414 protein-coding genes, 8 tRNA genes and 5 pseudogenes (2 of these 427 only partly in view) are annotated in these 452,688 nt (G+C 64.7%); 250 read left to right on the top strand and 177 right to left on the bottom strand.

The features are described 5' to 3' along the window. The 3 genes in view from LB518_RS01935 to LB518_RS01945 are tightly spaced (at most 40 nt apart) and all read left to right on the top strand, a layout consistent with a single transcriptional unit that may run on beyond the window. On the top strand, window positions 1–676 hold the 3' portion of the coding sequence (locus LB518_RS01935) for a carbohydrate ABC transporter permease (protein WP_224572407.1). It extends 137 nt beyond the left edge of the window; 676 of the gene's 813 nt are visible here — the last part of the coding sequence; its start codon lies beyond the left edge, outside the window; it ends in the stop codon at window positions 674–676. A 10-nt stretch (window positions 677–686) separates the two neighbouring features. Then, window positions 687–1,766, top strand: coding sequence for an ABC transporter ATP-binding protein (locus LB518_RS01940; protein WP_224572409.1), 1,080 nt, complete (start codon window positions 687–689; stop codon window positions 1,764–1,766). A 40-nt stretch (window positions 1,767–1,806) separates the two neighbouring features. Beyond that, window positions 1,807–3,816 (top strand): aldo/keto reductase, encoded by a 2,010-nt coding sequence (locus LB518_RS01945; protein ID WP_224572411.1) that lies wholly within the window; start codon window positions 1,807–1,809, stop codon window positions 3,814–3,816. A 79-nt stretch (window positions 3,817–3,895) separates the two neighbouring features. Here the strand turns inward: LB518_RS01945 and LB518_RS01950 are convergent, their stop codons facing one another. Together LB518_RS01950 and LB518_RS01955 are read right to left on the bottom strand one after the other, a co-directional pair. Continuing rightward, complete coding sequence (locus LB518_RS01950; RefSeq protein WP_224572413.1) at window positions 3,896–4,069, bottom strand: hypothetical protein; 174 nt, start codon at window positions 4,067–4,069, stop codon at window positions 3,896–3,898. A 27-nt stretch (window positions 4,070–4,096) separates the two neighbouring features. Then, entirely contained in the window at window positions 4,097–4,279 is a 183-nt protein-coding gene (locus LB518_RS01955; RefSeq protein ID WP_224572415.1) for a hypothetical protein, read from the bottom strand. Window positions 4,280–4,371: 92 nt separating this feature from the next. Between LB518_RS01955 and LB518_RS01960 the strand changes: the two genes are divergently transcribed. Next, a complete protein-coding gene (locus LB518_RS01960; RefSeq protein WP_224572417.1) occupies window positions 4,372–5,271 on the top strand; it encodes a LysR substrate-binding domain-containing protein in 900 nt (299 codons plus the stop codon). 53 nt (window positions 5,272–5,324) lie between these two features. On the opposite strand, the gene LB518_RS01965 is transcribed toward LB518_RS01960, so the two are convergent. Further along, a complete protein-coding gene (locus tag LB518_RS01965) occupies window positions 5,325–5,747 on the bottom strand; it encodes a YciI family protein (RefSeq protein ID WP_224572419.1) in 423 nt (140 codons plus the stop codon). Window positions 5,748–5,955: 208 nt separating this feature from the next. Between LB518_RS01965 and LB518_RS01970 the strand changes: the two genes are divergently transcribed. Both LB518_RS01970 and LB518_RS01975 read left to right on the top strand, forming a co-directional pair. Further along, window positions 5,956–6,546 (top strand): NUDIX domain-containing protein, encoded by a 591-nt coding sequence (locus LB518_RS01970; protein ID WP_224572421.1) that lies wholly within the window; start codon window positions 5,956–5,958, stop codon window positions 6,544–6,546. A gap of 119 nt (window positions 6,547–6,665) precedes the next feature. Further along, the gene (locus LB518_RS01975; RefSeq protein WP_224572422.1) at window positions 6,666–7,055 is read left to right on the top strand and encodes a hypothetical protein; all 390 of its coding nucleotides are present in this window, start codon (window positions 6,666–6,668) and stop codon (window positions 7,053–7,055) included. Between the two features lie 44 nt (window positions 7,056–7,099). Here the strand turns inward: LB518_RS01975 and LB518_RS01980 are convergent, their stop codons facing one another. Continuing rightward, a complete protein-coding gene (locus LB518_RS01980) occupies window positions 7,100–7,549 on the bottom strand; it encodes a winged helix-turn-helix transcriptional regulator (protein WP_224572424.1) in 450 nt (149 codons plus the stop codon). Window positions 7,550–7,709: 160 nt separating this feature from the next. On the opposite strand from LB518_RS01980, the gene LB518_RS01985 reads away from it, so the two are divergent. Continuing rightward, window positions 7,710–8,600, top strand: coding sequence for an NAD(P)H-binding protein (locus LB518_RS01985; RefSeq protein WP_224572426.1), 891 nt, complete (start codon window positions 7,710–7,712; stop codon window positions 8,598–8,600). A gap of 3 nt (window positions 8,601–8,603) precedes the next feature. On the opposite strand, the gene LB518_RS01990 is transcribed toward LB518_RS01985, so the two are convergent. After that, on the bottom strand, window positions 8,604–9,731 hold the full coding sequence (locus tag LB518_RS01990) for an Mrp/NBP35 family ATP-binding protein (RefSeq protein WP_224572428.1): 1,128 nt from the start codon (window positions 9,729–9,731) through the stop codon (window positions 8,604–8,606). Window positions 9,732–10,131: 400 nt separating this feature from the next. On the opposite strand from LB518_RS01990, the gene LB518_RS01995 reads away from it, so the two are divergent. After that, window positions 10,132–11,409, top strand: a complete 1,278-nt coding sequence (locus LB518_RS01995) for a porin (protein WP_224572430.1) — start codon at window positions 10,132–10,134, stop codon at window positions 11,407–11,409. 507 nt (window positions 11,410–11,916) lie between these two features. Then, window positions 11,917–12,693: a DNA repair protein RecO gene (recO, locus tag LB518_RS02000; RefSeq protein ID WP_224572432.1), complete on the top strand. Its 777-nt coding sequence runs from the start codon at window positions 11,917–11,919 to the stop codon at window positions 12,691–12,693. A gap of 3 nt (window positions 12,694–12,696) precedes the next feature. Here recO and LB518_RS02005 read toward each other — a convergent pair whose 3' ends face one another. Further along, window positions 12,697–13,056 carry a hypothetical protein gene (locus tag LB518_RS02005; RefSeq protein ID WP_224572443.1) on the bottom strand — a complete coding sequence of 120 codons (360 nt, stop codon included), beginning with the start codon at window positions 13,054–13,056 and terminating at the stop codon, window positions 12,697–12,699. A gap of 207 nt (window positions 13,057–13,263) precedes the next feature. Next, complete coding sequence (locus LB518_RS02010) at window positions 13,264–13,569, bottom strand: hypothetical protein (RefSeq protein ID WP_224572445.1); 306 nt, start codon at window positions 13,567–13,569, stop codon at window positions 13,264–13,266. Window positions 13,570–13,776: 207 nt separating this feature from the next. On the opposite strand from LB518_RS02010, the gene LB518_RS02015 reads away from it, so the two are divergent. Both LB518_RS02015 and LB518_RS02020 read left to right on the top strand, forming a co-directional pair. Then, window positions 13,777–14,475, top strand: a complete 699-nt coding sequence (locus LB518_RS02015; protein ID WP_224572447.1) for a DUF1045 domain-containing protein — start codon at window positions 13,777–13,779, stop codon at window positions 14,473–14,475. Between the two features lie 85 nt (window positions 14,476–14,560). Beyond that, complete coding sequence (locus tag LB518_RS02020; protein ID WP_224572449.1) at window positions 14,561–15,193, top strand: hypothetical protein; 633 nt, start codon at window positions 14,561–14,563, stop codon at window positions 15,191–15,193. Window positions 15,194–15,235: 42 nt separating this feature from the next. On the opposite strand, the gene LB518_RS02025 is transcribed toward LB518_RS02020, so the two are convergent. Continuing rightward, window positions 15,236–15,586, bottom strand: coding sequence for an acyl-CoA thioesterase (locus LB518_RS02025; protein WP_224574250.1), 351 nt, complete (start codon window positions 15,584–15,586; stop codon window positions 15,236–15,238). Between the two features lie 235 nt (window positions 15,587–15,821). On the opposite strand from LB518_RS02025, the gene LB518_RS02030 reads away from it, so the two are divergent. Beyond that, window positions 15,822–16,232, top strand: a complete 411-nt coding sequence (locus LB518_RS02030) for a hypothetical protein (RefSeq protein ID WP_224572451.1) — start codon at window positions 15,822–15,824, stop codon at window positions 16,230–16,232. Window positions 16,233–16,237: 5 nt separating this feature from the next. Here the strand turns inward: LB518_RS02030 and LB518_RS02035 are convergent, their stop codons facing one another. Then, window positions 16,238–16,534, bottom strand: coding sequence for a hypothetical protein (locus LB518_RS02035; protein ID WP_224572452.1), 297 nt, complete (start codon window positions 16,532–16,534; stop codon window positions 16,238–16,240). 83 nt (window positions 16,535–16,617) lie between these two features. Between LB518_RS02035 and LB518_RS02040 the strand changes: the two genes are divergently transcribed. From LB518_RS02040 to LB518_RS02050, 3 genes are all read left to right on the top strand, one after another. Beyond that, window positions 16,618–16,989 (top strand): YciI family protein, encoded by a 372-nt coding sequence (locus LB518_RS02040; protein ID WP_224572454.1) that lies wholly within the window; start codon window positions 16,618–16,620, stop codon window positions 16,987–16,989. Further along, window positions 16,986–18,251: an RNA polymerase sigma factor gene (locus tag LB518_RS02045; protein WP_224572456.1), complete on the top strand. Its 1,266-nt coding sequence runs from the start codon at window positions 16,986–16,988 to the stop codon at window positions 18,249–18,251. The genes LB518_RS02040 and LB518_RS02045 overlap by 4 nt, the downstream gene beginning before the upstream one ends. 90 nt (window positions 18,252–18,341) lie before the next feature. Further along, window positions 18,342–18,743 (top strand): VOC family protein, encoded by a 402-nt coding sequence (locus LB518_RS02050; RefSeq protein ID WP_224572458.1) that lies wholly within the window; start codon window positions 18,342–18,344, stop codon window positions 18,741–18,743. A 68-nt stretch (window positions 18,744–18,811) separates the two neighbouring features. On the opposite strand, the gene LB518_RS02055 is transcribed toward LB518_RS02050, so the two are convergent. Then, on the bottom strand, window positions 18,812–19,852 hold the full coding sequence (locus tag LB518_RS02055; protein WP_224572460.1) for a glutamine synthetase beta-grasp domain-containing protein: 1,041 nt from the start codon (window positions 19,850–19,852) through the stop codon (window positions 18,812–18,814). 489 nt (window positions 19,853–20,341) lie between these two features. On the opposite strand from LB518_RS02055, the gene LB518_RS02060 reads away from it, so the two are divergent. Beyond that, window positions 20,342–20,545 carry a DUF2735 domain-containing protein gene (locus LB518_RS02060; protein WP_224572462.1) on the top strand — a complete coding sequence of 68 codons (204 nt, stop codon included), beginning with the start codon at window positions 20,342–20,344 and terminating at the stop codon, window positions 20,543–20,545. A 123-nt stretch (window positions 20,546–20,668) separates the two neighbouring features. Here LB518_RS02060 and LB518_RS02065 read toward each other — a convergent pair whose 3' ends face one another. Further along, a complete protein-coding gene (locus LB518_RS02065; protein ID WP_224572464.1) occupies window positions 20,669–21,715 on the bottom strand; it encodes a Gfo/Idh/MocA family protein in 1,047 nt (348 codons plus the stop codon). A gap of 308 nt (window positions 21,716–22,023) precedes the next feature. On the opposite strand from LB518_RS02065, the gene LB518_RS02070 reads away from it, so the two are divergent. After that, window positions 22,024–22,494, top strand: coding sequence for a L,D-transpeptidase (locus LB518_RS02070; RefSeq protein WP_224572466.1), 471 nt, complete (start codon window positions 22,024–22,026; stop codon window positions 22,492–22,494). Here the strand turns inward: LB518_RS02070 and LB518_RS02075 are convergent. Beyond that, window positions 22,484–23,233, bottom strand: coding sequence for a Crp/Fnr family transcriptional regulator (locus LB518_RS02075; protein ID WP_224572468.1), 750 nt, complete (start codon window positions 23,231–23,233; stop codon window positions 22,484–22,486). The genes LB518_RS02070 and LB518_RS02075 overlap by 11 nt on opposite strands. 130 nt (window positions 23,234–23,363) lie before the next feature. Here LB518_RS02075 and LB518_RS02080 point away from each other — a divergent pair, with 130 nt between their 5' ends. Further along, a complete protein-coding gene (locus tag LB518_RS02080; RefSeq protein WP_224572470.1) occupies window positions 23,364–25,565 on the top strand; it encodes an ice-binding family protein in 2,202 nt (733 codons plus the stop codon). Window positions 25,566–25,729: 164 nt separating this feature from the next. Here LB518_RS02080 and glnA read toward each other — a convergent pair whose 3' ends face one another. After that, the gene (gene glnA / locus LB518_RS02085) at window positions 25,730–27,139 is read right to left on the bottom strand and encodes a type I glutamate--ammonia ligase (RefSeq protein ID WP_224572472.1); all 1,410 of its coding nucleotides are present in this window, start codon (window positions 27,137–27,139) and stop codon (window positions 25,730–25,732) included. 115 nt (window positions 27,140–27,254) lie between these two features. Then, window positions 27,255–27,593, bottom strand: a complete 339-nt coding sequence (locus tag LB518_RS02090; RefSeq protein WP_073051175.1) for a P-II family nitrogen regulator — start codon at window positions 27,591–27,593, stop codon at window positions 27,255–27,257. A 279-nt stretch (window positions 27,594–27,872) separates the two neighbouring features. On the opposite strand from LB518_RS02090, the gene LB518_RS02095 reads away from it, so the two are divergent. From LB518_RS02095 to clpX, 5 genes are all read left to right on the top strand, one after another. Next, window positions 27,873–29,345: an NAD(P)H-hydrate dehydratase gene (locus LB518_RS02095; protein WP_224572474.1), complete on the top strand. Its 1,473-nt coding sequence runs from the start codon at window positions 27,873–27,875 to the stop codon at window positions 29,343–29,345. Window positions 29,346–29,404: 59 nt separating this feature from the next. Beyond that, a tRNA-Leu gene (locus LB518_RS02100) sits at window positions 29,405–29,489 on the top strand. Between the two features lie 72 nt (window positions 29,490–29,561). Then, window positions 29,562–30,917 carry a trigger factor gene (tig, locus tag LB518_RS02105; RefSeq protein WP_224572483.1) on the top strand — a complete coding sequence of 452 codons (1,356 nt, stop codon included), beginning with the start codon at window positions 29,562–29,564 and terminating at the stop codon, window positions 30,915–30,917. A gap of 226 nt (window positions 30,918–31,143) precedes the next feature. Beyond that, complete coding sequence (locus LB518_RS02110; protein ID WP_224572485.1) at window positions 31,144–31,779, top strand: ATP-dependent Clp protease proteolytic subunit; 636 nt, start codon at window positions 31,144–31,146, stop codon at window positions 31,777–31,779. A gap of 248 nt (window positions 31,780–32,027) precedes the next feature. Then, window positions 32,028–33,299 (top strand): ATP-dependent Clp protease ATP-binding subunit ClpX, encoded by a 1,272-nt coding sequence (gene clpX / locus LB518_RS02115; RefSeq protein ID WP_073051168.1) that lies wholly within the window; start codon window positions 32,028–32,030, stop codon window positions 33,297–33,299. A 192-nt stretch (window positions 33,300–33,491) separates the two neighbouring features. Here the strand turns inward: clpX and LB518_RS02120 are convergent, their stop codons facing one another. Continuing rightward, window positions 33,492–34,583 carry a linear amide C-N hydrolase gene (locus tag LB518_RS02120; protein ID WP_224572487.1) on the bottom strand — a complete coding sequence of 364 codons (1,092 nt, stop codon included), beginning with the start codon at window positions 34,581–34,583 and terminating at the stop codon, window positions 33,492–33,494. A gap of 342 nt (window positions 34,584–34,925) precedes the next feature. On the opposite strand from LB518_RS02120, the gene lon reads away from it, so the two are divergent. From lon to LB518_RS02145, 5 genes are all read left to right on the top strand, one after another. Next, window positions 34,926–37,358 carry an endopeptidase La gene (gene lon / locus LB518_RS02125; RefSeq protein WP_224572489.1) on the top strand — a complete coding sequence of 811 codons (2,433 nt, stop codon included), beginning with the start codon at window positions 34,926–34,928 and terminating at the stop codon, window positions 37,356–37,358. 193 nt (window positions 37,359–37,551) lie between these two features. Then, entirely contained in the window at window positions 37,552–37,824 is a 273-nt protein-coding gene (locus LB518_RS02130) for an HU family DNA-binding protein (protein ID WP_073051164.1), read from the top strand. Window positions 37,825–37,989: 165 nt separating this feature from the next. Further along, window positions 37,990–38,065: transfer RNA gene (locus LB518_RS02135), tRNA-Val, on the top strand. Window positions 38,066–38,523: 458 nt separating this feature from the next. Then, window positions 38,524–38,600 (top strand) — tRNA-Asp (locus LB518_RS02140). 344 nt (window positions 38,601–38,944) lie between these two features. Further along, window positions 38,945–39,919 (top strand): YncE family protein, encoded by a 975-nt coding sequence (locus LB518_RS02145; RefSeq protein ID WP_224572491.1) that lies wholly within the window; start codon window positions 38,945–38,947, stop codon window positions 39,917–39,919. 19 nt (window positions 39,920–39,938) lie between these two features. Here the strand turns inward: LB518_RS02145 and LB518_RS02150 are convergent, their stop codons facing one another. Further along, a complete protein-coding gene (locus LB518_RS02150; protein WP_224572493.1) occupies window positions 39,939–40,982 on the bottom strand; it encodes an FUSC family protein in 1,044 nt (347 codons plus the stop codon). A gap of 428 nt (window positions 40,983–41,410) precedes the next feature. On the opposite strand from LB518_RS02150, the gene LB518_RS02155 reads away from it, so the two are divergent. Genes LB518_RS02155 through LB518_RS02245 form a run of 19 tightly spaced genes read left to right on the top strand, consistent with a single transcriptional unit; the run spans window position 41,411 to window position 59,697 of the window. Next, window positions 41,411–41,776, top strand: a complete 366-nt coding sequence (locus LB518_RS02155) for an NADH-quinone oxidoreductase subunit A (RefSeq protein ID WP_224572495.1) — start codon at window positions 41,411–41,413, stop codon at window positions 41,774–41,776. Continuing rightward, complete coding sequence (locus LB518_RS02160; protein WP_502845768.1) at window positions 41,767–42,363, top strand: NuoB/complex I 20 kDa subunit family protein; 597 nt, start codon at window positions 41,767–41,769, stop codon at window positions 42,361–42,363. Before LB518_RS02155 ends, LB518_RS02160 begins: the two co-directional genes overlap by 10 nt. 8 nt (window positions 42,364–42,371) lie before the next feature. Further along, window positions 42,372–43,001, top strand: a complete 630-nt coding sequence (locus LB518_RS02165) for an NADH-quinone oxidoreductase subunit C (RefSeq protein ID WP_224572497.1) — start codon at window positions 42,372–42,374, stop codon at window positions 42,999–43,001. An 8-nt stretch (window positions 43,002–43,009) separates the two neighbouring features. Beyond that, window positions 43,010–44,200, top strand: a complete 1,191-nt coding sequence (locus tag LB518_RS02170; RefSeq protein ID WP_224572498.1) for an NADH-quinone oxidoreductase subunit D — start codon at window positions 43,010–43,012, stop codon at window positions 44,198–44,200. Beyond that, complete coding sequence (gene nuoE, locus LB518_RS02175; protein WP_224572501.1) at window positions 44,200–45,117, top strand: NADH-quinone oxidoreductase subunit NuoE; 918 nt, start codon at window positions 44,200–44,202, stop codon at window positions 45,115–45,117. The genes LB518_RS02170 and nuoE overlap by 1 nt, the downstream gene beginning before the upstream one ends. Before the next feature lie 9 nt (window positions 45,118–45,126). Next, a complete protein-coding gene (gene nuoF, locus LB518_RS02180; RefSeq protein ID WP_073051144.1) occupies window positions 45,127–46,434 on the top strand; it encodes an NADH-quinone oxidoreductase subunit NuoF in 1,308 nt (435 codons plus the stop codon). A gap of 4 nt (window positions 46,435–46,438) precedes the next feature. Then, window positions 46,439–46,774 (top strand): pentapeptide repeat-containing protein, encoded by a 336-nt coding sequence (locus tag LB518_RS02185; RefSeq protein ID WP_224572502.1) that lies wholly within the window; start codon window positions 46,439–46,441, stop codon window positions 46,772–46,774. After that, entirely contained in the window at window positions 46,774–48,867 is a 2,094-nt protein-coding gene (nuoG, locus tag LB518_RS02190; RefSeq protein WP_224572504.1) for an NADH-quinone oxidoreductase subunit NuoG, read from the top strand. The genes LB518_RS02185 and nuoG overlap by 1 nt, the downstream gene beginning before the upstream one ends. Window positions 48,868–48,874: 7 nt before the next feature. Continuing rightward, entirely contained in the window at window positions 48,875–49,921 is a 1,047-nt protein-coding gene (gene nuoH, locus LB518_RS02195) for an NADH-quinone oxidoreductase subunit NuoH (RefSeq protein ID WP_224572506.1), read from the top strand. Continuing rightward, on the top strand, window positions 49,921–50,409 hold the full coding sequence (gene nuoI, locus LB518_RS02200; RefSeq protein ID WP_224572507.1) for an NADH-quinone oxidoreductase subunit NuoI: 489 nt from the start codon (window positions 49,921–49,923) through the stop codon (window positions 50,407–50,409). Before nuoH ends, nuoI begins: the two co-directional genes overlap by 1 nt. Window positions 50,410–50,415: 6 nt before the next feature. Continuing rightward, complete coding sequence (locus tag LB518_RS02205) at window positions 50,416–51,024, top strand: NADH-quinone oxidoreductase subunit J (RefSeq protein WP_224572509.1); 609 nt, start codon at window positions 50,416–50,418, stop codon at window positions 51,022–51,024. Window positions 51,025–51,044: 20 nt separating this feature from the next. Next, on the top strand, window positions 51,045–51,353 hold the full coding sequence (gene nuoK, locus LB518_RS02210) for an NADH-quinone oxidoreductase subunit NuoK (protein ID WP_073051129.1): 309 nt from the start codon (window positions 51,045–51,047) through the stop codon (window positions 51,351–51,353). Between the two features lie 7 nt (window positions 51,354–51,360). Then, window positions 51,361–53,442: an NADH-quinone oxidoreductase subunit L gene (gene nuoL / locus LB518_RS02215; protein ID WP_224572511.1), complete on the top strand. Its 2,082-nt coding sequence runs from the start codon at window positions 51,361–51,363 to the stop codon at window positions 53,440–53,442. Between the two features lie 13 nt (window positions 53,443–53,455). Beyond that, the gene (locus LB518_RS02220) at window positions 53,456–54,967 is read left to right on the top strand and encodes an NADH-quinone oxidoreductase subunit M (protein ID WP_224572513.1); all 1,512 of its coding nucleotides are present in this window, start codon (window positions 53,456–53,458) and stop codon (window positions 54,965–54,967) included. Window positions 54,968–55,025: 58 nt separating this feature from the next. Then, window positions 55,026–56,462 carry an NADH-quinone oxidoreductase subunit NuoN gene (gene nuoN, locus LB518_RS02225; RefSeq protein WP_224572515.1) on the top strand — a complete coding sequence of 479 codons (1,437 nt, stop codon included), beginning with the start codon at window positions 55,026–55,028 and terminating at the stop codon, window positions 56,460–56,462. Between the two features lies 1 nt (window position 56,463). Next, window positions 56,464–57,300 carry a biotin--[acetyl-CoA-carboxylase] ligase gene (locus tag LB518_RS02230; RefSeq protein WP_224572517.1) on the top strand — a complete coding sequence of 279 codons (837 nt, stop codon included), beginning with the start codon at window positions 56,464–56,466 and terminating at the stop codon, window positions 57,298–57,300. After that, window positions 57,297–58,976, top strand: coding sequence for a ribonuclease J (locus LB518_RS02235; protein WP_224572519.1), 1,680 nt, complete (start codon window positions 57,297–57,299; stop codon window positions 58,974–58,976). The genes LB518_RS02230 and LB518_RS02235 overlap by 4 nt, the downstream gene beginning before the upstream one ends. A gap of 48 nt (window positions 58,977–59,024) precedes the next feature. Continuing rightward, window positions 59,025–59,429, top strand: a complete 405-nt coding sequence (gene mce / locus LB518_RS02240) for a methylmalonyl-CoA epimerase (protein ID WP_224572521.1) — start codon at window positions 59,025–59,027, stop codon at window positions 59,427–59,429. A gap of 4 nt (window positions 59,430–59,433) precedes the next feature. Next, complete coding sequence (locus LB518_RS02245; RefSeq protein ID WP_224572523.1) at window positions 59,434–59,697, top strand: DUF1467 family protein; 264 nt, start codon at window positions 59,434–59,436, stop codon at window positions 59,695–59,697. Window positions 59,698–59,706: 9 nt separating this feature from the next. Here the strand turns inward: LB518_RS02245 and LB518_RS02250 are convergent, their stop codons facing one another. Next, window positions 59,707–61,191 (bottom strand): glycosyltransferase, encoded by a 1,485-nt coding sequence (locus tag LB518_RS02250; RefSeq protein WP_224572525.1) that lies wholly within the window; start codon window positions 61,189–61,191, stop codon window positions 59,707–59,709. A gap of 255 nt (window positions 61,192–61,446) precedes the next feature. Between LB518_RS02250 and LB518_RS02255 the strand changes: the two genes are divergently transcribed. Together LB518_RS02255 and LB518_RS02260 are read left to right on the top strand one after the other, a co-directional pair. After that, window positions 61,447–62,310, top strand: coding sequence for a DUF6502 family protein (locus LB518_RS02255; RefSeq protein ID WP_224572527.1), 864 nt, complete (start codon window positions 61,447–61,449; stop codon window positions 62,308–62,310). After that, window positions 62,307–63,401: a DUF5666 domain-containing protein gene (locus LB518_RS02260; protein ID WP_224572529.1), complete on the top strand. Its 1,095-nt coding sequence runs from the start codon at window positions 62,307–62,309 to the stop codon at window positions 63,399–63,401. The genes LB518_RS02255 and LB518_RS02260 overlap by 4 nt, the downstream gene beginning before the upstream one ends. 3 nt (window positions 63,402–63,404) lie before the next feature. On the opposite strand, the gene LB518_RS02265 is transcribed toward LB518_RS02260, so the two are convergent. After that, the gene (locus LB518_RS02265; protein WP_224572531.1) at window positions 63,405–63,878 is read right to left on the bottom strand and encodes a L,D-transpeptidase; all 474 of its coding nucleotides are present in this window, start codon (window positions 63,876–63,878) and stop codon (window positions 63,405–63,407) included. 137 nt (window positions 63,879–64,015) lie between these two features. After that, a complete protein-coding gene (locus LB518_RS02270) occupies window positions 64,016–64,459 on the bottom strand; it encodes a L,D-transpeptidase (protein ID WP_224572533.1) in 444 nt (147 codons plus the stop codon). Between the two features lie 228 nt (window positions 64,460–64,687). On the opposite strand from LB518_RS02270, the gene panB reads away from it, so the two are divergent. The 3 genes from panB (at window position 64,688) to der (ending at window position 67,806) form a co-directional block, all read left to right on the top strand. Further along, window positions 64,688–65,506, top strand: a complete 819-nt coding sequence (gene panB, locus LB518_RS02275) for a 3-methyl-2-oxobutanoate hydroxymethyltransferase (protein ID WP_224572535.1) — start codon at window positions 64,688–64,690, stop codon at window positions 65,504–65,506. A gap of 96 nt (window positions 65,507–65,602) precedes the next feature. Further along, window positions 65,603–66,280: a tetratricopeptide repeat protein gene (locus LB518_RS02280; protein WP_224572536.1), complete on the top strand. Its 678-nt coding sequence runs from the start codon at window positions 65,603–65,605 to the stop codon at window positions 66,278–66,280. A gap of 122 nt (window positions 66,281–66,402) precedes the next feature. Next, on the top strand, window positions 66,403–67,806 hold the full coding sequence (gene der, locus LB518_RS02285; RefSeq protein ID WP_224572538.1) for a ribosome biogenesis GTPase Der: 1,404 nt from the start codon (window positions 66,403–66,405) through the stop codon (window positions 67,804–67,806). A 15-nt stretch (window positions 67,807–67,821) separates the two neighbouring features. Here the strand turns inward: der and LB518_RS02290 are convergent, their stop codons facing one another. Continuing rightward, entirely contained in the window at window positions 67,822–68,520 is a 699-nt protein-coding gene (locus LB518_RS02290) for a Crp/Fnr family transcriptional regulator (protein ID WP_224572540.1), read from the bottom strand. Window positions 68,521–68,679: 159 nt separating this feature from the next. Here LB518_RS02290 and LB518_RS02295 point away from each other — a divergent pair, with 159 nt between their 5' ends. Continuing rightward, a complete protein-coding gene (locus tag LB518_RS02295) occupies window positions 68,680–70,245 on the top strand; it encodes an arylsulfatase (RefSeq protein ID WP_224572542.1) in 1,566 nt (521 codons plus the stop codon). 62 nt (window positions 70,246–70,307) lie between these two features. Here LB518_RS02295 and LB518_RS02300 read toward each other — a convergent pair whose 3' ends face one another. The 5 genes from LB518_RS02300 to alr all read right to left on the bottom strand — a co-directional run bounded on the left by LB518_RS02300 (window position 70,308) and on the right by alr (window position 76,073). After that, window positions 70,308–71,045, bottom strand: a complete 738-nt coding sequence (locus tag LB518_RS02300; RefSeq protein ID WP_224572544.1) for an SDR family NAD(P)-dependent oxidoreductase — start codon at window positions 71,043–71,045, stop codon at window positions 70,308–70,310. 110 nt (window positions 71,046–71,155) lie between these two features. Beyond that, window positions 71,156–72,622, bottom strand: a complete 1,467-nt coding sequence (gene purF, locus LB518_RS02305) for an amidophosphoribosyltransferase (protein ID WP_224572546.1) — start codon at window positions 72,620–72,622, stop codon at window positions 71,156–71,158. Between the two features lie 38 nt (window positions 72,623–72,660). Then, a complete protein-coding gene (locus tag LB518_RS02310; RefSeq protein WP_224572548.1) occupies window positions 72,661–73,392 on the bottom strand; it encodes a CvpA family protein in 732 nt (243 codons plus the stop codon). Window positions 73,393–73,449: 57 nt separating this feature from the next. Beyond that, entirely contained in the window at window positions 73,450–74,904 is a 1,455-nt protein-coding gene (radA, locus tag LB518_RS02315) for a DNA repair protein RadA (RefSeq protein WP_224572550.1), read from the bottom strand. A gap of 50 nt (window positions 74,905–74,954) precedes the next feature. After that, the gene (alr, locus tag LB518_RS02320) at window positions 74,955–76,073 is read right to left on the bottom strand and encodes an alanine racemase (protein WP_224572552.1); all 1,119 of its coding nucleotides are present in this window, start codon (window positions 76,071–76,073) and stop codon (window positions 74,955–74,957) included. Window positions 76,074–76,164: 91 nt separating this feature from the next. On the opposite strand from alr, the gene LB518_RS02325 reads away from it, so the two are divergent. Further along, window positions 76,165–76,557, top strand: coding sequence for a VOC family protein (locus tag LB518_RS02325; protein ID WP_224572554.1), 393 nt, complete (start codon window positions 76,165–76,167; stop codon window positions 76,555–76,557). A gap of 15 nt (window positions 76,558–76,572) precedes the next feature. On the opposite strand, the gene LB518_RS02330 is transcribed toward LB518_RS02325, so the two are convergent. Beyond that, complete coding sequence (locus tag LB518_RS02330; RefSeq protein WP_502845786.1) at window positions 76,573–77,517, bottom strand: phosphoribosylaminoimidazolesuccinocarboxamide synthase; 945 nt, start codon at window positions 77,515–77,517, stop codon at window positions 76,573–76,575. A 102-nt stretch (window positions 77,518–77,619) separates the two neighbouring features. Beyond that, window positions 77,620–79,107 (bottom strand): replicative DNA helicase, encoded by a 1,488-nt coding sequence (locus LB518_RS02335; protein WP_224572558.1) that lies wholly within the window; start codon window positions 79,105–79,107, stop codon window positions 77,620–77,622. Window positions 79,108–79,394: 287 nt separating this feature from the next. On the opposite strand from LB518_RS02335, the gene LB518_RS02340 reads away from it, so the two are divergent. Both LB518_RS02340 and LB518_RS02345 read left to right on the top strand, forming a co-directional pair. Then, a complete protein-coding gene (locus LB518_RS02340; RefSeq protein WP_224572560.1) occupies window positions 79,395–80,828 on the top strand; it encodes a DUF1800 domain-containing protein in 1,434 nt (477 codons plus the stop codon). A gap of 2 nt (window positions 80,829–80,830) precedes the next feature. Continuing rightward, window positions 80,831–82,057, top strand: coding sequence for a DUF1501 domain-containing protein (locus LB518_RS02345; RefSeq protein WP_224572562.1), 1,227 nt, complete (start codon window positions 80,831–80,833; stop codon window positions 82,055–82,057). Window positions 82,058–82,073: 16 nt separating this feature from the next. Here the strand turns inward: LB518_RS02345 and LB518_RS02350 are convergent, their stop codons facing one another. The 5 genes from LB518_RS02350 to rpsF form a co-directional block, all read right to left on the bottom strand. After that, window positions 82,074–83,333 carry a cyclopropane fatty acid synthase gene (locus tag LB518_RS02350; protein ID WP_224572564.1) on the bottom strand — a complete coding sequence of 420 codons (1,260 nt, stop codon included), beginning with the start codon at window positions 83,331–83,333 and terminating at the stop codon, window positions 82,074–82,076. A gap of 227 nt (window positions 83,334–83,560) precedes the next feature. Continuing rightward, window positions 83,561–84,127: a 50S ribosomal protein L9 gene (gene rplI / locus LB518_RS02355; RefSeq protein ID WP_224572566.1), complete on the bottom strand. Its 567-nt coding sequence runs from the start codon at window positions 84,125–84,127 to the stop codon at window positions 83,561–83,563. A 31-nt stretch (window positions 84,128–84,158) separates the two neighbouring features. Next, the gene (locus LB518_RS02360; protein ID WP_224572569.1) at window positions 84,159–85,109 is read right to left on the bottom strand and encodes a DUF2232 domain-containing protein; all 951 of its coding nucleotides are present in this window, start codon (window positions 85,107–85,109) and stop codon (window positions 84,159–84,161) included. Between the two features lie 168 nt (window positions 85,110–85,277). Beyond that, on the bottom strand, window positions 85,278–85,556 hold the full coding sequence (gene rpsR / locus LB518_RS02365) for a 30S ribosomal protein S18 (protein ID WP_224572570.1): 279 nt from the start codon (window positions 85,554–85,556) through the stop codon (window positions 85,278–85,280). After that, complete coding sequence (gene rpsF / locus LB518_RS02370; protein WP_224572579.1) at window positions 85,556–86,062, bottom strand: 30S ribosomal protein S6; 507 nt, start codon at window positions 86,060–86,062, stop codon at window positions 85,556–85,558. Before rpsF ends, rpsR begins: the two co-directional genes overlap by 1 nt. A gap of 478 nt (window positions 86,063–86,540) precedes the next feature. On the opposite strand from rpsF, the gene LB518_RS02375 reads away from it, so the two are divergent. After that, a complete protein-coding gene (locus LB518_RS02375; protein ID WP_224574254.1) occupies window positions 86,541–87,740 on the top strand; it encodes an MFS transporter in 1,200 nt (399 codons plus the stop codon). Window positions 87,741–87,841: 101 nt separating this feature from the next. Continuing rightward, window positions 87,842–88,837: a polysaccharide deacetylase family protein gene (locus LB518_RS02380; protein ID WP_224572580.1), complete on the top strand. Its 996-nt coding sequence runs from the start codon at window positions 87,842–87,844 to the stop codon at window positions 88,835–88,837. Between the two features lie 11 nt (window positions 88,838–88,848). Here LB518_RS02380 and LB518_RS02385 read toward each other — a convergent pair whose 3' ends face one another. Next, on the bottom strand, window positions 88,849–89,145 hold the full coding sequence (locus tag LB518_RS02385) for a DUF1344 domain-containing protein (RefSeq protein ID WP_224572582.1): 297 nt from the start codon (window positions 89,143–89,145) through the stop codon (window positions 88,849–88,851). A gap of 294 nt (window positions 89,146–89,439) precedes the next feature. Between LB518_RS02385 and fabD the strand changes: the two genes are divergently transcribed. The 8 genes from fabD to LB518_RS02425 all read left to right on the top strand — a co-directional run bounded on the left by fabD (window position 89,440) and on the right by LB518_RS02425 (window position 97,173). Next, entirely contained in the window at window positions 89,440–90,381 is a 942-nt protein-coding gene (gene fabD, locus LB518_RS02390) for an ACP S-malonyltransferase (protein WP_224572584.1), read from the top strand. Window positions 90,382–90,418: 37 nt separating this feature from the next. Beyond that, window positions 90,419–91,156, top strand: coding sequence for a 3-oxoacyl-[acyl-carrier-protein] reductase (gene fabG, locus LB518_RS02395; RefSeq protein ID WP_224572586.1), 738 nt, complete (start codon window positions 90,419–90,421; stop codon window positions 91,154–91,156). A 302-nt stretch (window positions 91,157–91,458) separates the two neighbouring features. Beyond that, a complete protein-coding gene (locus LB518_RS02400; protein ID WP_224572587.1) occupies window positions 91,459–91,695 on the top strand; it encodes an acyl carrier protein in 237 nt (78 codons plus the stop codon). 71 nt (window positions 91,696–91,766) lie between these two features. Continuing rightward, complete coding sequence (fabF, locus tag LB518_RS02405) at window positions 91,767–93,029, top strand: beta-ketoacyl-ACP synthase II (protein ID WP_224572589.1); 1,263 nt, start codon at window positions 91,767–91,769, stop codon at window positions 93,027–93,029. A gap of 105 nt (window positions 93,030–93,134) precedes the next feature. Then, entirely contained in the window at window positions 93,135–94,418 is a 1,284-nt protein-coding gene (gene mltG, locus LB518_RS02410; RefSeq protein WP_224572591.1) for an endolytic transglycosylase MltG, read from the top strand. A gap of 140 nt (window positions 94,419–94,558) precedes the next feature. Continuing rightward, window positions 94,559–95,446, top strand: a complete 888-nt coding sequence (locus LB518_RS02415; protein WP_224572593.1) for a YicC/YloC family endoribonuclease — start codon at window positions 94,559–94,561, stop codon at window positions 95,444–95,446. Between the two features lie 16 nt (window positions 95,447–95,462). Continuing rightward, window positions 95,463–96,104 (top strand): guanylate kinase, encoded by a 642-nt coding sequence (gene gmk, locus LB518_RS02420; RefSeq protein WP_224572595.1) that lies wholly within the window; start codon window positions 95,463–95,465, stop codon window positions 96,102–96,104. 85 nt (window positions 96,105–96,189) lie between these two features. Next, window positions 96,190–97,173, top strand: coding sequence for a methyltransferase (locus LB518_RS02425; protein WP_224572597.1), 984 nt, complete (start codon window positions 96,190–96,192; stop codon window positions 97,171–97,173). Between the two features lie 13 nt (window positions 97,174–97,186). On the opposite strand, the gene rsmA is transcribed toward LB518_RS02425, so the two are convergent. The 6 genes from rsmA to lptF all read right to left on the bottom strand — a co-directional run bounded on the left by rsmA (window position 97,187) and on the right by lptF (window position 104,820). Then, the gene (gene rsmA, locus LB518_RS02430) at window positions 97,187–98,020 is read right to left on the bottom strand and encodes a 16S rRNA (adenine(1518)-N(6)/adenine(1519)-N(6))-dimethyltransferase RsmA (protein ID WP_224572598.1); all 834 of its coding nucleotides are present in this window, start codon (window positions 98,018–98,020) and stop codon (window positions 97,187–97,189) included. Further along, on the bottom strand, window positions 98,017–99,078 hold the full coding sequence (gene pdxA / locus LB518_RS02435; RefSeq protein WP_224572610.1) for a 4-hydroxythreonine-4-phosphate dehydrogenase PdxA: 1,062 nt from the start codon (window positions 99,076–99,078) through the stop codon (window positions 98,017–98,019). The genes rsmA and pdxA overlap by 4 nt, the downstream gene beginning before the upstream one ends. Window positions 99,079–99,084: 6 nt before the next feature. Then, window positions 99,085–100,029, bottom strand: coding sequence for a SurA N-terminal domain-containing protein (locus tag LB518_RS02440; RefSeq protein ID WP_224572613.1), 945 nt, complete (start codon window positions 100,027–100,029; stop codon window positions 99,085–99,087). Between the two features lie 113 nt (window positions 100,030–100,142). Further along, the gene (locus LB518_RS02445; protein ID WP_224572615.1) at window positions 100,143–102,542 is read right to left on the bottom strand and encodes an LPS-assembly protein LptD; all 2,400 of its coding nucleotides are present in this window, start codon (window positions 102,540–102,542) and stop codon (window positions 100,143–100,145) included. Next, window positions 102,539–103,642, bottom strand: a complete 1,104-nt coding sequence (lptG, locus tag LB518_RS02450) for an LPS export ABC transporter permease LptG (protein ID WP_224572617.1) — start codon at window positions 103,640–103,642, stop codon at window positions 102,539–102,541. Before lptG ends, LB518_RS02445 begins: the two co-directional genes overlap by 4 nt. 5 nt (window positions 103,643–103,647) lie before the next feature. Continuing rightward, window positions 103,648–104,820 carry an LPS export ABC transporter permease LptF gene (lptF, locus tag LB518_RS02455; RefSeq protein WP_224572619.1) on the bottom strand — a complete coding sequence of 391 codons (1,173 nt, stop codon included), beginning with the start codon at window positions 104,818–104,820 and terminating at the stop codon, window positions 103,648–103,650. A 286-nt stretch (window positions 104,821–105,106) separates the two neighbouring features. On the opposite strand from lptF, the gene LB518_RS02460 reads away from it, so the two are divergent. Both LB518_RS02460 and LB518_RS02465 read left to right on the top strand, forming a co-directional pair. Next, complete coding sequence (locus LB518_RS02460; protein WP_224572621.1) at window positions 105,107–106,609, top strand: leucyl aminopeptidase; 1,503 nt, start codon at window positions 105,107–105,109, stop codon at window positions 106,607–106,609. Window positions 106,610–106,631: 22 nt separating this feature from the next. Further along, window positions 106,632–107,081 (top strand): DNA polymerase III subunit chi, encoded by a 450-nt coding sequence (locus LB518_RS02465; protein WP_224572623.1) that lies wholly within the window; start codon window positions 106,632–106,634, stop codon window positions 107,079–107,081. Window positions 107,082–107,105: 24 nt separating this feature from the next. On the opposite strand, the gene LB518_RS02470 is transcribed toward LB518_RS02465, so the two are convergent. The 7 genes from LB518_RS02470 to LB518_RS02500 all read right to left on the bottom strand — a co-directional run bounded on the left by LB518_RS02470 (window position 107,106) and on the right by LB518_RS02500 (window position 113,304). Beyond that, the gene (locus LB518_RS02470) at window positions 107,106–108,263 is read right to left on the bottom strand and encodes a calcium:cation antiporter (protein WP_224572625.1); all 1,158 of its coding nucleotides are present in this window, start codon (window positions 108,261–108,263) and stop codon (window positions 107,106–107,108) included. A 113-nt stretch (window positions 108,264–108,376) separates the two neighbouring features. Further along, entirely contained in the window at window positions 108,377–110,269 is a 1,893-nt protein-coding gene (locus LB518_RS02475; RefSeq protein ID WP_224572634.1) for an ABC-F family ATP-binding cassette domain-containing protein, read from the bottom strand. Window positions 110,270–110,351: 82 nt separating this feature from the next. Further along, window positions 110,352–111,194, bottom strand: a complete 843-nt coding sequence (locus tag LB518_RS02480) for a DUF4344 domain-containing metallopeptidase (protein ID WP_224572636.1) — start codon at window positions 111,192–111,194, stop codon at window positions 110,352–110,354. 112 nt (window positions 111,195–111,306) lie between these two features. Next, a complete protein-coding gene (locus LB518_RS02485; protein WP_224572638.1) occupies window positions 111,307–111,582 on the bottom strand; it encodes a hypothetical protein in 276 nt (91 codons plus the stop codon). Window positions 111,583–111,803: 221 nt separating this feature from the next. Next, window positions 111,804–112,301 carry a pyridoxamine 5'-phosphate oxidase family protein gene (locus tag LB518_RS02490; protein WP_224572640.1) on the bottom strand — a complete coding sequence of 166 codons (498 nt, stop codon included), beginning with the start codon at window positions 112,299–112,301 and terminating at the stop codon, window positions 111,804–111,806. 88 nt (window positions 112,302–112,389) lie between these two features. Beyond that, entirely contained in the window at window positions 112,390–112,767 is a 378-nt protein-coding gene (locus LB518_RS02495) for a VOC family protein (protein ID WP_224572642.1), read from the bottom strand. A gap of 15 nt (window positions 112,768–112,782) precedes the next feature. Continuing rightward, window positions 112,783–113,304: a DinB family protein gene (locus LB518_RS02500; protein ID WP_224572644.1), complete on the bottom strand. Its 522-nt coding sequence runs from the start codon at window positions 113,302–113,304 to the stop codon at window positions 112,783–112,785. 183 nt (window positions 113,305–113,487) lie between these two features. Between LB518_RS02500 and ndk the strand changes: the two genes are divergently transcribed. Next, complete coding sequence (gene ndk, locus LB518_RS02505; protein WP_073051018.1) at window positions 113,488–113,910, top strand: nucleoside-diphosphate kinase; 423 nt, start codon at window positions 113,488–113,490, stop codon at window positions 113,908–113,910. Between the two features lie 55 nt (window positions 113,911–113,965). Here the strand turns inward: ndk and LB518_RS02510 are convergent, their stop codons facing one another. The 5 genes from LB518_RS02510 to pgsA are packed head-to-tail and all read right to left on the bottom strand — an operon-like array spanning window position 113,966 to window position 116,608. Beyond that, on the bottom strand, window positions 113,966–114,586 hold the full coding sequence (locus LB518_RS02510) for a glutathione S-transferase family protein (RefSeq protein ID WP_224572646.1): 621 nt from the start codon (window positions 114,584–114,586) through the stop codon (window positions 113,966–113,968). A gap of 33 nt (window positions 114,587–114,619) precedes the next feature. Then, window positions 114,620–115,267: an HD domain-containing protein gene (locus tag LB518_RS02515; RefSeq protein WP_502845787.1), complete on the bottom strand. Its 648-nt coding sequence runs from the start codon at window positions 115,265–115,267 to the stop codon at window positions 114,620–114,622. 11 nt (window positions 115,268–115,278) lie between these two features. Continuing rightward, entirely contained in the window at window positions 115,279–115,746 is a 468-nt protein-coding gene (locus tag LB518_RS02520) for a molybdenum cofactor biosynthesis protein MoaE (RefSeq protein ID WP_224572650.1), read from the bottom strand. 2 nt (window positions 115,747–115,748) lie between these two features. Next, complete coding sequence (gene moaD / locus LB518_RS02525) at window positions 115,749–116,000, bottom strand: molybdopterin converting factor subunit 1 (RefSeq protein WP_224572651.1); 252 nt, start codon at window positions 115,998–116,000, stop codon at window positions 115,749–115,751. Beyond that, window positions 115,997–116,608, bottom strand: coding sequence for a CDP-diacylglycerol--glycerol-3-phosphate 3-phosphatidyltransferase (gene pgsA / locus LB518_RS02530; RefSeq protein ID WP_224572653.1), 612 nt, complete (start codon window positions 116,606–116,608; stop codon window positions 115,997–115,999). The genes moaD and pgsA overlap by 4 nt, the downstream gene beginning before the upstream one ends. Window positions 116,609–116,794: 186 nt before the next feature. On the opposite strand from pgsA, the gene LB518_RS02535 reads away from it, so the two are divergent. Further along, a complete protein-coding gene (locus tag LB518_RS02535) occupies window positions 116,795–117,160 on the top strand; it encodes a diacylglycerol kinase (protein ID WP_224572655.1) in 366 nt (121 codons plus the stop codon). Here LB518_RS02535 and LB518_RS02540 read toward each other — a convergent pair. Beyond that, entirely contained in the window at window positions 117,150–117,725 is a 576-nt protein-coding gene (locus tag LB518_RS02540) for an NADPH-dependent FMN reductase (protein ID WP_224572657.1), read from the bottom strand. The genes LB518_RS02535 and LB518_RS02540 overlap by 11 nt on opposite strands. Window positions 117,726–117,934: 209 nt before the next feature. Here LB518_RS02540 and LB518_RS02545 point away from each other — a divergent pair, with 209 nt between their 5' ends. Next, entirely contained in the window at window positions 117,935–118,198 is a 264-nt protein-coding gene (locus tag LB518_RS02545; RefSeq protein ID WP_224572658.1) for a DUF3297 family protein, read from the top strand. Here the strand turns inward: LB518_RS02545 and trhO are convergent. Next, window positions 118,195–118,947, bottom strand: a complete 753-nt coding sequence (gene trhO, locus LB518_RS02550) for an oxygen-dependent tRNA uridine(34) hydroxylase TrhO (RefSeq protein ID WP_224572660.1) — start codon at window positions 118,945–118,947, stop codon at window positions 118,195–118,197. The two genes, LB518_RS02545 and trhO, sit on opposite strands and share 4 nt — an antisense overlap. 153 nt (window positions 118,948–119,100) lie before the next feature. Here trhO and LB518_RS02555 point away from each other — a divergent pair, with 153 nt between their 5' ends. The 3 genes from LB518_RS02555 to LB518_RS02565 all read left to right on the top strand — a co-directional run bounded on the left by LB518_RS02555 (window position 119,101) and on the right by LB518_RS02565 (window position 120,856). Continuing rightward, window positions 119,101–120,099 carry a Tim44 domain-containing protein gene (locus tag LB518_RS02555; protein ID WP_224572662.1) on the top strand — a complete coding sequence of 333 codons (999 nt, stop codon included), beginning with the start codon at window positions 119,101–119,103 and terminating at the stop codon, window positions 120,097–120,099. Window positions 120,100–120,278: 179 nt separating this feature from the next. Then, window positions 120,279–120,551 (top strand): 30S ribosomal protein S21, encoded by a 273-nt coding sequence (gene rpsU, locus LB518_RS02560; RefSeq protein ID WP_073051001.1) that lies wholly within the window; start codon window positions 120,279–120,281, stop codon window positions 120,549–120,551. Between the two features lie 98 nt (window positions 120,552–120,649). After that, the gene (locus LB518_RS02565; protein ID WP_224572664.1) at window positions 120,650–120,856 is read left to right on the top strand and encodes a hypothetical protein; all 207 of its coding nucleotides are present in this window, start codon (window positions 120,650–120,652) and stop codon (window positions 120,854–120,856) included. A gap of 78 nt (window positions 120,857–120,934) precedes the next feature. Here LB518_RS02565 and LB518_RS02570 read toward each other — a convergent pair whose 3' ends face one another. Then, window positions 120,935–121,321: an ester cyclase gene (locus LB518_RS02570; RefSeq protein WP_224572666.1), complete on the bottom strand. Its 387-nt coding sequence runs from the start codon at window positions 121,319–121,321 to the stop codon at window positions 120,935–120,937. A gap of 175 nt (window positions 121,322–121,496) precedes the next feature. On the opposite strand from LB518_RS02570, the gene LB518_RS02575 reads away from it, so the two are divergent. After that, a complete protein-coding gene (locus tag LB518_RS02575; protein ID WP_224572668.1) occupies window positions 121,497–122,201 on the top strand; it encodes an HAD family hydrolase in 705 nt (234 codons plus the stop codon). Between the two features lie 9 nt (window positions 122,202–122,210). Here the strand turns inward: LB518_RS02575 and LB518_RS02580 are convergent, their stop codons facing one another. After that, the gene (locus LB518_RS02580) at window positions 122,211–123,716 is read right to left on the bottom strand and encodes a helicase HerA domain-containing protein (RefSeq protein WP_224572670.1); all 1,506 of its coding nucleotides are present in this window, start codon (window positions 123,714–123,716) and stop codon (window positions 122,211–122,213) included. Between the two features lie 199 nt (window positions 123,717–123,915). On the opposite strand from LB518_RS02580, the gene LB518_RS02585 reads away from it, so the two are divergent. The 3 genes from LB518_RS02585 to LB518_RS02595 all read left to right on the top strand — a co-directional run bounded on the left by LB518_RS02585 (window position 123,916) and on the right by LB518_RS02595 (window position 127,504). Next, complete coding sequence (locus LB518_RS02585; protein ID WP_224572672.1) at window positions 123,916–125,136, top strand: multidrug effflux MFS transporter; 1,221 nt, start codon at window positions 123,916–123,918, stop codon at window positions 125,134–125,136. Window positions 125,137–125,225: 89 nt separating this feature from the next. Further along, window positions 125,226–126,185 (top strand): acetamidase/formamidase family protein, encoded by a 960-nt coding sequence (locus LB518_RS02590; RefSeq protein WP_224572674.1) that lies wholly within the window; start codon window positions 125,226–125,228, stop codon window positions 126,183–126,185. A gap of 95 nt (window positions 126,186–126,280) precedes the next feature. Continuing rightward, window positions 126,281–127,504: a GTP-binding protein gene (locus tag LB518_RS02595; RefSeq protein WP_224572676.1), complete on the top strand. Its 1,224-nt coding sequence runs from the start codon at window positions 126,281–126,283 to the stop codon at window positions 127,502–127,504. 459 nt (window positions 127,505–127,963) lie between these two features. Here LB518_RS02595 and uvrC read toward each other — a convergent pair whose 3' ends face one another. Both uvrC and LB518_RS02605 read right to left on the bottom strand, forming a co-directional pair. Next, entirely contained in the window at window positions 127,964–129,964 is a 2,001-nt protein-coding gene (gene uvrC / locus LB518_RS02600) for an excinuclease ABC subunit UvrC (RefSeq protein WP_502845788.1), read from the bottom strand. An 89-nt stretch (window positions 129,965–130,053) separates the two neighbouring features. Beyond that, a complete protein-coding gene (locus tag LB518_RS02605) occupies window positions 130,054–130,818 on the bottom strand; it encodes an SDR family oxidoreductase (protein WP_224572678.1) in 765 nt (254 codons plus the stop codon). Window positions 130,819–131,130: 312 nt separating this feature from the next. Between LB518_RS02605 and LB518_RS02610 the strand changes: the two genes are divergently transcribed. Beyond that, window positions 131,131–131,790 (top strand): outer membrane protein, encoded by a 660-nt coding sequence (locus tag LB518_RS02610; RefSeq protein WP_224572680.1) that lies wholly within the window; start codon window positions 131,131–131,133, stop codon window positions 131,788–131,790. Between the two features lie 99 nt (window positions 131,791–131,889). On the opposite strand, the gene LB518_RS02615 is transcribed toward LB518_RS02610, so the two are convergent. The 4 genes from LB518_RS02615 to LB518_RS02630 form a co-directional block, all read right to left on the bottom strand. After that, the gene (locus tag LB518_RS02615; protein ID WP_224572682.1) at window positions 131,890–132,738 is read right to left on the bottom strand and encodes an inositol monophosphatase family protein; all 849 of its coding nucleotides are present in this window, start codon (window positions 132,736–132,738) and stop codon (window positions 131,890–131,892) included. 26 nt (window positions 132,739–132,764) lie between these two features. After that, window positions 132,765–133,367: a glutathione S-transferase family protein gene (locus tag LB518_RS02620; RefSeq protein ID WP_224572684.1), complete on the bottom strand. Its 603-nt coding sequence runs from the start codon at window positions 133,365–133,367 to the stop codon at window positions 132,765–132,767. 88 nt (window positions 133,368–133,455) lie between these two features. Beyond that, window positions 133,456–134,100, bottom strand: coding sequence for a ribonuclease T2 family protein (locus LB518_RS02625; protein ID WP_502845769.1), 645 nt, complete (start codon window positions 134,098–134,100; stop codon window positions 133,456–133,458). Window positions 134,101–134,132: 32 nt separating this feature from the next. Then, window positions 134,133–134,579: a hypothetical protein gene (locus LB518_RS02630; RefSeq protein WP_224572686.1), complete on the bottom strand. Its 447-nt coding sequence runs from the start codon at window positions 134,577–134,579 to the stop codon at window positions 134,133–134,135. A 165-nt stretch (window positions 134,580–134,744) separates the two neighbouring features. Between LB518_RS02630 and LB518_RS02635 the strand changes: the two genes are divergently transcribed. Continuing rightward, window positions 134,745–135,731, top strand: a complete 987-nt coding sequence (locus LB518_RS02635) for a glutathione S-transferase family protein (protein ID WP_224572688.1) — start codon at window positions 134,745–134,747, stop codon at window positions 135,729–135,731. Window positions 135,732–135,735: 4 nt separating this feature from the next. Here LB518_RS02635 and LB518_RS02640 read toward each other — a convergent pair whose 3' ends face one another. Beyond that, on the bottom strand, window positions 135,736–136,614 hold the full coding sequence (locus LB518_RS02640) for a 23S rRNA (adenine(2030)-N(6))-methyltransferase RlmJ (protein ID WP_224572690.1): 879 nt from the start codon (window positions 136,612–136,614) through the stop codon (window positions 135,736–135,738). Window positions 136,615–136,784: 170 nt separating this feature from the next. Between LB518_RS02640 and LB518_RS02645 the strand changes: the two genes are divergently transcribed. The 3 genes from LB518_RS02645 (at window position 136,785) to LB518_RS02655 (ending at window position 140,889) form a co-directional block, all read left to right on the top strand. Further along, window positions 136,785–137,993, top strand: coding sequence for a GGDEF domain-containing protein (locus LB518_RS02645; protein WP_224572692.1), 1,209 nt, complete (start codon window positions 136,785–136,787; stop codon window positions 137,991–137,993). Between the two features lie 162 nt (window positions 137,994–138,155). After that, on the top strand, window positions 138,156–138,713 hold the full coding sequence (locus LB518_RS02650) for a DsbA family protein (RefSeq protein ID WP_224572694.1): 558 nt from the start codon (window positions 138,156–138,158) through the stop codon (window positions 138,711–138,713). A gap of 85 nt (window positions 138,714–138,798) precedes the next feature. After that, a complete protein-coding gene (locus LB518_RS02655) occupies window positions 138,799–140,889 on the top strand; it encodes a molybdopterin-containing oxidoreductase family protein (protein ID WP_224572697.1) in 2,091 nt (696 codons plus the stop codon). 9 nt (window positions 140,890–140,898) lie between these two features. On the opposite strand, the gene purN is transcribed toward LB518_RS02655, so the two are convergent. After that, the gene (gene purN, locus LB518_RS02660) at window positions 140,899–141,570 is read right to left on the bottom strand and encodes a phosphoribosylglycinamide formyltransferase (RefSeq protein ID WP_224572707.1); all 672 of its coding nucleotides are present in this window, start codon (window positions 141,568–141,570) and stop codon (window positions 140,899–140,901) included. Then, window positions 141,567–142,634 (bottom strand): phosphoribosylformylglycinamidine cyclo-ligase, encoded by a 1,068-nt coding sequence (purM, locus tag LB518_RS02665; protein ID WP_224572709.1) that lies wholly within the window; start codon window positions 142,632–142,634, stop codon window positions 141,567–141,569. The genes purN and purM overlap by 4 nt, the downstream gene beginning before the upstream one ends. Window positions 142,635–142,841: 207 nt before the next feature. Between purM and LB518_RS02670 the strand changes: the two genes are divergently transcribed. From LB518_RS02670 to ppx, 4 genes are all read left to right on the top strand, one after another. Further along, window positions 142,842–143,903, top strand: a complete 1,062-nt coding sequence (locus tag LB518_RS02670) for an AI-2E family transporter (RefSeq protein WP_224574259.1) — start codon at window positions 142,842–142,844, stop codon at window positions 143,901–143,903. Next, entirely contained in the window at window positions 143,896–144,579 is a 684-nt protein-coding gene (locus tag LB518_RS02675; RefSeq protein ID WP_224572711.1) for a P-loop NTPase family protein, read from the top strand. The genes LB518_RS02670 and LB518_RS02675 overlap by 8 nt, the downstream gene beginning before the upstream one ends. Before the next feature lie 75 nt (window positions 144,580–144,654). Next, the gene (locus LB518_RS02680) at window positions 144,655–146,853 is read left to right on the top strand and encodes an RNA degradosome polyphosphate kinase (protein ID WP_224572713.1); all 2,199 of its coding nucleotides are present in this window, start codon (window positions 144,655–144,657) and stop codon (window positions 146,851–146,853) included. Continuing rightward, window positions 146,849–148,381: an exopolyphosphatase gene (gene ppx / locus LB518_RS02685; protein WP_353619933.1), complete on the top strand. Its 1,533-nt coding sequence runs from the start codon at window positions 146,849–146,851 to the stop codon at window positions 148,379–148,381. Before LB518_RS02680 ends, ppx begins: the two co-directional genes overlap by 5 nt. 27 nt (window positions 148,382–148,408) lie before the next feature. Here ppx and LB518_RS02690 read toward each other — a convergent pair whose 3' ends face one another. Both LB518_RS02690 and rnd read right to left on the bottom strand, forming a co-directional pair. Next, on the bottom strand, window positions 148,409–149,314 hold the full coding sequence (locus LB518_RS02690; protein WP_224572715.1) for a c-type cytochrome: 906 nt from the start codon (window positions 149,312–149,314) through the stop codon (window positions 148,409–148,411). 62 nt (window positions 149,315–149,376) lie between these two features. Continuing rightward, window positions 149,377–150,549: a ribonuclease D gene (gene rnd, locus LB518_RS02695; protein WP_224572717.1), complete on the bottom strand. Its 1,173-nt coding sequence runs from the start codon at window positions 150,547–150,549 to the stop codon at window positions 149,377–149,379. A 447-nt stretch (window positions 150,550–150,996) separates the two neighbouring features. Between rnd and aspS the strand changes: the two genes are divergently transcribed. Together aspS and LB518_RS02705 are read left to right on the top strand one after the other, a co-directional pair. Further along, the gene (gene aspS / locus LB518_RS02700) at window positions 150,997–152,778 is read left to right on the top strand and encodes an aspartate--tRNA ligase (RefSeq protein WP_224572720.1); all 1,782 of its coding nucleotides are present in this window, start codon (window positions 150,997–150,999) and stop codon (window positions 152,776–152,778) included. A 123-nt stretch (window positions 152,779–152,901) separates the two neighbouring features. Beyond that, window positions 152,902–152,978: transfer RNA gene (locus LB518_RS02705), tRNA-Met, on the top strand. A 66-nt stretch (window positions 152,979–153,044) separates the two neighbouring features. Here the strand turns inward: LB518_RS02705 and LB518_RS02710 are convergent. The 4 genes from LB518_RS02710 to LB518_RS02725 all read right to left on the bottom strand — a co-directional run bounded on the left by LB518_RS02710 (window position 153,045) and on the right by LB518_RS02725 (window position 157,534). Further along, window positions 153,045–154,409: a family 1 glycosylhydrolase gene (locus LB518_RS02710; protein WP_224572723.1), complete on the bottom strand. Its 1,365-nt coding sequence runs from the start codon at window positions 154,407–154,409 to the stop codon at window positions 153,045–153,047. Window positions 154,410–154,464: 55 nt separating this feature from the next. After that, a complete protein-coding gene (locus tag LB518_RS02715) occupies window positions 154,465–155,322 on the bottom strand; it encodes a carbohydrate ABC transporter permease (protein WP_224572725.1) in 858 nt (285 codons plus the stop codon). A 2-nt stretch (window positions 155,323–155,324) separates the two neighbouring features. Beyond that, on the bottom strand, window positions 155,325–156,242 hold the full coding sequence (locus LB518_RS02720; RefSeq protein WP_224572727.1) for a carbohydrate ABC transporter permease: 918 nt from the start codon (window positions 156,240–156,242) through the stop codon (window positions 155,325–155,327). A gap of 65 nt (window positions 156,243–156,307) precedes the next feature. Then, window positions 156,308–157,534 carry an ABC transporter substrate-binding protein gene (locus tag LB518_RS02725; RefSeq protein WP_224572729.1) on the bottom strand — a complete coding sequence of 409 codons (1,227 nt, stop codon included), beginning with the start codon at window positions 157,532–157,534 and terminating at the stop codon, window positions 156,308–156,310. Between the two features lie 227 nt (window positions 157,535–157,761). Here LB518_RS02725 and LB518_RS24800 point away from each other — a divergent pair. Next, a pseudogene (locus LB518_RS24800) lies at window positions 157,762–157,839 on the top strand (LacI family DNA-binding transcriptional regulator); the annotation flags it as partial. Window positions 157,840–157,889: 50 nt separating this feature from the next. On the opposite strand, the gene LB518_RS02735 reads toward LB518_RS24800, so the two are convergent. Further along, on the bottom strand, window positions 157,890–158,090 hold the full coding sequence (locus tag LB518_RS02735) for a hypothetical protein (protein ID WP_224572731.1): 201 nt from the start codon (window positions 158,088–158,090) through the stop codon (window positions 157,890–157,892). Between the two features lie 112 nt (window positions 158,091–158,202). Next, window positions 158,203–158,289 (bottom strand) — tRNA-Glu (locus LB518_RS02740). On the opposite strand from LB518_RS02740, the gene LB518_RS02745 reads away from it, so the two are divergent. Further along, window positions 158,266–158,769 carry a substrate-binding domain-containing protein gene (locus LB518_RS02745; RefSeq protein ID WP_224574262.1) on the top strand — a complete coding sequence of 168 codons (504 nt, stop codon included), beginning with the start codon at window positions 158,266–158,268 and terminating at the stop codon, window positions 158,767–158,769. The genes LB518_RS02740 and LB518_RS02745 overlap by 24 nt on opposite strands. Before the next feature lie 12 nt (window positions 158,770–158,781). Here LB518_RS02745 and LB518_RS02750 read toward each other — a convergent pair whose 3' ends face one another. Beyond that, window positions 158,782–159,324 carry a winged helix-turn-helix transcriptional regulator gene (locus tag LB518_RS02750; protein WP_224572733.1) on the bottom strand — a complete coding sequence of 181 codons (543 nt, stop codon included), beginning with the start codon at window positions 159,322–159,324 and terminating at the stop codon, window positions 158,782–158,784. An 84-nt stretch (window positions 159,325–159,408) separates the two neighbouring features. Between LB518_RS02750 and LB518_RS02755 the strand changes: the two genes are divergently transcribed. Further along, a complete protein-coding gene (locus LB518_RS02755; protein ID WP_224572735.1) occupies window positions 159,409–160,050 on the top strand; it encodes a dihydrofolate reductase family protein in 642 nt (213 codons plus the stop codon). Window positions 160,051–160,066: 16 nt separating this feature from the next. Here the strand turns inward: LB518_RS02755 and LB518_RS02760 are convergent, their stop codons facing one another. Beyond that, window positions 160,067–160,885, bottom strand: coding sequence for a DeoR/GlpR family DNA-binding transcription regulator (locus LB518_RS02760; protein WP_224572737.1), 819 nt, complete (start codon window positions 160,883–160,885; stop codon window positions 160,067–160,069). Then, the gene (locus tag LB518_RS02765) at window positions 160,869–162,158 is read right to left on the bottom strand and encodes an ADP-dependent glucokinase/phosphofructokinase (RefSeq protein WP_224574264.1); all 1,290 of its coding nucleotides are present in this window, start codon (window positions 162,156–162,158) and stop codon (window positions 160,869–160,871) included. Before LB518_RS02765 ends, LB518_RS02760 begins: the two co-directional genes overlap by 17 nt. Before the next feature lie 282 nt (window positions 162,159–162,440). On the opposite strand from LB518_RS02765, the gene LB518_RS02770 reads away from it, so the two are divergent. Next, on the top strand, window positions 162,441–163,469 hold the full coding sequence (locus tag LB518_RS02770; RefSeq protein WP_224572740.1) for a hypothetical protein: 1,029 nt from the start codon (window positions 162,441–162,443) through the stop codon (window positions 163,467–163,469). A gap of 43 nt (window positions 163,470–163,512) precedes the next feature. On the opposite strand, the gene LB518_RS02775 is transcribed toward LB518_RS02770, so the two are convergent. Continuing rightward, window positions 163,513–164,664 carry a Gfo/Idh/MocA family protein gene (locus LB518_RS02775; protein ID WP_224572741.1) on the bottom strand — a complete coding sequence of 384 codons (1,152 nt, stop codon included), beginning with the start codon at window positions 164,662–164,664 and terminating at the stop codon, window positions 163,513–163,515. A 224-nt stretch (window positions 164,665–164,888) separates the two neighbouring features. Between LB518_RS02775 and LB518_RS02780 the strand changes: the two genes are divergently transcribed. The 4 genes from LB518_RS02780 to LB518_RS02795 all read left to right on the top strand — a co-directional run bounded on the left by LB518_RS02780 (window position 164,889) and on the right by LB518_RS02795 (window position 168,824). Then, window positions 164,889–166,235: an ABC transporter substrate-binding protein gene (locus LB518_RS02780; RefSeq protein WP_224572743.1), complete on the top strand. Its 1,347-nt coding sequence runs from the start codon at window positions 164,889–164,891 to the stop codon at window positions 166,233–166,235. A 74-nt stretch (window positions 166,236–166,309) separates the two neighbouring features. Beyond that, complete coding sequence (locus LB518_RS02785; RefSeq protein WP_224572745.1) at window positions 166,310–167,173, top strand: carbohydrate ABC transporter permease; 864 nt, start codon at window positions 166,310–166,312, stop codon at window positions 167,171–167,173. After that, window positions 167,170–168,006: a carbohydrate ABC transporter permease gene (locus LB518_RS02790; protein ID WP_224572747.1), complete on the top strand. Its 837-nt coding sequence runs from the start codon at window positions 167,170–167,172 to the stop codon at window positions 168,004–168,006. Before LB518_RS02785 ends, LB518_RS02790 begins: the two co-directional genes overlap by 4 nt. A 2-nt stretch (window positions 168,007–168,008) precedes the next feature. After that, on the top strand, window positions 168,009–168,824 hold the full coding sequence (locus LB518_RS02795; protein WP_224572749.1) for a sugar phosphate isomerase/epimerase family protein: 816 nt from the start codon (window positions 168,009–168,011) through the stop codon (window positions 168,822–168,824). 163 nt (window positions 168,825–168,987) lie between these two features. On the opposite strand, the gene LB518_RS02800 is transcribed toward LB518_RS02795, so the two are convergent. From LB518_RS02800 to LB518_RS02815, 4 genes are all read right to left on the bottom strand, one after another. Then, a complete protein-coding gene (locus LB518_RS02800; RefSeq protein WP_224572761.1) occupies window positions 168,988–169,515 on the bottom strand; it encodes a P-loop nucleotide/nucleoside kinase family protein in 528 nt (175 codons plus the stop codon). Window positions 169,516–169,617: 102 nt separating this feature from the next. Continuing rightward, entirely contained in the window at window positions 169,618–170,373 is a 756-nt protein-coding gene (locus LB518_RS02805; RefSeq protein WP_224572763.1) for an SDR family NAD(P)-dependent oxidoreductase, read from the bottom strand. Window positions 170,374–170,449: 76 nt separating this feature from the next. Further along, window positions 170,450–171,472 (bottom strand): tagatose 1,6-diphosphate aldolase, encoded by a 1,023-nt coding sequence (locus LB518_RS02810; protein WP_224572764.1) that lies wholly within the window; start codon window positions 171,470–171,472, stop codon window positions 170,450–170,452. A 27-nt stretch (window positions 171,473–171,499) separates the two neighbouring features. Continuing rightward, window positions 171,500–172,765, bottom strand: a complete 1,266-nt coding sequence (locus tag LB518_RS02815) for an ADP-dependent glucokinase/phosphofructokinase (protein WP_224572766.1) — start codon at window positions 172,763–172,765, stop codon at window positions 171,500–171,502. A 124-nt stretch (window positions 172,766–172,889) separates the two neighbouring features. Between LB518_RS02815 and LB518_RS02820 the strand changes: the two genes are divergently transcribed. The 4 genes from LB518_RS02820 to LB518_RS02835 all read left to right on the top strand — a co-directional run bounded on the left by LB518_RS02820 (window position 172,890) and on the right by LB518_RS02835 (window position 176,269). Beyond that, window positions 172,890–173,675 (top strand): DeoR/GlpR family DNA-binding transcription regulator, encoded by a 786-nt coding sequence (locus LB518_RS02820; RefSeq protein ID WP_224572768.1) that lies wholly within the window; start codon window positions 172,890–172,892, stop codon window positions 173,673–173,675. Between the two features lie 69 nt (window positions 173,676–173,744). Then, window positions 173,745–174,506: an SDR family NAD(P)-dependent oxidoreductase gene (locus LB518_RS02825; protein ID WP_224572770.1), complete on the top strand. Its 762-nt coding sequence runs from the start codon at window positions 173,745–173,747 to the stop codon at window positions 174,504–174,506. 111 nt (window positions 174,507–174,617) lie between these two features. Next, window positions 174,618–174,694, top strand: a tRNA-Met gene (locus tag LB518_RS02830). 285 nt (window positions 174,695–174,979) lie between these two features. Next, entirely contained in the window at window positions 174,980–176,269 is a 1,290-nt protein-coding gene (locus tag LB518_RS02835) for an AGE family epimerase/isomerase (RefSeq protein WP_224572772.1), read from the top strand. A gap of 69 nt (window positions 176,270–176,338) precedes the next feature. Here the strand turns inward: LB518_RS02835 and LB518_RS02840 are convergent, their stop codons facing one another. Continuing rightward, window positions 176,339–177,595 (bottom strand): MFS transporter, encoded by a 1,257-nt coding sequence (locus LB518_RS02840; protein ID WP_224572774.1) that lies wholly within the window; start codon window positions 177,593–177,595, stop codon window positions 176,339–176,341. A 68-nt stretch (window positions 177,596–177,663) separates the two neighbouring features. Here LB518_RS02840 and LB518_RS02845 point away from each other — a divergent pair, with 68 nt between their 5' ends. Continuing rightward, on the top strand, window positions 177,664–178,116 hold the full coding sequence (locus LB518_RS02845; protein WP_224572776.1) for a helix-turn-helix domain-containing protein: 453 nt from the start codon (window positions 177,664–177,666) through the stop codon (window positions 178,114–178,116). 190 nt (window positions 178,117–178,306) lie between these two features. Beyond that, on the top strand, window positions 178,307–179,437 hold the full coding sequence (locus LB518_RS02850) for an alpha-D-ribose 1-methylphosphonate 5-triphosphate diphosphatase (RefSeq protein WP_224572784.1): 1,131 nt from the start codon (window positions 178,307–178,309) through the stop codon (window positions 179,435–179,437). Window positions 179,438–179,452: 15 nt separating this feature from the next. On the opposite strand, the gene LB518_RS02855 is transcribed toward LB518_RS02850, so the two are convergent. The 6 genes from LB518_RS02855 to LB518_RS02880 all read right to left on the bottom strand — a co-directional run bounded on the left by LB518_RS02855 (window position 179,453) and on the right by LB518_RS02880 (window position 186,588). Then, window positions 179,453–180,880, bottom strand: a complete 1,428-nt coding sequence (locus LB518_RS02855) for a gamma-aminobutyraldehyde dehydrogenase (RefSeq protein WP_224572786.1) — start codon at window positions 180,878–180,880, stop codon at window positions 179,453–179,455. A 15-nt stretch (window positions 180,881–180,895) separates the two neighbouring features. Further along, window positions 180,896–181,708, bottom strand: coding sequence for an ABC transporter permease (locus LB518_RS02860; protein WP_224572788.1), 813 nt, complete (start codon window positions 181,706–181,708; stop codon window positions 180,896–180,898). Then, a complete protein-coding gene (locus LB518_RS02865) occupies window positions 181,698–182,645 on the bottom strand; it encodes an ABC transporter permease (protein WP_224572790.1) in 948 nt (315 codons plus the stop codon). The genes LB518_RS02860 and LB518_RS02865 overlap by 11 nt, the downstream gene beginning before the upstream one ends. Then, a complete protein-coding gene (locus LB518_RS02870) occupies window positions 182,642–183,631 on the bottom strand; it encodes an ABC transporter ATP-binding protein (RefSeq protein WP_224572792.1) in 990 nt (329 codons plus the stop codon). The genes LB518_RS02865 and LB518_RS02870 overlap by 4 nt, the downstream gene beginning before the upstream one ends. A gap of 128 nt (window positions 183,632–183,759) precedes the next feature. Then, window positions 183,760–184,908, bottom strand: coding sequence for an ABC transporter substrate-binding protein (locus LB518_RS02875; RefSeq protein ID WP_224572794.1), 1,149 nt, complete (start codon window positions 184,906–184,908; stop codon window positions 183,760–183,762). Window positions 184,909–185,082: 174 nt separating this feature from the next. Then, window positions 185,083–186,588, bottom strand: coding sequence for a CoA-acylating methylmalonate-semialdehyde dehydrogenase (locus LB518_RS02880; RefSeq protein ID WP_286198537.1), 1,506 nt, complete (start codon window positions 186,586–186,588; stop codon window positions 185,083–185,085). A 100-nt stretch (window positions 186,589–186,688) separates the two neighbouring features. Here LB518_RS02880 and LB518_RS02885 point away from each other — a divergent pair, with 100 nt between their 5' ends. The 4 genes from LB518_RS02885 (at window position 186,689) to lhgD (ending at window position 191,394) form a co-directional block, all read left to right on the top strand. After that, the gene (locus LB518_RS02885) at window positions 186,689–187,621 is read left to right on the top strand and encodes a LysR family transcriptional regulator (RefSeq protein WP_224572795.1); all 933 of its coding nucleotides are present in this window, start codon (window positions 186,689–186,691) and stop codon (window positions 187,619–187,621) included. Window positions 187,622–187,689: 68 nt separating this feature from the next. Then, complete coding sequence (locus tag LB518_RS02890) at window positions 187,690–189,135, top strand: mannitol dehydrogenase family protein (protein WP_224572797.1); 1,446 nt, start codon at window positions 187,690–187,692, stop codon at window positions 189,133–189,135. A gap of 96 nt (window positions 189,136–189,231) precedes the next feature. Beyond that, entirely contained in the window at window positions 189,232–190,104 is an 873-nt protein-coding gene (locus LB518_RS02895; protein ID WP_224572799.1) for an aldo/keto reductase, read from the top strand. A gap of 87 nt (window positions 190,105–190,191) precedes the next feature. Further along, the gene (gene lhgD, locus LB518_RS02900; RefSeq protein WP_224574268.1) at window positions 190,192–191,394 is read left to right on the top strand and encodes an L-2-hydroxyglutarate dehydrogenase; all 1,203 of its coding nucleotides are present in this window, start codon (window positions 190,192–190,194) and stop codon (window positions 191,392–191,394) included. Here lhgD and LB518_RS02905 read toward each other — a convergent pair whose 3' ends face one another. Next, window positions 191,395–193,440: an NAD(+) synthase gene (locus LB518_RS02905; protein WP_224572807.1), complete on the bottom strand. Its 2,046-nt coding sequence runs from the start codon at window positions 193,438–193,440 to the stop codon at window positions 191,395–191,397. Window positions 193,441–193,546: 106 nt separating this feature from the next. On the opposite strand from LB518_RS02905, the gene LB518_RS02910 reads away from it, so the two are divergent. Both LB518_RS02910 and LB518_RS02915 read left to right on the top strand, forming a co-directional pair. Then, window positions 193,547–193,684 (top strand): hypothetical protein, encoded by a 138-nt coding sequence (locus tag LB518_RS02910; protein ID WP_224572809.1) that lies wholly within the window; start codon window positions 193,547–193,549, stop codon window positions 193,682–193,684. After that, complete coding sequence (locus LB518_RS02915) at window positions 193,653–194,726, top strand: NAD(P)-dependent alcohol dehydrogenase (RefSeq protein WP_224572810.1); 1,074 nt, start codon at window positions 193,653–193,655, stop codon at window positions 194,724–194,726. The genes LB518_RS02910 and LB518_RS02915 overlap by 32 nt, the downstream gene beginning before the upstream one ends. Before the next feature lie 5 nt (window positions 194,727–194,731). On the opposite strand, the gene LB518_RS02920 is transcribed toward LB518_RS02915, so the two are convergent. From LB518_RS02920 to LB518_RS02930, 3 genes are all read right to left on the bottom strand, one after another. Beyond that, window positions 194,732–195,460, bottom strand: a complete 729-nt coding sequence (locus tag LB518_RS02920; protein ID WP_224572812.1) for an esterase family protein — start codon at window positions 195,458–195,460, stop codon at window positions 194,732–194,734. Window positions 195,461–195,562: 102 nt separating this feature from the next. Then, window positions 195,563–197,023, bottom strand: coding sequence for an HlyD family type I secretion periplasmic adaptor subunit (locus tag LB518_RS02925; protein WP_224572814.1), 1,461 nt, complete (start codon window positions 197,021–197,023; stop codon window positions 195,563–195,565). Then, window positions 197,020–199,188 (bottom strand): type I secretion system permease/ATPase, encoded by a 2,169-nt coding sequence (locus LB518_RS02930; RefSeq protein WP_224572816.1) that lies wholly within the window; start codon window positions 199,186–199,188, stop codon window positions 197,020–197,022. The genes LB518_RS02925 and LB518_RS02930 overlap by 4 nt, the downstream gene beginning before the upstream one ends. 354 nt (window positions 199,189–199,542) lie before the next feature. On the opposite strand from LB518_RS02930, the gene LB518_RS02935 reads away from it, so the two are divergent. Then, window positions 199,543–204,345, top strand: a complete 4,803-nt coding sequence (locus LB518_RS02935) for a beta strand repeat-containing protein (RefSeq protein WP_224572819.1) — start codon at window positions 199,543–199,545, stop codon at window positions 204,343–204,345. Between the two features lie 28 nt (window positions 204,346–204,373). Here LB518_RS02935 and LB518_RS02940 read toward each other — a convergent pair whose 3' ends face one another. The 4 genes from LB518_RS02940 to LB518_RS02955 all read right to left on the bottom strand — a co-directional run bounded on the left by LB518_RS02940 (window position 204,374) and on the right by LB518_RS02955 (window position 208,416). Beyond that, on the bottom strand, window positions 204,374–204,769 hold the full coding sequence (locus LB518_RS02940; protein WP_224572820.1) for a (R)-mandelonitrile lyase: 396 nt from the start codon (window positions 204,767–204,769) through the stop codon (window positions 204,374–204,376). A 31-nt stretch (window positions 204,770–204,800) separates the two neighbouring features. Further along, the gene (locus LB518_RS02945; protein WP_224572823.1) at window positions 204,801–205,841 is read right to left on the bottom strand and encodes a L,D-transpeptidase family protein; all 1,041 of its coding nucleotides are present in this window, start codon (window positions 205,839–205,841) and stop codon (window positions 204,801–204,803) included. Window positions 205,842–205,997: 156 nt separating this feature from the next. After that, complete coding sequence (locus tag LB518_RS02950) at window positions 205,998–207,593, bottom strand: amidase (RefSeq protein WP_224572825.1); 1,596 nt, start codon at window positions 207,591–207,593, stop codon at window positions 205,998–206,000. Between the two features lie 115 nt (window positions 207,594–207,708). Further along, window positions 207,709–208,416 (bottom strand): cysteine hydrolase family protein, encoded by a 708-nt coding sequence (locus LB518_RS02955; protein ID WP_224572826.1) that lies wholly within the window; start codon window positions 208,414–208,416, stop codon window positions 207,709–207,711. Between the two features lie 319 nt (window positions 208,417–208,735). Between LB518_RS02955 and LB518_RS02960 the strand changes: the two genes are divergently transcribed. Together LB518_RS02960 and LB518_RS02965 are read left to right on the top strand one after the other, a co-directional pair. After that, window positions 208,736–209,782: a substrate-binding domain-containing protein gene (locus LB518_RS02960; protein WP_224572828.1), complete on the top strand. Its 1,047-nt coding sequence runs from the start codon at window positions 208,736–208,738 to the stop codon at window positions 209,780–209,782. 186 nt (window positions 209,783–209,968) lie between these two features. After that, complete coding sequence (locus tag LB518_RS02965; protein WP_224572830.1) at window positions 209,969–210,373, top strand: MarR family winged helix-turn-helix transcriptional regulator; 405 nt, start codon at window positions 209,969–209,971, stop codon at window positions 210,371–210,373. 107 nt (window positions 210,374–210,480) lie between these two features. On the opposite strand, the gene LB518_RS02970 is transcribed toward LB518_RS02965, so the two are convergent. Continuing rightward, window positions 210,481–211,884 (bottom strand): amidase, encoded by a 1,404-nt coding sequence (locus LB518_RS02970; protein ID WP_224572832.1) that lies wholly within the window; start codon window positions 211,882–211,884, stop codon window positions 210,481–210,483. A gap of 23 nt (window positions 211,885–211,907) precedes the next feature. Continuing rightward, the gene (locus tag LB518_RS02975) at window positions 211,908–213,305 is read right to left on the bottom strand and encodes an amidase (protein WP_224572833.1); all 1,398 of its coding nucleotides are present in this window, start codon (window positions 213,303–213,305) and stop codon (window positions 211,908–211,910) included. Between the two features lie 416 nt (window positions 213,306–213,721). On the opposite strand from LB518_RS02975, the gene LB518_RS02980 reads away from it, so the two are divergent. The 13 genes from LB518_RS02980 (at window position 213,722) to LB518_RS03040 (ending at window position 227,316) form a co-directional block, all read left to right on the top strand. Beyond that, the gene (locus LB518_RS02980) at window positions 213,722–215,311 is read left to right on the top strand and encodes an ABC transporter substrate-binding protein (protein WP_224572835.1); all 1,590 of its coding nucleotides are present in this window, start codon (window positions 213,722–213,724) and stop codon (window positions 215,309–215,311) included. Window positions 215,312–215,407: 96 nt separating this feature from the next. Then, window positions 215,408–216,364 carry an ABC transporter permease gene (locus tag LB518_RS02985; protein WP_224572837.1) on the top strand — a complete coding sequence of 319 codons (957 nt, stop codon included), beginning with the start codon at window positions 215,408–215,410 and terminating at the stop codon, window positions 216,362–216,364. A 10-nt stretch (window positions 216,365–216,374) separates the two neighbouring features. Beyond that, window positions 216,375–217,277: an ABC transporter permease gene (locus LB518_RS02990; protein ID WP_224572839.1), complete on the top strand. Its 903-nt coding sequence runs from the start codon at window positions 216,375–216,377 to the stop codon at window positions 217,275–217,277. A gap of 15 nt (window positions 217,278–217,292) precedes the next feature. Continuing rightward, window positions 217,293–218,378: an ABC transporter ATP-binding protein gene (locus LB518_RS02995; RefSeq protein WP_224572842.1), complete on the top strand. Its 1,086-nt coding sequence runs from the start codon at window positions 217,293–217,295 to the stop codon at window positions 218,376–218,378. Window positions 218,379–218,408: 30 nt separating this feature from the next. After that, a complete protein-coding gene (locus tag LB518_RS03000; protein ID WP_224574270.1) occupies window positions 218,409–219,515 on the top strand; it encodes an ABC transporter ATP-binding protein in 1,107 nt (368 codons plus the stop codon). 112 nt (window positions 219,516–219,627) lie between these two features. Continuing rightward, entirely contained in the window at window positions 219,628–220,578 is a 951-nt protein-coding gene (locus LB518_RS03005) for an acetamidase/formamidase family protein (protein ID WP_224572844.1), read from the top strand. 2 nt (window positions 220,579–220,580) lie between these two features. Further along, window positions 220,581–222,269 (top strand): asparaginase domain-containing protein, encoded by a 1,689-nt coding sequence (locus tag LB518_RS03010; protein WP_224572846.1) that lies wholly within the window; start codon window positions 220,581–220,583, stop codon window positions 222,267–222,269. A gap of 22 nt (window positions 222,270–222,291) precedes the next feature. Then, window positions 222,292–222,741, top strand: coding sequence for an urease accessory protein UreE (gene ureE / locus LB518_RS03015; RefSeq protein ID WP_224572848.1), 450 nt, complete (start codon window positions 222,292–222,294; stop codon window positions 222,739–222,741). Further along, window positions 222,734–223,411, top strand: coding sequence for an urease accessory protein UreF (locus LB518_RS03020; RefSeq protein ID WP_224572850.1), 678 nt, complete (start codon window positions 222,734–222,736; stop codon window positions 223,409–223,411). Before ureE ends, LB518_RS03020 begins: the two co-directional genes overlap by 8 nt. A 14-nt stretch (window positions 223,412–223,425) precedes the next feature. Beyond that, entirely contained in the window at window positions 223,426–224,124 is a 699-nt protein-coding gene (gene ureB / locus LB518_RS03025; RefSeq protein ID WP_224572852.1) for an urease subunit beta, read from the top strand. Between the two features lie 8 nt (window positions 224,125–224,132). Further along, complete coding sequence (gene ureC, locus LB518_RS03030) at window positions 224,133–225,839, top strand: urease subunit alpha (protein ID WP_224572854.1); 1,707 nt, start codon at window positions 224,133–224,135, stop codon at window positions 225,837–225,839. Next, a complete protein-coding gene (gene ureG / locus LB518_RS03035; protein ID WP_502845770.1) occupies window positions 225,836–226,477 on the top strand; it encodes an urease accessory protein UreG in 642 nt (213 codons plus the stop codon). Before ureC ends, ureG begins: the two co-directional genes overlap by 4 nt. Then, on the top strand, window positions 226,474–227,316 hold the full coding sequence (locus LB518_RS03040) for an urease accessory protein UreD (protein ID WP_224572856.1): 843 nt from the start codon (window positions 226,474–226,476) through the stop codon (window positions 227,314–227,316). Before ureG ends, LB518_RS03040 begins: the two co-directional genes overlap by 4 nt. On the opposite strand, the gene LB518_RS03045 is transcribed toward LB518_RS03040, so the two are convergent. From LB518_RS03045 to LB518_RS03085, 9 genes are all read right to left on the bottom strand, one after another. Continuing rightward, window positions 227,309–228,469, bottom strand: a complete 1,161-nt coding sequence (locus tag LB518_RS03045) for an extracellular catalytic domain type 1 short-chain-length polyhydroxyalkanoate depolymerase (protein WP_224572858.1) — start codon at window positions 228,467–228,469, stop codon at window positions 227,309–227,311. The two genes, LB518_RS03040 and LB518_RS03045, sit on opposite strands and share 8 nt — an antisense overlap. Before the next feature lie 230 nt (window positions 228,470–228,699). Further along, entirely contained in the window at window positions 228,700–230,355 is a 1,656-nt protein-coding gene (pgm, locus tag LB518_RS03050; RefSeq protein ID WP_224572860.1) for a phosphoglucomutase (alpha-D-glucose-1,6-bisphosphate-dependent), read from the bottom strand. Between the two features lie 147 nt (window positions 230,356–230,502). Beyond that, window positions 230,503–231,513, bottom strand: a complete 1,011-nt coding sequence (locus LB518_RS03055) for a diguanylate cyclase (protein ID WP_286198538.1) — start codon at window positions 231,511–231,513, stop codon at window positions 230,503–230,505. An 11-nt stretch (window positions 231,514–231,524) separates the two neighbouring features. Next, entirely contained in the window at window positions 231,525–232,544 is a 1,020-nt protein-coding gene (locus tag LB518_RS03060; protein WP_224572862.1) for a chemotaxis response regulator protein-glutamate methylesterase, read from the bottom strand. Window positions 232,545–232,575: 31 nt separating this feature from the next. Next, the gene (locus LB518_RS03065; protein ID WP_224572864.1) at window positions 232,576–234,828 is read right to left on the bottom strand and encodes a hybrid sensor histidine kinase/response regulator; all 2,253 of its coding nucleotides are present in this window, start codon (window positions 234,826–234,828) and stop codon (window positions 232,576–232,578) included. Then, window positions 234,825–235,439, bottom strand: a complete 615-nt coding sequence (locus LB518_RS03070; RefSeq protein ID WP_224572866.1) for a chemotaxis protein CheW — start codon at window positions 235,437–235,439, stop codon at window positions 234,825–234,827. The genes LB518_RS03065 and LB518_RS03070 overlap by 4 nt, the downstream gene beginning before the upstream one ends. Next, complete coding sequence (locus tag LB518_RS03075) at window positions 235,436–236,674, bottom strand: CheR family methyltransferase (protein ID WP_224572868.1); 1,239 nt, start codon at window positions 236,672–236,674, stop codon at window positions 235,436–235,438. Before LB518_RS03075 ends, LB518_RS03070 begins: the two co-directional genes overlap by 4 nt. After that, a complete protein-coding gene (locus tag LB518_RS03080; RefSeq protein WP_224572870.1) occupies window positions 236,671–237,135 on the bottom strand; it encodes a chemotaxis protein CheW in 465 nt (154 codons plus the stop codon). The genes LB518_RS03075 and LB518_RS03080 overlap by 4 nt, the downstream gene beginning before the upstream one ends. Window positions 237,136–237,159: 24 nt before the next feature. Continuing rightward, on the bottom strand, window positions 237,160–238,788 hold the full coding sequence (locus tag LB518_RS03085; protein WP_224572872.1) for a methyl-accepting chemotaxis protein: 1,629 nt from the start codon (window positions 238,786–238,788) through the stop codon (window positions 237,160–237,162). Window positions 238,789–238,999: 211 nt separating this feature from the next. Here LB518_RS03085 and LB518_RS03090 point away from each other — a divergent pair. From LB518_RS03090 to LB518_RS03125, 8 genes and pseudogenes are all read left to right on the top strand, one after another. Beyond that, a pseudogene (locus LB518_RS03090) lies at window positions 239,000–239,472 on the top strand (VOC family protein). 105 nt (window positions 239,473–239,577) lie between these two features. Further along, on the top strand, window positions 239,578–239,946 hold the full coding sequence (locus LB518_RS03095) for a hypothetical protein (protein ID WP_224572874.1): 369 nt from the start codon (window positions 239,578–239,580) through the stop codon (window positions 239,944–239,946). A gap of 229 nt (window positions 239,947–240,175) precedes the next feature. After that, a complete protein-coding gene (locus LB518_RS03100) occupies window positions 240,176–240,262 on the top strand; it encodes a potassium-transporting ATPase subunit F (protein WP_224574278.1) in 87 nt (28 codons plus the stop codon). Between the two features lie 16 nt (window positions 240,263–240,278). Further along, window positions 240,279–241,988, top strand: coding sequence for a potassium-transporting ATPase subunit KdpA (kdpA, locus tag LB518_RS03105; RefSeq protein ID WP_224572876.1), 1,710 nt, complete (start codon window positions 240,279–240,281; stop codon window positions 241,986–241,988). Window positions 241,989–241,999: 11 nt separating this feature from the next. Beyond that, window positions 242,000–244,057, top strand: coding sequence for a potassium-transporting ATPase subunit KdpB (gene kdpB, locus LB518_RS03110; RefSeq protein ID WP_224572878.1), 2,058 nt, complete (start codon window positions 242,000–242,002; stop codon window positions 244,055–244,057). 2 nt (window positions 244,058–244,059) lie between these two features. Further along, a complete protein-coding gene (kdpC, locus tag LB518_RS03115; protein WP_224572880.1) occupies window positions 244,060–244,629 on the top strand; it encodes a potassium-transporting ATPase subunit KdpC in 570 nt (189 codons plus the stop codon). Between the two features lie 9 nt (window positions 244,630–244,638). Beyond that, window positions 244,639–247,320, top strand: a complete 2,682-nt coding sequence (locus LB518_RS03120) for a DUF4118 domain-containing protein (protein WP_224572882.1) — start codon at window positions 244,639–244,641, stop codon at window positions 247,318–247,320. Next, window positions 247,317–248,003 carry a response regulator gene (locus tag LB518_RS03125; RefSeq protein ID WP_224572884.1) on the top strand — a complete coding sequence of 229 codons (687 nt, stop codon included), beginning with the start codon at window positions 247,317–247,319 and terminating at the stop codon, window positions 248,001–248,003. Before LB518_RS03120 ends, LB518_RS03125 begins: the two co-directional genes overlap by 4 nt. Window positions 248,004–248,063: 60 nt before the next feature. Here the strand turns inward: LB518_RS03125 and LB518_RS03130 are convergent, their stop codons facing one another. Continuing rightward, a complete protein-coding gene (locus tag LB518_RS03130) occupies window positions 248,064–248,960 on the bottom strand; it encodes a LysR family transcriptional regulator (protein ID WP_224572885.1) in 897 nt (298 codons plus the stop codon). 274 nt (window positions 248,961–249,234) lie between these two features. Here LB518_RS03130 and LB518_RS03135 point away from each other — a divergent pair, with 274 nt between their 5' ends. The 3 genes from LB518_RS03135 to LB518_RS03145 are packed head-to-tail and all read left to right on the top strand — an operon-like array spanning window position 249,235 to window position 251,399. Beyond that, window positions 249,235–249,969 carry an SDR family NAD(P)-dependent oxidoreductase gene (locus LB518_RS03135; RefSeq protein ID WP_224572887.1) on the top strand — a complete coding sequence of 245 codons (735 nt, stop codon included), beginning with the start codon at window positions 249,235–249,237 and terminating at the stop codon, window positions 249,967–249,969. A gap of 45 nt (window positions 249,970–250,014) precedes the next feature. Continuing rightward, window positions 250,015–250,767 carry an SDR family NAD(P)-dependent oxidoreductase gene (locus tag LB518_RS03140; protein ID WP_224572889.1) on the top strand — a complete coding sequence of 251 codons (753 nt, stop codon included), beginning with the start codon at window positions 250,015–250,017 and terminating at the stop codon, window positions 250,765–250,767. A 29-nt stretch (window positions 250,768–250,796) separates the two neighbouring features. Further along, window positions 250,797–251,399 (top strand): NADPH-dependent F420 reductase, encoded by a 603-nt coding sequence (locus tag LB518_RS03145; RefSeq protein WP_224572891.1) that lies wholly within the window; start codon window positions 250,797–250,799, stop codon window positions 251,397–251,399. 88 nt (window positions 251,400–251,487) lie between these two features. Here LB518_RS03145 and LB518_RS03150 read toward each other — a convergent pair whose 3' ends face one another. After that, complete coding sequence (locus LB518_RS03150) at window positions 251,488–252,081, bottom strand: DJ-1/PfpI family protein (RefSeq protein ID WP_224572893.1); 594 nt, start codon at window positions 252,079–252,081, stop codon at window positions 251,488–251,490. Between LB518_RS03150 and LB518_RS03155 the strand changes: the two are divergent. Further along, a pseudogene (locus tag LB518_RS03155) lies at window positions 252,049–252,582 on the top strand (GlxA family transcriptional regulator); the annotation flags it as partial. The gene LB518_RS03150 and the pseudogene LB518_RS03155 overlap by 33 nt on opposite strands. 48 nt (window positions 252,583–252,630) lie before the next feature. Here the strand turns inward: LB518_RS03155 and LB518_RS03160 are convergent. After that, window positions 252,631–253,851: an ROK family transcriptional regulator gene (locus LB518_RS03160; protein WP_224572895.1), complete on the bottom strand. Its 1,221-nt coding sequence runs from the start codon at window positions 253,849–253,851 to the stop codon at window positions 252,631–252,633. 79 nt (window positions 253,852–253,930) lie between these two features. Here LB518_RS03160 and LB518_RS03165 point away from each other — a divergent pair, with 79 nt between their 5' ends. The 4 genes from LB518_RS03165 to LB518_RS03180 all read left to right on the top strand — a co-directional run bounded on the left by LB518_RS03165 (window position 253,931) and on the right by LB518_RS03180 (window position 258,197). Continuing rightward, the gene (locus LB518_RS03165) at window positions 253,931–255,058 is read left to right on the top strand and encodes an SGNH/GDSL hydrolase family protein (RefSeq protein WP_224572897.1); all 1,128 of its coding nucleotides are present in this window, start codon (window positions 253,931–253,933) and stop codon (window positions 255,056–255,058) included. Window positions 255,059–255,490: 432 nt separating this feature from the next. Further along, window positions 255,491–256,393: a sugar ABC transporter substrate-binding protein gene (locus LB518_RS03170; RefSeq protein ID WP_224572898.1), complete on the top strand. Its 903-nt coding sequence runs from the start codon at window positions 255,491–255,493 to the stop codon at window positions 256,391–256,393. Next, window positions 256,390–257,196: an ATP-binding cassette domain-containing protein gene (locus tag LB518_RS03175; RefSeq protein WP_224572909.1), complete on the top strand. Its 807-nt coding sequence runs from the start codon at window positions 256,390–256,392 to the stop codon at window positions 257,194–257,196. Before LB518_RS03170 ends, LB518_RS03175 begins: the two co-directional genes overlap by 4 nt. Further along, on the top strand, window positions 257,193–258,197 hold the full coding sequence (locus LB518_RS03180; protein WP_224572912.1) for an ABC transporter permease: 1,005 nt from the start codon (window positions 257,193–257,195) through the stop codon (window positions 258,195–258,197). The genes LB518_RS03175 and LB518_RS03180 overlap by 4 nt, the downstream gene beginning before the upstream one ends. Before the next feature lie 176 nt (window positions 258,198–258,373). Here the strand turns inward: LB518_RS03180 and LB518_RS03185 are convergent, their stop codons facing one another. The 3 genes from LB518_RS03185 to LB518_RS03195 form a co-directional block, all read right to left on the bottom strand. Further along, on the bottom strand, window positions 258,374–259,363 hold the full coding sequence (locus tag LB518_RS03185; RefSeq protein WP_224572914.1) for a quinone oxidoreductase family protein: 990 nt from the start codon (window positions 259,361–259,363) through the stop codon (window positions 258,374–258,376). Between the two features lie 325 nt (window positions 259,364–259,688). After that, window positions 259,689–260,255, bottom strand: a complete 567-nt coding sequence (locus LB518_RS03190; protein ID WP_224572924.1) for a TetR/AcrR family transcriptional regulator — start codon at window positions 260,253–260,255, stop codon at window positions 259,689–259,691. Between the two features lie 269 nt (window positions 260,256–260,524). Beyond that, window positions 260,525–260,609, bottom strand: a tRNA-Leu gene (locus LB518_RS03195). 310 nt (window positions 260,610–260,919) lie between these two features. Between LB518_RS03195 and LB518_RS03200 the strand changes: the two genes are divergently transcribed. Beyond that, the gene (locus LB518_RS03200) at window positions 260,920–267,162 is read left to right on the top strand and encodes an autotransporter outer membrane beta-barrel domain-containing protein (protein WP_224574350.1); all 6,243 of its coding nucleotides are present in this window, start codon (window positions 260,920–260,922) and stop codon (window positions 267,160–267,162) included. An 802-nt stretch (window positions 267,163–267,964) separates the two neighbouring features. Next, window positions 267,965–271,429, top strand: coding sequence for a DNA polymerase III subunit alpha (dnaE, locus tag LB518_RS03205; protein WP_224572926.1), 3,465 nt, complete (start codon window positions 267,965–267,967; stop codon window positions 271,427–271,429). 22 nt (window positions 271,430–271,451) lie between these two features. Here dnaE and LB518_RS03210 read toward each other — a convergent pair whose 3' ends face one another. Both LB518_RS03210 and LB518_RS03215 read right to left on the bottom strand, forming a co-directional pair. Further along, window positions 271,452–272,012: a hypothetical protein gene (locus LB518_RS03210; protein ID WP_224572927.1), complete on the bottom strand. Its 561-nt coding sequence runs from the start codon at window positions 272,010–272,012 to the stop codon at window positions 271,452–271,454. Window positions 272,013–272,283: 271 nt separating this feature from the next. Next, window positions 272,284–273,507: an acyltransferase family protein gene (locus LB518_RS03215; RefSeq protein WP_224572929.1), complete on the bottom strand. Its 1,224-nt coding sequence runs from the start codon at window positions 273,505–273,507 to the stop codon at window positions 272,284–272,286. 269 nt (window positions 273,508–273,776) lie between these two features. On the opposite strand from LB518_RS03215, the gene rpsB reads away from it, so the two are divergent. From rpsB to LB518_RS03290, 15 genes are all read left to right on the top strand, one after another. Continuing rightward, on the top strand, window positions 273,777–274,565 hold the full coding sequence (gene rpsB, locus LB518_RS03220) for a 30S ribosomal protein S2 (RefSeq protein WP_502845771.1): 789 nt from the start codon (window positions 273,777–273,779) through the stop codon (window positions 274,563–274,565). Window positions 274,566–274,670: 105 nt separating this feature from the next. Next, window positions 274,671–275,597: a translation elongation factor Ts gene (gene tsf, locus LB518_RS03225; protein ID WP_224572931.1), complete on the top strand. Its 927-nt coding sequence runs from the start codon at window positions 274,671–274,673 to the stop codon at window positions 275,595–275,597. A 108-nt stretch (window positions 275,598–275,705) separates the two neighbouring features. After that, window positions 275,706–276,428: a UMP kinase gene (gene pyrH / locus LB518_RS03230; RefSeq protein ID WP_224572933.1), complete on the top strand. Its 723-nt coding sequence runs from the start codon at window positions 275,706–275,708 to the stop codon at window positions 276,426–276,428. A gap of 49 nt (window positions 276,429–276,477) precedes the next feature. Beyond that, window positions 276,478–277,023 carry a ribosome recycling factor gene (frr, locus tag LB518_RS03235; protein ID WP_224572936.1) on the top strand — a complete coding sequence of 182 codons (546 nt, stop codon included), beginning with the start codon at window positions 276,478–276,480 and terminating at the stop codon, window positions 277,021–277,023. 17 nt (window positions 277,024–277,040) lie between these two features. Continuing rightward, window positions 277,041–277,826 (top strand): isoprenyl transferase, encoded by a 786-nt coding sequence (locus LB518_RS03240; protein WP_224572938.1) that lies wholly within the window; start codon window positions 277,041–277,043, stop codon window positions 277,824–277,826. Next, window positions 277,823–278,683 (top strand): phosphatidate cytidylyltransferase, encoded by an 861-nt coding sequence (locus LB518_RS03245; protein ID WP_224572940.1) that lies wholly within the window; start codon window positions 277,823–277,825, stop codon window positions 278,681–278,683. Before LB518_RS03240 ends, LB518_RS03245 begins: the two co-directional genes overlap by 4 nt. 29 nt (window positions 278,684–278,712) lie before the next feature. Beyond that, window positions 278,713–279,909, top strand: coding sequence for a 1-deoxy-D-xylulose-5-phosphate reductoisomerase (gene dxr, locus LB518_RS03250; protein ID WP_286198579.1), 1,197 nt, complete (start codon window positions 278,713–278,715; stop codon window positions 279,907–279,909). 36 nt (window positions 279,910–279,945) lie between these two features. Next, window positions 279,946–281,091 carry an RIP metalloprotease RseP gene (rseP, locus tag LB518_RS03255; RefSeq protein ID WP_224572944.1) on the top strand — a complete coding sequence of 382 codons (1,146 nt, stop codon included), beginning with the start codon at window positions 279,946–279,948 and terminating at the stop codon, window positions 281,089–281,091. Between the two features lie 252 nt (window positions 281,092–281,343). Then, window positions 281,344–283,641 (top strand): outer membrane protein assembly factor BamA, encoded by a 2,298-nt coding sequence (gene bamA / locus LB518_RS03260; RefSeq protein WP_224572946.1) that lies wholly within the window; start codon window positions 281,344–281,346, stop codon window positions 283,639–283,641. 83 nt (window positions 283,642–283,724) lie between these two features. Further along, entirely contained in the window at window positions 283,725–284,792 is a 1,068-nt protein-coding gene (gene lpxD, locus LB518_RS03265; protein ID WP_224572948.1) for a UDP-3-O-(3-hydroxymyristoyl)glucosamine N-acyltransferase, read from the top strand. Then, on the top strand, window positions 284,792–285,247 hold the full coding sequence (gene fabZ / locus LB518_RS03270) for a 3-hydroxyacyl-ACP dehydratase FabZ (RefSeq protein WP_224572950.1): 456 nt from the start codon (window positions 284,792–284,794) through the stop codon (window positions 285,245–285,247). The genes lpxD and fabZ overlap by 1 nt, the downstream gene beginning before the upstream one ends. A gap of 9 nt (window positions 285,248–285,256) precedes the next feature. Beyond that, window positions 285,257–286,069 (top strand): acyl-ACP--UDP-N-acetylglucosamine O-acyltransferase, encoded by an 813-nt coding sequence (gene lpxA / locus LB518_RS03275; protein WP_224572961.1) that lies wholly within the window; start codon window positions 285,257–285,259, stop codon window positions 286,067–286,069. A gap of 3 nt (window positions 286,070–286,072) precedes the next feature. Beyond that, window positions 286,073–286,951 (top strand): LpxI family protein, encoded by an 879-nt coding sequence (locus LB518_RS24805; RefSeq protein ID WP_224572963.1) that lies wholly within the window; start codon window positions 286,073–286,075, stop codon window positions 286,949–286,951. Continuing rightward, the gene (gene lpxB / locus LB518_RS03285; RefSeq protein WP_224572965.1) at window positions 286,948–288,132 is read left to right on the top strand and encodes a lipid-A-disaccharide synthase; all 1,185 of its coding nucleotides are present in this window, start codon (window positions 286,948–286,950) and stop codon (window positions 288,130–288,132) included. The genes LB518_RS24805 and lpxB overlap by 4 nt, the downstream gene beginning before the upstream one ends. 141 nt (window positions 288,133–288,273) lie before the next feature. Continuing rightward, window positions 288,274–289,293 carry a CorA family divalent cation transporter gene (locus LB518_RS03290; RefSeq protein ID WP_224572967.1) on the top strand — a complete coding sequence of 340 codons (1,020 nt, stop codon included), beginning with the start codon at window positions 288,274–288,276 and terminating at the stop codon, window positions 289,291–289,293. Window positions 289,294–289,378: 85 nt separating this feature from the next. Here LB518_RS03290 and cydX read toward each other — a convergent pair whose 3' ends face one another. The 3 genes from cydX to LB518_RS03305 are packed head-to-tail and all read right to left on the bottom strand — an operon-like array spanning window position 289,379 to window position 292,286. After that, a complete protein-coding gene (cydX, locus tag LB518_RS03295; protein ID WP_224572969.1) occupies window positions 289,379–289,516 on the bottom strand; it encodes a cytochrome bd-I oxidase subunit CydX in 138 nt (45 codons plus the stop codon). Window positions 289,517–289,534: 18 nt separating this feature from the next. After that, on the bottom strand, window positions 289,535–290,686 hold the full coding sequence (gene cydB / locus LB518_RS03300) for a cytochrome d ubiquinol oxidase subunit II (RefSeq protein WP_224572972.1): 1,152 nt from the start codon (window positions 290,684–290,686) through the stop codon (window positions 289,535–289,537). 13 nt (window positions 290,687–290,699) lie between these two features. After that, on the bottom strand, window positions 290,700–292,286 hold the full coding sequence (locus LB518_RS03305) for a cytochrome ubiquinol oxidase subunit I (RefSeq protein ID WP_224572974.1): 1,587 nt from the start codon (window positions 292,284–292,286) through the stop codon (window positions 290,700–290,702). A gap of 221 nt (window positions 292,287–292,507) precedes the next feature. Between LB518_RS03305 and yut the strand changes: the two genes are divergently transcribed. Next, entirely contained in the window at window positions 292,508–293,485 is a 978-nt protein-coding gene (gene yut / locus LB518_RS03310) for an urea transporter (protein WP_224572976.1), read from the top strand. Here yut and LB518_RS03315 read toward each other — a convergent pair. Further along, the gene (locus LB518_RS03315; protein WP_224572979.1) at window positions 293,439–294,776 is read right to left on the bottom strand and encodes a DUF1576 domain-containing protein; all 1,338 of its coding nucleotides are present in this window, start codon (window positions 294,774–294,776) and stop codon (window positions 293,439–293,441) included. The two genes, yut and LB518_RS03315, sit on opposite strands and share 47 nt — an antisense overlap. A 149-nt stretch (window positions 294,777–294,925) precedes the next feature. Here LB518_RS03315 and cydD point away from each other — a divergent pair, with 149 nt between their 5' ends. Together cydD and cydC are read left to right on the top strand one after the other, a co-directional pair. Beyond that, a complete protein-coding gene (gene cydD / locus LB518_RS03320) occupies window positions 294,926–296,704 on the top strand; it encodes a thiol reductant ABC exporter subunit CydD (RefSeq protein ID WP_224572981.1) in 1,779 nt (592 codons plus the stop codon). Next, window positions 296,701–298,356: a thiol reductant ABC exporter subunit CydC gene (cydC, locus tag LB518_RS03325; RefSeq protein WP_224572983.1), complete on the top strand. Its 1,656-nt coding sequence runs from the start codon at window positions 296,701–296,703 to the stop codon at window positions 298,354–298,356. Before cydD ends, cydC begins: the two co-directional genes overlap by 4 nt. Before the next feature lie 6 nt (window positions 298,357–298,362). Here cydC and LB518_RS03330 read toward each other — a convergent pair whose 3' ends face one another. Continuing rightward, on the bottom strand, window positions 298,363–298,956 hold the full coding sequence (locus LB518_RS03330) for a TetR/AcrR family transcriptional regulator (protein WP_224572985.1): 594 nt from the start codon (window positions 298,954–298,956) through the stop codon (window positions 298,363–298,365). A 142-nt stretch (window positions 298,957–299,098) separates the two neighbouring features. Between LB518_RS03330 and LB518_RS03335 the strand changes: the two genes are divergently transcribed. Further along, window positions 299,099–299,734: an FMN-dependent NADH-azoreductase gene (locus tag LB518_RS03335; protein WP_224572987.1), complete on the top strand. Its 636-nt coding sequence runs from the start codon at window positions 299,099–299,101 to the stop codon at window positions 299,732–299,734. Window positions 299,735–299,759: 25 nt separating this feature from the next. Here the strand turns inward: LB518_RS03335 and LB518_RS03340 are convergent, their stop codons facing one another. Continuing rightward, window positions 299,760–301,727, bottom strand: coding sequence for an aq_1923 C-terminal domain (locus tag LB518_RS03340; protein ID WP_224572989.1), 1,968 nt, complete (start codon window positions 301,725–301,727; stop codon window positions 299,760–299,762). A 69-nt stretch (window positions 301,728–301,796) separates the two neighbouring features. Continuing rightward, window positions 301,797–302,951 carry an aq_1923 C-terminal domain gene (locus tag LB518_RS03345; protein WP_224572991.1) on the bottom strand — a complete coding sequence of 385 codons (1,155 nt, stop codon included), beginning with the start codon at window positions 302,949–302,951 and terminating at the stop codon, window positions 301,797–301,799. 223 nt (window positions 302,952–303,174) lie between these two features. Between LB518_RS03345 and crcB the strand changes: the two genes are divergently transcribed. Genes crcB through LB518_RS03360 form a run of 3 tightly spaced genes read left to right on the top strand, consistent with a single transcriptional unit; the run spans window position 303,175 to window position 305,368 of the window. After that, complete coding sequence (crcB, locus tag LB518_RS03350; protein ID WP_224572993.1) at window positions 303,175–303,561, top strand: fluoride efflux transporter CrcB; 387 nt, start codon at window positions 303,175–303,177, stop codon at window positions 303,559–303,561. Window positions 303,562–303,596: 35 nt separating this feature from the next. Further along, on the top strand, window positions 303,597–304,598 hold the full coding sequence (locus LB518_RS03355) for an RluA family pseudouridine synthase (protein ID WP_224573006.1): 1,002 nt from the start codon (window positions 303,597–303,599) through the stop codon (window positions 304,596–304,598). Further along, entirely contained in the window at window positions 304,595–305,368 is a 774-nt protein-coding gene (locus tag LB518_RS03360; protein WP_224573008.1) for an ATP12 family chaperone protein, read from the top strand. The genes LB518_RS03355 and LB518_RS03360 overlap by 4 nt, the downstream gene beginning before the upstream one ends. 27 nt (window positions 305,369–305,395) lie before the next feature. On the opposite strand, the gene LB518_RS03365 is transcribed toward LB518_RS03360, so the two are convergent. Next, the gene (locus LB518_RS03365; RefSeq protein WP_224573011.1) at window positions 305,396–305,806 is read right to left on the bottom strand and encodes a hypothetical protein; all 411 of its coding nucleotides are present in this window, start codon (window positions 305,804–305,806) and stop codon (window positions 305,396–305,398) included. Window positions 305,807–306,010: 204 nt separating this feature from the next. Here LB518_RS03365 and LB518_RS03370 point away from each other — a divergent pair, with 204 nt between their 5' ends. After that, window positions 306,011–307,543, top strand: a complete 1,533-nt coding sequence (locus LB518_RS03370) for an acyl-CoA carboxylase subunit beta (protein WP_224573013.1) — start codon at window positions 306,011–306,013, stop codon at window positions 307,541–307,543. A 21-nt stretch (window positions 307,544–307,564) separates the two neighbouring features. On the opposite strand, the gene folK is transcribed toward LB518_RS03370, so the two are convergent. From folK to LB518_RS03395, 5 genes are all read right to left on the bottom strand, one after another. Then, window positions 307,565–308,083 carry a 2-amino-4-hydroxy-6-hydroxymethyldihydropteridine diphosphokinase gene (folK, locus tag LB518_RS03375; RefSeq protein WP_224573015.1) on the bottom strand — a complete coding sequence of 173 codons (519 nt, stop codon included), beginning with the start codon at window positions 308,081–308,083 and terminating at the stop codon, window positions 307,565–307,567. Then, window positions 308,076–308,447, bottom strand: a complete 372-nt coding sequence (gene folB / locus LB518_RS03380; RefSeq protein ID WP_224573017.1) for a dihydroneopterin aldolase — start codon at window positions 308,445–308,447, stop codon at window positions 308,076–308,078. Before folB ends, folK begins: the two co-directional genes overlap by 8 nt. Further along, window positions 308,429–309,304: a dihydropteroate synthase gene (folP, locus tag LB518_RS03385; RefSeq protein ID WP_224573019.1), complete on the bottom strand. Its 876-nt coding sequence runs from the start codon at window positions 309,302–309,304 to the stop codon at window positions 308,429–308,431. The genes folB and folP overlap by 19 nt, the downstream gene beginning before the upstream one ends. Continuing rightward, complete coding sequence (locus tag LB518_RS03390) at window positions 309,301–309,897, bottom strand: short chain dehydrogenase (protein WP_224573021.1); 597 nt, start codon at window positions 309,895–309,897, stop codon at window positions 309,301–309,303. Before LB518_RS03390 ends, folP begins: the two co-directional genes overlap by 4 nt. An 87-nt stretch (window positions 309,898–309,984) precedes the next feature. Then, a complete protein-coding gene (locus tag LB518_RS03395) occupies window positions 309,985–310,821 on the bottom strand; it encodes an alpha/beta fold hydrolase (protein WP_224573023.1) in 837 nt (278 codons plus the stop codon). Between the two features lie 231 nt (window positions 310,822–311,052). On the opposite strand from LB518_RS03395, the gene LB518_RS03400 reads away from it, so the two are divergent. Then, on the top strand, window positions 311,053–313,056 hold the full coding sequence (locus LB518_RS03400; RefSeq protein WP_224573025.1) for an acetyl-CoA carboxylase biotin carboxylase subunit: 2,004 nt from the start codon (window positions 311,053–311,055) through the stop codon (window positions 313,054–313,056). Window positions 313,057–313,087: 31 nt separating this feature from the next. Here LB518_RS03400 and LB518_RS03405 read toward each other — a convergent pair whose 3' ends face one another. Continuing rightward, window positions 313,088–314,242, bottom strand: coding sequence for a ceramide glucosyltransferase (locus LB518_RS03405; protein WP_224573027.1), 1,155 nt, complete (start codon window positions 314,240–314,242; stop codon window positions 313,088–313,090). A 253-nt stretch (window positions 314,243–314,495) separates the two neighbouring features. Between LB518_RS03405 and LB518_RS03410 the strand changes: the two genes are divergently transcribed. Together LB518_RS03410 and LB518_RS03415 are read left to right on the top strand one after the other, a co-directional pair. Beyond that, window positions 314,496–315,161: an HAD family hydrolase gene (locus tag LB518_RS03410; protein WP_224573029.1), complete on the top strand. Its 666-nt coding sequence runs from the start codon at window positions 314,496–314,498 to the stop codon at window positions 315,159–315,161. Window positions 315,162–315,166: 5 nt separating this feature from the next. Continuing rightward, the gene (locus LB518_RS03415; protein WP_224573031.1) at window positions 315,167–315,448 is read left to right on the top strand and encodes an acylphosphatase; all 282 of its coding nucleotides are present in this window, start codon (window positions 315,167–315,169) and stop codon (window positions 315,446–315,448) included. Between the two features lie 154 nt (window positions 315,449–315,602). On the opposite strand, the gene LB518_RS03420 is transcribed toward LB518_RS03415, so the two are convergent. Next, window positions 315,603–316,592, bottom strand: a complete 990-nt coding sequence (locus LB518_RS03420; protein ID WP_224573033.1) for a glycosyltransferase family 2 protein — start codon at window positions 316,590–316,592, stop codon at window positions 315,603–315,605. A 75-nt stretch (window positions 316,593–316,667) separates the two neighbouring features. Here LB518_RS03420 and LB518_RS03425 point away from each other — a divergent pair. After that, window positions 316,668–316,820, top strand: a pseudogene (locus LB518_RS03425) (IS5/IS1182 family transposase); the annotation flags it as partial. 302 nt (window positions 316,821–317,122) lie between these two features. On the opposite strand, the gene lipB reads toward LB518_RS03425, so the two are convergent. Then, window positions 317,123–317,848: a lipoyl(octanoyl) transferase LipB gene (lipB, locus tag LB518_RS03430; RefSeq protein WP_224573036.1), complete on the bottom strand. Its 726-nt coding sequence runs from the start codon at window positions 317,846–317,848 to the stop codon at window positions 317,123–317,125. 159 nt (window positions 317,849–318,007) lie between these two features. Between lipB and LB518_RS03435 the strand changes: the two genes are divergently transcribed. The 7 genes from LB518_RS03435 (at window position 318,008) to LB518_RS03465 (ending at window position 324,988) form a co-directional block, all read left to right on the top strand. Continuing rightward, window positions 318,008–318,092: transfer RNA gene (locus LB518_RS03435), tRNA-Leu, on the top strand. Window positions 318,093–318,319: 227 nt separating this feature from the next. Further along, window positions 318,320–319,747, top strand: a complete 1,428-nt coding sequence (mgtE, locus tag LB518_RS03440) for a magnesium transporter (RefSeq protein ID WP_502845772.1) — start codon at window positions 318,320–318,322, stop codon at window positions 319,745–319,747. Between the two features lie 161 nt (window positions 319,748–319,908). Then, the gene (locus tag LB518_RS03445) at window positions 319,909–320,865 is read left to right on the top strand and encodes a Gfo/Idh/MocA family protein (protein ID WP_224573039.1); all 957 of its coding nucleotides are present in this window, start codon (window positions 319,909–319,911) and stop codon (window positions 320,863–320,865) included. Continuing rightward, a complete protein-coding gene (locus LB518_RS03450; protein ID WP_224573041.1) occupies window positions 320,865–322,025 on the top strand; it encodes a DegT/DnrJ/EryC1/StrS family aminotransferase in 1,161 nt (386 codons plus the stop codon). Before LB518_RS03445 ends, LB518_RS03450 begins: the two co-directional genes overlap by 1 nt. A 75-nt stretch (window positions 322,026–322,100) precedes the next feature. Further along, window positions 322,101–323,252, top strand: a complete 1,152-nt coding sequence (locus tag LB518_RS03455) for a GGDEF domain-containing protein (RefSeq protein ID WP_224573043.1) — start codon at window positions 322,101–322,103, stop codon at window positions 323,250–323,252. Window positions 323,253–323,332: 80 nt separating this feature from the next. Further along, window positions 323,333–324,172, top strand: coding sequence for an aldo/keto reductase (locus LB518_RS03460; protein WP_224573046.1), 840 nt, complete (start codon window positions 323,333–323,335; stop codon window positions 324,170–324,172). Between the two features lie 24 nt (window positions 324,173–324,196). Then, window positions 324,197–324,988, top strand: a complete 792-nt coding sequence (locus LB518_RS03465; RefSeq protein WP_224573048.1) for a YdcF family protein — start codon at window positions 324,197–324,199, stop codon at window positions 324,986–324,988. A gap of 9 nt (window positions 324,989–324,997) precedes the next feature. On the opposite strand, the gene LB518_RS03470 is transcribed toward LB518_RS03465, so the two are convergent. From LB518_RS03470 to LB518_RS03485, 4 genes are read right to left on the bottom strand one after another with little or no spacing between them, the layout of a single operon-like run. Beyond that, entirely contained in the window at window positions 324,998–325,417 is a 420-nt protein-coding gene (locus tag LB518_RS03470; protein ID WP_224573050.1) for a GFA family protein, read from the bottom strand. Continuing rightward, window positions 325,414–325,743, bottom strand: a complete 330-nt coding sequence (locus LB518_RS03475; RefSeq protein WP_224573051.1) for a DUF3253 domain-containing protein — start codon at window positions 325,741–325,743, stop codon at window positions 325,414–325,416. The genes LB518_RS03470 and LB518_RS03475 overlap by 4 nt, the downstream gene beginning before the upstream one ends. After that, complete coding sequence (locus tag LB518_RS03480) at window positions 325,740–326,444, bottom strand: DUF599 domain-containing protein (protein ID WP_224573054.1); 705 nt, start codon at window positions 326,442–326,444, stop codon at window positions 325,740–325,742. Before LB518_RS03480 ends, LB518_RS03475 begins: the two co-directional genes overlap by 4 nt. A gap of 37 nt (window positions 326,445–326,481) precedes the next feature. Further along, on the bottom strand, window positions 326,482–326,697 hold the full coding sequence (locus tag LB518_RS03485) for a hypothetical protein (protein ID WP_224573056.1): 216 nt from the start codon (window positions 326,695–326,697) through the stop codon (window positions 326,482–326,484). Between the two features lie 101 nt (window positions 326,698–326,798). Between LB518_RS03485 and LB518_RS03490 the strand changes: the two genes are divergently transcribed. Then, window positions 326,799–327,239, top strand: coding sequence for a DUF1489 family protein (locus tag LB518_RS03490; protein WP_224573058.1), 441 nt, complete (start codon window positions 326,799–326,801; stop codon window positions 327,237–327,239). Between the two features lie 10 nt (window positions 327,240–327,249). Here LB518_RS03490 and panC read toward each other — a convergent pair whose 3' ends face one another. Continuing rightward, window positions 327,250–328,098 (bottom strand): pantoate--beta-alanine ligase, encoded by an 849-nt coding sequence (gene panC / locus LB518_RS03495; RefSeq protein ID WP_224573060.1) that lies wholly within the window; start codon window positions 328,096–328,098, stop codon window positions 327,250–327,252. 164 nt (window positions 328,099–328,262) lie between these two features. On the opposite strand from panC, the gene LB518_RS03500 reads away from it, so the two are divergent. Next, a complete protein-coding gene (locus LB518_RS03500; protein ID WP_224573063.1) occupies window positions 328,263–328,892 on the top strand; it encodes a DnaJ domain-containing protein in 630 nt (209 codons plus the stop codon). A gap of 54 nt (window positions 328,893–328,946) precedes the next feature. Here the strand turns inward: LB518_RS03500 and LB518_RS03505 are convergent, their stop codons facing one another. Further along, window positions 328,947–330,419, bottom strand: a complete 1,473-nt coding sequence (locus LB518_RS03505; protein ID WP_224574284.1) for an SPOR domain-containing protein — start codon at window positions 330,417–330,419, stop codon at window positions 328,947–328,949. Between the two features lie 468 nt (window positions 330,420–330,887). Between LB518_RS03505 and LB518_RS03510 the strand changes: the two genes are divergently transcribed. Beyond that, window positions 330,888–331,220 (top strand): phasin family protein, encoded by a 333-nt coding sequence (locus LB518_RS03510; RefSeq protein WP_286198540.1) that lies wholly within the window; start codon window positions 330,888–330,890, stop codon window positions 331,218–331,220. Window positions 331,221–331,438: 218 nt separating this feature from the next. Here the strand turns inward: LB518_RS03510 and LB518_RS03515 are convergent, their stop codons facing one another. Both LB518_RS03515 and LB518_RS03520 read right to left on the bottom strand, forming a co-directional pair. Further along, a complete protein-coding gene (locus LB518_RS03515) occupies window positions 331,439–331,612 on the bottom strand; it encodes a hypothetical protein (protein WP_224573065.1) in 174 nt (57 codons plus the stop codon). An 87-nt stretch (window positions 331,613–331,699) separates the two neighbouring features. Further along, complete coding sequence (locus tag LB518_RS03520) at window positions 331,700–331,873, bottom strand: hypothetical protein (RefSeq protein WP_224573068.1); 174 nt, start codon at window positions 331,871–331,873, stop codon at window positions 331,700–331,702. 134 nt (window positions 331,874–332,007) lie between these two features. Between LB518_RS03520 and LB518_RS03525 the strand changes: the two genes are divergently transcribed. Beyond that, window positions 332,008–332,514, top strand: a complete 507-nt coding sequence (locus LB518_RS03525) for a GNAT family N-acetyltransferase (protein ID WP_224573070.1) — start codon at window positions 332,008–332,010, stop codon at window positions 332,512–332,514. Window positions 332,515–332,808: 294 nt separating this feature from the next. On the opposite strand, the gene LB518_RS03530 is transcribed toward LB518_RS03525, so the two are convergent. Both LB518_RS03530 and LB518_RS03535 read right to left on the bottom strand, forming a co-directional pair. Continuing rightward, complete coding sequence (locus tag LB518_RS03530; RefSeq protein ID WP_224573072.1) at window positions 332,809–336,522, bottom strand: vitamin B12-dependent ribonucleotide reductase; 3,714 nt, start codon at window positions 336,520–336,522, stop codon at window positions 332,809–332,811. Between the two features lie 916 nt (window positions 336,523–337,438). Next, complete coding sequence (locus LB518_RS03535) at window positions 337,439–337,843, bottom strand: NADH:ubiquinone oxidoreductase subunit NDUFA12 (RefSeq protein ID WP_224573074.1); 405 nt, start codon at window positions 337,841–337,843, stop codon at window positions 337,439–337,441. Window positions 337,844–338,074: 231 nt separating this feature from the next. Here LB518_RS03535 and LB518_RS03540 point away from each other — a divergent pair, with 231 nt between their 5' ends. Next, window positions 338,075–338,506, top strand: a complete 432-nt coding sequence (locus LB518_RS03540) for an organic hydroperoxide resistance protein (RefSeq protein WP_224574297.1) — start codon at window positions 338,075–338,077, stop codon at window positions 338,504–338,506. A 72-nt stretch (window positions 338,507–338,578) separates the two neighbouring features. On the opposite strand, the gene LB518_RS03545 is transcribed toward LB518_RS03540, so the two are convergent. Continuing rightward, window positions 338,579–341,431 (bottom strand): Rne/Rng family ribonuclease, encoded by a 2,853-nt coding sequence (locus LB518_RS03545; protein WP_224573076.1) that lies wholly within the window; start codon window positions 341,429–341,431, stop codon window positions 338,579–338,581. A gap of 718 nt (window positions 341,432–342,149) precedes the next feature. On the opposite strand from LB518_RS03545, the gene LB518_RS03550 reads away from it, so the two are divergent. The 4 genes from LB518_RS03550 to mgtE (LB518_RS03565) all read left to right on the top strand — a co-directional run bounded on the left by LB518_RS03550 (window position 342,150) and on the right by mgtE (LB518_RS03565) (window position 348,241). Beyond that, a complete protein-coding gene (locus tag LB518_RS03550) occupies window positions 342,150–343,442 on the top strand; it encodes an N-acetylmuramoyl-L-alanine amidase (RefSeq protein WP_224573078.1) in 1,293 nt (430 codons plus the stop codon). 311 nt (window positions 343,443–343,753) lie between these two features. Beyond that, window positions 343,754–346,177, top strand: coding sequence for a penicillin-binding protein 1A (locus LB518_RS03555; protein ID WP_224573080.1), 2,424 nt, complete (start codon window positions 343,754–343,756; stop codon window positions 346,175–346,177). Window positions 346,178–346,207: 30 nt separating this feature from the next. Next, entirely contained in the window at window positions 346,208–346,642 is a 435-nt protein-coding gene (locus LB518_RS03560; RefSeq protein ID WP_224573082.1) for an EamA family transporter, read from the top strand. A gap of 231 nt (window positions 346,643–346,873) precedes the next feature. Further along, window positions 346,874–348,241: a magnesium transporter gene (gene mgtE, locus LB518_RS03565; protein ID WP_224573084.1), complete on the top strand. Its 1,368-nt coding sequence runs from the start codon at window positions 346,874–346,876 to the stop codon at window positions 348,239–348,241. 43 nt (window positions 348,242–348,284) lie between these two features. Here the strand turns inward: mgtE (LB518_RS03565) and LB518_RS03570 are convergent, their stop codons facing one another. Beyond that, window positions 348,285–348,905 carry a DUF4893 domain-containing protein gene (locus tag LB518_RS03570; RefSeq protein ID WP_224573086.1) on the bottom strand — a complete coding sequence of 207 codons (621 nt, stop codon included), beginning with the start codon at window positions 348,903–348,905 and terminating at the stop codon, window positions 348,285–348,287. 101 nt (window positions 348,906–349,006) lie between these two features. Between LB518_RS03570 and prfB the strand changes: the two genes are divergently transcribed. Further along, window positions 349,007–350,135, top strand: a protein-coding gene (prfB, locus tag LB518_RS03575; protein WP_224573089.1) for a peptide chain release factor 2 whose coding sequence is annotated in 2 segments (ribosomal slippage) — window positions 349,007–349,075 and window positions 349,077–350,135 — 1,128 coding nt in all. Because the reading frame shifts where the segments join, the coding sequence is not laid out codon by codon here. A 38-nt stretch (window positions 350,136–350,173) separates the two neighbouring features. On the opposite strand, the gene LB518_RS03580 is transcribed toward prfB, so the two are convergent. The 5 genes from LB518_RS03580 to LB518_RS03600 form a co-directional block, all read right to left on the bottom strand. Next, window positions 350,174–350,887, bottom strand: coding sequence for an alpha/beta fold hydrolase (locus tag LB518_RS03580; RefSeq protein WP_224573091.1), 714 nt, complete (start codon window positions 350,885–350,887; stop codon window positions 350,174–350,176). 18 nt (window positions 350,888–350,905) lie between these two features. Continuing rightward, window positions 350,906–352,267 (bottom strand): peptidoglycan DD-metalloendopeptidase family protein, encoded by a 1,362-nt coding sequence (locus tag LB518_RS03585; RefSeq protein ID WP_224573093.1) that lies wholly within the window; start codon window positions 352,265–352,267, stop codon window positions 350,906–350,908. A gap of 210 nt (window positions 352,268–352,477) precedes the next feature. Beyond that, window positions 352,478–353,611, bottom strand: a complete 1,134-nt coding sequence (locus LB518_RS03590) for a M23 family metallopeptidase (protein WP_224573095.1) — start codon at window positions 353,609–353,611, stop codon at window positions 352,478–352,480. 270 nt (window positions 353,612–353,881) lie between these two features. Further along, entirely contained in the window at window positions 353,882–354,700 is an 819-nt protein-coding gene (locus LB518_RS03595) for a ferritin-like domain-containing protein (RefSeq protein ID WP_224573097.1), read from the bottom strand. A gap of 2 nt (window positions 354,701–354,702) precedes the next feature. Continuing rightward, complete coding sequence (locus LB518_RS03600) at window positions 354,703–355,170, bottom strand: peroxiredoxin (protein ID WP_224573099.1); 468 nt, start codon at window positions 355,168–355,170, stop codon at window positions 354,703–354,705. Between the two features lie 283 nt (window positions 355,171–355,453). Here LB518_RS03600 and LB518_RS03605 point away from each other — a divergent pair, with 283 nt between their 5' ends. Together LB518_RS03605 and LB518_RS03610 are read left to right on the top strand one after the other, a co-directional pair. Then, window positions 355,454–358,807 carry a DUF3971 domain-containing protein gene (locus tag LB518_RS03605; RefSeq protein WP_224573101.1) on the top strand — a complete coding sequence of 1,118 codons (3,354 nt, stop codon included), beginning with the start codon at window positions 355,454–355,456 and terminating at the stop codon, window positions 358,805–358,807. A gap of 79 nt (window positions 358,808–358,886) precedes the next feature. After that, window positions 358,887–359,699 carry a class I SAM-dependent methyltransferase gene (locus tag LB518_RS03610; protein WP_224573103.1) on the top strand — a complete coding sequence of 271 codons (813 nt, stop codon included), beginning with the start codon at window positions 358,887–358,889 and terminating at the stop codon, window positions 359,697–359,699. Between the two features lie 12 nt (window positions 359,700–359,711). Here LB518_RS03610 and tyrS read toward each other — a convergent pair whose 3' ends face one another. Both tyrS and LB518_RS03620 read right to left on the bottom strand, forming a co-directional pair. Further along, complete coding sequence (gene tyrS / locus LB518_RS03615; RefSeq protein ID WP_224573105.1) at window positions 359,712–360,965, bottom strand: tyrosine--tRNA ligase; 1,254 nt, start codon at window positions 360,963–360,965, stop codon at window positions 359,712–359,714. A 92-nt stretch (window positions 360,966–361,057) separates the two neighbouring features. Continuing rightward, the gene (locus LB518_RS03620; RefSeq protein WP_224573107.1) at window positions 361,058–362,146 is read right to left on the bottom strand and encodes a 3-deoxy-7-phosphoheptulonate synthase; all 1,089 of its coding nucleotides are present in this window, start codon (window positions 362,144–362,146) and stop codon (window positions 361,058–361,060) included. A 278-nt stretch (window positions 362,147–362,424) separates the two neighbouring features. Here LB518_RS03620 and LB518_RS03625 point away from each other — a divergent pair, with 278 nt between their 5' ends. Beyond that, window positions 362,425–363,525, top strand: a complete 1,101-nt coding sequence (locus LB518_RS03625; protein ID WP_224573109.1) for an anhydro-N-acetylmuramic acid kinase — start codon at window positions 362,425–362,427, stop codon at window positions 363,523–363,525. Between the two features lie 163 nt (window positions 363,526–363,688). Then, on the top strand, window positions 363,689–365,548 hold the full coding sequence (locus LB518_RS03630; RefSeq protein WP_224573111.1) for a potassium/proton antiporter: 1,860 nt from the start codon (window positions 363,689–363,691) through the stop codon (window positions 365,546–365,548). Here the strand turns inward: LB518_RS03630 and LB518_RS03635 are convergent. Both LB518_RS03635 and LB518_RS03640 read right to left on the bottom strand, forming a co-directional pair. After that, window positions 365,511–366,146 (bottom strand): hypothetical protein, encoded by a 636-nt coding sequence (locus LB518_RS03635; protein ID WP_224573112.1) that lies wholly within the window; start codon window positions 366,144–366,146, stop codon window positions 365,511–365,513. The genes LB518_RS03630 and LB518_RS03635 overlap by 38 nt on opposite strands. 69 nt (window positions 366,147–366,215) lie before the next feature. After that, complete coding sequence (locus tag LB518_RS03640) at window positions 366,216–366,872, bottom strand: alpha/beta hydrolase (protein ID WP_224573115.1); 657 nt, start codon at window positions 366,870–366,872, stop codon at window positions 366,216–366,218. 250 nt (window positions 366,873–367,122) lie between these two features. On the opposite strand from LB518_RS03640, the gene LB518_RS03645 reads away from it, so the two are divergent. From LB518_RS03645 to LB518_RS24615, 11 genes and pseudogenes are all read left to right on the top strand, one after another. Beyond that, a complete protein-coding gene (locus LB518_RS03645; RefSeq protein WP_224573117.1) occupies window positions 367,123–368,277 on the top strand; it encodes a cysteine desulfurase family protein in 1,155 nt (384 codons plus the stop codon). 49 nt (window positions 368,278–368,326) lie between these two features. Next, a complete protein-coding gene (gene sufB, locus LB518_RS03650) occupies window positions 368,327–369,805 on the top strand; it encodes a Fe-S cluster assembly protein SufB (protein WP_224573119.1) in 1,479 nt (492 codons plus the stop codon). A gap of 142 nt (window positions 369,806–369,947) precedes the next feature. Further along, a complete protein-coding gene (gene sufC / locus LB518_RS03655) occupies window positions 369,948–370,700 on the top strand; it encodes a Fe-S cluster assembly ATPase SufC (RefSeq protein ID WP_224574308.1) in 753 nt (250 codons plus the stop codon). A gap of 8 nt (window positions 370,701–370,708) precedes the next feature. Continuing rightward, entirely contained in the window at window positions 370,709–372,016 is a 1,308-nt protein-coding gene (sufD, locus tag LB518_RS03660) for a Fe-S cluster assembly protein SufD (protein WP_224573129.1), read from the top strand. After that, a complete protein-coding gene (locus tag LB518_RS03665) occupies window positions 372,013–373,257 on the top strand; it encodes a cysteine desulfurase (protein ID WP_224573131.1) in 1,245 nt (414 codons plus the stop codon). The genes sufD and LB518_RS03665 overlap by 4 nt, the downstream gene beginning before the upstream one ends. A gap of 27 nt (window positions 373,258–373,284) precedes the next feature. After that, window positions 373,285–373,677, top strand: a complete 393-nt coding sequence (locus LB518_RS03670) for an SUF system Fe-S cluster assembly protein (protein WP_224573133.1) — start codon at window positions 373,285–373,287, stop codon at window positions 373,675–373,677. A 1-nt stretch (window position 373,678) separates the two neighbouring features. Continuing rightward, a complete protein-coding gene (locus LB518_RS03675) occupies window positions 373,679–374,128 on the top strand; it encodes a VOC family protein (protein ID WP_224573135.1) in 450 nt (149 codons plus the stop codon). Window positions 374,129–374,230: 102 nt separating this feature from the next. After that, window positions 374,231–374,614 carry a Fe-S cluster assembly scaffold SufA gene (sufA, locus tag LB518_RS03680; protein ID WP_224573138.1) on the top strand — a complete coding sequence of 128 codons (384 nt, stop codon included), beginning with the start codon at window positions 374,231–374,233 and terminating at the stop codon, window positions 374,612–374,614. Window positions 374,615–374,623: 9 nt separating this feature from the next. After that, window positions 374,624–375,295: a thiaminase II gene (tenA, locus tag LB518_RS03685; protein WP_224573140.1), complete on the top strand. Its 672-nt coding sequence runs from the start codon at window positions 374,624–374,626 to the stop codon at window positions 375,293–375,295. Window positions 375,296–375,300: 5 nt separating this feature from the next. After that, complete coding sequence (locus LB518_RS24610) at window positions 375,301–375,525, top strand: TfoX/Sxy family protein (RefSeq protein ID WP_502845773.1); 225 nt, start codon at window positions 375,301–375,303, stop codon at window positions 375,523–375,525. Next, window positions 375,501–375,671, top strand: a pseudogene (locus LB518_RS24615) (TfoX/Sxy family protein); the annotation flags it as partial. The gene LB518_RS24610 and the pseudogene LB518_RS24615, both read left to right, overlap by 25 nt. Before the next feature lie 16 nt (window positions 375,672–375,687). Here the strand turns inward: LB518_RS24615 and LB518_RS03695 are convergent. The 3 genes from LB518_RS03695 to LB518_RS03705 form a co-directional block, all read right to left on the bottom strand. Next, window positions 375,688–375,825 carry a hypothetical protein gene (locus LB518_RS03695; protein WP_224573142.1) on the bottom strand — a complete coding sequence of 46 codons (138 nt, stop codon included), beginning with the start codon at window positions 375,823–375,825 and terminating at the stop codon, window positions 375,688–375,690. 130 nt (window positions 375,826–375,955) lie between these two features. Continuing rightward, entirely contained in the window at window positions 375,956–376,159 is a 204-nt protein-coding gene (locus tag LB518_RS03700; RefSeq protein ID WP_224573144.1) for a hypothetical protein, read from the bottom strand. 141 nt (window positions 376,160–376,300) lie between these two features. Beyond that, window positions 376,301–379,792, bottom strand: a complete 3,492-nt coding sequence (locus tag LB518_RS03705) for an acyl-[ACP]--phospholipid O-acyltransferase (RefSeq protein ID WP_224573146.1) — start codon at window positions 379,790–379,792, stop codon at window positions 376,301–376,303. Between the two features lie 192 nt (window positions 379,793–379,984). On the opposite strand from LB518_RS03705, the gene LB518_RS03710 reads away from it, so the two are divergent. Continuing rightward, entirely contained in the window at window positions 379,985–380,563 is a 579-nt protein-coding gene (locus LB518_RS03710; protein WP_224574310.1) for a TetR/AcrR family transcriptional regulator, read from the top strand. A gap of 46 nt (window positions 380,564–380,609) precedes the next feature. After that, window positions 380,610–381,287: a Crp/Fnr family transcriptional regulator gene (locus LB518_RS24810; protein WP_224573147.1), complete on the top strand. Its 678-nt coding sequence runs from the start codon at window positions 380,610–380,612 to the stop codon at window positions 381,285–381,287. A gap of 35 nt (window positions 381,288–381,322) precedes the next feature. Here the strand turns inward: LB518_RS24810 and LB518_RS03720 are convergent, their stop codons facing one another. After that, complete coding sequence (locus tag LB518_RS03720) at window positions 381,323–381,889, bottom strand: alpha/beta fold hydrolase (RefSeq protein WP_224573151.1); 567 nt, start codon at window positions 381,887–381,889, stop codon at window positions 381,323–381,325. Between the two features lie 141 nt (window positions 381,890–382,030). After that, window positions 382,031–383,683 carry a glucose-6-phosphate isomerase gene (gene pgi, locus LB518_RS03725; protein ID WP_224573153.1) on the bottom strand — a complete coding sequence of 551 codons (1,653 nt, stop codon included), beginning with the start codon at window positions 383,681–383,683 and terminating at the stop codon, window positions 382,031–382,033. Between the two features lie 165 nt (window positions 383,684–383,848). On the opposite strand from pgi, the gene LB518_RS03730 reads away from it, so the two are divergent. Further along, window positions 383,849–385,132 (top strand): ROK family protein, encoded by a 1,284-nt coding sequence (locus LB518_RS03730; RefSeq protein WP_224573155.1) that lies wholly within the window; start codon window positions 383,849–383,851, stop codon window positions 385,130–385,132. A gap of 10 nt (window positions 385,133–385,142) precedes the next feature. On the opposite strand, the gene LB518_RS03735 is transcribed toward LB518_RS03730, so the two are convergent. After that, window positions 385,143–386,333, bottom strand: a complete 1,191-nt coding sequence (locus LB518_RS03735) for a pyridoxal phosphate-dependent aminotransferase (protein WP_224573158.1) — start codon at window positions 386,331–386,333, stop codon at window positions 385,143–385,145. A 159-nt stretch (window positions 386,334–386,492) separates the two neighbouring features. Here LB518_RS03735 and LB518_RS03740 point away from each other — a divergent pair, with 159 nt between their 5' ends. The 6 genes from LB518_RS03740 (at window position 386,493) to aat (ending at window position 392,034) form a co-directional block, all read left to right on the top strand. After that, on the top strand, window positions 386,493–387,863 hold the full coding sequence (locus tag LB518_RS03740) for a M48 family metalloprotease (protein ID WP_224573160.1): 1,371 nt from the start codon (window positions 386,493–386,495) through the stop codon (window positions 387,861–387,863). A 66-nt stretch (window positions 387,864–387,929) separates the two neighbouring features. Further along, complete coding sequence (locus LB518_RS03745; protein WP_224573162.1) at window positions 387,930–388,754, top strand: DsbA family protein; 825 nt, start codon at window positions 387,930–387,932, stop codon at window positions 388,752–388,754. A gap of 149 nt (window positions 388,755–388,903) precedes the next feature. Next, on the top strand, window positions 388,904–389,341 hold the full coding sequence (gene aroQ / locus LB518_RS03750) for a type II 3-dehydroquinate dehydratase (protein WP_224573164.1): 438 nt from the start codon (window positions 388,904–388,906) through the stop codon (window positions 389,339–389,341). A gap of 40 nt (window positions 389,342–389,381) precedes the next feature. Then, window positions 389,382–389,840: an acetyl-CoA carboxylase biotin carboxyl carrier protein gene (gene accB / locus LB518_RS03755; RefSeq protein WP_224573166.1), complete on the top strand. Its 459-nt coding sequence runs from the start codon at window positions 389,382–389,384 to the stop codon at window positions 389,838–389,840. Between the two features lie 14 nt (window positions 389,841–389,854). Continuing rightward, window positions 389,855–391,198 (top strand): acetyl-CoA carboxylase biotin carboxylase subunit, encoded by a 1,344-nt coding sequence (gene accC, locus LB518_RS03760; RefSeq protein ID WP_224574312.1) that lies wholly within the window; start codon window positions 389,855–389,857, stop codon window positions 391,196–391,198. Window positions 391,199–391,356: 158 nt separating this feature from the next. Then, a complete protein-coding gene (gene aat, locus LB518_RS03765) occupies window positions 391,357–392,034 on the top strand; it encodes a leucyl/phenylalanyl-tRNA--protein transferase (protein ID WP_224573168.1) in 678 nt (225 codons plus the stop codon). On the opposite strand, the gene LB518_RS03770 is transcribed toward aat, so the two are convergent. Then, complete coding sequence (locus LB518_RS03770) at window positions 391,971–392,393, bottom strand: DUF2155 domain-containing protein (RefSeq protein WP_224573169.1); 423 nt, start codon at window positions 392,391–392,393, stop codon at window positions 391,971–391,973. The genes aat and LB518_RS03770 overlap by 64 nt on opposite strands. 303 nt (window positions 392,394–392,696) lie before the next feature. Between LB518_RS03770 and LB518_RS03775 the strand changes: the two genes are divergently transcribed. Then, on the top strand, window positions 392,697–393,635 hold the full coding sequence (locus LB518_RS03775) for a DMT family transporter (protein WP_224573179.1): 939 nt from the start codon (window positions 392,697–392,699) through the stop codon (window positions 393,633–393,635). A gap of 15 nt (window positions 393,636–393,650) precedes the next feature. Then, window positions 393,651–394,448, top strand: coding sequence for a bifunctional hydroxymethylpyrimidine kinase/phosphomethylpyrimidine kinase (gene thiD / locus LB518_RS03780; protein WP_224573181.1), 798 nt, complete (start codon window positions 393,651–393,653; stop codon window positions 394,446–394,448). A gap of 88 nt (window positions 394,449–394,536) precedes the next feature. Here the strand turns inward: thiD and LB518_RS03785 are convergent, their stop codons facing one another. Then, entirely contained in the window at window positions 394,537–395,385 is an 849-nt protein-coding gene (locus tag LB518_RS03785; RefSeq protein WP_224573182.1) for a fumarylacetoacetate hydrolase family protein, read from the bottom strand. Between the two features lie 193 nt (window positions 395,386–395,578). Here LB518_RS03785 and LB518_RS03790 point away from each other — a divergent pair, with 193 nt between their 5' ends. The 3 genes from LB518_RS03790 to LB518_RS03800 all read left to right on the top strand — a co-directional run bounded on the left by LB518_RS03790 (window position 395,579) and on the right by LB518_RS03800 (window position 398,103). Continuing rightward, window positions 395,579–396,172: a LysE family translocator gene (locus LB518_RS03790; protein WP_224573185.1), complete on the top strand. Its 594-nt coding sequence runs from the start codon at window positions 395,579–395,581 to the stop codon at window positions 396,170–396,172. 93 nt (window positions 396,173–396,265) lie between these two features. Further along, entirely contained in the window at window positions 396,266–397,075 is an 810-nt protein-coding gene (locus LB518_RS03795; protein WP_224573187.1) for a UDP-2,3-diacylglucosamine diphosphatase, read from the top strand. Further along, window positions 397,072–398,103 (top strand): glycosyltransferase family 4 protein, encoded by a 1,032-nt coding sequence (locus LB518_RS03800; RefSeq protein ID WP_224573189.1) that lies wholly within the window; start codon window positions 397,072–397,074, stop codon window positions 398,101–398,103. The genes LB518_RS03795 and LB518_RS03800 overlap by 4 nt, the downstream gene beginning before the upstream one ends. Before the next feature lie 6 nt (window positions 398,104–398,109). Here the strand turns inward: LB518_RS03800 and LB518_RS03805 are convergent, their stop codons facing one another. Further along, window positions 398,110–398,961, bottom strand: a complete 852-nt coding sequence (locus LB518_RS03805; RefSeq protein ID WP_224573192.1) for an AraC family transcriptional regulator — start codon at window positions 398,959–398,961, stop codon at window positions 398,110–398,112. A gap of 97 nt (window positions 398,962–399,058) precedes the next feature. Between LB518_RS03805 and LB518_RS03810 the strand changes: the two genes are divergently transcribed. Beyond that, window positions 399,059–400,033 carry a threonine/serine dehydratase family protein gene (locus LB518_RS03810; RefSeq protein WP_224573194.1) on the top strand — a complete coding sequence of 325 codons (975 nt, stop codon included), beginning with the start codon at window positions 399,059–399,061 and terminating at the stop codon, window positions 400,031–400,033. 127 nt (window positions 400,034–400,160) lie between these two features. After that, window positions 400,161–401,342 (top strand): MFS transporter, encoded by a 1,182-nt coding sequence (locus LB518_RS03815; protein WP_224573196.1) that lies wholly within the window; start codon window positions 400,161–400,163, stop codon window positions 401,340–401,342. Here the strand turns inward: LB518_RS03815 and dgcA are convergent. After that, on the bottom strand, window positions 401,311–402,291 hold the full coding sequence (gene dgcA, locus LB518_RS03820; protein ID WP_224574314.1) for an N-acetyl-D-Glu racemase DgcA: 981 nt from the start codon (window positions 402,289–402,291) through the stop codon (window positions 401,311–401,313). The genes LB518_RS03815 and dgcA overlap by 32 nt on opposite strands. 2 nt (window positions 402,292–402,293) lie before the next feature. Further along, on the bottom strand, window positions 402,294–403,319 hold the full coding sequence (gene dgcN, locus LB518_RS03825; protein ID WP_224573198.1) for an N-acetyltransferase DgcN: 1,026 nt from the start codon (window positions 403,317–403,319) through the stop codon (window positions 402,294–402,296). A 142-nt stretch (window positions 403,320–403,461) separates the two neighbouring features. Between dgcN and LB518_RS03830 the strand changes: the two genes are divergently transcribed. Genes LB518_RS03830 through LB518_RS03845 form a run of 4 tightly spaced genes read left to right on the top strand, consistent with a single transcriptional unit; the run spans window position 403,462 to window position 407,434 of the window. Continuing rightward, window positions 403,462–404,607, top strand: a complete 1,146-nt coding sequence (locus LB518_RS03830; RefSeq protein WP_224573200.1) for an MlaE family lipid ABC transporter permease subunit — start codon at window positions 403,462–403,464, stop codon at window positions 404,605–404,607. A 2-nt stretch (window positions 404,608–404,609) separates the two neighbouring features. Next, window positions 404,610–405,398, top strand: coding sequence for an ABC transporter ATP-binding protein (locus LB518_RS03835; protein ID WP_224573202.1), 789 nt, complete (start codon window positions 404,610–404,612; stop codon window positions 405,396–405,398). A 9-nt stretch (window positions 405,399–405,407) separates the two neighbouring features. After that, complete coding sequence (locus tag LB518_RS03840; protein WP_224573204.1) at window positions 405,408–406,778, top strand: MlaD family protein; 1,371 nt, start codon at window positions 405,408–405,410, stop codon at window positions 406,776–406,778. Window positions 406,779–406,828: 50 nt separating this feature from the next. Continuing rightward, complete coding sequence (locus LB518_RS03845) at window positions 406,829–407,434, top strand: ABC-type transport auxiliary lipoprotein family protein (protein WP_224573215.1); 606 nt, start codon at window positions 406,829–406,831, stop codon at window positions 407,432–407,434. Window positions 407,435–407,526: 92 nt separating this feature from the next. On the opposite strand, the gene LB518_RS03850 is transcribed toward LB518_RS03845, so the two are convergent. From LB518_RS03850 to LB518_RS03865, 4 genes are all read right to left on the bottom strand, one after another. Beyond that, window positions 407,527–408,564 (bottom strand): GGDEF domain-containing protein, encoded by a 1,038-nt coding sequence (locus LB518_RS03850; protein WP_224573217.1) that lies wholly within the window; start codon window positions 408,562–408,564, stop codon window positions 407,527–407,529. Window positions 408,565–408,750: 186 nt separating this feature from the next. Then, window positions 408,751–410,235: a DEAD/DEAH box helicase gene (locus tag LB518_RS03855; RefSeq protein WP_224573219.1), complete on the bottom strand. Its 1,485-nt coding sequence runs from the start codon at window positions 410,233–410,235 to the stop codon at window positions 408,751–408,753. Window positions 410,236–410,379: 144 nt separating this feature from the next. After that, window positions 410,380–410,853 (bottom strand): hypothetical protein, encoded by a 474-nt coding sequence (locus LB518_RS03860; RefSeq protein WP_224573229.1) that lies wholly within the window; start codon window positions 410,851–410,853, stop codon window positions 410,380–410,382. Window positions 410,854–410,931: 78 nt separating this feature from the next. After that, window positions 410,932–411,360: a YqaA family protein gene (locus LB518_RS03865; RefSeq protein ID WP_224573231.1), complete on the bottom strand. Its 429-nt coding sequence runs from the start codon at window positions 411,358–411,360 to the stop codon at window positions 410,932–410,934. Between the two features lie 104 nt (window positions 411,361–411,464). Here LB518_RS03865 and LB518_RS03870 point away from each other — a divergent pair, with 104 nt between their 5' ends. Beyond that, the gene (locus tag LB518_RS03870) at window positions 411,465–412,739 is read left to right on the top strand and encodes a DUF2254 domain-containing protein (RefSeq protein ID WP_224573233.1); all 1,275 of its coding nucleotides are present in this window, start codon (window positions 411,465–411,467) and stop codon (window positions 412,737–412,739) included. Window positions 412,740–412,796: 57 nt separating this feature from the next. On the opposite strand, the gene parE is transcribed toward LB518_RS03870, so the two are convergent. Further along, a complete protein-coding gene (gene parE / locus LB518_RS03875) occupies window positions 412,797–414,848 on the bottom strand; it encodes a DNA topoisomerase IV subunit B (RefSeq protein ID WP_224573244.1) in 2,052 nt (683 codons plus the stop codon). 541 nt (window positions 414,849–415,389) lie between these two features. Between parE and LB518_RS03880 the strand changes: the two genes are divergently transcribed. From LB518_RS03880 to LB518_RS03895, 4 genes are all read left to right on the top strand, one after another. Beyond that, complete coding sequence (locus LB518_RS03880; RefSeq protein ID WP_224573246.1) at window positions 415,390–416,205, top strand: tetratricopeptide repeat protein; 816 nt, start codon at window positions 415,390–415,392, stop codon at window positions 416,203–416,205. Between the two features lie 256 nt (window positions 416,206–416,461). After that, window positions 416,462–418,597 (top strand): OmpA family protein, encoded by a 2,136-nt coding sequence (locus LB518_RS03885; protein ID WP_224573248.1) that lies wholly within the window; start codon window positions 416,462–416,464, stop codon window positions 418,595–418,597. Between the two features lie 8 nt (window positions 418,598–418,605). Then, a complete protein-coding gene (locus tag LB518_RS03890) occupies window positions 418,606–418,755 on the top strand; it encodes a hypothetical protein (protein WP_224573250.1) in 150 nt (49 codons plus the stop codon). Next, a complete protein-coding gene (locus LB518_RS03895) occupies window positions 418,752–419,324 on the top strand; it encodes a helix-hairpin-helix domain-containing protein (RefSeq protein ID WP_224573252.1) in 573 nt (190 codons plus the stop codon). Before LB518_RS03890 ends, LB518_RS03895 begins: the two co-directional genes overlap by 4 nt. Window positions 419,325–419,330: 6 nt before the next feature. Here the strand turns inward: LB518_RS03895 and LB518_RS03900 are convergent, their stop codons facing one another. Both LB518_RS03900 and LB518_RS03905 read right to left on the bottom strand, forming a co-directional pair. Next, window positions 419,331–420,185, bottom strand: a complete 855-nt coding sequence (locus LB518_RS03900) for an alpha/beta fold hydrolase (RefSeq protein ID WP_224573254.1) — start codon at window positions 420,183–420,185, stop codon at window positions 419,331–419,333. 9 nt (window positions 420,186–420,194) lie between these two features. Continuing rightward, window positions 420,195–422,300, bottom strand: coding sequence for a lytic transglycosylase domain-containing protein (locus tag LB518_RS03905; RefSeq protein ID WP_224573256.1), 2,106 nt, complete (start codon window positions 422,298–422,300; stop codon window positions 420,195–420,197). A 311-nt stretch (window positions 422,301–422,611) separates the two neighbouring features. On the opposite strand from LB518_RS03905, the gene dapA reads away from it, so the two are divergent. Together dapA and smpB are read left to right on the top strand one after the other, a co-directional pair. Further along, the gene (gene dapA, locus LB518_RS03910; RefSeq protein WP_224573258.1) at window positions 422,612–423,487 is read left to right on the top strand and encodes a 4-hydroxy-tetrahydrodipicolinate synthase; all 876 of its coding nucleotides are present in this window, start codon (window positions 422,612–422,614) and stop codon (window positions 423,485–423,487) included. Between the two features lie 10 nt (window positions 423,488–423,497). Next, the gene (gene smpB, locus LB518_RS03915; RefSeq protein WP_224573260.1) at window positions 423,498–423,974 is read left to right on the top strand and encodes an SsrA-binding protein SmpB; all 477 of its coding nucleotides are present in this window, start codon (window positions 423,498–423,500) and stop codon (window positions 423,972–423,974) included. Between the two features lie 169 nt (window positions 423,975–424,143). Here the strand turns inward: smpB and LB518_RS03920 are convergent, their stop codons facing one another. From LB518_RS03920 to LB518_RS03930, 3 genes are all read right to left on the bottom strand, one after another. Then, window positions 424,144–425,397, bottom strand: coding sequence for a porin (locus LB518_RS03920; RefSeq protein ID WP_224573262.1), 1,254 nt, complete (start codon window positions 425,395–425,397; stop codon window positions 424,144–424,146). A 238-nt stretch (window positions 425,398–425,635) separates the two neighbouring features. After that, the gene (locus LB518_RS03925) at window positions 425,636–426,292 is read right to left on the bottom strand and encodes a uracil-DNA glycosylase (RefSeq protein WP_224574316.1); all 657 of its coding nucleotides are present in this window, start codon (window positions 426,290–426,292) and stop codon (window positions 425,636–425,638) included. Beyond that, window positions 426,292–426,894, bottom strand: a complete 603-nt coding sequence (locus LB518_RS03930; RefSeq protein WP_224573264.1) for a LabA-like NYN domain-containing protein — start codon at window positions 426,892–426,894, stop codon at window positions 426,292–426,294. Before LB518_RS03930 ends, LB518_RS03925 begins: the two co-directional genes overlap by 1 nt. 273 nt (window positions 426,895–427,167) lie before the next feature. Here LB518_RS03930 and rpoZ point away from each other — a divergent pair, with 273 nt between their 5' ends. The 9 genes from rpoZ (at window position 427,168) to era (ending at window position 435,214) form a co-directional block, all read left to right on the top strand. Continuing rightward, window positions 427,168–427,548: a DNA-directed RNA polymerase subunit omega gene (gene rpoZ / locus LB518_RS03935; protein WP_224573266.1), complete on the top strand. Its 381-nt coding sequence runs from the start codon at window positions 427,168–427,170 to the stop codon at window positions 427,546–427,548. Between the two features lie 129 nt (window positions 427,549–427,677). Continuing rightward, entirely contained in the window at window positions 427,678–429,885 is a 2,208-nt protein-coding gene (locus tag LB518_RS03940; protein WP_224573268.1) for a RelA/SpoT family protein, read from the top strand. 26 nt (window positions 429,886–429,911) lie between these two features. After that, window positions 429,912–430,490, top strand: a complete 579-nt coding sequence (gene pyrE, locus LB518_RS03945) for an orotate phosphoribosyltransferase (RefSeq protein ID WP_224573270.1) — start codon at window positions 429,912–429,914, stop codon at window positions 430,488–430,490. Between the two features lie 24 nt (window positions 430,491–430,514). Beyond that, window positions 430,515–431,087, top strand: a complete 573-nt coding sequence (locus LB518_RS03950) for a DUF2062 domain-containing protein (protein ID WP_224573273.1) — start codon at window positions 430,515–430,517, stop codon at window positions 431,085–431,087. A gap of 28 nt (window positions 431,088–431,115) precedes the next feature. Beyond that, window positions 431,116–431,904: a pyridoxine 5'-phosphate synthase gene (locus tag LB518_RS03955; protein WP_224573274.1), complete on the top strand. Its 789-nt coding sequence runs from the start codon at window positions 431,116–431,118 to the stop codon at window positions 431,902–431,904. A gap of 397 nt (window positions 431,905–432,301) precedes the next feature. Further along, complete coding sequence (acpS, locus tag LB518_RS03960; protein WP_224573276.1) at window positions 432,302–432,706, top strand: holo-ACP synthase; 405 nt, start codon at window positions 432,302–432,304, stop codon at window positions 432,704–432,706. 96 nt (window positions 432,707–432,802) lie between these two features. After that, window positions 432,803–433,558: a signal peptidase I gene (gene lepB, locus LB518_RS03965; protein WP_224573278.1), complete on the top strand. Its 756-nt coding sequence runs from the start codon at window positions 432,803–432,805 to the stop codon at window positions 433,556–433,558. After that, window positions 433,558–434,271: a ribonuclease III gene (gene rnc / locus LB518_RS03970; RefSeq protein WP_224573280.1), complete on the top strand. Its 714-nt coding sequence runs from the start codon at window positions 433,558–433,560 to the stop codon at window positions 434,269–434,271. Before lepB ends, rnc begins: the two co-directional genes overlap by 1 nt. Further along, the gene (gene era / locus LB518_RS03975; RefSeq protein WP_224573289.1) at window positions 434,258–435,214 is read left to right on the top strand and encodes a GTPase Era; all 957 of its coding nucleotides are present in this window, start codon (window positions 434,258–434,260) and stop codon (window positions 435,212–435,214) included. The genes rnc and era overlap by 14 nt, the downstream gene beginning before the upstream one ends. 38 nt (window positions 435,215–435,252) lie before the next feature. Here era and LB518_RS03980 read toward each other — a convergent pair whose 3' ends face one another. From LB518_RS03980 to xth, 3 genes are all read right to left on the bottom strand, one after another. Further along, window positions 435,253–436,146: a hypothetical protein gene (locus LB518_RS03980; RefSeq protein WP_224573292.1), complete on the bottom strand. Its 894-nt coding sequence runs from the start codon at window positions 436,144–436,146 to the stop codon at window positions 435,253–435,255. 657 nt (window positions 436,147–436,803) lie between these two features. Next, on the bottom strand, window positions 436,804–437,211 hold the full coding sequence (locus LB518_RS03985) for a GFA family protein (RefSeq protein WP_224573294.1): 408 nt from the start codon (window positions 437,209–437,211) through the stop codon (window positions 436,804–436,806). Then, a complete protein-coding gene (gene xth, locus LB518_RS03990; RefSeq protein ID WP_224573295.1) occupies window positions 437,208–437,990 on the bottom strand; it encodes an exodeoxyribonuclease III in 783 nt (260 codons plus the stop codon). The genes LB518_RS03985 and xth overlap by 4 nt, the downstream gene beginning before the upstream one ends. 207 nt (window positions 437,991–438,197) lie before the next feature. On the opposite strand from xth, the gene LB518_RS03995 reads away from it, so the two are divergent. The 4 genes from LB518_RS03995 (at window position 438,198) to LB518_RS04010 (ending at window position 442,242) form a co-directional block, all read left to right on the top strand. Further along, the gene (locus LB518_RS03995; RefSeq protein ID WP_224573297.1) at window positions 438,198–439,670 is read left to right on the top strand and encodes an MFS transporter; all 1,473 of its coding nucleotides are present in this window, start codon (window positions 438,198–438,200) and stop codon (window positions 439,668–439,670) included. Window positions 439,671–439,803: 133 nt separating this feature from the next. Further along, on the top strand, window positions 439,804–440,229 hold the full coding sequence (locus tag LB518_RS04000) for an OsmC family protein (RefSeq protein ID WP_224573299.1): 426 nt from the start codon (window positions 439,804–439,806) through the stop codon (window positions 440,227–440,229). 78 nt (window positions 440,230–440,307) lie between these two features. Continuing rightward, the gene (locus LB518_RS04005) at window positions 440,308–441,810 is read left to right on the top strand and encodes an AMP nucleosidase (RefSeq protein ID WP_502845774.1); all 1,503 of its coding nucleotides are present in this window, start codon (window positions 440,308–440,310) and stop codon (window positions 441,808–441,810) included. A 21-nt stretch (window positions 441,811–441,831) separates the two neighbouring features. Next, window positions 441,832–442,242 (top strand): hypothetical protein, encoded by a 411-nt coding sequence (locus LB518_RS04010; RefSeq protein WP_224573301.1) that lies wholly within the window; start codon window positions 441,832–441,834, stop codon window positions 442,240–442,242. 6 nt (window positions 442,243–442,248) lie between these two features. Here LB518_RS04010 and LB518_RS04015 read toward each other — a convergent pair whose 3' ends face one another. Further along, entirely contained in the window at window positions 442,249–443,457 is a 1,209-nt protein-coding gene (locus LB518_RS04015; protein ID WP_224573303.1) for an MFS transporter, read from the bottom strand. Between the two features lie 101 nt (window positions 443,458–443,558). On the opposite strand from LB518_RS04015, the gene LB518_RS04020 reads away from it, so the two are divergent. Continuing rightward, complete coding sequence (locus LB518_RS04020) at window positions 443,559–444,332, top strand: DeoR/GlpR family DNA-binding transcription regulator (RefSeq protein WP_224573305.1); 774 nt, start codon at window positions 443,559–443,561, stop codon at window positions 444,330–444,332. Window positions 444,333–444,342: 10 nt separating this feature from the next. On the opposite strand, the gene erpA is transcribed toward LB518_RS04020, so the two are convergent. Beyond that, the gene (gene erpA / locus LB518_RS04025; protein WP_224573307.1) at window positions 444,343–444,681 is read right to left on the bottom strand and encodes an iron-sulfur cluster insertion protein ErpA; all 339 of its coding nucleotides are present in this window, start codon (window positions 444,679–444,681) and stop codon (window positions 444,343–444,345) included. Window positions 444,682–444,801: 120 nt separating this feature from the next. On the opposite strand from erpA, the gene LB518_RS04030 reads away from it, so the two are divergent. The 7 genes from LB518_RS04030 to LB518_RS04060 form a co-directional block, all read left to right on the top strand. Next, complete coding sequence (locus tag LB518_RS04030; RefSeq protein WP_224573310.1) at window positions 444,802–445,992, top strand: deoxyguanosinetriphosphate triphosphohydrolase; 1,191 nt, start codon at window positions 444,802–444,804, stop codon at window positions 445,990–445,992. A gap of 44 nt (window positions 445,993–446,036) precedes the next feature. Continuing rightward, window positions 446,037–447,791: an arginine--tRNA ligase gene (argS, locus tag LB518_RS04035; protein WP_224573312.1), complete on the top strand. Its 1,755-nt coding sequence runs from the start codon at window positions 446,037–446,039 to the stop codon at window positions 447,789–447,791. A gap of 62 nt (window positions 447,792–447,853) precedes the next feature. After that, window positions 447,854–449,533, top strand: a complete 1,680-nt coding sequence (locus LB518_RS04040; protein WP_224573324.1) for an SPOR domain-containing protein — start codon at window positions 447,854–447,856, stop codon at window positions 449,531–449,533. A gap of 145 nt (window positions 449,534–449,678) precedes the next feature. Beyond that, the gene (gene nagZ / locus LB518_RS04045; protein WP_224573326.1) at window positions 449,679–450,713 is read left to right on the top strand and encodes a beta-N-acetylhexosaminidase; all 1,035 of its coding nucleotides are present in this window, start codon (window positions 449,679–449,681) and stop codon (window positions 450,711–450,713) included. An 8-nt stretch (window positions 450,714–450,721) separates the two neighbouring features. Beyond that, on the top strand, window positions 450,722–451,540 hold the full coding sequence (locus LB518_RS04050; RefSeq protein WP_224573328.1) for a segregation and condensation protein A: 819 nt from the start codon (window positions 450,722–450,724) through the stop codon (window positions 451,538–451,540). Then, window positions 451,533–452,204 carry an SMC-Scp complex subunit ScpB gene (scpB, locus tag LB518_RS04055; RefSeq protein ID WP_224573331.1) on the top strand — a complete coding sequence of 224 codons (672 nt, stop codon included), beginning with the start codon at window positions 451,533–451,535 and terminating at the stop codon, window positions 452,202–452,204. The genes LB518_RS04050 and scpB overlap by 8 nt, the downstream gene beginning before the upstream one ends. A gap of 48 nt (window positions 452,205–452,252) precedes the next feature. Further along, window positions 452,253–452,688: the 5' portion of an ABC transporter ATP-binding protein gene (locus LB518_RS04060; protein ID WP_224573333.1), read on the top strand. Its footprint extends 704 nt past the window's final position; 436 of the gene's 1,140 nt are visible here — the first part of the coding sequence; its start codon is at window positions 452,253–452,255; its stop codon lies beyond the right edge, outside the window.

The raw sequence follows: 452,688 nt of genomic DNA on the forward strand, positions 1-452,688 counted from the left end.
CTTCGGCGGCAATCTGCTGGTCAATTTCCAGCACCTCATGACCCAGGTCGACCTGCCGCGGGTGTTCGGCAATTCGTTTTTCATCGCCGTTGTCTCGACGTTGCTGACGCTCATCGTTTCGTCGCTCGCCGGCTACGGGTTCGAAATGTTCCGCTCGCGGATCCGCGAGCGCATCTTCCAGCTGCTGCTATTGCTGCTCTCGATCCCGTTCGCCGCGCTGATGGTGCCGCTGTTCGTGATGATCTCGCGCGCTCAGCTGAACAACACCTTCACGGCCGTCATCCTGCCGGGCATCGCATCGATCTTCATCGTGTTCTATTTCCGCCAGGCCACGAAGGCTTTCCCGCGGGAACTGCGCGATGCGGCCCGCGTCGACGGACTGAAGGAATGGCAGATCTTCCTCTTCGTCTACATGCCGACCATGCGTTCGACCTATGCGGCGGCGACGATCATTGTCTTCATGAACGCCTGGAACAATTATCTCTGGCCGCTGATCGTATTGCAGACGCCGGATAACAAGACGATCACGCTCGTGATCTCGACACTCACTGCAGCTTACACGCCCGACTACGGCGTCATCCTGCTCGCCACCGTGCTCGCCACGGCTCCCACGCTCGTCATCTTCTTCGTTCTGCAGCGGCAATTCGTGCAGGGAATGCTGGGAGCGGTCAAATGAGGAATGCATCATGACGAGCCTCAGCCTCAAGGGCATCCGCAAGTCCTATGGGTCGCTTCCCGTCATCAAGGGCGTCGATCTCAGCGTCGATTCACGCGAATTCGTCGTCTTCGTCGGACCGTCAGGCTGCGGCAAGTCCACCTTGCTGCGCATGATCGCGGGCCTTGAATCGATCACCGCCGGGGAGCTCGAAATCGGCGGCAAACGCATGAACGATGTCGACCCGTCGAAGCGCGGCATCGCCATGGTCTTCCAGTCCTATGCGCTCTATCCGCATATGAGCGTGCGGGACAATATGGGCTTTGCGCTCCGTTTCGCGGGAAAGCCCAAGGACGAGATCGCCCGGCAGGTCAACGAGGCGGCCCGCATCCTGGAACTCGGGCCGCTCCTCGATCGCCTGCCGGCGCAGCTTTCGGGCGGCCAGAGGCAGCGCGTCGCCATTGGCCGCGCCATCGTGCGCCATCCGGACGTGTTCCTGTTCGACGAGCCGCTTTCCAACCTCGATGCTGAACTTCGCGTCCACATGCGCATCGAGCTGGCTCGCCTGCATCGCGAATTGCAGGCGACCATCATCTACGTCACGCATGACCAGGTCGAAGCCATGACGCTGGCCGACAAGATCGTCGTGCTGCGCGAGGGCGAGGTCTCGCAGGTCGGCACGCCGCTGCAGCTCTATGACGACCCCAACAACCTGTTCGTCGCCGGCTTCATCGGCTCGCCGAAGATGAACTTCCTGTCCGGCGAGGTCGTCGATGCCGGCGCTGGCACGGCTTCGATCGCGCTGGTCAATCATGGCGGCGTCCGCCTCACCAAGCCGATCGGCGGTCCGCTGCCGCGAAAAGGCGAGATGGTGACGCTCGGCATTCGTCCCGAACATTTCGGCGTGGCAGGTGCGGGCACCGACCTCACTCTCGCCGTCGATGTCGCCGAGCATCTCGGCTCGACCACCTATGTCTATGCCAATGGCGGTGGCGAACGGCTGATCATCCAGCGGGAAGAACGCCACATGGGCGATAGTGATACGATAGCGGTCTCCATCCCCTCCGAGGCGGCATTGCTTTTCGATAGCGCCGGCAAGCGGCTGCGCTGATTCCAAGCTCTTGATTCGATCGATTGAAGAGGACCACCAAGTGACTTCCAATCCTGTCCGCTGGGGCATTCTCGGCCCCGGCAGCATCGCAAAGACCTTTGCAGGCGGCGTTGCCCATTCGAAGACCGGCAAGCTGGTCGCCATCGCAACCCGCGATCCTGAGCGTCCGGGCCTCGGCGACGGTTTCCCCGGCGCGCGTATCCTCGATGGCTATGACGCGCTGCTCGCCGATCCCGAGGTCGAGGCGATCTACATCGCGACGCCGCATCCAGGCCACGCCGAATGGGCGATCAAGGCCGCTGAAGCCGGCAAGCATGTCCTCGTCGAAAAGCCGCTCGCGCTGACGTCGTTCGAGGCTGGCGCGGTGTTCCACGCGGCGAAGAAGGCCGGCACCTTTGCTGCCGAAGCCTTCATGTACCGCGTCCATCCGCAGACCGCGAAGCTGGTGGAACTGGTCAAGGCCGGGACGATTGGCGAGGTTCGTGCGATCAAGTCGAGCTTCGGCTTCGCCATGCCGCGTTTCGATGCCTCGCATCGCCTCTATGCCAATGAACTGGCCGGCGGCGGCATCCTCGATGTTGGCTGCTATCCGGTATCGATGGCCCGACTGATCGCCGGCGCGGCGGCAGGCCAGCCATTCCTCGAGCCCGAAAAAGTTTACGGCATCGGACATCTCGGCAAGTCCGGCGTCGATGAATGGGCTTCGGCGCTGCTGAAATTCCCGAACGAGATTCTCGCGGAAGTTTCATGCTCGGTGTCACTGGCGCAGGACAATGTGCTTCGCATCCTCGGAACCACGGGCCGGATCGAGGTCAAGGATTTCTGGTTCGCGGGCGGCCGCGAGGGCGGCACGGGTGCGATCACGGTCCATCGTCCGGACGGCTCGGTTGAAACCGTCACCGTGCCGGAAGAGGGCTGGCTCTATTCCTTCGAAGTCGATGCCGCCGGCGAGGCGATCCGCGCTGGGAAGCAGGAACTGTCGCCGCCTGGAATGACCTGGGCCGACACGCTCGGCAATCTCGCGGTTCTCGACAAGTGGCGCGCCGCCATCGGCCTCGAATATGACATCGAGCGCCCGGCCAATCGGCCGCGCACCGTTTCCGGCCGCGTCATCAGCCGGCCGAGCGCGGGTATTCCGAAGCGGTCGCTGCCGGGCGTCAGCCGTGACACTTCGCTGGTCGCGCTCGGCTTCGAGTTCTTCCCGAACTTCTCGGGCGCCTCGATCCTGCTCGACGCCTTCTATGAGGCGGGCGGAAACCTGTTCGACACAGCCTATGTCTATGGCAATGGCAAGACCGAGGCGCTGTTCGGTGAGTGGCAGTCCTCGCGGGGCATCGCACGTGACGATTTCGTCGTGATCGGCAAGGGCGCCCATTCGCCGCTCGTCTATCCCGACATCATCAGCAAGCAACTGACGCAGACGCTCGACCGGCTCAAGACCGACCATGTCGACGTCTACTTCATGCATCGCGACAATCCCGACGTGCCGGTTGGCGAATTCGTCGATGCGATGGATGCCGAGGTGAAGGCCGGCCGTATCCGCGGGCCATTCGGCGGCTCCAACTGGACGCGCGAACGTCTCGACGCCGCGATCGCCTATGCCGAGAAGAACGGCAAGACCAAGCCCGGCGCGCTCTCCAACAATTTCTCGCTCGCCGAGATGGTCGATCCGATCTGGGCCGGCTGCGTCCATGCTTCGGATGACGAGTGGAAGTCCTGGCTGAACGCGCATCAGATCCCGAACTTCGCCTGGTCGAGCCAGGGCCGCGGCTTCTTCACGGAGCGTGCGGGCCGGGGCAAGATGGACGACGAGGAGATCGTGCGCTGCTGGTATTCGGAGAAGAACTTCGGGCGTCGCGACCGGGCGATCGAACTCGCAGGCAAGCTCGGCCGCAGCCCGATCCATATCGCGCTCGCCTATGTGCTCGCCCAGCCGTTCCCGGTTGTCCCGCTGATCGGTCCGCGTACGCCGGCCGAACTGGAGGATAGCCTCTCGGCGCTCGATATCCGCCTGACGCCGGACCAGGTCGCCTGGCTCGACAAGGGCTAAGGAGCCTTAAGACGGCCATTGCCGGCAAAGTCCGGCAGTGGCTTCACGACAGTGCGCGGCGCCCAGCGGCGCCGCCGCATCAATCCATGTCGGAATCACCGCCGCATGGCTCCGGACGCTCGCGCTGTTCCGGCTGGCGGGCATGCAGGACCGCCGCCCGCAGATGCGGCCCCAGCGACTTGTAGTGGTCCTGCAGCCGCTGCTCGCCCGCCTCGTGATGGCGGGCGTTCTGATCGGCGACGTCAAGCGACATGGTCTTCTCCTTTATTGTGCCGCCGCGTCAGGCGCAGCGGTCTTGTTTGGCCGCGTCAAAGGCGGCGCCTTCGTCTTCGGGTTCGGGACCGATCGGCAGATCGGCAATTTCGTGGGCGCTCATGCGCCAGAGGGCGTTCTCGTTGTCATGCGTGAGCACCGGGCGTGAGGCCCAGTCGGTGATGGCGCGATAGAGGCTGGCGAGGAACATGGCTGCTCTCCTGTGGCTGACATCACCGAATATGGAGATAGACCGGAGCCGAACCCATCGACATGATCTCGGTCACACTATAGAAAATCTCTATGGCCAACCCCTTCAAGGTGCCGCTCAACGCCCTTAGGGCAATAGAAATTGTCGGACGCGGCGGCACGCTTTCGACTGCGGCGGACGAGCTCGGGGTCACGCCAGGAGCAGTAAGTCAACATATCCGCAGGGCCGAAGAGCGGCTCGGTTATGTTCTTTTCGAGAGGGATCGCGCCGGATTGCGGCCGACGCCCGCCCTCGACGTGGCGCTGCCACATTTGCATCGCGGCTTTCAGGCGCTCGCTGCCGGTGTCGCGGCCATCGAGCAGAGCCATAGCGGCACGCTGACGCTTTCGGCCGCGCCAGCCTTCGCTGCGCGCTGGCTGGTGCCGAGGCTCGGGCGGTTCTCCCGCGAAAATCCGGAGATCGAAATCCGCTTCTCGGCCACCGTTGCGCTGGTCGACCTCAATCATAGCGACATCGATTGCGCGGTCCGCCTCGGTCGGGGCAACTGGCCGGATCTCAAGGCGGAATGCCTGCTGCCTCAGCCCTTCTTCCCAGTTGCGACGCCGGAATGGCGCGCGAAGCTGAGGTCCCCGGCCGATCTCGCCACGGTCCCCGTCATCCACGACGAAGGGACGATGGTCGACTGGCGTGAGTGGTTCGCTGCAGCCGGCACGCCGATGCCGGAACTCGCCGGTCCGCGCTTTTCCGATCCTGTCCTCGGTCTCGAAGCCGCCATGGCCGGGCAGGGCGTCATGCTGGCATGGGACATGGTTGTCGCCGATGCGCTGGCGCTCGGCCGCCTCGTCCGACCGTTCGATATCGAGGTCGAAAGCCGGTTCGCCTATTGGTTCGTCAGCACGGCTGCTTCATCGCGCAGCAACAAGGTTCGCCGCTTCCGCGATTGGCTGAAGCGCGAGATCGCCCTGACGCATGGCCGTCCGACGTCTGTCTGAGCGAAAGGCGCAGGGCGTCCGTCATGCGGGTCCGGACGCCCTGCCGCGCCGCCTCAGCCGCCCGTGATCTTGTCGCGATTGCCGTCGTGAAGTGCGGTGAGATCGGGCGTCAGTACATCGGCGAAATCCTCCATTTCATAGAGCGGACGGATTTCTATCTCGCTCGGACCCGGCATCGGATTGGGGCAGCGCTTCACCCATGCGATCGCCTCGTCGAGATCCTTCACCTGCCAGAGCCAATAGCCGGCGACGACCTCTTTCGTTTCCGCGAACGGGCCATCGATGACCATGCGGCTCGCGCCATCGAAGGCAACGCGCTTTCCCTTCGAGGATGGCTTCAGCCCGTCGCCGGACAGCATGATGCCGGCCGCGATGAGTTCCTCATTGAAACGGCCCATCGCCTCGAACAGCTCCGTCGTCGGCATGACGCCGGCTTCCGAATCCGCTGTCGCCTTCACAAAGACCATCACACGCATTGCTTTCTCCCTTCGCGGTTCGTTGCGGCCCCGATGGGGCACCATCTTGATGACGATCGGGGGTGCGGACGAGACGACATTTTGCCTGAACTTTTTTCGGCCCGGGCTGCCGGCCGCTGCGCTCTGTCGCGGCATGAAATCAGCCGCCCCCCGTTTCCTCGCTCTCCCGATCGGCTATGCATGCCGAAGCGTGACCTGAGGGAATCCCATGACCGATTGGAACGACCGCGTCCGTCTCGTCGAGACGGTCGAACTCTCCCGCAACTGGGGCAAGCTCGACCGGAACGTCTTCGACTATCAGCGCTCGGACGGATCGTGGCAACGTCAGACCCGCGAAACCTATGATCGCGGCGACGGCGCTGGTGTCCTCGCCTATGATCCGGATCGCGGCACGGTCCTGCTCATTCGGCAATTCCGCTTTCCCGCCTGGAAACGCGGCCACCATGAACCGCTGATCGAGGTGTGCGCGGGCCTGCTCGACGCAGACGATCCGGTGACTTGCATCAAGAAGGAAGCCGAGGAGGAAATGGGCGTCGCCATCGACGAGCCCGAACTGGTGATGGCGGCGTTCATGTCGCCGGGCAGCATCGTCGAAAAGGTGCATCTCTTCGTCGCCCGCTACCGCCCGGGCGATCGCCACGGCGCCGGCGGCGGTCATGTTTCCGAAGGCGAGGATATCGAAGTGCTCGAGCTTCCTTTCGAGGAGGCCTTGGCCATGAGCTTCGATGGCCGCATCTGCGATGCCAAGACCATCATGCTCCTGCAATATGCCGCGCTGAAGGGCCTTCTTGCCCGCTGATCACACCTTCGGTTGGAGCGCCGCGCAGGACCTTGGCGCCCGCCTTCATTGATGTATCCTCCGCCACACGCATTTTTTGCCGCCGCTACAGGCGGCTCGCCAGGAACGGAAATTCCCTCATGTTCAGATCCTCGCTTCTCCTTGCCGCCGCCGCCGTCTCTTTCGCCTGTCTCGCCGGCGGCACAGCTGCGGCCGCAGCCAAGGATCCGGCTTGCAGGCCGAGCAAATGGACCCTCTCGGTTCCGCAGGGCATGAGCGAGGGCGAGGCGCTGATCGCCGAGACGCCGGAGAATCACATCTGGCGGGTTGGGGTCGGCGGCGTTCCGGCCGACGCGATGCTGATCATCGAGTACAAGAGCACGGTCGGCACCAAGGGAGAGGTCGTCCTGAACGCGGGCGCCGCCGAACTGGTGCAGGGATCGAGCGTCACCATGCGGCTGAAGCGCAGCGGCATGGGCGCCAAGGGCGTCGCGGTCGCCGGCACCTACAACATCAAGTGCGGCAAATAATTCGCCAGGGGCAGTCGTTCGCCCGGGCTGGGTCGGCCGAGGGCTCAGGCCGGCAGCGTGTCGTACCGCGCGCGGGCCGCGCGGACGCTGTCATGGTTTGTGGCCGCCCAACGGGTGAGGGCGGTCATCGGCTCGACCAGGGAATTCCCCAGCGCGGTCAGCCGGTATTCGACCCGCGGCGGCGTGGTCGGAAAGACGGTACGATCGACGAGCCCGTCACGCTCCAGGCCGCGCAGTGTCACGGTCAACATGCGCTGTGAAACGCCGCCGACCTGCCGCTTCAGTTCATTGAAACGCACAGGTCCGTCGGCAAGGCGCAGAACCACCAGGAAGCTCCAGGCGTCGCCCAGACGATCGAGGACGTCGCGCACCGGGCAATCAGCCGCCGACCGGGCTGACGCGCCGAAGCCGCCGACGAGCGCACCCAGCGCCCCGGCGCAGTTGTCCGCCTCGCTCCAGTCGGCCTCGATCGGAGCTGGTGCCGCGTCGACCATGTCCTGTTCTCCACGCTTTTGCCCGGCACGGTTCCGCCGGTGTGCCCTGGCGACGTAGAGATGCGTTCTTCACGGATGCAGGTCAAGCGCCTAGTTACGGTTCGTAACCACTTGGGCCGGCCTTTGCCGCGCACATCCCTCTGCTGTCGAAGGAATGGACATGACCAGCGACTCAACACTTCTCGTCACGGGCGCGAGCGGCCATCTCGGCCGCCAGGTTATCGAGGCGCTATTGGCGGCCAAGGCCGGCAAGGTGATCGGCACGACGCGCGATCCCGCGAAGCTTGCGGATCTGGCGGCCAAGGGGGCGGACATCCGCCACGCCGACTTCGACAAGCCAGAGACGCTGGCCGCGGCCTTCGCAGGCGCCGACCGCATGCTGCTGATTTCGACCGATGCCGTTGGAGCCGACGGCAGGCGCATTGCTCAGCAGCGCGCAGCAGTGAAGGCGGCGGTCGCGGCCGGGGTGAAGCACATCGTCTATCTCTCGGCGCCAGCGCCTTATCCGACTCCCGAGCCGAGCCTGATTGGCGACCATTACTGGACCGAGCAGGCCATTGCCGCCAGCGGCGCGGACTTCACGTTCCTGCGCGACCATCTCTATACCGATCTGCTCCTCTATTCGCTGCCGCACGCGATCGAGACCGGGACGCTCTATACGGCGACCGGGACCGGAGGCCGCTCCTATGTCACGCGGGAAGATTGCGCACACACGGCGACCGCAGTGCTCGCGAAGGCGACCGGAAAGTCCGCGCTCGACGTCACCGGCCCGGCGCCGCTGACGCAGGACGAGATCGCGGCGCTGGCCAGCGAGATTTCGGGCAAACCGGTGAAGCATGTCGCGGTCCCGGCAGAGGGCCTGCGCCAGGGATTGACGGCTGCAGGGCTACCGGCCGGCCTGGTCGAAGGTCTGGTGGCCTTCGACGTCGCGGCCGCCGAAGGCTTCCATGCAATCACGACGTCGGTCGTCAAGGATTGGACGGGACGGGAGCCGCAGAGCGTCCGCGACTTCCTGTTTGAGAACCGCACGGCGCTCGCGCCGAAGGGCTGATCCTCACTCTATGACGATACGCGGCGCCGGCCTTGCTCCGGCGCCGCCCGCGATTGCTGCGCCGATTCGCGTGGCGATGTCGCGATAGACGCGCGCATGGGGGCCATCCGGCGCGCTGGCGACAATCGGCCTGCCGGCGTCGGACGTCTCGCGGATGACGAGATCGAGCGGCACCTCGCCGAGGAAGGGCACCCCGAGTCGTTCCGCCTCATGCCGCGCGCCACCATGGCTGAAGATGTCGGAACGGCCGCCGCAATGCGGGCAGAGGAAATAGCTCATGTTCTCGACGATGCCGAGCACCGGCACGTCGACCTTGCGGAACATTGCGAGGCCCTTGCGCGCATCGATGAGGGCGAGATCTTGCGGGGTCGAGACGATCACCGCGCCGGCGAGCGGCACCTGCTGCGCCATGGTGAGCTGCGCGTCGCCCGTGCCTGGCGGCATGTCCACCACCAGCACATCGAGCGGCGCCCAGGCGACTTCGCGCAGCATCTGCGTCAGCGCCGACATCACCATCGGGCCGCGCCAGATCATCGGTGTCTCCTCCTCGACGAGGAAGCCCATCGACATCGCCTTGATGCCGAAAGCCTCCATCGGCTTCAGCGTGCGCCCGTCCTGCGTTTCGGGCTTGCCGGAAAGGCCGAGAAGGCGCGGCACCGAGGGACCATAGATATCGGCGTCGAGCAGGCCGACCTTCAGCCCATTGGCGGCGAGCCCGAGCGCGATGTTGACGGCGGTGGTCGACTTGCCGACGCCGCCCTTGCCGGAGGCGACGGCGATGATCGCGCCGACGCCGGGAATGCCGGGCTTGCCACTGGCCGAGGTCGCTGGCGGCGCGGGCCGTGCGGGCCGAGGCGGTGGCGGCGCGCCCGCGCCGCCTTTACGCTCGGCGGTCAGGATCACCAGCGTGCTCTCGACGCCCGGCAGCGCCTGCACTGCAGCTGCCGCCTGCTCGCGGAGCGGCTCAAGCGCGTTGGCGCGCGCGGCATCGACGGTGATCGAGAACATGACCTTGCCGCCATGGATGACGATATCGGAGATGAGCCCGAGCGAAACGAGGTTCCCGTTCCCGTCCGGTCCGGGAACGTCTGTGAGTCGCGCGAGAATCGCGTCGCGGTCGATAGAGGCCATGGCTTGGAATCCTTGAGCTGTTTTTCGGCGGCAACCATGCGTCTACCTCGGCTTTCGCGCAAGGCGACGCCCCGGCGCATGGCTCGAAAGCTGTTCGTTGTCAGTGTGTTAATAGATGTTACCGAAGCCTTAAGCGTCGAAGCATGACGATACCCTGCAGTGTTGCATTTCCGTCATAGCGCCCCCGGCCCCTTTCGCTATGATCACTTTACGGAATCGAAAGCGGTTCCGGTTGCTTTGCCTGTCACCCAGGGGTGGGGGACAAATCGGGCAGATGCAGCTGAACGGGGATTTGACGGACTTCGAGCGAGCCGACTGACTGGGATGATCGAATAGATCGTCTCGGGGGCGACGAGAAGAAAGAAACAGTCTCCTGGTTTAACCTTTTGGAGGTCAGGATATGAACTTCAAGACCCTTCTCCTCGGCTCTGCCGCTGCGATGATCGTGGCTGGTGGCGCTCAGGCGGCGGATCTCACGGTCGCCGAGCCGGTCGACTACGTGAAGGTCTGCGACGCTTTTGGCGCTGGCTTCTTCTACTCTCCCGGCACCGACACCTGCATCAAGGTCGGTGGCTACTTGAAGTTCGGTACCGCCTTTGGCGACACCGACTTCGGTACGTACAACTCGATCTACCCGAACAGCCAGTGGTCGAACTTCTACACGGAAGCTTCGGTTCAGCTGACGGCTTCGTCGGTCACCGAGTTCGGTAACCTGACCGGCTTCATCGACTATCGTGCTCAGTCCGGCAACACCGGCTCGTTCACGCAGTCGGCGACGCAGACGGTCAACGCCTCCACCAATTCGGCTTATATCGACAGCGGCTGGCTGTCGCTTGGTCCGATCAAGGCTGGTCGCTTCACCTCGCTGTATGACTTCGGCCGTGGCTACACCGACACCGGCGCGTTCGGTTCGGACACCACCACCGATCACATCCAGCTGACCTACGCCGTCAACGGCTTCGGTCTGGCGATCTCGGTCGAAGATCAGCGCGATCGTGGCGCTGCTGGCAACACCGGCGACCCGGTGTCTGGCGGCACGGCTTACTACCAGGGCGGTCAGAACAACATCCCCGACATCGTCGGTGCTGTGACCTACGCCTCGGGCATCTTCTCGACGAAGATCGCTGCGGCGTATGTCAATAACGCGATCGACGTCAACGGCGGCTCGGGCACCATTGCCGATCCGTACGACATCAACGCGAAGACGGGCTGGGCCATCGGCGGCAGCGTCGAGTTCGCTCTCGACAGCTTCTCGCCCGGCGACAAGTTCTTCGTCACCGGTTCGTATGGCGACAACGCCAACTCGTACACCGGCATCGCCGGCGGTACGTCGGTTGCGAACCTGACCGGCAGCTACGATGGCTCGTTCATCGCTTCGGCCGCTCCTGGTTCCAGCTGGTCGGCTCTTGCTTCGTACAAGCATGTCTGGACCCCGACCGTCTGGTCGGCGATCTCGGGCGGTTACGCTTCGTATGACGGCGACGGCTACTTCGACAACTTCACCGTCGATGCTTATCGCGGTGTGTTCTCGACGGGCTGGACCCCGGTTACCGGTCTCGACCTGATGCTCGATGGCCAGTACTCGCATGTCGATATCTCGGACGGCCGCGGCCTTGTCCAGAATGACGACGATGGCGACGCCTGGACCGTCAACCTCTGGATGAAGCGCTCCTGGTAAGCTCTTCTCCTCGGAGATAAAGAGGCCCGGCGGATCATTCCGCCGGGCCTTTTCGTTTGTGGCGGTGTCGCTCTGCTCCTGTAAAAAGAAGCGCTTCTTGTTATCGGCGGTCTGCGCTGATCGAAGTGGCCGCGAGGGCCGCTGTTCCATTTGACGGCCGCGAATTCAGTCTGCGAAATCAGTCCCGGAAGCCCATATAGACGCCCTGACGCCGTGCTGGCCTGGTTGCCGCTGTGCCGGCATTGCCGAGACTCTGAGGCGGTCGGGACCGAGATTACCTGCGATGAGTGTCATGCCGGTGCCTTTGCGACGCTGCTGCATAGGTTCAGTCCAGATGAAACAGCCTTGGCCATCGAGCCGGACCCTGGCTCGTGCCGGCAGATCGCTGGACGGGGAGGGCAGTCGCGCCTCGTTCAACCCGGCCGGTCGCCAGTTTTTCACGACAGATCCTGCCGGCGTTCCGAACGACCGGCCTTGTCGTTTCCCTCGCCTGCCCGTGAGTCGCTGATGCAGTGGACCGATCAGGCCATCGTGCTGGGTATGCGACGACTTGGTGATTCGAGCGCCATTCTGGAGCTGATGACGGCCAAGCGCGGCCGGCATCTTGGCGTGGTGCGCGGCGCGCGTTCGCGCCGCCTCGCGCCGATGCTTCAGCCGGGCAACCGGGTCGAGGCAACCTGGCGCGCGCGTCTCGACGAGCAATTGGGGCTATTCACCATCGAGCCAGTGACCTTGCGGGCGGCACGATTGATCGAACGGCCGCTGGCGCTGTTTGCGCTGCAGGTTCTTGCTGGCCATCTGGGCCTGCTCGCCGAGCGCGAAAGCCATCCGGAACTTCATGGCGCCGTCGATTCCGCGCTCGACAGCTTCGCAGAACGGCCGGGGCCAGGCGCGTTGGCGATTGCCGGTTTCGTGGCCCGCTTCGAACTCGCGCTCCTCAACGAAAGCGGCTTTGGCCTCGACCTCTCCCGATGTGCCGTAACCGGGGATACGGAGGGGCTCGTCTTCGTTTCGCCGCGGACCGGGCGTGCGGTCAGCGGATCGGCGGCGGCTGGCTATGAGGATCGCCTCTTGCCTCTGCCGCGTCTCTTGCTCGGGCAGCATGGCGCGAATGACGGACGCGGCGCTGTGGATGAAGCCTTCCGCCTTACGGGTCATTTTCTGGAGCGGCATATCTACCAGCCGCGCGGTATGGCTGAACCGGCGGCTCGCCGGGAATTCCTGACATGGATCGGCCGCGAACTCGCCGATAGCGAGCCGCGGCCGGGTTTCAGGCCTCTATAGGCGCTATTTCAGCTGGTCGCAGAAGCTCTTGACCGCCGTGGAATAGCGCACCGGGTCGATGGTGACGTTGTCGCGGCATGTATTCTGGGCAGCCGTCAGCTGCTCAGGCGTCAGATTCGCCGTGCCCATCGTGATGTCGAAACCAAATACGTCCTGGTCGGCGATCGGTCCGCCCGGCTTGTCGGCTTCGCTCGTCGATTCGGCCGACTGGCCATTGTCGGACTGAGCCGGCGTCGGCGTTGACACTGCTGGCGGTGTCTGCACGGCAGGGTTGTTGGCGTCCTGCGCGAAGGCCGGAGCGATGGACAAAGTCGCGAAGATAGCACCGGCGGTCAAAAGTTTGCTATACTTGGAAATAATCACTGGCCGTCTCCCTGAACATGCCGCACTGCAATGAAGTCGAGTGCAGCGAATGTGATTTCGGCGGATGACATCGCCGTAACCTCGTTAGATCGACGGTGAACTGTTCCGTCACTGGATCTAAACGATCAGGGAGCAAGTTTGTTCCGACAGGATTGTTGCGTTCTGGTTCGCGATGCTAGACCGACACCGCGTCAGCCAAGGGTAGGGCTAGTGTCCCCAGCAGAACATGCGGACCTTCGGAGAGTAGCGCCAGGGCATCGAAACGATGTCCTGCTTGCAGCGGTTGTTAATGGCCACTTGCAGTCTCGGGTCGAGCGACGCCTTGAAGGCCATCAGTGACGCGACATCGCCGGGAACACTGGTGAGGTCGAAACCGAACACCTCCCAGTCCGGCACCGGGGCGGTGTGCCCGTCGTAGTAGCTGAACGCTTGCGCCGAACCGGTCGACGCTGCCATCAGCGCGAGAGCCGAAGCGAAGGCGGCGGCAATGGGCATCGTGGCTGAGCGGATCATGGCGGGCGTTCCTGGTCTCTGTCGTCAACGGGCCTCAAGCGAGGGCTATCATGCCCGATCGCCGTGAGTGTTTCTATAACGTGGCGGCGCGCGGCCGGTTCGCTGCGACGATGAAAAGCGACAGTGCGTCATGCGTTTGTCCGGACTTCGGCGATAATGGGATGATTCGGCCATGCGCCGCCGTCCTGTTCACGTCCGAGGCCTTCCTTGCGCTACGCTCTCTACGCCACGCCAGCCGCCGATGATCCGCTCTGCCGCGCCGCCACCCGATGGCTTGGGCGCGACGCGTTCGGAGACGTCGAAGGGCCGCTGCCGGAGGTTGAGGGGCTCGCGGCGGGCACTCTGGAAGCCTATCTCGCTGATCCGGCTCGTTACGGTTTTCACGGCACGCTCAAGGCGCCCTTCTCTTTGGCTGAGGGGGCCGACGAGGCGGGGTTGTTGGCGGCCGTTGACCGCGTTGCCGCCGCCTCGGCTCGAATTACGATTCCGGAATTGGTCGTTCGCCGCCTTGGTCGGTTCTTCGCCTTGGTGCCGAATGAGCCGGTAGCAGCACTCGATGCCTGGGCGGGCCGGATCGTCCGCGACTTCGACGCCTTTCGGGCGCCTCTCTCGGAGGCGGATATCGAGCGCCGGCGCAAGTCGGGCTTGACGCTCGATGAAGAGGCCAATCTGCTGCGCTGGGGCTATCCTTATGTCTTCGATGCGTTTCGCTTCCACATGTCCTTGACGGGCCGGGTTCCGCGTGAGGACATGGAAGTGGTTGATGCGGCCTTGCGACGCCACTTCGCCGGTCTCGAGGGGCGGCCGTTCGTGATCGATCGCCTGGCTGTTTTCGTGGAGCCCGAGCGCGGCGCGCCCTTCGAAATCCGCCATGTGGCCGAGTTTGGCGGCGTCGAGCCGGTCTGAGCGCGCTGCTTCTTGAGCTTGGCTGTTTCCTGAGCTTGGCTTAGGTTGGAATTGCGCTCCTGCGTCGCGCTTTCGGGATTTCACGATGAGACCTTTGACCACCCTCACGCTGCTGCTCGTGTTCCTTGCCGGCCCGGCTCTTGCTGACGGCTCGCGGCTGACCGGCCTGCCATCCGCATTGCTCTCGGGCGATGCTGCCGAGGGCACGCAGCATGAAATACCGAATATGCCGGCTCCGACGATTACGGCGGGAGCGGCAACGATCGTGCTTGGGCAGACCAAGCTCGGGGACCTGTACGACGCCTTTGGCGGCACGCTGCAGCATGCAGGCGATGGCACCGCATCCGCGAACTGGCTCTGCTATGCCGCGGGATCGGGCAGCACACAGCAATTGATCTGGTTCGTCTCCGACGGCCACGCCGGCGGGCCCGAGCAGGAGGTCACGCTCGTTGCCGCTAATTATGCGCCGCCGAAGGATGGCTGCGACGCGGCGCCCTCGTCCCTCACCGAATTGAAGATGCAATCGCCCGGCCTCGGCGCGAGCGCTTCGGATCTCCAGGCAGCCTTCGGGCAGGTCGCTGCCCGCGACAACATGGTGGCTTACCTCAATCAGAGCGCTGCGATGCAGGGCGGCGCAACGACCTTTCAGAGTCTCAACTACCTGCTGAGCGGCGATACGATCATCGGCTTCGCGGTCAGCCAGGTTACGGTTCCCTGACGGGGGCTCCTCGCGAGCGCTCGATTTCGGGACTGATCCGGCTCAGCCGGCCGCGTCGTCCGCATTTGGCAAGGGGCGTGGCTTACGGGCCGCGTCGATCGCAACGAAGGTGAAAGTGGCGTGGGTCACCTTGGTGATGTCGTCGCTTTCCCGGTTGCGTCGCCAGGCCTCGACGAAAACCCGCATCGAGCTGCGTCCGGTCGAGACAATGCGGCCATAGATCGTCACCTCGTCGCCGACCTGAACCGGGCTGAGGAACGACATGCCTTCGACGGCTGCCGTCACCGTGCGGCCACGCGCGCGGCGTGTGGCGATCGTGCTGGCGCCGAGATCCATCTGCGACATCAGCCAGCCGCCGAAAATGTCACCCGCCGGATTGGTGTCGTGCGGCATGGCGATCGTGCGAATCACCGGGATGGTGGTCCGGTCCGGCGTGGCGTCGAGCGATGTCTCGACATGGGCGGGGGGGGCCTTCGTCGTTTTCGGATCGTGGCTCAACGCGAACTCCAGCTTGTTGTCACGGTCAAGTCTAGGCTATCGCGCCGGCATTGAGCACCCCCGTATGCGAGCTGCTCCCGCCGCGTTTGCAACGGTGCTACATTCCTCGCGCATTTTCGGGGAGTTTTCGATGCACAGGCTATTCAGAATTCTGGTGCTGACATTGGGTGTACTTGCCACCGTCGCGCTGCCGCTGCTGGCCGCTGCGCCGGCCGAGGCGCGTGCCGCCGCCGCCTGCGGCCCGCGGGGCTGCGCGGCAGCCGGCTGCGGTCGATATGGATGCGCCGCCGGCGCAACCCGCCGTCCGGCTTATCGGCCGGCGCCGGTCTACCGCCATCCGGTCTATCGCCCGCCGGGCGTCGTGGTGGTCAATCCGCGCCGTTACTGGGCGCCGGGCGGCGCCGTTGCAGCAGGCGCAGCGATTGGCTTCATTGCTGGCGCTGCCGCCGTCTCGGTAGCGGGCGCTGCGCCGAAGCCCGGCTATTGCTGGTATTATACCAACCCGCAGAAGACGACCGGCTTCTGGGACGTTTGTCCCTAGGAAGATCAACGGACGGCCGGCTCATCCGGCCGGCCGTCCCGTCCAAGCGTGGACCGGTGCCCCCATTGATCGGTCACCGGCCCCTTCCTTCGTGGAATTACATCTTCCATCTGCAGCCCGGTTCTTTGCCGGCTGGTGCTGGGCAGCGCGCGGTGTCGGTCGTCTCGAAAGCCTTCGGCAATTGCACGAAAGGCTTCGGTGAACGCCAGCTTCGTCATCGAGAAAAACGATCGGATCGGCAGGATCTGGCGTGCCGGGTCCGACACTCCCCCCTTGATCGCGACAGCAAGTTGCGCTGGCATCGGCAATCGTCACTCATTCTGTGATCATCTGTCGGTCGGCGGTCGTGCCAATCGTCCTAGCTTCGATGTGGAAGGGAACACCCATGCTCTACGCCATCCTTTGCTATCATTCCGAAGATGTCGTTGGTTCCTGGACCAAGGAGGAGGATGCGGCCGTCATGGCAAAGCTCGCCATCGTCCAGCAGAAGCTGGCCAGCGAGGGCCGGCTCGGTCCCGTGGCACGGTTGCTACCGACGACGGCCGCGACGACGCTGCGCAAGGATCAGGATCCTCCGCTGGTTCTCGATGGCCCCTTTGCCGAGACCAAGGAGCAGCTCCTCGGCTTTTATCTCGTCGAGGGCGGCTCGCTCGAGGACATTCTCGACACGACGCGCGAACTCGCGGCGGCCAATCCCGGCGGGGCCTATGAGGTTCGGCCGGTCGGCGACTTCTTTCCAGGGGCATTGAGACCGTGACCGATATCGGCTGGATCGAGACGGCGGTTTCGGCGGCGCGCCCCAAGGCGATCAGCGCGCTGCTCCGCTATTTCCGAGACCTCGACATCGCCGAGGAGGCTTTCCAGGAGGCTTGCCTCAAGGCGCTGAATCTCTGGCCCCAGAACGGGCCTCCGCGTGATCCCTGTGCCTGGCTAATCTTCGTTGGCCGCAACGCCGCCATCGATGTCGTCCGCCGACGCAGTCGCGAGGCCGAGCTTCCCGAAGAGGCGGTGCTGTCCGACCTCGGGGATGCCGAGAGCTCGCTGGCTGACAGGCTCGACGACGCGCATTATCGCGACGATATCCTGCGGCTGCTCTTCATCTGCTGCCACCCTGACCTCGCCGCCACGCAGCAGGTCGCGCTGGCCCTCCGGATCGTCTCCGGCCTCACGGTGCCGCAGATCGCACGGGCCTTCCTGGTCGGGGAGAGCGCGATGGAACAGCGCATCACCCGCGCCAAGAGCCGGGTGGCAAAGGCGGGCGTGCCGTTCGAGACGCCAGGCCCGATCGAACGCGCCGAACGTCTCGCGGCAGTCGCGACCATGATCTACCTCGTCTTCAACGAGGGTTACTCTGCCGCGTCCGGAGATATTGCCCGCGCGAGGCTCTGTGACGAGGCGATCCGGCTGGCGCGGCTGTTGCTGCGCCTCTTCCCGGCAGAGCCCGAAATTATGGGCCTGACGGCGATGATGCTGCTCCAGCACGCTCGCCTTGCCGCCCGCTTTGATGCGGATGGCGCCGTCGTCCTGCTCGACGATCAGGATCGAAGCCGCTGGAACGGCGCCATGATTGCCGAAGGCCTTGCGCTGATCGACAAGGCGATGCGCCATCGCCGACCGGGATCTTATCTCATCCAGGCAGCAATCGCCGCGTTGCATGCGCGCGCCGCGCGACCGGAGGATACCGACTGGCCGCAGATCGATCTTCTCTATGCGACGCTGGAGCACATCCAGCCCTCGCCGGTGGTGACGCTGAACCGAGCCGTCGCCGTCTCCAAAGTCGCAGGACCTGAGGCGGCGCTGGCGATGATCGATCCGTTGGCTGATCCGCTCGGCGGCTATTTCCATTATTTTGGCCTGCGGGGCGCGCTGCTCACTCAGCTTGGGCGCGTCGACGAGGCGCGCGACGCCTATGATCGGGCGATCGCGCTGGCGCGGACAGCGCCGGAAGCGGCCCATATCCGCATGCATCTCGACCGTCTGGCGGCGTCGCCGGCAACGATACCGGCCTCCGGCGGTTGAACGGCACTTCTGTCGGTTCGCGACCCGTTTGATCGTCCTTGCAGTGAAGCTGGCCGAAGCGCGGCTTGGCTCGACATGAAGGAGCAGAAGATGACCGAGACGACGGCCCCATCCAACACGATCGTCGGCGTTGTGCCCTATCTGAGCGTCGACGGCGCCGTGAAGGCGGCTGAGCTCTATATGCGGGCGTTCGGCGCCGAGGAGCTCATGCGCCATCCCGTCGACGATCAGGGACGCACCATGCATATCCACCTTAAGATCCACGGCGGATCGGTCATGCTGTGCGACTTCTATCCGGAGCATGGCTATCCGCCCGTGCCGCCGCAGGCTTTCACGATGCATCTGCAGGTGGCCGATCCGGACGTCTGGTGGAACCGCGCCGCTGAAGCGGGCCTCGAAATCGTCGTGCCGCTGGAAAAGATGTTCTGGGGTGATCGCTACGGCCAGCTCAAGGACGCCTTTGGCGTCCGCTGGTCGATCGGGGGCACCTGAACCTCCACTGCAACGAAAAACGGCGGCGCGGATCGCTCCGCACCGCCGTGTCAGTCGTTCCTGTCTGATCAGGCAGCGGCAGTCGCCTCGCTCTCGATCGACACTTCCGAGATCGTCTTCAGGATCTGCGAAGCGATCTGGTAGGGGTCGCCCTGAGAATTCGGGCGGCGATCTTCGAGATAGCCCTTGTAGTCGTTCTTGATGAACGAGTGCGGGACGCGGATCGAGGCGCCGCGATCAGCCACGCCGTAGCTGAACTTGTTCCACGGGGCGGTCTCGTGCTTGCCAGTCAGGCGCTTGTCGTTGTCCGGACCATAGACCGCGATGTGGTCGTGCAGGTTCTTCTCGAAAGCCGCCATGAGCTGCTCGAAATAACCCTTGCCGCCGACTTCACGCATATATTTGGTCGAGAAGTTGGCGTGCATGCCCGAGCCGTTCCAGTCCGTGTCGCCAAGCGGCTTGCAGTGGAACTCGATGTCGACGCCGTACTTTTCGGTGAGGCGCAGCAGCAGGTAGCGGGCCATCCAGACTTCGTCGGCCGCCTTCTTGGAGCCCTTGCCGAAAATCTGGAATTCCCACTGGCCCTTCGCGACTTCCGCGTTGATGCCTTCGTGGTTGATGCCGGCCGCGAGGCAGAGCTCAAGATGCTCCTCGACGATCTCGCGTGCGACATTGCCGACATTCTTGAAGCCGACGCCGGTGTAATACGGACCCTGCGGAGCGGGGTAGCCGCTCTCCGGGAAGCCGAGCGGGCGGCCGTCCTTGTAGAAGAAATATTCCTGCTCGAAGCCGAACCAGGCGCCGGCATCATCAAGGATCGTGGCGCGCTTGTTCGAGGAATGCGGCGTGACGCCATCGGGCATCATGACCTCGCACATGACGAGGGCGCCGTTCTTGCGGGCAGGATCAGGATAGACAGCGACCGGCTTCAGCACGCAATCCGAGCTGCGGCCCTCGGCCTGCATGGTCGACGAACCGTCGAAGCCCCAAAGCGGAAGCTCTTCAAGGGTCGGGAATACGTCGAACTCCTTGATCTGCGTCTTGCCACGCAGACTCGGAACGGGCGTGTACCCGTCGAGCCAAATGTACTCCAGTTTGAACTTTGTCATTTAGGTCTCTCGTTAGGTGATGACGCAAAGCGCCCCAGAACCTCTCGCTGCCAGCCCGCGGCCTGCTCGGATCGCTAGCGCCGTCCATGATGAAGCATTTTGCATGCCATTCTACGCGGCACGGCGTCGCGACCGGTTCGCCGGCGGATGAATCGACAGGCATGCCGCATTCTACGGCGCCGCTGCCGGGGGTGGGGGCCGCGATTGGGGCAGTAGATACGCACCGTTCTTGAGCGCCAAAAAGCGGCATGACGCATTGTGAGGCAGCAGGGCGCGTCAAAACGCCCATGCAGCGGGCGGTGCAGCGCCGTCGCCACGAGAAGCACCATCCAGCGACTGCTGATCCGAGCACCAAAAGTCATGGTTGATCATATTGTAGTCAACTGCTGCATATTTTGCATCTTTATAGCGCAAGACGTGTGCAATCCATGTTATGAATCACCATATGCAGTGACCAGCGGATGACCGCGCAACAATGGAGTGAGTGCAGTGACTGCAAGTGTTCAAAGAGAATCTGCGAAGATCTATGAATTTCCCACTGGTGGACGTGCAGCACGTGCGCGCGGTCTTGAGGCTCATCTCGGCCTGACCAGCATCGAGCGCGAAATGGCGTCGCTGCCGAATACGGTTTATGGCGACAGCTGGTATCACGATGTGGCCATCGACGAAGACGACACGGCCGGCCGCCACTGATGCCCGCACCGGATGCAGACGGCCACAGGCGACGATCCGCTTCGTTGGAAGAAGAATTCAAAGGGCCGATGCAGCTGATGCATCGGCCCTTTTCGTTTCGGCCCGCCAGCTGATCCGCCGCGTCTAGGGATTGGCAGGCGCCGCGCTGAGCGGAGGACGAACAGCGGGATCATAGCTTTCGCTCTCGACGGCGATCCGCGTCCCGCTCTTGAATGACCGGATGGCCGCGTCGGCGAGCATCAGCGCCCTTCGCCCGGCCCGCGCATGCACCGGCGGCGGCTCACCCGCCTGCAGCGCGGCGATCACGGCGTCCATGTGCGCATCGAATGTCAGGTAGAAGCTGCGATCGCGATCGTTGAAATAGCCGGCCTGCCAGACTTCCGCCGTTTCGCTGCCGGCGGCGTTGAAGGTGAACCGTCGCACGGTGTCCTCGATCAGGAGACGGCCAGCCGTGCCGCTGATCTCGACGCGGTGCGTATCGGGATAGGCGTAGGAGGTGTCATAGGAGCCGATCAAGCTTCCTACCGCGCCATTTGCGAACCGCAGCGACAGCGCCATCGTCCGGAACGTGCCTGCCTCGGTGATGTCGGTCATCTCGGCCATCACCGAAACGATCGGCCCGACGAGGAACTCCAGCATGTCGAAGCCGTGGCACTGCGTTTCGATCAGATTGTTGAACGGATGGCTGAGTCCGCCTTCGCCGCCGAAACGCCAACTGGCAAAGGTCATGGCGCCGAGCCGCCCCGCATCGATGGCGTGGCGGGCCATCACGACAGGCCGCGCGTAGCGGTGATTGAAATTGATCGCGAAGAAGAGATCGCGCTGCGATGCCGCCTCGATCAAGGCGTCGGCCTCGGCAAGATCGAACACCAGCGGTTTCTCGACAAAGAGCGGGATGCCCGCTTTGATCAGGTCCAGCGTCGGTGCGAAATGCTGTTCGTTGGGCAGCGAGACGCAGATGAGATCGGGACGCTCAGCCTCGATCATCGCGGCAACGTCCGTGTAGCCGCGAACGCCGAATGCTTCCGCGCGCCGGGCGACACGCTCCGGATTTCGGCCGACCACGGCCCGGAAGTCGACATCCTCGCGCGCCGCCAGCACACGCGCATGCTGCAGGCCCCAGTTACCGACACCGACGACGGCGATCCTCAAGCGGTCATGAGCTGACATGGTTTCCCCCAGATGGCGCCAGCCAGAGTGCGGCGGGCGTTTCGCGGCTATCAAGAAGCGTGACCGCCGCGGAGACCGGCATGGCCGGACCGCTGTTCAGCCTTGGGCCCGCGAAGGACGACCGGCAATTCCGGTCGGTTGACAATCGCGTGTATCTAGTCGCCAGCGAAGCTCGTAACGTCAAGCACATGACGACAGGGATCGATGCTTCGTGAAGGGGCATCAAGACAGGAATCGGGAAAGCCATCTCAGCACAGAAGACTATCGTTCGCACGGCCGGCTGGCGCCTTTGCTGGGCGGCCCTCCTCATGAGCCTCGCCGCTGCCACAGGCGCCTCGGCAGGCGAGGTCGTATCCTTCGACAGCGCTGGCGCCGTGAACGGGACGATCATCGTCCACACGAAGGAGCGCCGGCTCTATCTCGTCGTCGCCCCTGGCGTTGCCATGCGATACAGCGTCGGCGTTGGCAAGACCGGGCGCCAGTGGAAGGGTGCTTCCTCCATCAGCGGCAAATATCTCAAGCCGAACTGGGAGCCACCGAGCGAGATCCGTCGCGACAGTCCGACGCTGCCTGAGATCATTCCATCCGGATCGCCTCAAAACCCGATGGGCGCCGCCGCCATGACGATCGCCGGCGGTCTCTATGCCATTCACGGAACGAACAAGCCGGCTTCGATCGGCAAATTCGTGTCCTATGGCTGTATCCGGATGTTCAATGAGGACATTCTCGATCTCTTCGACCGCGTCAGCGTCGGCACGCCGGTCGTCGTCACCCCCTGAACCTGGGTTCGGCGCCCTGCGGTTGCATGATGGACGCCGCGGGGAACGCGCCGGACTCATGTTCTGAAGGGCGGCCGGTATCGTCGGGTTCGTCGACGAGAACGTTCAGCAAGGACGCGTGGATCTCAAGTTGAGCCTTGTAGCTGATATAGCCCAAACGCCTGAATTTGTTCATGAAGAAGCTGACGCGCGAGCGGGTTGTCCCGATCATTTCCGCCAATGTTTCCTGGCTGATCTTCGGGAGTACAGGCTCGACAGGGGTGTCGCTGCCATAATTGGCTAGCAGCAGCAGCGCACGCGCCAGGCGTTTTTCGCTGGAATTGAACAATTGGTCGACCAAGTCTTCATCCGCGCGAATGGACCGCTTGAGCATTCGCTCGAGAAAGAATCGCGAAAACGCAGGATCGGTCTGGAGAAGCGCTGAAATCGAATCCTGATCGAACCGTGTGATCGCGCAATCGGTCAGGGCGGTCGCGGTCGCCATGCGCCGGGTCTGTCCCGCGAGGCAACCTTGGCCGAAGAATTCGTCGCGCCCGAGCAATGCGATGACGACTTCTTTGCCGCCTGAAGACGCGACCGTCAGCTTGATCTTTCCGCGGCGGATATAGAAAACCGACTCGGCGATCGAACCTTGCGTGAAGAGTGTGAATTTTTTCGGATAGTTCGAGAGAGAGCGTCCCGATCCAGCGATATTGAGGAAATGCTCGCTGTCTACATCAGGCGGGTCTTGGAGTGTCACAAATATATCCCTGTCTTGGTTATTCGCTTTTTTGTCGTTTATTGAGAAAATAGTGAGCTATCCTGCTCATAATAACTTCGTGAAACCCGGTAAGTTCCATAAATATAAATTGGCGCCCGGGGATATAAATATGAAGCATCTGGAGACGACAAATCTAGCCAGAACTGCGTTGGCATTGGCTGGAATCACGGTTGCCGGCCCCGCCGTTGTGCATGCGGAAGATTTGTCGAGCTTCGCGATTCTCGCCGGATCGACCATTACCAATACCGGAACAAGCGTGATCAGCGGCAATATCGGGCTCAGCCCGGGCACGGCGCTGACCGGCTTTCCGCCGGGCGTCGTGGTAGCGCCGTCAGCGATCCATCTCAATGATGGCGTTGCCGTTCAGGCCAAGGTCGATCTCGTGGCCGCCTATAACAATCTCGGCAATCGTCCTGCGACGTCAGATCTGACCGGAAAAGATCTCGCCGGCCTTGTACTGGCTCCGGGCGTGTATTCGTATAACACCTCGGCGCAGTTGACCGGAACCGTCACCCTCGACGCCAAGAACAATCCGAACGCCATCTTCATCATCAATGTCGGCAGCACGCTGACCACCGGTAGCGGCTCCAGTGTGGCGCTCATCAATGGTGCGCAGGCTAACAATGTCTACTTCGTGGTGGGCAGCTCGGCGACCCTCGGAACCTCGACGTCTTTCGCCGGCCAGATCCTGGCGCTGACCAGCATCACGCTCAATACCAGCGCCAACGTGCTGTGTGGTGCGGTGCTGGCGCGAAACGGTGCGGTCACGCTCGACACCAACCGGATCTCCGTGTGTACGGTCAACAAGGCGACCTTCGGCGCCGTCGTCACCACGCCGACCGATACGGGTGGCGGCACGCCCACGACCGGCGGCACGCCGACCACAGGTGGTACGCCGACCACGGGTGGTACGCCCACCACCGGGGGAACGCCCACCACCGGGGGAACGCCAACGACCGGCGGCACGTCCACGACGGGCGGCACGCCTGCCACCGGTGGCACGGTTGGAGGCGCGACGTCTGGCGTTGGAGGCACGACTACACCCACCGCCGGCGGTGCGTCGACGCCTCCTGTCGGCAGCAATGTGGTGAATGTCGCCGGTGCGCTCGATAGCTTCGTCGCCGCAGGCAATACGGCACCGCTGGTTCTCAATCTCCTGACCGCCGACCAGTTGAAGACCACCTTTTCCGAGATTGCCGGCGAGACGAGCACGGCCGTGGCGCCGGCCGGCAACCAGGCGATGAATGCCTTTCTGACCGAGATCTTCAGCCGCCTCGGCGACCAGCATGGCGCATTCGGCACCAATCAGCCGGTCCCGCGCGAGAGCGACAAGCCGATGACGGTCAAGGCGCTCGGTTACGTCACGGAGGATCCCCGGATCCAGCAGGCGGCAACGACGATTTCAGCGGTCGAAAAGCTGCCTGCGAGCGCCTATGTCGATCCCCGGCCCATCAGTGCCTGGCTGGCCGGTTATGGCGACCAGAGCTACACGGATGGTGATGCCTATGACGGCTCGCATGATCGCTCGATCAGCACGGTGGGCTTTGCTGGCGGCTTTGACTATCTCGTCAGCCCGGACACGCGAATCGGCCTCGCCGTTGGCGCCGGACGAGCCGATTTCGCTCTCTCCGACGAACTTGGAAGCGGCAGTTCCGATATCTATCAGGCGGCCATCTATGGGCGGACGAATTTCGGCCAAGCCTATGTCTCGACGGCGCTTGCGACCGCCTGGAACGACGTGTCCACCGATCGCAGCATCAGCACTGTCGGCTATGACCGCTTCACCGCCGATTTCTCGGCCTATGACGTGGCCGGCCAGATCGAGGGCGGTTACCGATTTGATCTTCCCGCCATGGCCGGCGTTCCGGGCGCAGGATGGGTCACACCCTATGCCGCGCTGCAATTGCAGGCGTTCTTCACCCCGGCCTACGGCGAGACCAGCTATTCGGGGGCCTCGCCATTCTCGCTCGACTATGGCTCGGACACCACCACCATGGCGCATACGGAACTCGGCGTGCGCCTCGGTCGCAGCTTCGTTATCGATCAGGGATCGACGCTGGCGCTCAGGATGCGTCTCGCCTGGGCGCATAATGAGGGCGGCAACGCGCTCATCGACGCAAGCTTCCAGACGCTGCCCGGATCGGATTTCACCGTGAGCGGTGCCAATATCGCGTCCAATGCCCTGCTGGCGTCGGCGGGTGCGGACATCAATCTCTCGCAGGGCCTCTCGGTCGGCGCCTATTTCGACAGCCAGCTGTCCGACTCGTCGCAGACCTATGCCGGCACCGGCCGCCTGACCTACTCCTGGTAGGCGCTCGTCCAGAGCGCAAAAAGAAGGGCAGGCAGCGGAAACGCTGCCTGCCCATTTTCTTGTCTGCCCCATCCCGCGCCGTGCTGGTTATCGGCACTGCCCCGGCAGGAAAGGGCGACGAAGCCGTGCGGAAAGCCGCTGACTCCGCCGCGTTCGCGTTCTGATCAGACCGAGAAGTACATCTCGAACTCGATCGGATGCGGCGTCATCTCATAGGCCATCAGTTCCTCCCACTTCAGCTCGATATAGCTCTCGATGAAGTCGCGGGTGAACACGTCGCCGGCGAGCAGGAAGGCGTGATCCTTGCGCAGCGTGTCGAGCGCCTCGCGCAGAGAGCCGCAGACCGTCGGGATCTTCTTCAGCTCCTTTGGCGGCAGGTCGTAGAGATTCTTGTCCATCGCCTCGCCGGGATGGATCTTGTTCTTGATGCCGTCGAGGCCGGCCATCAGCAGCGCCGAGAAGGCGAGATACGGATTGGCGGTCGGGTCGGGGAAACGAACCTCGAGGCGCTTGGCCTTCGGCGACGTGGTGTAGGGGATGCGCACCGAGGCCGAGCGATTGCGCGCCGAATAGGCGAGCAGAACAGGTGCCTCATAGCCGGGAACGAGACGCTTGTAGGAGTTGGTCGACGGATTGGTGAAGGCGTTCAGCGCCTTCGCGTGCTTCAGGATGCCGCCGATATAATAGAGGCAGGTCTCCGAGAGGTCGGCATACTGGTTGCCGGCGAACACCGGCTTGCCGTCCTTCCAGATCGACTGGTGCACATGCATGCCAGAGCCGTTGTCGCCGAACACCGGCTTCGGCATGAAGGTTGCCGTCTTGCCATAGGCCTGCGCGACCTGGTGGATGGCGTATTTGTAGATCTGAAGGTGATCGGCGACGCGGGTCAGCGGCGCGAACTTGATGCCGAGTTCGTGCTGGGCCGACGCGACTTCGTGATGGTGCTTCTCGACCGAGACGCCCATCGCCTTCATCTGGGCGAGCATCTCGCCGCGGAGATCCTGGTAGGCGTCGATCGGCGGAACCGGGAAATAGCCGCCCTTCTTCTTCACGTGATGGCCGAGATTGCCACCCTCGTAATCGGTGTCGGTATTGATCGGCAATTCCTGGTCGTCGAGCTTGAAGCCGGTGTTGTACGGATCGACCTTGTACTTGACGTCGGAGAAGATGAAGAACTCGGCCTCAGGACCAAAATAGACGGTGTCGCCGATGCCGGTCTGCTTGAGATAGGCCTCTGCCTTCTTGGCGATCGAGCGCGGATCGCGGTTATAGCTCTCGCCCGAGATCGGATCGATGATGTCGCCGACGATGACGAGTGTCGTCTGCGCGAAGAACGGATCGATGAAGGCGGTGTCCGGATCCGGCACCAGCGTCATGTCGGATTCGTTGATCGCCTTCCAGCCGGCAATCGACGAGCCATCGAAGGCCGTGCCTTCCGCAAAGATGTCCTCGTCGATCAGATCGATGTCGAAAGTGACGTGCTGCCACTTGCCGCGCGGGTCAGTGAAGCGGAAGTCCACATATTTCACATCCTGATCCTTGATCAGTTTCAGGATGTCCTTGGCGGTCGTCATGACGGGTGTCCTCTCTCAGACTCAAGGGGCCGGCACGGCCCAAAGGCACTGCCGGCTCCCAGCGGATACGGTCCAAGAGATTATCAGGGCTGGCGGAGCTTGCCAGTGGGGAACGTCAGATTGCGTCGAGGCCGCTTTCCCCGGTGCGGATACGAACCGCTTCCTCGATGTTGGAGACGAAGATCTTGCCGTCGCCGATGCGGCCGGTCTGGGCTGCTTTACGGATGGCATCAACCGCGCGCTCGACCAGGTCGTCGCCGAGGACGATCTCGACTTTCACTTTCGGCAGGAAATCCACGACATATTCGGCGCCGCGATAGAGCTCGGTATGGCCCTTCTGACGGCCGAACCCCTTGGCTTCCGTCACGGTAATGCCCTGGAGGCCGACTTCCTGCAGCGCTTCCTTCACTTCATCGAGCTTGAACGGCTTGATGATCGCTTCGATCTTTTTCATTGCCTCCGCATCTCCGATGCTGACCTGGCCCCGGCCGTATGACCGGCCCATATCCCAACGCTTGCAGGCTCCGTGCCATCTCTGCGCCGATCACGAAACGCCGAAAAATCGGGCTTCCAGATTTCGCGATCAGCGCATAGCGGCAATGAAGCGCGGCTTTGGCGGTGCATCAATAGGCAAATGAACAAACTGTGTGCAACAGATGGCTTTTCCATCGTCGCATCGACCTTGTGAGGCTAAAACGGGACGCCGCCGCCATAGCTTTGCGAGGACGACCGAATGAGCGAATTGCTGACGCCTGCCGAGATGGGCGCCGCCGACGCCGCGACCATTGCTGCGGGCACCTCCGGCCTCAAGCTGATGCTCGCCGCCGGGCGCGCGGTCGCCGATGTCGCTACGCGTCGACCGCTCGGCACGCGGGTCGCGATCGCCTGCGGCCCCGGCAATAATGGCGGCGATGGCTTCGTGGCGGCCGAGATCCTCGTCCAGCGCGGCTACCGCGTCAGCCTCGGTCTCCTCGGCCCCGTCGCGGCGCTGAAGGGCGACGCGGCGCTGGCGGCGGAGCGCTGGAAAGGGGAGGTCGTGCCGCTTTCGGCGCTCGATTTCGCCAAGGCCGATCTTGTCATCGACGCGCTGTTCGGAGCCGGTCTCGATCGGCCGCTGACGGGTGAAGCGGCCGAAGCCGTCAGGCGCATGAATGCCGCGAGTGCCGAGATCATCGCCGTCGACCTGCCGAGCGGCGTCAACGGTGCCACCGGCGCGGCGATGGGCGAGGCGGTCCAGGCCGACGAGACGGTTACGTTCTTCCGGCCGAAGCCGGGTCACATGCTGTTGCCGGGCCGTCTTCGCTGCGGCCGCCTGTCGGTGGCCGATATCGGCATCAGTCCAGATGTCCTCGCCGCGATCGCGCCGCGCGCCTTCCAGAATCGCAAGAATCTCTGGCTGCCGCATTTTCCTGTCCCGCGGATCGACGGGCATAAATACGACAAGGGGCATCTCGTCGTCGTTTCCGGCCCGGCCTGGCATACGGGTGCGGCGCGCATGGCCGCGCGGTCGGGTTTGCGCATCGGCGCCGGGCTCGCGACGCTGGCCTCGCCGGTCGACGCTTTGCCCGAGAATGCCGCTCAACTGACTGCGATCATGCTCCGGCCGATGGATGGCGCCGCCGGTCTGGCCGAGATCCTTGGCGATGAACGGCTGAACGTCGTCGTGCTTGGTCCGGGCCTTGGTGGCGGCGATGCGACGCGCGCCTTGGTCGAGGCTGCGCTCGCCTCGGAAGCCGCCGTCGTGCTCGACGCTGATGGCATCTCGGCCTTTCGCGAAGCGCCGGAACGGCTGTTCTCTGCCATTGCCGGGCGCCAGGCGCCGGTCACGCTGACGCCGCATGATGGCGAGTTCGCGCGCCTCTTCCCCGATCTCGCCGAGGAGCCGGGCAAGCTCGATCGGGCACGCGCGGCCGCAGAGCGGGCAGGGGCAGTGGTGCTGCTGAAAGGGCCGGATACGGTGGTCGCGGCGCCTGACGGACGCGCCTCGATCGCCGACAACGCGCCGCCCTTTCTCGCCACTGCCGGGTCAGGCGATGTGCTGGCCGGAATGATCGGCGGGCTGCTGGCGCAGCGCATGCCGGCCTTCGAGGCGGCAAGCGCTGCGACCTTCCTGCATGGCGATGCGGCCCTCGTTCTTGGGCGCGGTTTGATCGCCGAGGACCTGCCCGAGGCGTTGCCGCGGGTGTTCCAGCGGCTTTTTGATTGACCCGACCCTTGCGGATGCTATAGAGGCGGCGCCTTGGCCGGACCAATAAAACGGCAGCTGCGGGCGTGGTGGAATTGGTAGACACGCTGGATTTAGGTTCCAGTGGCTTGCGCCGTGGGGGTTCAAGTCCCTCCGCCCGCACCAAAGCGCCGCGAAGAAGACAAAAACGGCGGCGATACGCCAATTCAACAATCGACGACACGGAAAGCGCTGAACATGCAGGTGACCGAGACCCTCGCAGAGGGCCTGAAACGTGAAATCAAGATCGTGGTCCCCGCGACTGAACTCGACAGCCGCCTTTCGGCGCGTCTCGAAGAGCTCAAGGGCCAGGTCAAGCTGAACGGCTTCCGCCCCGGCAAGGTGCCGACCGCGCATCTGCGCCGGCTCTACGGCAAGTCGGCGATGGCCGAGATCGTCCAGAACATCCTGAACGAGACCGCCCGCAAGACGATCGAGGAGCGCGGCGAGCGCGCCGCCATGCAGCCGAATTTCGTGCTGCCGGAGGACGAGGCCGAGGCGGGCGAGGTTCTGGAAGGCAAGAAGGACCTTGCCTACACGATGACCTATGAAGTGCTGCCGAGCTTCGAGCTGGGCGACTTCGCGGGCATCAAGATCGATCGTCCCGTCGCAGAGATTTCGGACGCCGAGGTCGATGCCGAGGTTGGCAAGCTGGCCCGCGATTCGGCCGACTTCCAGCCGAAGGACGGCGAGGCCGCCGACGGCGACCGCGTCACGATCTCCTATGTCGGTAAAATCGACGGCGAGCCCTTCGAGGGCGGCGCCGACGAAAACGGCCAGGTGACGATCGGCTCGGGCCGCTTCATCCCCGGTTTCGAGGAACAGCTCGTCGGCGCAAAGGTCGGCGAGGAACGTGTCCTCAATGTCAGCTTCCCCGAGGAATACGGCGCCAAGCATCTGGCCGGCAAGGCCGCGACCTTCGACGTTGTCGTCAAGGAAGTGGCGTCGCCTGTCGAAGCTCAGCTCGACGATGAATGGGCCAAGAAGTTCGGCCTCGAATCGCTCGAGAAGCTGCGCGAGACCATGCGCGAGCAGATGCAGAACCAGCTCGGCGCGGTCACCCGCACCAAGATCAAGCGTCAGTTGCTCGACAAGCTCGATGAACTTCATGCATTCGAACTGCCGCCGACCATGGTCGAGCAGGAGTTCCAGAATGTCTGGGGCCAGGTGACGCAGGATCTCGAGCGCTCGGGCCGCAGCTTCGCGGACGAAGGCACCACCGAAGACGACGCCAAGGCCGACTATCGCAAGATTGCCGAGCGCCGCGTCCGTCTCGGCCTCGTGCTCTCCGAGATCGGCGAGAAGGCGAATGTCCAGGTCACCGACGAAGAGGTGCAGCGCGCCCTCGTCGACCGGATCCGCCAGTTCCCGGGCCAGGAGAAGCAGGTCTACGACTTCTACAAGGAAAATCCGGAAGCGCTGGCCAGCCTGCGCGCCCCGATCTTCGAGGAGAAGGTCGTCGACCACGTGCTGACGCTTGCCGACATCACCGATCGCAACGTCTCCCGCGAGGAACTGATGAAGGAAGACGAGGACGCCGAGGCGAAGGCCTGAGCGCGTCCTGACTGATCGCCTTTCGGCGCCGCGGCCTCATCGCCTCGGCGCCGTTCATCCGGCCGCGGGATCGTCGCGGCGGCGCTCTGCGAGGGCGCCTCTTCCGAAGCGGTACCGGCTACCATATGTATGGTCCTCCAACGCCCCGGGATTCGGTCGAACCGAGTGAGGTCGGCCGGGGCGAATGGGCGGAACCTGTGGCAATTCGAGACGCCGAAGGAAGATCATGAGAGACCCCATCGACCTCTATATGAACACGCTCGTGCCGATGGTCGTCGAACAGACGAACCGTGGCGAGCGTGCCTATGACATCTATTCCCGGCTGCTCAAGGAGCGGGTGATTTTCGTCACCGGCCCGGTCGAGGACTACATGTCGACCCTCATCACCGCGCAGCTTCTCTTTCTCGAGGCCGAAAACCCGAAGAAAGAGATCGCGATGTATATCAACTCGCCGGGCGGCGTGGTGACATCGGGCCTGGCGATCTATGACACGATGCAGTTCATCAAGCCGGCCGTGTCGACGCTGTGCATTGGTCAGGCTGCCTCAATGGGCTCGCTGCTGCTGACGGCCGGCGAAAAGGGCCTGCGCTTCGCGCTGCCGAACGCCCGCATCATGGTGCACCAGCCTTCGGGCGGTTATCAGGGCCAGGTGACGGACATTCTCATCCACGCCCGCGAGGTCGAGAGCCTCAAGCGGCGCCTGAACGAGATTTATGTCCATCACACCGGCAATGATTACCAGACGATCGAGCATGCGCTCGAGCGTGACAATTTCCTCGTTGCGGATGCAGCGGTGGAGTTCGGCCTCATCGATCAGGTGCTGACCAATCGCGACGCGCTCGACCAGGTGAAGAAGGACTGATCCGGCTAAGCCGGAAGCCTCTGTCGATGGCTGGCCTGTGATCGGGTCTCGATTTGGCCAGCCTCGACGTTAAGTATGTCTTGATCAAGTCCCGACTAGCATGGTTGGATCGCAATCAGCCGATTGCGTCCGTCGGCTAGGGGCTTTAGACGGCCGGATTCCGGTCAAGAGGTCGGAAGGATCGAACCGACTGACATGTGAGATGAGTCGTCCCGCTTCCCCGGGCCCGACGACAGCGAGGTAGACGGATGAGCAAAGTCAGCGGCAGCGACACCAAGAATACGCTCTACTGCTCGTTTTGCGGCAAGAGCCAGCACGAGGTGCGCAAGCTGATCGCGGGGCCGACGGTTTTCATCTGCGATGAATGCGTCGAGCTCTGCATGGATATCATCCGCGAGGAATCGAAGTCCTCGCTGGTGAAGTCACGCGACGGCGTTCCGACGCCGCAGGAGATCTGCGCGGTGCTGGATGACTATGTCATCGGCCAGCGCCACGCCAAGCGCGTGCTCTCTGTCGCCGTGCACAATCATTACAAGCGCCTCAACCACGCGACGAAGAACAACGACGTCGAGCTGGCGAAGTCCAACATCCTGCTGATCGGACCGACCGGTTGCGGCAAGACGCTGCTCGCGCAGACGCTGGCCCGCATCCTCGACGTGCCCTTCACGATGGCCGATGCGACGACGCTGACCGAAGCCGGCTATGTCGGCGAGGATGTCGAGAACATCATCCTCAAGCTGCTGCAGTCGGCCGATTACAATGTCGAGCGGGCGCAGCGCGGCATCGTCTATATCGACGAGGTCGACAAGATCAGCCGCAAGTCCGACAACCCGTCCATCACGCGTGATGTCTCGGGCGAGGGCGTGCAGCAGGCGCTGCTGAAGATCATGGAAGGCACGGTCGCCTCCGTGCCGCCGCAGGGCGGGCGCAAGCATCCCCAGCAGGAATTCCTGCAGGTCGACACGACGAACATCCTGTTCATCTGCGGTGGCGCGTTCGCCGGCCTCGAGCGGATCATCTCCGATCGCGGCCGTTCGACGTCGATCGGCTTCGGTGCCCGCGTCGCTGGTCCGGAAGATCGCCGCACGGGCGAGCTGTTCCGTCATGTCGAGCCCGAGGATCTGCTGAAGTTCGGCCTGATCCCCGAATTCGTCGGCCGTCTGCCGGTCCTGGCGACGCTCGAGGATCTCGACGAAGCTGCGCTGATCACGATCCTGACCGAGCCGAAGAATGCGCTCGTCAAGCAGTACCAGCGTCTGTTCGAGATGGAGAATGTCGACCTGACCTTCCATCCCGACGCGCTGACGGCGATCGCCAAGCGCGCCATCGAGCGCAAGACCGGCGCGCGTGGCCTTCGCTCCATCATGGAGCAGATCCTGCTCGAGACCATGTTCGACCTGCCGGGCCTTGATGGCGTGCAGGAAGTCGTGATCTCGGCCGAGGTTGTCGAGGGCAAGGCGCGTCCGCTTTATATCTATGCAGAGCGCCAGGAAGAAACGGCGACCGCCACGGCTGGCTGACGCTCTCTTTGTGACGGAATTGAAAAAGCCCGGCGGAGCGATCCGCCGGGCCTTTTTGTGCTCAGTCGAGATTGGCGAAGGCCAGGCCGTCGCAGCTGGAATCCTATCCGCAGAGCGTCCAGGCGCCGTCTCGCCGCGATGCCGGGCGATCGAAGGGAAGGCCGCGTTCGAGAACGCGACCTTCCGCGCCGGCTACATTCCTGTCGAAGGAAGGAACGTGAAGGCAGGCGTTGCATCGAATTTGTCGGCCGCATTGCCGGAGTAAACCTTCCCTCCGGCTACAGTGAGCTTCTTCACCGGCGCACCTTCCTTAAGGTCGAGATCGGCGAGCGGCACCCAGAAGCCGTTGGGACTGGTCGCGCTGTCGAAATAATAGATCTTGTCGGTCTGGTCAGACACCGTGCGCCAAAGCGTCGACGAGATGTTCGGCTGGCCCGGTGTGGTGATGCCGAGCGGCACGCTGACGCTGCGCATCACGCCGAGCACGCTGGCGGCCGCCTGGAAGGCAAACTTCTGGTCCGGCACCGCAGTGATATAGGCTGGGTCGGCCTTCTTCGGGATCGCCTCGACAAGGAATGAGGCCCGTGCGAAGCGGTCCGCCGCGCGGTTCGTGCCCGGCAGGAAGGTCAGGCCGCCAATGCCCTGCCAATAGGCGTTGAGCGCCAACTGCTGGTCGAAGCTCGGCGAATTGGTCATCACGTTGAATTGCTTGCCGTGATGAACCACCAGCTTGCCGCCGATATACTCGAAGATCGCGCTATCGCCGGTCGCGTCGGAAATGGCGAGATGCAGCTGCGCACCCTGGCCGTTCGGAAGTTTTGGCGCGACGATGCGGAACGGCTCTTTCGATAGCGCTTCGACGGCATCGGAAACGGTGGCGAAGTTGTCGAGTGCGTACTGAGCCCAGACGCTGATCGAGAGGACCGGCTTGCCGTCTGGCTGGCCGTAGTCGGATTCGGCAAGGTAGAGCAGATTGGCGACGAGGCCCTGTTCGTTCATGCCGTCGGCCGTGCCGACGTCGTAGCCCGTGGCAACGACGCTTCCATACTTCGAGACCCATTTCGGGGTTCCAGCCCCGCCTGCACCGTCGCGAGCGATGCCGCGCGGCATCGACCAGAGATTGGTGTGCATGTCTTCGGCCCAGTCCATCGACCGACCGGTGATGACAAGGCCGTCATCGCCGACATAGAGCGCGCGCGTGCAAGCGGCGGCCGACTGGATACTGGCAGCGGCTATCGCCAAAGCCGCGACGCTGCCAACCAGCTTCGAAACACAGAACTTCATGATCTTCCCCGATTTCCGCGCCCGAGTGGTGAGAGGCGGGACACGCGAATGACCGTCGCACAAAGACGTTCGGAAAGCCTTGATGACTTCGATCGACGTCGACGCATTTCCGGACAGTAGCCGGTCGCCCACGGCCGGCGCGCGGTGGACGCTGATGTCGCCGCATAGTGGGATGCGGCGCCGCTTGACACCCCCATGCTGCAACGCCACCTAATGGGACAACCGCGTCGCAAGACGCAGCGCTGACGAGTCGAACGGGATCGCTTCCCTCCAGCCCATAAGACGCGTCCATGAGCCGAACGGTGCCTATCAAGGGCCGTGCCGGTCGCGAAAGGAACGAGCATGACATCCGATACCAAGCGTTCGATCGGCCTTCCTCCTGGCGACGAACTCTACCCCGTCCTTCCTCTGCGCGACATCGTCGTCTTCCCGCATATGATCGTGCCGCTGTTCGTCGGCCGCGAGAAGTCGATCCGTGCGCTTGAGGAGGTAATGCGGGCCGACAAGCAGATCCTGCTGGCGACGCAGCAGAACCCCGGCGATGACGATCCTGCGCCCGATGCGATCTATCCGATCGGGACGCTGGCCAGCGTGCTGCAGCTGCTGAAGCTGCCCGACGGCACCGTCAAGGTGCTGGTCGAAGGCATCGCGCGCGCCGAAATCCGCAACTACACCGACCATGAGCCCTATTACGAGGCCTATGCCCATCCTCTGCCCGACGCTGAAGGCGACAAGGTCGAGGTCGAGGCCATGGCACGCTCGGTCGTCTCCGAATTCGAAAACTATGTGAAGCTGAACAAGAAGGTCTCGCCCGAGGTCGTCGGCGCGGTGACGCAGATCGAGGATTACTCGAAGCTTGCCGATACCGTCGCCTCGCATCTGGCCATCAAGATCCCCGAGAAGCAGCAGATCCTTGCCCTCCGCACGGTTGGCGAGCGGCTGGAGCGCGTGCTCGGGCTGATGGAAAGCGAGATTTCGGTTCTTCAGGTGGAGAAGCGCATCCGCTCCCGCGTCAAGCGGCAGATGGAGAAGACGCAGCGCGAATACTACCTGAACGAGCAGATGAAGGCGATCCAGAAGGAGCTGGGCGATCAGGAGGACGGCAAGGACGAACTCGCCGAACTCGAGGAGCGCATCTCCAAGACCAAGCTGTCGAAGGAAGCCCGTGAAAAGGCCCAGGGCGAGCTCAAGAAGCTGCGCCAGATGTCGCCGATGTCGGCCGAAGCCACCGTCGTGCGCAATTATCTGGACTGGCTGCTCGGGATTCCGTGGGGCAAGAAGTCCAAGGTCAAGAACGACCTGCGTTATGCGCAGGAGGTGCTCGACGCGGACCATTACAGCCTCGACAAGGTCAAGGACCGGATCATCGAATATCTGGCCGTCCAGAGCCGTTCCAACACGCTGAAGGGACCGATCCTCTGCCTCGTCGGCCCGCCCGGCGTCGGCAAGACTTCGCTCGCCCGCTCGATCGCCAAGGCGACCGGCCGTGAATATGTTCGCATGTCGCTCGGCGGCGTGCGCGACGAGGCCGAGATCCGTGGCCACCGGCGGACCTATATCGGTTCGATGCCCGGCAAGGTCATCCAGTCGATGAAGAAGGCCAAGAAGTCCAATCCGCTCTTCCTGCTCGATGAGATCGACAAGATGGGCCAGGACTTCCGCGGCGATCCCTCGTCGGCCCTGCTGGAGGTGTTGGATCCGGAGCAGAACTCCTCATTCAACGACCATTACCTTGAGGTCGATTACGACCTGTCGAACGTGATGTTCGTGACGACGGCGAACACGCTGAACATCCCCGGCCCGCTGATGGACCGCATGGAGATCATCCGGATCGCCGGCTACACCGAGGATGAGAAGCTGGAGATCGCGCACAAGCACCTGTTGCCGAAGGTCATGAAAAATCATGGCCTCGACGCGAAGGAGTTCTCGGTCACCGACGAGGCGCTGCGGTTCGTGATCCGCCGCTACTCGCGCGAGGCCGGCGTGCGCAGCCTCGAGCGGGAGATCGCGACGCTTGCCCGCAAGGCGGTGAAGGAACTGCTGCTCTCGAAGAAGAAGTCGATCGCGGTCGACGAGAAGGTCGTCGAGGATTATCTCGGCGTGCCCCGTTATCGCTATGGCGAGGCGGAACTCGAAGACCAGGTCGGTGTCGTCACCGGTCTCGCCTGGACGGAAGTCGGCGGCGAGATCCTGACGATCGAGGGCGTCATGATGCCTGGCAAGGGCCGCATGACCGTCACCGGCAATCTGCGTGACGTGATGAAGGAATCGATCTCGGCCGCGGCGTCGTACGTCCGCAGCCGCGCCGTCGATTTCGGCATCGAGCCGCCGCTCTTCGACCGCCGCGATATCCACGTCCACGTTCCCGAGGGGGCGACCCCGAAGGACGGGCCGTCGGCCGGCATCGCGATGGTGACGGCGATCGTCTCGACCATGACCGGCATCCCGGTCCGCAAGGATGTCGCCATGACCGGCGAGATCACGCTGCGCGGACGTGTGCTGCCGATCGGCGGTCTCAAGGAAAAGCTGCTCGCGGCGCTGCGTGCCGGGATCAAGACCGTCATGATCCCGGAAGACAATGCGAAGGACCTCGCTGAGATCCCGGACAACGTCAAGAACGGGCTGGAGATCATTCCGGTCGCGCGCATGGACGATGTTCTCGCTCATGCGCTGGTCAGAAAGCCGGTCCCGATCGTGTGGGACGAGGCCAAGGCGGCGGCGCAAAAGCCGGTCGCGACTGAGGATGATGCAAGTTTAGCCTTGACGGCACATTAGGCAAACTGAGCCCGCAAAACGACGACGCCCGCCCTCCGGCGGGCGTTTTCGTGTCGAAATTCACCGAATTGTGCTCCAAACCCGCGGAAAACAGCCATTTTCCCTTGCCAGCGGCGCTCAATTCGGTGAGATGTCGCGCCAAGGTCAGGTTCGACTCAGGCGAACCGACCTCGAGACCAGGGAAAGGATCATCATGAACAAGAACGATCTCATCGCAGCCGTTGCCGAGCGTACCAACTCTTCGAAGGCCGCTGCCGCGGAGGCTGTCGATGCAACGTTCGACGCGATCACCGCCGCCCTGAAGTCCGGTGACGAAGTCAAGATCATCGGTTTCGGCAATTTCAGCGTTGCGGCTCGCGCCGCGAGCGAGGGCCGTAATCCCCGCACCGGCGAAACGATCGCCATCGCTGCCTCGAAGACGCCGAAGTTCAAGGCCGGCAAGGGCCTCAAGGACGCCGTCAACTAGGGCGGTCGTTATTTTGGAGGCGGCCCTGCGCCATTCGCGCCGGGGCCGCCTCTTGCTTTTCTATGAGGACGATTGCGGGATCAGCTTGAAAGCGAAGCCCGTGTTGGCCTAGACCGATACGACGGGCCGCCAGTCGGCCCACCGGAGGCATTCCCTCCAGCGTGCGGGCGGTTAGCTCAGTTGGTAGAGCGCCTCGTTTACACCGAGGATGTCGGGAGTTCGAGTCTCTCACCGCCCACCATCATCCGGCCTGCACGGCGCGGGTGTCAGCGCACAGAACGGTCAGCAGCGCCACGAACGCCTTGAGCGGGGTGGTAGCCGCACTCCGGTGACGAAACGCCTCCCCACGATTGCGCCCGTCGCCTCACAGGCAAGACTCTCTCCTTCGGCCGCTCTCGCGACCGCGACGCGAGCCGCAAGGGAGATTGCGGCCGCGAGCATCGGCTCGTCACAATCGACAATGGCTGGAAGATCGGAAGGCGTCTGCGCGGTCATCGGAGGCGATTCCGGATCGGGGGCAGGGCTGGCGCCTGAGCCGGATCGGCCCCTGCTGTCACGGCCTCTGTCTGCGATGACAAATGCGTTGTCGGCTTATCCACAAGGCGGGCGCCACCGCGCTTGACTTGTCCCAAGGCGTGCCGTACCAGACGCCCACACGACGCGGCGACGCCGCTTCGGCCCTCCACGAGGGACCCCAGCGGGGGTGTAGCTCAGTTGGTTAGAGCGTCGGCCTGTCACGCCGAAGGTCGCGGGTTCGAGCCCCGTCACTCCCGCCATTTATCTCCTCACGACATCGATGATCACTGCGGCCGCGCTGGGCTTCTTGCTTCGCGAGCCGGCTTGCCATCCGGCTGCTGCCGTGATCCCGCTCGCGCCAACCTGCCCGCGATCTGCTGCGCTTGATCGCCCGCGGCCGTTTCGATTTCCGACCCTCAACCCATGACAGGTTTGGCCGCTCGGCGCACAACGCCTGCGCGAGAGGACGCGGCCGGTTTGCCTGACGGCGAAAAGCGGTTGTATCGCTGTAAAATGCACGCCAAGGCCGTGACTCCAATAAGTTGTATCACTATCGTTCTGCCACCCAGGCGCAACATGCGTCGACGTGACAGACGGGTGGTGGATGTCCGACCTAACCATGCGGATCAGCCGGCGGCGCTTTGTTGTGCGTTCCGGAATGGGGCTGGCCGGCCTCTTGGCGCTCGGCTTTGCAGCGCCCGTGGCTTATTCAGACTTGAGAAACCGTGGATTGCTCGGTCCCAAAGGGCCGCCGTTGATTGCAGCACGGCCGCTGCCGGATTCCGCGCCGGGCCGTGCACCACCGGGATTCACCGGCACAGGCCTCGACAGGATCGCTCGCGGCGACTGGTCTGGTTATTGGGTGGTCGGCGACGACGGTCGCTTGAAAGAGGGCGACGGGTCCCCCTTGCGCGGCGCGATCCATATCGTGGCGCCTGACTGGTCTAGGGTGGTTGCAACGATCCCTGGTGCGCCGGGGGCCAGTCTGCAGGGTGTCGCGGTGGACAGGTCCGGCGAGATCGACACCGTCTGGGCCGCCTGCTCGGCGACCGGCACCGTGCGACGCTATGATCTCTATGGTGAGGACGCGGGCCGGGAGAGGGTCGCCGATCGCATCGACCTTGCCGATTTCGGCATAGCCGGATCGGCGAACGGCCTTGCGATCGACCTCTCGACCGACACGGTGCTGGTGTCGCTCTATCAAGGCAACAAGGTCTACCGGATCGGGCGTGAGACGGAGCGCCTCGTCGAGACGATCACGCTCGGGGTCGAGGGCACCAATCTCGATTCGACGCCCGACCATCTCGTCTATGACGCGCCGTCACGCCGGCTCTTCTACAGCGTGGGTCGGAACGGTCGGAACGGCTCGATCCGCTCCTATGACCTCGCGGGCGGCCGTGATGTCGTCGCTTTCGCCAATCTCGACCAGTGCCAGGCGATCGAGGGCTTCTACATCGATGCCGACCATAGCCTGCTGACGGTGGTCAGCGATGGCGGCTTCCACGTTTCGGCAAGACCGCCGCGAAATCAGGCGCTGACCTACAGGATCGGACTGCCGAAGACGGTTGCCGCCGGCTGAGAAGGGGTCTCTGCGCCGGTCAAGACGACCTGGTGGCAGTAGCGTCCTGAAGCAGCTTGAACGCGGCGAGCCCGATCACTGCGGCAAGCGCGCCGATGATCGTATCGGTGAGACGCTCATGCAGGAGCAGCGCCGTCATCCGGCTGTCTGGCGAGACGATCTCCACCATCAGCAGGACGAACAACGTCAGGCAGAACACACCAAGCGCATTGTGGAATTGCTGGGCCGGCCAGCGCACGAAGGCAGCGAGCGCCATGGCGAAGAGCGTCAGCCGATGATTGCCGACATCGGCGATGAGGACGGCCGCGAACACGCCGCCGAGTGTTCCGACCACGCGTTCGACTGCAAGGCGGAAGCTGCTGACGACCTCTGAGCGCATGACGAGGAGGACGGTGAGGCATGTCCAGGATGGCCGCAGCGAGCCAAGCAGCTGCGCCGCGAGCAGCGCCGCGCCGATCGAGAGCATCACGGCGATGGCGAAGGCGACGCGCGGACCGGCGGGGCCCTTGAGGCTGAGCCCGATCGAGGCGGCAGGCGGCACGGATAGCGGATGCCATTGCCCGTCCTGCAGGTCGCTTGCCAGGGAAATCAGCCAGGAAATGCCGAGCATCACGAGGATGGCGAGGAAATCGACCGGCACCGGTGCGCCGACCAGCCCGGCGAGCACGACACCAAAGGCGAAGAAGCGAGTCGCCAGCAGCAGATGCGGATGGGCGGTCTCGACAAGGCCATAGGCAAGGCCCGCCAACATCGAGAGCGCGAAGACGAACACGAGATGTCCGGTCGCCAGCGCGCCGAGCGCAAGCCCGATCGAAAGGGCCAGCGGGCCGATCGCCATCCAGCCGAGCCGGGCGAGGGGAGGGCCGCCGGCATCGCCGGCAAAGGCCACGATGGCGGAGACCATTGCATAGACGAGCCAGTTTTTCGGCCCGGTCGCGAGCGTGACGATGATTGGCGCCATCACGGTGAAGGTGAAGCGGATCGACCGCTCCATCGTCTCGCGATCGAAACCGAGACGCACGGCGCCGTCGATCGCCGACCTGATCGTGTCTCTTGCCGACAAGCGAGCCTCCATCGGCACGGGGCTTTGGTCGCCCGTGAAGGTGAACCGCGCGACAAGACCAGATCGCCGGACCTTGGGGAAGTCCACCCTTCGTGAGTCGCCGCTGGTGCAGACGGCGGCCAGCCATCTGAGGCTGCGGCGACGGGACATTTCGCCGCGCGGAGATTTGTTTTCGTTGTTCCAATTCCAGGATGGGCGCAATTCCGCCAAGATGCTGCGGCGCTGACCCGGCAGCACCTTGCCGCAGCAATGGCACGGGGCTTGCCACGCCTAACCGCCTCCGCTAAGGCTCGCGTAATGTTTTCGACCGTCGCGCGTGCGGGTCAGGTGGCCTTGTCGCCGTCCGATATGATAACAGAGTGAAGCGCTTGGCGGCGTTTTGCGCCGCAGCACCGGCCGCCCGGCCGGTGGAGCATCGGAGCCGGATCATGGACGTCTTGTTGCGCGAATATCTTCCGATCGTCGTGTTCTTCGGCATAGCGCTCGTGATCGGTCTCGCGCTGCTGGTTTCGCCGTTCCTCATCGCCTACCGCAATCCCGATCCGGAAAAGCTTTCGGCCTTCGAGTGCGGCTTCAATGCCTTTGACGACGCGCGCATGAAGTTCGACGTGCGCTTCTATCTCGTCGCCATCCTGTTCATCATCTTCGATCTCGAGGTCGCCTTCCTGTTTCCGTGGGCGGTGACGTTCGGCAGCCTCGGCTGGTTCGGCTTCTGGTCGATGATGATCTTCCTCGGCGTTCTCACGATCGGCTTTGTCTACGAATGGAAGAAGGGAGCGCTCGAATGGGATTGACCCCGACCCCCGCACCGGCGCCCGCCAAGGGGCCGCTCGTCGCCGAGCGCCCGCGTGGTCTGGTCGATGCCTCCGGGCGCGCCATCGGCCATGACGATCGCTTCTTCATGGAAGTGAATGGCGAGCTGGCCGACAAGGGCTTCTTTGTCGCCGCCGCGTCCGATCTCATCACCTGGGCCCGCACGGGCTCGCTGATGTGGATGCAGTTCGGTCTCGCCTGCTGCGCCGTCGAGATGATGCAGGTCTCGATGCCGCGCTATGACGTCGAGCGCTTCGGTTTCGCGCCGCGCGCTTCGCCGCGCCAGTCCGACGTCATGATCGTCGCCGGCACGCTGACCAACAAGATGGCCCCGGCGCTGCGCAAGGTCTATGACCAGATGCCGGAGCCGCGCTACGTCATCTCGATGGGCTCCTGCGCCAATGGCGGCGGCTATTATCATTATTCCTACGCCGTCGTGCGGGGCTGCGACCGCGTCGTTCCGGTCGACATCTATGTACCCGGCTGCCCGCCGACCGCTGAGGCGCTGCTCTACGGCGTCCTGCTTCTGCAGAAGAAGATCCGCCGCACCGGCACCATTGAGCGCTGAGGACTGAGATGGACGAGACGCTCAACGAGCTTGGCGACTATATCGCGGCGACCAAGGGCGAGGCGATCCTCGGCCATTGCGTTGCCTATGGCGAGCTGACCGTCAACGTTGCCCGTGAGGCTATCCTCGACGTCGTCGGCTGGCTGATGGATGATCCGAAGGGCGGTTTCGTGAACATCGTCGACGTTTGCGGCGTCGACTATCCCGAGCGCGAGAACCGCTTCGACGTGGTCTATCACCTTACGAGCCCGAAGCGGAACCTGCGCATCCGCCTTAAGGTCGAGACCGACGAGGTCACGCCGGTTCCCTCGATTACGCCGATCCTGCCGGGTGCCGGCTGGTTCGAGCGCGAGGCCTATGATCTTTACGGCATTCTCTTCGTCGGCCATCCGGACCTGCGCCGCATCCTGACCGATTATGGTTTCGACGGTCATCCGCTGCGCAAGGATTTCCCGCTGACCGGCTATGTCGAGGTCCGCTATGACGACGAGCAGAAGCGCGTCGTCTATGAGCCGGTCCGCCTCACCCAGGAATTTCGCGATTTCGACTTTCTCTCGCCTTGGGAGGGGACGGACTACGTCATCCCCGGCGACGAGAAGGCCAAGGAAACCGCTCCGCCTGCAACGAAGCCGAGCTGAGGCCCTGAATGTCTGAAGCCCAGGTTCGCACCTTCAATATCAATTTCGGCCCCGAGCATCCCTCGGCGCATGGCGTGCTGCGCCTTGTGCTGGAGCTCGACGGCGAAATCGTCGATCGCGTCGACCCGCATATCGGCCTGCTGCACCGCGGCACCGAGAAGCTCATCGAAGCCAAGACCTATCTGCAGGCTGTGCCCTATTTCGATCGGCTCGACTATGTCGCGCCGATGAATCAGGAGCATGCCTTCGCTCTCGCGGTCGAGAAGCTGCTCGAGATCGAAGTGCCGAAGCGCGGCCAGCTGATCCGCGTCCTCTACAGCGAGATCGGCCGCTTGCTTTCGCATGTGCTGAACGTGACGACCTGGGCCATGGACTGCGGCGCGCTGACGCCGCCGCTCTGGGGCTTCGAGGAACGCGAGAAGCTCATGATCTTCTACGAGCGTGCTTCCGGTTCGCGCATGCACGCCGCCTATTTCCGTCCCGGCGGTGTTCATCAGGACCTGCCCGAGGCGCTGATCCGCGACATTGGTGATTTCTGCGACCCCTATCTGAAGCGTCTCGACGATCTCGACCGCCTCGTGACCGGCAACCGTATCTTCAAGCAGCGCAATGTCGATATCGGCGTCGTGACGCTCGAGGAAGCCTGGCGCTGGGCCTATTCGGGCGTGATGGTGAGGAGCTGTGGCGCGCCCTGGGATCTGCGCCGTTCGCAGCCCTATGAGTGCTATTCAGAACTCGATTTCGATATTCCGACCGGCTCGCATGGCGACTGCTACGATCGCTATCTCGTCCGCATGGAAGAGATGCGCCAATCGATCCGCATCATGAAGCAGTGCGTCGCGCGCCTTCTCGGTACCGAGCGCAGCGGTCCGGTGTCCTATACGGACAACAAGATCGTTCCGCCGAAGCGCGGCGAGATGAAGCGCTCGATGGAGGCGCTCATCCACCACTTCAAGCTCTATACCGAGGGCTACCACGTGCCGGCCGGCGAGGTTTATGCCGCCGTCGAGGCGCCGAAGGGCGAGTTCGGCGTCTATCTCGTCTCTGACGGCACCAACAAGCCCTATCGCTGCAAGATCCGCGCGCCCGGCTTCGCGCATCTCCAGTCGATGGACTTCCTCTGCCGCGGCCACATGCTGGCCGACGTCTCGGCGGTGCTGGGTTCGATCGACATCGTGTTCGGAGAGGTTGACCGCTGATGTCCGTTCGTCGTCTCGCATCCGAACAGCCCGAAAGCTTCGCGTTCACGCCGGAGAATCTCGTCTGGGCGGAGAAGCAGATCCTGAAATTCCCCGCCGGGCGCCAGGCCTCGGCGGTGATCCCGATCCTGTGGCGCGTCCAGGAGCAGGAAGGTTGGATTTCCGAGCCGTCGATCCGCTTTGTCGGCGAGCTGCTCGACATGCCGTTCATCCGCGTGCTCGAGATCGCGACCTTCTACACGATGTTCCTGCTCGCTCCGGTAGGCCGGAAGGCGCATATCCAGGTCTGCGGCACCACGCCTTGCGCGCTGCGCGGCGCTGGTGATCTGCTCAAGGTCTGCCGCAGCCGCATCCATGCCGAGCCGCTGCATGTTTCGGCGAACGGGGATCTCTCCTGGGAAGAGGTCGAGTGCCTCGGCGCCTGCGTCAACGCGCCGATGGTCCAGATCGTCCCGGATACCTATGAGGACCTCACCGTCGAGAGCTTCAACACGCTCATCGACGACATCGAGGCTGGCAAACCGCTGAAGCCCGGCCCGCAGGTCGATCGCTTCATGTCGATGCCGGTCGGTGGCCAGCGCGTTCTGGTCAGCGCGGAACTTTATGACGGCTCGATGATCGGCCAGGGCGCGGGTCTCGCCGCAGCCAAGGACGCGATCGCCGCACGCGCCAAGGCGGCCGAGGAAGCAAAACTCGCCGAAGAAGCCAAGGTCGCCGAAGAGGCAAGGGCTGCCGAAGCTGCCAAGGCCGATCCGGCGCCGGCCAAGGATCCGGTCGCTCCGGCCGTCGAGATCCAGGGCGAGGCGGACAAGGAAAAGGTTCCGAACCAGGTCGACCAGTCGAAGCCGGCGTCCGATCCGTCGGTTCGTCCGGACGCGGGCAAGGTAGAAGTGTCCCAGTCGGGCAAGAAGGATTGAGGGCGGACCATGCTGGCTGACAAGGACCGCATCTTTACGAACATCTACGGCGCCAAGGATTGGGGCCTTCAGGGCGCGCTGAAGCGCGGCTCATGGGATGGCACCAAGACCATTTTGGAAGCCGGCCGCGACTGGATCGTCGACCAGATGAAGGCCTCGGGCCTCCGCGGTCGCGGCGGCGCGGGCTTCTCGACCGGCCTCAAATGGTCGTTCATGCCGAAGGTCAATGATGGCCGCCCGCACTATCTCGTCATCAATGCCGACGAGTCGGAGCCGGGCACCTGCAAGGATCGCGAGATCCTGCGCCATGATCCGCATCATCTCGTCGAGGGCGCGCTGATCGCCTCCTTCGCGATGGGTGCCCATGTCGCCTACATCTATGTCCGCGGCGAGTTCATCCGCGAGCGTGAGCATCTGCAGGCGGCGATCGATCAGGCCTATGAGGCACGCCTCATCGGCAAGAACAATGTCCATGGCTGGGACATGGACATCTATGTCGCCCACGGCGCCGGCGCTTATATCTGCGGCGAGGAAACCGCGCTGCTGGAGAGCCTCGAGGGCAAGAAGGGCCAGCCGCGCCTGAAGCCGCCATTCCCGGCCAATGTCGGCCTCTATGGCTGCCCGACCACGGTCAACAATGTCGAGAGCATCGCGGTTGCGCCGACCATTCTTCGGCGCGGTGCGGCGTGGTTTTCCTCGATCGGCCGGCCCAACAATGTCGGCACCAAGCTGTTCGGCATTTCCGGCCATGTGAACACGCCCTGCATCGTCGAAGAGGCGATGGGCATTCCCTTCCGCGAGCTGATCGAGAAGCATGGCGGCGGCGTCCGCGGCGGCTGGGACAATCTCCTCGCGATCATCCCCGGCGGCGCATCCTGCCCGATCATTCCGGCCAAGGATTGCGAAGAGCTGATCATGGATTTCGACGGCACCCGCGCGGTGAAGTCGAGCTTCGGCACGGCCGGCGTCCTCGTCATGGACAAGTCGACCGACGTGATCCGCGCGATCGCCCGCATCTCGGCCTTCTTCAAGCATGAGAGCTGCGGCCAGTGCACGCCCTGCCGCGAGGGCACGGGCTGGATGTGGCGCGTGCTTGATCGCATGGCGCGCGGCGAGGCCGAGAAGCGCGAGATCGACATGCTGCTGCAGGTCACGACCCAGATCGAGGGTCACACGATCTGCGCGCTCGGCGATGCGGCCGCCTGGCCGGTGCAAGGTCTGATCCGTCATTTCCGTCCGCTCATCGAAGAGCGGATTGATCTCTATTCGGCCAATCCGAAGCCGATCGAGCGCGAGATGATGGAAGCGGCGGAGTAGGGGGATGAGGCTCGACGGCGTCATCGAGAAGTTGGAGGTCAACAGGTCGACCCTTGCGGGTTCGAACTTTGTCGACGTCAATCTTTCGGGCGCCTCGTTCGATGATGTGAACATGTCGGGCTGGACGGCGAAGAACGTCAACCTGGCGGGTTTCTCCGTCGAAGACGCGAATATTTCGGGAGCGCGCATCACCGACGTGAATCTGTCGGGCGCGAGGCTGTCGAAGGTCAATCTGATGGGCGTATCGATCGAGGGCTGCCTGATTGAAGGCGCCAGGGTCGACGGGGTCCTGATATCCGAATTGCAGGCCGCCTATCATGCGGCGCAAGAGGCGAAGTAATGGCCAAGATCATCGTTGACGGCATCGAAGTGGACGTCCCGCCGGACTACACGCTGCTGCAGGCCGCGGAAGCGGCCGGCGCGGAAGTGCCGCGCTTCTGCTTCCACGAACGGCTGTCGATCGCCGGCAATTGCCGCATGTGCCTTGTCGAGGTGAAGGGCGGCCCGCCGAAGCCGACGGCTTCCTGCGCCATGAATGTCCGCGATCTCCGGCCCGGGCCGAATGGCGAGCCGCCGGTCATGCTCACCAAGTCGCCGATGGTGAAGAAGGCGCGCGAAGGCGTGATGGAGTTCCTGCTGATCAACCACCCGCTCGATTGCCCGATCTGCGATCAGGGTGGCGAGTGCGATCTGCAGGACCAGGCCATGGCCTATGGCGTCGACAAGAACCGCTTCGCCGAGAACAAGCGCGCCGTCGAGGACAAATATATCGGCCCGCTCGTGAAGACGTCGATGAACCGCTGCATCCATTGCACGCGCTGCGTCCGTTTCACGACCGAAGTCGCGGGCATCTCCGAGATGGGCCTGATTGGCCGCGGCGAGGACGCCGAGATCACTACCTATCTCGAAAAGGCGCTTTCGTCGGAACTGCAGGGCAATGTCATCGACCTCTGCCCGGTCGGCGCGCTGACCTCGAAGCCCTATGCCTTCCACGCCCGTCCGTGGGAACTGGTCAAGACCGAGGCGATCGACGTCATGGACGCCGTCGGCTCGAACATCCGCGTCGATGTGCGCGGCCGCGAAGTGATGCGCATCCTGCCGCGTCTCAACGAGTCTGTGAACGAGGAGTGGATTTCCGACAAGTCGCGTTTCGTCTGGGACGGCCTGCGTACGCAGCGTCTCGATCGGCCCTACCTCCGCGTCGGCGGCAAGCTGCGCCCTGCCTCATGGGGCGAGGCGTTCGCCGCGATCGCCGGCAAGGTCAAGGCGACGGCGGGCAATCGCATCGGCGCCATCGGCGGCGATCTCGCTTCGGTGGAGGATCTCTTCGCGCTGAAGCAGCTGCTCGTCTCGCTCGGCTCCGGCAATTTCGACATCCGCCAGGATGGCGCCGCGCTCGACCCGTCGAATGGCCGGGCGAGCTATGTCTTCAATCCGACCATCGCCGGCATCGAGCAGGCCGACCTGATCCTCATCGTCGGCGCCAATCCGCGCCGCGAGGCCTCGGTGCTGAACGCGCGCATTCGCAAGCGCTGGCGTGCTGGCGGCGTTCGCATCGGCGTCATTGGCGAGCAGGCCGACCTGACCTACCCCTATGAATATCTCGGCGCCGGCACCGATACGCTCACCGAAATCGCGGCGGGTCGTCTCGCTTTTGGCGTAGCGCTCGCCAAGGCCAAGCGGCCGATCGTCATCGTCGGGCAGGGCGCGCTCGCGGGAGCGGCCGGCGCCGGCGTGCTCGCAACTGCCGCTGCCATCGCAACGGCCGAAGGCCGTGACGAAGGCTGGAACGGTCTTGCGGTTCTTCATACAGCGGCCTCGCGCGTCGGCGGCCTCGATGTCGGCTTCGTGCCAGCGTCGGGCGGGCTCGACACGGCGGGCATGGTCAAGGCGGCGGGGGCAGGGGATCTCGACGTTCTTTTCCTGCTTGGCGCCGACGAGATCGATACCGAAGCGCTCGGCGCTGCGTTCGTGGTCTATATCGGCACGCATGGCGATCAGGGCGCACACCGCGCCGACGTCATCCTGCCGGCGGCTGCCTATACCGAGAAGTCGGGCACCTATGTAAACACCGAGGGCCGCGTCCAGCTCTCCAACCGCGCCTCGTTCCCGCCGGGAGATGCGCGCGAGGATTGGGCGATCCTGCGGGCGCTGTCGGATGTTGTCGGCCACAGGCTGCCTTATGACTCGCTCGCCGAACTGCGCCGCGTCCTCTATGCGGCCTATCCGCATCTTCAGATGATCGATCATGTCGAGCCCGTTGGGCTCGGCGATGTCGCGGCGCTGGCCAGTTTGGCTGGCAGCCTCGCCAGCACGGCGTTCAGGAATCCGATCGCCGATTTCTACCTGACCAATCCGATTGCCCGCGCATCCGCCGTGATGGCGGAATGTTCCGCGCTGGCGGCCGGCCTGGTCGCGGCGGCAGCGGAGTGAGGGGCGCATGAACGGTTTCGTCGACAGCTACCTGATCCCGGGTGCCATTCTCATCGGCCAGAGCCTTCTGGTTCTGGTGCTGCTGCTGGTCTCGATCGCCTTCATCCTGCTGGCCGATCGCAAGATCTGGGCTGCAGTGCAGATGCGCCGTGGACCGAATGTCGTGGGCCCGTTCGGCCTGCTGCAATCCTTCGCCGATCTGCTGAAGTTCGTATTCAAGGAGCCGGTGATCCCGTCCAGCTCCAACAAGGGTATCTTCCTTCTGGCGCCGCTCGTCACTGTGACGCTGGCGCTGGCTGGATGGGCGGTGATCCCGTTCAATGCAGGCTGGGTGATCGCCAACATCAATGTCGGCATCCTCTATCTGCTCGCGATCTCCTCGCTCGGTGTCTATGGCATCATCATGGGCGGCTGGGCGTCGAACTCGAAATATCCGTTCCTGTCTTCGCTGCGTGCCGCCGCGCAGATGGTTTCCTATGAGGTCTCGATCGGCTTTGTGCTGGTCGGCGTGCTGCTCTGCGTCGGCTCGCTCAACATCTCCGATGTCGTGCTGTCGCAGCAGACGGGTTTGGGCACCAAGCTCGGCCTTCCCGGCAGCTTCCTCGACTGGCACTTCGTGCCGCTGTTCCCGCTGTTCATCATCTTCTTCATCTCGGCACTGGCCGAGACGAACCGCCCGCCTTTCGACCTCGTCGAGGCCGAGTCCGAGCTCGTTGCCGGCTTCATGTCGGAATACGGCTCGACGCCGTACATGATGTTCATGCTCGGCGAATATGCGTCGATCTGCCTGATGTGCGCGATGACGACGATCTTGTTCCTCGGGGGCTGGCTGCCGCCGTTCAACTTCGTGCCGTTCACGTGGGTGCCCGGCATCATCTGGTTCGTCCTCAAGGCACTGCTCTGCTTCTTCATGTTCGCGATGGTCAAGGCCTTCGTCCCGCGCTATCGCTACGACCAACTGATGCGCCTCGGCTGGAAGGTGTTCCTGCCGATCTCGCTGGGCATGGTCGTCGTGGTCGCCGCCGTTCTTCAGATCATGGGATGGGCTCCCTAATGCGCCTCGACCAGACTGCGAAATCCCTCTTCCTGACCGAGTTCGTCTCGGCGTTCTTCCTGGCGATGCGCTATTTCTTCGAGCCGAAGAAGACGCTGAACTATCCCTATGAGAAGGGTGCGATCAGCCCGCGCTTCCGCGGCGAGCATGCGCTGCGCCGCTATCCGAACGGCGAGGAGCGTTGCATCGCCTGCAAGCTGTGCGAGGCAATCTGCCCCGCGCAGGCGATCACGATCGAAGCCGGCCCGCGTCGCAATGACGGCACGCGCCGCACCACCCGTTACGACATCGACATGGTGAAGTGCATCTATTGCGGCTTCTGCCAGGAAGCCTGCCCGGTCGACGCCATCGTCGAGGGTCCGAACTTCGAGTTCGCGACCGAGACCCGCGAGGAGCTTTACTATGACAAGGAGAAGCTGCTTGCGAATGGCGATCGCTGGGAACGGGAAATCGCCCAGAACATCAGCATCGACGCGCCGTATCGGTGAGCGATCATGATCATTCACACCCTTTTCTTCTACCTGTTCTCGGCGATCACAATCGCTTCCGGCCTGATGGTCGTATCGGCGAGGAACCCCGTCCATTCGGTCCTGTTCCTGATCCTCGCCTTCTTTAACGCCGCGGGCCTTTTCGTCCTGCTCGGCGCCGAATTCCTCGCCATGCTGCTGGTCGTGGTCTATGTCGGCGCGGTGGCGGTGCTGTTCCTTTTCGTCGTGATGATGCTGGACGTCGATTTCGTCGAGCTGCGCCAGGGCTTCCTGCAATATCTGCCGGTTGGCGCGTTGGTCGGCATCGTGCTGCTGGCGGAACTGCTGATCGGCCTCTCGGGCTGGACCTTCGCGCCTGAAGCCATCGCGACCGCGACATCGCCGATCCCCAATCCGGCTGAGGTCTCGAACACCGCGGCGATCGGCCATCTGCTGTACACGCATTACATCTTCTTCTTCCAAGTCGCGGGCTTCGTGCTGCTCGTCGCGATGATCGGCGCGATCGTGCTGACGCTGCGCCACAAGCCGAACGTCAAGCGCCAGGTCATCGCCGACCAGGTGTCGCGGTCGCAGAAGGTGGACATGCATGCGGTCAAGCCCGGCCAGGGCGTCTAGAGAGGGAACGGATCACAATCATGGAGATCGGTCTCCCCCACTATCTGGCGGTCGCGGCGATCCTGTTCACGATCGGCGTGTTCGGCATCTTCATCAACCGCAAGAACGTCATCGTCATCCTGATGTCCATCGAGCTGATCCTGCTCGCCGTGAACATCAATTTCGTGGCGTTTTCCTCGTTCCTCGGCGATCTCGTCGGCCAGATCTTCGCGCTGTTCGTGCTGACCGTCGCTGCCGCTGAAGCAGCGATCGGCCTCGCCATCCTCGTGGTCTACTTCCGCAATCGTGGTTCGATCGCGGTCGAAGACATCAATCTGATGAAGGGCTGAGGCTCCGATGTATTCCGCGATCGTCTTCCTTCCACTCATCGGCGCCATCATCGCCGGCGTGATCGCGCTTTCGGGCAGCTACCGCGCCGCGATGGTCGGCGCGCCGGCCGAGGGCAGCGACGCTGGCCACCATGATCATGCCGCCCTCGCACATGACGACCATGGCCACGATGCGCACGCGCATGACGATCACGGCCATGGTCATGACGATCATGCGCCAGCGGCGCCCGGCTCGCGTCCGGCCGAGATCATCACGACCGGTTTCCTGTTCATTTCGGCCATTCTCGCCTGGATCGCATTCCTGACGGTGACCGCGCCGAGCGGCGAGCCTGTCTTTGTGAACGTGCTGCCCTGGGTGACTTCCGGCACGCTCTCCTTCAACTGGGCGTTCCGCATCGACACGCTCACCTCGGTGATGCTCATTCTGGTGACGACGGTCTCCTCGCTCGTCCACCTCTATTCATGGGCCTATATGGCCCATGACGAGCACCGACCGCGCTTCTTCGCCTATCTGTCGCTGTTCACCTTCGCCATGCTGATGCTGGTGACCTCCGACAACCTCGTGCAGATGTTCTTCGGTTGGGAAGGCGTGGGCCTCGCCTCCTATCTGCTCATCGGTTTCTGGTTCAAGCGCCCGTCGGCCAATGCCGCTGCGATCAAGGCCTTCGTGGTCAATCGCGTCGGCGATTTCGGCTTCGCGCTCGGCATTTTCGGCATCTTCGTCCTCTTCAACTCGGTCGATTTCCAGACGATCTTCGCCAATGCGGGCGGAGCCGTCGGCACGAAGCTGCATTTCCTGTCCTGGGATTTCGACGCTCTGACCACCGTCTGCTTGCTGCTGTTCGTCGGTGCCATGGGCAAGTCGGCGCAGTTTCTGCTGCACACCTGGCTGCCGGACGCGATGGAAGGCCCGACCCCGGTCTCGGCGCTGATCCATGCCGCCACCATGGTGACGGCTGGCGTCTTCATGGTCGCGCGCATGTCGCCGCTGTTCGGCCTGTCGGAAACGGCGCTGACAGTTGTCACGTTCTTCGGCGCGACGACGTGCTTCTTCGCGGCGACGATCGGACTGGTCCAGAACGACATCAAGCGCGTGATCGCCTATTCGACCTGCTCGCAGCTCGGCTACATGTTTGTCGGCCTCGGCACGGGTGCGTTCGCGACCGGCATCTTCCATCTCCTGACGCACGGCTTCTTCAAGGCGCTCCTGTTCCTCTGCGCCGGCTCGGTGATCCATGCGGTCAGCGGCGAGCAGGACATGCGCAAGATGGGCGGCCTTCGCAAGCACCTGCCGATCACTTACTGGGCGATGATCGCCGGCACGCTCGCGATCACAGGCTTCCCATTCACGGCCGGCTACTTCTCGAAGGACGCCATCATCGAGGCGGCCTATGTCGCAGAGAACCCGCTCGCCGGCTATGCCTGGTTCCTGACGGTCGCGGCGGCGCTGCTGACGTCGTTCTATTCATGGCGTCTGATCTTCATGACCTTCCACGGCAAGCCGCGCGCTTCGGAAGAGGTCATGGCCCATGTGCATGAATCGCCGAAGTCGATGACGATACCGTTGATCGTGCTGTCGCTCGGCGCGCTGTTCGCTGGCATGATCTTCGAGAACCGGTTCATCGGCGAAGGCTATGCCGAGTTCTGGAAGAGCGCGCTGTTCACCAATCCGGACAATCATGTCCTCCATGCCATGCATGAGATGTCGGAATGGGTGAAACTCGCGCCGACCCTGATGATGGTGATCGGCTTCGCGCTCACCTACTGGTTCTATATCCGCTCGCCCGAGGTGCCGAAGCGCCTCGCCGAGGAGCAGCCGCTGCTTTACCGGTTCCTGCTCAACAAGTGGTATTTCGACGAGCTCTACGATTTCCTGTTCGTCCGCCCGGCGAAGTGGCTCGGCCGCTTCCTCTGGAAGAAGGGCGATGGCTGGCTGATCGACGGCTTCGGTCCGGACGGTATTTCCGCCCGCGTCGTGGACGTCACCAAGCGCGTCGTCCGTCTCGAGACCGGCTACGTCTACCACTATGCCTTTGCCATGCTGATCGGCGTCTCGGCGCTTGTCACATGGATGATGTTCGCGCGCTGAGGATTTGACCTAAATGACCGACTGGCCGATCCTTTCGACCGTAACCTTCCTGCCGACGGTCGGCGCGCTGCTGCTGCTGACCATCCGCGGCGACGACGCGGCTGCGCGGCGCAACATCTATTGGATCGCGCTCTGGACGACGATCATCACCTTCGTGATCTCGCTCCTGATCTGGAAGGATTTCGACAACACCAGCGCCGGCTTCCAGTTCGTCGAGCAGGCCGGTTGGCTTGGCGGCAGCATCCGCTATTCGATGGGCGTCGACGGCATCTCGATGCTGTTCGTCATTCTGACCACCTTCCTGATGCCGGCTTGCATCATTGCGTCGAAGTTCTCGGTCCAGAAGCGTTTCCGCGAATACATGATCGCGTTCCTGCTGCTCGAAACGCTGATGATCGGCGTGTTCTGCGCGACCGATCTGGTGCTGTTCTACGTATTCTTCGAAGCCGGCCTCATTCCGATGTTCCTGATCATCGGGATCTGGGGCGGGCCGCGCCGCGTCTATGCGGCGTTCAAGTTCTTCCTCTATACGCTCGCGGGTTCGGTGCTGATGCTCCTCGCCATTATGGCGATGTACTGGCAGGCGGGCACGACCGACATCCCGACGCTGCTGAACCACCAGTTCCCGGCCTCGATGCAGACCTGGCTATGGCTTGCCTTCTTCGCGTCCTTTGCGGTGAAGATGCCGATGTGGCCGGTTCATACCTGGCTGCCAGACGCGCATGTGGAAGCGCCGACCGCCGGTTCTGTGATCCTGGCCGGCGTGCTGCTGAAGATGGGCGGCTACGGCTTCCTGCGCTTCTCGCTGCCGATGTTCCCGCTCGCTTCGGCCGATTTCGCACCCTTCATCTATACGCTCTCCGTCGTCGCCATCATCTACACCTCGCTGGTGGCGCTGATGCAGGAGGACATGAAGAAGCTGATCGCCTATTCGTCCGTCGCCCATATGGGCTATGTGACGATGGGCATCTTCACGATGAACCCGCAGGGCGTCGAGGGCGCGATCTTCCAGATGCTGTCACACGGCATCGTGGCGAGCGCGCTGTTCCTCTGCGTCGGCGTCATCTACGACCGGATGCATACCCGCGAGATCAGCGCCTATGGCGGCCTCGTCAACCGCATGCCGTTCTATGCGGCCGTGTTCCTGCTCTTCACGATGGCGAATGTCGGTCTGCCCGGCACCTCGGCGTTCGTCGGTGAGTTCCTGACACTGCTCGGCGCCTTCCGCAGCAACACCTGGGTCGCCTTCTTCGCGACCACCGGCGTCATCCTGTCGGCGTCCTATGCGCTGTGGCTCTATCGCCGCGTGATGCTCGGGCCGCTCGACAAGCCGGCGCTCATGTCGATCTTCGACCTGTCGCGCCGGGAGTTGACGATCCTGGTGCCGCTGGTGGTGCTCACGATCTTCTTCGGCGTGTACCCGACGCCCATCTTCCACGTGACGTCGGCTTCGGTCGACAATCTCATCACCAACTACCAGGCGGCCCTCTCGGCTGCAGGCAAGCTCGCCGTCGCGGCCAAGTGAAACTGATGACAAAGACCGCCCCCATGACGAACCGAGTGACGAACCAGGACGCACTATGATGGAACTCGCGCCTCTGCCCGTCCTCTCGCCCGTGCTGCCGGAGCTCATCCTGGCGATCGGTGCGCTCGTGCTCCTGATGATCGGCGTCTTCAAGGGCGAGCGCGGCACCGCGCTCGTGACGTCGCTGTCGGTGGTCGTGGTCGTCATTGCCGGCCTCGCGCTTCTGTTCATGACGCCGGATGGCGTCACGTTCTCCGGCGCCTTTGTGCTCGATCCCTTTGCGCGCTTCATGAAGGTGCTGTCGCTGATCGGCGCCGGCTTCGCGATCCTTATGTCGGCGGATTATGCGCGCCGCGAGAGCTTCGACCGGTTCGAATATCCCGTGCTGATCGTCATCGCGACGCTCGGCATGATGCTGATGATCTCGGCGAGCGACCTGATCTCGCTCTATCTCGGCCTCGAGCTGCAGTCGCTGGCGCTCTATGTGGTCACCGCGATCAACCGGGACTCGGAGAAGTCGTCCGAGGCCGGCCTCAAGTATTTCGTCCTCGGCGCGCTCTCCTCGGGCATCCTGCTCTACGGCGCCTCGCTGGTGTACGGCTTCACCGGCCATACCGATTTTGCCGGCATCGCGGCGGCGCTTTCGGGCGGGCCGGCTTCGGTTGGGCTCGTATTCGGCATTGTCTTCGTGATTGCGGGCATTGCCTTCAAGGTTTCGGCGGTGCCGTTCCACATGTGGACGCCCGACGTCTATGAAGGCGCGCCGACCCCGGTCACCGCCTTCCTGGCCGCGGCGCCCAAGGCCGCTGCGATGGCCATGTTCGTCCGCGTGCTCGCCGGCGCCTTCGGCCCGGCAGTGGCCGACTGGCAGCAGGTCATCACCTTCGTCGCACTCGCTTCGATGCTGCTCGGTGCCTTCGCGGCAATCGGACAGCGTAACATCAAGCGCCTGATGGCCTATTCGTCGATTGGCCATATGGGCTTTGCGCTGGTCGGCCTCGCGGCTGGCACGCAGGCGGGCGTCCAGGGCGTCATCGTCTATATGGCGATCTACGTCGCCATGACGCTCGGTGTGTTTGCCGTCATTCTCTTCATGCGCCGCCGGGGCAGCGCGGTCGAGGAGATCAGCGATCTCGCCGGCCTGTCGCGCACCCATCCGGTCATCGCGTTCATCTTCGCGATGCTGATGTTCTCGCTCGCCGGCATCCCGCCGCTCGCCGGGTTCTTCGCCAAGTTCTACGTCTTCTTGGCGGCGATCGAGGCGCATCTCTACATGCTGTCGATCGTCGGTGTGCTTTCCAGCGTCGTCGGCGCTTTCTACTACCTCCGCCTCGTCAAGGTGATGTATTTCGACGAGCCGGCCGGTGCCTTCGAGCCGATGTCGGGTTCGCTCCGGGTCGTTCTCGGTCTCTCGGGCGCCTTCGTCATCCTCTATGTGGTCTTCGCCGGCCCGCTCGGCCAGGCGGCTGCTGCTGCCGCCAAGACCTTCTTCTGACGTGGAATTCGCGCTCGGACCCTCGGCACTGTCGGCCGGCTATCGGCTCACCGCCTATCCCGCGATCGGCTCCACCAATCAGGAGGCGATCCTTGCCGCGCGCGCCGGTGATCCGGGCGCGCATTGGTTCGTCACCGCCGAACAGACGGCCGGTCGCGGCCGGCGCGGTCGGGCCTGGGTTGCCCCTGTCGGCAATCTCGCCGCAACGCTCCTGATCGTCACGCCGCACGACCCGGCGACCGCGGCGACGCTCGGCTTCGTGGCCGGTCTCGCGCTCGACGAGGCGCTTCGGGCCGTAGCACCCGACCTCGCTGTCCGTATCGGGCTCGACGCCTTCGACGGTGTCGGCGCGCCCGGCCGGGCCGATCGGCTGCGCCTCAAATGGCCGAACGACGTGCTCCTCGACGGTGGCAAACTGGCGGGCATCGGCCTTGAGGCGGAGCGCCTCGATGGTGGCCAACTGGCAGTCGCGATCGGTATCGGCGTCAACGTCGTAGCGGCGCCCGAGGGCTTGCCCTATCCCGCGACGTCGCTGGCGATGCTGGGACTGCGCATCGCGTCGCCAGCCGTGTTCATTGCATTATCGAACGCCTTTGCCGGGCTCATCCGTATCTGGGACGGTGGACGCGGCTTCCCAGTGATCCGCAAGCTCTGGCTCGAACGCGCCGCCGGGCTTGGCGAGCCGGTCGCGGTACGGGTCGGCGAGGATGTCTTCTCCGGCGCCTTCGAGACGATCGACGAGCAGGGCCGTCTCGTGGTCCGCTCGGCGAGCGGTCTTTCGCGGACCATTGCCGCCGGTGAAGTGCATTTCGGCGCAGTCGCCACGGTGCGCGCATGAAGGCCGCGCGCTCGAAGACTGATGAGTTCGTCTTCCTGCCGCTCGGCGGCGTCGGCGAGATCGGCATGAACCTCGCCGTCTATGGGCTCGGGCCGACGGATGCGCGCACATGGCTGGCGGTCGACTTCGGTGTCGCCTTTGCGGGTCCGGATCTGCCGGGCGTCGATCTGATCTTCCCCGATATCGCCTATCTCGAGGAAGAGCGGACCAATCTCGCCGGCATCGTGATCACGCATGCGCATGAGGATCATTTCGGCGCGCTGCTCGATCTGTGGCCGCGGCTGCGGGTTCCCGTCTATGCGAGCCCCTTCACCGCAGGGCTTCTGGCCGCGAAGCGGGCAGGGCACCCGGGCTCACCCGAAATCCCCGTCACGATCGTACGACCGGGCGAGCGGCGCAGCATCGGTCCGTTCGACGTCGAGTTCATTGCGGTCGCCCATTCGATCCTCGAGCCGATGGCGCTGGCGATCCGCACACCGCTCGGCACGGTCATCCATACCGGTGACTGGAAGCTCGACCCCGAACCGGTGATCGGCCCCGTCACGGACGCGGCCCGACTTTCGGCGATCGGCGACGAGGGCGTGCTCGCGCTTGTCTGCGATTCGACCAATGCCCTGCGCGAGGGGCGCAGCCCCAGCGAGACGGAAGTCGCGCGCGAATTGGCCAAGCTCGTCTCCGAGGCGGAAGGGCGTGTCTTCTTCACGACCTTCGCCTCGAACATCGCTCGTATCCGCTCGATCGCGCTCGCGGCGCTGGCAGCCGAGCGGCAGGTGGTCCTTGTCGGCAGGGCGTTGCATCGCGCCTGCCAGGTTGCGCATGAACTCGGCTATCTCGAAGGCCTGCCGCCATTCCTCGACGAGGAATCCTATGGCTATCTGCCGCGCTCCAAAGTCGTGGCCATCGTGACCGGCAGCCAGGGCGAGCCGCGCGCCGCGCTGGCGCGCATCGCCGCTGACGATCATAAATTCATCGGCCTTTCGCCTGGAGATACCGTGGTCTTTTCGGCCCGCCCGATTCCGGGCAACGAGAAGGCGATCAACGGCATCATCAACCAGCTCGCCTCCGACGACGTAATCGTCGTGACGGATCGCGACCGCCTCGTGCATGTGTCCGGCCATCCGCGCCGCGACGAGTTGGCCGAGATGTATCGCTGGACGCGTCCGCAAATCGCGATCCCGGTGCATGGCGAGCCGATGCATCTCGCGGCCCATGCCCGCTTTGCCAAGGAACAGGGCGTGCCGCGCGTCATCGAGATCGAGGACGGCGTCATGGTCCGCCTTGCGCCCGGTCCTGCCGGAGCGATCGACGATGTCGCGGTCGGCCGGCTCTACAAGGATGGCAGCATCACCGCCGATCTCGATGGCGTCGGCGTGCCGGATCGCAAGAAGCTGGCCTTTGCAGGCCATGTGGCGGTGTCGGTCGTGCTCGACAGCAAGGGCGGGCTCGCCAGCGAACCGGAGGTCGGGCTTGTCGGCCTCCCGCTCATCGGCCCGACCGGCGAGCCGTTCGAGGCAACGGTGATGAGCGCTGTGCTCGGCACGATCGAGAGCATTCCGCGGGCGCGGCGGCGCGATGTCGAACTGGTGCGCGACGCGCTTCGGCGGGCGGTGCGGGCTGCCGTCCGCGACATCTGGGGCAAAAAGCCCGTTTGCACGATCTTCGTCGCAGCCGTATGACGCTCGGCTGATGGCCGCCGCAACGGCGGCCGCGACAAGGAGCAAGCCATGATCGGGCGGCTCAATCATGTGGCGATCGCGGTTCCAGATCTCGGCGCCGCCGTTGCCATCTATCGGGACACGCTCGGTGCGCGCGTCTCGGCGCCGCAAGACCTGCCGGAACATGGCGTGACGACCGTGTTTGTCGAATTGCCGAATACCAAGATCGAACTGCTCGCTCCCTTGGGCGAGGGATCGCCGATCGCGGCGTTCCTGAAGCGCGTTCCGGAGGGCGGGGTGCATCATCTCTGTTTCGAGGTCGATGACATCGCCGCCGCGGCTGCCCGGCTGACAGCGGAAGGCGCCCGCATTCTTGGGGATGGCCGGCCGCGCATCGGGGCGCATGGCAAGCCGGTGCTGTTCCTGCATCCCAAGGATTTCATCGGCACGCTGCTCGAACTCGAGGAGGCTTGAGACGATGCGTATCTACAGCCTGATTGCGATCTATTTCATCATCTGGTGGCTGGTGATCTTCACCATCCTGCCGTTTGGCATCCGGACGCAGGAGGAGGAAGGCGAGGTAACGCTCGGCACGACGCCGAGCGCTCCCTGGAAGCCGATGCTGGTTCGTAAGGCGATCATCACGTCGATCGTCAGCGCCATCCTGATGGTTGGCCTCTGGTATGCGTACAATGTTCTCGGATGGACGCCCGAACGGCTCAGCAACATGTTCGGCGCCTGAGCCGATCGGTCAGATGCCGGCGAGCCGGGCATTTTCGTGGCTAGGCTGCTGCCCCCGCCAGGGGGCGAGACGCGGCAGCGCCTGCTTCAGGCCGGTGGGTTCGGCCCTCACGCCTTCGCTGCCGCGCTCGCTTTCCTCATCGGCCACCAGCGACAGCACGCGGCTGCTGAAGCGGGTTTCCGAAATCGGCTTGTATCCCATCATGATCCGCGTGGTGAGTTCCTGCAGCCATTCCGGCTCGAGGACGGCGCGCGTCACCGCAGCGGCCCAGCCTTCGACATCGCCGCTTTCGATGACCGGCATCAGGCCCTGAGTGGCTTCGGCCAGTGAGGGCGTGTCGGAAATGAGGACGGGCAGGCCGAAATCGAGACATTCGGCGGCGCCGAGCCCCCAGCCTTCGGCCAGCGACGGATAGAGGCCGAAATCGGCATGTGCATAGAGCCAGCCGAGCTGTGCGTCGCTCATGTCCTGGAGCAGCACAAGGTGGCTCTGGAGTTCCGGATGGGCGGCGATATAGGCCTCGACCTCATCGTTCATCCAGCCCCAACGGCCGCAGAAGACGAGTTTCGGCAGCCTCTCGCCGAGGAGCGGGATCAACCGCGCCCATGTCTTTAGAAGCATGATGTGGTTCTTGCGGATCTCGATCGTCGAGCAATAGAGCGCGAAGCGCTGGCCCGCGAGTGCGCCGACGGGATCGAGCGCCTTCTGCTTCAGCCCCTCCTTGAGAAAGGAGCCGAGCCGCGACACGGCGACTTCCGGCGGCCGATCCATCTCATGCTTCGCGGCATAGCCTCGTGCCGCTTCCGCGGTGTGAGCCGAAACCGTGATGATGCGGTCGCAGTGCGCGAACATCCATTCGACGTCGCGCTCGAAATTGCGGGCATGGCTGCGGTCGACGAGATCGGGATGCTCAAGCGGGATCAGGTCGTGGAGCACCGTTGCGAGGCTCGCTGCGATGCCGTACCGGCGTTCGCTGTTGGCAAGGCTGTGGAGTCCCGCGGTTGAAATGAAACAGTTCGCGCCCGGATCGGCGAGCGGATCGGGCTCGGGCAGGCGCTTCGCCGGCCGGCCGGCAACCAGCTTGGCGGCGCGGATGAACGTCTTTGCCGTCTGATAGCCGAGGCCGCGGCGATCGTTGCGCCCGGAAATATAGGATGCCGAGACGCGATCGAACTCCTTGCCGGAATTCATCGCCCCGGAGCGGATCGCTTTCATGACCATTTCGATGCGCTTCGACAGGGTCTCACCGGCACCTGACTCGATCGCCGACACGCGGCCCTCGACCAGATCGCCGAGATAGGCCAGTTCGCGCCGATCGAGGAAACGGGCCTCGCCATTGCGATTGATCATGAAGAAGCGGGCCTCGCGCGACTTTTCGGAACGGCCGCTGCGCATGGCCTGACGAACGATCGCCGTTTCAACGCGCGGAATGCCCACCGGGGGATGGGGACCCCAGCGCAGGGGCACAGTCGCGTCGATATAGAGCTTGTCCAAAGCCGTCACTCCGAAAGTGTTCGCGTCAGGCTCGGCGCAGTCCCATGCGTCAGCCATTGCTGGACTGATACGTGGGAAATTTTCCCACGTCAATTGGTTTCGATGGGATTGTGGGAATTTATCACACAGTCTATAGGAGGGGCACTGGTGCGCAGCCGTGTCGCCCGTAGACAGCGAGCGGAGACTTCGCCCATGCCAGGGACAATTGTCGGAACAGGGATTGTCTCCCGGCCACGGCTCGATAGGAATGATCGGATGACGGAAGAGGATCGGACAGGTCTCGATGCGGGGCGGCTGCAAGCGCCACTTGCGCGCTTGCTGCGTCCGCTCGTCCGCCTCGCCATCCGCAGCGGGCTGACCTTTCCGGCGCTGGTCGATCTCCTGCGCGAGCTTTACGTCAATGTCGCCGAGAACGATTTTGCACTGACGTCGAAAAGCCAGACCGACAGCCGTGTCAGCCTTCTCACCGGTATCCACCGCAAGGAAGTCAGCCGGCTGCGTGGCGCTGGCGCGCCGGTGAATGTCGTTCCGGTCTCGATCTCGCGTACCAGCCGCATATTGGCGCGCTGGCTTGCCGACAGCGATTTTTCAGATGGGGCCGGGCGGCCCCGTCCGCTGCCCCGCACGGGCAGCGATGTCGAGCCATCCTTCGACCGGCTGGTCGAGTCGGTGACGCGCGATGTCCGGCCGCGTGTGGTGCTCGACGAATGGCTCGATCGCGGCCTCGTCACTCGTGATGCCGACGATCGAATCCTGCTCGCCGAGCAGGCCTTCATCCCCAAGAGCGGCAGCGACCAGCAGCTCTATTATCTTGGCCGCAACCTGCATGACCACATCGCGGCGGCCGTTGCCAATGTCGAGGGTGAGCGCCCACGCTTTCTCGAACGCGCGGTTCACTATGACGGATTGACACGACCGATCGCCGAAATGCTCGAACAGCGTTCGCGCGAGATCGCGATGGAGGCGCTGACAACGGCCAATCGCGAGGCGCATACGGCGACGGAAGGCGTCGCGGATGGCGGATGGCGATGGAATTTCGGCGTCTATGTCTATTCCGAGCGTGTCGGGGGCGATAATGATGGGCCTGCCGGGCAGGATGAAGGGGAGGGCACGAAATGAGTCGGCCACTCGTCCTCTCGCGCCGCGGACTGCTCCTCGGGCTGGCTGGTTTCGTCGGCATGCGTGCCCTGCCAGGGCTCGCCGATGAAACGCCGCCATCCGATCGCGGCATCGGCGGAACCGGCATATCCTCGCAGACTGAATCGATCGGCTTCTTCGGTTCGATCCAGCGCTTCGGCAGCATCTTCGTCAACGGCGACCGCATCGCCTATGCCGACGATGTCGCCGTGACCATCGACGGACGGCGCAGCCGGCCGGTCGACATGCGGATCGGCCAGGTCGTCAGCGCGGTGGCGCACAAGCGCGATGGAACGCTGCAGACGGACCATATCGACATCCTGAGCGAGGTCGTCGGTCCGGTCGAGGCGCTCGACGGTGAAAGCATGATCGTGCTCGGGCAGCGGGTTTCCCTCGGCACGACCGGGAGCCAGGACTTTGTGCTCGGCCAGCGCGTGGCCGTGAGCGGGCTGCGCCGGCCGGATGAAACCATCATTGCCCGCCTTGTCGAGCCCGCCGGCGGTCGTCCCGATCAGGTCGTGGGGACTGGCACCTATCGAGGCTGGACGCTCTACATCGGCGGGCTGTCCCTCTTCGGCCCCGACGCGCGCTATGACGGCCGCCGTGTCGTCGTGCGGGGCAACCGCACATTGCGCGGATTGATGGTTCGAAGCATCGCGCTAGCCGGGCTCCCCGATGGCCCCGGCGTCACGCGGCTGTCGATCGAGGCTTACGTCTCACGCAATGGCAGCGAACTGCAGACCGGATCCGGCTTCGTCGTGAATGATTCGTCCGGAAGCGTTGCCACCATGGCCCCTGGCCAGCCCGCTATCCTCAATATCGATCTCGGCAGCGCATCTGGCGGCCGCCTGGGCAACATCCGCAGCGGCGCCGGCGGCGGTGATGGCGGCGGCCTGACGCTCCGCGAGGGCGTGATCGGCCGGATGCAGGACCAGTCTGCGGGGCAGGTGTCACAGCAGCAGATGGCGACGCCCGACGGCAGCACAGGCATCGGCCGCGGCGTGCTCGGCCTGGCACCGGGCGCCCTTGGCGACCGGTGGCGTGGCGGTGGCGGCGGCCCCGGCGGTCCGTAAAGTCTATTTTTCGACGATGATCGCCGTGCGTTCCATGCCGATATCGGCGACGGCGCGGAAGAACACGGCCGCATTCTGCGGGTCGAGCCGTACGCAGCCATGCGAAGCCGGGCTGCCGAGACGCTTCAGCTCCGTCGTGCCATGGACGGCGATGCCATCATTGAAGAACACCGAATAGGGCATCGGGGCGTTCTCGTATTTCGTCGAGTGGTGCAGCTCGTCGATATAGTCGGGTCGGAACTGGCCCGGCGGGGTTTCGAAACCCTTGCGCCCCGTCGAAATCTTCCAGCTATAGGTTTCCTTCTTGCCATCGCCGCGCTTGATCACGACCTGCATCCGCTGCTCGGCGATAGAGACCTTGGCATAGACACTGGCGGGGCCGGGAAACAGCACATTGGCCGAGGCAGGAGCGGCAAACGCTGCGAGGACGGCGGCTGAGGCGGTGAGGCGGGCGGCAAACGAAAAGCGGACGGTCATGGGGATGTGAAGGCCGGCTGAGAGGTTGAGATGAGGACCTTGCGCCACGCTCGGCCCAGTTCGAGAAGTTCTAGGCGAAGCAACCCGGCGTGGTCAGTGACAATCGTCACAATTCCCGCCGTTCTGCTTCGATTTTCCTAACGTGTGATCACAATGCGCACATTCCCCATGCCCTGATCGGACACCAGGCTGTAGAGCGTGCGCGCATTGTCGGGATGAAGGCGGATGCAGCCATGCGAGGCTGGCCGGCCGAGCGCCTTCAGATGTGACGTGCCATGCACGGCATAGCCGCCGAGGAAGAAGATCGAACTCGGCATCGGCGCGTTGTCGTATTTCCTCGAATACCACATCCGATGCATGCGGGTCGGCCGGAACGAGCCGGTCGGCGTGCGATAGCCGGCGCGCGCCGTAGAGACGGCCCAGTCATAGCGCGGAATGCCGTCGACATAGACGACCATGGCCTGGGACGCGAGGCTGACCTGCGCGACGACCTCGGCGCGTGCGAGCGAAGGCAAGAGAAAGACGGCGAGGAAGACCCCGACGATAGCGGGAAGAGTCGAACGCCTGAAAGACATGCGCATGAAAGTAAACGCTCGCTCGGCTTGTACGATGAGCGCAGACGTTGCACGAAAATGTTGAATAACTCGTAAGGAAGCCCGGGTATCCGCGGGGTGGGGCAAGGTTTTCGGGCTGCCATCGGCTGCGCTGGAGGCATGGCAGCCTGCACAAGAAAACGCTTCGGCTTGGCCGCCTTTCACCCTACTTAAGGCGCAACAAGATCGCGGCACCGCCGCACCGGGAGAACGCTGATGTCCGTCGAGGTCAATACCCGCCGCCTGACGGCGATCGATATCCGGGGCCGCAAGGGCGGTGAACCGATCGTCTCGCTCACCGCCTATCACGCCCATACCGCATCGATCATCGATCGCTTCGTCGATTTCATGCTGGTCGGTGATTCGCTCGGCATGGTGATGCACGGGCTCGAGACCACTGTTCCGGTAACGCTCGACATGATGATCCTGCAGGGGCAGGCGGTCATGCGCGGCTCGAAGCGGGCGCTCGTCGTCGTCGACCTGCCATTCGGCTCCTATGAGGAGAGCCCGGCTGTGGCCTTCCGCTCGGCGGCGCGCATCATGAAGGAAACCGGCTGCGGCGCGGTCAAGATGGAGGGCGGGCGCCACATGGCGGAGACCGTGCGCTTTCTCGTCGAGCGCGGCGTGCCGGTGATGGGCCATGTCGGGCTGACGCCGCAGTCGATCAACACGATGGGCGGCTTCAAGGTTCAGGGTCGCAGCGAGGAGAGCGCTGCGGCGGTTCTGGCCGATGCGGATGCGATCGCGGCGGCCGGCGCCTTCTCGATGGTCGTCGAGGGCGTGGTCGAACCGCTCGCCCGCGAAATCACGACGCGCGTTCCGATCCCGACCATCGGTATTGGCGCGTCATCCGCTTGCGACGGGCAGATTCTCGTGCTGGAGGATATGCTCGGCCTTTCGCCGCGCGTACCGAAATTCGTCAAGCGCTATGGGGCGCTCGGGGCGCTCATCGAAGAATCGGTGGCCGCCTATGCCGAGGAAGTGCGCGCGCGTTCCTTCCCCGGCGAAGACAATGTCTATCAGCCGAAGCGCTGAGAAAGCCGCCGGATTCATCGCGGAATCCGGCCATTTGCCAGCCGGTAGGCGCTTCTATATGGTGCCGGCCGCTGACCGGCGACCGGACGGGGAACGATGACCGATATCTTTCATGAAGTCGAAGAGGATCTGCGCAGGGAGCAGGCGAAGCGCCTCTGGCGTCGCTTTGGACCCTATGTCCTCATCGTCGCGGTCCTGATCGTCGTCGGGACGGCCGGCTGGCGCGGCTGGCTCTATTGGCGTGAGCAGCAGGCTGCCGCGACGGGTGATCGCTTCGTCGCCGCGCTGCAACTCGCCGAGGACGGCAAGAAGGACGAGGCGCTCAAGGCGCTGCAGGACCTCTCGCAGACCGGCACTGGTGGCTACCCCGTCCTCGCGCAGTTCCGCGCCGCGGCCGAGATGGCGGGCACCGGTAAGACCGACGATGCCGTCAAGGCCTTCGACACGATCGCTTCGAACGGCTCGACGCCTCCGCTCTTGAAGGCGATGGCGCGCCTCCGCGCCGCCATGCTGCTGGTCGATACCGTCGATCTCGCGGGCATGAAGACGCGTCTCGACGATCTCGCCGCGACCGGCGGACCCTGGCGCAACTCGGCGCGCGAACTGCTCGGCCTCACGGCTTGGCGGGTTGGCGATCTCGAGGCGGCACGCGGCTATTTCACCGAAATCTCGGATGATCCGACGGCGCCGCAGTCGACCAAGGCCCGCGCCAATCTCATGCTGGAGTTGATCCGCTCCAAGGTCGGCGACGTCAAGGCGCCCGCCAAGACGTGATCGACTGAGGACGACCCGGCGCAGCTTCGCGTAGGGCGAGGCTGGCGTTGCCGGCTTGGCCGGCGGCGCGGCGGCGGGCTATGATGATCGGGAACGCCCGGTCCAACCGGAAGCACGAGATCATGTCCTTCACCGCCGCCATTATCGGCCGTCCCAATGTCGGCAAGTCGACGCTCTTCAACCGGCTTGTTGGCTCGAAGATCGCCCTTGTCGACGATACCCCTGGCGTCACCCGCGACCGCCGTCCGGGTGAGGCGAGGATCGGCGATCTCAATTTCACGATCATCGACACCGCCGGCCTCGAAGAAGCCGATCCCGCCAGCCTCGAGGGCCGCATGCGCGCCCAGACTGAAGCGGCGATTGCCGAGGCGGATGTCTCGCTGTTCCTGATCGACGCGCGCGTCGGCGTGACGCCGGTTGACGAGCATTTCGCCGATCTGCTGCGCCGCGTCGGCAAGCCGGTCGTGCTCATCGCCAACAAGGCTGAGGGCAAGGTCGGCGAGGACGGCGTCATGGAGGCCTACAGCCTCGGCTTCGGCGAGCCGGTGGCCATCTCGGCCGAGCATGGCCAGGGCATGGCCGATCTCTTCAATGCGCTCCTGCCGTTCGAAATCCGAGAGGAAGAAACGGACGAACAAGAGGGCGAGGACGAGGTCCTGATCGGCCCCGACGGCGAAGAGATCTTCCCGGAGATCGATCCCGCCAAGCCAATCAAGGTCGCCATCGTCGGCCGCCCCAATGCCGGAAAGTCGACGCTGATCAATACGATGCTCGGCGAGGAGCGACTGCTCACAGGCCCCGAAGCCGGCATCACCCGCGATTCGATTTCCGTCGACTGGGTCTGGCGCGACCGCCGCATCAACCTCTTCGACACGGCCGGCATGCGCAAGAAGGCGCGCGTCGAACAGAAGCTCGAGAAGCTCTCGGTCGGTGATGCGCTGCGCTCGATCCGCTTCGCGGAAGTCGTCGTGCTGATGCTCGACGCGACCATGCCGTTCGAGAAGCAGGACCTGCAGATCGCCGATCTCGTGGCCCGCGAGGGCAGGGCGCTCGTGATCGCACTCAACAAGTGGGATCTGATCGAGGATCGCCAAAAGGCGATGGCGGAGCTGCGCGAGATGGCCGAGCGGCTGCTGCCGCAGGTGCGCGGCGTTCCGCTGGTGCCGCTCTCCGGCCTGACAGGCTCGGGTATCGACAAGCTGATGACCGAGCTCATGAAGGTCTATGCGACGTGGAACAAGCGCGTTCCGACCGCGGCGCTCAACAAATGGCTGGCCGGCGTGCTGGAGCATCATCCGCCGCCAGCCGTCTCCGGCCGCCGCATCAAGCTGCGCTACATGACGCAGCACAAGGCGCGTCCGCCTACTTTCGTCGCCTTCTGCTCGCGCCCCGAAGCGCTGCCAGAGGCCTATACCCGTTATCTGATCAATGGTCTCCGCGAAGCCTTCGACCTGAAGGCCGTGCCGCTGCGCCTCGTGATGCGCAAGGGCGAAAATCCCTATGACGACAAGGACAAGCGCCGCTGATCGAGGCGCTACGGCTCAAACATGTGTGAGCAAGGCGCGCAGTCGGTCCGGCTCGCGCAGGATGACGCGGCGATAGGCCAGCTCGACGAGCTTGGCCTCGTTGAGCTCGTGCAGGATGGCAGCCACAGTGGTGCGGGCGAGATTGGCCATCGCTGCCAGATCTTCATGGCTGAGATCGATCGGCGGTGGCACGGGGTCCAGACCCGGAGCCAGGCGGCAGCCGCCCAGTCGCAGCAGCGTCGCGATCATCCGGCGCCGGTCGTCGCGGATCATCAGATCGTTCAGCGCGGTCATCGCGGTGCTGACATGATCGAAGGTCAGGCGCGCGACCGCCTTCCAACCGATCGGCTGGCTCTCCAGGATCGACAGGATCGCCGGCAGCGGCAGCAGCAGAACCTCGCTGAGACGCCCCGCCGAGAGACCCACGACGCGCGGCCCCCGCGAAATCAGCGGGCCTTCACCGATCCAGATGCCTGGCTGCATGATATGGGCGAAGAACGGACCATCCTCGGCTGAGGCGACGCTGACACGGACGCTGCCCGAGATCAGGCAGTAGATGCCGCCGGGTCCGTCGCCGACCGAATAGATGACCTGAGACGGGTCGAACCGCTGCAGCACGCAGCGCTCGATCACGGCGGAGCGAAAGCTCTCAGGCGCTTCACGAAGCCAGGTATCGCGTATCGCGATCTCGCGCGCGGCCTCGATCGACGTCATCGATTTTCCTCGCATTGTCCGTCGGCGGACAGTCTCCCACCGTCCGCCATGTTAGGCAACGGCGAGGGCGGACGCCGGGGGCCCGTCGAGGGGTCGCGTCTCGCAAGGGGCGCGGGCAGCTTGGGAGGCGTTCGCCCCACATCACTGTGGGAGACAATCATGAGACGATCGTTTCGAGGTGGCTGGCTCGCTGCCTGCCTCGCCACCGCTGCCGCGCTGGCCGCGCCCGCTGCGGGAGCTGCCGACAAGAAGCCCAATATTCTCGTGATCTGGGGCGACGACATCGGCGGCTTCAATATCAGCGCCTACAATCAGGGAATGATGGGCTACCGCACGCCCAACATCGATTCGATCGCGCATGAGGGCGCGCTTTTCACCGATTGGTATGGCCAGCAGAGCTGCACGGCCGGCCGCGCCGCCTTCATCACCGGCCAGTCGCCGATCCGCACAGGCCTTACCAAGGTCGGGTTGCCTGGCTCGCCAGAAGGCATGAAGGCCGAAGACCCGACGATTGCGACGCTGCTGAAGCCGCTTGGCTATGCGACGGGGCAGTTCGGCAAGAACCATCTCGGCGACCGAGACGAGATGCTGCCGACCGCGCATGGCTTCGACGAGTTCTTCGGCAATCTGTACCATTTGAATGCCGAGGAGGAGCCGGAGAATCCGGATTATCCGGCCGGCGCCGACTTCAAGAAGCGATTCGGACCGCGCGGCGTGATCCATTCCTGGGCGCTGCCCGATGGCGGCCAGAAGATCGTCGACACCGGTCCGCTGACTCGCAAACGGATGGAGACGGTCGACGAGGAAGTCACGAAGTCGGCTCTCGACTTCATGGACAAGGCCCATCAGGACGGCAAGCCGTTCTTCGTCTGGTGGAATTCGACCCGGATGCATGTCTTCACGCATCTGAAGCCGTCGTCTGAAGGCAAGACCGGGCTCGGCATCTATGCCGATGGCATGGTCGAGCATGACGGGATGGTCGGACAGCTGCTCGACGAGCTGAAAAAGCTCGGCATCGAGAATGACACCATCGTCATGTATTCGACCGACAACGGCGCCGAAACCTTCACCTGGCCCGACGGCGGCACGACGATGTTCCGCGGCGAGAAGAACACCAACTGGGAAGGCGGCTATCGCGTCCCCTCGGTGATCCGCTGGCCTGGCGTCATCAAGCCGGGCACGGTTGTCAACGACATCGCGGCGCATGAGGACATGCTGACGACGCTGGTCGCCGCCGCCGGAGATCCGAACGCCAAGGACGAGCTTCTCAAGGGCAAGACCATCGGCGGCCGCGACTACAAGGTTCATCTCGACGGCTATGATCTCGGCCCGGCGCTGAAGGGCGACGGCGCCTGGCCCCGGCACGAGTTCATCTATTGGACCGATGACGGCAGTGTCGCGGCGCTGCGCTACGACAATTGGAAGGTCACGTTCCTCGAGCAGGATGCGCTCGGTCTTCGCGTCTGGCAGGACCCGTTCAAGGAACTGCGCGCGCCGCTCCTGACCAATCTCCGAATGGATCCGTTCGAACGGGCCGAAGAGGAGAACGCGATGGGCTTCCAGCGCTGGTACATGGAACGGATGTTCGCCATGGCTCCGGCCGGCGCCTATGTCGGCGCCTGGCTGCAGAGCTTCAAGGATTTCCCGCCGCGTCAGAAGCCGGGCAGCTTCAATCTGAGCCGTGTGATGGAAGCCGTCACAGCCGGCTCACAGGGCAGCCAGTAAGCGGACCCTGACCAAGCCCCAAGAGAAACATGCGGCGGCGCCCGGCGAGGGGGCCGCCGTTTTCATGCGAGGAGCCGCGTCACGCTGCGCGAGGGATATTCGAAACGCGTTCCGTGATCCATGAAATCGGGTGCGAGCATGCGGACGATATCTGGCGCGACGACGCTCGGATGCTCGATGGTCGTAGGATCCTCGCCCGGCGCTGCCTTGGCGCGCATCTGCGTCCTGAGGCGGCCGGGATCGAACAGGTTGACGCGGATCGGTGTCGTGGCGACTTCCGCGGCATAGGTGCGGACGAGCATCTCGAGCGCCGCCTTCGAAGTTGCATAGGCGCCCCAGAACGGTCGGTGAGCGGTTCCGACGCTCGATGTCATGAAGAGCGCCCGGCCGGCGTCCGAGCGCTGCAGCAAGGGATCGAGCGATCGGATCAGCCGGTAGTTCGCCGTGACGTTGACCGTCATGACGTCGTTCCAGTCCTTCTGGTCGAGATGCGCCACTGGCGTGATCAGGCCGAGCAATGCGGCATTGCCGAACAGTCCGTCCAGTTTGCCCCAGCGCTCATAGATGGAGAGGCCGAGCCGATCGATCGCGTCGAGATCGCGCAGATCCAGCGGTACCAGCGTGGCGCTGCCGCCCTTGGCCTTGATCGCGTCATCAAGCTCCTCCAGCGCGCCGACGGTCTTGGCGATGGCGATCACATGGGCGCCGGCCGCGCCGAGCGCGATCGCCGCGTTCCAGCCGATGCCGCGCGAAGCGCCAGTGACGACCACGATGCGGCCGGAGAGATCGGGAGAGGTCATGGGGCTTGCTTTGGCTAGAGGGTATTCGCGAGGCTGGCGTCGTCAGGGACCAGCCGCGCGCCGCTGTGCCCTGGTGGCAAAATGGAAGACGCCGCGCTCGCGGCGGCGTCTCAGCTTGCTTCGGCCAGACGCGGCAGGGCCTGCACCTTGCCGCGGTCTTCATAGTCGGCGAGGCGGGTCGGATATTCGCCGGTGAAGCAGGCATCGCAGAACTGCGGCGCCTCGCCATTGCGCTTGGCCTCGCCGACGGCGCGATAGAGTCCGTCGATCGAAATGAAGGCGAGGCTGTCGGCCTTGATGTAGCGGGCGATCTCGTCGACGCTCATCTGCGCGGCGATCAGCTTCGATTTCTCAGGCGTATCGACGCCATAGAAGCAGCTGTCGGTGGTTGGCGGGCTGGCGATGCGCATATGCACTTCGCTGGCGCCGGCCTCTCGCACCATCTGGACGATCTTCATCGAGGTCGTGCCGCGCACGATCGAATCGTCGACGAGGATGACGCGCTTGCCGGCGAGGATCGCGCGGTTGGCGTTGTGCTTCAGCTTGACGCCCATATGGCGAATGGCATCGGTCGGCTCGATGAAGGTGCGTCCGACATAGTGGTTGCGGATGATGCCGAGATCGAACGGGATTCCGGCTTCCTCGGCATAGCCGATCGCGGCCGGCACGCCGGAATCCGGCACTGGCACGACGATATCGGCGGGAATGCCGCTTTCGCGCGCGAGTTCTTGGCCGATACGCTTGCGCACCGCATAGACGCCGCGCCCGTCGACAGCCGAATCCGGCCGGGCGAAATAGACATATTCGAAGATGCAGAAGCGAGAGGGCTGGCGTTCGAACGGATAGAGGCTCTCGATGCCCTCATCGGTGATGATGACGACTTCGCCGGCATTGATGTCGCGGACATAGCTCGCGCCGATAATGTCGAGCGCGCAGGTCTCGGAGGCGAGGATATAGGCATCCTCGAGCTTGCCGAGCACGAGCGGGCGTACACCGAGCGGATCGCGGCAGCCGAGCATCTTCTTTTCCGAGAGCGCCACCAGCGAATAGGCACCTTCGATGCGCCTGATCGCGTCGATGAAGCGGTCAAGCAGGCGGCCGTGATTGCTGGTCGCGATCAGGTGGATGATCGTCTCGGTGTCGGATGTCGACTGGAAGAGCGAGCCCCGACGCTGCAATTCCCGCTTCAGCGCCATCGCGTTGGTGAGATTGCCGTTATGGGCGACCGCGAAGCCGCCACCGGCAAATTCCGCGAACATCGGCTGCACATTGCGCAGCCCGGCGCCGCCGGTGGTCGAATAGCGATTGTGCCCGATGGCGCGCATGCCCGGCAGGCGATCGATCACAGCCTTGCGGGTGAAGTTGTCGCCGACCAGGCCGACATGCCGCTCGATCGAGAACTGGCGGCCATCATGGGCGGCGATACCAGCCGCCTCCTGGCCGCGATGCTGCAGGGCGTGCAGTCCGAGCGCCGTGAGCGCGGCGGCGTCGGGATGGCCGAAAACGCCGAAGACGCCGCATTCCTCGTGGAACGCGTCGTCGTCGGACGGGGCGGGCAACAGCGAGAAGTCGTCCATGATGTCCTATCCGCGCCGACTGTCCGGCCGCGCGCCTCTTACGGTTTCGCCTGTCCCCCGGTGGTCGCGTTCGGTGCCGCCGGTTCTTCTGCCGGCGCGTCGCCATTGTCGATCAGCGAATCGAGCCCTTGCCGCTCCTTGCCGCCATAGGCCGGGGCCTGATGATCGGTCGCCGCCGGCGGAATGGCGGCCGGCGGCGTGGTCGCGGCATCGGGCGAATCCGCTGGAGCGTCGACCGGAGGCGTCGCCTCTTCGGGCGCCGTGCCGTGCAACCGCTCCTGGATCGTCTTTTCGATATCTTCGGGAAGCGCCGCCACGAGGCGGTCGCCCAGTCGCTTCAATATGGGAGCTGTCTGGGCATTCGCCACCCAATCCGGCTGCCGGTCGGAGAGGATCCAGTTGAGGAAGGCGAAGGCAATGACGACCAGCAACACGCCGCGCGCGGCGCCAAACACGAATCCGAGCGTCCGGTCGAGCAGGCCGACTCGGCTGTCGACGACGAAATCCGAGATCCGCATCGCCAGATAACTGACGATGATCAGCGCGATGAAGAAGATGGCCGCAGCCGTCGCGATGATGGCGATGTTCTTGTTGGCGATATAGGGCTCAACATAGGGCAGCAGCGGCTTGTAGAAATAGAACGCCGCCACCGCCGCCAGCACCCAGGATGCAACGGACAGCACCTCGCGCACGAAGCCGCGCACCATGGCAAGCAATGCCGAGATGAGTACGACTACTACGACAACGCCATCGAGGATGGTGACCGACATCGTCCCGTTGACCCCCAGAACCGCCCCACGCCGGAGGCTTCACCGAACCAAGTTTCGCTAGTCCGACCTTGTCGTCCCAGTCCGTCGCGGCGCCGGCCGCTTGTCGACCGCCTCGCGCATCAATTCCCGCGCCACCGGCGGGCCAGAGGCCGCGATGGAGGCAACGAGACCGGCAAGCTGATCGATCCCGACGAGACCCGGTGTCTCGCCCTGTTCCTTGTCGATCGACTGGACTGGCAGCACGGCTTTTGCGAAACCCAGCTTCTGCGCCTCTTTCAGGCGCTGCGCGGCATGAACGACGGGCCTCACGGCACCAGACAGGCTGACCTCGCCGAAATAGACGCAATCGGCGGGGAGAGCAATACCGGAGAGCGAGGAGACGAGCGCCGCCGCGACCGCAAGATCCGCTGCCGGCTCATTGATCCGGAGGCCGCCAGCGACCGCGAGATAGACATCATGCGGCCCGAGCTTCACCCCGCAATGCGATTCCAGCACGGCAAGGACCATGGCGAGCCGTCCGCCGTCCCAGCCGACGACGGCGCGGCGCGGCGTCCCGAGCGGCGAAGGCGCGACCAGCGCCTGGATCTCGACCAGCACGGGCCGCGTGCCCTCCATGCCCGCGAAGACGGCCGCGCCGGGCGAGGCCGCGTTCCGCTCGCCGAGGAAAAGCTCCGATGGGTTCGGCACTTGGCTCAAACCCCCGCCGGTCATCTCGAACACGCCGATCTCGTCGGTGGCGCCGAAGCGGTTCTTCACGGCGCGGAGGATGCGGAAGTGGTGGCCGCCTTCGCCTTCGAAATAGAGCACGGCATCGACCATGTGCTCGACGACGCGCGGGCCGGCGATCTGGCCGTCCTTGGTGACATGGCCGACCAGGATGATGGTGGCGCCCGACTGCTTGGCGTAGCGGATCATCGCCTGCGCCGACGCGCGCACCTGCGTCACCGTGCCCGGTGCGGATTCGACTGTCGAGGTCCACAGGGTCTGAACGCTGTCGAGAATGACCAGTGCCGGCGGCTTGCCGGCTTCAAGAGTCGCGAGGATGTCCTCGACGCTGGTTTCGGCCGCGAGCGCGACAGGCGCGGCGGAAACGCCCATGCGTTCGGCACGAAGCCGCACCTGCGCCACCGCTTCCTCACCCGAGATGTACACGACGCGTTCGCCGCGCGCCGCGAGCGCCGCCGAAGCCTGCAGCAGCAGCGTCGATTTGCCGATGCCCGGATCGCCGCCGAGCAGCAGAGCCGAGCCGCGCACAAAGCCGCCGCCGGTGACCCGGTCAAGTTCGGCGATGCCCGAGGCAATGCGCGGCGGCGACTTGCTCTCGCCGGCCAGCGCCTGCAACTCGACGACGCGGCCGCGCGCCGCAACCTTGCCCGGCCCGCCGCCGATGCCGCCGGACGTGTTCTCCTCGACGAGCGTGTTCCACTCGCCGCAGGATTCGCAGCGGCCCTGCCAGCGCGGACTGACCGCGCCGCAATTTTGGCAGATGAACTGAAGACGAGCCTTTGCCATCAAAGATCCTTGGCCATCAGAAACCCTTGGCCATCAGGATGCACAGGCCATCATGCCCCTCCCAGATAGTGTCGGCGGTAGCGTTTGCCGAGGCTGGTCAGGAGTTCATAGCCGATCGTCCCGGCATGGGCGGCAACCTCGTCGACCGGAATGTTGGGGCCGAACAATTCGGCATGATCGCCGCGTTGCGCCTCCGGAATATCCGTCACATCGATCGCCAGAAGATCCATCGAGATCCGGCCAACGAGCGGCGCGCGCCGGCCATGCAGGAAGGCGCTGGCGCCTGCCGCGCCGTCGCTGGAGCTGGCCTGGCGATGATAGCCGTCCGCATAACCGGCCGAGAGGATCGCGATCCGGCTTGGCCGGGTCACATGCTGCGTGGCGCCATATCCGACCGATTGTCCGACGCCCACCTGGCGAACCTGCACGATCCGCGCTTCGGCGCAGACGACAGGTTCGAGCGCCGCGAAGGCATCTCCGAACCGCCCGCCATAAAGCGCGATGCCGGGGCGCACGAGATCGAAATGATAGTCCGGCGAAAGATGCAGCCCGGCCGAATTGGCGAGCGAGGCGGGGAGCGCTGGAAAAAAGCGCGCCGCCGTCCCGAAAGCGGCTAGCTGCGCGGCATTGAGCGGGTGATCCGGCTGATCGGCACAGGCGAGGTGGCTCATGACCAGCGATAGGCCAAGCGCTTCGGCACGGTCCGCCAGCCCTGCCGCCTCATCGAGCGTGACGCCGAGCCGGTTCATGCCCGTATCGACATGCAACGCCGCGCGGCCGTCCCCTCCAGCCGCCTTGTAGGCCGCCCATTCGTCGATCTCCGCTAGGGAGCCAAGCACGGGCTGCAGCGCACTCTCTGCCAGGAGGGTCGCCGTTCCGGGGATGAGGCCGTTCAGGACATAGATCGTGGCGGCCGGCGCGAGCGTGCGCAGCTGGATGCCTTCCTGGGGCAGGGCGACGAAGTATGTGCGGCACCCCGCCTTCGCCAGAGCCGGCACGGCCTCTGCGAGGCCGATGCCATAGGCATCTCCCTTGACCGCCGCGGCGGTCTCGGCGCCGCCGGCGCGATCGGCAAGGGTGCGCCAGTTGCGCGCCAGCGCACCAAGATCGACGGTCAGGCGACCGCCGCCCCCCCAATTCCCGGCGGCCGCGTCATCAATCGATTCCATGGGGCGACTTTACACGGGAATTCGCGGCGAGATTATTGCGGACCCATCGTCCGCCGGTGATTTTCACCCGGCCATCCGCAGGAGTTTTGACATGACCAGCATGAGCATCGCGACCGTCACGCTCGTCGTCGACGATTATGACCCGGCGATCGCCTGGTACACGGAGAAGCTCGGCTTCGCTCTGGTGGCCGATACGCCGCTCGGCGGCGGCAAGCGCTGGGTGCTGGTGGCGCCGGCTGGCGGGGGTGCACGGCTGCTGCTCGCCAAGGCCGAAGGCGAGGCTCAGGCGGCGCGGGTCGGCGACCAGACCGGCGGCCGCGTTGGCTTCTTCCTCGAGACCGATGACTTCGCTCGCGATCACGCGGCTTTTCTCGCCGCCGGCGTCACCTTTCGCGAAGAGCCGCGCCACGAGGCCTACGCGACCGTCGCGGTGTTCGAGGATCTCTATGGCAACACTTGGGACCTCCTGCAGCCGAAGGGCTGAGACGATCGAGGCCCGTCAGGAAAAATAGGGCGCGAGATTCGACCGGATGCGGTCGAGGATCGGCCGACCCGAAAGGTCGGGTTCGAAAGTCAGGCCCGTGATCGTCTCGAAGGCCTGGATATAGACTTTGGACGTCTGCGCGACGAGTTCGGCCGGAATTTCGGGGATCGGATCCTTGTAGGGATCGCAGCGCGCCGCGACCCATGCGCGGATGAAATCCTTGTCGAAGCTCGGCGGCCTTTCGCCAGCCTCGAAGGCGGCTTGATAGCGGTCGGCCAGCCAGTATCGGCTGCTGTCGGCGGTGTGGATTTCGTCGGCGAGAACGACGCGGCCATCGCGGTCGACGCCGAACTCATATTTGGTGTCGACGAGGATGAGGCCGCGTTTGGCGGCGCGCTGCTGGCCACGTGCGAACAGCGCCAGCGCATAGCGCGAGACTGTGTCCCACTGCTCGGGCGTCAACAGCTTCTGGGCCAGGATGTCCGCGCCGGAGAGGGGCTCGTCATGGCCGCCGTCGAAGGCCTTGCTGGTCGGCGTCAGAATCGGCTGAGGCAGGCGTTCGTTATCGCGCAGCCCGTCAGGCAGACTGAGGCCGTACATGTTGCGCTCGCCGCGCTTGTATTTGGTCAGCACCGACGTGCTGGTCGTGCCGGCGAGATAACCGCGCACGACCATCTCGACCGGCAATATGTCGAGCCGCGTGCCGATCACCACATTCGGATCGGGATAGGCCAGGACATGGTTCGGGCAGATATCGGCTGTCTCCTCGAACCAGTGGCGCGCCGTCTGTGTCAGCACCTGACCCTTGTAGGGGATGGCGGTCAGAATCCTGTCGAAAGCGCTCAGGCGATCGGTCGCGATGATGATGCGCCGGCCGTCCGCGAGATCGTAATTCTCGCGAACCTTGCCGCTATAGCGGTTCGGCAGTTCCGGGATGAAGGCGTCGGTCAGGACGGGCAGAGCGACCATGGGATGTCGAACTCTCGCTGGCGAATGTCGATCGCGCCTGCTTAAGCCAGCAAAGCGGCGGCCACCAGCCCGGATCGCGACCGGCTGCCGGGATCAGTCATAGGCCTCTGGCAGCTGGTCGCGGCGGACGAGATTGGAGAAGCGCGTCACCTCGGCTTCGAACTGCAGCTGCACCGTGCCGGTCGGGCCGTGGCGCTGCTTGCCGACGATGACTTCGGCGACGCCGGCGACCTGCTCCATCTCGGCCTGCCACTTGAAGAATTCCTCGCTGCCTTCCTTCGGCATCTTGCTCTTCAGGTAATACTCGTCGCGATAGACGAACATCACCACGTCGGCGTCCTGCTCGATCGAGCCGGATTCGCGAAGATCGGAGAGCTGCGGCCGCTTGTCGTCGCGCGATTCGACCTGACGCGACAGCTGCGACAGCGCGAGGATCGGTACGGCCAGTTCCTTGGCCAGCGCCTTGAGGCCCGTGGTGATCTCGGTGATTTCCTGCACGCGGTTGTCGCTGCGCTTGCCGGAGCCCGAGAGGAGCTGCAGGTAGTCGATGACCAGAAGGTCGAGCCCGCGCTGGCGCTTCAGCCGCCGCGCGCGCGCGGTGAGCTGGGCGATCGAGATGCCGCCGGTCTGGTCGATATAGAGCGGGATGCGCGCCATCTCGCGTGCCGCCGCGACGACGCGGGCGAACTGCCGCTCGTCGATCGAGCCGCGGCGGATATGCGAGGACGAAACGCCCGATTGCTCGGCGATGACGCGCGTCGCCAATTGCTCGCCCGACATTTCGAGCGAGAAGAAGCCGACAATGCCGCCATTCACCGTCTTCATCGCGCCGTCCGGCTGCAACTCGCCGCGATAGGCCTTGGCGATGTTGTAGGCGATGTTGGTGGCGAGCGAGGTCTTGCCCATGGCGGGACGGCCGGCAAGCACGATCAGATCGGAAGGCTGGAGACCGCCCATCTGCTTGTCGAGATCGTCAAGGCCGGTTGCGATGCCGGAAAGATGGCCATCGCGCTGATAGGCGGCGCTGGCCATGTCGATGGCGTTCTTCAGCGCCTCTTCGAAGGAGTGGAAGCCTCCGTCATAGCGCCCGGTCTCGGCCAGCGCGAACAGCCGGCGCTCGGCATCCTCGATCTGCGCGCGCGGCGGCATGTCTATCGGCGCGTCATAGGCGATGTTGACGACATCCTCGCCAATGCCGATCAGCGAGCGGCGCAGCGCGAGATCATAGATCGCGCGGCCGTAATCCTCGGCATTGATGATCGTCGTCGCCTCGGCGGCGAGGCGCGCCAGATATTGCGCGAGGTTCATGTCGCCGATGGCAAGCTCGGCCGGCAGGAACGTCTTCAGCGTGACCGGCGTCGCCACCTTGTTGGCGCGGATGATGCTCGACGCGACTTCGTAGATCTGGCGGTGGATCGGCTCGTAGAGATGAACCGGCTCAAGAAAGTCGGAGACGCGATAGAACGCCTCGTTGTTGACGAGGATCGCACCGAGGAGAGCCTGCTCGGCCTCGATATTGTGCGGCGGCTGGCGATAAAAATCCGCGGCCTGCTGCGGCAAAGCTCGTGCTGGAAGGTTCATCGTCCTCGCTCTCAATCCCGTAGAGTCCATAGGAGCCGGGGGAGTGGCGAATGCAACGCGGTGGCGCACGAATCATCGCGCCTGACGCAGGACATCCCGCAATCAACAGCATGTCTGATGGCTTCGCAATGCTTCTTGCGCGTGTCCGAATCGTGACACCGCCATCTGTGGAGCGTAGCGGGGATAACAGTCTTTGCGTTTTTTCTCGGGCCCCCGCGCGTAGGGAGGCCCGGTCAGCATGCGTTACGTCACCGGGACTGGGCAGCTTTCACCCGATGAGGCAGCCGATGACACTGGAACAAGCGATCTTCGCGCTGAAGCGATTTGGGCTCGGACCGAGGCCGGGCGATGCCGCGCGCATCGCCGATGATCCGCGCGGCGCGCTCCTGGCCGAGCTTGCGATGCCCCCGCCGGACAATCTCGGCCCGGAGGCGAGCCCCGATGCGACCGACGTCTTCGTCGCCATTCGCGCCGATCAGGAAGCCCGCAAGATGAAGCGTGATGCCGAGCGGGCATCGATGGCAGGGCCCGCGGGTCCGAACGGCATGGCGGATGCCGCGGGAGCGGTTGCAAAGCCCAAGGATGCAAAGCCGGCCCCAAACGTCGCCAGGCAGATCTATGTCGACGAGATCAGCCGCCGCATCGCCGCAGCTGACAGTGCGGGGATCGGCATCACCGAGCGGCTGGTCCAGTTCTGGGCCAATCACTTTGCCGTCCAGAGCGACAAGGACGAGATGGTGCGCGGCCTTGCCGGCAGCTTCGAGCGCGAGGCGATCCGGCCCTTCGTGCTCGGGCGCTTCGAGGACATGCTGCTCGCCGCGACGCGTCATCCGGCGATGCTGCTCTCGCTCGACAATGCCGGTTCGGTCGGTCCCGATTCGCCGGTCGGCAGGAAGCGCGGCCTTGGCCTCAACGAGAACCACGCCCGCGAGTTGATGGAGCTTCACACAGTGGGCGTTGGCGGAGGCTACTCGCAGGCCGACGTGACGTCGCTGGCCGAAGTCCTGACCGGGTGGACCTTTGTGCGCGACCGGGCCCGGCCCAGCGCCGGAGATTTTGCCTTCAATCCCGGCCTGCACGAACCGGGCGACAAACGCGTCATGGGCCGGACCTACCGCGAGGATGTCGTCTATGCCGTAGGAAACGAGGGGCAAGGCCTCGCCGTCCTGCATGATCTGGCTGCAAGCCCGGCAACGGCCAAGCACCTTGCGTTCAAGCTAGCTCGACACTTCGTCGCTGATGATCCGCCGAAGCCGTTGGTCGACCGTCTTGCCGCGACCTTCACGGCGACGCACGGCAATCTCAAGGCCGTCACCGAGACGCTGCTGAAATCCGACGAAGCCTGGGCGCCGACGCGCAAGTTCGCGACCCCGCAGCAATTCACGATCGCAGCCATGCGGGCGCTCGACGCCTCGATCGATGCGCCGATGCTGATTCGCACCTTGAACGTGCTGGGACAGCCGATCTGGGCGCCGATCTCGCCTGAAGGTTTTCATGATGACAAGGCGACCTGGCTCGCGCCTGACGCGATGACCAGCCGGCTCGATGTGGCCGATCAGTTTGCGCAGAAGGCGAAGGTCAACCTGCCGCCGGCCGATCTCGTCGCGGCTGTACTCGGGCCGTCCGCTTCGGCGGATACGCGCCAGGCCGTTGCCCGCGCCGAATCAGAACGCCAGGCGCTGGCTCTCGTCGTGATGAGCCCCGAATTCCTTTGGAGGTAGCCATGAGCGACCGCAATCCCAGTTCGACCCGTTCCCTGGCGCCAACCCGCCGCCTGTTCCTCGCCTCGGCGGGGGCTTTCGTCGCTTGGGCGCATATGCCCCGCGCCGCCTTTGCCGGCACGCGCGATCCGCGCTTCGTCGTCGTCATCCTGCGGGGGGCTATGGACGGGCTCGCTGCCGTGCCGCCCGTCGGCGATCCCGATTATGCCAAACTGCGTGGCGACATCGCAATTGGCAGTCCCGGCATCGCCGGCACTGTTCCGCTCGACGGCTTCTTCGCTCTGAACGACGCCATGCCGAAGCTGAAGCAGCTCTATGGCTCAGGCGAAGCGCTGATCGTCCATGCGGTCGCGACACCTTATCGCGACCGCTCGCATTTCGACGGACAGGATGTGCTGGAAAGCGGCCTGACGCAGCCGGGCGCCAGCCGCGACGGCTGGCTCAACCGCGCCGTCGCGGCGCTGCCGCGGGGCGAGGCGGTGCGGCCGGCAAGTGGGCTTGCGGTCAGCCCGACCGTGCCGTTGGTGCTGCGCGGCGGTGCGCCGGTCTTCACCTGGATGCCGGACGGATTGATGCCTGTCGGCATGGACACTGCCGACCGCCTCGCCGGTCTGTACGATCACGCCGATCCGGAACTCGCCGGGGTTTTCAGCGCCGGCCGCACCATCGACCGCATGGCGGCTGGCGGAACAGCGGTGAAAGGTGGCGATATCGGCGCAAGCTTCCGCCGCATCGCGGTCGGTGCCGGGCGCTTGCTGGCAGAGCCGGACGGGCCGCGCATCGCCGCGATCAGTTTCGACGGCTGGGACACCCATGCGAGCGAAGGGCCTGAAAATGGCCAGCTCGGACGCCGCCTCGGCGCCCTCGATGGAGCCCTCGACGCCTTGAAGGCGGAACTCGGCCCGGCCTGGGCCGATACCGTGGTCGCGGTCATGACGGAATTCGGCCGCACCGTGCATGTCAACGGCACCGACGGCACCGATCACGGCACGGCGACGACTGCCTTCCTGGTCGGCGGCGCCGTCAAGGGCGGGCGTGTGCTCGCCGATTGGCCGGGCCTTGCGCCGGACAAGCTCTACCAGCAGCGCGACCTTGCCCCGACGATGGATCTGCGGGCGGTGCTGAAGGGCGTGCTGCGCGATCACCTCGGCATCGCCGAGCCCGTGCTGGCGGCGACGATCTTTCCCGGCAGCATCGGCGTGCGCCCGATCGCAGGTCTTGTCGCCTGAGGAGAAGAACCGCCGGCTATTCGCCGGCGATCTTCAGCGAGGGGCGCTGTCCGGCGTGGTCGCGGTGACGCAGCGCCTCTTCCGCATGCCAGATATAGTCGCGCGTCAGCGGCAGAGCGTGCTGATCGCGGACAAGCTGGATCTGGAAGATCATCATGTCCTGGTAGCGGAAGGCCGTTTCTGACGCTGCGAGATAGAATTCCCACATCCGGCAGAACACTTCGTCATAGAGCTTCAGGGCATCGTCACGCCGGGCCATGAAGCGCTCGCGCCATTCGCGCAGCGTCTCCGCATAATGAAGTCGCAGGATCTCGATATCGGTGATCTTCAGGCCGGCGCGCTCGATCTCCGGGATCACCTCGGACAGCGACGGGATATAGCCGCCCGGGAAGATGTATTTGTGGATCCAGGAGTTGGTCTCGCCCGGCAGGTCGAACCGGCCGATCGCATGCAGCACCATGACGCCATCATCGGCCAGCAGGTCGCGCGTCTTCTCGAAGAATTCCCGATAATGTCCGACGCCGACATGCTCGAACATTCCGACCGAGATGATGCGGTCGAAGCGGCTCGTCAGATGGCGATAGTCCTTGAGCAGGAAGCGCGTGCGGTCGGCGACACCCTTCTCGCCTGCGCGGGCGTTCGAAACCTTGTGCTGTTCTTCCGATAGCGTCACGCCGGTGACGTCGATATCCGCGTGATCGGCGAGATAGAGCCCGAGTCCGCCCCAGCCTGAGCCGATATCGAGCACCTTCTGTCCGGACTGCAGCGCGAGCTTGGACGCCAGATGCCGTTTCTTGGCGACTTGCGCTTCCTCGAGCGACGCATCGGCCGTCTCGAAATAGGCGCAGGAATATTGCTGATCGCTATCGAGGAACAGCGAATAGAGCCGGCCATCGAGATCGTAGTGGTGTGCGACATTCTGCCGGGCGCGGAACGGCGTGTTCCACTGGCGGAACCGCCGCGTCCAGACCCGCACGCGATAGATCGCGCGCATCCACCAGGATCGGCCCGTGCCGCCGATATTCTGCAGCACGACGGCGAGGAATTCGTAGATCGAGCCCTTCTCGATCACAAATCCCCCGTCCATGAATGCTTCCCCGAGCTTCAGCTCGGGATTGAGCATGACGCCGCGCTCGGCCGCTTTCGATGTGAAGCGGACACGAACCGTATCGCCGCTGCCATCGCCGAAGCGATGCAGCCGACCCTTGGCGTCGATGATTTCGAGCGAGCCCTTCTTGAGCACGCTCGACATATAGTTGGTGAGCAACCGATTCATGGTGAAGACCCGCTGCCCTTTCGGATGATCCCGGCTGTGCGGGAGAGGCTTCGGCTGTGAGGCGGCGCACTATCTTGGCGTCGGGTAGATGTTAGCCCCGATTTTGCCACGATTTCAAGCGGCTAGCTGAGCAGGCTGAAAGTCGTTCCAGAGAATGCAAAAGGGGCGCGCTGCTGATGCAGCGCGCCCCTTCAAAAAGTAAGGCGTCCTTTGGGTTCTGCGGACCCTCAGACCTCTTCGGCGTCCTCGTCGAGAGCGACCTCGAGCTCTTCCTCGTCCTCGAGCGGCTCGAGTTCGAACTGCTCGCGGACGGTCAAATCTTCACCACGGGCCTGCCGATCGGCCTCGTCGGCGCTGCGGGCGACGTTGATCGTGACGGTTGATTCGACTTCCGGATGCAGCGCGATGGCGATCTGGTGCAGGCCGATCGTCTTGATCGGATGCTCGAGCACGACCTGGTTGCGGGCGACGGAGAAACCCGCCTCGGTGACGAGATCGGCAATGTCGCGGCTCGACACCGAACCATAAAGCTGGCCGGTTTCGCCGGCCTGGCGCACGACGATGAACGACTGGCCGTTCAGCTTCTCGGCGACAACGTCGGCTTCCTTCTTGCGCTCGAGATTGCGCGCCTCGAGGTGGGCCTTCTGGCCCTCGAAGGTCTTCTTGTTGGCTTCGGTCGCGCGGAGCGCCTTGCCCTGCGGCAGCAGGAAGTTGCGGGCAAAGCCGTTCTTGACGTGCACGATCTCGCCCATCTGGCCGAGCTTTGCGACGCGTTCCAGCAGAATGACGTCCATGTTCAGTTCTCCTTGTTCAATGATTTCAAAGTTATGTGGAAGCACCCGTCCCGCCGGCGGACCGGCGGAAACGGAGATTGAGAACGGTGTCGGCAACGCCCAGCACGGCCATCATCACGATCGGCAGCATGAAGACGAAGCTCGCCGCGTAGACGAGGAACAGCATCGCGAATCGCCCCGGCTTGCCTCGGAGGAGCGCGTGCATCGCGCCATATCCGGCAAGCGCGAAGGCAAAGCCGAGCGCCCCGGCGAAGGCGGCGGCGATATGGCCGGCACCGCCAGGAAGAATGCAGCCGACAAGCGCGACGCCGAGCGCCGGCACAAGAAAAGCGGGCGGCACGACCGTCCACATCGGTGTCCAGCCGCGCCGCAGCAATCCGGACATGCGCGCAATATGGCCGCCGAGCCAGAGATTGAGCACCGCAGCGCCGAGCGCGAAGCAGCCAGCGGTGGCCGGCATCAGCGCGACGGAGAAGCTGACGATCGGCGTCAACTGCTCGGTCGTCGGCGCGTCGGAACTGGCGCCGCCGGCGGCGAGCCACGCCTCGAATGCCTTGACGGTCTGCGTCACCAGCGTTGCCGGATCGAAGCCGAGCATGACGCCGGCAGCGATGATGCCGGCGGCAGTCGCGAGCGCCAGGCGGGCGAGCACCATGCCGAGCGGAAACCACTCGACAGCCTCCGGCGCACTGTCATGCGGCCGCGACAGGCCGACGAGATGAGCCGCCCAGGCGATCGGCGCGCCGAAGACGAGCAGATGCAGCAGTCCGGCAAGCGGATTGAAGGCAGCGGCAATAATCGCGGCGGCCACGAGGGCGGCCGTTGCGCCCGAAAGCGTGCCGAAACCGATGCCGGCTATGGCGACGGGGAGGGGGGAGAGCAGGAAAAGCGGCAAGGCCAGCGCGGTGCCGCTGATGACGCTGGCAAACAGGAGCGCGGCAGCGAGGCCGGCGCCGAGGCCAATGAGGATGTTTCGCGTCATCGTGCTTTCGCTGTCCCGCTCGTCGGAGCGGTTAGAGGCAGGTCGCGGAATGCGCCGGCCCCAACCAGGTCTCGCCTCACGGATACGAACACGTCGTCCCGGAGACAGGATGGCCTCCCGGCAATGCCGGAAGGCCTTGTTCGCGCCGGCTCAAGGCCGGCAGGCGTCCTACTTGATCACGTAGGGCAGCAGGCCGAGGAAGCGCGCGCGCTTGATCGCCTGGGCGAGCTCGCGCTGCTTCTTGGCCGAAACGGCCGTGATGCGGGACGGAACGATCTTGCCGCGCTCGGAAATGTAGCGCTGCAGAAGGCGGACGTCCTTGTAGTCAATCTTCGGCGCGTTGGGGCCGGAGAAGGGGCACGTCTTCCGGCGACGGAAGAACGGGCGACGACCACCGCCGCTGCTGGTAGAGGTCGTGGAAGCGCTGGAACCACCGAAATCAGACATTATTCAGCTCCACCTTCGGTTTCTTCGCTGCGGGGACGGCGCTCGCCGCGGAAGCCACCGCCGCCGCCTCCACCGCCTTCACGATCGCCACGGAAACCGCCGCCACCGCCGCCGCCGAAGCTGCGCGGCCGGTCGCCACGATCACCGAAGCGACCGCCGCGGTCGCCGTCACGATCGTCGCGGTCGCGCTTCTGAAGCATGGCCGACTGACCTTCCTCAAGCGCGTCGACGCGGATGGTGAGAACGCGAAGGACGTCCTCGTTGATGCGCTGCTGACGCTCGAGCTCGGCAACGGCAGCTGCCGGCGCGTCGATATTGAGCAGCGTGTAGTGAGCCTTGCGGTTCTTGCGGATGCGGAACGCAACCGACTTCAGGCCCCACTGCTCAATCTTGGCGACGGAGCCGCCATTGGCTTCGAGGATGCCCTTGAACGTCTCGGTCAGCGTCTCGACCTGCTGCGCCGACACGTCCTGCCGGGACAGAAATACGTGTTCGTAAAGCGGCATGATTGCCCTTTCCCTTTCAATTCCCGGCGCCAAGCCTCACCGAAGCCTTCGAGGGAAGGCAAGCGGTACAACTTCGAGAGCGGAGACACGGGAAGACGGGATCCTTTGATCCCTGCGGCAAGCGCCGCCTTCCGTTCAACCCCCGGCCGGGTGTCATAACGACGGGCGGTGCATACATCCAAAGGCCCGGGAAGGCAAGCCTTGCCGCCAGATACGCCATGCCTCGCTCCATGGCCCAAAGTCAGATGCAATGGACCGAACGGCTCGGCGGCTTTCGGGAGGATGGTGTGATCATAAGGTCACCCATCGAAATTCGTGATGCGTTCATCAGCAGAACGCCGCTTTTCTTTCGCCTGATCCATCGGCATAGTGCCTCACCTTCAAGCAGATCGCTGGCGGCGCCCCGCATTCGGGCCGCACGCTCCCGCCGATCGACGCTTCAACCGAGGACTATATCGTGACTGAGAGGGTTGCTGCCATGCCCGCCGCAGCGGGCCGTGATGTTGTCGGCCGGACCGCCTTTGGCATCCTGGTCGCGATCAGCATGTCGCATCTGCTGAACGACCTCATGCAATCCGTGATCTCCGCGATCTATCCGATTCTGAAGACAGAGTTTTCGCTCGATTTCGGCCAGATCGGCATCATCCAGCTTGTGTTCCAGTGCACAGCCTCGATCCTGCAGCCGGTCGTTGGCATCTATACTGACAAGAAGCCGATGCCGTTCTCCCTGCCGGTGGGCATGGGCTGCACGTTGCTCGGGCTGCTGTTGCTGGCGACGGCTGGACATTATTCCGTCATCCTGATCTCGGTCGCACTGATCGGCTTGGGGTCGTCGATCTTCCATCCCGAATCGTCCCGCGTCGCCCGCATGGCCTCCGGCGGCCGCCATGGTCTCGCTCAGTCGCTCTTCCAGGTCGGTGGCAATTTCGGCTCGGCCATCGGCCCGCTGCTCGCCGCCTTCATCGTTCTGCCGCGCGGGCAGGGCGCCGTGGCCTGGTTCGCGCTCGCCGCACTGGCCGGCATCATCATCCTGTCGCGGGTCGGCTTCTGGTATCGGGCGCAGCACCGTGCCGGTATCGGCCGCAAGCAGGCGAAGTCGACGCATGTGATGCTGCCGCGCGCCGTCATCACGCGCTCAATCATCATCCTCGCGCTGCTGATCTTCTCCAAGTTCTTCTACATGGCGGCGCTGTCGAGCTACTACACGTTCTATCTGATCGACACGTTCCACGTTTCGGTGCGCGATTCGCAGCTGCTGCTGTTCGTCTTCCTCGGCGCGGTCGCGGTCGGGACCATCGCCGGCGGGCCGATCGGCGACCGGTTCGGCCGCAAATTCGTCATCTGGTTCTCGATCCTAGGCGTGCTGCCGTTCACACTGGCGCTCCCGCATGCGAATCTCGCATGGACGGTTGCGCTTTCGGTGATCATCGGCCTCGTCCTGTCCTCGGCCTTCTCCGCGATCATCGTCTATGCGCAGGAGCTGATCCCCGGAAAGGTTGGCCTGGTGTCCGGCCTGTTCTTCGGCTTTGCCTTCGGCATGGGCGGCATCGGCGCGGCCGCGCTTGGACAACTGGCTGACATGACCTCGATCACCTTCGTGTTCCAGGTCTGCGCATTTCTGCCGGTGATCGGATTGCTGACGGCATTCCTGCCCAATGTCGAGCCGAAGCGAAACTAGGGGCGTTTCGTCGCGCGGGCCGCGCGCCCGCGGCCTTGCCATGCTTCCGCCCGGAAGGCGGTGTGGGTGACCGTCCGCTGTTCATGCGGACGGATGCCATCATGACCCAACTGAAGCCCACGCTCGTTCTCGCTTGCGTTGTCGTGACCATGGCCTTGGCCGGTGTCGCGCGCGCCGATCCGCCGGCGGCCTGCTGGTCGGCCGCGGCGCTGGCCGGACGCCCCGATGAAGTGGCGAAGCACAGGCCGGGTCCGTCGGATCAGGTGAGTGTGCCGCAGGCATCGCCTCCGAATGCGAGTGTGGCATCGCCCGGATCGGGCGTTGTCCGTCGTGTCGTGCCCCGGGACCGCCGCAAGCTTGTCGCGCTGACATTCGATCTCTGCGAGGGTTCAGGCGAGGTTGCGGGCTATGACGGCGCGATCGTCGACCGCCTGCGCGCTCTGAAGGTTCCGGCCACCTTCTTCATGGGTGGGCGCTGGGCGCAAAGCCATGAAGAACGGGCGATGCAGCTTCTCGCCGATCCGCTGTTCGAAGTCGGCGACCACACTTACGATCATGCCGACCTTGCTCATGCCGACGCTGCACGGATCGATCTCGAGATTGCGCGCACGGAAGCGGTCATTGGCGGTCTCTCCGCCCGCCTCGCAAAGACCTGCCCCGCGGCGGGCCTGCCGCCCAAGACCCGTCTGTTCCGCTTTCCCTATGGCGCCTGTGGCGCCGAAGGGCCTGCGGCGGTCCGGGCCGCCGGGCTGGTGCCGATCCAGTGGGATGTCGTTTCCGGCGATCCGTCCGGCGTCGCGGCGGCGCCGATGGCGCGCGGCGTGCTCGGCGAGGTTAAGCCGGGCTCGATCATCGTGATGCATGCCAATGGGCGCGGCCGCCATACAGCCGAAGCGCTGGCGACGATTATCCCGCAGTTGCGGGCGCGCGGTTATGAATTCGTCACCGTCAGTGATCTGATGGCTGCCGGACGTCCCGAGACCTCAGGCGCCTGCTTCATTGAGCATCCGGGCGATACAGCGCGCTATGATCATCCAAAGGCGGTGCCGACCAAAACGAAAGGGGCCGGCGCGATGCCGACCCCTTCAAGCGAGTAGCCCCCCTCGCATCAATGGCCGGCGAGCTGGCCGCTGCCGTCCCACTGCGAACTGTCCTCGGACAGGCCGACAGTCTGGTCATCATTGACGGTGACGACGACCTTCTCGCCGGGGATGAGGCCCATCAAAAGGCTGGGATTGCTGACCTTGAACGTGCGTCCGTCGATCAGCGTCACCGACCCCGAAGCGTTGTCGAGGGTCCTCACGGTGCCCGCGTCCACATCCACCGCGAGCGCGGCGCCCGCAGAACCCATCACCATGACCAGGGGAAGAACGAATGCGATCTTTCTCATGACGGTCTCCATCATCGTCCTGTCCTCACCCGCCATTTGCAGCAATGCCACCCGCTGGTGCGCCGGCTGAAACGTCGTGAGACATTATGGATTTGAAGCCCCAATTGTGGTGCGCAAGCGTTCGTAAGCCAGATGAACGAAATTTAATAAGTCAGCCATACTATCACATTTTTGGGAGGCCGACGGAACGGCCGCTTTCGTGCGTAGCGGCGGCGCCCGGGCTTGACTTCGCCTCACGAAGGCGCGATTAGCCGCCGCCGATATGCTGCGGGCCGCCGGCTCGCGAAGGGCAGACCGGGAGCGGAATTCTTGACGACAGCTCTGACGTTTCCAGGCCAGGGAAGCCAGGCGGTCGGCATGGGCAAGGCCCTCGCCGAAGCCTATCCCGAGGCCCGCGCCGTCTTCGCGGAAGTCGACGACGCGCTTGGCGAAAATCTCTCGGCCATCATCTTCGAAGGCCCGATCGAGACGTTGACACTGACGGCCAATGCGCAGCCGGCGTTGATGGCCGTCAGCCTCGCCGCACTTCGCGCGCTGGAGGCGAACGGGCTCGACGTCGGAAAGATGGCGGCCTTCGTGGCCGGGCACTCGCTCGGCGAATATTCCGCGCTTGCGGCGGCGGGCAGCCTCTCGATCGCCGAGGCGGCGCGCCTGCTGCGCATTCGCGGCGCCGCCATGCAGGCGGCGGTTCCGGTCGGCGAGGGCGCCATGGCGGCGCTGCTCGGCCTCGATTTCGAGACCGCCGTCGCCGTAGCGGCGGAAGCTGCCGAAGGCGATGTCTGTGAGGCTGCCAACGACAATGGTCCCGGCCAGGTGGTGATTTCGGGCTCGCGTGCCGCGATCGAGCGCGCGATCGAGATCGCCAAGGCCAAGGGCGCCAAACGCGCGCTGCTGCTGCCGGTGAGTGCGCCTTTCCACTGCGCTCTGATGCAGCCGGCCGCCGACGCGATGCGGGAGGCCCTTTCCGAGGTGCTCATCGCCCCGCCGGTCGTGCCGCTCGTCGCCAATGTGCTGGCCGCGCCGATCAGCGATCCGGACGCAATCCGCAGCCGGCTCGTCGAGCAAGTCACCGGCATGGTCCGATGGCGCGAGACTGTCATCTGGCTGGATGGCCAGGGTGTCGATCTTCTCCTCGAAGTCGGCGCCGGCAAAGTGCTGTCCGGACTTGCCAAGCGAATCGCACCCGCGGTCCGAACCCAGTCGGTCGGTCTGCCCGACGACGTTCCGGCCGCGATGGCGCTGCTCGGCTGAGCGCGCCGCATCACCCGATCGACAAAGGAGTTCCGCGATGTTCGACTTGACCGGCAAGCGCGCCCTCGTAACGGGCGCGAGCGGCGGCATCGGCCGCGCGATCGCGGTCGCCCTGCATGGTCAGGGCGCGAGCGTCGTGATCTCCGGCACAAGGCGCGAAGCGCTCGACGCGCTGGCGGCTGAACTCGGTGATCGCGTCTTCATCCAGACCTGCAATCTCTCCAGCGCCGAGGATGTCGAGACACTGGTCCCGGCCGCCGAGGAGAAGCTCGGCGGGCTCGACGTGCTGGTAAACAATGCCGGCATCACCCGTGACATGCTGTTCGCGCGTCTCTCCGACGAGGCCTGGAGCGATGTGCTCGACGTCAACCTGACGGCGCCGTTCCGTCTGACGCGCGCCGCTTTGCGCGGCATGATGCGCCAGCGTTCGGGCCGCATCATCAATATAACGTCGATCGTCGCCGTGACGGGGAATGCCGGGCAGGGCAATTATACAGCGTCGAAGGCCGGCCTGATCGCGATGTCGAAGTCTCTCGCGCAGGAAGTTGCCGGCCGAAACATTACGGTCAATTGTGTCGCGCCGGGATTCATCGAGACAGCGATGACCGATGTGCTGAATGACAAGATCAAGGCCTCGCTGCTCGAACGCGTGCCAGCAAAGCGTCTTGGCAGCGGCGAGGACATCGCCGCCGCAGTCGTCTATCTTGCTTCGGCCGAGGCGGCTTATGTCACTGGCCAGACGCTGCACGTCAATGGCGGTATGGCTATGATCTAAAAAGCGAATCGGCGTTCGCTCAAGAACCTTCCAAAGCGATTTCAGCGGCCTTGGCGCCGCTGGTCAAGGTTCTGAAACTATGTTAGGACCGCCGAAGAATACACGGGTTCCCCGCCGCGTTTGCGCGACGGGGATGCGGTGGATTGACGATCGCGGGCAGAAGAGGCTCTCTACCTTCAGGGGGACGGATCCTCAGGACGATATCGCGGTGCGTTTTCCGGGAACGGGCTTTCCGGCCAGGTTTCTGCGTGCGAGAAATCGCGCTGAGTAAAAGTGACACGAAACAGTCGAGGTTTTGAGAAATGAGCGATATCGCTGACCGGGTTAAGAAGATCGTGATCGAACACCTCGGCGTCGACGCCGACAAGGTGACCGAGGGCGCGAGCTTCATCGATGACCTCGGCGCGGACAGCCTCGACACCGTCGAGCTCGTCATGGCGTTCGAGGAAGAATTCGGCGTCGAGATTCCCGACGATGCGGCCGAGACCATCCTGACGGTTGGTGACGCGGTCAACTTCCTGGAGAAGAACGCCGGCTGATTGGCGTCCTCGTCCCCGATAAACAAGAAACGAACGACCGGACCCGGAAGGGTCCGGCTCGGGAGAAGCGTATGAGACGTGTCGTCGTCACCGGGATGGGTATGGTCTCGCCGCTCGGTTGCGGCGTCGACGTTACCTGGTCGAATCTGCTGGCCGGCAAGAGTGGCGCGGGTCGGGTTTCGAAATTCGAGACCGATGATCTGCCCTGCCAGATCGCCTGTGAGATCCCCCGCGGATCGCGGGACGAAGGCAAGTACAATCCCGACGACTGGATGGAGCCGAAGGAGCAGCGCAAGGTCGATGAGTTCATCGCCTTCGCGCTCGCAGCCGCCGAGCAGGCCGTCACTGATTCGGGTTGGCAGCCAACCGCCTATGAGGATCAGATCCGTACCGGCGTCATGGTCGGTTCGGGCATCGGCGGTCTCGAAGGAATCGTCGAAGCGGGCCATGTGCTGCGCGATCGCGGTCCCCGTCGGATCAGCCCGTTCTTCATCACCGGCCGCCTGATCAATCTGGCCTCCGGCCAGATCTCGATCCGGTTCGGCTTCAAGGGCCCCAACCATGCCGTTGTTACGGCGTGCTCGACCGGCGCGCATGCGATCGGCGACGCGGCGCGGCTCATCGCGCTCGATGATGCCGACGTGATGATCGCCGGCGGCACCGAGAGCCCGGTTTCGCGGATCGCACTGGCGGGCTTCGCGGCCTGCAAGGCGCTTTCGACCGGCTTCAACGACCGCCCCGAACAGGCTTCGCGCCCCTATGACCGCGACCGTGACGGTTTCGTCATGGGCGAGGGCGCCGGCGTCGTCGTTCTGGAGGAGCGCGAGCATGCGCTTGCCCGCGGCGCCAAGATCTATGGCGAGATCATCGGCTATGGCCTTTCGGGCGATGCCTATCACATCACCGCTCCGGCGCCGGACGGCGACGGCGCCTATCGCTGCGTCCAGGCGGCACTGAAGCGTGCCGGACTGACGCCGGCGGATATCGATTATGTCAACGCGCATGGCACGTCGACCATGGCGGACGGAATCGAGCTCGCGGCGGTGGAGCGCGTGCTCGGCAATGCCGCTTCGACCGTATCGATGTCCTCGACCAAGTCGGCGACTGGCCATCTGCTCGGCGCAGCGGGAGCCGTTGAGGCGATCTTTTCGCTGCTCGCCATTCGGGACAATATCGCGCCGCCGACGATCAATCTCGACAATCCCTCCGTCGAGACAGCGATCGATCTGGTTCCGAAGGTGGCGCGCAAGCGCAAGATCGATGTCGCACTGTCGAATTCGTTCGGCTTCGGCGGCACGAATGCGTCGCTGGTCTTCCGTCGGCATGACGCCTGAGCGGCGGCCGGTCGGCTCCGCCCGCGCTTTCGCCATAATCCTCCCTAAAGTCGCGCGAGCCGTGGATCTCGGATCGCGCGGCCGGAAAGCGGATCAAGGGGTGTGATGAGCGATACCGAGCCGTCCGGCGCAGGCGATGACAAGGCGACCGAGGCTTCCGGCCGTCGTTCGAAGGGGTTCGGTTCGAGCCGCATCAATCCCAGGAGCCCGAGCGACGCCCTTCGTCCCGAACGGGTGCCCGGGCCGCCGCCGCGATCGCAGCAGGCGCGCCATCCGATCGTGCTCATCATGAATTTCGCGATGACGATCATCGTCGTCAGCGTGCTCGGTGCGGCGGGTCTGTTCTTCTTCGGCAAGATGCGTTTCGAAGAGCGCAGCCATTTTGATCAGCCACGCACCGTCATGATCGAGCGCGGCACCGGGCTTTCCGACATCGCCGAGCAGTTGCACGACCGTGGCCTGATCTCGTCGAAATGGATCTTCATCGTCGGCGTGCGGGCCTCCGCGCAGCAAGAGGCGCTGAAGGCTGGCGAATATCTCATTCCCGCCCATGCCTCGATGCGCGACATCATGAACGCCATGGTGAGCGGCAAGGGCATTCTTTATTCGATCAGCATCCCCGAAGGCCTGACCAGCAAGCAGATCGTCGACAAGCTCGACGCGGATCCCGTGCTTCTCGGCGCCGTGGAAAGCGTTCCGGCTGAGGGCAGCCTGCTGCCCGATACCTACCGCTACACGCGTGGCGACAGCCGCCAGAACATCATCGACCGCATGATGCGCGAGCACGATCGCGTCGTGACCACGGTGTGGAACGGCCGCGACAAGGATCTGCCGATCGCTTCCCCGGATGACCTCGTCACGCTGGCCTCGATCGTCGAGAAGGAAACGGGCATCGCCGACGAGCGCAGCCGCGTCGCTGCCGTGTTCATCAACCGGCTCAAGCAGAAGATGCGCCTGCAGTCCGATCCGACCGTGATCTATGGCGTTTATGGCGGTGACGGACTGCCGTCGGGCGTTTCGATCACCAAGGCCGATCTCGAGGCCGAGAACGACTACAATACCTACAAGATTACCGGTCTGCCGAAAGGGCCGATCGCGAATCCGGGCCGCGCGTCGCTTGCTGCTGCGGCCAACCCTTCGCGCACCAAAGATCTCTATTTCGTTGCCGACGGCAGCGGCGGGCATGCCTTTTCCGAGACCTATGCCGACCATCGCAAGAACGTCGCGCGCTACCGGGAAGTGATTGCGGACCAGAAGGCAAACGCTGCCGCGCCCGACGCGGCGGGGGCGGGCCCAGGCGACCAGGACGAGGCGCCGGTCGATGACCCGTCGGGGGACGCGCCGGCAGCCAAGAGCCCGGCCCCGAAAGCCAAGCCGGCGCAGCCGTGACGGCATTCGCGTAGCTCTGAGGACGACGGCGCCGCCGTGGATGCGCCGGCGCTGCTGGCTCGGCTTCAGGCGCTCTTGAGGCTGCCGGCCGCTGCGATTATGGTCGCCGCTCTCGCGGAGCGGAGCAATCGGACAATCGCATGACGCTGATGAGCATGACCGGCTTTGCCCGGGCCGCCGGAGCTGGTCTCGGCTATCGCTGGACGTGGGAGCTGCGGAGCGTCAACGGCAAGGGCCTTGATATCCGCCTCCGCCTGCCGCCCGGAGTCGATGCACTGGAACAGCCCGTGCGCGAGCGCATAGGGGCGCGGCTGCAACGCGGCAACCTTCAGGTCTCATTGAGCCTGCAGAAGGAAGAGAGTGCGACCCAGCTTCGCGTCAACGAGCCGCTGCTCGAGCAGGTGCTTGCCCTTCTCACACGGATCGGCGGTCGCATCGATGCGGCACCCGCGAGCCTCGACGGCATCCTCGCCATTCGCGGCATCCTTGAAACCGTCGATGCCGAGGATGATCCCGATAAGGCGGCCGAGCTTTTGCGGCTGCTGACTGCGGATTTCGATCGGGCGCTGGAAGACCTCGTGCAGGCGCGCGCCGGGGAGGGCGCCGCCATCGGCGCGGTGCTGAGGACGCGGCTGGTCGAAATCGATCGGCTGCGCCAAGCGGCCGAGGATTCGCCGGCGCGGACGCCGGAGGCCATTCGCCGCCGCCTCAAGGACCAGGTCGCCGCGCTGCTCGACGCCTCGATCAATCTCGACGCCGACCGCCTGCATCAGGAGGCAGCGCTCTTGGCGACGCGGGCCGATATCCGCGAAGAGCTCGACCGTCTCGCTGCCCATGTCGTTGCCGCTGAGAGCCTCCTGTCGCAAGGCGGCGCCGTCGGCCGCAAGCTCGATTTCCTCGCTCAGGAATTCAACCGCGAAACGAATACGCTCTGCTCCAAGGCCAATGATCGTTCGCTGACGGCAATCGGACTCGACATGAAGTCGACCGTCGATCAGTTGCGCGAGCAGATCCAGAACCTCGAATAGAAAGAAGACGCCGCCGATGTCGGATCTTGCAAAGCCCCCACGCCGCGGCCTCATGCTGGTGCTGTCCTCGCCCTCGGGTGCGGGCAAGTCGACCATCGCCCGCTATCTGATGGAAAGCGACAAGGACATCGTCCTGTCGGTTTCGGTGACGACCCGCGGCCGGCGCCCGAGCGAGATCGAGGGCGTGCATTATCATTTCATCGACCAGAAGGCCTTTGGCCTGATGCGCGACCGCGGCGAACTGCTCGAATGGGCCGAGGTGCACGGCAACTGTTACGGCACGCCGCGCGATCCCGTCGAGGCGGCGCTGACCTCGGGTAAGGATGTGCTGTTCGATATCGACTGGCAGGGCGCCGATCAGGTGGCGCGCGCGATGCCGGAAGATCTGGTGCGCATCTTCGTTTTGCCACCGAGCATGCGCGAACTCGCCTCGCGGCTCGAGCGGCGCGCCGAGGATACGCCCGAGGTGATCGCCAAGCGCCTCGCCAACGCGCGCTCCGAGATCGAGCATTGGCGGGACTACGACTATGTGATCATCAACAAGGACCTGCAGACTTCGCTGGAGAAGGCACGCGCCATTCTCTATGCGGAGCGCATGCGCCGTGCCCGCGATACGTATCTGGAGACCTTCGTCGCTGGATTGCTGTCGGAGACATGACGTAGCGGTGTTCAGCCGAATGACTGAATAGCCGGGCGGCGCGCCTGCAGTTAGCATCCGCGCGATGTCGCACCGGGGGGATGCTATGCAGGGCGCGCCAGAGGATAAAATTCTCGCAGCGATCACCGCGCATTGGCTGGCGCGTTGCGTCCATGTCATAGCCGAGGCCCGCATTGCCGATCATCTCGGCGCGGGAGCCGATGCTGTCGAGATGCTGGCCGCAAAGGCCGGGGTCGACGCGGACGCGCTCGATCGGATCATGCGTTATCTCGTCTCGTCGGGCATCTTCACGGCAGCGCCTGCGGGCTATGCCAATAACGAGGCCTCCGAGCTTCTGCGTTCCGATGAGCCAGGCTCGATGTGGGCCTATGCCTGCATGATCGGTTCGACATGGCAGTGGGAGTCCCTCGGCGCGCTGAGCCATACGCTCGCGACCGGCGAGACCGGGATGAGCCATGTCTTCGGTGTCGATAGTTTCGCCTATCTCGCCGATCACCCGTCCGATCAGGCCATGTTCGACGCGGCGATGCAGAGCAGGTCGCACCGCGACCTCGCGGCCGTCGTCGAAGCCGGCGACTTCAGCCTTTTTCCGGTGATCGCAGATATTGGCGGGGGCAACGGATCACTGCTGCGGGCGGTGCTCGATGCGGCGTCGCGGAGCCAGGGTATCCTGTTTGACCAGGCTCACGTCGTGAACAGCGCCCCTGCCCATTCGCGAATCGTCCCCGTCGGTGGCGATTTCTTTGTCGATGCGCTTCCGGCTGCCAACCTCTATGTGCTGCGACGGGTCATCCATGACTGGGGCGATGAAGCGGCGCTGCAAATTCTGGCAGCGATCCGCGCGGCGGCCGCGCCCGGCGCTCGATTGACGCTGATCGAGACGCCATTGCCCGAGGGACCGCAAATCCATCCCGGCAAGGCGCTCGACATCGTCATGTTGGCGGTGGTCGGCGGGCGCGAACGCACTGTCGCTGAATACCGATCGTTGATGAAGTCGACTGGTTTTCGCTTCGTCGGCGTGCGGGAAGCGACCTCGGGAACGGCCCTGATCGAGGGCGAGGCCGAATAAGGCCGCTGGATGGCTACCCGAGCGCGTTGGTCAGCCGAACGAAACCGGCAACGTCGATTTCCTCGGCGCGGGCCGTTTCCAGGATGCCGGCAGTGGCCAGAAGCGGCAGCGGATCGACGCCGAGGCTCTTCAGGCTCTGGCGCAGCATCTTCCGGCGTTGGCCGAATGCTGCGGCGGTGACCCGTTCAAGCTTCGCCATATCGGCGGGCAGCGGTGCCGGGCGCGGAATCATCTGAACGACCGAGGATGTGACTTTCGGCGGCGGCGTGAACGCTTTCGGCGAGATATCGAACAGGATATGCGCCTCGGTCCGCCATCCCGAGACGACACCGAGCCGGCCATAGGCGTCGTCATCAGGCGTCGCGACGATGCGTTCGGCCACCTCGCGCTGGAACATCAGCGTCAGGTTCTCATAAAAGGGCGGCCACGGGTCCGTCCTCAGCCAGCCGATCAGCAACGGCGTCGCGATATTGTAGGGGAGGTTTGCGACGATGCGCACCCGGCCCGTGGCGAGCGAGGCCATGTCGGTTGTCAGAGCATCACCCTCGATGACCTGAAGCCGCCCTGGATAATGCGCGGCGATCTCTTCCAGCGCGGCGATGCAGCGCCGGTCACGCTCGATCGCGATCACCTTGTCGGCGCCCTCGGCGAGCAGCGCCCGCGTCAGCCCGCCCGGACCGGGGCCGACCTCGATCACCGTCACGCCCTCCAGCGGCCCCGCGGCGCGGGCGATCCGGCCGGTCAGGTTGAGGTCGAGCAGGAAGTTCTGACCAAGCGCGCGAACCGCATTGAGGCGGTGCGCGGCGATAACCTCGCGCAGCGGCGGCAGGCCGTCGAAAGCCGTCACGCCGACAGCCTGGCGCTGTCAGTGTTTCCGGCGAGATGATCGGCTTCGTGGCGGGCGAGTTCGTCGGCAAGGCGCAACGCCGCGGCGAGGCTGGAGAAGTCGGCCTTGCCGGTTCCGGCGATGTCGAAGGCCGTGCCGTGGTCCGGCGATGTGCGGATGAAGGGCAGGCCGAGCGTCACATTGACCGTTTCGGAGAAGGCGACCGTCTTGGTCGGGATCAGCGCCTGATCGTGATACATGCACAGCGCGACGTCATAGCGCGCGCGCGCCTCGGCATGGAACATGGTGTCGGGTGCGAGAGGGCCGAAGGCGTCGATCCCCTCGGCCTGCAACCGGGCGACGGCCGGCGCGATCACCGCGGCGTCCTCGCTGCCCATGACGCCGCCTTCGCCGGCATGCGGATTGAGGCCGGCTACGGCAATGCGCGGCCGCGCGATGCCAAACCGCTGCCGCATTTCGCGATCGATGGTCCGGCCAGTGGCCAGCAGCAGGCTTTCCGTGAGAAGCCCCGGCACAGCCGAGATCGGCACATGGATGGTTGCGGGGACAGCGCGAAGGCCGGGCCCCGCCAACATCATCACAGGGCGCGCCGGAACGCCGTTCCACGCCGCCGAGAGCATGCCGAGGAATTCGGTATGGCCAGGATGCTGGAATCCGGCGTCGACGAGCGCCTTCTTGTTGATCGGGTTGGTGACGACGGCGGCGGCCAGGCCCGCACGCACGTCGCCGACGGCGCGCGCGATCGCCTCGATGACCCCATGTGCAGAGGCGCGTTCCGGCAGGCCGGGCTCAGCGGTGGAATGCGCTTCCAGGGGGACAACGGGGAGGGCACGATCGAAGGCCGCCGCAGCCTCGTCCGGCGTCACGACCTCGATCGGAATTTTGATGCCAATCCGCTCGGCCCTGCGCCGCATCGTGTCCGGATCGGCCAGGCAATAGAACACCGGCAGGTGGCGTTCATAGCGGGCAGCCCAGGCGGCGAGTGTGACGTCCGGGCCGATCCCCGCCGGCTCGCCCATCGTGAGGACAAGCGGGCGGAACGTGCTCAACTGATCCATGATCGCTCAGTTATAGACGATCTTGGCGTTGTCGCGAAGCTCTGCCTTGAACTTCGTTTCGAGGCCTTCCGTCTGCTGCTGCAGCAGCGTGCGCTCGGCATTGGCGCGGACGCCTGCCGTGCTCTGCACTTCCTTGACGTCGCAGACGGCGATGACTTCGACGCCGCGATCCGTGACACTCGGCTTCAGCGTGCCGCCGACCGGGGTCTTCATCAGATCCGCGGCGGCATCGCCCTCGACCTGCGTCGAGTCGCGACGGCCGATATCGAGCACGACGACGCCCTTGAGCGTCTTGGCGAGCGCGAGGCTGCCATCGCAACCCGGGAAGCGCTTGCGGAAGGACTCTGCCTCGGCCGTGCGGCGCCCGGCCATGCCGGCGGGCGACCCCTTCGGAATGACGAACACGATCTGCTGGAGTTTGAATTCCTTGATCGTCGCCGTGTCGGCCGAGACGCCTTCCTTGGCCATTTCGGCCTGGATATCGGACTCGGAGACATCCGGCTTCAGGCTCGAAGCCTTGGCGCGCAGCACCGTCGCCCACGTCATCTGACCGCGGAAAAACTTCCTCAGCGTATCGATTTGCACGCCCTGCTGATTGAGCGCTTTCTCGAATTGCGGGATCGACAGCTTGACCTGCTTGGCAATGCCGGCGATGCGCTCATTGATCTGTGCATCCGTCGGCAGCGTCAGGTTTGCGCGCTTGGCGACCTGATCGGCGAGCGACTCGTCGATCAGCTGGTCCAGCGCCAGCTTGTCACCCGACTTCTGGCGGAACAGCGTCAGCATCTTCACGCGCTGCTGCACGTCGTAATTGGTGATCGGCTGATCGTTGACGCTCGCGCGGACGGCCTGCTGCGCTTCGGCGCTGACCGTGCCGATGGCGACAGATCCGATGCCTGCCGCCGCAATCATCAGGGCCCCGACAATGCCGCGCATGGTTTCGATCCGCATCCGATTTCCTTCCCGCCGTCGTGCTGGCTTCCAGCGATCGCTTCTTTGCCGCCAGGATTGAACGCTAGACAAGGCAAATCCGGCGAAACGATGAAAAGCCCGCCAGCGTGACGTCAATTGCTGCTGCCGCTGATATCGCTCTGGAACTGCGTGCCGCCGAGGGTGCGCAACTGGAGGCTGACGATCAGCGACTTTGAGGTCTGCAGGTCCGTATAATCCTGCGTGACTTCACTATAGGCGATCGAGAACGTCGTGCACTCATCGTCATAGGCGATGCCTATGCTGTTGGCCGCGAGCTGCTTCTCCTCGAAATCCCACGCGATCGATCCGAAGACGCGCCAGGATTCGGTGAACTGCCAGCTCGCCTTGCCGCTGATCGTATCGGTCGGCGTGCCGCTGTTGGAACTGGCGATCGCCGGCTGCTCGCGAAGATACAGATACGATGCGGACGCGGTGACGTCGCCCATCTTGCCCGTCGCCGTGACCTGCGCCTGGTTGACGTCGAACGTCTCGGCATCGAAGCGCCCGCGTGCCGTGACGAAATAGCCGTGGCCCGAATCAAGGGTCATGCTGCCGACATAGTCGGATACGTCGTCTTCGAGGCCCGACACACTGCCCGTCTCGGTGATGTCGTTGACGGCAAAGGAGTTAAGGCCCGCGAGCTGATAGGATTGCCCGACGACACCCGAAATGGTGGCCATCGATCCGAGTTCGGCCGCATAGCGAAATCCGACATTGGCGCGTGTGCCGCCTTCGACGCGGTCATAGCCTGAGAATTTGTCCCAGTCGAACAGGGACGAATCGTCGAAGACCAGCGACTGCGCGTCTTCGTTCGGCAGGTTGCCGGCCAGTTGCTCGTCCGGGCGAACGATCACCTGCGCGATCGGCTCGAAGGTGAAGCTCGACGACATGCCGGCCGCAATGATCGGCCAGCGCCATTCGAGGCCAATGGCCGGCATGGCGCGGTAGTAGTCGCCATTGTCGTAGATGCCGGACAGGATCTCGTCCTGCGACAGGTAGAAGGCGTCGGCCTGCAGATAGGCGAAGGGCTTGAACACCATGCCAACGGGACCGATGGTCTGGCTCTGCCATGTCCAGTCGGTACTGGCGCGGTTGAAATTGCCTTTGAGGCCGAGGATCGCGTCGCCCCGCTCGCAGATGCCGTCGCCATTGGCGTCGACGCAATCCGTCTCATCGCGCGTCAGGCTGACGACATTGTTCTTCATTTTCAGCTGGCCGCCGAGAATGCTGTCGTCGAAGAGGTAGCTCTGGTCGACGACGGGCGCGACCAGCGGCTGGCGGCCCTGGTCATACTGGGCGCCGGTATCATTGGTCAGGACGCGAAAATAGTAGCCGCGCGCGTCGAAATAATTGGTCGCGCTGAGGCCAGTCAGGTGGACGGTCGAAACGGCGACGTCGGTCGAATTGTAGAGGACGTTGTAGTCGCGCGTGAAGGTCCGGTCGCTGAGCAGTGTTGCGTCCCAGCCAAAGGTCCAGAGGCGATTCAGGAAGAACGTGCCGGTGGTGCGCAGGCCGCCGCGCAATTGGACGTCGCCGGAATTGCGCGTGCCCTCCTCGACGAACGCTTCAGGGTCCAGCTGGTCGATGCCGGCCATGTGCAGCGTGTAGACGCCGTTATCGAGCCGGTGGCGCCATTCCGCGTCGAGCAGCAGGCCCTGCTTCGTGTAGGCAGCTGGAGAAAAGGTCAGGTCGTAATTCGGCGCCAACGCCCAGAAATAGGGAACCTTGGCGAAGGCGCCGAGCGCCGACTTGTAGCCGGCCGCCGGGAACAGGAAGCCGCTCTTGCGCTTGACGGTCGGATCCGGCGCCGAAAACGCGGGGAAATAGGCGACGGGAATGCCGAGGAATTCGAGCCGCGCCGAGCGGAAATAGATCATGTGCTCGTTGTGGTCGGCGATGATGCGTGCCGCCTTCACCTGCCAGACCGGCGCCTTTTGGGGCTTCTCCAGGCAGGGTTCGCAGGCGGTGTAGACGCCGCGATAGAAGGTGGTGGTCTTGCCGTCCTTGCGCAGCGCCTTCTCGGCCGCGAAATGCGTCTGCGAAGGCGTATCGAGCTTGAGCGCCGTAACGAAGCCAGTCGCGAAATCCTGCGTGATGTCGATCGTTTCGGCGTTGATGACGGCGCCGGTGCGGTCAACGATCTTCACGCCGCCTTCGGCGACCATCGTCTTGTTCTTCTGGTCGTAGGTAACCTTCTTCGCCTCGAGCGTGTAGCCGTCATAATAAATCTTGACGCCACCAACGGCCGAAACGGTCGACTTGTCATAGTCGTAGTCGAGCCGGTCTGACTCGAGCAGCATCTGCTCGCCGGGCGTCGGCTTGAAACTATCGTCCGAGCCAAAGCCGAGAGAGCCAGGATTCGACTGTGCAAAGGCGGAACCGGCCGGTGCTGCGAAGACGGTGAGGAGACCGAGCGCCAGCATCGCGGCGCAGCGACGGAGGGATCCGGCGACACCGCGTGCTTGTCGGCTGGGAACGGAAACCCCGATCATCCGTCCTCCCGATAAAGCAACACTGTGACACTCGCGAGCGAAGCAACGACCGACGGAAACCAAGCCGCGATCGCCGGTGCGACGATCCCGCTCCTGCCGAGTCCGATCGCCAGTTCTGTGACGACATAAAGCACGAAGCCCACGATCACACCAGTCAGAATTACCTGCCCGAGATCACGGGAACGGGAGAAGCGGAGCGACACCGTGGCCGCCACCAGAACCATCGCCAGGAACAGTAGCGGCTGAGCCAGGAGGGACTGGAAACGCATCTCGTAACCGGCGCTGGGAACGCCGGCTTTACGAGATATTTCAATGAATTGCGGCAGAAGCCAGAAGGAGATTGTCTGCGGATCGGCGAGTTGCTGAGACACCTGGTCTGGCCCCAGATCGGTGGCGAGGCGGGTCTCTTCGAAGGTCTCGGGACGGACGCCGGACCGCGTGATCGTGCCGTGGCTCAGGAGCCACTCTCCACTGGAATATTCGGCCGAGCGTGCGTCGATGCGATGGTCGAGCGCGCCGCTCGGATCGAACACGAACGCCGACACGCCGGAAAGCGACAGGCCCTTGTTGAAACTGTTCTTCGCGCCGAGAATCGAATTCCCGTCGCGGCCGGATTGTCGGATCCAGATCGGCTTGTTCTGCTGGTTCGTCCCGCCATCGGCGCCAAGCGCGCCGTCGGCGGCACTATTGAGGATGGCGATCGATTCTTCCTTCAGCCCCGTCGCGACCGGATTGAACACGGTGGTCGCGAAAATCCCGAACAGCACGGCGACGAGACCGGCCGGCAGCACGAATTGCCAGGCGGACAAGCCGGAGGCCCGCGCGACGACAAGCTCCAGCTGTCGGTTGGCGAGCACGAAGCTCGCCATGGCGGCAAAGAGGATCGTGAAGGGCAGGGCGCGCTCGATCACGGTCGGGACGCGGGTCAGTGACACCATGAGATAGATGAGGGCGTCGAAATTCGAGCGCTGCACGGCGCGCCGGGCGAGTTCAAGATAGTCGATGAAGGCGATGAGCACGAACACGACGAGGAAGATGATCAGAGTCATCTTCGCAAAGCGCCGGGCGAAATAGATCGTGAGCGTCGGATTGCGGAACATGATGCTCAGGCCCGGCCGCCCGCCTGCTGCCGGCGTGGCAACAGCCGCTGGATCAGTTCGATCGCCATTGTGCCGAGCCCCTCGGAGGCCGCGAAGCGGAAGCCTTTCAGTGTCGCGGCCAGCGAAAGGGCGATGCCGCCGAGCGGCAGGACATAGAGCAGCGGGATCAGATAGGTCTCGGTCGCGGCCAGCCCGGCAAGGATGAGGCCTGCGACGCGGATGGCGACGGCGACGAGCACGGTCGAGAGGATCAGCACCCCCCGTCCCTGGCGCGTCGTCTGGGCCTGGCCGAGCGCCATCACCGGCAGCATCGCGAACAGGAGCGTATAGAGCGGCGAGGATATGCGGTCGTTGAGTTCGGCTGCGAACGAGCCGGGCCGCTTCTGGAATTCGGGGTCGTTGGGGGCCGGATTGACGAGATAGCTCGTGCTCCGCTCGGAGGCGTTATAGGCCGGCAGGCTGCCGGCGCTGCCGAAGGTCGACATGTCGAAGGCGTAGGATTCGAACTGGATGATCGACATCGAATCCTTCTCGATCGAGCGCTGCTGGATGGTGCCATTGCGCATGACGAGGAACGTGCCGAGCGGGTTCTTGAGAATGATGCCCTGGCCGGCGACATAGACCGTGCTCTGCGTCTTGTCGCGCTCGTCCTGGATGAAGATGCCCTCGAGAGTTCCATCCGGCTTGCGGTCGCGGATATGGAACACGAGATCATCGCCGATCGGCACGAAGGCGCCTTCCTGAATGAAGGTCGAGACGAAATCCGTGTTGATATTGGTGATCATCTCGCGCGCCGCTTGCAGCGAGCGCGGCACGAGATAAAGCGACATCACGCCGACGACGATCATGGCGAGACCGCCGAGCGCAAGGGCTGGCTTCAGCAGCGTGACGGGGGAGGCCCCGCTCGCATTGACGATCACAAGTTCCGAATCGGCGTTGAGCTGGTTGAGCGTATAGATCACGCCGACAAGCACCGCGACGGGGCAGACGATCAAGAGCAGGCCAGGGAAGATCAGTCCCGACACCTGGACGAAGGTCACGAAGCTCTGGCCCTGAGTCGTGATCAGGTTGAGCTCGCGCAGGGCCTGGCTGAGCCAAACAGTGCCCGAAAGGCCGCCAAGGCTGAGCAGGAAGGCCGCCAGCATGCGCTTGAAGATGTATCGCCCGATCAGCGTCATTTCAGGACCGAGTGTTCCTTCTCGCGGCCAATGCGGGCGTTACAATCGGAGCAAGCGCGGCCGAAATAAGACCGGACCCGAATCCCTTCCCGGCGCGCATTGTCATCCGCTCTCATGCCTGAACCATCGCGGTAAATGATCAGCCAAGGAACATCCTTAGCGAATGGTAAACGTCTAGCCTGAACCGCAAGCTCTTGCCATAGATGGCGAAGCGGCGGCAAAGTGCGCGCTTCTGCCGGCTGCATTTTCCCCGCGGTGCGGCACCCAGTCGCGCGGAATCCCATTCATGGCAAAACGTCCTTCGATCTCGTTCTCCAAGTCGCTTGAGCCGGCCGAGGGCGACACGCTCGTCATCTTCACTGACGAGAGCCTGGCGCTTACGGAATCCGCAGCAGCGCTGGGGATCGGCGATCTCGTGGCCCGCGCTGCCGCCACGGCGCAGTTCAAGGGCAAGGGGTTCGCGCATCTCGATCTGCTGGCGCCGTCTGGCGTCGCCGCATCGCGCATTCTCGTCTTCGGTCTCGGCAAGGCGGAGGCGCTGAAGGAGGTCGATTGGTCGCGGCTCGGTGGCGCCGTCATGGGTGCGCTGCGCAAGGGCGAGAGGGCTATCCTTCTGGCCGGTCGCCCCGACGCCGTTGCCATCACGCCAGCCGAGGCAGCCGAGATCGCGCTCGGCGCTCTGCTCCGCTCCTATACGTTCGATCGCTACAAGAGCCGCAAGGCGGACGAGGACGACAAGGAGCAGAAGAGCGCACCGTCGCTCACGATCGTCCACGCCGAGGCCGGTAAGGCGAAGAAGCTCTGGTCGGGCCGCGCCGCTGTCGGCGAGGGCGCCTTGATTGCGCGCGATCTGGTCAATGAGCCCGCCAATGTCCTCGGCACGCTCGAATTCGCGGAGAAGGCGGCGGCGCTGGCTGAACTCGGCGTCACCATCGATATTCTGACCGAGAAGCAGATGAAGAAGCTCGGCATGCGCGCGCTGCTCGGCGTCGCGCAGGGCTCCGTGCGACCGCCGCGCCTCGTCGTGATGCATTGGAACGGCTCGAAGACGCAAGAAAAGCCGATTGCCTTCGTCGGCAAGGGCGTCGTCTTCGATACGGGCGGCATCTCGATCAAGCCGGCCGGCGGCATGGAGGACATGAAGGGCGACATGGGCGGCGCCGCGGCTGTCGTCGGGCTCATGCATGCGCTGGCAAGCCGCAAGGCGAAGACCAACGCAATCGGCGTCATCGGCCTCGTCGAAAACATGCCGGATGGCAATGCGCAGCGGCCGGGCGATATCGTGGAAGCCGCCTCGGGCGTCACCATCGAGATCATCAACACGGACGCCGAGGGTCGCCTCGTGCTGGCCGACGCGCTCTGGTATGTGCAGAAGACCTATGATCCCAGCCTTATCATCGATCTCGCGACGCTGACCGGCGCCATCATCGTGGCGCTCGGCCATGATCATGCAGGCCTTTTCGCCTCCGACGACGCGCTGGCGAGCCAGCTCTTGAGCGCCGGCCTCGTCACGGGCGAGAAGGTCTGGCGCATGCCGCTCGGCGCTGCCTATGACAAGCAGATCGAATCGAAATTCTGCGACATCAAGAACACCGGCGGCCGCGATGCCGGCTCCGTCACGGCGGCGCAGTTCCTGCAGCGCTTCGTCAAGGACGGCACGCCCTGGGCGCATCTCGACATCGCGGGTACGGCGATGGGGTCGCCGCAGACCGAGACCAACCGCTCCTGGGCCTCGGGCTGGGGCGTGCGGCTGCTCGAGCGCTTCGTTGCCGACAATCACGAGGATTGATGGCAGGGCAGGAGCCGCGGCGATGACCGAGGTGCTCTTTTATCATCTGGAGCGGCAGCCGCTCGATGCGGTCCTGCCGCCGATGCTGGAGAAATGCATCGAGCGTGGCTGGCGGGTCGTCGTCGAGGCTGGCACGCCGGAGCGCGTCGATGCGCTCGATGCGCTCCTCTGGACGTTTCGCGAGGAAGCATTCCTGCCGCACGGGACGGCGCGTGAGCCGAATGCCGCGCTGCATCCCGTGGTGCTCGCCAGCGAAACCGTCAATCCGAATGGCGCGACAGTCCGGTTTGCCGTGGACGGTGCGCCGCTCGGGCCGGCGGACGGCTTCGACCGTGCCATTTTGATCTTCGATGGCAATGACCAAGATGCGCTGGCCCGCGCCCGCGACGACTGGCGTCGCGCCAAGGCCGAGGGGCATGCCGCGACCTATTGGCAGCAGTCGGCAAATGGCCGCTGGGAAAAGAAGGCCTGACGCGCTGCTTCGGCGTCACGCCGTTCAGGGGACGGCGATCAGCAGCAGATAGGCGACGAAGATAACCAGGTGAACGCCGCCCGTGAGCGCGTTGGTCCTTCCGGTGCCGAAGCTGACCATGCTGATCAGCAAAGCGAGCGCGAGCAGCACGATATCCCCGGTTGCCAGACCAAGCGTGATCCCGCGACCGGTGATGAGGCTGGCAGCGGCGACGACCGGTATGGTGAGGCCGATCGTGGCGCAGGCGGAGCCGAGCGCGATGTTGAGGCTTCGCTGAAGCTCGTTGCGATATGAGGCCCTGATCGCTGAAATGGCCTCAGGCAGGAGCACCAGCGTTGCAATGAACGCGCCGACGATCGCATCCGACTGTGGAACCTGAAGCGCGCCGAGCCCCTGTTCGATGCCGGCCGCGACATATTCGGCCAGCATGACGATCCCGACCAGGCCGAGAATCAGCAGCAACAGCCGCACCGGCAGGCTGGACGGCGCCGCGGCGCCGCCGGCGTGGTCCGGCGGAGCCAGCGCATCGACAAAGTCTTCGCGGTGCCGCGTTATTTGAGCCAGGAGGAAGCTGCCATAGAGGAGCAGGCAGAGCAGGCTCACCAGGGCCAGCTGCAGCGTCGAGAAGTTGCCGGGACCCGCGGTCAACGTGAAATCAGGCAGCACGAGCGTCAGGACGGAGAGCGCGATGACGACGGCGAGAAGGGCACTCGTACCCTGCCGTTTGAGATCCTGCTCCCGGTGCCTGAGGCCGCCCATCGTGAGGCAGATGCCGACGACGCCGGCCGAGACGATCATCACGGTCGAAAACACCGATTCGCGCGCCAGCGTCGGATTGTTGGCGCCGTGCATCATCATCGAGACGATGACCGAGGCCTCGATGGCGGTGACTGCGATGGTCAGGATCAGCGTTCCGTAGGGCTCGCCGACCCGATGCGCCACGGCCTCGGCATGGCCGAGCACCACGAACACCGTAATGATCATCACGGCGACGACGCCCACGGAGAGGGCAATCTCCATCGTCAGCGGCAGGGCCTCGATGACGGTATCGGACAGGTGCAGCACCACCGCGAGGACGAGAGCGATCAGCGGAAAGAGCAGAGACGGCACTGTGAGCCGTGAAGGCGCGTGCGGGTGGCCCGCTGGCACTGCAGCCTCGGCCACGCCCTGATCCTGCGACATCTGTTCGCCCTCAACCCGCATGACAGTTCACGCCTTCGGCCAGCCTCGACTTCGCAGTGTTCCGGTCCGCGTCAACCCGTTGCAGCCCTGTTGCAAGGGAAGGGCGCACCGCCTCAGGCGTCGGAAACGGCGGCCTCGAAATCGGCCGACATTTCCAGCCAGTTCTCTTCACAGGCGGCGAGCTTCCTCGCCGCCTCGGCCCGGTCGCGTGCCAGGCTGGTGGCCTTGGCCGGATCGCGCACATAAAGCGCAGTGTCGGCCAGCGCCGTATCGAGCTTTTGAATCTCTTTCTGAAGTTTTTCCATCAAGGATTCGGCATCCTTGATCTTTTTTCGCAAGGGGGCGAGTTCGGCGCGACGCTGCGCCGATTCCTTGCGCCGTTCCTGCGCAGACGAACCCTTGTCCTGCTCGCTCTCCCTCCGGTCGCCATTGCCAGCATCCGGACCTTGCACGATCAGGCGGCGATAATCGTCCATGTCGCCATCAAAAGGCGCAACGCCGCCATTGCCGACCAGCAGCAGCCGGTCGACGGAGGCTTCGATGAGGTGGCGGTCGTGGCTGATCAGGATCACCGCGCCGGGATAATCATTGAGCGCTTGGACCAGCGCTTCGCGACTGTCGATGTCGAGATGGTTGGTGGGCTCGTCGAGGATGAGCAGATTGGCGCCACGGAACGTGGCGAGGCCGAGCAGCAGACGCGCCCGTTCGCCGCCTGAAAGCTCCCGCGCCGGCGTATCCATCTTGGCGGTCGGAAAGCCCATGCCGCCGACCCGGGCACGCACCTGCGTCTCCGTCGCCTCGGGCATCAGCGTGCGGATGTGCTGGACGGCCGAATCGGCCGGACGAAGATCATCAAGCTGGTGTTGCGCGAAGAAGGCGATCTCCAACCGGTCGGCGCGTCGCATCGTGCCGGACATCGCCGGCATGCGGCCGGCCAGCAGCTTCGCCAGCGTCGACTTGCCATTGCCATTGGCGCCGAGCAGCCCGATCCGATCCTCGGTGTCGATCCGAAGGTCGAGCCGCTTCAGGATCGGCTTGCCCGCCTCGTAGCCGACCGAAACGTCGTCGAGTGCGATGATCGGCGGCGCCAGGATTCGTGCCGGCGGCGGAAACGAGAACGGCGTCACGTCCTCGTTCATCAGCGTCGCGATCGGCTGCATCCGCTCCAGCGCCTTCATGCGCGATTGCGCCTGGCGGGCCTTCGAGGCCTTGGCCTTGAAGCGATCGACGAAGGCCTGGAGATGCTTGCGCTGCTCCTCCTGCTTCTTCACCTGCTTCTGCAGCAGCGCCTGCTTCTCGCGCCGCTGGCGGTCGAAACTGTCATAACCGCCGCGATAGGCGACGAGTTTGCCGGCGTCGAGATGGACGATCATGTCGACCGCGCGGTTAAGCAGGTCGCGATCGTGGCTGATCAGGAAAACCGTGTGCGGATAGCGCGCGACATAATTCTCGAGCCACATCGTACCTTCGAGATCGAGATAGTTGGTCGGCTCGTCGAGCAGCAGCAGGTCCGGCTCGGCAAACAGCACGGCGGCGAGTGCGACGCGCATGCGCCAGCCGCCTGAAAACGCCGAGCAGGGGCGCTGCTGGGCGGCCTTGTCGAAGCCGAGGCCGGAGAGGATGGTGCCGGCCCGTGCTTCTGCGGCATGGGCGCCGATATCGGCGAGGCGGATCTGGATTTCGGCGATCCGGTGCGGGTCGGTGGCGTGCTCGGCTTCCTTCATCAGCGCCGCACGCTCGATGTCGGCGGCGAGCACGAAGTCGATCAGCGCCTGTTCGGTGCCTGGCGCTTCCTGCGCGACCTGACCGATGCGCACGCCGCGCGGCAGACCGATCGAACCGCTCTCAGGCGCGATGTCGCCGGTGACGAGCTTGAACAGCGTGGTCTTGCCGGCGCCGTTGCGGCCGACGAATCCGGCCTTCACGCCATCGGGCAACGCGATGCTCGCGCCTTCCAGAAGCGTTCGGCCGGCGATGCGATAGGTGACTTCGTTGACATGCAGCATGGTCGGCTAGATGCCGTGCCGCGCTCTCCGATGCAAGCGCGCGAATGGCTTTCGCATGCAAACGCGCCGCGAGAGTGGCGGATCAGTTGCGCCGTTCGATATCGCGCATGATGAGATGGGCATGGGCGGTCGAAAGTTCGTAGCAGAGCACGAGCTCGTTGGCTTTCTGGTCGTAACGCGTGGTCGGCACGCCGCAATTCTCGGCGCGCAGCGACGGCGGCGCGGCAAAGGCGAAGCGTCCCGCGAGCTTCTCGGCCACTTCCTCCAGAACGCGGTTGTCCTCGAGAATGGTCGCAGCGGCTCCGTCGGCATCGTCAGCCTGATCGTAACGGGTGGCCAAGGCTGCCGGCGCAGGGCCGGGCTTCGGAATCGCAGCGAATGCCGTCGACCACGCAGCCTGTTCGCGCTTCCATGTCGCGCCGCAGAGGCGCTTCTGCGCGGCGTCGAGACCGGCGGCGTCCGCGATATCGGCGAAGCCCTGCGGATCAGCGCCGACGAGGTCGCAGACAAGCGCAGCCGCGCGCTCCGCGTCTACAGCATGCGGATCAAGCTGCGACAGGGTTGGCGCGGCGATGGAAAGAGTATCGACGCGTGAAAGCTTGAAGCTGTCGATGGCATCGACAATCGTTTGATCGCCGGCGCCGGAGCGGGGATCGAGAAGCATGAGGGCCGCGAACGCATCTGCCGTTCGTTCGGGATTGCCGATGCCCTTTGGCACGGCGCCGTCATGCTGCATCAGCATGTGGCCGGCCTGATGGTAGAGCGCGAACACCGCATTGCCGACCACAAAGTCGACAATCTCCGCCATGTCGTCATCCGTCATGGCATGAGGCGTCATCGGCTCGATCATCGGGGCTGCCGCTTGGCAGGCCATAGTCGATCCCAGAAGCGCCGCGATGATGATGGGAAGGACGGTCCGCGCCATGGTGACTCGCTTATATGCACTGCAGCGAGTTCTGCGCTGGGAAGCCTGGATTGACAAGCGACGCCCGTCACTAGCCCCATCTTTTTAGCTGGCCTGTACCCACTCTCGGGGATCAGGGATAGACGAAAGCCGGCTTAGTCTCTTCTTCCTCATAGCGCCCGATGCCGGCATAGGTCGCGGCGAGCAGGCCGAGGACGAGACAGGTGAGGGCGAGCGGCTCATTCCACAGCATGTCGTAAACGCTGCCGTTCATCCAATCGGCGGGCGGCGGGCCGATGCCGACCGTTTCCAGAACATCGCCGAGCGAAGCGCTGATCCAGTTGCCTTGCGTCACGTAGACGAAACCCTGGATCGCAATGACGAGCGCAGTGATCTCGAAGCAGATCATTGAAACAATCGGAAGAACAGTGTTGGTAAAGTACCGGTTCATACCCGCCACCTTTTTCGTTCCATTTCGGGTAATCAACGGAATGGCCGGATTCAGGTTTCTTCAATCATGTTTCACGCCGTCGTGATGGCCGCGGCCCGCCCGGAAACAAATTCGCCCGGCCCTCCGCAGGGAGGGCCGGGCGCACGCATCTCATGAACATGGATGGCAGGTGAGGGGCGCTACAGCGCCACCTTGGCATGTTCACCCACGGCCGGCTTCGTACCCGTCACCGCGGCGGTCAGCATCACCGCCGATGCGACCAGTGAATTGCCGGAGTCCCAGTATTCCGCGCGGGAGGGAATAACGGTGAGCAGCCGAATCGCCGGATCATCAGCAGAGTCCCACCACGCCTTGGCGAAAGGCGACCACAACTCCTTGATCTTGGCGCGATCATTCGAGATCGCGGCCGCACCATGAACGACTACATATTTCGGATGGTCGGCAAAGCCGAGCGAGACATCGGGCGACTGGGTGAGGTGGTCATATCGCGTGCCATTATCGTCGACGAGGAAGTAGATCGCGTTCGCCTCCCTGTCGACATTCGCGGTCAGCGGCCACTGCGCGATCGTGTTGCCATCGCGGGCCGTGTAGAGCGCGAACTGGATCTTCTCGGCGAGCTTCCAGACATGGGATTCGAGTTCGGCTTGCGTCTTGCCGGTGTCTTCTTCATTGGCCATTGCGGTCTCCTTGGTTAGGCTGGGAGAACGCGAAGCCGTTGCGATGGTTGCCACCTCGGACCGCGGCATCCACTACGGTGGCGGTCGATCAAGGCCAGTCGGTGATGCAGAACTGGTTGCCCTCGGGATCGGCCAGCACCGTATAGTCAGCCTCTGTCCGTCGTATCGTGGCGCCGAGTGCCAGCAGCCTCGCGACTTCCCTCGGGCGGTCCGGTGCGTGGAGGTCGAGATGCACGCGGTTACGATAGGGCCGCGGTCCTGGCCTTTTGTGGAAACAAAGGACCGGCCCCGGTCCATCGAGCATGACGACCGGATCGGTTTCCGGCGTCAGGCCGAGCGCTGCCAACCGCGCGATCTCCGCGTCGTCATAAGCGCGGACATGGTATCCCTCCGCGACTTGCTCCCAGAACCGGGCGAGCTGTGACGGCCGGTCGGCGTCGAACACAATCTCCTTGAGACGGGCCATGGCACGATCCGGTTCTTAGTTTGGCACCACCCCAAAGCCGCTGGCACGCTGGAACACCGCGAGATCGAGCGGCTCGACGGCATCCTGCCCGGCGAGCCGCGTCAACAGTGCCGTTGCTTGTCCGCGGTGATGGGTCTGGTGGTTGAAGAAGTGAGCGAGGAGGGCGCCGAGTTGCTGGGTGAAAGTGCCCGTCGCGGTGAGGGGACCATAGGTGAGCGGCGTGAGCAGGGCCGCCTCGTCGAGCCCTTCGACGAAGGCGATGATGCGTGCGTCCTCCGCGTTCCGAAGCGCAGTAAGTTGGTCCAGATGCTCGGCGAGGGTCTCGTCGAGACGGGTTGGCTTCGGACCCTCGCCGGTGAAGCGGCGCATCCATATCTGGTCCGCGACGAGAATATGGTTGAGGGTGCCTGCAAACGAGCGGAAGAACGCGCCCTGGTCGGCGTGAAAGTCAGCGTCGGACAGCAGCCGCGCCGCGCGATAGACGCGCTCGTTCGCCCAGCGATTATAGTGGGCGAACATCATGAAATGGGCCTTCAAGGCATGTCTCCTGCCGGTCCCCGGAGAGCGCCGGTCTTCATATGAACGTGCCGGCTTCGCGCACGATCTTAGGGTCAGGTGCCGAGCCTCGCAATTGCCGGGCTTATCGGGCTGCCCTTGCCGCAATGCAGCGCCGCCGCTATACAGCGCGCGAATTTCCCCAATCGAGGATGAAGACGGATTATGGCGATCGAACGCACCTTTTCGATGATCAAGCCCGACGCGACCAAGCGCAACCTGACCGGCAAGATCGTCGCCAAGCTGGAAGAGGCCGGCCTGCGCGTCGTCGCCTCGAAGCGCGTCTGGATGTCCAAGGCGCAGGCCGAGGGCTTTTACGCCGTGCACAAGGATCGTCCGTTCTTCGGCGAACTGGTTGAGACGATGACTGCCGGCCCGACGGTCGTGCAGGTTCTCGAAGGCGAGAACGCCATCGCCAAGAACCGCGAAGTGATGGGCGCCACCAACCCGGCCAACGCCGCCGAAGGCACGATCCGCAAGGAATTCGCGCTGTCGATCGGCGAGAATTCGGCCCATGGCTCTGACGCCCCGGAGACGGCTGCGCAGGAGATCGCCTACTGGTTCTCGGGTGTCGAGATCGTCGGCTGATCGCAGTCGGGCCATCTGATCGGAAAGGCCGGGCATTGCCCGGCCTTTTTGTTGGTCAGCTCAGCGGGATCATGACGGCCTTGCGAAAGGCCGGCCGCTCGGTGAGGCGATCATACCAGGCGGCCAGCGCCGGCAGGTCGGGCCGTTCGATCGGCAGGCCAAACCAGGTGTAGACGAAGCCGCCGAGCGGAATGTCGCCCATGCCGAACTTCTCACCTGAGAGATAAGGCGTCTTGGCAAGGGCCTGATCGGCAATCGCGAGCGCTGCGGCTGCCCGCGTTCGGGCCGCCTCGATCGCGGCGAGGTCGCGGTTCTCGGGCTTTGTCCTGAGCAGGCCCAGCACCAGCGGCCCCATCGCCGGCGCGACGGTCGATGACGTCCAGTCCATCCAGCGGTCGGCGAGCGCCCGCTCGCCCGGGTCGGCTGGCGCAAGTTCCCCGGGCGCATAGCGGGCCGCGAGATAACGGACGATCGCGTTCGATTCCCAGAGGATGAGGTCGTCATCCTTAAGCGTCGGCACGAGGCCATTCGGGTTCATGGCCCGATAGGCCGCTTCCCCGGTCAGGCCAAAGGCGCCGCCGGCGGGGATGCTTTCATAGGGGAGCCCGATCTCGTCGAGACACCAGAGCACCTTCTTGACGTTGTTGGAATTGTTGCGGCCCCAGACGGTCAGCATGGTCAAACCCCTTCCGATTGCCCGGCGACGATCTCAGATTTCGCTGGCGAGCGCATCCAGGAAACTGACGAGGCGGGCATGACGGACCGCCGCCATGGTGCGGCCCATTTCGGTATTGAACCCGGCCGAGAGCTTCAGCAGCTTGGTCTCGAAATGATCCAGCGCATAGCGCTTGTCGTCGAGCGTCCGCGCCTCGGCTTCGGGATCGAACGGATCATAGAGCGCGCTGCCGAGACGGCCGCCGATATAGAAACAGCGCGCGACGCCGATCATGCCGATCGCATCGAGCCGGTCGGCGTCCTGCAGGATCTTCGCTTCGATGGTCTCGGGCACAATGCCGGCCGAGAAGCTGTGCGCGGTAATGGCGTGGGCGGCCGCAGCAATTGCGGTCTCGCTCCATCCAAGGTCGCGTAGGAGATGCGAGGCGTGCTCGGCTGCGCGGCGGGAGGCCAGGCTTCGGTCCGGCGCATCCTTCTCGACCGCCACGCAGTCATGCAGCAGCACGGCGGCGGCCAGGATGGCGCGGTCGCCGCCCTCGGCAGCGTGGATGGCCTCCGCCGCCTTCCAGACGCGGAGGATATGGGCAATGTCATGGGCGCCATCGCCAGCGGCGACCGAATGCGGCAGGAGCGCAGCCGCCAGCGCCGCGTCGCGGCCGAACCGGGCCGAGGCGCGGCCGATCTCCTCAGACGTCACGCGTCCTTGCTCCAGCGGGCTTCCGCCTCGTCGTCGGTGATCCGCGCTTCGACCCAGCCGGTCGCGCTGCCGTCGGTTGCGTGTTCCTTCTTCCAGAACGGCGCATGCGTCTTCAGGAAGTCCATCACGAACTCCGCCGCCTCGAAGGCGGCATGACGATGGCTCGATGCAGCGACCACGAGCACGATCGCCTCGCCGGGCTTCACCTTGCCATAGCGATGCAGCACGGTCAGCGCACGGACATCCCAGCGCTCAGCGGCAAGCGTCGCGATGCGGGTGATTTCGGCCTCGGCCATGCCCGGATAATGTTCGAGTTCGAGCGCCTCGAGCCGGCCGTCTTCGTCGCGGCAGAGCCCGGTGAAGGTCACCACGGCGCCGACATCGGCGCGGCTGTTCGAAACTCCGGCGAATTCGCCCGCCAGATCGAGCGGTGCGTCGGTGACGGCGGTGCGGATCAGGGCCATGTTCAGCCTCCGGTCATGGGCGGGAAGAGCGCGACCTCGCGAATCCCGATGATCGAGGCGTCGTGTTCGGCATGATCCCGATCGAGCGCGACGCGGATGGCGGCCGGCTCGACAAGGGCCGCTTCATAGCCTTCGCCTCTGGTCCTGAGCCAATCCAGAAGGTCGGCGACGGTTCCGACATGGGCGGGTGGTTCGATGGTCTCGTCGCTCAGTCCGATGCGCTCGCGCACCCAGGCGAAATACAGGAGCTTCATGTCTCCTCGTCCAGGATATGGCCGAGCCCGGCGCGGAAATAGTCGTAGCCCGTGTAAAGCGTGACAAGCGCCGCGATCCAGAGCAGGCCGAGGCCGATGGTCGTCGTATAGGGGAAATGGAGGTCGCCGGCGGGCCCCGCAAGAAGGAAGGCGATGGCCACCATCTGCGTCGCGGTCTTCCATTTCGCGAGCCGCGTCACGGGCACGCTCACGCGCAGTTCGGCGAGATACTCGCGAAGGCCCGAAACGAGAATTTCGCGCGAAAGGATAATGAGGGCGGCCCAGATCGCGACGCCGCCGATCGTCCGTTCGAACACCAGCGCGAGCAGGCAGGCCGAGACGAGCAGCTTGTCGGCGATCGGATCGAGCATGCGGCCGAGCGAGGATTGCTGCTTCCAGATCCGCGCGAGATAGCCGTCGAGATAGTCGGTGATGCTGGCGAGGATGAACAGCGCCAGCGCGATCCAGCGCCAGGCGTCGCGCCCGCCGACGACGCAGAACACGACCAGCGGCACGGCAACGATCCGGCCATAAGTGAGGATATTGGGCAGCGACAGGAGAAGTGCCCGCTGAGGCCGCCTCGCCTCGAAGCCGTGAATCTCGCTCATGCCATCTCCCTCGCGCTCCGCTTCATATCGCATCCGACCCGTCCGGCCACAAGCCAAGGTCGCTGGTTTCGCCTCCGTGCAGGGGAGGGGCTGGAATTATGGCGGCCGCGACCGACATTCAAATCACACAAAAAACGGATAACCGGACGGTCATGTCCTCAGCCGTCTATGGAGTGGCAAGCCGACATGCGCACCTGGATCGAACATTTCGGCTCCGCCTGGCAATGGTCGGCATCGGGCGTCGCTATCCTGTTCCGCAGCGAAGTCGCGGCGCGGATGGAACTGGCGGCGGCGATCGTGGGAGTTGCCTGGCTGATTGTCCTTCGCCGATCGCCCGCGGAAATCGGCGTCTTTGGCCTTCTGGCGATGGCGGCCCTGGCCGTAGAAGCCCTGAACACCGCCATCGAGACGATTGTCGACGAGATTTCGCCGCAGCGCTCGGAATTCGCGCGGCGGGCCAAGGATCTCGGCTCCGCCGCCGTCTTCTTCATGCTGACGACGGCCGGGATCTATCTCGTCGCTCTGACTGCGGTCAGCTTCGTCACGCGCTGACGGGCGCGCGCATCGTCTTCAGCGCGGTTGCCCAGCGGTGAAGCTGGTCCAGCATCGGCTTGGCGCCGGCCAGGATCAGTTCGTTCGGCTCGAACACGCCGTCCGTGATCAGCTTCGGCGCCATCGGCACGGCAACCCCCTCCGGGATCGGCATGACATTGACGGTCGTGAGCAGGGACTTCTCCGATTGTGCGGCGCGCAGGCCGCCCGAAATCCCGCCATAGGAGACGAGACCCGCCGGCTTGAACGCCCATTCGCTCGAGAGATACGTCACGGCGTTCACGAAGGAGGGCGGCGCGAAATAGTTGTATTCCGGTGTCACGAAGACGAACGCGTCGGCGGCCTCCACCGAGGCGCTCCAGGCCTTCGTGTGGGCGTGCTCGTACTGCTTCAGGCGCGGATGGCGCGGCTCGTCGAAGACGGGCAGGTTGAAGTCGGCGATATCGACGAGTTCGGCGTCAAACGCGCTGTTCTCCTTGGCATAGTCATGGAACCAGCGCGCAATATGCGGTCCGATCCGGCCGGGCCGCGTGCTGACGATGATGATATTGAGCTTCAGTGCCATGGGATCGCTTTCTGAACCGGGGATCCCTCATATTGAGTGGCGCTGCCCCGGCTGGGAAGGCGTGATCCGGTGTACGGACTGTCTGCCGCATGGCACGTCGCCACAGGCAGGCAGTTGGCATCCGAGGCGAGGGCGGCTATTGCATCGCGGGTTCGCCGGGCCTTGGGGCCGGCAGCCATCCCGCGAACCGGGCCAAGGAGAACAATACGATGAGCGAAACCCTGCCCGACCGGCTGTCCAGCGATCCGCGCAGCCCCTTCTACAACGCGGAACTCCTGGAGCGTGGCATTGGCATCCGCTTCAAGGGCGTCGAGAAGACCAATGTCGAGGAATATTGCGTCAGCGAGGGCTGGGTCCGCGTCGCCGCCGGCAAGGCACGCGATCGCTTCGGCAATCCGCTGACGATCAAGCTGACCGGATCGGTCGAGCCCTATCTGCGTGACGATACGACTGAGAGCGAACCGTCCGCCTAGAGATCAGTTTCCGCTGCCGGGCCGGCTTCGGCAAGGCCCGGCCCGAGCGCGATACGCTCGTCGAAGACGAAGCATGTGCCGCGAAAGAGGCTCTCTTCGGCCGGCACTTCTTCGAGATAGCGCAAGATGCCGCCCTTGAGGTGCAGCACCTCCGAAAATCCCTGCGCGCGCATATAGGCGCTCGCCTTTTCGCAGCGGATGCCGCCGGTGCAGAACATCGCGACACGCTTGTGGCGTGATGGGTCCAGCGAACGGCTGACATAATCCGGAAATTGCGAGAACTTGCGCGTCTCGGGGTCGACTGCCCCCTCGAAGCTCCCCATCGCGACTTCGAAGCGGTTGCGCGTATCGATCACCAGCACGTCGGGATCGCTGATCACCTTGTTCCAGTCGGCCGGGTCGACATAGGTTCCGGCTTGCGTGGTGGGATCGATATCCTCGACCCCGAGCGTCACGATCTCGCGCTTCAGCTTCACCTTGAGGCGACGAAACGGCATCGCTGCCGCCGACGAGAGCTTGACGTCGATTCCGGCGAGCCGCCCGCCGAACAGTTCTCCTTGGGCAAACAGCGCCAGCAGCGCCTCGATCGCTACGGGCTCGGCGGCCACCGTACCGTTGATGCCTTCATGGGCGAGAAGGATCGTACCCTTGATTCCGTTGGCGGCGCAGAAGCCTTCGAGTTCAGGCCGAATCTCCGCGCAATCCGGTAGAGCGGCGAAGCGATAGAAGGCGGCGACCGTGAAGCTCATGGCAGATCCGTCAAGCTCATCCGGCAAAGCCGGCAGGGAAAGGAGCGGCGCTCATAGCACGGCCTGCCGCGTGGTCGAAGTGTTGCGCATCTCAAAATCACCGGATGCCGTCCCTATATATCTCGCGTGAAACATTTGCCTTGGGGAGAACCGATGCGATTCTGGAAGCGCCTGACGACGCCGCTCGCCGTCCTGGCCATCCTGCTGACGACGAGCCTTGCCTTCGTCGATACCGCCGATGCCCGTCGTGGCGGCAGTTTCGGCAGCCGCGGTGCGCGCACTTATTCGACGCCCGCGACCACACCGACGGCGCCAACGGCCACGCAGCCGATGCAGCGCTCGATGACGCAGCAGACGGCCCCTGCGGCTTCTCCTGCCGCCGGCATGCAGGCCGCGCGTCCCGGTCTCTTCAGCGGTTTCGGCGGCTCGATGCTGCGCGGCCTCGCGATCGGCGGCCTCATCGGCCTGCTGCTCGGCCATGGCTTTGGCGGCATGGCCGGCGCGTTCGGCATGATCCTGCAGATCGCACTGCTCGCCTTCGGCGCGATGTTCCTGTTCCGCTTCCTCGCCAATCGTCGCCAGCAGTCGCCGCAGACGGCGATGGCGTCCGGCCCGTCCTATCGGGAAGCGCCTGACGAACCCGCATCGCCACGCCCGGCTTTCGGCGGTCTCGGCGGCTTTGGCCTTGGCGGCGGCTCGGTCGACGCGCGTCTGCCGCGTCCGGCCAATGCCCGTAATGCCAATGACGAAGTCGGCATCCTCGACAGCGACCTCGATGCATTCGAGGAACTGCTGACGAAGGTTCAGACCGCGTTCGGCAAGGAGGACTATGCCGGGCTGCGCATGCTGACGACGCCCGAGATCATGTCCTATCTCTCCGAGGAGCTCAGCCAGAATGCGACATCCGGCGTCCGCAACGACGTCACGGAGGTCAAGCTGCTGCAGGGCGACGTCGCCGAAGCCTGGCGCGAAGGTGACAGCGACTATGCGACGGTCGCCATGCGCTATGAAAGCCGCGACGTGATGCGTGATCGCAAGGATGGGCTTGTCGTCTCGGGAGACGAATCGCACCCGACCGAGGCGACCGAACTGTGGACATTTGTCCGCAGCGCTGGTGGCGATTGGAAGCTTTCTGCGATCCAGGAAGCCTGATCGCGGCGAAAGCCGAGGAACGCTGCCGATCCGTCCGCGTTCAAAAAAGCGGCGCAGCCTGCTTTCCGGGGAGGCAGGCCGCGCACATCTATGGTAATGGTCAAACTTCGCCCTCTCGCTCGCGCGTCTTCATCGCGCCCCCGGAAGCGGGCGGTCCAGTAAAAACGTTAGGATAGAATTTGCAGGTTTTGGTTCGCGACAACAATGTCGATCAGGCGCTGAGGGTTCTCAAGAAGAAGCTGCAGCGTGAAGGCGTCTTCCGTGAAATGAAGATGCGCAACGCCTATGAGAAGCCCTCCGAGAAGCGCGTGCGCGAAAAGGCCGAGGCCATTCGTCGTGCCCGTAAGCTCGCACGCAAGCAGGCGATCCGCGAGGGTCTGATCGCAGCACCGAAGCCCAAGCCCCGCGTCGCGGGTGCCAAGGGTGCTCCTCCGCGTCCGGCGGCTCGTTGAGTCGGACGCGCTGATACTGCCGGAACGGTCGGCGCCCCTATGGGCGGCCGGCCGCCAGGGCTCTCTGTACCAAGGTCTTGCACCAAGGAAAGACGATGATGCCCGAACCCTCCAATGCCCGTCAGAAAGCCGACGCCAAGTTCGACAAGACCCAGAAGGGTGTCGTCGACGCGTCGAAGTCCCTGCGTGAGCGTACTGCCAAGTTGAAGGCGCTGCGCATGGCCAAGGAAGAAGAAGAGCGCGCCGCGATCGCCGCAGCGCCGCCGAAGACGCGCTCCAAGCGCGTGGCCAAGGCGACCGCCTGAGCAGCAAACGCGGCATTCCGATCTTCAAGGCCGTCAATCGACCGTTCCCGCATGCAGGTGCGCAGTATCTGAATTCGCTCAGATCTGTTGCGCGATCGCGGCCTTGTCGATGATCGACCATACGGTCCGGATTTTCCCGTCCGCAAATTCGTAGAAGACATTCTCCGCAAACTGGACTCGCTTGCCGTTGACCGGAAGGTCGAACAGCAGCCCGCGCGGTGTGCAGTCGAACTGAAGCCGGCTGGCGATGTGTGGCGGGTCCGAGACCAGCAGCTGGATTACGAAGCGAAGATCAGGAATGGCCTCGAAGTCGCGCTCCAGCATGGCGCGGTAGCCAGCCAGGCCGATGGTTGTCCCGCCATATTCAACGGCTTCATCGACGAAGCTGCCGAGCACCGCCCAATCCTGTCTGTTCAGGCAATCGATATAGCCGCGATAGATCGCGGATAGCGCCTCGGGCGTCATGGCGGCCTCGTGTCCTTTCCTTCGATTCACATGGCTGACGATACCCCGACGAGGCAGGCCCCGCACGGCCGTCGTCTCATTCGAGGCGTTGGCATCGTTCGTCAGGATTGCCGTCTCTTGCGGTGACAGCGGCGGCCCGGCGGCGCTAGATTGCTGCCACAATCAGGAGGGCGGCATGAGCGACCACGCCATCACGGCCATTGGCTTCGATGCCGACGACACGCTTTGGCAGAACGAGCATTTCTATCGTCTGACGGAGCAGCGCTTCACGGCTCTGCTTGAAGCGCATGGCGAGGAAGAAGTGATTTCAAGCCGTCTGCTCGCTGCCGAGACGCGCAACCTCGCTCTCTACGGTTTCGGCATCAAGGGCTTCACGCTCTCGATGATCGAAACGGCGATCGAAATTACCGAAGGGCGCGTCGATGCCGCCGTCATCAGCGAGATCCTCGCGGCCGGCCGTGAATTGCTCACGCATCCCGTCGAGACGCTGCCACATGCGCGCGACGCGATCGAGCGCCTTTCGGGAAGTTATCGCATTATCCTCATCACCAAGGGCGATCTGTTCGACCAGGAGCGCAAGCTGGCGCAATCCGGCCTTGGCGACCTGTTCGACGCCGTCGAGATCGTCAGCGACAAGACAGTCGACACCTATCGCCGGGTCTTTGCCCGCCATGCCGATGGTCCCGAGCGCGCGCTGATGGTCGGCAATTCGCTGAAGTCCGACATTGCGCCCGCGATCAGTGCCGGAGGCTGGGGCGTTTATGTGCCGCACCCGCTGACCTGGTCGTTCGAGCATGTCGAGCCGCCGACAGAGGATCCGCGCTTCCGCCAGATCGCCGATCTTGGCGAACTCCCGGATCTCGTGCGGTCTCTCGACTGAGGCCGATCCTTATTCGGCCGCGATGGAGCCGTCGCCACAGGGCGCGCGGGCGTCGCCCGCCGCCGTCTCGATGCCGAGATCGGGGAGGACGGCCGCGCGATGACCGCGGATATCGACGCGCAGCACGATGTGACCGCTCTTTTCGAGATGGCGCAGCCGGCTGCGGGCGCGGCCCGCCGAATGCGTGCCGGAGCGCAGCGCCAGTTCGGCGTCGGAGGGGCAGGGGCTGCTGGTCAGTGCTGCCGCAGCGATCAGCAAGAATGAAAGCTGGGCCTCGTCGGGCAATGCGCGGGCGAGTTCGACGACGCGCTGCCAATCCTCCGTCTCGGCGAGCGCCGGATCGATGCCGGTCCGCGCGAGATTGAGCAGGAAGCGGAACTGCGCCAGCGGCAGGGTCGCCGGCAGGCGTTGGATCCGGCAGCGGACGAGAAAATCCTGATAGAGCGGCGCCTCGCCGCGAAACGGCGCACCCGGCTCGGCCATGACGGCACGGGCAATCGCCAGGAACTGCGCTTCGCGCTCCTGCGGCGTCAGCCCATCGTCCGGCGCTTCGACGGCCTCGGCCGGTGCCTCCCGCGCCAGGCTCGCCAGGAGATCATGCATGGTCGGCGCACTCGGCGCCGCCATGCGCGGCTCGATCGGTCGCACGAGATCAACCGGTACCGGGGCCAGCACGCGTTCGCGCTGGGCGGCGGCGGCCTCGGCGGGAAGAGGCGTCAGCTTCGGCGTTCCGGCGCGCGGCGCTGTCTCGACGGCGCCGACCGACACGGTAATCGGCCGTCGTGTCAGGGCCGGGCCGAGCGCCACGAACTGGCCGCGGCTGAGATCGCGGAAGGTTTCGGCCTGCCGCCGCTCGAGGCCGAGCAGATCGGCGGCGCGCACCATGTCGATATCGAGGAAGGTGCGGCCCATCAGGAAGTTCGAAGCCTCTGCTGCGACATTCTTGGCGAGCTTGGCGAGCCGCTGTGTTGCGATGATGCCGGCAAGGCCGCGCTTGCGGCCACGACACATCAGATTGGTCATTGCGCCGAGCGAAAGCTTGCGTGCCTCTTCCGAAACCTCGCCGGCGACGGCTGGAGCGAAAAGCTGGGCTTCGTCGACCACCACGAGCACGGGAAACCAGTGTTCGCGATCGGCATCGAACATGGCGTTCAGGAACGTGCCGGCGGCACGCATCTGCATCTCGACATCGAGGCTTTCGAGATTGAGCACGGCGGAAACACGGTGCTGGCGTACGCGGGTCGCGATGACCTCCAGCTCGCCGAGACCGCGTTCGGCATCCAGCACGACATGACCAAAGCGCTCGGCAAGGCTGACGAAATCGCCTTCGGGGTCGATGATCACCTGCTGGACGTAAGGTGCGCTCTGCTCGATCAGCCGGCGCAGCAGATGCGATTTGCCCGAGCCGGAATTGCCTTGGACCAGAAGGCGGGTCGCCAGCAATTCCTCGACATCGAGCATCGCTTCCGCGCCCCCGCCATGGGGGCCGGCCACCTTGCCGAGCTCGATATTCATGCGCCCAGTTACTCCGCGAGTCGCGATCCCGACAGAAACACCTAGCACGTCATCTGCGCCGAAGAATGTCGATCCGCCCGCGATCCACAGCTGTCGGGCTGGGCGACAGGCGCCTTCCTTCCCGATAGTCTGGCGTCGGCAGCCTGGGAGGAGCGGCCACAACGGCCATCATCAGCTTCGTCTCGGAGACGCTTCCGCAGTGACTTCTGCCACCACTACCGTTCGACACGGCACCCAGATGCTCGTCACCTTGGGTGTGCTGCTCGCCTTCGCATCGATTTCAACCGACCTGTTCCTGCCAGCGCTGCCGACGATGAGCCGAGCGCTCAATGCCAGCGAAGGGTCACTGCAATTCACGATCTCGGCCTATCTGCTCGGGTTCGGCTTCGGGCAGCTCTTCTGGGGGCCGATCAGCGACCGGTTCGGCCGCCGGATCCCGGTTGCGATCGGAGTGGCGATCTTCGTGATCGGCTCGGCCGGCTGCGCCTTGTCGACGGATGTCTGGCAGATCGTCGGCTGGCGGATCGTGCAGGCGCTGGGCGCCAGCGCGGGCGTTGCCTTGGCACGCGCGATGGTTCGCGATCTCTATGACCGCAACCATGCGGCCAGGGTCCTTTCGGGCCTGATGACCGTGATGGCCGTCGCGCCGCTGTTGGGGCCGAGCGCCGGCGCACAGATCCTGGCGGCTTTTTCCTGGCAGGCGATCTTCTGGTTCCTGGTCGTGATCGGTGCGGCCACGTTGGCGGCCATCCTGGCATTGCCGGAAACGCTCCCCTCAGACGCAAGGGAGGCCAGCCCTCTCTGGCATGCGCTCGGAGACTATCCGCCGCTTTTGCGCAACCGCATGCTGATTGGCTATGCGGCCGCCATCGGCTTCTACTATTGCGGCATCTTCGCCAATATCGCCGGCGGGGCATTTGCCTTCATCAGCTATCATCATCTGACGCCGCAACAATATGGGCTGGTCTTTGCGTCCGGCGTGGTTGGCGTCATGGCGGCCAATATCATCAATGTCCGCCTGGTGACGCGCATCGGCATTGATCGCCTGCTCATCATCGGTGCTTTCGGCGCCGCGGTTTGCGGACTTGGTCTCGCTCTCGTCACGACGACCGATCTCGGCGGTGTCTGGGGCCTGCTGGCGGGCCAACTGCTGTTCGCAACCGCCAATGGATTGATCCTCGCCAACGCGGTGGCTGGCGGACTGTCCAGCGTGCACCACAAGGCAGGGACCGCTTCGGCTCTGCTCGGCGCCATCCAGTATGGCAGCGGCATGGTGGGGTCCGCGCTGGTCGGGATTCTGGCCAACGGGACGCCGGCTCCGATGGGCTGGGTGATGGGCTTCGCTGGCCTTGGATGCCTTGCAAGTGTCCTGTTCACGCGTGTCGCTCGACGCCGCCCGACGATCTCGGCAGGCCGTTGATCCCGGCAGGTCCTTGATACTGGATAGTGCTTTAAGGCGCGGGATTTGCATGCATGGATGCCCCGTCCGTATTCGCATGAGGAATTCCCATGTCCGAGCATCACCTGAAGGCGACCCCCGAAACCGTGCTCTGGGGGCGCTTCGCCGCGGCGACACCGCCGGTTCTCACCATTGCCTCGGGCGACCGGGTTGTCATTGAGACGCTGACGGCGCTGCCCGAACTGCTGCCGCCGGAGGGATCGGGCATGACCGTTTCGCCTTCTTTGCGGGCGATCCATGCCGCGAATCTGCCCGTCCGTTTCGGCCACCTGCTGACGGGGCCGGTCGCGGTTGAAGGGGCTGAGCCGGGCGACATGCTGGAAGTGCGGATCGAAGCGATCGAGCTTGGCGCCGATTGGGGGTTCAATGCCATCGTGCCGTTCGAGGGCACGCTGCCGGGCGATTTCATCCTGCCCGAGCTCGACCTGATCCACATCCCGATCGACAGGGACGCGAAGACCTGCAAGCTGCCCTTTGGACCCGAGCTGCCGCTGGTCCCATTCTTCGGCGTCATGGGCGTGGCGCCGCCGCCTGTCTATGGCGAACTGTCCTCGCGCGAGCCGCGGCTGCATGGCGGCAATCTCGACAACAAGGATCTGGGCGCCGGCTCGACGCTGTTCCTGCCGGTCTGGACAGAGGGCGGCAATTTCCTCTGCGGTGACGGCCATGGCGTCCAGGGCCATGGTGAAGTCTGCGTCACCGCGCTCGAAACCGCGCTGACGGGGACCTTCACGTTTATCCTCCACAAGAAGACCGGCGCCGCCCCGCTGCTGACCTTGCCGCGCGGCGAGACGCCTACTGCCTATATGACGATGGGCTTTTCCTCCGATCTCGACGAAGCCATGCGCATCGCTGTGCGCGAGATGATCACGTTCATCGTCGAACGCACGGGGATGAGCCGCGGCGATGCCTATCGCCTTGCCTCGCTCGCCGCCGATTTTCACGTCACGCAGACCGTGAACGGAGAGAAGGGTGTGCACGGCCTGCTGCTGAAATCCGTGCTGGCATAAGCGACGTGTCGCCGCGCCTCTTCGCGCGACGTTGCAATCGGCAGGACGATGCGGTTACATCGGAACGTTATGTTATAACGTTACATGAGGATCGCATGTCCCTTCGCGCTTCAGATGACCGGCGACTGCCGGTCACCGTGCTCTCAGGCTTCCTCGGAGCTGGCAAGACGACGCTGCTCAACCATGTGCTCAACAACCGTCAGGGCCGAAAGGTCGCGGTGATCGTCAACGACATGTCGGAAGTGAATATCGACGCCGACCTTGTTCGGGACGGCGGCGCCGATCTCTCGCGCACCGACGAGAAGCTGGTCGAGATGACGAATGGCTGCATCTGCTGCACCTTGCGCGACGACCTGCTGAACGAGGTCCGCCGCCTCGCCGACGAGGGCCGGTTCGACGCGCTGCTCATCGAGAGCACGGGCATCGCCGAGCCACTTCCGGTGGCCGCGACGTTCGAATTCCGTGACGAGCAGGGGTATTCGCTCTCCGACATCGCCCGCCTCGATGCGATGGTCACCGTCGTCGACGCCGCCAACCTTCTCAAGGACTACGCCTCGCAGGATCTCCTGAGCGAGCGGGGCGAGACCGCCGGACCGGACGATTTTCGCACGCTGGTCGATCTCCTCGTCGAGCAGATCGAGTTCGCGGACATCGTCGTCATCAACAAGGTGCGCGACGTCACGCCGGAGCAACTGGCCGAGGTGCGCCGCGTGGTGCGCGGGTTGAATGGCGATGCGCGCATCATCGAGACGGATTTCGCTCAGGCCCCGCTCGATCTCGTTCTCGATACCGGCCTCTATGACGAGGAACGCTCACGCGCGCATCCGCTCTGGATGAAGGAACTCTATAATTTCGCCAGCCATGTGCCCGAGACGGAAGAATACGGCATTCGCTCTTTCGTCTATCGCGCGCGGCGGCCGTTTCATCCGGCACGGCTGCATGAGGCGCTCGGGCGAGGCTTTCCCGGCGTGCTGCGTGCCAAGGGCCATTTCTGGATCGCGACACGCCCGCAATGGCTGGCCGAACTTTCGATCGCGGGCTCGATCCTGCGCACCGAGGGCCTCGGCTACTGGTGGGCGGCCGTCCCGAAGGAGCGCTGGCCGCGCGATGCGGAGTCGGTCTCCATCATGCGTCGCAACTGGAACGACACCTGGGGCGATCGCCGCCAGGAACTCGTCTTCATCGGCGGCCCCGCCATGGACGAGGCAGCGATCCGTGCCAGCCTCGACGCCTGCCTGCATGGCAGCGTAACCACAGGGATGACAGCGGCAGCCGCCAATCTCGACGATCCCTTCCCGCACTGGGGGAGTGCTGCCTGAACGGATCCCGTCGCTGCTCCATTTCTGGCCTGATGGCCGCTGCTTAGTCGGCGGCCTCTCACTTTATGGCGTGAAACCAGATCTCGTCATCACCCGCGTCGCGCCGACGAATCTCGATCACGCCGTCCTCCCGCTCACGGCGTTCGATGAAGACCGTTGTCTCGTCCTTGAAGCGCATCGGCCAGAGAAGATTGACAGGTTTCCATTCTCCAGTTTCCCATCGTCTTGATCCCCGCCAACGACTAACGAACGCCTTTAATCCCATAAATACCCCCGCCGCACCTTGCTCTGGGTGCACGCGAGGATTGAACCTGTGACTACGTCAAAAGTCTAGGTTGTTTTGATACCTCTACGCCTTTTGGCGGTGCTCCCTGTCGCCGCAATCTGGCGCTGGACGAGCTCTCGATCGAGGCGGTGCTCTGCCGGTTCGTGCAAAGGTTGTTGCGATGGGGAGCCGGACTACTCCCCCCGCTCGTGGAAGAAGTCGTAGATCGCCTGCGCCATCTGGGCCGAGACGCCGGGAACGGCGATGAGATCGGGGATCGAGGCGCGGCTGACGGCTTTGGCGGTGCCGAAATGGCCGAGCAGCGCGCGCTTTCGCGTCGGGCCGATGCCGCCGATCTCGTCGAGCGGATTGGCGGTCATCGCCGCCTTGCGCTTAGCGCGATGCGTGCCGATGGCGAAGCGGTGGGCCTCGTCGCGCAGCCGCTGCACGAAATAGAGAACCGGATCGCGCGGCTGCAGCATGAAGGCTTCGCGGCCGGGAATGAAGAATTTCTCGCGGCCCGCATCGCGATCGGGGCCTTTGGCGATGCCGACCAGCGGCACCTCGCTGACAAGGCCGAGCTCTTCGAGAATGCCGCGCGCGGCCGAGAGCTGGCCGGCGCCGCCATCGATGAACACGAGATCGGGCCAGGGGCCAAATCCGTCCTCGCCGCGCGGGGCCGCCTCGCGCGAGCCGTGCTCCTTGAGCAGTCGCGAGAAGCGCCGGGTCAGCACCTCACGCATCATGCCGAAATCATCGCCCGGTGTGATCTCTTCCGAGCGGATGTTGAACTTGCGGTACTGGTTCTTCACGAAGCCTGACGGCCCCGCGACGATCATGCCGCCGACCGCGTTGGTGCCCATGATGTGGCTGTTGTCATAGACCTCGATCCGCCGCGGGGGCGCCTCAAGCGCGAAGGCCGCCGCCACTCCTTCAAGAAGTCGCGCCTGGCTCGACGTCTCCGCAAGATTGCGGCCGAGCGCTTCGCGGGCATTGGCCATGGCATGGTCGACGAGGTCCTTCTTCTCGCCGCGCTTCGGCACGGCGATCTCGACCCGATGTCCCGCATGCTCGCCGAGCGCCTCGGCGATCAGCTCTGCTTCCTCGATCTCATGACTGATCAGGATGAGACGCGGGCAGGGCTTGTCCTCGTAAAACTGCGCCAGGAACGCCGCGAGCACCTCATTCGGACCGAGCGATTTGTCGGCCCGCGGATAGAAGGCGTGGTTGCCCCAGTTCTGGCCGGTGCGGAAGAAGAACACCTGGACGCAGCTCTGGCCGCCTTCCTGATGCACGGCGATGACATCGGCTTCGTCGACGCCTTGCGGGTTGATGCCCTGATGCGACTGGACATGGCTGAGCGCCGCAAGACGGTCGCGATAGATTGCGGCGCGTTCGAAATCGAGTTCGGCGCTGGCCTCGCTCATCGCGTGGGCAAGGTCGGTGCGAATGGCCGAGGACTTGCCGGTCAGGAAGCCCTTCGCCTCGCGCACCAGTTCAGCATAGTCCTCAAGCGAGATCTCGCGCGTGCAGGGCGCCGCGCAGCGCTTGATCTGGTGCAGCAGGCAGGGCCGCGTGCGGGACTCGTAGACGCTATCGGTGCAGGTGCGAATGAGAAATGCCCGCTGCATCGCCGAGACGGTGTTGCCGACCGCGCCGGCCGAGGCGAAGGGTCCGAAATACTCGCCCTTCCGCGTTCGTGCGCCTCGATGCTTAACCAGCTGGGGCGCTTCGTGATCGGTGATGAGAATATAGGGGAACGACTTGTCGTCGCGCAGCAGCACGTTGAAGCGCGGCCTGAGGCGCTTGATGAGGTTTGCCTCGAGCAGCAGCGCCTCGGTCTCGGTCCGCGTCGTGACGAATTCCATCGTCGCCGTCTGCTGGATCATGCGGATGATCCGGTTCGACTGCAGCCCGATGCGGGTATAGCTCGTGACGCGTTTCTTGAGGTTTCGCGCCTTGCCGACATAGAGCACGTTGCCGCTGGCGTCGAACATCCGGTAGACGCCCGGCGCATTGGGTAGCCGCTTGACGAAATCCGCAATCACGGCGGCGCCCTGACCGCGTGACAGGCGCTCGCCGCCCGCCTCGAACGGCGTCATCGCCTCCTCGTCGGCAAGCGCCTCTTCGGCCACGTTGATGGCAAGCGTCTCCGCGCTGGCTTCATCCTCGGCCAGTTCATCCGCTGCGGTCATGTCGTCGAGCAGCGCACCTTCGGGCAGCGCGGTCTCGTCGTCCGGTGCGGCGGCCGGTTCCGGCACGCTGCTGTCGATAGGCAATCTGTTCACTCTTTGATCCCTACGACGTCCGGTGTCTCCCAGGCAAGATGCTGGCCGCCATCGAGGCCTATCATCTGGCCCGTGATCGAACGCGTCTCATACAGATAGAGAATCGTGCGGGCGAATTCAGCCAGCTCTGGCCCATGGTGAAGCGGCACCGCCTCGGCCTGACGGCGGAAGTCCTCTACGTCCTGGCGCGGCGAGGGGACGGTCGGTCCGGGGCCGATGGCATTGACGCGGATGCGGGGCGCCAGCGCTTGCGCCAGTGTCCGCGTCGCCGTGAGCAATGATGATTTTGATAGCTGGTACGACATGTAATAGGGCGTCGTCTTCCAGGCCCTCTGGTCGACGATATTGACGACAAGGCCCTGTTCGGCTGCTGGAAGTGCGGCAGCGAAGGCGTCGGCGAGAAGCACCGGCGCCGTGAGGTTGATGGCCAGCTGGCGCTGGAAGCGCGCCGCATCGAAGTTGCCGATCCCATCGTCCTCGAACACCGAGGCATTGTTGACGAGAAGCGTCGGCGCGCCGATTGCGGCGGCGACCCTGTCAAGGATGGCCGGCACGCCCTGTAGATCAGCAAGATCGGCGGCGACGACCATAGCCGTGCCTCCCTGCGCGACGATCCCGGCCGAAACGGCTTCAGCCTCATCCCGGGAGCGATTGCAGTGGATCGCGACTGAGAAGCCGGCACGGGCGAGATCTTCCACGATCGCGCGGCCGATTCTCCGCGCGCTTCCCGTGACCAGCGCCACGCGCCTTTGCTGCGACATGCGTTTCCCCTCTCGTGCCGGAAGCGGAAGATAGGGCGGACCGGGTCTTTCGGTAAGCCTTTGTTAGGCGCGGTTAACCGCTTTCAACCTATTGGGCGCGTCTGTGGCAGACGCTTGATTCAACATCTGAGGAACGGACAGAAAATCCTTTTTTGGTAAAGGGTTGCCGGTGTCTGTTGCGGTGCGGCAACGCTTGGTCTTGCCTCATGGGGGCCTTCTTCGCTGGACTTTTTCGCCGCATTGCGCCGCTTCAATGCGCTTTCGGACTGGCCATCCCCCTGTTGACCCGTCCTTTGTATCCTGGAGATCACGATGCTGCGTATCCGCACCCTCTCCCTCGGCGTCGCCTGTTTCGCGCTCGGCGCGCTTCCGGCAATCGCTGACGATTATTCCTACAACCCCGTTGCCAGCACGGCCTTTGCCGCGCCGGTCGGCTTCACCTGGACCGGCCCCTATCTCGGCGCCATCGTCGGCTATACGTGGAGCACGTTCCAGGCCTCAAACGGGCTGCTTGGCGGCCGGTCGATCGACGCCGAAGGCGGCAAGGTCGGCGGTTATGCCGGCTACAACTACCAGCTCAGCAACAATGTCGTGCTCGGCGGCGAGATGGATCTCAACTGGGACGATGTGAAGGGCAACACGCGCAGTTTCGGGAGCGTCGACCAGACCTGGGATTCGACCATCCGCGCCCGCGCCGGCTATTCCTTCGGCCGCGTCATGGCTTATGGCACGGGCGGCGCCGCCGTCTCGGGCGCCCGAGTCGATACCGGCGCGTTCTCGAGTTCGGCCACGCATCTGGGCTGGACGCTCGGTGCAGGCGCCGAAGCGGCGATCACCGATCATGTCACCGCGCGGGTCGAATACCAGTATGCGGACTACGGCTCGCAGCTCTACCGCACGGGCGTCGGCACCGCATCGGATGTCGATTTTACCACGGGCACGATCCGCGCCGGCCTCGGTTACAAGTTCTGAGCCGCCGCGCGGTGTGGCCCCGCAAGCGGCCACACCGACGCCCTTCGACATGGTCTCGCCATGGCCGGGTTCGGCTCGGCCATGACGCCAGCCGTGCCACTAGACGCGCGCGTATTCCGTCCCCGCGAACAGCGCCGCATGCAGCGCGTGCCAGCTTTCCTCGTCCGGCGTGCACAGAAGACCGCCAGCGCGGTGGAGCGGCGAATAGGGGCTGCCGTCATAGCGGGCGGAAAAGCCGCCGGCCTCCTGATGCAGGAGCCAGCCGGCCGCGTGATCCCAGACCATCAGCTTGCTGAAGGCCGAGAAATGCGCATGGCCGCCGGCGAGCAGACGATATTCATGCGCGGCACAGCGATAGTTGGAGACCGAGCCGGTGCGCGCGAGATTGGCGGCAAGCTGCGAGCGCAGCGGATCCTCGAGCAGCCACCACGCTGCGAAGCCTGACATTTCGTCGACCGGCTTCGGCTTGGCGACCTTGAGGTCGAGCCGCCCCCCGTCCGCTGTCTCGGTCCACGCGCCTTCGCCGCGCAATGCTACCGACCAGTCCTTGCCGATCGGATCGAGGATCACGCCGGCAACGATCTCGCCCTTGGCGACCACGCCCGTCATGACACCGAAGAGCGTCAGCCCCGACGCGAAATTGCGGGTGCCGTCGACAGGGTCGACGACGAAGGCAAGCGGCGCATCGGCGAGCGCGTCGAGCAATCCCTCGCCATGTTCCGAGACCGCTTCCTCGCCGAGGACCACTGCGCCAGGAAAGGCTTGTTCCAGCGCGGCAGTGATCCGCTTTTCGGCAGCGACATCGGCGTCGGTCACGAGGTCTTCTGCCGATGTCTTTTCGCGCACCGCGCCTGCGGAAAGGCGGCGGAAGCGCGGAAGGATCTCGGCCGTGGCGGCTTCATTGAGGATTTCGGCGACCGTCGCGATGTCGCGGGCAGAGAAGGTCATGCGATGGCTCCGATGAAGGGGGTGGTTCAGCCGGTCGGCCGGGTCTTGTCGAAGGCGGACACGCTGGCGGCGAAGCCATCCAGCCAGCCGACGAGAGCGGGATGGGCCTGCCGCCACGAATCGCCGAAGCGAAGATCGAGATAGCCGAGCGCGCAGGCGACCGTGATATGGCCGATATGGATGGGGCCACCGAGATCCGAGGCCTCCAGCGCCGCGAGGCCACGCGCGACCTTGTCGGCGTGATGCGCCAGCCAGCCGGCATGCCGCAGCGGCTCTTCGCGCCACCGCTTCTCGTAAACCTGCAGCAATGCGGCATCCATGATGCCATCGGCCAGTGCCTGCATTACCAGCGCCGGATAGCGCCGCGCCGGATCGGCCGGGATCACCCGGACGCCGCCCGCCAGATGATCGAGATATTCGACGATGACGCGCGAATCATAGATCACGCCGCCATTTTCGAGGACGAGCGCCGGGATCTTGCCGAGCGGGTTTTGGCTCCGAAGGCTGTCCGACGGGTCGGCCGTATCCGCATTGACGATCTCGATCCGGTCCGTGAGACCGAGCAGGGCGGCAGCGATCTTCACCTTGCGGCCGAAAGGCGAGGCGGGCGAACTGCGCAGGATGAGCATGTCTGGTGTCCGGGTCTGGAGAAAATCGGAGAAATGGCAGGCTATCCGCTGGAGGACGGTCGGGAAGGCTCGAATCGCCAGACGGCCGTCAGCGGACCGGCGGCATCACGATCTGCGGCCGCCGGCAGGCGCCGCGATCAACCTCCGGGCAGCTGCGGAAGGCGAGGTCCTTTGTAAGGCAGACGCGAACTTCCTTCAGCCGCCGCGAATCGCAGAGCACGGCAAAGCCGTCGGCCGGAATGCCGGGGTTGGCCTTGCGGAAGGCGTTCTCGACGGCAGCGGGCGTGACTGTCAGCTGGTTCGCGACATCGACGAAGGGCGGCGGGATGGCGACGCGTGCCCGGGCGGAGCGGATCAGCGAAAAATAGTCGATCTGGTCGAGGCCTGAGCAGGTGCCATGCTGCAGCCATTCATGGCGGACAAGCGCCGGGCTCGGCATCAGGTCGAGCATCGCGTCGACGTCGCGCCGTGGCACGCGGCTCGGCTGGTTCGTCGGGCAATCGCTCGGATAGCCGCGTTCATATTGCGGCCAGAGACCGTGAACCACGAAGGCAAAGGGACGGCTGCCACACTGGATGCGGTCGGTATGGCCATTGTCGAGGCAATAGGTCGGCGACCAGGACAGCGACAGCACATAAAAATCGAAATCACCGGCTCGGCCGCCCGCAAGCGCATGGCCCGAGATGGCGAATAAGGCCGACATCAGGAGGCCAAACAGGCCGAAACGCCGCATCGATCCCCCCGGCTATGCGTCGCCCAAGACGTCTACTGGTAGCGGATCGACCGGCACGAGCTGTCATAGACGCGCCACGGATCCTGGTTCGGCAGGCAGAACTCGACGCCCCAGCCGATCGAGGCAACGCCCTGGCGCTCCTCGATGAGGTAGAACATATCCGCCGGCGCGCCGTTGGAGAGCTCGACGCGGGCATGGCAGAAGCGGCGGTCGATCAGCCCCGGATTGGCAGGCTCGAACTTCACTTGGTCGATCTTGGTGACGGTGCCGATCGAAAGCCCGGTCTGCCAGGTCTCGACATTGGCCTTGTGATAGCGATTGGCGATGTTGTTGAGCACCGACTGCGCATCGCACAGCGGCACCTGGCCTCGGCTCCACGAACCGACCGTGACGCTCGGATCATCAAGCGAGCGAGAACCCGCTTCGGCCGAAGCACCGACGGCGAGAAGGAGTGTGGTAGCGAGGACGGCGCGCAGCATGGCAATGATTCCCGGGGACGAGAGACCGATCCGACGATGCGTCGCGCCGCAGCAAGGGTCAAGCCGAAGCCGCGACCGCGGTGAACGGTTTGTCGTCTCGATCGGCACTGGCGACATTTCCGCCACGGCATCACATGATGCCGACGCACATGACGGAGAGGCACGATGGGACTTCTGATCGACGGTGTCTGGCACGACCAATGGTACGACACCGGCAAGACCGGCGGCCGCTTCCAGCGTTCGAATGCCGGCTTCCGCAACTGGGTGACCGCTGACGGCAGTCCGGGCCCGAGCGGCGAGGGCGGCTTCAAGGCCGAGCCGGGCCGCTATCATCTCTATATCGCCCGCGCCTGTCCTTGGGCGCACCGCGCGATGATCTTCCGCGCGTTGAAGGGTCTCGAGACCATCATCGATTACTCGGCCGTGAATTGGCTGATGCTGGAAAACGGCTGGACTTTCGAGCCCGGTCCCGGCGTGACCGAGGACAAGGCCAACGGCAAGGCCTTCCTGCACGAGGTCTATACGCTCGCCGACCCGACCTATACGGGCCGCGTCACGGTTCCGGTGCTCTGGGACAAGAAGGGGGATAAGATCGTTTCGAACGAGTCGTCCGAGATCATCCGCATGCTGGGCACCGCTTTCGACGGCGTCGGCGCCAAGGCGGGCGACTATTATCCCGAGGCGCTGCGGCCAGAGATCGATGCGCTCAACGCGCGCATCTACGATACGGTCAACAACGGCGTCTACAAGGCCGGCTTCGCCACCACCCAGGCCGCTTATGAAGAGGCTGTGAAGCCGCTGTTCGAGAGCCTCGATTGGCTCGAAGGGATCTTGTCACGCCAGAAATACCTGGCCGGCGATCAGCAGACCGAAGCTGACTGGCGGCTGTTCACGACGCTGCTGCGCTTCGATCCCGTCTATGTCGGCCACTTCAAATGCAACCTGAAGCGCCTCAGCGATTATCCCGCGCTCTGGTCCTATACGCGCGAGCTCTATCAGGTGCCGGGCATCCGCGAGACCGTCGATTTCGCGCATATCAAGGGGCATTATTACGAGAGCCACCGCACGATCAATCCGACCGGCATCGTGCCGCTCGGTCCGATCCTTGATTTCGACGCGCCAGGCACGCGCGTTTCTGAGCAGGACGGCTGAACCCTCAGCGCGCCGGGGTTTCCTCGGCGCGGATCCACCAGACGCGGCGGCCGGCGCCGTCGTCCTCGCCGAGCAGCGGCACGAGGCCGGCGAGGAGGGTCTCCAGCGTGTGCTCGAGCTTCCACGGCGGATTGCACAGCACGAGCCCAGTGCCGTTGAAGCGCTCCGGCGTCGCGCGATCGCGCACCCAGAGTTCGGCGCCGAGGAGGCGCTGGACGCCGCTGTCATGCAATCGCTTGTGGAAGTTCTTGACCGCCCCGAGGTCCTTGACCGGATACCACAGCGCATAGACGCCGGTCGGCCAGCGCTCATAGGCCTTGAGGAACCCGTCGGCCAGCGTCCGGAACTCGTTCTGCTCTTCATAGGGCGGATCGACCAGCACCAGCCCGCGTCGCTCCTTGGGCGGCACGAAGGAGCCGAGCGCCAGATAGCCGTCGAGTTCGATCGCCTTGACCTGGATGTCGCCCGCGAAACGGTTCACCAGCAGCTTGGCGTCGTCGCTGTTGAGCTCGACCGCCGTCAACCGGTCGACCTCGCGCATCAGCACGCGGGCGATCATCGGCGAGCCCGGATAGAAGCGGAGCCGCCCATCGGGGTTGACCGTGCGAATGGCGGCGAGATAGGGCGCGAGCGCCTCGGCGAGCTTCGCCGAGAGGGACACAGGTTTCAGATCCGACCCGATCAGCTTGCCGATGCCGTGCTCCCATTCGCCGGTCTTGGCGGCGAGCGGCGAGGCGAGGTCATAGAGGCCTATCCCGGCATGGCTGTCGATGACGCGGAAGCCCTTGTCCTTCGCCTTCAGCCGTTCGATGAGCAGCGCCAGCACGGCATGCTTGACGACGTCGGCGAAATTTCCAGCGTGATAGGCGTGGCGATAGTTCATGCCTGTCCTTAACGCCCCGGCCGGGACCGCGCCAGCGCGCGTTGAGCGGCCGCGTCTGCGCCGCAGAACTATTTTTCATGTCGCACAATTTTGAGTTGCGAAGGCCGCCGGCAACTGGGATTTAGCCACGTCACCGGGTTTGGCCCTGCGCGAGGCGACAGGAAGCAAGCATGCCGCTCGACTTTACCACCCTCTATGTCGTGATCCTCTGCAATACGCTGCTGATGTTCATCGTCTGGAGCGTGATCTACGTCGCCTATGATCGATTTGCGGCAGCCAGGTGGTGGGTGGCCGCCTGCGGCGTCACCGCGATTGGCGGCGGCGTGCTGGCGAGCGCGGCCGTCTTCGAAACCCTGCTGCCGATCTATCTCGGCAACGGCTTCGTGATCTTCGGCTTCTGCCTTTACTGGATCGGCGTGCGCGAGATCCAGGGCCGGCCGCTGCCATGGCGCGAGAGCTTCGCGATCACCGGTTCGGCCATGGCTGTCCTCATCGTGCCGACCTTCATTGACCCGCAGCCGAGCGCTCGCAACCTCATTTATGCAATCTGCCAGTCGGCGCCTTTGCTCGCAGCGATCGTCGATCTCCGTCTGTCGAGCGAGCGACGAGCCGGCTCGCGGCTCGCCGAAGCGGGCTTCGCACTTGGTATCCTGGTCCATGCCATCGAGCTGACAAGCAATTTGCTGCAACGAACGGGCCTGATGGCACACGCGACCTATACACTGGTCGAGCCTGCCGTGGTCCTGCTCGTCGTCTTCAGCGGCATGCTCTGGAATTTCGGGCTTGTCCTCATGGTGACCGATCGCCTCTACACGGCCCTGCGGCGGCAGGCGCTCCAGGACGAATTGACGGGGCTTCCAAACAGGCGCGCCTTCGACAGCCACCTCGATGCCCTGATGGCCGAAGCGGAGGCCTCGGCTCGGCTATTCTCGTTGATGATCGTCGATCTCGACCGCTTCAAGGAGGTCAACGACACGCACGGCCACGCGGCAGGGGATGCCTGTCTCGTTCACGTCGCGAAGACAATCCGGCACAATCTAGGGCCAGATGACATCCTGGCGCGCACTGGCGGCGATGAATTCACGATCCTGGCGCCCGGCCGGGACAAGGCAGAGGCCAACGCGGTGGCGCAGCGGCTGCTGGACGCCGCGCGGGCGACGCCCTTCGTCTGGCGCCAACACGAGCTGCCGGCGACGCTTTCAATCGGCTGCGCCACCTGGCGGCCCGGCGCATCGGCGCAGGTGCTCGAACGTGCCGCCGACGCCGCGCTCTACATGGCAAAGACCCGAGGCCGCGACCGCTTCGCGATCGCGCCGCTCCGCATGATGCTGTTGGCGGATGAGGGCGATGAGGCGGATGTCGAACCCCAAACGGCCTGAGATGCGCTTGCCCGCCCTCGACAGGTCCGTGGCGCCGCGCGATAAATCGCGAAGCATCCGCTGGCCACTCATCGCGTTCGGGGCCCTCCCTGATAAGTCGTGTCTCTGCCGCCCGGCGATGCGCCGATCCGTTTCATCCGCCCTTTCGTGAGGAGATCCGACATGACCCAGCCGACATGGCGCGCCGATCCGCTGACCTTCGGCCATGGTCCGAGCCATTTCGAGATCTTCCTCGAGCCGACCTGCCCTTATTCCTGCAAGGCCTATGGCAAGCTCGATGCGCTGCTCGCGCTCGCCGGCGAGGACAAGATCACCATCAAGCTCCGCTTCGTCTCGCAGCCCTGGCACATGTTCTCGGGCGTTCTGGTCCGCTGCGTGCTGGCATCCTCGACGCTTCCCGGTGGCAAGGACAATGCCAGGACCGTTCTCGCGGCGATCGCCGAGAAGCGCGAGGAATTCGAATTCGACCACCATTTCGGCGGCGCCAATCTCGACGCGACGCCGCGCCAGATCATCGACCGGCTGGAAGCCTATAGCGGCATCGACCTCTGGGACGCCTTCGTCATTCCCGATCTCGACAAGGAGATCAAATGGCACGCCAAATACGCCCGCCAGAACGGCATCCACGTCTCGCCGAGCTTCATGGTCAACGGCCTCGTCCAGCCCGATTTCGGCTCGGGCGATCCGGTCGAGAAATGGGCCGAAAGGCTGCTGGGGTAGGGAGGGTGCGGCGCGGCCGCGCCTCGACACCCGTCCGTCTTCGCGCGATAAGTTCCCCGTCGCCCCCCGGGACTGAAATCGCTCCATGAACGCACCTGCCGCCCTTCGCATCGGCCATTCGGCTTGCCCGCATGACTGTCCGTCCACCTGCGCGCTCGATGTCGAGATCATCGAGGGGCGGCGGATCGGGCGGGTGCGCGGGGCGAAGGACAACGATTATACGGCGGGCGTCATCTGCGCCAAGGTCGCGCGCTATGCCGAGCGAATTCACAATCCGAACCGTTTGACGCAACCGCTTCGCCGCAAGGGCGAAAAGGGCGCCGGAGACTGGGCGCCGATCGGCTGGGAGGATGCGCTCGACGAGATCGCCGAGGCCTTCGTGAAGGCCGAGGCGCGCTTCGGCGCCGAGACGGTCTGGCCGTATTATTATGCCGGCACCATGGGGCTCGTTCAGCGCGACGGCATCAATCGCCTGCGCCACGAGAAGCGCTATTCTGGCTTCTATGGCACAATCTGCACCAACATGGCCTGGACCGGCTATATCGCCGGCACGGGCCGTCTTTCCGGCAGCGATCCGCGCGAGATGGCGAAGTCGGATTGCGTCGTGCTCTGGGGCACCAATGCGGTGGCGACGCAGGTCAATGTGATGACCCATGCGATCCGCGCCCGCAAGGAACGCGGCGCCAAGATCGTCGCCATCGACATCTACCAGAACGACACGATGAAGCAGGCCGACATCGCGCTCTGCCTGAAGCCGGGCACAGACGGCGCGCTCGCGAGCGCCGTCATGCATGTGCTATTCCGCGACGGCCATGCCGATCGCGCCTATCTGGCCCGCTACACGGATGCGCCAGGCGCACTGGAGGCGCATCTTTCGACCCGCACGCCGCAATGGGCGGCTGCCATCACCGGCCTGTCAGTCGACGAGATCGAGGCCTTTGCGACGCTGGTCGGCACGACGAAGCGGACCTTTTTCCGCCTTGGATATGGCTTCTCGCGCCAGCGCAACGGCGCGGTGGCGATGCATGCCGCGCTGTCGATCCCGGCGGTCACCGGCGCCTGGCAGCATGAGGGCGGTGGCGCGTTCCATTCGAACAGCGGCATCTTTCATCTGGACAAGACCGCCATCGAGGGGCTGGAGCTCATCGATCCCTCCGTGCGGCAGCTCGACCAGTCGCGCACCGGCCCCGTACTGACCGGCGATCCCGACGCGCTGAAGGGCGGTCCGCCTGTCACGGCCATGATCGTCCAGAACACCAATCCCGTCTCGGTCTGCCCGGATCAGACGCTGGTGAAGCGTGGTTTTGCCCGCGAGGATCTCTTCGTCGCCGTGCATGAGCAGATCATGACCGACACGGCGAAGATGGCCGATATCGTGCTGCCGGCGACGATGTTCATGGAGCATGACGACATCTACAAGGGCGGCGGCCACCAATATATCCTCTTTGGCGGCAAGCTGATCGAGCCGCCGGCCGAGTGCCGCACCAATCATCAGGTGATCACCGGCCTCGCACGGCGCCTCGGACTGGGTCATCCGGGCTTTGCGATGAGCGAGCGCGAACTGATCGATGAGATGTTGCAGACGTCAGGCTGGGGAACGCTGCCGGAGCTCGAGGAAAAGCGCTGGATCGACTGCCAGACACCCTTCGAGACCGCGCATTTCCTCGACGGCTTCGGCCATGCCGATGGCAAGTTCCATTTCCGCGTCGACTGGGCGGCCGTGGACAATGAGAATTACGGCGCCGTCGGACCCCATGCCGCGATGCCGGAGTTTCCGGATCACTGGGGCTCGATCGAAGCGGCCGATGAGACGCATCCCTTCCGCCTCGCGACCTCGCCGGCGCGCTCGTTCCTGAACTCCTCGTTCAACGAGACACCCGGCTCGATCACGCGCGAGGGCCGGCCGGAACTGATGATCCATCCGGAGGATGCAGCGGCGCTCGGAATTGCCGAGGGCGAACGCGTCGCGGTGGGCAATGCGCGCGGGACGGTGACGGTGCATGCGCGGCTGTTCGAGGGCCTGAAGCGCGGCGTCGTGATCTCCGAGGGCATCTGGCCGAACAGTGCCTTCGAGGACGGCAACGGGATCAACACGTTGACCGGCGCCGACCCCGTGGCGCCTTTCGGCGGCGCGGCGGTGCATGACAACAAGTGCTGGGTCCGGAAAGCCGCCTGAACGGCGGCCTCAGCCGCCGAAGCTTGGCGCGATCAGCATGTCGGTGGTGTCGAGCGGCAAGGATGGGTCGATGACGAGGCGCTCGTTTTCCACCCGCGCCAGACCGGCCGCGACAAGCGCCAAAGCCAGTGGATAGATCTCGTGCTCGACCGTGAGCACGCGCTTCGCCAGTGTCTCCGGCGTGTCGTCGAAGGCGATCGGCACCGACGCCTGGGCGATGATCGGACCTGAGTCCATTTCGGGGCGCACGTAGTGAACGGTGCAGCCGGCAAGGCGCATGCCGGCCTCGATGGCGCGCTCATGCGTGTGGAGACCGGGGAAAAGCGGCAGCAGCGAGGGATGGATGTTGATCATCCGATCGCGCCAGCCCTCGACGAAGCCGGGCGTCAGCAACCGCATGAAACCGGCGAGGCAGACGAGTTCGATCTCCGCTTCGCGGAGCACCTCATCGACGGCGGCGTCGAAGCCTGCCCGGTCCTTGGGATACGCCTTGTGATCGACCACGGCCGTCGCGATGCCGGCTTCCTGTGCCACGGCAAGGCCGCCCGCATCGGGCCTGTTGGAGAGGACCAGCGCGATCTCGGCCGGAAAATCGGCATCCTCGGCCGCCTCGATCAGCGAGCGCATATTGCTGCCGCGGCCTGAAATCAGGATGGCCACCCGCTTGCGGCTGCTGCTCACAGTGCAAGGCTTCCGCTGAAGACGACGCCTTGGCCCGGAACCAGCGTGCCGAGCCGCATGACCTGTTCGCCCTCGCCGGTGAGGAGAGTAGCGACCGCATCGGCAGCTTCGGGCGCCACGACGACGATCATGCCGACGCCGCAATTGAACGTGCGCAGCATCTCCTGCTCCGCGACGCCGCCCATGCGCGCCAGCCAGCCGAAGACCGGCGGCACGGCGACTGCGTCGAGATCGATCGCGGCGGCGAGGCCTTCGGGCAGCACGCGCGGAATATTGTCGATGAAACCGCCGCCGGTGATATGGGCGAGCGCCTTGATGCCCGCGCCGGCACGGAAGGCGGCAAGCAGCGGCTTCACATAGATGCGCGTCGGCTCCATCAGCGCCCGGGCCAGCGTGAGCGACGGATTGAACGGCGCCGGCCCGTCGAAGGCGGCGCCGGAAAGCTCCACGATGCGGCGGACGAGCGAATAGCCATTCGAATGTACGCCGGAGGAGGCGAGGCCGAGCACGACGTCGCCGCTTGCGATATCGGCCGAAGGCAGGAGCTGCTCGCGTTCGACGGCGCCGACGGCGAAGCCCGCGAGATCATAGTCGCCCGCCTTGTACATGCCGGGCATTTCCGCCGTTTCGCCGCCGATCAGCGCGGCGCCGGCGATGCGGCAGCCTTCCGCGATGCCGGCGACCACGGTCGCGGCTTCTGCGGGGTTGAGCTTGCCGGTCGCGAAATAGTCGAGGAAGAACAGCGGCTCAGCGCCTTGCACGACGAGATCGTTGACGCACATGGCAACGAGGTCGATGCCGACCGTGTCATGGATGCCCGTGTCGATGGCAATCTTCAGCTTGGTGCCGACCCCGTCATTGGCCGCAACCAGAAGCGGGTCCTTGAAACCGGCAGCCTTCAGGTCGAACAATCCGCCGAAGCCGCCGATTTCCGCGTCGGCGCCCGGGCGGCGTGTCGCCTTCACCAGCGGCTTGATCAGCGTGACGAGCCGATTTCCCGCGTCGATGTCGACGCCGGCATCGGCATAGCTCAAGGCATTGGCACGGGTGCTCTTGTCGGTCATCGGCGGTATCCGGTTTCGATGCGGAGGGAGGATCACAGCAGCGCCGCTCCGTCAACCGATATTCAGGAGATGGCCGCGCGCAACGCGCCCTGCGGCGCCGTGCTTGACCCGACTTCGGCCATCGTCCTATCTGGTCTTGCGCGCAAAAGGTCCGATCGGGGCCGGCCGCCAGTCGGGGAGACCAGCGCCTTGAGCCTGCAGCGTCAGATGATGTTCTGGGTGGGAGCGCTCGCCGCCTTCATCCTGTTTCTCGTCGTCTTCCGCACTGTGCTGCTGCCCTTCATCGCCGGCATGGCGGTCGCCTATGCGCTCGATCCGGTTGCCGATTGGTTCGAACGGCGCGGCTTCAGCCGGATGGCGGCCTCGCTGGTCATTCTCGTCGTCTTCGTCGTGCTCCTGGTGCTGATGTTCGTGCTGTTCGTGCCGATCCTCGCCAACCAGCTTGCGGGTTTCATCGAGCGCATTCCCGCCTATGCACAGCAATTGCAGGCGCTGGCCAATTCGCTGCTCAATACGCGGTTTGGTCAGCTCTTCCGCGTCGATGCTGCCCAGTTGCAGAGCTCGATGGGCCAGTTGATGAGCCAGGGCGCATCCTGGCTGTCGACGCTGCTCAAATCGCTGTGGAGCGGCGGTTCGGCGCTGATCGACGTCGTCTCGCTGCTGGTGGTGACGCCGGTTGTCGCCTTCTACATGCTGGTCGACTGGGACCGCATGGTGGCGCGGATCGATAGCTGGATACCGCGCGACCATGTCGAGACGGTGCGGATGCTCGCCCGCGATTCCGACCGGGCCATCGCCGGCTTCGTGCGCGGGCAGGGCCTCGTCTGCCTCATTCTCGGCTCGTTCTATGGCCTCGGCCTTGCTCTGCTCGGCCTCAATTTCGGCCTGCTTATCGGTATCGGGGCCGGTATCCTGTCCTTCATTCCCTATGTCGGAACGACACTCGGCTTCGTCATCTCCGTCGGCGTCGCCATCGTCCAGTTCTGGCCGGACTGGTATTGGGTCGGCGCGGTGATCGGCGTTTTCCTCGTCGGCCAGTTTTTCGAAGGCAACATCCTGCAGCCGCGTCTCGTCGGCGCCAGCGTTGGGTTGCATCCGGTCTGGCTGATGTTCGCGCTCTTTGCCTTTGGCGTGCTGTTTGGCTTCGTTGGCCTCCTGATCGCGGTGCCGGCGTCGGCGGCGATCGGCGTGCTGGTGCGGTTTGTCATTGCGCGCTACCTGACCAGCCCCATCTATCGCGGCGATGCTGAAACCAATCCTGATGAATGAATCGCGCCAGCTGGCGCTCGAACTGCCGCACCCGCCGGCCCTGACGCGCGCCGATTTTGTTGTCGGTGCCGCCAATCAGGCAGCGGTCGCCATGATCGAGCGCTATCCGGATTGGCCGAACCGCGTTGCTGTCCTGGTCGGGCCGCCGGGCTCGGGCAAGACGCATCTCGCTGCCATCTGGCGAGAGACCAGCCATGCCACGGAAATCGCGGCGCGCGATCTCGGCGGTGCCGATCTCGGCACGCTGATGGCGTCCGGTGCCGTGCTTGTCGAGGATATCCATGCGCCGGAGACGGACCAGACGGCGCTGTTCCACCTCATCAACCTCGTTCGCGAAAGCGAAGCGCATGCGCTTCTGACCAGTCGCTCGCGCCCGGTCGAGCTCGCCTTCGATCTGCCGGACCTCCGCTCCCGCCTCCGCGCTGCCGTTCCGGTCGAGCTCGACGCGCCTGATGACGCGCTGCTTGCCCAGGTGATCGTCAAGCTCTTCGCCGATCGGCAGCTTCCCGTCGACGCCAGCCTGGTCGACTATCTCAGCCGCCGCATCGAGCGCTCGCTGCAGGCGGCGGGCGAGGTCGTGGCCGCGCTCGACGCCGAGGCGCTCGCGGCGGCGCGCCCGGTGACGCGCCAGCTCGCCGCCCAGGTGCTCGCGCGCCTTGCTGGCGAAGAGAGCTGAATCTCTGCGGCCATGACGAAACCGTCACAATCTGACACTATGGTGCGGCGGCCTTACCTCGATCGGAACCGCCCCATGGACCAGACGAACCCCGAAGCCAGCGCAGCGCTTGCCGAAGTCGCACGGATCGACCAGGAAGCCGAGCGGCTGCGCCACAGCCCCGAGCGTTTCGTCAATCGCGAAATCTCCTGGCTGGAGTTCAATCGCCGCGTCCTCGAGGAATCGGGCAATGCCAGCCATCCGCTGCTGGAGCGCCTTCGGTTCCTCTCGATCTCGGCCAACAATCTCGACGAATTCTTCATGGTGCGCGTCGCCGGCCTGCGGGGCCAGCAGCGCGAGGGCATCAGCCTCACCAGCGATGACGGGCTGACCCCGAGCGAGCAACTCGTGAAGATCGGCGAGGCGGTCGCCCGGCTGGCATCCGACCAGCAGTCGCGCTGGGCCGAGCTGAAGAAGGAAATGGACACGGTCGGCGTGGTGACGGTCGACCCGGCCGAGATGACGGAAGCGGATCGCATCTGGCTCGAAGCCTATTTCCTCGACGCCGTGTTTCCGATCCTGACGCCGCTCGCCATTGATCCGGCTCATCCGTTCCCGTTCATTCCCAATCTCGGTTTCTCGCTGATCCTGCAACTGGCACGGGCGTCTTCCGGCGCGCGGATGACGGCGCTGTTGCGTATTCCGATGACCATCGATCGCTTCATCCGCCTGCCGGACTCGGCGCCGGGCGTCGATCGCTTCATCAGTCTCGAACAGACGGTGTCGCTGTTCACCTCGCGCCTCTTCCCGGGCTATGTCGTCGAGGGGCAAGGCGCGTTCCGCGTCATCCGCGACAGCGAGCTTGAAGTCGAGGAAGAGGCCGAGGATCTCGTCCGCTTCTTCGAGACGGCGCTGAAGCGCCGCCGCCGCGGCTCGGTGATTCGTCTCGAGATCGAATCGGCGACGCCTGAGAAGCTGCGCAATTTCGTTGCGGGGGCTCTCGCCGTCCTGCCCGACGAGGTCTTTCTCGTCGAAGGCATGCTCGCGCTCAACGATCTCTCGCAGCTCGTCGGGATCGACCGTCCGACGCTCAAATTTCCGCCCTATCAGGCGCGATTTCCCGAACGCATTCGTGAGCATGGCGGGGACTGCTTCGCGGCGATCCGCCAGAAGGACCTGATCGTCCACCACCCCTACGAATCGTTCGATGTCGTGGTGCAGTATCTGCGCCAGGCGGCGCTCGATCCGGACGTGGTCGCGATCAAGCAGACCCTCTATCGCACCTCGAAGAACTCGCCGATCGTGCAGGCACTGGCTGAGGCGGCGGAAGCCGGCAAGTCGGTTACTGCGCTTGTCGAACTCAAGGCGCGCTTCGACGAGGAGGCCAATATCAAATGGGCGCGCGATCTGGAGCGCGCCGGCGTGCAGGTCGTCTATGGCTTCATCGAGTTGAAAACCCACGCCAAGCTCTCGCTGGTGGTGCGCCGCGAGGGCGGCCAGCTCAGGAGCTATGTCCATATCGGGACCGGCAACTACCACCCGATCACCGCGCGGATCTATACGGACCTATCCTACTTCTCCGACGATCCGGCGATCGCCCGCGATGTCGCGCGCGTCTTCAACTACATCACCGGCTATTCCGAGCCGGTCGAGATCGAGCGGCTGTCGACTTCGCCGCATTTCCTCAGGAAGCGTATCCTCGACCTGATCTACGCCGAGATCGAGCATGTGAAGGCTGGCCGTCCGGGCGCCATCTGGATGAAGATGAACTCGCTCGTCGATCCGCAGATCATCGACGCGCTCTATGATGCGAGCCGCGCCGGCGTCGATGTCGAAATCGTCGTGCGTGGTATCTGCTGCCTCAGGCCGGGTGTTCCTGGCCTTTCCGAGCGTATCCGCGTCAAATCCATTGTGGGCAGGTTCCTCGAACATGCCCGCATCCTCTGTTTCGGCAATGGGCACGGCTTGCCGTCGCCTGAGGCGATTGTTTATATCGGCTCAGCGGACATGATGCCGCGCAACCTCGATCGCCGCGTCGAAGCGATGATCCCGATGCAGAATGCGACCGTGCACGAGCAGGTCCTCGACCAGATCATGGTCGCCAACCTCAAGGACAATCAACAGAGCTGGGAAATCCTCTCTGACGGCACCTCGCGTCGCATCGTTCCCCGCAAGGGCGAAGAACTCTTCAACGCCCACCAATACTTCATGACCAACCCGAGTTTGTCCGGACGTGGAAAATCCCTCAAGAACAGTTCGCCGCGATCAATCGGGGGCAAGTCGCCCAAGCATTGATGGAGGCGGCGCGGCGGAACCGTCAGAATATGCGCCGGGGCGGCTGAACGGCAGCGGGCCGGTCGCGATCATCGATATCGGCTCGAATTCGGTCCGCCTCGTTGTCTACGAGCGGATGAGCCGGACGCCGATGCCGCTGTTCAACGAGAAGGAACTGGCCGGTCTCGGGCGCGGCGTCGCGACCACGGGGCGCCTCAATGACGAGGCCGTGGCGACGTCGCTCGACGCGATCCGCCGTTTCAAGACGCTGTGCGAGCAGATGGGCGTGCAGACGATGCACGTCCTCGCCACGGCGGCCGCGCGCGATGCCAGCAACGGACCGGAATTCCTCGAGTCCGTCGAGGCCATCACGGGCCTTCATCCGGCGCTTCTGAGCGGCCCGGAAGAGGCGCGGCTGTCGGCGATGGGCGTGCTTTCGGGCATTCATAATCCCGATGGCATCGCGGGCGATCTCGGCGGTGGCAGCCTCGAGGTGGTCGACGTCAAGAATGGGCGGATCGGCATCGGCGAGACCTTCCCGCTGGGCGGGCTGCGCCTTGAAGAGGTCTCCGACCGTACCGTCCGCAAGGCGGAGAAGATCGTCGTCGAGGCGCTGGCCAATTCGAAAGTGCTGGCGGGCGGGCAGGGCCGTGCGTTCTATGCGATCGGCGGCACCTGGCGGTCGCTGGCGCGGCTGCATATGCGGCAGAAGGGCTACCCGCTGCACATCATGCATCAATATTCGATGCCGGCTTCGGAGGCCCTCGACTTCTGCCGCATGGTGGCACGGCGCGACGCGGAATCGCTCGATTCGATCGAAGCCGTCTCGAAAAGCCGCCGCGCGCTGCTGCCCTATGGCGCGATCGTCCTCGAGCAGCTGATCCGCAACATGAAGCCGTCGGAGATCGTGCTCTCGGCGCTCGGTGTCCGCGAGGGGCTGCTCTATGATCTGCTCCCCGATGATGAAAAGACGGAAGATCCGCTGATCGCCGCCTCGGAGGAACTGGCCATCCTGCGCTCGCGCTCGCCGGGCCATGCCCGCGAGCTCGGTCCATGGACAGGCAAGGCTCTGGCCGCGATGGGGTTCGAGGAGACCGAGGACGAGCAGCGGCTGCGGGTCGCGGCCTGCCTGCTGGCCGATATCGGCTGGCGCGGCCATCCCGATTATCGCGGCGAACAGAGCCTCAACCTGATCTCGCATGGCGCCTTTGTCGGCATCGATCATCCCGGCCGTGCCTATCTGGCGCTGGCCAATTATTACCGGCACGAGGGGCTGGTCGACGAGAACATCTCCTCGCGCATACGCGAACTGGCGACGACGCGGCTCATCGAGCGGGCGCGGGCGCTCGGCGCGGCGCTGCGGGTGGCCTACATGATTTCCGGCTCGATGGCCGGCGTCATTCCGCGCACGCGCTTCGAGGCGCAAGGCGATCAACTCACCCTGGTGCTGCCGCATGACAAGGCGGCGTTGATTGGATCGCGGCTCTCCCGCCGCGTGACGCAGCTTGCCAAGCTCTGCGCGATGACACCGCGCATCATGCTCGAATAGGCAAGGCCCCGGCCGTGCCGGCCGGGCTCAAACCTCGCCTTGCTTCTTGGGCGGCAGTGTCCTGAAGAAAGCATAGAGCGCCGCGATGTCGGCGGCGTTGAGTTCTCGAAGCGATTCGAACGGCATCACCGCGCTGACCGCTGAGCCGTCCGGTCGCTTGCCGCTCTTCAGCATCGCCGCGAACGCCGCCTCGTCCGCATAATGCGCCATCGCGCTACCGGCGCCGGGTGTCAGATTGGCGGCGGCGGGCCAATCCGGCGGGCCGCCTGGTATCGGGCCACCAGAGAGGGCCGGGTTGTGGCAGCCTCGGCAGGAATTGGCGACATAATCGCCATAGGCGACCGTCTCGGTCGGGGCGACAGGCTGAGCCGGCGGCAGCGTATGGTCGATCTTTTCGGCCGCATCCTTGATGAACCCGCTCGCATAGAGAAAGCGAACGACCAGCGGCAGGTTGATCTCCGCCACCTCGCCCTCGATCGGCGGCAGCGTCTTCACATAGCCGACGAGCATGCCGAGATCGTCGTCGCTCATGCGCGCATAGTCTTCGCTCGGCATGATGAGGACCGGCCGTCCATTTGGCTTGACGCCATGGCGCAGCAGGCGGACCCAATCCAGCGGACCGAGCGCATTCGTCGCCGCGCCGACAGCCGTGGAGATGTTCGGCGCGCGGACCAGCATGCCGGCGCCATCGTCGATGACGACCTTGCCGGCGCCGTCGCGGCCATGGCAATCGGTGCAGCCGCGCGATTCATAGAGATATTTGCCGCGCGCGATGCCTTCGGGATCGATCGCGATTGCCACCGGCGCCACATCGACGGCGACGATGCGGTTCCGCTTGTGCTCGCTTCCAAACCAGGCAAAGCCGGCAAGACCGGCCACGGCAATCGCAATCACCAGCACGATCGCGCCGGCGACAGCCACAATCTTCCGCATCGGCATCCTCCTGAGGTTGCAGGAGGCTTATCCGTCGATGCTGCGCTACGAAGTGACCACCGTCACAGAGTCGAGGCGGGGTCCCGCTCGCGCACGACTGCCACGCGGCGGCCGTCGAGGCGAAGCGCGATCTCACCGCGCTTTAGTTTCAGCGCATTCTCGCCGAAGAGGTCGCGCCGCCAGCCCGCAAGCGGCGCCACACTGGCGTCGTCGTCGGCTGCAATCGCCTCCAGCTCGTCGACCGTCGCGATGACGCGCGCGGCGACACCGTGCTCCTCGCTCGTCATCTTGAGCAGTACCTTGAGCAGATCGACGGCGGCGCCGTTGCCATCCGACATCGGCCGGGTCTTTGGCACGCGCGGCAGCTGATCCTTCGGAATGGCGGCGGCGCGCTTGACCGCGGCAAGGATGTCCTCGGCGGTGCGCGAGCGCTCGAAACCCTTCGGGATGGTGCGCAGCCGGCCAAGCGCTTCGGCAGTAGTGGGAAGTTGCTCGGCGATCTCGTAAATCGCATCGTCCTTGATGATACGGCCGCGCGGCACGTCGCGGGCCTGCGCCTCGCGTTCACGCCAGGCGGCGATTTCCATCAGGACGGCGAGCTGCAGCGGCTTCTTGATCCGCATCTTCAGCCGCTTCCAGGCATTTTCGGGCTCGACCTGATAGGTGTCGACTGAGGTCAGCACGTTCATTTCCTCAGCGACCCAGTCGCTGCGGCCCTGGCTTTCGAGCTTACCCTTCAGCGCAAGATAGACATCGCGGAGATGCGTGACATCGGCGAGCGCATAATCGACCTGATGTTCGGTGAGCGGGCGGCGGCTCCAGTCGGTGAAGCGCGAGGACTTGTCGATCGGGTGGCCGGTGATCCGTCCGACCAGCTGATCATAGGAGATCGACTCGCCATAGCCGCAGACCATGGCCGCGACCTGCGTGTCGAAGATCGGATGCGGAAGGATGCCGCCGAGATGCCAGACGATTTCGATGTCCTGCCGCGCGGCATGGAACACCTTCATCACGGTCTCGTCCGCCATCAGCGCGAAGAACGGGGCGAGGTCCAGCCCCGGCGCCTCCGCATCGATGATCACCGCCTCATCCGTACTGGCGATCTGGATGATGCAGAGTTTCGGCCAATAGGTGGTCTCGCGCATGAATTCCGTATCGACCGTGACGAAGTCGAACGTGGCGAAACGGGAACAGGCCGCGGCGAGAGATTCTGTTGAAGAAATGATATCCGTCATGCGCTTCTCATAGCGCAGGTCCGAACGCTTGTCGCGTAGAGGAGAGGCGCAAAAAGAAAGCCCAAGCTCCGGCAATGGCGCGCATGATTGTCTATGCACATCCATCGGCTACGGGCTTGGGCGATCGGTATCGCAGCATCGGCGACGATGCATCGTCTGCCTGTGAGCGCGCCGGCCGGAGTACATCCGTCCTGGCCGACAGGGGAGGCGCCCTTTCGGGGCACCAGTCCCGCGGCTCTCGCTGCGATGAGACTTAGATGGTGTCGAGGTCGCGCTTTGCAAGGGCCTGGCGGGACGCCTGAAGCCGAACCGGGACGGCTCGTTGCTTGACAACAAATGGCACGCATGCGCTTCTCCCGCGCGCGTGCGGCAGGCCCTTGCCTCCGCTTTAATCCCGCGCGCGGCGGCCGTCCGTCGCCGCGCCGTTCAGAATTCGGATCGACCATCATGCATCGCTATCGCACCCACACCTGCGGCGAACTTCGCGAAACCCAGACGGGCGAGAATGTTCGCCTTTCGGGCTGGGTTAATCGCGTGCGCGATCATGGCGGGCTGCTCTTCATCGATCTGCGCGATCATTACGGCCTGACCCAGATCGTCGTCGATCCGGATTCGGCCGCCTTCGGCACGGCCGAACAGCTTCGCTCCGAATGGTGCGTGCGCATCGACGGCCTCGTGAAGAAGCGGACGCCCGAGACGGTGAATCCGAACCTTGCGACCGGCGCAGTCGAGGTCTTCGCGAGCGAGATCGAGGTGCTCTCTGCCGCCAGGGAATTGCCGCTGCCGGTTTTCGGCGAGCCCGACTATCCGGAGGATACGCGCCTCAAATATCGCTTCCTCGATCTCCGCCGCGAGACCCTGCATGCCAACATCATGAAGCGGACGGCCGTGATCGCCTCGATGCGTCGCCGCATGACCGAGATCGGCTTCACCGAATTCTCGACGCCGATCCTCACCGCGTCTTCGCCTGAAGGCGCGCGCGATTTCCTCGTGCCCTCGCGCATCCATCAGGGCAAGTTCTACGCGCTGCCGCAGGCGCCGCAGCAGTACAAGCAGCTTTTGATGGTCGCGGGCTTCGACCGCTATTTCCAGATCGCGCCGTGCTTCCGCGACGAGGACCCGCGCGCCGACCGCCTGCCGGGCGAATTCTACCAGCTCGATCTCGAAATGAGCTTCGTGACGCAGGACGACATCCTCGGCACGATGGAGCCGGTGATGCGCGGCCTGTTCCAGGAATTCGCGGACGGCAAGAAGGTCACGGACACCTTCCGCCGCATTCCCTATGACACCGCGATCCGCACCTATGGCTCCGACAAGCCGGACCTCCGCAACCCGATCGAGATGCAGGCCGTCACGCAGCATTTCGCCGGCTCGGGCTTCAAGGTGTTCGCGCGGATGATCGAGGCCGATCCCAAGGCCGAGGTCTGGGCGATCCCGGCCAAGGGCGGCGGTTCGCGCGCCTTCTGCGACCGCATGAATTCATGGGCGCAGCAGCAGGGCCAGCCGGGGCTTGGCTATATCTTCTGGCGCACGGAAAACGGCGCGCTCGAAGGCGCAGGGCCTGTCGCCAAGAATATCGGCGAGGAGCGCACAGACGCGTTGCGTCAGCAGCTTGGGCTTGAGGATGGTGACGCCGTCTTCTTCGTCGCCGGCAACCCGAAGAATTTCTATCGCTTCGCCGGTGATGCGCGCACGCGCGTCGGCACCGAGCTTGGCCTCGTCGATACCGAGAGCTTCGAGATCGCCTGGATCGTCGATTTCCCGTTCTATGAGTGGAGCGAGGAAGAGAAGAAGCTCGATTTCGCGCACAACCCCTTCTCCATGCCGCAGGGCGGGCTCGATGCGCTGGAAAACCAGGATCCGCTGACGATCAAGGCCTATCAGTATGATCTCGTCTGCAACGGCTTCGAGATCGCTTCGGGCGGCCTGCGCAATCACATTCCGGAGCTGATGGTGAAAGCCTTCGGTCTGGTCGGCCTCGACGAGACGACGGTCGAGGAGCGTTTCGGCGGCCTTTATCGCGCGTTCCAGTATGGCGCACCGCCGCATGGCGGCATGGCGCCGGGCATCGACCGCATCGTGATGCTGATCTGCGGTGTGCAGAACCTGCGCGAGATCACGCTGTTCCCGATGAACCAGCAGGCACAGGATCTCCTGATGAACGCCCCGAGCGAGGCCTCGACGCGCCAGCTGCGCGAACTCGGCATTCGCATCAACCCGGCGAGCTGATTGCCATCCGGCCTGTGGACGAAATCAAAAATCGTCCCGGCCGGGGTTCCAAGCCGGCGCACGAGCGCCTATATGACCGTTGCGCGACGGCGACAGAGAAATTCTTCTCGCCGACGCGCTTGTCGCGGGGTGGAGCAGCCCGGTAGCTCGTCAGGCTCATAACCTGAAGGTCATCAGTTCAAATCTGGTCCCCGCAACCAGTCGTGTAAAAGGCCCGCCTTCCGGCGGGCCTTTTGCTTTTCGGCGATACGAAGTGCCGCCGCGCGTTACTCGGTCTCTTGCGGAATATCGCCGACATCCTGTGAGGCTGCCGCCTCGCGATATTGGGCGACGAGCGGGGTCTCCACGCGCTCGAAGGTGCCGTCGAAGCCCATCTGCATGGTCCAGAGGCCCATCGGCGCGATGAAGGCTTCCAAAGGCAGGTTTTCCATCGTGGTGAAGCGCATATAGCGCATGAAATTCGCGATCTGCTCGGGGCTCAGCTGCCGCGGGCCCTGCCGCGTGATGTATTCCTCGAGCGGCCGGCCGGCGCGATAGACCCAGTCGATCAGGTCGAAGACCGGAAAATAGGTGAAGCCGACAAGCGGCAGGCCCTTGGCGCGGATCTTCGGAATGGCGTCGACCGCTTCGGCAAGCCATTGGGCGCGTTCCTCGATCGTGCCGTTGAGGCTCGATTCGGTCACCACGACGGGACGCTTGTACTTCTCCCAGAACTGGCGAACCGAGCTCTCCATGCCGGCGGCGCGGCCGGAGATCGGCTTGCGGATCAGTTCGTCCTTGCCGTGGCGGACAAGGCGTTGCTGCGATGTCTCGGGGTAATAATTGGTGCCGACGATCTCGACATCCTGCTTGCGCTCAAGGTGCCATACGAGATCGGCCTCGCTCATGCCGTGCTGGAGGAACCAGTCGCGCAGGATATGGTCGTCGCCGACGAGCCCGAGCAGCAGGTCGGTCGCCATGAAGGTCTTGGCCGTCTCGAAAGCGGCGGCCTCGGCCAGATCAGGCGTATCGGGCAGCACCTCGCCGGCGGCATCGACCTGCACCATGATCGCGTCGCCGCGCTCGGCCCGCATCGCCTGCACCGACAGCGTCATGCCGCGCGAGATGTTGCGGATGATCTTCACCTGCCCGTCGGCACCGCGGAGGTAAGGCGGCCACATGCCGCGCAGGCCGACGAATTCCGAGCAGATCAGCGGCTCGTTGAACGGCGTGTAGTACTTCACGCGGTCCTTGTAGCGCCGCGTGAACGCCGCGGCCCAATCGGCGACATGCTTCTCATAGTCGGTGTTGAGGAACTGGTTTTCGAGCCAGAGCGGCACGCCGTAATGCATGAGGTCGAACACGATCTCGACGCCGGTTCCCGCTGCATGGTCGATGGCGCGGTCGATCCAGTCCCAGTCGAATTTCCCCTTCTCGGGCTCGGCCTTGTACCAAGGCATGCCGTAGCGGATGGCGCGGACGCCGAGACCCTTCACGCGGTCGAGGTCCTCGCGGAAATACTGGTAGTGGTGGGTGAGGGCGAATTCGTCGAGCACCCGCTCGCCGATCCGTTCGGTCTGGCCGATGAAGGTGTTCTCGATGCCGGCGGCCCAGACGAAGCCGTCTGGTGAGAGGTCGAAGAGTTCGCTCACGTCAGATCCTCAAGCGTTGAGATATTTTGAAGAGCCAGGGGAGGGATGGGCGCCATCAGCCCTTGATCCCGCTCATGGCGATGCCCTGGATGAAGGTGCGCTGGGCGAAGACGAACGCCACGAGCAGCGGAAGCAGCGCAAGCACCGCGCCGGCCATGACGACGCCGTATTCGACCACATGGCTGCCGACGAAGAGCGCGAGGCCGGCGGGCAGCGTGCGCATCTCCATCGAGGAGGTGATCAGCAGCGGCCACAGAAAGTCGTTCCAGTTGTACATGAAGTGGAAGACGGCGAGCGTCGCGATCGCCGGGCCCGAGAGCGGCAGGATGATGCGCCAGTAGATGCCAAATTCGCCGCAGCCATCAATCCGCGCCGCTTCGTCGAGTTCCTTCGGCAGCGTCACGAAGAATTGCCGCAGCATGAAGATGCCGAAAGCGTTGGTCGCGCGCGGCACGATCAGACCGGAATAGCTGTCCAGCATGTGCAGATCGTGCACCGTCACGAAGAGCGGCACGAACATCACCTGGAACGGCAGCATGAGCGCCACCAGGATCAGCACGAAGATGACGTTCCGACCCCTGAATTGCAGCCGCGCCAGAGCGTAGGCGGCCATCGAATCGAGCAGCAGCGACACGATGGTGACGCCGCCGGCGAAGAGGATCGAGTTCAGGAACAGCCGCGCGAAGGGAATGCGGGTCCAGACATTCTCGTAGTTCTCGAAGGTCCAGCGATGCGGCAGAAGCTGCGGCGGGAAGGTCGCGATCTCGCTTTCTGGCTTCAGCGAGGTGAACAACATCCAGATGAACGGAAACACGACCGCGAGCGCCAGGAGACCGAGCACGACCAGAGTGACGGTGGTGAAGAGGGTCGTCGGCTTCGCCCCGGGGCCGGCGCCGTCGAGCACATCGGCCATGATCAATCCTCCCAGCTGCGGGTAATCCGCAACTGCGCGAGCGTCAGCAGGAACACGACGGCGAACAGGAAGATGCCGATCGAGGCCGCATAGCTGAGGTTTAGGTTGGTGATGCCCTGGCGGTAGATGTAGGTGACCAGCGTCTCGGTCGAGAACAGCGGCCCGCCACCCGGCGTCATGACGAAGGCGGGATCGAAGACCTGGAAAGCGCCGATGATCGAGATTACCAGCACGAAGATGTTGGTCGTCCGCAACTGCGGCCAGGTGACGTTCCAGAACTGCTGGAAGCTGTTGGCGCCGTCGATCCGCGCTGCCTCATAGAGCACGATCGGGATCGCCTGCAGGCCGGCGAGATAGATCACCATGTTGAAGCCGAGATTCTTCCAGAGGCTCGCGATGATCACCGCGGGCATGGCCAGGTTGGGATCGCGCAGCGGGCTCACATGCGGCATGCCGAGGAAGGACAGCCAGTAGGCGAGCAGGCCGATATCGGGATCGAGCATGAAGCGCCAGGCGAGCGCAACGATGGCGAAGGAGGCGATCACCGGAAGGAAGAAGGCGCTGCGGAGCAGGGCGCGGAAGGGGATGGCGCGGTTGAGCGCCAGTGCGAGCGCCAGCGGCAGCGCCACGCCAAGCGGAACGGTGAAGGCGGTGTAGTAGACCGTGTTGCCGAGCGCGTTCCAGAAGCGCGCGTCCCGCCACATCCGCGCATAATTGGCAAAGCCCGCCCACTCCTGCGCGTCGGCCGAGAATTTCCACTTATGCAGGCTGAGGTCGAACGAATAGACGATCGGCCAGAACACGAAGACGGCCAGCACGATGAGGCTCGGCGCCAGGAAGCACCAGGCCGCGATCGTCGTCCTGTTGGGCATCGCCGGCCAGGGACGGCTCGGCTGAAGCCGTGCGGTTCGAGAAGACATGGGCGGCATTCCGGATCGAAGCGAGGAAGGATGGGCGGCCGGTGCAGCCGCCCATCCTCGAGGCTCTACGGGTTGAGCAGGTCGGAAAGCTGGTCGTTCGCCTGCTGCGCGGCCTCGGCCGCCTTTTCCTTGCCGAACGTGATCGACTGGATCATCGGCGTGAACACGTCGCCGTCGATCTGCGCGAAATTCACCTGGTTCGGCAGGCTGAACCGCGAGACCGGCACGACGGTGGAGAATTTCGCCGCCCATTCATTGGTGAGCTCGGGGCTGCCGGATAGATCGGTGCGCAGCGGCGGGAAGCCGGTGTCGTTGGCGATCTTCAATTGGGCTGCCTTCGAGTTCCACATCGCGACGAAGTCGAGAGCCGCCTTCGGATCCTTGGTTGCCTTGTTGATGACGAGCACGATCGAATCGGCCAGCGTCACCGGTCCCCCGGGGCCGGTTGGGATCGGCGCGACGTCATAGTTGAGCTTCGCGGCAGTGAAGCCGTTCGTCATCCACGGGCCGGTGATCTCCATTGCCGCCTTGCCGGACTGGAAGAGCTTGTCGGCATCGGCGCCGGAAAGCCCCGTCGGCGTGATCTTGTCGTTGAGGACGAGGTCGCCCCACAGCGTCAGGGCCCCGACGGTCTTGGCATCGTCCAGATAGGGCTTTCCGTCCTTGATGACGTCGCCGCCATTGCCCCAGAGAAGGATCGGCCAGTTCGGGATCGTCTCGTGATCGGGGATCAGCAGGCCATATTGTGAATTGCTGCCGGTCACCGTGGTCTTCTTGATCGCAGCGACCCAGTCGTCCCAGGTCTTGGGCGGCTCGGAAATGCCGGCCTTCGCGAAGATGTCCTTGTTGTAATACATCATCAGCGTCGCGAAGTTCAGCGGCGCCGCGTAGTATTTGCCGTTGTACTGCAGGACTTGTTTCAGTCCGTCGGACCAGACAGACGGGTCGAGCGCGCCGCCGGCCTTCACCTCGTCGGTGATGTCCATGATGAAGCCGCTTTCAGCATAGCGCGGCAATTGCGCGAAGTTGAAAGCCACCACGTCGGGACCCGAGCCGCTCGCCATGGCGGCCTGCAGCTTCTGCAGCATGCTGTCCCAGGGCTCGATATCCATCTGCACCGGCGTGTCCGGATGCGCATCGCTCCACTGTTTCGTCAGCGCCTCGATGGTCGGCCGGTCAGGCCCGGTGAATCCGTTCCAGAAGGTCAGCGGCGCGGCGAACGCGGCCGAGCCGCAAACCGTGGCGGCGATCGCGACGATCGACGCGGAAGCCAGAGCTGCGATCCGTTTCATTGTCATTCCTCCCTGTTTGGCCGAGGGGCCGAAGCGCAGCGGCCTTCCAGCCCCCGGCGCTGCCGCGGTCCTCTCCTCCGGCGGCGAAATGCAGGATTAGTTATTTTATTATCTTCAGCAAGTGATATTTTAATCCGTGCGCTTCCGCCCCATTGATCGCCGGGCGCCGCATGGCATGCTGCCCGCAACGAGGGGAAGAAATGACGGCCCGTACCCGAAAGCCCACCATGTTCGATGTCGCGCGCGAGTCGCAGGTCTCGCAGGCGACCGTCTCGCTCGTGCTCAACGGGGTCGCCGGGGTCCGCGTCTCCGAGGCGACCCGGCAGCGGATCATCGAGACCGCGGAGCGGCTCGACTACAAGCGCTCATCGCGCGTGCGCGCCGACTGGCGCGACGGCGCCTCGATCGGCCTCGTCATCGACGACCTGATGGCAAGCCCGTTCGCGGTGAACTTCATGGAGGGCGCGCGCGAGGCGGCATGGGAGGAGGAATGCGTCGTCGAGGTGATCTCGACCCGCAACAACCAGCCGATGGAGCAAGCCGCGATCCAGTCCATGCTGCAGCGGCCCGTCGCCGGCATCATTTACGCGACATTGTTCACGCGCGAGGTGACGGCGCCAGTGGTGCCGCCCGACATCCCGCTGGTGCTGCTCAACTGCTACGACCCGCGCGGCGAGCAGGATTCGATCCTGCCCGATGATCGCGGCGCGGCGAAAGCGCTGGTCGGCGCCATGGTGAATGCCGGCCATCGCCGCATCGCCCATCTCGCCGGCGAAACCTTCCTCGATGGCGGCCGCGACCGGTTGCTCGGCTATCGCGAGGCGCTGGAGGCTGGCGGGATAACGGTTGATCCGGAACTGGTGTTGCACCAGGGCTCCGCGATCTCGGACGCCTATGCCAGCACCTGCGCGCTGCTCGATTCCGCCGATCCGCCGACAGCGATCTTCTGCTTCAACGACCGCATGGCGCTGGCGGCCTATGAGGCGGCGCGCGACCGGGATGTCAGCGTGCCGCGTGATCTCTCGATCGCCGGCTTCGACAACGACCCGCTGGTGACGGCGTTCTTCCCGAATCTCATGACGGCCGTGCTGCCGCATGAAGCGATGGCACGCCAGGCCGTCCGCCGCATCCTGGAGCGCCGCCGCGGCAAGCCTGCCGCGGCGCGTCGCGAGGTGCTCGACTGCCAGATCCTGCGCCGCCGTTCAGTGGCGCGTCCGAAAGCGCCAACGAAATAGCGTCGGCGTCCGTTAGGGCATCTGAGGCGTGCCGCCATCGTCGCGATCTCGTGTTGCCGCCAGCGTTGCACGATAGGCGGCCGTCAATCCGTCGAGGACTGGTGAGCCGATGGTGCCGTTCGCGCCGTCGATGGGGTGCGTAATGTGGATGGCGCGAAGATCCGTCATGAATGCCTCCCACATGGCTGGTCCTCCTTCTTCAAGCAGACGGGCCCGGATGCTCAGCGCCTCGCTGACCGGCAGGTGTCGGCGGCCCCAGGCGCCGAGCGACGCAATGACAGGAACCAGCTGGATCGAAGGCTCGGTCAGGCTGTAGATGGACTTCTGGCTGTGGCTGGGGTCATCCTGCTTCGAGATGAGGCCGAGGGCGACAAGGCGTTTCAGCCGCGCCGCCAGAATGTTCGAGGCGATGCCTTCGTCGGATCGCGTCAAAAGTTCGCGAAAATGGCGCCGATTGCCGAACATCATGTCGCGGATGATCACGAGGCTCCAGCGGTCGCCCAGCACTTCCATGGCCAGATTAATCGGGCAGCCCGACCGCCTTTCGATGTCCAAGATCATCTCCATTGAAACCGATTGCAAAATAAGATCGGTCATGCGAGATAACAACCAGTTGCAAATCGCAATCGGAGGAGTGTCATGGGTAAGGTGCGCGTCGCAGGTTTTGCGCTTTCGATCGATGGCTTCGGGGCCGGTCCCGAGCAGAGCCTCGACAATCCCCTTGGAGTAGGTGGGCGCGACCTGCATCGCTGGTTCTTTGGCACGCGGACCTTCCGCGCGATGTTCGGCCAGGGAGATGGATCCGACGGCGTCGACGAGACCTATGCGTCACGGTCGATGAGCGGGTTCGGCGCGTTCATCCTCGGGCGCAACATGTTCGGGCCGATCCGCGGCGAATGGCCTGACGACGCCTGGAAGGGCTGGTGGGGCGACAACCCGCCTTATCACACGCCGACCTTCATCCTCACCAATCATGCCCGCGCGCCGATCGAGATGGAAGGCGGCACCCGCTTCGTCTTCGTGACGGAAGGCATCGAGGCGGCGCTGGAGCGGGCGCGGGAGGCGGCCGGAGACCTCGATGTCAAGATCGGCGGCGGCGTCAGCACCGTGCGGCAATATCTCCTGGCCGGGCTGATCGACGAACTGCATTTTGCCATCTCGCCGGTGGTGCTCGGGCGCGGCGAAGCCATGTTCGCCGGCATCGACCTGCCGGGCCTCGGCTTCAAGGTCAAGGAACACGCAACGACCGAACTCGCCATGCATGTCGTGCTGGCGCGGTAGCGCGCCGGCCCAAGGCTCAGCCGGCTTCGGACGGATCGACCTCGGCCACAGTGACCGTGACGCCGAAGGCGGCAAGGCTCGCCAGGTTCTCCGGCGTCACGCCGCTGTCGGTGATGATCTCGTCGATCCGCTGCACCTCGCAGAAGGTGCAGAAGGCCGGCGCATGGAATTTTGAGCTGTCGATCAGGAGGATCGTGCGCCGCGCCGAGGAGAGCATGATCCGCTTCATCGAGGCGATCTCGATGGCCGCGTCCGAGAGCTGGTTGCCGGTGATCGCCTGCGCGCCGACGAAGCAGAGATCGGCGTGCACCGTCTTCAGGAAGGTCTCGCCGGGATCGCCGACCAGTGTCTGCGAGCCGACGCGCAGCGAACCGCCGGGCACGATGACGCGGATCGCCGGCGCCGCGCGGCAGAGGCTGGCAATATCCAGGCTGTTGGTGAGGGCCGTCAGTTCGACGCGCCGTTCCACCGCGGCTCGGGCAGCCTCCAGCACGGTCGAACTCGAATCGAAGATCACACTGTCCTTGGATGAAAGGCGGGTCGCCGCGAGGCGGCCGATCGCGCGCTTCTGCAAGGTGAATAGCTGTGCGTTGGTCGAGGAGTCGAGTTCGAACGTGGCGCGGGTCGGCGTCGCGAGGACGGCGCCGCCATGTGTGCGCTCGAGATAGCCGGCATCGGTCAGATATTCGAGGTCGCGACGGATTGTCGACGCCGACGCGCCGATGCTCTCCGACAATTCCTGGATGGAGGCCGCGCTGTGCTTGCGGAACCATTCAAGGATCATCGCCCGCCGCTTGACCGGAATGATCTCTACACGTTTAGAGACAGGTTCCATGGACGGTTCGGCTTTCGATTGAAGTCATGGTTTCGGGATAGACGATGCGCTCGTCATCGGCAATCGCAGCGCCGACCTTGCTTCCAAGCGCGAGCAGACAGCCTGCGGTGAATGTGTCGCCGAGCCCGAGTGTCGTCTGCGGGTTGCTGAGGTGGGGCGCCGCCACTGCGACGATCGCCCAGCGTCCGATCCGCTGAACCGGCGGCAGTGGCGGATCGAGGAAGAGGGCGCCTTGCGGCGTCTGCCGGGGATGCACGGGGACGCCCGCCGCGGCACGGCATGAGGCGAGGAGCGCGCCCGCCATCAGAGCATCGCGCTCCAGCGCGGGATCGTCGAGCGTCGCGCTTGCCACCCATTCGTCGGCGTGGACACACACCCGGCGAAGCCCAAAATCCTCGCCGAGGCCGATCAGTCGCTCTTCGATGCTGTCCGCCGGATTGGAGAGGGCATTGAGTTCCGAAAGGCTCATGCCGAGCGAGGTCACGCGCTTGCCGAGACCCGCCAGCATCGCATCGCGCGCCGACGTCGTGGCGTAGCCGGCAAGCTCCAAATGGACGGTCGCGACGCCGCGATCGCGCCAGGCATCCACGATCGCGCCGATCCTCGCCGTCTCCCCGGCCATGTCCGCCAATGCGACGCCGTTGAAACCCGAGACGACCGCCGCGCCGGCCTCATGCGCCAACGTAACGCTGAGGCGGTCGAAATCCGCGTCATGCTCGAGACCCGGATCCTCGAAGCGGACGATGATCCGCGACGAGCGTGGCGGCAGATGGCCGGCCAATGGGCGGCCGGCGTCATATTCGAAGACATGAATGGGCGGGCGGGGATCGCCGCGCCGCTGTGCCTCTGATGCCGGTACGGCGCGGCCGTCTTCGGCGATCAGGATCGATGGGTCGACATGTTCGAGTGTAAAGGCGCTGCGATCGGAAAGCGCAACCAGTCCGCTGGCGCCGAGCGTTCCGAGCGCCCAGGCGATGTGCGAGCCCGTGCCACCAAAGGCAGTGCGTGGCGGCGCGGCTTTCGCCAGAAGGGCCGGGCCTTCTGGCCATTCCTCGCGGAACTCGCCGCCAATGCCTGCCGCGGCACGGGCGATCAGGCGGCGGACGAAATCCTCCGTCTCGGCCGTCGGTAGCTGTCCGAGCTGATCGGCGAGCGCCGCGAGCTGAAAGCGGCTGTCGATGCAGGCCGAGAAGCCGCACAGCGCCAGGCGCGATGCACCGATATAGCGCTCGAAACGCGGCAGGAATCGCTCATAGGCCGCCTGCCAATCCATTGCGCTCACTGCGGAACCTCCATTGTCGCCGCTCTCGAAGGCTAGAGGGCGCCCAGCCGAAGCGTCAATGGGATATATTGAAAGGCGTTGGAATATTTTAGAGCGAAACTCAGGTGTGTAGCTGATGCTGCAGGTGCGAACGACGTATTCTAACCTGTTTGTGCAGCGCGGCAGCGGATTTATGAGCAATCGCTTGACGACTTGCGCAATGACGGATCATTCTGCGGCAATAATCTCCTAAAATATTCCAAACTCGTTCAGTCAGTGTCGGAGCTCCCAGACGTGTCTCGCCTCGAATCCAAGCTCGCCAACATCCGTGCCGGCCGCTATCGGCGCAGCGATTTTATCATTGCCGATGCCAAGGACGGCGATATGGGATCGGGCGTCACCTATGCCGCGCCAAAGCGCGACGCCGATGGAAGCTGGTCGCGCTATCGCACGCGGCAGGAATTCCTCGAGGGCATCCGGGCGATCGTCGAGCAGGACATCGTCGACATCATGCTGACCTCGGTTTCCAACCTGGAGCGGCTGGTCGAGATGGGCGTGTTCGTCGGGTCCGCGGTCAAGCCGGCAATCCGCGCCAATGACGCGACCGACTGCTGGGGCGGCGTGCGCGGCCAGACCTATGGCAAGACGCCGAGCCGACCATTCCGCACGGCCGATCTCGGCCGCGTGATGCAGGCCGTTGTCGGTCCGACGCCGGGCGAGCCGCTGACCGATCTCGGCCTCTATTCAGTGACCTTCAACAATGACGTCGAATCCGACCTGCGGTCTCTCGAGGAGTTCGCGGCGTTTCGCGACGAGGCGGCGCATTGGAGGCTGCGCTACTTCTATGAGGTGTTCAATCCGAATGTCGCCTGCGGCGTCGATCCGGAGTTGATCCCGCATTACGTCAATGACTGCATCATCCGCTCGCTGTCCGGCGTCTCGATCGCCGACCGGCCGCTGTTCCTGAAGATCCCCTATAACGGCGCCAAGGCGCTGGAGGAGCTCGCCTCCTTCGATCCCTCGCTGGTCGTCGGCGTGCTCGGCGGCGGAGCGGGAACGGCGCGCGATACGTTCGAGCTGATCTATCAGGCCGAGCGCTATGGCGGCCGTCTGGCGCTGTTCGGGCGCAAGATCAACCTTGCCGAGGCGCCGCTCGAAATCATCCGCCTGATGCGCGAAGTCGCCGACGGGACGATCCTGCCGGCGGAAGCCGTCAGGACCTATCACGCGAAGCTGAAGGACGCCGGTATCCCCTCGATCCGTTCGCTTGAGGACGATCTTGCCGTGACCGAAGCGCCGCTGAAGCCGGCTGCGAGCGGCTAGGGGAGGGGCGCCCGTGTTGACAAGCGCCCGCAAATGGCCGGCCTCAAGGAGAGGCCGGCAGACCCTGCAGGGCAGCTGCCTCGGCCTCGCCGAGCGCGGCCGGGCGGATATCGGGCGCAGCCTCGATCTCGATCGTGCGGTCTTCGAGGCCGGCGGTCAGGATCGATTCCATGATGTCGAGGACATGCAGCGCGAGCTCGCCCGAGGCGCGAGGCTTGCGGTCGGTCGCGAGCGATGCGGCGAGATCGGCGACGCCCAGCATGCGGTAATTGGCGCGATCGGGCGCGGCGTAGGGCCAGTTGATCCGGCCGTGCAGCAATTCGGCCGTCGAATGCTCCTGCCAGGGCGCGCCCGCGTCGCTGATCGCCACCGTTCCGCCGAACGTGTCGGGATCGGGCAGGCGCAGCGAGCCCTTGGTGCCATGGAGTTCGATCGGATGGTTGCCATGGGCGAAGACATCCCAGCTCATGACGAGGGTCACCACCGCGCCTCCAGCGAATTCGAGCAGCGCCATCACCGTCGTGGGCGTTCCGACCGGGAAGCTCGTTCCCTGGAACGGGCCGGCTGCAGTGATCAGCCGCTCGGCCTGGCCGGAGGTCGCCACGGCGCGGACGCGGCGAACCGGCCCGAGCAGGCTCACCAGCATGGTGATGTAGTAGGGGCCCATGTCGAGCACGGGGCCGGCGCCGGGCTGATAGTAGAATTGCGGATTGGGGTGCCAGTGCTCCATGCCGCGGCCCATCATGAAGGCGGTGCCGGCAACGGGCTTGCCGATTGCGCCCTCATCCATCAGCCGCCGTGCGAGCCGACCGGCCGCGCCGAGAAAGGTATCCGGCGCAGAGCCGATCGCGAGGTTACCAGCGCGCGCAGCCTCGACGAGTTGGCGGCCCTCGGCGGCCGTCACGGCGAGCGGCTTCTCCGTGAATACATGCTTGCCGGCCTGGAGCGCAGCCATCGAGACGTCGAAATGCGCCGCGGGAATAGTGAGATTGAGCACGAGATCGACATCGTCGGACGCAATGATCTCGTCGACGCTCATGGCCGGGATGCCGTATTCGCGGCCGCGCAGCGCGGCCTGCTCCGGCGCGATGTCGGCGCAGGCGGCCAGGCGGACGCCGGGGAACAGCGCGGCGTTGCGCATATAGGTCATCGCGATGTTGCCGCAGCCGACGATGCCGATGCGCAGATGCTTCATGAAATCCTCCCGCTCATTGTTGTTGGACCGGCTTGTGTGCAGCCCCCGCGGGCTTGGCTCCTGATCCGATACGCGATCCTAAACCAAAGCTTCATTCCGATTTGTGCATTTTTTTGCATGCTGTTTTTTGCGAAAGAATGCTTGACCGTGCGTCAAGCCCGGTCAAGATGGCCTGAACAGAAAAGATCCGCGGCGCAAGGTCCGCAGGACAAAGGGAGAGAGACATGTCTCAGGATGAATCCGGCCGTTCGGCTGCGAAGACAGCGCTTGCCGCATCGCTCAACCGCCGCAGCCTGCTGAAGGGTGCCAGTCTGGCGGCGGGTTCTATGGCGTTGGGTGGCGGCCTTCTCGCCTCGACATCATCAGGCGCCCGCGCGGCTGACCGCACCGAGATCACGTTCGCCAGCGCCAAGTTCTACGCCAAGAAGACGATCGCTCAGATCGTGGACGCCTTCAACGAGAGCCAGAGCAAGATCCACGTCAAATATATCGAGCTGCCGCCGCCGAGCTCCTCGACGGAAGTGCACCAGGCGCTGGTGCAGCAGCTGGCCCGGCGCAACGGCGCTCCCGACGTCTTCACGCAGGACGTGGTCTGGATCGCGGAATTTGCCGGCGCCGGCTGGGCGCTGCCGCTCGACGAATATTTCCCGGCTGCGGCGCGCGCCGAATATTTCCCGGGCCTCATCGATGCCTGCACCTATCAGGGCAAGCTGACGGCGCTGCCCTGGATCGTCGATGGCGGCATGCTTTTCTACCGCAAGGACCTGCTGGAAGCTGCCGGCGCCAAGGTTCCCGAGACCTGGGCCGACATGGCGATGATCGCTGCCGAGCTCCAGAAGGGCGGCAAGGTCGATTTCGGCTATCTCTGGCAGGGCAAGCAGGCTGAGGTTCTCGTCTGCGATGCGGTCGAGGTCATCGCGTCGAACAACGGCTCGATCCTCTCCTCCGATGGCAAGACCGCAAGCGTCGGCAGCGACCAGGCCGTCGAGGCGATGCAGTTCCTCTACGACACCATCAACAAGACCAAGATCAGCCCGGCGGATGTTCTGTCCTGGGATGAGGAGCCCTCGCGTCTGCCGTTCACGGCCGGCAAGGCGGCATTCCTGCGCAACTGGTCCTATGTCTATGGCATCGCACAGGATCCGAGCGCGTCGTCCGTTGTCGACAAGGTCGGCGTCGCGCCGCTGCCGCATTTCGCGGGCGGCAAGAGCGCGGCCTGCCTCGGCGGCTACCAGTATGGCGTGAATGCCTCGACCAAGAATCGCGAGGCGGCGGTGGAATTCCTCACCTGGATGTCGTCGCCGGCGACGCAGCTGCGTTTTGCGGTCGATCTCGGCTTGGCGCCAACGCGCCCGGCGGTTTTCAACGAGGCGGAACTCGCCAAGGAGCAGCCGTTCATGCAGACGCTGCAGGGCGTCTTCACCGGCGCGACGCCACGTCCCGTGACGCCGAAATATGCCCAGGTCTCGCTGGCGCTGCAGTCTGGCTTCTCGCGCGGCCTTGTCTCCGGCGATATCAAGAAGGAGCTCACCGCGACCGCCTCCAAGATCGACGCGATCCTCGGCACCTGATGTCGCTGCAACAGACAGCCTCTGCCATCGCCGGTCCCCGAAAGGGGGCCGGCAATCCGTTCCGATGGCAATTTGTGACGCCCTGGCTGCTGCTGCTGCCGGCGTTCCTCTCGCTCGCCTCGGTCTCGGTCTATCCGATCCTGAAAGGCCTCTGGCTTTCCTTCACCAATACATCGCTGGTCACGCAGGAGCACGACTTCATCGGCTTCGGCAATTATCGCCTGCTGTGGGTGGATGATCTCTTCTGGAATGCCTGGTGGCATACCATCACCTTCACGGCCGTCTCGACGCTCGCCGAGACGCTGCTCGGGCTTGCCATCGCGCTACTGCTCTTTGAGCATTTTGCCTTTCGCGGCGTCGTGCGCGCGGCGATGCTGGTACCCTGGGCCATGCCGACGGTCGTGACGTCGAAGATGTTCGGCTGGCTGTTCGACGGCCAGCACGGCCTCATCAATTACCTGCTGAAATCGGCAGGCATCATCAAAGACAACGTCAACTGGCTCGGCTCGGTCGACAATGCGCTCTGGACGATCATCTTCGCCGATGTCTGGAAGACGACGCCCTTCATGGCGCTGCTGCTGCTCGCCGGCCTGCACACGATCCCGAAATCGCTGATCGAGGCAGCCCGCATGGACGGCGCGCGCTCGCTCGCGACATTCTGGTATGTGAGGCTGCCGATGCTGCTGCCGACCCTCCTTATCGCCGGCCTCTTTCGCGCGCTCGACGCTTTCCGCGTCTTCGACCTCGTCTATGTGCTGACTGGCGGCGGCCCGGCGGATTCGACCGAGACGCTGTCGACGCTCAATTACAAGACGCTCTTCTCGACGCTGCAGTTCGGCTACGGCTCGGCGATCTCGACGGCGATGTTCATGACGGAGGCGCTCATCGCACTCGGCTTCTGCATCTTCCTCTATGAACGGCTCAGGCGGCAGAAATGATTTATGCGTACAGCCCACTGCGCCGCATCGGTCTTTATTTCGGGGCCTTACTGGCACTCATCTGGTCCGGCGGCCCGTTCTTGTGGCAGTTGTCGAGCTCGTTTCAGCTCGACCGCGAGCTGACGACCGGCTCGCCGAAATTCTGGCCCGCACCCTTCACGATCGAGCATTATGTCAATCTCGTCGTCGAGAAGAGCTTCCAGGAATACATCTACAATTCGATCATCGTCGCCAGTCTGACGACGCTCTTCTGCCTGTTCGTCGGCGCGCTCGCAGCGTTTTCGCTGTCACGGCTTGATGTTCGCGGCAAGTTCGGCGTGCTCGGCATTATCCTGTCGATCTCGATGTTTCCGCAGATCGCCATTGTCGGCCCCCTCTATCTGCTCGCTTCCGATCTCGGGCTGCTCGATACCTATGCGAGCCTCGTGATCACCTATCTGGCGCTCGGATTGCCGCTCGTGACATGGGTGCTGTTCGGCTATTTCGAAACGCTGCCGCGCGAGATCGACGAGGCGGCGCGGATGGATGGCTGTTCGACGCTTGGGCTCCTTTTTCGCATCATCCTGCCGATTTCGCTGCCGAGCCTCGTGACGACGGGCCTGCTCGCGTTCATCGCCGCCTGGAACGAGTTCATGTTCGCGCTCGCCTTCACATCTTCGATCGATCATCAGACTGTGCCGGTCGGCATCGCAAACTTCACCAATCTCTATTACGTGCCATGGGGCGACATCGCCGCCGCCTCCGTGGTGGTGACCGTGCCGCTGATCGTGCTGGTGCTGATCTTCCAGAAGCACATCATCGAAGGCCTGACGCAGGGCGGAGTAAAGGAGTGACCATGCAACGCGACGTCAGAGTCGGCTGCCAGACTTTCACATGGGAAATGCTGGGCAATGCCTGGCGGGGCGGCCCCGACGACCTGCTTGACGCCATTGCCGCCGGTGGCTATGCCGGTATCGAGATCACCGACACGATGATCGGTCATTATGCCGGGCGTCCGAGCGCCTTCGGCGAAGCGCTTGCGACGCGCGGCCTCGACCTCGTGGCCTTCGCCATCGGCTCGGACAGTGGCTTCACCGAGCCGTCCATGGTCGAGGCGGATCTCGAGGATGTCGCCCGCGCCATCACCTTTGCCGGAGCCTTCCCGGGCGCGCTGGTCTCGATCGGCTCGGCAACCGTGATGTCGCCGGGCGATCGCGCCGCGAAATTCGCAACGGCCGCCGACTTCTATAATCGCGCAGCGGCTCTCGGCCAGGCGGCGGGGGTCGGCGTGGCGGTGCATCCGAGCTCGCATCACAACACGCTGCTCTTCGATCGCGCCGACTATGACCGACTGTTCGCGCTCCTCGACGACAGCGTCGGCTGGGTGCCGGATACGGGTCACATGCTGCGTGGCCATCCGGACATGCTGGACACACTCGGCCACTATCAGGCTCGCATCCGCTATCTCCACCTGAAGGATGTCGATGCGTCCGGCAAGTGGGCGATGCTCGGCGCTGGTGTCTGCGATACACCACACGTGATCGACATCGTCACGGCAGCGCCGCATTTCAACGGCTGGCTGGTGCTGGAAGAGGAATCAGACGAGGCCGCCAGCGACGCTGCGGTCGCCGTTCGCCGCAACCGCGAGACGATGCGCGGGCTCGGCTACTGAACCATCGCCGGCCATCCTTCCTGGCCGGCATCGGCAAGCGTCGCGGTTTCCCTCCCGAGCGACGCTTCCCGAACTGCCTGCCGACCCGGGTTCCCGTCCCCGGGTCGGCAGGTTTTTTCGTATCGATGCGGTCAGCAAGATCGCCCGGCCCGGCAAGATCGCGTCAGGCATCGTGCCCTTGGTGTCTTCGGGCGAGCCCAAGCTTTGAGATCAGTGTAGCGACGGACTGCTCGACAGATTCTGTGGCGGTATCGATGACGAGGGGGCGTTGTCCCCAGTCGTCATAGTGCCGGGCCATGATTTCGTCCCAGCCCGGCTTGATCAATCCCGGAACATCGGTTGCCCGCGTTTCAACCCGCCGGCGATGCTCCGTCTTGTCGGAGCAGATAACCTCGATTTCGGCAAATGCCGTCCCCGAGCGCTCTGCAACCGATCGCCAGGCGTCCCGCGTGATCGTCAAAGGGTTGACGGTGTCCGCGACGACCAGATTGCCGAGCGTCAGATTGTCTTCGGCGACCCCGTAGCAGACCATATATCCCGCTGGTCCGACTTCCGATCTGAGCACGTCAGCAGCGCGGATATTCTGCTCGACCGTATCGACCCGGACATAGACGGCGCCGATCTCTTGCGCGAGTGCACGCGCGATCGTCGTTTTTCCGCTGCCCGGCAGGCCGCCGAAAATGATGAGCATGGTATCCACTCCCTCCATTGTGGCTTCCGGAAGCCTGCAGGAGGGTAACGGTTTCGTCGTGTCATGGCATTCGCAATCATGACACGACCGACGCTCGCGTCGTCAGAAGGCGCCGATGCCGCCATTCACCTCGATGATTTCCCCGGCCAGGAAAGACGACATCGGCGAGACGAGGTAGAGCACCGCGTTCGCGACATCTTCCGGCCGGCCCTCGCGACGCAGCGGCGTCCGATCGACCGTCGCCTTGCGGCCTTCGGCGGTCGAGAAGCGGTCGTGGAACTGCGTGCCGATCAAGCCGGGAGCGACCGCATTGACGCGGATGCCCTCCGGGCCGAGTTCCTTCGCCAGCGCCCGGGACAAAGTCGAGACGCCGCCCTTGGAGGCCGCATAATGCGCGGCGCCCATGCCGCCGCCATCATGCGCCGCGAGCGAGCTCATCAGCACGATCGCGCCGGACCGCGCCTCGATCATCTGCGGGATCACCGCGCGCGCCGTCAGGAATGCGCTGGTGAGATTGAGGGCCATCGCCTCGTTCCAGAGCTCGAGCGAGCAATCGCTGACACGGCTGCGTTGGATCAGGCCGCCAGCATTGGCGACCGCGATGTCGATCGTTCCGAATGTGGCATTGGTCGCTGAAACTGCGAGGTCTGCAGCATTCGCCTCCTTCAGGTCGGCGAACAGTGCGCGCGCACGACCCTTCGGCGCCTTCGCGACAATGTCATCGGCCGCTTCGCTGCTGCTGGAATAGGTGAAGGCGACACGGGCGCCGGCCGCGATAAGCGCCTCGACGATGGCCCGGCCGATGCCGGACGCGCCGCCGGTCACGAAGGCCGTCCGGCCCTCGAGTTCGATCTGCATGGATGAAGTCCTTGAGGGGAGGGGAAAAGGCGAAACCGCGCCCCATAAGGACGCGGCTCCGCGAGATGGACGGGCGTTACTGCCAGTCGCGATACCAGCCGTCGGGGAAGGCGGCGGCGAGGGCTTCGCCGGTCAATGCCGGAGCATAGGGGCGGCCATGCTTGCGCGTGATGGCCGTCAGTTCCGAAAGCCGCGCGGCGGCCTCGGTCGCTGCGACGGCGCGCGCCGCCGGGTCGCGGGTTGCCACCGCGTCCTGCCAGATCGAACGGCCGCCGAGGAAGCCGGACGCGCCGGCCGAGCAGGCGACCTCGACCTGATCGCGGAATTCCTCATAGCCGACGCCGGCCGAGAGGATGACCCAGGGCTGCTTCATGCCGTCATTGAGGCGCTGACAGGCCTTGGCGGCGGCCTTGCGGCCCTCCGACGTCGAGACATCGCCCGGGAATTCAACTTTCAGCATGTCGGCGCCGAATTCGGCCGAGATATGCGCGGATTCGACGATGCCTTCGACGCGGCGATCGAGCCAGGCCGTGCTCTTCTGGTCCTCGCCGGGCAGCGCGAACCAGATCGGCTCGACCACCAGCGGAATCGACTCGGCGGCGCATTCGACGACGAGGTCGCGCACGACCTGCCGCTGCAGCTCGGCCGTCGTGGCCTCGGGGCGATAGAACCACAGCAGCTTGACCATGTCGGCGCCGAGCAGGCGGATCTTGCGCACGTCCCAGCCGGGGCGCATGCGCGTGCGGCGCTCGCCGTCGACGACGTCGAAGCCTTCGCCCTCGATCGAGGAAATGAGGCCGGTGGCGCCCGGCAGAGCGCGGGAAGCGATCACCTGCGCCAGGCTGAACTGCGCCTCGAGCAGGAACGCGCTGGCGACAGGCGCCACGGCCTGGACGAGCTCGAGTTTGGCGTCGACGGCCTGCTGATAACTCACTTTCGAACGGTCGTCGGCGAGCAGGTCCTTGAAGCTCAGCAGATGGTCGAGCGCCAGAATGGCAAAATAGCCGTCGGCGGTCGTCACGCGTTGCAGCCCACGGATCTTGCCGGGGTCAGGAATGGCGGGTTTCGGGGCGCGCGCGGAGGCAGTGGCTGCGGTCACGGTCAAATCTCCATTGTCAGGGAATGCTCAGGGGGCCGGCTGGCTGAGAACGAGGAGGCAGCCGGCAGCGAAGGTGTCTCCAAGCCCGATCGTGCTTTGAGGGCTCGGCAGATAGGGGGACGGGCAGGCGACGACGGACCAGCCGCCGTCCAGAAATTCGAAGGCAGGCAGCGGTCCGAAGCTTGCGCCGGTCGGGCAGAGCACCGGCAGTGCATGGCGACCGAGGCCGGCGCGCGCCGCGGCCAGAAGACAGCCGGTCATCAGCGCGGCCTTCTCCTGCGCGGGGTCATTGCGCGTCACCGTCATGGCCCATTCGTCGGCGTGAACAGTGACGCGATCGAGCGACCAGCGCTCGGCAAAGCGTCGGACAGCGTCGGTATCGGTCACCGCGGCGTCGTTCGAAATCGCGCGCCATTCGGAAAGGCTCATGCCAACCGAGGTCACCGTTCCCTTGAGCGCCGAGAGCAGCTTTTCCGGCAGAGCAGGGCGGCTGCCATAGTCGGCGAGTTCCTGATGGATCAGCGGCAAGCCGGCCGCCCGCCATTGCCCCGCAAGGCGCGCCACCATCGCGATCGCCTGATCGATCTGGCTGTCAGGCGTCGAGACAAGGCTCGACAGCACCGCGGCGCCGGCACGTGTGGCAAGCTCTGAACTGACGCGCGCGAAGGCCTCGTCGCATTCCGGGGCGTCGTCGACGAGGCGCACGATGACGCGCGTCGAGCGGCGCACGGCTTCTCCATCGATCGAGGCACCAACAGCGGACTCGAAGATCCAGTGGCGAGGCTTGGCCTGTCCGCTGCCGGGCGCAACCGCACCCAGCCGCGCGAGGCTCTCGTCCTCGGCCAACAACACGCCCTGATCGAGTACGCCGAGTTGCGCGGCGCTGCGATCGGCCAGTGCCAGCAAGACGTCGACGCCAAGCGGCGCCAGGACATTGGCGATCTGCGCCGAGGTGCCGCCGACGCGATCGCAATGGGGCAGCGTCGCGCCGAGAGCATCGTCGCCGGCCGGCCAGTCGAGTGCGATTTCGCCGCCGATCCCAGCTTTCGCCCGCCGTGCCAGTTCATGGCCGAGATGTCGGGCTTCCGCCGATGCTTCGGCCGCGAAAAGCGCATCGGCGCGTTCGAGGCGCACCAGCGCGTCGACGAAGGCGGAGAAGCCGGCGATCACAGGCCGCGCGCGGGCGGCCATGGCGGGAAGCTCATCTGCCAACGCCGCATAAGCCGTTGCCCAGTCCTCGGTGGCGGGCGCTGGAGCCGGTTCGTCTATGCCGGGGATGGTCGCGGCTGGCATCGCAGCCCCTTTGCGTCTTTATGCGGTTAAATGCGTTGTTATGCGCTTAATGTCTGTTATGCCTTCACTCTGGTGCCGTCAAGCGGCATCCTCTAGATTGCCAGGACAAACCGGAGCCCCCCTGATGGCAAGAAAGCGAACGGCCTCGCTGCCGATGAGCCGGCGGACGGAAATGATCCGTATCGTCACCGAGCGCGGCAGCGCGTCTGTCCCGGAACTTGCTGATCTGTTTCGGGTTTCAACGGATACGATCCGTCGCGATCTCGATGCGCTGCACGATTCGGGCAAGCTCGTGCGCGCCCATGGCGGCGCCGTCTGGATGCCGGGTGGCGACCGCATCACGCCGGTGACCGACCGCATCGGTGCCGAATCCGACGGAAAAAAACGCATCGCGGCTGCGGCCTCGGGCCTGATCGCCGATGGCGAGGCGCTGATCGTCAATGGAGGCTCGACGACGCTGGCCTTCATCAAGGCGCTGTCCGGCCATCGTTCGCTCAATCTCGTGACCAACAGCGTCCCGGTTCTCGACCAGCTCAATCCCGCCGCCTTCTCCAATGTCTATGCGGTGGGCGGCGAATATCAGCCGGCGACGAAGGTGATGCTCGGACCGCCCGCGCTGTCGGCCCATGGGCGGGTCAATGTCGATACGGCGGTGATCGGCGTGCGCGCCATCAGCGCTGAGGCCGGGATATCGACGGCCTTCATCATGGAGGCCGAGATGATCCTCGCGATGACGCGACTGGCACGGCGGACGATCGTTCTCGCCGATGCGCGCAAATTCGAGCAGAGCGCATTCGCCACCATTGCGCCGCTCGGCGAGATCGATGTTCTCGTGACCAATGCGGCGCCGCCGCCCGCCCTGGCATCGGCCCTGGAACTATCGGGCGTCGAGACGATCATCGCGCCCTGACCCACTCGCCAGAACAGAGTTCATAGTCTATGGCCGGCTGACGCAAAGCCTGCCCAGAAGGAAATCAGCATGACGTTCGCCACCTATCCAAGCCTCAAGGGCCGGTCCGTTCTCATCACCGGCGGCGCTGCCGGAATCGGCGCTTCTCTCGTCGACGCCTTTGCCGGGCAGGGATCGCGCGTTGGTTTTGTCGATATCGATGCGCCGAGAGGCGAGGCGCGGGCCGCCGAACTCGCCACCAAGGGGCATGACGTCGCCTTCGAAGCCTGCGACCTCCGCGACATCGGCGCGCTCCAGGAAGCTTTCGGCCGCCTCGCGTCACGGGTCGGTGCGCCGGAAGTCCTCATCAACAATGCCGCCCATGACGATCGCCATGGCTGGCAGGAGGTGACGCCCGAATATTACGACGGCCGCATCGCCTCCAACCTCAAGCACATGTTCTTCGCCATCCAGACCGTCGCGCCGGCGATGATCGCCGCCGGCCGTGGCTCGATCATCAATTTCGGCTCCAATTCATGGATGGAGGCTGTCGGCGGCATGCCGGTCTATACCTCCGCCAAGGCGGCCGTCCACGGCATGACGCGTTCGTTCGCGCGCGATCTCGGCCCGCATCGCATCCGCGTCAACACCATCGTCCCCGGCTGGGTGATGACCGAGCGGCAGAAGGCGCTCTGGGTCACGGAGGAGGGGTTGGCGCGGCAGCGCGCACGCCAGTGCCTGCCCGATCTGATCGAGCCGGTCTATCTCGCCAACATGGCGCTCTTCCTCGCCTCCGACGACAGCGCGATGTGCACGGCCAACAACTACATGGTCGAAGCCGGCTCGATCTGAGCCGTTCCGCTCGGCCGACTGCTGATGACGGCCGCAACCGGAAATTCTGATCCGGCTCCGAAAACCATTTGCGTTCCCGGAGCCGCCAGCCTACAAGGCGCCTCCACTTATCGCGGGGTGGAGCAGCCCGGTAGCTCGTCAGGCTCATAACCTGAAGGTCATCAGTTCAAATCTGGTCCCCGCAACCAAATCATGTGAAAGGCCCGCCTCCGGCGGGCCTTTTGCATTTTGGCGGCCCCCCTCATAGGCAAAGATCGGCCGGGGGGCTCCGTGAGCGAACCGGGCGGCTGACGGAGAGAATTCCGCGACCTTTGACAATGGAGCGTTCGGCGGGCGTGGCGGAATCGGCTATGGATTGAGCGACCGGTCTCTCGACCTGGTCCAAGATCGTGTCGGCAGGGCTCGGGGATCGATTGTCGGTCTCGGCCTATGCCGCATAAAACAGTTCAATCCCTGGTCTGAAGAGACGCCCCATGCCAAACAACGCCAAACCATTATGGACCGGGACGACGGGCCCGCGTTTCGTCGACCGTGCCGCGCATCGCCACTGGCTGCTCGGCCAGGCCTCGTCGCTGTTCGATTTCTTCCAGTTCGCCAGTTTCAATCCGAAGGGCGGCTTCTTCACGCTAACGGACGAGGGACTGCCAAACCCGCCAAAGCCCGGCAATGCCGGCGTGGTACGCGAGCTTCATGATACGACGCGCATGGTGCATTGCTCGGCCGTTGCCCATCTGCTCGGCCTGCCGGGTGCCGACCGGAATGTCGATCACGGCATGGACTTCATCTGGAAGCGTCATCGCGACACGGTGAATGGCGGTTATTTCTGGGGCGTCGACGACGAGAAGGCCACCAATCCCAACAAGCAGGCCTATGGCCATGCTTTCGTGATCCTTGCGGCCTCGTCAGCCAAGGTCATCGGCCATCCTGACGCCGACCGGCTGATGAGCGACATCCTTGAAGTCTTGCAGACGCGATTCTGGGACAAGGCTGCCGGCGCGACGACCGAGGAATACCGGGCCGACTGGAGCGTGATCAGCGATTATCGCGGCCAGAATTCCAACATGCATCTGACCGAAGCCCTGATGGCCGCCTTCGAGGCCACCGGTGACCGGCAATTGCTGTCGATGGCCGAGCGCATCGCCGATCTCATCATCAACCGCCACGCCCGCGAGCAAGGTTGGCGCGTCGCCGAGCATTTCACGGGCGACTGGACGGTCGACCGCGACTATCTCGGCGATCCGATGTTCCGGCCAAGGGGCACGACACCGGGCCATGCGCTCGAATGGAGCCGGCTCCTGGTCCAGTTGTGGGAACTTGGCGGGCGGACCCATACCTGGATGCTGGACGCCGCCAGGAACCTCTTCCTCAAGACGGTTGGGACGGGCTGGAACAATACCACCGGCGGCTTCTACTACACGCTCGGCTGGGACGATCAGCCGGACTGCAGCGATCTTTATTGGTGGCCGTGCGCCGAGGGCATTGCTGCCGCGGCGGTTCTCGGCAGCGTCGATGGCGATCCGGAGTTCGAGGAGTGGTATCGCCGCATCTGGGGCTTCGTCAGCAACCACATCATCGATCGGAAGCATGGCGGCTGGATCCCGGAACTCGACGCCGATCTGAAGCAGGTCAATCGCGTGTTCACGGGACGGCCGGACATCTACCACGCCGTTCAGGCCTGTCTGATCCCACTGCTGCCGCCGAATGGCAGCATCACGCGCGGCCTTGATGGCAATGGCTCGGTCTCGCTGTTGAACGGCCGCTGACATCGTCCGTTCTGGCGCCCGCCTGCAGGACGGGCGTCAGACCGGACGGCTGTTGCCGATCCTTCCCGATCACGCCGGTGGTCGCGCCACCTTGCCGCGGAGGATAGCTTCAGTGGGCAAGAGGGCGATCACAATCGCCGCAAGGACGAGGCCTCCAGCGAGCAGGAACGTGACACGCATGCCAGCCGCAATCGCGGCCGCATCGGCATGTGCGAAATCGGACGTGCCGACGCCATAGGCGAATACGGCGCCCATCGCCGAGGCACCGGTGATCAGGCCGATATTGCGAGAGAGGTTGAGCAGTCCCGAGACAGTGCCACGCCTCTCGCGGGGGATGTCGGCCAGCACTGCGGTGTTGTTCGCCGCCTGGAAGAGTTGATAACCCGGCGTCAGCACCATGATGGCGAGCACATAGCCGAAGACGCCGATCATGCCCGGCAGGATCGCCAGCAGGAAAGATCCGGCCCCGAGGAGCGCGAGCCCGATCGTGAGGACACGGCGCGGGCCGAGGGCGTCGACCAGCCAGCCTGATGGTACCCCGGTGGCGATCGAGATCGTTGGCCCGACCGACATCACGAGCCCGACCAGCGCGCTGTTGAGGCCGAGACCAAGGCGGAGATAGAACGGGCCGACGACGAGCGTCGTCATCATGACGGAAGCGACCAGCAAATTCACGACGAGGCTGGGCACGATAGACCGGTCGAGCGCAGTCCAGAGCGACTGCGGCGCCGCCTTCCTAGCCGTCGCGCCGCGTGGCAGCGTGGCCAAGGCGAGCGCGAGCGCCAGCGCCACCAGAGGCACCTGAACCAGAAAGATGCCGCGCCACCCCGCCAGCGCGATCAGAACGCTGCCGAGCGAAGGTCCAAGCGCCGTGCCAAGCGCCGAAACGGTGCCGAGCAGGCCCATGGCGCGCCCGATCTGCGCCTCGTCGGCATTCTCACGCATCAGAGCCATCGAAAGCGTCATCAGGAATGCGGCACCGATCCCCTGCAACGCCCGCGCGCCAATCAGGAATGGCAGGCTCGGTGCAAGGCCGCACAGGAGCGAGGCCGCCGCGAAGAGAGCAAGACCGGCGAGATGCATGCGTCGCAATCCGTAACGATCCCCGAGCCGGCCAACGACCACGACCGAGACCGTGAGACCGGCGAGATAGGCGACGACGACCCATTGCACGGCGGAGAACGGCGCGGCGAACGCATCCGTCAGCGCCGGCAGCGCGATATTGGCGATGCTGGTGCCGAGCGAGGCGAGCAGCATCGAGAGCGCGAGCGTTGCCTGAACACCCCGGTTTGCCTTGTCTGATACCGCCTTTGCCAGTTGGTCCATGTCGTTTCCTCTTGTCTCGATGGTCTTCAAGAGGCACGCTACAAATTCAAGTCGACTTGAGGTCAAGCATGAATCTTCTCGATATCGGCGATGTGGTCGCCGAGACCGGAATCAGGGCTTCGGCGCTGCGCTATTACGAGGAAATCGGCCTGATCGCCTCCGTTTCGCGGCATGGGCTGCGACGGCAGTTCGAGCCGGACGTGCTGCTGCAGCTGAAGCTGATCACGATGGGCCAGAGCGCCGGCTTCGCGCTGGACGAGATCGCCGGCATGTTTGGCAAGGGCGGCGGGCCCGACCTGCCGCGCGCCGCGCTGCATGAAAAGGCCGATGCCATCGACCGCCAGATCCGCGAACTGACGGCCTTGCGTGATACCCTGCGCCATGTCGCGGACTGTCCTGCGCCCTCGCATATGGCGTGCCCGACTTTCCGCCGCTTGGTGGCGCTGGCAGGGCGCCGTGGTCCGAGGCGAAAGTCTGGCCCGGTGCGGCCGGGCCGGAACGCGACGGTGAAACCGGCGTGAGCCGCGTTGCCTGGCGACACCGACAGACGCTTCAGGGGTCGCCGGCAGGTCTCGCATGCGTCATAAGGACGACACGAGACGCCGCCCCTTATTTCGTGCGTTGCTGCCGCGATTCTTGGCCGCGGCGAATGCCGCCCGCCGCCTGACGGGACCGCATGCCGAATTCTGACCCAGTCCCGCCGGAGTGCCGATGCCAACCCTATCCGAACCGCTCAACATCGTTCTTGAAGACCGCGTCGTCTTCGGCAGCGTGTCCGTGGATGACGGCCGCATTCAGTCAGTCGAGAGCGAGGAACGGCCAGACGCCGGCGCAGCCGACTTTCTAATTCCGGGCCTCATCGATATCCACACCGACAATATCGAGCACCACTTCCAGCCGCGCCCCGGCGTCAACTGGCCGTCGACGCTCGGCGCGGTGATGGCGCATGACTGGCAGGTGCTCGGCGCCGGCATCACGACGGTGCTCGATGCCCTTTCGCTCGGCGATTATGACAGCCGCGGCGCGCGCACAGCGATGCTCGACGCTGCCATCGGCGGATTGACCGAGGCGCGTAGCGCCGGCCTGCTCAGGGTCGACCACTATTTCCATTTTCGCTGCGAACTGTCCGATCCGGCACTGCTCGACATTGTCGGGCGGCATATCGACAATCCGGGTCTCCGCCTGATGAGCATGATGGACCACACGCCCGGCCAACGGCAGTGGCACGATGTCGGGCTCTATCGCGAATTCCGCCGCAAGAAGAACGCGCGCGTCTGGTCCGACGACGAGTTCGCGGCCTACATGGCCGAGCGGCGGGCGCATCAGGCGCACTATGTCCCCGCCGGCCGCGATTCCATCGCTGCGGCGGCGAAGGAGCGCGGCATCCGCCTTGCCAGCCATGATGATACCAGCGTCGCCGATGTCGAGGAGGCGCGCGGCCTTGGCATCGCCATCAGCGAGTTTCCGACCACGCTGGCCGCCGCGACGGCCGCGCGCGACTCTGGCATGGCGATCGTCATGGGCGCGCCGAATATCGTGCTCGGCGGCTCGCATTCCGGCAATGTCGGCGCGGCGCAGCTTGCGGATGCCGGGCTGCTCGACATCCTGACCTCAGACTATGTACCGACCAGCCTGTTGCAGGCGCCATTCATCCTGGCGGCGCGTGGCATGCCGATCCCCGAGGCGATCGGCCTCGTGACGTCGAAGGTCGCCGACGCGGCGGGCTTTGCCGACCGTGGCCGCATTGTCCCGGGCCTCCGCGCCGATCTCGTCCGCGTCTCGCTCGTCGGAGGCGTGCCGGTCATCCGCGCCATCTGGATCGCGGGACAGCGCGTCGTCTAGTCAGACCGCGCTGGGCTACCCATGCGCGATCATCACGTGGCGGACGACGGTGTAGTCCTCCAGCGCGTAGGATGAGAGGTCCTTGCCGTAGCCGGACTGCTTGAGGCCGCCATGCGGCATCTCGCTGACGAGCATGAAATGCGTGTTGACCCAGGTGCAGCCATATTGGAGTCGCGCCGCAGTCTGCATGGCGCGGTCGATGTCCTTGGTCCAGATGGAGGAGGCGAGGCCGTAGTCGGACTCGTTGGCCCAGGTGACCGCGTCGTCGGGATCGGTAAAGCGCGTCACCGAGACGACCGGACCGAACACCTCGCGGCGCACGATCTCGTCTGATTGCAGCGCCCCGGCGACGACCGTCGGTTCGAAATAGAAGCCTGAGCCGGCGCCCACATGGCCGCCGGTGGCAATCTCGATGTGCTTTTCCGCCGATGCGCGCTCGACGAAGCCTTTGACGCGGTCGCGCTGGCGCGCCGAGATCAGCGGTCCAAGTTCGTTCTTCGTGTCATCGGCATTGTTGTAGGTCAGCGTCGAGACGGCCGAGGCGAGGTCTGCGACGAGCTTGTCGTGGATCTTCGCGCCGGCATAGATCCGGCAGGCGGCGGTGCAATCCTGCCCGGCATTGTAATAGCCGAAGGCGCGGAGGCCATTAACGACGGCATCGAGATCGGCGTCGTCATAGACGATCACCGGCGCTTTGCCGCCGAGCTCCAGATGGGTGCGCTTCACGGTGCTCGAAGCCGCCTGGATGACCTTCTTGCCGGTGCCGATATCGCCGGTGACCGAGATCATGTCGACGCCGGGATGGTTGATCAGCGCATTGCCGACGGTGGCGCCACGGCCGAGCACGATGTTGACGACGCCTTCCGGCAGCACGGCGGCGATGGTCTCGGCGAGGCGAAGTGCGGTCAGCGGTGTCTGCTCGGAGGGCTTGAAGACGACGGTGTTGCCGGCGGCAAGGGCCGGGGCCAGCTTCCACGCCATCATCATCAGCGGGTAGTTCCACGGCGCGATCGAGGCGACGACGCCGATCGGATCGCGGCGGATCATCGAGGTATGGCCCGGCAGGTATTCGCCCGCGACCTGGCCATGCATGGTGCGCACAGCGCCGGCGAAAAAGCGGTAGCAGTCGACGATCGCGGGGATTTCGTCATTCAGGACGGCATTGATCGGCTTGCCGCAATTCTCCGCCTCGATCGCCGCGAACGCCGCCGCATCAGCCTCGATATCGGAGGCAATCCTGAGGAGATAGGCCGCGCGCTGCGCCGGCGTGGTCCGCGACCAACCCGCGAAGGCCTTGCGCGCCGCGGCGACGGCCGCGTCGACCTGCGCGGTTGAGGCTTCGTTCAGCGTCAGGATGGTGGCGCCGGTGCGCGGATTGAGGATCGCTTCCTCGGCCTCGGTGCCGTCCTCGAACCGTGATCCGATCAGCATGGCGTGCTGCATGACGTCTCTCCTGGATTATTTGCCAGAGCCGGCGATCTCGTCGCCACCCCGGGTGAGATAGAAGGCCGCGAGAATCGGCAGGAAGGTGGCGGCGACGACGAACATCGCGACAACATTGGTCACCGGGCGCTGGCGCGGGCGGATCAGCTCTTCCAGCATCCAGAGCGGCAATGTCTGCTGCTGCCCCGCCGTGAAAGTGGTGACGATGACCTCGTCGAAGGAAAGGGCGAAGGCGAGCATGCCGCCGGCGAGCAGCGCCGTGCCGATATTCGGCAGGATGACATGGCGGAAGGTCTGGAAGCCATCGGCGCCGAGATCCATCGAGGCTTCGACCAGCGAGGCCGAGGTGCGCCGGAAGCGGGCGACGGCGTTGTTGTAGACCACGACGATGCAGAAGGTCGCGTGCCCCAGCACGATGGTCCAGAACGAAAACGGGATCGAAAAGGTCGAGAAGGCCGAGCGGAGCGCGATGCCCGTGATGATGCCGGGGAGGGCGATCGGCAGGATCACTAAGAGCGAGATCGTCTCGCGGCCGAAGAAGCGCGTTCGGCTCACGGCGGCGGCGGTCAGTGTCCCGAGCACGAGCGCCAGCGCTGTCGCGACGGCGGCGACCTGCAGCGAGAGAAGGAGCGCGGCTGAGATGTCCGGACGCGCCCAGGCGACCGCGAACCATTTCAGCGTCAGTCCCGGCGGCGGCCAGACGAAGCTCTTCTCTTCGGTTGTGAAGGCATAGACGAAGATGATGGCGAGCGGCGCCAGCAGATAGACGAGCCCGCCGGCGGCGGCGAGGCGGAGCAGGAGAGGGGCGCGGTCGCCGTCAGAGCGCATCGAAGGCTCCGAGCCGCTTCGCGACGGTGAGATAGATCCCCATGATGACGATCGGGACCACGGTGAAGGCCGCGGCGAGGGGGATGTTGCCGGCGGTGCCCTGCTGCGTGTAGACGGCCTGGCCGATGAAGAGGCGCGAGGTCCCGACGATCTGCGGGATGATGTAGTCGCCGAGCGTCAGCGAGAAGGTGAAGATCGAGCCGGCGACGATGCCGGGAAAGGCCAGTGGCAGGATAACGTTGCGGAAGGTCATCGCAGGCGTGCCGCCAAGATCGGAGCTGGCGTCGATCAGATTGGCCGGAACGCGCTCCAACGCCGCCTGCGTCGGCAGGATCATGTAGGGCAGCCAGATATAGACGAAGACGAGGAACGTCCCGATATAGCTGACCGAAAGCGAGTTGCCGCCAATGCCTGGGATGGCGAGGATCGCGTCGAGCAGCCATGAAATGTGCAGCTTCGCGAACAGCCAGGTCAGGATGCCCTCTTTGGCGAGGATCAGCTTCCAGGCATAGACCTTGACCAGATAGCTCGACCAGAGCGGCAGCATGATGCCGAGATAGAACAACGCCTTCCATTTGCCGCGGGCATAGCGCGCCGCGACATAGGCGATCGGGAAGGCGATGATCGCGGAGGCGACTGTCACCAGCGCCGCCATGATCACCGTGCGGAGGATGATGTCGAAATTCGACGGCCGCAACAGTTCCGCATAGGTCGCGAGGGTGAATTCCGGCACCACGAGGCCGGAGAATTCGTCGAGCGAATAGAAGCTCTGCAACAGGAGCGTCAGCAGCGAACCGATATAGACGATGCCGAGCCACAGCACGGGCGGCAGCAGCATGAGCGCGACGAGCAAGCCCGGCCGGCGCCAGAAGAGGTCACCGAGCCGGCCGGCGAGCGATTGCGGCGGCGGTGTCCAGCCAGTGTCGAGCGCGCTCAAGGCTCTGTGCCCATCAGATGGAGCGCAACGCTATCGAAACCGAGCCCGATCGTATCGCCTTCGCCGGGCAGGTCAGCGCCGGAGGGCACGATCGCATGGAGCTTCAATCCCACGGCCTCGATGGCGAGGCGCGTGACGGGGCCGAGATAGCTGCGCGCAACGACCGTGCCGGTGAGCCGCGCTTCGCCGCCGAGCCGGATCGCCTCCGGGCGGAGGCTGGCAAAGCGGCGAACCCCTGCGAGCCGTTCGACGAGATCGGGCGGCAACACGTTGGACGACCCGACAAAATCGGCGACGAAGGGGGTGTCGGGCCGCTGGTAGATATCCTCGGGCGTTCCGACCTGCCGGATGCGGCCATCGCTGAACACAGCGACGCGGTCAGCCATCGACAGCGCCTCGCCCTGGTCATGCGTGACGAAAACGAAGGTGATGCCGAGGCGCTTCTGCAGGCTCTTCAGTTCCTCCTGCATGCTTTCGCGCAGTTTCAGGTCAAGCGCGCCGAGCGGCTCGTCGAGCAGCAGCACCTTCGGCTTGTTGACGATGGCGCGGGCAAGCGCAACGCGCTGGCGCTGGCCGCCGGAAAGCTGCCCCGGCCGCCGCGCGCCATAGCCGCCGAGCTGCACGAGATCGAGCGCAGCCTCCGCCGTCTTCAGCCGCTCCGCCTTCGGCACCTTCCGCAGCATCAGCGAATAAGCGACGTTCTCGATCACATTCATATGCGGGAACAGCGCATAGTCCTGGAACACAGTGTTGACGCTGCGCCGATAGGGCGGGACGCCCTCGACCCGCTCGCCAAAAATCTCGATGTGGCCTGATGTCGGCTGCTCGAAGCCGGCGATGAGGCGGAGGCAGGTCGTCTTGCCCGAGCCGGACGGCCCCAACATGGCGAAGAACTCTCCCGCCTCGATATCGAGATCGACGGCGTCGAGGGCCTTCACGGCTCCGAAGTGGCGCGAGACGGCGCGGAGCGATACGGCGACTGTCATGATGCACGACCGGTGTCATTGCCGGGCTTGGCCCGGCAACACGGTCCCTTGCGCTGAAGCCTGGATTGCCGGGTCAGGCCCGGCAATGACAGGTGGGGCGGCTGCGAATGCCTGATCACCCTCGGAAACTACCCGCCCATCACCGCGATATAGTCGGATACCCAGCGCGAATAGGGAACGCAGGCATCCTGGCTGGTGCATTTGGCCACCGGCGTCTTCCAGAAGCGGATCTTCGAGAAATTGTCGAAGCCGTTGGTGGCGCAGCCGGCATCGGTCAGCAGTTCGTTGCCCTTGCAGGCGGCTGGCACCACCGGCACCGAGCCAAACCAGGCCGCGACATCGCCCTGGACCTTCGGAGAGAGCGAATGCTCCAGCCAGAGATACGCGCAATTCGGATGCGCGGCATTGGCAGCGAGCATCGTCGTGTCGGCCCAGCCCGTCGCGCCTTCGGCCGGAATGGTTGAGGCGATCGGCTGCTTGTCGAACTGCAGCGTGTTGACCTGGAACGGCCACGATGACGAGGCAACCACGCCTTCGGTCTTGAAATCGTCGACCTGCACGGCGGCGTCGTGCCAATAGCGGCCGACGAGCTTGCGCTGGTTCTTCAGGAGGTCGAGCGCGGCGGCATACTGGTCCTCGGTCAGCTCATAGGGGTCCTTGATGTTGAGCTCCGGCTTCTTGGCCATCAGATAGGTCGCGGCGTCGGCGATGTAGATCGGCCCGTCATAAGCCTGGACGCGGCCGGCATTTGGCTTGCCGTCGGGAAGGTCCTGCGGCTCGAAGACAACCGACCAACTGGTCGGCGCCTCCTTGAAGACGTTGGTGTTGTACATGAGGACATTCGGCCCCCACTGATAGGGGACGCCGTAGTGATCAGCGCCGACCGTGAACCACGGCGCGTTCTGCAGCCGCTCGTCCACCGTCGACCAACTCGGGATCAGCGCGGTATTGACCGGCACGACCTTCTTGCCTGCGACGAGGCGCAGCGATGCATCGCCCGATGCGGTCACGAGGTCGAAGCCGCCCTGGTTCATCAGCGTCACCATCTCGTCCGAGGTGGCAGCCGTCTTCACCGAAACCTTGCAGCCGGTCGATTTCTCGAAATCGGTGACCCAGTCATAGGCCTTGTCGCTCTCGCCACGCTCAATATAGCCGGGCCATGCGACGATGTTCAGAGCGCCTTCGCCGGCGCCGATTGTCGCCTGCTGCGCGGTCGCCTGGCCGACAAAGGCGGCAATGGCAGCAAGCGCGATCGTCGATTTGAGGATCGAGGTCATTTCGATGCTGTCTCCCTGTTCCCTGGGAGACGCGGGCTTCTCAAGTCCCGTCATTCCCCCTCTGTCGCCAGATTAGTCGGGAACGGCGGCTTGGCAAATGCCCTCAAGGGAGGGGCCGCCTTTCAAGGGGCGGCCCGTCCGTAATCAGTGCCTTGGTAATCAGTGCCTTGGCGATCAGCTCATCGTCGGCATGACGAAGTCGGCGCCCGCGCGGATGCCGGTCGGCCAGCGGGTCGTGATGGTCTTGAGCTTGGTATAGAAGCGGATGCCTTCCATGCCATGCATGTGATGATCGCCGAACAGCGACTGCTTCCAGCCGCCGAACGAATGGAACGCCATCGGCACGGGAATCGGCACGTTGATGCCGACCATGCCGACCTGGATCTGATGCGCGAATTCGCGCGCCGCATCGCCGTCGCGGGTGAAGATCGCCGTGCCGTTCCCGAAGGGATGGTCGTTGATCATCTTCGCGGCGGTGGCATAGTCAGGCGCGCGGGCAATGGCGAGCACCGGCCCGAAGATCTCTTCCTTGTAGATCGTCATGTCGGTCGTGACATTGTCGAACAGCGTGCCGCCAACGAAATAGCCGTCTTCGTAACCCTGGAGCTTCAGGCCGCGACCATCGACGACGAGCTTGGCGCCCTCGGCGACGCCGGCATCGATATAGCCGCGCACCTTGTCGAGATGTTGCTTCGTGACGAGCGGCCCCATCTCGGCTTCCGGATCCGTGCCCGGTCCGACCTTCAACGCGCGGATCTTCGGCTCAAGCTTGGCGATGAGCGCCTCTGCCGTCTTCTCGCCGATCGGGACAGCCACCGAGATCGCCATGCAACGCTCGCCGGCCGAGCCATAGGCGGCGCCCATCAGCGCGTCGACGGCCTGATCCATATCGGCGTCAGGCATGATGATCATGTGGTTCTTGGCACCGCCAAGCGCCTGGCAGCGCTTGCCGTTCTTCGCGGCGGTCTCATAGATGTAGCGTGCGATCGGCGTCGATCCGACGAAGCTGACGGCCTGGATATCGGGGTTGGTCAGGATGGCGTCGACGGCGTCCTTGCCGCCATGCACCACCTGGAAGACGCCGTCGGGCAGGCCAGCCTCCTTCAGCCAGTCGGCGATCACCAGCGAAGCCGAAGGGTCGCGCTCGGACGGCTTCAGGATGAAGCAGTTGCCGGCCGCGAGCGCGATCGGGAACATCCACATCGGCACCATGGCCGGGAAGTTGAACGGAGTGATGCCGGCGACGACGCCGAGCGGCTGGCGCAGCGAATGGCTGTCGACGCGCGTGCCGACATTCTCGGTCACTTCGCCCTTGAGAAGCTGCGGCGCGGCGGTCGCGAACTCGACCACTTCCATGCCGCGCTGGATCTCGCCCTTGGCATCGGAGAGCACCTTGCCATGCTCAGCCGTGATGACGGCCGCGAGATCATCGATCCGCTCTTCGATGATATGCAGGAACTTGTTCAGGATGCGCGCGCGGCGAAGCGGCGTCGTCGCGGCCCAGCCCGGCGCTGCCGCCCTGGCTGCGTCTGCCGCTGCCTTCACCTCGGCCTCGCCGCCGAGACGCACGGCCTTGGCTGCCGCGCCCGTCGCCGGATTGAACACCGGCTGCGTCGCCTCCGAGGCTCCGGCCGAGCGCTGGCCCGCGATGAAATGGTCGACGATCGGCAAGCTGGACATGGCGTCTCTCCGGATTGAACCCGCCTCTCCATGCAGCATTCGAATTCGCACAGCAATCGCCAGTCTTGCGGCTCCGTTGTGCAGAAATTAAAGTGGTAGGATGGATTGGGAGCGCATCCGCATTTTTCTCGCCGTCGCGCGCACCGGGCAGATCCTTGGCGCGGCGCGTCAGCTTGGGCTCAATCATGCCACCGTCTCGCGCCAGTTGACTGCGCTCGAGGAGGAGACCAAGGCTAAGCTGGTCGAGCGGCGCACCAATGGCTGCCAGCTGACGTCAGCCGGCGAGCAGCTGATGGCGGCGGCGGAGAGGGCGGAGTCCGAGTTTCTGCGGGTCGAGGCGGAGCTTTCCGGCGCGTCGGCGGGTATTGCCGGAACGGTGCGCGTCGGAGCGCCTGACGGACTCGGCAATTACTTTCTCGCCGCTGAGCTCGGCCGGCTCGCGACGGAACATGCCGAGCTGATCATCCAGCTCGTGCCGCTGCCCCGCACCTTCTCGCTGTCGCGGCGCGAGGCGGACATCGTCATCACGCTCGACCGGCCGGTGAGCGGCCGGCTCGTGGTGCGCAAGCTCACCGACTACAGCCTCGGCATCTATGCCTCCGATGCCTATCTGGCGCGCTCGGGCCCCATTCGCCGCGAGGCCGATCTCGCCGGGCGGCTCGTCGTCACCTATGTCGAGGACCTCGCCTATAGCCGCGCGCTCGACTATGCGGCGAAGCTCGCCCATGTCAGCAGCCGCCGCTATGAGTGCGGCAGCGTGGTCGGGCAGGTGGAGGCCGTAAGAGCCGGCGTCGGCGTCGGAATCCTGCACGATTACACGGCCGCGCTTTACCCTGAACTTCGCCGCCTGCTGCCGGAGATTGCCTTCCGTCGCAGCTATTGGCTGACGAGCCATCCGGATACGCATGAGACTCGCCGCGTCGCAGCCGTAGCCGATTATATCGCTGCTCGCGTGCGATCGGCGCGCCATGCTTTTCTGCCGGCGGATGGCGCGGCCGCGCCGGCCGGCAGCAAGGCCTCGTTGCCGGCATAGGCCGCTTGGCGGCGCGGCGCCGGTGTTCTATGCAGCCCTGCGACGATCCGCGTGGTGAGGAGACCCCGATGCGCCTTTCGAATGCGACGCTTGCCGGCCTGCCGGCTTCGGTGCGCCGGCCAGCCTATGCCCGCAATGCCGTCACGCCCGGCATCGTCCATCTCGGCGTCGGCGCGTTCCACCGTGCTCATCAGGCGGCGTATGTCGACGAATGTCTCGCGGCGGGCGAGACCGACTGGGGCATCGTCGGTGCCTCGCTCAGAAGCGCCGATACGCGCGATGCATTGGCGCCGCAGGACGGGCTCTACACACTTGCCGTGCGCGCGGATGATCGCGAGGAGCTGATCGTCATCGGCGCGCTGCTTCGCCTCTTCGTCGCGCCGGAGGATCCGGCTGTTCTTCTCGACGTGATGGTCGATCCCGCCGTGCGCATCGTCACGCTGACCGTCACGGAGAAGGCCTATCTCCGCAATGCGACCGGCGATCTCGACGCTGACCATCCGGACATCCGCGCCGATCTCGCCGCGCCGGCTTCGCCGCGCACCGCGCATGGTTTCATCGTGGAAGCGCTGGCCCGCCGCCGCGCGGCCGGGACGCCGGCATTCACCGTTCTCTCCTGCGACAACCTGCCGAACAACGGCGTCACCACGCGCCGCGTGATGGCGCAGTTCGCGGCGCTGCGCGATCCGGAACTCGGGTGCTTCGTCGCCGAGGAGGTCGCGTTCCCGTCCAGCATGGTCGATCGCATCGTCCCGGCAACGACGGATGCCGATCGCGCCCGCGTCAGCGCGGCGCTCGGCTTAACCGATGCCTGGCCGGTGCCGACCGAGCCTTTCATGCAATGGGTGGTCGAGGATCACTTCCCGGCGGGAAGGCCAGATTGGGAACGCTTCGGCGTCACCATGGTCGAGGACGTGACGCCCTATGAGGAAATGAAGCTGCGGCTGCTCAACGGCGCGCATTCCTCCATTGCCTATCTCGGGCAGCTGCTTGGCCATGAGACCGTCGCCGACGCGTTCGCCGATCCCGCAATCCGTCGCTTCGTCGACGGCATATGGCAGGATTTCATCGCCACATTGCCGGCGGATGCCGGCCTCGACACCGCCGACTATATCGAGCGCCTCGCCAGCCGCTTCGCCAATACCGCGCTCCGTCACCGCACGGCGCAGATCGCGAATGACGGCTCGCAGAAGCTGCCACAGCGGATCGTCGCGGCGACGCTCGATCGGATGGACGAGGGGCTCGGCGTCGATCGTTCAGCCTTCGCGCTCGCCACCTGGATCGCGGCGCTCGCCGGGCGTGGCACCCCGCCTGCCTTCACCGATCCGCTCGACGCGGTTCTCGCACCTCTGCTGAAAGCGGACGGCGATCCGGAGGTCGTGGTCGAGGCGGTGTTCGCTGCTGCGGGATTTGCTGCTGCCAGCCCGCATCGTGCGGCGCTGGTTGCCAAGACGGCCGCGGCGCTCGCGACCCTTCGCGATGTTGGCCCCGCACAGGCTCTCGCTTTGCTGTGATGCGGCGCGGCCTTGTCGACAAGGCGTGCGTGGCCTAGCTGAAGGACCGAGCCAAGGCGGCGCAAAGGACGGCGTCGCTCGCCAGGGAGCCTTCACATGACATCGTCGCTCAATGCATCCGCCTCCGGCACCTTCAAGGTCGGCGGCGAAATCGAAATCAACCGCCTCGGCTTTGGCGCGATGCGCGTCACCGGCCCGGGCATATGGGGGCCGCCTGCCGACCACGCTGAAGCGATCCGCACGCTGAAGCGCCTTCCCGAGATCGGCGTCAATTTCATCGATACGGCCAATTCCTACGGCCCAGACGTTTCCGAGGAGCTGCTTCGGGAGGCACTGCATCCCTATTCCGGCCTCCTGATCGCCACCAAAGGCGGCCTGACCCGCGAGGGGCCCAATCGCTGGACGCCCAAGGGCGACCCGACCTATCTGATCGAGGAAGCCAAGAAGAGCCTCAAGAAACTCGGCGTCGAGCAGATCGCGCTCTGGCAGCTTCATCGCATCGATCCGAAGGTGCCGCGCGCCGAACAGTTCGGCGCCGTGAAGCAGATGCTCGACGAAGGCATCATCGCGCATGCCGGCCTCAGCGAGGTTTCAGTGGCCGAAATCCAGGCTGCGAGCGCCGTCTTCCCGGTCGTAACCGTGCAGAACCGCTATAATCTCGTCGATCGCGACAGCGAGGACGTGCTCGACTATTGCGAGCGCGAGTCGATCGGCTTCATCCCGTGGGCGCCGCTCGCCTCTGGCAATCTGGCCCGACCGGGCTCGGTGCTTGATGAGACGGCCAAGGCGCTCGGCGCGACGCATTCGCAGGTGGCGCTCGCCTGGGTGTTGAAGCGCAGCCCCGTGATGCTGCCAATTCCCGGCACGTCCAAGGTTTCGCATCTCGAAGACAATGTCGCCGCCGCGGCGCTGACTTTGTCAGACGACGCCTTTGCGGCGCTTGATGCGGCGGCGCGCGGCTCATCCTGATCATTTGAGGGACTTCCCGTCGGCGCCAAGGAGTGAAACTCTGCGCTGCCGGCGGGCAACCGCCTTTCTGGATCGGGAGCGAGCGTGATCTACGATTACTGCGTTATCGGCGGCGGCATCGTCGGCCTCGCGACCGCCATGCAATTGCTCGCGCGTGATCCAGGCGCCAGCCTTGTGCTCATCGAGAAGGAAGCGGCGCTTGCCCAGCATCAGACGGGCCATAATTCCGGCGTCATCCATGCCGGCGTCTATTATGCGCCCGGCAGCCTGAAGGCCGAACTGTGCCGCGCGGGCTCGGCGGCGACCAAGGCCTTCTGCCTCAGCCACGACGTGCCCTTCCGCACCTGCGGCAAGCTGATCGTCGCCACCAACGATGCCGAGCATACCCGCCTGCTGGCGCTCGAGGAGCGCGCCGGCCGCAATGGCATCGAGGTGATCCGCCTCGACAAGGCCGGGCTCGCCGAACGGGAGCCGGAGATCGAGGGTGTCAGCGCACTGCACGTTCCCTCATCGGCGATCGTCGATTATCGCCTTGTCTGCGCTGCCATGGGGCGGCGGATCGCAGCGTCCGGCGGCGAAGTCCGCCTCGGCGAACGGGTCATCGGCATTGCCGAGCATGGCGCCGGGGTGCGGGTCTCGACCGACAAGGGCGAGGTCGAGGCGAAGATGCTGGTTGCCTGCGCCGGGCTGCAGTCGGACCGGCTCGCGACCCTTGCCGGCCTACCGATCAGCCATCGCATCGTACCATTCCGCGGCGAATATTACGTGCTCGCCAAGAAGCACGAGAACCGCATTCGCCACCTCATCTATCCGACGCCCGATCCGGCGCTGCCCTTCCTCGGGATTCACCTGACGCTGATGATCGACGGATCGGTGACGGTCGGCCCCAACGCCGTGCTCGGCCTTTCGCGCGAGCGGCAAGGCAAGTGGGAGATGGATGCGGCGGACCTTCGCGCCATGGCGGGCTTCGGCGGCTTCTGGAAGATGGCCGCTGCGAACTGGCGCACGGCTGCGTCCGAATTCGTCAATTCGGTCAACAAGCGCGGCTATCTGGAACAGTGCCGCAAATACTACCCCGCGCTCGAACTGGACGATCTCCAGCCTTATCCCGCCGGCATCCGCGCCCAGGCTGTCGAGGCCGACGGACGCATGGTCGAGGATTTCGTCATGGTCGAGAGCGCGCGCATGCTCCATGTCTGCAACGCGCCATCGCCTGCCGCCACCTCGGCGCTGCCGATCGCCGGCCGCATCGTCGATCGCATCGAGACGAAGCGCGCTGCACTCGCCTGATCATTCCAAGGGGACGTTTGCTTCCAGCTCGTCCAGCCAGACCTTCGCTTCCGCATCCGACGGCATGCGCCAGTCGCCGCGCGGCGACAGCGAGCCGCCTGACGACATCTTCGGCCCGTTCGGGATCGTCGAGCGCTTGAACTGGTTGGCGAAGAAGCGGCGAATGAACACCTGCATCCACTTGCGGATTTCGGCGAGCGAATAGGCGCGCTGCTCGTCCGCCGGCATATCCTTCGGCCAGGGTCCGCGCGTGGCATCGCTCCAGGCGTGATGGGCGAGGAAGGCGATCTTCGACGGACGGAAGCCAAAGCGCGTCAGGTAATAGAGCGTGAAGTCCTGCAGCGGGTAGGGACCGACGATCGCCTGCGTCGACTGGATCGGCTTGCCGTCGGCAACCGGCACGAGTTCCGGCGAAATCTCGGTCGCGAGGATCGCATAGAGCGTCGCCGCCGCCTCCGCGCTGACGTCGCCCGATATCGCGACGAAGCGGATGAGATGCTGGATCAGTGTCTTCGAGACTGACGCGTTGACGTTGTAGTGCGACATGTGATCGCCGACGCCGAAGGTGCACCATCCAAGCGCCAGCTCCGACAGATCGCCGGTGCCGACGACGAGACCGTGATGCTGGTTGGCGAGGCGGAAGAGGTAGTCGGTCCTGAGCCCCGCCTGCACATTCTCGAAGGTCACGTCATAGACCGGCTCGCCGCCGGCAAAGGGATGGCCAAGATCGGTCAGCATCTGCCGCGCGGCAGGGCGAATATCGATCTCGGCGGCACTGACGCCAAGCGCCCGCATCAGCGACCAAGCGTTCGACTTGGTGTGATCGGACGTCGCGAAGCCGGGCAGGGTATAGGCGAGGATGTTTTCGCGCGGCAGGCCGAGCCGGTCCATCGCCCGCGCCGCCACGATCAGCGCCTGCGTCGAATCAAGACCGCCCGAGACGCCGATGACGCAATGCTTGAGGCCGGTCGCCGAAAGGCGCTTGGCGAGGCCCTGCACCTGGATGTTGTAGGCCTCGTAGCAATCCTCTGCGAGCCGCGCGGGATCCGCCGGCACGAAGGGGAAACGCTCCACCACGCGGGAGAGTGCGACCGGCGGCTCCGGCGCGTCGAGCGTGAAGGCTGCCGTGCGGAAGCGAGGTGCGCGCGGTCCTTCGAGGGCGACGCAGTCGCCATAGCTGGTAAGGCGCATCCGCTCCTGCCGCAGGCGGCCGAGATCGATGTCGGCGACCGCCATCGTCGCCTCGATGGCGAAACGCTCGGTCTCGGCGAGCAAAACGCCGTTCTCGAAGATCGAGGCCTGACCGTCCCAGGCGAGGTCCGTTGTCGATTCCCCGGGTCCGGCCGCCGAATAGGCATAGGCGCTCGCCGTCCGCGCCGAGTGGCTCGCGCAGAGCAGGCGCCGCGTATCGGCCTTGCCGATGGTGATGTTGGAAGCCGAAAGGTTGAGCAGTACTTCCGCGCCGGCGAGCGCCGCATGGGTCGAGGGTGGCAGCGGAACCCAGATGTCCTCGCAGATCTCGGCATGGAAGGTGAACGGCACGCTGCCGGTCGAGCGGAACAGCAGGTCGGTGCCGAAGGGAACGTCATGGCGGTCGATGGCGATTGCGAGACCGGTGACGCCGGCGCCGGACGTGAAGTGCCGCCGCTCGTAGAATTCGCGATAATTCGGGAGATAAGTCTTCGGCACCGCACCGAGAATGGTGCCGCGATGGATGATGACGGCGCAGTTGTAGAGCCGGCCCTCGCGCCGCAGTGGCGCGCCGACGACCAGCACGGGAAAGAGCGCCTGCGAGGCCTCGGCAATCCGCCCGATCGCCCGCTCGACGGCATCGAGCAGTGCGTCCTGCAGCAGGAGATCGTCGATCGAATAGGAGGAGATGCCGAGCTCGGGAAAGAGCATCAGCGCGACGCCGGCCGCGTCACCCTCAGTGGCGAGCCGCACCGTTTCGCTGGCTGCGAAATCCGGATCCGCCACGGCGCCGCGCGGCACGACCGATGCGATGCGCAGGAAATCATGGCTGTAGAGCGAGGCGAACGGCTTCATCGGCATCTTTCCACTTCAATCAGCGGTTTCGGCGTATCGCGCCCGCCGCGTCGCGACAAGGCCCTCTCGCGGCTTTGCGGCCCAGAGTGCGTCATCGTCGGAAAGCTTGATCGGCATCAATGTCGCGCCGGCAGGACAGACCATGCTGCGCGCGATCCGCCGCAACGGCTTCCCCGGGCCGGCGGCCCTTCGCAAAAAAAGGATGGACGAGCATGCCCAAGATGAAAGCTGCGATCTTCGTTGAAGCCGGCCGCATCGTGCTTGACGAGAAACCCATTCCCGATATTGGGCCGCTCGACGCGCTGGTACGCCTCACCACGACGACGATCTGCGGCACGGATGTGCACATCCTGAAGGGCGAATATCCGGTCGCGAAGGGCCTCACCATCGGCCACGAGCCGGTCGGCATCATCGAAAAGCTGGGATCGGCGGTCGCCGGTTTCAAGGAAGGCCAGCGGGTCATTGCCGGCGCGATCACGCCGAGCTTCACATCGAACGCCTGCATGTGCGGCTGTGCTTCACAGGATGGCGCGGGCACGAAGCATGGCTTCAAGGCGATGGGCGGCTGGCGGTTCGGCAATACCATCGACGGCGCGCAGGCGGAATATATCCGCGTCCCCGACGCGACCGCAAATCTCTCGCCCGTACCTGATGGACTGACCGACGAGCAGGTGCTGATGTGCCCTGACATCATGTCGACGGGCTTCTCGGGCGCCGAGAATGGCAGCATCAGGATCGGCGATACCGTCGTCGTCTTCGCGCTTGGGCCGATCGGCCTTTGCGCTGTTGCGGGGGCAAAGCTTCTGGGTGCGACCACCATTATTGGCGTCGATACGGTCCCCGCGCGTCTCGCTGTTGCGAAGAAGCTCGGCTGCGACCATGTCGTCGACTTCAAGGCCGGCGACCCGGTCGAGCAGATCATGGCGATCACCGATGGTCGCGGCGTCGATGTCGCGATCGAGGCGCTCGGCACGCAACAGACCTTCGAATCGGCCCTTCGTTCGCTCCGTCCGGGCGGCACCCTGTCCAGCCTCGGCGTCTATTCGACCGATCTGAAGATCCCGCTTGCAGCCTTCTCAGCGGGCCTCGGCGACAACAAGATCGTCACCTCGCTCTGCCCGGGCGGCAAGGAACGCATGCGCCGCCTGATGGGCGTCGTCGCCTCGGGTCGCATCGATCTGACGCCGCTGGTCACTCACCGCTTCAAGCTCGACGATATCGAAGCGGCCTATGACCTGTTCTCGCATCAGCGCGACGGCGTTCTGAAGGTCGCGATCACGCCCTGAGCGGATTAGAGATAGAGCGGCGCCATCTGGCGCCAGGAGCGGCCGCGATGGGCGCGGCCGTCCCAGACATGCAGCGCATGTCCGACGCCCTTGTCGCGAAGGACATTGCTCAGATGGCGGTTGTTGCCGAGGAAGGGATCTTCGGCGCCGATCGTCAGCACGATATCGAGCCGCCGCATCTGGCCGAGCCGCTCCGGGCAACCGAGGCGCGGCAGGAATTGCGACGGCATGCAGTAATAGGCATCCTCGCCGCGATGCCCGTCGAGCAAGTCGCCGAAGCATTCGACGGCCTGCGTCAGATCATAGCGGCCCGAAAAGGCGACCAGCTTCGAAAAGCGCTCCGGCCGCCGGAAGGCGATGCTCGCTGCGCCGAATGCGCCGAGGCTGCAGCCATGAGCGATGGTCGCGGGATGGCTGTTGCGGGCATGGGCGAGCGGAAGCACTTCCGAAAGAACATAGTCCTCATAGGCGAGGTGCCGCGCGACCCGGTCGGCCGGCCGCCGCCAGGAACAATAGAAGCTTTCGCCCGCGAACCCATCGATGCAGTAGAGCTGCAAGTGGCCTGCCGCGATCTTGTCGCGAAGGCTCGCGACGAGGCCAAGATCCTCATATTCGTGAAATCGCCCGTCGCGCGTCGGGAAGACGATCACCTTGGCGCCTGAATGGCCAAAGACCAGCAATTCCATGTCGCGAGACATGCGCTCGCTATACCAGCGATGATACTCGCGCTGCATGGCGGATCGCTCCGTCAAAGCCGGTTGCAACTCTCAGGATGCCGAAAGACTAGCCGGGCTCTGTGGAGGCTCGATGACGCGCTGCGACCATTCCAATGGCTGTTAGCGTTCCCTCAGCGAATCCGAAGCGACCTCCACCAGCGGCGAGAACAGGTAGTCTAGAATGCTCCGGCTGCCGGTCTTGATTTCGACCGTGGCCGACATTCCGGGCGTCAACGGCACGCGCACGCCATCAACCGCAATCGCTGGATCGTCGAGCGCGACCGTGACCGGAAAGACGAGATCCTGCACAGCCTGCGTGCCGCCTGCGCCCATCGAGCGCGGAGCAGCCGTCGGCGACGCCAGCCGTGTCTCGATGTCGGATCGCGCCACCGCATCGCGCGCGACCTGCTTCACGGTGCCATGCAGCACGCCATAGCGGGTGAACGGAAAGGAATCGATCTTGATCGACACCGCCAGTCCCGGATGGATGAAGCCGATATCCTGGTTCGAGACATAGGCCTCGACCTCGAGCTTCGATCCGTCAGGGACGATGCGCATCACCTCCTGGCCGGGGCTGACGACCTGGCCGGTGCCGGTCACAGCGAGCGCGGCGACATTGCCAGCGATCGGCGCGCGGATGGTCATGTGCTCGAGCTGCGCCACGGCCTTGGCGAGCCGTTCATGGCTCTCATCCGCCATCCGTTCGGCGTCGGCGAGCTTCTGGCCGTTTTCGGCAATGAAGGTCTCGACGATTTCGGTTCGCTGCCGGGCGAGCCGCTGCAGCGCCGCACGCGCCTCGCTGAGTTGCCCCCGCTGGGTGGCGAGCGTCACCTGCTGCAGCTGTCGCACTTCCTCGGCGTCGATGAGCTGGGCCTTGGAGCCGGCGGACCGCGCCATGAGTTCGGAACGCATGTCGACGCGTTCGCTCTGTGTCGCGAGCAGGGCTTCCTGCGCAGCGATGGTCGCCTCGAGGCGTCCCCGCTCGGCATCCTTTTCAAGGCTCGTCGCCTCGACCAAGGCGATTTCCGCGGCAAGCTTGCCGATTTCACCCTGGAGAACCCGGCTTTCGCGATCGCGGAGAGCCGGTGGAATATCTGCTGGAAAGGCCAATTCGGGAACAGGGCCGCCGATATCCTCAGCGGCTGCCAGTGCCGCATGGCGGCGGATCGCCTCGGCACGGACTGAAGTATAGGCGGCCTGCAGCTCGGCGACATCGGCCGCCGCTTCGCGGACATCAAGCGCGATTAGGCGGTCGCCGGCTTCGACATGGCTGCCATTCGCGACATCGATCGCCGCCACGCGGCCGCCCTCGGCTGCCTGGATCGCCCCGACGCGGCCGGTTGGCTGGACACGGCCAGGCGCCGTCGCGACGACATCGACACGTCCGAAAAAGCTCCAGATCAGCGCGACGGCGAAGAACGCCGCGATCGAGAGGATCATCGCCATGCGGACCGGCGATGGCGGCGTCTCGATGATTTCGAGCGCGGCGGGCAGGAACGCCTGGTCGATCGGCTTTCGCGGTGGCGGCACTTGCGGGGGAGGGATGGCGGGCGGTTGTGGCAGCGGCGATTGGGCGCTCATGTCGGCGCACCCTCGGCCTGCATGGCCCAGAGCCGTGCATAGAGACCGCCGGGCAGGGCGAGCAACTCGGCATGCGAGCCTTGCTCGATGATACGGCCGTCGTCGATGCCGATGATGCGGTCGCAATGGCGCACGGCCGCCAGCCGGTGCGCAACGATGAGCACCGTTCGCCCGCGACTGATCTGGCGCATGTTCGACTGGATCAGCGCCTCGCTCTCATAATCGAGCGCGCTGGTCGCCTCGTCGAAGATCATCAGCGGCGGATTGGTCGCGAGCGCGCGGGCGATCGCGATACGCTGGCGCTGGCCGCCTGAGAGATTGGCGCCGCGCTCCTCGATCATCGTGTCATAGCCTTCGGGCAGCCGCTGGATGAACGGATCAGCGCCGGATAGCCGCGCAATGGCAATCACTTGCGCCCGAGGCATCGCGGGATTGGCCAGCGCGATATTGTCGTGGATCGTTCGGTTGAACAGCAGGTTCTCCTGCAGCACCACGCCGATCTGGCGCCGCAGCCATGATGGATCGACCTGAGTCAGGTCCATGCCGTCGATGAGGACCTGGCCTTCGTCCGGCACGTGGAAGCGCTGGATGAGCTTGGCGAGCGTCGACTTGCCGGACCCCGATGGACCGACGATCCCAACCACCTCTCCGGCCCGGATCGACAGCGACACCTGCTTCAGCACTTCCGGCAGGCCCGGACGGTAGCGGAAGCTGACGCGGCGCAACTCGATCGCGCCCTTGATCGACGGAGGAACCGCATGCGCGCTCGGCGTTCGCTCGGGTGCCGCGTTGAGAATATCGCCAAGCCGTTCGATCGAGACCTGGACCTGCTGAAAATCCTGGAACATCTGCGAAAGCCGCAGGATCGGTTGCGCGACCTGGCTCGCGATCATGTTGAACGCGATGAGCTGACCGACCGAAAGCTGGCCATCGATCACGGCGCGTGCCCCGAAGAACAGCAGAAGCGCCGTTGAGAGCTTCGACACATATTGAATGGCGTTCTGGCCGAGCGAGCCGAGCATGGACGCGTCGAAGGACGATCGCACATAGGCGGCGAGGCGATCCTCCCATTCCGCCTGCATGATCGGCTCGACGGCCGATGCCTTGACGGTCTCCATGCCGACCACGGTTTCGACGAGGAATTGCTGGCTGAGGGCGCCGGTGTCGAATTTCTGCTGCACGCGCCGGCGCAGCACCGGACGGATCGCCAGCGTCAAGGCGAGATAGACCGGAATGGTGCCGAGCACGATCAGCGTCAGCGTGGTCGAATAGGCGAAGAGCACCGCGATGAAGACGAAGGCGAACAGGAAATCGAGTGCCGCAAAGAGGCCCTGTCCGGTGAGGAACGAGCGGATCGTCTCCAGCTCGCGCATGCGTGCAACGGTCTGGCCTGCCGAGCGGCTCTCAAAATAGCCGATCGGCAGATGCAGCAAATGGCGGAACAGTCGCTGGCCGAGCTCGACATCGATCCGGTTCGTGGTGTGCGACAGCGCATAGCTGCGAAGATATTGCAGAAGCACATCAAAGACGCCGATGACGACGAGCCCGACGACCAGCACGCTGAGCGTCGAGAAGCTTCGATGCGTCAGCACCTTGTCGACGACGACCTGGAAGAACAGCGGCGTCACCAGCGCGAAAAGCTGGACGAAGAGCGAGGCGAGCAGCACATGGCCGAGCGGCCGCCGATAACGCCAGATCGACGGCAGGAACCATCGGAAGCCGAAGGATTGCGGCCGGATGCCCGCGCCACGAAAACGCCGCGCGATGCGGATCGCGCGCGGCTCGTAGTCAGCCAGAAAGGTTGCAACATCGACGAGCCGATCGGTACGCGTTACCGGATCGATGATGCGAAAGCCGCCGCTGGCCTGACGCCCGCCAAACACCACGAAACTGCCATCGCGGCGCATGACGATCGACGGCGCCACAAGGCCTTCGACCCCTGCCGCTCCGCTGATCGCCCCCGCCGCAGCCTTCAACCCAAGCAGGCGTGCCGCCCGGACGACATCGTCGGCGCTCGCCTTGGCGCCGCTGCGGAGCGCGAGTTCACGCCGCAGCGCCACCGGGTCAGCCGGGATGTGGAAATAGGCGGCGATACCGGCAAGCGCCATCAAGCCGTCGTCGGGCGACGGCTGGTTGACCTGTCCCGGGGAAACTGGGGCTGTCATGACCTCGCCGCGATAGGCGCCACGCGAGCGCCGGATGAAAGGTGAGCGCCACCGGGCCAGCCAGCGACGATGCAACCTACACGAATTCACCGCGCCGAGCGATGGAACACGGTGATGTGCCTGATCGATGCGGCAAAGATCTCGGGTTGTATTGAGGTGGCTCAACAGCAGAGGACAAGCATCTTACCGACAGGTGAATACAACTCAAGGCTGGTATCCGGAATCTCGATCTTGTAAGTTTCACATAGCAATTGTCTTCTGGCGGAATCGCGTTTCGCTCCCGTTTGGCGCGGTGCATGATTCCGCGAGACGCGCCGCAGCGCGACAGCATCGATTGACAGGGGAGTGCGAGCCTTGCCCGGTACGTTGTACACCTATGGCGCCACGATCACCGGTACCGCAGGCTATTTTCAGGGCTTCGATACGATCGCCTACAGCCCGGAAAACCTGACGGCTTCCGTCCAGCTGACCTTGTCCGATCCGGGGACGGTCGATCTCACAAGCCAGCTCCTCGGCCGCGGCGTGACCTTCACGGGATCGACCGGTGCCGACACGGTTACGACCTCCGATGGCGACGACACCATCAATGGCGGCAATGGCAACGACACGCTGACAGGCGGCGGCGGAACCAACTCGATGAATGGCGGTGAGGGTGACGACCTCATCTTCGCCGGTGCCGGAACGGACTATATGTCTGGCGGCAATGGCATCGACACGGTGTCCTATGCCAATGCTCCGGGAGGCGTGACGGTCACTGTCGACCAGATCGATGTATCGGTTGAGAGCTACGGTAAGGGGGACTACGTCTCCCCGGATGTCGAATTCCTGATCGGCTCTTCCCACGATGATTATCTGAGCGCTGGACAGAATGACACCATCCTCGTCGGTGGGGCGGGCGCTGACATTCTCAATTCAGGCAGCTTTACGCCCACTGGAAGCGTCAGCTATTTCACCTCGGCCGAGGGCGTGACGATCGACCTTGCAACCGGCAAGGGCTATGGCGGCGACGCCGAAGGCGACACGCTGATCGCGGTCAAGAATGTCTATGGCTCGGATCACAATGATCTGCTGCTGGGCTCGACAGGTCCGGACCGCCTCTATGGAGGCGCGGGCGACGATGTCCTGCGCGGCGGCAAGAGCGGGGATACGCTGGCCGGCGGTGCCGGTTTCGACATGGTCAGCTATGAGGGGTCAAGCAGTGGCGTCTCGGTTAACCTCGCGACCAAGGCCGTTTCCGGCGGCGATGCCCAGGGCGATTTCATTTCCGAGTTCGAAGGTGTCATCGGCTCGGGCGGCAGTGACACGCTGGTTGGCGATGCCGGGGACAACAGGCTCGAAGGGCGGGCTGGAGACGACAGGCTGACGGGCGGCGCGGGCGCCGACACGCTGATTGGCGGCGATGGGTCTGATACGATCTACTACACCAATTCGTCGGCCGGGGTGTCGATCAACCTCACGGCCAACACGGCCTCCGGCGGCGACGCGGCGGGCGACGTCATCTCGGAAATTGAGAGCGTCACGGGAACGGCTTTTGACGACACGCTCACCGGCAACAGCGCAGCCAACGTCCTGACTGGCAGCGATGGCGCCGATACGCTGACGGGCCTCGATGGCAACGACACGCTCAACGGCGGCGTCGGCGCGGACTTCCTCTATGGCGGCAACGATGACGACTACCTGATTGGCGGCAGCGGCGCCGACCTGCTGGACGGTGGCAGTGGCAGTGACACGATCGATTACGCCGCATCGGCTGCCGTGGTCGTCAATCTGATCACGCAGACCGCCAGCGGCGGACAGGCAGGTGGCGACACTCTGGTCTCGATTGAAAACGTCGTCGGTTCCGCCCAGAGCGACACGCTCACCGGCAACGACCTCGCCAACCGGCTGTTTGGTGGGACGGGCAATGACAAGCTCACCGGCAATGGCGGCGATGATTACCTGAATGGCGGCGACGGCAACGACACGCTGAATGGCGGCGCTGGCGACGACATTCTGGCTCTGGGCGGAACAGGAACGGATGTCCTGATCGGCGGCACGGGCAGCGATACCGCGGATTTCTCCGCCACGGGCAATGTCGTCGTCGATATCGCGGCAGGAACCGCGTCCTATTATATGGGGACCGCGACGCTCACGGAGATCGAAAACCTTGTCGACGGATCGTCGTCGAGCGTCCTGCGCGGGGACGCGGGCGCCAATCGGATTGATGGCGGCGACGGCGACGACCTGATCGAGGGTCGCGCGGGCGCCGATACGCTCATTGGCGGCGGCGGTATCGATACGTTGAGCTATGAGTCCTCCTCAACCGGCGTGGCCGTCAATCTTACTTCGGGGGTAGTCTCTGGAGGCGACGCCGCTGGGGATGTCATTTCCGGCTTCGAAAATGCCACTGGCTCCGCCTTCGACGACGTCCTTGTCGGTACCTCGGGCGTGAATGTCCTTACTGGCGGCGATGGCAATGACGTCCTGTCCGGCGGTGCGGGGGCTGACACATTGACGGGCGGTGCCGGCAGCGACACGGCGAGCTATGCGTCCTCGTCGGCTGCGGTATCCATCAATCTCGTGAGCGGTTCCGGGAGCGGCGGCGACGCACAAGGCGACGTTCTTTCCAGCATCGAAAACCTGATCGGCTCGGCCTTTGGCGACACGCTGACCGGCGATAGCAATGACAATGTTCTGACCGGCGGCGCGGGAGCGGACCGTCTGGATGGCGGCGGCGGCGGTGGGGTCGATACTGCCAGCTACAGCGCGTCGAACGCTGCTGTATCGATCAACCTGTCGGCAGGAACCGGCAGCGGCGGCGATGCTGAAGGCGATGTCCTCATCGGGATCGAAAACCTCGTTGGCTCGGCCTTCGCAGATACATTGATCGGCAGCGGCATCAACAATGTCCTTATCGGCGGCGCCGGTGCCGACGCGCTGGATGGCGGTTCGGGCAGCGATACCGCAAGCTATGTCACCTCGTCGTCTGCGGTCTCGGTCAGCCTCATGGTTGGCACCGGCACCAGCGGCGATGCCGCGGGCGACACGCTCGCCTCCATCGAAAATCTCGCCGGATCGCGCTTTGACGATACCCTGATCGGCCAAGACGGAAAGAACCGTTTGGAAGGCGGCGACGGCAACGACACCCTGTTCGGTTATGGCAGCGGGGACATCCTGCTCGGCGGCGCGGGTGATGACCGGTTGGATGGCGGCGTCGGCGCGGACAGGCTCGACGGCGGCGATGGCATCGATACGGCCGTTTACAGCGGCTCGACCGCTGGCGTTCGCGTCAATCTCGCAGCCGGCAAGGGGCTCGGCGGCGATGCAGAGGGTGACGTCCTTTCGTCGGTCGAGAACATCATCGGCTCGGCCTTTGCGGATGCACTGGCCGGCACAGCGGGCGCCAACCGGATGGAAGGCGGCGAGGGCGATGATGTGTTTGCGGGGCTCGCCGGCGGCGACACCCTGATTGGCGGTGGCGGCTCCGACACCGCATCCTATACGGCATCTACGGCCGGGATCCGGGCTGATCTGCGGGCCGGTGTCGGCACCGGCGGTGATGCTGAGGGCGACACCTATTCCTCGATCGAGAACGCGATCGGCTCGGCTCACAACGACGTTTTCATCGGTACGGCCGGCGCCAACCGCTTCGAAGGTGGCAACGGTAATGATCTGCTGTCGGGTCGTGAAGGTGCCGATACGCTGATCGGCGGCGATGGCATCGACACGGCTGATTACAGCGACTCGACCGCTGGCATTCGCGTCAATCTCGCGACCGGCAAGGGGCTGGGTGGCGACGCCGAGGGCGATGTCCTTTCGTCGGTCGAGAATATCATCGGCTCGGCCTTCGCGGATGCGCTGGCCGGCACGGCGGGCGCCAACCGGATGGAAGGCGGCGAGGGCGACGATGTGTTCGCAGGGCTCGCCGGAGGCGACACCCTGATTGGCGGTGGCGGCTTCGACACCGCATCCTATACGGCGTCTACGGTCGGGATCCGGGCAGATCTGCGGGCCGGTGTTGGCACCGGCGGAGATGCTGAGGGCGACACCTATTCCTCGATCGAGAACGCGATCGGCTCAGCTCACAACGACGTTTTCATCGGCACGACCGGCGCCAACCACTTCGAAGGTGGCAACGGCAATGATCTGCTGTCGGGTCGTGAAGGTGCCGATACTCTGATCGGCGGCAATGGTACCGACACGGCGAGCTACAGCGAATCCACGGCAGCCGTGCGCGTCGACCTTTCGCTCGGGACCGGGCTCGGCGGCGAGGCGGAAGGTGACACGCTCGATTCGATCGAAAATCTCGTCGGTTCGCGGTACAACGACCGTCTGGTTGGCAACGACTTCAATAACGGTCTGACGGGTGGGGCAGGGGCCGATACGCTGATCGGTGGCGATGGCATCGACACGGCTATTTACAGCGACTCCACCGCAGGCATTCGCGTTAATCTCGCAACCGGCAAGGGGTTGGGCGGCGATGCCGAGGGCGATGTCCTTTCGTCGGTCGAGAACATCATCGGTTCCGCCTTTGCGGATGCGCTGGCTGGCACGGCGGGCGCCAACCGGATGGAAGGCGGCGAAGGCGACGATGTTTTCGCGGGGCTCGCCGGTGGCGACACCCTGATTGGCGGTGGCGGTTCCGATACCGCCTCTTATACCGGATCAGCGACAGGGATTCGGGCTGATCTCAGCACCGGCGTCGGCACCGGCGGCGATGCGCAGGGCGACACCTATTCCTCGATCGAGAACGCCATCGGCTCGACCCACGCCGATACTCTGATCGGCAACAGCCTTGCCAACCGTCTGGCGGGTCGCGAAGGCAATGACGTGCTGAAAGGCAATGGAGGTGCTGATACGTTCGTCTTCGACTCGGCCGTCAACAGCAGCAATGTCGATACGATCTCAGACTTCACGGTCGGTTCAGACACGATCGAACTGTCGAAGTCGATCTACACCGCCCTGCAGTCAGGCCCGGCGGCTGGGTCGCTGGCCGCGTCCTCGTTCCGCTTTTCGACGCAGCCCTCGACCAGCGGTACGCTGGGCGAAATGATCTACAATGCAACGACGGGCACGCTCAGCTACGATTCAGACGGGGCCGGCTCGAACCCGGCCAAGCAGGTTGCCCAGCTCTCGTCCAATCTCAATCTCTCGGCGAGCGCATTCAGGCTGGTTTAATCAAGCGCCGCCGCTTTCGGCGGCGCCGTCAATCGCCATATTGAGTGTCGGTGACGTGTTCGAGCCACTCGACTGTCTTGCCGTCGAGGGCTTCCTGGATCGCGATATGCGTCATCGCCGTCTGAGGCGATGCGCCGTGCCAGTGCTTTTCGCCCGGCGGGAACCAGACGACATCGCCCGGATGTAGCTCTTCGACCGGGCCACCTTGACGCTGGGCGCGGCCGAGGCCTGACGTCACGATCAATGTCTGGCCAAGCGGATGCGTGTGCCAGGCTGTCCGTGCGCCGGGCTCGAACGTCACCGCCGCTCCGGCCACCCGCGCAGGTGCCGGCGCCTGGAACAGCGGGTCGACACGGACGCTGCCGCTGAACCAATCAGTCGGGCCTTTGCCGGATGTTTGCGAGCCGCTGCGCTTGATGTCCATCAGCTCTCTCCCTCACGCAGGTTTTGGCAGTCTATTGCTGGCCCGCGACAGTCGCCGTCTGAACCTGATCGATGCCCAGCGGCTGGTAGGGGTCGGCAAGCGCTGCGGACGGACGGCTGATCGGGAAGCCGGCCGAGGTCATGCGAGACAGCTTCTCGGGCCCTGCATTCTTGAGAATTTCGCGGAACGCCTCGTTCATGCCGCCATCCGAATAGGCCAGCGAGATTGGCGGAGCGGCGGTGGCGATCGAGGCTATCTGCGCGTCATCGCGAGCCGTCTTCAGCGCCACCTTGGCGGCGACGGACGGATCGACCTGATAGGCCGGGCAAGGGCCGAGTGGATCGAAGACGGCGCTCGGATCGATCGGCTGCGCGCCAAAAACGTAGCGACGATTGCAGGCCTCAACCTTCGGCGGTTGCCGCGTGATGTCGAACTGGTCCGTGCCCTGCTTGAGATTCAGCCAGAACGTCATGTTTGGATCGTCGCGGTGCATCGCGAGGTTCTTCGGCGTCATGCGGAAGGGCAGGGATTGCACCTGGAACGAGGTCTGGCCGCCGATCAGCGCATCGCGCGCGACGGCGTAGATCTCCGCGACGCCGGCATCGGTCAGCGCATAGCAGCCGGACGAGGAACAGGCGCCATGCACCATCAGGGCCGCGCCCTCATAGCCGAGCGCTTCTTCCAGCTTGTTCGGGAAGCCGAGATTGAAGGAGAGATAGAACTGCGATTGCGGGTTCAGGAGCGACATGGTGATCGCGTAGAAGCCTTCGGGCGCCTGACGATCGCCTTCCTGCTTCTTGGGCCCGAGCTTCCCGGACCAGCGGCAGATCGGATAGGTCTTCAGGAGTGCGTAGCTGCCGCTGCGATCGCGCTTCCAGACCTCCAGCTCGCTTTCCTGCTTGTAGATGCGGATCATGATCGGGTCGGACGGCTTCATGCCCTTCTCGCGCATCTGGGCGACGAGCTTGGCCGGGATCGGCTGCATGCCGCGCGTGTCGCGCTCACCCGTCGTGCAGGCCGCAAGACCGCAGGCGAGAAGCGCCAGGAGCAGAAGAGAGCGAAGGGTCGCCATAGGCCGAAATCCTGAACCATGTTCGCAGCCGGACGAGACGGCCACGCGAACAGTATAGGCCCGGTTCCTTAACACCCTACGATCATGATGTCGCGCTGGCTATTCTCCCGCCGACCCGGCCTCCGGCACCTCGTGACGCAAGCCCGTGCGCCTTATTCAGGCGGTCTCCGCCGCCATCGGATGCGACGCTGGCTGATAGGGCATCTCGACGAGGGTCGGAACGATGCGATGGCGCGTCGCCTGTTCATAATCATAGGCGTAGGCGAGGAGGTCCGCTTCGCTCCACATGCGCCCGACGAAGATCAGGCTGAAGGGCGCGCCGTTGGAGAAGCGCCCGGCCGGAACCGTCACGCCGGGAAGGCCGGCAATATTGATCTCCGATACGGTCGTTGCCGGATAGGGCGCCTCATCGAAAATGCCCGGCAGCGTCGCCGTCGATTGCGGGAAGGCGAGCGCATCGAGTTGATGCGACGACATCACCGCGTTGAAGATCGCCAGATACGCTTCCCTGACGGCGAGGAAGGGGCCGACGTCAGGCGGGGTAGCCGGGTCGAAGAGAGAGGCCGCGAGCACGGGCATCGCCGCATGCATCGCCAGGATCCCGCCCGGCGCGAACGGATCCTCGCCGGTGAGCGCCGTCAATTCGGCCAGCGAATGCGCCGCCGCCGAGGGACCGAGACGCTTCAGATAGAGCTCCATGTCATAGGCGACCGTTTCCAGTCCGCGCTCGTCGAAGCCACCCGACTTCCGGAGGGCGAGATCGGCGAAGCCGCTGCCGGCAAAGGGATCTTCGACGAGGATGGCGGAGCGGGCCGCAAGCTCGGCGCATGCCGCCGCATAGAGCGCAGCCGCTTCTTCGGACAATGATTGACGGCGCCAGCCCGGACCGTAGAGCCCGATCCGCTTGCCCTTCAGCGTGTCGGTGCCGAGGTGGCTGGTATAGCCACCCGAGGGTATGTTGCCGATCGACGCCACGGTCTTCGGATCTTCGACCGTATAGCCGGCCAGGATGTCGAGCAGCAGGGCTGCGTCCGTGACGGTTCGGGCGTGTGGACCCACCACGTCGCGCGTCGAGCCGGCGAGCGGCGTAACGCCGGCATTCGGCACCAGCGCGAAGCTCGGCTTGACGCTGACAAGGCTCTGCGCGGCTGCCGGATTCTGGATCGATCCGCCCGTCTCCTCGGCGAGACCCACGACGGCAAAACTGCCGGATACAGCCGTCGCCGTTCCGCTTGAGCTCGCGCCGGGCGCGATGGCGCGATCGACGGCATTGAAGGTCGGCCCATCCCAGCTGGTATTGGCGCGGGCGCCGTCATGGCTGAAGGCGGGGATATTGGTCTTGCCGAGAATGACGGCGCCGCTGGCGCGCAATCTCGCCACGACCGGCGCGTCGCGCTCGGGAATGAGATCGGTGCCGCCTGCGGCGCTCGAAAGCGGCGCCCAGCCGCCGGTCGAGGGCAGGCCGGCAAAGTCCATCGCCTCCTTCACCACCACGGGCACGCCGGCCAGCGGGCCAAGGACTTCCCCGGCCGCTCGCCGGGCATCGATCGCACGGGCATCATCGAGCGCCGACGGGTTCATAAAGGTGAAGGCGTTGTAATAGGGCTCGAAACGTTCGATGCGGGCAAGATGGGCGTGCGTCAGCGCCTCTGAGGTATAGAGGCCGTCAGCGAAGCCCTTCTGGATTTCTCCAAGGGTCAGCTCGGCGACATCGATCTCGGCAGCCGGTTTGTGGAATACGGGCGCGTTCATGGGAGGCTTCCTCGATCGGGAGATGGAAGGTTGACCGTCCGACGGTCATCGCCGCCGGACTGGGCATCAGGGGCGCCGGGGAAGGCGGGCTACATTGTGTGGCCAGGGACCTGCCTTACGCCGCTGCCCTGGCCTCGGCCGAGCCGGCGATGAGGCCGAGCAGCCGTTCGGTGTCCATCACATCGGCGAAGATGGCCGACATGCTGAGGAGCGTGGCGTTGTGTTCCTCATCGCTCAGCGTCGCATTGCCATCGGTGACGAAGATCACGTTGTAGCCCATCTGCAATGCGTCCCGGGCCGTGCTCTCGCAGCAGCAATTGGTCAGCGTGCCAGTGATGATCAGCGTGTCGATGCCGCGCGACTTCAGCAATTGATCCATCTCGCAGGTGCCCGGAATGAGCGCCGAAAAGCGCGTCTTGTCGACGACGAGGTCGCTGTCCCTAACATCGAGTTCCGGCCAGAGCTGCCAGCCATCGGCGCCTCGCTCGAAGGCGGCTTTCATGATCTCGAACTGCGCCGGGCTCATATAGTTCTCGAACCAGACATTCCATGGCAGCTTCTCGCTGCCGTCATAGGTGTAACGCAGGAAGCAGTTGAGCCCGCCAGCCACACGCACCGCCTTGGCGATGGCGTTCACCTGACCGACGATTTCTCGTGCGACCGGGACCTCAACGGCTGCGCCCTCCGCCACGAAGCCGTTCTGCAGGTCGACGATCACATGGGCGACTTTGCTCATATCCAGCCTGTCGAAGATGAATTCCCGGCCGCCGCGCTGAAGGCGACCACGCGCCGCCACATGATCCGGGATCGAGATTTTGTGCATGGGAGGTCCTTTCCGACGTCGCGGTCATCGCATTCGGCATCGGCCACAACGCGGTGCCGTTTCACTGGAGATTATTAATTCATGAAATATCTCATTTGAAAATATCGAAGAGGGCATCAATGTGCCTAATCGGTAGGCATCGCAGTATCGCGGCCACTTATTCGGCATTTGTTTGACAGGGCCGGTGCTGCAGTGCGAGGGTGCGCCGCTGATCGGGTTGGTATGCGGACCGTTGAACCGTGTTGCCAGTTCGCGCGTGGCCGTGCGGCGGCCTCGCGACCCGAGCCGCCTCGTTCATGGATTTGGAGAGGGCAGGGACATGAAAGTCGGCTTGCTGCATCCTCGAAGTGGCATCATGGGCATGTGGGCGCCGGCGATGGATGCCGCTGCAACGCTGGGGGCTGCCGAACTCAATGCCGCCGGCGGCATTCTGGGCGAGGAGGTCGAACTCGTCTTCGGCGACTGCGGTTTCGCGGTCAGCCAGGCGGTGGACGCGGTGGATGCGTTGATCGAGGTCGAGGGCGCCGAGGTGATCATCGGCGGTCACACCAGCAATATCCGCGACGCCGTCAGTCAGCGGATCTCCAGCAAGGTTCCCTATATCTTCACGCCTCAATATGAGGGATTGGCCTGCGGGCCCTCGACCGTCGCCATCGGCAGCACGGACCAGGAACTACTTGGGCCGGCGCTGCACTGGCTGCGTCACGCCAAGCGAGCCGAGCGCTTTTTTTTCGTCGGCAATGACTATATCTGGCCGCGCATGGCGCTCGCGACCACACGCCGGCTGCTGCGTCAGCAGGGTGGCGAACTCGTAGGCCAGGCGATCATGCCGACCCGCCTGACCGACAATACTGAAGTCCTGAAGCAGATTGCCACGAGTGGCGCCCAAGTCGTTATCCAGGCGTTGGTCGGGCTGTGTGCTGTCGAATTCAATCGAGACTTCGCGGCCGCGGGTCTCGATCAGAAGATGCTCCGTTTCGGCCTCATCGTCGATGAGACCGTGATCTGCGGCATCGGCGCGGATGCTTCTACCAATCTCTTCACTGCGGCGAGTTATTTCGCTGTCAACCAGTCGCGCTCGAACGATGATTTCCTTGAGCGGTATCATGACGCCTTCGGGGCCTTCGCGCCCCCCGTTTCGGCCGCGAGCGTCAGCTACTATGAAGCGCTGCATGTCCTGGCTGGGCTGGCCCATGATCTGGGGACCCGCGACAGCCGCGCGCTCGCCAATCATCTCCATCGCCCCATATCCCGGCCGGCCGTTCGCCATATGCTCGACGACAAGCCGGTCGGCCAGTGTCCGCCGGTCTATATCGGCCGTGCCGACGGCGTCAGGCTCGAAGTCGTCACCGCGATGACGCGCTGAAATAATTGAAAACGGAATATTGTCAAACGTTGATGGCGATGCTAACGGAACCGCTTTGGCCGCTCGGGCGAGTCCTGCCTGCCTCGTCGGGCGTGGGATCACCCTAACCAGCGGTTTGACGGCGTTTCGATAGAGAATGAAAGCAACAATAAGCAATCGACAGGGGGGAATATGGCGCCGGTACGGATGAAGGATCAGCTCGCCTATCTGATCGCGAGCCTCAATCGTCAGTTGGAGAATGACCTTGAAGAACGGCTGCGCCCCGGCGGCGTGCCGATCGAGCAGTTCCGCATTCTGGAGGTGCTCGACGCCAGCGAGCCAGCTCCGATGGGCGAGATCGCCAGCCAGTCGCTGATCGAGCCTCCGACGCTGACCAAGATCGTCGACAAGATGGTTTCCGAGGGTCTCGTCTATCGCGCGCCCGATCCGAATGATCGCCGCCGTGTCCTGATCGTCACCGCTCCGGGCGGCAAGGCCTTGTTCAAGCGCCTCCGCGGCGTCTCGACGGCGCAGGAGCAGCGGATCGTGGAACTGCTCGAGTCCGAAAGGGCGGCCGAACTCCGCAATCTCCTGCGCGAATTGCTGCAGTAGCTGCTGAATCGGCTCGTCTCGGATGGTCGGTGGCGGTTTGCGCGGTTCCGGGACCTGAAAACGCTTCGGCCGCGCGAAGATGGTGCGCAGCCGAGCTTGATCTGAAATCAGAGGAGCGGCGGGCGGCGGGTGTGCCAGTCGGTCGCCTGCTGATAGGCGTGCGCCACCCGCAGGAGCAGAGCCTCCGACCCGGCCTTGCCGGCAAGCTGCATCGCCACCGGGCGGCCATCTTCGGTGTAGCCACACGGAAGCGTCACCGTCGGAGTGCCCGTTGCATTGAAGGGCGAAGTGAATTTGCCGATGATGTTGAAGTCCTCGGCCACCGCGGCGCGCACTTCCTCCCAGGTCGGCGTCCCCGTGCGGAAGACGGGCATGACGAAGATGTCGATATCGTCAAACAGCCGCGCGACGGCACCGCGGAACTTGTAGCGCTCGATGATGCCCTTGCCGATTTCAAGCGCGCCGACGCCATGGCCCGCCTTGAGACCTTCAGTGATCCAGCCGCCATATTTCTCGGCTTGCGAGGGATAGGTCGCCTCATGGTGCACAGCCATTTCCGCCATGGTCATTGGCATCGTGTATTGCAGCAGCGTCTCGACCGAGGGAAAGCGAACCGGCTGCGTCAGCGCTCCGATCTCGGTGAGGACGTCGACGGCATCCTCGATAAAACCAAGCGAGACCGGATCAGCATCCGCGCCGGAATAGTCCCAGTCGACACCGATGCGCACACCGCGGGCGCCATAGATGCCATCGAGTTCGCCGAGATAATCGGGAACGGGCGTCGACAGCGAGGTCGAGTCCTTCGGGTCCCAACCCGCCAGCGCCTGCAGCATCGCAGCCGCGTCGGCGGCCGAGCGGGCCATCGGGCCGAGATGATCGAAGGTCGAGGCGAGATCGAAAATGCCGAAGCGGCTGATCCGGCCCCAGGTCGGCTTGACCCCTGTCAGGCCATTGCATGCCGAGGGAAAGCGTATCGATCCGCCCGTGTCCGACCCGATCGCCGCGAAGGTGAGGCCCGCGGCGGTTGCGACACCCGATCCGGACGAGGACACGCCGGTCCAGAGGTCGTTCTTCCAGGGGTTCACGGGCTCCGGCAGGTCGGGATGATGCTCGAGGGTCGCGCCCTCGGTCATATGCAGCTTGCCGAGCAGCACGGCGCCGGCCTCTGCGAGCCGCGTGACGACGGTGGCGTCATGGTCCGGGATGTAGTCGGCATAGATCGTCATGCCCCCCGTCGTCTTGATGCCCTTGGTGAAGCAGAGATCCTTCACGGCGATCGGAATGCCGTGCATGGGACCGCGATAGATCCCGGCGGCAATTTCCGCTTCGGCCTTCCCGGCCTGTTCTAGCGCCAGTTCCGGGGTGACCGTGGTGTAGCTCTTGAGGTCGCCGTCGAGCGCCTCGATGCGCGTGAGGATCGCTTCCGTCACTGCGACAGGCGAGAGATCGCCCGCCTCGATGCGCTTGGCGATGGCGGTGAGCGGTTGATAGTGGATGTCGCCGAGGGACATTGCGGAGGCTTCCTTGCTGGAGGTCAAAAGCCAGGCGGACGGCGGGTGTGCCAGTCGGTTGCCTGTTGGAAAGCATGGGCAGCGCGCAGCAAGGCCGCCTCGGAGAGATGCGGCCCGATCAGCTGCATGCCGATCGGCATGCCGACCGCGGCCATGCCGCAGGGCAGCGTGATGCTTGGGCTGCCGCTGACATTGAAGGGCGAGGTGAAGCCGAGGAAGCTGATGAGATCGGCGAGATGGGCGTCCATCTGGTCGTAGAGCGCGCCGACCATCGGATACACCGGCGATATCAGGACGTCGATATCGGCGAAAAGCCTGGAGATCTCGCCCTTGAAGCGGTCGCGCTTGATATAGGCGCGGGACATCGTCAACGGATCATAGGCGAGCCCGCGTTCAAGCGCCGCGGCGAGCTGGGGGCCGAACACGCTCTTGTCGGTCTCGTAGACGTCCTTGTGAAAGAGAGCGCTCTCCGTGTCGGTGATCACCATCTGGGCGAGCATCGCGTCGCGCCGATCGGGCACGGCGACCGGCACGAGCGTTGCGCCCAATTCGCGAAAGACCGTGATCGCCGCCTGGATGGCAGCGACCGTCTCGTCGTCGACGCCGGTTTCGAGATAGGCTTCGTCAATGCCGATACGCAGCCCGCGCGCGCCGAGAATCCCGTCGAGCGCCGCCAGATAATCCGGAACCGACGCGGAAAGACTGGTTGGATCCATGGGGTCGGCGCCGGCCATGGCGCTGAACATCGCCGAAACGTCAGCAGCGCTGCGCCCCATCGGCCCGATCGTGTCGAGGGAATCGGCGAGCGGAAATACGCCATAGCGACTGGTGCGGCCCCAGGTCGGCTTCAGGCCCGTCACGCCGTTGGCGGCTGAAGGAAAGCGGATCGAGCCGCCGGTATCGGTGCCGAGGCTGGCGAAGCAAAGGCCGGCTGCGGTGGCGACACCGGAACCCGACGAAGATCCGCCCGGCCAATAGGCCTCGTTCCACGGATTGATGCAGCGCCCGAGGGACGGATGGTGTTCGCCGAATGCGCCTTCATGCAGATGCAGGCGGCCGAGAATGATCGCACCAGCCATCTTCAGGCGATGGACCAGCGTCGCGTCGCTATTGGCGACAAAGTCCTTGTAGGCGAGCGAGCCGAAGGTCGAGGCGACGCCCTCTGTATGGAAGAGGTCCTTGATGGCGATGGGAACGCCATGCAGAGGGCCCCGACGGCGGCCGGACCGGATTTCGTTTTCGGCGGCCTCCGCCTGGGTGAGGGCGCTCTCTGCGGTGACGAGGAGATAGGAATTGAGGGCCGGGTCGACCGCCGCGATCCGTTCCAGCATCAGTTCGGTCAGGTCGACAGGTGAGATTTCGCCGGCCGCGATCAGCGCGGAGACCTCGAGCAGCGAGGCATAGTGCAGTGGCGCGTTCATCGTGATCCGCCCGCCGGCCGCAACGATGCTTCGGTCGGGTGAGGGCGCGGGCAGGGTGCCTTGCTCGTCTGGCTCATCATGCCTCCATAGGGAATGAAGGCGGTTATATGTGAAAACCAATTAGTTGCAAACGATAATATTGAATGTTGAAAATATGGTCATGCTGCCTGAGAAATGCGCGCCGCTTCTGCAGTGAAGCCAATGAGGAGCCGAAGCCGGGCACGTCACAGCGGTGCTCTCGAAAAAATCGCTTCTGCATGGAGATGGCGGAAAATATACGATCTCGAATATTTTTATCCGCGATAATTGGCCTTTTCCTCTCCGCTTGGTCGTCTCGCGACGTCGCTGGCACAGCCCTTGCGAAATAGGTGATGGGCGCCTGCCGAGCAGCGCGGACGATAATCAGGAGAGAACATATGAACTCATCGAGAATGCGAGGCGTGCTGAAGCTGGCTGCCATTGCAGTGTTCGGGTTCGGCTTAGGCGGACACGCATCGGCCGAGTCTGTCCTGCGCGTTGCGATGACGGCGGCGGATATCCCGGATTATACCGGCGCGCCCGATCAGGGTTATGAGGGCTACCGTTTCGCCGGCTACACGCTTTACGACGCGTTGGCCCTCTGGGACCTGTCGAGCTCCGACAAGGCCGCGGATATCGTTCCCGGTCTCGCGACGAGCTGGGAAATCGATCCGCAGAATAACAAGCGCTGGATCTTCAATCTCCGCCAGGGCGTCACCTATCACGATGGCTGCCCGTGGAATGCCGATTCCGCGATCTGGAATTTCAAGCGCGTGATGGACCCGACCGCGCCGCAGTTCAACGCCCGCCATGTCGGCCAGATGGGCACTTATGTTGTGAACATCGCCAGCGTCGACAAGCTGGACGACTACAAGATCGCCATCAATACGAAGGCACCGAGCTCGCTGTTTCCCTATGAAATGGCGATGTACTACATGATTTCGAATTGTGCCGTGACTGCGGCCGGCAATGACTATAACGTCTATATGAAGAAGCCGTCCGGAACGGGACCCTACAAGTTCGATTCTGTCGTTCCGCATGAACGGCTCGAGCTGGTCAAGAACGACAAATACTGGAACCCGGCCCGTATTCCCAAGCATGACCGCCTGGTGCTCCTGCCGATGCCGGAAGCATCGACCCGCGCAGCCGCATTGCTTTCAGGCCAGGTCGATTTCGTCGAGGCGCCATCGCCTGACACGATCCCGCGCCTGAAGGACGCTGGGATGCAGATCATCACGGTGCCCTATCCCCATAACTGGGACTACATGCTCCGCGTCGACACGCCGCCCTTCAACGATATCCGCGTCCGGCAGGCCGCGAATTACGCAATGAACCGGCAGGACATGGTCGACATGCTGCAGGGCGTCGCGGTTGCTGCCGACCAAACGCTGATCGAGTCCCAGCCCTGGTACGGACATCCGGTCAAGTATGAATTCGATCCGGACAAGGCTGCAGCGCTGCTGAAGGAAGCGAACTGCTCGCCGTGCAAGATCAAGGTCGGCATTTCGACCTCGGGATCCGGGCAGATGCAGCCGCTGCCGATGAACGAACTGGTCAAGGAGCAGCTTGAGGCAGTCGGCTTCCAGGTTCAGCTCGAGCCGATGGATTGGAATGCGCTGATCGGCGTCTTCCTGTCAGGTGCGGGGAAGAGCGATTTCAATGCGATCAACTTCTCGATGGCACCGATCGACCCGGTTCAGGGCATCCTCAAGAAGTGGATGACCGAATACCAGCCGCCAGCCTGCTGCAACTGGGGTTTCTATTCCAATCCAAAGCTCGACGCGCTCGGCAAGCAGGCCCTCGGTGAATTCGATCCTGCGAAGCGCAACGTCCTGCTGACGCAGATGAACGAGATGGCCGTGGCCGACGCGGCGGAGCTCTACATCGTCCACGATCTCAATCCCCGCGCGCTTTCGCCAAAGCTCTCCGGCTTCGTGCAGGCCCAGAGCTGGTTCCAGGACCTGACCCCGATCGTGGTCGCACCATGACGTGACGCCTCAAAGGGTCGCGGACGCTTCTGTTCGCGGCCCTTTCCCGGCGGGTGGACCATCCGGGCGGGACTGTCCGTACTTTGGAGGCAAGTGATGTGGCTTTACGCGCTCCGGCGCATCATCCTGACCATCCCGATCCTTTTCGGCGTGACGGTTATCTGCTTCGCACTGGTGCAGATCGCGCCGGGCGACCCGATCCAGAACCTGTTGTCGCCGACGGCGAGCCAGGCCGACGCCGAGAGACTGCGCGCCGCCTACGGCCTCGATAAGCCGCTTCCGGTCCAATATGTGATTTGGCTCGGCAAGGTGTTGGTCGGCGACATGGGCATGTCGATCGCCAACAACACGCCGGTGACGGGCGAGGTGCTTCGCGCATTCACCAACACGATCGTGATCGCGATGATAGCCGTGGTGATCGCCTTCATCCTCTCCACGATCTTTGGTGTCGCCGCCGCCTATCGTTCCGGCGGCCTCGTCGACAAGGCGATCACGGCCGTCGCGGTCTTCGGTATCAGCGTGCCGACCTTCTGGCTCGGCGTCATCCTCGTCATCATCTTCGCGGTCAACCTCTCCTGGCTGCCGGCCACCGGAATGGGTGCCGGCGGCTCCAAGGGCTTCGACTATCTGAGCTGGAGCGATTTCAGATTTGCCGTCATGCCGATCATCGCGCTGGCATTGCCGCCGCTCGGGATCATGACGCGGACGACGCGATCCTCGCTCTCGGAAATCCTCAACCAGGACTTTGTCCAGACGTTGCGCGCCAAGGGCCTGTCCGAGTTCGAGGTGATGGTGCATGCGGTCCGCAACATCATGCCGGCGGCGGTCGCGATGCTCGGGCTGCAGCTTGGCTATCTGATCGGCGGCTCGGTACTGGTCGAGACGGTGTTTACCTGGCCGGGCACCGGTTACCTGCTGAACAAGGCCATTCTGACCCGCGATATCCCGCTGCTGCAGGGCACCATCCTGGTGCTCGCAACGGCCTTCGTCCTCATCAATCTCGTCGTCGATCTTGCGCAGTCGCTCATCGATCCGCGCATCAAACGAAGCTGAGAGGCATCCGATGACCGACGCTCTCGCCAATTCCCTCGCCGCTGCTCCAGTCCAGTCTGCACCCGCCGCGCGCGTCCGCAGCTACTGGGGCGGGGTCTGGCAGAGGCTGCGCTATGACTATGTCACGCTGTTCTGCATCGCCCTCATCATCCTGATCGTGCTTTCGGCGGTGTTCGCGCCCTGGCTCGCGCCGTTCGATCCTTACAAGTCCTCGATGGCCCATCGCTTGAGGCCGATCGGCTACAGGCAGTTCCTGCTCGGCACCGACGAACAGGGTCGCGACATGCTGAGCCGCCTGCTCTATGGCGGCCGCGTCTCGCTGTTGATGGGGATCGTCCCTGTCCTCCTGGCGACGCTGGTCGGCGGCATGTTCGGCGTCGTGGCCGGATATTACGGGCGAAAAGTCAACATGGGCATCATGCGCACCATGGACATCTTCTTCGCCTTTCCCTCGGTCCTGCTGGCGGTGGCGATCTCGGGCAGCCTTGGCGGCGGCATCACCAACCAGATGCTGACCCTGACCGTCGTCCTCATTCCGCCGATCTGCCGTGTCGCCGAGACAGCGACGAGCCAGGTCCGCAACATGGATTTCGTCGACGCAGCGCGGGCGACCGGCGCTTCGACGACATCGATCCTCTTCACGCATGTGCTCATCAACGTGATGTCGCCGGTCCTCGTCTACGCGTCGACGCTCGTCTCCATCTCGATCATCCTTGCCTCCGGCCTGTCGTTCCTGGGGCTCGGCGTCTCGCCGCCGACCGCCGACTGGGGGCTGATGCTCTCGACCCTGAGGCAGTCGATCTATGTCCAGCCGCTGGTTTCCGCCATTCCCGGCGTCGCCATCCTTGTCACTTCCATCGCGTTCAACCTGGTCAGCGACGGCTTGCGCCAGGCCATGGACGTCAAGGCCTGATCGAAAGGGACGCAGATGACCCAGATGGCCCTATCGCCGCCGCCTGTTGCCGCCGAGGATCCGCGTGATCGTGGCGGCCCGGCCCAGCCGATGCTGATCGTCGACGGCATCCGGAAATACTTCCCCATCCGCGCCGGCGTGCTCAACCGGACGGTCGCCGAGGTCAAGGCGGTCGACGACATCTCGTTCTACGTCCTGAAGGGCGAGACGCTCGGCATCGTCGGCGAGAGCGGCTGCGGCAAGTCAACCCTGGCGCGGCTGCTGATGCATCTCGTCGATCGCGACGAGGGCCATCTCATCCTTGATGGCGACCTTGTCGGCGAGGAAACGGGCGTGCCCCTCGATGGGCTTCGACGCGCGCTGCAGATGGTGTTCCAGGACAGCTATTCCTCGCTCAATCCACGCCTGCCGATTGAACAGTCGATCGCCTATGGTCCGAAGGTGCAGGGCGCATCATCCAAAGTGGCGAAAGCGCAAGCCCGCGCCCTGATGGAGAAGGTTGGCCTGAAGGCGAACCTGTTCGCGCAGCGTTATCCGCATGAACTCTCGGGTGGCCAGAAGCAGCGCGTCAATATCGCCAGGGCACTGGCGCTTGATCCCCGGCTGTTGATCCTCGACGAGGCGGTCTCGGCGCTCGATAAATCCGTCGAGGCCCAGGTGTTGAACCTACTCGAAGACCTCAAGAAGCAGCTTAATCTCACCTACATCTTCATTTCCCACGATCTCCACGTCGTCCGCTACATCTCCGACCGCGTCCTGGTGATGTATCTCGGCCAGGTGGTGGAGATCGGTCCTGTGGACCAGATCTACGAGGACCCGCAGCACCCCTACACCCAGGCTCTGCTGGCCTGCCGGCTGTCGATGGATCCCGAGGAGCGGGTCGAGGCGGCGCCGCTGGCCGGCGATCCGCCCAATCCGGTCAACCCGCCATCGGGATGCCGCTTCCACACACGCTGCCCCTTCATGGAGGACGTCTGCATGGCCAAGGCACCTGGCCTTGGCGATGTCCTGAGATCGTCCGCCGACGACCATCTGGCCGCTTGCCACATGGTTCATCCCGGTTCGGGCCACAGCCGTGCACCCCTTCCGGTTCGTGCCTGACCTTTGGCGCAGGAGAACGACATGAACGACATGACGACCCCCAACCTGTCTGGATCCCAGCCGCTGGCCACGCCTTTCGTCAGCGTCAAGGACCTGCGTGTCCGCTTCGTCAGTCGCGAGGCGACGGTGCGCGCGGTCAATGGCGTCACCTTCGACCTCGCACGCGGCGAGGTTCTCTGCGTCATCGGCGAATCCGGTTCAGGCAAGTCCGTGATGATGCGCTCGCTGCTGCGCCTTCATCCCAAGAAGCGGACAGTGATCGAAGGCAGCATGCAGGTCGGCGAGCATGACATCGGCACCGTCAGCGACCGTGTGCTGTCGAAGCTGCGCGGTTCGACGATCTCGATGATCTTCCAGGAGCCGATGACGGCGCTCGATCCGCTCTACACCATCGGCGACCAGATCGCCGAGACGGTTCGGCGCCATGAGGGATTGGGCCGCGAGGCTGCATGGGCGCGGGCGCTCGAATTGCTGGAACTCGTGCGCGTTCCCTCTCCCGAGCGCCGGCTGAAGGCCTATCCGCACGAACTTTCCGGAGGTCTGCGCCAGCGCGCGATGATCGCCGTCGCGCTGTCCTGTCGTCCAAGCCTCCTGCTGGCAGACGAGCCGACGACGGCCCTCGATGCCTCCGTGCAGATCCAGGTCCTGGTGCTGCTGCGCCGGCTGCAGCGGGAAATGGACATGTCGATGATCTTCGTCACGCATGATCTCGGCGTCGCGGCGCAGATCGCCGACAAGGTCGCCGTCATGTATGCCGGCCGCATCATCGAATATGGCAGCGTTGGCGACGTCCTCAACCGCCCGCAGCATCCCTATACGCAGGCCATGCTCGCCTCGACGGTGAAGGACCAGGAGCGCGTCGTTCCACTCGAGGCGATCGCCGGCAGTCCGCCGGATCTGAGGGCGCTTCCCGAGGGCTGCAGCTTCCTGCCGCGCTGCGCCTATGCGGAGCCCGAATGCGCCGTCGCGATGCCATCCGAGACCGTCGATGCGAGCCGCCACATGGCCCGCTGCTATCGCGTCGGGCTCGAAGGCAAACGGCTTGCCTTCAACGGATCCGCGTTGCCGCCAGGCGGTCGGGCAACACCGGCGCCGATGGCCGCAGAGCGTGCGGAAATGCTGGGCCGGTCTGCCTGATCACTGCTGAATGAAACCGTTTCCATCCTGATCATATTCCCTGCGATCCGGAGTTGGGCCGCCCTCGCGAGGCTGCATCATCCGGCTCACGCCGTCCCTGGAGGACCGAAGAGTGGCGAATTTCCACCTGCAGCCGAGTGTCGAAACCTGCCATTGGGGCTATTTCGACGCGAAGCAGCGTCCGGCGCTCACGATCTCGAGTGGCGATACCGTGACGATCGACACGGTCTCGGGCTCGCCGAACGTCATCCCAGACCGCACGAAGTTCCATATTCCGGACGCGCTTGACGCCATCCATGCAGGGCTTCGGCCCGAGGGGCCGCATATCCTGACCGGTCCGGTCTTTATCGAAGGCGCCATGCCCGGCATGGTCGTCGAGATCCGCATCCATGACGTGTCGCTGCTGCAGGATTGGGGCTTCAATCTCATCCTGCCGCTGCTCGGCACGCTTCCGCATGACTATGACGAGCCGCGCCACGTCAATATTCCGCTCGATCGGGCGCGCAATGTCGGCATCCTCCCGTGGGGGCTGGAACTCGACTTGAAGCCGTTCTTCGGCGTCATGGGCTTTGCGCCGCCGAAAGGCTGGGGCCGCATCTCGTCGATTGCCCCTCAGGCGACCGGCGGCAATCTCGACAACAAGGAACTGACAGCCGGCAGCACGCTGTTCCTGCCGGTCTTCACCGAGGGCGGCCTGTTCTCCTGCGGCGACGGGCATGGCGCGCAGGGCGACGGCGAAGTTTGCGTCACGGCGATCGAAACAGCGCTTCGCGGCACGTTCGAATTCATCCTCCACAAGGATCTCGCCTTCACCTATCCGCGTGCCGAGACTCCAACCCACTACATCACGATGGGCATGGATCCCGATCTCGACCAATGCGCCGTCAAGGCGCTGCGCGAGATGATCACGCTGATCGGCGAGAAAACGGGGCTCTCGGCCGCCGACGCCTACATGCTCTGCAGCCTCGCGGGCGATCTGCACGTGACCCAGACCGTCAATGTCTCCAAGGGCGTGCACATGATGATCGAAAAGAAACTGCTCACCCCGCGGAAGGAACATTGATCATGACGAGGATCCGGATTGCCCATCTCGCCGGCCCCACGGCGACGATCCAGAATACGCCTCCGCTGGTCACTTCGAACAAGGCCCGGCTTGCGAAGGGGCTGACGCCTTTGCCGGCGGGTGAGGGCGGAGCGCCGGCCTTCGATGCACTGCGGGCCCAGCGGCTCGCGGCCCCGGTCAAGGTCTATGTCGAACAGTTCTCAGCCCATCCGCTCGAGGCCGACAGCGCCGAACTCTATGCCCCGCCCGACGGCTATGTCGGCGCCGACGGCGTGTTCAGCAAGGAGCGCCGCGCGGAGGAGGACAAGCCGGTCTACGAGATCGAGCTTGCCCCGGAAGACGGTCTTTATCCGCTCCCCTATATGGCCTTGCAGCTGGATGGCTCGCCCTGGGAGGAGGAGGCGGTCGTCCCCGGCGGGCCGGTTTCGCGGCAGGGGTTCTTCCCGGATGGCTCGCGCAGCTTCGAGGAAATTGATCGCCTCTCGATCGGGGCGGATGGTCAGGGCAACCTGATCGGCGGCCGTGCCGAGGTCGATTTCTACCGCGTCTGCCCACCGGGCGGATTCACCAAAGGCCTGGCGGAAGATCGCCGCGCCGATACCGGCGCAGGCGATATCGCGCCGGAGAGCCTCGGCCGTGACTTCTTCGCCTACAAACCCTTCCAACTCGCCAAATCGCCGCCGCGGCCCGTTCTCGCCAAGATCACCAATGACGTCCAGGCGATCATGGCCTCGGGGAAATATGACGGCGCGATCTGGACGCAGGGCAGCCCGCAGGTCGAGGAGATCGCCTATTGGTTCAATCTCCTCATCGATACCAACCTGCCGATCGCCTGCAACGCGGCGCAGCGGCCGCAGGGCCAGATCAGCAATGACGGTCCGGCCAACATCGTCGATTCCGTCACCTATCTCCAGTCGCGCATCTGGGACGACGGCAAGGGTGGCAACCGCTGCGGAACGGTCGTCATCCAGGAGCAGCAGTTCTTCGCCGCTCGCGAGGTTGCCAAGGTCGATGCACGGCCCGGCGGCTATGTCGCAACCGGCGGACATGGCGGCATCCTCGGCCAGGTCACCCATACCGGCAAACCCTATCTCATGTATCTGCCGGCCTACCGCCATACGGCCTCGTCGGCGGTCAAGCTCACCAGCCTGCCGACGCATGTGACAGCGACGCGGCTGACGCCCGGCGGCATCTACAGGGTTGAGGTGCGGGTGAAGGACGACGACGGGGCGCTGCGCGGCGACGCCATTCCGCTCGTCTCCATCGTCAAGGACGGCGGCTTCGCCGCCGATGCGTTCGGCGATGATCCCGAGGCCGAGGCCGATCTCGGCTTCCTGATCCGCCATCGCCTCGAAAGCGGCCGGCTGGTCGGCTTCGTCGTTGAGGGCCTCGTCCCCTATGGCATGGCGACATCAGAACTGCGCACCGCCATGCTGCGCCGGGCGAGCTTTAGCGGTGCGCCGGTCGTGCGTGTCGGCCGCGGCTATCCTGAGGGCTTCGCCGATCCTGATCCGCTGTCGATCGCCGGGATGAACCTCACCGCCACCAAGGCGCGCCTGCTGCTGATGGCGGCGCTGATGAAGTTCGGCAGCCTGCCGGCGGCCGCCGATCCGGCGCATCCGACGGCGGCGGAGGTCGAGGCCCTGAAGGCGGCGGTGGCGGCCTATCAGCACGTCTTCGACACACATTGAGGGGCGCGCGAGGATGACGGCGATGCTGCGAATTCACGGGATCATCGGCCAGGAAACGGACCCGGCCTATCGCGGGCGGCTGCATTCGCTCGAGCACCATGACGGCATCGAGCTGCTGTTCGTTCCGCCGGAGGACGCCGGGCGCAAGCGCTTCCGCCTCGCGACCGATCGCGGCACAGACTGCGCCGTCAGTCTCGATCGCGACGAGGAACTCGTCGACGGAGCGCTGCTGTATCTTGGGCCGGACCGCGCCATTATTGCGCGTTTCGGGGCCCAGGCGATCTGGCGCCTGCGTCCCGCGACAGCGGCTGCAGCGCTGAAGCTTGGCTGGAATGCCGGCAATCTGCATTGGCGTGTGCGCTTCGAAGACGATTGCCTTCTCGTGCTGCTCGATGGGCCGCTCGCCGATTATCGCGCCCGCATCCAGCCGCTGATGGCCGAGGGCGAGGTCGCGGAACTTGCCGATGTTTGACGCTCTCACCGCGCTGGCGCTCTGCCAATATGGCGACAGTGCCTATCCCGCAGGGGGCTTCGCCTTTTCGTGGGGCGTCGAGGGGCTTGCCGCCGACGGCTTGCTGGAAGGGTCCGCGGATCTCGACGAACTGATCGGCGAGCATCTCGAAGCGCGCTGGAACACGATGGACCGTCCCCTGCTGCGCCGCGCTTTTCGCGCCGACGACCTCGAGGCGGTCGCCGCGATCGACCGTCTCGCCGATGTCTCAACCCCTTCCGCGCCGATGCGTGAGGGCTCGCGCCGGGCTGGGCGGGCGCTGCTGGGCGTTTCGGCACGGCTTGGTCATTCCCGCTCGCGCGCCTATCGCGCGATGCTGGAGGGCAATGAGCGGCTCGGCCATCTGCCGGTCGTGCAGGCGGTCGTCTATCGCGACGGCGGGCTCGCGCTGGAAGCGGCGGAGCTCGTCTCCGGCTGGACGCTGGTGAATGGTCTCGCCAGCGCTGCCGTGAGGCTCGGCGTCATCGGCCATGTCGAGGCGCAAAGCAGCCTCACCGCGGCGCGCGGGCATCTGGCGCGGCTTGTGGCCGAGCCCTGTCCCGACGAGCAGCGCCCGTCGAGCTTCACGCCGCTGATCGATATCGCGATCTCGCGCAATCCCTCGCGGCATGTCCGCATGTTCACGACCTGAAACGGGGCACAGCCATGATGAACCTGACGCCGACCGAAATGGACCGCCTCGTCATCTTCACGGCGGCGGAAATGGCGCGTCGCAACCGCGCGCTCGGCATCCGCCTCAGCCATCCGGAGGCCGTGGCGCTCTTGACCGACGAGGTCATGCTCGCCGCGCGGCGCGACATGCCCTATGCCGAAATCCGTGACATGGCGAGCCAGCTGCTGACGACCGACGACGTCGAGCCGGGCGTCGCCGAGATGGTGGCGATGATCTACATCGAATGCCATTTCGCCGAGGGCACGAAGGTGATGGCGCTGTTCGAGCCGATCTCGCGCGGGCCGGCGCCTTTGCTCGATGACGTCGTGCCGGGCGAGATCATCGGCGGCGAAGGCGACATCGCCATGTTCGCCGATCAGCCGGTCGTGGTGGTCGACGTCGTCAATACGGGCGACCGCGACGTCCAGGTCCGCAGCCATTCGCATTTCTTCGAGGTCAACCGCGCGCTGCAGTTCGATCGTGGCGTGACCTTCGGCATGAAGATCGATCGTCCCGCCGGAACGGGCATTCGCTTCGAGCCGGGCGTCGTCAAGGCGGTGCGGCTGGTCCCGATCGACGGCGCCCGCATCGTTATGGGCCAGGCCGGTCTCGTGAACGGGCCGCTCGATGCGCCCGGTGCGCGGGAGCGATCGCTCGAGCTCGCCCGCGCCCGCGGCTATCGAGGCGCGTGAGGAGCATCATGACAACGATGAACCGCAAGGCCTATGCCGATCTCTATGGGCCGACCAAAGGTGATCTGGTCCGCCTCGGCGATACCTGGCTCTTCGTGGAGATCGAGGAGGACTACACCGTCTATGGCCACGAACTCCTGATCGGAGCGGGCAAGAACCTGCGCGACGGCGAAGGCATCAATCCCTATCGCACCTCGTCCGACAAGATCCTCGATATCGTCATCAAGAATGCGACGATCATCGATGCGGTGGCCGGCATCGTGAAGGCCGATATCGGCATCCGCGACGGGCGGATCGTCGGCATCGGCAAGGCCGGTAATCCCGATGTCATGCCGGGCGTCCATCCGGATCTGATCGTCGGCCACACGACGTCGCCAGTCTCCGGCGAAGGGTTCATCGTCACGGCGGGCGCCGTCGAGAGCCACGCTCATATCCAGTCGCCCGAACAATCGGAACATGCGCTTGCCGGGGGAACCACGACCCTGGTCGGCGGTGGTCCGGGGCCCGTGTTCGAAGTCGGCAGCGGCAGCACGGCGACCTTCGGGCGCTTCCTGCAGGCGACCGAGCATTCGCCGCTCAATTTCGCGCTGTTCGGGCGCGGCGGCTCCGATCCGCGTGCGGTCGAGGAATCGGTCGCCGCAGGCGGTATGTCAGTGAAAATCCACGAGGATTTCGGCGCTTCCCCCGCTGTGATCGACCAGACCCTCATCGCGGCGGACCGCAATGATTTCGCGGTTCACCTGCATACGGATTCGATCAACGAGTTCGGCTTCTGCGAGGACACGATGGCGGCCGTCGATGGCCGCACCATCCATATGTATCACGTGGAAGGCGCCGGCGGCGGCCACGCGCCGGACCTTCTCAAGGTTGTTTCCTACGAAAACGTCATTCCATCCTCGACCAACCCCACCAACCCCTACACCAGCTATGGGATGGAAGAGGGCGTGCCGATGACGATGATCGCGCACCAGCTCAACTACAACACGCCCGAGGACGTCATATTCGGCGAGGCGCGGGTCCGCGCGCAGTCTATGGCCGCCGAGGACTTCCTGCATGACATGGGCGCCATCTCGATCTTCGGCACCGATACGCAGGGCATGGGCCGGCTGGCGGAGAATGTCGCCAATTGCTGGCAGCTCGCCAGCGTCATGAAGGAGCGGGTCGGCCGGCTGGCCGAAGAGACGACGGCTCGGGCCGATAACGAGCGCGTCAAGCGCTACATCGCCAAGCTCACCATCAATCCGGCGATCGCGGTCGGCATCGCCGATCATGTCGGCTCGATCGAGCCCGGCAAGATGGCAGATCTGGTGATCTGGCCGCGTGCCTCGTTCGGCATCAAGCCGTTCATGGTCATCAAGGGCGGCTTCGTCGCCTGGGCCGCTATGGGCGACGGCAATGGCAGCCTCAGCCTCTCCGAGCCGATGATCCAGCGGCCGATGTGGGGTTCGCTCGGCGCAGCGCCGCGACATCTCGGCGTCAACTTCATGTCGAGCCTCGCCATCGAGGCCGACGTTCGCGGGCGGCTTGGCCTTGGCAAGCAAAGCGTCCCGATCAGGAATGTCCGTAAGCTCGGCAAGTCGGACATGCTGAGAAACAGCGCCAAACCGTTTGTGGAGGTCGATCCGCAGACCTTCGAAGTGCGAGCCGATGGCAAGCTGCTGATGTGCCCGCCCGCTGTGAAGGTGCCGCTCGCTCGGAGATATATGCTGCGATGAATATGATGACATCTACGGCGCCCCAGCGCGTCGCCGCGGCGCGGGTCGGCATCGGCGGGCCGGTCGGCTCGGGCAAGACCGCGCTGGTCGAACGCCTCATTCCGGCATTGCAGGCGCGGGGCATCGATCTCGCCGTCATCACCAATGATCTGGTGACGGCAGAGGACGCCGAGCGCATCCGCCGCTCGGGTCTGATCGATCCGGCGCGCGTTTCGGCCGTGGAGGCCGGTGCCTGCCCGCATACCGTGATCCGCGAGGATCCGACGTTGAACATCGAAGCTGCCGACGCGCTGGAGCGGCAGTTTCCCGGCGTCGAACTGATCCTGATCGAAAGCGGCGGCGACAATCTCGCCTCGACCTTCTCGCGCGATCTCACCGACTTCTGGCTGTTCGTCATCGATGTGGCTGGCGGCGACGATATTCCGCGCAAGCGCGGACCGGGTCCGATCCGCTGCGATGTCCTCATCATCAACAAGACCGACCTTGCGCCTCATGTCGGCGTCGATCTTGCCCGCATGCATGCCGAAGCGCTGACCGTGCGCGGCAATCGGCCGGTGCTGCTGACCAATTGCAGGGGCGGAGAGGGGATCGAGGCCGTGATCGCGATGATTGAAAAAGACGTGCTGTTTCGGGCGTGACCATCGCCTCACCGGCCAACCACGCGCAGCTTGATCTCGGCTTTGCCCGGCGCGGCGAGCGGACCGTGATGGCTCGTCGGCTGTTTGCCTGGCCCTTCGTGCTGACGCGGTCCTTCGCTCTCGATACTGTTCCGGCGCACATGCTCACGGTGATCGTGCAGACGAGCAGTGGTGCCGTGCATGGCGAGGATCGTCTGATCCAGCGCATCCGTGTCGCGACGGGTGCGGCGGCACATGTAACCACCCAGGGCGCGACAGCGGTGCACCGCGCTCATCCGGGCTTCACCAGCCGTGAGGCGATCAAGCTCGACGTCGCGCCCGGCGGAGAACTCGAATTCCTGCAGGAACCACGGATTCTGTTTCCGGAGGCCGCGCTGGACCAGACGGTGGAAATCGAGGTCGCGCCCTCAGGTGCGGCCATCATTGCCGATGCGTTCACGGTCCACGATCCCGCAGGTGAGCATCGCCCCTTTCGCCGGCTGACCTCGTCCACGGTGCTGACGCGAGCCGGCGATCCGGCCGTGATCGACCGGCTCGATATCGCGGCACTGCCACGCCGGCGCGCCGTCCGATTTGAAGCGTTCGGAACCGTGCTGCTGGCGCTGCCGGACAGCTTCGCGATGTGTGATGAACTCGCTCGGACGCTGACGGAGCGCCTCGGCTCGCTGGGCGATCTCTATGGCGCCGCCAGTCCGTTGCCGATGCGCGCAGGCGTCGGCATACGCCTTGCTGCGCCCGACCTCCGCAGCGTCAGAGCCGGTATCAAGGCGACGTGGACCGCTTATCGGCTGGCACTGCATGGCGTCGCGCCGGCCGATCGGCGGTCTTCAGCTACATGAGGCCTGCCTGGCGCAAGGCGTCTTCGATTACCTTGCGAATGCCGCCGACATCTTCGCGAGCGGACCGGTTTGGAGCCGTCGTTCCGTTTCGCTGACGGTCGTCGGCTTGTGGCTGCACCGGCATCTCTGTCGTCACAAGCAACTCGTCCGGGTCCAGAGCGTGGGGCGTGGTCGCAGTGCTCGAGGCCGCGTGCTCGGCCGTGAGCCCCCAACGCGCGGCGATAAGGCGGGTCGACGAGAGGCCGACATCGAGGATGAACGGGCCGGCGGCGCCGAGCGCATCGGGTCCCTTGTCGTCGATGGGGGTGCCATGGCCCATGCCGGCGATCAGTACCTGTTCGAGGCGGATGTCGCCGCGGGCATCGTGCCAGACACGGCGCGTGACACGTCCGTCCTTGCTGACGTCGTCCGGCTTGGCCGCGACCTGATGCACACCGCGCCATTGCTCGATGATCGCGTCGGCATTGGCCGCGCTGACGGTCTGGTCGCCGGTCCCCTGCCAGACGGAGACGGTCGGCCAGCCGGTTGATGGCGTGGCGTCCGGCAGCAGCTTGCGCAAAGCTGGACCGTCTGGAAGCCCGTGTGCCCGCATGACATCGAAGGCACCGGGGATCGTCGTGGCGACGCCATAGGGCAGGCCGGCGATGATCGCGCCGCCGGCAAAAAGCTCTGGATAGTCGGCGAGCATCACGAGCGCCATGGCGCCGCCGGCCGAGAGCCCGGTGACGTAGACCCTGCTTCGGTCGATCGAATGGGTCGCAACCATATGGTCGATCATCTGCCGGATCGATAGCGCCTCGCCCTGGTCGCGCTGGAAATCCGACGGCTGGAACCAGTTGAAACAGCGATTGAGGTTGTTGGCCTGCCCCTGCTCGGGAAACAGCAGCGCGAAGCCCGCCTCTTCGGCAAGCATCGACCAGCCGGTCCCCGCGTCATATTGCGCGGCAGACTGCGTGCAGCCATGCAGGACCACCACGAGCGGCATCGCGGCGGCTGGGCGCTTCGGAATGTAGATCCGCCCCTTGAGCGCCCCCGGATTGGACCCGAACGGGCCGAGATACGCAAGGCGGTCGACGGATGGTGATGGCTGGGCTGGCTGCTTCATGTGCTTGAAGGCAGCCAGGCGAGCGATCGTATCGGACAGGTTGCGCATTGTGGCTCCTCGGCAGCGATCCGCGGGAGACGGACGCCCGTTTCGGGAGGCAACATGAACGGTTCATGCTGCACTGCACAATGATATAGGAGGGATTCGGCTGGTCACCAGCGCGCGGCGTGCCGAATTCTTGAAATCGATGAGAGTCGGCAGCGCAAACTGCTGGCCCGCCGCCAAAAAGCGGCCGGATGCGTCGCCTTTCGCTTACGTCGGCGAGCGAGCCCGCCCGATTATTTCGCCGCGAAAACCTTGGAAATCACTGCCTGGGCGTCCGTCTGCACCTCCTTCAGATGCTCCGCGCTCAGGAAGCTCTCGGCATAGATCTTGTAGACCTCTTCCGTTCCCGAGGGGCGCGCGGCGAACCAGCCGTTGCGGGTGACCACCTTTACGCCGCCGATCGGTTCGTCATTGCCGGGCGCGCGCGTCAGCCTTGCCTCGATGGGCTCGCCGGCAAGTTCGGTCGCCTCGATCCTGACGGGATCGAGCTTCGAAAGCAGGGCCTTCTGCTCGCCGGTCGCCGGCGCATCGATGCGCGCATAGAAGGACTGGCCGAGATCAGCGGTTTCCGAGGCATAAAGCTGGCTCGGGTCCATGCCGGTGCGCGCGGTGATCTCCGCGGCGAGCAAGCCCATGATGATGCCGTCCTTGTCGGTGGTCCACACGGAGCCGTCGCGGCGCAGGAACGAAGCTCCCGCGCTCTCCTCGCCGCCGAAGGCGAGCGTGCCCTCGATCAGCCCCTTGCTGAACCACTTGAAGCCGACCGGCACCTCGACCAGCCGCCGGCCCAGCTTGGCGACGACGCGATCGATCATGCCGCTGGAGACCGCGGTCTTGCCGATGCCGCTGGCGCTGTCCCATTCCGGCCGGTTGGCGCAGAGATAAGCGACCGACGCCGCCAGGAAGGCGTTCGGGTTCATCAGCCCGCCTGATGGCGTGACGATCCCGTGCCGGTCGGCATCGGTGTCATTGGCGAAGGCCACGTCGAACCGGTCGCGAAGGGCGATCAGCGGCGCCATCGCATAGGGCGACGAGCAGTCCATCCGGATCTTGCCGTCCCAGTCGGCCGTCATGAAGGCAAAGGTCTGGTCGACGACGTCGTTGACCACGGTTGCGTCGATGCCATAGCGCTCGATGACGGGCTGCCAGTAATGGACCGCCGCGCCGCCGAGGGGATCGATGCCGATCCTGACGCCTGCACTGCGGATCGCCTCCATGTCGACGACATTGACGAGGTCCGCGACATAGGGCGTCACGAAGTCATAAGGATGGATGCATGCCGCCTTGCGAGCGCGCTCATAGGGCATGCGGAGGACGCCTTCGAGCTTGGCGAGCAGCAAGGCGTTGGCCTGCTTGCCGATCCAGCCGGTGACGTCGACATCCGCCGGCCCGCCATTGGTCGGGTTGTATTTGAAGCCGCCTTCATCGGGCGGATTGTGGGACGGGCTGATGACGATCCCATCGGCCAGGCCCTCGGTGCGGCCGCGGTTATAGGTCAGGATCGCATGCGAGATGACGGGTGTCGGCGTATAGCCGCCCGCGGCGTCGATCATCGTCTCGACGCCGTTCGCGGCGAGCACCTCGATGGCGCTTGTCTGGGCCGCTTCCGAAAGCGCGTGACTGTCCATGCCAAGAAACAGCGGGCCGGTGATCCCGGCCTGGCGGCGATAAAGGCAGACCGCCTGCGTGATCGCCAGGATGTGCCATTCGTTGAAAGCGGCGGCAAATGCTGAGCCGCGGTGGCCAGACGTGCCGAACGAGACCTTCTGCGTCGCAATCTCGGCGTCGGGAGTCAGGGCGAAATAGGCCGTCATCAGGCGGGGAATGTTAGCCAGCATGGCGCGAGGGACGGGCTTTCCGGCGAGTGGGCTCAATCTCGTGTCCGACATTTCGTTGTCCCTGCGATCGCGTCCTGGAGCAAATAGATCGGCATCCTAGCCGCTCAAGATGAAGGCCGCATCTCATTTGCCATGAGCGCTCACGCAATGGCATGAGGCGTATCGGAGGTTGCGCGACCCGCCGGTCTCCCAGTCCGCCTAGATGTTGGAAAGCTCGACCCGGGCCCGCCCGGCCGATTTGGCGCGGAAGAGGGCAAGGTCCGCAGCATTGATGACGCTCTCGGGCGTAAGCCCCTCATGGGGTGTCACCGTGGCGACGCCGGCGCTGATCGTCAGGTAGCTGTCCCCATGGGCAATGGCGAGATCGCGCACCCTTTGAACGAGACGTTCGGCCGCCATTCCGGCCGCTTCGAGCGGCGTATCGAGCAGAACGATGATGAACTCCTCGCCGCCGAACCGCGCCGCGAGGTCTGCGGGACGGCTGGCGCCGCTCTGGATGACGCCGGCAACCTTCTTCAGGACTTCATCGCCCGCGAGGTGTCCATAGGTATCGTTGTAGCGCTTGAAATAGTCGACATCGATCATGATGAGCGACATCTGCGTACCGGTGCGCGCCGCGCGCCGCCATTCCGCCTGGATATACTCATCGAAGTAGCGCCGGTTGCCGAGACCGGTCAGCCCGTCGATCCGCGTCAGCCGCTCGAGTTCCAGATTGGCGATCATCAGCTGGCGCTGGCTTTCCCGGAGAGCGGCATAGGCAGCATCGCGCTGGACGTGGTCGAGATAGGCGCGCGTGTGATAGCGGATGCGCGCGATGAGTTCGACCCGGTCGGGGAGCTTGACCAGATAGTCGTTGGCGCCGGCCTGAAACGCTTCGCTCTTGGTGGTCGGGTCCTCCTTCGTGGAGAGCACGATGACCGGAACGGCGTGCGTCGTCGCCCTGCCGCGATATTGCCGTACGAGATCCAGCCCGTCGATGCCGGGCATCACGAGGTCCTGAAGGATGACCGTCGGCTTGACTTCGTCCGCGACGCGCAGGGCATCGAGCGGATTAGTGCAGTAGTGGAAGTCGAGATCCGCTTCTCCCGCGAGGGCGCGCCGCACCGCCTCGCAGACCAGCACCTGATCGTCGACCAGCAGGACCATGGAATTGTAGCTCTCAGCCGGCGCAAGCGATGGTGCCGCGGCCGCCTCTGATTGGCCAGTCATGCTGCCTCTCTTCAGAAGGATCGCATGCTGGCTTCGACGAGCCGGCCGGCGATCGCATGGAGTGGGAGAATTTCGGCCGCCGCAGCGAGCGCGGCAGCCGCTTTCGGCATCCCGTAGACGGCGCTGGTCGCCTTGTCCTGTGCAATCGTCAAATGATGACGATCTCGAAGCATTTTCAGGCCCTTGGCTCCATCCCTGCCCATTCCGGTCAACAATACGCCACACAATTCGCCGCGCCACCGTCGTGCCGCGCTCTCGAAGAAGACATCGACGGATGGGCGATAGGGATAGTCGCGTGGCTCGGACGTATAGCCGAGTTCGCCGGTCGATTTGAAGATGAGATGATCGCTCGTCGCCGCGACCAATACGACGCCCGTCTCCGGCCGGTCCCCTTCCTCGGCGGTTCTGACACCAAGCGCTGTCTGTTGCCCGAGCCATGACGCGAGGCCGGGCGCGAATTTCGCGTCGACATGCTGGACCAGCACGAGCGCCGCTCCGAAATTGCCCGGCAGCCCGCCAAGAACCGCGGCGACGGCGGCGGGGCCGCCGGCCGAGGCGCCGATCGCAACGAGCTTCCGCGCGGTGCCGGTCTCCCGGCGGAGCGGATCATGTGTCGCCCGCGATGGCCGGCCGTCGCCAGTCAGCTTCCGGATCGTGGTGATCTTCGAGAGCAGCAGCGCCGCCTGTTCGGCGAGATCGCCATTCGGGCGGACAGCTGGAATGTCCACCACATCGAGCGCTCCGTAGCCCATGGCGTCGTAGACGCCGGCGACATTCGCATCGATGCTTGCCGTGACCAGGAGGATCGGGCAGGGCGTTTCGGTCATGATCCGCCGCGTTGCCTCGACGCCATCCATCTCGGGCATCGTGAGGTCCATCAACACGAGATCCGGCAGGTCGCGCCGGCAGGCCTCGACCGCCTCGCGTCCATTGGCGGCCGTCCAGGCCAGCTGATGTTCCGGCGTTGTCGCAATCAGCCGTCGCAGCAATTCGACAGCCATCGGAAGGTCATTGACGATCGCGATTCTCATGGGCTCGCTCCTTGCCAGGCCACGCTTCGCATCATTCCGATGCCTCTCCGATCAGATCCGCGACGGCATGAACCAATGTCTCGTCGTGAAAGCTCCCCTTGGTGAGGTAGTAGTCCGCTCCGGCGTCGAGGCCGCGCCGGCGGTCTTCCTCGCGGTCCTTGTAGGAAACGATCATCACCGGAAGGGCGCCGAGGCGGCCGTCCTGCTTGATCAGTGTTACCAGTTCGATCCCGTCCATGCGCGGCATGTCGACATCGGTGACCACCAGGTCGAAACTGCCGGCGCGAACGGCGTTCCAGCCGTCCATCCCGTCGACCGCAACCTCGACCTCATAGCCGTGATGGTCCAGCAGCTTGCGCTCGAGTTCGCGGACCGTGAGCGAATCGTCGACAACGAGAACGCGCTTGCGCCGCCGCTCGCCGCTCATTGCAGCGCTGCGCTGCAACGTGCGCAGCCGTCCCGAGCCCGAGAGCTTCTCCGCCGAGCGGACCAGATCGTCGATATCGATGATCAGGACCGGCGAGCCATCCTCCATGAGGGCGGCGGCGCTGACATCCTTGACCTTGGAGAGGCGCGGATCGAGCGGACGCACGACGAGCTCCCGTTCGCCGAGAAAGCGATCGACGATCAGACCATACGAGTCCTCGCCTTCGCCGACTACGACGACCGCGAGATCGCCATCGCCCGCCTGCGCTTCTCCGCGCTCAAGAAGTTCATGCGCCGTGATGAGCCCGATCTGGCGCGTACCGAAGCGGAAATGCGGCCGTCCGACCAGGAGTTCGATCGCGTCGCGCGGCAGGCGCAAGGTGCGCGTGATGCCGGCGAGCGGAAATGCGTAGGGCTCATCGGCAATCTCGACGAGCAGGGTCCGCACCACCGAGAGGGTGAGGGGAAGTTGCAGCTGAAACTGCGTGCCCGCGCCCGGCTGCGTCGTGACGCTGGCGACGCCGCGCACCTGCTTGGCCATGCTCTGGACCGCATCGAGCCCGACGCCCCGGCCGGAAATGTCGCTGACGGTCGGCTTCATCGAGAAGCCGGGCAGGAACAGGAATTCGAGCAGTTCCGCCTCGCTGAGGCGTTCGGCGGTCTCTTCGCTCGTCAGTGCCCGCGCGACGACGGCGCGGCGGAGCCGGTCGAGATCGACGCCGCGCCCATCATCGGCGACGATAATCTGCAACAGGCCGGCATTGTGGCGGGCTTCGAGGCGGATCACGCCTTCCGGGGGCTTGCCGGCAGCTACTCGTTCCTCGGGCATTTCGAGGCCGTGGTCGACGGCGTTGCGCAGCAGATGGCCGAGCGGCGCATCGAGCTGGTCGAGAATGTCGCGGTCGATACTGTTGGAGCCGCCGACGATCTCAAGACTGACGTCCTTGCCCAGTGCGCGGCCGAGATCGCGCACCATGCGCGAATAATGGCGCACGCCATCCTCGAAGGGGCGCATCCGGCTTTGGAGGGTCTCGGCATAGAGCCGATTGGCAAGGTCCGTCCCGCGGCGGTCGATGGTGTCGAGTTCGGCGAGGCGCTCGGCAAGAAAATCGCGGCTGTCGGCCAGCCGGTCCAGCACCTCGGCGAATGCCTGGCCAACCCGAGGGTCGCTGCCCTGCGGCGGCAGCGTCGCGCGGAGATCGTCGACGGCTTTGGCCAGGGCCAAATGGTGACGCTTCAGGCGGAGCAGGGCATCGGCGAAAGGCCGGAGGCGGCGCGCCTCCATCAGCGATTCCCCTGCCAGCCCCAGCAGGCGGGTCATGCCTTCGGCCGTGATCCGGACGATCCGGTCCGAACTGACGGCGGTCGGCGAAGCCTCGCTGAACGCAGCCTCCGATGCGGCGTTTCGCTCGGCGGCCGGCATCGGCGCCAAAGCTCCTGGGTGTTGGTCTAGGTCGGGGGCATCGGAGCTCGACGCCAGTTCAAGCTGACGCTCGAAATCGACGACGGCTGGGAGGGCCGCATCGCCGCCTTCCGGCGCTCCGGATGCGACCAAACCCAGCAGATCGACGCCTTTCAGCAGGATGTCGATGTGATCGCGGCGAAGGCGAAGCTGGCCGTGCTGCGCGGCGACGAGACACTCCTCCATGGCATGCGCAACGCGGACGGCGGGGGCCAGATCGATGATCCGAGCGGCGCCCTTCAGCGAATGGGCCGCGCGCATGCAGGCCTCGAGCTGAGGGGCGGCAACGGGATCCCGCTCAAGCGCGAGAAGCCCGTCCGTCAGGGCCTGCGATTGCGATTGCAGCTCGGCGCGGAACAGATCAAGCAGCGAGAACTGGCTGAGATCTTCGCTCACGCGATGCTCCGATCGAGCGTATCGAGAACGAGTTGATCATCGAGCCGGCCGACGCTGCGTCCCTGCCAACTGATCATGGCCGTCGCGAAGCGCGCGGCTGCCTTGCCGATGGTGGCCGGCGTCGCCGTGAGGTCGGCCTCCGCATAGCGGTGAATGCCGTGCACTTCGTCGACCGGGAAGGCCAGACGGCGTCCCTCGCGGCCGATGACGACGATGCGCGCGAAGGTCTTGATGCGGTCACTGCGCTGGCTAGATGGGCCATCGCCGATGCCCAGCAGCGCCGCCAGTGACACGCAGACCAGCAGCTCGCCGCGCACATTGACGATGCCAAGCAGCATGTCGTCGCGCCGATGCGGCAGCGAGTGGATGCGTCTCGGTTCGGCGATCTCATGGAAGAGGGCGGTCGACAACGCCAGCCACTCCGCGCCGATGCGGAAGATCACGACGGTCTGATCAGCTGAGGCGGAATCGGCAACCCTATTGGAGACGGCAGCGGTGTCAGCAAAATGGCGCGCCCAGTCCTCGCGATAGCCAGGCGGCAAGGGGCGGTCGAGCAGGCTGCTCGCGCTGGCGCCAGCCTTTCTCTCTGCCGGTTCGGAATCGCCGCTCATGGCGCACGGCTCCTCTTCTCGATCCGCGCCAGCCGGTTGTTCATCATCTTGGCGCTGGTAACGTCACCCTGACGTTGCAGCAGCAGCGCCAGATGCGCCAGCGTTTCGCGATGATCAGGCGCCAGGTAGAGCGTCTTGCGATAGTTCTCGATGGCGAGGGCAGGCTCTCCAGCTGCGTCATGCGCGAGGCCCAGCAGGTAATAGACATCCGCAGTGGGCCCGAAACGATCGATATGCTGGCCAGCCGCTGCCTTTGCTTCGTTCAGCTGTCCGGCATTGGCTGCGCGCTCGATCGCTGCCAGGCTGGTTTTGGCAGGATCCGTCGCGGCGTCCAGATGAGGGGCGATGTCTCGGCGCCGCTGGATCGGCCGGGTAACGGCCGGTGCGGACCGCCGCGGCGGAAGCTTCGCCCTCGGCGGCGGCACTGCTTCTGGCCGCAAAACCGTCTCGGCGCTCTGCTTCAGGAAGGCGAACGCCATCGGCATGCGTGCCGAAACAAAGCCGCACAGCGTCGGAAGGCTCGACTCCGCCGGACCGACCAGCAGCATGCCGCCCGGCGCGAGAAGCTGGCGGAGGCGCCCCAGAGCTCGTTCCTGGCGCGTGCGGTCGAAATAGATCAGGAGGTTTCGGCAGAACACGATGTCATAGGATTCCGGTGCGACAGGCACGGCAACGTCGAAAAGGTTGGCCGCGCGGAACGTGACCTGTTCCCGCACCGCTGCAATGGGACGATAGCCACCTGGCACGGCCTCGCAGAAGCGTCCGCGAAAGGCCAGATCCTCGCCGCGAAACGAATTGCGGCCGAAGACGGCACGCTCCGCTTCGGCGATGTTGCGCGTCGAGACGTCGATGCCCTCGACGCGAAAGTCCAAACGCGAGAAGCCGGCATCAAACATCGCCATCGCCGCCGAATAGGGCTCCTCGCCGGTCGAGCAGGGCAGGCTGAGAATGCGGATCGGCTGACCCGGCCGACGGTTCGCCCGCACATGACGCACCATCGCGGCGAAGGCCTCGCGGTCGCGGAAGAACCAAGTCTCCGGGATGACGACGGCGTTGATCAACTCCTGCAATTCGTGGCGCGATTCCGTCACAAGGCGCCAGTAAGCCGCGGGTTCTGCAATCTGCGTCGCCGCCATGCGCTGTTTGAGGGCGAACTGGATGACGGAGCCGCTGACCGAGTCTGCATTCATCCCGATCGTGTCGCGGAGCAGCCTCTCGATGTCGGCCGTGATCATATCGCCGCCCCGCTGTCTTGAAACAGGATGGCGCGGATTTCAGCCGTCAACAGCGCTTCGGCGCGGATCCACTGGATGAGCCCTTCGGCATCGGCGGCGACTGGGCCGAGATAGGCGGGGGTGCCCGCCTCGACACCCGTCGGGACGAAATCTGACGCTGGCCGGGATACCGTCTCGACCACGTGTTCGGCGCAAAGGGCGAGGCGGCGATCCGTCCCTTCGGCAGATGGATATCGGATGAGGATGATCCGCGTGCTCATGACCGTGGCCGATGGTCGCCCGACGGCGAGGCTCGAAAGATCGATGAGCGGGACGGGCGCGCCATGATAGTTGATCACGCCGACGACGCCGTGCGGCGCGCCGGGCAGTGCCTTCGCTTCCATGAAGGGCAGAATCTGCTCGATCTGGTCGGCGTCGAGAACATAGCGGTCCTTGCCGACGCGGAACATCAGGAACAGCATGCGCGGACCCTCGCTCTCGCTCGTTCAGGCGCGCAGTTTGAACCGCGAGATCGCGCCGCGGAGGCCATTCGACACTTCGTTGAGTTCATCGATGGCAAGCGTCGATTGCTGCAGCGATTCGACGGTCTGCTGTGCCGCTTCGGAAAGCTGTGACAGCGCCTCGCTGATCTGTCCGGCGCCCGTCGCCTGGGCCTGCATGCCCTCGTTGGCGATCTCGAATTGGGGCACCAGACCCTGCACCTGCTGGATGATCTCGGTCAGTTGCCCGCCGACCTGCTGCACCTCGAGCATGCCGCGCCGCACCTCCTCGGAGAACTTGTCCATGCCCATTACGCCGGCGGACACGGCCGACTGGATGTCCTTGACCATCTGCTCGATGTCATAGGTCGAGACGGCGGTCTGGTCGGCGAGGCGACGGATTTCGGTCGCGACCACAGCGAAGCCGCGGCCATATTGCCCCGCCTTCTCGGCCTCGATGGCGGCATTCAGCGAAAGCAGATTGGTCTGGTCGGCAACCTTTGTGATCGTGGTGACGACCTGATTGATGTTGCCGGCCTTCTCGCTGAGCACTGCGAGCTTCGCGTTGATCGCGCTGGCGGCTTCCATTACATGCCGCATGGTGGCTTCCATGCGTGCAAGACCGGCCTGGCCGCCACCGGCGAGTGTTGCCGTGTGATCCGCGATCGCGGAGACTTCGTCCATCGTGCGCACCAGTTCATTAGAGGTTGCCGAGATCTCTTTTGACGTCGCGCCGATTTCAGTCGTCGTGGCGGCAATCTCGCTCGCGGTTGCCTGCTGTTCCTTCGATGTCGCGGCCACCTCGGTGATCGAGGTGTTGACCTGGATGCTCGAGCGCTGGACCTGGCCGATCAGGGTGGTGAGGTCGTCGGCCATGCTGTTGAAACCGTCGGCGAGAGTCGTGAATTCGTCCCGGTGATCGAGTTGAAGCCGCCGGCTGAAATCGCCCTGACGCATCGTTTCAACGAGCCCAAGCAGCTTGCCCAGCGGGATCGTGACGGCGCGAAACAGCACAATCCCGGCCAGCAGGGCCAGGATAACCGCAATGACGAAGCCGATCGCGAGGGCGAGCTCGGCTGAGCGCACGATCGAGACGATCTTTTGCGTCGAGATCGATGTCTCGGCCTGATTGTTGGCCGCCATCGTTTCGATGGAGACGAGGATCTTCTGCAGCCGCGGTTCGAGGTCACCGCGTAGCGTCGCAAGAAGCGCTGGCGCGGAAGCGCCCGACTTCGCAGCGCTCAGCATCGTGTCCTCGGCCGTCAGATAGTCATCGCCGAGCGCACGGAGCGTCTGGTCGCTTTCGCGATCCTGATCGGTATCGATCCTCTGGCGGAAATCGGAGATGAGGGCGTTCAATCTCTGGCGATTTTCGAGGATCGCCGCGATGGTGCCGGCTCTTGCCGCCGGGGTCTCGTCGAGCGCGAGCTGGCGCAAGAGCGCGACCCCCTCGCTCCAGGCGGCGCGCATCTTGAGCCCTGCCACAAGCGAGGGAACCGAGTTGGTCTCGACGATCGTCGCTTCGCGCTCCGTCTGCCGGAACCAGTAATAGGCAGTGCCAGCGATCGCTGTCAGGACCACGAGGACCGCCAGGAAGCTGACGAGGATCCGGTGGCGTATCGACAGGTTCATCATTGGCTGTGTCCGTCATCAGGGCGCGGGCGAAAGGGTGTTCGTCGATCAGGCGCCATTTTCGGGCTGACCATGGCACCGATTGGTTTCAGCTCCGTTGCGTCAGGCGATGTGATGTTATGCATCGGCGGTGACGCAAGTCAGAGGTGGACGACGCCTGCCAGTGGCCTCGTTCAGACGAGAATTCATCAAGCCAGCAGCGGAGGAAAGCGCCATGGCGAAGAACACGATCTGTCTCTGGTATGACGGCGAGGCCGAAGCCGCCGCGAATTTCTATGCGAGCGTCTTTCCCGACAGTTCCGTCGATGCCGTCCATCGCGCGCCGGGCGATTTCCCGGGCGGCAAGGAAGGCGCCGTCCTGACCGTCCAGTTCACGGTGGCCGGCATTCCATGCCTCGGTCTCAATGGTGGCCCGATGTTCAAGCACAGCGAGGCCTTTTCGTTTCAGATCGCGACCGATGATCAGGAAGAGACCGACCGCTACTGGAATGCCATCGTCGGCAATGGTGGCCAGGAGAGCGCCTGTGGCTGGTGCCGCGACAATGGGGTCTTTCCTGGCAGATCACGCCGCGCGCATTGATGGATGCGCTCGCCGCCGGCGGCGACGAAGCGAAGCGCGCGTTCGAGGCCATGATGTCCATGACAAAGATCGATATCGCCGCGATCGAGGCGGCCCGCCGCGGGTGAGGCAACATCGAGGCCGGGGCGAGGATCATCGTCGCCGGCCTCCCTCGACTTCGCAGCTTGCCGCCCCATCTTCATTCTTCGGGGCAAAGACGGGCTGTGAAATCCATGAATCAAACTGCCGCGCCGTTCATCGACGAGATGGCAACTCTCTCGCCCGCTCTCAGGACCGCGCGCGACGAAGCCGTGCGCTATTGGTCGCCGAAGGAAGTTCCGTCCGCCGTCCTGCTGCTGGCACTTGGCCACAGGCTGGCCGACGATTTTGATGCGGCCGGCATCGGCACCAGCGAGCCTGTGTTCGACGGGATCGAGCGCGCGCTGGCGGAAGGCGACGCGGCCACCCAGTCTGCGGCCTCCGCCATGATCGAGGCTGTCGTCGCCCGTGCCGTCGACTTGGAGATCTGGCCAGAGATGCGCACGGTGTTTCGCGAAAAATCGGCGGCCCACGCCCTCACTTGCATGACGCTCGACCGTTAGCGCGCGAAGAGCCACTCCCCGGTCGCCCAGCCTCCTTTCCTTATCTTTTCCTGATGCGGCTGCTCTGCCTCCGCAATCGATAACTGACGTCGATCCGCCCATTTTCGTCCCTGCGAAATCATCAAGGGACGCATCATGGCGGACGTCATCTATCTCGTTATCGGCATCGGCTCGCTTCTGGCGCTCGGCGCCTATGGCCGGCTGCTCGCCCGGCTGATGTGAGGCTTTCATGATCGAGCCCCTCATCGGCCTCGGCGTCGCATTGCTGGTGGCCGCTTATCTGGTCATCGCGCTGCTTCATCCAGAGAAATTCTAGGCCAACGGAGCGTTTCATGTCCTTCGTCGGATGGCTGCAGATCGCAGCCCTTTGTCTTGCCGTTCTCGCGGTGATCAAGCCGCTCGGCCTCTATATGGCGCGCGTCTTTTCGGGCGAGCGCACAATTCTGTCGCCCGTGCTCATGCCGGCCGAAAAGGCGCTTTACCGGCTTGCCGGGGTCGATGACCAGCGCGAGCAGGGATGGCTCGCTTATGCGCTCGCGATGCTGGCCTTTTCCATCGCCAGCTTCGTCGTGCTCTACGCCATCCTGCGGCTTCAGGCGGTTCTGCCCCTCAACCCGCAAGGCTTCGGTGATGTGGCGCCGGATCTTGCCTTCAACACGGCCGTCAGCTTCCTCACCAACACCAACTGGCAGAACTATGCCGGCGAAACGACCATGAGCCAGTTCAGCCAGATGGCAGGGCTGACCGTGCAGAACTTCCTGTCGGCCGCCACCGGCATCGCTATCGCGATGGCTGTGACACGCGCCTTCATGCGCTCCAGGGCAAAGACGCTCGGCAATTTCTGGGTCGATCTCACCCGGGCGACGCTCTATGTGCTGCTTCCGCTTTCGATCGTGGTCGCGCTCGTCTTCGTGGCGATGGGCCTGCCTCAGACGCTTACGTCCTCGGTAACGGCGACGACCCTCGAAGGGGGAAGTCAGGTGATCGCGCTCGGTCCCGTCGCCAGCCAGGAGGCGATCAAGCAGATCGGCACCAATGGCGGCGGCTTCTTCAACGTCAATGCCGCTCATCCCTTCGAAAATCCGAGCGCGCTGTCGAACCTCCTGAACATCTTCGCGATGCTCTCCGTCTCCGCCGCGCTCGTCTACAGCTTCGGCCAGATGGTCGGCGAGCGCCGGCAGGGTTGGGCCTTTGTGGCTACCATCGCGATCCTGCTCATTGCAGGGGTCGGCGTCATCTACTGGGCCGAGGCGCATGGCAACCCGATCCTGACCGCGCTTGGGATCGACCCATCGGCCGGCAACATGGAAGGCAAGGAGGTCCGCTTCGGCCAATCGGCGAGCGCGCTCTATGCCGCTGTCACGACGGGACTGTCCGACGGCGGCGTCAACGCCATGCATGGTTCGCTGACCGGACTTGGCGGCCTCGTGCCGATGTTCCTGATCCAGCTTGGCGAGGTCCTGCCGGGCGGCGTCGGATCAGGACTCTACGGGCTGATCGTCTTCGCCATTCTCGCCGTCTTCGTTGCCGGCCTGATGGTCGGCCGCACGCCGGAATTTCTCGGCAAGAAGATCGATGGCCGCGAGATGAAGTTCGCCATGCTGGCCGTGCTGATCCTTCCGGTGGCGATCCTCGGTTTCACTGCCGTCTCGGCGATGCTGCCTGCAGCCGTCGCCAGCATCGGCACGCCGGGGCCGCACGGACTTTCCGAGATCCTCTACGCCTATAGCTCGGCGGCGGGAAACAACGGCTCCGCCTTTGGCGGGCTCTCCGGCAACACACCCTGGTACAATACGACGCTCGCCATCGCCATGCTGCTAGGACGCTTCGCCTATGTGATCCCGGTCCTCGCGATCGCCGGCTCCATCGCCGCCAAGGTCCGGGCGCCGGCCTCGAGCGGCACATTTCCGACCCATGGCCCGCTTTTCGTCGGTCTGCTGATCGGCGTGATCCTCATCCTCGGTGGCCTGCAATTCTTTCCGGCCCTGGCGCTCGGACCGATCGTCGAGCACTTCGCCATGCTCGCCGGCCAGTCTTTCTGAAGGGAAACATCATGTCTTCTACTCATCACTCGGTCCCGGCGACGAACCGGGCGCCTGGAGTGCTCGATCCGGCAATCCTTTTTCCAGCCGTCCGATCAGCCTTCGCGAAGCTCGATCCGCGCCAGTTGATGCGCAATCCGGTGATCTTCGTGACCGAGATCGTCGCGGCGCTGGTGACGCTCTTCTTCATCCGCGATCTCCTGGTTCATGACGGAGCCGGCTTCTCCGGCCAGATCGCCGCGTGGCTCTGGTTCACCGTGCTCTTCGCCACATTCGCGGAGGCTGTCGCCGAGGGACGTGGCCGGGCGCAGGCGGATAGCCTGAAGCGCAGCCGCTCCGACCTCCACGCCATGAGGCTTACCGGCCATGGCGATGCCACGGAACGGGTTGCGGCTACCGATCTCAAGGTCGGCGATCTCGTGCTGGTCGATGCGGGAGAGCTGATCCCCGGCGACGGCGAGGTCATCAGCGGCATCGCCTCGGTCAATGAAAGCGCCATCACCGGCGAATCCGCGCCCGTCATCCGCGAGGCGGGCGGTGATCGCTCCGCCGTGACGGGTGGCACGGAAGTTCTGTCGGACCGTCTGAAGATCCGTATCACGACCGCGCCCGGCTCGAGCTTCGTCGATCGCATGATTGCCCTGATCGAAGGGGCGAAACGCCAGAAGACCCCGAACGAGATCGCGCTGTCGATCCTGCTGGCCGGCCTCACCTTGATCTTCCTGATCGCCGTGGTGACGCTCTGGAGCCTTGCTCTCTATTCCGGCACGGTCCTTTCGGTGACGGTGCTCGCCGCGCTGCTGGTCACGCTGATTCCGACGACGATCGGCGGCCTGCTCTCGGCGATCGGCATCGCCGGCATGGACCGTCTGGTGCGGTTCAACGTGATCGCCACGTCCGGACGGGCCGTGGAGGCAGCCGGCGACGTCGATACGCTCCTGCTCGACAAGACCGGGACGATCACCTTCGGCAACCGGATGGCGACCGATTTCCTGCCGGCTCCGGAGGTGAGCGAAGGCGATCTGGCCGAAGCGGCGCTGCTTGCGAGCCTCGCGGACGAAACGCCTGAAGGCCGCTCGATCGTTGCGCTGGCGCGGGGCGACTATGGCATTCCCGCTCCCGACGTGACGCCGGACGCGATCATTCCCTTCGCGGCGGAAACGCGGTTGTCCGGCGTCGACATCGGCGAACGGCGGATCAGAAAGGGCGCGGTCGATTCCGTTCTGCGGTTTGCCGGTATCGGCCCGAACAACGTCCCGGCCGCGTTCCAAGTTGACGTCGATCGTGTGGCTCGGACCGGCGGAACGCCGCTCGCGGTCTGCGAGGGATCGCGCCTGCTTGGCGTCATCCATTTGAAGGATGTCGTCAAACCCGGCATCAAGGAGCGCTTTCAGCAGATGCGGGCCATGGGCATCCGCACCGTCATGGTCACCGGCGACAATCCCGTCACTGCCGCGGCGATCGCGTCGGAAGCCGGCGTCGACGATTTTCTCGCCGAGGCGAAGCCGGAGGACAAGCTCGCTTACATCCGCAAGGAGCAGGAGGGCGGCCGGCTGATCGCCATGTGCGGCGACGGCACCAATGACGCGCCTGCTCTGGCACAGGCCGATGTCGGCGTCGCCATGCAGACCGGCACGCAGGCGGCGCGGGAAGCGGCCAATATGGTGGACCTCGATTCCAGCCCCACCAAGCTCATCGAGATCGTCGAGATCGGCAAACAGTTGCTGATGACCCGTGGGTCGCTGACCACGTTCTCGATCGCCAACGATGTCGCGAAGTATTTCGCGATCATCCCGGCGCTGTTCGTTGCGACCTATCCTGCGCTGGCAGCGCTCAACATCATGGACCTCGGATCGCCCCGCTCGGCAATCCTCTCTGCCGTCATCTTCAATGCCCTGATCATCGTGGCGCTCATTCCGCTCGCGCTGAAGGGTGTTTCCTATCGCCCGGTCGGCGCGGCGGCGCTGCTCCGCCGCAACCTTCTCGTCTATGGACTCGGCGGCCTCGTCCTGCCTTTCGCGGGCATCAAGCTCGTCGATCTTGCCGTCAACGCACTCCATCTGGTGTAGTCATGCTCGCTCAAATCCGGCCCGCGCTCGTTTTGATGGCGCTGTTCACCCTTCTTGTTGGCCTTGCCTATCCGCTTGCGATCACCGGCGTCGCTGGCCTCGCCTTTCCAGGCGCGGCTAGCGGCAGCCTCATCGAGCGCGACGGAAAGGTCGTCGGCTCGGCGCTGATCGGGCAGTCCTTCGCCTCGGATCGCTACTTCTGGCCGCGGCCATCCGCGACCGGACCCGACCCTTACAACGCTGATGCCTCGTCCGGCTCCAATCTCGGCCCGACCTCCGCCAAGTTGCGCGATGGCGTCGCTGCCAACATCGCGAAACTCCGTGCTTCCGGCGTGACTGGGTCGGTTCCGGCCGACGCCGCGATGGCGTCCGGCTCGGGTCTCGATCCGGATATCTCGCCCGAATTTGCCCATGCACAGTCGGCGCGCATAGCGGCGGCGCGCGGATTGAGCGAGAAGGATGTGTCGGATCTCATCACGAATGCTCAGGAGGGGCGGCTCATGGGTTTCATCGGCGAACCGCGCGTCAATGTGCTGAAGCTCAATCTGGCGCTCGACAAACTGCAGGGCTGATCCGCCGACATGTCGGACCGCACGAGGAATGACGAAAGGCTCGATCCGGACCTGCTGCTGGCCTCGGCCGGCGGCGAGGGGCGGGGACGGCTGACCGTCTTCCTTGGCGCGGCGCCGGGCGTCGGCAAAACCTATGCGATGCTGTCGCGGGCTGCTCGGCTTCGGGGCAGCGGCGTCGATGTCGCGGTCGGTTTCGTCGAAACGCATGGTCGTACCGAGACCGCGGACCTCCTCCGCGGTCTCGAGGTGCTGCCGCGCCGTCCGGCTGCCGCGAGCCATGGCATCGAGGCGTTTGACCTCGACGCGGCGCTGGCGCGTCATCCCCGCGTCATGATCGTCGACGAACTCGCCGCCAGCAATCCCGCCGGCTCGCGCCATCCGAAGCGCTATCAGGATATCGAGGAACTCCTCGGCGCCGGCATCGATGTCTGGACGACGCTCAACATCCAGCATCTGGAAAGCCTTGCCGACGTTGTCGCCGACATCACCGGGGTGCGCATTCGCGAGCGCGTGCCCGACGTGGTGCTCAGCAAGTCTGACGAGGTCGTGCTGGTCGATCTGCCACCGGCCGAACTCATCGAGCGGCTGAAGGACGGCAAGGTCTATCTGCCCGACAATGCCAGGCGGGCGAGCGAACGGTTCTTCCGCCTCGGAAATCTGACGGCGCTGCGGGAATTGGCCTTGCGGCGCACTGCTGATCTCGTCGACGACGATGTCGTCGAATATGTGAAGCAGCATGCCATCAAGGGCGCCTGGGCAAGCTCCGAGCGGCTGATCGTCTGCATCGGGCCGGATGCGCTCTCCGAGCGCGTTGTCCGTACGGCGAGCCGTCTGGCCTCGGGCCTGAACGCCCCCTTCATCGTGGTGTCGCTGGAACGGGCGGATCACGAGGCACAGGCCGCCGATCCCGGCCGGATCGACGCGTTGTTTCGTCTTGCCGAAAGCCTTGGCGGCGAGACGCGGCGGCTGGTCTCCACCGACTTCGTCTCTGATCTGCTGAAGCTCGCGCGCAGCGAGCATGCCACGCAATTTGTGGTCGGCGCGAATGTCCGTCGCCGCTGGTGGCCATTTCGCGCGCCCTCGCTCGGCGAGGCGCTGGTCGCCCGCGCCAGCGGGCTCGCGGTCCATCTGATCACGGAAGATCGTGACGAGCCGCTGCGCCCGGCGCGCGCCCGGCGCCGCGTCGCCATCCACGCGCCTGCGGTCGCGCTCGCCGTGGCCACGGTCGCGTTCGCCACCGCGCTTGGGCTCGCGATCGGCCATCTGGTGCCGCTCTCCAATGTCTCGCTGCTGTTCCTGCTCGCCGTCGTGGTGTCGGCCAATCGCGCCGGCTATGTCGCGGCGCTCACCGCTGCCGTTCTGTCGGGCCTCGCCTATAATTTCTTCTTCATTGCGCCGCTCTACACCTTCACGATCGCCTCACCGCATGAGGTCTTCGCCTTCGCGGTGTTTCTCGCCGCAGCGATCTTCGCGGGCGGGCTTGCCTCGCGTGTCCGCGAACAGGCGGAGACGGCGCGTGCCCGCGCGATCGCGGTGCAGTCGCTCTATGACTTCGCTCGCAAACTGTCGCGGACGGCGCGGACGGAGGACGTGCTCTGGGCAGCGGTCTCGCAACTCAACGAGAGTTTCGGGCGTCCGGCGGTGCTGCTGCTGCCGTCGGGCGACGAATTACGGACGGCCGCAGCCTGGCCGCCCGACGTCGAGCTCGACATCTCCGAGACGGCGGCCGCCCGGTGGGCCTTTCAACACAACGAGGCCGCCGGCCGCCGAACGGGAACCCTCCCGGCAGGCGCCTACCAGTTCCGCCCGCTGGAGAGCCCGCACGGCATTGTCGGCGTCTGCGGCATCGGTTGGGGCGAGCAGGACCTCGACGGTCAGTCGGAGCGCATGCTGCTTGCCGTCATGGATCAGGCCGCGATCGCCATCGACCGCGCGCGCCTTGCCGAAGAGAGCATCGCGCACGCAACCCGGCTGGAAGGTGAAGCGCTCCGCACGACGCTGCTCTCCTCAATCTCGCACGATCTGCGCACGCCGCTGGCCACCATCACGGGCGCCGTCACCAGCCTTCGCGAACTCGGCGATCGCATGGGCCCGGAAAGCCGCGATGATCTGCTCTTGACGATCGAGGAGGAAGGCGCTCGGCTCAGCCGCTTCGTCGCCAACCTTCTCGACATGACGCGGATCGAGGCCGGCGCGCTCGAAGTGCGCAGGGAGTGGCTCGACATCGCCGATGTGATCCGCGCCGCGGTCGAGCGCTGCCGACGTTATTTCCCCGGTCTGGTGGTCGAGACCAGCATCGCGCCGGGGCTGCCGCTGATGCAGGGCGACGGTGTTCTCCTCGGACAGGTTCTGTTCAACCTGCTCGACAATGCGTCCAAATATGCGGCCGGCGAGCCTGTCCGCATCTATGCGCGCAAGGAAGCGGATGCGATCGTCATCTCGGTCACCGATCAGGGGAGCGGAATTGCAAAGGCTGAGCTTGAGACCGTGTTCGACAAATTCTATCGCCGCGGCCAGCCCGATGGCCGTGCGCCCGGCACCGGGCTCGGGCTTTCGATCGCGCGCGGTTTCGTCGAGGCGATGGGCGGCACGATCAAGGCCGAAAGCCCGGCTCAGCGTCGCCGCGGCACGCGCATGGTGATCCGCTTCCCCTTGCCGGATCATCACGAGACGATGGCGGTGCGGCCATGAGCGGTGACCGGATCCTGGTCGTCGATGACGAGCCGCAGATTCAGCGCTTCCTGAAGCCGGCGCTCACGGCTGCAGGATACGAGGTGATCCAGGCCGCAACCGGCACCGAGGCCTTGAAGTTCGCAGCTACGGCCGCGCCCGACGTCGTCATCCTCGATCTCGGTCTGCCGGATATGGACGGCAAGGACGTCGTCGCGAAGCTGCGTGGCTGGAGCGAGGTGCCCATCATCATTCTGTCGGCCCGCGACCGCGAGACCGAGAAGATCGCCGCACTCGACCTCGGCGCAGACGACTATATCGAGAAGCCGTTCGGCATCGGCGAATTGACGGCCCGCGTCCGCACGGCGCTTCGCCATCGGATGCGACAGGCCGGCGAATTCGAAAGCGTTTCAGTCGATGGTGTCGAGATCGACACCCTGCGCCGGCTGGTCACGCGCGACGGCGAGACGGTGAAGCTGACGCCGAAGGAATATGACCTCCTCGTCTTGCTGGCGCGCCATGCCGGGCGCGTCGTCACGCATCGCACGCTCCTGACTGCGGTCTGGGGCCCAGCGCATGGCGAGGATCTGCATTATCTGCGCGTCTTCGTTGGTCAGCTCCGTCAGAAGATCGAGCGCGACCCTGCCCATCCGGCCATCATCCGCACCGAGCCGGGTGTCGGCTATCGGTTCGTAGACGCATAGCGGCGATGGAGCGGCGTATCGTGCCGTTGTTGCGATCGACGGTCAGCGGACTGCCGCGCTTCACCCGGTTGATACGGAGTGCCCCGCGAGAAGCGAAGCATGCGCGGCGAGCCTGCGAGATGCGAACTCGGTGAAGAGCCGCACGCGCTCCGTCTTGCGTGTCTCTCCCTGCGTCAGAAGCCAGAGCGTTGCGTGTGCGTTCAGATCGACGCCTGGCACCCTCGCCAGAAGGGGATCTGCATCCCCGACGAAACACGGCAATCTTGTCATGCCGATGCCTTGCCGTGCTGCGGCGATCTGCGCCTCGGCGTCCGGCGTCCTGAACGGAACCCCTGCGGCGCGGACCTCACCCTCGTTGGCCCAGTCCGGAACGCCCTGCACGCCGATGACGATCGGCCGGATCGGATCCCGCTCGCCCTCTTGCCACTCGGCTAGTCGGTCGCGGGACATATAGACGCCTGAGAACATCTCCGGGCCTTTCAGCCCGTGAAGATTGAGGGGCAGGTTTCTGCGATCGGCGACGATGCGGATCGCGACGTCCGCCTCACGGTTGGTCAGGTTCACGACATCGCCGGTCGACACGATCTCGATCTCGATCTCCGGATGGATACGCGCAAAATCGGCGAGGTCAGGCATGAGCAGGTGTGTCGCAAGGAACGGCGGCAGCGTCACGCGCAGGAGCCCGCGCACGCTCTTGTCGCGACCGAAGACGCGCGTTTCCAACTGATGCGAAAAGGTCTCCATCTGGCTCGCGAGTTCGATGACTTCCTCACCAGCCGCCGTCACGCGATAGCCCGAAGGCAGCTTCTCGAACATGCGCGCCCCGAGGCGTTTCTCGAGCTGTGCGATGCGCCGCAACACGGTCGAGTGATTGACGCCGAGGTGCCCCGCGGCAGCCCGCACTGAGCCTCCGCGCGCGACGGCAAGAAAATAGCGAACATCATCCCAGTCGATCATGGTGCAATCCAGCACCGCGCGGTGCCCCTTCGATCTTGCCTCTCTAGCACGCCGAACGACAGATCGTGCTGTGAAGGATGAGAATTTCGGCGGTCGCGTCGTAGTGCGGGATCACGACCGCTTGTCCTCAAGCCAGACGCCAGGTTTCCGGTCGGATCGATTTCGCACCACCGATATGCACGGTTCCGCACTGCGCGGCTGACGCTGGCGGTCCCATTTCCAGCGTCTCGGGACCTCCCCGGGCAGTCCAGACAGAGCCTTGAAGGAAGCAGAAATGGGAAAGCTAGAAGGCAAGGTGGCGGTCGTCACCGGCGGCGCAACGGGCATCGGCCTCGCCGCGGCGAAGCGCTTCATCGAGGAGGGGGCCTTCGTCTTCATCGTCGGTCGTCGTCAGGAAGCGCTCGACAACGCGCTGGCCGATCTCGGAGCCAACGCCCGCGCGGTGAAGGGCTCGGTCTCGGATCTCACCGACCTCGACCGGCTCTATGCGGCGGTGAAGGACGAGTACGGAACGCTCGACATCGTTTTCGCCAATGCGGGGGCGGGTAGCCAGCTCCGGCTCGGCGAGATCACCGCCGAGCACATCGACGAAACCTTCGACACCAATGTGAAGGGCACGATCTTCACCGTCCAGAAGGCGCTGCCGCTGATGCGCGAGGGCGGGTCGATCATCCTGACGGGATCGAGCGCCGGCACCACGGGCGCTCCGGGGATGACGGCCTACAGCGCAAGCAAGGCGGCCGTGCGCAACCTCGCCAAAACTTGGGCGGAGGACCTGAAGGGCACTGGCATCCGGGTCAACGTCCTGTCGCCGGGGGCGACGGCGACCGAACTCGCCAAGGAAGCGCTGGGCGAGGCGGGGCAAAAGGTGTTCGCCTCGATGACACCGCTCCAGCGCATGGCCGATCCGGCCGAGATCGGCGCAGTCGCTGCCTTTCTCGCCTCATCGGACAGCAGCTTCATGACCGCCAGCGAGGTCGCCGTCGACGGCGGTCTGGCGCAGCTCTGATCCGCCCGATTCCCCCTCGGCCCATACAATGAAGGATGGAAAATCATGAAAAAACTTGAAGGCAAGGTCGCGGTTATCACCGGCGGCAGCAGCGGTATCGGGTTGGCCACGGCCAAGCGCTTCGTCGAAGATGGCGCGCATGTCGTGATCACCGGACGCCGAGAGAAAGAGCTGAAAGAGGCCGCGGCTCTCATCGACAGCAACGTGACGACCGTCGTCGGCGACGTATCGCGACTGGATGATCTCGATCGGCTCTATGCGGTCGTGAAAGAGAAGCATGGTCACATCGACATTCTCTTCGCGAATGCAGGCGCTGGGACCATCGCGCCGCTCGCGGTGGCGACGGAGGCCCATTTCGACCAGACCTTCGACGTCAACGTGAAGGGCCTGTTCTTCACGGTGCAAAAGGCCCTTCCGCTCCTCAGAGACGGCGGCTCTGTTATCCTGACCTCTTCGGTCTCGAACGTGTTGGGACTGCCAGGATTCAGCGCTTACGCCGCGAGCAAGGCGGCTGTTCGCAATTTCGCCCGCGCTTGGACGCTGGAGCTGAAAGATCGCAACATCCGCGTGAATGCGATGAGCCCCGGGCCAATCGAGACCCCGGCCCTGGAGACGACGACCGGTCTTACCCCTGAGCAAGCCAGGCAGGCCGCCGCCCAATTCGCCTCACAAATTCCGATGGGTCGCAGGGGCAAGCCGGACGAAGTCGCGGCTGCGGTCATGTTCCTCGCCTCCGATGAGAGCTCCTACATCACGGGCCTTGATCTCGCCGTCGATGGCGGCATGGCCCAGGTCTGACACGGCGCCACAGAAGATCGGAAATCATCATGAGCACCGCAATCATCGGCTTCGGCAGCATCGGTCACGCTCTTGCCAAAGCGTTCGCCCGCAAGGGAATCGAAGTTTCCGTCGCGACGACGCGCGATCCGGAAAGCTTTGCATCCGAAGCGGCCGCGATCGGCCCCACGATCAGAGCGACAACGCTGGAGGAAGCCATCAAGGCTGACGTCATTTTCCTGGCCGTCCGCTTCGAGCAGCACGAAGATGTCGGAAAGGCGCTGCCCTCGTGGCAGGGTAAGACCATCGTCGATGTGACGAATGTCTATGGCGTGCCGCCAGAGCAACTGGTCGACCTCCCATCCTCCGCCTTTGTTGCGAAGTCGTTCAGAGGTGCCAGGCTCGTCAAGGGCTTCAATCACCTGATCGCGGCGACCCTCGCAACCGATCCGGTTGTCGAGAGCGGACACCGGGTCGTCTTCCTGTCGAGTGACGATGAGGACGCGATCGAGCCCGTGGCGGCCTTGGCCAAACAGCTCGGATTCGCACCCGTCAACCTGGGAAAGCTCAGCGAGGGCGGCGCGCTGGTACACGCGCGCGGCCGCACATGGGGCCGGCTCATTTTCCAGGATCTATTCAAGAAGGAGCCCTGATCACCTGAGGGTGCCTTGAACGGGATGCCACGAAGGCCTCGACATCTCGTCGGCAGCGACGAGACGTCGAGACTTGGCGAGAGCGGCCTTAGCGGACTGCGGTTGTCAGGCGCTCGGCGGCCCGGCGGGCTTCTGTTTCGCGGAGCGGCAGAACGCTGGTCAAGCGCTCCCGGCAGGCCGCCACAATCGCGGCGGGAGCGACGTCCGGGCGCCCCGCGTTGAACGGCGGCTCGGGGGCATATTCGAGGCCGAGCTGAATGGTCTGTGCGATCTCCGCACCACCGATCTCGGCCAGCACCGCCAGCGCAAAATCGATGCCTGCGGTGACACCGCCGCCCGTAATGACATTGCCGTCGCGCACCACGCGCCCATCATCGGCGATCGCACCGAACAGCGGCAGCAGATGCCGCCACGCCCAATGGCACGCTGCGCGCCGGCCGGTCAGCAGGCCAGCCGCACGGAGGATGAGCGAGCCGGTACAGACGGAGGTGACATAGCGCGCACCGAGGCCCAATCGGCGGATCTCGCCAACAAACGCCGCATCGAGCGCCACCTTCGTCGCCGTGGCGCCGCCCGCAACGCAGATCAGATCGCAGGTTGCAATATCGGCAAGCCACCTCACCGAGCGGAACAACTGCAACAGCTGTTTCCGGCGGTGCGGGTCGAAGCGGACCGCATCCATATCCGCGATGGCGCGATCTGGACCTCGGCGGGGATCAGCGCCGGGATTGATCTGACATTGGCATTGATCGCGGAAGATCTTGGCGAAGCAATCGCTCGGCGCGTCGCGCAGGAGATGGTCGTCTACTATCGCCGTCCCGGCGGGCAGTCACAGTTTTCTGCTCTCGCCGACCTTGGCAGCGATGCCACGGTCTTCTCTCCGCTGATCGCCTATATCCGCTCCAATCTGTCGGAGCGTCTGGCAGTCGAGCAGCTTGCCGAGCGGATGGCGATGAGCCCGCGTAACTTTTCCCGCGCCTTCACGCGTATTGTCGGCGTCAGCCCGGCCAAGGCGGTGGAGCGGCTGAGACTGGAAGTCGCGCGAGAACGTGTCGAAAATTCGCGCGAGCCGATCGAGATGATTGCCTCGTCGACGGGTTTTCATGATCCCGAACGCATGCGCCGGGCATTCGTCCGCCATTTCGGCCAGCCGCCGCAGTCGCTCCGCCGCGCCAGCGTCTGATTGAACTCAGCCGCCTATCGCGGCCGTCGGGGCCACAGCCAGATTGCGCTAGAGAGACCGTCCGCCGATCGTCTCGGAGGGATAGAAGCGATCGGCCAATGGCAGGCAGGCAGCGCCGAGCGCAACGGCCTTCCGGTCGCGCGATCCCTCGCGGACCGACAGATCCATGGCTTCGACGGTGCCCAATTGGGCGAGCGACGCGCGCAGCGTGACGCAGATCCGCTGCAACACATCGATCGGGATAGATCCGTCGACGATCACCGTGCGGCAGGGCACCACTGCCACGGCGGCGCTGACGGCATAGGCAATGCCGCGGGCGAGCTGTTCAATGGCTTCGGGTTCCGCCGAGCCGGACGCCACAAGCGGCGCCAGGCTCCAGAGAGGCGTCATGGCGCCATCCGCGCCAGGAACGAGGATCTTGCAGAGATTGGGACCCATGTCGTCGCGGGCGAAACGAATGCGTCCATCCTGCACGAGCCCGCCACTGACCGATTCATCAATGAAGACATACAGGAAATTCTGCGCCCCGCTGCTCAGGCCATAGATCAGTTCGGCGCTGCAGGCGGCCAGCGCTTCGCTCGAAACATATGTCGCGACGTCCAGTGTCTGGCCGACCCCGTCCAGTGCCTCTTCAACCTGTAGCCAGGGTGTTCGGGCGCGATCGCGCCCCAGGCTGCCATTGGCGATGGAAAGGCCGACCCCCTGAAAACGGGCGCGCTGGTCCGGGTCATGCGCGGGCCGCATCTTCGTCACCGCGTCCCGAACAAATCGCACGATGCGATCGACGTCGGGCTCGGCGATCGCCCCCGACCGTTCGGAGATGACATGGCCGGTGAAATCGACGAGTGCCGCGCGCATGTCTCCTCGGCCCACATGCACGCCGAGAAACATCGCGCCGTCGGGGTTCAAGCTCAGGGGCACGGAGGGTTGTCCGACCTTGCCACGGACCGGCTTGCCGGCGAGCAGTAGGCCGGCGTCGACAAGGCTGTGGGAAATGACCGATGCCGTCTGGGCCGTGAGCCCCGAGAGTTCGGCTATCTGGGCTCGCGAGAGCTGGCCATGGGCGCGGATCAACGAAAGCACGAGACGTTCATTCGCAGCGCGCAGGGCAACATGGTTCGAGCCGGGGCCGGCCTGCTGCACCACAGTCGAAGTTCGGAGAACCGTGGTTCCTGGGATATGGCCGGTCATAGACGCGTCTCCACAGTCATCGCCGCGCGACTTAATTAAATCATACTGACTTATTGATTGACCGCGTTTCCGGGTCAAGCGTAGTCATATCGAGACACAACTGGATAAGGTACCGGAAATGGATACTCGCTGGATTGCATCCTGGACCGCGGCTCCCATGAACGTCTGGGGACCGGATGCTCCGCCGTCCGGATTCTACGGCCAGACGATCCGCGAGATCGCGCGTACCAGCGTCGCGGGCAGCGGTGTCGTCGTTCGATTCACCAACGAACATGGAACGACCCCTATCCACATCGAGGCGGCGGAGATCGCGCGCGCTGGCGAGGCCGGCCGCCTCGAGCCGCTTTCGACGCGGCCTTTGACGTTCGGGGGAAGCGGAAGCGCGATCATCCATCCGGGAGCACCCTTGTTGAGCGATCCCGTCGACATGATCGTGGGACCGCTTGCCCGACTCTCGGTGAGTTATTTCAGTTCAGGCTTCATTCCCGTCGAGACCCACCATCTCGAAGCGCAGCAGACGGCCTATATTTCCACCCCGGGCAATTTCGTGGCAGCGGGGGAAATGATCGTTCAGCGGACGACGACGAGCCACTATCTGCTTTCCGCGATCTACACGCGTGCACCGCGGACTGCTCGGGCCGTCGTCTGCTTCGGGGATTCGATCACCGACGGGTATGGATCCTCGATCGATGCCGATCGCCGCTGGCCGGATGTTCTGGCGGAGAGGCTGCTCGCTGCAAGGGGTTTCGGCAGCGTCGCGGTGCTAAACCAGGGCATCGGTGGCAACCGCCTGATTCACAGCCGACGCGGCGCGCGGGCGCTCGAACGCTTCGACCGAGACGTTCTGAGCATCGATGGCGTGTCGCACCTGATCATGCTCGAGGGAATCAACGACATCGTCTGGCCGAATACGGCGTTGGCGGGGCCACAGGAGGTGGTCAGCGCCAGCGACATCATCGGCGCTCTTCAGCAGATCATCGCGCGTGCCAGGCTGGCGGGCATCAGGGTGATGCTCGGCACGATCTTGCCATTCGAGGGCGCGCTGCCGGAGTTTCCGCGCGGCGGATATTATACGGGCGAGAAAGAGCGCCTTCGGCAAGCCGTCAACCGCTTCATTCGAGAGGATAGCCGGGCCGATGCCGTCGTCGACTTCGACGCCGTCATGCGCGACCCGGCCCATCCGGTGCGCCTCCTCGGCGAGTATGATTCTGGCGACCACATCCATCCGAACGACGCCGGCTACAGGGCGATGGCGGGCGCCGTCGACCTCACCTTTTTAGGTTGACAATTAAATCAGACTGAATTAGTTATTGAGTAGTGATACGGTACTGAGGGATGGCTGTAGCGCTGAAGGAAATCCGTCGACTTGTGCACGAGGGCAGCTCCGGAGGTCCTCGCCGCGTCGGCACCATCCTCTCGCTCAGCCATTAGCAATTGTAGCGCTTGGAGGGCGATGCAAGCAGGGGACGGGTCGAGCGAAAGCTGCCCATGTCGCTAGGCGATAACTCCGGGACAGCCTTGCTGCCGTCTCGGCAGGGCCACTGCCCCAAAGGATGGGCGGCCGAAAGCGCGATCGTTTAGCCAGGCATATGCAACAATTGAGGTCTCGCTCGGCGCTGCCTGGCAGCCGGCGAAGGCGAGGAGAGGGAGGAAGACAATGTCGAACCTGCACAACCGGCGGAGTTTGGTCCGCCTATCGTTGGCGACTGCTACGGCCATGGTCCTGATAGGTACGTCGCTGACCGCCGCCCAGGCGGCGCCAATCAAATCCATCTTGTTCGTCAATCCGCTGCCGAAATATCCGGCCTGGCGGCTCATCGGCGACTGCGTGGCCAAGGAGGCCCAGGCCAACAACATTGCCGCAACAGAGTCTGGCCCCACCGACGGCACGCTCAACACCACCATGATGATGCAGCAAGTGCAGCAGGGTATCGCCAACGAGGTCGGCGCGATCGTGACATTCCCGGCGACGGACGGCTTCATGCCGTTGCTGCAGCAGGCGCGGGACGCCGGCATCATGGTCGGCACGCTCTACGGCGCCGCCGGGACGGCTACAGGCTCGCAGGTGAATGTCGGGGCCAATTTCGCGAAGATGGGCGAAGTCATGGTCCAGGCCATTGCCGAGCGCGAAGGCCAGCAGAATGTCGGCTTGATGATTCAGGGCCCGACCGGCGCGGGCAAGGCCTATGCCGAGGGCTTCGAGGCGGCTGCCGCCAAGACGTCGAACGTGAAGGTCATCGCCACGGTCAATACGGGTGACGACGCCAACAAGGCGCTCGACCAGGCCAATGCGCTGCTGATCGCCCATCCCGAGATCAACGTCATCGCCTCGCATATGGGCACCGCCACACAGGGGGCGGCGGCTGCCATCAAGGCGAAGGATCTCGTCGGAAAGGTGGTGATGGTCGCCAATGGCGCGGCTGGCGGCGGCGTCGAAGGGCTCGACGACGGCACCGTCTACAAGCTGTTGATGCAGGACATGTGCGGCGCCGGCACCCAGATCGTCGCATCGCTGGTGAAGATCAACAACGGCGAAACGCTGCCCCAGCAAGTCGATGTCGGCATCCAGATGTTCGGCAAGGACGGCATCAAGGACTACATCGCCAAGGGCTGGCAATGAGCGCGCGCTCCGAAAAGGCAGATGGCGTCCCGGAGCAATCTGGGGCGCCAGCCCTCGCGCTGCGGCGCATCGGCAAGGCCTTCGGTCAAGTGAAGGCCTTGGCCCGTGTCGACCTCGCGGCCTATCCCGGCGAGATCCATTTCATCGTGGGTGACAATGGTGCCGGCAAGTCGACGACGCTGAAGATCCTGTCCGGCATCTATCAGGCCGACGAAGGTGAGGTGCTGATCCACCAGCAACCCGTGCATATGCGCGACGCTTCCGAGGCGCACAGGCATGGCATCGCCGTGGTGCATCAGGACCTGGCTCTGGTCGAATGCCTCGACGTAGCTACCAATATGGCGCTCGGAGCGATCCCGCGTCGCGGCCGCTTCATGCTGGACCGCGCGCGAATGGAACGGGACGCCGCCGAGGTACTGGCGAATCTCAAGATCCGCGTCGGCTCCGTAAGGACGCAGATCGGACTGCTCTCAGGCGGCGAAAGGCAGATCGTGGCCATCGCGCGGGCGGTTCGCATGAACCTGCCGATCATTCTGCTGGATGAGCCGACGGCAGCGCTCGGCGTCAGGGAGACAGCGCATGTCGGTGACATTCTCGACGAGCTGCGCAGACAGGGCAAGACGGTGATCTGCATCAGCCATGACCTCGAATTCGTCTTCGCCCATGCCGACCGCATCACGGTCATGCGCCTCGGCAATTCGGTCGCAACTCTGATGCGCAGGAACACGACCCGCGATGAAGTGGTCGGCATGATCACCGGGACTATCGAAGCACTCGATCCAGAACGCGCAGGTGCAGCATGAGCATCAAGACGGAAAACGGCGCCTCTCGCCAAGCTCCTCGCCGGCTCAATGCAGAAGCCTTCCTGCGGCCTGAGACCACCCTTATTGCCGTGATCCTCGCCATTGGCATTGCCACGGCCTTCAGGAACCCGAATTTCCTGAACGTCGGTAACCTGACGGACATTGCCCGTGCTGCCGTCATCTACTTCGTGATGGCATGCGGCGCTTCGCTGCTGATGATCGGCGGCGGGCTCGACTTTTCGGTCGGTTCTGTCTTCACGCTCGGCGGCATCACCGCGGCGTGGCTCATGGCTCATGCGGGCTTGTCGTGGCCATTCGCGATTGCTGTCGGCCTGCTGGTCGGGACGCTTGCGGGCTACGCGAACAGCCAGGTGATTGCGCGGCTGCATGTACCGCCGATCATCGCCACGCTGGGCACTTTCTTCATCTTCACCGGTCTGTGCGTCCAGATCACGGGCGGACAGGACATCGTGCCGCTCCCCAAGGATTTTCAGCGGCTCGGCCAGGGCTCCGTGCTCGGTGTGCCCTTCGTCGTCATCTATGCTGTGGTCATCGGGTTCATCGCCTGGTTCGTGCTTGAGCACACTCCGTTCGGCGTCGAGGTGCGTGCCGTGGGCGGCAATCGCAAAGCGGCTGTCGCGAATGGCCTCAAGGTGAAGCGCATCGAGACGGTGCTCTACATGCTGGGCGGGTTCACGGCGTCATTGGCCGGGATCATCTATGCGGCACGTGTCGGGAGCGGCCAGGTTTCGGCCGGAGGCTCCGGCGTCACGCTCTCCGTAGTCACCGCGGTGCTCATTGGCGGAATCAGCCTGCTCGGCGGACTCGGCAGCATCACCGGCGTCGCCGTCGGAGCGATCCTGCTTTCGACGATCGACAACGCGTTGATCGTGGCGGCGGTACCGCCGCAGTACAACACCATTGTCGTCGGCGTCATCCTGATCGCCGCTGTTGCAATCGATCACGTCCGTCGGGAGCGGCTATATCGAGTTCGACGGTGAATTGGCTCCGCGATGGCTTTTCCCGGGCTCTTCAGTCCAGTCCATCGGCCTGATGCGGCGGGCGGCCCGTATGACGACCGGAGCGCCCGCCTCGAAACATAACCAGCTTCGTCAAGGAGCGGATTGAGAACGCTCGCTGACACGACGATGCTGGATCGGGCGCGGTACCGCGGGGCTTACTGCTCTGGCGTAAGGATGATGCGGCCGGCGAGGTCGCGGCTTTCCATACGCTCATGCGCCTTGACGGCTTCTTTGAAAGGGAGAACGTCGATTTCCATGTCTCCCAATCCTGATGCGGCGGCTTTCACCGCAGCCTCTAGAGCAAGGCGAACGGCCTGTGGGTGAGTTGGAAGATAGGCACCCGCGTTAAAACCGGAGACAGTGGTGCTCCCCAGCCACAAGTCGTTGGACTTAATTTGATGATCCCAATCGCCGCTGGCATTCCCCGCGACGATGAGGCGGCTGCCCGGCTTCATCACCGTAAAGCTATTGCTGCGCAGAACGCCGCCGACCGGGTCGATGACGACGTCAAACCTCTCGTCGCCGAGCGCGCTCGATAAATCCGCGGAATCGACGATCCGGTCGTAGGGCAACCTTGTTTTCCTTGCGGCCTCCATTTTACTCGCGCGTACGGTCCCGACCACGCGAGATGCGCCGAGCTGCTTGGCTATGCCAGGAAACGCAGCGGCGAAGCCGCCGAGTGCCCCATGCACCAGCACGGTTTCGCCTGCGCTCAAGTGAGCGACCTGAGTGAGGGCGACATGTGCCATCGCGGCATTGGGGATAAACGCGACGGCTAGTATGGGATCAATGTTGTCGCGTTCGATCGAGATGACTGCACTGGCAGGCGCTATGTAGATGGAGGCATAACCTCCGGTGCCGGCCCCGGCCGACATCGACACGACCTTCTCGCCGATGGTGAGGCCCGTCACACCCGCGCCGAGGGCGCGCACCTTACCAGCGACCTCGAGACCAGGGACGAAAGGGGGCTGGGCCATGCCTGGGACGTCTTTAAACAGCCCTCGGCGGAAAAGGACATCAATCAAGCCCACTGTGGCATGGGTGACGTCGATCGCAATCTGACCAGGTCCGGGCGTAGGGTCTGGAAGATCAACAACGGCAAGAACGCTCGGATCTCCGAACTGAGTGGCTTGGATCGCTTTCATCAGTCTATCCTTTTACATGGCTCCTCTTGCGGAGCAGTTTCGAGACGAAACCTTTTCGGCCTTGAACTGTGGATGGGCTCAGTCGAAGATCGCTGCATTTGTGAACGGGATCATCCTTGCCGCGTCGTGTTCCTGTCCAAAGCCGGACGTCTGAACCCGCCGGGTGTCCGTTGGCGAACTGCTCGGGGATAGTCTTCCGGTCGTTCTCCACGTCTGCGCCCTGAAGGTCTGATTGAACTCCAAGACGCTTCGACGGTGCTCGCGCAACAGCGAAAGAAATCGGCGCTACCTATGACTGTCCAAACAGTCATTCAATTTCTGAAATTTAGTTGAGCGCCTTCCACATCGCTTCAAACCCTAGCGTACAAATCCGTTCAGCCTGCTCAGGCTGTCTGATCATAAAGTCGGTTGTCGTAGAGACGCTGGACTCCACCAAAGCGCCAACGAAGTAAGGAGGCGCATCACGCAACGCGCCATTCATGCTTGCTCGGCGCACCAGTTCCAAAGAAGCATGAGCCGACTGGAAGGCTTGTTTCCGACTTAGTTCGGAGATCTGATCCGAAACGCCAAGTTGCGCCAAAGCACGCCGCTTTGCGGGATTTGCTGCCCCCCAACGCGTCCAGGTCAACCAAAGATGCTGGAATTGGTCACGGACATCGTCGTTCGAGCTTGGCTGCAAATTCACTGCATCGACCAGTTCGGTTTTCAGCTCCAGGTACAGGGCATTCAGAAGGGCACCCTTCGTTTCAAAATATGTGAAGACGGAACCGTGAGGAACACCAGCCCTCTTCGCGATTTCCGCCGTCGCCGCCCCCAAGCCTTGCTGAGCGACAAGTTCCGTCGCTGCGGATAGGATTGCGTTCCGTCGGTCCTCACTCAGGGGTCTCGCCATCTGCCCTATCCTTTTCACACCAAAATAATGACTGTTTGCTCGCTCATCGTCAAGGTGATCTAGACAGCAGTTTGGATGCCGTTTTCCGTGTTGTTGGATTTGGTACGCTGCCCCTGTGAGCGAAGCCCCAGTAAGCCCTCCCGGACTATGGCGTCAACGTAGCGACTATCTTCGTCGTCGTGACGTGTCAGAGAGTATACGCGGTCTCGGGATCAGCGGACCTCGAGAAATCGGAATTCGCCGACATCGACTTTCCCTGACGAAAACGGTGGGGCGGGTGGCCGGGTCTAGCCGGCACTCCTGTCGGACCCTCGATTTTGAATCCTGAGCGTCGACCAATTCCACTACACCCGCACATTTGCCGCCGATTCTATCCGACGCGCTCGGCTCCTATGTCGCACCTAAAGCAGCCGATAACGTCTTTTGGCCCCACACCGCTGAACCTCGACCGGCGCCGAGATGATAAGGCAAACAGATTGCATGCAATATGGTCTTACATGCCTGTAGAATCGCCTTGACGCAACTTTTGCTGGCATCCTAGCTTGCTGCCGGGACAGGCAGGTTTCGTGGCCGGGCGGTGGCTGACGCGCTCGTTTCTTTCGGCGCAACAGCACGTGGGGAATGACTCCACGAATCCGTCGGCGAACCAGCGACGGGGCAAATGATGGCGTTCTACAAGGGTTCGGCCGGCGGCTGTTTCAGGCCGTCGCGGGCGTTGCTGCTGTGCGGGGCGAGCGTAGTGGCGCTTGCCGCTATTTCGGGGGTGGCCGCATCGGCACAGGCGGAGGACGTTACCCGGCGCGAGACGTTCGGGGCCAATGGCCGCGACGCGAATACCGGCTTTTCGAGCGTGACCTCGACACCCGGCGCCCGTGGCGCGGACGTCGTCATCACCAACACCCACAGTTCGTCCAAGAGCTCGACGTCGACGACGGCCGTCCAGATCGGCTCGACCGGAGGCATGGGCGGCCAGGGCGCTTCGGCGCTCCTGAGCGATGAGTCCGCATCGGCCGGCGGGCGGGGCGGCGATCTTGAAATCTTCCAGGAGGGGGCACTCTTCGCAAGCGGTAATCAGGCGGCCAGCGCCTCGCCGAACCGGCCCGGCTTCCCGGCGAGCAGCGATCCGCGCTGGGAGCTTTCCGGCGGCACAGCCAATCTTCTCGTCTATTCACAGGGTGGCAAGGGCGGCAATGGCAACAACTCGCTCGGCGCCGGCGGCTATGGCGGGACCGTCGACCTGACGGTGGTCGGCCCGGTCGTGACGGAGGGTGACCGATTCGCCTCGGTCTGGGCCCGCTCGCTCGGCGGCGACGCTGGCAGCGGCGGCACACTCCTGGAGCTCACCGACCGTCTCAGGGCCGGCGGCGGCGGCAGGGTCGTCGTCGCGATTGGATCCGACGCGGAAATCAGGACGAACGGACAGATGGCGCCCGGCGTCATCGCCGAGTCGCTGGGGGGCGCCGGCGGTAACCGCTCCAATTCGTTCTTCGCGAAGCCCTATATCTCGGACGGCGGTCTCGGCGGTTCGGTAAGTCTGGTCAACCGGGGCACGGTGATCACCGAAGCTGGCCATTCGCTCGGCCTCGTCGCCCAGAGTATTGGCGGGAATGGCGGCAACCAGGGCGATTCGGGCGGCCAGCCCGGTGGCTGGGGTGGCAACGGCGGCAATGCCAATCTCGTCAATGACGGCGATGTGACCACCAAGGGCGATTTCAGCGCGGGAACGCTGGTCCAGTCGGTCGGCGGCTCCGGCGGCAAGGGTGGCTATGGCTATTTCGGTGGCGGCGATGGCGGCTCGGCCGGTGCCGGCGGCTGGGTGACGTCGACCAACCTTGGAACCGTGACGACCAGGGGAGCCAACGCGATCGGCATGGTGGCGCAGTCCGTCGGCGGCGGCAACGCCGCGGCGGCGTTCGAGAGCGGCCCGCTCGTGCCGGGCGCCTCGACCCAGGGCGGCGGTTCCGGCGGCCGGGCGTTCCTGTTCTGGGGCGGCAACGGCGGAACCGGCGGCGATGGCGGCCGCGTCGAGGCCACCAATTCCGGCGTCATCGAGACTTTCGGGATGAACGCCTATGGCATGCTCGTGCAGAGCATCGGCGGCGGCGGCGGGGCGGGCGGATCGGCATCCAGCTACGCGCCGGGCGTCAGCATAGCCCTCGGCGGCAGTGGCGGCGGCGGCGGCGACGGCGGCTCCGTGCTCGTCAAGCGCGCCAATATCCCGCTGGCTTCGCCGCAGCCCAAGATCACCACGCACGGCATCTCTTCCCACGGCATCGTCGCAATGAGCGTCGGCGGCAGTGGCGGCATTGGCGGTAGCGCAGCGGCTAAAAGCGCCGGGGCTGTCGTCTCGCTCAGCGTTGCGGTCGGCGGCAATGGCGGCAATGGCGGCAAAGGCGGCACAGTGTCTGTCCAGAGCGATTCGATCATCACGACCGAAAAGCTGATGTCGGTGGGCATCAGGGCACGCAGCGTCGGTGGCGGTGGCGGTGAAGCCGGGAGTGCCAAGGCTTATGCTCTCTCCATCGCGCCCCCCGACAGAGTTAGCGTCTCGCTCACCTTTTCGCTCGGTGGCAGCGGCGGCAAGGGCGGTGCCGGCGGCGATGTCGATGTCGGCAATTTCGGCGTGATCACGACCAAGGGGACAGGCTCGACCGGCATCGAGGCGATGAGTATCGGTGGTGGCGGCGGCGGCGGCGGCGCGGCGGAATCGGTCAGCGACATGCTTGGCCTCTTTTCGAATGTCGGTGTCAGCGTAGCGATCGGCGGCAGCGGCACCGCCGGTGGCGGCGATGGCGGCAAGGTCGCGGTCGACAATCAGGGCACCATCCGCACCGAGCGCGACTATGCCCGCGGTATCATCGCGATGAGCGTCGGCGGCGGCGGCGGCAAGGGCGGCACCGGCAAGGCGCAGGCGAAGAACGGTCTCTCCTGGAACGACACAGCGCAGGCCCTGGCAGAGAATGGTGTGCCGAGCGCCGACAGTATATCGACCAATGTTGCCGTCGGAGGAAGCGGCGGCAAGGGCGGCAAGGGCGGCGACGTGACGACCACGAACGCCGGTACAATCACCACCAAAGGCACGAATTCGCAGGCCATCTTCGCGCAGAGCGTGGGCGGCGGCGGCGGTGACGCGGCTGGCTCGGCCGGTGCGTCGGCGGCAGGATCCGGCTCGATCGCTCTCAAGGCCAGCTATGGCGGGTCCGGCGGCGGCGGCGGCTCTGGCGGCGCCGTGACTGTCAACAATGCCAAGGGCGCCGCAATCGAGACGTCCGGCGAAGGATCGGCCGCGATCTTCGCCCAGAGCGTCGGGGGTGGCGGCGGCAGCGGAGGGAGCCTAAGCAGTGAAACCAAAGCGGTCGCGAACTTTGATGGCCCTGTGGGAAAGGCAATCATCGCTACAGCCGACGATCTGCTGAAAGCCGACAAGGTCGTCTCCAATCTTTTCGGCAGCGATGCCAAAAAAGAACTCAACGAGTACAGCCGTCTCGACAAGAACAGCCCAACTCAGCAATTTCTGGATAAAGCAAGGAACGTTCTGAAGATTGTAAAAATCCTTGCCGATACAGACAAGAGCTTTGGAGAACGCCTTATCAAAGCAGGTGGGACGGTTGCCGCGGGCTTGGCTTTCGAAAAACTGAAGTCGTCGATCAAGGACGCCTATAAGCAGGTTTCCGTAAAGCAAGGCGCCTCACTGCCGAGCATCGATTTGCTGTTTTCGTTGGGTTCCAGCGGAGGAGATGGCGGCAATGGCGGCGCAGTCGCCGTTACCAATGCCGGTGCGGTGACGACCCGGGGCGCCAACGCCTGGGGGGTGTTCGGCCAGTCAATTGGCGGCGGCGGCGGCGTCGGCGGGGCAGCCGTATCGTCGGGCACGAACAAGATCAACATCGACTTGACGCTCGGGGCCGGCGGCGGCGACGGCGGCAAGGGCGGTGACGTCAAGATCGACAATAGCGGCTCGGTAACGACAAAGGGCGGTGCCGCCTTCGGCGTCTTTGCCCAGAGTGTTGGCGGCGGCGGCGGTGTCGGCGGCGCGGTGCGCAATGCCGACAGCATCTCGTTCGGCGGCGGCTTTCGCATGGGAGGCAGCGCAGGCAGCAGTTCGGATGGCGGCACGGTCACCGTCACCAACAGCGGCTCGATCACGACCGAGGGCCGCGAGGCGCATGGCATCGTCGCGCAGAGCGTCGGCGGCGGCGGCGGAACCATCACCGTGAGCCAGGCCGACCCGACCGCGCCGATCGCACTTGCTAGCAACGCCGAAGACGTCGAGGCGCTGGAAGACCTCTTTGCCATCCTGAGCTCCACCGGCGCGATGCAAGGCAGCACACCGGCGGGCAGCGGCGGCGGCAAGGTCTCCGACTCGACCACGTCATTCGGGACACTGCCGAGCTTCTCCGTGTCCATCGGCGGCAGTGGCGCCGGGGGCGGCAATGGCGGCAGGGTCGAGATCACCCATTCGGGCGCGATCGGAACCAAGGGCATCGGCGCGATCGGCATATTCGGCCAGTCGGTCGGCGGCGGCGGCGGCTTCGGCGCCGATGGCAGCCTGACCGGTTTCAACGAATTCCGCGGTTCGTTCGGTGGCAGCGGCGGCGCCGCCGGCAATGGCGGCGAGGTGAAGCTTCATGTCGGCAACGGCGCCACCGTTGCGACCGAGGGCGACGGTGCGCATGGTGTGCTGCTGCAGTCGATCGGCGGCGGCGGCGGCTATGGCGGCGTCGGCGACTACACCCTTCACAGCGGGACCAAGCCGGCCTTTATCGGCGAGGGCGCCAGTAGTGGCAATGGCGGCGCAATCACGATCGACATGGTCAATGCCAAGGGGGAAGCCGACGCAACGGCCAAACTCGACATCCATACCATCGGCCAGGAAGCGCACGGCATCTATGTCCAGTCTGTCGGCGGAGGAGGCGGCTCCGTGTTCGACGTGAACGGCCTCTCGACGCCGGCACAAGACTCCGGCGGCATCGCCCGCACCAAGTCCAAGGGCGTGGGCGGCGCCGTGACGATCACGACAAGGGGCGACATCGTCGCTGAGGGGGCGAATTCCTACGGCATCTTTGTGCAGAGCGGCTTCCAGAAGACCGACGGCTCGATCGACTATGCGAAACTCGGGAGCGGCGCCGTGACGATCAGCCATTCCGGGAAGATCGAGGGCGGCTCGGGCAAGGGCGCCGCCATCCGTATCGACGACGCGCGAGGCGGCAGCATCTCGCTCTCGGCCGGCTCGACGGTCAGCGCCGCATCCGGGACCGCCATCCTTGCTCCGGGAGTGGCCGTGACCAATGCCGGCGCGATCGTGGGCAATATGGATCTTCTTGGCCCCACCTATGGCGGCAACTACACCGGCCAAGTCGGCAGCCGCTATCAAAGCGTCGAGAACGGCTGGGTCAAGGTGAGCCGTGACTACCGTGGCGGCTTCTTCACCTCAAGCGGCATCGTCGATATCGGAGGCGTTGGCAAGATCAGCTCGCTGGACATCACGGCCTCAGCGGCGGTTTTCCATACCTCGTCGGAAACACTCATCGACGTTACCAGCACGCCGTCCGGCGGCTCGAAGAACGACACGATCAACTTCCACAGCAACACGTCCACCTACTTCGATGGCGCGACGCTGTCCGTGAACGTTGTCGGTGGACTGTGGCCCGACAAGTTCGCCATCGTGACCTCCGACGGCACGTTGTCGGCCAAGAACGCGACGGCCACGGACCGGAACACCTGGTCGCCCTTCACCTGGCTCGCGTCGGCCGAGAACAACACCCTGGTCGTGCGTCCGAGCGCGAACTTCTATGTCCCTCAGGGCATGGCGCTGACCAGATCGGAGGACTCCGCTCGCGCCGCCCTGCAGGACACCTGGGATGCTGGAGGGACGGTGTCGGCGCTGGGCGCTATGATCTATGGTGATTTCGCCCGCGTCGGCTCGGCCCAAGACTATGTCCGTGCCATCGACAGTATCTCGCCGGAGGAGTCGTTCAATGTCGGCTCCGCCCGGACAGCAGCAGCCAGAACATCGCTCAACTCCTCGCTGAGCTGTCCGGCTTTCGAAGGCCCCGACACGTTCCTTGTCGAGACGGACTGCGTCTGGGCCAAGGTCTCCAGTGAAGTCGTCAGTCGCAACCAGAACGATGACGCCGCGGGCTATGACCGCGACGGCGTGGCTTGGCGGGTTGGCGGCCAACATGAGGTTGCGGATGACTGGTTCCTCGGCGGCTCGGCCGCCTACACCTGGTCGTCGCTCACCGACAGTGACGGATTCTCGCAGACCGACGGCAATTCGTTCGATGCATCGGCAGCGCTGAAGCACCAGATCGGCCCCTGGCTGCTCGCGCTGAGCGGGCAGCTTGGCTATGGCAGCTTCGATACCGACCGGACCGTGGTGATCGGCTCAGATGCGTGGCAAACCTCGGGCAATTCTGAGGTCTTCAACGCGGGCAGCCGCTTCCGCGTCAGCCGCGAGTTTGCCTTCCCGACCTGGTACTTCAAACCCTATGCGGATATTGACCTGCTCTACAGCCAGGTGCCGGCGCACAGCGAATACAGCGATGTTCTGGGCACGGTCTATTGGTTCGACGGCGCCTCCAGCTGGAATGCCGCCTTCAGCCCCAATATCGAAATCGGCGGCCGCGTGAATCTCGACGAGCAAACCTGGCTGCGTCCCTATGCGACCGTGGGCGCGACGCTGTTTGCCAATGACGGCATGAATGTCAGTGGCACGCTCGCTCTCGGCACGGACAACCAGCCGTTCGTAGCACAATCGAACGCGCCCACGGCACTGCTTAACTTGAGCGCCGGCGTTCAGCTCTACCGCACCGAAAGCTTCGAGATCCGCGCCGAATACAAGGCGGACTTCGCCGAGGACTATCTGGCCCAGGAGGCGAGCGCCCGCTTCGCGATCCCGTTCTGACGCCCGGTATCATCGCTTCGCGCTCAGCGGTTGGGAGCCTGCCACGCCCTGTGGCCGGCACCCGATCGATGTGATCCGTCAAGAGGTCGTGCATCGGTCTCGCCGGGGAAGTTGAGGTCGTGAGACTTCGGGGTCCATGGAAGGACCGATGAACACCCACGGGCATGCCAGTTTGACGTCGCCCGGTTGAGACCTCTGGTCCACGCCGTGCGAAGTGGACCGGCACCGCAAGCAGCACCGCTTGCGCCGGTGTCTGCTTGGCAAGGGCGCGCAGATGGGCAGCTTCGCGGCGCTGATCGCTCGCAGGATCGCAGGGCGCTGCCGGCGCATGCAACACATCTGAGCCCATGTAGGATGCGGAGAAGCGAGACGCGAATGCCAGAGCCCTCGCAGGCCTCGCATTCGAGATATCCAGCCCCGTCGCACGTAGACAGTCGCGCATGCCAGACTAGCCCTATGCTTACCGTCAGGCATCGGGCCGATCGGGCTGGGGCGGATCAGGGGCTGATTTCAAACGGAGACACGACCGGATGAGGTCGGCCATTGACGATGAGAACAAAACATGAACATATAGCGACAGCTTGGTGGTTTCGGAGGAAAAGCCGATGTCGATGATGATCCGTGATCTCGCTGCCCTTGCCGCGCTCGCCTCGTTCGTTGCCATGATCTCGCTGTGGTCCGAACTGATCGCCCGCGTCGTTTGACGGCACGCCGCTCGGCGCTGCGGCGCTCGGGTGGTGGACGTCGGTCGCCCGACTCGCCGATAAGGGGTGAGGGTGGCCAAGGACGATGAGGTGATACGATGGACGGCCAGTTTCCCGGAGCGGGCGAAGTCGGCTTCGTGCATCTCAGGGTGCATTCACCTTATTCGTTGCTGGAAGGCGCCTTGCCGCTGAAGACGCTCAGCAAGCTGGCGATTGCCGACCGGATGCCGGCGCTGGCCTTGACCGACACGGGCAATCTGTTCGGGGCGCTCGAATTTTCCGAGAAGATGGCTGAAATCGGCATTCAGCCGATCATCGGCTGCCAGATGGCGATCGCCTTCGACGATGGCTTCGAGCCGGGGCGAAAAGGGCCGTCGGGACAGAAGCAACTGGCCGACGTGGTCATGCTCGCCGCGGAAGAGGCCGGTTACTGGAACCTCGTCCGACTCGTGTCGCGCTCGTTCATGGAGACCGATGCCGCTGACCGGCCACACGTCGCGATCGCGGATCTCGAAGCGGCGAATGCCGGCCTGATCCTTTTGACGGGCGGATCGGCCGGTCCGGTCGACCAGGCACTCCGGGCAGGGCAGGGCAGCGTTGCGGAGGCGCGGCTACAGCGCCTGGCCGAGGCGTTCGGCGATCGGCTCTACGTCGAATTGCAGCGCCATGGCGGCGAGAGCGAACGCGTGGAGGGCGAACTCGTCGCGCTTGCTTATCGGCATGGCCTGCCGTTGGTCGCGACCAATGAGCCTTTTTTCCCGAAGCGTGATGACTACGAGGCGCACGACGCGCTGATCGCCATTGCCGAGGGCGCCGTGGTCGCCGAGGAAAAGCGGCGGCGGTTGTCGCCGGAGCATTATTTCAAGACGCGCGCCGAGATGATGGCGCTCTTTGCCGATCTGCCCGAGGCGACAGCCAACACGGTCGAAGTCGCGCTGCGCTGTCACTATCGGCCAGTCAAGCGCAAGCCGATCCTGCCGCGCTTCGCCGGGGCCGATGCCGACGCGGCGACCGCAGAGGCGGCCGAGGTCGAGGCGTTGAAAGAAGGGGCGCGCGCCGGGCTTGCCAAGCGGCTGTCGGCCCATGGCCTCGCGCCGGGCCTCACCGAGGAGGATTATCGCGACCGGCTCGAATTCGAGCTGAACGTCATCGAGAAGATGAAGTTTCCCGGCTATTTCCTCATCGTCGCCGATTTCATTCAATGGGCCAAGTCGCAGGGGATCCCTGTCGGTCCGGGCCGCGGATCGGGCGCCGGTTCGCTCGTCGCCTGGTCGCTGACGATCACGGATCTCGATCCGATGCGCTTTGCGCTGCTGTTCGAGCGCTTCCTCAATCCCGAGCGCGTCTCGATGCCGGATTTCGACATCGACTTCTGCCAGGATCGCCGCGACGAGGTGATCCGCTACGTCCAGCAGAAATATGGCGTCGACCAGGTCGCGCAGATCATCACCTTCGGGACGCTGCAGGCGCGCGCCGTTTTGCGCGATGTCGGGCGCGTGCTGCAGATGCCCTATGGCCAAGTCGACCGGCTCTGCAAGCTGGTGCCTCAGAACCCCGCCAATCCCGTGTCTCTCGACAAGGCGATCGAGGACGAGCCGCGCCTCCGGGCTGCCCGTGACGAGGATCCGACCGTCGCGCGGCTGCTCGACATGGCGCGCAAGCTCGAAGGCCTCTATCGCCATGCCTCCACCCACGCCGCCGGCATCGTGATCGGCGATCGGCGGCTCGACGCGCTGGTGCCGCTCTATCGCGATCCGCGCTCGTCGATGCCGGTCACCCAGTTCAATATGAAATGGGTGGAGAGCGCCGGCCTCGTGAAGTTCGACTTCCTCGGCCTCAAGACGCTGACGGTGCTCGAAACCGCTGTAGCACTCGTCGCCAAGCGCGGGATCAAGCTCGATCTTTCGGCTTTGCCGCTCGACGACAAGCCGACCTATGACATGTTGATGCGCGGCGAGACCGTCGGCGTGTTCCAGCTGGAAAGTCAGGGCATGCGCAAGGCGCTGGTCGGCATGAAGCCGGACCGCTTCGAGGATATCATCGCCCTCGTCGCGCTCTACCGCCCGGGTCCGCTGGACAATATTCCGGTCTACAACGCGCGAAAGCATGGCGAGGAGAAACCAGACTATCTGCATCCGCTGCTGGAGCCGGTGCTGAAGGAAACCTACGGCGTCATCATCTACCAGGAACAGGTGATGCAGATCGCGCAGATCCTGTCGGGCTATTCGCTCGGCGAAGCCGACCTGCTGCGCCGCGCGATGGGCAAGAAGATCAAGGCGGAGATGGATGCGCAGCGCACCCGCTTCGTCGACGGCGCCGTGGCACAGGGCCTCGCCAAGGACCGCGCCGATCTGATCTTCGACCTGCTCGCGAAGTTCGCCGACTACGGCTTCAACAAGAGCCATGCCGCCGCCTATGCGCTGGTCTCCTATCACACGGCCTATCTCAAGGCGAACTATCCGACCGAGTTCCTCGCGGCGTCGATGACGCTGGATATGGGCAACACGGACAAGGTCAATGATTTCCGCCGCGAGGCCATGCGGCTCGGCATCGAAGTCGGGCTGCCTTCGGTCAACCGTTCGGGTGCCGTGTTTGATGTCGAGGATGGACGCATTCTCTATTCGCTGGCGGCAATCAAGGGCGTCGGCGCGCAGGCCGTCGAGCATCTGGTCGAAGCGCGGGGAAACAAGCCGTTCCGCGACCTTGCCGGGTTCGCTGCGCGCGTCAATCCGCGCATCCTCAACAAGCGGACGCTGGAGAGCCTTGTCTGCGCCGGCGCCTTCGATGATCTCGAACGCGACCGCGCGCGCGTCTTTGCCGGCATCGAGCGCATCATGGGCATCGGCAACCGCGTCGTCGAAGGCGTGGCGCTCGGCCAGGACGAGCTTTTCGGCGGGGCAGGGGCGGCCGAGCCGCTCGTGCTGCCGCCGGCCGAGCCCTGGATGCCGGCCGATCGGTTGCAGAAGGAATTCGCCGTGGTCGGCTTCTATCTCTCCGCCCATCCGCTCGATGAATATGCGCCGGTCTTGAAGAAGCAGCGCGTGCAGAATTGGGCGGATTTCTCGGAAGCTGTGCGGCGCGGCGCCGCCGCAGGACGGCTCGCCGGCACCGTAACGGCACGGCAGGAGCGCAAGACCAAGACGGGCAACCGCATGGGCATCGTGCAGTTCTCGGATCCGACAGGCCAGTTCGAGGCGATTCTCTTCGCCGAGGCACTGAACGCGTTCCGTGACCAGTTGGAGCCCGGCCGCTCGGTGGTGGTGCAGGTTGCGGCCGAGGATCGGCCTGAGGGTATCAGCGTCCGTATCATCTCGGTGAAGCCGCTCGATGCGATGTCGAGCGGATTGAAGCAATTGCGCGTGTTCCTGCGCGCCGAGGACCCGCTTGGAAGCATCGAGCGCCATCTGCCGCGCGGCGGCGACGGCGATGTCAGCCTCGTGCTCCTGCTCGACGAAGGGAGCCGTGAGGTCGAGGTTCAACTGCCTGGCCGCTACCAGCTCTCGCCGCAGATCGCGAGCGCCTTGCGCGCGGTCCGCGGCATCGAGCATGTCGAGCTGGTATAGACCCGCCGACGGTGCCGCGTGCTCAGTAGCTCATGGGAACGAGCTGCATCACGCCGAAAAGGCCGAGTGGTACGTAGAGCAATGTTGCAGCTATCTGGACCTTCCGAGGCCCGGCAAACGCAATCAACGGCAGCACGACCAGCCCGAGATTGAGCAGCTCTCCGGCCGACAGGATGTCGACGTGCCAGAATAATGCGTTGAGCAGGATGGCAATTGCATTGAACGCCGCAAGCGCCACCAGCCCCCAACGTCCATCACGCTCGAAGAAGTCCCGAAGACTGCCGGTGGCGAGGCCCTCTGTCGGCAGGATCGAGGCCGCGGCGAGGAACAAGGTCAGCACGAGGCTGACGAGAAGCAGGAAATTGGGAAACGTCCAGCTCGGGATCGTTGTGGCCAACTCCTCGATGCTCCACCAGAAGGTGATTTGCTGCAGAAAGATGATGGCGGCCCAGACACAGGGCAGCCAGTCGATGCGGACGAGCCCGCGCGCCCGAAAGAGAGCGATGCTTGCCAGAAGGATGCGCGCGACGCCGAGCCCGAGGATGAGCGAGAACACAGTCGACATCCAGCGAAAGGTATCCATCGGCTGTCGGCGCTCCTCAATGCTGCCTCGCCCTCTTCTATAAGGCGTGACGCTCGCTTCGCGCGAGCAGATTGCTGGTTTCGTCGCGCGGCGGAGCAGAGCCGCACTTGCCGGTCCCGTCAGCGGCAGTATCGCCGGGACGGGTTCGCGCCGTCGCAAAGGCGGGCGGTTGCGATTGGCGCTCCGCACGTCAAAAGCGCAGATCCGTCAGGGTGTTGGCCCATTCGCCGGAATCAAGTTCTGAATGCGTGGCAGTCTTGATTTCGCGGCTTCATTCGATCCGCGCGGCAATCGGCGGCTCTGTTGCAGGTTCGATTGCGCGTTTCTCGCCGCCGCTTCCGACCCTTCGCGCATAGGCTCGGCGGATAGAATGGCGAGCCGGCAGCTCAACGAACCGCCACAAGAGCGTCGAAGCCGCGAGCAGGACGGCGAAATAGAGCGCGAGCGTCGCTGCGGCGGGAATACCGCTGAACCAGCTGAGATGCGTGGCGTAGGATCGCAGCAGGATCTGGTGGATCAGATAGATGGAAAAGGAGATCTCACCCAGAAAGACGAGGAGAGGAAGGCGGAGTAGCGCGCTGACGAGGCCCGCCTGGAAGGCCATGACGAATATGAGAAGGGCCGTCGAGAGGCAGATCGCGCCGCCGTGGCTGATCCAGACGCTGGATGACGCGCTGATGCTTTTCTCAAACCAAGCGCTGACCGGCGCGACGAGCAGGGCATTGCCGACGAACAGGACCAGCACGCCCAGTTCAGCGAAGGTGGCCAGCCCGTTGTTGATCCGGAAATGCCGCGCGGCGATCCATGCAAGGCCGACGCACATGCCGAGGACGAATTCGAACAGGCGGGCGAGGGGGTTGATGTAGAGGAGGCCCGCCGCGTTAACGCGGTGCATCGGATCGTCGTAGTTGGCGAGATGAAGAGCGTCGGAGAGGATGATCAACGCCAGGACCAGCATGGCGCTCCCGCCGAGCGCCCATGGCCATCGGCGGCGGAAGTCGATCGCCAAGCCAATGAAGGCCACATAGAAGAACATCTCGACCGAGATCGTCCAGCTGAGGCTGTTGAAGCCGAAGAATACGGTGCCGACCGGTACCCAGGCCTGCAACAGCAGCACGTTGAGGACGCCGGAGAGCCAGCTGCTCTCACCGGCGCCGAACCGGCCTGGATCCCCATCCAGAAGCAGGAACAGCAGTACGAATGTCACCAGATGCAGCGGGTAGATCCGCGCGATGCGCGCCACCAGATAGGACTTGCGCTGCGAAGCGTCGTCCATGTCGCCATGGACGAGGAACATGATGAAGCCGGAGAGGATGAAGAAGAACGAGACGCCGTTATCGAGTGGCAAATCCTCCAGCAGGGGAGTTCCGAACCCGAAGTCGCGGAGGTGATGAATAACTATCGCGAGTGCCGCGAAGAATCGCAAGGATGTCAGCGTGTCGATTCTGGAGCTGGCGAGCGGGCCGCTGCTTGCTGGGTTCCGCACCTCGGTCATTGAGCGCTGACCCAGCCGCGGTCCGGCATCATGGCTCTTTCCTCTGCGACCGGAGCGGCTCACGCGACCGATGAATGTTGTCTGGCACGATGCGAAGCCGGTGATCCGGCGTCAAGCTTGCTCTTCTCGCCTTTCCCGACTATAAGGCGCGCATTCCACACGTGGGGCTCGGGCTCCGGCGGCGCTTTTGCGTTCGTCGGGACCCACCGGTGCCGAACACCGTTCGGCTTTCCCCACGGAGGTTCAACCGGTGAAGGACACTGAATTAAATGGCTATTCCTGATTTCTCGATGCGCCAGCTGCTCGAGGCCGGCGTCCATTTCGGCCACCAGAAGCATCGCTGGAACCCGAAGATGGCGCCGTATCTCTATGGCGTGCGCAACAACATCCACATCATCGACCTCGCGCAGACGGTGCCGCTGTTGCACCGTGCCCTGCAGGCGGTGAGCGACACGGTCGCCGGTGGTGGCCGCGTGCTGTTCGTCGGCACGAAGCGCCAGGCGTCGGATCCGGTCGCGGCCGCTGCCAAGCGCTGCGCCCAGTATTATGTCAATTCCCGCTGGCTCGGCGGCATGCTGACCAACTGGAAGACGATCTCGCATTCGATCCAGCGCCTGCGTCATCTCGACGAACTGCTGTCCTCGGACGTGCAGGGCTTGACCAAGAAGGAGCGTCTGACGCTGTCGCGCGAGCGCGACAAGCTTGAGAACGCCCTTGGCGGCATCAAGGACATGGGCGGCATTCCCGACCTCCTGTTCGTGATCGACACCAACAAGGAAGCGCTCGCGATCCAGGAAGCGCGCCGCCTTCATATTCCTGTCGCAGCGATCATCGATTCCAATTCGGATCCGGACGGCATCAACTACCCGATCCCCGGCAATGACGATGCTGGCCGTGCACTGACGCTCTATGGCGACCTGATCGCCCGTGCGGCGCTTGACGGCATCTCGCGTGCCGCGGGCCAGTCGGGTCTCGATCTCGGCGCTCAGGAAGAAGTCTACGAAGAGGCTCTTCCGGAAGCCGCCGCTGAAGAGGTCGAGGCGACTGCAGCAGCCTGATCGCTTGCGCCGCCCGAGCGGGCGGCGATTCATGAATGGTGACGCGACGCAGCCGGGCTCCCTTTGCCCGGCTGTTCGTTAGAAAAACAAGGAACGAGGCAGACGATGGCTATTTCCGCTTCGATGGTGAAGGACCTGCGCGAAAAGACCGGCGCGGGCATGATGGATTGCAAGACGGCGCTGACCGAGACGTCGGGCGACGTCGAGGCGGCGATCGACTGGCTGAGGACCAAGGGTCTCGCCAAGGCCGCCAAGAAGGCCGGCCGCGTGGCAGCCGAGGGTCTCGTCGGCGTCTCTGCCTCGGGCAATCGCGCCGTGGTGGTCGAGGTCAACTCCGAGACCGATTTCGTCGCGCGTAACGCCGAGTTCCAGCAGCTCGTCCTCAACGTTGCCAAGGCGGCGCTCGAGACCGATGGATCGGCTGCGGCCGTGTCGGCGGCGTCGTTCCCCAATTCGGACAAGACCGTCGAGCAGACGATCACCGAAGCGGTCGCGACGATCGGCGAGAATATGAGCCTGCGCCGTTCGGCGAGCGTCGCGGTGTCCGACGGCGTTGTTGCGACCTATGTTCATGCGGCGACGGCTCCCGGCCTCGGCAAGATCGGCGTTCTCGTCGGGCTCGAATCGACCGGCGACAAGGACAAGCTCCTTGCGCTCGGCCGCCAGATCGCGATGCACATCGCCGCTGCGAACCCGCTCTCGGTCAACACCGACGCGCTGGACCAGGCTGTCGTCGCGCGCGAGCGCGCCGTCTATGCCGAGCAGGCGCGCGAGAGCGGCAAGCCCGAGGCGATCATCGAGAAGATGGTCGAGGGCCGCGTGCGCAAGTTCTATGAGGAAGTCGTCCTGCTGCTGCAGGCCTTCGTGATCAATCCCGACCTGACGGTCGAGAAGGCGCTGAAGGCGGCCGAGGCTGATGTCGGCGCGCCGATCAAGCTCACTGAATTCGTCGCCTATCGCCTCGGCGAGGGCATCGAGAAGGAAGAAAGCGACTTCGCGGCCGAAGTCGCGGCGGTTGCCGGAACCAAATAAGTTCTGGGAAACAAGTGCTTCCCGACTGAAATGCCAGGGGCGCCGGATGACAATCCGGCGCCCTTCGTGTATCGGGATTTGCCCATTCACGACAGCGAGGACAACGGTATGGCGGCACCCGCCCGGTTTCGACGCGTGCTCCTCAAGGTCTCGGGCGAGGCTTTGCTGGGTTCCCAGCCCTTCGGCATCGACGAGAAGGTCGTGGACCGGATTGCCGGCGAAGTCGGCCAGGCGGTCGAGTCGGGCGTCGAAGTGGCGTTGGTGGTCGGCGGCGGCAATATCTTCAGGGGCATGACGATCGCCAAGGCCGGCGGCAACCGCGTCGCCGGCGATCACATGGGTATGCTGGCGACGGTGATGAACGCCATCGGCATGCATGAGGCGCTCGAGCGCCGGGGCATCTCCTCGCGCATCTTCTCCGCCGTCCCTATGCCGACGATCTGCGAGACCTTCTCGCAGCAGCGGGCCGAGCGTGCGCTAAAGCGTGGCCGCGTCGTGCTGTTCGCCGGTGGCACCGGCAATCCGTTCTTCACGACCGATTCCGGTGCGGCGCTCCGGGCTGCCGAGATGGGCTGCGACGCTCTTTTCAAGGGCACGAATGTTGACGGCGTCTATTCGGCCGATCCGAAGAAGGACCCGAATGCCGTGCGTTTCGACCGCATCACGCATGCCGAGGTTCTGGCGCGCGGGCTGCAGGTGATGGATGCCGCTGCCGTAGCGCTTGCCCGAGACAACCATATTCCGCTAATCGTGTTCTCGATCCAGGCTCCGAACGCCTTTGTTGAAGTTCTGCACGGCCAGGGCCGCGCCACGATCATTGCCGACCAATAGGCAAGGACAGGCGCAGAGTTCGCCGTCGCCAAGACGATAAGAGGACGAGATGAATCTCGACGATTTGAGCCGGCGCATGCAGGGCGCCATCAACGCTTTCAAGGCGGATCTTTCCGGCCTTCGCACGGGCCGTGCCTCCTCGAGCATGCTCGATCCGATCACGGTCAACGTCTATGGTTCGATCATGCCGATCAACCAGCTCGCGACCATCAATGTGCCGGAGCCACGGCTGATCACGGTCCAGGTCTGGGACCGGGGCACCGCGCCGGCCGTCGAAAAGGCGATCCGCGAGTCGAGCCTTGGTCTAAACCCAATCGTCGAAGGCGCTGTTTTCCGCATTCCGATTCCCGAGCTCAATAACGACCGGCGCAAGGAATTCGTGAAGGCGGCGCATAAATATGCCGAGGGCGCGCGCGTGGCGGTTCGCCATGTGCGCCGTGATGGCATGGACGGCTTGAAGAAGAGCGAGGCCGACGGCCTCGGCGAGGATGAAAGCCGGCGGCTGACGGATAAGATCCAGAAGCTGACCGACGAGACGATCGCCGAGATCGATTCGGTGCTCGCGGCGAAGGAAGCAGAGATTCTGCAGATCTGACAGGCTCCGGCGCTGCCATGAACTCGAAAGCCAATGATTCGGGCGCCGAGATCCTGGCGACGCCGGCGGAAGGAGATGCGGGGGAGCTTCGCATCCCGCGGCATGTCGCCATCATCATGGACGGCAATGGCCGCTGGGCGCAGGGCAGGGGCCTTACGCGCACCGAGGGCCACCGTCGTGGCATGGAATCGGTGCGGACCGCGGTCGAGACCTCGCGGGAACTCGGCGTCTCCTATCTGACCCTGTTTTCTTTCTCGTCCGAGAACTGGGCGCGGCCGCCGCTTGAGATCCAGTTCCTGTTCGGCCTGCTCCGGCTTTTCATCCAGCGCGATCTCGCCGATCTCCATCGCAACGATGTCCGCGTTCGCGTCATCGGCAATCGCGTGCGCCTCGCGGCCGATATCCGCGCGCTGCTCGACCAGGCGGAGACGCTGACCTGCCATAATCGCGGTCTGACGCTGGTGATTGCCTTCAACTACGGCGCCCGCGACGAGATCACCCGTGCCGTGCGCGCCATCGCCGAGGACGTCGCCGCCGGCCGCATGACGGCTGATGCCGTCGATGAGGCGGTGATCGGCGCCCATCTCGACACGGCCTCGATGCCCGATCCGGACCTCGTTATCCGCACCAGCGGCGAAATGCGGCTCTCGAACTTCCTGCTTTGGCAGGCGGCCTATGCAGAGCTGGTGTTCATGCCGCTCTACTGGCCCGATTTCGATCGCGCCGCCTATCTCGAGGCCGTCAAGGAATATTCAAACCGCGCGCGCCGCTTCGGCGGCATCGCCGCGCGGAGAAGCACTTGACCGGCGACCGGGGTCCGAGCCCTGAGCCTGCTCGCAAGAGCGCCAACGCCGATCTGGGCGTCCGCCTCATATCGTCGGCCGTTCTCGTGCCGCTTGCGCTCGTCTGCGCCTGGTTCGGTTCCTGGCCGACTTACGGTCTCGCTGCGGCCGGGGCGATGATCGTGTTCGCCGAATGGGCCTATGTGGTTGATTGTTCAGAGAGCCTGTTGCCGCGCCGGCGCGAAGTTGTGCTCGGCGTCGTGTTCGTCGGCCTTGCCAGCCTCATCGCTGGTTCGAGCGGCGTCATCGCCGCTCTGGCGGTTGCCGCGGCCGGCGCGCTTGGCGTCGCGGCGCTCGGCCGCTCGGCCTGGCTCGTCGCAGGCGTCGTCTATGCCGCCATGCTCGGCATCGCAATTGCGGCGCTGCGGGCCGACCCGGACTACGGGTTCCAGGCGTTGATCGTCCTGCTGGTGCTTGTCTGGGGCACGGACAGTTTTGCCTTCTTTGCGGGCCGGTCGATTGGCGGGCCCAAGCTCTGGCCGCGCGTTTCGCCGAAGAAGACATGGTCGGGCTCGATCGGCGGGCTGATCGGCGGCGTGGCAGCGGCGCTCGTTGCGGCCGCGATGGCCGGAATCGCAGTGACGATGGGTCTGACCCTGCTCCTGGTCTTTCTTTCCCTCGCCAGCCAGGCGGGAGACCTGCTCGAATCCGCCGTGAAGCGCCATTTCAACAAGAAGGACTCAAGCGGCATCATTCCCGGCCATGGCGGCATGATGGACCGTGTGGATGGCCTCGTCCTCGCCGGTGCGCTTGCGCTTGTCGTGGGATGGCTGCATTCCGGAGCGGAACAGATTGCCGTCGGAGTTCTCATCTGGTGAAAACACCCCTCTCCCTCGGCCGGAAGCCCATGCAGGCGGGAGCGCCGCGTCGGATCTCGATCCTCGGCGCGACGGGATCCGTCGGCGCAAGCACGGCCGACGTCATTCTCGGCCGCCCTGATGCATTCATCGTCGAGGCAGTGACGGCGGGAACCCGGGCGCGTGAACTCGCCGAGATGGCCATCCGCCTGAAGGCGCGGATCGCCGTCATCGCCGATCCGAACGGCTACGAAACGCTCAGGGCCGCTTTGGCCGGCACCGGCATCGAAGCGGCGGCTGGTGAGGCGGCCGTGATCGAGGCGGCCTCTCGTCCGGTCGAACTCGTGGTGGCGGCCATCGTCGGCGCCGCCGGCCTTGCCCCGACGATCGCTGCGATCGATGCCGGCGCCGATATCGCGCTCGCTAACAAGGAATGCCTCGTCTGCGCCGGCACCTTTTTCCTCGCTCGTGCGGAAGCTGCGGGCGTCCATGTCCTTCCAGTGGATTCCGAGCACAACGCCATCTTCCAGGCGCTCGAGGCGGAAAATCTCTCTGCCGTCGAGAGCATCACGCTGACCGCATCCGGCGGCCCGTTCCGGCAGGCCTCGATCGACGTCATGCGGAGCGCAACCATCGCCGAGGCGCTCAATCACCCACGCTGGTCGATGGGCCGGAAGATCTCGATCGATTCGGCGACGATGATGAACAAGGGTCTCGAGATCATCGAGGCCCATTTCCTGTTCGGCCTGCCATCCGAGCGGCTTCATGTCGTCGTCCATCCCCAGTCGGTTGTGCATGGCTGGATCAGCTATGCCGACGGCTCGATCCTGGCGCAGCTCGGCGCCGCCGACATGCGGATCCCGATCGGCCATTGTCTCGGCTGGCCCAGGCGATTCCCGGCGTCGACCAAGCCGTTCGACCTGGTCTCGGTCGGCAGTCTCACCTTCGAAAAGCCCGATTTGGAGCGTTTTCCAGCGTTGAGCCTCGCCCGTCAGGCCTTGTCGGGCGGCAATCGGTCGACCAATGTCCTGAATGCCGCCAACGAGGTGGCCGTCGAGGCCTTTCTCGCGGGCGAGATCGGCTTTCTCGACATCGCCGCGACCGTGGCCGAGACGTTGGATCGCATCGCGGCGAATGACAGGTCAGTGCCGATCGATTCGGTTGCGGCGGCGCTGGCCATCGATGCCGAGGGGAGGCGGATCGCGCGCGGGGTTATCGAGGCTCGGCGGCGGCTCGAGGCAGTTTGAAGCGCGGTTCGCGCAAGATAAGAGGTTCGTCTTCGCATGGAAGCTCTCGGCCAGATCGGTCATTTCGGAACGGGGACGCTCGGTTACCTGATCCCGTTTCTGTTCGTCCTCACCACGGTCGTCTTCTTCCACGAGCTCGGGCATTTCCTTGTTGCGCGCTGGTGCGGCGTCAAGGTGAAGGCGTTCTCGATCGGCTTTGGCCCGGAGCTCATCGGCTTCAATGACAGGCGCGGCACGCGCTGGAAGATCTCGGCGATTCCGCTCGGCGGCTATGTCAAATTCTTCGGCGACGAGGACGTCGCCTCGACGCCCGATCACGCCGCGCTCGACAGCCTTTCCGAGGACGAGCGGCGCGACACCTTTTTCGGGAAGACGGTCTGGCAGCGGGCCGCAATCGTCGCGGCCGGTCCTTTCGCCAATTTCCTGCTCTCCATCGTCATCTTTGCCACGATCTTCACGCTCTACGGCCGTGAGGTGACGACGGCGCGCGTCGATCAGGTCGTGCCCGGCTCCGTCGCCGAGGAGGCCGGTTTCAAACCGGGTGATCTGATTCTGTCGATCGATGGGTCCAGGATCGACACCTTCAACGATCTGCAGCGGATCGTTTCCACCAGCGCCGATCTGCCGCTCGCGGTGGTGATCGAACGCGGCGGCCAGCAGCTGACCTTGTCGGCGACGCCGCAACGGCGCGAGGTCACGGATCGCTTCGGCAACGTCCATCGCATCGGCCAGCTCGGTCTCTCGCGTGATGCATCCGGCAGCAATGTGAAAGTCGAACGCTTCAGTTTCCCGCAGGCGCTGGTGATGGGCGCGCAGGAGACATGGTTCGTCGTCGATCGGACATTTGCCTATATCGGCGGTCTCTTTGCCGGGCGCGAATCCACCGACGAGCTCGGCGGCCCGATCCGGGTCGCGCAGGTTTCCGGCCAGGTGGCGACGCTCGGCTTCGCGGCGCTCGTCAATCTGGCGGCGGTCCTATCCGTCAGCATCGGGCTGCTCAATCTGTTCCCGGTGCCGATGCTCGACGGCGGCCACCTGCTTTTCTACGCCATCGAGGCAATCCGCGGGCGTCCGCTCAGTGCGCGAGCTCAGGACATCGGCTTCAGGATCGGCCTTGCGGCTGTCGTCATGCTCATGTTGTTCACGACATGGAATGATATTGTTCATCTGACATCGCTATAGGTTGTCCTGAACGCGCTATCCGCGCCTTTGTGAACGGCGTGGCAGCACGGCAACGGACGGTTAAATTCTCCCGTGGCATTCTTCCCCTCGGCTTGCGATTGGGGTCAAAGCCTGCCACAAACTTTGAGAGTGGTTCAGTCTTGCAGGGCTCTCAGGCTCCGCAGAAGGCTGGAAAGTCGGAATCGAAAAGGGCGTTTGAACCCCATGTATTTGTTCAGGACTTTCACCCGGGGGGCAGCCCGCGCCGCGTTGTTGGCGATTGCGGCCCTGGCACTGTTCGCGCATGTCTCGCTGATCGGTGCCACCGAGGCCCGTGCCGAGGTCGTCAGCAGCATCGTCGTGCAGGGCAGTTCCCGCATCGATTCCGAGACCGTTCGAAACTACGTCACCATCCAGCCCGGCAAGAATTTCTCGGCGGAGGACATCAACGCCTCCGTCAAGGCGCTTTACGCGACTGGGCTGTTCTCTGACGTCAAGATCAACCGCCGCGGCAACCAGCTGGTGGTTTCGGTCAGCGAAAACAATATCGTCGGCAGTGTGCGGTTCGAGGGCAATAAGAAGCTCAAGGACGACATGCTCACCTCGATCATCGAGACGAAGCCGCGCGGTGTGCTCAACGAAGCCAAGCTGCAGAGCGACGTCGAGCGGCTGAAGGAGCTCTACAAGCGCAACGGCCGCGCCGAGGCAACGGTCGAAGTGACGACCCAGCCGCGCGAGAGCGGCCGTACGGATGTCACCTTCAAGATCAATGAGGGATCGCGCACGGGCATCTCGTCGATCAATTTCGTCGGCAACAAGACCTTCTCGTCCGGTCGCCTGCGTAATGTGATGACGATCAAGAAGACGAACATCACGTCCTGGTTCTCCAAGCGCGACCAGTTCGATGATGCCAAGCTTCAGTCCGATGCCGAGCTGATCCGCCGCTTCTACATGCGCAACGGCTTCGCCGACTTCCGCATCGTCAGCACGGACGCCGTGTTCGACGAGACGAAGAACCGCTATAACATCACGATCACGATCGACGAGGGCGCGCGCTATCACTTCGGCGCCGTTGCCGTGGACAGCTCGGTGCCCGACATCAACGGCCCGGCGCTCCTGAAATATGTGAAGACCAAGCCCGGCGCCGTCTTCAATTCGACGCTCGTCGAGAAGTCGACGGAAGCGATCAGCGTTGCGCTGCTCGAGCAGGGCCGTTCGTTCACCCAGGTCCGTCCGCGTGGTGATCGCAACTACGAAAACCACACGATCAACCTGACCTATCTGGTCGACGAGGGCCCGCGGCTTTATGTCGAGCGGCTGGAGATTCGCGGCAACACCCGCACGCGTGACTATGTCATTCGCCGTGAGTTCGAAGTCTCGGAAGGCGATGCCTATAACCGGGTGCTGATCGATCAGGCTGAACGCAGGCTGAAGGCGCTCGGGTACTTCAAGACCGTCAATGTCACGACTCAGCCCGGCAGCTCGCCTGATCGCGTCGTCATCGTCGTGAATGTCGAAGACCAGTCGACCGGTTCGTTCTCCGTCGGTGGTGGCTACACGACCGACAATGGCGGCGGCTTCATCGCCACGGTCGCCTTGACCGAGAAGAACTTCCTCGGTCGCGGCCAGTATCTGAAGGTGTCGGTCGGCGGCGGTCAGTCGGATCGCACGTTCAACCTTGCCTTCACCGAGCCGTTCTTCCTCGGGCGGCGCATGTCCCTTGGCTTCGACCTGCTCTACAATCAGGCCGAGGAAACCGACTATCGCCCGTACAACATGAACACGGCGGGTGGCACGATCCGCCTGGGCCTGCCGATCACCGACGACTTCGACGTGCAGTTCAACTACAAGCTCTCGCAGCGCGACGTCGTGTCGTGGGGCTCGCAGTACATCCTGGACTGGCCCGCCTTCGCCGAGCTCTATCCGCTGGGCACCTGGATCAACTCGTCGGTCGGTTACACGCTCACCTACTCGACCATCGACAACTATCAGGAACCCCGCAGCGGAACGTTCGTTCGCTTCGCTCAGGATTTCGCAGGCGTCGGCGGCGACGGTCAGTTCGTGCGCTCGACCATCGATGCGCGCTACTACAAGGAGATCATGCCCGACTCCGATATCGTCGGCCTGGTCAAGGCGGGCGCGGGTAACATCACCGGCCTCAACGGGCAGCAGGTCCAGGTTCTGGACAACTTCTACCGTGGCGGTGAGACGATCCGCGGCTTCCAGTCCTTCGGTTACGGCGCGCGGTATGTCGGCCTCGAAGACACCTACGCGATTGGTGGTACGAACTACTACAACGCGACGGTCGAGGTTCAATTCCCGTTCCCGATCCTTCCCGAGGAGTTCGGCTTGCGCGGCGCGGTGTTTGCCGATGCCGGTACGCTGTTCGGCTATGACGGGCTTGAGGGTCTGGATATCGAGGACTCCTCGCAGATCCGTTCGTCCGTTGGCGTGTCGATCATCTGGAACTCGCCCTTCGGTCCGCTGCGTGGCGATTTCGGCCAGGCGCTCACCAAGGCCACCTTCGACCAGACGCAGGTGTTCCGCTTCAGCGCTGGCACCCAGTTCTGAGATCGCCTATAGAAACGCGAGGGACCGCCGGGCTCACCGGCGGTCCTTCGCGTTTTGAAAACCGTTCCCGGACTCCTGCCGTCATGGCCGATCCCGTCTTCTTCCTGCCGGCCTCCGAGCCGACGCTCGCCGAGATCGTGGCGCTGACCGGTGCCCGGCTTGCCGAGGGCGCTGATGGCAGCAGGCGCATTTCGGGCGTCGCGCCGCTCGATCTGGCCACGCCGTCAGACATCACCTTCATTGACAGCCCGCGTTATCTCCCGCTGCTCGCCGAAACGCGCGCGGCAGCCTGCATTGCCGGCCCGAAGCACGTCGGTTCGGTACCGGCCGGCGTCGTGGCGCTCGAAAGCCCGCGCCCGCATGACGCTTATGTAGCGGTGCTGCGCCTGATGTTTCCCGCCGCGCTCCGGCCACAGGTGCTGTTCGCTCCTGGCATTTCGCCGGCCGCCCATGTGCATGGCGATGCCCGGCTCGAACCCGATGTGACGGTCGAGCCCGGCGCGGTCGTTGGCGCTGGCGCAGAAATCGGCAGCGGCAGCGTGATCGGGCCGGGGGCGGTGATCGGGCCCGGCGTGCGGATCGGGCGCGATTGCCATGTTGGCGCCGGAACGACAGTCATCCATGCGCTGGTCGGCAACCGCGTCATCCTGCATCCGGGCGTCCGAATCGGGCAGGACGGGTTCGGTTATCTGATGAGCGGCAAGGGCCACGCCAAGGTGCCGCAGATCGGCCGGGTGGTCATCCAGGACGATGTCGAGGTCGGCGCTGGCACGACGATCGACCGCGGAGCCAATCGTGACACGGTCATCGGCGAGGGCACCAAGATCGATAACCAGGTCCAGATCGGCCACAATGTGCAGATCGGCCGCCATTGCGTGATCGTGGCGCAAGTCGGCATCTCCGGCAGCGCGACGCTCGGCGATTTTGTCGTCATCGGCGGCCAGGCCGGCGTCAACGGTCATGTCGTGATCGGGAACGGCGCCCAGGTCGCTGCGACGGCGAGCGTCAAGGACGATCTCGCCGCCGGCGGCCGCTATGGCGGAGCGCCGGCTCGTCCGATAAAGGAATGGTACCGCGAAGAACTCGCGCTCCGGCGTCTCGCTCAGCGCGCCGGCGCGCCGCCTAAGGATGACGAGGGGAGAGAGGGTTGATGAGCGAGGAAATGAAGAGCCTCGGCAGCGCCGATATTGCGCGGATCCTGGAGCTCCTGCCGCATCGCTATCCCTTCCTGCTGGTTGACCGGATCATCGAGATCGACGGCGACAACAGCGCGATCGGCATCAAGAACGTGACGATCAACGAGCCGCATTTTCAGGGCCATTTTCCGGGCAAGCCGGTGATGCCGGGCGTGCTGATCATCGAGGGCATGGCCCAGACGGCGGGCGCGATCTGTCTCGCAGCACGGCCGGGCAAGCCGCAGCTCGTCTACTTCCTCACGATCGACAACTGCAAGTTCCGCAAGCCCGTGGAGCCGGGCGATGTGCTCGAATACCACGTGAAAAAAATCAGGAACCGCGGCAGTCTCTGGCGCTTCCAGAGCGAAGCCAAGGTCGCCGGCGTCAAGGTCGCCGAAGCCGACATCAGCGCGATGCTGGTGGGGCAGTAACGGAGTTCCATGTCCACCATCCATCCCACAGCGGTGATCGAGGACGGTGCCAAGCTTGGCGCCGATGTCAGCGTCGGTGCATTCGCCTTTGTCGGACGCGATGTCGTCCTTGGCGACGGCGTCGAGTTGCGCAACCATGTCTCGGTTGCGGCCCACACCACGATTGGCGCCAAGACCGTCGTCAGCCCCTTCGCCTCGATCGGCGGTGTCCCGCAATCCGTGCATTACAAGGGCGAGCCCGGCACGATCTCGATCGGAGCCGACTGCGTCATCCGCGAGAATGTGACGATCAATTTCGGGTCTGTCGGCGCGCGCGAGACCAAGATCGGCGATCGCTGCTTCCTGATGACCGGCGTGCATGTCGCGCATGACTGCACGCTCGGCAACGACGTCATCCTCGCCAACTGCGCCACGATGGGCGGACACGTCTCCATCGGCAACAATGTCTTCATGGGCGGCCTTTGCGCGCTGCATCAGTTCGTGCGCATCGGCGATCATGCGATCGTCGGCGGCCTTTGCCCGGTCTGGCGCGACATCATCCCCTTTGGTGCGATCCGCGAAGGTGCCGAGGGTCTCGGCGGCCTCAATATCATCGGCATGAAGCGGCGCGGCTTTTCGCGGCCGCAGATTCAGAGCCTGCGCGCTGCTTATCGTGACCTCTTCTTCGGCCCGGGCTATTTCGTCGACCGGGTCGAGGCTGTCGGCGAGCGCTATGCGGGTGACGAGAACGTCATGCATATCGTCGAGTTCATCCGGCAGCGCGGCAAGCGGCGCATCACGGTCCCGCGCAGCGCCGCCGAGCACCACGACGACGAAAGCTGAGGCGTGGCCGTGGTGCCGGCCGCCTCCGTATCCGACATCACCGAGGCGCCGCTCGGCATCATCTGCGGCGGTGGGGCGTTTCCGTTGGCGGTTGCCGAATCGGCGGTCCGCGACGGCCGCAGGGTCGTGCTGCTGCCTCTGCGGGGTTATGCTGATCCCGAGGCCGTCGCGCGGGCGGGGCTGCCGGCTGAATGGCTCAGCCTCGGTGCCGTCGGCGCGGCCATCGCGACGCTCCGCCGTCATGGCTGCCGGCAGGTCGTCATGCTCGGCTATGTCTTTCGCCCGCGTCTCCTGAGCCTTCGTCCGGATTGGACGATGTTGCGCGTGCTGCCGCGCTTCATTGCGGCGCTGCGCGGCGGCGATGACCATCTCCTCTCGCGCGTCGGCGGCTTCTTCGAGGAGCAGGGCTTCCAACTGGTCGGCGCGCAAGAAATCGCGCCGGATCTGTTACTGCCCGCCGGCCAACTCGGCCGTGTCGCGATGCGGCCCGCCGATGCCGAGGATGCGCGGATCGGTCTCGATCTCGTCCGAACGCTCGGTCCCTTCGACGTCGGTCAGTGTGTTGTCGTTGCGAAGCGCCATGTCCAGGCGGTCGAGGCGGCGGAGGGAACGGACCTGATGCTTGAGCGCTGCGGCCATCTGCGCGCCATCGGTCGCGTCCGCCTGCCGGCGCGAACCGGGGTTCTCGTCAAGGCGCCGAAGCCCGGTCAGGACCGGCGGCTCGATTTGCCCTCGCTCGGCCTCAAGACCATCGAGGGCGCCGCTGCCGCCGGGCTCGCCGGCATCGCGGTAGAGGCCGGCGGCGTGATCGCTGTCGATGTCGCCGCGATGGTGCGCCTCGCCGACGAAAAGGGCCTCTTCATCGTCGGGCTCGATTCATGAGCCTTCCCGCGACGCGGCCGCTGCGTGTGTTCATCCTCGCCGGGGAGGAGTCCGGCGATGCACTTGCCGGGCCGCTGATGGGCGCGCTGGCGGAGCGGGTGCCGGGCGGCGTCATGTTCCGCGGCGTCGGCGGCTCGCGGATGGCGGCGGCGGGATTGCACAGCCTGTTCCCGATGGATGATCTCACGGCAATCGGTATCGGCGAGGTGGTCGGCAAGCTGCCGCGGTTGATCGGGCGCCTGCGCGGGACCGTTGCGGCGATTCTTGCTGATCCTCCCGATGTCCTGTTGCTCGTCGATGCACCGGATTTCACGCATCGTGTGGCCGCGCGGGTTCGGCGCCGCCTGCCATTCCTTCCGATCGTCAAATATGTAGCGCCCACCGTCTGGGCCTGGCGGCCGGGCAGGGCGCGGGCGATGCGTGGCGTCATCGATCATGTGCTCGCGCTCTTTCCCTTCGAGCCGGCGGTCATGGCGCGGCTAGGCGGTCCACCGACGACCTATGTCGGCCATCCCCTGCTCGGCGAACTGGCACGCCTTCGGCCCGGGCCGGACGATGAACTGCGCCGGGCGAGCGAGCCACCGCTGTTGCTGGTTCTTCCTGGCAGCCGAAAGCGTGAGGTCGCGGCGCTCGCGCCGATTTTTGGCGAGACTCTCGGCCGGCTTCGTTCGCTGGGGCAGCGCGCCGAAGTGGTGCTTCCAACGCTGCCGCGCCTCGAGGCGACGCTGCGTGCAGCGACGGCGGCCTGGCCGATACCGCCTGATATCGTCGTCGGCGAGGCGGCGAGGCAAGCCGCCTTCCGCGCGGCACGTGGCGCGCTGGCGGCTTCCGGAACGGTCACGCTGGAATTGGCGCTTGCGGGCGTGCCGACCGTCGGCGCTTACCGCGTCCCGGCCTGGGAGGCGTTCATCGCGCGTCGGGTGCTGACGACGCCAACGGTGATCCTACCGAATATCATCCTTGGCGAGGTGGCGGTGCCGGAACTCCTGCAGGAGGATTGTGCACCGGGGCCGCTCGCCGATGCGCTGCTGCCTCTGCTCGCGGATGGCCCTGCACGGGCCGACCAGCTTGCGCGCTTCGCCCGCCTCGATGCGCTGATGAGCACGCATGGTGTGCCGGCCGAAGGTGTCGCGGCCGAAACCGTGCTCTCGGCGATCGCTGAAAAGGCTCGGAGCGGCTAAGTCGGTTCGCTGTCGGACGCGCGCTTTGCTGATCGGGCGGACCCGTCATGAATTGTTCGCCGGTTTTGTGCTTTTGTGCGGACGAAGCCTGCCGGACCGCATTTTTTCGTGTCTGGCGCCTGCCGCTCACGCAATGCCGCCATGACCGTGCTGAACCCCAATGTGCCGCCTCCGTCCGGACGCCCGCCCACCGGCGTGATCTGGCTCTATCGTTTCGACCCGGCCGGACGGGCGAACGCGCAGCCGGTCGACCAGCCTTTCGAGCTGTTCGACCCGAATGACGGTTTTCTCTGGCTGCATCTCGATCTCGTTGATCGGCTGGTTCGCGATTGGATCGACAAGACGGCTGGACTGCCGGCGGCGGCGCGGGCGGTGCTGCTGTCGACCGATGAGACGGCGCTGCTCGAATGTGACGAGACGGCAGTCTGGGGTGTCTTCATCGATACGATCCAGGATCCCGACGACGATTCGCTGCGCGCCGCGCCGATGCGCTTTGTCCTCGGCGACGGGTTCCTGGTCTCCGGTCGGCGTCATCCCGTGCGGTCCGCCGCCTTGATGCGCGGTCGCATCGATGCTGGCCATCTCGTGGGTGGCCCGGTGGCGCTGTTCGAATTGATGATCGCGCAAGTGCTGCGGGCGATCGCGGAAACGCTGCGCGATCTTCGGCTCACCGCCGATTCGATCGAGGATCGCGTTCTGGACGACCGCCTGAACGACGAGTCCCGCCGTCTGGCGCCGCTGCGGCGGACGGCCGTTCGGCTGCGCCGGCAGCTCGCGGGATTTCGTGGCATTCTCAGGCATTTCGCCGAGGAGCACGCGGATAACGAAATCCAGGCGGGGTCGCGGGCTGCCGCGGAGCGGCTGTTTCGCCGGATCGAAGCGCTCGATCAGGAGGTGCTGGAGATCCAGGATCGCGCCCGGTTCCTGCAGGACGAGATCGCCGCGAAGATCGCCAACAACACCAACCGCCACCTCTATGTGCTCTCGATTCTCACCGCGATGCTGATGCCGGCGACACTGGTCACCGGCATTTTCGGCATGAACACCAGCGATCTCTGGCTCGAGCAGGGCGGGCACGGAACGATCGTGGCGGTGGCGATCGCCGGTGGCGCCTCGGCCTTTGTGCTGTATCTGCTGCGCCGGCTCGGCTTTTTCGATTAGGCGGCGGGCATCAAAAAGCCCGCCGCATTGAATGCGGCGGGCCAGTAGGCCTCCCGGCGAGCGGCGGGCCGCCGGAAGGTATCCGTCAGCGTCGCTTGGCCACGGGCGCGCGGGCCGGCTGGCGGCCGGCGCGGGCGTCGTCGCGCATCTCGTACCACATCGCGTTCAATATCGCGAAAGCGCAGGCGAGGCTGATGCCGAGGATCCAGGAGAAATACCACATGATGCCTTTGCTCCGCTTCTAGTAGGCGTTGGGGTTTCTGCCGAGGCCTTCCGTCGTCACCTTGCCGCGCATCACGCGATAGACGAAGGCGGTATAGACGAGGACGATCGGCAGGAAGACGAGCGTCGCCAGCAGCATGATCCAGAGCGTCAGATGCGAGGACGAGGCGTCCCAGACGGTGAGGCTGGCGTTCGGATCGAGCGAGGACGGCAGCAGGAACGGGAAGAGAGACAGCCCGGCGGTCGAAATGACACCGACAATTGCTGTCGCCGATCCGATGAAGGCGAGACCTGCAAGCCGCCGCGCATAGGCGAAGAGCGCGATGGCGCTGCCGAGAAAGCCGAGCAGCGGCGCAACCATCATCCAGGGATGGGCGCCGTAATTGGCGATCCAGGCGCCGGACTGCCGCACCGCCGTCTTGGCGAGCGGATTGGAAGGGCCGGCGACGTCCTGCACGCTGGTGACAACATAGCCGTCGAAGCCGAGCGCCACCCAGATGCCGCCAAGCGCGAACAGCACGATAGTCGCGAGCGCGGCATAGCTGCCATAGATGCGGGCGCGCTCTGAAATGGCACCGCTCGTCTTCAGCATAAGCATCGAAGCGCCATGAGCGACCAGCATGGACAGGCTGACAAGCCCGGCGAGCAAGGCGAACGGCATCAAAAGGCCGAAGAAGCCGCCCTCATAGAACGGGCGCAGTGAATCGTCGAAGCGGAAGGGTACGCCGCGCAGGACATTGCCGACCGCGACGCCGAAGATCAGCGCGGGAATGAAGCCGCCGACGAACAGCGCCCAATCCCAGGTCTCGCGCCAGCGGGGATCGGCGATCTTGCTGCGATATTTGAAGCCGACGGGGCGCAGGATGATGGCGATCAGGATCACCATCATGGCGAGATAGAAGCCGGAGAACGACACGGCGTAGAGCATGGGCCACGCCGCAAAGATCGCGCCGCCGCCGAGGATCAGCCAGACCTGGTTGCCTTCCCAGACCGGGCCGATGCTGTTGATGACGATCCGCCGCTCGTCGTCATTGCGGGCGACGAAGGGGAGGAGGGCGCCGACGCCGAGGTCGAAGCCATCCATGATGGCGAAGCCGATCAGCAGCACGCCGAGCAGCAGCCACCAGATGAGCCGCAGCGTCTCGTAATCGAGGGGAACGAAGGGAATCATCGTCTGTGCTCCACTAATGCTGCTGCGGACGGGCGAATGCCGCACCGGGAAGGATGGTGCCGCCCTGTGGCTCCATCGGCTCGGCCGCCGTGGGGCCCTTCTTGATGGCATGGACCATCAGGTAGACCTCGACGATGGCGAGGCTGGTGTAGAGCACCAGGAAGATCGCCAGGCTGATCGAGAGATCGACGAGCGTGAGGCCGGAGGCGGCGTAGAAGGTCGGCAGGACGCCTTCGATGATCCAGGGCTGGCGGCCGAATTCGGCGACGATCCAGCCGACTTCGATCGCGACCCAGGGCAGCGGCAGGCTCAAAAGCGCCACCCACAGCATCCAGCGCTTGTCGCCGAGGCGATGCCGAGATGCCGTCCAGAAGGCGACGATGAAGAAGCCTATCAGGTAGAAACCGAGCCCGACCATGATGCGGAACGCCCAGAACAGCACCGGGACGTCCGGGATCGTCTCGTTGGCGGCGGCCGTGATATCGGCCTCGGTCGCGTTCTCGATGTCGGGACGATGCAGCTTCAGGAGAAGGCCGTAGCCAAGATCCTTCCAGGTCTCGCTGAAGGTCGCCCGTGCCGCGGCATCGTTCTTGTCGGCGCGGATCTTCTGCAGTGCCGTATAGGCCGTGATGCCGTTGCGGATCTTGACCTTGGCGTTGTCGACGAGGTTGACGATGCCCGGCAGTTCCTGGCTCAGCGAGCGCGTGCCGATGATGCCGAGCAGATAGGGGATGGAGATGGAGAAGCTGTTGTCCTGCTTCGCCATGTTCGGGAAGGCGATCACGTTGATGGCTGCCGGTGCCGGCTCGGTGTGCCACATGGCTTCCATCGCCGCGACCTTCATCTTCTGGTTCTCGGTCGCGAGATAGCCGCTCTCATCGCCGAGCACGACGACGGAGAGAGACGCTGCGAGGCCGAAGCTGGCGGCGACCGCCATGGAGCGCTTGGCCAGTTCGATGTGCCGGCCGCGCAGCAGGAACCAGGCGCTGACCGCGATGACGAAGACGGAGCCGGCGACATAGCCGGCGCTGACGGTGTGGACGAACTTTGCCTGCGCGACCGGATTGAAGATCACGGCCATGAAGTCGCTGATCTCCATCCGCATCGTGTCCGGATTGAACACGCCGCCGACGGGGTTCTGCATCCAGCCGTTGGCGATCAGGATCCACAGCGCCGAGAAATTGGCGCCGAAGGCGACCAGCCAGGTGACGGCCAGGTGCCCGACCTTCGGCAGGCGGTCCCAGCCGAAGAAGAACATGCCGATGAAGGTCGCTTCGAGGAAGAAGGCCATCAGGCCTTCGATCGCCAGCGGCGCACCGAAGATGTCGCCGACATAGTGACTGTAATAGGACCAGTTCATGCCGAACTGGAACTCCATGACGACGCCGGTGGCGACGCCCATGGCGAAGTTGATCCCGAACAGCGTTCCCCAGAACAGCGTCATCCGTCGCCAGATGTCGCGGCCTGTCATCACATAGACGCTCTCCATGATGGCGATCAGAAACGACAGCCCGAGCGTCAGGGGAACAAACAGGAAGTGGTACATGGCTGTGGCGGCGAATTGCAGCCGTGACAGCGTGACGACGTCGATGTCGAACATGGGCGATCCTCGAAACGTGATGATCGACGCTGACACGCGTTTCGGAAGGCGATCTTGATCAGAATCAAGCCCGGCGGCGATGTCGCATCGGCGGTCCGGCGGAGAGAGCGCTGCGGACGAAGTGCCGCAGGCCGGCACCCCGTGCCACGGCGCTTGCAAGGTGGATCGGCGAATCGCAAGCTCAGCCGTGAACTGCGTGGCAGACCGGGGGGACGATGAAAATGCAGAGCCTTGCCGAGAGGTTCGAGCGCGCGGCCGCGGCCTCGCCACCGCTTCGATTCGTCGATGTCGCGCTGCGCGGGCTCGGCCAGGTGATGTTCCAGGACAATCCCCTCACCGGGCTCTTCTTCCTGCTCGCCATCATCTGGGGCGCCGTCGCGACGGGGCAGCCCTTCGTGGCGATCGGCGGGGTGCTGGCGCTCCTCGTGGCGACCGCTACGGCGCTTGCGCTCGGCGTCGACCGGACCGCCTGGCGCGCCGGTCTCTACGGCTTCAACGGCGTGCTGACCGGTCTTGCCCTTGCGACGTTCCTTGCGCCCGGGCCAATGCTGATCGTGTTCGTGATCCTCGGAGCCGCGGTGTCGGTGGTCGTGACGCTCGCCACCCAGCGCTGGCTGGCGGCGTACGGCATTCCCGGCCTGACCTTTCCCTTCGTGACGACGAGCTGGCTCTTCCTCCTGGCCAGCCATGGCTTTGCCGGTGTTGCTGGTAGCGGCCTGCCGGCCGGCGCCGTTACGGCCCCGGCTATCATCGTTGCATCCGATCCGCTGCGCGTGGTCGATTTCGTCGGCGGCGTCGCCCTCAGCATCAGTCAGGTTTTCCTGAAGGACAGTCTCGTTGCGGCGCTGCTCTTCCTCGTCGGGCTGGCGGTTTCCTCGATTCCCGCCGCGCTGCTCGCCCTTGCCGGCGCCCTAATTGCCGTGATCATCGCCCACCTTGCCGGCGCGGAAAGCGATCTCGTCACCGGCGGCCTGCTTGGTTTCAGTCCGGTGCTGACAGCGGTCGCGCTTGGCTGTGTGTTCGCGAGCCCGACGCCGCGCAGTCTGGCCTATGCCGCCTTCGCAACGGTGATCACGGTCATCGCTCAGGTGGCGATGAATGCCGCGCTCGCTCCTGTGGCGCTGCCGGCTATGACCATGCCCTTCGTGCTGGTCACCTGGCTGTTCCTGATGGCGCGGCCGGCGGCGGCGAAGAGCTGAGCGCGTCGGGCTTCTCACGCCTGAAGGCGATGATGATCGGCGCCAGCACGGCGGCGACGAGGCCGGCGGCGAAGCCGTTGTTGTATAGCACCAGTCCGCCATGCAGGTCGCCGACGGCCAAAGCGGCCGACGAATGGATGAACCCGGCCACGATGCCCCAGTGCCAGCCGAAGCGCCCGGCGATCGGCGCCAGCGTCGTGCCGAACAGCGCTGCGAGCTGGAGCGACGGCATATCGGCGTTCCACGGCTTGGCGAGCGTGCCGATGAACACGCCGAGCATTACAGGCCAGATATTGCGCGGGTGTTTGCCGGCGGCTGCGAAGCCGACAATGGTCATGATCGCGCCGATCGTCGGACCATTGAGGTCTCCGCCGACAAGCAGGAGATAGGCGGTGCCGACCGCGCCTGATGCGCCCATGTTCACCAGGGTTGCACCGAGGCCCGCCGCGCCGATGAAATCGGCCGGTGCCTGGCCGGTCATCGCTAGAATGGTTCTGAAGCCGCCGAGCGCGCCGCGGTCGATCGCGAGGCCAGCTCCGGCGAGCGCCGCGAAGACCGCGAACAGGAAGATGCCGAGCCAGAGATTGTTGCCGCTCGTCCAGATGAAGACAGGCTCCGGCACGAAGCCGTAGGAGCGATAAAGCGCCACGACCAGCGTGCCGAGGATGCCGGCGGCGAAGCCCATATTATAGAGGCTGAACCCCATATGCGCCTTGAACAATTGAGCCGCGACGGGCACCAGCACGAAGCCGATGATGATCCCGGTGACGAGGCCGAGCGGCAGCGTCGCGGTGAGCGGCATCGTCGTCGAGAACAGTATCTCGGAGAAGATCGGCGCCAGCGCGCAGCCAAAAAAGGCGGTGTTGGCGTGGGCGGCGAAGCGTTCGCCTTTGACACGGCAATAGAGCCAGACGCCGGCGATGATCGGCCAGACATTCAGCAGATTCTTGCCGAACAGCCCGAAGCCGAGCGTCAGCAGCAGCGCCGCCACGGCGCCGCCGGTCATCTTTGCGCCCGCGCGCTGGTAGATGAGACAGCCGACAAGCGTCAGCAGGCCGGCATTCACGAAGGCTGCGCCCATGCCGCCGACGCCGATATAATCGGTGATCAGCGTGTCGCGGGCGATGAGGATCTTTCCGAGACCGCTGACGATCACGGATGGACGATCCGACGCGAGACCGAACAGCAGAAATGCCACGGCGACAGCCGCGACCACCCTGAGGACGCGCCCGTCTTCTGCCGCCCCCGGAGCCTCGGCCGCCAGTGCCGGGCGTGCCCCCGAACCGCTCATCGCTCTGCCTCCTGCATCCCGTCCGCCATGCTTCGCGCGTCCCGCAGCATTGATCACCTTGCCGGCATGCGGCGCAACGGCAGCCTGAGCCACGACTGCTACCTCAGGCCACGTTGCCGGCTGCGGCTCGACGCTTCATGGTCGACATCATGAGCACGATCGAGCACGATCCCGCCAGTTCAGCGTCGCGCCTCGGCGCGGCGGAAATGGCGTGGCTGAAGACGCAGCGGCGGGCGGGCGGGCTCTGGCTACGTGTTGCGATCGCGGTTCCGCTGGTCGCTGGCCTTTTCACCGTGGCGCAGGCTTTCACGCTGGCAACGATCATCGACCGCGCGCTTGTCGGCCATGTCGCTCCCGCCGGCCAAATCCGCCTCGTGCTGCTGCTCGTTGCCATCATCTGTTGCCGCGCCGTTCTGGCGCTGGTCAGCGAACGCCTCGGCAGCCGCGCTGCCGAGGACGTCAAGCGCGCCATCCGCCAGAGCCTGCAGGCCTCGATCATGGCGAAGAGTCCGGAATGGCTGCGGGAGCGCTCCTCCGGGGTGCTGGCGAGCCAACTCGTCGACGGCGTCGAGGCGCTCGACGGCTATTTCGCGCGCTTCATGCCGGCGATGATCGCGGCGGCGGTGCTACCGGTCGCCTTCGCCATCGGACTGATGCCTGTCGATATCGTGGTCGGAGCGCTTTTCCTCGTCACTGCGCCGCTGATTCCGCTTTTCATGGCGCTGGTCGGCTGGGGTGCCGAGGCGGCGAGCCGCCGCCACATGACCGCGCTGACCCGTCTGTCCGGGCTGTTCGCCGATCGGCTGCGCGGCATTCTCGTATTGAAGCTGTTCGGTCGCGCCGAGGACGAGGTGGCGCGCGTCAAGGCGGCGAGCGATGACGTCGCCACGCGGACGCTTCAGGTGCTGCGCATCGCCTTCCTCTCCTCGGCCGTGCTCGAATTCTTCGCGGCGATCGGCGTCGCCGGCGTCGCGCTCTATGTCGGGCTGACCTATGTCGGCTTCATCGACCTGCGTGGCTCGCCTCTCGGCCTGCAGGCCGGTCTGTTCTGTCTGCTGATGGCGCCCGAAGTCTATATGCCGCTGCGGACGCTGGCTGCCCATTATCACGACCGCGCGGCTGCCAAGGCCGCTGTTGCCGATTTTGCGGCGCTCATCAACGGATCGGCGGATGCCGTCGCCGGTGTTCCCGCTCCGACGACTCCTCTTCCGGCTGGTGCGCTGTCGGTTACGATCCGCCAACTCACGCTCCATGCCGCGGGGCGGGGCGTCATCCTCGATGGTGTCGATCTCGACATCCCCGCCGGTGCGCGCATCGCGATTCTCGGCCCGAGCGGCATCGGAAAATCGAGCCTGATCGAGGCGATGGCGCGCCTGCGCAGTTTCGAAGGTTCGATTGCCATCGGCGGTGTGCCACTCGGCGAGATCGACGAGGCATCGATGCGCCGCCAGGTCGCTCTGCTCGGCCAGCGGCCGAAGCTGTTCCACGGCACCATTGCCGACAATATCCGCTTGGGGCTGCCCGATGCGACGGCCGCGGCGGTGAGCCGTGCCGCCGACCAGGCGCTTGTTGGCGATTTCGCCGACCGGACGGCTGACGGCCTCGAGATGGCAATCGGCGAGCGGGGCAGGGGCGTTTCGGGTGGTGAGGCCCACCGCGTGGCGCTCGCGCGCATTTTCCTGCGCGATCCGGGGCTGATCTTGCTGGACGAGCCCACCGCCCATCTCGATGCCGCGACGGAGGCGCGGATTATCGCCGCCATTCTCCGTTTCGCGGAAGGGCGCACTTTGGTCGTGGTCACCCATTCCGAACCCGTCGCCCGCAGCATGGACCGGATCTACCGGATTGCCGGCGGCCGTCTCCTGCCGGTGCCGCACCGTCCGTCCAGCATGGCGACCGCCCGGCGCGAACGGGGAGACGCGCCATGAAGCTCCTGCTGCCGCTCGTGCTTCGCCGCGCCCCCGGCTTCTTGCTGGCGCTGGCGCTCTCGGTGCTGACGCTTGCCGCCGGCGCGGGCCTGCTCGGCGTTTCCGGCTGGTTTCTGACCGGCGCGGCCTTGGCGGGCGCTGCCGGCGGTTTCGAGCTTTTCGCGCCGTCGGCGGCGGTGCGCGGGCTCTCCTTCCTCAGGATCGGCGCGCGCTATGGCGAGCGGATGACCGGCCACGCCGTCACACTCGCGATGCTCTCGGAACTGCGCAGCACGCTATTTGCGCGCTTGATCCCGCTGGTGCCGATGAAAGGCGTCGCCGGCCGCACAGGCGATTTCGTCGCGCGCCTGACGGCCGATATCGAAGCGCTCGACATGGTGATGCTGCAGGCCGTCCTGCCGCTGCTGACCGCCTGCACTGCCGCCGCCGGCCTCGCGCTGATGCTGTGGCTGACGTTGCCGGAGGCGGTTCCGGTCGGCGTCGCCGGGTTCGCGCTTACGGCGCTCGCGGTCCCGCTGGCGCTCGTTCTCGGCGGGCGCCGTATCGGTGCTGCGACGGTTGCGGCTTCGTCCGATCTGCGCGTCGCCGCCCTCGACGCCGTCGATGGCCACGCTGATCTTGTGGCGCTCGGCGCAACGGAGGCCGGCATCGCCCGCTTCGCCGAGGCCGCCGCCGGCCTGCGTGCCGCCCGGCTGGCGGAGGCGCGGCGCGTGGCGCTCGGTCCTGCTCTCGCACAACTTGGTGCCGGCCTCACAATGGCGGCGACACTCTGGCTCGGGCTTGGCGCGCTCGCCGAGGGCAGGATCAGTGGACCCGTCCTGACGGGCGTGCTCCTCGCCATTCTCGGCCTCTTCGAGGTCACCGGCCCGATCCTGCGCGGGGCCGGGCGCATCGGCTCGGCGCTGGCCGCATCCCGCCGCGTCTCGGACATCGTGGCGACCGTCCCGTCGATCCGCGATCCGCTCGTGCCGGCGCGACTGCCGGGCGAGGGCGCCCTCGTCATCGACCGCGTCAGCTATGGCTACGGCATCGACCGACCGGTGCTGGCCGACATTTCCCTCGAGGCGCAACCGGGCGAGCGGATTGCCATCCTCGGCGCCAGCGGCTCAGGAAAATCCACGTTGCTCGGCCTCATCATGCGGCTCGACGACGTCGGCGCCGGCGCGATCCGCTTTGGCGGCATCGATATTCGCGATGCCGCGCTGGCCGACCTCCATAGCCACATCGCTCTCCTGACGCAGGATGCGCCGGTCTTCATTGGCACGGTGCGCGACAATCTGAGGATCGGCTCGCCTTTCGCCGACGACGCAACGCTCTATACGGCGCTCGGCAATGCGCGGCTGGCCGAATTCGTGCGCAGCCTGCCTGAGGGGCTCGATACCTGGCTCGGCGAGTCCGGGGCGACCCTGTCGGCCGGACAGGCGCGGCGCCTCTGCCTTGCGCGCACGCTGCTTTCGCCAGCCCGGCTGATCCTGCTCGACGAGCCGACCGCCGGGCTCGACGGCGAGACGGAGGCAGAGTTTCTCGGCGACCTGCTGACGGCGACCGAAGGACGAACGCTCGTCGTCGCGACCCACGCCGCGCTGCCGAGAGCGGCGGTCGACCGTATCTTCAAGTTCGACGACGGCCGGCTGGTCGAGGCCTCGCGCTGAGATCGGTTAACCCGGCGGAGCGTGATCCGTCGCCCGGTGCGAGGCGAGCAATGCGGCGGCGAGCGCACAAAGGCCGGCGCCCGGCCCATCCGGTCCGACGCTGCGATAGGATGCGCGCGCGCCCTCGACCAGCAGGAAGAGATGGTCCGCCAATTGTTCGGGTTCGGTGAGGCCCGACGCACAGCAGAGCGCCGTGAGCCGTTCCCGGCGTGTCCGCGCCGCAGATTCAACAAACTTGCGTCCGGGATGCTCGGGATCGCTGATCTGGATGGCGGCGTTGACCAATGCGCAGCCGCTTGCGTCATGGCGCTCGCCATGGCCGCCGACGCGATCGAGCCAGGCCCGGATCTGCGCGAGAGCATCGCCCGGATGCAGTTCGGCGATCTCGTCCCAGATGCGCGCCGTCTCCTCGGCGAGGCCGCGAAGATATTCGGCCACCAGCAGGTCCTTCGATTCGAAGTGCCGGTAGAGCGTCATCTTGTTAGTCCCGGCCGCTTCCGCGATCGCCTCGACGCCGACCCCCTGCACGCCGTGCCGATAGAAGAGCTCGCGCGCGGCCACGATGATGCGCTGGCGCGGCGGGAGAGCTCCGTCTCTCATACGGTGAACGGACTGTTCAGAAAGCTGCGCGGGCACGGGCTTGAAATCCTGTTACTCAACGGTAACATTTGATCATGTTACCGAACAGTACCGATCTTGGCGGACAAACGCGTCCTGACCCAAGATAGTGAAGGGAACCGCTATGACCAACATCCTTTTCGTCTCGTCCAGCCCGCGCGGCGCCGCTTCGCAGTCCTCCAAGGTCGCAGAGCAACTCATCGCCGGGATTCGCGCCGAGGATCCGACCGCGACCGTCACGCGGCGCGACCTGGCTGCCAATCCGCTGCCGCATCTCGACGGCGAATTCCTTGGTGCCATCTTCGGCCCGGCCGAGGCGCACACCGTGGAGCAGACACGCCTGCTCGCGCTCTCCGATCAGCTCGTCGATGAAATCTTTGCCGCCGACGTGATCGTCATCGCCTCGGCCATGATCAACTTCACCGTGCCGTCGACGCTGAAGAGCTGGTTCGATTTCATCGCCCGCCGCGGCCGGACGTTCAGCTATGGCGAGAACGGCCCCGAGGGGCTGGTCAAGGGCAAGCGGGTGGTCGTCGTCGAAGCCAAGGGCGGCATCTATTCCGACGGCCCCATGAAGGTCCACGACTATCAGCAGCCCTGGATGCGCTTCATGCTCGGCTTCCTCGGCATGACCGATGTCGAGGTCATCTATGTCGAGGGCCAGTCGCTGGGGGCGGATCGCGCGGCGCAGGGCGTCACCGAGGCTTCAAGCCGCGCCAACGACACGGCGCGCGCCCTCGCAAGCCGCATCGCGGCCTGACACCGTTCTGCGGGGAGACGGGCGATCAGTCGCCCGTCTTGACGTCTACCGACAGGAGATCCGGCAGTTTGCGCGGATCCTCCTGCGCGGCGGCGAGGATCGCGAGCAGCGGCACCGGCGTCGCAGGCGCGGCTGTGAGCGTCATGGTGCCCGGTGTGCGGATGAAGGCCTGCAGGGCCGGCGCGAGCTTCGCCTGGAAGCCCGGGTTCTTCAGCACCAGCATCAGCGTGAACGGCATGGCGCCCGCGAGATCCTCGCGGAATTTCTCCGGCGTCTGGTTCTTCTTCTTCGCCTGCATGGCGACCGCGCGGTCGACCACCGAGCTATCTTTCACGACGACCTTGCCGCGCGAGAACAAGAGGTTCGGCAAAGCGCTTTCCAGCATCCGCGGGTCTTCGATCGTCGAGCGCTTGAGGCCGGTCAGCGTGACATCGGCAACGAGTGATCCGACATCCTTGACCGTCAGGCGGAAGTCGCTGAGAGACAGGCTCTCATCCGCCTCGCGCCAGTTCAGCTTGAAGCCGTAATCGGCCAGCAGCCGGTCATAGCCGAGGCCGGCGATCATCTCGCGGGCCCTTGGGTCTGTCACCTGCGACAGGTCCAGATTGATGCCGCGCAGATCGAGCCCGATCGTGGTGGGCACGGGGCCGACATAATCGGTGAGATCAATGCGGCCGCGATCGAGCGCGCCGATCGCCTTGCCATCCTGGACCACGCTCACATTGACGGCCTCGCCGAAGCCGAGCGTCGGGATGAGCGACAGCGGATCGGCCTCAAGGCCGGACTGGCCGGCCCGCGCCGCCGCCGAAATGCGGTCAAGGGACGGGAAGGTCATTCCGCCGAAGGCCAGCCGCTCGGCACCGATCGAGGTCTTGTCGGCGGCAACGTCCAGATCGCCGATCCCGAATTCGCCAAGACCATCACTCGAGAAATCCGTGAGGTGGAAATCGCCGAGATGGAAGCGCTGCACATCGGGCGCCATCACATCGAGATCGGTGAAACGGAAGGCGCCGATGCCGAAGGCATAGAACATCTGCGGCAGGTAATCAGCCGTCAACTTGCCGAGCGCCGCCTCATCCATATTGGGATTGGCGAGGAGTTCATCGAAAAAGGAGGAGAAGCTCTGCGGCGGCTGTCGCAGGTTGAGCTTCTCCAGCTCAACCGAACCAACGCGGAACTGCCCGCCCGGGATTTCCATCGAGAAATTCGTATAGGTCTCGAGCGCAAGCGCCGTCCGCCATTTCCAGTCGCCGACGCCGCCGACATAGCGATCGGCATCGAAGACGTCCACGACGGCGTTCAGGTCCATCTTGAGCGCTTCGAGCTTGTCGGCTCGCATGGTCAAAAGACCATCCGGGGAGGGCGATTCCTGCTTGAACGGCCCCATGGACATCCGCTCGATCATGCCCTTCGACATATTGGCAAGCTCGAAGCCGCCATAGGTCGCATGAGAGGTCTGGCCTTCGAAGGTCTGGCTTGAATCGACGTCGTCGATCTTCAGCGAGGCGATCGAAGTCTGCGCCACAATGGCGTAGGCCTTGACGATCGAGGTGAACATCTTCTGCGGGTCGAAGACGTAGCTGGCAAAGCTTGGCACCGTCACGCTGTCCGCCGAGATCGACTTCAGCTTGGTGTCGCTGACCGTCCCGATCACGACGCGGCTATCATCGGCCTTGAGCGCGACGACCGTGAAGCCGCCATCGGCGGTGTCGCCATAGCCGGTGATGGCGATGCTGCCGAATGACACCTCGATCTTTGTCGAAAGCGTCTCGCTGCGGATGGTCAGGTTCTTCAGCGTCGCGGTGCGTGATGCGTCGTCATAGGTGAGCGTATCGAAGCCGGCTACCCAGTTCGGCGAGGCGTCGAGCGCCGAGATCCAGCTTCGGATCGCGGTCTCCACCGGCTCCGCTGCCGAAGCCGGCGAGACGGAAACCAGCAGCGCCGTGCCGAAGCAGGCGGCGACAATGCGGTTGCGGAGGGTCGTGCCGGGCATGGGGCGGCGCTCTTTCGCTCAGATGGGCTTGGAAAGATGACGCCCGGCCGAAGCCGGGCGTCATGCGGTCTAGTTGTTGGCCTGGACGTCGATCGCCAGGAGCCCCGGGATCGAGGACGGCGAAGACATCGCCTGATGGCCGAGCGATTCGAGCGGCACCGGGGTCGGTGGGTTCAGCGTGACGGTGAAGGACTTCGGATCCTTCAGGAAGGCCGTCACTGCATCGACGGTCTTCTTCTGGAAGGGCTCATCGGTGATGTTGAGCTGGCCGAAAGCGAGCGGCAGCGCCGCCGGCAGCATCATCGCGAGGCTGTCGCGGGTGGTGCCCATCGACTTCGCCTGCATTTCGAGAATCTTCTCGGCAATGCCGGCATTGTCGAAGCGCACGGAGGCGTTTTCAAGCGTCGCGGTCGAGGCGACATTGTTGACCGCATCCGAACTCTGCAACTTGTCGCGGGTCAGCCCGCCAAAGCTGCCGGTGATCGTCAGCTTGCCCATGTCCTTGCTGTCGATCTCGATCTTTCGGATCGTCGCCGATTCCTTGGTCGGGTCGTAGCCACCGTCAATGTTCACGTTGATCAGCAGGCTCGTATAGCCGAGCTGATCAAGCGTGGCCTTGGCCTGCGCCTCGGTGGCGATCACCGCCTGCGGCACAGCGATGCCGCTGATCTGCAGCTTGACGTCGTTCGCGGTGCCGTCGACGACATTGGCGAGGTCCATCGAGACGTTGTCGATCGTGACCGGCTCCGGCTGATCCTTCTTGTTCGTCGCCGAAATGGCGCCGATGCCGAAATGCGTGAAGGGCGTGAATTTCGCCTTGGAATCGACTTCGGACGGCGCGGGCACGACCGCATCATTCACGATGCCGGTGGTCCATTTGGCGGTGTTGTCGCCCTTGACGAAAAGGCCGCTGTCAAAGGCGATCGACGTCGCCGTGAAGCCGCCCGGCTGACGGTCGGTCGGCGAGGTGACGACGAGCGAGGGGATGGTGACCTCGCCATCCTTCGGCGACGTCACCTTGAAATCGGTGATGGTGACGATGTCGCCGCTGGCACCGGCCGAACCATAGGTCGCCTTGGCGCCGCCCTTGGCCTGCAGGGCCGCGACGATGTCGTCGGCGACCTTCTTGGCATCGGACGCGGCGAAGGCCGTGGTCGTCATGAGAAGGGCTGAGACGAGCACCAGGCCGCGTGCGGCGGCTCGGCCTGAAATCGAGACTCTCATTATGTCCTCCAGGGAACGGTTTCTTGGCGCCGGCGACGCCGCCGATGCACGTCCGGCCGGCATTTTGTAAACAAGTTCATGGCGAGAGCAAGAACAGTGCCCGCATGTAGTGAAGACGTTATGCGACGGGCGGTTCCTCGTGTCGCGGGTCGCGGGGGGTTTCCGAACAACCCCGCCGTCCTATGATGACGGTCGGCCTCCTCATTGCTCCCGGAAACCTCCCATGCTTCTCGCAGCCCTCGTCTTCATCGGCGCCGGAATCGGCGGCGTCGTCCGGTACACGATCGGCGTCCAGGCATCCCGGCTTTTCAGTTTTGATTTCCCCTGGGCAACGATGGCCGTCAATATTCTCGGCTCATTCCTGATGGGTGTCATCGCTGCCTGGTTCGTCCTGAGGCCGGGTCCGGGCGGCACGCAGGAGTTGCGCATCTTCCTCACAACCGGCGTCCTCGGCGGCTTCACCACCTTCTCGACTTTCTCGCTCGATGCCATCTATCTCTGGGAGCGGGGCGCGCCGATGGCTGCCGCCCTCTATGTCGGCGGCTCGCTTGTGCTCGGCCTCGCCGGGCTCGCCGGCGGGCTGGCGCTCGTCAGAGCGCTTGCCGGATGATATGAGGCGCCTTCAGAAGAAGGACACTCCCGATCATGGCGACCGTCGTCACCAAGACAGTGGCATCAGACGAGGCCGACATGCGCCTCGACCGCTGGTTCAAGGATCATTATCCCGGCCTTTCATTCGGCCATCTGCAGAAGCTGTTGCGCTCCGGCCAGGTCCGCGTTGATGGCGGCCGCGCCAAGACGAATGACCGCGTGCATCCCGGCCAGACCATCCGCATCCCGCCTCTTGGCGTCGATGACGCCGGCGGCAGCCCGCATGTCGCCCGGCCTGCCGGTGCGCGCGGCAGCGCCGCCGACGAGTTGATGGCGATGTGCCTCTATGAAGACGATCACGTCTTTGTCTTCAACAAGCCGCAGGGTCTCGCCGTACAGGGCGGCTCGGGCCTCTCGACCCATGTCGACGCCATGCTCGAGGCGCTGCGCGACACCAAGGGCCAGAAGCCGCGCCTTGTCCATCGCCTTGATCGCGAGACGACTGGCGTCCTCGTCGTTGCCCGCACCCGCCTCGCAGCCTCGAAGCTCGCCGGCAGCTTCCGCGCCCGCGCCACGCGCAAGATCTATTGGGCGCTGGTGAAGGGCGTGCCGCGCCCGCCGCAGGGCCGTGTCTCGACCTGGCTCGCCAAGGATGGCGGCCCAACGGGCGAAAAGATGAAGGTTGCCCGCCATGGCGACGACGATGCCAGCCATGCCGTCTCGCTTTATTCGGTGGTCGACAATGCCGGCCCGGCGCTGGCCTGGCTGACGATGCGCCCCGTCACGGGCCGGACGCACCAGCTCCGCGCGCACGCCGCCCATATCGGTCATCCGATCATCGGAGACCCGAAATATTTCGAGGCCGACACCAACTGGTCCTTTCCGGGTGGCTTGCAGAACAAGCTGCACCTGCACGCGCGCCGTATCGTGATCCCGCATCCGGCCGGCGGCACGCTCGATGTCACCGCGCCGCTGCCACCGCATATGGTGCAGAGCTGGAACCTGCTCGGTTTCGATACCGATCTCGGCGGGGAGGCGGAGCCGGACGAAGAATGAGCGATCTGTTCGACATCGGCCCGGAGGGCCACGAACCCCGCGACCCGATGCGATCGGCCGAGAGTGGCAGGGCGTTGCCGAAGCGGTTCTATGAGGTTGCCACGCATGCGCGCGGCGCGGATGGCACCTATGTGATCCATCTCGACGGCCGAACGGTGAAGACGCCTGCCAAGGCCACGCTGGCCGTTGCCGAGGAGCGCATTGCCGCTGCCATCGTCGCGGAATGGGCGGCGCAGGGCACGCTCATCGATCCCGCCACCATGCCGGTGACCCGGCTCGTCAATTCCGCGATCGATGGTGTCGCGCGAAACGCCGATGCCGTGCGGGCGGAAATCCTCAACTATGCCGGCACCGATCTCCTCTGCTATCGCGCCGACGCCCCCGAGCGGCTGGTCGCGTTGCAGGACGCCGCCTGGAACCCGCTGATCGACTGGATGCATGAGCGCTTAGGCGCGCGTTTCCTGCTCGCCGAGGGCATCGTCCATGTCGCGCAGTTTCCCGAGACGATCGCGGCCGTCGACAAGGCCCTCGGTGCACCCGACATGCTGCAGCTTGCGGGGCTGAGCACGATCAATACGCTCACCGGCTCGGCGATCCTGACCCTCGCCGTGCTGCATGGTCGTCTGACCGCCGCCGAAGCTTGGGCGGCAGCGCATGTCGACGAGGATTTCGAGATCAGCCTTTGGGGCGAGGACGATGAGGCAACAGCGCGTCGAGAGGCGCGCTGGCGGGAGTTTCAGGCCGCCGCTCTGGTGCTCGGACGGGATTGAGCCGGGCGGCCAGAGCGGGCAGGGGCGCTATTTCGCCTTCTCGAGCGTTGCTGTCGCCGACAGCGGCTGCCCTTTGTGCTCGCCGATCCAGCCCCACACGAGCTTGTCGCCGGAACGGATCAGCGTGACATCGCCGTTGATGCAGCCATGGCCAGTTGCCGGATCGATACCGCCGCGGGTTATCGTCTCGACATAGAAGCTGGTGTCGCCTTTCTCGCCGACCTTTTCCAGGGTCCCGCCGCAGGACTGGTCGGCATAGTCGACGGTGGCCGGCTCGCGGGAGAAATCGATCGCGATCGCGTAGGACTCGGGCTGGGTCGACTGCTTGAACGACCCGCTCCAACTGCCGGAGATCGGCTCGGCCGCGGCGTGGCCCGCGACCGCTGCGAGCGCGGCCGCCGGGAGGGCGACGAGGACGAACCGGCGGAGCGAGGTCATGGGTCTGTTCCACTGAATTTTCGGACGACGGGATCGTCGCACACAAGCCTAGCGTGCATCCATTGCCATTGTCTTGCCGCGGGTACGAAACTTCGAGCGATCGGCTCGTCGCGCTCCTCGAAAGTCTCGCCACCAGTGCCCGTTTCAAGAGTCGCGTGAGGCGCTATAACTCGCCTTCGGTTGACATGCGGGGAGGGCGAGGCGGTGAAGCATATCCTTGAGGAACTCGCGGTCCGTCGCGCCGGGGCGCGGCTTGGCGGCGGCGAGAAGCGCATTGCCGCCCAGCACGCCAAATCGAAGCTGACGGCGCGCGAACGCATCGAGATCCTGCTCGACGAGGGCTCCTTCGAGGAGTTCGGCATGTTCGTCCAGCACCGGGCGATCGATTTCGGCATGGAGAAGACCAAGATCGCCGGCGATGGCGTCGTCACCGGCTGGGGCACGGTAAACGGCCGCCCGATCTTCGTCTTCGCCAAGGATTTCACCGTCTTCGGCGGCTCCCTGTCTGAGGCGCATGCCGAGAAGATCACCAAGCTTCAGGACATGGCGCTGAAAAACGGCGCGCCGATCATCGGCCTGTTCGATGCCGGCGGCGCTCGGATCCAGGAAGGCGTTGCGGCGCTCGGCGGCTATGGCGAGGTGTTCCAGCGCAACGTGCTCGCCTCCGGCGTCATTCCGCAGATTTCGGTCATCATGGGCCCTTGCGCGGGCGGCGACGTCTATTCCCCGGCGATGACCGACTTCATCTTCATGGTTCGCCATTCAAGCTACATGTTCGTCACAGGGCCGGACGTGGTGAAGACGGTCACCAACGAGACCGTAACCGCCGAAGAGCTCGGCGGTGCGAGCGTGCACACGACGCGCTCCTCGATCGCCGACGGCGCCTATGACAACGATGTCGAGGCGCTCGTCGCGATGCGCCGGCTCGTCGATCTGCTGCCGATGAACAATCGCGCGCCGCTGCCCGAGATCGAAACGGCCGATCCGGCGGATCGGATCGAGATGTCGCTCGATACACTCGTTCCTGACAATCCGAACAAGCCCTACGACATCAAGGAATTGATCCTGAAGGTCGTCGACGAGGCCGACTTCTTCGAGATCCAAGCGGCCTTCGCGAAGAACATCGTCACTGGCCTTGGCCGCATCGAGGGGCGAACGGTCGGCTTCGTTGCCAACCAGCCGATGGTCCTGGCCGGCGTTCTCGACAGCGACGCCTCGCGCAAGGCGGCGCGGTTCGTGCGCTTCTGCGACGCCTTCTCGATCCCGCTCGTCACCTTTGTCGACGTGGCCGGCTTCCTGCCGGGCACGGCGCAGGAATATGGCGGCCTGATCAAGCACGGCGCCAAACTGCTGTTCGCCTATGGCGAAGCGACCGTGCCGAAAATCACCGTCATCACCCGCAAGGCCTACGGCGGCGCCTATGACGTCATGGCGTCCAAGCACTTGCGGGGAGACGTCAACTATGCCTGGCCATCGGCGCAGATCGCCGTCATGGGGGCGAAGGGCGCCGTCGAGATCATCTTCCGTGCGTCGAACGGCGACGCCGATGCGCTGGCGGCCCGGACGAAGGAATATGAGGACCGCTTCCTGTCACCCTTCATCGCGGCCGAGCGCGGCTATATCGATGAGGTGATCATGCCGCACTCGACCCGCCGCCGCATCGCCGCCGCGCTCCGCCTGCTGCGCGGCAAAAGCCTCGAGAACCCCTGGAAGAAGCACGACAACATTCCGTTGTAGCGGGCTGATTCCAAAAGCGGATCAGGCCGCGCGGTCGCGGCCTGGTGTCGTCAGCGGGGCCAGATCGCTTCGCGGGATGATGGTGCTTGTGTCGAGCATGTCGAGCCATGCGCCGATCGGCTCGCCCGCGATGACGAGCCGAGGCGCGATATCGGCGAGTGGCACCAATACGAAGGCGCGCTCGCTCATGCGCGGATGCGGAACCACCAGCCCCGGCTCGCCGATCGCGACGTCGCCATAGGCGAGGAGATCGATATCGAGCGTTCGCGGACCCCAGCGGATCGCGCGCTCGCGTCCGTGCTCGCGTTCGATCGCGAGGCTGAGATCGAGCAGCGCTCGCGCGGGGAGGCTGGTCTCCACCGCAAGGCAGGCATTGAGATACGGCCCCTGCGGGACGGGACCCCAGGGCGGCGTCTCGTAGATCGGCGATGCGGCGCGGATCATGACGCCATCTGCGGCCGCCAGCGCGTCGACCGCCGCTTGCAGCAGCGTGTGCCGGTCGCCAAGATTGCTGCCGAGCCCGAGAAAGGCCTCAACCACGAGGCCGCCTCCGCTCGATCTGCACCGCGACGATGCCCGTTGCCGAGGGGACCGGCGCTTCCGGTTTTGTGACCGTCACCGAGACGGACTCGACCCGTGCAAAATCCGCGAAGATTTCGGCTGCGATTGCCTCGGCCAGCGCTTCAATCAACTTGAAGCGACGCGTGGTGACAACGCGCTCGATGGACGCGATCAAATGACCGTAGTGGACCGATTTCGTCATGTCGTCGCTGGTGCCGGCTTCGGACAGATCGAGCTCGCAGGCGACGTCGATGCGGAAGCGCTGGCCGAGCGTCGTCTCCTCGGGCAACAGCCCGTGGAAGGCGAAGTAGCGCAGGTCGCTGATCAGGATGCGGTCGGCCATCGTTCTTCAGTCGTCTCCTGGATACCAGATGCTAGGATGGCGTCCGCGACCGCGAGCCCCTCGCGATGCGCCGCAACGTCATGGGCGCGGATAATCGAGGCGCCGCGTGTCGCGGCGAGGATATGAGCGGCGAGTGATCCGGCCAGCCGCTCCTTCGGCGGGCGCCCGGTCAGGGCGCCAATGAAGCGCTTGCGCGATGCGCCGACCAGCACGGGATAGCCGAGCGCCACGATCCGGTCGAGTCCCGCGAGGACGGCGAGATTTTCTTCGCTGCGATTCTTGCCGAAGCCGATACCGGGATCGAGCACGATCCGCCTGTCCGCGACGCCTGCTGTCCGCGCCATGCGGATCGACGCATCGAAGAAGCGCAGAAGCGCGTCGATCAGCGTGTACGCCTCATAGTGAGCCTCCGGCTCCCAGTGCCCGATCACCAGCGCCGCGTCATGCGCCGCGGCGACCGCCGCGATATCGGGATCGCGCCGGAGCCCGGTCACGTCATTGACGATGCGCACGCCCGCCTTGAGCGCGGTCTCCGCTACCTCTGCCTTGTAGGTATCGATCGAGAGCAGCGCATCGCCGCCGGCCAGCGCCGTGATCACCGGCAGCACGCGGCCGAGTTCAGTCGCTGCGTCGATGGGTGTCGCACCGGGGCGGGTCGATTCGCCGCCGATATCGAGGATGTCGGCCCCTTCAGCCGCCAACCGTCTCCCGCCGGCAATGGCGGCCTCGAGCGCAAAATGATCACCGCCGTCAGAAAAGCTGTCGGGCGTCACATTGACGACGCCCATGATCAGCGTGCGCCCTGTTGTCGCGCGATCAAGGCGGTCGATCGAGACCGCAGGCAGGAGCGAAGTCAAAGGACCGAGAAGATCTGGCCGGTGAGGGCGCCCTCGACGCTCTTCGAGAAGGCAAGCGCTGCGCGCGCCGCCGGCACTGGCTCATGGCCGCGGAAGAACGGCCCATAGCCGGCCATGGATTCGGTCAGCACACCGGGGCTGACGGCGTTGATGCGCTGCGGCATCAATTCGATCGCGGCGGCGCGGACGAAGCTGTCGATGGCGCCGTTCACCATTGACGCCGAGGAGCCTGCGACAATCGGATCATGCGAGAGCACGCCGCTCGTCAGCGTGAAGGAGCCGCGCTCGGAAAGGAATCGCTGGCCGATGAGCACCAGATTGACCTGGCCCATCAGCTTGTCGGCGATGCCGATGCCGTAATCCTCGGAGGACATCTGGGCCAGAGGCGCGAATTTCACCTTGCCGGCTGCCGACACGACGGCATCGACGGTGCCGATCTTCTCAAACGCGGCGCGAATCGCGTTGGCGTCGGTGATGTCGAGCGCGACGTCTGCGCCGCTGCGGCCGGCGCGAATGATCTCATGGCGCGCGCCGAGTTCCTGCGCCACGGCCGTGCCGAGAACGCCCGAGGCACCGACGAGAAGGATCTTCATGGTGGGAGCTCCGTCATTGTGTCCATCGCCCGGCAGACATGTGTGCCGAGCTCTACGGACGGATGGTAGTAGTCGAAGCTGCGGCGGTCAGGAACCGTCGAGAAAGCCGACCAGCAGCTTGTTGAAGTCGGCCGGATCTTCAAGCAGGCCCGAATGACCGACATTCGGCAGGATCGCGAGTTCCGCCCCCGGAATCATCTCGGCGAGTTCGCGCGTATGCTCGGGCTTGATCGCCTCTTCATGGGCGCCATCGGCGATCATGGTCGGGATATGGATGCTGCCAAGCTCCTCGGGCGTGAAGTCCGGCTCCTCGTTCCACATCTCGGTCACATCCCGGACTGTCTCAGCATGCTCGTCGACGAGGCTGGCCACCCGGATTCGGAGGTTGGACATCATCGTTGCGCCGGGATCGGGGAAGAGCCCATCGGGATTGAAGTTGGCGCCATAGGTGAACAGCTTGCTGATCCGGTCGGGATGATGAATGGCGATGTCGAGCGCGATGATGCCGCCGTCGCTCCAGCCGGCAAAGGCCGCCTTCTTGATCTTCAGGTGGTCCATCAGCGCCAGCACATCGCCCATCATGAGGTCATAGCTGATCGGCTGGCCGGCACGCGTGCTGCGCCCTTGGCCGCGGCTGTCGGCGACGATCACCTTGTGCTTGCCCACGAGCGCCGGAATCTGGTTGCGCCAGTCTACGGAACTGCCAAGTCCGCCATGCAGCAGGATGACTGGATCCGGCCCCTTGGGGTTGTAGATGCCGTACCAGATCTTGACGCCGTTGACCGCTGCGAAGCCCGCATGGTCAGGCTTCGGCAGCAATGACTGATGGATCGGCATCGCGCCGACATAGCCAAGCTCCGCCATCGGCATGGCAAGGATCGCCATCGCGAGCGCTGAAACCAGGATGCGGCTGACCGGGGCCATCTGCGGCACACTCCAAAAATGAACCACGCCCGGACACGTTCATGTCCCGGGCGCGGAAGGAACGCAACGCCAGCCCCAAGGTCGTCGCGCCCAAGCTTCAGTTTATCAGAACAATCGAGGCCTCGAAATGGCAGAGCGGCCCGGACCCCGGATTGCGGCTGCGGCTGGCCCGCCCTAGAAGATGTGAAGGAGAAGCTGGAAGACAACGGCTTCGGCGATGCGGGGTAGGGAATGTTCGGCAAGATCCTGATTGCCAACCGCGGCGAGATTGCCTGCCGCGTGATCCGCACTGCGCGGCGCCTCGGGATCCGAACCGTCGCGGTCTATTCAGAGGCCGATCGGGACGCTCTGCATGTCGAGATGGCCGACGAGGCCGTCGCGATCGGCCCGGCCGCCGCCAGCCAGTCCTATCTCGTCATCGAGCGGATCGTCGAAGCCGCGCGGCTGAGCGGCGCCGAGGCTGTGCATCCAGGCTACGGCTTCCTGTCGGAACGTCCGGCCTTTCCCGAGGCGCTCGCCGCTGCCGGGATAGCGTTCATCGGCCCCAATGCCCGCGCGATGGCGGCGATGGGCGACAAGATCGAATCAAAGCGCGTTGCAGCCGCTGCTGGCGTGTCCACGGTTCCCGGCCATCTCGGTGTCATCGCCGACGACGCGGAGGCCGTCCGGATTGCCCGCGACATCGGCTTTCCCGTCATGATCAAGGCATCTGCCGGCGGCGGGGGCAAGGGGATGCGCATCGCTGCCGACGAGGCTGCCGTGCGCGAGGGTTTTCGGGCCGCGACCTCCGAGGCGCGGTCTTCCTTTGGCGACGATCGCGTCTTCATCGAGAAGTTCATCACAGAGCCGCGCCATGTCGAGATCCAGCTTCTCGCCGACAAGCATGGAAACGTCGTCTATCTCGGCGAGCGCGAATGCTCGATCCAGCGGCGTAACCAGAAGGTGATCGAGGAAGCGCCGTCGCCGCTGCTCGATGAAGCGACGCGCCGCGCGATGGGCGAGCAGGCTGCCGCGCTCGCCCGCGCCGTCGGCTATGATTCCGTCGGCACGGTCGAGTTCGTCGCCGGTCAGGACCGCAGCTTCTTCTTCCTGGAAATGAACACTCGCCTGCAAGTCGAGCATCCGGTGACGGAGCTCGTCACCGGCCTCGATCTCGTCGAGGAGATGATTCGCGTTGCCGCCGGGGAACCGCTGCGCATGACGCAGGAGGACGTCCGCCTCGATGGATGGGCGATCGAAAGCCGCATCTACGCCGAGGATCCCTATCGCGAATTCATGCCCTCGATCGGCCGGCTGACGCGCTACCGGCCGCCGGCTGAAGCGACGAAGGGCGGCGTCACCATTCGCAACGACACCGGCGTCGTCGAGGGATCGGAGATCTCGATCCACTACGACCCGATGATCGCCAAGCTCGTGACCCACGCCCCGACGCGGCAGGCGGCGATCGATGCCATGTCCGACGCGCTCGACGCTTTCGAACTCGACGGCATTCGCGACAATGTGCCGTTCCTCGCTGCGCTGATGGCGCATCCGCGCTGGCAGGCAGGCGATCTCTCGACCGCCTTCATTGCCGATGAATTTCCGGGTGGCTTTACGGGTGTCGTCCCGGATCCGGAAGTCCTCGAGGAACTTGCCTCTGTCGCCGCGTCGATGGAGATCGCTGCTGCTGCGCGACTGGCAACCCTTCCGGGCCGGCTGCGTCCCGGTGCCGTCGCCCCGCGCCGCGACTGGATCGTCCGCATCGGCGGCACAGATGTCGCGCTGACGCTGGGCGAAGGCGCCGGCACAGGCCAGGCCTTCACCACCAAGACCGGCCGGGACATCGTCGTGAACGCCGCCTGGGCTCCCGGCGACCGTCTTTGGTCGGGGCGTGTCGACGGCCGCGCAACCACCATTCAGGTGGCGCGGGACGGCAGCGGCTGGCGGCTCGCTCATCGTGGCATCGAGGTGCTGGCGCGTGCCATGAGCCCCCGTGTCGCGGCGCTCGATGCCCTGATGCCGGAAAAGCGCCTCGCCGATACCTCGAAGACGCTGCTCTGCCCGATGCCGGGACTGGTGCTGTCGATCGCCGTTACCGAAGGCCAGGCCGTCAAGGCGGGCGAGACCCTGGCGATCGTCGAAGCGATGAAGATGGAGAACATTCTGCGCGCCGAGCGCGATCTCGTCGTGGCGGCCATCAAGGTTAAGCCGGGCGACAGCCTCGCTGTCGACGCCGAGATCATGCGCTTCGCCTGACAGGCCGCGCGATCGATCTCGGGCCCAGCGCCTATTCGGCGGCGAGCAGGCTGTCCTTCTTGACGTTCATCTGGTTGCCGCGCCACTCGAAGCCGCTGCCGGAAACGGCCGCCAGCCAAAGCGCGGGCAGCAGGAGATCCCGCACGACGAGCGCCAGAGTCGGTCGCACGCCCGCCCGCCAGCCGAGCCCGATCGCCATCAGCACCTCCGCGCCATACCAGGCGAAGGCAAAGGCCGCGACCGTCCAGTCGGGCACCGCGCCGACGGCTGCGAGGAACACCATGGCGAGGATGGGGAAGAGACCGCCCACCACCAGCTCCGCGCAGAAGAACACCGGAAAGGTCACACGGCGGAGGCGCGCCCAGCGCAACTGCCGGCTCCAAACGGCCTTCAGCGTCCTGCGGCCGATTGGCTGCGGGAAAGGCAGATGGACGAGATGGACATCGAGCCCGGCCCGGCGGATGACCTTGGTCGAGGCCGCATCTTCGGCCGGGTCGGCCGCGAGCGCCTCGATCGAGCCATGGCGGTCGAGATTTTCGCGGCGCCACAGCATCGATTTGCCCTGCGCGAAGCCGTTGCCGATCGCATCGGAAAAGAGCTGCCAGCGCGCTTGGAACGTGTTGAGGAACGCGCATTCGATCTCGCCGAAGGCGCCGTCCGGCGCACTGCCGAGCGGCGGCGAACAGACGAGCCCGGTGCCGGGCACCCAGCGGTCGAGCATGCGGGCGAGATAATCCGTCGGCATCAGCACATTGCTGTCGGCCATCACGATCCAGTCGTGCCGGGCGGCTTTCCAGCCTTTGACGAGGTTGTTCAGCTTCGGGTTGATGCTGATGCGATCATCGCCGATCAGGAGGCGCGCCGGGATGCGTGTATTTTCCGCGATGATCCGCTGCACGAGCGGGATGACCGGATCATCGTCCTTGGCGACACAGAAGATCATCTCGAATTCGGGATAGTCGACCGTGAAGCCGGACCGCAGCGTTTCCTCGATGGAATTCTCGAGCCCGCAGACGGGCCGGAGGATCGAGACCGGGGGGTGCGCCGGCAGCTTGGCCGGGATGCGCCTGACGGCAATGCGTCCGCGCAGCGTCACCACCAGGATGCTGATGAAGTGGACGCCTGCGGTGACCACGGCAAACGCTGCCGTGAACCAGATGAGGGCAGTGATGAGATCGGCGGTCATGGTTGTGACCGCAGGCAGGGACGACTGGCGGTATGCGAGGCGCGCTTCATTTCGTGGCTGACTTCCCGACAATGCCGCCGTGCGGGCAGGGGGCCCTTCGGCTCAGAGGAGGTGACTGACCTAAGTTACGCCCTGATGACGACAATGAATAACTAGACGGAGGGTTGCTCCGCGTGCAAGACCCACCCGTGAAACCGCACAAATGTGTCGTTTCGCCGGACGGAAGTCCGCCTTTTTGCCGGGAAAGGAACCGATGACACGTTTCGCGCCGACCGCGCTGTTCGATCTGGATGGCACGCTGACCGATCCATATCCCGGAATCAGTGGCTCGATTCTCTACGCAATCGACAAGCTCGGCCACCCGCCGGTCGACGAAATTACGTTGCGGGCGGCGATCGGTCCGCCGCTCGAAGCGAGCTTCGCGGCTATGCTCGGCGGCGATGCATTGCTGGCGAAGGAAGCGCTCGCTCATTACCGCGAGCGCTATGCGCCGATCGGCCTTTACGAGAACAAGGTGTTCGACGGCATCCCCGAAGTCCTGGCCAATCTGAAGGGCGCCGGTGTCCAGCTCTTCGTCGCGAGTTCCAAGCCGCGCGTGTTCTGCGAGCGGATCATCGAGCATTTCGGCCTCGGCTCGTTCTTCATCCGCGTGCATGGCTCCGAATTCGATGGCACCCGCGCCAACAAGGCCGATCTCATCACCTATGTGCTTGAAAGGGAGGTCATCGATCCGGACTGCTGCGTCATGATCGGCGACCGGCGCCACGATATCGATGGCGCACGGAAGAATGGGATCAAGGTGATCGCCGTCGGCTGGGGCTATGGCTCCGAGGCGGAATTCGAAGCGACACCGCCAGACCGTATCGTGCGTGACGTGCCGGCGCTGGTGCCGGCTGTGACGGCTGAACTGGGGCTTTGAGCGCAATGGCGCGGAAAATCGTACAGGTCCGCGTCACAGGGCGCGTCCAGGGCGTCGGCTACCGCGCCTTTGTCGAGCAGGAGGCCGTGGCGCTCAATCTTTCGGGCTGGGTTCGCAACCGCCGTGATGGCAGCGTTGAAGCGCTGTTCTCAGGCGATGAAAGCGCTGTGGCTGCGATGCTGGACGCCTGCCGCGGCGGGCCGCGCCACGCTAGCGTGGAAACCGTCGAACTCATTGCCGAGCCGTCCGATGTCGACGGTCCGTTCATGGTCGCGCCGAGTCTCTAACGCCTTTTCGGTGAATCACCATTCTCTGGAAAAGGCTCCAGGTCTTAGATGCTACACGTTTTCTGCACGCGAACCGGAATTCACTTCGTACGAATGGGGCTCGGCGTCTGGCAGCTCGGGTGGGGCGCGCCCGGGTCGGCCTCCAGCTCCGCCGCTACGCATATTCCTCGGGCCTTATGTCGTGCTTGGCTCGCACCTCCTCCAGCGCTATCTCCAGCGATTCTGCGCACGAAATCCGCCCCTCTCCGCCGATCTCGCGATAGAGCATCACCTGCTCGTCAAGAAAAACCGGCGACACATCGCGCGTGTAAGAGAGGATCAGGTCCCAGTCCACGAGCCTCCGCAGCGCCTCATCGAAGCCGCCATGGCGGACCACGCAGTCGCGATGGTGGACGAACACGCCGAGATCGATGAAGTTGCTGGCCCGCAGCAACGCCCGGTCGAAGGGTCGGCCGAGATGATGCCGGCTGCCCTGATGGTAAAACACCGCGTGGAAGCACTGGGCGTCGGGATTGGAGAGAATGCCGTCGGCGAAGGTCTCAAGGAAATGCGGCTCAACCAGATTATCGGAATCGACATAGGCGATCCAGGTATAGCGCGCCGCGGCCAGCCCGACATTTCGCGCACGACCCACGCCGCGCGGCTTTGGCAGCTCGATCAGCACCATCCTCCCCTCGGCAAGCACGCCCGCATGGCGCGCGCGCAGTTGCGCCGCGGTGCCATCATTCGAACCGTCGTCGACGACGATCAGCTCGAATCGGCGATGCGTTTGCACCAGAATCGAATGAATGGCCTCTTCGACGATCCATCCACGGTCCCGCGTCGGTAGGATGATGGAAATCCCGATGCCGTCCCGGGCGCTCGCGTCGCCGACGTCCGGTTTGAGGCGTCGGCCCTGTAGCAGGCCCTCCCGCGCATAATGTAGCAGTGGATCGACCTCACCTACATCCGGGTTCGCCGCACGATAGGCTGCGGGATCGAAGCGCGCGGAGGGCGCCAGACCTGCGCGCCAGCCATGGTGGAGATAGTCGGCGAGCGCTTGGGCATCGCCATAGAGATGAGGGCGTAGGCGTCCGTACCATCCCGCATCGAACCGCCCGGATTGGGAGACGAGCACAGCCGCTTCGCCGTCAGTCTCGGCCATTCATCCTCTCCCGCCTGCGGTCACGCCTCGGGGCGACACGGCCCCAGAGAGTAGGGCATCAAATCGCGCCGGGTCCGTAAGGGCAACCTTGTCGAGGGCTTCTTTTGCAAGCTCAAACACTTCCGACGCATCGCCACGCGATACGACAAACTGGCCAGAAGTCCTCGCAGCCCTAGCTCTCGCTTCCGTCCGCCTGAATGGATGAGAAGTTATGAGCTCACTGCGTAGATCGCGGCGGTGACCTCGCGGTAGCTGGCTCGTGCATGCCTGCCTGACCTGTCGCGAGGCGCGCCGGGGCTGCCGGCGAGGCAAGGCTGAGCGTCAGCACCTCGGCCCCGGTGCGCCGAAGCTTGAAGCCTCCAGCATCCGCGACGTCTGATTCGCCCGCGAGAAGGTGATACCCAATTGGCTGGCAGGCTGGCGAGGTCGAGAATTGCCGATGACCGGGCTATCGGGAAGAGCGGCCGCGTGTTTGATCGGTGGTGGCGGGTGGACATTCTCGGCCGCCGCGCAGACTCCCGAGAGGGGCCTCAGACAGCGACCGTTGGCCCGAACAGGGTTTCGAATTCGGCGCGCAGGGCCGAATCGGTCTCCGCCATCGAGATGATGCGGCCGAGATCGGTAAGGCTGGTGACGCCATATTCGCGCACGCCGCAGGGCACGATGCCGTCGAAATGCGAAAGGTCGGGATCGACGTTCAGCGAGATGCCATGGAACGTCACCCAGCGGCGGACCCGAATGCCGATCGCAGCGATCTTCGCCTCCGCACCGATGCCGCGTTCCGGCTGGCGCACCCAGACGCCGACGCGGTCGTCGCGCCGCTCCCCGGTGACGTTGAAATTCGCCAGCGTCGCGATGATCCAGCTTTCGAGACTTGCCACGAAGAGACGGAGATCCTGTCTCCGCCGTGTCAAATCCAGCATGACATAGGCCACGCGCTGGCCGGGGCCGTGATAGGTGTACTGCCCGCCGCGGCCGGTGTCGAAGACGGGAAAACGGCCGGGCGCCACCAGATCCTCTGCCTTGGCGCTGGTGCCGGCCGTATAGAGCGGTGGATGCTCGACGAGCCAGACGCGCTCGGGCGCCTCGCCGGCCGCGATCAGCGCAACGCGCGCTTCCATCTCGGCAATGGCATCCGGATAGGCGACCGGCGCATCGGCGATCACCCATTCGACCGGCATGCTGCCGGCCTTCGGCAGCATCGAGGCATCGAGCGCGTCGCGGGGGATCGAGTTCAGTTTGGTGATGGCGTCCATCCCCTACATATAGTCGAGCGCGCGGCCGATTTCCGCATCGATCGCAGCACCGCGGAGCGACACTATCCACATGGCTGTCGAACCCCGTTGAATGCGTGCTTGTAACCGTCCGGGGGTTTTGCTACATCGACGCCGCGCCGGTTCGCCGGCTCGGGTTCCGCGGTCGTGGCGGAATTGGTAGACGCGCAGCGTTGAGGTCGCTGTGCCGCAAGGCGTGGAAGTTCGAGTCTTCTCGACCGCACCAGAACCCGAAGAAATCCTCGCGAAAACGGCGACCTTCGGGTCGCCGTTTTCGTTTTTGCCGTCCGGCCACGCTCGCTGGACAGGACGACGGAACGACAGTCTGCGACGTGGCGTTTGCATTGCGGCATCGCGCCCGGTTTTTCCTTTGCCGCAGCCCGCCGCGACCGTTAAGTCTCGACGCGAGACCTCCCTCAAAAATCCATCTCGTCCTTCCCAAGCGGAGGTTCCATGACCGATCCGGCAACCGAGCCGACGACCATCGAGCGAGACGAGACTCCGGGTTTCGTCATGCCGCCACTTCGCGACAAGAATGACAACCTCTCGTCGGAGTTCATGGACGCGCTCGTTGCGGCCATCGAGGGTGGTGACGCCGCTGCGGCGCGCAGCCTGACCGAGGATCTGCACGAGGCCGATGTCGGCGCCATTCTCGAGCAGCTCGATCCGGGTCAGCGCCCGGCGCTGATTCAGCTTCTCGGCGATTCATTCGACTTCACCGCCCTGACCGAGCTCGACGAGGCGACCCGCGTCGAGATTCTTGAGGATCTGCCGCCCGAAACCGTCGCCGAGGGCATCAGCGACCTCGATTCCGACGACGCCGTCTACATCCTCGAGGATCTCGACAAGGAGGATCGCGACGAGATTCTCGCGCAGATTCCGTCGGTCGAACGGCTCGCGCTCAAGCGCAGCCTCGATTTTCCGGAAGATAGCGCCGGCCGGCGCATGCAGACCGAGTTCATCGCGGTCGCGCCGTTCTGGACCGTCGGCCAGACGATCGACTACATGCGCGACGCCGAGGAGCTCCCCGAGACCTTCCACGAGGTCTTCGTCGTCGACCCGGCCTTCCGCCTGCTCGGCCGCGTGCCGCTCGACCGTCTGCTGCGCACCCGCCGGCCGGTGAAGATGTCGGAAATCGTCGATGAGGACGCGACGGTGATCCATGCAACCGACGACTTGTCCTCGGTCGCCCGCCTCTTCCAGCGCTACAACCTGATCTCTGTCGCCGTCGTCGACGAGGCGGAGCGGTTGGTCGGCATCATGACCATCGATGACGCCGTCGACGTCATCGAGGAGGAGGCCGACGAGGACATCAAGCGCCTCGGAGGCGTGGGCGATGAAGAAGTGTCCGATCGCGTCTGGTCGATCGCGCGTAGCCGGCTGCCATGGCTCTGCATCAATCTCGGCACCGCGATCCTCGCCTCCAGCGTCATCGGCCTCTTCGAGCATGAGCTGCAGAAGATGGTGGCGCTCGCCGTTCTGATGCCGATCGTTGCGAGCCAGGGCGGCAATGCCGGTACACAGACGATGACGGTTGCCGTTCGCGCCCTCGCGACACGCGAACTGGGCCCCCATAATATGAGCCGCGTCGTCGGCCGCGAATTGATCGTCGGCCTGCTCAACGGCGTGTTCTTCGCCACGATCGTGGCGGCCGTCGCGGTCTTTCGCTTCGGCATTATCGATCTTGGCGTCGTCATCGCGGCCGCGATGGTGGTCAATCTCGTCGCGGCGGCGCTTGGCGGCATCCTGATCCCGCTCGCGATCAACAAGCTGAAATTTGACCCGGCCATCGCCTCCGGCGCCTTCGTGACCACGGTGACGGACCTCGTCGGCTTCTTCTCGTTTCTTGGGTTTGCCGCGCTCTGGTTCGGCTTCAGCTAGCAGCCGGTGGCTTGCTGGCCTTCGCGCATTGTTTCCCCGCTCGGCAAAATGTGACCTGCCGTTTGACCGAAGGCGTCGACATCGGCGGAAAAAGCGCTAGACGAGAGCCGGAATGCGGCGTGCGTCTCAGCGCGCGCCATGAATCATGGGAAAGGCGCGGTTTGGACCAAAACGAGATCAGGACGGGCGTCGTCGGCCTCGGCTATTTCGGTTCGTTCCATGCGCGCCAGCATGCCGCCAATCCGAGGGCACGTCTGGTTGCGGTTGTTGATGCTGATCATGGTCGCGCGACAGCGGTTGCTGCCGAGCATGGCGCCCAACCGCTGTTCGATCATCGCGATCTCATCGGCAAGGTCGACGCGGTCTCGATTACCGTGCCAACCTCGCTGCATCACGCCGTCGCCGGCGATCTTCTCGACGCCGGCATCCATGTGCTGATCGAGAAGCCGATCGCCGAGTCGCCCGAGGCAGCGCGCGACCTGATCAGGCGCGCGGCTGCGGCGGGCGTCGTGCTCCAGGTCGGCCATATCGAGCGCTTCTCACCGGTGTTTGGCGAGCTAGCCCGGGCGACGCAGGCGCCGCGCGTCATCGAACTGACCCGGATCGGTCCGTGGAAGGGCAGGGCTGTCGATGTCGACGTCGTGCTCGACCTCATGATCCACGATATCGACCTGGCATTGGCGCTCATAAGTTCCCCCGTCTCGTCGGTCGAGGCGATCGGCGCCGCCGTGCGTGCGCCGACCAATGATTTCGCGCATGCTTTGCTGCGCTTTGAGAACGGCGCGGCAGCGCATCTTCATGCGAGCCGCGTGGCCGACCGGCAGGAACGCACCATCCGCGTCGTCGACATGGACCGCGTCGTCCTGGCCGATCTCGCCGCGCGCACCGTCTCATGGACGGCGCATGGCGCCGATGATCGCCATGAGATTGCCGTTCCTCCGAGCGACAACCTCGCGCTCGAGATCGGTTCCTTTCTTGACGCCGTCGCTCGGCGGCAGCCTCCCGTCGTCGACGGGGAGGCGGGCCTGCGGGCGCTCGACGTCGCCGAGCGCATCATGCGCGCGATCAAGCGGCCGTCAGAGGCTGCTCAGTATTCGATGAACGGAGTGTCGTCCTGATGGTCTCCCAGTCCCGCCCTGCCGTGACCGTCGCGTCCGGTCGCGTCCCCTTCTTCGATCTGCAGCGCCAGCAGCGCCGGATCCATGACGAGGTGCGGACCCGCGTCGATACAGTGCTGAGCCACGGCCAGTTCATCCTCGGCCCGGAGGTCGAGCAGCTTGAGAACCAGCTCGCGGCCTTTGCCGGCGTTCCGCATGCGATCGGCGTGTCGAGTGGCCGTGATGCGCTGATGATCGGGCTGATGGCGCTCGGCGTCGGCCCGGGCGATGCGGTCTTCGTGCCGGCATTCACCTTCGCCGCCACCGCCGGCGCCGTCTGTTCTGTGAATGCGACGCCTGTCTTCGTTGACGTCGATCCCGCGACCTTCAATCTCGATCCCGCCGATCTCGAACGCGCGATCGCCGAGGTCGAGGCCGAGGGGCGCCTGAAGCCGCGCGCCGTCATTCCCGTCGATCTTTATGGCCTGCCGGCCGACTACGAGGCCATCGGCAAGATCGCCGCCCGTCACGGCATGACAGTGTTCTCCGACGCCGCACAAAGCTTCGGCGGGCGCTCCGGCAACCGCCGCGTCGGCGGCATGGCGCCGATTTCCGCCACGAGCTTTTATCCGACCAAGCCGCTCGGCTGCTACGGCGACGGCGGGGCCATCCTGACCGATGACGACACGATTGCCGATGCCGTCCGCACGCTGCGTTCGCATGGCCGGCAGGGGACCGGTGACGTCGCCGTCCGCAATGGGCTGACGGGCCGTCTCGATACGATCCAGGCGGCTATCCTGCTGGCGAAGTTCGAGATCTTCGAGGACGAACTCAATCGCCGCGACGCGATTGCGCGCCGCTACGATGCCGCGCTGTCGGACCTCGTCGGCGTGCAGGCACGTCCCGCTGGCTCGCTGTCAGCCAATGCACTCTACACGGTGACGCTGGCGGGGCGCGATGCGCTCAAGGCCGCGCTCGATGCCGAGGGCATCGGCAATGCGCTGTTCTACCGCGTCGCACTGCACCATCATCCCGCCTTCGCCGAAGTCGCCAAGCGCCCGCTGCCGGTCTCCGAACGACTGGCGGAAACCGTGCTGAGCATTCCGATGAATCCCGATCTGACCGACGAGGAGGTCGACAGGGTGATCGATGCGGTGACGCGGCATGTCCGGCGGGGCTGAACGCCTTTAGAATCTGCGGCTACCTGCCGAATTCATTCGGCAATTCCGGCGAAGGCAATGCTATAGACTGCCCGCATGTCGCTGGACCCGACCACGCTGTTGTTCGTGCTGGCAGGCGTTGCTCTCATGTCAGGGGCAACGCTCGGTACGCGTTGGTTGCGTTCGCGCCACGACACCCATGTGCTCTATTGGGGCGTCGCCTGCCTGGTGGGCGGCCTTGGCGTGGTTGGTCTCGCCTTCCGCAGCATGATTCCTGGTTTCCTTTCGATCCAGATCGCCAATGCGCTGATCCTTGGGGCGCTTGGCCTTGCATTGAACGGCGTTCGCGAATTCAGCGGACGGAGGCCGCGGCGCCTCGCCGTAGCCATCGCGCCGGCACTCTGGCTGCTCGCCTGCATGGTGCCCGTTATCGCGCAGTCGGAGCCCTATCGTGTTGTCGTCGCTTCGCTGCTTACGGGCGTGCTCAGCGCTCTGCTCGGCAGGGAGGTGTGGCGTCACGGGCCGGATCATCTGGCTGCCCGCAGACCCATGGCGCTGCTCTGCTTTTTCCACGCCACCTTCACGCTGCTCCGCGGGCTCGGCGCCTTTTGGATCGGGCTCGGTGGGGCAATGTCCCTCGATCCGCTCTTTGTTTCGGTGGGCCTGTTGGAGCCGCTTGTGGTTCTGTTCGGTGTGCTGATCTGTGGCCTTGGCCTGACGCAGGAGCGGCGGGAACTGGTGCTGACGCGAAAGGCTGCCCTTGATGCCCTGACCGGGCTGCTCAATCGCGGGGCCTTTCTTGAGGAGGCCGAGGCTTTGGTCGAAGCTGCCCGCCTTGACGGCCGTAATGTTGCGCTGCTCGTGTTCGACATCGATTTCTTCAAGGATATCAATGACACGTTCGGCCATGCCGTTGGAGATCGAACTCTGGTCGCGTTTGCCGATGCCGTGCGGCATGTCCTGCGGCCGGGAGACCCCGTAGGGCGGTTGGGTGGCGAGGAATTCGCGGCTCTCCTGATGGCCGTTGACCGGGAAAGCGCTGCGCTTCTGGCTGAGCAGGTCCGTGCCGAATTTGCGCGCCGAACGGCCCTGCTCGATGGCATCAAGGTTGCCGCGACCGCTTGCGCCGGCGTCTCGGCTTCGCGTGGCGCGCGGGCACCGCTTGAAACCATGATGATCCGTGCCGACGAGGCTCTCTATGCCGCCAAGCGCGGCGGGCGCGACCTCGTCTGGCAAGCCGCGGAGTAGGGCGCTCGCTGCAGCGGCGCTTGACGGCGATGCAGCGGCCAAGGACAGTGCCGCCCCGTCCGAGCCAGCTGGAGAAGCCGATGATATCCGCAGTCGCCGCACCGTTGATCGTGAGCCAGGGCGCGTCGATCCCGGCCATCGGCCTCGGGACTTACGGCCTCACCGGAGAATCGGGCGCGAGTGCCATCGCCTCGGCGATCACGGCGGGATACCGCCATATCGACACCGCCATCTCCTATGGCAATGAGGCTGATGTCGGCGAGGGCATCCGCAACTCCGGCATCGCGCGCGACGCGCTGTTCATCACCACCAAGATCCCGTCGGACGAACTCGAAGAAAGCGCGCTTCTGCGCGCCACCGAGGGCAGCCTGTCGCGGTTGAAGCTCGATTGCGTCGATCTGCTGCTGATCCACTGGCCGAGCCGCTCGCTGAGCGCCGCCGCGACCATCCGTGCGCTCGGCGCCGCCAAGCGCCGTGGCCTCGCGCGCCACATCGGCGTCTCCAACTACACCGTTCGGCTTCTCGACGAGGCGGTCGCCGCCAGCGATGAGCCGATCGTCGCCAACCAGTGCGAACATCATCCCTATCTCGACCAGACGACGCTCCGGGCCGCCATGGCCCGCCACGGCATTGCCTTCGTTTCCTATTGTCCGCTCGGTCATGCCGAGGCGCTGGACGAGCCGCTGGTTCAGGATATCGCGGCCCGGATCGGCCGTTCTGCCGCGCAGGTCATCTTGCGCTGGCAGTTTCAGAAAGGCTGCGTCAGCATCCCGAAAAGCGCGCATCCGATCCGCATCCGCCAGAACCTCGACATTTTTGGTTTCGCGCTCGAGGCGGGAGACATGACGGCACTTGATGGCCTCGGCGCCGAGGGGCGGCGCATCTGCGATCCGTCATTCGCTCCGCAATGGGACCGATAGGCTTCAGCATCGAAGGATGATCTGATGTTCTTCATCGCCGCCAAGCTGATCTGGTTTGTCCTGCAACCCTCGACGGCGCTCATCCTCATTCTCATAGCCGGCATCGTCGCGATCGGCTTCGGCCGGACGCGCGGCGGCGCGCTCGCCATGATGCTGGCCGCCGCCGGGTTGTTCGTCGCCGGTCTGCTGCCGCTCGGCGTCTTGATGATCCTGCCGCTTGAGGATCGCTTCCCGCGCACAGAGCCTGATGGGCCGGTCGCAGGTATCATCGTACTCGGTGGAGGCATCGACCAGTCGATCGGCGTCGCCCGCGGCGTCACCACCTTGACGGAGGCTGGCGAGCGACTGACCGAAGGCGTCGCCCTGGCGCGGCGCTATCCCGACGCGAAGCTCGTCTTCACGGGCGGAATCGCAAGCCTGACGCCCGATGGTCCGACCGAGGCCGATGCGGCGCGCCGCTTCTTCGCCGAAATGGGGATTCCGCCCCAAAGGCTCATCGTCGAGGACCAGAGCCGCGACACGGCCGAGAACGCACGCTTCACCAAAGCTCTGATCGATCCCAAACCCGGCGAGCGCTGGCTGCTCGTCACATCCGCGTGGCACATGCCGCGCTCGGTCGGCACGTTCAGGGCCGCCGGCTGGCCGGTCATCGCCTGGCCGACAGATTATCGCACCGCCGGATCGCAAGATCTCTCCATTCTGATGCCGCGCGCATCCTATGGTCTGGCCATGGTCGATGTCGCCGCCAAGGAATGGGTCGGCCTCGTCGCCTATCGTCTGTTCGGCCGCACGGATGCGCTCTTCCCGGCACCCTGACGGGATCATTCAGCTGGCATGGCCGTCAAACTGCGGCAGGTCGTCGGTGATGTCGTACCAGGGGGCTTTCGAGCCGACGAAGATATGCGCGCTTGGCCGGATCGATGGCGCATCGGCAAGTGTACCCATCGCCAGATGGATGCGCCGGCCATGGTCAAGCATCGAATAGAGGAATGAGCCGCAGGTCCGGCAGTGGACGTCGTGGGCCTCGTCACCGCCATAGCGCAGGATGTTGTCGGCGCCGGCAGTCAGCTCCAGCTGCTCGCTGGCGATGCCGGCAAAAGGCTTGAAAGCGGAGCCCGTGGTGCGGCGGCAGTTGGAGCAGTGGCAATTCACGGCGTAGAGAAATGCATCGTCGACGCTGTAGCGAACGCCGCCGCAAAGGCAGCCGCCGGAAAGGCGCAGCGAGGGCGCACCTGCCGTCGTCATGTCGCAGCGTCGATCGCGTCGGCGCTCTCGGGGCGGCCGATGCGGTAGACACCCTTGAAGGCGGCCGGATCGGCCATCTTGCCCTTGCGCAGGATTGTCGCTTCGCCCGCCTCCGTAAGACGGATCGCCGCGTCGCGGATCGGCCCCATAAGCAGCCGCCAGACCTTTTCGTCGGGGCCGGCCAGCGCGCGGGCCAGTTCGGTCGGATCGAGGCTTCGTCCCGGTTCGAGCGCAGAGAGGCGCTCGCGCATCAGCGCCTCGATATCGCGGCGCTTGGCGGTCACGCTTTTGGGCGCGCGGCTCTTGGTGTTCGCAGCATCGTTCATGGTCGGTCCTTTCCGGCAGCGAGAATCACGGTACGGGCCGCCGGCGACAGGAATTGGCGATAGAGCTGCATGATCAGGATGAGGCTGGTCGTCGCGATCAGGACCCAGCCATTGATGAACCAGCCGAGATAGCCGACGGCGAAGAAGAAGGCCCGGAGGCCGTGGTTGAAATGCCGTCCTGCGGCGATAGTGAAGGTTGCGGCCCGGTCGGCGGCGGCGATCGCTTCCATCTCGCCGGCATGGGCGGCCGAAGGGGTCGCCCCGACCAGGATCGAGGCGTAGTTGAACAAGCGATATGACCAACCGAACTCGAAGAAGGCGAAACCGAAGATGAGCGTGAGGCCGATCGCCTTGACTTCAAACAGGCCGCGCGGCGCCGCTTCCGACATCGAGAGGTCGCGCAGCACGCCATAGACCTGATCGGTCGAATTGAGCAGCGCAAAGCCGCCGCCAATGGCGATCAGCGAGGTCGAGGCGAAGAAGGCGGTGCCATTCTGCAGCCCGCTCATGATGCCGGTATCGATCATCCTGAGATCCCGCCGCGCCATCGTATGCATCCATTGGCGCCGCTGGTGGTCCATGGCGGAGGACAGCGACCGGCCGCTCAACGAGAAATGCCAGATGATCAGCGAATAGATCAGCCAGGCGCCGACAAACCAGGCGACCGCTAGCAGGTCGATCATCGAGGCTGCCGTCAGCATCGCCGCACGCCCGCGCGATTATTTTCGAGACGGCTAGTCACGAGCGGCTCCGCGCCAGCAGGCGGGCGATCGGAACGCGAAAGATCACCAGCACTGCGAGGATGATGATGCCAGCCGCGCCCGCGACTGGCGAGCGCAGCATCATCCCGGCCGCCGTCAGGACGAGGCCGGCCACGATGCCGACGGTGGCGACCCGGCTGGCCAGGAGATGGATGTTGGATGGGGGCAGGTTGGCTGGCGGCAGGTCGGTCATGACTCTCGTCTTTGTGGCGATGTCTCTCCGTCATAGTCGCCTCTGTGGAAAAATGGCAGCCTCCGTTTGACCGCGAAGCCGGACGAGCCGAGGGTCGGGACATGCCGCTCCACATGATCAAGCTCTGCGTCGGGGTCGAGACAGTCGATGAGATCGTCGACTGGATCGAGCAGGATCTCGCCCGAAAGCGCGCATTGGGCATCCCTGCCGAAGATACGCATGTCACGCGCATGACGCCGCGCCGCATCGATGAGATTTTGGACGGCGGCTCGCTCTATTGGGTGGTGAAGGGCCAGGTCCAGTGCCGCCAGCGTATCACTGACCTCCGAGCCATCACGGGCGCCGACGGCATCGAACGCTGCGAGATCGTGTTCGACCCGGCGGTGATCCTCACCGAATGGCAGCCGAAACGCCCCTTCCAGGGCTGGCGCTATCTCCTCGACAAGGATGTGCCGCGCGACCTCGCCGCACTCGGCCGCGGCGCTGGCGACGAGATGCCCGCTGCGCTCAAGGCCGAGCTTGCCGAGCTCGGCCTCCTCTAGCGGCTTCGATTCAGACGGCGATATTGTCGATGAGCCGTGTCTTGCCGAGCCAGGCGGCAACGAGAAGTCGAAGCGGTCCCGCATCGCCGGGCGTCGGAGCCGCCAGCGTCAGGGCATTGCGCAGTTCGAGATAGTCAGGGCGGAAACCTACCGACTTCAGTTTCGCCAGCCCTGCCCGGCAGGCTTCACCAGCGTTGCCGCCTGCACGGATCGCCGCCGCGGTCTCGTTGAGCACTTCCGGAAGGCTCGCGGCCGTGCGCCGTTCCTCGGGCGAGAGATAGGCGTTGCGCGAGGAGAGGGCGAGGCCATCGGTCTCGCGGACGGTCGGCAGCCCGACGATCTCGGTCGGGAGATGCAGGTCGGCCACCATCTGCCGGACGACCAGCAGTTGCTGGTAGTCCTTTTCGCCGAACATCGCGATATCGGGGAAGCCGCCGATGAGCAGCTTGCCGACGACCGTCGCGACGCCCGTGAAGAAATGCGGCCGGAAATCGGTCTCGAGGCCGAGCGCCGGGCCGGCCAGCGAGATCGTCGTCGCGTGACCTACGGGATACATCTCCTGCGCCGTTGGGACGAAGACGGCCTCGACGCCGAGTGCGGCGAGCTTCGCGACATCGCTCGCCTCGGTGCGCGGATAGGCGCCGAAATCCTCGGTCGGTGCGAACTGGGCCGGATTGACGAAAATGGTCGCGACGATCCGGTCGACCCGGCGGCGGGCCTCGGCGACCAGCGCCAGATGGCCGTCATGCAGCGCGCCCATGGTCGGGATCATGCCGACTGTCAGGCCTTCCGAATGCCAACTCGCCGTGTTGGCGCGGAGGTCAGAGATCGTGCGAAGAACGATGGGGGGATGGTTCATGGCGATACCTCGCGGGAATGGTGCTTCTGTCGCGCGATTCCCGCATGTTGGGAAGGGGCTGGAGCCTGCCGAAGCGTCGTGCGGCTGTTCTCCCCATTGCAGCGCCGGCCGCAACGCCGCATGTGTTGGCAGCGGCTGCGTCGTGTGGCCTCCTGGGAGATGTGATGGGTCTCGTTCTGCCGTTCGCCGCCGTCCTCGCGCTCGGGATCTGGCTTGCCTGGACTTTTGGCGGCAACAAGGGGAAGGGGAGCCTGCGCCTCGCTGCCCGCAAGGGCGCCGCCGGTACGCTTCTCGCGCTGGCGGCCGTGATGATCGCGACGGGCAAGATTTTCGTCGGCGTACCGTTGATCGTCTTTGCGCTGTCGCTCTGGCGGCCGCGCTTCCTCGAGCGCGGGGGCCGGATCCTCGACGGGCGCGTTACATCGGGTCGCTTCGCCGGCCGGCGGCTCGACGAGCTGGCGCCGCGCGAACTTGCGACGCTCCATGCCGAGCTCGCAGCGCGGCCTGGCGACCGCCTAGTCCTCGAAGCTTATCTCGACCGCCGGATGCCCGGCTGGCGTGAAGACGTCGATCGTGATGCGGCAGGCCGGGCGCGCCGCCCGGCGGGCGCGGGCACCATGACAGATGAGCAGGCCTACCAGATCCTTGGCCTTGCGCCCGGCGCCACCGAGGCTGAAATCAGCGCGGCCTATCGGCGTTTGATGAAGCGCGTCCATCCCGATCAGGGCGGCTCGACGTTCCTGGCCGCCCAGATCAACGAGGCGAAGGAAAGACTCCTCGGCAGACATCGCTAACTCCCATACGCGGTACAAAAAGGGAGAAGATTACGGGTGATGGAAGGCCAACCCTCAATCGGGAATGGCCAGGCAGCTCACATCGCGCTTCTTGAGTGCGTCGCAGGCTGCGCGCGCCTTGGCTTTCGTTTCAAAGCCGGCGAACCGAGCCCTGAAGAAGGTCTCATCGCCCTTCTTGACAGTTTCGATGCTCGGCTGAGCGGCGGCCAGCGCCTTGCCACCTTTGGCCTTGGCAGCGTCGAGCAGCGACTGGGCGCCATCCTCGCTCGCCGTTGCGGCGATCTGGACCTTCCAGCCCGAAATGCCGGAGCCGGTGCGGACTGGCGCTGCGTCCTCAGCGTCGCCTTCGCCGATGGCGCCCGTGTCGTTGGAGGCGCTGTCGTCATCTGCGGTCGGCACGGGGCCGGTCACGGAAGCCGTGACGACGACCGGGCTGGCGACGGGCTTGCCGCTCGGGCCCTGCACGAAGACCATGCGCGGCCCATCGACGGCCGGCTCGGGCTCGGAAGCGAGCGCCAGCGGCTGCGGCGCGGCGGAAGGCATCTGCGCTGCGGAGGCCTCGACGATTTCAGGCGCGGCTTCGGGCTTGGCGACCGGCGGCGGAGCGAGCGCGGCAACGGCGACGTCATCATTCGTGTCGGGCGCTGGCACCGGCTTCGCGATGGCGACCGGGGGCGGAACATCATCCACAGGACCGGCACTCTTGCCCTTGAACATGCGGGCGATCATCGAGCCGCCCTTGGCAGGGCCGGCATAGGCCGTCGGCATGTACCGGTCGATCATGCCCACCATCTGCTTGTCACGCGAGGCAGCGGAGCCGCCGCCCATCACCGATGCGACGATGTAGCGGTCGTCGCGCTTGACGGATGACACGATGTTGAAGCCGGACGCGTTCGTGTAGCCGGTCTTGATTCCGTCGACGCCTTCAACCTTGCCGAGCAGGCGGTTGTGATTGCCGATCGTCTTGCCGTTGTAGACAAAGCTGCGTGTCGAGAAATAGCGATAATAGGTCGGATAGCGCTCCTGCAGTGCGCGTCCGAGCGTCACCATGTCCCGCGCCGTCGTCCACTGGTTCGGATTGGGCAGGCCGTTGGCGTTCAGGAACGTTGTCCGCGACATGCCGAGCGAGCGCGCGGTGGCCGTCATGCGTTGGGCGAAAGCGCTCTCCGAGCCGCCGAGATTTTCCGCGATGACGACGGCGGCATCGTTGGCCGAGCGGGTGATGAGGCCGAGCATGGCGTCGCGGACAGCGATCGTCGAGCCGGGCCTGAGGCCGAGCTTGGTCGGTGCCTGTCGCGAAGCGTAGGTGGAGACCTTCAGACGCGTGTTGAGATTGATCTTGCCGCTCTCGAGCTCGCTGAAGAGCAGATAAAGCGTCATCATCTTGGTGAGCGAGGCAGGGTGGCGCAGGCCATCGGGGTCGCTCTGATAGAGCACCTTGCCGGTCTTGCCGTCGACGACGATTGCCGATTTCGGGGCGGCCACAGCGACAACCGAAGTCGTCGCGACCATCGCACCTGCAACCATCAAGGCGGCAACTGCACCTCGGGCAGACCGGGCGTGAAACCGGACGAACGCGCTGGAACCCCACAGCATGTCGAATAGAACTCCGTAATCTTGCGGCGCCAGCAGAGGGCCTGCGTCGCCTAACTTGATTTTGAACGAGCACCGGAACTTTTTTGAGGCGCCGGCGAGGGATTGTCACAAAGGAAGTTCGGTGGCCTTGCCGGCCGCATGTTTGAGCCGCTTTGCGTTCACGGCGTCAGGTTCGAGCCGCCCTGTGCGTCCTCCCCATCGATCACCCAGGAAGCTAGGGACTCGCCGTTACGAATCCGTAAAAATTTACCAAAGAGATCGAAGTCTCCGCTCCCGGCGGTCCCGCACTGCGGCATACGCCTTTTGTGCACCGCAGCATTTCGCTTGACAAGGGCCGACCGATTTTGGATGAATGTTGCCAGTGAGCGACAATCTGTAGGCGCGGGCGGGGAATAGCAGATGATCAAGGGTTTCGACGATATCCAAAAGGCCTCGAAGGACAATATCGAGCAGGCGATGAAGAGCGTGGAGGCCATGAGCAAGGGCATCCAGGCGCTCGCCGTCGAGACAGCTGATTATCAGAAGAAGAGCTATGAGACCGGCGCCGCGGCGATCGAGAAGATCGTTGCCGCCAAGAGCGTCGAAAAGGCCGTCGAGATTCAGAACGAATATCTGAAGGCGACCTATGAAGGCTATATCAGCGAACTCTCCAAGATCGGCTCGATGATGACCGATTTTGCCAAGGACGCTTATCGGCCGTTCGAGAGCGTTTTCGGCAAGATCCCGAAATAGCGCTCTCCGGCTTCTGGAATGTGAAAGGCCCGGCGATGAACCGGGCCTTTTTGCTGTCTGGCCGTGATGGGTCCTCGAATGGATCGGCACCCGTCACTTTGAGGGTGCGCAGTTCCATCCGTCGTCTTCGCCCGGCCTGCATTCGTCCGCTATTGCCGGGTCGGCCTGGCAGTGACGGCTGATGGAACGCTGGGCGACGGAGCCCTCGATGCCCACGCCTAACGGGGGTGGCCGCGGCACTGGTTGATGTTCTCGCTGCCGAAGGTGCCGCAGGAATTCACCGGCTCCATGGCCCGGATCGCCGGGTCATAGGGATCGCTCGTTCCCCCAGCGCATCCGCTGACGCCGGCCGCGACGGCGGCGAGAAAAAGTGTCAGGACCAACGTTCGCAACGGAAATCCTCCTGCCGGTTATTCCTGCCTCAGATAGACCGATCTCGCGCCCCGGGCAAATCCGTGCCCCTATGGCCAACGCTTATCTCAGCGGCCGCTCGGACACTGGTTGATGTCTTGCGTCCCGCCCGGGCCGCAGGCATTCACCGGCTCGAAGGCAGCGATCGCACGCGCGTTGGCCGCGCTGTCGTCGCCCGTGGTGCAAGCGGAGAGACCGGCCCCGGCCGATGCAAGGGCGAGAATGATGAGCAGCGTGCGCATGGCGCTTATCCTTGAAGTCGTTGTACGACACGGAGATAGGTCGCTCCGGCCCATTCGGCCAGCCACGCTTGCGTGAGCTTGGCAGTAACAGTGGGCAACCGGTGACAACATCGACTTGCCGCGAGGAGGGAAGCATGAGGAACTGGGTCTTGCGCGATGAGCAGCCGGCTGATGTCGAGGCCATTGCGACGCTCACGACCGCCGCCTTTGCAGGCCGTCCCTATAGCTCCGGAACCGAAGCCGCCATCGTCGACGCTCTCCGCGCGGCCGACGCCTTGACGATTTCGCTGGTGGCTGCCGATGCCGAGGACGGCGTTATCGGCCATGTTGCGTTTTCGCCGGCGACGATCGGTGGCGACGCTTCCGGCTGGTTTGCCCTCGGCCCAGTCTCGGTTGATCCGCAGTGCCAGGGTGAAGGGATCGGTACCGCGCTGGTCACGGCAGGGCTGGAGCGTCTCCGCAATGCGGGCGCCAAGGGCTGCATCCTCCTGGGCGCCGCAGCCTACTACCGACGTTTCGGCTTTGAGCACGACCTGTCAGTCACGCTCGAAGGCCTGCCACCGGGACATCTCATGGTGCAGTGGTTTGGAGCGGAGAGAGCGACGGGAGAAGCGCGGTTTCATCCGGCTTTTGGCGTGTGACGCGGTCGCGCAGGCGAGATGCGGACGCAAGGTCGGCGATCTGACGACGCAAGACATGCATTCTGCGGACCTGTCATTGCCGGGCTTGACCCGGCAATCCAGCAGCTATGTTGCTGGCCAGCGAAGTCTGGATCGCCGGGTCAAGCCCGGCAATCACATCGGAGGAGCGTGGCGATTGGGTCAGCGATCCCAACCGCCCTTGCTGTCGGACGATCGTATCGATGAGAGCATCCTCCGGCCTGCGGCCCCAAGTCTCCAACGAGGAGGCCGGGGCCGGCAGGCCGGCTTGAGATACTAGCTGCAACCGCTCGTATTCCCACAGGTATCGCACTTCAGGCAGGTGCCGTTGCGCACCATCGTGAAGTTGGCGCATTCGGTGCAGCTTTCGCCCTCATAGCCCTTCATGCGCGCGATGGCGGCCTGTTCGGCGACTGAGGATTTCGGCTGCTGGGACGGCGCGGGTTCGGCGATGCCGACCGTCGTCTCGATCGTCGTTTCGGTTTCGGTGACGACGTCGCGCTTGAAGGCGACCGCGGCGCCGCCACTGAGGCCGGAGGTGCGCAGCGCCGTCACGACGGAAGCCGCCGTCACAGGCGCCGAGGCAGCACCCTTCGATTCGCCGGGACGCTCGATCAGCTTGAAGCGCTCGGTCTTGCCGCGGACGAGGCCGTGGCTGACCGGGGCCGGACGCGAGGTCGGCTGGTCGCCGCCGCCAAGCGTCGTCGCATTGTTGTCCTCGGGGACGACATGGGCGAGATCGTTGCGGCCGAGATAGGACACGGCGAGCTCGCGGAACACATAGTCGAGGATCGACGTCGCGTTCTTGATCGCCTCATTGCCGGTGACCATGCCGGCCGGCTCGAAGCGGGTGAACACGAAGGCTTCGACATATTCCTCGAGCGGCACGCCATATTGCAGGCCGAGCGAGATGGCGATGGCGAAATTGTTCATCATCGCGCGGAAGGCGGCGCCTTCCTTATGCATGTCGATGAAGATCTCGCCGAGGCGCCCGTCGCGATATTCGCCGGTGTGCAGATAGACCTTGTGGCCGCCGACATTCGCCTTCTGGGTGTAGCCCGTGCGGCGATCCGGCATCTTCTCGCGCCGGCGCACTTCTCGCTCGATGATCCGCTCCACGATGCGCTCGGCGATCTGCTCGGCGCGCGCGGCGGCGGGCTTTGCCACCAGCGCCTCGACTGCTTCGTCCGCGTCTTCCTCGTCATCGGCGAGGATCTGCGAATTCAGTGGCTGCGACAGCTTCGAGCCGTCGCGATAGAGCGCGTTGGCCTTCAGCGCCAGCTTCCACGACAGCATATAGGCGCTTTTGGCGTCCTCGACCGTCGCGTCGTTCGGCATGTTGATGGTCTTGGAGATTGCGCCCGAGATGAAGGGCTGCGCCGCCGCCATCATGCGGATATGGCTCTCGACCGAGAGATAGCGCTTGCCGAGCTTGCCGCAGGGATTGGCGCAATCGAACACCGCATAGTGCTCAAGCTTCAGGTGCGGCGCGCCTTCCAGCGTCATCGCCCCGCAGACATGGATATTGGCGGCCTCGATCTCCTTCCTGGAGAAGCCGAGCGCCGGCAGCATTTCAAACGCCGGGTCGTTCAGCTGCGCCTCGGTGAAGCCGAGGCCTTCCTTGCAGAAGTCCTCGCCGAGCGACCACTTGTTGAAGACGAACTTGATGTCGAAGGCCGAGGCGAGCGTGCCTTCGAGCTTTTCCAGCACGTCGTCGGTGAAGCCCTTGGCCTTGAGGCTCGTGTGGTTGATGCCGGGCGACTGGCGCAGCGAGGCATGGCCAACGGCATAGGCCTCGATCTCGGCGATCTGGTGCTCGGCATAGCCGAGCGTCCGAAGCGCCTCGGGCACGGCGCGGTTGATGATCTTGAAATAACCCCCACCGGCCAGCTTCTTGAACTTCACCAGCGCGAAGTCCGGCTCGATGCCCGTGGTGTCGCAATCCATGACGAGGCCGATCGTGCCGGTCGGCGCGATCACGGTCGCCTGCGCATTGCGATAGCCATGCTGCTCGCCGAGCGCCAGGGCATCGTCCCAGGCCTTGCGCGCCGCCTCGGCGAGGCGCTGGTCCTTGAGGGAGCCATGGTCGAGCGGGACGGGGAGGGTGGAGAGCCCCTCATAGCCCTGCGTCACCGCATGGGCGGCCCGGCGATGGTTGCGGATGACGCGCAACATCGGCTCGCGGTTCTTGGCAAAGCCCGGAAACGGCCCAAGCTCCTTCGCCATCTCGGCCGAGGTGGCATAGGCGGTGCCGGTCATGATCGCCGTCAGAGCGCCGCAGATGGCACGGCCTTCGGTCGAGTCATAGGGAATGCCGGAGGTCATCAGGAGGCCGCCGATATTGGCATAGCCGAGGCCGAGCGTGCGGAACTGATAGGAAAGCTCGGCGATCTCCTTCGACGGGAACTGCGCCATCAGGACCGAGATCTCGAGCACCACCGTCCAGAGGCGACAGGCATGGATATAGCGATCGACATCGAAGGCGCCGTCGGCTCCGCGGAACTGCAACAGGTTGAGGGAGGCGAGATTGCAGGCCGTGTCGTCGAGGAACATGTATTCCGAGCACGGATTGGAGGCGTTGATGCGCCCCGAGGCCGGGCTGGTGTGCCACTCGTTCATCGTCGTGTTGAAATGGAGGCCCGGATCGGCGGACGCCCAGGCTGCGTGGCCGATCTGCTCCCAGAGCTCGCGCGCCTTCAGCGTCTTCGCGACCTTGCCGTCGGTGCGACGCATCAGCTTCCAGTCGCCATCGGTCTCGACGGCGCGCAGGAACTCGTCCGAGATCGAGACCGAATTGTTGGAGTTCTGGCCGGAGACCGTGAGATAGGCTTCCGAGTCCCAATCGGTGTCGTAGACCGGGAATTCGATGTCGGTATAGCCCTGCTTGGCAAACTGTATGACGCGCAGGATGTAGTTCTGCGGCACCAGCGCCTTCTTGGCAGCGCGAATCTCGCGCTTCAACGCCGGGTTCTTGGCCGGATCGAAGCAATCCTCGCCCGAGCCCTCGCAATTGACGCAGGCCTTCATGATGGCCTTGAGGTGCTGCGCATTGATCTTGGAGCCGGTCACCAGCGCCGCGACCTTCTGCTCCTCATGCACCTTCCAGTTGATGTATTTCTCGATATCGGGATGGTCGGCGTCGACGACGACCATCTTGGCGGCGCGGCGCGTCGTGCCGCCCGACTTGATCGCGCCGGCGGCGCGGTCGCCGATCTTCAGGAAGCTCATCAGGCCGGACGACTTGCCGCCGCCCGAGAGCTTCTCGCCTTCGCCGCGAAGCCGCGAGAAGTTCGAACCGGTGCCCGAGCCATACTTGAAGAGGCGCGCCTCGCGGACCCAGAGGTCCATGATGCCGCCCTCGTTGACGAGGTCGTCCGAGACCGACTGGATGAAGCAGGCATGCGGCTGCGGATGCTCGTAGGCGGTCTTCGAGCGGGTCAGCTTGCCGGTCTTGTAATCGACATAGAAATGGCCCTGGCTCGGCCCGTCGATGCCATAGGCCCAGTGCAGGCCGGTGTTGAACCACTGCGGCGAGTTGGGAGCGACGCGCTGCGTCGCCAGCATGAAGCGGTGCTCGTCGAAGAAGGCCTGCGCGTCTTCCTCGCTGTCGAAATAGCCGCCCTTCCAGCCCCAATAGGTCCAGGTGCCGGCCAGACGATCGAACACCTGACGCGAATCGACTTCGCCAACGGTGCGCTCGGCCTCGGGCAGTTCGGCCAGCGCCTTCTCGTCGGCGACCGAGCGCCACAGGAAGGACGGAACGTCATTCTCCTCGACGCGCTTCAGACGCGCCGGCACGCCGGCCTTGCGGAAATATTTCTGCGCGATGATGTCGCTCGCGACCTGGCTCCAGGTCGAGGGAACGGCAATCCCTTCCAGGCGGAACACGACCGAGCCATCCGGATTGCGGATCTCGCTCTTCGTGGTCCGAAACTCGATCCCGGCATAAGCCGACTGACCGCTGGTGGTGAAGCGCCGTTCGATCCGCATCGTCGTCCATTCCTCTTGTGCGAGCGCGCCGCTGCCCAGCGGGCACTCCCGGTCCAAATCCGACCGGCTGCCAACCTGATCAATGAAGGACACGGGCGGTCGTTCCACCCCGCTCCTTCATCTTGTGTGTACCCTACCGCAAGACTCTAAATATAGTGTTGAGAGCCGCTTTTTTCCACGCAAATCGTCTGTGCCAACGCCGACAAAAGCTCCGCCCCGCGCAGAGCATACGCCTGCTCCGCGCTTCCAATAAGGTCACAAGTTTGGGGGAACTCCGAACGAGCCGTCCGTCTGGGCACAGCGCCCTTAACACTTCGGAAGCTATTCCGAGTCCCGCCGGAGCGTCAAGGAATAGTGGTGCCTGAAGCTTGGGGGGCTACATATCGTATTGCACCGCAGGGTGGCAGCGCCATCCGGTGCATAATGGGGATCATCGGCGGCAAGGTTCGCCGAAGCCGAGACGGGACAAGGGCTTGCCGGACGCGCGGCGATGGGACGGGCTGTGGACGAGCGGTGAAGAACTTGGTCGTCGCGCTGTCATGTGTCAGATCGATGTCCACAGTTTCGGCAAGAGCGACCCGATTGCCACACCGTCGGCCGTGGCTCGTGAGGACTGTGTCAGTGGCCAGCAGTGCGCGGCGCCGCGCCCGTTTCGGCAACGCGATTGGAGGTGACCTGTATGCGACCTGCGCGCCGGCCGGCGCCTCGCGGCCTTTGCCGTCATCTGGCCAGCGGTCGCTCGTCGATTCGTTCCGCCAGCGTGATCAGATAGCCGTTACGCCAGAAGGAGAAGCTCGCGCCGAAATTGGTCACCAGCAACTCGGCCACCATCAGCGTCCAGCCAAACTGCGGCGTGCATTGCAGTGCGCGCCGGCGTCACGAGCCGGGCAGGGAAGCTTGAGGAAGCGGGAAGCTGCTACGGCGTCCAGGCGTCGTAGTCGCCGGTGACCCGTGGGCGATGGTCAGCGCCGACGATCGAGCCCTTCGGCCGATACGCGTAGGGCGTTCCGGTCAGGTTCGGGATATGCGGCTTCTGCCACTCGCGCGGCTTATAGTCGGCAGAGGGGGGCGGGGTGTTGGTGCGGTGATGCATCCAGCCATGCCAGCCGGTCGGGATCTTCGAGGCCTCGGAATAGCCGTTATAGATCACCCAGCGCCGTTCCGGTGCCCCGCCAGCGGTACGGTCCTTGTCCGGGCAACGGTAATAGACATTGCCGAACTCATCGCTGCCGACGCGCTCGCCCTTGCGCCATGTAAAGAACCGCGTGCCGATGGTCTGGCCGTTCCACCAGGTGAACATCTCGGTCAGAAACCAGCCCATATCCGGCACCTTCTTCTCGCAAGGATTTCGACGACTTATGCCGCCCCACGCCCTCCAAGTCAAAGGGCCGGGCGGCCGATCGGCCATCAGCCACGGCATTGCGCGCATCCGTCGCGCCGCCCTGCCGCACCGCGGCGATATATCCCGATAATAATCGTTTACGATTTTATCGTGTGCGATATAAAGCAGGGAGAGCGGATAGCCGCTCGATTCTTATTCGGAGTGCAGATGATGAAGGTCCTCTACCAGACGGCAGCTACGGCGACGGGCGGCGGGCGCAGCGGGCGGACGCGCTCGGCGGACGGCGAGCTCGATTTCCAGCTCGTGGTCCCCAAGGAGCTTGGCGGACCGGGCGGGCCGGGCGCCAATCCGGAAAAGCTGTTCGCCGCTGGATATTCCGCCTGTTTCCTCGGCGCGCTGCAATTCGTCGCCGGCCAGCAGAAGGTGAAGCTCCCGGCCGAGACCACAGTCAGCGCCAAGGTCGGCATTGGCCCGCGCGATGATGGCACCGGCTTCAGCCTCGATGTCGCGCTGGACGTGTCGATCCCCGGCGTCGAGCAGGCGGTTGCAGAGGACCTCGTCGCACGCGCTCACGTCGTCTGCCCCTATTCCGAGGCAACGCGCGCCAATCTCGACGTCCGCCTGGCTGTCCTCGCCGGCTGAATAGAAAAGGGCCCGGCAATGCCGGGCCCTTCATTGTCTTGGCTATGTCCGCCGGCATGCGGCGGGATGGGCTCAGCTGCGGCGGCGCCACCAGCCGACGCGCTTCGGCCGCGTGTCTTCTTCGGCGGTGTCCGAGACCGGATCGCTCGGCGCGTCCGGCGGCACGACCGATTCGTCGGGCTCCTGCGGGCCTTCGGCTTCCTCGATCGAGTCTTCGTCGATCACGCGGAGATCCGAGCTCTCGTCCTCAGGCTCGTCATCTTCGTCGTCGCCGACTTCCGGCATGTCGAGCTCCGGCTCCTCGTCGATACCGTCGAGCAGCGGTGCCTCGTACTCCGCCATGTCGGCGATCGGAACGTCGCGTGCGATCAACCGCTCGCCGGCATCCTCGGGATCGATATCGCGGATGCCCTCGGGCTCGTCCTCGACGAAGCGTGTCGACTGCAATTCGCCCGTCTCGTCGAGCTCCAGCCGCGGCTGATCGTCTTCGAAGGATTGCGCTGCGTCCTCGGACGGCGTTTCCGAATTGGCATCGGCCTCGCCCTCGGCAGCAGCGCCCTCGCCATTCTCGCGCCGGCCACGACGGCCACCGCGACGGCCACGACGACGGCGGCGCTTGGCCTCGTTCTCGGCGTCGGTGCCTTCGCCTTCGGCTTCGCCAGCCTCGGCATCATTGTCGCCTTCAGTCGGCTCGGAGGCGGTAGAGGCAACGGCCTCCTCGCCCTCGTCGCCGTCCTCATGGTCGTCCTCGCCATCATGGGCGCCGTCGGCCTGGCCATCGCGGGGAGCGTCGCCGCTCCGCCGACGACGACGGCGCCGACGCTTGCGCCGACCACCGGCATCGTCCTGCGCACCCGTCGGCTTCTCGGTCTCGCCTTCGGATTCGGTCTCTTCGCTCTCGACCGGCTCCTCGATCTCGACCTCGTCATCGGGCTCGATCGAATCTGGCTGCACGATCGCGCGGGCATCGCGCACCGGCAGTTCGCGCGGGACGACAGGCTCGCCGCGCTCGACGGTGTAATGCGTCGCGGCCGTCACGGTGTCGTCGGCGAGCACCGTGATCGAAATGCCGAAGCTGCTTTCGATCTCGGCGAGATGGCCGCGCTTCTGATTGAGGATGTAGAGCGCAACCGCCGTGCGGGTGCGAATGATGAGGTCGTGCGTGGCGCCCTTGATGAGCGTGTCTTCGATCGAACGGAGGACATGCAGCGCAACCGAGGCCGGCGCACGGACATGGCCAGTGCCATGGCAATGCGGGCAGACCTCCATAGAACTTTCGACGACACCGGTGCGGATGCGCTGGCGCGACATCTCCATGAGGCCGAAATGCGAGATCCGGCCGACCTGGATGCGCGCACGGTCGTTCTTCAACGCCGTCTTCAGCTTGTTCTCGACGGCGCGGTTGTTCCGCTTCTCCTCCATGTCGATGAAATCGATCACGATGAGACCGGCGAGATCACGCAGGCGAAGCTGGCGGGCGACCTCCTCGGCCGCCTCCAGATTGGTCTGGTAGGCGGTATCCTCGATATTGTGCTCGCGCGTCGATCGGCCCGAATTGACGTCGATGGCGACGAGCGCCTCGGTCTGGTTGATGACCAGATAGCCGCCCGACTTCAGCGTGACCTGCGGCGAGAACATCGCGTCGAGCTGCGTCTCGATGCCGTAGCGCGCGAAGATCTGCTGGGTCTCGCGATAGGGCTGAACATTCTTGGCATGGCTCGGCATGAGCATGCGCATGAAGTCCTTCGCCTCGCGATAGCCATCGTCGCCGGCGACGAGAACCTCGTCGATGTCCTTGTTGTAGAGATCGCGGATCGACCGCTTGATCAGACTGCCTTCCTCATAGACGAGGGTCGGCGCCGCCGATCGGAGCGTCAGCTCGCGCACATTCTCCCAAAGGCGCAGCAGATATTCGAAGTCGCGCTTGACCTCGGCCTTGGTGCGCGAGGCGCCGGCCGTGCGCAGGATGACGCCCATGCCTTCCGGCACGTCGAGATCCTGGGCGACTTCCTTAAGGCGCTTGCGATCGGCCGTGTTGGTGATCTTGCGCGAGATGCCACCGCCACGCGCGGTGTTCGGCATCAGCACGGAATAGCGGCCGGCAAGCGACAAATAGGTCGTGAGAGCAGCGCCCTTGTTGCCGCGCTCTTCCTTGACGACCTGAACGAGCAGAACCTGGCGGCGCTTGATGACTTCCTGGATCTTGTACTGGCGGGCGCGGGCGCGCCGACGCTCCGGCAGTTCCTCGAGTGCATCCTCGGCGCCAACCGACTCGACGGCGTCCTCGGGGTTCTCTTCTTCTTCGTCGTGGCCGATTTCCTCGACGCTGTGGTCGGATGCCGGCGCTTCGAGATGGGCGAAGCTGTCGCCGCCATTGTCCTCGGAAGAAGGCGCATCATTCTCGTCGGGCGACGCCTCGCCAGCAGGGGGCAGCGACGTCTCGCTCGCGGCTTCAGCCTCGGCGGTATGCTCATGGCCTTCGCCGGATGAACCTTCCGTCGCCGCATGTTCGCCGTCATGAGGCTCGGCGCCCTCGGTCGGTTCCGACGAAACGCTCTCGCTTCGCGCGCTGGCCGGACGGCCGCGCTGCTGGCGCCGGGACTGCTGGCGAGCGGCGCGCTCGTCGGCCTCGCGCTCTTCCTGCTCTTCCGCATCGATCAGCGCCTGACGATCGGCGACTGGGATCTGGTAATAGTCGGGATGAATTTCCGAGAAGGCGAGGAAGCCGTGGCGGTTGCCGCCATATTCGACGAAAGCTGCCTGAAGCGAGGGTTCGACCCGCGTTACCTTGGCGAGATAGATATTGCCGCGTAGCTGCTTGCGCGATGCGGATTCGAAGTCGAACTCTTCGACCCGGCTGCCGCGAACCACCACGACCCGGGTCTCCTCCGGGTGGGTGGCATCGATGAGCATCTTGTTGGCCATGGCGGAATGTCTCCGTGGCTCCGACGCTCCACGCTGCGGCCGGCGCGTTGCGCCGATGCCGCGCGTGCCGCGCGAGAGCCATCATTGGGGATGAAAATGATTGCGCCGCCCGGGGCCGCACCCGATGACGCTGCCGCGCCGGCAATGGCCGGTTCGAGGGCAGCGGAACGGGGAAGATGCGGCAAAGACATGGGTACGCGCTTCGAGCCTGTTCATTCTGGCGGCGCGGAAGCCGTGCCGCCGAGGTTGGGCCGCAGGCACGGATCGTCCTGAAGCCGCAAGTTGCAGGCCACTCTGGCGCTAAAGGTCACGGGTTCGACCATGCGCGGCGAGGATGCCTGTCCCATCCAACGACCGAGCACCGAACTGATCGCGGAACGCTCAGCCGGCTACCTGGCTCACTGTGCCGGTTTGCCTCGATCGTCCCATCGCATCATGCCGGAGTGCCGCTCTAGGCGACCGTCCGGGCGGAGGATGAATTCCGTATTCCCCTTGTATGGAAGACGGCGAGTCTGTGCAAGACTCTTGACCGCATCGCGGCACCGGGCTCCGCAGTGCATAATAGCTAGGCAAGGTTGATGCGCGGTCCGGCTTTCCCGGCAAGGGAAGGGCCGAGGCGGGCGCGACATCAAAGACTTAATGCGCGGTTAACCAATCCGGCCTAATCGTCTACAGACGGTAAAGATGGGGCAGGGCAGGTGACGATCGAACGAGTGGCATGCTGCTGAAACTGACAACTTTTCCGAGCCGGTGCGTCGCGCCGCTTCTGCGCGCTGTGACGCTTCTGCTGTTGATTACCGGCGGCCTTCCAGGCCCGGCCGCGGCGGCTGACGCTGGCGATCAGGCTGCACCAAACTCCTCCCTTGTCGCACGCGATGCCAAGGTCGTCGGCGACGGCGCGCGCACGCGTTTCGTCATGGACCTGACGGACACGACGACGTTCACGGTCTTTCCGCTCGACGAGCCGGACCGGGTCGTCATCGACCTGCCCGATGTCGGCTTTGCCCTGCCGGAGGGGACCGGGCATGACGGCAAGGGTCTCGTCACGGCCTTCCGCTTCGGCCAGATCTCAGCCGGCAAGTCGCGTATCGTGCTCGATGTGAATGGGCCGGTCGCGGTCGACAAGTCCTTCGTACTGCCGCCCGCCGACGGCCAACCGGCGAAGCTGGTGGTCGATCTCGTGCCGACGAGCCGCCAGAGCTTTGCTTCTGCCGTGCGCCTCTATCGCGATAAGGAGCAGCAGGCGGCGGCTGCCAGCGCTCCGCAGGCGCCCCCGCCCTCCGATGGACGGCTGCGCGTCGTCATCGATCCCGGGCATGGCGGCATCGATTCGGGCGCCATCGGGAAGTCAGGGACGCTTGAGAAGAATGTCGTTCTCGCTTTCGCGAAGATCGTCGCCAAGAAGCTGGAAGCGAGCGGCCGCTATCAGGTTCTGATGACGCGGTCCGATGACAGCTTCATTTCGCTCGGCGGGCGCGTCGCCTTTGCGCGCAGCCATCACGCAGATCTTTTCGTCTCGATCCACGCCGATTCTTTCTGGGGCGATGATGTAAGGGGAGCGACGATCTACACCCTCTCCGATCGCGCCTCCGACAAGATGGCGGCCCAGATCGCCGAATCGGAAAACAAGTCCGACATTCTCGCCGGTGTCGCCGTCACCGAGGATACGAGCGAGGTCTCCGATATCCTCATCGATCTGGCGCGGCGTGAGACCAAGAACTTCGCGGTCGTCTTTGCGCGCAACATGATCAAGGAATTGAAGCCGAGTGTGAGGCTGTTCAAGCATGCGCACCAGCAGGCGGGCTTCATGGTGCTGAAGGCGCCTGATGTGCCGTCGGCCCTTGTGGAGCTGGGCTATCTCTCCAATCAGGAGGACGAGAAGCTGCTGACGTCTGATGCCTGGTGCGACAGGACGGCCGATGCGATGACGCGTGCTGTCGACAACTATTTCCGCCTGCGCGTCGCTCAGACGACCACCGGCTCGATCGATCCAGCGACGGTCGAGCAGTGATGGGCTGTTGCGGGAACACAACGGCGACGCTCGGCACGTGTCGTTGCCGTGCCGGCGCCCCACAATCTCCACAAATCAACTGGAAGAACGCTTCACGAGGGTCTATCGAAACCGCGTCCGACACTTTGGACGTGGACGCGGGGCAGGGCAGCGATGCCGAAGCCGCGGGATCCGGGCCGGCGGGCTTTCTGATGAAGCGACAGTTCGCGGAGCGGCAGCTTCCGGGCGACAGAATGGGTTTCTGACCGGGGCGCGCCCATCGGCTCAGCAGAAATGCCGATGAAGGCGAGCCAACGGAGATCGCAAACAACATGTTTCTGCGACTGATCGGCTATTTATTCGGGATTGGCGCTGTGTTCTTCTTGGTGGTTGCAGCAGGCGTGGCCTGGTATGTCTCGGGCCTGACGGGCGGACTTCCATCCGTGGAGGTGCTCGCGAAATACGAGCCGCCGGTGATGACGCGTATCCACGCGGCAGACGGCCAGCTCGTGCAGGAATATGCTCATGAGCGACGCCTCTATTTGCCGATCCAGGCGATTCCGGATCGCGTGAAGGCTGCCTTCATCTCGGCGGAAGACAAGAATTTCTACCAGCATTCGGGTCTCGATTATGTCGGGATCATGCGTGCCGGCCTGCAGAACGTCGCCGCGCTCTCCTCGAACGGCCGCATGATCGGCGCGTCGACCATTACGCAGCAGGTCGCCAAGAACTTCCTTCTGACCAACGAGCGCACGATCGATCGCAAGATCAAGGAAGCGATCCTGTCGCTGCGCATCGAGCAGGCCAATTCCAAGGACAAGATTCTCGAGCTCTATCTGAACGAGATCTTCCTGGGCCTTGGTTCGTATGGTGTCGCTGCCGCCTCGCTCAGCTATTTCGACAAGTCGGTGCATGAGCTGACGCTGGCTGAAGCCGCCTATCTCGCCGCGCTGCCCAAGGGTCCGAACAACTACAATCCCTTCCGCTATCCCGAGCGCGCGATCGAGCGTCGCAACTGGGTCATCGACCGCATGGTCGAGAACGGCTATGCGACGGCCGACGAGGGCGAGGCCGCCAAGGCCCAGCCGCTCGGCGTCAAGACGCGCATCGCCAGCCCGCATATCTTCGCAGCCGATTATTACGTCGAGGAAGTGCGTCGCCAGTTGCTGCAGATCTATGGCGAGAAGGCGCTTTATGACGGCGGTCTGTCAGTCCGCACGTCGCTTGATCCGGCCTTGCAGGTCATGGCGCGGCAATCCCTCATGAACGGCCTCATCGCCTTCGACGAGGATCGTGGCTGGCGCGGCCCGGTGAAGAACCTGCCGCTCGGCGACGATTGGGGCACGGCCATCGGCTCGGTCACGGCGCTCTCCGACGTCTACGAGTGGCGCCTTGCCATCGTCACCGCCGTCAATAAGACCGAAGCCGAGATTGGCCTGCAGCCGGGACGCGGCGATACGGGCAAGCTGCTCGCCGAGCGCGAGACCGGCGTCATCCCGGCTGATGAGATGAAATGGGCGTTGCGCGGCAAGCGCTCGGTCGACAGCGTTCTGAAGGTCGGCGACGTCATCTATGTCGAGGCTGCCGATGGCAAGCCGGGCGCGTATCGCCTGCACCAGGTGCCCGAGATCGAGGGCGCCATGGTGGTGATGGACCCCCACACCGGCCGCGTGCTGGCGATGGACGGCGGCTTCTCCTATGCCGAGAGCGAGTTCAACCGCGCGACGCAGGCGCTGCGCCAACCGGGGTCCTCGTTCAAGCCCTTCGTCTATGCCGCCGCGCTCGACAATGGCTACACGCCGTCCTCGGTTGTGCTCGACGCGCCGATCGAGATCGATCCGGGCTTCGGTCAGCCGATGTGGCGGCCGGAAAACTACGCGCAGAAATTCTACGGTCCCTCGACGCTGCGCACCGGTATCGAGCAATCGCGAAACGTCATGACTGTCCGCCTTGCGCAGGACATGGGCATGCCGCTGGTCGCCGAATACGCCAAGCGTTTCGGTGTCTATGACAATCTCGGGCCCTATCTGCCGAATGCGCTCGGCGCCACCGAAACCACCGTGATGCGGATGGTCGCGGGCTATTCCGTGTTCGCCAATGGCGGCCGGCAGGTCAAGCCGACACTGATCGACCGCATTCAGGATCGCTTCGGCAAGACGATCTTCAAGCATGAAGAGCGGGTGTGCGATGGCTGCGATGCCGATAGCTGGCACAATCAGGACGAGCCCGTCGTCACCGACAATCGCGAGCAGGTGCTCGATCCGATGACGGCCTACCAGATCACGTCGATGCTGGAAGGCGTGGTCCAGCGGGGCACGGCAACGGTGGTCAAGCAGGTCGGCAAGCCGATCGCCGGCAAGACCGGTACCTCGAACGACTATAAGGACGCCTGGTTCATCGGCTATTCGCCCGATCTCGTCGTTGGCGTTTTCATCGGCTACGACAATCCGCGCCCGATGGGCCGGGGCATGACCGGTGGTGAAGTTGCCGCACCGATCGCGACCGAGTTCTTCAAGCTCGCCCTTGCCGACAAGCCGGCCATTCCCTTCCGCATGCCGGAGGGCCTGACGCTCGTTTCGATCGATCGCCGGACGGGCATGCGTGCGCCGCCTGACGCGCCGGGCACGATCATGGAAGCGTTCAAGCCGGGCACGGGTCCAGCCGATACCTATTCGGTCATCGGCTCCTCGGATGGTGGCACGGTTTCGAGCGAGTCCGACCGCGCCATCATGTCCGGTACGGGTGGCCTCTACTAAAGCAGTACGACCGCGCGCGAGAAGGCATCCATGAAGGCGGTTCTGGTCTCATGGCCCTTCTGGGCATTTCTCTCGGCGGTCTTCGCCGCGATGACGGCCATCTTCGCCAAGATCGGCGTGGAGAATGTCGGCTCGGATTTCGCGACCTTCATCCGCACGATCGTGATCCTGCTGACGGTCGCGTTCATCCTGACCGCGACCGGCCAGTGGCAGCCGTTCGGGACGGTCTCGACGCGCAGTTATGCCTTTCTGGTTCTGTCGGGCCTCGCGACCGGCGCCTCGTGGCTCTGCTATTTCCGCGCATTGAAGCTTGGCGATGCCGCCCGCGTAGCGCCCGTCGACAAGCTCAGCGTTGTCCTGGTCGCAATCGCCGGAGTGGTGCTGCTCGGCGAGCGGCTTTCGCCGCGCAACTGGCTCGGCATTCTGCTTATCGCCACTGGCTCGGTGCTGGTCGCCCTGCGGTAAGGATGCCGCAGGGGGCATTGCCGGAAATTCACTTGACCCAACAGCCACTTTGGCGCACCCAGCTTGGCTGTACGGCCCCTGTTTCGGGGCCGTCGATCTGAACCCGCAGGACAAAATGCCAAGCGACAGTCGAAGTCGATTGAGTCTGCCGCCCGTGGCCCGCACGGCCTGATCGCGCGTTCGATCGGCTCACCGTGACCGGCCGGGCGGCCGGCCGCAATGAGGTGAGTCATGGAAGAGATCAACGCCCTCCGCGGCGCGGATGCGCAGGACGTCGTGCTCGATTTTCGGCACGGCCATGTTGCAGATGTCGTCGAACATCTGAACCATCAGGAACCCGAGGAAGCCGCGTCCGTCCTGGCAGGCCTTCCTGACGATCGGGCGGTCGAACTGCTCGATCAGCCCGAATTCGACGATGCCGCCGATGTCGTCTCCAGCATGCCGCTCGACCGGGCAGCCAAGCTCTTGTCCGGCATGTCGGCCGATCGCGCCACCGATCTCCTCGGCGAGATCGAGGAGCCGCAACGCTCCCGGCTGATCGCCCGTCTCGACCATGAAACCCGCGCTGCCGTCGCGCGCCTCGCGGGCTATCCCGAGGGCAGCGCTGGCGCGATCATGACGACGGAGGTCGTAAGCGTACCGGCCGACTGGACGGTCGCCGCGACGCTCAACTACATCCGCCAGGTCGAGAAGAGCCGCGAGACGATCTACACGATCTGCCTGCTGCACCCTGAAACCGGGGCGCTGCTGCAGACCGCGACGCTGCGCAGGCTGATCACCAGCGAGCCGTCGGCACTGGTGCTGACGGCCGCGCGTCACAGCCGTCCGATCACGGTGTCCCCGACCACCGACCAGGAGGAAGCGGCGCGCCTCTTCTCGAAATATGATCTTCTCGCCGTCCCTGTCGTCGACGAGCGCCATCATGTCATCGGCATCGTCACGGTCGACGACATCATCGATGCCATCTTCCAGGAGAGCACCGAGGACGTGCAAAAGTTCGGCGGCATGGAGGCGCTGGACGAGCCCTACATGGAAATCAGCTTCCTGAGGATGATGAAGAAGCGTGCCGGCTGGCTCTCGGCGCTGTTCATCGGCGAGATGCTGACGGCGACGGCGATGCAGCACTTCGAGACGGAGCTTGAAAAGGCGATCGTGCTGACGCTGTTCATCCCGCTGATCATGAGCTCGGGCGGCAATTCGGGTTCGCAGGCGACATCGCTGATCATCCGGGCGCTGGCGCTTGGCGAGATCCGGCTGCGCGACTGGTGGCGGGTGGCGTTGCGCGAATTGCCGAGCGGCCTCTCGCTCGGCCTCGTTCTCGGAACGCTCGGCTTCGCTCGCATCACGGCCTGGCAGATGCTCGGGCTACACGACTACGGCCAGTTCTGGCTTCTGGTCGCGCTCACAGTCGGCGCCGGCCTCGTCGGCATTGTCACCTTCGGCTCGATGACGGGATCGATGCTGCCCTTCGTGCTGAAGCGTCTCGGCTTCGATCCAGCCAGCGCCTCAGCGCCCTTCGTCGCCACCCTCGTCGACGTCACCGGCCTGGTGATCTACTTCTCGATTGCCTCGGTGATCCTGCACGGGACGCTGCTTTAGGAATTGTCGGCGGCGGTGCTGCACCGCCGCCGACGTCTCGACTTCAGCGCCGCTCCATCTCGATGATGTCGAACGTCGATTCGACCTTCGGCAGCGGTAGTTCGAGCCGGTAGCGCTTGGCGTCCGCTTTCACGAAATAGCCGACCATGTCGCGGTCTGGATCGGATTTATAGGCGCGCGGCTTCTCGTCGGCGTAGTGGCCGGCGCCGTAGAACAGCAGCCGCTTCTCGCTGTCGTCGATGAAATGGCCAGACAGGCGCTGCGAGCCACTCGTCTTGACGAGACGGTAGCCGATATCGTCCTCGTCGATCCGGCATTTGAACCAGCCATAGATCGTGAGCGGCAGATTGCCGCCGAGCTTGATGGTTCGGCACCGGTAGTTGCCACGGATATCGACGCCGAGGATCGGCTTCGGTCCACCGGCAAGCACGTCGTCGAGTGTCGCGAGATCCTGCTTGCTGCCGCCGGCCCGGGCTTCGGCGACCGCGTCGCTCCGCGCTTTGTCGAAGGATGCAAGCCGCGCCTTGTCGGCCGATGTCAGCGTGCGCTCGGCCAGCGTGCCGTCGGCGTGGGCGGCGGGGATGGCCGCCAACAGCAACAATGCGGCGAGCGATGCCCTGGCGCGATGATTTGCCGGATGAGCTTTGGCTTGGGGATTGGTCATGCGCGCCTCTCAGGTTTACAGGCGGGAAGGGCGCCACTATGGTCGCGCCACGCTGCGGGGCGAGCCCCGCTCCTTGCCATCACGAGCTGGATTCCTAGCATATGCGAGCCGAGATCGAGACGATCGTCGACGAAATCAAGCAGGGCATAACCCTGCTGAGGAGGCATCTTTGACTGGGATCGTGCCAAGCGTCGCCTGCTCGAACTGAACGCCCTTTCTGAAACGCCGACCTTCTGGGACGATCCGCAGAAGGCACAAAAGCTGATGCGCGAACGCCAGAATCTCGAGGACGGGATCAAGGCGGTCGAGGCCAGCGAGCGTGATCTGGCCGACAATCTGGAGCTGATCGAGCTTGGCGAGGCCGAGGGTGATGCCTCGATCGTCGCCGAGGCCGAGAAGGCGATCTTCGCCCTGAAGGATGAGGTGCGCCGCCGGCAGATCAATTCGATGCTGTCGGGCGAGGCCGATGGCAACGACACCTATGTCGAGGTCCATGCCGGCGCCGGCGGCACCGAGAGCCAGGACTGGGCCAACATGCTGCTGCGCATGTACACCCGCTGGGCAGAGCGCACCGGCAAGAAGGTCGAGCTGCTTGAAGTGCATGACGGCGAAGAGGCTGGCATCAAGTCGGCGACCATCCTCGTCAAGGGCGAACAGTCCTATGGCTGGCTGAAGACCGAATCTGGCGTTCATCGCCTGGTCCGCATCTCGCCCTATGACAGCAGCGCGCGCCGGCACACGTCGTTCGCCAGCATCTGGGTCTATCCGGTCGTCGATGATTCGATCGATATCGAGATCAACGAGAGCGACTGTCGCATCGATACCTATCGTGCGCAGGGCGCGGGCGGCCAGCACATCAACACGACGGACTCTGCCGTGCGCATTACGCATATGCCGTCCGGCATCGTCGTGCAGTGCCAGAACGAGCGCTCGCAGCACAAGAACCGGGCCGCGGCCTGGGACATGCTGCGCGCCCGTCTCTACGAGGCGGAGCTGAAGCGCCGCGAGGCAGCTGCCATGGCGACCGAGTCGACCAAAAAGGACATCGGCTGGGGGCACCAAATCCGCTCCTATGTGCTGCAGCCCTACCAGCTGGTGAAGGATCTGCGCACGGGCGTCGAAAGCACGGATCCGCAGACCGTCCTCAATGGCGACCTCAACACGTTCATGGAAGCCGCGCTCGCGCAGCGCCTCGGCGGCGCCGATGTCGAGGTTTCCGATATCGATTGATCGGCTGCGCGACCGCCGGTCCCCGGCGGCCTGCCGCTTCAGCGCGTCAGCCAGTCGGCAAGGGCCCTGTTCACCGCTTCGGGCTGCTCCAGCGTCGAGGCATGGCCGCAGCGTGCCAGTGTGACCAGCCGCGCGCCGGGGATCGCCGCCGCAATCTCCGCGGCGCGGTCCGGCGGCGTGAGCGGGTCCTGGTCACCGACCATCACCAGTGTCGGCACGGAGATGGCCGGCAGTCCGGGACGCGAATCCGCCCGCGCAATGATCGCTTCCTGCTGCCGGGCGAGGCCGTCTACGCCGATGGTCCGAGCCATGCGGTTATTGACGGCGTGAATTGAAGCATCGCCCCGATGCTCGGGATGAAGGATCGCGTCGGTCGTGGCGGCGATAAGCGCGTCGAAATCGCCGGTGCGCGCCTGCTCCACCATCGCCCGTCTGAGGGCTGTCTGCTCGGGTGTGTCGGGCCGCGCCGAGGTGCTGATCAGCGCAAGCCTCATCACGCGTTGGGGCGCCTGCCGCATGATCTCGAAGGCGATGTAGCCGCCCATCGAGATGCCTGCCAGCGCGAAGCCGGCCGGCGCCTGTTCGAGGATCGCCGAGGCCATGGCGGCGATGGTGCTGCCTTCGAGTGTTGAGGCGATCGTGACCGGACCGTGCGGCCACAGCGCCGGGATCTGTGGCGAGAAGACCTCCGCGGTGCAGAGGAGTCCAGGTACCAGCAGGATCGGCGTCATGGCTGCGCTCCAGGCGGACATGCGGGATGTCGATCGGTTCTAGAGCAACCGCGCCATGTCTCGTCCCGGCACAATATAGGTCATCGGATCGATCGGCTTGCCGTTGATGCGGATCTCGTAGTGGAGATGCGATCCCGTCGACCGGCCGGTCGAGCCGACTTTGCCGATCTCCTGGCCTTCGGCCACCTTCTGCCCGACCTTGACCTTGATCGCCGAGAGATGGCCGTAGCGGGTTACGATGCCATTGCCATGGTCGATGTCGACCATGTTGCCATAGCCACCGTCCCAGCCCGCCGAGATGACCGTGCCGCCAAGAGCGGCTGGCGCCGAATATCCCGTCGGTGCGCGGAAATCGACGCCTGTATGCATGGCCGGACGGCCGAGGAACGGATCGGTGCGCGCGCCGAAGCCGCTGGAGATCGGCGCATTGCCGAGCGGCGCGTCCCAGGGGAGCGAAAGCGCGATGCGGCGGGTGGCCGCGAGGCGGTCGAGCTCGGCGCTCAGCGTCTTCACGCCGAGGGCGAAACGGGCAGGGCTCGGATCGTCCGGCAGCGGTACGAAGGGCCCGCCGACAGCGTCGTCATCGTTGCCTGCGCCCGGCGCCTTGCGTCCGACGCGCTTCAATACGGCAGCGATGCGATCCGCGCGTGTCGCGACAGAACGGGTCAGTCCGGCCACCGTCGCCTCCTGCGCCTTCTCCATCGCGTCGACATCCGTCTCGATCTTCGCAATGCGCGCGACATCGGCCGGCTTCAAATGGCCGCCGGCAACGCTCGCGAGCTGGATCTGTGGCCGCGCGACGGGCGTCGCGCTGGCGCTCGGGCCATTGCCCTTCTTCTTGGGACGCGGCGTCGCAACGGGGACCTTCACGTCGAAGCCGGCTCGCTTGGCTGCGTCGGTGATCCTGGCCAGCAGGTCCTGCCGCTTCGCGAGTTGTTCCTGGCGGTCAAGAACACGGCCGACCGCCTGTTCGACGGTCGACTTGTCCATTTGCTGGCGCTCGGCAAGGCGGTCCATCTCGCCCTTGAGGTCGGCCAGCTTGCTTTCATAGGCGTTGGAGAGCTTGGCTTTCAGCTCGCCCTCGCGGCGCTGCCGGATGACCGTCTCCATCGCCTGCCTGAGCACGGCTTCGTCGGCGTCGGTGAAGACCGCCGGCGTCTCGCGGCTGAAGTAAAGCGTGGCGCCGCCCGCCGAAATGCCGACCAGCAGCAACAGGCCGATCGCCACTGAGACGATCAGGCGCCGGCTGACATGCACCGCATGGAGTATGTCGCCATGCGCGACGATGACGCGCGTTCCGGACCTGGCAGGCTGGGGGCGAGGTGCTGGTCGCCGCTTCGCCGCCGGGCGCCCCGAGGGCGCCACAGGGCTGTGCGATGACGGGCGGTGAGCAGTCTGCATGGCGTCCGTTCAAGCTGGCGCGGGATATCGTGACGGGCCGTCCGAGGAGGATCGGCTGATGCCTCACTACAGCCCGGGCACGGTTAACCGTCTGTTACGCAAGCGCTTCAAAAGCCGAAGAATTGGGGATAGAGAGCCGGGTTCATAAGGCGAAGGCACAGGCTTTAGGCGGTCGCCATGAGAGGCGCGCATGCGACAATCGGCGCCTCGCTACAGCAGCCGTGTCATCTCCTTGCCGGCGATCAGGAAGCGCATCGGATCGATTGCCTCACCATCGACGCGGATTTCGTAATGAAGATGCGGGCCGGTCGAGCGTCCCGTCGATCCGACCCGGCCGATCCTGCCGCCGGCCGCGACCTGATCGCCGACCCGCACCGAGATTGAATCTAGATGGCCATAGCGGGTGACCACGCCATTGCCGTGGTCGATATCGACCATATTGCCATAGCCGCCGTTCCACTCCGCCGCGATCACTCGCCCTGCAGCGACTGCCCGGGCCGGATAGTTGCGCGGCGCGCGGAAATCGATGCCGGTATGCATGGCAGGCCGGCCGAGAAAGGGATCGACACGCGCCCCGAAGCCGCTGGATATTGGCGCATTGGCGATCGGCTGGCTCCACGGCAGCGACAGCGCCACCTTGCGGACGGTGGCGAGGCGATCGAGCTCGGCTGAGAGCACGGCAACACCGCTGGCGAAGCGATCGGGCTCGGTTGCTGTGGGCAAGGGAACGAAGGGGCCGCCGACATCGTCCTCCGCGGCGGGCCGCGGCACTTTGCGTCCAACGCGTTTCAGGAGCGTCGAAATCCGGTCGGCACGGGTCGTCACACCGCTGGCGAGTTCCGTGATGGTCGCATCCTGCGCCGTCTCCATGGCGGCGATGTCGGTCTCGATCGAGGCGATGCGGTCCGTGCCGGGAAGAGGGGCGAGGGGATCGCCGGCCGTGGCGCCGGCCGCACTAGCAAGGCTTACCGTCGGGACGGCGATGGTGTCGGCGCTGGCCTGCTTGCCGTCTCTGCGCAGCGGCGGCGGCTGCGTGACGTCGAAACCGGCCCGGCGCGCCGCTTCGGTCAGCCGTGCGAGCATATCCTGTCGCTGGCCGAGTTCGTCCTGCCGATCGAGCAATTGTTCGACCTTTTGCTCGACTGTCGCGTGATCGACCAGCCGGCGCGAGGTGATGCGCTCGATCTCATTGCGCAGTGCCGAGATCCGATCCTCATAGGTTTCGCGAAGCACGGCCTCGCCGCCCGAGTCCCGGCGCAGCCAGTCGTCGCGGAACACGAGATAGGCGGTGGATGCGAAATAGAAGACCGAGAAGAGCACAAAGCAGGCCCCGGCCAATGCCATCAGCCGAGGATTGAAGTGGATCGCCTGCAGGCGATCGCCGCGCGCGATGATGATGCGCGTCTCGGATTTCTGCGTCTTGTTTCCGGCTTCTTGGCGAGGCGGAGGTCGGGAATCGGGGGCGGGAGCCGGCCGGATTCGCGAAGCTCTGGCATTCGGCAGCATGGGCGCTTCAACCTGGCGATGGTGACCGCGACCGGCGCTTTGGGTCGCCGGTTCATCGCCGATTAGAAAGCGTTAAGGTTAAGCCTTGGTTACCCCGGGCACCCGCCGCTACACGTCAAGCGCGCGAACGAGTGGGCGGTAGAAGCCTGGGGTCATGCCGGCTTCCGAGCGGGCCGCATCGTTGAAGGGCGGCTTCAGCGGGCCGCGGAAGTGCTTGATCACCAGCTTGCGGAACGTCGGCTCGGGCGCGAGCCCATGGCGGTCGCAGAGGAAGCGGAACCATTTGCAGCCGAAGGCGACATGGCGCCGCTCGTCGCGATAGATGATCTCGAGGATCCCGGCGCCGGCTTCGTCTCCCTGTTCCGCCAGCTTGCCGATCAGGGGCGGGGTGACGTCGAGGCCGCGCGCTTCCAGCACAAGTGGCAGGACCGCGAGGCGGGCCATCAGGTCATGACCGGTCTCTTGCGTCGCTTCCCAGAGCCCGTCATGAGCGGGCAGGTCGCCATAGGCAGCGCCAAGCGCGCGGAGATGCTCGGAGAGCAGCGAGAAATGCTTCGCCTCCTCGAGGCCGACCTGAACCCAATTGTCGAAGAACGAGCGCGGCATCGGCACGCGCGCGAAGCGGCCGACGAGATCCCAGGTCAGGTCGACTGCGTTGAGCTCGATATGGGCAAGCGAGTGAATGAGAGCGGTGCGGCCATGCGCGGACGCGACCGACCGCTTCGGCAGCGCCCGTGGCGGCACCAGCAACGGGCGCTCCGGGCGACCCGGCCGGTCCGGCATCGGCCGATCTTCGGCGCCGCGCAACGAAAGGCGCCGCCCAAACCAGCCCTTGGCTGCCGCGAAGGCGATGTCGACCTTCTCGTCGAGATCGGCGGTAGCGACGATCCGGGCCGAGGCATCGGCAAGGCTGGCGAAAGCGGCCATCGTCAGAGCGCTCTCGCTGCGGCCAGCACCTCGGCGACATGGCCTTTCACCCGGAGTTTCGGCCAAATGCGGGCAATGCGACCCTCGGCGTCGATCAGGAACGTGGTGCGCACGACGCCCATATAGGTTCGGCCATACATCTGCTTCTCCTGCCAGACACCATAGGCCTCTACAACATCCCTGGTCTCGTCCGAGGCGAGCGAGACACCCAGGCTGCGCTTCTGCCTGAACTTTTCGTGCGACTTCACCGAATCGGGCGAGATGCCGAGGATTGCCGTTCCGGCCGCTTCGAAATCGCCTCTCGCAGCTGTGAAGTCCAGTGCCTCGGTGGTGCAGGTCGGCGTGTCGTCGCCTGGATAGAAGAAGATCACGAGCTTTCGGCCGCGAAAGGCGGATAGCGCTACGGAACCGCCGCCATCGGTGGGGAGTTCGAACGAAGGGGCGTTGTCACCCGGGACGAGCTGGCCCATTCTTGCCTTCCTTTTGTCGGGTTTGTCTGGCCTCAGAAACAGAAAACGGGAATAGGTTACAAGGCATGTTGAGCCGGACGCCCCGCGAATTGCGCGGATGGGCCCCGCATATGGCATATGCCGCCGGAACTGTTGCCAGCCTGGCCGCGGCGCCGTCGGCTATCGTCACGACAGAGGGTTTTCACGCCTGACAACGCGGCTCGACCAGTTTCCCTCGGCGCGGGCTCATCGACCGCTCGTTGCCAAGGGGCCGACCCGCCGGCGCGGCTGGCTCGGCATCCTGTTGCGTGTTGCGAGCACGCTTATTCTGCTGCTGATCGTGCTGTTCGGCGCGCTGGCCTTCATCCTTGCATCTGGACCCGTCGAACTCGACGTCCTGCGCAACCGCATCGCCGAGACGATCAGCCGTCAACTCGGCCCTGGCTATGACGTCAGTGTTGGCGCAGCACTGATAGACGTCGATCCGGTCATGGGCCTGATGGCTCGCATCGATGACATCAAGGTCGACGATCGCGGTCGCTCATCCGTGGCGCATATCCCGACCTTGCGCTTCGGCATCGATCCTCTGTCATTGCTGCGACTGCGCCTCGACATCACGCAGGTCGAGGTCACAAACCCGGATATCTCGCTGGTGCGCGGCGGCGACGGACGCATCTATCTCGGAACGGCGGAACACGCTGCGCCGGCCGCGCCGGATGCGAAGCCAGCAGCCGCCGCTCCGGCCGCGCAGCCGCCGGCCCTCGACGCCATCGACGGCGGCTTTCCCGATCTCTTCACCGCGCTGCACATCATGAATGGCGGGCTGGAGCCGGCTATCGACGCAGCGATCGCCCGCAATTTCCAGCGCCTCAACGTCGATGCCGGGACGATCCACATCTGGGACGCCAAGAAGCTGCAGCAGCGCGTCTTTCCCCATACCGATCTTTCGCTCAACCTCGATCCGGGCGGGACGATCAAGGCGACATTCGCGACATCGGGTTATTCGGGCCGCTGGGGCATCATCGGCGAGCGCTCGCTCGATCCCAAGACCGGCGACCGGAACCTCACGCTTTCGTTCTCGCAATTGACGCTCGCCGACATCGAGCCGAATTTCGGTCGGCCGGAAAGCCTGATCGTCTCCGACATTCCCCTGTTCGGGCGCGCGACGGTCGTGCTCGGCGCCGATGGTGACGTCAAGGACGCGCAGCTTCGGTTCGATCTCGGCGCGGGCAAATTCGTCTCGGGCTTCGGCAAGGATACGGTGCTGCTCGACGAGGCGACGATCCGCGTCCATTGGGACATCGCCCGCCGCAGCCTGGTCCTCGAACCCTCCAACTTCCAGTTCGGTCCGACCTCGGCGATTCTGACTGGCGCTATCAAGCCGCTCAGCGACAAGTCGGACGGTCGCTACAGCTTCGAATTCGAAACGCGCGGCGCGATGCTGGCGAGCGACACCAACTCGCCGCCGATCGTCGCCGATCGCATCGCTCTCGTCGGGACGGCCGATTTTCCGGGCAAGCGGATCGACATCAAGGACTTCGACATCACGACGCCCGTCGGATCGGTTGCCGCGGCCGGAACGCTCGGGCTCGAAGGGGCGACGCCATCGCTGGCGCTTTCTGCATCGTTCACGCCGATGTCGATTTCGGCCGTGAAGCAGATCTGGCCGCCGACACTGGCGGGGCCGGCGCGGAAATGGGTGCTGGAGCATGTGACCGACGGCCGCGTTTCCTCGGCGCATTTCGAGGCGGCGGTGCCTGGCGGCGTGCTGTGGACCGGCGAGCGCGTCACGATGCCCGAAAACTACATGCGGCTCGATGCCCGTCTCGAGGATGTCAGTTTCAATACGGTCGGCACGATCCCGACGATCACCAATGTCAGCGGCAATGCGGTGGTTGCCGGCTCGACCTTCGGCATGGATATCGACAAGGGCACGATCACCGCGCCGTCCGGCAAATCGGTCGACATCACGGCCGGCATCTTTGCCGTCCCCAACACGGCGGTCGCCAACGCAGAGAGCCGCATCGAGACGCAGTTCGAGGGCGATGTCGGCGCGATCGCGGAGATCGCCAATTCCGAACCGATGCGGGCAATGTCGCGAAACGGCATCGATCCGACCAATCTCTCCGGCGACGGGAGCGGCAGCCTTTCGATCACCATGCCGCTGAAGCCGGGATTGCTGCCGAGCGACATCAAATGGCGCGCGACCCTCGACACCACCGGTTTCGCGAGCTCCGCGCCCATTGATGGCCGCATCATCAAAAGTGGCGCCTTTGCCATGGTGGCGAGTGCCGACGCCTTCTCGATCAAGGGCAAGGCGACGATCAACGGCGTGCCGGCCACGATCGACCTGACGCAGCCGCTGCGGACTGGCGAGGGCGATAGCGAGGCCGCGCGGCGCAGCGTCCAACTCGTGCTCGATGCCGATGCCCGCAAGCGTCTCGGCATCGGCCTCGACAACATGCTCGGCGGCACGGTCGGCGCCTCCATCACCGATCTCAGCGACGGCCGCAAAGGACAGCATTACGAATTCGACCTGAAACAGGCCCGGCTCGTCCTGCAGGCGCTCGGCTGGACCAAGGGTATCGGCGTTCCCGCCAAGCTGGTTTTCGACATGGTGCCGCGGCCCGAAGGCGGCTTCCTCGTCGAGGACATGGTGGCGACCGGCGACGGCTTCGGCTTCCGCGGCAAGGCGATGCTCGATGCGAAATACGGGCTCGTTTCTGCCGATATCGACCGTTTCGCGCTGCGCAAGGGCGACCAGATCTCGGTAACGCTGCTCCGCAAGGGCGACGGCTACCAGATCACGGCGCGGGGCGCCTCCTTTGATGCGCGCGGGCTGATTGCGCAGTTGAAGTCGAACACGCAGGGCTCCGACGACGGCGCGGCGTCGCTGTCGGTCGATGCCAAGATCGACAGCATCACCGGCTTTGGCCAGGTCACGCTCTCGAACAGCGCCATTCTGGTTTCGACGAACGGAGGCGCGCTCGGCAAGGCAAGCCTCAAGGGGGCTCTGCCCGGCGGTGGCGTCGCCATGGTCTATAACGACAACGGCTCGTCCGGCGCCAGCCTCGACCTCCAGTCCGCCGACGCCGGCAATCTCTTCAGCTTCGTCGACCTCTACCGTCGCATCAGCGGCGGCAAGCTTCGCCTTTCGGGCGAGCGCAGCGGCGCCAAGGGGCCGCTCTCGGGCGTCTTCGACGTCGCAAGCTTCACGATCGTCGACGAAGCCTCGATGCGCAAGCTCGTCTCGGCGTCGACGGGGACCGGCGAGAATGTCCAGCCGAGCGGCCTTGATCCCGACCATGTGCCATTCGACAGGATGCGTCTCGACTACACCAAGCGCGGCTCGCTGATCGTCATCGAGGATGCCGTGCTGCGCGGCGCCACGGTTGGCGCGACGCTCAACGGCACGATCGACCTCGCCAAGCAGATGATCTCCGTCGCGGGGACCTACCTGCCGGCCTATGCGGTCAACAATCTGTTCGGCCGCTTGCCGCTGATCGGCCTCGCGCTCGGAGGCGGTAGCCAGGGCGGCCTGTTCGGCGTCACGTTCAAGGTCGAGGGGCCAATCTCCGGCCCGAGCCTGACCGTCAATCCGCTGTCGATGATCACGCCCGGCATCTTCCGCAAGATCTTCGAGTTCCCGGTCAACTGACGCCGGCCTCGTTTCGAGGCTTCGCCGGGTGTATTCATTCCGGGGCGCACAGGTTTCCGCTGCGCTTCGGAGGGAAATCATGGGTACCAACGATTCTGTCTTCGCGGGTGCTATTCCTGATCTCTATGACCGTCTCCTGGTCCCGCTGATCTTTCAAAGTTATGCCGAGGATCTTGCCGATCGTATCGCTGCGATGCGCCCGAAGAGCCTGCTCGAGGTTGCGGCGGGAACAGGCGCGCTGACCCGAGCGCTCGCGGCCCGCCTTCCGCGCGATACGACGATCATCGCCACCGATCTCAATCAGCCAATGCTCGATCGCGCGATTGCACAGCAGTCCGACGATCCGCGCATCACGTTCCAACTCGCCGATGCCCAGGCCTTGCCGTTCGAGGACGACCAGTTCGATGTCGTTGCCTGCCAGTTTGGCGTGATGTTCTTTTCCGACAAGGTGACGTCCTATCGCGAGGTGCTCCGCCTGCTGCGTCAGGACGGGCGTTATCTCTTCAACGTCTGGGATGCGCTGCCGGCCAATGTGTTCGCCGAGACCGTGACGATGGCACTGACAGAGATGTTTCCCGAGGATCCGCCGCTATTCATGGCGCGCACGCCCCACGGCCATTTCGACCAGACCCGCATTCGTGACGACCTCGCTGCGGCGGGTTTCCGTTCCGTCGACACCGAAACCGTCTCCCACACGAGCCATGGCGGCTCGGCGCGCGAAGTGGCGATGACCTATTGCCAGGGAACGCCCCTGCGTGCCGAGATCGAGGCGCGCCGGCCCGGCGGTCTCATCGAGGCAACGGAGAGAGCCGCCGAAGCGCTGGAGCGGAGATTTGGATCTGGCCCGATCGAAGGAGCGATCCGCGCCATCGTGGTCGAGGCGGCGCCCTAACGAGCCGCCTCTTTAGGCCGGACGGATCAGGACGTGTTTCTTGCGGCCGAGCGAGAGCTTGACGACGCCTTCGGGCGTGAGCAGGCCGGGGCCGATCATCGTCTTTTCGTCGGTCAGCGCCGCATCGTTGACCCTGAGGCCGCCGCCCTTGATCTGGCGCCGCGCCTCGCCATTCGAAGCGACGAGGCCGGCGCGGACGAAGAGGCCGAGCGCGCCGATGCCGGCTTCGAACTCGGCAGCTGGCACTTCGATCGTCGGCAGCGACTCGGCGAGCGCGCCTTCCTCGAAGGTCTGGCGGGCCGTCTCCGCCGCAGCTTCGGCGGCTTCCCGTCCATGCACGACGGCCGTCGCCTCGGTGGCGAGGATCTTCTTCGCGTCGTTGATCTCGGCGCCGCCGAGCGCTTCGAGCCGCGCGATCTCCGAAAGCGGCAGCCGCGTGAAGATCTTGAGGAAGCGGCCAACATCGGCGTCCTCGGTGTTGCGGAAATACTGCCAGAAATCATAGGGGCTGAAGAGATCGCCGTTCAGCCAGACGGCGCCCTTGGCCGTCTTGCCCATCTTGGCGCCCGAAGAGGTGGTCAGCAGCGGCGTCGTCAGCGCATAGAGTTGCGGCCGGTCCATCCGGTGAGCCAGATCGACGCCGTTGATGATGTTGCCCCATTGGTCGGAGCCCCCCATCTGCAGCACGCAATCATAGCGGCGGTTCAGCTCGACGAAGTCGTAGCCCTGCATGATCATGTAGTTGAATTCGAGAAAGGAGAGCGATTGCTCGCGATCGAGCCGCAGCTTCACCGAATCGAACGACAGCATGCGGTTGACAGAGAAATGCCGGCCGACATCGCGCAAGAATTCGATGTAGTTGAGCTTGAGCAGCCAGTCGGCATTGTTGACCATGACCGCATCTCCGGCGCCATCGCCGAAGCAGAGGATACGCGAGAAGATCTGCTTGATGCCGGCGATGTTGCGGTCGATTTCCTCGACGGTCAGCAGCTTGCGCTGGTCGTCGCGAAACGAGGGATCGCCGACCATCGACGTGCCACCGCCCATCAGCGCGATCGGCCGGTGGCCGGTTTCCTGCAGCCAATGGAGCATGGTCGCGGAAATCAGATTGCCGATATGAAGGCTGGTCGCAGTCGCGTCATAGCCGACATAGGCCGTGATCGGGCCCTTGACGCATTGTGCGTCCAGCCCCTCGGGGTCGGAGATCTGGTGGATGAGCCCGCGCTCGCTGAGCACCTGCAGGAAATCGGACTTGAACGCGGTCATGGCATCGTCTCGAAAGGGTGGGTGTCGTGGCAGGCTTTAGCAGCCGCCGCTGAAAAGATCATCAGCGGCGGCTCTCTTTGACGAGGGTTGCTTCAGACGGCGGTGGCGAGGCGGGCTTCCGGCCGGGCGCGCTCGCGACGGCGGGCGACGGCTTCGGCAAGCTGCTCCAGGACGCCGATCGAAGTCTGCCAGTCGATGCAGCCATCGGTGATGCTCTGGCCGTAGACGAGCGGACGGCCGGGGACGAGGTCCTGGCGCCCCGCGACGAGATTGCTCTCGATCATCACGCCCATGATGCGGTCGTCGCCGGTGGCGATCTGAGCGCCTATCTCCTCGCAGACGCGCGGCTGGTTTTCCGGCTTCTTCAGGCTGTTGGCGTGGCTCGCATCGATCATCAGGAAGGGCGGCAGCCCAGCCTTTGCGAGCTCGGCCGCGGCCGCGTCGACGCTGGGTGCATCATAGTTCGGTGCTTTGCCGCCGCGCAGGATGATATGGCAGTCGTCATTACCGGTCGTGGCAGCGATTGCCGATCGTCCATCCTTGGTCACCGCCAGGAAATGATGCGGCTGCGAGGCGGAGAGCACCGCGTCAACAGCGATCTTCACATTGCCGTCCGTGCCGTTCTTGAAGCCGACGGGGCAGGAGAGGCCGGAGGCGAGTTCGCGATGCACCTGGCTCTCGGTCGTGCGCGCGCCGATGGCGCCCCAGCCGACGAGATCGGCGAAATATTGCGGCGTCGTCATGTCGAGGAATTCGGAACCTGCCGGAAGGCCGAGCTTGTTGATCTCAAGCAGCAGGCTGCGAGCCCGGCGAAGGCCCTTGTCAATATGGAAGCTGCCGTCGAGGTCGGGATCGTTGATCAGCCCCTTCCAGCCGACCGTGGTGCGCGGCTTCTCGAAATAGACGCGCATGACAATCTCGAGCTCCGAGCCGAGGCGCTGGCGCATTTCGACGAGGCGATGGGCATAATCGATCGCCGCGTCGGGATCATGGATCGAGCACGGTCCGATCACGACGGCGAGGCGATCGTCGCGGCCATGCAGGATCTCGTGTAGCGAACGGCGCGTCGCGGCGACCGTCTGGCTGGCCACGTCGGTGCGGGGGAACTCCGCCATCACTGCGGAAGGCGGCGAGAGTTCTTTCAAAGCGCTGATGCGCAGGTCGTCGGTGGTGTCGGGCACGGTTCGGGCTCCTTGGAGTTTCCCGGCAGCGGCCAACAAAAAAGCCGCCAACTCGGTTTGGCGGCTTGGTGGTGGATGCTTCGATTGTCTACTTCGAGCGCGCTCCTGCCTCCGCCGCCGGCAACGGATAGCTAAAGTACCAACCAAAGAAGAAGGTGCGGGCAGAGAGGTTCATGAGCGAGGCTATAGCCGAGCCGCAGGACTTTGTCACCTCCTTGATTGACGCGGGCGCGGCGGCTGGCGAAACAGAGCGCTCGGGCGGAGATGGGATCCGAATCATGCGCAGGATTGTCGCGGCGGGGCTGATGAGCGGAACGTCGATGGATGGCATCGACGCGGCCTTGATCGCCACCGACGGCGAGGATGTCGAGGACTTCGGGCCGACCGCCTTCCGGCCCTATTCGGACGCTGAGCGCGCTGTGCTGCGTGCAGCTCTCGCCGCCGCCACCACCTTGACCGACCGGACAGCGCGGCCTGGCGTCCTGGCAGAGGCCGAGCGCATCGTCACCGACGCGCATGCCGAAACGGTCGAGGGGCTGCTCGCGCGCGACGATGTCGACGCGGTCAGGGTCTCGCTGGTCGGCTTTCATGGCCAGACCGTCTTCCATGCCCCGGCGCGGCGGCTCACCGTACAGATCGGCGACGGAGCCGCGCTAGCCAAACGGCTGGGCATCCCTGTCGTCCATGATTTCCGTGCCGCCGACATCGCCGCGGGCGGCCAGGGCGCGCCGCTGGTGCCGATCTTCCATCGTGCGCTCGTCCGGGCCGCCGGGCTTTCGGGCGATGTTGCCGTGGTCAATATCGGCGGGGTCGCGAATGTCACGCGGGTCGCAGCCGATGGCTCCCTGATCGCCTTCGATACCGGCCCCGGCAATGCGCTGATCGACGACCTGATGCTTGAGCGCACCGGCGCAGCCATGGATCGCGACGGGCGGCTGTCGCTCTCGGGAAAGGTGCAGGCGCAGACGCTGGCCGAGCTGATCGCCGATCCCTGGTTTGATCTGAAGCCGCCGAAATCGCTCGATCGCGACGCATTCTCGCGCCGGCCGGTGGCGAGGCTGTCGACGGCGGATGCCGCCGCGACGCTCGCGGCCTTCACCGCCGAGGCGATCATCCGCGGCATCGCGCTCGCCGGCGGGGCCGACAGGATCGTCGTCTGCGGCGGCGGCGCCCATAATCCCGCCATTCTCCGCCAGCTCGCGGTCATGAGCCGGGCGGACGTCACCACAGCCGATGCGCATGGCTGGTCGGTCGATTTCATTGAGGCGCAGGCCTTCGCCTATCTCGCCGCGAGAAACCGTGCCGGCCTGCCGATCAGCTTCCCCGAAACCACCGGCTGTCCTGCGCCGATGACCGGCGGCGTGCTATCGCTCCCTTGACATAAGGCCGGCTGGGCGCTGCCTTGTTGGCTTGCGTCGGCAGTCGTCATTTTCTTGCACGACCGCCACGCTGGCGCCGTGCCGGGCCGCTACCGTACGAATCATTCGGTAGCGCGCGGGCCGGTCCGTTCCACGCCAAAGGAGAAGCGAGCTTCTACGCCCCATGATCGAGAGCATGTATGTCGCCATTCTGATCGGTTCGCTGCTTGTCGGCGTGGCGGTGTTCACCTCGATCTTCTCGACGCGGTTCGGCGCCCCGTTGCTGCTCGTGTTTCTTCTGCTCGGCCTTCTGGCCGGCGAGGACGGGCTCGGCATTCATTTCGGCGATGGCCGCATCGCCTATTTCATCGGCTCGATCGCGCTGGCCATCATCCTGTTCGAAAGCGGCTTCGAAACGCGGTTCTCGGCCTTTCGCGCCGCTGCGCTGCCGGCGCTGACGCTGGCGACGATCGGCGTTCTGGTGACGGCCGGGATCGTCGGCCTCGCCGCGCGCTTCGTCTTCGGCTGGGACTGGATCTCGGCCATGCTGCTCGGCACCATCGTGGCCTCCACCGATGCGGCCGCGGTCTTCTTCCTGCTTCGCGTCGGCGGTATCTCGCTGCGCGAGCGGGTGCGATCCTCGCTCGAGGTCGAGTCGGGCTCCAACGATCCGATGGCGATTTTTCTTACCGTGGCGTTGGTCGGCATCGCCACGGCCGCCGAAGGCGAGAGCGAGGCCTTTCTCAGCCTGCTCCGATCCTTCTTCCTGCAGATCGGCGTCGGCTCGCTCACCGGCCTCATCGGCGGTTTCGTCATCGTGCGGATCGTCAATCGGGTCGAGTTGGAAGCTGCGCTCTATCCGATCCTGGTGATGTCGCTGGTGCTCGTGCTGTTCGCGGCGACGGGGATCGGCGGCGCCAGCGGCTTTCTGGCCGTCTATGTCGCTGGCCTGATCTGCGGCAATGTCCGCATGCGCCAGATTATGGCGCTTCGCCGCGTGCTGCAGGGCATGAGCTGGCTGGCGCAGATCGCGATGTTCCTGACCCTCGGGCTTCTTGCGACGCCGAGCGAATTCGGCAGCGTTCTGCCGCCGGCGATCGCGATCGCCGCCGTGCTCATCTTCATCGCGCGGCCGGTCGCAGTTTGGCTCTGTCTGGTGCCGTTCGGCTTTTCGCGCAATGAAACCGCCTTCATCGCCTGGGTCGGCCTGCGCGGTGCCGTCTCCATCCTGCTGGCGATCCTGCCGATGGTCGGCGGCGTCTCGCATGGCCAGACGATGTTCAACGTCGCCTTCATCGTCGTTCTCTGCTCGCTCGTGCTGCAGGGCTGGACGATCGCGCCCGTCGCGCGATGGCTCGGGCTCGTGGTGCCGACGCGCTACGGCCCGGTCGAGCGCATCGACGTCGAATTGCCGGGCCGCGGCGACCACGAGATCGTCACCTATCGCGTGATGCCGGACAGCGCCGTTGGCCGCGGCCGGCGAATTCCGCGCTGGGCGCGGCCGGCGTTGATCCTTCGCGACGGCCGCTCAATGCGGTTCGAGACCGCTGGGCCGCTCGTGCCCGGCGATCAGGTCTACATCATCGCGGCGACGGAACATGTGCGCCTGCTCGACCAGCTCTTCGCGAGGCCCGCCGACACCGCCGACACGTCCGTACTGTTTGGTGATTTCACCATCGATCCGGGCGTGAAGCTCGGCGACCTTGCCGATGCCTATGGCTTCGAGTTGCCGCCTGAGGAGCGCGGCGAGACCGTCGCGGCCGTCATGCGCCGCTCGCTCGCCGGCGACATCGAGGAGGGCGACCGCGTTGCGGCTGGGCCGGTCGATCTCATCGTCCGCAGGCTGGATGACCATGACGGCATCGCCGAAGTCGGCCTCGCGCTGGAACGCCGCGCCCCACGCCGCAAGTTGCCGCTGTTCCAGAACCGCCGAGAGATCGTCACCTATCTGAAGGAGCGTCGGCTTCGAAAGGCGGCGGCCCGTGCGGCTGCGCTCGCCGCCGCCGTCACGTCGATGCCGCTCGACGAGGAGGGATCGCGCTAGCCGGCGTCATCCGTCTGAAATCGAGCGCCAGAAGCGCCATCGCGAGCGGGAATGTGAGCAGCCACAGCGCCCCGATCCAGATCAGGCCGGGCCAGGCCGTCTGCAGGACGAGAAACGGCGCGAGCAGGCCATTGGCGATGAAGCTTCGACGCAGCGCAGAACGCGCCGGCAGGGCGGGCGCTGCGATCAGAGTGGCGAGGCTCATCAGCGTGTAGCCGAGCAGATCGACAGCGGTGAGCGGATTGCCCATGGCGCAGCAGCCGAACAGCGCCGATACCGCATTGCCGCCGGCAAGCTTTGCGGGGATGACTGCCGCAAGCTGGACCGAATAGACGATGCTGACCAGCGTCGCGTACATCACGGAGAGCGCGAGCGCGGCAAGGCTCCAGACGCCGAGAGACGAAGCCCTCGTCGCATGGAGGCCGGCCATGGCGAGAACGAAGCTCGGCGCCAGCGCCAGCGAAGGCGCGAAGATCAGGATCTCGTCCAAGGGAAAATGCAGGACGCCGCCGACCTGCAGGATCTGAGGAATGCCGTAGCCCACGCTGAAGACGAAGGCGGCTATCGCAGACCAGTAGCCAAATCGAATGGCGTCCATGTTTTGCCTCCGCCATCCAGGATGGCAGAGGCAGCGACGGACGCCTTGATCTCGCGCAACCGTGGCGGGTCAGGCGGCTTCGGTGATCGCCTTCAGGCGCTTGTCGACATAGGCGCCGCAGATGTCGATCAGCGGTTCGACCTGGCCCTCGAAGAAGTGGTTGGCGCCTGGCATGATCGTCTGCTCGACGACGATGCCCTTCTGCGTCTTCAGCTTGTCGACGAGCGTCTGCACATCCTTCGGCGGCGCGACCTTGTCCTGGTCGCCATGGACGATCAGACCGGAGGACGGGCAGGGCGCAAGGAACGAGAAGTCGTAGAGATTGGCCTGCGGGGCAATCGAGATGAAGCCCTCGATCTCCGGGCGGCGCATCAGAAGCTGCATGCCGATCCAGGAGCCGAACGAAAAACCGGCGACCCAGCATGCGCGCGCATCGGGATGGACGGTCTGCGCCCAGTCGAGCGCCGAAGCGGCATCGGAAAGTTCGCCCTCGCCATGGTCGAACTCACCCTGGCTGCGGCCGACGCCGCGGAAATTGAACCGCAGGACGGCGAAGCCGCGCTTCGCGAACATGTAGAAGAGCTGGTAGGTGATCGCATTGTTCATCGTGCCGCCGAATTGCGGATGCGGATGCAGGATGATGGCGATCGGACCGTTCTTCGTCTTGGACGGCTGATACCGCCCCTCGATACGGCCGGCGGGGCCGGTGAAGATAATTTCGGGCATGGACGGGCGCGCACCTCTGGCGTGTTCCATCGGCCAAAACCCTGCTATGGTCCGGCTCCGGAACTTGACTCTGATCCTCAGGGTTTCTAGAACACCTTAGAACAGTTCGAATGGGACGGCCGGTTGATACCGGCCGGAAGCCGGCCTTGTAGCATGATGCAGGGTCCGGATTTCAAGCATAATGCGACATGGACCCTGCCATTGGCGGCGGGTCCGGGCCCGGCTTCAGGCCGGGTGCCTGGAGGCGGCTTTGACGCGGGCGCGAATCTATCTCGATTATAATGCCGGCGCGCCGCTGCGTCCGCAGGCCCGTGCGGCCATGATCGAAGCGCTGCAGTCGGTCGGCAATCCCTCGTCTGTTCATGCCGAGGGCCGAGCAGCTCGGGGACGCATTGAGGCGGCCCGGCGAAAGATCGCGACGCTGGTCGGCGGCTCGGCCGATCGTGTCATCTTCACCAGCGGCGGCACCGAGGCGAATGTCACGGTTCTCTCGCCCCGCCAGCGCGTCGGCGCCGGTGAAATTCGTCTTGAACGTCTCATCATCGGTGCGACTGAACATCCCTCCGTTCTCGCGGGCGGACGTTTCGCGGCCGACCAGATCGATCGTGTCGAGGTCGACGACGCGGGGGTGATCCGTCTTGATCATCTGGAGGCAGCGCTCGCTGCGTTGCCGGCCGGCCAGCGCGCACTCGTCTCCGTCATGCTCGCCAACAATGAGACGGGCACGATCCAGCCTGTCGCTGAAATTGCTCGCATTGCCCGGCGCTTCGGCGCGCTGGTTCATGCCGATGCAATCCAGGCCGCGGGACGCATGCCTGTCGACATCGCGGCGCTTGGCGTCGATTTCCTGACCCTTTCCGCCCACAAGCTCGGCGGGCCGCAGGGCATCGGCGCGATCGTGCTCAGCGGCGACCTCGTCTCGCCGCTGCCACTGGTGACCGGTGGCGGCCAAGAGAAATATGCCCGTGCCGGCACGGAGAATGTCGCCGCGATCGCCGGATTTGGCGCGGCTGCCGAGGCATCCCTGGCCGATCTCGGACGCCTCGATGAATGGCGCGGCTGGCGCGATGACCTCGCGGCGTTGCCGGGCGCGGTCCTTGTCGGGGCCGGCGCCGATCGGTTGCCGCAGACGGCGGCGATTGCGGTGGATGGTCTCCGCGCCGAGACGCTGGTGATCGCCCTCGATCTTGAAGGCGTCGCCATTTCGGCGGGCTCGGCCTGCTCGTCCGGCAAGGTGCAGGTGTCGCATGTCATGAGGGCGATGCGCCTTGCCGATATGCGCGCAGGGTCGGTAGTAAGGCTCAGCTTTGGCTGGGAAACGACGCAAGAAGACATATCTAGGTTCGGTGAAGTCTGGGGACGGGTGCTGTCGCGGCTGATGCCGGGCATGACGCGCGCCGCCTGAATGCACTGCTCAACCCGCGGTCCTTGAAACCGCGGCGACGGAGTTTGAAATGCCTGCAGTCCAGGAGACAGTCGATCAGGTTCGCCGGATCGACGTCGATCAGTACAAATATGGTTTCGTGACGGACATCGAGTCCGACCGGGCGCCCAAGGGCCTGTCCGAGGATATCGTCCGTTACATTTCGGCGAAAAAGAACGAACCCGAATGGATGCTTGAATGGCGGCTTGAGGCCTATCGGCGCTGGCTGACCATGACAGAGCCGACCTGGGCGCGCGTCCATTATCCGAAGATCGATTTCGACGACCTCTATTATTATTCGGCACCGAAGAGCACCAAGGGGCCGAAGTCTCTCGACGAGGTCGATCCGGAGCTGCTGGCGACCTATGAGAAGCTTGGCATTCCCCTGCGCGAACGCGAGATCCTCGCTGGCGTCGAAGGGGCGAGCGATCGCCGCGTCGCCGTCGATGCGGTGTTCGACAGCGTCTCGGTGGTCACGACCTTCAAGGAAGAGCTCAAGAAGGCCGGCGTGATCTTCTGCGCGATCTCCGAGGCGATCCGCGAATATCCCGATCTCGTGCGCAAATATCTCGGCTCGGTGGTTCCGACATCGGACAATTTCTACGCGACGCTGAACTCGGCTGTCTTCTCGGATGGCTCATTCGTCTATGTGCCGGAAGGCGTCCGCTGCCCGATGGAGCTTTCGACCTATTTCCGCATCAACGAGCGGAATACGGGCCAGTTCGAGCGCACGCTGATCATCGCCGAGAAGGGCGCCTATGTGTCCTATCTCGAGGGCTGCACGGCCCCGATGCGCGATGAAAACCAGCTTCACGCCGCCGTCGTTGAACTGGTCGCGCTCGATGATGCCGAGATCAAATATTCGACGGTCCAGAACTGGTATCCGGGCGACAAGGACGGCAAGGGCGGCATCTACAACTTCGTGACGAAGCGTGGCGATTGTCGCGGTGCGCGTTCGAAGATCTCGTGGACGCAGGTCGAGACAGGCTCCGCGATCACCTGGAAATACCCGTCCTGCATCCTGCGGGGCGACGAAAGCCAGGGCGAGTTCTATTCAATCGCGGTCTCGAACGGCTATCAGCAGGTCGATAGCGGCACCAAGATGATTCATCTCGGCAAGAATACGCGGAGCCGGATCATCTCGAAGGGCATCGCCGCCGGCCGCTCCGACAACACCTATCGCGGGCTGGTCTCGGCGCACCGGAAGGCGAGCGGCGCGCGCAATTTCACCAATTGCGACAGCCTACTGATCGGCGACCAGTGCGGCGCGCATACCGTGCCCTATATCGAATCGAAGAATGCCAGCGCGGTGTTCGAGCACGAGGCGACCACCTCGAAGATCGCCGACGATCAGCTGTTCTATTGCCTGCAGCGCGGGCTCACATCCGAGGAAGCGGTGGCGCTTATCGTCAACGGCTTCGTCAAGGACGTGATCCAGCAGCTGCCGATGGAGTTTGCCGTCGAGGCGCAGAAACTGATTTCGATCAGCCTCGAGGGTTCGGTCGGATAGCCATTCGCCTTTCCACCGTCATGCCCGGGCTTTTCCCGGGCATCCACGACTTCGGCGGTGGATGAACAGACGTTGATGGTCGGAAATCCCGGCCATGACGGCGGTGCGAAGTGTGGCCGCCGGGATGAACGGACAGATCAAGATGCTCTCCATCAAGAACCTTCACGCCTCGGTCGGCGATCGCGAAATCCTCCGCGGCGTCAACCTCGAGGTGCCCACCGGTCAGGTTCACGCCATCATGGGGCCGAACGGCTCGGGCAAATCCACGCTCTCCTATGTCCTTGCCGGGCGCGACGGCTATGACATCACCGATGGCTCGATCGTGTTCGGCGGCGAGGAGATCGTCGAGACGCCGGCCGAGGAGCGCGCGGCCAAGGGCATCTTTCTCGCCTTCCAGTATCCGCTCGAAATCCCGGGCGTCGCCACGATGACCTTCCTGAAGGCGGCGATGAATGCGCAGCGCAAGGCGCGCGGCGAGGCGGAGCTGACGACGCCGGACTTCATGCGCCGCGTGAAGGTTGCCGCCGAAAAGCTCAATGTGACTCAGGAAATGCTGCGCCGGCCGCTCAATGTCGGCTTCTCGGGCGGCGAGAAGAAGCGCAACGAGATCCTGCAGATGGCGCTGCTGGAGCCGAAGCTCGCGATCCTCGACGAGACCGATTCCGGACTCGACATCGACGCGCTCAAGACTGTTTCGGACGGCGTCAACGCACTGCGCGCGCCCAATCGCTCGATGCTCGTCATCACCCATTACCAGCGCCTGCTCGATCATATCGTGCCCGACGTCGTGCATGTCATGGCGGCCGGCCGCATCGTCCGCTCCGGCGGGCCGGAGCTGGCGCTGGAACTCGAGGCCAATGGCTATGCTGACTATGTCGGCGCGGCAGCGGCGTGAGCATGGTCATGAACGCCGAGCCCCGCATCCTCAATACGCCGGCCGAGGTCACGCTCGCCGAAGCCTTCTCTGCCTCGCGCGGTCATCTGCCGGGCGATGCCGCTGTCGCAGCGGCGCGCGCCGTCGCCTTCGACGCCTTTCAGAAGAAGGGGCTGCCGCATCGTCGGACGGAAGCGTGGCGCTATACCGATCTGCGCGTGCTCCTGCGCAGCGTGCCGCCCGCACCGCCGGCCGCGCCGGCTTCAATTGCGTCGGCCGCTCTGCTGCCAGGGCTGGACAGGGCGCGGTTGGTCATCGTCGACGGCGCTTACCGGCCTGAACTTTCCGATCTTTCCGGTCTCGACGGCGTCGAGGTGACGAGCCTTGCGACGCTTCTCGACCAGGGCGACGAGCGCGTCGGCGCGCTGGCTGGCCGGCTCGATGACGCGATGGTCGCGCTCAATACGGCGATGATGACGGGCGGCGTCGCCATCCGCGTTCCGGCCGGGCTCGACGTGACGCGTGCCGTCGAAATCGCGCATGTCACCAGCGGCGCCTATTCGGTGTTCGCCCGCAATCTCATCAGCGTCGGTGCCGGAGCCTCCCTGCGTGTCGTGGAGAGTTTCACGGGTCCCGATGCTGCCGCTTCGGTTGCCAATATCGTCACCGAGGCAGTGATCGGAGACCGCGCCAAGGTCACCTGGGCCAAGCTTCAGGCCGAGGGCAACGCAGCGGTGCATCTCAGCACCACGGCGGTCTCGATCGGCGGCGAAAGCCAGTTCGATCATCTGACCCTGATGACGGGCGCCTCGATTTCGCGTTCTCAGAGCTTCGTCACCTATGGCGGCGAGTTCGCGCGCGCCGGCCTTTTTGGCGCCACCATGATCGGCGGCAAGCAGCATGCCGACATCATGCTCGGCGTCGATCACGCTGTTCCGAACGGCGCCAGCCGCGAACTGTTCAAGGCGGTGATGGACGGCAAGGCCGACGGCATCTTCCAGGGCCGCATCGTTGTGCGTCCGGGCGCCCAGAAGGTCGACGGCAAGATGATGACGCAGGGCCTGCTGCTGTCGGAAGATGCGTCCTTTTCGGTCAAGCCCGAGCTGGAGATCTTCGCCGACGACGTCCAGTGCGCCCATGGCGCGACCTCGGGCGAGATCGACGAGGACATGCTGTTCTATCTGCTCTCCCGTGGCCTTCCGCGTGCCGAGGCCGAGACGCTGCTGGTCACGGCGTTCCTAGCCGAGGCAATCGAAGGGCTCGGCGACGAGGCCATCGGCGAGGCGTTCGAGCAGGTGGCGCGGGATTGGCTGGCTGATCGGAAGACGCTGTCATGAGCGTGATCGAAGCCGATACGGCGCCCTATGATGTCGAGGCTGTCAGGCGGGATTTCCCGATCCTGTCGAAGCAGGTCTATGGCAAGCCGCTCGTCTATCTCGATAACGGCGCCTCGGCCCAGAAGCCGCAGGCCATGCTCGACGCGGTGATGAAGGCCTATACCGAGGACTATGCCAACGTCCATCGCGGCCTGCATTACCTCTCGAATGTCGCCACGGAAGCCTATGAAAATGCACGCGAAACCGTGCGCCGTTTCCTGAACGCCGGCTCGACTGACGAGATCATCTTCACGCGCTCCTCGACCGAGGCGATCAACCTCGTTGCCGACTCGTTCGGCCGTATGGCGATCGGCGAGGGCGACGAGATCATTCTCTCGATCCTCGAGCACCATTCCAACATCGTGCCGTGGCATTTCCAGCGCGAGCGCAAGGGCGCAGTGATCAAGTGGGCGCCGGTGGATGACGACGGTGCGTTCCGCCTCGATGTCTTCGAAAAGCTGATCACGCCGCGCACCAAGATTGTCGCGATCACGCATATGTCCAACGTCACCGGCACGATCGTTCCGGTGAAGGAGGTCATCCGCATCGCGCATGCGCATGGCGTCAAGGTGCTGATCGACGGCAGCCAGGCCGCCGTGCATCTGCCGGTCGACGTGCGCGATCTCGACGCCGATTTCTATGCCTTCACGGGCCACAAGGTCTACGGACCCACGGGCATTGGCGTTCTCTATGCCAAGAAGGCGCTGCTCGAGGCCATGCCGCCCTATATGGGCGGCGGCGAAATGATCCGCGACGTCACGGGGACGGCTGTCACCTATGCCGATCCGCCGCACCGCTTCGAAGCGGGCACGCCGCCGATCGTCGAGGCGATCGGGCTCGGCGCCTCGCTCGACTATATGGAGCGCCTCGGCCGCGCCAATATCGCCGCGCACGAGCACAGCCTCGCCGTCTACGCGCAGGAGCGGCTTTCGGCGATCAACAGTCTGCGGATCTTCGGCACGACGCCGGACAAGGGCGCGATCATCTCCTTCGAGATGGCCGGCGCGCATGCCCATGACATCTCGACGATCATCGATCGCGAGGGCGTCGCGGTGCGCGCAGGCACGCATTGCGCCCAGCCGTTGCTCCGCCGCTTTGGCGTGACGTCAACCTGCCGGGCCTCGTTTGGTCTCTACAACACCATGGCCGAGGTCGATCGCCTCGCCGAGGCGCTGCTCAAGGCGCAGCGCTTCTTCAGCTGAGGAATGGAAATGTCCGAGGAAGCCGTCATGACCAGCACGATCGACGAAGCGACCGACACCGCCGAGGATGCCGCGCTGCCGCTGGGCGCGCCGAGCTCGATCCCGGCCGCGGAGCTCGAGCAGCTCACCGCGGATATCATCGCCGCGCTGAAGACGGTGTATGATCCCGAGATTCCCGCCGATATCTATGAACTCGGGCTCATCTACAAGATCGATGTCGACGACGATCGCAACATCGCCATCGACATGACGCTGACGGCTCCGGGTTGTCCGGTCGCCGGCGAAATGCCGGGCTGGGTGGAAAATGCCGTCGGCGCGATCCCCGGGGTCGGACGCGTCGACGTAACCATGACCTTCGATCCGCCCTGGTCTCAGGACCGCATGTCGGACGAGGCGCGAGTCGCGCTCGACTGGTACTGAAATGACGACGGCTCCCGCGGCGCCGCCGATCACCGGCGTGCTCGAAACGGCCATCTATGTCGAGAATGTCGCGCGCGCGGTTGCCTTCTATCGCGATGTTCTCGGCCTTAGACTGCTGGCAGGCGAGGGCGATTTGCGGTTCGCCGCGCTCGATGCCGGGCCTTCGAGCGTGCTGCTCGTCTTTCGCCGTGGCGGCACGCTGCAGGATATCGTGTTGCCCGGCGGGACGATTCCCGCGCATGACGGCCACGGCCCGCTGCATTTCGCGCTCCGCATCCCGCCTGGCGCGTACGAGGCATGGCGCAGCCATCTCGCGGCGAAGGGCGTGGCGCTCACTGGTGAAATGGCGTGGCCGCAGGGTGGCCGCAGCCTTTATTTCAGCGATCCTGACGGCCATGCCGTCGAACTCGCGACGCCTGGCATCTGGGCCAACGACCCGGAAACCGATTGAGAGCCACGGCAGCCCTTGCCGATGTCCTTGGGATCACCGATCTTAGGGATAACTGATCATATGAATGCGGCGGCGAAATCGCGCGCTGCAAGGAGAAGAGCCATGGGCGTTCGCTCACGCTTTGCCGTCATGTCGCTGACCGACGCCGCCGCCGAGCGCATCCGCGAGATCGTCGAGGATGCCGACGAGCCGGTGGCCGGCCTCAGGATCGGCGTCAAGAAGGGTGGCTGCGCCGGCATGGAATACACCATGCAGAAGGTTGCTGCGCCCGATGCCAAGGATGAACGCATCGAGGAGAAGGGCGTCAGCGTCTTCGTCGATCCCTCGGCAGTCCTGTTCCTGCTCGGCACCGTCATGGACTTCGAAACGACCAAGCTTCGCTCCGGCTTCGTGTTCCGCAACCCGAACGAAGTCTCGGCATGCGGCTGCGGCGAATCGGTGATGCTGAAGCCGGCCGAAATGCCCGGCGCCGCTGCCGCCAGTTAAGCCCAGACCATGCCGGGAGTGCTGTTCGAGCGGCTGAAGCGCGACGCCGCGCTCGCATGGTCGGCCTATGTCGATCATGCCTTCGTGCGCGGCCTCGGTGACGGCTCGCTGCCGCGCGCGAGCTTCCAGCACTATCTGGTGCAGGACTACCTCTTCCTGATCGAGTTCGCCCGCGCCTATGCGATCGGCGTCTACAAGGCGCCGGATCTCACCGAGATGAAGAAGGCGTCGGACGGCATCGCGGCCATTCTCGGCGAGACGAGCCTGCATTTGCGATTGTGCGCCGAATGGGGTCTCTCGCCCGATGCCGTGGCCGCGACGCGGCAGGCGCGTGCGACCGTCGGCTATACCCGCTTCGTGCAGGAGGCGGGACTTCGCGGCGACATGCTTGATCTGGTCGTGGCGCTTTCGCCCTGCGTCGTCGGCTATGCCGAGATCGGCAAGGCGCTCGCAGCGACCGCAACCGGGCTTTCAGACGGGAGCAATCCCTATGCGCCGTGGATCCGCGAATATGCAGGCGATGGTTATCAGGCGCTCGCCGCCGACAGCCTGGCGCAGATCGACCGGCTTGCCGCAATCTTCCTGACTGAAGCCCGCTACGAGAAGCTGCTTGTGATTTTCGACGAAGCAGTCAGGCTGGAAGCCGATTTCTGGCAGATGGGCCTCGATCGCGCGGGGTGACCAGCATGGGCGACCGTGATTTCCTGGAAGAGCTGTTCGCCCCAGTAGGGCGGGTCGAACTGAAGCGGATGTTCGGCGGCCTCGGCGCCTTCAGCAACGGGCTGATGTTCGCCATCGTCATCGCCGACGTGATCTATCTGAATCCGACGAGACGACCCGGGCCGACTTCGCGGCTGAAGGATGCGAGCCCTTCACCTATCCGCGCAAGGATGGGCGCGCGGTGTCGCTGAGCTACTGGCGCATGCCGGAGCGGCTGATCGACGAGCCGGACGAATTCGTCCGCTGGTCGCGGGCGGCGATCATGGTCGCCCGCAACGCGGACGCCGCCAAGGCGGATAAAACGAAGCGCCGCCCGAAGGCGGCGCCAAAGCTCTGATCGATCGTTGCTCCGATCAGCTGTCGGGGCACATCACCGGCGCGTCCATGGTCGAACCCGCCTGGTTGCAAGAGCCCGACGAGCCCGCCTGCTGAGCCGTCTGGCAACCCGAAAGGCCGATGGTAGCAAGCACGAGAATAATGAAAAGCCGCATGGGAGCCCCCGAACTCGACAGAACGAAATGTTCGGCGGAAAATGTACCGCCGATACAGGGACCTGTCGAGCCGGAGCATCCCGGGACAGACGTTGCCCCGGCCTTTGTCGTGATCCGTTGCCGCGCTGCCTCAGCGGACGACGCATCCCTTCGGATAGCCGACGCGAGTGCAATAGACGACCGTTGGCTTCCGCACGATGCACCCCTTCGGATAGCCCACCGCCTTGCAATAGACCACCGCCTCGCTTGACGCGGTGCCGCCCAACATACCGAGACCGGCGATCACGCCGAGCATGGCCACGCGCAATGCGGTCTTCTTCTTCAACGCCGTCATGATTGTTCCCCGAGCCGCCACGCGGCGGCCTTCCTGTCCGGGCAACCCCTGCCGCGCCGGACTATGCTGTGATCGGCCCGGATTGCGGCAGCTCCAAGACGGCCGGCGGCACCGGACCGGGTGCGGCGCGAGCGATGCGCGTCATGATGCAACCGGTGCTTCTGCAGTGGGTGCTTCGGTGATCGGCGCGCCGCGGACGGCACCGCGCGCGATGTCCTTGAGCGCGGCGAGGTCCAGCTTGCCCGAACCGAGCAGCGGCAACTTCGCAACGGTCACCACGGCCTTTGGAAGCTGGATTTCGGAGAGCCCCCGCGCGCGGCCGAAGCGTTGCAGTTCGCCGAGATCCGGCGACGGCCGCTCCGTCACCAGCACGATTTCCTCGCCCTTGCGTTCGCTGGGGATCGCCGTTGCGGCGCTGGGATGCTCGGGCCAGAAGTCGCCGGCCAGTGCCTCGACAGCGGCGAGCGAAACCATCTCGCCACCGACTTTGGCGAAGCGCTTCACCCGGCCCGCAATGGTGATGAAGCCGCGTTCGTCGATGGTGACGATGTCGCCGGTGTCATACCAACCGCCGTCGACAGGCTCGAGCTGACCGGGCGCCTCGGCGCGCAGATAGCCGCGCATGACATTGGGTCCGCGCACGGAGAGGCGGCCGCCCTCGGCCATGCCGGCGACAGGCTCCAAGCGTGTCTCAATGCCGGGCAGGGGCTTGCCGACCGACCCAGCCTTGTTCGCCATCGGCGTGTTGATGGCGATGACGGGGGCGGTCTCCGTGGCGCCATAGCCCTCGAGGATGCGCAGGCCGAACTTTTCGGCAAAGACGCGCCGCGTCTCGGGCTTGACCGCCTCAGCGCCGGCGAAGACATAGCGCAAGCTGTAGAAATCATAAGGATGTGCCATGCGGGCATAGCCGGCGAGGAATGTGTCGGTGCCGAAAAGGATCGTCGCGTTCACGTCATAGGCGATCTCGGGCACGATCCTGTAGTGCAGCGGCGAAGGATAGAGCATTTGCCTGACGCCGGAATAGAGCGGCAGCAGGCAGCCTGCCGTCAGCCCGAAGGCGTGGAAGATCGGCAGCGCATTGAGGACCACGTCCTCGCGCGAGAAATCGATCACGCTCGCAATCTGCATCCGGTTCGACTCGATTGCCGCATGGCTGAGCGAAACGCCCTTCGGCAGGCCTTCCGAGCCCGAGGTGAACAGCACGACCGCTTCGTCGCCAGGGGCGCCTGCCCGGCGAAAGGCGAGGCGGCTCATGGCCAGCGGAGCCATTCCCCCGAACAGCGCGAGCAATCGCGCAACGAAGCCGACCTCGGAGCGCAGATCTTCGAGATAGACGATGCGGCAATGCGGCGCGAGCGCCCCCATGAGCGGCTGCAGTCGGCCCTTTTCGACAAACTGGCGCGAGGTCAGCACGAGCTTGATCCCGGCTGCGCGTCGCGCGGCATCGATCGCCGCCGGCCCGGCCGAAAAGTTCAGCATCGCCGGTACCCGGCCGGTCGCCTGCAGGGCGAAGAACGTGACGACCGCGGCGATCGTGTTCGGCAGCAGCAGTCCGACGCGCTCGGCGGGCGCCGTCATCGCGGCGATCGGCCGCCCAAGTGCGAAAGCGCCGCGAATGAGCTCGCGATAGCCGACCGGCGCGCGGGTGACGTCTTCGAGAACCGGAGGGCTGCCATTGAGATGGCGCGCATGAACGAGGCTTTCGAACAGCGTGCGAGCCGGCTCGCTGGTCGAGAAGACCATGTCCGTCATGATGTCCTGCAGATGCGCGCCGGCTTCCGCGCGGCGACGTCGGCCGACAAGCCCTTCGGTCAGGGCGATCCGGCGCGGCGGCAATACGGTGAGATGCATGCGCGGGAAGAGGCGCCGGCGGACTTTGCCCTTCAGCCGTGAGAAGATCGAATACTGGGCGCCGACGATGCGCACCGGGATGATCGGCACGTCGGCCAGCGCCGCGATCATCGCCGGGCCGTCATAGACCTTCATCAGGGCCCCGGTGACCGTGATCCGCCCCTCGGGAAAGATCACCAGCCGCCGCCCTTCCTTCACCAGCTTGACCATGCGCCGCACCGAGAACGGGCTGGTCGGATCGACGGGCACCAGTTCGAAAAAGCGGAAGGCTGGCTTGACCCACCAGCGGTCGGCGATGAAGGAGTTGATGGCAAAGACGGGCTTGCCCGGCAGCAGGCAGCCGATCAGCACCGCGTCGAGGAACGAGGTGTGGTTGACGACAACGACAGCGGCAGTCTCGCCGTCGCCATAATTCTCCGCGCCCTCGACGCGTGCGCCGAAAAAGAGCTGCAGCAGGCGGTGGCCGAGTGCCTTGACGATCTCGTCGGGCATCAGCTTCAGGCAGATGATCGCGGCGCCGATATTGGCGATGCCGAGCCAGAACAGCAGCTGCAGTGTCGTGACGCCGAAGGCGAGTAGCGCCGCGGCGACGACCGTGCCGGCAACCATCAGCGCCGCGTTCATGATGTTGTTGCCGGCAATCGCGGCCGAACGTTCGTTGTCAGCGGCGCGCGATTGCAGCATCGCATAGAGCGGGACGGTGAAAAGCCCGCCGCCAAAGGCGATACCGACAAGATCGAACAGAACGCGCAGCCCCGCCGCCGACGAGGCGAAGGCGAAGACATTGAGCATCTCGGCTCCGGGCAGGGCGCCGAGATGGGCTGCGGAGAAGGAGAGGTCGATCATGAAGAACGCCATCAACACGCCGCCGATCGGCGTGTGGCGGGCCGAAATCTGCCCCCCGAGCAGTTTGCTGGTCGCGGCCGAGCCGAGCGCGATGCCGACGACGAAAGCGGCAACGAGCAGGTTGGCGACGATCTCGTCGACCTTCAGCGTCGATTTGGCGAATTCCGGGAAGACCGACATCACGATGAGGCCGATCATCCAGAACCAGGAGATCCCAAGCACCGCGAGGTAGACCGACTTCCGCCGGCGGATGGCGGCGAACGCGCCGCGATTGGCCTCGATGATCGAAAGGCGGAACGGCGCCGCATCGTGCGCCGGCGGTGCGGAGGGCACGAAGAAGGCTGCGACTGCGCCCGCGAGCGCAGCGCCAACAAGGCCCGCCACCGCAATCCAGGTGCCGCCGAGGCCGATCGTGAGGCCGCCGAACAAGGTCCCGAGCAGAATGGCGACGAAGGTCGAACCTTCGAACAACGCGTTCGCCGCCACGAGGCGCTGGCGCTCGACCATCTGCGGCAGGATCGCATATTTGGCCGGCCCGAAGATCGTCGATTGCACCGCATAGAGGAACATGCCCGTGAGCGCGAGCGGCGCCGAATGGATCATGATCGCGATGGACGAAATGATGGCGAGGATGACCTCCGCAAGCCGCGTCCAGCGCACGACGAGCCGCTTGTCGATGCTGTCGGACAGCCGCCCCGAAAGGCCCGAGAACAGGAAGAACGGCAGCATGAACACCGCGCCGCCCAGCGTCACCGCCACTTGCGGTGAAAGTCCGAACAGGTCAGCGCCGCCATAGGCCACCATGAAGCCAAACGCGCTCTTCAACCCATTGTCGGCGAACGCGCCGAACCATTGCACGATGAAGAGGGGGAGAAAGCCCGGTGTCGCGATGAGCGAGGGCGCGGCGGTGTGGCTATGCGGGTTGGCGTCCATGGGCTGAGCGTCTGTCTCTTTGATCGACGTGGCAAGCAGGATTGTTCTGAACAATGTTCAATTATCTAGCAGTATTTTGAACGACGTTCAATATGTGCTATCGGTAGTTGTCGCCTTGGCTGGAAGCCAGCCGGATTTGGGGAAGTCGTCCTGGCCCGTCGCAGTGATCATACGCCCGAGGATCTCCGCCGCCTGGCGCTCGATGCCGCCCGCGCGATCGCGGCCGCTGAGGGACTGCGCGGCCTTACCGTGCGCCGGGTGGCCGAACGGATCGGCTATGCGCCGGGTACGCTTTACAATCTCTTCGACAATCTGGATGCGCTGATCGTCACCCTGAATGGCGAGACGCTGGGCCGGCTCAGCGCCGCGCTCGCCGCGGCCGCCACGACTGGCGATGTGGCGGCGCGGCCATCGGCGCTGGTGAACGCCTATTTCGATTTCGTCGAGGCCGAGCCGCAGCTCTGGGCCGTGCTGTTCGAGCATCGCCTGCCAGAAGGGATATCGCTGCCTGACTGGTACCGGGATGGCCTTGCCGCTCTCGTGGATGGCGCCGTCGCCGCGCTTGAACCGGTCATGAGCGCTTGGCCGGAGGCGTCGCGGCGTGAGACGGTCGTCGCTATGTGGGCGGGGCTGCACGGCATCTCGACGCTGGCTGTGTCAGGCAAGCTCGGCCTGGTCGCGACGGGACCGCCGCGCCAGCTCGGCCATCTCATCGTCGAGCGAATCATCGCGGCAGGCCCGACAGCTGGTGGCTCGTTCATCATGTCGTAAAATGGTAATAAGTCGTTGGGGACCGTGGATTTAAGGGGCAGGCACTGTGCAGATAGCGGATATCGTCACGAGGCTCGGGCGCACCAGCTTCTTCAATGGTCTTGAGCGCGACGATCTCGTCCGCCTTGCGCAGATCATCCGCGTCACCACCCATCCGGCCGAGACGGTGCTGTTCGCGCAGGGCGATGAATCCGACGGGCTCTATGCGGTCGCCACCGGAATCGTGCGCATCTTCCTGACCGCCGAGGATGGCCGCGAACTGACGATCCAGCTGTTCGAGGAAGGCGAGGTGATCGGGGAGATCGCGCTGATCGATGGCCTGCCGCGCAGCGCTGGCGCGGCAACGCTGACGCCGACGCAGCTCATCTTCGTGCCGCGCCAGCCCTTCATGTCGCTGCTCGATTCATCACCGCGGCTGCAGCGCCAGATCATTCTCAGCCTCTGCGAGCGGCTGCGCCAGACCAACGACCAGGTCAACCGCGCCGTGTTTCACGATCTCCGTCATCGCCTGCTGGTGCTGCTGCGCCAGCTCGCGCTCATCCATGGGCGGATCGACCGCGATCAGGCGGTGGTCGAGCTCGATCTGACCCAGGGAACCCTCGCGCAGATGCTGGGCGCGAGCCGCGAGGCCGTGAACAAGCAGATTCGCGCCCTGATCAAGGAGGGCCGTCTCTCAATCGACGGTCATCACATCATCGTCCACCGGACGGTCAGGGAATGCTGATCGTCCACCACGCATCTCTGCGCGTGCGGGGTTCGCTAGACCGGCTCGCCAGCGCCCAGGCCGAGGATATCCGCCGCAACCTCTGAAAGGTCGTCGTTCAACTGGTGATCACGCCCCGGGAGAACCTTCAGCCGCGCCTGAGGGATGGCCCTCGCGTTGAGATGCGCATGCGCGCCGGGGACGATGTCGTCAGCATCGCCGTGATAGAGATAGACTGCCGTCGGCGGCGAGAGCCGCAAGCCGAGATCGGCCTTGGGGACGATCTCGTCGCTCGGCCAGCCGCCATCACCGATATAGGGCATCGCGACCAGGAAGATGCCGGCGGGCGGATGCGCAGGCGGCTCATCGGCCAGGAAATGCACGAGGATCGTGGCGCCGATCGAATGGCCGACCAGCACGGCGCCCGCACCGAGCGCATCGATCTCTTCCCGCAGCACCGCGGCCCAGCGCATGACGTTGGGATCGTCTTCGGCCGGCATGCGTGGATAGCGGATTGCGTAGCCGGACCCGAGGTGACCCGCGAGGCTCGCCACCAACCGCTCGTCCCAGCCGTCATGCGTGCCTTCGCCGGCACCCTGGACGAAGAGAAGTTGCCGTGTCATGGCCACCTCCACGGGTCCGCTCAGCCATCACCACAAGAAGCGGCGCCAAGCCATTAGCGTCGACTTCAAACGACCAAGGCTCGGTCTCCCGAGCCTTGGCGTGATGCGATGCGCGGACGTTGATCCGGTCGGGCCGGCCGTTCAGCGCAGAGCAGCGATCGCGGCGACGAGGCCAGCGGTCGAGGCATCGCGCTTTTCGGCGCTTTCCGTGCCCTCGATCATCGGCAGCAGTTCCTTGGCGAGCTGCTTGCCGAGTTCGACGCCCCACTGGTCGAACGAATCGATGCCCCAGATCGTGCCCTGGACGAACACCTGATGCTCATAGAGCGCAATCAGGCGGCCGAGCGTGAACGGATCGAGCAGCGTGTAGAGGATCGTATTGGTCGGCCGGTTGCCGGGGAACGTCTTGTGCGGCGCGAGACGGTCGGCCTCGGTCGGCACCTTGCCTTCAGCGAGAAGCTCAGTGCGCGCCTCGTCGGTCGTGCGGCCCTTCATCAGCGCCTCGGTCTGCGCCAGGCAGCTGGCAATCAGCAGGTGGTGATGAATATCGTCGGGCTCATGCGCCCGGGCCGCAACGAGGAAATCGGCCGGAATCGGATCCGTGCCCTGGTGCAGCAGCTGATAGAAAGCGTGCTGACCATTGGTGCCGGGCTCGCCCCAGACGAGCGGGCCGGTCGAATGCGAGACCGAGCTACCGTCGAGCGTCACGCGCTTGCCGTTTGATTCCATGTCGAGCTGCTGCAGATAAGCGGCAAAGCGCAACAGCCGCTGATCATAGGCCAGCACCGCCTTGGCCGGGAAGCCGAGCACGTTGCGGTTCCAGATACCGACCAGCGCGAGCAGCACCGGCAGGTTGCGGTCGAGCGGCGCGTCGAGGAAATGATGGTCCATGGCATGGGCGCCGGCGAGGAAATCGCCGAAATTGTCGGGGCCGATGGCAATCATCACCGGCAGGCCGATCGCCGACCAGACCGAATAGCGCCCGCCAACCCAATCCCAGAACCCGAAGGTGCGCTCGCTGGAGATACCGAAAGCGTTGACCTTGTCGAGCGCCGTCGACATCGCAGCGAAATGGTCGCCGACCGCCGCTTCGCCGAGCGCATCGACGATCCACTTCCGCGCCGTCGCGGCATTGGTCATGGTCTCAACGGTGGTGAAGGTCTTGGACGCGACGAGGAACAGCGTCGTCGCGGGATCGAGGCCGACCAGCGTATCGTGGATATGGGCGCCGTCGACATTGGAGACGAAATGCGCGCGCGGACCGTCGTGGTAGGGGCTGAGCGCCAGCGTCACCATCGCAGGCCCGAGATCGGAGCCGCCGATGCCGATATTGACGACGTCGGTGATCTTGCCGCCGGTGCCGGCGATCGCGCCGCTGCGGATGCCATTGGCGAACGCCGCCATCGCATCCAGCACGGAATGCACCTCGTCGACGACGTTCGTGCCATCGACGACATAGGATTCGCCGCGCTGGGCGCGCAGCGCGACGTGCAGCACGGCGCGGTTCTCGGTGACGTTGATCTTCTCGCCGGCGAACATCTGCGCCCGGCGCGCCTCGACCCCGGCGGCACGCGCCAGATCGAGCAGCGCGATCACGGCGGCGGTGTCGAGCCGGTTCTTGGAATAATCGAGCAGCAATCCGTCGACCGTCAGCGAAAGCCGCTGGAAGCGCTGCGGATCAGCCGCGAACATCTGGCGCATCGACTGCGCTTCGACGCGGTCCTTATGAGCGCGGAGGGCAGAGAAGGCGTTGGCAACTTCGGCCGCCACAGCGGCTGTTCGGACGGCGGTCATAGAGTGCATCCTTCGCATAAGGCGGGGCCCAGAGGACATACGACGGCGTTCGCTCTCAGGCAAGGCTGTGCGCCCGCTGGGGGCTTGGCTTGAAAGTCCTTGGAAAGCCAAGCCTGATCGACCATTCTCGCCCGCGTTGAGACACGAGTCCTTTAGAGTGAAGTCTTGCAAAGCAAAGCCGACACCGAACTGGTTCGCCGTCAGAACCGCGGCTTAGTGCTCGAGGCGCTGCGGCGGGTCGGCATGATGGCGCGGGTCGAACTCGGCCGGACGACGGGTCTGAGCCCGGCGACCATCTCGGCCATCACGGGCGACCTCCTCGCCGAAAATCTCATCGTGACTGCCGCGATCGACGACAAGGCCGAAAAGCCGCTCGGGCGCGGGCGCCCACGCGTCGCGCTGTCGCTCAATCCCGAGGCCGGCTATGTGCTCGGCGTCAAGATCTCGTTGAATTCGGTGACGCTGATCCTGTCGGACTATTCCGGCCATCTCGTCGACCGGACGCGCCTGCCGATCCCGACCATGGGACCCGACGCGCCGCAATTCGTGCCGCGTCTCGCCGCTGCGATCCGCGACTATCTGCGCCAGCGCGACATCCCGCTCGGCCAGGTTCCTGAGATACCCATCGCCATTCCAGGCGTCGTCGACCGGACCACGGGCCGTCTCGTCTGGAGCCCGACCGTTTCGGTTGATGTCGGCGCCGTGCCGGGCCCTCTCAGCGAGGCGCTAGGCGTTCCGGTCTCGATGACCAACGACGTCGACATGATGGCGCAGGCCCTGAACTCGCGCGATCCGGTGCATTACGGCGGCACATTCGCGGTCATCTTCATCGCCTATGGCATCGGCATGGGCCTTTACGTCAATGGTCGCCTGTTCTCGGGCGCCTTTGGCTCCGGTGCCGAGTTCGGCCACACGAATCATGTGCCCGGCGGCCCGCTGTGCCGCTGCGGCCGCCGCGGCTGCGTCGAAGCCTATGTCGCGGATTATGCCATCTACCGATCGATCGAGCGCCTTCCGCCCGATGAGCCGCCCGCCGACATCGATCCCGACGCGGAGACCATGGCGAAGCTCGAGGCGCGGGCGCGCGCAGGCGATGATCGCGTACGCACGGCCTATCATCAGGCCGGTCTTGCGCTCGGCTACGGACTTTCGCGCATGATGGGCCTCATCAACCCCGGACGCGTCGTTCTCACCGGACGCGGCATCGCTGCCTTCGACCTGATGCAGCAGGGCTTCAACACCGGCATCGAAGAAGGGCTGGTGACGGAGATCGCCAACATGACCGAGATCGAGGTGCTTTCGCCCGAAGACGATCTTGTCGATGTCGGCATTCTCGCGGGCGCGCTGCAGCGTCTCGACCGCGAGGTCTTCGCAAGTTCCGACCACGAGCCCGTCCCGGCGCGCAAGCGTCCGCCGCTGCCGGCGGCCGGGGTTCCGGCCAAGGCATGAGCGGCGCCCGTCAGCGCTTCAGCCATCCCGAGATGCGGTCAACCGCTTCGGCAATCTCGGCTTCGGCGCCGGCAAAGGAAAAGCGGATATAGCCGTCGCCGCGCGCGCGGTCGAAATCGAGCCCCGGCGTTGCGGCGACGCTAGCCTCGGTCAGCATGGCCTTGGCAAAAGCGGCGGAATCATTGGTGAAGCGCCGCGTCGAGGCATAGACATAGAACGCCCCGTCGACGGGAAAGAAGTCGTCGAAACCGATTTCGGGCAGCCGCTCCAGCAGCAGGCGCCGATTGGCGGCATAGCCGGCCTTGATCGTTTCCAGTTCCTCCGTCGCCTCGAAGGCGGCGAGCGCGGCGCGCTGCGAGAGGTCGGGTGCCGAAATGTAGAGGCTCTGTCCGATGCGCTCCACCGGCCGGACCAGCGCTTCCGGTAGCACCATCCAGCCGATGCGCCAGCCGGTCATGCAGTAATATTTCGAGAATGAGTTGATGACGATCGCCTCGTCGGAAAAGGTGAGGGCGGTCGTCTCCGTCCCCTCATAGACGAGGCGGTGATAGATCTCGTCCGAGATGAAGCGGATCCCGAGCCGATTGGCGCTGTCGATCAGCGCCCCAAGCGCCGCGGGCGTCATCATCGTACCGGTGGGGTTGGCCGGGCTCGCAATCAGCACGCCGGCAAGCGGACCACTGGCATGGGCGCGCTCCAACATCTCCGGTGTCACGGCGTGGCGGTCCCGCGCGGCCGTCGGCAGCTCGACGACATGCAGTCCGAGGGCCGCGAGGATGTTGCGATAGGCAGGATAGCCGGGCGCTGCGATCGCGACGCGGTCGCCATGGTCGAAGGCGGCGAGGAAGGCGAGGTTGAAACCCGCCGACGAGCCGGTGGTCACCGCGATGCGCGAAGCCGGGACGGTGATGCCGTAGAGTTCCTCATAGTGGCGTGCGATCCGCTCACGCAAAGGCCGCCAGCCAAGCGCTTCCGTATAGCCGAGCCGGCCGCCATCGAGCGCCGCCCGCGCCGCTTCGCGCACGAGGCGCGGCGTCGCAGCCCCGGGTTCGCCGATTTCCATGTGGAGAACACGCTGGCCTGCCGCTTCCAGGGCATTGGCTGCCGACTTCACGTCCATGGCGATGAACGGCGCAACGGCGCTGCGGCGCGAGGGCCCGTCGGACGGGCCGATCAACGGAACTTGTTCGTCTCTATTCATGCAGCGTGTTGTCCTTGCCGGCCAAGTCTTGCTATTGCCCCATTGATCTGGCCATCGATAGGCTGACCATGCGATGGCCGCGCTTTTACAGCGCCGGACCTTCAAGAGGAAGAACGGGCTCAGGGCATGTTGATGACGGCGGGGCGCAAGTTGCGGGGCATGGCACGCGGACTGCTGGCAGCGGCAGCCGGCGTGTCGATGCTGTCGACGGCCTGCCTTTCTCCTGCGATCGCCCAAAGCGCTGACAGGCGCAACTTCATTCGCGATGCCGAGACCGAGGCGCTGATCCAGGATTATATCGGGCCGATTTTCAAGGCGGCGGGCGTGCGCTCCAGCTCCGTTCAGCTGTTCCTGGTCGAGGATCCGTCGTTCAATGCCTTCGTCGCCTCGGGCCAGAAGCTCGTCGTGAATACCGGCGCAATCATCGATTCGAAGACGCCGAACGAACTGATCGGCGTGCTGGCGCACGAGACTGGCCATCTTGCCGGTGACCATCAGGCCAAACTGCGCGAACAGGTCGATCGTGCCAATACGCTGGCCACGATTGGCGCCCTGGCGGGCATCGGCGCTGCAATCGCCGGCTCGGCGACGGGATCGGGCGACGCCGCGCGTGCCGGCGGCGGCATCGTCGCCGGATCGAGCGAGGCCGCCCGCCGCTCCCTGCTCGGCTATCAGCGCTCGGAGGAGATGGCGGCCGATCAGTCGGCGCTGGTCTATCTGAAGAAGAGTGGCCAGTCCGCCAAGGGCATGCTGACGACCTTCAATCGCTTCGCCGACAACACGTTGTTTTCCTCGCGCGGGGTCAATCCCTATCTGCAGAGCCATCCCATGCCGCGCGAGCGTATCGACCTGATCGAGCGCGAGGCGAAGGCGAGCCCTTTTTACAACGCGAAGGATTCCGCTGCCCTGCAGGCGCGCCATAACATGGTGCGGGCAAAGCTCGTCGGCTTCACTGGCGATACGGACACGATCATGCGGCGCTATCCGCCGAGCGACACGTCCTTGCCGGCACAATATGCCCGCGCCATTGCAGCCTATCGCAACGGCAACTCGCAGGGTGGTCTCACCATGCTGGACTCACTGTTGAGGGCGCAGCCGAAGAACCCCTATTTCTGGGAGCTGCAAGGCCAGATCCAGCTTGAGAACGGCCGCGCCGGCCTCGCCGTTCCCGGCCTTCGCAAGGCGGTGGCGCTGGCGCCGCGCTCCGGTCTCCTGAAGATCATGCTCGGCCAGGCGCTGGTCGAATCGGGCGATCCGAAATCCGTGAACGAAGCGGTCAAGAACCTTACCATCGGTCTCCGCGACGATCCGGACGTGCCGATCGGCTATCGCAGCCTTGCCCGCGCCTATGCGATGCGCGGCGAGATTCCGATGGCGGATCTCGCCACCGCGCAGGGCGAGTTTGCCGCCGGCAACTACGCCGCTGCCAAGGCCCATGCCGCGCGGGCGCAAGGTGCCCTGAAGCGCGGCTCGCCGGCCTGGCTTCGGGCCGACGACATCGTGTCCTTTACTCCCGCGCAACCGGGCTGACCTATCCTCGCGGTGTGACCTCAACCGGCCGCCGCCGCCTCCATTTCCAGCAAGGGTCCGTGCTTCATGTTCGAGATTTTCCCGACAAGTCCCTTAAGGGCGGCAGCGCGCGGTGCGCTGCGGATGGCCTCTTGCGCCGGTCTTGCAGCGGTGGTCGTTGCCGGCCTTGCCGCAGCACCGGCGGTGGCCAAGGCCGATCAGGCTGCCTTCGACAAGACGCAGCAGGAGGCGATCGGCGCGATCGTCAAGGACTACCTGATGCAGCATCCGGAAGTCATCCGCGACGCGATGCAGGAACTTGATCGTCGCCAGCAGATGGCTGAAGCAGATGCCAAGAAGGCAAATGTCGCGAAATATGCCGATCTCTTGTTCAATTCAAAGCGTCAGGTCGTACTCGGCAATCCAGACGGCGATGTCACGCTTGTGGAGTTCTTCGATTACAATTGCGGTTACTGCAAGCGCGCCCATGCCGACATGAAGCGGCTGATGGACGAGGACAAGGGCCTTCGCGTCGTGCTGAAGGAATTCCCGGTTCTTGGACCCGGCTCCGAGGAAGCCGCGCAGATCGCTGTCGTCGTGCACGAGATGGCGCCCGACAAGTACCAGGCCTTCTTCGACGAACTGCTGATGAGCAAGGGCGAGGTCAACGGCGCCCGGGCGCTGGCGGTCGCGACCGATATCGGCCTCGATGCGGACGCCATCAAGGCGCGGCTGAAGGAGCCCGAGATTGCCGCGACGATCAACGAATCATACGCCTTGGCACAGGCGCTCGGCATCAATGGAACGCCGACTTATGTGATGCAGGGCGATGTCGTGGTCGGCGCCGTCGGCTACGACACGCTGAAGCAGAAGATCAAGTCGGTCCGCGACTGCGGCCAGGCGACCTGCTGATTGCCGCAAGAGCCCTGCAATCCACAAAGCTCCGCCCCTCCGAGGGCGGGGCTTTTCCTTTGCCGGCCGACCCCCTATAACCGGCGCGCTCCGGCCCGTGCGCTTTCGCATGGCCGGTGGCGGTCAACGGTTGCGGCAGAAGCCATTCGATGACGATTTCGGTCCTGGTCCTCAACGGCCCCAATCTCAACATGCTCGGCAAGCGGGAACCCGGCGTCTATGGCGCACGGACGCTCGCGGAGATCGAGGAAGAGACGACGGCCTTCGGCGCCGGTCTCGGCATCAGCGTCGACTTCCGCCAGTCAAATCACGAAGGCATGCTGGTCGACTGGATCCATGAGGCGCTCGGGCGCTGCCGTGGTATCGTCATCAATCCCGGCGCCTACACCCACACCTCCATTGCGCTGCAGGACGCCATTCGTGCGGTCGGCCTGCCGACGATCGAAGTGCATCTGTCGAATGTCTTTGCCCGAGAGACGTTCCGTCACCACTCCTACATTTCTCCGGCCGCCCTCGGCGTCATCTGCGGGTTCGGCCCGCTCGGCTACCAGCTGGCGCTGACGGCGCTTCAGCCGCATGTCGTCTGATACGGACAAGGCAAGGTCGCTCCATGAAAGTGCGAAACTCATGACGAACAAGACATCGACCATCGATCAGGAACTGATCCGCCAGTTGGCGACATTGCTGACCGAAACTGATCTCACCGAGATCGAGGTCGAGCATGGCGATTTGCGCATCCGCGTCGCGCGCAATCTCCAGGCGGCGCCCGTCGCGTATCAGGTCGCGCCCCAGGCGCCACAGGCGGCGGCCGCTGCCGTTGTGGTCCCCGCCGAGACGAGCCTTGCCGGTCACCCGGGCACCGTTCCCTCGCCGATGGTCGGAACGGCCTATCGTTCGCCGGAGCCGGGTGCGAAGACCTTCGTCGAGATCGGCGACACGGTTCGGGAGGGGCAGACGCTGCTCATCGTCGAGGCGATGAAGACGATGAACCAGATTCCCGCGCCGCGGGCAGGCACCGTGAAGGCGATCATGGTCACCGACGGGCAGCCGGTCGAGTACGGCGAACCGCTGCTGATCATCGAGTGAGCACCATTCAGCCGATGTTCAACAAGATCCTCATAGCCAATCGCGGCGAGATCGCCCTCCGGGTGCTCCGCGCCTGCAAGGAGCTCGGCATCGAGACGGTGGCGGTCCATTCGACCGCCGATGCCGACGCGATGCATGTGCGCCTTGCCGACGAGAGCGTCTGCATCGGCCCTCCGCCGGCACGCGACAGCTATCTCAACGTCGCCTCGATCCTCGCGGCCTGCGAGATCACCGGCGCCGACGCCGTGCATCCGGGATATGGCTTCCTCTCCGAGAATGCGCGCTTCGCCGAGATCCTCGAGGCGCACAACCTCACCTTCATCGGGCCGAGCTCGAACCATATCCGCATCATGGGCGACAAGATCGAGGCGAAGCGCACGGCGCAGCGGCTCGGCATCCCGGTTGTGCCCGGTTCGGACGGCGCATTGAAGGACGAGGCCGACGCGCTGAAATGCGCCGCCGAGATCGGCTATCCCGTGCTGATCAAGGCTTCGGCCGGCGGCGGCGGGCGAGGCATGAAGGTCGCCCATTCTGCGGCCGAACTGCCGATCGCCTATGCAACGGCCCGCTCGGAATCAAAGGCTGCGTTCGGCGACGACGCCGTTTATATGGAGAAATATCTCCAGAAGCCGCGGCATATCGAGATCCAGGTCCTTGGCGATGGCAAGGGCTATGCCGTCCATCTCGGCGAGCGTGATTGCTCGTTGCAGCGCCGTCACCAGAAGGTCTGGGAAGAGGCTGGTTCGCCGGCACTCAACGCCGAAGAGCGCGACCGCATCGGCGCCGTCTGCGCCAAGGCGATCGGCGATCTCGGCTATTCCGGCGCCGGAACCATCGAATTCCTTTATGAGAACGGCGAGTTCTATTTCATCGAGATGAACACCCGCCTTCAGGTGGAACATCCGGTAACCGAGGCTGTGACCGGTATCGATCTCGTCAACGAGCAGATCCGCGTTGCCGCCGGCAGCGGTCTCTCGTTCCGCCAGGAAGAGGTCAAGTTCCAGGGCCACGCGATCGAGTGCCGCATCAATGCGGAGGATCCGCGGACCTTCACGCCGTCGCCGGGCCTCATCACCTATTTCCACCCGCCGGGCGGCCTCGGCGTCCGCGTCGATTCAGGCGTCTATCAGGGCTACAAGATCCCGCCCTACTACGACAGCCTGATCGGCAAGCTCATCGTGCATGGCCGCAATCGCGTGGAATGCATGATGCGCCTTCGCCGGGCGCTCGACGAATTCGTCGTCGACGGGATCAAGACGACGATCCCGCTGTTCCGCGATCTGGTCGATGACCAGGACATCGCCGATGGCCGTTACGACATCCACTGGCTCGAGAAGAAGCTCGCGGTCCACCAGTAAGCGGCGGGGGCGGCCGCGAGCCGCCCGGTCGCAACGGCGGTCGCCTCTTCTTTGCGGGCGCTTCGCGTGGCATGCTGTGATTCGTCGCCGGGGCGGGCGCGTCAGGCATCATTGCGGCAGGAGGGTTCGCCTCCCGGCCGCGCCCACGCGGACGAAGCATGGCCAGGCAGACCGATTCCTCGCTCCAGATCACCCCGCAGGTGCTGCTGAAGGCCTATGCCTGCGGCATCTTCCCGATGTCGGATTCGGCTGACGATCCGGGCCTCTATTGGATCGAGCCCGAGAGCCGCGGCATCTTTCCGCTCGAAAGCTTCCATGTGCCGCGCCGCCTCGCGCGCACGATGCGTGCTGAGCCCTATGAGATCCGCGTCGATACTGATTTCGAAGGCGTGATCGAGGGCTGTGCCGGCGATCCGCGCTCGCCCTATCGCGACAAGACGTGGATCAACCGCCGCATTCGCCGCCTCTATGCCGAATTGTTCGACCTCGGCTTCTGCCACACCGTCGAGGCCTGGCAGGACGGCAGGCTGGTTGGCGGCCTTTATGGCGTGCGCCTGCGCGGCGCCTTCTTCGGCGAGAGCATGTTCAGCCACGCGACCGACGCCTCGAAGATCGCGCTGGTTTATCTGGTGGCGCGGCTGAAGGCGGGCGGGTTCAGCCTGCTCGATGCACAGTTCACCACCGAACATCTTGAACGCTTCGGCGCGATCGAGATCGACCGCGACGCCTATCACGCGCGTCTTGAGGCGGCCCTGACGATCGAGGGTGATTTCTACGGCTTGGCGGGCGGCGCGACGGTCGACGAGGTCTTGCAGTTGGCGAGCCAAACGTCATAGACGGCATGGTCGACGGCGTGGAGACCGGGACTATCGGCGAACATCCAGCCCGTGAAAATGCGGCGAACCTTGCGGGCGAGAGTGATCTCGTCGACCTCGACAAAGGCGTCGGTTTGCGGCGGCTCGGTCGGGGGCCGTGAATAGCAGGCCCGCGGTGTCACCTGGAGCGCGCCGAACTGCACCGTTTCGTTCATATAGACGTCGAATGTGATGATGCGGCCGGTGATCTTGTCGAGACCGGCAAATTCGGCGACGGGATTGGTGATCCGCTCGGCGGAGGCGGGCAGGGCGACCGCGAGCAGGGTTCCTGCGGCGAGGAGGCCGATCGCGCCGCAACGGCGCACGAAGCTGAATGTCATGGGAAGCTGGAGAATCCACATCGCCGCAGTGATGTTAAAGGCTCTAACACGCGATTCCGGCGGCGAAAAGGCATAGGCGGGAACCTGCGGTCGCCGGTTGCTTCGGCTGGCGATCCCGACCTATGATCCAAGGCGACCTGTATGGCCCTTTTCCCTGCCGTTTCGAAGGAGTCCGGGCAGGCGCTCCAGCTCTATCCCGGCGCCATCTCCCCCGGCCGGCGCGAATGCCGATAACCGATATTTGAAGACGCGGCCTGTGGCCGCCTCATTTGGAAACGGGCCCGCAAGAGGCCCCGACATGACATGGAAACCGCCCGCCACAGGCATCCGCTGTTCGGGGTGCTGCTGAAAGTGATATCGACCATCGCCTTCACCGCGATGGCGACGCAGATCAAGCTGCTGGCGGACCGGATTCCCGCAGGTGAGGTCGCTTTCTTCCGCTCAGCATTTGCGCTCATTCCGGTGCTCACCTTTGTCGGGCTGCGGGGCCAGCTGCCGACCGTGTTCCTCACGCCGCGGATATCGGGCCACGTTCTCCGGTCGATCGCGGGCGCGTCGTCGATGTTCTGCGGCTTCACGGCGCTCGGCCTGCTGCCGCTTTCGGACGCGACGGCCATCGGTTATGCGGCGCCGCTGCTGACGGTGATCTTCGCTGTCTTCCTGCTTGGCGAGGTCATTCGCATCTATCGCTGGACGGCTGTTGTCATCGGGCTGATCGGCGTGGTGGTCATCCTCTCGGGTTATGTCGAGCCGCAGGGCCCGGATCGCAGCGCCGTCGGCGCGCTGTTCGCGCTGGCGGGGGCGACCTTCGGGGCGCTTGCCGCAACGCAGACACGCCGGCTGACCTGGTCGGAGGAGCCGACAACCATCGTCGTCTACTTCTCGATCTTCACGGCGCTGTTCATGCTGGTGACGTTGCCCTTCGGCTGGGTCATGCCGGGCGCCACCGAATGGGCGCTTCTCGTGGGTTGCGGCATTGCGGGCGGGATCGGCCAGGTGCTGTTGACGCAGAGCTACCGCTATGGCGAGGCCTCGCTGATCGCGCCGTTTGAATATGTATCGATGGTCTGGGCGATCCTTGTCGGCTATCTGCTGTTCGATACGCTGCCGGGTCTCACCATGTTGACCGGATCGGCGATTGTGATCGGATCGGGGATGTTCGTCATCTATCGCGAGCAGCAACTGGGTCGCCGCCGGGCGCGCGAGGCTGCTGCGGCGACGTCCTTCGATCCTGAAACCTGAATGACGAGGAGACCCATGACGGCGATCGCAGTGACCATCGCAGGCTCGGATTCGGGCGGCGGCGCGGGCATTCAGGCGGATCTCAAGACGTTTTCCGCGCTCGGCGTCTATGGCGCGTCGGTGATCACCGCGTTGACGGCTCAAAATACGTTGGGGGTCACCGCCATCCATGACGTGCCAGCGGATTTCGTCACGGCCGAGATCGATGCCGTCTTCTCAGATCTTGCGGTCGACGCCGTGAAGATCGGGATGCTGTCGCGGCCGGAGGTGATCGGCGCTGTCGCTTCCGGGCTCGATCGATGGCAGCAGACGAAGGTTGTGTTCGATCCGGTCATGGTGGCGACCAGCGGCGACATGCTGCTGCGCGAGGAGGCTGTCGCGGTGCTCATCCGCGATCTCCTGCCGCGCGCGGCCTTGCTGACGCCGAATATGCGCGAAGCGGCGCGCCTGGTGGGCGGCGATGTCGCCTCCAGCGAAGCGGAAATGGAGGCGCAGGCCGCCGCTATTCTGGCGCTCGGCACGCGGGCCGTCCTGCTGAAGGGCGGTCATGGCGAGGGCGATGAAAGCGCCGACCTGCTGCTGACGCGAACTGGCAAGCGCTGGTATCGCGCGCCCCGCATCGCGACGAAAAACACGCATGGAACCGGTTGCACGCTATCGTCGGCCATCGCCGCCGGGATCGCCCGCGGCCAGGATCTCGAGACCGCCGTCGAAACCGGCAAGCGCTATGTGACGGACGCCATCGCCGCTGCAGATCGGCTGACGATCGGCAAGGGCCATGGGCCGGTGCATCATTTCCATGCCTGGTGGTAACTGAAAAGGCGCGCATCCTTGTGGGCGCGCGCCTCAATGTGTCATCGCCGAATCTGGCCCATCGCGCACGTCACGGCGGGCGAATGGTTCAGCCCTTGTAGGCGCGGAACGTCTGCTGCTGCTCGCCGAGGCCGGTGATGCCGAGTCGGACGCTGTCGCCGTCCTTCAGGAACCTTGGCGGCTTCATGCCCATGCCGACGCCGGGCGGGGTGCCGGTCGTGATGACGTCGCCGGGATCGAGCTGCAGGAACTGGCTGATATAGGCCACGAGATGGGCGACGCCGAAGATCATCGTCTTGGTGTTGCCGGTCTGGGCGCGCGTGCCGTTCAGGTCCAGGAACATGTCGAGGTTCTGCACGTCGGCGATTTCGTCGGGCGTCACCAGCCAGGGGCCGAGCGGTCCGAAGGTGGGCGAGCCCTTGCCCTTCATCCACTGGCCGCCGCGCTCGGTCTGAAATGCGCGCTCGGAGACGTCGTGGCAAACGGAGAAGCCTGCGACATAGGAGAGCGCGTCGGCTTCCTCGATGTAGCTGGCGGTCTTGCCGATGACGATCGCGAGTTCGACTTCCCAGTCGGTCTTCTGCGAATTCTTCGGAATGATCACCGTGTCGTTCGGGCCGACGATGCAGTTCGGCGCCTTATTGAACAGGATCGGTTCCGAGGGGATCGCCGCGCCGGTCTCATGCGCATGGTCGACATAATTGAGGCCGACGGCGATGAAGTTCCTCACGCCTTCGACAATCGGGCCGAGACGGACGCCGGCGTCAACGGCCGGGAGCGTGGACGGGTCGACAGCGGCGATCTTGGCGATCGCACCGTTCTTGAGCGTTTCCGGGGTAATGTCGGAGACGACGCCCGAGAGATCGCGGATCGTGCCGTCCTTGTCGAGCAGGCCCGGCTTCTCCGCGCCTGCGGCGCCGAAGCGTAGGATTTTCATCGTTATTCTCCGTGTTGGCGGCGGCGATCATGGTCGAGGCCCCCGGGCGATGCAAGCGCCGCGAAGGGTTCATCCGGCAATGCATTGTTGCCGCGGGGGAACAGGTGCTGACGCCTTTCATCGCCAGGAAAGGTCAGAATGATTGACCGATCCGACCCGCGCATGAGACACGAGCGCAAGGGTGGAGGACATCATGGACCAATGGCTTGCCTTGCTCGGCTTTGCGTTCGTGATGGCGTTTACGCCCGGACCGAACAACGCCATGCTGATGATCTCCGGCGCCAATTTCGGCTTCGCGCGGAGCGTGCCGCATCTGCTTGGCGTCAGCCTCGGCTTTCCGGCGATGGTGCTCGGGGTTGGACTCGGCCTCGGCGGCGTGCTGGAAGCCTATCCCGTTGCCCATCGCGTACTCGCCTATGTCGCCTTCGCCTATATGCTCTTTCTGGCCTGGAAGCTCGCTTTCGCGGGTCGCGTCGACCGCGAAGGCATCCGCGTCGGCAAGCCGATGAGTTTCGTCGCTGCGGCGCTCTTCCAATGGGTCAACCCCAAGGCCTGGGTGATGGCGGTGAGCGCGCTCGCCCTCTATGTCGTGTCTGACGAGCCGGCGATTTCGTCGGCCTCGCGGGTTGCGCTCGCCTTCGCGCTCACCGCTTTTCCTTCGACGGTTGTCTGGTGCCTGTTCGGCATCGCGATTTCGCGCTACCTCGACAGCGACCGCCGGGTTGCCATTTTCAACGGGACAATGGCCGTACTTTTGGTCGCGAGCATGGTGCCGACCCTGCTATGAGGGGCAGGGCGTGCGGCGGTGGCGTCACAAATCTGTTGTTCGCTTGGGCTAAGCGGTCTTTAATTTTCCATCAGCCGAGGACGAATCAGGATCATGTCGATCGCGGTTGCTCCCCGCCATCTTCGAACGTTGTTCCTCTCGGATATTCACCTTGGCACGCGTGGCAGCCAGGTTGATCTTCTGTTGGACTTCCTGAAATGGCACGACGCGGAGACGATCTTCCTCGTGGGGGATATCGTCGATGGTTGGCGGCTCAAGAAGAGCTGGTACTGGCCACAGTCGCACAATGACGTGGTTCAGAAGCTCCTGCGCAAGGGTCGCAAGGGCGCGCGGCTCGTCTACCTGCCGGGCAATCACGACGAGTTTCTTCGTGATTATCTCGGCACGCAGCTCGGCGGCGTCGAACTCGTCGACAGCATCGTGCACGAGACAGCCGACGGCAAGCGGCTGCTCGTGATTCATGGCGACCAGTTTGACGTGGTCGTGCGACACGCCAAGTGGCTCGCCTTCCTCGGCGACGGCGCCTATACGCTGGCGCTCGGCCTCAATACCATCCTGAACAAGATCCGCCGCCGGCTCGGCTTCGACTATTGGTCGCTTTCGGCCTGGGCGAAGCTCAAGGTCAAGAACGCCGTCAATTTCATCGGCACCTTCGAAAACGCGCTCGTCACCGAAGCGAAGCGGGTCGGCGCTGACGGTGTCGTCTGCGGCCACATCCATCATGCGGCGCTGCATGACGAGTTCGGCATCCGCTATATCAACACCGGCGACTGGGTCGAAAGCTGCACCGCGATCGCCGAGCATCATGACGGACGGCTCGAGATCCTTCGATGGTCTGCCATCGCCAAGGACGAGGCGTTTATCGTCGATTCCGATACAAAGGTCGATCAGGTCGCGGCATGAGCCGGATCCTCATCGCGAGCGACGCCTGGCACCCCCAGATCAACGGGGTGGTGCGGACGCTGGAGCGTCTTTCGCGCCATCTTCCCGAATTCGGGGCGGACGCAATCATGCTGACGCCCGACGGGTTCAATACGGTCCCGTGCCCGACCTACCCTGAAATCCGCCTGACGGTGGCGCCGCCCGGCTCCATCGCCCGCAAGCTCGACGCGATTGATCCCGATCACGTGCATATCGCGACGGAAGGGCCGATCGGCTTTGCCGTGCGGCGCTGGTGCATCCGTCGCCGACGCTTGTTCACGACGAGCTATCACACCCGCTTTCCGGAATATCTGGCGGCGCGCCTGCCGATTCCGGTCAACTGGACCTATGCTATGCTGCGCGGGTTCCATAATGCCGGGTCAGGTTGCATGGTCTCGACCCGCTCGATGGAGCAGGAATTGCAGGGCCGCGGCTTCCGCAATCTGATGCGCTGGTCGCGCGGGGTCGATGCCGAAATCTTTCATCCCGGCCGAAACCGCGCGGTGCTCGACCTGCCGCGGCCGATCTATCTCTATGTCGGCCGCGTCGCGGTCGAGAAGAACATCGGTGCTTTCCTCGATCTGAAGCTGCCCGGCAGCAAGGTCGTGGTTGGAGACGGGCCCGCGCTCGAGGGGCTTCGCCGCGCTCATCCCGAAGTGTCGTTTCTCGGCACGCGCGTCGGCACGGAACTCGCCGATATCTATGCCGCCTCGGATTGCTTCGTCTTTCCAAGCCGCACCGACACATTCGGCGTCGTGATGTTGGAGGCCATGGCCTCGGGCCTGCCGGTCGCTGCCTTTCCTGTTGCCGGTCCTCGCGATGTCGTCGGCAATTCGGGCGCCGGTATTCTCGACGAAAACCTCCAGGCTGCGGCGCTCGCAGCGCTCGCGATCCCGCGCGAGCGCTGCCGCCAGATTGCGCTGCAAAGCTCCTGGCAGTCGGCAACGCGTCAGTTCCTCGACAACGTATCCGGCGTCCACCGCACTTTCGCGAGCCACGCCTTCGCGTGAGGGCGGTCAGTCGCGGACCGGAATCCAGACCTCGCAGCCGCCGAGACCGGTGCGCGGATCGAAGGTCGGCGGATAGTATTCGACCATTGTCACGCTGCTGTCCGGGTATCCACGCTGGTTCTGCGCCATCCACTCGAAGGCGGCGCCACAGGTGCCCCCGATCGCCGAAACATGGCCGCGATGCTGGAACACGGCAAAGCTGAGCGCGGGGATGCGCACCCCCACCAGCCCGTCGGGTAGTTCGTCCAGCGAGCGCACGGGCACCGCGGCCAGATAGTCGAAGCCGTCGTCGCGCTCGTCCTCGGACTTGAAGCAGACGCCATAGGCGTCGAGCGTCCGCAACTGACCGGGGATGGTGTCGATGAACGGCCCGAAGCGTTGCCACAGCAGCGGAATGCCGCCGCGGTCCTCATAGCGGAAGAAGCGGCGAAGACCGGCAAGCAGAATGCTGTCGAGGGGGCGGATTTCTGGCGTTTCGATCGTATCGGGCACTGTGTCGGGCATCAGGATTGGCTCCACGAGTTTGAGATCGGCGAGAGACGCACGCGCCCTGGCCGCATCCGGCGTCAGGCCGAACTGGTCGCGGAAGGCGCGCGAGAAGGCTTCATGCGAGCCGTAGCCGGCCGTGAGGGCGACGGCGAGGATGTCGGGCGCGCCGGCGGCGAGCGCGCGGGCGGCCTCAGACAAGCGCCGGCCGCGGAGATGCTGCGAGAAGGATCGCCCGGTCGTCAGCGCGAAGCTGCGCGACAGGTGGAAGCGTGACAGGCCGACCAAGGCGGCGAGTTCGTCCAGCGTCACCGGTCGCTCGAAATGGTGCTCGATATACCAGAGCGCCTTGCGCACCGCGTCCATGGCCATGCCCGCCGTCGATCCCCAATGGTGCTGAGAATAGCCCGATCCACGCGTGCCGCTTGATCGCGCTTGCGCCCTCTCGCTCGCCTTGCTAGCGAGGCTGATGATCACCATCGACGATATCGAAGCTGCCGCCCACCGCATTGCTGGCGAAGCCGTTCGCACGCCGCTTCTCGCGAGCGCGGCGCTCGACGCACGGCTCGGCGGGCGCGTCCTGATCAAGCCTGAAACGCTGCAGCGGACCGGCTCGTTCAAGTTTCGCGGCGCCTACAACGCCGTTGCGGCGTTGCCGGAGGCAGAGCGCGCCGCCGGTGTCGTCGCGGTCTCCTCGGGCAATCACGCGCAGGGCGTCGCCGCAGCGGCGGCACTTTTCGGGATTTCCGCCACCATCATCATGCCGGATGACGCGCCGCAGGCGAAGCTCGAGGGCACGCGTCGGCTGGGTGCCACCGTCGTCACCTATCATCGCGCCGGCGGGGCCGATCGCGAGGCGATTGCGGCTGAGATCACGGCACAGACAGGCGGCCGGCTGATCCATCCCTATAACGAGCCTCTCGTCATTGCCGGCCAAGGCACGATTGGACTGGAGGTCGCCGAGGATCTCGCGGCCCGTGACATCGCTGCCGATGCCGTTCTGGTGCCCTGCGGCGGCGGCGGCCTCTCCTCCGGTGTCGCGCTCGCGATGCATCACCGGATGCCACAGGCTGGCGTCCATCTCGTCGAGCCGCAGGCATTCGACGATTACGGCCGCTCGCTGGCCTCAGGGCGCATCGAACACAACGCGGCCGCCTCCGGCTCGGTCTGCGATGCGCTGCAGGCGGCGGCGCCGGGTGCGATCGGCTTCGAGATCAATCGACGCCTCGCCGCAGGTGCGCTTGCCGTCACGGATGCTGAAGCGCTGGCGGCCGTGGCCTTCGCCTTCCACACGCTGAAGCTCGTCGTCGAGCCGGGCGGGGCGGTCGCGCTGGCCGCGCTTCTCGCCGGCCGCTTTGACGCGGCGGGACGCACGGTGGTCATCGTGCTCTCCGGCGGCAATGTCGATGCGGCGATGTTGGCGCGCGCCCTCGCAGCCGGTTGAAGGAGATGCAAAGCGGTCTTATGGAATGGCCTTGCCGCGCGAGGGTTGATACGCTTCGAAACCTGATGTCAGCCTTGCAGGCGCAGTCCCCCGTCGCGCCGTTTCCTTCTCCAAATCGATTGCGCTCATGCCCGCCGCGCCCCCGCTTTTCAGCGCTCGTCTTTCGTTGTTCTACGCTGCGTCCTTTCTGGTCAGCGGCATCGTCGTGCCGTTTCTGCCCGTCTGGCTGAAGGATCGCAGCTTCAGTCCAGAGGAGATCGCCGCCTGTCTTGCCTTTCCGCTGGCTGCCCGGCTGATCGCGACGCCGGCCGGCAGCTGGCTGGCCGATCGGGTGCCGAACCGCCGTATGGCGATCGTCGTGTTCGCGGTGATCGGATTGCTGTTTTTCATTCCGGCCGCACTGGTTCGGCACAATTTGACGACCCTTGTGCTGACCGGCCTCGCTGTAACGTCCTGGCAGTTGATCCAGCCGGCCGTCGATGCGCTGTCGCTCACCGGCGTCCGCCGCTTCGGTCTCGATTATGGACGGATGCGCGTCTGGGGGTCGATCAGCTTCGTCTGCGCCAGCCTCGCGGGAGGCGCCATCTTCGGGGCCTTCGGCGCGCCGATCCTGGCGCCCATGATCATCGCCGCCTTCGCCATCTGCCTCACGGGCGCGTTTCTGCTGCCGGTTACGCCGAAAGCCGAGCGGCTGGCAGACGATGCGAACCGTCAGCCGGGCAAGTCGGCGCGCAAGATCCTGCTGAGCCCGGCCTTCCTCGTCATCGCCTCCACCACCGGCCTGATCCAGGCCAGCCATGGCCTCTTCTATTCCTTCGGCACGATCGAGTGGCAGGCGCTCGGCTTTTCAGGCAGCGAGATCGGGCTCTTGTGGGCGACGGGCGTCGTCGCGGAGATCGTGATGTTCGCGATATCCAGCCGGTTCCTGCGCCTTCGCGCCGAGACGCTCATTCTCTCCGGCGCCATCGCGGCCGCCATCCGCTGGGCTCTCCTGCCGCTGGTGACGAGCCTTGCGGCGAATCTCCTGCTGCAATCGCTGCATGCCTTCACCTTCGGCGCCGCCTTTGTCGGCATGCAGCTCGCCATCGCGCGCACGGTGCCTGAGGAAATGACGGCCTCCGCGCAGGGGCTGTGCATGATGGCGGCGGGCGGGCTGATGGCGCTGACAACCCTGATGGCCGGACCGCTCTATGCGCAGCTCGGCGTGCACGCGTTCTGGGTGATGACGGCTTTTGCCGCGCTCGCCGCGATCATCATCCTCGCCACACGCGTCACGCTCAGCCCCAAAGGGCAGGCGTCGGCGGACTGACCAGGCTTCCGCGGTATTCGAGGCCGGGTTCGCGGTCACGCGCGAGCAGCAGCGGTCCGTCGAGATCGACGAAATCCGCCTGCTGGGCCAAGAGCACAGCCGGCGCCATGGCAAGGGACGTGCCGACCATGCAACCGACCATGACGGCGAGACCATTGGCGCGGGCGGCTGTGAGCACGCCGAGCGCTTCGGTGAGCCCGCCGGTCTTGTCGAGCTTGATGTTGACGGCGTCGTAGCGGTCCGCCAGCGCAGAGCAGTCCTCGGCGCTGTGCAGGCTCTCGTCGGCGCAGACGGGAACGAGCCGCTCCGCGACGCGCAACAGGTCATCGGCGCCAACGGGCAAAGGCTGCTCGATCAGTTCGACGCGGGCATCCGCGCAGGCACGCATGAGCGATGTAAACGCCTCGGGCGACCAGGCTTCATTGGCATCGACAATGAGCCGAGCTGCCGGGGCGCCGCGCCGCACGGCGGCGATCCTTGCCTCGTCGCCCTCGCCGCCGAGCTTCACCTTGAGCAGGGGCCTGCCTGCCGCGCTGCGCGCGGCCGCCTCCATGCTTTCGGGTGTGCCGAGGCTCAGCGTATAGGCCGTCGTCAGCTGCCGCGGCGCGGCGATTCCGAGGCGCTCGGCGGCGCTGATGCCGCTCTTCTTGGCTTCGAGATCCCATAGCGCGCAATCGAGGGCGTTGCGCGCGGCGCCCGGCGGCAGCGCAACCTGCATGCCGAGGCGGTCGATATCGCCGGCGATCGCGAAGCTTTGCGTGCGGATCGTCTCGACGACGCCCTCGACGGTTTCGCCGTAGCGGGCATAAGGAACGCATTCGCCGCGACCGACATCGACGCCGTCCTCAATCGTCGCGACGACCACGGTCGCCTCGGTGCGCGCCCCGCGCGAGATGACGAAGGAGCCGGCAATCGGCCAGCGTTCGATGGCGACCGAGAGCTTGCGGATGGTCATGATATCAGGTCGCTTCCGCCGTAGAGGCGGAGGATCTCCGCGACGATCGGTTCGACGCCGGTCCGAATCGGGTCGACCGCCGGCAGGTCGAGCCGCGCTCCGGTGTCACGCAGCAGATCCCTCGCTTCGTCGTCGGAAAGGGCCGCGGTGTTGATTGCGACGCCCACGCAGCGGATCGCCGGATTGGTCAGCCGGCCGCAAGTCACCGTCAGCTCGATCACCTCTTCGATCGAGGGGAGCGGATGAGCGACGCCGCGCATGTGGCTGCGCGTCGGCTCGTGGCAAACGACGAAGGCATCGGGCTGCGCGCCATGAAGGAGACCAAGCGAAACGCCGGCGAAGGAGGGGTGGAACAGCGACCCCTGACCCTCGACCAGGTCCCAGTGATCAGGCGCGGCAGCGGGAGCGATCCACTCGACGGCGCCCGAGATGAAGTCGGCGACGACAGCATCGATCGCGACGCCTCGTCCTGAGATGAAGACGCCCGTCTGGCCCGTCGCGCGAAAATCGGCGTCGAGGCCAGCCTTGCGCATGCCGGTTTCGAGCGCCAGCGCGGTGTATTTCTTGCCGACCGAGCAGTCGGTTCCGACGGTCAGCAGCCGCTTGCCAGGACGCTTGGTGCCCTTGCCGGTGGCGAAGCGCTCGCTCGAATGACGAACATCATGCAGAGCGCGGCCATTGCGAGCGGCCGCGTCGCGGATGGCGGGGCTGTCGGCGAGAAGGGAATGCAGGCCGCTGGCGACATCGAGGCCAGAATCGAGCGCGGCGACGATGCTGTCGACCCAGTACGGAGGCAGCACGCCTCCGGCGTTCACCGCGCCAACGATCATCGTTCCGACGCCGGCCGCCTTCGCTTCGGCGATCGTCATATCGGGCACGCCGGCATCGGCCTTGCAGCCGGGGAGTCGCAGCTGGCCGACACACCATTCCGGTCGCCAGTCGACGATGCCGAGGGCAGTTTTGGCGGCAAGAGCATCGGGAACGTCACCCAAAAACAACAGATAGGGTGTCACGATCTGCATCGAACGGCTTCCTTTCAGTGGGAGCTTGCCGGACTTCCCATCCTCGTGTCACTAGGATGCTTCGGACGGGAGCTTATGGGCGACCGCAAGGCGTCACAAGGGTTGCCACGGGCGCCAGGTCCGAGAAGGGCTCATCAACGGTATGGTTGTGGCGGCAGAAGCAGCGGCTCATCTTGAAACGAACGATTCGGATGGCGCGCTTCGGCTCGTTCCGCATGGTCCGTGGACGCTGAGCAATGCCGACCAGCTCGAAGCCGAGGTCGACAAGGCCGTTGCATCCGCCTCTGACAAGGCGACGCTGATCGATCTTTCCGACGTCGACCACATCGATACAGCCGGCGGCTGGCTGATCACGCGGCTCGAACGCGAGATCACCGCGAAGGGCGGGAAGGTCGATGTCGAGGGCGGCTCCGACAATGTGATGCGCCTGCTTTCGGCGCTCGAATCCGTTGAGCGCGATCTGCCTCCGCGCCGGAAGCAGATCGGTGTCGGGCTCGAATTGCTCGAGGGGATCGGCCGCGCGATGTACGGCGCCGTCTCCGATCTCGAGGCAGGGCTCAACATTCTCGGCGGCGTCGCCGTCGGCGTTTTGAACGCGGTGCGCCATCCCTCGCGTTTCCGCATCACTTCGGTTGTCTTTCATATCGATCGTGCCGGTCTGCGCGCGGTCCCGATCATCGCGCTGATGTCGCTGCTGATCGGCGCCATCATCGCCCAGCAGAGCGCCTTCCAGCTGCGCAGCTTCGGCGCCGAGGTCTATGCCGTCGATCTTGTCGGCGTGCTGGTTCTTCGAGAGCTCGGCGTGCTGCTCACCGCCATCATGATCGCCGGCCGCTCCGGGAGCGCCTTCACGGCCGAGATCGGCTCGATGAAGATGCGCGAGGAGATCGACGCGCTCGACGTGATCGGTCTCGATGTCAACGAAGTGCTCGTGCTGCCGCGGATCATCGCGCTGATTATCGCGCTCCCGCTGCTCACGATCATTGCGGATTTCGCCGCGCTTGTCGGTGGCGGTCTCGTCAGCTGGATCTATGTGGGGCTGCCACCCTCGGCGTTCATCATGCGCCTGCGCGATGCGGTGGCGATCAATACGCTGATGGTCGGCCTCATCAAAGCGCCTTTCATGGCGCTGATCATCGGCATCATTGCGGCGACCGAGGGCTTCCGCGTCGAGGGGAGCGCCGAGTCGCTCGGCGCGCGCACGACCTCCTCAGTCGTGAAGGCGATCTTCATGGTGATCGTCGTTGACGGCATGTTCGCCATCTATTTCAGCGCCGTGAGCTACTGACGATGGCCGTTCGGAAAAACGCTGTTCCAGTCAAGAGTGAGGTTGTCATCCGCGGGCGCGGCATCACTGTCGGCTTCGGCGAGCGCAAGATTCTCGAGGATCTGGATATCGACGTCTATCGCGGCGAAATCCTCGGTATTGTCGGCGCCTCCGGTACCGGTAAATCCGTGCTGCTTCGGACCATTCTCGGGCTTCAGGCCAAGACAAGTGGTTCGGTCGAGATCCTCGGCCAGCCCTATGACGATGCGGAGCCGGCGATCCGGGCTCAGATCGACCAGCGGCTCGGCGTTCTGTTCCAGCAGGGCGCGCTCTTCTCCTCGTTGACCGTTCTGCAGAATGTCGAGTTCCCGATGCGGGAGCATCTGCGGCTCTCGCCGCGGCTGATGGAAGAGCTGGCGCGCCTGAAGATCGAGTTGGTCGGCCTCGCGCCCGAGGCGGCGGATCGCCTGCCCTCGGAGCTTTCCGGCGGCATGATCAAGCGAGCGAGCCTCGCACGGGCGCTGGCGCTCGATCCCGATATCGTCTTTCTCGACGAGCCGACCTCGGGTCTTGATCCGATTGGCGCTGCCGAGTTCGATGAATTGATCGCGACGCTGCGCGCGACTCTCGGCCTTACCGTCTTTATGGTCACACACGACCTCGACAGTTTGCACACGGTTTGTGATCGAATCGCGGTACTTGGCGATCGGCACGTTCTGATAGAAGGAACGATGGCGGACATGCTGGCGTTCGATAATCCCTGGGTTCAGAAATATTTCCGCGGCGCGCGCGCGCGTCGCCTTGAGGCATAGGCGACAGGCATGGAAACCCGGGCCAACTACGCGACGATCGGCATTTTCACCCTCGCGGTGATCGTCGCCTGTTTCGCCTTCGTCTATTGGCTTGCGCGCTATGACGAAAATGGCGCCCGCAAGCCAATGCGCGTCCTGATCCCGGGATCCGTCACCGGCCTCGCAACAGGCAGCCAGGTGCTCTTCAACGGCATCCGCATCGGCGACGTCACCAGCCTCCGGATCAACCCGCAGGACCCCAATCAGGTCGAGGCCATGGTCTCGGTGGATCCCAACCAGCCGATCAAGTCCGACACCAAGGCCTCGGTCGGCGTGCAGGGCCTGACCGGCATCGCCTCGATCGAGTTCCGTGGCGGCTCGGCCAATCTGCCGAGTATTTTCGACGAGCAGGAAATCCCGACGCTGACGGCGCAAGGCTCCGGCCTCAGCGAAATCCTCGAAAGCGCTCAGGAACTGCTGAAAAAGGCGAACGGGACGGTCGACCGGATCAACACGGTGCTCGATACCGCACAGCCTTCGGTGAATACGACCCTCGCAAATGTCGAGAAGTTCACCGGTGCGCTCGCCCAGAATTCTGACGGCGTCAATGATTTCCTGGCCAATGTCTCTGATCTTTCCAAGAAGATCGGCGATCTCTCAGGCAATCTCCAGGGTCTGGTCAGTAAGGCCGACAATATCCTGGCGGCCGTCGATCCAAGCAAGGTTGGCGACGCGATCAATCAGATCGATACGGTGGTCAAGAAGCTCTCGACAGCTGCCGATTCCTTCCCGCAGATCGTCGACAACGTGACGAAGATTTCTGGACAGCTGTCCGATACGGTCGATTCCGCCCGCAAGATCATCGATGCGGTTCAGGTCGAGGCCGTGAAGAGCACGATCCAGGATGTCGCGACCGTCGCGCGGCGTGTGCAGACCGCCACGGTCGATATCAACAAGATCGTGTCCGATGCCGCAAAGGCGGTCAGCGATGCGCGCGACTTTGTCGGTTTCGTCAAGAAGCAGCAGCCGCAGGTGGACCAAATTGTCGCCAATACCGACCAATTGATGGGCCGGCTCAATCAGGCGTCTGCGCGGCTCGACTCGATCCTCGGCGGCGCCGACGACATCGTGAACGACCCGAACAGCAAGAACTTCTTCAAGGAGGCTGCTGCTGCAGCCGCATCGATCCGCAAGGTCGCGGACGCCTTCTCCGGCCGCGCGCCCGAGATCTCGAAGAACATCGCGGATTTCACTGGGCAGGGGCTTCGCAACATCGATCAGCTCGTGCTTCAGTTGCAGCGCGCCACAAACCAGTTCAATCGCACGCTGAATTCCGTGCAGAGCAACCCGCAGGGCTTTGTTTTCGGCAATCCGACGGTCAAGGACTATAACCGGAAATGAGCCTTCTGATCCCGTCTCCCGGCAGAGCGAGGCCCAAGTCGATGGCTGCGATGAAGCGATCCCTGCCATATGGCGCCGTGATGACCGTTGCCCTGGCGATGCTGCTCGCCGGCTGCGTCAGCAAGCTGGTGACGGCGCCGCCGCCCAACACCTATGACATCGCCGGGCCAACGAACTTGCCGAAGGTGGGCGGGGCGGGTAGTGCCCAGATCCTGGTGCCGGCGCCATCGGCGCTGCAGATTCTCGCAACGCAGCGCATCGTCGTCTCGCGCGGCGCACTGATGGCCTATTATCCAAACGCCCAATATCCGGACACGCTGCCGAACGTCCTGCAGGCTCGCATCATCGAGACCTTCGAACGTTCGAAGCAGGCTCATGCCGTTGGGCGTCCCGGCGAGGGGTTGTCGATCGATTACCAGCTGCTGACCGACATTCGCAGCTTCAATGTCGTTGTCGGCCCCGCCGGCTTGGTGGCCGAAGTGGAAATCTCGGCGCGCATCCTCAATGACCGCAACGGCCGCATCGTCGATTTCAAGGTCTTCAAGGCCACCGCGCCGGTCGCCGCCGATACGGCCCCGGAAGCGATCGCGGGCCTCAGTGCGGCGCTCGACATCGTTCTGGTCGATCTCGCACGCTGGGTGCTGGTCAAGCTCTAGCTCGGATCGGTATTCAAGATTGGTCGGACCCAGCCTGTCCGGCGACAGCCGCGGCGCGACCGTTGGCTAGTCGCGATGATGTGCTGGCGCCTTCAGACCGAGTGTCGCCGCAGCGGGTCGACCTCGACCACGACGAGGTTGCGGCCGCCGCTCTTCGCGCCATAGAGGCAAGTGTCGGCGCGCTCGATGATCGTCTGCATCGTATCCCCGGGCCGGAAGCCGGCGATGCCGATCGAGATGGTGACACGCCGGAGCCGCTCTCCGGTCGAACGCTGCCGGATCTCCCGACCCATCACAGCTTCCCGAATAGCCTCGCCGATGATGGTCGCCTGGGTGATCGGTGTGCGCGGCAGGATGATTGCGAACTCCTCGCCGCCGTAGCGGCAGGCGGTGTCCTGGCCGCGGACATTCTGCTTCACGGCAAGAGCGACGAGGCGCAGAACATGGTCGCCCGTCTGGTGGCCGTAGCGGTCGTTGAACGATTTGAAATTGTCGATGTCGGTGAACAGCAGCGACAACGGAGTTTCGGTCGCTGCGGCCTCCATGATCGCGGCCGACAAGGCGTCGTCGAAATGCTTGCGGCTGGCCAGCGTCGTCAGCTCGTCGCGCAGCGATTCATGACGGACGTGATCGAGGCTGGTCTGCAGCAGGTCGAGTTCGGCTCGGGCTTCGGCGAGCTCCATCTCGATCCGCCGCTTGCGCTGGTCGATGATGCGTGAAGCCGCTACGAGACGGTTCACGAGATCTGCCGTGGAATAGTGCGCATCGGGATCGTTGATCGCATCGCGTGCCATGGCGAGGCGAATGGCAGTATCTGAAGCGTCGGAGAGGGCCGCCGTCGCGATCATCTCGAAGATCGCCTCCAGCTTGGCCGGAGAGCCGTCGACAGCCGTTAGGTCGGAGGCATCGCCCAGGAACACCCGGTGGAGGGAAGCGACCTCTTCGCACGAGAGACGGCCGCGCTCTCGAATGATGCTGTCGATTGCTTCGTTCAGGAGAGGGTCGCGCTCAGCCACATAGGCATACAAGAGCGCGTAATACTGTGGCTCCGCCGGAAGGTCGTATGCCTTCAAAAGCGCGAGCGCACGGTCCGCCAGCAGTGCGGTATCCTTGAAGCTGCCCCCGACCATGATCCCCCGATCTGATCGCGCCGATCAAACCCCGATTGCGCCGGGTGCAATCTGGACGCGAACTTCTAACGAGGACCTAATGCAAGCCGAGTGCCAGCCGCAGCGCAAAGACTGTCGACTATTGTACTTAACGAAACCTGAACATCCGGATCGCCGGCCTTCGCCAGCGCGCCGACACGAAGAATGTCAGGAGGAGGGGATGCGGACGGGGCGCAGAAGGAACTGCGGCACGTGATCGCCAAGGCCGATCACCCGCTCGCCACCATCGTCACGGTCGCGGCGCTGGGGCCGCTCTGGCCGGACGGCCTGCTGCCGACGGGTCGCCTCGCGGCGGCCTTCCGCGCTTGGACGGACCGGCTCCTCTGCGACACGCGGTGTCGTAGCCACAGGCTTCGCCTCTGGCACATTCTCGTGCGGTTCGCTGGACTTGGCCGCCTCGGCAGCACGCGGAGCGCGAGGCGCCCGCTCTGCCCGAGGTGCGCGCGCGGGACGCTCGCCGCGCTCCGGACGCTCTGTCCGTTCGCGACTGGGCGCCGCGCCCACAGGATCGCCGAGCCACTTCACGCCATCGCCGGTCAGCTTGTCGATGGCCGAAAGGTATTTCTGGTCGGACGGCGCCACCAGCGTCATCGACGTGCCTGAACGGCCCGCGCGGCCGGTGCGGCCGATCCGGTGCACATAGTCGTCAGCATGCGTCGGAATATCGAAGTTGAACACGTGGCTGACATCGGGGATGTCGAGCCCGCGGGCCGCGACGTCGCTCGCGACCAAAAGCGTGATCTTGTTGGTCTTGAACGCGTCGAGCGTGGCCATACGGGCGCGCTGGTCCATGTCGCCATGCAGCGCACCGACAGAGAAGCCGTGCTTCTCGAGCGAGCGGGCCAGCACGGCCACTTCGCGCTTGCGGTTGCAGAAGATGATCGCGTTCTTGAGATCGGTCGCATTGCGGATCAGTTCGCGTAGCGTCTCGCGCTTGTCGGCCGGCTCGCGGCCGGTGGCGACAAAGATCTGCGTCACGGTCTTCGCGGTCGTCGCCTGCTTGGCGACCTCGATGCGGGCCGGATTGGACAGGAACGTGTCTGCGAGGCGCTCGATCTCCGGCGGCATCGTCGCCGAGAAGAACAGCGTCTGGCGGCCGAACGGCAACAGCTTGCTGATGCGCTCGATATCCGGGATGAAGCCCATGTCGAGCATGCGGTCGGCCTCGTCGATCACGAGGATCTCGACGCCGGTCATCAGAAGCTTGCCGCGCTCGCAATGGTCGAGCAGGCGCCCGGGCGTGGCGATGAGAACATCGACGCCGCGATCGAGCTTCTTTTCCTGTTCGTTGAACGAGACGCCGCCGATGAGCAGGGCGACATTCAGCTTATGGTTCTGGCCGTATTTGTTGAAATTCTCCTCGACCTGCGCCGCGAGTTCGCGCGTCGGTTCGAGGATCAGCGTGCGCGGCATGCGGGCGCGAGCCCGGCCCTGCTCGAGCAGGGTGATCATGGGCAGCACGAAGCCGGCCGTCTTGCCGGTTCCGGTCTGGGCGATACCCAGAACGTCGCGGCGGTTGAGCACGTGCGGAATGGCCTCGGCCTGAATCGGCGTCGGCGTGGTGTAGCCGCTCGATTCAACGGCAGCCAGCACTTTGGGACTGAGCCCGAGCGTAGAGAAGGATGTGGTCAAGAAGAAAAAGGCCCGAAGGCTGCGTGGGACAGCGAGAGAACGCCATCACCATCGATGAGTGACGCTGGCAAATACCCGCATCGGTGACGATTTGTCAAATCTTTTGAAGGAATTCGGCGCTTTTGGCGGCGATTCGCGCCGATCTTAGTTACTGGCGGGTCCAAATCGGTAGGTGCCGTCGTCATCGACGAAGAGTTCGTAGCTCTGGTCGGTGTCCTGGGCTGGGTCGACGACCTCGACGAAGACGCTCAATCCGTCCGGGTCCGATTCGGCGACAAAATCGGAAACGTCGAGCTTGAGCTCGGCAAGCTCGGTGATCTCGATCGAGCGCTCGACCTGGACCGACCCGTCGACACCGGTCGCGATCCACTGCACGAACAGCCGTGCTGTCGGCTTCGGCGCCGCTGTGCGGGCAACGAGAAGGCGATAGACGCCCTTGCGCCCGTCTTTCTCCCAGCTGCCTGCGATACGGAGGTCTTGGACCGAAGGATCGAGCGCGCTGATCGTGTCGGAGACCCCATCGGCATGCGCAGTCCCGGCGATCGGTGCGAGCAGGGGGGCGGCGATTGCCAGCGCCGCGGCGGCGCGTGCGGCAGAGCGCCAAAAGCTTTTGGTCATGATGTCCTCCCTGTCCGGACGACCGAGATGCGTCACCTATCGCGTCATTGCGGGCTGCCGGCAAGATACGACATCGGCTTAGCCAGCCACTCCCAGCGTTGCGACCGCGAGCACGACATAGCGGCCGACCTTGCCGATCGCCACCAGCAGGACGAAGCTCCCGAGCGGCTCTCGCAATGTCCCGGCGACGACCGTGAGCGGATCACCGACGACGGGCAGCCAGGACAGGAGCAGGCTCCATCGGCCGACCTTGTGGTACCAGCGCTGTGCACGGACAAGCGCCGCTTCGCTGACCGGAAACCAGCTGCGATGCCGGAAATGCTCGAGAAAGCGGCCGAGCAGCCAGTTGACGATCGCGCCGAGAACGTTGCCGGCGCTGGCCGTCGCGACCAGCAGCCAGGGCGCGACGTCGCCCTTGAGCAGCAGCGCGATCAGCACCGCCTCGGATTGCGCCGGAAGGAGCGTTGCCGCGAGAAAGGCCGCTGTGAACAGTCCGGCGAGTTCCATTATCCCGTTATCGCTTCATACCTGATGCTCGCGGCGGAGACTGCGCTACATAGAACCAAAGGAATCGGCGCCCCTCTGGCGGCGGCAGGATAGGGGGGCAAAGCATGTCGCGCTGGCAATGGCTCTGGAAGCAGTTCACCCGGCGCCTCTGGGTCCGGGCGAGCCTGATCGGGGCGCTCGGGGTCGTCGCGGCGGTTCTGGCGGCCGTTATCGAGCGCTACATCCCTTGGCAGTTGCCCGGAAAGATTGGCGCCGACGCCGTTGGAGGCATTCTCGATATCATCGCCTCCAGCATGCTGGCCGTCACGACCTTCTCCTTGAGCGTCATGACATCCGCCTATGGCTCGGCGACGAACAATGTCACGCCGCGCGCCACGAAGCTGCTGATGGAAGACCGCGTCACCCAAAACGTGCTCTCCACCTTCATTGGTTCGTTCCTGTTCAGCATCGTCGGCATCGTGGTCCTGAAGACAGGCGCCTATGGGGATCGCGGCCGCGTTATCCTGTTTCTTGTCACCATCGGCGTGATCGTCCTGATCGTCGTGACGCTGCTGCGCTGGATCGACCATCTGACCCGGCTCGGCCGCGTCGGCGAGACCACCAACCGCGTCGAGGAGGCGACACTGGCGGCGCTGGAGGCGCGGATCGAGCAGCCTTGTCTCGGCGGCGTCCCGCTCGAAGCGCCGCTTCGCGCACGAGCCGCTGATGGATGGGCTGTCACCGCCGACTCGATCGGCTATGTGCTGCATGTCGACATGGAAGCGCTGGAGAGCCTCGCCGAGGAGATCAACTGCGATATCGTCCTGGCGGCCACGCCCGGAGCCTTCACCTTCCCGCATTCGCCGCTCGCCTGCCTCGAGCAGCGGCCAGATGACGAGGCGGTGAGCGAAATCGTTGAAACGATCAGGCGCGCTTTTTCGATCGGCACCGAGCGGAGCTTCGACCAGGATCCCCGCTTCGGCCTCGCGGTCCTGAGCGAGATCGGGTCACGGGCGCTCTCGCCAGGGATCAACGATTCAGGAACCGCGATCGATGTCATCGGCCGCGTGACGCGCCTGCTGAGCCTTTGGGCCGCCAGACCCGCGCCGGATGCGGAAGCTCTTCGCTACAAGCGCGTGCATGTTCCGCCGCTCGAATCCGACGATCTGCTCGAAGACGCCTTCATGCTGATGGCGCGCGACGGCGCGGCGATGATCGAGGTGCAATTGCGCATCCAGAAGGCGCTCTTTGCGCTCGGGGCCATGGGCGATGTCGATGTCCGCGCGGCGGCGCGGCGACAGGCCGAAATGGCGATGGCACGCGCCGAAGCTGCACTGACCCTCGATGCCGACAAGAAGCGATTGCACGACGTGCGGGCTCCCTGGCAGGCGGACGCCTGAAGGACCTTTGCCAGCAGCCGCACCACGCTTTCTTCGCAGCCCAAAAGTGGCTCCCGCCTAGATATCTATCTCGGTCGCGAAGGCGGCGTTGTCCTGGATGAAGCGGAAGCGTTCCTCGGGCTTGTTGCCCATCAGCTGCTCCACCGTATCGCGCGTCAGCTCGATCTCGCCATCGACGATCCCGACCCGCAGCAGCATGCGCTTCTTCGGGTCCATCGTCGTTTCCTTGAGCTGGGCCGGCATCATTTCGCCAAGGCCCTTGAAGCGGCCGATCTCGACCTTGCCCCTGCCGGTGAATTCCTGCGCCAGCAACTCGTCCTTATGTCCATCGTCGCGCGCATAAAGCGTCTTGCCGCCCTGCGTGATGCGGTAGAGCGGCGGCACGGCGAGATAGAGATGGCCAGTCGAAATCAGTTCCGGCAACTCGCGATAGAAGAACGTGATCAGCAGCGAGGCAATATGGGCGCCATCGACATCGGCGTCGGTCATGATGATGACCTTATCGTAGCGAAGGTCCTCATCTCGATATTGATTGCGCGGGCCGACGCCGAGCGCCTGCATCAGGTCGGCAAGCTGCTGGTTGGCGCCGAGCTTCTCGCGGCCGGCATTGGCGACATTGAGGATCTTGCCGCGCAGCGGCAGGATCGCCTGGCTCGCGCGGTCGCGTGCCTGCTTGGCCGAGCCTCCGGCCGAGTCGCCCTCGACGATGAAGATCTCGCTGCCCTGCGCCGCCGTCTGGCTGCAATCGGCGAGCTTTCCCGGCAGGCGCAGCTTGCGCACCGCGCTCTTGCGGTTGACCTCTTTTTCCTGTCGCCGGCGCAGCCGCTCCTCGGCGCGCTCGATCACCCAGTCCAGCAGGCGGGTTGCGTCCTGCGGCGAGGCGGCGAGCCAATGGTCAAACGGATCGCCGAGCGCTTTCTCGACGATGCGCGTCGCCTCGCCTGAGGCGAGGCGGTCCTTGGTCTGGCCGACGAATTCCGGCTCGCGCACGAAGACGGACAGCATCGCGGCGCAGGAGGTCATGACGTCATCGGCGGTGATCACCGAAGCGCGCTTGTTGCCGGTGAGCTCGGCATAGGCCTTCAGCCCACGCAGCAGCGCGGAGCGGAGGCCCTGCTCATGCGTGCCACCGTCCGGCGTCGGGACGGTGTTGCAATAGGATCGGACATAGCCATCGCCCGGGAACCAGGCGACCGCCCATTCCGCTGCGCCATGGCCGGAAGTCTTGTCGGTGCGGCCGGCGAAGATCTGGCCGGTGACGGTTTTCTCGCCGGTGAGGTCCGCCGCGAGGAAGTCCTTGAGCCCGCCCGGGAAGTGGAACACAGCCGTCGGCGGCGTGGCGGCGTCCGGTCCGAGCAGTTCCGGCGCGCAGTTCCAGCGGATCTCGACGCCGCCATAGAGATAGGCCTTGGAACGGGACATCGCAAAAAGGCGAGCCGGCTTGAACTGTGCCGCGGCGCCGAAGATCTGCGCGTCGGGCTTGAAGCGCGTGCGGGTGCCACGGCGGTTCTGTACGTCGCCGACGAGGACAAGCCCCGACGTCGGAACGCCCCGCGCGAAGGTCTGGCGATAGAGCTTGCGGCCGCGCGCGACCTCGACCTCCAGCACCTCGGAGAGCGCGTTCACCACCGAAACGCCGACGCCATGCAGGCCGCCTGAGGTCTCGTAGACCTTGGAGTCGAACTTTCCGCCGGAATGCAGCGTCGTCATGATGACTTCGAGCGCCGACTTGTCCTTGAACTTCGGATGCGGGTCGACCGGAATGCCGCGGCCGTTGTCGGTCACGGTGACGAAGCCGTCGGCAGAGACTTCGACCTCGATGAAATTGGCGTGGCCTGCGACGGCCTCGTCCATCGAGTTGTCAATCACCTCGGCGAAGAGATGGTGCAACGCCTTTTCGTCGGTGCCGCCAATATACATGCCTGGCCGACGGCGCACGGGCTCGAGCCCCTCGAGCACTTCGATGTCGGCGGCGGAATAGTCTGCTTCGGCGGCGGCCTGGCTTGATCGGCGCGCGGCCGCAGCCTTGCTGGCGGCAGCCGTCGTCGCGCTGCTCTCAGTGACAGTCTCGGCCGCTGCCGATCCGAAGAGATCGCTGGTGTCGTCCATGGGTCTTCCGTTTGGGTCCGGCCGCTGACATGGCCGGACAGGCCATCCGAATCAAGCATGAATCTTGCCATGCGCCGCGCCCGGCGGCGAGAGCGTTTCCTGTTTGTTCGTAGCGAGCCGCACGAAGGTATGATCGCATACAGGGGCCTCTGACCTCGCCACGGCAAGGGCCTCGGCGTCTCATGGTGCCGATATCAGGCTGTGGCGGTCTGGCAACAGCGGGTTCCATTATCGTCGCAGAGTCTTCGCCAGACATGATCCGCCGCCTTTCAGCCATAAAGCGACACGAGCTTCGCCTGCATCCGGGGGCGGATAGGACAGATCTTGCGGCGTGTTGTGGGAAATACCTCTTTTGCTTGCGCATTGAGGGCCGGGATGAGTCATTCATTCGGCCGGTTGCATGGCGGCCAAGGTTTCGCCGGAAACCGGGTGCACTCTCTCATCCAATCCAATAACGGCCGCGGCGACGCGGCCTGCCTTGATCCCGTGTGGCCGCCTTTGGCCGCAGCGTGGTCGGCTGTCCATAATGAAGTGGCAAGCTATGCGGTTTTCTAGCGCGTTTGGCGGTGCCGCCCTCTTTGGCATCGGACTTCTCAGCGGCCTCACGGGGGCTTACGCCCTCGATGCGCGCACGCTCGACAAGAATGCGACGCCGATGGAGGCGTTCCGCTTCGGCTATAATGCCTACAAGCAGGGTGACAAGACCGCCGCGGTCGAGGCGCTGACCTATGCGGCCGAGAAGGGCCATGCCGGGGCGCAGTGGAAGCTCGGTCGGATGTATGCCGAAGGCGATGGCCTCGCCAAGGACGACATGAAGGCATTCGAGATGTTCAGCGAGATTGCTGACGATCATGCCGACGACAATCCCGACGGCAGTTCGGCCCGCTTTGTCGCCAATGCCTTTGTCGAACTCGGCTCCTATTATCGCGAAGGCATCCCGAACAGCGCGATCCAGCCGGATTTCGGCCGCGCCCGGCAGATGTTCGCCTATGCGGCGTCCTATTTCGGCGATCCCGACGCGCAGCTCAATCTGGCCCGCATGTATTATGACGGCGAGGGCGGGGATCGTGACCCGCGCCAGGCCGTTCGCTGGGCGAAACTGGCCGCGAATAAGGGCAATGTCGGTGCGCAGGCTCTGCTCGGCCACATGCTGTTCGAAGGCGAGGGCGTCAATCGCGAGCCGGTGCTCGGCCTCATGTTCCTGACCGTTGCGCGCGACCGCGCCAAGCCGCTCGATCCCTGGATCCAGAAGCTACAGGAACAAGCCTTCTCGATTGCGACGGAAACCGAGCGTCGCACCGCGCTGGCTCTGGCTGACGACTGGTTAAGCAAGAACGCCGCCACCGCCTCTCGCTGAGCCACTCATCCACTGCCGCGGTGCCAAGGCGGCTTGCGGCGAGCCCCTGAATTCGGCAACCATTCTCTCCCCGTCTCGCGGCGGCGCCGGCCGGCGCTTGCAGCGGGCGGCGTTGCCGGAGAGATAGGATGACGGCCGGCATTGACCCGCTGCAAGCGAGAGACCCGATGCGCTCGGCGCCTCGGGAAGCTGCGTCGCGCGCCGCGTCCGCGGCCTGTCGCTCCCGTGCCGGCCAACGCCCCGGAATGGGCCGCTCATGACCGGGCTCCGCTTCGTCCTCGCCGCGGGAATCCTCCTCGTTTCGCTTTTGACCGCGGCGATGTTCGTCCTGGTGGCGGGCCCGATGGCGAGCGACCTCGCTGCGCGGGTCGACCAGCAACTCGTCGATGCCGGCCAGTCCTGGGCGAGCGTTGCCGTCGACGGCCAGACGGCGATTCTCTCAGGGACTGCGCCGACTCTCGAGGCGCAGCGGCGCGCGGTCGCGGCTGCAACCGGCGTTTGGGGCATCCGCCGGGTGGTCGATGCGAGCGCGATCCTGCCGCTCCAGCCAAGTTATGTCTTCACGTTGGTCCGGTCCGCCGAAGGGCTGGCGCTGACCGGCTATCTGCCATCAGCGGATGTGCGCCTCGCGCTCAAGACCGAGATGACCGCACTGTTTCCCGGCCTTGCCGTCACGGACAGGACGACGCTGGCCCGCGGACAGCCCGTCGATTTCGTCGGCCTGGCACAATTTGCAATCGCGCGCACAGCCGAGCTCGCGGAGGGTACGGCGACGCTCGCGGGTCCCTCGCTCTCGATCGATGGAACCGCGCGGGACGAGGCAAGCTTCGCCGCCGCCGCAACTGCCCTGACCCATGGCCTGCCCGCCAATATCGAGTTGCGGACCGTGCGCATCCTGCCGCCGCGGGCCGCGAGCTTCACCTGGAGTATGAACTTTGACGGCCGCACCGCGGCCATCACGGGCTTCGTTCCCTCCGAACTGGTGCGCGGCGCCATTCGCAGCGCATTGACGGCGGCCGCCCCCGGCATTGGCATCGACGACCAGACGCGGCTCGCCTCGGGCGCGCCTGAAGGTTTCGGTTCGGCCGCCGCCTTCGCCGCCGCGCAGCTGCCGCGACTCGCCGAAGGCACGGCCAGGATCGAGGGAACCGTTCTGACATTGTCCGGCAAGGCGAAGTCGGTCGCCGATCATCAGGCGATGCTGGCCGATCTCGGAATGCGCCGCGATCAGGCCGGCGACGGCGTGACGATCGGCGCCGTCGATGTCGAGCCGCCTTTCGTCGATCCCTATGTGTGGCGCGCGACGCGTGAGGCGGACCGGGTGATCCTGTCCGGCTACGTCCCGACCGAGGCCGCTCAGCAGCAGGTCGCGGCGGAGGCGGCGCGGCAGTTTCCGGCAGTGAGGATCGAGGACCGCCTCGCGATAGCGGCCGGCGATCCGAAGATGGACTGGATCGGGGCGCTCCGCTTCAGCCTTGGCCAGCTCGCGCTGCTCGACAAGGGCGCTGTGTCGCTGACTGGCCGTGACTATGGCATCGAGGGGGAGGCGGCGTCGGTTGCCGATTTCAAGACGCTGTCCGATCAATTGAAGCGGACGCTGCCGGCCAGCATGACGCTCGTGCAAGACGCCGTTGCGCCGGCCGTGGTCTCTCCATTTGTCTTCGGCATTGTCCGCACCGAGCGTGGCCTGACGCTTTCGGGTTATGTGCCGACCGACGAGATGGCGTCCGAAATCCTTGCCGCCGCGAAGCCGCGATTTCGCGGCGGCGAGGTCGAACTTAATCTCGAGCGCGCGAGCGGCGCGCCGGATGGATTGCAGGCGGTCGCGGTCGCCGCGGTCCAGGCGGTCAGTCGTCTTGCCGCCGGCCATGCAGCGCTCTCCGACCAGCAGCTCACTTTGGCTGGCGCCGCCGTTTCCGAGGACGCCCGGCAGGCGATCGAGGCCGATCTGAAGGCCGCTCTCCCGGAAGGCTATGCGCTGAGTTCGGCAGTCATCGTCGCGGTCGGCGGCGATCCGCTTTCGGCAACCGAATGTCAGCAGGCGCTGGATGCCGAGCTTTCCGGCCAGCAGATCGTGTTTGACGACGACGGCGCCTCGATCCAGCCGCAGAGCTTTGGCCTCGTCGACCGTCTGTCGGCCATCGTTCAGCGTTGTCCGGCCGCGCGCGTCGAGATCGGTGGCCACACCGATTCCGCTGGCGGCGCCAAGCGGAACAAGGCGATCAGTGAGGACGAGGCTGGAGCGGTGCTCGAACGTCTCGTTGCCAATGGGGTGCGCCGGGAACGGCTGACGACTGTCGGCTATGGCGAATCGCAGCCGATCGCCTCCAATGCGACGGCGGAGGGCCGCGACCGCAATAGCCGCATCGCCTTCACAGTCGAAAATCGATAGGGGCGCGCATGGACTACCTGCTGCTCCATATCTGGCCGTTCATGGTGGCCGCCGCCCTGCTCGGGCTGGCCTCCGGCTTTATCGGTGCCGTGCTGGCGGCGCGCGCCTCTGCGCGTCGCGCAGCCGAGCCGCGGGCGCCACGGAGGCGCGGGCGATGATCCTTTTCGCGGCCGAACTCTGGGCGATCCTCGCCTGCTGCTTCCTAATTGGCGCGATAGTCGGCTGGCTCCTTGCCCGCCTGATGCGGCCGCTCTTCGCTCGGCGCGCAGCCGCCCAGGAGGCAGCTGAAGAGACGCCGGCAATGCTAGTACCGTTGCCCCAGCCCGCAACCGTTCGGCCTCCGACGCCGCGCCGGGAAGAGCCGACTTTCACGATCGAGGCGCGCTCCACACCGGTCGAGGCGTCGCCAGCGGCCGCCGCGCGAGAGGCTCCGAAGCCACGCGCGTCCAAGCTGCCGCCGCGCATGCGTCCGCCAGCCCTTGCCGGGCCACGGCAGGGCAGGGCCGATCAGCTGCAGCGCATCCCTGGCCTCACTCGCCGTCATGCCGATCGGCTCTACGCCATCGGCGTCTATCATTTCAGCCAGATCGCGGCGTGGACACCGCAGGAGATCGCCTGGGTCTCCGGCTATCTCAATCTCGGCGATGCCATTGATGGCGAAGACTGGGTCGGACAGGCCGCCCGGTTCGCCGCAGCGGATGGGCCGGGCCGTCGTCCCCGTCCATGACGGCTGTCAGCCGATGCCGGCGATGAAATCGACGATCGCGTTGATGAGGGTTCCCCGCAGCATCGGCGGATGACCCTCGCCGGGAACTTCGATCGTTCGGAGACCCGGATGTTGGCGCGCCATGGCGTCGGCGGTCTCGCGGGTGATGAGGTCGGAGGTGCCGCCGCGGATCAGCATCGTCGGCACGGGCGCAAGCGCCGCGAAGATCGCAGAGAGATCGGGCGAGGGCGTCGCCTCCGTGATCCCCTCGAGCCCGCGGGCCAGAAGCGGATCGTAGTCGGCAACAGGCCGTCCGTCCTCTTCGGCGAAAGTCAGTTGGGCCTGTGTCTGCCAGTCGAGATCCGAAAATGCCGGGAAGGAAGCGCCGTGCAGAGCGCGCAGCATGCCGGCCGCTTCGCCCCAGTCGCCCGGCGGCGTACCCTTGCCGACATAGGACTTGATGCGAAGAAGGCCGGCGGCCTCGACGACGCTGCCGATATCGTTGAGCACGGCTCCGGCGACGAGGTCGGGCCGAGCGGCGGCGAGGCTCATGGTGATGATGCCGCCGCGCGAAGTGCCGACGAAGATGGACCGGCCGACGCCGCGTGACGTCATGCCGAGCAGGGCGTCGTCGAGTTCGGTCGGCACCGTATAGGAAAGGCCCGTCGGATCGCGGTCCGAACGGCCGCGCCCGCGATAATCGAAGGCGACGACGCGGCGACCACGGGCGGCAAGTGCGGCCGCCAGAAGCTCGAAATCGCGGGTGGTGCGCGTCAGGCCCGGCAGGCAGACAACGGGCAATAGCGATGACTCGCGCTGGCCATGGTCCCGGCCTGCGAGCTTCAGTCCGTCACGGCCGAAATAGGTGAAATCCTCGGCCATCGCGACGGCTCAGGTCGGGCCGCCACGGTGAAGGTCGCGATTGATCACCAAGGCGGGCTCGCCGAGACGGGCGCGATAGACCTGCAGGTTTTCCGTGCAGCGCATCACATAGTTGCGCGTCTCGGTGTAGGGAATGCGCTCGATCCAGTCGATCGCGTCGACATCGGGATCACGTGGATCGCCATATTGCTGCACCCACTGCACGACACGGCTCTTGCCGGCGTTGTAGGCCGCGAAAGCCATGATGTAGGAGCCGTTGAAATCACCGACGAGATCGCCGAGATGCGCGGCGCCGAGCGTCGCATTATAGCCGGGGTCGCTGGTGAGGCGTTGCAGCGAATAGGGGACACCGGCCGCCTTGGCGACCATCTTGGCTGTGCCCGGCATCAATTGCAGCAGGCCGCGCGCGCCGGCATGGCTGACGGCGGCGGGATTGAAGGCGCTTTCCTGCCGCGCGACGGCGTAGACCACCGACTTCTCGACGGCGGTCGTCTTGACCGCACGCGGGATCGCCGCGATCGGGAAGGCGAGGGTGTCGACTGGCAGACCGCGCACATAAGCCTTCTTGCCGATCTGCAGCGCCACCTGATGCTGGCCTTCCTTTTCGGCCATCTGGGCGAGCAGGCCGACTTCCGTCGGGCTGGTCAGCGTATCGGCAAGCTGCATGTAGAAGGCGCGGGCGCGGTCGTCATAGCCTGCCGCCGAGAGGCGCTGCAGGGCCTGGACCATCTCGCGATTGAAGAAACGCTTCCTGGTCGCGTTGTCGGCGCTGCCGGGCCCCGACAGGGTCAGCTGCTTCATGCCGAGCTTCGCCGAGGCAATCTGGCCATAGAACGTGGTCGGATAGGCAGCGGCGAGACGGTATTGCGCGATCGCCTCGTTGCGGTCGCCCATCGCTTCGGCAGCACGGCCGAGCCAATATTCGGCGCGCGACTGGCTGAGCGGCATCGAGGAAGCCGCCTGGATTGCCGCGAAATGCCGGCGTGCGGTGGCCGGGTCGTTGAGGAAGCGCAGCGCGTACCAGCCGGCGTGGAATTCCGCGTCGGCCTGGTTGGCGCTCGACTCGGCAGCATGCTCGGAGGCGAGCTTGTAGGCGGTGCGCGGATCGCCGAGATCGATCATCTCGCGCGAAAGCACACGGCGCTCGATCCACCACGCATCAGGATCGACCAGCAGTTCGCCATTGCGCGGCGCGGTCAGCATCATCGCCGCCGCTTCCTTGTAGCGCTCGGAACGGCGCAAATACTGGGTCGCGGAATAGATGTAGCCGGGATCCTTGCGCAGCGAGCCGGGCACCTTGCCGAGCAGCGCGCCGGCATTGGCCGACTTGTTGATGACGGCGGCGCGCGCGGCGGCCAGCGCCTGCGTATTGCCATCGAGCAGCCTGGCCATCGCGAGGCCCTCGGCTGCGTCATCATTGTAGAGGAACATATCCATCCGCGCCTTGTGATCGGCGGGGGTCAGGAGGCCGCTGAATTGCTTCAGGATGGCGGCTTCGTTGCTGGCGGAGAACGAATCCTTGCGCCAGCGCGGACGCAGCAGCGCGGCGGCATCCTTGGTCCGGCCGGTTGCGACCAGCGCGCCGGTCAGGAGGATCAGACCCTCGTCGGAGCCTGGCTTGGTGTTGGCGAAGGCGGAGACGATTGCCTCGGGATCGGCGTTCATCCGCTGCAGCGCCTGCTCGGCGCGACGCCGCATCAGCGCCTGGCCCGGCCAATCCGGGAGCTCCTGTGCCGTCTGCGTGATCTGGGTGACCGAAACATCCGGGCTGCCGCTCTGGGCGACCAGCCACTGGATGATATGGCGGTTGGTCTGATCCGGCATCAACTGGGCGATCGCCATCGCCTTGCCGATCTGACCGCTATCGATCAGCTTCAGCGCGGCCTCGAGACCCAGCTGGCTCGGCGAGAAGGACGAAGAAATGTCGTTGGCGAGCGAGGCCGCCGACGCCTTGGTCGTCGTCGGCCTGGCGACGGGGGTGATCGCGGATGTCGTGAGGTCGTCGGTCGCATCGGCCGAGCGGGATGGATGGGCGCGCGGGCGCGGCACGGACTCGGCGAGTGCTTCAGAGGCCATGGTCGCGGCCAGCAGCGCGGCAAGCGCAACCCGCGCCATCAACTGCGTCCTGCACCGCCTCCCGCCCGGAGAAGTCGCCATCATGCCCGCTCTTCCTTCACACACAACCCAAGCCCGGACGGTCAGGAATTCAAAACCACGCCGGACCGACCATCCGATGCTAGAGCCGCGTGGTGAACAAAGACTTGACGCCGCGCCGTTCGACGGCGGTTCTTGCCCTGCCGCGAGCCACCATCTATGGTCCCGGCCTCAAGGAAAGAGCAACAATCGCCGTAGCATATCCCCTTCCGCAACCGAACTCTATCCGGGCGGAATCGGGCCGATTGACGGCAACAAGGCGGAATCGCGCGATGTTCAAGGGTTCGATCACGGCACTCGTCACGCCGATGCGGAACGGCTCCGTCGATGAAGAGGCATTTCGCAGCTTCGTGGACTGGCAAATCACCGAAGGCTCCAACGGGCTCGTCCCCGTCGGCACCACAGGCGAGAGCCCTACCTTGTCCCACGATGAGCACAAGCGCGTTGTCGAGATGTGCATCGAGATGGCCGCCGGGCGCGTGCCGGTCATCGCCGGAGCCGGCTCGAACAACACCCGCGAGGCGATCGATCTCGCCCGCCATGCCGAGAAGGCCGGCGCCGATGCCGTGCTGGTGGTGACGCCCTACTACAACAAGCCCAATCAGGAGGGGCTTTATCAGCACTACAAGGCCATCAACGACGCCATTGGCCTGCCGATCATCATTTACAACATTCCGCCGCGCTCGGTCGTCGACATGAGCGTCGAGACCATGGCCCGCCTCGCCGAACTGCCGAACATCGTCGGTGTGAAGGATGCGACCGCGAAGCTCGAGCGCGTCAGCCAGACGCGCCATGCCATCGGCCCGGATTTCATCCAGCTCTCGGGCGAGGACGCCACTGCGCTCGCCTTCATGGCGCATGGCGGACGCGGGTGCATCTCGGTGACGTCGAATGTCGCCCCGAAGCTCTGTGCGGAGTTCCAGGCAGCATGCCTCGCCGGTGACTTTGCCAAGGCGCTGATCTACCAGGACCGGCTGATGCCGTTGCACCAGGCGCTGTTCATCGAGCCTAACCCGACGGGAGCGAAGTATGCCCTTTCGGTGTTGAGCCAGATGGAAGACGACGTGCGCCTGCCGCTGGTCGGAATCACCGAACCCACGAAGACCGCGATCCGCGCTGCCCTGGTGCATGCCGGTCTGACCAACTGAGGATGTGCTGATGTCCGCCGGAACGGGCGATCCCCGTTATAAGCTCGCGGCCGATAATCGCCGTGCGCGCTATGATTTCGAGATCGGCCAGGTCTTCGAGGCCGGCATCATGCTGACCGGCACCGAGATCAAGTCGCTGCGCGGCGGCCGTTCGACGATCGGCGATTCCTACGCGGCGGAGAAGGGCGGCGAGGTCTGGCTCTACAACGCCTATATCCCGGAATATCTGCAGGCGAACCAGTTCAACCACGAGACCCGCCGTCCGCGGAAGCTGCTGCTGCACAAGAAGGAGATCGGCCGGCTTGCCGTTGCCGTGCAGCGCGAGGGCATGACGATCGTGCCGCTCAAGATCTTCTTCAACGACAAGGGCCGCGCCAAGGTCGAGATCGCGCTGGCGCGCGGCAAGAAGCAGCATGACAAGCGCGCCACCGAGAAGGAACGCGACTGGAACCGTGAAAAGAGCCGCGTGTTGCGCGACCGCGGTTGACTCAAAAGATCGGCCTATTCCGATAAGTCATTGAATAAATGGGATATTCTAGGTTGTCATAGGGCGGAGATGCCCTGTCGGGCGCCGGTTTGTGCGGACGTGCCTGTCAGCTTCGACTGCATCGATCGCGAGACGGAGAAGTTCCGTCCCGCGATCGCTGAGTGTCTGCTTACCAGGAGCGCTGCATCCAGAGATTGACCGCCCAGGCGTCGCCGGTGCTGTCATCCGATTGCTCGACGCGCGAATAGCTGCCGTCCAGCATCAACTCGAGATTGGTGACCGGCGTCCAGCTCGTTGAGAAGATGCCGCGCCAAGCCTTCAAGCTGTAGTCATTGAACAGCGCGCCGTCGCCGTCGAACTCGGCATAGCCGCCGGTGACCGCCGAATAGACGGCTTCGTTCCACTGGTGCTTGTAGGACGCAAGCGCGCTCCAGCTGGTGCCCGAGGCGATCGAGGCATATTCGTTGTCGATGAAGCCGCCGAGATCCGAGACCGACGTGCCGCCCGCGATGCCGGTGAAGCTGTTGGCATTCTTGCCATAGGCTCCGGAGACGAAGAAGCGGTCATCCTTCGAGAAGCTGTCGAGCGAGAATTCCAGTCCGCCGCCGACTGCCCAGCCGTCCTTGCCAGCGCCGACATAAGGATCGCTCGCCGTGCCGGCGCCAGTGACGTCGACCGCCTCGTTGACATAGGCCGCCGCCAGCTTGCCGCTGACAATCCCCGACGAATAGGAAATGGCCGCGATCAGGTCGGGAATATTGTCCTGTCCGCCGATCGTGTAGATGCCGTCGACATTGGTAAGTCCGTCCGTGCTGCCGGCGGAGTCACGGTCGCGCTGGTCCTCGACCGAGGCGGCAAAGGCAAAGCCGCCGGTCGCATAGGTGAACTGGATGTGGTCGGTGGTCGAATCCGAGCCGAACGCCTCGGTATCCGTGTAGCCGCGGCCGAAATCGAACAGCGACGTGAAATAGCCGGCCTGGACCGGTCCGAGCTGAAGGTAGCCGCTGTCGATATAGGCGGAGTTGGTGGCGCTGTTGACGAGCTGCGTCAGCGACTCGCTGAAATTGCCCTGATTGCCAGACTGCGCGCGAAGATCGATGAAGCCGGTCAGATTGCCGAATTCGGTGACGGACGATGCGGTGAGCTGGACCGAGGCCTCGGTGAAGAAATTGCTCCACCGGCTCGTCGGATAGCTGTCGTTGTAGTAGCCGAAATCCGTGTCGCCAAACGCCGTGCCGAACTTCAAATAGCCGCCGACCTTGATGCAGGTGTCGGTGCCGGGGGAGTAGAAGAAGCCTTCGCCAAAAGCGTCGCAGACCTTCAAATAGTCGACGGGCTCGGCGATCGTGAGATCGGCGGCCTGGGCGCTGCCAATCGTGGCCAAGCTCGCGGCGGAGCAGAGAATGAACGTCTTCAATCGCATCTGAGAAACTCCGTTCGAGGGCCGCGCCGTCACTGGGAGACGCTGGCCTTTGCGGGCGGGCGTAAGGCACCCTTAGAATATTTCTAGATCATTTAAGGCGGTATCCCGAAGCTTTTGCCGCGCCGCCAAACCAACTAGACATGCTCATGGTAATGCAAACATATCAAATTGCGGAGCGCCAATATGCTCTTGGGCGCGCATCAACCAGCAATTGTGGCTATTTTGGCACGAAGCCTGATCAGGCCGGTAGCGCTGCCCTGACGGCTGCAAAGACGGCCCTGAACATCTCGGGGGTCAGCACGCCCGTATTCGTGTTGTAGCGGGAGCAGTGATAGCTGTCGAAGATCGCCAGCCTTCCAATCCGGTGCTGACGGCCGTGGCCAAAGGCAAAGTGTGCCATCTTCTGGCCCATCGAAACGACAAGAGAATCATGCGCGATCTTGCCGAGCGCCACGACGATTTCGAGGCGCGGCATGGTGGCGATGGTCGCGGCCAGGAACGGCCTGCAGGTGCGTATTTCCTCGGTGGTCGGCTTGTTTTCGGGCGGGACGCAACGCACGGCATTGACGATCGCCGTATCGACGAGGCTGAGGCTGTCATCGGGCCGCGCTTCGAAGACCCCGTCGGCGAAGCCGAAGCGGATGAGCGTGTCGTAGAGAAGGTCGCCGGCATAGTCGCCCGTGAACGGACGCCCGGTGCGGTTGGCGCCGCGCAGCCCTGGCGCGAGGCCAACGATCAGCAGGCGCCCGTCAGCGCTGCCGAAGGACGGGACCGGGGCGTTGTGCCAGTGCGGCTCGCGGACGCGCCACGCCTCGCGAAATGCCACGAGGCGTGGACAGAACGGGCAGTCGCGCGGCGCATCGCTGTCGGCGAGGCTCACCGGGATACCCGCGATCAGACGCCCTCGTCGAAGCCGTCGTCGAAGGCTTCCTGCGCCTGCGCCCGTTCGGCGGCGCGCACGGCGCGCTCGCTCGGGTCACGGCCGATCCGCGACTGCAGCGTCGTGATATCGATGAAATGGTCGGCCTGACGGCGGAGTTCATCGGCGATCATCGGCGGCTGCGTCGCAAGCGTCGAGATGACGCTGACCTTGCGGCCCTTGCGCTGCACCGCCTCGACCAGCGAACGGAAATCACCATCGCCCGAGAACAGGATGATGTGGTCGATATGGTCGGCAAGCTCCATCACGTCGACGGCGAGCTCGATGTCCATATTCCCCTTGATCTTGCGGCGCCCGGTTGCGTCGTAGAATTCCTTGGTCGGCTTGGTCACTACTGAGTAGCCGTTGTAATCGAGCCAGTCGATAAGCGGCCGGATCGAAGAATATTCCTGATCTTCCGATAGCGCCGTATAATAATAGGCGCGGATCAGATTGCCCTTGCCGTTGAATTCATTGAGAAGCTTCTTGTAGTCGATATCGAAAGCCAGGGCCTTGGCGGTGGCATAGAGATTCGCCCCGTCGATGAAGAGCGCTATCTTTTCGCGTGAATCAAACATGATGCGACTATCCAAATGCTGAAAATGGCGTTCCGCGTTCGGACGGAAATACGGGTCGTCCTTCGCGGGTGATTTGAATCAAATAGGACGTTGGCTGGCGGCCCGCAAACGGTTTGGCGCCTGAAGTTGTGGAGATGGTAAATCGGCGCTGGTTCGCCGTCGCTTGTCCGTCGCCGGCTTACGCTAGAGCCATTTCGGCGCGGGGCTTGCATTCTGCGGCCTCGACACCTATTCATCCCCCTTGAACCCGAACATGTTTCCAGGAGACCTGCCATGGCGCGCGTGACCGTGGAAGATTGCGTCGACAAGGTCGAGAATCGCTTTGAGCTCGTGCTGCTGGCCGGACACCGTGCCCGCATGATTGCCAGCGGCTCGGCTCTGACCATCGCTCGCGACAATGACAAGAACCCGGTGGTCGCGCTGCGCGAGATCGCCGACGAGACCGTGGCGCCGGAGGACCTCAAGGAGGACCTCATCCACTCGCTGCAGAAATATGTCGAGGTCGACGAGCCGGAGCAGGACGTTCCGCTGCTCGCTGGCGGCGATGACGACGTTGCCGAGGACAATGCCATCGCCTTCGATCGCATGTCCGAGGAAGAGCTGCTGCGTGGCCTCGAGAGCATGGTGCCGCCGGACAAGCAGGACGACTTCTAGTCGGCTGCGGGCGCGCGATCTTTGCGTGCGTCAAACCGCTTGTCGTTCGGCGCGGGCCGCGATCCTATATGACATGCAAGGGACCGGGCCCGATCCCGGTCCAGAAGTCTGTCATCGGATAGCCGCGCCATGATGCGCCAATATGAACTCCTCGAACGTGTCCAGCGGTACAACCCGCAGGCCGACGAGGGGCTTTTGAACAAGGCGTATGTCTACGCCATGCAGAAGCATGGCAGCCAGCAGCGCGCCAATGGCGATCCCTATTTCTCCCATCCGCTCGAAGTCGCCGGCATCCTCACGGATCTGAAGCTGGACGATTCGACGATCGCGGTCGCGCTGCTGCACGACACGATCGAGGATACGGACGCGACGCGCTCCGAGATCGACGCGACTTTCGGTGAGGATATCGGCCGGCTGGTCGAAGGCCTCACCAAGATCAAGCGGCTCGATCTCGTCTCGAAGAAGGCGGCGCAGGCAGAGAATTTCCGCAAGCTGCTGCTCGCCATCTCCGAGGATGTCCGCGTCCTCCTGGTGAAGCTCGCCGACCGCCTGCACAATATGCGCACGCTCCACTTCATGCCGGTGGAGAAGCGCGGCCGCATCGCAGAGGAAACGCTCGAGATCTATGCCCCGCTCGCGGGCCGCATGGGCATGCACGACATGCGCGAGGAGCTCGAGGAACTCGCCTTCGCCGTCGTCAATCCCGAGGCGCACAAGGCGGTGACCGACCGCCTTGCCGAGATCCGCGTTCGCAATCAGGGCCTCATCGTCGAGATCGAAAAGGATCTCAAGGAAAAGTTCGAGAAGAACGGCATCAAGGCGCAGGTCTATGGCCGCGAGAAACGGCCCTATTCGATCTTCCGCAAGATGGAGCGGAAGGCGATTTCCTTCGAGCAGCTCTCCGACATTCTCGGCTTTCGCGTCATCGTCGATACGCATGCCGCCTGTTATGCGGCGCTCGGCATCGTCCACATGTCATGGCCGACGGTGCCCGGCCGCTTCAAGGACTATATCTCGACGCCGAAGCAGAACGACTACCGCTCGATCCATACGACGGTCGTCGGTCCTGGGCGCCAGCGCGTCGAGCTGCAGATCCGCACCTGGGACATGAACGAGGTCGCCGAGTACGGCATCGCCGCGCATGCGCTCTACAAGGACAAGGTCGGCGGAAAGCTCTCTGACGAGAGCCGGGCCTATACATGGCTGCGCCGCACGGTCGAGATGCTGGCGGAAGGTGATACGCCGGAGGAGTTCCTCGAGAACACCAAGCTCGAGCTCTTCCACGACCAGGTCTTCTGCTTCACGCCGAAGGGCCGGCTGATCGCGCTGCCGCGCGGCGCGACCCCGATCGATTTTGCCTACGCGGTGCATACCGACATCGGCGACACCTGCGTCGGCTGCAAATTGAACGGTCGCATGATGCCGCTGACGACCGAATTGAAGAATGGCGACGAGGTCGAGATCATCTGCTCCAAGGGGCAGATCCCGCCGCCGGCCTGGGAGAGCATCGCAGTCACCGGCAAGGCGCGCGCCTCGATCCGCCGCGCCGCCCGCGCCGCGATCCGCAAGCAATATGCCGGGCTTGGCCGAAAGATTGTCGAGCGCGCTTTCGAGCGCGCCGGCCGCGATTATTCCGAAGACCGCCTGAAGGCAGCGCTGCCGCGCCTCGCGCAGCAGAATATCGAGGACATGCTGGCTTCGGTTGGCCGCGGCGAAATCCCGTCCGTCAACGTCCTGAAGGCCGTCTATCCCGATCACAAGGAAGAGCGGGTCTCCGTTCCGAAGGGCGGAGCTGGCACCGGCGGCGAGGCTGGCTGGTTCGGCCTCAAGAAGGCGAACGGCATGATCTTCCGCGTGCCGAGCGGCGATCCGGCCGATGCCGAGCATGCCATCCCCATCCGCGGGCTGCATGGCGACATGCCGGTGCGTTTCGCGCCCGAGGGGGGCGCCGTGCCCGGCGATCGCATCGTCGGCATCATGACGCCGGGCGAGGGCATCACGATCTATCCGATCCAGTCGCCGAGCCTCAAGGATTACGACGACGAGCCGGACCGCTGGCTGGATGTGCGCTGGGATATCGACGCCGCCAATCGCGAGCGCTTCCCGGCCCGCATCGAGGTGGTTGCGATCAACGAGCCTGGCACGCTGGCTCAGGTGGCGCAGGTCATCGCCGACAATGACGGCAACATCTCCAATCTGAAAATCATCAGGAGCGCCCCTGATTTTTCCGAGATCGAGATTGATCTGGAAGTGTGGGACGTCAAGCATCTGAACCGCCTGCTGAGCGACCTGCGCGAGCGCCACGTCGTCAGTTCGGCCAATCGCGTCAACGCCTGATCGGCGTCATCAGTCTGGGAATCACTATGGAACAGCACGAGGTCATCGACGTCTTCCGCCAGTCCGGCGCGCTGCTCGAGGGGCATTTCATCCTGTCCTCCGGCCTGCACAGCCCGGTCTTCCTGCAGAAGGCGCGCGTCTTCATGTATCCGGATCGCACCGAACTGCTCTGCAAGGCGCTCGCCGCAAAAGTCCGCGCGAGCGGCCTCGAATTCGATATCGTCATCTCGCCGGCGCTGGGCGGGCTCATTCCAGGCTATGAAACGGCGCGCCATCTGGGCGTGCCTGCCCTCTGGGTCGAGCGCGAAGGCGGGGTCTTCCGTCTCCGCCGGTTCGACCTGCCGGAAAACGCGCGCGTCCTCGTCGTCGAGGACATCATCTCGACGGGGCTTTCAAGCCGCGAGACCATCGAGGCGATCCAGGCGCTGGGCGGCACTGTAGTCGCGGTTGCCTGCCTGATCGATCGGTCGGCCGGCGAAGCCGATGTCGGCGTTCCGCTCATCGCGCTGGCGGATTACAAGGTGCCGGCCTATCCCGTCGACGATCTGCCGCCGGAACTCAAATCTATTCCCGCCGTCAAGCCCGGCAGCCGCAATCTCTCCTGAATGGATCGGCTATAGTTCGCCGTCATGTTGTTTCGTCGTCGTCACCCCCTGCGTCTCCACCAGAAGCTCAACCATTTCCTTTGGCCGAAGCGCGGCTGGGGACGAGCGCTGCGCTATTATGGCAAGCGGCTGCTGCGCCTGTCGGGAACGCCGCATTCGATAGCGGCGGGCTTTGCTGCCGGTATCGCGCTGGCCATGACGCCGTTCATCGGTTTCCATTATCTGCTCTGCTTTGTGGCTGCCTTCCTGGTGCGCGGCAATGTGCTGGCGGCGGTCCTCGGCACCACGATAGGCAACCCGCTGACCTTTCCCTTCATCTGGTTTGCGACCTACGAGACGGGCAATGTCATCCTTGGCTGGTTTGGCAGAGCCAATCACTCCAAGACGGCGGAAGAGCTGACGCATCGCTTGCTGACGGATTCGTTTCACAACATCTGGCCGGTCATCGAGCCGATGCTGATCGGCTCTATCCCAATCGCGATCGTGGCGGGCGGAATCTCCTATATCGCCGTGTTCTTCGCGGCCGAGGCGTTCCAGACGGCGCGCCGTGAACGCTTCGCCATCCGCCGGCGCCAACTGCATGGCAGTCGTTTTTGATCGTCCATCCCTGAGGGAGCAAAGTCCGATGCCTCGTTTCGAACCGCTCCGCCTTGGGGTCAACATCGACCACGTTGCCACGATCCGCAACGCGCGAGGCGGCGCCCATCCCGATCCGCTGCGGGCGGCTGAGCTCGCTGTGGCTGCCGGGGCGGACGGCATCACGGCGCATCTTCGTGAAGACCGTCGCCATATCCGCGATGCCGATATCGATCGGCTGAAAGCCGAGCTGACCGTGCCGCTCAACTTTGAAATGGCGGCGACGCGCGAGATGGTGGCGATCGCCCTTCGCCATCGGCCGCATGCCGCCTGCATCGTGCCGGAACGGCGCGAGGAGCGCACGACCGAAGGCGGCCTCGATGCCGCCGGGCAGATCGCCAACCTGAGGCCGATCGTCGATGAGCTCGGCGCGGCCGGCATTCGCGTCTCGCTGTTCATCGCGCCCGACCCGCGCCAGATCGAAGCCGCTACCGAACTCGGCGCACCGGTCGTAGAGCTTCACACCGGAACCTATTGCGAAGCCCACGAAAGTGGCGCCGACGCATTCGCCGCGGAGACGCACCGCCTCGTCGAGGCCGCGCGTCACGGCGCTGCCGCCGGGCTGGAGATCCATGCCGGCCACGGCCTCTCCTACGATACGGTCGGTCCCGTGGCCGCGATTGCGGCAGTGCGCGAACTCAACATCGGCCACTTCCTGATCGGCGAGGCAGTGTTCGTCGGACTGGAAGCTTCCATACGGCGAATGCGCGTGGCGATGGACGAGGCGCGGGGCTTCGGACAGAATCGGATCGATCCTATCCACCAGACTGTTCGATAGCGCCCGGAGAGCTTTGAGATGCCGAGTCTGGTGCAGGCCTTAGCATTCGCGTGCGTGGCGCTGGTGTTGGGGGGCATTCTTGTCCTAAGGACGACGCACGTCGAGTCGAGCTGCTCTGGACGCATTGTTGACCTGCAGACCGCATTGGTCCGATCGGATGAGCAACTGGCGCAGGTCGCCAGTGCAGACATTGGAGTGAAGTGTCCGGTGTACCGCGACAGGGTGTCTCTGCTGCGGACTGCGAGTTCTCTCCGCGCTGTCTGCGGCGAACCGCAGGCCCTGCACAGTGACCTGTGGCGAGGCCTTGAAGCCGAGGCGCGGGCCTACGAAAATCTTCGGAATCAGGTTTGCGGCGGATTTGTTTCTGGGTCGCCAGCCGAACAGAGGCTTTAGCAACATGATCATCGGCCTCGGCAGCGACCTGATCGATATTCGCCGCGTCGAGAAGTCGATCGCGCGGTTTGCCGACCGCTTCATTGACCGTATTTTCACCGAGACCGAGAAGGCGCGCTCCGACCGCCGCAAGGAGCGGGCAGCGTCCTATGCCAAACGTTTCGCCGCGAAGGAGGCCTGCGCCAAGGCCCTCGGAACCGGGCTCAGCCACGGCGTATTCTGGCGCGACATGGGCGTCGTCAATCTGCCGACCGGCCAGCCGACGATGCATCTGACCGGTGGCGCCGCCGATCGTCTGGCGCATCTCGTGCCGGCCGGACACCGGGCGGTCATCCACTTGACGATCACCGACGAATATCCACTCGCCCAGGCCTTCGTCATCATTGAGGCGCTGCCGTCTGCACCGTGACGCAGGGTCCCGCCGCCGCGTTGCACGCTGCCGGAGAAGCCGATAAGAGAACCATCCGCCTGAGAGGGTTTCACGGCGCGATGGATGGAAAGGCGGATGAGCTTGGCCGGCGACACATACAAGTCTGACCGCGGCGGCTTTGGCGAAACCGTCAAGATCATCGTCCAGGCGCTGGTGCTGGCGCTGATCGTGCGCACCTTCCTGTTTCAGCCGTTCAACATCCCCTCCGGGTCGATGAAGGACACGCTCCTGGTCGGCGACTATCTGTTTGTGTCGAAATACGCTTATGGCTACAGCCGCTATTCGCTGCCCTTCGCGCCGGACATCTTTTCAGGGCGCATCTGGTCATCGCCGCCGGAGCGGGGCGATGTCGCGGTCTTCAAACTGCCGCGCGATCCGTCCGTGGATTACATCAAGCGCGTGATCGGCCTTCCGGGCGACAAGATCCAGATGATCGACGGTGTACTCCAGATCAACGGCAAGCCGGTGCCGAAGGAGAAGATCGACGACTATACGACGACGGATGAGTTCGGTGCCGAGGTGCGGGTCTCGCGTTACAAGGAAACGCTGCCGAACGGCGTGAGCTATACAGTGCTCGACCTCGATCCGCACAGCTTCTCCGACAACACACAGGTCTTCGAGGTTCCGCCCGATCACTATTTCATGATGGGCGACAACAGGGACAATTCCACCGACAGCCGCGTCCTCGGCGCGGTCGGCTATGTCCCGTTCGAGAATTTCGTCGGCCGCGCCGGCCTGATCTTCTTCTCGGTCAAGGAAGGCGAGCCGGCCTGGCAGTTCTGGCGCTGGCCCTGGACGGTTCGCTTTGACCGCATTTTCAAGCTGATCTGATGCCCCACGGTCTTGCTCCCCTGGAACAGAGTCTTGGCCATCGCTTCACGACGATCGATCTCCTCGAACGTGCGCTGACGCATGCGAGCGCCGTGGCGGAAGCGCATCTCGGCCATGCCGCGAGCTACCAGCGGCTGGAGTTCCTGGGCGACCGCGTCTTGGCGCTGGTCATTGCCGACATGCTGATTGCCGCCTTTCCTGAGGCCGAGGAGGGCGAACTCGCGCGCCGGCTGACCGCCCTGGTGCGCAATGAGAGCTGCGCCGAGGTGGCGCTCGAAATCGGGCTCGGCAACTGGATCCGCCTTGGCGGCGGCGAGATTCAGTCTGGTGGCCGCAAGAAGGCTGCGATCCTCGGCGATGTCTGCGAGGCGGTGATCGGCGCACTTTATCTCGACGGCGGCCTTACGGTGGCGCATGATTTCATCGCTGCCCATTGGCAGGCGCGGATGCTCAACTGGAACGGTCCGTTGCGCGACGCAAAGACGACCCTTCAGGAATGGGTCCAGGGCCGGGGCCTTGCCGCTCCGACCTATGAAATCGTGGAGCGCAGCGGTCCGGACCATGCGCCGAGTTTTCGCGTCGCTGTCACCATCGACAGCATGCCCATCGTGATCGGTGCCGGGCGATCCAAACGAGAGGCCGAGCAAAAGGCGGCGACCGCCGTTCTGGTCGCACAGGGGGTCTGGAGGCCCGAAACCCATGGCACCCATTGATGATCACACGTCCGCAGACAGGACGTCCGAAGACGCGCCTTTGAAGCCGCTCGAGACCCGCTGCGGCTTCGTGGCGCTGATCGGCGCGCCGAACGCTGGCAAGTCGACGCTGTTAAACCGTCTCGTCGGCACCAAGATTTCGATTGTCACTCACAAGGTTCAGACGACGCGCGCGATCATGCGCGGCATCGCGCTGGAAGGCGTCTCCCAGATCATCTTCGTCGACACGCCCGGCATCTTTCGTCCGAAGCGCAGGCTTGACCGCGCCATGGTCGATACGGCCTGGGGCGGCGCCAAGGACGCCGATCTCGTCTCGCTGTTGGTCGACGCAGAACGTGGGCTTGGCGATGATGTGAACGGGATTCTTGGCAAGCTTGCGGATGTGCGCCAGCCCAAGATTCTGATCCTCAACAAGATCGATCAGGTCCGGCGCGACGTGTTGCTCGAAATGGCCATGAAGGCCAACGATCGGGTACGCTTCGAACAGACCTTCATGATCTCGGCTCTCTCAGGCGATGGCTGCGGGGATTTCCTAAGCTATCTCGCTGGTGCTGTTCCCGCTGGACCATGGCTCTATCCCGATGATCAGGTCTCCGACCTGCCGCTCCGGGCGCTGGCGGCCGAGATCACGCGCGAGAAACTGTTCCTTCGACTGCATGACGAACTGCCCTATGCCTCGACGGTCGAGACGGAGCAGTGGAAGGATCAGGACGATGGGTCGGCGCGGATCGAGCAGACGATCTATGTCGAGCGCGAGAGCCAGAAGCGGATCGTAATCGGCCACAAGGGCGAGACCATCAAGGCGATCTCCATGGCGGCACGCGCCGACATTCAGCAGATGGCCGAAAAGCCCGTCCACCTGTTTCTCTTCGTCAAGGTTCGGGAAAACTGGGGTGACGATCCCGAGCGCTATCGCGAGATGGGGATTGAATTTCCGAGATAGCCGCTAAAGGTCGGCCGGCGCCTCGCGGAGCGGTAGGCTCAGGGAGCGTCCGCTGAGTGGGCGTTCGCCGATCCCGCTTCGATCAGGATCACCAGCAGCGAAGCCACCAGATTGGCGAGTTCGTCGAACAGCCGAAAATCCTCGACGCCACCGGCAGATTGAGCGCCGGTACTGAGAAGGCCGTCCATCTCGGCGATCTGCATCACCTGACGGATATGCGCTCGCGAGACGCTGAACTGACGAGCCAGGGCGGCGACGGACTGCGGTGGCCGGCCACTGGCGATTCTGAACATCGTGACGACGGCAATCGCAAGTCCGCCGTTGCGTTCGGCGAGCGCGCGAAGCCGAGGGGCGTGGTCGAGAAGGCGAAGACCAGACTTGTTCAGCGAGATGAGCGCCCATTCGGCCCTGCGGACGAATGCCTCGTTGTCATCGAGGCCCATGAGGATATGGGCGTGCTGCGGAAAGAGACGCGCGATCATCTCATAGAGCCGCCGCCAGAGGCCATCCAGCACCTCGTTCATTTCCGCGGTCGGCACGATGGGCCTTGCGCGCCCATCCTCGACGCTCGGACCGGCCGTGAGCAAGCCAGCCCAGCGCAACGTCGACGCGATCGCGCGTGCCCGTCCGCGACTGCAGATTTGCCATTCTTCGCAAAAAGCAGCGAGACGGACCTTTGAAAGTCTGTGGCCTCTTCTATCGGGCGAATGGTGGAGATGGCGCGCGGACAGCATTACAAGGAACCGGCCGCGATCGTTCATAACAATATGCAATAGCGGACGGGACGTATAATTCTCAAGTAATTCGACTAAAAGCGCGGTAACCTCAGAATTATACTGCGGCAACGCTCGCAAAGCTTTTGCCCCCGCCGCCACTGCTTCATTGGCAGTTCCCTGCCACGAGGCAGAGATCGGCGTGTCGAAATCTATCACCACAACCTGCCGACCTCGCTCCATTTGGGTTCGTCGTACGAATCAACGCCTACCTGCGGTTTTCGTTCGGCGATTTGAAACTGATCCATTTTTTGCCATTCCGCCGGGTAGGGCAAGCCGATATGTTTCACGCGGGGTGGCAAAAAGTACAGCAGTTTCAATTGTATCGGTGAATCATGAGCGCGTGCCGCAGACATGCGGCGCGATGGAACTTGCTGTGCTGAACGATGTACTCTTCAGGAGCAGTCATGACGTTGATGAGGCCGGTGGATCCGGCGGTGAGCATCTATCCTCTACCTATGAGTGCGCGTCGAGCTCGCTATGAAGCAAGAAACGCCCGGCGTCATCGCTTGAGATTGCCCAAGGGCCATCCCTATCGCAGTCTGCCGACATGGCTTCCCTACAAGCTAGCAATACTGATCAGCCGCAGTCAAAACCAGAATAAATAACGGTTGAACTGCGATCCGCAGGGATCGGCAGCTGTGATGCACGGAAGTGTAGGAAAAACAGATTCCTGAAGGATAGCGCCTGAAGGAACACTGATTTCGACAGACGAAAGCTGTCTCTGGCGAGGCGTAGACTTTCACGCCGAGCGCCTGAAACAAGGGCTAGCGGACTGGCAGTGTTGACCGCTGAAGCGGATCAATCATAACCGCTCTAGCCTTCAGGTTCGTCGAGATGCGAGGGCAGGGCGCTATCGAACCCCTTTGCAGCGCTACGGCGGCTGCCGACCCAGATATTATGTTGGGCGGGAAAACGGTCGGGCTCGTCCAGCGAGGCGAGGGTGACGTCGACGCGGATGTTGTCGTCGGTCATCGTCATCATCAGGGGCGTGCCACAATCGGCGCAGAAATGCCGCCGGCCAAGCGCGGACGATTCGTGGATCGCTGGTTCGCCGGCCGTCAGATGGAAGGCGGCGGCGTCAAACGTTGCCCAAGTCAAGAACAGCGCCCCGCCCGCGAGTTGGCAGAGGCGACAATGGCAGTGGCAAACGAGGCGCGGCGGTTTGTCGATCCGGTAATGGATCCGGCCGCACAGGCAGCCGCCGGTAATGGCGTCGCTCACAGTGAAAGCTCGACGAAGACCGGCACATGGTCTGACGGCTTCTCCCAGGCGCGGACATGCTTGTCGATTCCGACCGACACAAGATGATCGGCGGCCGGCGGCGAAAGCAGCAGATGGTCGATGCGGATGCCGTTGTTCTTCTGCCAGGCTCCGGCTTGGTAGTCCCAGAACGTGTAAAGCCCGCCTGCATCCGTCGTGGCGCGCAGCGCATCGGCAAAACCGAGCGCTTCGATCGCGCGCAGTGCCTGGCGGCTCTCGGGCTGGAACAGCGCGTCGGCCGTCCAGAGCGATGGATCCTTGGCGTCGCGCGGCTCGAGGATGACATTGTAGTCACCGCCTAGCACCAGCGGTTCCTCGGTCAGGAGCCGCGACGCGGCCCAGGTCCTGAGCCGCTCCATCCAGGCAAGCTTGTAGGTGAATTTCTCGGTGCCGATGGGATTGCCGTTCGGCAGGTAGAGCGAAACGACGCGAAGGGCGCCCGACGGCACTGAGAACACGCCTTCGATGAAGCGCGCCTGTTCGTCGCCATCATCGCCGGGCAGGCCGCGATTGACCTCGTCGAAGGGCAGCTTCGAGAGCAAGGCGACGCCGTTGAAGCCCTTCTGGCCATGCGTCGCGACATTGTAGCCGAGATCCTCGAAGGCCGTGGACGGAAAGCCCTCGTCGACCGTCTTGATCTCCTGCAGGCAGACGATGTCCGGCTGGGCCTCGCGCACCCAGGCGACGGCCGTCTCGATGCGGGCCCTCACTCCATTGATGTTCCAGGTGGCTATCTTCATGGGCGGCACACTAGTGCGAGAGCGCGCCGGTGCATAGGTCGCCGCGTCCTCATCCACGTCCGCTTCGGAAATGTCGTTCCGGTTCATTCGGTCGCAGCATCGAAGGGGCACCGCGCCGGCTGAGAATTCGTATATACCGTCGCGGTCCGCTGGAGCGTGACGGCGGCTGAAGGCTCAGGACGGGCTTGCCGAAGGGGAGACGACACGTTGGATGTACAGACGAGCGCCGTGGCGGATCCAACCGTCGAACCGCCTCTCAAAGGCATGGCGCGACGCATTGCGGTTCTGGTGGTCCTTCTCGCCTTCTTCATGGACATCCTCGACGGCACTATCGTCAATGTGGCCATACCCTCGATCCAGAACGGTATCGGCGCAGACTACGCTGCCATCCAGTGGATCGTCGCCGGCTATGCGCTCACCTTTGCGCTGTTCCTGATCCCGGGCGGCCGGCTCGGCGATATCTACGGCTACAAGACGATGTTTCTGATCGGCATGGCGGGCTTCACGTTTGCCTCAGCTGTCTGCGGCTTCTCGACGACGGGCCATGGCCTTGTGGCCGCCCGCCTGTTCCAGGGGGCGACTGCGGCGATCATGGTCCCGCAGATCATGTCGATGATCCAGATACTCTATGTCGATCCGCGCGAAAGGCAGCACATCTCGGCCTATTACGGCGCCATTGCGGGCCTTGCCAGCGTGCTGGGGCCGATCCTCGGGGCGCTGCTGGTGGCAAGCAGCCTCTTCGGCCTCGGCTGGCGCATGATCTTCCTCGTCAATGTCCCGGTCGGTATTTTCGCGCTCGTCGCCGCCTGGTTCGCGCTGCCGAACGCGCGATCGCCGCATCCGCTGAAGCTCGACCTGACCGGCACGGTGCTGGCGCTGCTGGCGATGAGCCTCCTGACCTTCCCGCTCATTCAGGGCCGCGAGCAGGGTTGGCCGCTCTGGGGCTTCGTCATGATCGCGGCGTCCTTTCCGGCCTTCTTGCTGTTCGCCTGGAGCCAGCGGCGGCGTGATCGCATCGACGGTTCGCCGCTCGTTGTTCCCGGCCTTTTTCGCTACCGGTCCTTTGTCATGGGCATCCTGATCGCCGGCAGCTTTTTCGGCGTCGTCGGCGGCTTCTTCCTGACACAGACGCTTTACATGCAGCTCGGTCTCGGATTCTCCGTGCTCGAGGCGGGCCTGACGGGCATCCCGTTCTCGCTCGGCGTCGCGGTAGCGGCGGGGGCGTCGGGTCCGCTGCTCGTGCCGCGCTTCGGGCGTCTTGTGCTGACCGTAGGCTGCTTCGTGCTGGCCGCCGCCATCGCGGGCCTTGGCGTAACGGCGGATTGGCTCGGTCACGACGTGACGCCGGTCGACATGATCCCGACGCTGATCATCGGTGGCATCGGCATGGGGCTGATCGTCTCGCCGGTATTCAATTTCGTGCTGGTCGACGTGCCCGTGCGCCACGCCGGCTCGGCTTCGGGCGTCGTCAGTGCCGTCGGCCAGGTCGGCACCGCGATGGGAATCGCGCTGACCGGGGTCGTGTTCTTTGGCCGTCTCGCCATCACGGCGCAGGATTTCGTCAGCGCCTTCGTCTGGTCGACCGGCTTCGGAGCGGCCGCGATGGTGATCGTCGGCTTCCTGACCTTTTTCCTGCCGCGCTATGCAAGGCCCAAGGAGGGCGTGTTCGGCGCGCATTGAAGTGGTTTTCGGACTTGGCGACATGGTCGCGTCTTGGCGTGGTGATCTCCCGACCCTAGTTTGAAGCGCGGGGCCGCAACGGTCCCGATTGCAATCCGCCGGGTTTGCCGGTGGCCGTTCAAGGGAGAAACGAATGCCGACACGTATTTCGGACGCCGAATGGCAGGGCGATCTCAAGGCCGGCAAAGGTTCGGTGAAACTCGGCAGCGGAGCCTATGAGGGCCAGTACAATTTCTCGTCGCGCTTCGAGAACGGCGTTGGCACCAATCCCGAGGAACTAATCGCCGCGGCGCATGCCGCCTGCTTCTCGATGGCGCTGGCTGCCGGCCTGAGCGGCGCCGGCCACACGGTCGACAGTGTCAAGACGACCGCGAAGGTCAAGGTCGATCCGGTTTCCGGCGGCTTCGAGATCACGTCGATCCAGCTCGTTACGGAAGCGAAGGTGCAGGGCATCGACAAGGCGGCTTTCGATGAGATCGCGGCAGCGACCAAGGAAGGATGCCCGGTCTCCAAGGCGCTGAAGGCCGTGCCGATCTCGCTCGACGCCAAGCTCGTCTGAGAGAGTGCAATTGTCCCAGCCGGCATGCCTTGACCGGGCAGGCCGGCTGGCGGACAGTCTCGCCCCATTGAGGGGTGCATGATGACACGAGACTATCCGCGCGAGACGATCCCGTTCGATCTGCCGCCTCCGTTTCCCACTGAAGGCTTCACGGACGCCGTCGAGGCCGTCGCCCGGCTGATCGAAATCTACGACGCCCATACCAAGCACTTGCGCGATCGATTCTTCGCCATGCTGAAGGGCGACGTGCCGGCAGGCCGCGTCCGCGCCACTTACCCGCAGATCGCGATCAGCACCTCAAGCTTCGCCAAGGTCGACACGCGCCTTGCCTATGGCCATGTATCCGGACCGGGCGACTACGCAACCACAGTGACGCAGCCGGATCTGTTCCGGACCTATCTGACCGAGCAGATCCGCCTGCTGCTGCGCAATCACGGCGTCCCCGTGATGATCGGGCCGTCGAGCCTGCCGATCCCGTTGCATTTCGCGTTTCCAAACGGCGTCCATGTCGAGGGCGAGCTCGCCGAGCGGATCGCGCGTCCGCTGCGCGACATTTTCGATGTCCCGGATCTCGCCGTCACCGATGATGCGATTGTCAACGGCACCTATGAACCCGTGCCGGGCACGCCCCTGCCGCTGGCCCCGTTCACGGCACCGCGGATCGATTATTCGCTGTTCCGGCTCGCCCACTACACGGCGACCGGGGCCGAGCACTTCCAGAATTTTGTGCTCTTCACCAACTACCAGTTTTACATCGACGAGTTCTGCGTTCGCGCCCGAAAGCTGATGGCCGAGGGCGGGGGTGGCTATTCGGCCTTCGTCGAACCCGGCAATCTCGTGACTCCGGCCGGGCACCAGGAGCCGATTTCAGGCCGCGCGCCACCACGCCTGCCGCAGATGCCGGCCTATCATCTGAAATTCGGCGCCTCAGCCGGCATCACGATGATCAATATCGGCGTTGGCCCTTCCAACGCCAAGACGATCACCGACCATGTCGCGGTGCTGCGCCCGCATGCCTGGCTCATGCTTGGCCATTGCGCGGGCCTCAGGAACAGCCAGGCGCTTGGCGATTATGTCCTGGCGCATGGCTACGTCCGCGAAGACCACGTCCTCGATGCCGATCTGCCGAGTTGGATCCCGATCCCGCCGCTCGCCGAAGTGCAGGTGGCGCTGGAAGAGGCTGTCGAGGAAGTCACCGGGCTTGAGGGCTATGATCTGAAGCGGATCATGCGCACTGGCACGGTCGCCACGATCGACAACCGCAACTGGGAACTGCGCGACCATCGGGAGCCGGTGCAGCGGTTCTCGCAGTCGCGCGCGGTAGCGCTCGATATGGAATCGGCCACCATCGCTGCCAACGGCTTCCGCTTCCGCGTGCCCTATGGAACGCTGCTCTGCGTTTCCGACAAGCCTCTGCATGGTGAATTGAAGCTGCCCGGCATGGCCTCGGAGTTCTATCGCACGCAGGTCGGACAGCATCTCGAGATCGGGATCCGAGCACTGGAAAAGCTGCGCGAGATGGCGCCGGAGCGGCTCCATTCGCGCAAGCTTCGCAGCTTCACCGAGCCATCTTTCCAATAGCGGGCCGGCGGGGCAGGTCGGATGGCCTATGCGATCAAGGCGGCTGTGGCCGATATCGCTGCGGCCCATTTCGCCTTCGAAGCCGCCAAGACAATGTATGGCGGCAAGCAGATCAGCGTCGGCGACACAATCTATCTCTTCGCGAGCGAAAATGAGGGCGGGCGCGGCCTGTTCGCGCGCGGCGCGGTAACGCGGGCAGATGCAGTTCCCCTCGCCGCGGGCATTGCGAGGCAAACGCCGCGCGTCTCGATCGCGGTGCGCGTAACCGGCCGCGCACTGCGTCCGCTCGGGCGGCTCGAACTGAAGCCGCTCAAGGAATGGGGCGATGACCAGCCCGGGACGGAGCTCAATTTCAAGTTCTACCGGCAGGCGACCGACAAGATCGTCGGCCTCTCGGACGAGGCCGCAGCCTTTCTCGAGACCTTCTTTTGAGCAGACCTAGAAGGCGTCCTGATGCGCCGAGGCCTTGGCGACAGCTTCGCCTTCCGGCTTGGGGCGAACGGGTTTTTTGCCGAGCGAGCCGGCGGTCAGGAAGCTGACGACGACCAGCGGCAGGCCGAGCCCGAAGGCCGAGCGGATGCCCCAATGCTCGGCGACGAAGCCGAGCAGCGGCGGCCCGAGCAGGAACACGACGAACGCGATCTGCGTCAGCGCGGCGACATTGATCGCCGCGGGCCGGTCGGTCCGCTGTGCTGCCGCCGAGACCGCAAGCGGGAACAGCGTCCCGGAACCGACGCCAAGCATCGCGAAACCAAGCAGCGACACTGCCGACATCGGCGAGAAGAACACGAGCACGATGCCAACGGCCATGACGACGATCAGCGTGCGTGCCACCGCTGCCGGCGAATGGCGATCGACGAAGCTGTCGGCGAAGAAGCGGGTCGTTGCCTGGCAGAAGGCAAACACGGCGACCGCGAACGCAGCGAGGAAAGGCCCCGCTTCGAAGACGTTGCGCATATAGATGGCCGACCAGTCGAGGCTGGCACCCTCCATGAGCATCGCCGACAGCGTCACCGCGACAAGCACGAGGATGGCCCCGGTCGGCCGCGCGAATTTCGGCGTGGCCGTTTGGCTTGTCTCGCGCTTCGGCGAGGGCTGGTAGCCGCCGAGGAACACCGTGACGCCGAGGATGGAGATCAGCACGACCAGCGCGAGATGTATTTGCACCGGCACGCCGAGATGGGCAACAACCCCGCCGAACAGGCCCGCGCTGAAGAAGCCGATGCTCCAGAAGGAATGCGCGCGGTTCATGATCCGCCGCCCGACGAGGAACTCGGTGCGGTCGGCCTCGACGTTGAGAATGATCTCGACGCAGCCGAGCAGGACGCCGACCGGGAACAGCAGCAGGAAGAAGGCGAGCGGCGAGGGGGCATGACTCGCGATCGCATAGCCGAGCGCGACGAGCGGAATGAGCGGCAGAAGTGCCCGGCGGAAGCCGATGCGCTCCAGAAAAGGTGCGGCAACCGTCAGCGAGACGAGCGTGCCGAGCGGCGTTCCGATCAGGCTGAGCCCGAGCGCGCCTTCCTGCACGCCCATGGCGGCCTTGATGTCCGGCAGGCGCGGGAAGATGTTGCCCATGCTGAAAGCGTAGACGGCGAACGCCGCATAAATGCGGTGCTGAGGTCCGAGCGGCAGGCCGAAGCGCATCGCTATTCTCGATCGAAGGAGGGCGGGAGGCGGGCCGAAGCAGCACCCTGGGGGAGGCGAGATATTGCATGCTCCGCCCAATCATGCAAGAACGTGCATGAATGGGTGTAAACATTCATATCCTCGCTGAGGAACGCTACCGGGTTATCCGTGACCTGCTGACGACGCATGGGCAGGTTCTGGCGAACGACCTCGTGGCGCGCTTTGGCGTTTCCGAAGACACCGTCCGTCGCGACCTGCGCGAACTGGCACGGGCCGGGGCGTGCCGCCGTGTCTATGGCGGCGCTGTGGCCGCCGCTCCCGATCTTGGCCCGGTCGGCGTCCGTGCCACCATCGCGCCCGCGGTCAAGGCGCGGCTGGCTGCTGAAGCGGTCAAGCTTCTGGTGCCGGGCCAGTTCGTCTTCATAGACGCAGGCTCGACCAACATCGCTATTGCACGCGCGCTGCCGCCGGGCATGGAACTGACGGTCGCCACGAATGCGCTCGGCGTCGCCAGCGTTCTCGCCGATAATCCCGATGTGAAGCTGATCGTTCTTGGTGGCGCGTTCGAGGCCTCGACAGGCGCCTGTCTCGGCGCCGACACCGTGCGGGCCATTGATGGGCTCAGCGGCGACCTGACATTTCTCGGCGCCTGCGCGCTCGACGCGTCAGCGGGCGTGACGGCCTTCGATCCTGATGACGCCGAGGCAAAGCGGGCGATGGTCCGCAACAGCCGAAGCGTTGCCGTGGCCGCGATCGCCGACAAGCTGGCGACGGCCGCGCCCTATCGCGTCGCGCCGATGACGGCGGTGGCCCATCTCGTCACGGAAGCGTCTGTACCAGATACGATGACGGCCGAGATCGAGGCGCGCGGCGCGATCGTTCATCGCGCTTGAGCGCAACAGATCAGATGGCGAAACTGGTGCCGCAGCCGCACGAGGACGTGGCGAGTGGGTTCTTGATCTGGAACGATTGGCCGATCAGGTCGTCGGCAAAGTCGATCTCCGAACCTTCCATGAAGGGGATCGAGACCGAATCGATCAGCACAGTCGCGCCGTTCTTCTCGAGGACGAGATCATCGGGATTGCGCGCCGTATCGAGATCGAAGCCGTACTGGAAGCCGGAACAGCCGCCACCCGAAACGCTGATGCGCAGCGCCGTGCCCCCCGCTTCCTTGGACAGGATACGGGCGATGCGCTTGGCGGCCCGGTCGGAAAGCGTGATGTCGAGCGTTGCAGTCGTCATGAGGTTGTTCCGTTGCCGGCCTACCTTTGGCAGGCCCTTCGCGATAGTTAAGAACGCGATCGGCAGTGTCAATGCGCCGAATGGAAGGGTGGCGACAGCGTGGAGCGGGAATTCGACGGATTGATCGGATTCGGCGGGTCGGACCGGGCGCCTTTTGCCGCCGATCCCGAGGCAAGCCGTGGCCGCCTCCACCGCGAGCCGGCGAGCCCGACGCGGACGCCGTTTCAGCGCGACCGTGACCGCATCATCCATTCGACGGCCTTTCGCCGTCTGAACAACAAGACACAGGTCTTCCTGTTTGACGAAGGCGACCATTTTCGCACTCGCCTGACTCATACGATCGAGGTGGCGCAAATCGCGCGTGCGCTGGCGAGGGCATTGCGCCTCGATGAAGACCTCGCCGAAGCTGTGGCTCTCTCGCATGATCTCGGCCACACGCCCTTCGGCCATGCCGGCGAACGGGCGCTTGATCGCGTCATGACGCCTTATGGCGGCTTCGATCACAATGCGCAGAGCCTGCGCGTCGTCACCAGGCTCGAACGCCGCTATCCGGATTTCGACGGCCTCAACCTCGCCTTCGAGACGCTGGAAGGGCTCGTCAAGCATAACGGCCCGCTGCTGGCGCCGGGTGCCGATCCGGCGACGCTCCCCGCTGCCATCCGGGCCTATTCCGCCGAGCAGGATCTCGAGCTTTCCACCTTCGCCTCCGCCGAGGCGCAGGCGGCGGCGATTGCCGACGACATCGCCTATGATGCGCACGACATCGATGATGGCCTTCGCGCCGGGCTTCTCAGCATCGAAGGGCTGCGCGAAGTCCCGTTTCTCGCGAAGATCATGGCGGATATCGAGCGTGCGCATCCAGGCGTTGCCGGGCCAAGGCTGATCAACGAGATCGTCCGACGGGTCATCACGCGCATGATCGAGGACGTCATCGGCGAGTCGCTGCGCCGGATCGAGGCTGCAGAGCCCGCGTCGATCGCCGATATTCGCCGCCTCGGCCGGCCACTCGTCGGATTCTCGCCGGAAATGGCCGCTGCCGATCGCGCTGTGAAGGCTCATCTGAAGCATCGTGTCTATCGCCACGAGCGGGTGATGGCGGTCATGCGTTCGGCCGAGCATGTCGTCGAGCGGCTGTTTGAGCGTTATTTGGGCGACGAAGCCGCTCTTCCGGACGAGTGGCGGCCATCGTCAGATGATGCCGATCCAGTCCGCCGCGCGCGCCGGATCGCCGACTTTCTGGCCGGCATGACGGATCGCTATGCGCTCCGCGAACATAAGCGCCTGTTTGACGCATGGCCCGATTTGGGCTAGGCGCCAGCATCCCGTAGAGCCTCGCCGAAAGCGTCCGCCCGATCATGAATATTTTCCGCGACTTCACCGCGCGCGTCACATCGGCCGTCGAGGTCATCCTCGCCGCCGGAGGCCATGCGGGCACGGATCTTCAGCGCGTTGTCGTCGAGCCGCCGCGCGATGCTGCTCACGGCGATCTGGCGACCAACGCCGCCATGGTCCTGGCAAAGCCGCTCGGGCTGAAGCCACGGGATCTCGCCGAGGCCATCGCCGGTCGGCTGCGCGACGACGGGGACGTCGCCTCGGCGGATGTCGCTGGCCCTGGCTTCATCAACATCACGCTTTCGGAAGGCTATCGCGCCGAGGCGCTGCGGGCGGCGATCCTCGCCGGCGCCGCCTATGGCCGCAGCACGATCGGCAGCGGCACCAGCGTCAATGTCGAATATGTCTCGGCCAATCCGACCGGCCCGATGCATGTCGGCCATTGCCGTGGCGCGGTGGTGGGCGATGCGCTTGCCAACCTGCTCGCCGCCGCCGGCTACGGCGTCACCAAGGAATATTATATCAATGACGCCGGCGGCCAGGTCGATGTCCTCGCCCGCTCGGCCTTCCTGCGCTATCGCGAAGCGCTGGGCGAGACGATCACCATTCCCGAGGGACTTTATCCGGGCGACTATCTGAAGCCGGTCGGCGCGGTGCTGGTCGAGCGCTTTGGCGATGCGCTCCTGGCGCAAACTGAGGCGGAGTGGCTGCCTGTGGTCCGGCAGACCGCGATCGACATGATGATGGCGATGATCCGCGACGATCTCGCGCTTCTCAATGTCCATCACGACGTGTTCTTCTCGGAAGCCTCGCTCGCCGGGAGCAATGGCGGCAAGATCAAGTCCACCATCGATGACCTGACGGAGCGCGGCTTCGTCTATAGCGGTACGCTGCCGCCGCCGAAGGGCCAGCTTCCCGACGATTGGGAAGATCGCGAACAGCTCCTGTTCCGCGCGACCGATGTCGGCGACGACATCGACCGGCCGCTGGTCAAGTCCGATGGCAGCTACACCTATTTCGCCGGCGATGTCGCCTACATGAAGGACAAGGTCGATCGGGGCTTCAAGCGCCTGATCTATGTCCTTGGCGCCGACCATGGCGGTTATGTGAAGCGTCTTCAGGCACTTGGCCGGGCTCTTTCAAACGGGACTGTCAGCGTCGAGGTGCTGCTCTGCCAGTTGGTGAAGCTGTTCCGGGCCGGCGAGCCGGTGCGCATGTCGAAGCGCTCTGGCGATTTCGTGACGCTGCGAGACGTCGTCGAAGAGGTCGGCCGCGACGCGGTGCGATTCATGATGCTCTACCGCAAGAGCGATGCGCCGCTCGATTTCGACTTCCAGAAGGTCACCGAGCAGTCGAAGGACAATCCGGTCTTCTACGTTCAGTATGGCCACGCCCGCGCTGCATCGATCTTGCGGAACGCTGCGATCGAGGTTCCGGACATCGACCTTTCAGCGCAAAGCCTTGCCGGGGCTGACCTTTCGATCCTTCAGGATCAGGGCGAGATCAGCCTGCAGCGGCGGCTCGCCGAATTTCCGCGCCTCATCGAGGGCGCCGCGGAGTCGCACGAGCCCCACCGCGTCGCTTTCTTCCTCTACGAGCTTGCCGCCGAGTTCCACCAACAGTGGAACCGAGGCAAGGATCTGCCGCAATTACGCTTTATTAACGCTGATGAGCCAGCATCGACCATGGCTCGGCTTGCCCTTGTTCATGCCATAAAGCAGGTGCTGTCATCCGGGCTCGATGTGCTTGGCGTGAGCGCGCCCGACGAGATGCGCTGAGCATTTCATCGCGAGCGTTATTTCGGCCCGCTTGAGAGCGGGCAGGCGGAGAGTGTAACGCGATGGCAGATCGCTTTGACAAGTCTTTTGCGCGCCGTCCGGCGGGCGAGGTTCCGCGTCGTGATGACACGGCCGACCTTCCCGAGGACGATCCGCTGGTAGAATTGGCCCGCATCGTTTCGGGCAATGAGAGCTTCGACCAGATCCTCGGCTCGCGTTATCAGCCGCAGGAGGCACCCCTCCGGGCGGCACCCCGTTCTGCGCAGCCGCCGCGCGATACCTCGTTCGACCTTGAGGCTGAGCTGCTGAACGACCTGCATTCCTCGTTCGACCCTGGTGCACGATCGGCGCCGGCCCCGCGTGCGCCAGAGCCGCGGGCCGCTGAACCGAGGATGTCCCAGCCGCGCGCGCCGGAGCCGGTCCGGGTGCCGCCACGCGCTGCTCCTGAGGCGCCGCGCGTCGACGATTTCGATCATATGGCTGTTCGCCCTGGCGCGCCCATTGCGCCGCCACGCGCTGCGATGCCGGCATCACCTGCGCCCGACCCCTATGTCGCCTCGCCGGATTTCGGTCGCGGCCGTGTTCCGGAATCCGTGCAGCGTCGCCCTGTCGCGCCGCCGGCCCCTCCAGTTCCGCCGGCTCGCGATGACGATGATTACGGCGACGAATACATCGACGACGACGATCTGCGCGCCGATTACGATGGCGGCGACGACGGCTATTTCGATGATCCAGATTTCGAGCCCGAGCCCCCGCGCCGTTCGCGCAAGATGCTCATAACCGCCGGCGTGGTTCTCGCTGTGCTGGTCGCCGGCGGCCTCGGCGCCCTGGCGCTGAAAGGGCGGTCTTCGGTCAGTGGCGGCGGCACGCCGCAGGTGATTGCGGCGGACCAGAGCCCCACCAAGGTCGAGCCCGCCGTTCAGCCGACGCAGAACCAGGATACGCAGCAGAACAAGCTGATCTACGACCGCGTCGATCCCGACAAGTCGTCGCCGGACCAGCTGCAGATTCCTGATGATGGCACCGCGGATGCGACCGCGCAGTCGAACGAGAGCCAGGCGAGCCGCGAGATTTCGCGCATCATCCTGCCGGGTGGGCCAGGCGACCAGTCGACGAGCCCGGCCGTTCCGGGGGGCGACAATACAGCCGACACCGGCGACGATGCCGGCCCGCGCAAGGTTCGCACTGTTGTCGTGAAGCCGGACGGCACCATCGTTTCCAGCGAAGCCACGCCGCGTGGCGGCGCGCCGGCGTCAACCGATGTCGCCAGCGCCAATCCGCCCGCCGCGACCGCCATGCAGACGCCGACAGCGAGCAGCCTCGACACCCCGCCTGCTGTCGCAGACGACACCCCGCCCGCTGCGGCCACTGCCAAGGACACCTCGCAGCTTTCGGCTCCCGCCCCCGCAGAGCCCGAGGTTGCTGCTGCACCGACGCCGGTTCCGGCAACGCCCGAGCCTCAGCCTGCGGCGCCGGCTGCAACGCCTTCGAGCGGCGGTTTCGTGGTCCAGGTCTCCTCGCAGCGCACGGAGGCTGCCGCGCAGACGGCCTACAAGAACCTGCAGCGGAAGTTCCCGAGCCTGATGGGCGACCGCCCGCTGGATATCGCCAAGGCCGATCTCGGCGCCAAGGGCATTTATTACCGCGCCCGCGTCGGCCCGATGGCGACACGCGACGAAGCCGTCAATTTCTGCGAGCAACTGCGCGCGGCCGGCGGGACCTGTATCGTCCAGAAGAACTGATCATCTCTTGTCCGGCCGCCTCAGCCGTCCGTTGCGGACAGCGGGCGGCCGGTCTTGCTTTCGGCCGCCGAAGCGCGGAACGCTAAGGAACTGGGACGCTCCGCCGAATCGCGGACCGTCGAGCGCATGAGCGAGCATCGCCAGAATGACAGCCAAGGCCTTCATCTCCGGCTGCGCCGGGACTGCTCTCACTGCCGACGAGATCGCCTTTTTCCGGGAGGCGAGGCCTTGGGGCCTCATTCTCTTCAAGCGCAATATCGGCACACCGGAAGACGTCTGCGATCTCGTCGCAACCTTTCGCGAGGTTCTGGGCGATCCCGAGCGGCCTGTGCTCATCGATCAGGAAGGCGGACGGGTCCAGCGCATCGCGCCGCCTTTGTGGAAGAGCCGCCCGGCCGTGCGTTTCGCCGGAACGCTCTACGCAAATGATGAGGCTGCCGGGCGTCGCATGGCCTGGCTGCAGGGTCGGCTGATCGCGGCGGATCTCGCCGATCTCGGCATCACGGTCGATTGCCTGCCGGTGCTCGATGTCGCAACCGCCGAGACCCATCCCGCGATCGGCGATCGTTCTTACGGCCACGACCCCGACATGGTCGCCATCCTGGGCGCGGCGACCGCCGAGGGCCTTTTGGCCGGTGGCGTCCTGCCGGTCATGAAGCATATGCCCGGCCATGGCCGCGCGGTGATCGACAGCCACCACGCCCTGCCGGAAGTCTCCGCCAGCCTCTCCACCTTGCAGAAGACCGACTTCGCGCCATTCCGGGCGCTGGCCGCGCTGCCGATGGCGATGACCGCTCATATCGTGTTCAAGGCGATCGATCCCGACCAACCGGCGACGACGTCGAGCAGCGTGATCGAGACGATCATTCGCGGGCAGATTGGCTTTGATGGACTCTTGATGAGCGATGATCTCTCGATGAAGGCCCTCGGCGGCGATGTCGGCGAACGCGCCGCGCGGGTCATCGGTGCCGGCTGCGATATCGTGCTCCACTGCAATGGAGACATGGCTGAGATGCGCGCCGTCGCTGCCAGCGTGCCGATGCTCGAAGGCCGCGCGGCCGAACGCGCCGCCGCCGCTCTTGCCCACCGGACTGCCGCGCATCCGTTCGACCGCGAGGCGGCAGAGGCCGAATTCATGATCCTCGCCGAGCGGTCGGGCTTGCCGCCGGCCGTCAGCTGAGGCGCCCGATGGCGGAAGCCGCGCGCGGCGAGGGCAGCGGACCGGAAACCTGGGAACGTCCAGACAGGCCGAAGGCGGACGCCGACGCACCGCTCGTCGTGGACGTCGACGGTTTCGAGGGGCCGCTTGATCTGTTGCTGGCGCTGGCCCGCAACCAGAAGGTCGATCTCGCGCGCATTTCCATTCTGGCGCTGGCCGATCAGTATCTCGCTTATATCGAGGAGCTCAGAAAGCTGCGGCTTGAGCTTGCGGCCGATTATCTCGTGATGGCGGCGTGGCTGGCCTTCCTCAAATCGAAGCTTCTTCTGCCCGAACCGCAGGCGGGCGACGAGCCGAGCGGGCAGGAGCTGGCGGCGGCGCTCGCCTTTCGCCTGCAGCGTCTCGAGGCGATGCGCGATGCGGCGGCGCGGCTTGTCAACCGCGACCGCGCCGGCCGCGACGTCTTCCCGCGCGGCGCGCCGGAACCGGTCGAGCTCCTGCGCCGAAGTCGTTACTCCGCCTCGCTTTTCGAACTTCTTTCCGCTTATGCCGCACAGCGTCAGCGGCAGATGGTTTCGATCGTCCATGTGCGCCGCCGCCAGGTCTGGTCCTTGGCCGAAGGACGTGAACTGCTCGAGCGGATGATCGGTTCGATCGCCGAATGGACGCCGATGGAGGTCTTCCTGTCACCCTATCTCGTCTCGCCGGAGATCAGGCCGAGCGTGCGGGCCAGTGCCTTCGGCGCCAGCCTCGAACTGGTGCGGGAAGGCAAGCTGGCACTGCGCCAGGATGGCGCGTTCGCGCCGATCCTGCTCCGCGATGCCGCAGCGAGGGACGATGATGGCTGAGCCCACCGCGATCACGTCGCTTGCCCCCGAAGCGCAGCGCATGGCGCTCCGCATGGTCGAGGCGATTCTCTTCGCGAGCGCCGAGCCGCTTTCCGCCGACGAGATCGCCTCGCGGCTGCCTGATGGCAGCGATGTCGCGAGCCTCCTGCGCGAGTTGCAGCACGCCTATTCCGGACGTGGCGTGACTCTCGTGAAAGTGGCGGGCAAATGGATGTTTCGGACGGCGGATGATCTCGCCTTCCTGTTGCGGCGTGAGCAGGACGAGCCGAAAAAGCTCTCGCGCGCGGCGCTGGAAACGCTGGCGATCATCGCCTATCACCAGCCGGTGACGCGGGCCGAAATCGAGGAAATCCGCGGCGTCTCTACATCCAAGGGCACGCTCGACGTCCTCCTGGAAACGGGGTGGCTGCGCATGCGCGGTCGCCGCAAGACGCCTGGGCGGCCGATTACCTATGGCACGACCGAAGACTTCCTGATCCATTTCGGCCTCGAATCGGTCGGCGATCTGCCTGGTCTCGAGGAATTGCGTGGTGCGGGCCTGCTCGATGGCCGCATTCCGCCGGGCTTCTCCGTTCCCGAGCCGCGTGACGCGCCCGATCTGACCGAAGACGAGGACCCGCTCGACCCGGAGGATCTCCTGCCCTCGGCGCTTCGAGAGGATTGAGCCCCTCAATCCTGTCGACCTCGGCGTTCCTTCAGGCTAAACCGCAGCATGACCGCCAATATACCAGCCACCGCCAGCGCCTCGCCGGAAAGCGCACCTTCGCTCGAACGAACCGCATGGGGGCGCCGGGGAACCGCCGGCGTCACGATCGCAGCGCGACTCGGCTTCGAGGATGTCACCCATCATTATGGCAGCGAGATTTCGCTGCGCGGCATTGATCTCTCGGTCGAGCCGGGCGAGGTGGTCTCGCTTCTTGGTCGCTCCGGCTGCGGCAAGACCACGCTTCTACGCGTGACGGCCGGGCTCGAAATGCCCTCGGGCGGCCGGGTGACCATCAACGGCCGCGAGATTGCCGGACCGAAGACGCATGTGCCGCCCGAAAAGCGCGGCATCGGGTTGATGTTCCAGGATTATGCGCTGTTTCCGCATATGACGATCCTGAAGAATGTCATCTACGGACTTGCCTCGACGCCGCGCGCCGAGG

The sequence above is a fragment of the Mesorhizobium sp. BR1-1-16 genome, from assembly GCF_020165495.1.
In the GTDB taxonomy this organism is placed as follows: domain Bacteria; phylum Pseudomonadota; class Alphaproteobacteria; order Rhizobiales; family Kaistiaceae; genus Kaistia.

What these genes read in the sequence shown, in the direction of transcription:
- LB518_RS01940 (WP_224572409.1), top strand. Translation starts at nt 687, where the DNA reads ATGACGAGCCTCAGCCTCAAGGGCATCCGCAAGTCCTATGGGTCGCTT.
- LB518_RS01950 (WP_224572413.1), bottom strand. Translation starts at nt 4,069, where the DNA reads ATGTCGCTTGACGTCGCCGATCAGAACGCCCGCCATCACGAGGCGGGC.
- LB518_RS01955 (WP_224572415.1), bottom strand. Translation starts at nt 4,279, where the DNA reads ATGTTCCTCGCCAGCCTCTATCGCGCCATCACCGACTGGGCCTCACGC.
- LB518_RS01960 (WP_224572417.1), top strand. Translation starts at nt 4,372, where the DNA reads ATGGCCAACCCCTTCAAGGTGCCGCTCAACGCCCTTAGGGCAATAGAA.
- LB518_RS01965 (WP_224572419.1), bottom strand. Translation starts at nt 5,747, where the DNA reads ATGCGTGTGATGGTCTTTGTGAAGGCGACAGCGGATTCGGAAGCCGGC.
- LB518_RS01970 (WP_224572421.1), top strand. Translation starts at nt 5,956, where the DNA reads ATGACCGATTGGAACGACCGCGTCCGTCTCGTCGAGACGGTCGAACTC.
- LB518_RS01975 (WP_224572422.1), top strand. Translation starts at nt 6,666, where the DNA reads ATGTTCAGATCCTCGCTTCTCCTTGCCGCCGCCGCCGTCTCTTTCGCC.
- LB518_RS01980 (WP_224572424.1), bottom strand. Translation starts at nt 7,549, where the DNA reads ATGGTCGACGCGGCACCAGCTCCGATCGAGGCCGACTGGAGCGAGGCG.
- LB518_RS01985 (WP_224572426.1), top strand. Translation starts at nt 7,710, where the DNA reads ATGACCAGCGACTCAACACTTCTCGTCACGGGCGCGAGCGGCCATCTC.
- LB518_RS01990 (WP_224572428.1), bottom strand. Translation starts at nt 9,731, where the DNA reads ATGGCCTCTATCGACCGCGACGCGATTCTCGCGCGACTCACAGACGTT.
- LB518_RS01995 (WP_224572430.1), top strand. Translation starts at nt 10,132, where the DNA reads ATGAACTTCAAGACCCTTCTCCTCGGCTCTGCCGCTGCGATGATCGTG.
- recO (WP_224572432.1), top strand. Translation starts at nt 11,917, where the DNA reads ATGCAGTGGACCGATCAGGCCATCGTGCTGGGTATGCGACGACTTGGT.
- LB518_RS02010 (WP_224572445.1), bottom strand. Translation starts at nt 13,569, where the DNA reads ATGATCCGCTCAGCCACGATGCCCATTGCCGCCGCCTTCGCTTCGGCT.
- LB518_RS02020 (WP_224572449.1), top strand. Translation starts at nt 14,561, where the DNA reads ATGAGACCTTTGACCACCCTCACGCTGCTGCTCGTGTTCCTTGCCGGC.
- LB518_RS02025 (WP_224574250.1), bottom strand. Translation starts at nt 15,586, where the DNA reads ATGCCGCACGACACCAATCCGGCGGGTGACATTTTCGGCGGCTGGCTG.
- LB518_RS02030 (WP_224572451.1), top strand. Translation starts at nt 15,822, where the DNA reads ATGCACAGGCTATTCAGAATTCTGGTGCTGACATTGGGTGTACTTGCC.
- LB518_RS02035 (WP_224572452.1), bottom strand. Translation starts at nt 16,534, where the DNA reads ATGCCAGCGCAACTTGCTGTCGCGATCAAGGGGGGAGTGTCGGACCCG.
- LB518_RS02040 (WP_224572454.1), top strand. Translation starts at nt 16,618, where the DNA reads ATGCTCTACGCCATCCTTTGCTATCATTCCGAAGATGTCGTTGGTTCC.
- LB518_RS02050 (WP_224572458.1), top strand. Translation starts at nt 18,342, where the DNA reads ATGACCGAGACGACGGCCCCATCCAACACGATCGTCGGCGTTGTGCCC.
- LB518_RS02055 (WP_224572460.1), bottom strand. Translation starts at nt 19,852, where the DNA reads ATGACAAAGTTCAAACTGGAGTACATTTGGCTCGACGGGTACACGCCC.
- LB518_RS02065 (WP_224572464.1), bottom strand. Translation starts at nt 21,715, where the DNA reads ATGTCAGCTCATGACCGCTTGAGGATCGCCGTCGTCGGTGTCGGTAAC.
- LB518_RS02070 (WP_224572466.1), top strand. Translation starts at nt 22,024, where the DNA reads ATGAGCCTCGCCGCTGCCACAGGCGCCTCGGCAGGCGAGGTCGTATCC.
- LB518_RS02080 (WP_224572470.1), top strand. Translation starts at nt 23,364, where the DNA reads ATGAAGCATCTGGAGACGACAAATCTAGCCAGAACTGCGTTGGCATTG.
- glnA (WP_224572472.1), bottom strand. Translation starts at nt 27,139, where the DNA reads ATGACGACCGCCAAGGACATCCTGAAACTGATCAAGGATCAGGATGTG.
- LB518_RS02090 (WP_073051175.1), bottom strand. Translation starts at nt 27,593, where the DNA reads ATGAAAAAGATCGAAGCGATCATCAAGCCGTTCAAGCTCGATGAAGTG.
- LB518_RS02095 (WP_224572474.1), top strand. Translation starts at nt 27,873, where the DNA reads ATGAGCGAATTGCTGACGCCTGCCGAGATGGGCGCCGCCGACGCCGCG.
- tig (WP_224572483.1), top strand. Translation starts at nt 29,562, where the DNA reads ATGCAGGTGACCGAGACCCTCGCAGAGGGCCTGAAACGTGAAATCAAG.
- LB518_RS02110 (WP_224572485.1), top strand. Translation starts at nt 31,144, where the DNA reads ATGAGAGACCCCATCGACCTCTATATGAACACGCTCGTGCCGATGGTC.
- clpX (WP_073051168.1), top strand. Translation starts at nt 32,028, where the DNA reads ATGAGCAAAGTCAGCGGCAGCGACACCAAGAATACGCTCTACTGCTCG.
- LB518_RS02120 (WP_224572487.1), bottom strand. Translation starts at nt 34,583, where the DNA reads ATGAAGTTCTGTGTTTCGAAGCTGGTTGGCAGCGTCGCGGCTTTGGCG.
- lon (WP_224572489.1), top strand. Translation starts at nt 34,926, where the DNA reads ATGACATCCGATACCAAGCGTTCGATCGGCCTTCCTCCTGGCGACGAA.
- LB518_RS02130 (WP_073051164.1), top strand. Translation starts at nt 37,552, where the DNA reads ATGAACAAGAACGATCTCATCGCAGCCGTTGCCGAGCGTACCAACTCT.
- LB518_RS02145 (WP_224572491.1), top strand. Translation starts at nt 38,945, where the DNA reads ATGTCCGACCTAACCATGCGGATCAGCCGGCGGCGCTTTGTTGTGCGT.
- LB518_RS02155 (WP_224572495.1), top strand. Translation starts at nt 41,411, where the DNA reads ATGGACGTCTTGTTGCGCGAATATCTTCCGATCGTCGTGTTCTTCGGC.
- LB518_RS02160 (WP_502845768.1), top strand. Translation starts at nt 41,767, where the DNA reads ATGGGATTGACCCCGACCCCCGCACCGGCGCCCGCCAAGGGGCCGCTC.
- LB518_RS02165 (WP_224572497.1), top strand. Translation starts at nt 42,372, where the DNA reads ATGGACGAGACGCTCAACGAGCTTGGCGACTATATCGCGGCGACCAAG.
- LB518_RS02170 (WP_224572498.1), top strand. Translation starts at nt 43,010, where the DNA reads ATGTCTGAAGCCCAGGTTCGCACCTTCAATATCAATTTCGGCCCCGAG.
- nuoE (WP_224572501.1), top strand. Translation starts at nt 44,200, where the DNA reads ATGTCCGTTCGTCGTCTCGCATCCGAACAGCCCGAAAGCTTCGCGTTC.
- nuoF (WP_073051144.1), top strand. Translation starts at nt 45,127, where the DNA reads ATGCTGGCTGACAAGGACCGCATCTTTACGAACATCTACGGCGCCAAG.
- LB518_RS02185 (WP_224572502.1), top strand. Translation starts at nt 46,439, where the DNA reads ATGAGGCTCGACGGCGTCATCGAGAAGTTGGAGGTCAACAGGTCGACC.
- nuoG (WP_224572504.1), top strand. Translation starts at nt 46,774, where the DNA reads ATGGCCAAGATCATCGTTGACGGCATCGAAGTGGACGTCCCGCCGGAC.
- nuoH (WP_224572506.1), top strand. Translation starts at nt 48,875, where the DNA reads ATGAACGGTTTCGTCGACAGCTACCTGATCCCGGGTGCCATTCTCATC.
- nuoI (WP_224572507.1), top strand. Translation starts at nt 49,921, where the DNA reads ATGCGCCTCGACCAGACTGCGAAATCCCTCTTCCTGACCGAGTTCGTC.
- LB518_RS02205 (WP_224572509.1), top strand. Translation starts at nt 50,416, where the DNA reads ATGATCATTCACACCCTTTTCTTCTACCTGTTCTCGGCGATCACAATC.
- nuoK (WP_073051129.1), top strand. Translation starts at nt 51,045, where the DNA reads ATGGAGATCGGTCTCCCCCACTATCTGGCGGTCGCGGCGATCCTGTTC.
- nuoL (WP_224572511.1), top strand. Translation starts at nt 51,361, where the DNA reads ATGTATTCCGCGATCGTCTTCCTTCCACTCATCGGCGCCATCATCGCC.
- LB518_RS02220 (WP_224572513.1), top strand. Translation starts at nt 53,456, where the DNA reads ATGACCGACTGGCCGATCCTTTCGACCGTAACCTTCCTGCCGACGGTC.
- nuoN (WP_224572515.1), top strand. Translation starts at nt 55,026, where the DNA reads ATGGAACTCGCGCCTCTGCCCGTCCTCTCGCCCGTGCTGCCGGAGCTC.
- LB518_RS02235 (WP_224572519.1), top strand. Translation starts at nt 57,297, where the DNA reads ATGAAGGCCGCGCGCTCGAAGACTGATGAGTTCGTCTTCCTGCCGCTC.
- mce (WP_224572521.1), top strand. Translation starts at nt 59,025, where the DNA reads ATGATCGGGCGGCTCAATCATGTGGCGATCGCGGTTCCAGATCTCGGC.
- LB518_RS02245 (WP_224572523.1), top strand. Translation starts at nt 59,434, where the DNA reads ATGCGTATCTACAGCCTGATTGCGATCTATTTCATCATCTGGTGGCTG.
- LB518_RS02255 (WP_224572527.1), top strand. Translation starts at nt 61,447, where the DNA reads ATGACGGAAGAGGATCGGACAGGTCTCGATGCGGGGCGGCTGCAAGCG.
- LB518_RS02260 (WP_224572529.1), top strand. Translation starts at nt 62,307, where the DNA reads ATGAGTCGGCCACTCGTCCTCTCGCGCCGCGGACTGCTCCTCGGGCTG.
- LB518_RS02265 (WP_224572531.1), bottom strand. Translation starts at nt 63,878, where the DNA reads ATGACCGTCCGCTTTTCGTTTGCCGCCCGCCTCACCGCCTCAGCCGCC.
- LB518_RS02270 (WP_224572533.1), bottom strand. Translation starts at nt 64,459, where the DNA reads ATGCGCATGTCTTTCAGGCGTTCGACTCTTCCCGCTATCGTCGGGGTC.
- panB (WP_224572535.1), top strand. Translation starts at nt 64,688, where the DNA reads ATGTCCGTCGAGGTCAATACCCGCCGCCTGACGGCGATCGATATCCGG.
- LB518_RS02280 (WP_224572536.1), top strand. Translation starts at nt 65,603, where the DNA reads ATGACCGATATCTTTCATGAAGTCGAAGAGGATCTGCGCAGGGAGCAG.
- der (WP_224572538.1), top strand. Translation starts at nt 66,403, where the DNA reads ATGTCCTTCACCGCCGCCATTATCGGCCGTCCCAATGTCGGCAAGTCG.
- LB518_RS02290 (WP_224572540.1), bottom strand. Translation starts at nt 68,520, where the DNA reads ATGACGTCGATCGAGGCCGCGCGCGAGATCGCGATACGCGATACCTGG.
- LB518_RS02295 (WP_224572542.1), top strand. Translation starts at nt 68,680, where the DNA reads ATGAGACGATCGTTTCGAGGTGGCTGGCTCGCTGCCTGCCTCGCCACC.
- LB518_RS02300 (WP_224572544.1), bottom strand. Translation starts at nt 71,045, where the DNA reads ATGACCTCTCCCGATCTCTCCGGCCGCATCGTGGTCGTCACTGGCGCT.
- purF (WP_224572546.1), bottom strand. Translation starts at nt 72,622, where the DNA reads ATGGACGACTTCTCGCTGTTGCCCGCCCCGTCCGACGACGACGCGTTC.
- LB518_RS02310 (WP_224572548.1), bottom strand. Translation starts at nt 73,392, where the DNA reads ATGTCGGTCACCATCCTCGATGGCGTTGTCGTAGTAGTCGTACTCATC.
- radA (WP_224572550.1), bottom strand. Translation starts at nt 74,904, where the DNA reads ATGGCAAAGGCTCGTCTTCAGTTCATCTGCCAAAATTGCGGCGCGGTC.
- alr (WP_224572552.1), bottom strand. Translation starts at nt 76,073, where the DNA reads ATGGAATCGATTGATGACGCGGCCGCCGGGAATTGGGGGGGCGGCGGT.
- LB518_RS02325 (WP_224572554.1), top strand. Translation starts at nt 76,165, where the DNA reads ATGACCAGCATGAGCATCGCGACCGTCACGCTCGTCGTCGACGATTAT.
- LB518_RS02335 (WP_224572558.1), bottom strand. Translation starts at nt 79,107, where the DNA reads ATGAACCTTCCAGCACGAGCTTTGCCGCAGCAGGCCGCGGATTTTTAT.
- LB518_RS02340 (WP_224572560.1), top strand. Translation starts at nt 79,395, where the DNA reads ATGACACTGGAACAAGCGATCTTCGCGCTGAAGCGATTTGGGCTCGGA.
- LB518_RS02345 (WP_224572562.1), top strand. Translation starts at nt 80,831, where the DNA reads ATGAGCGACCGCAATCCCAGTTCGACCCGTTCCCTGGCGCCAACCCGC.
- LB518_RS02350 (WP_224572564.1), bottom strand. Translation starts at nt 83,333, where the DNA reads ATGAATCGGTTGCTCACCAACTATATGTCGAGCGTGCTCAAGAAGGGC.
- rplI (WP_224572566.1), bottom strand. Translation starts at nt 84,127, where the DNA reads ATGGACGTCATTCTGCTGGAACGCGTCGCAAAGCTCGGCCAGATGGGC.
- LB518_RS02360 (WP_224572569.1), bottom strand. Translation starts at nt 85,109, where the DNA reads ATGACGCGAAACATCCTCATTGGCCTCGGCGCCGGCCTCGCTGCCGCG.
- rpsR (WP_224572570.1), bottom strand. Translation starts at nt 85,556, where the DNA reads ATGTCTGATTTCGGTGGTTCCAGCGCTTCCACGACCTCTACCAGCAGC.
- rpsF (WP_224572579.1), bottom strand. Translation starts at nt 86,062, where the DNA reads ATGCCGCTTTACGAACACGTATTTCTGTCCCGGCAGGACGTGTCGGCG.
- LB518_RS02375 (WP_224574254.1), top strand. Translation starts at nt 86,541, where the DNA reads ATGCCCGCCGCAGCGGGCCGTGATGTTGTCGGCCGGACCGCCTTTGGC.
- LB518_RS02380 (WP_224572580.1), top strand. Translation starts at nt 87,842, where the DNA reads ATGACCCAACTGAAGCCCACGCTCGTTCTCGCTTGCGTTGTCGTGACC.
- LB518_RS02385 (WP_224572582.1), bottom strand. Translation starts at nt 89,145, where the DNA reads ATGATGGAGACCGTCATGAGAAAGATCGCATTCGTTCTTCCCCTGGTC.
- fabG (WP_224572586.1), top strand. Translation starts at nt 90,419, where the DNA reads ATGTTCGACTTGACCGGCAAGCGCGCCCTCGTAACGGGCGCGAGCGGC.
- LB518_RS02400 (WP_224572587.1), top strand. Translation starts at nt 91,459, where the DNA reads ATGAGCGATATCGCTGACCGGGTTAAGAAGATCGTGATCGAACACCTC.
- fabF (WP_224572589.1), top strand. Translation starts at nt 91,767, where the DNA reads ATGAGACGTGTCGTCGTCACCGGGATGGGTATGGTCTCGCCGCTCGGT.
- mltG (WP_224572591.1), top strand. Translation starts at nt 93,135, where the DNA reads ATGAGCGATACCGAGCCGTCCGGCGCAGGCGATGACAAGGCGACCGAG.
- LB518_RS02415 (WP_224572593.1), top strand. Translation starts at nt 94,559, where the DNA reads ATGACGCTGATGAGCATGACCGGCTTTGCCCGGGCCGCCGGAGCTGGT.
- gmk (WP_224572595.1), top strand. Translation starts at nt 95,463, where the DNA reads ATGTCGGATCTTGCAAAGCCCCCACGCCGCGGCCTCATGCTGGTGCTG.
- LB518_RS02425 (WP_224572597.1), top strand. Translation starts at nt 96,190, where the DNA reads ATGCAGGGCGCGCCAGAGGATAAAATTCTCGCAGCGATCACCGCGCAT.
- pdxA (WP_224572610.1), bottom strand. Translation starts at nt 99,078, where the DNA reads ATGGATCAGTTGAGCACGTTCCGCCCGCTTGTCCTCACGATGGGCGAG.
- LB518_RS02440 (WP_224572613.1), bottom strand. Translation starts at nt 100,029, where the DNA reads ATGCGGATCGAAACCATGCGCGGCATTGTCGGGGCCCTGATGATTGCG.
- LB518_RS02445 (WP_224572615.1), bottom strand. Translation starts at nt 102,542, where the DNA reads ATGATCGGGGTTTCCGTTCCCAGCCGACAAGCACGCGGTGTCGCCGGA.
- lptG (WP_224572617.1), bottom strand. Translation starts at nt 103,642, where the DNA reads ATGTTCCGCAATCCGACGCTCACGATCTATTTCGCCCGGCGCTTTGCG.
- lptF (WP_224572619.1), bottom strand. Translation starts at nt 104,820, where the DNA reads ATGACGCTGATCGGGCGATACATCTTCAAGCGCATGCTGGCGGCCTTC.
- LB518_RS02460 (WP_224572621.1), top strand. Translation starts at nt 105,107, where the DNA reads ATGGCAAAACGTCCTTCGATCTCGTTCTCCAAGTCGCTTGAGCCGGCC.
- LB518_RS02465 (WP_224572623.1), top strand. Translation starts at nt 106,632, where the DNA reads ATGACCGAGGTGCTCTTTTATCATCTGGAGCGGCAGCCGCTCGATGCG.
- LB518_RS02470 (WP_224572625.1), bottom strand. Translation starts at nt 108,263, where the DNA reads ATGTCGCAGGATCAGGGCGTGGCCGAGGCTGCAGTGCCAGCGGGCCAC.
- LB518_RS02475 (WP_224572634.1), bottom strand. Translation starts at nt 110,269, where the DNA reads ATGCTGCATGTCAACGAAGTCACCTATCGCATCGCCGGCCGAACGCTT.
- LB518_RS02480 (WP_224572636.1), bottom strand. Translation starts at nt 111,194, where the DNA reads ATGGCGCGGACCGTCCTTCCCATCATCATCGCGGCGCTTCTGGGATCG.
- LB518_RS02485 (WP_224572638.1), bottom strand. Translation starts at nt 111,582, where the DNA reads ATGATCTGCTTCGAGATCACTGCGCTCGTCATTGCGATCCAGGGTTTC.
- LB518_RS02490 (WP_224572640.1), bottom strand. Translation starts at nt 112,301, where the DNA reads ATGGCCAATGAAGAAGACACCGGCAAGACGCAAGCCGAACTCGAATCC.
- LB518_RS02495 (WP_224572642.1), bottom strand. Translation starts at nt 112,767, where the DNA reads ATGGCCCGTCTCAAGGAGATTGTGTTCGACGCCGACCGGCCGTCACAG.
- ndk (WP_073051018.1), top strand. Translation starts at nt 113,488, where the DNA reads ATGGCGATCGAACGCACCTTTTCGATGATCAAGCCCGACGCGACCAAG.
- LB518_RS02510 (WP_224572646.1), bottom strand. Translation starts at nt 114,586, where the DNA reads ATGCTGACCGTCTGGGGCCGCAACAATTCCAACAACGTCAAGAAGGTG.
- LB518_RS02520 (WP_224572650.1), bottom strand. Translation starts at nt 115,746, where the DNA reads ATGGCCCTGATCCGCACCGCCGTCACCGACGCACCGCTCGATCTGGCG.
- moaD (WP_224572651.1), bottom strand. Translation starts at nt 116,000, where the DNA reads ATGAAGCTCCTGTATTTCGCCTGGGTGCGCGAGCGCATCGGACTGAGC.
- pgsA (WP_224572653.1), bottom strand. Translation starts at nt 116,608, where the DNA reads ATGAGCGAGATTCACGGCTTCGAGGCGAGGCGGCCTCAGCGGGCACTT.
- LB518_RS02535 (WP_224572655.1), top strand. Translation starts at nt 116,795, where the DNA reads ATGCGCACCTGGATCGAACATTTCGGCTCCGCCTGGCAATGGTCGGCA.
- LB518_RS02540 (WP_224572657.1), bottom strand. Translation starts at nt 117,725, where the DNA reads ATGGCACTGAAGCTCAATATCATCATCGTCAGCACGCGGCCCGGCCGG.
- LB518_RS02545 (WP_224572658.1), top strand. Translation starts at nt 117,935, where the DNA reads ATGAGCGAAACCCTGCCCGACCGGCTGTCCAGCGATCCGCGCAGCCCC.
- trhO (WP_224572660.1), bottom strand. Translation starts at nt 118,947, where the DNA reads ATGAGCTTCACGGTCGCCGCCTTCTATCGCTTCGCCGCTCTACCGGAT.
- LB518_RS02555 (WP_224572662.1), top strand. Translation starts at nt 119,101, where the DNA reads ATGCGATTCTGGAAGCGCCTGACGACGCCGCTCGCCGTCCTGGCCATC.
- LB518_RS02565 (WP_224572664.1), top strand. Translation starts at nt 120,650, where the DNA reads ATGCCCGAACCCTCCAATGCCCGTCAGAAAGCCGACGCCAAGTTCGAC.
- LB518_RS02570 (WP_224572666.1), bottom strand. Translation starts at nt 121,321, where the DNA reads ATGACGCCCGAGGCGCTATCCGCGATCTATCGCGGCTATATCGATTGC.
- LB518_RS02575 (WP_224572668.1), top strand. Translation starts at nt 121,497, where the DNA reads ATGAGCGACCACGCCATCACGGCCATTGGCTTCGATGCCGACGACACG.
- LB518_RS02580 (WP_224572670.1), bottom strand. Translation starts at nt 123,716, where the DNA reads ATGAATATCGAGCTCGGCAAGGTGGCCGGCCCCCATGGCGGGGGCGCG.
- LB518_RS02590 (WP_224572674.1), top strand. Translation starts at nt 125,226, where the DNA reads ATGTCCGAGCATCACCTGAAGGCGACCCCCGAAACCGTGCTCTGGGGG.
- LB518_RS02595 (WP_224572676.1), top strand. Translation starts at nt 126,281, where the DNA reads ATGTCCCTTCGCGCTTCAGATGACCGGCGACTGCCGGTCACCGTGCTC.
- uvrC (WP_502845788.1), bottom strand. Translation starts at nt 129,964, where the DNA reads ATGACCGCAGCGGATGAACTGGCCGAGGATGAAGCCAGCGCGGAGACG.
- LB518_RS02605 (WP_224572678.1), bottom strand. Translation starts at nt 130,818, where the DNA reads ATGTCGCAGCAAAGGCGCGTGGCGCTGGTCACGGGAAGCGCGCGGAGA.
- LB518_RS02610 (WP_224572680.1), top strand. Translation starts at nt 131,131, where the DNA reads ATGCTGCGTATCCGCACCCTCTCCCTCGGCGTCGCCTGTTTCGCGCTC.
- LB518_RS02615 (WP_224572682.1), bottom strand. Translation starts at nt 132,738, where the DNA reads ATGACCTTCTCTGCCCGCGACATCGCGACGGTCGCCGAAATCCTCAAT.
- LB518_RS02620 (WP_224572684.1), bottom strand. Translation starts at nt 133,367, where the DNA reads ATGCTCATCCTGCGCAGTTCGCCCGCCTCGCCTTTCGGCCGCAAGGTG.
- LB518_RS02625 (WP_502845769.1), bottom strand. Translation starts at nt 134,100, where the DNA reads ATGCGGCGTTTCGGCCTGTTTGGCCTCCTGATGTCGGCCTTATTCGCC.
- LB518_RS02630 (WP_224572686.1), bottom strand. Translation starts at nt 134,579, where the DNA reads ATGCTGCGCGCCGTCCTCGCTACCACACTCCTTCTCGCCGTCGGTGCT.
- LB518_RS02635 (WP_224572688.1), top strand. Translation starts at nt 134,745, where the DNA reads ATGGGACTTCTGATCGACGGTGTCTGGCACGACCAATGGTACGACACC.
- LB518_RS02640 (WP_224572690.1), bottom strand. Translation starts at nt 136,614, where the DNA reads ATGAACTATCGCCACGCCTATCACGCTGGAAATTTCGCCGACGTCGTC.
- LB518_RS02645 (WP_224572692.1), top strand. Translation starts at nt 136,785, where the DNA reads ATGCCGCTCGACTTTACCACCCTCTATGTCGTGATCCTCTGCAATACG.
- LB518_RS02650 (WP_224572694.1), top strand. Translation starts at nt 138,156, where the DNA reads ATGACCCAGCCGACATGGCGCGCCGATCCGCTGACCTTCGGCCATGGT.
- LB518_RS02655 (WP_224572697.1), top strand. Translation starts at nt 138,799, where the DNA reads ATGAACGCACCTGCCGCCCTTCGCATCGGCCATTCGGCTTGCCCGCAT.
- purM (WP_224572709.1), bottom strand. Translation starts at nt 142,634, where the DNA reads ATGACCGACAAGAGCACCCGTGCCAATGCCTTGAGCTATGCCGATGCC.
- LB518_RS02670 (WP_224574259.1), top strand. Translation starts at nt 142,842, where the DNA reads ATGATGTTCTGGGTGGGAGCGCTCGCCGCCTTCATCCTGTTTCTCGTC.
- LB518_RS02675 (WP_224572711.1), top strand. Translation starts at nt 143,896, where the DNA reads ATGAATGAATCGCGCCAGCTGGCGCTCGAACTGCCGCACCCGCCGGCC.
- LB518_RS02680 (WP_224572713.1), top strand. Translation starts at nt 144,655, where the DNA reads ATGGACCAGACGAACCCCGAAGCCAGCGCAGCGCTTGCCGAAGTCGCA.
- LB518_RS02690 (WP_224572715.1), bottom strand. Translation starts at nt 149,314, where the DNA reads ATGCGGAAGATTGTGGCTGTCGCCGGCGCGATCGTGCTGGTGATTGCG.
- rnd (WP_224572717.1), bottom strand. Translation starts at nt 150,549, where the DNA reads ATGACGGATATCATTTCTTCAACAGAATCTCTCGCCGCGGCCTGTTCC.
- aspS (WP_224572720.1), top strand. Translation starts at nt 150,997, where the DNA reads ATGCATCGCTATCGCACCCACACCTGCGGCGAACTTCGCGAAACCCAG.
- LB518_RS02715 (WP_224572725.1), bottom strand. Translation starts at nt 155,322, where the DNA reads ATGGCCGATGTGCTCGACGGCGCCGGCCCCGGGGCGAAGCCGACGACC.
- LB518_RS02720 (WP_224572727.1), bottom strand. Translation starts at nt 156,242, where the DNA reads ATGTCTTCTCGAACCGCACGGCTTCAGCCGAGCCGTCCCTGGCCGGCG.
- LB518_RS02725 (WP_224572729.1), bottom strand. Translation starts at nt 157,534, where the DNA reads ATGAAACGGATCGCAGCTCTGGCTTCCGCGTCGATCGTCGCGATCGCC.
- LB518_RS02735 (WP_224572731.1), bottom strand. Translation starts at nt 158,090, where the DNA reads ATGGACTGGATCGCGGCTTGCTCCATCGGCTGGTTGTTGCGGGTCGAG.
- LB518_RS02745 (WP_224574262.1), top strand. Translation starts at nt 158,266, where the DNA reads ATGGTGAATGCCGGCCATCGCCGCATCGCCCATCTCGCCGGCGAAACC.
- LB518_RS02755 (WP_224572735.1), top strand. Translation starts at nt 159,409, where the DNA reads ATGGGTAAGGTGCGCGTCGCAGGTTTTGCGCTTTCGATCGATGGCTTC.
- LB518_RS02760 (WP_224572737.1), bottom strand. Translation starts at nt 160,885, where the DNA reads ATGGAACCTGTCTCTAAACGTGTAGAGATCATTCCGGTCAAGCGGCGG.
- LB518_RS02765 (WP_224574264.1), bottom strand. Translation starts at nt 162,158, where the DNA reads ATGGATTGGCAGGCGGCCTATGAGCGATTCCTGCCGCGTTTCGAGCGC.
- LB518_RS02775 (WP_224572741.1), bottom strand. Translation starts at nt 164,664, where the DNA reads ATGAAGCATCTGCGCATCGGCATCGTCGGCTGCGGCAACATCGCGATG.
- LB518_RS02780 (WP_224572743.1), top strand. Translation starts at nt 164,889, where the DNA reads ATGTCTCAGGATGAATCCGGCCGTTCGGCTGCGAAGACAGCGCTTGCC.
- LB518_RS02790 (WP_224572747.1), top strand. Translation starts at nt 167,170, where the DNA reads ATGATTTATGCGTACAGCCCACTGCGCCGCATCGGTCTTTATTTCGGG.
- LB518_RS02795 (WP_224572749.1), top strand. Translation starts at nt 168,009, where the DNA reads ATGCAACGCGACGTCAGAGTCGGCTGCCAGACTTTCACATGGGAAATG.
- LB518_RS02800 (WP_224572761.1), bottom strand. Translation starts at nt 169,515, where the DNA reads ATGCTCATCATTTTCGGCGGCCTGCCGGGCAGCGGAAAAACGACGATC.
- LB518_RS02805 (WP_224572763.1), bottom strand. Translation starts at nt 170,373, where the DNA reads ATGCAGATCGAACTCGAGGGCCGGACGGCCTTCGTGACCGGCGGCGCG.
- LB518_RS02815 (WP_224572766.1), bottom strand. Translation starts at nt 172,765, where the DNA reads ATGCCAGCCGCGACCATCCCCGGCATAGACGAACCGGCTCCAGCGCCC.
- LB518_RS02820 (WP_224572768.1), top strand. Translation starts at nt 172,890, where the DNA reads ATGGCAAGAAAGCGAACGGCCTCGCTGCCGATGAGCCGGCGGACGGAA.
- LB518_RS02825 (WP_224572770.1), top strand. Translation starts at nt 173,745, where the DNA reads ATGACGTTCGCCACCTATCCAAGCCTCAAGGGCCGGTCCGTTCTCATC.
- LB518_RS02835 (WP_224572772.1), top strand. Translation starts at nt 174,980, where the DNA reads ATGCCAAACAACGCCAAACCATTATGGACCGGGACGACGGGCCCGCGT.
- LB518_RS02840 (WP_224572774.1), bottom strand. Translation starts at nt 177,595, where the DNA reads ATGGACCAACTGGCAAAGGCGGTATCAGACAAGGCAAACCGGGGTGTT.
- LB518_RS02845 (WP_224572776.1), top strand. Translation starts at nt 177,664, where the DNA reads ATGAATCTTCTCGATATCGGCGATGTGGTCGCCGAGACCGGAATCAGG.
- LB518_RS02850 (WP_224572784.1), top strand. Translation starts at nt 178,307, where the DNA reads ATGCCAACCCTATCCGAACCGCTCAACATCGTTCTTGAAGACCGCGTC.
- LB518_RS02855 (WP_224572786.1), bottom strand. Translation starts at nt 180,880, where the DNA reads ATGCAGCACGCCATGCTGATCGGATCACGGTTCGAGGACGGCACCGAG.
- LB518_RS02860 (WP_224572788.1), bottom strand. Translation starts at nt 181,708, where the DNA reads ATGCGCTCTGACGGCGACCGCGCCCCTCTCCTGCTCCGCCTCGCCGCC.
- LB518_RS02870 (WP_224572792.1), bottom strand. Translation starts at nt 183,631, where the DNA reads ATGACAGTCGCCGTATCGCTCCGCGCCGTCTCGCGCCACTTCGGAGCC.
- LB518_RS02875 (WP_224572794.1), bottom strand. Translation starts at nt 184,908, where the DNA reads ATGACCTCGATCCTCAAATCGACGATCGCGCTTGCTGCCATTGCCGCC.
- LB518_RS02880 (WP_286198537.1), bottom strand. Translation starts at nt 186,588, where the DNA reads ATGTCCAGCTTGCCGATCGTCGACCATTTCATCGCGGGCCAGCGCTCG.
- LB518_RS02885 (WP_224572795.1), top strand. Translation starts at nt 186,689, where the DNA reads ATGGATTGGGAGCGCATCCGCATTTTTCTCGCCGTCGCGCGCACCGGG.
- LB518_RS02890 (WP_224572797.1), top strand. Translation starts at nt 187,690, where the DNA reads ATGCGCCTTTCGAATGCGACGCTTGCCGGCCTGCCGGCTTCGGTGCGC.
- LB518_RS02895 (WP_224572799.1), top strand. Translation starts at nt 189,232, where the DNA reads ATGACATCGTCGCTCAATGCATCCGCCTCCGGCACCTTCAAGGTCGGC.
- LB518_RS02905 (WP_224572807.1), bottom strand. Translation starts at nt 193,440, where the DNA reads ATGAAGCCGTTCGCCTCGCTCTACAGCCATGATTTCCTGCGCATCGCA.
- LB518_RS02915 (WP_224572810.1), top strand. Translation starts at nt 193,653, where the DNA reads ATGCCCAAGATGAAAGCTGCGATCTTCGTTGAAGCCGGCCGCATCGTG.
- LB518_RS02920 (WP_224572812.1), bottom strand. Translation starts at nt 195,460, where the DNA reads ATGCAGCGCGAGTATCATCGCTGGTATAGCGAGCGCATGTCTCGCGAC.
- LB518_RS02925 (WP_224572814.1), bottom strand. Translation starts at nt 197,023, where the DNA reads ATGAGCGCCCAATCGCCGCTGCCACAACCGCCCGCCATCCCTCCCCCG.
- LB518_RS02930 (WP_224572816.1), bottom strand. Translation starts at nt 199,188, where the DNA reads ATGACAGCCCCAGTTTCCCCGGGACAGGTCAACCAGCCGTCGCCCGAC.
- LB518_RS02940 (WP_224572820.1), bottom strand. Translation starts at nt 204,769, where the DNA reads ATGGACATCAAGCGCAGCGGCTCGCAAACATCCGGCAAAGGCCCGACT.
- LB518_RS02945 (WP_224572823.1), bottom strand. Translation starts at nt 205,841, where the DNA reads ATGGCGACCCTTCGCTCTCTTCTGCTCCTGGCGCTTCTCGCCTGCGGT.
- LB518_RS02950 (WP_224572825.1), bottom strand. Translation starts at nt 207,593, where the DNA reads ATGAACGCGCCCGTATTCCACAAACCGGCTGCCGAGATCGATGTCGCC.
- LB518_RS02955 (WP_224572826.1), bottom strand. Translation starts at nt 208,416, where the DNA reads ATGCACAAAATCTCGATCCCGGATCATGTGGCGGCGCGTGGTCGCCTT.
- LB518_RS02960 (WP_224572828.1), top strand. Translation starts at nt 208,736, where the DNA reads ATGAAAGTCGGCTTGCTGCATCCTCGAAGTGGCATCATGGGCATGTGG.
- LB518_RS02965 (WP_224572830.1), top strand. Translation starts at nt 209,969, where the DNA reads ATGAAGGATCAGCTCGCCTATCTGATCGCGAGCCTCAATCGTCAGTTG.
- LB518_RS02970 (WP_224572832.1), bottom strand. Translation starts at nt 211,884, where the DNA reads ATGTCCCTCGGCGACATCCACTATCAACCGCTCACCGCCATCGCCAAG.
- LB518_RS02975 (WP_224572833.1), bottom strand. Translation starts at nt 213,305, where the DNA reads ATGAACGCGCCACTGCACTATGCCTCGCTGCTCGAGGTCTCCGCGCTG.
- LB518_RS02980 (WP_224572835.1), top strand. Translation starts at nt 213,722, where the DNA reads ATGAACTCATCGAGAATGCGAGGCGTGCTGAAGCTGGCTGCCATTGCA.
- LB518_RS02985 (WP_224572837.1), top strand. Translation starts at nt 215,408, where the DNA reads ATGTGGCTTTACGCGCTCCGGCGCATCATCCTGACCATCCCGATCCTT.
- LB518_RS02990 (WP_224572839.1), top strand. Translation starts at nt 216,375, where the DNA reads ATGACCGACGCTCTCGCCAATTCCCTCGCCGCTGCTCCAGTCCAGTCT.
- LB518_RS02995 (WP_224572842.1), top strand. Translation starts at nt 217,293, where the DNA reads ATGACCCAGATGGCCCTATCGCCGCCGCCTGTTGCCGCCGAGGATCCG.
- LB518_RS03000 (WP_224574270.1), top strand. Translation starts at nt 218,409, where the DNA reads ATGACGACCCCCAACCTGTCTGGATCCCAGCCGCTGGCCACGCCTTTC.
- LB518_RS03010 (WP_224572846.1), top strand. Translation starts at nt 220,581, where the DNA reads ATGACGAGGATCCGGATTGCCCATCTCGCCGGCCCCACGGCGACGATC.
- ureE (WP_224572848.1), top strand. Translation starts at nt 222,292, where the DNA reads ATGCTGCGAATTCACGGGATCATCGGCCAGGAAACGGACCCGGCCTAT.
- LB518_RS03020 (WP_224572850.1), top strand. Translation starts at nt 222,734, where the DNA reads ATGTTTGACGCTCTCACCGCGCTGGCGCTCTGCCAATATGGCGACAGT.
- ureB (WP_224572852.1), top strand. Translation starts at nt 223,426, where the DNA reads ATGATGAACCTGACGCCGACCGAAATGGACCGCCTCGTCATCTTCACG.
- ureC (WP_224572854.1), top strand. Translation starts at nt 224,133, where the DNA reads ATGACAACGATGAACCGCAAGGCCTATGCCGATCTCTATGGGCCGACC.
- ureG (WP_502845770.1), top strand. Translation starts at nt 225,836, where the DNA reads ATGAATATGATGACATCTACGGCGCCCCAGCGCGTCGCCGCGGCGCGG.
- LB518_RS03045 (WP_224572858.1), bottom strand. Translation starts at nt 228,469, where the DNA reads ATGCGCAACCTGTCCGATACGATCGCTCGCCTGGCTGCCTTCAAGCAC.
- pgm (WP_224572860.1), bottom strand. Translation starts at nt 230,355, where the DNA reads ATGTCGGACACGAGATTGAGCCCACTCGCCGGAAAGCCCGTCCCTCGC.
- LB518_RS03055 (WP_286198538.1), bottom strand. Translation starts at nt 231,513, where the DNA reads ATGACTGGCCAATCAGAGGCGGCCGCGGCACCATCGCTTGCGCCGGCT.
- LB518_RS03060 (WP_224572862.1), bottom strand. Translation starts at nt 232,544, where the DNA reads ATGAGAATCGCGATCGTCAATGACCTTCCGATGGCTGTCGAATTGCTG.
- LB518_RS03070 (WP_224572866.1), bottom strand. Translation starts at nt 235,439, where the DNA reads ATGAGCGGCGATTCCGAACCGGCAGAGAGAAAGGCTGGCGCCAGCGCG.
- LB518_RS03075 (WP_224572868.1), bottom strand. Translation starts at nt 236,674, where the DNA reads ATGATCACGGCCGACATCGAGAGGCTGCTCCGCGACACGATCGGGATG.
- LB518_RS03080 (WP_224572870.1), bottom strand. Translation starts at nt 237,135, where the DNA reads ATGCTGTTCCTGATGTTCCGCGTCGGCAAGGACCGCTATGTTCTCGAC.
- LB518_RS03085 (WP_224572872.1), bottom strand. Translation starts at nt 238,788, where the DNA reads ATGATGAACCTGTCGATACGCCACCGGATCCTCGTCAGCTTCCTGGCG.
- LB518_RS03095 (WP_224572874.1), top strand. Translation starts at nt 239,578, where the DNA reads ATGAATCAAACTGCCGCGCCGTTCATCGACGAGATGGCAACTCTCTCG.
- LB518_RS03100 (WP_224574278.1), top strand. Translation starts at nt 240,176, where the DNA reads ATGATCGAGCCCCTCATCGGCCTCGGCGTCGCATTGCTGGTGGCCGCT.
- kdpA (WP_224572876.1), top strand. Translation starts at nt 240,279, where the DNA reads ATGTCCTTCGTCGGATGGCTGCAGATCGCAGCCCTTTGTCTTGCCGTT.
- kdpB (WP_224572878.1), top strand. Translation starts at nt 242,000, where the DNA reads ATGTCTTCTACTCATCACTCGGTCCCGGCGACGAACCGGGCGCCTGGA.
- kdpC (WP_224572880.1), top strand. Translation starts at nt 244,060, where the DNA reads ATGCTCGCTCAAATCCGGCCCGCGCTCGTTTTGATGGCGCTGTTCACC.
- LB518_RS03120 (WP_224572882.1), top strand. Translation starts at nt 244,639, where the DNA reads ATGTCGGACCGCACGAGGAATGACGAAAGGCTCGATCCGGACCTGCTG.
- LB518_RS03125 (WP_224572884.1), top strand. Translation starts at nt 247,317, where the DNA reads ATGAGCGGTGACCGGATCCTGGTCGTCGATGACGAGCCGCAGATTCAG.
- LB518_RS03130 (WP_224572885.1), bottom strand. Translation starts at nt 248,960, where the DNA reads ATGATCGACTGGGATGATGTTCGCTATTTTCTTGCCGTCGCGCGCGGA.
- LB518_RS03135 (WP_224572887.1), top strand. Translation starts at nt 249,235, where the DNA reads ATGGGAAAGCTAGAAGGCAAGGTGGCGGTCGTCACCGGCGGCGCAACG.
- LB518_RS03140 (WP_224572889.1), top strand. Translation starts at nt 250,015, where the DNA reads ATGAAAAAACTTGAAGGCAAGGTCGCGGTTATCACCGGCGGCAGCAGC.
- LB518_RS03145 (WP_224572891.1), top strand. Translation starts at nt 250,797, where the DNA reads ATGAGCACCGCAATCATCGGCTTCGGCAGCATCGGTCACGCTCTTGCC.
- LB518_RS03150 (WP_224572893.1), bottom strand. Translation starts at nt 252,081, where the DNA reads ATGGATGCGGTCCGCTTCGACCCGCACCGCCGGAAACAGCTGTTGCAG.
- LB518_RS03165 (WP_224572897.1), top strand. Translation starts at nt 253,931, where the DNA reads ATGAACGTCTGGGGACCGGATGCTCCGCCGTCCGGATTCTACGGCCAG.
- LB518_RS03170 (WP_224572898.1), top strand. Translation starts at nt 255,491, where the DNA reads ATGGTCCTGATAGGTACGTCGCTGACCGCCGCCCAGGCGGCGCCAATC.
- LB518_RS03175 (WP_224572909.1), top strand. Translation starts at nt 256,390, where the DNA reads ATGAGCGCGCGCTCCGAAAAGGCAGATGGCGTCCCGGAGCAATCTGGG.
- LB518_RS03180 (WP_224572912.1), top strand. Translation starts at nt 257,193, where the DNA reads ATGAGCATCAAGACGGAAAACGGCGCCTCTCGCCAAGCTCCTCGCCGG.
- LB518_RS03185 (WP_224572914.1), bottom strand. Translation starts at nt 259,363, where the DNA reads ATGAAAGCGATCCAAGCCACTCAGTTCGGAGATCCGAGCGTTCTTGCC.
- LB518_RS03190 (WP_224572924.1), bottom strand. Translation starts at nt 260,255, where the DNA reads ATGGCGAGACCCCTGAGTGAGGACCGACGGAACGCAATCCTATCCGCA.
- LB518_RS03200 (WP_224574350.1), top strand. Translation starts at nt 260,920, where the DNA reads ATGGCGTTCTACAAGGGTTCGGCCGGCGGCTGTTTCAGGCCGTCGCGG.
- dnaE (WP_224572926.1), top strand. Translation starts at nt 267,965, where the DNA reads ATGGACGGCCAGTTTCCCGGAGCGGGCGAAGTCGGCTTCGTGCATCTC.
- LB518_RS03210 (WP_224572927.1), bottom strand. Translation starts at nt 272,012, where the DNA reads ATGGATACCTTTCGCTGGATGTCGACTGTGTTCTCGCTCATCCTCGGG.
- LB518_RS03215 (WP_224572929.1), bottom strand. Translation starts at nt 273,507, where the DNA reads ATGACCGAGGTGCGGAACCCAGCAAGCAGCGGCCCGCTCGCCAGCTCC.
- rpsB (WP_502845771.1), top strand. Translation starts at nt 273,777, where the DNA reads ATGGCTATTCCTGATTTCTCGATGCGCCAGCTGCTCGAGGCCGGCGTC.
- tsf (WP_224572931.1), top strand. Translation starts at nt 274,671, where the DNA reads ATGGCTATTTCCGCTTCGATGGTGAAGGACCTGCGCGAAAAGACCGGC.
- pyrH (WP_224572933.1), top strand. Translation starts at nt 275,706, where the DNA reads ATGGCGGCACCCGCCCGGTTTCGACGCGTGCTCCTCAAGGTCTCGGGC.
- frr (WP_224572936.1), top strand. Translation starts at nt 276,478, where the DNA reads ATGAATCTCGACGATTTGAGCCGGCGCATGCAGGGCGCCATCAACGCT.
- LB518_RS03240 (WP_224572938.1), top strand. Translation starts at nt 277,041, where the DNA reads ATGAACTCGAAAGCCAATGATTCGGGCGCCGAGATCCTGGCGACGCCG.
- dxr (WP_286198579.1), top strand. Translation starts at nt 278,713, where the DNA reads ATGCAGGCGGGAGCGCCGCGTCGGATCTCGATCCTCGGCGCGACGGGA.
- rseP (WP_224572944.1), top strand. Translation starts at nt 279,946, where the DNA reads ATGGAAGCTCTCGGCCAGATCGGTCATTTCGGAACGGGGACGCTCGGT.
- lpxD (WP_224572948.1), top strand. Translation starts at nt 283,725, where the DNA reads ATGGCCGATCCCGTCTTCTTCCTGCCGGCCTCCGAGCCGACGCTCGCC.
- fabZ (WP_224572950.1), top strand. Translation starts at nt 284,792, where the DNA reads ATGAGCGAGGAAATGAAGAGCCTCGGCAGCGCCGATATTGCGCGGATC.
- lpxA (WP_224572961.1), top strand. Translation starts at nt 285,257, where the DNA reads ATGTCCACCATCCATCCCACAGCGGTGATCGAGGACGGTGCCAAGCTT.
- lpxB (WP_224572965.1), top strand. Translation starts at nt 286,948, where the DNA reads ATGAGCCTTCCCGCGACGCGGCCGCTGCGTGTGTTCATCCTCGCCGGG.
- LB518_RS03290 (WP_224572967.1), top strand. Translation starts at nt 288,274, where the DNA reads ATGACCGTGCTGAACCCCAATGTGCCGCCTCCGTCCGGACGCCCGCCC.
- cydX (WP_224572969.1), bottom strand. Translation starts at nt 289,516, where the DNA reads ATGTGGTATTTCTCCTGGATCCTCGGCATCAGCCTCGCCTGCGCTTTC.
- cydB (WP_224572972.1), bottom strand. Translation starts at nt 290,686, where the DNA reads ATGATTCCCTTCGTTCCCCTCGATTACGAGACGCTGCGGCTCATCTGG.
- LB518_RS03305 (WP_224572974.1), bottom strand. Translation starts at nt 292,286, where the DNA reads ATGTTCGACATCGACGTCGTCACGCTGTCACGGCTGCAATTCGCCGCC.
- yut (WP_224572976.1), top strand. Translation starts at nt 292,508, where the DNA reads ATGCAGAGCCTTGCCGAGAGGTTCGAGCGCGCGGCCGCGGCCTCGCCA.
- LB518_RS03315 (WP_224572979.1), bottom strand. Translation starts at nt 294,776, where the DNA reads ATGAGCGGTTCGGGGGCACGCCCGGCACTGGCGGCCGAGGCTCCGGGG.
- cydD (WP_224572981.1), top strand. Translation starts at nt 294,926, where the DNA reads ATGAGCACGATCGAGCACGATCCCGCCAGTTCAGCGTCGCGCCTCGGC.
- cydC (WP_224572983.1), top strand. Translation starts at nt 296,701, where the DNA reads ATGAAGCTCCTGCTGCCGCTCGTGCTTCGCCGCGCCCCCGGCTTCTTG.
- LB518_RS03330 (WP_224572985.1), bottom strand. Translation starts at nt 298,956, where the DNA reads ATGAGAGACGGAGCTCTCCCGCCGCGCCAGCGCATCATCGTGGCCGCG.
- LB518_RS03335 (WP_224572987.1), top strand. Translation starts at nt 299,099, where the DNA reads ATGACCAACATCCTTTTCGTCTCGTCCAGCCCGCGCGGCGCCGCTTCG.
- LB518_RS03340 (WP_224572989.1), bottom strand. Translation starts at nt 301,727, where the DNA reads ATGCCCGGCACGACCCTCCGCAACCGCATTGTCGCCGCCTGCTTCGGC.
- LB518_RS03345 (WP_224572991.1), bottom strand. Translation starts at nt 302,951, where the DNA reads ATGAGAGTCTCGATTTCAGGCCGAGCCGCCGCACGCGGCCTGGTGCTC.
- crcB (WP_224572993.1), top strand. Translation starts at nt 303,175, where the DNA reads ATGCTTCTCGCAGCCCTCGTCTTCATCGGCGCCGGAATCGGCGGCGTC.
- LB518_RS03355 (WP_224573006.1), top strand. Translation starts at nt 303,597, where the DNA reads ATGGCGACCGTCGTCACCAAGACAGTGGCATCAGACGAGGCCGACATG.
- LB518_RS03360 (WP_224573008.1), top strand. Translation starts at nt 304,595, where the DNA reads ATGAGCGATCTGTTCGACATCGGCCCGGAGGGCCACGAACCCCGCGAC.
- LB518_RS03365 (WP_224573011.1), bottom strand. Translation starts at nt 305,806, where the DNA reads ATGACCTCGCTCCGCCGGTTCGTCCTCGTCGCCCTCCCGGCGGCCGCG.
- folB (WP_224573017.1), bottom strand. Translation starts at nt 308,447, where the DNA reads ATGGCCGACCGCATCCTGATCAGCGACCTGCGCTACTTCGCCTTCCAC.
- LB518_RS03390 (WP_224573021.1), bottom strand. Translation starts at nt 309,897, where the DNA reads ATGAAGATCCTTCTCGTCGGTGCCTCGGGCGTTCTCGGCACGGCCGTG.
- LB518_RS03395 (WP_224573023.1), bottom strand. Translation starts at nt 310,821, where the DNA reads ATGGCCCCGGTCAGCCGCATCCTGGTTTCAGCGCTCGCGATGGCGATC.
- LB518_RS03400 (WP_224573025.1), top strand. Translation starts at nt 311,053, where the DNA reads ATGTTCGGCAAGATCCTGATTGCCAACCGCGGCGAGATTGCCTGCCGC.
- LB518_RS03405 (WP_224573027.1), bottom strand. Translation starts at nt 314,242, where the DNA reads ATGACCGCCGATCTCATCACTGCCCTCATCTGGTTCACGGCAGCGTTT.
- LB518_RS03410 (WP_224573029.1), top strand. Translation starts at nt 314,496, where the DNA reads ATGACACGTTTCGCGCCGACCGCGCTGTTCGATCTGGATGGCACGCTG.
- LB518_RS03415 (WP_224573031.1), top strand. Translation starts at nt 315,167, where the DNA reads ATGGCGCGGAAAATCGTACAGGTCCGCGTCACAGGGCGCGTCCAGGGC.
- LB518_RS03420 (WP_224573033.1), bottom strand. Translation starts at nt 316,592, where the DNA reads ATGGCCGAGACTGACGGCGAAGCGGCTGTGCTCGTCTCCCAATCCGGG.
- lipB (WP_224573036.1), bottom strand. Translation starts at nt 317,848, where the DNA reads ATGGACGCCATCACCAAACTGAACTCGATCCCCCGCGACGCGCTCGAT.
- mgtE (WP_502845772.1), top strand. Translation starts at nt 318,320, where the DNA reads ATGACCGATCCGGCAACCGAGCCGACGACCATCGAGCGAGACGAGACT.
- LB518_RS03450 (WP_224573041.1), top strand. Translation starts at nt 320,865, where the DNA reads ATGGTCTCCCAGTCCCGCCCTGCCGTGACCGTCGCGTCCGGTCGCGTC.
- LB518_RS03455 (WP_224573043.1), top strand. Translation starts at nt 322,101, where the DNA reads ATGTCGCTGGACCCGACCACGCTGTTGTTCGTGCTGGCAGGCGTTGCT.
- LB518_RS03460 (WP_224573046.1), top strand. Translation starts at nt 323,333, where the DNA reads ATGATATCCGCAGTCGCCGCACCGTTGATCGTGAGCCAGGGCGCGTCG.
- LB518_RS03465 (WP_224573048.1), top strand. Translation starts at nt 324,197, where the DNA reads ATGTTCTTCATCGCCGCCAAGCTGATCTGGTTTGTCCTGCAACCCTCG.
- LB518_RS03470 (WP_224573050.1), bottom strand. Translation starts at nt 325,417, where the DNA reads ATGACGACGGCAGGTGCGCCCTCGCTGCGCCTTTCCGGCGGCTGCCTT.
- LB518_RS03475 (WP_224573051.1), bottom strand. Translation starts at nt 325,743, where the DNA reads ATGAACGATGCTGCGAACACCAAGAGCCGCGCGCCCAAAAGCGTGACC.
- LB518_RS03480 (WP_224573054.1), bottom strand. Translation starts at nt 326,444, where the DNA reads ATGCTGACGGCAGCCTCGATGATCGACCTGCTAGCGGTCGCCTGGTTT.
- LB518_RS03485 (WP_224573056.1), bottom strand. Translation starts at nt 326,697, where the DNA reads ATGACCGACCTGCCGCCAGCCAACCTGCCCCCATCCAACATCCATCTC.
- LB518_RS03490 (WP_224573058.1), top strand. Translation starts at nt 326,799, where the DNA reads ATGCCGCTCCACATGATCAAGCTCTGCGTCGGGGTCGAGACAGTCGAT.
- panC (WP_224573060.1), bottom strand. Translation starts at nt 328,098, where the DNA reads ATGAACCATCCCCCCATCGTTCTTCGCACGATCTCTGACCTCCGCGCC.
- LB518_RS03500 (WP_224573063.1), top strand. Translation starts at nt 328,263, where the DNA reads ATGGGTCTCGTTCTGCCGTTCGCCGCCGTCCTCGCGCTCGGGATCTGG.
- LB518_RS03505 (WP_224574284.1), bottom strand. Translation starts at nt 330,419, where the DNA reads ATGGTTGCAGGTGCGATGGTCGCGACGACTTCGGTTGTCGCTGTGGCC.
- LB518_RS03510 (WP_286198540.1), top strand. Translation starts at nt 330,888, where the DNA reads ATGATCAAGGGTTTCGACGATATCCAAAAGGCCTCGAAGGACAATATC.
- LB518_RS03520 (WP_224573068.1), bottom strand. Translation starts at nt 331,873, where the DNA reads ATGCGCACGCTGCTCATCATTCTCGCCCTTGCATCGGCCGGGGCCGGT.
- LB518_RS03525 (WP_224573070.1), top strand. Translation starts at nt 332,008, where the DNA reads ATGAGGAACTGGGTCTTGCGCGATGAGCAGCCGGCTGATGTCGAGGCC.
- LB518_RS03530 (WP_224573072.1), bottom strand. Translation starts at nt 336,522, where the DNA reads ATGCGGATCGAACGGCGCTTCACCACCAGCGGTCAGTCGGCTTATGCC.
- LB518_RS03535 (WP_224573074.1), bottom strand. Translation starts at nt 337,843, where the DNA reads ATGGGCTGGTTTCTGACCGAGATGTTCACCTGGTGGAACGGCCAGACC.
- LB518_RS03540 (WP_224574297.1), top strand. Translation starts at nt 338,075, where the DNA reads ATGAAGGTCCTCTACCAGACGGCAGCTACGGCGACGGGCGGCGGGCGC.
- LB518_RS03545 (WP_224573076.1), bottom strand. Translation starts at nt 341,431, where the DNA reads ATGGCCAACAAGATGCTCATCGATGCCACCCACCCGGAGGAGACCCGG.
- LB518_RS03550 (WP_224573078.1), top strand. Translation starts at nt 342,150, where the DNA reads ATGCTGCTGAAACTGACAACTTTTCCGAGCCGGTGCGTCGCGCCGCTT.
- LB518_RS03555 (WP_224573080.1), top strand. Translation starts at nt 343,754, where the DNA reads ATGTTTCTGCGACTGATCGGCTATTTATTCGGGATTGGCGCTGTGTTC.
- LB518_RS03560 (WP_224573082.1), top strand. Translation starts at nt 346,208, where the DNA reads ATGAAGGCGGTTCTGGTCTCATGGCCCTTCTGGGCATTTCTCTCGGCG.
- mgtE (WP_224573084.1), top strand. Translation starts at nt 346,874, where the DNA reads ATGGAAGAGATCAACGCCCTCCGCGGCGCGGATGCGCAGGACGTCGTG.
- LB518_RS03570 (WP_224573086.1), bottom strand. Translation starts at nt 348,905, where the DNA reads ATGACCAATCCCCAAGCCAAAGCTCATCCGGCAAATCATCGCGCCAGG.
- LB518_RS03580 (WP_224573091.1), bottom strand. Translation starts at nt 350,887, where the DNA reads ATGTCCGCCTGGAGCGCAGCCATGACGCCGATCCTGCTGGTACCTGGA.
- LB518_RS03585 (WP_224573093.1), bottom strand. Translation starts at nt 352,267, where the DNA reads ATGCAGACTGCTCACCGCCCGTCATCGCACAGCCCTGTGGCGCCCTCG.
- LB518_RS03590 (WP_224573095.1), bottom strand. Translation starts at nt 353,611, where the DNA reads ATGGCATTGGCCGGGGCCTGCTTTGTGCTCTTCTCGGTCTTCTATTTC.
- LB518_RS03595 (WP_224573097.1), bottom strand. Translation starts at nt 354,700, where the DNA reads ATGGCCGCTTTCGCCAGCCTTGCCGATGCCTCGGCCCGGATCGTCGCT.
- LB518_RS03600 (WP_224573099.1), bottom strand. Translation starts at nt 355,170, where the DNA reads ATGGGCCAGCTCGTCCCGGGTGACAACGCCCCTTCGTTCGAACTCCCC.
- LB518_RS03610 (WP_224573103.1), top strand. Translation starts at nt 358,887, where the DNA reads ATGGGTACCAACGATTCTGTCTTCGCGGGTGCTATTCCTGATCTCTAT.
- tyrS (WP_224573105.1), bottom strand. Translation starts at nt 360,965, where the DNA reads ATGACCGCGTTCAAGTCCGATTTCCTGCAGGTGCTCAGCGAGCGCGGG.
- LB518_RS03625 (WP_224573109.1), top strand. Translation starts at nt 362,425, where the DNA reads ATGCGCAGGATTGTCGCGGCGGGGCTGATGAGCGGAACGTCGATGGAT.
- LB518_RS03630 (WP_224573111.1), top strand. Translation starts at nt 363,689, where the DNA reads ATGATCGAGAGCATGTATGTCGCCATTCTGATCGGTTCGCTGCTTGTC.
- LB518_RS03635 (WP_224573112.1), bottom strand. Translation starts at nt 366,146, where the DNA reads ATGGACGCCATTCGATTTGGCTACTGGTCTGCGATAGCCGCCTTCGTC.
- LB518_RS03640 (WP_224573115.1), bottom strand. Translation starts at nt 366,872, where the DNA reads ATGCCCGAAATTATCTTCACCGGCCCCGCCGGCCGTATCGAGGGGCGG.
- sufB (WP_224573119.1), top strand. Translation starts at nt 368,327, where the DNA reads ATGCCTGCAGTCCAGGAGACAGTCGATCAGGTTCGCCGGATCGACGTC.
- sufC (WP_224574308.1), top strand. Translation starts at nt 369,948, where the DNA reads ATGCTCTCCATCAAGAACCTTCACGCCTCGGTCGGCGATCGCGAAATC.
- sufD (WP_224573129.1), top strand. Translation starts at nt 370,709, where the DNA reads ATGAACGCCGAGCCCCGCATCCTCAATACGCCGGCCGAGGTCACGCTC.
- LB518_RS03665 (WP_224573131.1), top strand. Translation starts at nt 372,013, where the DNA reads ATGAGCGTGATCGAAGCCGATACGGCGCCCTATGATGTCGAGGCTGTC.
- LB518_RS03670 (WP_224573133.1), top strand. Translation starts at nt 373,285, where the DNA reads ATGACCAGCACGATCGACGAAGCGACCGACACCGCCGAGGATGCCGCG.
- LB518_RS03675 (WP_224573135.1), top strand. Translation starts at nt 373,679, where the DNA reads ATGACGACGGCTCCCGCGGCGCCGCCGATCACCGGCGTGCTCGAAACG.
- sufA (WP_224573138.1), top strand. Translation starts at nt 374,231, where the DNA reads ATGGGCGTTCGCTCACGCTTTGCCGTCATGTCGCTGACCGACGCCGCC.
- tenA (WP_224573140.1), top strand. Translation starts at nt 374,624, where the DNA reads ATGCCGGGAGTGCTGTTCGAGCGGCTGAAGCGCGACGCCGCGCTCGCA.
- LB518_RS24610 (WP_502845773.1), top strand. Translation starts at nt 375,301, where the DNA reads ATGGGCGACCGTGATTTCCTGGAAGAGCTGTTCGCCCCAGTAGGGCGG.
- LB518_RS03695 (WP_224573142.1), bottom strand. Translation starts at nt 375,825, where the DNA reads ATGCGGCTTTTCATTATTCTCGTGCTTGCTACCATCGGCCTTTCGGGT.
- LB518_RS03700 (WP_224573144.1), bottom strand. Translation starts at nt 376,159, where the DNA reads ATGACGGCGTTGAAGAAGAAGACCGCATTGCGCGTGGCCATGCTCGGC.
- LB518_RS03705 (WP_224573146.1), bottom strand. Translation starts at nt 379,792, where the DNA reads ATGGACGCCAACCCGCATAGCCACACCGCCGCGCCCTCGCTCATCGCG.
- LB518_RS03720 (WP_224573151.1), bottom strand. Translation starts at nt 381,889, where the DNA reads ATGACACGGCAACTTCTCTTCGTCCAGGGTGCCGGCGAAGGCACGCAT.
- pgi (WP_224573153.1), bottom strand. Translation starts at nt 383,683, where the DNA reads ATGACCGCCGTCCGAACAGCCGCTGTGGCGGCCGAAGTTGCCAACGCC.
- LB518_RS03735 (WP_224573158.1), bottom strand. Translation starts at nt 386,333, where the DNA reads ATGAATAGAGACGAACAAGTTCCGTTGATCGGCCCGTCCGACGGGCCC.
- LB518_RS03740 (WP_224573160.1), top strand. Translation starts at nt 386,493, where the DNA reads ATGGCACGCGGACTGCTGGCAGCGGCAGCCGGCGTGTCGATGCTGTCG.
- LB518_RS03745 (WP_224573162.1), top strand. Translation starts at nt 387,930, where the DNA reads ATGTTCGAGATTTTCCCGACAAGTCCCTTAAGGGCGGCAGCGCGCGGT.
- aroQ (WP_224573164.1), top strand. Translation starts at nt 388,904, where the DNA reads ATGACGATTTCGGTCCTGGTCCTCAACGGCCCCAATCTCAACATGCTC.
- accB (WP_224573166.1), top strand. Translation starts at nt 389,382, where the DNA reads ATGACGAACAAGACATCGACCATCGATCAGGAACTGATCCGCCAGTTG.
- accC (WP_224574312.1), top strand. Translation starts at nt 389,855, where the DNA reads ATGTTCAACAAGATCCTCATAGCCAATCGCGGCGAGATCGCCCTCCGG.
- aat (WP_224573168.1), top strand. Translation starts at nt 391,357, where the DNA reads ATGGCCAGGCAGACCGATTCCTCGCTCCAGATCACCCCGCAGGTGCTG.
- LB518_RS03770 (WP_224573169.1), bottom strand. Translation starts at nt 392,393, where the DNA reads ATGACATTCAGCTTCGTGCGCCGTTGCGGCGCGATCGGCCTCCTCGCC.
- LB518_RS03775 (WP_224573179.1), top strand. Translation starts at nt 392,697, where the DNA reads ATGGAAACCGCCCGCCACAGGCATCCGCTGTTCGGGGTGCTGCTGAAA.
- thiD (WP_224573181.1), top strand. Translation starts at nt 393,651, where the DNA reads ATGACGGCGATCGCAGTGACCATCGCAGGCTCGGATTCGGGCGGCGGC.
- LB518_RS03785 (WP_224573182.1), bottom strand. Translation starts at nt 395,385, where the DNA reads ATGAAAATCCTACGCTTCGGCGCCGCAGGCGCGGAGAAGCCGGGCCTG.
- LB518_RS03790 (WP_224573185.1), top strand. Translation starts at nt 395,579, where the DNA reads ATGGACCAATGGCTTGCCTTGCTCGGCTTTGCGTTCGTGATGGCGTTT.
- LB518_RS03795 (WP_224573187.1), top strand. Translation starts at nt 396,266, where the DNA reads ATGTCGATCGCGGTTGCTCCCCGCCATCTTCGAACGTTGTTCCTCTCG.
- LB518_RS03800 (WP_224573189.1), top strand. Translation starts at nt 397,072, where the DNA reads ATGAGCCGGATCCTCATCGCGAGCGACGCCTGGCACCCCCAGATCAAC.
- LB518_RS03805 (WP_224573192.1), bottom strand. Translation starts at nt 398,961, where the DNA reads ATGGCCATGGACGCGGTGCGCAAGGCGCTCTGGTATATCGAGCACCAT.
- LB518_RS03810 (WP_224573194.1), top strand. Translation starts at nt 399,059, where the DNA reads ATGATCACCATCGACGATATCGAAGCTGCCGCCCACCGCATTGCTGGC.
- LB518_RS03815 (WP_224573196.1), top strand. Translation starts at nt 400,161, where the DNA reads ATGCCCGCCGCGCCCCCGCTTTTCAGCGCTCGTCTTTCGTTGTTCTAC.
- dgcN (WP_224573198.1), bottom strand. Translation starts at nt 403,319, where the DNA reads ATGCAGATCGTGACACCCTATCTGTTGTTTTTGGGTGACGTTCCCGAT.
- LB518_RS03830 (WP_224573200.1), top strand. Translation starts at nt 403,462, where the DNA reads ATGGTTGTGGCGGCAGAAGCAGCGGCTCATCTTGAAACGAACGATTCG.
- LB518_RS03835 (WP_224573202.1), top strand. Translation starts at nt 404,610, where the DNA reads ATGGCCGTTCGGAAAAACGCTGTTCCAGTCAAGAGTGAGGTTGTCATC.
- LB518_RS03840 (WP_224573204.1), top strand. Translation starts at nt 405,408, where the DNA reads ATGGAAACCCGGGCCAACTACGCGACGATCGGCATTTTCACCCTCGCG.
- LB518_RS03845 (WP_224573215.1), top strand. Translation starts at nt 406,829, where the DNA reads ATGAAGCGATCCCTGCCATATGGCGCCGTGATGACCGTTGCCCTGGCG.
- LB518_RS03850 (WP_224573217.1), bottom strand. Translation starts at nt 408,564, where the DNA reads ATGGTCGGGGGCAGCTTCAAGGATACCGCACTGCTGGCGGACCGTGCG.
- LB518_RS03860 (WP_224573229.1), bottom strand. Translation starts at nt 410,853, where the DNA reads ATGACCAAAAGCTTTTGGCGCTCTGCCGCACGCGCCGCCGCGGCGCTG.
- LB518_RS03865 (WP_224573231.1), bottom strand. Translation starts at nt 411,360, where the DNA reads ATGGAACTCGCCGGACTGTTCACAGCGGCCTTTCTCGCGGCAACGCTC.
- LB518_RS03870 (WP_224573233.1), top strand. Translation starts at nt 411,465, where the DNA reads ATGTCGCGCTGGCAATGGCTCTGGAAGCAGTTCACCCGGCGCCTCTGG.
- parE (WP_224573244.1), bottom strand. Translation starts at nt 414,848, where the DNA reads ATGGACGACACCAGCGATCTCTTCGGATCGGCAGCGGCCGAGACTGTC.
- LB518_RS03880 (WP_224573246.1), top strand. Translation starts at nt 415,390, where the DNA reads ATGCGGTTTTCTAGCGCGTTTGGCGGTGCCGCCCTCTTTGGCATCGGA.
- LB518_RS03885 (WP_224573248.1), top strand. Translation starts at nt 416,462, where the DNA reads ATGACCGGGCTCCGCTTCGTCCTCGCCGCGGGAATCCTCCTCGTTTCG.
- LB518_RS03890 (WP_224573250.1), top strand. Translation starts at nt 418,606, where the DNA reads ATGGACTACCTGCTGCTCCATATCTGGCCGTTCATGGTGGCCGCCGCC.
- LB518_RS03895 (WP_224573252.1), top strand. Translation starts at nt 418,752, where the DNA reads ATGATCCTTTTCGCGGCCGAACTCTGGGCGATCCTCGCCTGCTGCTTC.
- LB518_RS03900 (WP_224573254.1), bottom strand. Translation starts at nt 420,185, where the DNA reads ATGGCCGAGGATTTCACCTATTTCGGCCGTGACGGACTGAAGCTCGCA.
- LB518_RS03905 (WP_224573256.1), bottom strand. Translation starts at nt 422,300, where the DNA reads ATGGCGCGGGTTGCGCTTGCCGCGCTGCTGGCCGCGACCATGGCCTCT.
- dapA (WP_224573258.1), top strand. Translation starts at nt 422,612, where the DNA reads ATGTTCAAGGGTTCGATCACGGCACTCGTCACGCCGATGCGGAACGGC.
- smpB (WP_224573260.1), top strand. Translation starts at nt 423,498, where the DNA reads ATGTCCGCCGGAACGGGCGATCCCCGTTATAAGCTCGCGGCCGATAAT.
- LB518_RS03920 (WP_224573262.1), bottom strand. Translation starts at nt 425,397, where the DNA reads ATGCGATTGAAGACGTTCATTCTCTGCTCCGCCGCGAGCTTGGCCACG.
- LB518_RS03930 (WP_224573264.1), bottom strand. Translation starts at nt 426,894, where the DNA reads ATGTTTGATTCACGCGAAAAGATAGCGCTCTTCATCGACGGGGCGAAT.
- rpoZ (WP_224573266.1), top strand. Translation starts at nt 427,168, where the DNA reads ATGGCGCGCGTGACCGTGGAAGATTGCGTCGACAAGGTCGAGAATCGC.
- LB518_RS03940 (WP_224573268.1), top strand. Translation starts at nt 427,678, where the DNA reads ATGATGCGCCAATATGAACTCCTCGAACGTGTCCAGCGGTACAACCCG.
- pyrE (WP_224573270.1), top strand. Translation starts at nt 429,912, where the DNA reads ATGGAACAGCACGAGGTCATCGACGTCTTCCGCCAGTCCGGCGCGCTG.
- LB518_RS03950 (WP_224573273.1), top strand. Translation starts at nt 430,515, where the DNA reads ATGTTGTTTCGTCGTCGTCACCCCCTGCGTCTCCACCAGAAGCTCAAC.
- LB518_RS03955 (WP_224573274.1), top strand. Translation starts at nt 431,116, where the DNA reads ATGCCTCGTTTCGAACCGCTCCGCCTTGGGGTCAACATCGACCACGTT.
- acpS (WP_224573276.1), top strand. Translation starts at nt 432,302, where the DNA reads ATGATCATCGGCCTCGGCAGCGACCTGATCGATATTCGCCGCGTCGAG.
- lepB (WP_224573278.1), top strand. Translation starts at nt 432,803, where the DNA reads ATGAGCTTGGCCGGCGACACATACAAGTCTGACCGCGGCGGCTTTGGC.
- rnc (WP_224573280.1), top strand. Translation starts at nt 433,558, where the DNA reads ATGCCCCACGGTCTTGCTCCCCTGGAACAGAGTCTTGGCCATCGCTTC.
- era (WP_224573289.1), top strand. Translation starts at nt 434,258, where the DNA reads ATGGCACCCATTGATGATCACACGTCCGCAGACAGGACGTCCGAAGAC.
- xth (WP_224573295.1), bottom strand. Translation starts at nt 437,990, where the DNA reads ATGAAGATAGCCACCTGGAACATCAATGGAGTGAGGGCCCGCATCGAG.
- LB518_RS04000 (WP_224573299.1), top strand. Translation starts at nt 439,804, where the DNA reads ATGCCGACACGTATTTCGGACGCCGAATGGCAGGGCGATCTCAAGGCC.
- LB518_RS04005 (WP_502845774.1), top strand. Translation starts at nt 440,308, where the DNA reads ATGATGACACGAGACTATCCGCGCGAGACGATCCCGTTCGATCTGCCG.
- LB518_RS04010 (WP_224573301.1), top strand. Translation starts at nt 441,832, where the DNA reads ATGGCCTATGCGATCAAGGCGGCTGTGGCCGATATCGCTGCGGCCCAT.
- LB518_RS04015 (WP_224573303.1), bottom strand. Translation starts at nt 443,457, where the DNA reads ATGCGCTTCGGCCTGCCGCTCGGACCTCAGCACCGCATTTATGCGGCG.
- LB518_RS04020 (WP_224573305.1), top strand. Translation starts at nt 443,559, where the DNA reads ATGGGTGTAAACATTCATATCCTCGCTGAGGAACGCTACCGGGTTATC.
- erpA (WP_224573307.1), bottom strand. Translation starts at nt 444,681, where the DNA reads ATGACGACTGCAACGCTCGACATCACGCTTTCCGACCGGGCCGCCAAG.
- argS (WP_224573312.1), top strand. Translation starts at nt 446,037, where the DNA reads ATGAATATTTTCCGCGACTTCACCGCGCGCGTCACATCGGCCGTCGAG.
- LB518_RS04040 (WP_224573324.1), top strand. Translation starts at nt 447,854, where the DNA reads ATGGCAGATCGCTTTGACAAGTCTTTTGCGCGCCGTCCGGCGGGCGAG.
- nagZ (WP_224573326.1), top strand. Translation starts at nt 449,679, where the DNA reads ATGACAGCCAAGGCCTTCATCTCCGGCTGCGCCGGGACTGCTCTCACT.
- LB518_RS04050 (WP_224573328.1), top strand. Translation starts at nt 450,722, where the DNA reads ATGGCGGAAGCCGCGCGCGGCGAGGGCAGCGGACCGGAAACCTGGGAA.
- scpB (WP_224573331.1), top strand. Translation starts at nt 451,533, where the DNA reads ATGGCTGAGCCCACCGCGATCACGTCGCTTGCCCCCGAAGCGCAGCGC.